Consider the following 455,922-nt stretch of genomic DNA (forward strand, 5'->3'; position numbering starts at 1 on the left):
GCGCGCGGTCTGCTCCGCAGACACGACGCGACGCCGCTACGCGGCGTTGGGCACTGGCCCCCTCCGGGGTCCAGCCCACCCCTCCGGGGTGGGAACCGCCCCCTCCGGGGTCGGCCCGCTGGTCTGTGGCTTCATTTGACCTGTCGTCTACTTCGCGTCCCGGGGTTGGGGTTGGTGCGCGCCCCCTCCGGGGTCGCACGAAGCGGGCTGCAGGGAGGGGGTGGGCCTTGTCCGGTCGGCTCACCCTGTATGCATATGGGGGTGAGTTTTGGGGATCGGAACGACTCCCCCGCACCGTCCGAGGGTATCCCCTGAACCCTACTCAGGTATGCACGATGGGGTGCGAATTGGGGTCGTGGGGCACTGCCCGCGCTGCCCGGTAAATCGGTCTTTCGGGTCCGGCGGAAATCGGGTGGCGGGTTTCTGATTTCTGCTCAGAAAGAGGCGGTCGGGCGCTGTTGATTTCAGGGGGTGTCGCCTTCCCAGTCCCATTTCTGGGAATCGGTGGGGCGGGGGCTGTAGAGGGTGCGGCCGCCGGGGCCGAACGCGCCGATCTCGGTGATCAGGGCCGCACCCTCGGCCAACTCGGCCTCGCTCTGGCCGGTGACATCCAGCAGCAACCCGTCCAGCGGACCGCCCACCAACTCCCGGTACTCGTGGCCGGGGCGGGCGTAGGGGTGCGGGTCATCGTGGTCACTGCCGTACCCGCCGGCTCGGCTGACACATGTGCAGCAGCCTCCCACCCGCCACCGACACCGCTACGGTCTTCCACCGCCCAGTTTCCGGCGTCGGGGAGTCTCGTCGTGCAGCTGCTCGCGCGGCTCCTGGTACTCGGCGTCGACGGCTCGCTCAGCGGGTAACCGGCGCTCGGCGGGGCGGTCATGGTCCGGCGGAGCGGCAGGGGCGGGGCCGGTGCCCAGTGGGCGGCGTGCGGTGGTCATGGTGAGCAGTCTCCCGCCCTGCGGGAGTCCGGATGCCGTCGGCCGCGGGGGTGGCGGCCGGGCGCCCTCGAACCCCGTCGAACGCCCGCCCGGCCCGCTGGGGCTGTGAGGAGGGTTGGACGGGCTCCCGCCCGCCACTCACCACGCGGCGTGGCCTGCGGCAACACCAGCCCCGCACAGCAACTCGGCGCCGGCCGGCCCCCGCGATCAGTCCTCACGGGGGCCGGCCCCGGGTGTCCCCGTCAAAGATCGGGACACCCGGTCCCGTACAGCAACTGTGCACGTTTCGTGGTCAGTTGAGGAGGCCGATTTCGTGTGCCTCGTGGGCCTGGTCCGGGTTGAGTTTCCGTTTCTTGTGATGGGAGCGGGTGTTGCTGCGGAAGACTCCCAGCCGGATGTGGAATTCGTGTCCGTCGGTGTCGGTGATGGTTTCGGTGTGGTCGCGTGGGACGCGTAGAGCTCGTAACACGATCTTGTTGAAGTGTGCTGGTTGGCCGTGACCGGTGTGACGATTCGGCCGTTCGTGATGGTGTGACTACTCGGCCGTGGATCGTGGACGACGACTTGTGGGCGCTGATCGAGCCGCTCCTGCCGCCTTGGCCGGAACGGTCTCCAAGGCCGCGGCCGGTGCCGGACCGGCTCTGTCTGCAGGGCATCCTGTTCGTCCTCTACAACGACATAGCCTGGCAACTCCTGCCCCTGGAGCTGGGGTTCGGCTCGGGGCAGACGTGCTGGCGCCGACTGGACCGGTGGCAGAAGGCAGGAGTCTTCGACCAGCTGCACCGGGTCCTGCTCGCTGAGCTGAACGCGGCCGGCGAGCTCGACTGGTCGCGGGCCTGCGTGGACGGCTCCCACGTCCGGGCGAAAAAGGGGGTGGCGACACCGGTCCGTCGCCGGTCGACCGGCGCAAGGCCGGCAGCAAGCACCACGTGATCTGTGACGGTCGCGGCACCCCGCTCAAAGTCATCACGACCGCGGCGAACGTCAACGACGTCACCCAGACCCTCGCCCTGGTCGACGGCATCCCACCCGTCGCGGGCCGCCCTGGCCGGCCTCGCCGCCGACCGGACGCCCTGCTCGGCGACAAGGGCTACGACTCCAACCCGAACCGGAACGCGCTACGCGAGCGCCGGATCCTGCCTGTCATCTCGCGCAAGGGCTGTCCGAACATCACAGGAATGGGCAAGCTCCGCTACGTCGTCGAGCAGACCTTCGCGCTCCTCCACCACTTCAAGCGCCTCGCCGTCCGCTGGGAACGCCGCACCGAACTCCACGACGCCTTCGTCTCCCTCGCCTGCAGCCTGATCTGCTGGAGACGCCTCAAGAAGACCCGCACATGATCGTGTTACGAGCTCTAAGAGGGCATCTGATCATTGTTCAGACTGCTGTGGGTGTGATGTCCTTTTCGGTTCGCCAGGTTGGTGTGGATTCTCCGGTGAGTTCGCGGCTCATTTTGTTAGCCATGGCCCAGTGGATCATTGCCCGGGATCGCTGAGGCAGGGCTTCGTAGTCACGAGCCAGGCGGCGGTGCTGCATCAGCCATCCGAACGTGCGCTCCACTACCCAACGCTTCGGCAGGGGCTGGAATCCGGTGTTCGAGGAACGCTTGACGACCTCAACGTCGATCCCCTGGCGGGCACCGTGGTTGATGACGGAGGTCTGGTAGCCGCCATCGACCCAGACCTTGGCCACGTCCGGCAGCGAGGCGGCTACCTGATCCAGGAGCTGCTTGCCGCCGGCGGAATCGTGCACCGACGCGGCGGTCACGATCACGGCAAGCAGGAGGCCGAGCGTGTCCGTGGCCAGGTGGCGCTTGCGTCCCTTGATCTTCTTGGCCGCATCGATGCCCTGCCCCGTCTCCGCGACGTTGCTGGAGGTCTTCACGCTCTGGGCGTCCACCACGGCCGCGGACGGGGCCGGTGATTTCCCCCTGTGCGCGACGGGCCTTGTCGCGCAGCAGATCGTGTACCCGCTCAGTGGTGCCGTCGGCCTCCCACTTGGCGTAGTAGTCGTAGACGGTCTTGTAGGGCGGGAAGTCGTGCGGCAAGTACTCCCACGGGATGCCGGTGCGGTTCACGTAGAGGATCGCGTTCACGATCTCGCGCAGGTCGTGCACCCGTGCCGCCGTCCCCGGCCCCCTCCGCCTCCCTCGCCACTCGGTGAACACCGGCTCGATCAGGGCCCACCGGGCATCGGACACGTCACTGCGATACGGGCGCCGAGAAGTCACACGCCACGCAACGACCCGACCACATTGCGGTCACCCGACCCGATCAAATCACCCGTAACCTAGATCAGATGCCCTCTAAGGACAACCACACCGCGGTACCGCTCTGCCACCATGTACCAATGACCAGAAGCCCCAGCAGTAAAGAACTTGCAAAGCCGCACTGACAGAGCAGGTCAGGAACTGTTGGTCCCCGCGCAAGCGGGGGTGTTCCGAAGCAGCCGGGCACCTGGGCGCGGCTCCTGCCCGAGCAGCGGGAGCGGCTGACCGTGCTGGGCAACAAGCCGCTTGAGGAGCCGTCTGCCGCCCCGGCGGCCGGGCGCGCGGCAAGGGGGCGCCCGAGCAAGGCGCAGCAGGCGTTCCAGCGGGGCCTGACGGCCCTCGCGCAATGGGTAGAGCGGGAAGGCGCCCGACCTGTACCGTGCGGCCACGCTGAGGAGATCGCGGTGGACGGCGAGACGGACCCGGTGGTCGTGAAACTGGGCGTATGGATATCGAACATTCGCGCGAGGCGGGACAAGCTCACCCAGGAGCAACTGGAGGCGCTACGGGAGCTGGGCGTGGAGCGGGCGTGACGCCGCTGCCGTCCGGGCCGCGCGGGGCCCTGGGCGAGAAACGTCTGGGACTCCGTGCCGTTATGACATGTCGTGCGGGGTAGTACGGTTTCCTGGGACCCTCATGACAACCGCCCATCGATCCAGCTGTCTGGAATCGGGGGCGGGGATGTGTTCGGTCCACATGTTGTCCCGCAGGTTGGGAAGCCACTGGGGCTTCGGTGTGAGGTCCAGAACGGCAAGCATGCCGAGTGTGACTCCTGCGGCTTGGTAGGCCACCGTTTGCCCCAAATAGCGCTTGAGGTCTGCAGGTTCCGCCTTCCTGAGTTCGCGCTTGCACTCGATCACGATGCTGAATCCTGGGAAGATCACCAGGATGTCGGCGCGGCCTCCGCTGCGGTCGATGGTTTCCATCTGCACTTCGAAGCAGGCGCTGTCGAGGTAGTCGTGCAGATCTTCCTGCAGCTCGATCTCCAGCGGGAGCTTCTCTCCAGGCTTGGGCGCGAAGAGGTAGGCAGTCTTCTTCGTGTGCTTGTCACGGCCGCGGTTCGTCCTGTTCGCCAGGAATCGGATTGTCGCGGTGACGAGGCGAATGAAGTGCTCCCGTACCGAAAAGGACTGAAAGTCCGGGCAAGGTTGCAGTCCTCTGATGACCTCGTTGAAGAGGTCTTGCTCTGCTTTGGGCAGTGTCTTGATGTGACTGCTGTACGTGTCGGTGAGCTGCTCATGTAGGCCGTTGAGCGTGTCGGGAGGCAGGGCCGCTAGAACCGCCCTACCAAGTTCGGCGGCCAAGTCGTCGGCCGCTCCGTCTTTTCCCGGGCCGTCCTCAGGTTCTTCAGGCGGAAGCCCGAGCCGGGACTCGACTGCTGACCGGAGTTCCTCGGCAGCCTGCCGGTCCCAGTCGGGTGGAGCGTCGGCGAGCAGCGCGTGCACGTGCAGTAGGAGTCCTTCGCGGGCGGCAAAGGCATCTTCGATACGGGGAGCTACGAGGAGCTGCAGCGCAGAGGCGTCGCCGGTTGGGGTGAGGCGTACGGAGCGGTGAGCGATGTAGGCAGCGAAGACGTGCTGGATCGTCTGGCTTGGCCAGGTGGGGAGGGGTGAATTGAGGTGGGCGGCGGCGTGCTCGAGATCGGCGCTGAGGGTGTACCACGCTGCTTCGGTGTCGTAGCGGCCATCTCGCCAGCCTGTTCGTAGACCGGTGAGCCAGAGCGCGTGTTCAGAGGTGGAGCGGCGTAGTTGCGCTGCCTCGGTGCTGAGGGCTTCGTTGTCGTTGGCTTCGAACGCCAGGACGGCGTTGATTGCGGCCCGGTATGCGGTGGCGTCCGGGCGATCCTCGTCGGAGTCGATGGCTTCGGTGAAGTGGGTGCGGCTGGCGGTGAGCTGGGTGAGGAGGCTTGAGCGATCTGCGGCGTTGAATGCGTCGGAGAGGTGGCACATAGCCAGCTCAAACGCAGCGTCGGACCGTAGAGCCGGTATGTCAAGGAATGCGTGGAGTGCGTTAGTCAGGTCTGCGTCGCGCCATTGTTCATAGCCTGCTCCGAGCGCCCGTACGACTTGGCGTGCGTACCCGATGGGTGCGGAGGGAGCTTGTGGGTCAGTGAGGACGTCAAGGACTCCGTAACGCTTGATGGCTCCTCCGGCGAGTGCCAGGCGGAGTGCGGCTTCAAGGAAGAGGCCTGCGGTCTCGGCTTCGAGAGCCGTGGCGTGGGGCTCGGTCCGGCGCAGGGCGATTCGATTCAGCGCGGTGAAGTGGTCCCTCAGGTACCCGGGGTGGTCGCACAGTCGGTCAAGGAGGTCTCCGACGACGCCCGGCCGGTTCTCCGCCGTGAGTGCTTCGGCGATGAAGGCTGCAGCGCGGTCTGGGCTGTTGAGACAATCCCAGGCAGCAAGGAGAGCCTCGGCCGCGCGGAACCACAGTCGAGAGGTGGCAAGTTCATCTGCCTGGGCAAAGAATCGGTCTTCGCCGCCGAAGTCTTCGAGTGTGGGGGCGTCTCCGCGGCGAGCTAGGAGTGTCTCGAGCGGCGTCACGGTGGGCCCTCCTTATCGTGCGGCGGCCTGCGATGAATGACGCGTTAACGCGTCGACGGAGTGATGGTCACCACATGAAGGCCCCTGCTTCAGCGATCTTCGCGCGGTCGTCAGGGATGACCGTACGGGCGAGTTCACGGTTGGCCGTAGCGGTGATGATCTGCAGCCCGTCGGTCTCTTCGCAGATCGCCCGAAGTTGCTGTAGCGTCTCGGCAAGGTCGGTCGGGATCATTTCCTGGGCGCCGGCGGAGTCGATGAGGAAGAGTCCGGGATGGCGGCCGCCGTGCTGCTGGCCGACGCGGAGGAGAGCCAGCAGCGTGGCCATGCGCAGACGCAGCTGTTCGCCCTCGGTCACCTTCTGGAACGAAGACGGTCCATCGTCCAACTGGAGCTTCATGGGACCATTTGCCTGCAGCTTTACGCCCTGAAGGTTGTCGTATCCCAGTCGGACGGCGAGGTCGAAGATTTCGCTGCTTACCCGGTCCATGATGGGCTTACTCTCCTTTCCGGCGCGCACGTCGGCTTCTTTGTACGCAGCCTCCAGGATCTTCTCCTCTGGGGCCGGCGCCGTTGTTCCACCCGCGCGAGCGTGGGTGGCTTCGCGTTCTTTCAGGGCGCCGCGCAGACGTTCCAGGTCAAGCTGGCGTCGCAGAACAGAGGCATCCGGTAGTGCTGCTTGGGCAGCGGCCATCGCACGGCGGGCCGCGTCGAGCTGGGCTTCGGCTTCTTTCCGTTCCTTCTCCGCGCGCCGCAGCGCTGTGCGGGCCTGGTCGTCCGCAGCGGCCAGAGAGGCGATGTTCTCACTCATCTGGTCGATAGCTGTGGTGTCCTCCGGAGCATCCTCGGGAGGTGCGCTGCCGCATACGGAGCAGTGGTCCGCAGCCTGGTCGCCGCGCGCCTGAGCGAGGTCAGCGACGGGGGTGGTGCAACGCGGGCAACACGTCGGGGCGAGAGCCCCGAAGTAGCGCTTGGCTGCCGTGTTCTCCTTCATGTCGCGTAGCCGCTTCCGGTCTTCCACGAGTGTCTGGTGCAGCTCGGTGTAGTTCTGCTGGACGGTTAGATGCACCTGTACGGCAGCGGCATGGCGTTCCGCGCAGGACGCAACGTGGGCCGCGGCTTGCTCAATGGCCAACGCTTGGTCTTCCAGGGCGGGGGCGACACCAATGTTGGCGAGGGCCGCCTCGGCAGCAGTGATCTCGTCCTTGAGCTGTCGCAGGGAGCTCGCACGGGCCTGGGTGTCTTCGGTAGCCCGACGCTTCTCGCCCCGCTGCTGCTGCCGGACAGTCTTCAGGGCGGTCTCGGCGTCCCGGCGTGTGCTGGTCCACGGGAGGCCGATGAACATCTGCAGCAGGCTGACGACGGATCCGTTCTCGCTGGTCTCTCCGAGCAGGACCTCAGCGTTGCGGTTACGGCAGATCAGTGCGTGGCTGAACAGCGCCCAGTCGGTGACGGTGGCCTTGCCGTCTTCTTCGCCTTTGACGTCGGAGTGCCACCCTCGGAGGATCTCCAGGTTGAGACGGTTCATCATGAACTGGCTCATCACGGAGGCGAACTCGGCTTCGCCGGCGAAGTCGATTCCGGAGGTGGTCTTTCCGGTCTCCAGGCGTCCGGTCGGTACGCCGTCCTTGTGCTGGAATCCCACGCTGAAGGGCTCACCGTCGATGTGGCCTTCGAGTCGAACGTGAGAGATCCATCTGCGTGCGGTGTCCTGCAGCCGTTTGTTCTTGCCTCGCAGGCACCACCAGATCACTTCCAGGACAGTGCTCTTGCCCTTAAGGTTGTCGCCGGCCAGGCACCACAACCCGTCGCTGAGCCGCCAGCTGAAGCGGAAGTCGTCGGTGAACTTGCCTGCCTTGGTTCCTGAGAACTCGATCGAGGTCAGTGCCAGGCGGTGCGGTCGCGGCAGCACGCCGCTCTCCCGTACTCGGTGATGCTCGAGCACTGCTGCGGCCTCCGCGACGTCCACGCCAGCACGGCGGGCAACGGCCTCGGTGAAGTTACTCATGCGCTCCCCTCGCTCACCTTGGTCTGCAGCGCCGCCAAACGGGCCCGGACGCGCGGGAGAATGCCAGCGATGTCCTCACCCATGTGGGTTCGTTCGTACTCACCCTGCGCGTACTGAAGCTCTTTCAAGGCACTGCCGCTGCGGTCCCCGGCCAGTAGCAGCACCAGTACCGCGCGTTCGTCGTACCAAGACAGATCCGGCTCCTGCGAGCGCATCTCCTGTGCGTCCTGTCGGCCCGCCGACAGCAAGCAGTAATCCCAGCGGTCGATGTCAGGCGCTGTCCCGATAGCGTCGATGCCGATCAGTCCATGCGCGACCAGCAACGCCAGAGCGTCATCGAGTGACTCGTAGGCGCCGTAGCGCCAGCGGATCATGGGATAGGACTCGAGATCCGGCTCATCGCCTTCTAGCAATGCAGCCGCCCGGTCGACCGGGCTGACTCCCGGAACGCTCCGGCCGGCCTCTGCGGCGTTCAGCAGTTCATCGGCAAGGTAATCGGGGTTGCGGAGCCAGAAATCGAGCGCCTGAAGCTTCTTCTGTCCACGCAGCACCGCCACCGCGTCCGGATGGGCTGGGCACTCGCTGTCCGGGTATGGACAGTGATCCAAGAGGAAGAGGATGCGCACAGCATCCTGAACGCGGCTCGCCCTTCGAGTCCGTACTTCCACGCCCTCCGATGTCATACGCCCCCGCCGATCTCGCTTACATCGCCCCGGTAGACGAGTAGCACGAATCATGACTCTTGCGTAAGTGATCCAGCACAATCCGCAGTCGTAGCCGGCTTGACGGCGGCGAGGCGCGGCGGCCCCGGCCAACGCGCAACTGGCTGAGCGCGCCCCGATCCCCGGCCGCGGCCGCGCCGCCGATCCCGCCCGTCCCTTCCTCCTTCACTCCAGCCAAGGGACATGGGCAGAGCAGCCGCAACGGGGATGTCAGCAGGCCGACCACGGCAAAACGGCGTGGTGACCTGCGCGGACACGGGGACGGTCTTGCGGGCCGCGCAACGCTTAGCGCAACATCCAGCGCAACAGATAGGCACAACCCTTGGCGTAACCTCGTGCTTCTGGTCGACCGGGGCGACCGGTCACGCGGCCCGCACGGCTCCGTGGGCGCAGGCGAGCTAGCGCAGTTCGGAGCATACCGCCGGCACCGAGGGGGCGGTCTCCCAGTAGGGTGCCACCACAGCCGTACGGAGAGGAACAGCAGGCGGCGGCGCAGGGCGGTGGTGTCGCGGGGGCGGGGTGCGGCGAGCGCGTCGTAGGTGGCGTGACAGGCGGCTTGCGTCTGCACCAGGTCGTCGGGGAAGTCGATCACGTCCATACCAGCATTAGATCGCTTGTTCGCGAATTACGTGTCACTTCAGACACGCCCCGCCGCCGGAGTCTGGTCGGGGGCAGGCCGCCGTGGTCGGCCTCATGGTCGGGGTCCGTGGTCGCCCCGACCACGACCGTCGGACCGTACGGCAGCGGCATCCAGGCGGGTGAATTTCCTTCGCGTACGCGGGCGCAGTCCTACGAACTGACACGAAAGCACACCGAGGCCGAACTGGTGCGCATGGCCTACGCGGGTGGCCTGGTGAACCACAACTCCCCCGAGAAGTGGCGCAAGGACGAGATCGCCTCCGCCGTCGTGGACAACGAGCTCCGGGCCGCAGCCCGGTCCGGAGCTGACCGGCCTCCCGCCCCGGCCGCCCCGCCGAAGCGGCCGCCGGTACGGCACCACCATGACGAGTGCGACAAGACGGTGTACGGCGGCGGCACTTGCACCTGCGACCTCATCGAGCAGTACGGGCCGCCCTCCGAACGGGACGACTACTGAGCCCTTCCCTGCCTGCACCCTCCCCACCACGCCGGACCCCGGGACTCGTCAGGCCCGGGATCTCGTGCTGTCGGGTTTGGGACGGACGCAGTCGTACGGACCGCGTAGGCCGCTGGCAGCCACGGGAAGAGACGTCACCAGCGCGGCTCGAACCGGATTCGCCGCCGTGTTCTACCAGGTACGGAATCACGGCGTGAACTATCCAAGAGTCGAACCCCAGAACATCAAAGATCGCCGTCTGAAGCGTTAAAGGTTCCAGGTGTCGTTTACGCGACTGCCTGCGGCTTCAGCCACCAATGGTTTCCTACTGGGGTCATCAGTTATCCAATTGTTTTCCGATAGCCCGGTCTGAACGGGAAGCGGCCAAGCGGCCCGCACCGGAATTCGGCACCCGCTTCGTGCGGCCGATGGGTGAACATGGACTCCGTGAACACCGAACTGACCGTGCTCAAGCGGGACATGGCCGTGAGCCAGGACGACACGATACGGATGCTGCTGGAGCAGGCCAAGCGCACCGGCCGTGCCGTCCCCGTCCGGCGTGCCTTCGTCCAGGATGCCGATCCCGGCCTCCGCCTGGTCACGCGGCCCGGCCCGTTCTCCAAGATGCTGCGCAGCAACGAGCGGCTGGACCTGTTCCTCCTGATCCACTGCGTCACCGCGCGCGCCGACTGGGGCGTCGTTCACCGGTCCGAGACCTGGGGCCGCGCCGCGGGGATCTCCTTCGCCACCAACGGCACCGCGAGCGCCGCAGTCTCCCGGCACTTGCACAAGCTCAAGGAACTGAAGCTGATCAGCACCGAGCCGGACGGCCGGATGACGAAGATCACCAAATTGCTCGAGGACGGCTCCGGCGACCCGTACACGCTTCCGTCGGGCGACAAGGAGGGTTCCCGCAAGAGCACCTACTTCAAGGTGCCCTTCGCGTACTGGGAGCAGCACTACTACCGGAAGCTGTCGATGCCGGCGAAGGCGATGCTGCTCATCCTCATGAGCCAGCGCAGCCCGTCCTTCGCCCTGTACAAGGCCAGGGAGTACGCACTCTGGTACGGGATCTCCCCGTCGACGGTCGGGCGTGGCATCGAGGAGCTGAAGAAGAAGCGCCTGCTGTACGAGTTCCTCTCCGAGCAGCAGTTGGACGGCTTCTCCGTCCTTGGGCAGAGCACGCACGTCCGCTGGGCCCTCGCCGCGCCGTTCGACCTGAACGTCAACAAGACGGAGCGCGAGGCGGCGGAGGCCGCCTGGACTCCCGAGGGCATCGCCCGCACCGCGCTGCGGATCGGCTCCCGTATCCCCGCGCTCTCGGGGGCCGCGATTCCGCGATGAACACCACCGGGGCGCTACAGCCCCGGTCCTACGACTCCCGGCCCCTCGCACACGGGTCGGGCACGGTTCAGGCCGCCGCCCCGCAAACGGGCGACGGCCCCCTGTTCCAGCAGGGAGCCGCCCAGTGAAGAAACCGACAGTCACTCCCCAAGGAGGCACCATCAGCATGTCCAACGAGCCTAAGGGCACCGACCGGCCGGCGTCGACCCGGCATCACCAGGGCAGCGGCAAGCTGCGCCACATCCGGTCCGAGATCCGGACCCGGTTGCGGCGGCTGCTGGACGGCGGTCTCCGCCGTCGCCTGCGCGCCCTCGCCCGTACCGCGGGCCACGGCATCGTCCACGGCTCCACTGGCGCCCTGGGCGCTAGCGGCACCGCGTGGATCATCTGGTGGATCCAGCAGCGCTGACCCGGCGCACCCGCTGATCCCACATCCGCCGACCTGGTGGTCCCGGTCCGAGCCGGGGCTACCAGCGGCCCACCCCGTACGACGGTCACCACACGCGGGCCGCCGTACGTACTGGACACACCCACAGGCCAACCAGACCGGTGGATGGGAGTCTTAGCGATCTTCGACGATGAAGCACGCCCGTTGGTAGAGCTCGTCGAACGTGATGATCTCGACGTCCTGGATCGATGTCCGGTACAGCTCGAAGGAGCTGATCTTCTCCGGGTTCACATGGCCGTTGTGGGTGAATTCGCGCAGGCTCCCGATCACCACGACCTGCCGGGGCCGGGTGGTGGACAGTTCGACGCCGGTCGGAGTGCCGTCGTCGTCGTAGATATGGGTGAGGAACTCGCGCGAGATGAGCTGCTGGGCCTTGCCCACGGTCTTCTGCACCTGCGCCACGCCGCCGCCCAGTTCTTTCGATGCCTGGTATACGCCCGCGCGGTACGGGGCCTTGGCGAGCAGCTCCGTGTCGTGGGTCTTGATTTCGCAGAAGAGCATGCTGCTGATCAGGCCCTTGGAACGCATGATGGCGTCGATGCGTTTCCCGGCTCCGCCGAAGATGTCGGCACCGGTGGTGATGCGTTCCAGTTTGCCGTCGTCGATGGATTCACAGGCGATGAGGTTGAGCCCGTAGCCGAAGATCCACTGGTTCGCCTCGAAGAAGGCCTGCCAGACCGCCTCCGCCCCGCGCGTCGTCGCAAGGCTCTCCTCCTGCTGAAAGTAGTGCGGATCGTTCAGCAGCCACTCGAACCTCTTGAGCTGCTCCCTGCGGTTGCTGATCAACCGGATGTCCTCCTCGGTGAGCCCGCCGCCGATCGCGGTCCTGACCGCACCGAGAACCATCGTCCGGTCCTGGCCGGTCAGCATCTGGGTCAGCTGGGCCTCGTCTCCGGCCACGAGTTGGAGGGAGCCGCCGGGCGTGCTCAGCCCGGCGCAGCCCTGGAGGAAGTTGATGACCTTCCAGAAGTTCTCGTGGACATCCCCGGTGTCGACGAGCGCCTTGACAGCCCGGGTGGCCCCGGTGTCGGGCAACGTGTTCGTCGCGGGGACCTCACCTGCTTTCTTCTTGTCCTTCTTCCACAGCTTGATCCTCGGCGTGAAGGTGCTGCCCTTCTTGATGATGGTGACGCTGCACAGCGTGGCCACCTGGGGCCGGGCGTCGAGAACGAAGTCGGTGATCATCCGACGTGCGCGGGTGTCGTAGAGGTAGTGGAACCCGCTGCTGTCATGCGAGGCACGGATCTCCAGGTCGGCGAAGTCCCCGCGGGTGACGTCGAACTCGGTGGTGGTGAAGGGGAGGCGGAGACCACGAACGATGGGGGTGGCGGGTGCAGTGGCTTGAGCCCGCCAGTCCGGCGGGATGTGGGGCAGCGGCCGGGTATCGCCTTCGACCACGAGGTCCTGGACGTCGGTGCGTCCGAGCTGGCTGAGCAGGGTCTCCAGTGTCCCCCAGATCACCTCCTTCGTCTCCGGGGCACAGATGGGCAGGAGCTCGCGCTCCACGGTCAGGACCGCCTCGTAGGTGTCCGCCGTCCAACCGTCACCAGGCACGGGGTTAAAGAAGCCGCCGTCGCGGCGCAGGGTCAGGACAGCTGTACGCAGCAGGTCGCATGCGGTCTCCTCGCCGGCGCAGTCTAGGAGGCTGTAGGTCTGCCCGAGGACGAGGGCGAGCTTGCCCGTGTCGTCGTCGTTCAGCGGCAGCGGGACCAGCGGGCCCGTGGGCGCAAGCCGGACCGGCGTGTAGATCGGGCGGCCGGAGAGAAACTCGTAGGAACGCAGGCCCCACCCGTCCGGTGCCAGCAGCCGGTTCAGCTCCTCAACCTGCTTCATCGCCTCCTCGACGCCGGCCGCAACCTCGGGATGGACCATTCGTGCCAGGAAGGCAAGCAGCACCTCGTCCGGCCCGTCGGAGAGCTCCAACCGAGAGTCCTCGAAGATCCAGTCGTCGGGCAGATCTTCGTTGTTGAACCGGTGCTGCTGGATATCGGCACGGACAGTCGGGAGCTGGCCGTTCTCGGCCGCAGGTCGGTCCAGGTCGTAGAGGCCCTCCAGGAACGTGACCTCGTCCAGTTTCCCCCACCAGGGGCTCGATATCCCGCGCAGATAGCTGAAGATGTCGTGCCGCGTCACCGTCGTGATCGATGGCTGCGCGTGTGCCGGGGCGGGGTCACTGGACGTCATGTGTCCAGGATGGAGGGCAGGCCGGTCAAGTGCCGGTCGATCGGAACTTTCCATCTGTCGGACGAGACGTCAGACGACGAAGCGCAGCGCGGCAGCGAGGCGGTGGGGAACCGCCGACCGGCCCGCCCGGCCCACCCGCCGTCAGCGCGGCCCGCTCCGGCGAGTGCGAGCGGTCGGACACGTGGCTGACGTACGGCGAGCAGAAGCACCACGTCCACCTCAGCCACGCGTTCACCACGCTCGGGGACACCCTCCGCGCTCAGGAGAGCCAGCAGCGGGCGCTGGAGTTGTCCGCGCCGACCAGCACGATGACGCGCACTTTGCTGTACATCTACGGTGCCGCCTATGCCCATTACGACGGCGACAGCGAAGAGGCGTGCCGTCGCACAGTCGCTGCCCGTCGACTACCGAACCGGCCTGGTCCGCCGTCGCGCCCTGGACCTGTACGAGGCGATCCCCGCACAGCACCACCGCGAACGCGCCGTACAGGAACTACGCGACGTCGTAGTCGACTGACAACGACCGCTTTCACAGCGGGCACCCGACAGCCGGATCGGGCGGGCGGGTGAATGACGGGCCCGTGGCGCACCCGACCTGCCGGGCAGCCGGTTGTGGGGTCAGCGGACCGATCCGGCCCGTGTACGGGCCCACGTCTGCGAGGCACAACATGGGACGTCACAAGCAGCACAAGCCACGCCGCCCACGGGGCGAGAGCCAGCCGACCACGGAATGGTTCGGCACCGCCTTCCACTCCACCCGGGGAATGCAGCACCTGGACGTCCGCCAGTCCGGCAACGGCATCCTGATCACCTCCTCCCCTGCCGAGATCGACGACGCTCCGGCTGCGTGGCCGCTGCGTCTGCGCAACGACGACGACGGCCAGGGGCTGAAGGAGGTGGCCGCGGCGCTCGCTGCCGGGCAGGGACATGTCTTCGGCGTGACCGAGGGGCCCGGCTACCGGACCGTCCTGGCGTTCCTTCCCGACCACCCCGAGGAAGGCGTCGGCACGCTGGCCCGGGTCCGCACCAGCGAAGGCCCGGACAGCGACGTCGTGTTCGAGCGGTCCGCGGAATGCCGCACCACCGCCCGCAACGAATCCGAGTGACATCGCCCGCCACGCCCATGGGCGGCCGCTGCATGCGGTGCCAGCTGTCCAGGAGTACAACTGGAGTGCCAGCGGCCACGACTGCTCCCTGGACGCCCCCGTCAATCTGTCCCTGCCCTCCCACCAGCTCCTCAACGGAGCGGACCTGATGCGTAACCCCGGCAACGGCGACTGGCACACCAGCGACGGCACCCGCGTCGTGCGAGCCTTGACCAGCCACAGGCCCACCGGGAGGATCGACACCCTCCTGGCCCGCAGGGACTGGCTCGATGAGCGTCTGCGCGCCCTCAACTCCGCCTTGGTCCTGGGTCTGTTCGGCGAACGCCAGCCCCGCACCACCGGCCTCACTCGATGGCGCGAATACAGCCAGACAGCCGGCTTCCAGTCCGGCCACGAACCCACCGTCCAGGAACAACTCACCCGTATCAGGGTCAACCTCAACCCTTGACCCACGCCACCGACCGCAGAACAGAGCCATGGAACGACTGCTGGCCCGCGCACAGCCACCTGCCGAGCGCGGGCGAGCCACCAGCCGCGCCCCTCATGCACGAGATCGCCCCCGACGTGTCGGCGGCTTTGGCCGGACTCGGGGAATGCAAGCGGGAACGGTCAGTAGCCGTCCCCTCGCCGACCGTTCTTACTCACTCATCCTTCGCTTCGATGGCGTTGCGCCAGACCGTGACGTCGAGCTTGACGTAGTCGCTCGGGTCCCCCTTGGTAGAGCGCCCTCGGTAGGTGACGAGGGCGACGTGGCCCGAGCTGGTCTGGACGCAAATCTGGGAGCCGGACGAGAGCTGGTCCAGCCCAACACTGTCGGTGAAGCGGGTCTCGTTGCTGCAGGTCTGCAGCGAACCCTTCTGGGAGTTGCTGAGCAGGACGAGCTTGTCGTTGGGCCCGTTCATATTCAGTGACGGGTCCGACGTCCAGTGGTTGTAGTTCAGCGCTGAGCTCAGTCCGCCGTCATCCAGCTGTCGAGGCTTCAGAGGGTCGTCAGAGAAGACGAGATCATAGTTGGAGGGCACATTGATGCCCTTGTACGTCGCGGGCTTGGGGTTCGGCCTCGGCTTCGCCTTCCCCTCCGCCGAGCCGCCGGAGCTTTCGGGACTGGGACTGTCCGAGCTGTCCGAGCTGTCGGAGCTGTCGGAGCTGTCGGAGCTGTCGGAGCTGTCGGAGCTGTCGGGGCCGTCGTCCATGTTGCCCAACGCGAAAAGCCCGCCGTAGAACAGCACGCAGACGCCCCCGATCACCGCAGCGATCGTCTTCCCCCGGTCCCACCTCCGGCGGGGCGGCAGCGGCCGTGGGTACGCGGGCGGGTGCGGGCTACCGGGGTTCGGGGCGTAACCGGCCACCGGAGGGTACGGGACGCCGGGGTGCGGCGCAGGCTGGAAGGGGCCGACCGGGCGTGCGGCCATGGTCGGGGCGGCAGCCAGAGGCGTCGGCGGCGGGGGCGGTGTCGGCGGGCCGGAAGGCTGGGGCGTCTCCTGCACGGTTACCGGTGCGGTCCCCGCCGGCGGGGCGGCAGCGCCCGGAGTGGCGGTCTGCGTCGGGAGCAGGTCCTTCACGGGTGCGGGGGCTGCAGCCCACCGGGTGAGGTCGGCCACCACCGCGCCGGGCAGCCAGTCGCCGGGCCGCCGCAGCTGGGTGTCCCCGGAGGCGGTCTGACACATCCGCAAGATCTCATCGAGCTCCGGCCGGTCCTCCGGCTTCTTGGTCAGCGCGCGGCCGACCAGCTCCCGCAGCTCCTCCGGGAGACCATCCAGCGCCGGCTCGGCGTGGACGATGCGGTACAGCACACCGTGCGAAGTGCCCTCACCGAAAGCCGGGGTACCCTGCGCCGCGTACGCCGCGATCTGACCCAGCGCGAAAATGTCGGTCGCCCCGCTCACCCGCTGCCCCTCGGCCTGCTCGGGCGCCATGAACGACGGCGTACCGATGGTCACCCCGCTGCTGGTCAGCGAGGTGGAGTCGGCCGCGCGGGCGATACCGAAGTCGATGACGCGCGGCCCGTCGTCCGCCAGCAGCACATTGGAGGGCTTCAGATCCCGGTGGACGATCCCCGCCTTGTGAATGACCTGGAGGGCCTCAGTGATCCCTGCGACCAGGAAGAGCACCGTATCCACCGGGAGCCGCCCGTGCGCGGCGACCGCCTCGGCGACCGAGGGGCCGGGCACGTAGGCGGTGGCCAGCCAGGGCTGCGGGCCCTCGGTGTCGCTGTCGATCACCGGTGCCGTGTAGATGCCTTGGACGCGCTCGGCGGCGCGCACCTCCTGCTGGAAGCGGCGCCGGAAGACCGGGTCCCCGGCGAAGTCGGGGCGGATCACTTTGATGGCGATCGGACGTCCGCCCGGGGTGTAGGAGAGGTAGACCTTGCCCATACCGCCCGAGCCGAGACGGGCCGCCAACCGGTACCCGGCGACCGAGGTGGGATCATCCTCCGCGAGTGCGGTGAAGACCTCCACTGACCCTCCGTCAGTCATTAAACTCCGCTCCTGCTTTCTGTGTTCGCCGCCGTGACCTCCTGACATTACCGGGCGCCTGCTCGGCCGGAGGGACCAGGAGTGACCTCTCGATCACACTGTCGCAGTCGCGCCGACGGGCCCGGCGCCGCTGACGCGTGTGGGGAACCGCCGACGTTCGGGAGGGCCCATCTCCGCGCCAGATCGACGGCAACGCCCCCTCGGGACACCGCAGAGCCGCTCCATGCCGACACCGCCTGTGCGAAGAGCTGCACCTGGCTGCGCGTCAACCGGATGGGTGAACATCTGGCGCATCACCGACTTCAACACCCCCTGATCTGCGCAGATCGCCGGTGTCAAGAAAACAGAGGTCACGCTGGAAACCCGCCCTGGCCAACCACCGACCAGGAGTCACTCGTCCACAGCCTCAGCTACCTGCCTGAACTGCCCGAGGGCGGGGACCATGCCGGACCCGGGCCCGAAGCCCACTGTGGCTGACATACGGCACTTGGCCGCATGTCCCTTTGTACAGCGGTTGGCGGACGCGAGGCTGGTCGCGCCCGCCGGGGACGGGTGGGACCGGTGGCCGGGCCGCGGTCAGCTGGCGAAGCCGTCCCTGAGCATCTCGTGTGGGACTGCCCGGCGGCCCGGCGGTGAGGGCCGCCGGTCGGCGAAACGGGGCCGGGCGGGGGAATCCTGCGGATGGCCGACGACCGTGACGACCGCATACTCATCCGCAGCCGGTGGGGCACTAACCGCTACGTCTTCAACTTCCGCAATCCCGTCGCCTGTGTGGTCTTCGCCGGCTTGGCGCTGCTTGCTTGCGGTCTCCTCTACGCCAGCGCCCACCCCGACACTCCCCAGTGGGAGGAGAAAGAACTGCGCTCGGCCGTCAAGAAAGCGACAGCAGAGCTGTCAGAAGAGTCGCGGGTCGGCCCCGGACTGCCCGGGTACGGCGAGGTCCTCCAGTCACGGATTGCCGGGCACGGCCCTCACAGCGAGAGCCTCCTCAGCAGCGACCAGGAGGCCAGGGTCGTTGTCGCGCTCGCCTCCCCGCAGCCGGAACACGACTACTTCGGCGACAGCGTCGAGGAAGCGGACTACACCATCACCGCCGACGGCACCAACACCGCCTTGTGCCTCACCGTCACAGCGCTCACAAGCAAGTACGGCTACAGCTCCGTCAGCTTCAAAACCCGCAACGGCTCCTGCCCGACCACATGAGAGAGAAGAGACCGCAGCTCGACGCGGCCCCACAACAGGCCCCGGGCGGCTTCTGCCTGACGCACCGACGGATGCCTGGCACTACCCACCGCCGGGTGCAGGAGAGCCTGGGGCGGGACAGAGAAGCAGCAGTACGTGCGGTGCAGCGAGATCCCCAAGGTGGAGTGCGTGCGGCTGGGCGCCAACCTGCCGTACAAGTGTCAGCACCGTGACGGCAACCTGCTGATCACCGAGCGGCTGGCCGTCTCCGAAGACGGAAGGGTGCGGATCCTTTGAAGTGACGACCGGGATCAAGCGGTGAGGCTGTAGTCCTGCTGGTCAGGACTGGGATAGAGGCACTGGTGTTCGCGGGCCGTGTGGAAGATCCAGTAGTCCTCGAAGTCGCCGTTCGTGATGAGCGCGCGGAGTTGGAGGACGGCTTCGGCGTCATCGTCCGCGACGGCGTCGCCTACATCGCCGAGGACGGCCAGGCCGACTATCTGCCGCACGCGGTCGCCAAGGTCCTCACCTGGGCCTGACCGGTTGGGGTCACCGCGCCCTTGTTCCAGTACCATTCCGTCCGGCTCGTGTTTGAACAAGGTCACGGGACGCTCTTGGTGTGGCGCGTGGAGACCTGACGGACGAGCAATGGCCCCGGCCGGCAGTGACGTTGCCGCCTTGCCGAGGACGAGCCGTACGCCTCGGGACCGTCGCCGTGCCTTCAACGCGATGCGGTGGCGGGCCCGCACGCTGTGATCATGATGATCGCAGGGGGCACCGGCCATCGGGTGGTGGAGATGCCCGGCCCGGACGGCAGCACCGGGTTCGCCATCGTGGAAGCCTCTGCGGCCGAGGATCCGGGAAAATTGCGGGAGATCCGCGCGGGCCTTCACCGCTGGGCTGCCGAGCGGGCAGCCATCGACGCGGAAATGGACGGTATCGCCCGCGCCAGCGAGCCGGACGATGCCAAGTGAAGGGCACCGGCCGCCGGGTGAGGCGGCTTCACCAGGTGTAAGGCCACGTACGGCGGCTGGCTGACGGCTCATCTCCGGCTCGGGTCTGTGGCCTGGCGTGTGGGAGCTTCACAGCAGGCCCGGTCGGGCACTGCGTGGCGCTCCCGGCCAAGTGCGGCGCATGTGCGCGTTGGCGGGGGCCGGAAGCCGACTCCGCTGCTGAGGCGGTGCTGCATTACGGGCAGCACACCACACCAGGGGCCCCGGCTACCGGAAGCAAAAAGGTTCGAGACGACGACCGCACCGAATGCCACGGAGCTGCAGGTCAGTTGCCTGACTCTGCCCTGTAGGACCGCGCCGTTATGCTGCACCTGTGATCAACAAGAACGCCGTTCGCCTCATCGGCTTCAGTGTGCTGGCTGTGGCGGCAGTTGTTGGGTGTTCCGGAACCCGCGGCGTGCCCTCCGACGCGTCTGCGAAGTCTTCCGCGACTGCTTCCGGCTCCGAGAAGCCCGCGGCGGTGAAGCCGGCCACTACTGCGCGGAACGCCGCCCGGCAGTTTGCTCAAGCTCTCGCGCGCGGGGACGCAGGCATGGCGTGTGGACTGGCCGATCCCCGGCTACGCGCTCTCGCGGGCAGTCGCGGAGGGTCGTGTCCCAAGGCGCTCGATGAGCTCGCGACCGATGATCGGTACGTCTTCGGCCAGACCAAGTGCGTCAACTCCTCGAAGAACTACCAGATTGACGGCAACGACCCCCAGGACACCGCAGAGTCGCTCCGCGTCGACATCGACTGTCCAGAGGGCTACACCTGGTTGCGCGTGAACCGGATCGGTGACATCTGGCGCGTCACCGACTTCAACACTCACTGATCTGCTCAGGTCGTCGGCGTCAGGAAAGTGGGGGGAGCTGGAACTGGCCCTGGTCTTCCTTCCTCTACGCCGTGTGCGACGGCCAGGAGCAGCGGCCGCAGTCGAGCATCCGATGTATGAGAAGCGGCTACGCGCTGGCGGCGCCCTCGGCCGGGTCGGCAGACGTCCACCAGGCCATCACTCGGGCCGCCATCACGTCAGGCATCTGGCCCAAGGGATCGAGACCGAAGTGCTCTTCCAATTCCCGCTGCAGGAACTCAGCAATCTCCGACTGGCTGGCGCCACCGCGAAGCCGTCCGAGCAGAGGAGCGAGCATGCAGTCGTATTCGTCGCGCACCTCGTCAGCGACGCCGATCGGATCCCACTCGTTCAGCAGGTACCGCAAGGCGCTCTGCGGTGAGGTGTTCCAGGGCCTCATCGCCTCAGGCTCCCACCTGGGACCCGATCGTCATCACCTGCCTCGCCGTCATCCCCGGAACTCGGCCAGGGTGATGTGCCTGTACCAGCCCGGGTACCGGCGGACCTCGTACTGGTCCAGGCCGCACTCGTTCTTCGCGGCCCAGAACGCCTCCTCGATCGCAATCACCGTCGAAGTCGTCGATGGCGGGCATCCGGGCCGCGGCCCAGTCGTAGACGCGCGGCCCTTTCGCGCCGGCTCCGCAGGAGTGGCGTTCCCAGGCGTCCTCGGGCGCCTGGGCGATGGCGAGGTCGATGCGACCGATGGCGCGGACATGCTGGGATTTCGGCACGGACAGGACGTAGCCGACGCCAGCTTCCTCCAGCATGCGGCGCAGCCGCCACTCCTGGCCGTAGGCCGAGTCGGCGGTCACCCAGGCGATCGGCAGCGGCGAGACCAGGGCCCGCATGATGATGGCCTTCGCAAGGTCGCCCATGGTGGCGAGCCCTCGCCCGTCGGGGATCTTCGCCTGGACGCACGGTCCGGATCGGACGTCCAGGACTTCGACAGGTACAGTTCCCGGTCCACCAGCGGTGGGGTAGGCCGCGAGAACGCCGATCTGGCAGTTCTCGGTGCGGCCGGCGGTGCCGGAGTACTGCCGCTGCACACCCGCCGAGACCGTGCCCTTCTTGATGAACCCGGTGTCGTCGATGATCAGTACACCGGCCGGGTCCCCGAGCTTCTCGGCGACGTAAACCTGCAGGTCATCGCGAATCTCGTCGGGAACCCAGCAGGCACGGCTCAGCAGGTGCTGCAACCCGGCGGGAGTGCGGTGACCGACATGCTCAGCCAGCTGCCAGCTGTTCTTGCGGCCCACCGGTCCGAGCAGACGGTGCACGTATGCCCGTCCGCCGCCGCAGATCCACCCGCCCGAACCGGTGACCGATCCGCACCAGCAACTCTTCCAGTTCCGCCGACCAGACATCGGGCCGCACAACATCTTGCACGACAAGCACAACGACCCGCCGCACCCGGGTCACGAACCTCCGCCACCTCACGGCGCGTCAGCCAAATACCTCACAGGCACGCTCCAGACCAGCAGAAATAGCGAACAGCAACTGCAGTATTAGTACTTGTCCGGCCGATCATGCACGGAGCCAGATGACGAGGGTTGCGGTCGTCGCGAGCCCGAGGAAGACGTAGGCCGCGTTTGTCGTAGCGGGTGGCCACTGCTCTGGCGTGTTTGAGCCGGTTGATCGCCCGTTCGACGGCGTTGCGTTTCCTGTAGCGCTCCTCCTCGTCGAAGCCAGTGGTCGTTCGCCGTGTGACCCCTTGCCCAGGCGGGCGGACTGGGTGTCGGTCTTCTCCGGAATCGTGTGCCGGATGCCCCGACGTCGTAGATGCTCGCCGCACGAGCCGTTGCTGTATGCCTTGTCCGCAGCGAGGCTGTCGGACTTCCTGCGCGGACTGCCCGGCCCGATCCGCGGAACGTCTCGGAACGGGCTCGGACTGGGAGCAGTCCGCCCGCTGTCCCGGGGTGACAACTACTCCAGTTGGCTAACGAGGTTGTGAGCGAATGAGTCGGTGGCGTGCTGGTCTGGAGGTTCGGCTGGTGGGTGATTCAGCGGGTCGTTGGGGTGACGGGCACGAGTGCGGTGCTCGGCTTGCGGTGGGTGGCACGTTGGGCGGCGCGGTCGGAGACCAGACCGGCGATGGCGCGGTGGGTGGCCGAGTAGTGCTCGCGACGTCCGAGGAACCGCTGCAAGGGGCGCCATCGCTTGTGCTCGGCGTTGGCGTGCTCGACGCAGATCCGGCGTGAGGATTGGCGGCGGCACATCTCACGCCATCCGTACCGCTCGGTCAGCGGCACGTCCTCCAAGTCCTTCGGCTTCTTCGGCGGTGCCGAGATCTGGTCAGGAAACTCGTTGGCCAGGCCCCGGTAGCCCTCGTCGACCTCGGCTCTCACGTCCGGGTGGAGGCGCAGCTGTTCGGCGATGCCCTCGGTGCGCATCGCGGTCTGGTCGTGCATTCTTCCGGGCCGGTCGGCCCCGGACCACAGGGTGCGGCCCTGGGTGTCGCTGATGGTGGTGGTCTTCATGGTGTTCTGTTTCCTCTTGCCGGAGACGAACGCACGGCGGCCGGGCCGGTGGGCCCTGGGGCGGCGGACCTGGGTCTCGGTGCCGTCGATGCGGAGCGTGATCTCTTCGGCTGCGGCGTAGGCGAAGACATCGGCCAGCGTATGCAGCCGAAGCCCCAGCCGGTCGGGGAGGGCGAAACCCCTCGCGGCCAGCAGCGGACGGATCTCGCCGATCGCCCTGGTGATGGTGGACCGCTCCAGGCCGTAGAGCTCCGCGAGAGCGGCGTGCGGGAGTTGGTGACGCAGGTGGACCAGGGTGACCAACACCCGGTCGGTGCAGACGAGGTCGTGCTTCGGCCCGGCACCAGGCCGCCGCCTGCGGTTGCCGCCGCGCCGCTCGTGCAGTGCGGACTCACAGCGCGCGGTCCACGGCCCGGCCAGCTCCTCGATCAAACCGCCGAGATGTGCACGAGAGATGCCGGTGAAGGCAGGATGGGACAAGGCCGCACGGGCCCATTCCTTCGTCATCACACATGAGGAACCCGCGCGGCTCTCTCCGCGTTACGGGCCGCTTGGGCGCTATTGCTGTTCGTGGTCGGAGACCGCCGCCGCGGTGGCGCGGGCGAAGCCTTCCGGGTTGTCCAGCATGATGTTGTGCCCGCAGCCGGGGACCGAGACTACGGCCACCCCGGCTTCGGTGAGCGCATCGGTGCCCGGGAGCGGGCCGTCGGCCTCGGGCAGCAGGTAGGTGCGGGGGATTTTCAAGTCCAGCAGATGCTCACGCATGGTGGGGGCGGTGCCACGGGTGAGGTGGACCGCGCTGCGGTGCAGGGCCTCCCGGCCGGCCAGGCGCATCGTGGACCACCAGTGGGAACCGGCCCGGTCTCGGATCTCTTCCCAGCCGCCCGCCAGGAACTCCTCCTCGGAGTACGCGGCGATGCCGCTGCTGCCCGCGGAACCGGGTGTGGGCGGGATCGGGTCGAGGTTGGCGTCGACCAGGACCAGGCGGGAGACCAGTTGGGGGTGCCGGGCGGCCAGGATGATGGCCACCGAGCCGCCCATGCTGTGCGCGATCAGCTCGGCGCCCGTGACACCCGCGCTGGTCAGGGCCGTGGCGAGGGCATCGGCGTGGGATTCCAGGGTGTAGTCGAAGCCCGTCGGCCGGTCGCTGATGCCATGTCCGAGCAAGTCGATCAGCAGCGATCGACGTCCGACGAGCAGAGGATGAACCGCAACCTCCGCGAAGTAGGCCGGCGACGTGGCGCCGAGACCATGGACGTAGACGCGGGACGGCTCCTGTCCCGGCAGCTCAACCCAGCGGATCTGGCCGCCCTCGGGCGTCACGGCGGCGTTGCGCACAGTCTGCTCCCCTTCACTTCACTCCGGATCGGCGGAGAGACGAGAGTAGCCACCAAGCCTCGTCGCACCACCACCGCCCCGGCTGGACGTTGCGCGGGCACCAGAAGCCTCGGGCCTCGACCAAGACACCCCACCCGAATTCGTTCACAACGTCGTAAGCCGAGCGAGCCCGGCCTCCGCCGCACCTCTGATCGGGGGGGGCACGGCGCAACCGTCCGCCTCCCTGGCGAGTCGGAGACGGTGTGACCTCCAACCTGAACCGGCAGGCGGGGCGACGCGGTCTGCGCATGTGGCCCGTCGGCTTAGCTCTCCTACTGACCTTTACCGGTGCCGTCGTGGTAGCCGCGACGGTGTTCTTTGCCGGCTGGAACCTCCTGGAGGTCCAGGGCCTCAAACCCGAACGCCGCCTCACCTCCAAGACCCTCTTCGACCTGGTCAAGCTGTCCTTCGGGGTGGTGGCCGGGGCCGGGGCCCTCGTCGCGCTGGTGGTGGCCTACCGCCGCCAGCGGGTCGATGAGGACGGCGCCCGGCGGGACGTCACCCGGCTGCACACCGAGCGGTTCACCACCGCGGTCGGCCAGCTCGGCGACGACTCCCCCGCAGTCCGTCTCGGCGGGGTCCACGCCCTGGCGGGCCTGGCCGACGACGCACCCACCCCTGGCCTGCGGCAGAGCTGCATCGACGTCCTGTGCGCCTACCTCCGCCTGCCCTACACCCCGGAATCCGACCTCCCTCCGGACGACGCCGAAGCCCGGCACGCCTACCTTGCGCTACGGGAAGTGCGGCACACCATCATCCGCCTGACCCGCGACCACCTCCGCCTCCCCCCAGACCACCCCCACACCTGGCAAGGCCACGACCTCGACTGCACTGGCGTCGTTTTCGACGGCGCCGACTTCTCCGGCGGCACCGTCGACTTCTCCGGCGCGACCTTCTCCGGTGGCACCGTCGACTTCACCACAGTACGGGAGGACGCGGTACCGTCCGGTCTGGTGCCAGCCCCCGGTGAGCCGGTACCCAGCGGCCTACTTCTGCCACATGCATGGCGGCCGGCATCCTGACGCAGTGCTCATGCGGCATGACGCTGCTCGGACCACGGGCTGCGGAACCAACGCATCAACGATCCCGCCCCATCCCCCCAGGACTTGTCCGGTTGATCACGTGCGGAGCCAGATGAGGAAGGTTGCGGCGGTCGGGTCCCGAGGAAGACGGAGCCGTGTTTGTCGTAGCGGGTGGCCACTGCTCTGGCGTGCTTGAGTCGGTTGATCGCGCGTTCGACGGTGTTGCGTTTCTTGTAGCGATCCTCGTCGAAGCCAGGTAGCCGTCCGCCGCGTGATCCTTTGCCCAGGCGGGCGGCCTGGCTGTCGGCTTTCTCCGGGATGGTGTGCCGGATGCCCCGACGTTGGAGGGACTCGCAGCACGGCTGTTGCTGTAGGACCTTGTCCGCCGCGAGACTGTCCGGCTTCCTGTCCGGCCCGCTCCGCAGGACGCGGATCTTCTCCAGCAGGGGCTTGAACTGCGTGCAGTCCGCCCGCTGTCCCGATGTGACGATCAGGGACAGCGGGCGGCAGCGGCCGTGCGCGCTCAGATGAAGCTTGGTGGTGAACCCGCCCCGCGAGCGGCCCAGGCCCGCACTTCCCGCACCACCTCCACCAGACGGGCGACGAGGCTCTGCCGCGGCGTTCCGCCCTGGTGTTCTGGTGCTGCGTCCCACTTTGAGGCGGGAACCGGTGGTGGATCGGTGCGGGCGCCGGCCGCGTGCTGATGTGCCCGCACGCCGATGGAGTCGACGCAGATGTCCCAGTCGATCTCCCCAGCCGCGTCGGCCGCGGCCTGGGCCTGGGCCTGGGCCTGGGCCTGGGCCTGGGCCTGGGCCTGGGCCTGCTGGAGCAGACGCTCCCAGGTCCCATCGGCCGACCACAGGCGGTGGCGTTCATAGACCGTCTTCCTCGGGCCGAACCGTTCGGGCAGGTCACGCCACTGCACGCCGGTCCGCACCCGGTGCAGAATCCCGTCGATCACCTGCCGGTGGTCCCGCCACCTGCCACAACGCCTGTCGCTGACCGGCAGGAACGGCCGCAGCCGTTCCCACTCGACATCCGTCAGATCACCCCGCCCTATGTCCACATCAACGACACAGCGGCGAAGCAGTCACATGATCGACCGGCCATCGCCTGTCGCGGTGTGCGGAATCGGCCGACGTGGGTGACGATCAACCGGTTTACTCGGGCCGCGCCAGCCGTATCGCCGGTGGCAGCGGGTTGTCATGAGCAGTCACGTCGGCCGAGGCCAGTGAAAGGTGAAGGCAGCCGGGGTGCCCGCCCGGCTGTTCATCAGCGGCCCGGCGAGTGGGCGGCCACAACTCATGGACTGGGCCTGGCCCTTCCGCGTCGTGCTCTGGGGGACCGTGCCGAGGGCCATCGGTGGAGTCAGGCTCACCGGCGGGGCAGCGTCCAGCAGCAGCGGCGGTTGGTGAAGTCGCAGCGACGCGTCGCTCGCCCGTGGTACGCGTTCGCGCGGCATGCACGGTTTCACCTCGCACACCGTTCCCGGCGCACTCATGCCCGTCAGCACGTGTGGAGGAAGGAGAGGCGCGATGCCCAGGAAGGCCGGCACCGGGGACCCGTACAGCTACGACCCGAGAGCGACAGCGTACGGGTCCGACAGCATCAACGACAGCAGCTCAAGGCCGTCATGGAGGGTCGTCGCAGCCCTAGGCACTGTCCGGCGGATCACTCTTCGGGGGCGAGGGTCCTGAGGTCGTAAAGGTAGGAGCGGTCGTCCTTGAAGCTGCGCCAGACGGTGGCTGGGGGTTCGGGTTCGTCAGCGTGGCTGTTGAGAGGATGGGCGGTGACGAGGCCATCAGCGATAGTGCAGTGCCAGCCCTCGGTCGGCGACCAGACGCACCACACGTTCCCGTCCGTTCGACGGTAGGCAGGACGGCCGTTGTGCTCGCCGTTCCGTTCGAAGTGGTAGCGGAGCCCGTCTATGTGGCGCACGAAGGTGAAGGATGCGAGTGCCGTCATACCTTCGGCACTGTATGGGACGGCGCTGCTGGCGGCTAAGCAGGCCCGTGGGTCTGTTCCGTGCGGGGATGACAGGCCACCCATGACTGAGATGATCTTCATGTTGGGGTTGTGATCACGGCGTCGGAGCCGTCATGGATAGCGCCGTACAGTCGACCGACTGGATCCCGTGGGCCGCCCACCGCCTCGCCGTGGAGATCGGCTCCGTGCGGACCGGCGATTGGCTCGACACCCCCTCCGAACAAAAGATCCGGATCAGTAATGCCCGTCTCCATCTGCCCCTGGACAGCCCGGCTGGAGACATTGCCACCGGTGGCGACCGGGCGCCGTGGCTCGACACCTTCAAGCAGATCAACGCAGCGAAGCTGAAGCCCGGCCCAGCCACGTTCTCGGTGCCCGCGGCCCGGTGCGCATCGCTGAGGGCGCTGCACCGCTGGACATCGTTCGAGGCATCGGTCGCAGGGCTGACACGCCGTCGAGCTGACCGAAATGATCGGCGACGACGCCTGACCGCGACACGGTCCCGGACTACGCGACACCACAGCGGACCGGTCAAGGGGGGCTGCACGACGAGCGGCACGATGCAGCCTCCGGCGCAGCATCCGATCCGGGCCTCGCTCGCACCGAGAGCCCGGTCGTCAGGGGGCGGGCGCGAGACCGGTCCGGAAGATGTCCAGGTAGTTGTCGATTGCAGCCCCCTGCCGCTCCGCCGGATGCTCAGCGACGGCGTGGATCAGGCCGCACAGGAGCTTGAGCAGGTTCTCGCCGGTGAGGGCAGGGACAGGGCGGATGCGTGCGAGCAGGTCGGAGGTGACCTCGACCAGCTCTCCCTTGGCCCGGTGCAGAGACTCCGTCTCGTCGGACCCGGTGATCAGAACGTCGGTGAGGCCCGGTCGCGCCAGAGCGGTCAGCAGCGCCGTGCGGAGGAAGTCGACGAGTGCCTTGGCGGGATCGGGATATCCGCCCGCTACGGCCGCCGCATCGATGAGCTCTCGGACCGCCTCTTCCAGAACGGACTCCCGCATGGCCCGCTGCGTGGGGAAAACCCGGTAGACCGTCCCGACTCCCACGCCGGCCCTGCGCGCGAGCTCGTTGAGGGTGAGCGCAGTCTCCCCGCCGATGACTGCGCCGCGAGCCTCATCGAAGATCCGCTGCCTGTTGCGTGCGGCATCCGCCCTCATGATCCCTCCTTCTCACACCTATGTGGATAACCTATCAGATGAGTGCTACGGTGAAGTGGATAACTAATCCACTTCACCTCGTCAGGAGCGGCCATGACCGTTGTGCTCATCCATGGAGTACCCGAGACGCCCTCCCTGTGGAACGACCTCCGGGGGCGGATCGACCGCCCCACCACGACCCTGCGGCTGCCGGGATTCGGCAGCCCTCGCCCGACTCATCTGGACGGCAAGGAGGCGTATGCCGGCTGGCTGGCGAAGGAGCTGCGCGCCCTCGGAGAGCCCGTCGATCTCGTGGGCCACGACTGGGGTGCACACCTGGTGATGCGGATCGTCTCCGCTTACGACGTTCCGGTACGCAGCTGGGTGTCCGACGTCGCACATGGCTGGCACCCCGACTACCAGTGGCACGAGGCGGCCACCCTCTTCCAGAAGAACCCGGAGGGCGAGGAGCTGCTCGCGTCGCTGCGCACCCAGACCCCCGGCAGCCCCAGCTTCGGCGACTTCCTCCGCCCCCGCGGAATGAGCGCCGAACTGGCGGCAGAAGTCGACACCGTCCACGACGAGGAGATGAGTACAGCCATCCTGACGCTCTACCGCTCGGCCTGGCCCAACTTCCACACCGACTGGGGCAAGGACTTCGACCGCCCCGCCCGGGCGCCGGGGCTCGTCCTGATCCCGACCGGCGATCCCATGGCACAGCCCACGATGGACCTGGACATGGCCGCGCGAACCGGCGCACAGGCAGTGGAACTGAACCACCTCACCCACTACTGGATGCTCCAGGACCCCGACCGGGGCGCAGAGGTACTCAACCGCTTCTGGGCCTCCCGTCCCGCATGACACATCCGATGACATCTCGGTCGGTGACGGAGCGAGGCTTCGGCCCCAGCCGCTCCCGCCGTACATAGGGTTCGGAAGAGAACGGCCTCTGACCACGACGTCTCATGACGAGCCGCCGACGGAGTCGGTGGCTCGTCTTCGTGCCGACGCATCTGGCCACTCTCCGTTCGGGTGAGGTACGCAAGTGGTAGGGGGAAACGAGGAACACCACTCGACACCGCACTGGCCGCCCATCTGGAAAAATGGCAGACGGCCTGGAACACCCTGCCCGCCCGCCGGCCGGTGCGGGACTGCTGCGAAACAGGGCACTGCACTGGGGGATCCCCCTCCTCGACGAAGACGCCGAGGTATGGAAACCACTCAACATCTGAACGGATGAAACGGGCCGCCCGTCCGGGCAACCCTTCTCGCATGTGTGGTTGTCAGGTCTTGCGCCAGGAACAGGGCTCGCCCGCTTCCCAGTGTTCGTGGCCTGGCATGGTCAGGAAGAATTCAGCGTCGTCGAGCATCCGCCACCTGGGGGCCGGCAGGTTGCTGAATGCCCCCTGGTTCCGTCGTGAGGGTATGGCGGCCCGGCCGCAGAACTCCTTCCTTCTTGGCCCGTCCGTTGCTTTCCGGGTGTCGGCCAGCAGGCCGAAGTCACTGCCGGTTCCCATCTTCCCGGCGAAGAGCTGCGCACACTCATCACCACTGCTGACCTGATGGGCCCGCCGGAGAAACCACCGGACTCGTGGGTGGAGGCCATCGCGAACGCGTCGCAGTCCGCGTCTCCGATATCAGTCGGATATTTCTCGTAGTTTCCGCGGACTTTCCGCCGGCTGTTGTTCCTACTCCACGGTTCTCCCTTGCTCTACGCCACAGGGTGAAAGGATCTCACTGGCACGTCACACGCCGCCCCGGGGCATCCCCACGATCGAGTGACGTCCCCGCGATCGTGGTCACACCTGAGCCCGGCCCTTTGATCATGCTGAGGTGACTCATCGATCCCGTATCGGCCGCCGTCGGGTGCTGTACCCGAGCGGCGCCGCCGCACTCTGTCTGCTGACCGCGCTGACCGCGCTGCCGGCCGCCGCTCAATCCGACGAGGCCCGGTCCGACAAGGCCGGTCGCTCCGCCGGGCCCGCCGTCCGGCCACCTGCCACGCCCGCCGAGGCGCGCACCGCCGCCTATCTGGAATCCGTCCGCAACGATCCCGGCCGGCTGGGGGACTTCTTCCGGAAGCTGCCCAAGGGCGGCGACCTGCACAACCACCTCTCCGGCGCCGTCACCACCGAGTACCTCATCGAACTCGCCGCGCAGGACGGTCTGTGCATCGAGAAGAAGACGATGACCGCGGTGCAGCCGCCGTGCAAGGACGGTGCCCGCCCGGCCGCCGACGCGCGCACGGACAAGGCGTTCCACAAGGAGTTGGTGCGGGCCTGGTCCATGCAGGACTTCCCGCAGGGCGAATCCGGTCATGATCACTTCTTCGCCGCCTTCGGCAAGTTCGGCGAGGTGACCTGGCGGCACCCGGGCAAGCTCCTCGCTGAGGTCGCCGAGCACGCGGCCCAGCAGAACCAGTCCTACCTTGAGACGATGGCGACCCCGGCCTCCGACGGCGCGAAGAAGCTCGCCGAAGAGGTCGGCTGGGACCCGGACCCGGCACGGATGCACCGCAAGCTCCTCGCCGACGGCAAGCTGGACCGGCTGGTGTCACAGGCCCGGAAGGATGCCGACCGTACAAACGGCGAGTTCCGCACCGAGGCACGCTGCGACACCGCACACCCCCGCCGCGCCTGCCGGCTGCCCGTCCGGTGGATCTCGCAGGTCTCCCGGGGCAGTTCACCCGAACGCGTCTTCACCCAGATCGCGCTCGGCCTGCGGCTGGCCGAGCGCGACCCGCGGTTCGTCGCCGTCAACCTCGTCCAGCCCGAGGACGGTCAGAGCGCGCTGCGCAACTACCGGCTCCAGATGCGGATGCTGAGCTACCTGGGCAAGCAGTACCCGAAGGCCCACATCTCCCTGCACGCCGGGGAGCTGTGGCCCGGGCTGGTCAAGCCGGAGGACCTGTCCTTCCACATCGGCGAGGCGGTGAACGTGGCGAAGGCCGAGCGCATCGGTCACGGCGTCGACCTCGTCCACGAGGACAACTGGCAGCAGCTGGCCCGCACCATGGCTCGCCGGGAGACGGCCGTCGAGGTGCCGCTCACCAGCAACGCACAGATCCTCGGCGTGAAGGGGGACGACCACCCGTTCAACACCTACCGCGCCTATGGTGTCCCGGTCGTCCTGGCCACCGATGACCCGGGCATCTCCCGCACCGACATCAGCCACGAGTTCCAGTACGCGTCCGCCACCTACCGGCTGCGCTACCCCGAACTGAAAGACCTGGCGCGGGCCTCGCTGGAATACGCCTTCCTGCCCGGCCGCAGCCTGTGGCGCGGCAATCCGACGCGCGACGGCTACCGGACCGCCGCGGCCTGCGCGAAGGAACGCCCCGGCAGCGGCAGGCCCGGCGGCGCCTGCGGCCGCCTCCTGGCCGACAGCCCGAAGGCAGCCGCCCAGTGGCGCCTGGAATCCGCCGCCATCACCTTCGAACGCACGCACGTCGGCAAACGCTGACCCCGACCTCGTCGCCCACCCCGGCTCCGGCCCCGGACAAGGAGCCGGGGCCGGGGCCGGTACAGTCCGAGGCGCGATAAGCGCAGGGGTGCCACGGAGCAGGGTCTCCGCCAAGGCGCAAGCCACGAGAACCTGCCGGAACCGGGCGGAGGTAAGAGCATCGAGGCCGGCGCTGCCAGTGAGCATTTCCGTTCACCGTTCGGCTGCTTCGGTATCAGAGGCTCTCGATCCCCGCAGAATATGTAGCCATTGTTGGCAGACTTCGTGGGTGACTGGTTCGAACAGTTCGGGCGTCGAGATCTCGACGAGGAACCGGGTCAGCAGGTCCTGGTGTCCGTCCTCAACTTGCACGTGGTCCTCGAAGTGCACGGCCTGTGCCCAATCGGACAACTGGCCAGGACTGGCGAGTCCCGTGGTGACCTTCTCCACGGCAGCCACTGCGTGGTCACGCCGGAAGATGACAGCCGATGTCGGTTCACTTCGCCTGGCATTGCCTGAAGGTCCGGAGAGTTCACCGTTCCACCGAACCAGCTCTTCCAGAAATCGGCCTGTGCTCGCGTCCATGCCGCCCATCCTGCTTGACCGCGTGTTCTTCGGGCAGTGAGGGCTTTCCAGCCTGCCGGGTGGGTGGAGTAGTTGGCGTGCGGACGTAGAGAAGCTTCTGGTAGCGGGTGGGTGTCGAGTCCAAGCCGTCCTGCCAGGAGCTAGCACGTGCTTGTCTACCCAGCCGGCGTCGATCTGTCCACCTCTGCCTTGCGCTTCCTCGCCGGAGAGCTGGCCGCACATCGACGCGAACAAGGCACACGGTGGTGGCGGCTGTCCGCCGGACGGCCAGCGTTGCTCGTCTTGGCCCACCTGCGGTGCGGGCACGCCCACGCGCAGCTCGCCGGGTGCGGGCCCGTGTCCTGGCGAACGGGGGCCCGGGGGGGGTGCCCCTATTGGTTTCGTCAACCTGTTGGGGCGGGTTGGTGTTCGTAGAAAGTTCCGTCGCGGAGCATCGCGAAGAGCACGTCGGCTCGTCGTCTTGCGAGGCAGAGGAGGGCTTGGGTGTGGTGTTTGCCCTGGCTGATCTTCTTGTCGTAATAGGCCCGGGAGACCGGGTCGGCCAGGGCCGCGAACGCGGAGAGGAAGAAGGCCCGTTTGAGCTGCTTGTTTCCGCGTCTGGAGGGCTGTTCGCCGCGGATCGAGGTGCCCGAACTGCGGGTCGCCGGGGCGAGGCCGGCATAGGCGGCGAGGTGGGCTGCGGACGGGAAGCTGGATCCGTCGCCGACGTCGATGAGGATGCGTGCTCCGGTCCTGACGCCGATCCCCGGCATGGACGTCAGGACCTTGGAAAGAGGGTGGGACTCCAGCAGTTCCTCGATCCTCGTGGCGAGGAGCTTCCGCTGGTCAAGCACTGCTTGGAGCGATCCGGCGAGGCTGGGAACGATCAGTGCGGCCGCGTCCGTGCCCGGGACGACGACGGTCTGCTCGTCCAGTGCGGTGAAGATGTCCCCGACCAGCCGTTCGGCCATCCGCGGTGCCTTCGGACGTATCAGCGCCACGAGCCGGCGCCGTCCGGCCTTGCGGATCTGGGCGGGCGAGCCGAACTGCTCGAGGAGCTTGAGCACGGCCGGATGCTGCACTCGCGGACCCAGGACGCGTTCCAGCGACGGATGGATCTGCGTCAGCAGGCCGCGCAGGCGGTTGCTGATGCGGGTGGCCTCCCCGGCGAGGTCGTCGTCGAAGCCGACGATCATCTCCAACTCGGCGATGGTCTCGTCCTCAAGATCGATCGAGCGGAGGGTGTGAGGCATGACGCGGGCCGCGTCGGCGATGACGAACGCGTCGCGGGCATCAGTCTTAGCCTCACCGGGATAGAGATCGGCGATGCGCCGCATCGTGAGTCCGGGCAGATAGGCGACCGGGCAGCCCATGTTCCTCGCGACCGCCAGCGGCAGGGCGCCGATCGAGGCCGGCTGGTCGACCACGACGAGCACGCTCCCGTGCTTGGCCTGCATTTTCCCGAAGACCTCGCGGAGCTTCGGTTCGCTGTTGGGCAGCCGTTTGTCGAAGGCTTTCTTCCCGGCCGGGGTGACGGCGGTGGCGTGGTGTTCGCCCTTGCCGACGTCCAGGCCGAGGAAGACGGCGATGTCGCTGACGTCGATCACGTGCTTCCTCCGGTTGTCCCTGCCCGGCCGTCCCACGGCACCGATCGCCACATCCACATTACGAAGAGCCTCCCGACCTGCGGAAAAGCCGGTGGTCATGCCCCTAATCAGCGGTCTGTCGATGCCTCCGGAGCCGGTGACACCACCCCCCAGGCCATGCGTTCGACAGGGGGAGAAAGTCATGCCAACTCCGAAGGCCGGGCACCCCATTGCGGGGCCACCAAGAAGGTAATGGGGGGGGTCGGGATCGGCTGAGGGCGCTCATTCCGCGATGCAGGTGCTGTAGGTCCAGCGGTAGAGGGGAACCTCGATTCCCGAGGCGGACTTCGTGGTGTGCGCCCGCTCGAAGTGCTGGTGGCGTCCGTAGTGGGTGACCACGATCTTCCGGGCGGTGACCGTGGTGCCCATGGTCAGCCGCATGAGGCCGCCAAGTCCGTGCGGGGCGCCGTCGAGGTAGACCAGGCACTGGTGAGCGTGGTCCTGGGAGAGGTCTGTCGAGGGTTCGGCGAAGACGGACATCGGGGCTCTCCTATCGGAACAGGTGAAGGCGGTCGGTGGCGTGCGGGGCACATCAGCAGGCAGGTCACATCAGCAGATAGAGGGCGACGATCACGGCGCAGGCGGTCGCGCACCAGCAGGTGTAGACCGTGCGCAGACGGCGGACCGAGCGGTGCAGTTCCATGAAGACGTAGCCCACGACGAGGACCTTGACGAAGGTGAGGACGACGATGAGGGCGGTGCTCGGCTCGACGCCGAGACCTGCGTGTCCGCTGCCGGCGAGGCTCCACGACAGGGCCGTGAGCGCCATCAGGGCGGCCCAGGCGATGAGGAGCGACCGGCGGCCTGTGGGGGGTGCGGGAGCGGTCATGGTTCACCTGACCAGGTAGAAGAGGGTGAACAGAACGATCCAGAGCGCGTCGGTCAAGTGCCAGAAGGTGGCGCCGTTCTCGAAGAAGCGCAGTCGCCTGGCACCTGTCGGTGCCGTGCCCCGGCCGGTCGTATGCCACATGTGGGCCAGCACGAGCATTGCGATGATCACGTGCAGCAGATGCATTCCGGTGAGCAGGAAGTACATCTGGAAGAAGACGTTCGTCTGCGGGGTGTGGCCGGCTCCGACTGCGCTGCTCCATTCGATCACCTTGGCGACGATGAACAATGCGCCGCAGGTCCCGGCGGCCAGCAGGAAGCGCCGTGAGGTGCGGTGCTCCGATTCCCGTACGGCGTGCACGGCGAGGGCTATGCAGAGGGAGGCGGTGAGCATCAGGAAGGTGTTGACGACGCCGAGATCGGTTTTCATGGCGGCGCGTCCGGCCGCGAAGTCCCGGCTGTGGTTTCCGCGTTCGTTCATGAGCGCTGCAAAATAGGCGGTGAACATCATGAGGTCGGTGAGGACGAAAACCCAGATACCTACTTCGCCGGGCAGCCACGGGGCCGTGCGGTTGGTTTCGGTGCGCCGGTTCGGAACGAGGTTCTGCTGAGTTTTCTCCGCGACGAGCGACGCACTGTTGCTTTTATGAGGCATGTTTTCCTGCCCTTCGCTCTCAGTCGGCCGGGAGACGGTCGGCGTACCGCACCTACTCGGCCTTCGCGTGATACACGCCTTCCGGGTCTTCCTGCCAGGAGATCCGTTCCTGGCGGGCCACTGCCTTCAAGCCGAGATACGTCATCAGGTACACCCACAGCGAGAAGGTGCCGAAGATGAGCCACATCCCGGTGAATCCGGAATACGTCCACTGGCCGCTCTTGAAGAAGATGATGACCACGTCCGTGACCCAGTTCAGGCACAGTGCGAGCGTCAGATAGGCGGACCAGCGCGGGAAGTGCTGGTATTCCGGCGGATTCCAGAGAATGCCCAGCGCCAGCGAGACGAACCAGGCGATGAACGGCGGGACGGCGAAGATGAACATGAACCATCCCATGTCCCACAGCGCCTGGGTGACCTGCGGAGAGGTCTCACCGGCCCGGAAGGCGGCGGCCGACCAGACGATGTTGACCAGTACGATGAGGCATACGCCGCAGCCGAGCGAAATCACCTGCGTGGTGTGGAGAAGAGGAAAGCGGCTTTCGGTACGCCGCGTCCAGATGGTCAGTGCGGCTCCCCAGGGTCCGCAGAGGGTGGCGCCGAGAATCATCAGTACGCACGCCGTTTGCGTACCGAGTCGGTGCTCGACGATCCACGCGCTCAGCCGCTCGGCCGACCAGCCGGGGCTGGGCGGTGGCAGGAATTCCGCCATCGGGAGAAATCCGATGAGATAGATGACGACAAGTACTACACCCATCCACAGATAAAGCCTGTGCGGCTGGGGAGAGAAGCGCGTCTCCATGAGGGTGCGTCCTTTGTCTCTCGGGAAGTGCGCGTCATGCCGCACGGGTGGGGTTCGTGGGCCGGCGCTCAGCAGCATGCGCCTGGCATGGCAGATGGTCGAGGGCCCGGAGCAGGGGTCCGACCCGCCAGTTGAGCTTGTCGGGGGTGTTGGCGAGCGACAGGTCGGGGAAGCGCTCCAGGAGCGCCGGCAGCGCGATGCTCGCCTCCAGGTGGGCCAGCGAGCGACCGGGGCATCCGTGAATGCTGTGTCCGAACGCCAGGAGATAGCCGGGGGTGCGGCTGATGTCGAAAACATCGGGTTCGGGGAATTCCCGAGGATCTCGCTGCGCGCTGGAGATCATGACTTTCACGTGGCTGCCGTCACCGGGAATTTCTGCCGAATCGAGCGTCAGGTCCTCGGCGGCGAACCGCGGGAAGGGGCTCGGTGCGGGCGGCGCGAAACGTAGCGTCTCGTGGACGGCCTGGCTGGTGAGGTCCGGATTCCGGCGGAGCAGGGCGAGTTGTTCGGGGTGGGTGAGCAGGCACAGGACCGCGTTGGAGAGGAGACTGATGGTCGTCTCGTGCCCGGCGAGGAGCAGCAGGAAGGCCGTGGCGCGTAGCTCCTCGTGGGAGAGCAGGTCGGTGTCCGCCGTCCGCAGCAGCGCGTCGAAGAGCCCCGTGCCGGGCTCCTGCCGCTTTGCGCCGATCAGTTCGTCGAAGTACGGGATCAGCTCCTGCCGCGCGGTGATGGCGTCCTGCGGGATCTTGGGGAAGCTGACCCGGTCGGCCCACTCGCGGATACGTCCGTGGTCGAGGTCGGGGACGCCGAGCACGGTGCAGATCATGCTGAGTGTGAGGGGTGCGGCGAAGTCGTCGATCACATCGAACGGTTTCGTTTCGGGGAGCGCCCGGATCAGCCGCTCCGTGTGTTCCTCCACGGTGGAGCGCAGTCCCTCGATGCGGCGCGGCGTGAATGCCTGCGTGGTGGGTTTGCGGAGCCGGGTGTGCTCGGGCGGGTCGGAGTTGAGCATGTTGCGGCCGTGTGGGAACTCCGTGGTGTCGGGGTCCCCGAGGTAGCGGGCGCGCCAGTTCCGGTCGGCCTGTGTTGGGTCGCTGGACAGCGCTGGATGAGCCAGGGCCTCCTTCGCCTCGGGATAGCCGAGCACGAGCCATGCCTCGGCGCCGTCGGGCTGGACAGCCCGGTGGACGGGGCCTTGTTCCAGCAGCCGGGCGTAGACGGGGTTCGGGTCGTGGAGCAGTGCCTCGGCGTGCGGGCGCAGGTCCACAGTGGCGGGCGTGCGGTTCCGGGGGGCGCGTGAGTCGTTCATCGGTGGGTCTCCTTCGTCGTCGGAAGGGGCGAGGGGCGGCTCCTGCCCGCCGGCCACGGTCGGCAGGAGCCGCCGCGCTCCCCCGTGGTCGTACTCAGGTGCCGTCGGGTCGCCCGGCGACGGGCTGCCCCGGGTCCGACTGCGCCCCGTCCGGTGGTGCGTTCTCCAGGCGGGGGCCGGGTTCCGGCCGTCCGTCGAGGAAGTCGAAGATGGCGCCGTTGCGCAGCGGTGAGGACCACTTGCGTGCGGTACGGAAGAGTTCGGCGGCGTTCGCCGTGACGGGCAGCGGGCAGCCCGCGCTTCGTGCCAGGCGCAACGCGGTGTCCAGGTCCTTGAGCAGGTGGTCGCTCGAGCCGAAGCGGCGGGTGTCGCCCGGCTTGAGCATCGGCTGGAGGACGTGCAGCAGCCGCGAGTCGGCGAAGCCGCCTTCGAGGTATTCGGGCAGCCGGTCGGAGTCGAGGTCCGAGGCGGCGGCCAGCAGCGTGGCCTCGGCCAGCGCCCAGGAGGTGGCGCCCACGATGATCTGGTTGCACAGCTTGGTCGCCTGCCCGGCGCCGACGGGCCCGGTCAGGGTGCGGCGGGCCGCGTAGGCGTCCAGGAGGGGCCGTACCCGGTCGAAGTCCTCGGCGCTGCCGCCGGCGAGGACGGTGAGCTTTCCGGCGGCAGCGCCCTGCGGCCCTCCGGAGACCGGCGCGTCGAGCCAGTGCGCGCCGGTCTCGGCGGCCAGCCGGGCGGCGAGGGACCGGGTCTCCTGCGGGCCGATGCTGGAGTGGTCGACGAGTACCTTGCCGGGTCCCGCGCCCTCGGCGAGGCCGCCGGGCCCGAAGGTGACCTCTTCCACGGCGGCGCTGTCGCTGACGCACAGGACGAGCACCGTGGACTCGCGCATGAGGGCGGCCGGCTCGGCGGCCCTGCGTACCCCTGCCGTGTCCAAGCCGGCGGCGCGGCCCGGTGTCCTGTTCCACACCGCGTTCAGGTGACCGGCGTCGGCCAGCCGCTGCGCGAGGGCGGCTCCCAGCATGCCGAGCCCGGCGCAGCCGACGGTCTCGGCCTGCCGGGCTGTCTCAGTCGTCATGCGGGGCCTCGATCTGCCGCAGGACGCTCGCCCGGTCCCAGTGGGACCTCTCCCACACGAACTGGGCCTGGTCGTTGAAGCGGAAGGCGCTCATGCCCTGCTTGGTGAACCTGCTGCCGGGCCGTACGTCCGTGCTCAGTTCGGTGAACGTGCCCTGGGCCTGGGCCGACAGCTCCCACATGACGGCGGAGTACCCGTCGCCCTCCAACTGCGCGAGCAGGATGATCTTCTGGTCGACGATCGCCTCGAACCAGCGCGCCGCTGCCGCACTGATGTCGCGTACGCCGCGGGTTTCCATGCCCATGGCGATGTCTTCCGCCACCGCGTCCGGGGCCCAGCAGGAGGCGTACGCCTCCACATCGCCGTCCATGATCGAGTCGGCCCACTTGCGGAAGGTGGCCGCGTGCGCTTCGTAGGTCTGATGGTCGTCGTGCCGGTGCGGCATGGCGCTCCTCTCGGTGGGTTGCGGGTCGGAGCCGATGGCGGTGAGCAGCCGCTCGGTACGGGGCAGGTCCTTGGGCCTGCCCCGTACCGCGACGTAGCCGTCGGGGCGGATCAGCAGGAACTCCCGGCGGCGTCGGCGCAGTTGGTGGTGGCTGAGCAGCGCCGGATACCGGCGGGTCAAAGCCTCGGCGGCGATGGACAGCGGGCCGTCCGACGGGCCGCAGGTGAGCAGGGTGAACCGGTCGCCCGCGGTGGTGGCTGCCGCGGCCCAGCCCGGCGCCGGCAGACCTGTACGGCGGAACCCGGCCGGCCGGCCGAGTGCGCTCGTCGGGTAGCGGATCCGCTGTCCCGCCACCGTGGCCGCGTACCGGCTCTGGGCGGGAGGGGTCCGCTCGGCGATCCGCAGTACGGCGTTGCGCAGGCCGCTCCAGGGCGGCCGGGCGAGCGCGACGCGGGTCACGTCGCCGGTGGCCTTGACGATCTGGCGTGCTGCGGCGAGGCGTTCGGGCTCGTAGGTGTCCAGGACCGCCTCGTCCAGCGTGCCGCCCAGGACGCCGGCCAGCTTCCAGGCGAGGTTCCGGACATCCTGGAGGCCCAGGTTCAGCCCCTGGCCGCCGACGGCCGAGTGGGTGTGGGCCGCGTCCCCGACCAGCAGGACCCGCCCGGACCGCATGCGCGCGGCGATGCGTTCGGAGGAGCTGAAGGTGGTGAGCGTCTCGATGTCGTCCATCCGCAGCCCTCCGGGGCCACGGGTGTCGAGGATGTCCTGGATGAACCCCGCGGTGGCTTCCTGCCCGTCGACCGCGCTCCCGGCGACCCGGTAGCGGCCCTTCGGCAGGGGTGCGATGACCATGCCGCCGCGCGAGGTGAGGTAGTAGGCCGGCACGTCGGGTACGCGGACTCCGCTCAGCGGCCCTTCGGCGAGGATGAACGGGGTGGGCAGTGCGCTGCCGGTGAAGGCAACACCGAGCAGTTCACGCACCGTGCTGTGCACGCCGTCGGCGCCGATGAGCCAGCGGGTGCACAGCTGTTCGTGCCGCCCGGCACCGTCGCGTACGACGACCTCGACCGTGTCGTCCCGCTGGGTGAGGGAGACCAGCCGGCGGTCCCGCTCCACGGTGCCGCCGGACCGCCGGACGGCGGATTCCAGGAGCGCGTCGGTACGGGACTGGGGCAGTACCAGCGGTGCCTGCCGGGCGCGCAGCCCGACGCTGACGAGCCGTCCGGTGTCGCCGTGGTAATCGAGCCGGCCTGGGGTGTGCGCCTGGCCGCGTGCCGCGTCCAGCATCTCCAGGTCGTCCAGTACCGCCTGGGCCGGCGGCCAGAGCATGATCGCGCGGCTGCCCCGGGCCGGTTCCGGCAACGCCTCGAAGATCCGCACCCGTACGCCCCGGCGCAGCAGTTGGCCCGCCGTGGCCAGCCCGCACGGGCCGGCGCCGATCACCACCGCTTGTGTGTCCGTGTCCATGTGGCACCTCTTCCGGTCAGTTCTGCGCGGGGTCGTCGGTGACGGGCGGCGCAGGAGGTGTGTCCTGTTCGCTCTCCGCGCTCGGCGTGTCCGTCAGCAGACTCAGCAGGTGTGCGGTGAGAGCCTCGACCGTGGGGTGGGTCCACATCGCGGTGGCCGGGAACTCCAGTCCGGTGTCTCGGCCGATCCGGTTGCGGAGCTGGAGTGCGAGGAGGGAGTCCAGGCCGAGTGAGACCAGCGAGGTCTGGGTGTCGAACTCGTCGGGGTCCAGGCGGAACATCTCGACGAGGTGGCCGGTGACGCACTCCCGCAGCAGGGCGCGCCGGTCGTCGTCCTCGATGCAGTGCGCGAGTTCTGCTGCGAGGCCGCCCGAACTGCCTTTCCCGCCGTCCGTGCCGATGAGTGGCGCGAAGAAGGCGAGCGCTGCGGTGTCGGGGTGGGAGGCCGTACGCAGTGCCAGGTCGGCGACGCCGTATCCGGTACGTGTCCGGCCGTGGGCGAGGATCTTCTCCAGCGCGGCGAGGCCCTCGACCGGGCGGATCATGGTGTAACCGAGTTGCTCGTTGTAGGCGCCGCGCCCGTGTTCGGCCCAGCCGCCCCAGTTGATGCTGACGGCCGGCAGCCCCTGGGCCCGGCGCCAGGCGGCGAACTCGTCCAGCCAGGCATTGGCCGCCGCGTAGCTGCCCTGTCCCGGGCGGCCGAGCAGCGAGGACTCGGAGGAGAAGACGGCCCACCAGTCCAGCTCGGGCAGCCCCGCCGTGGCCTCGTGCAGCCGCCACGCTCCGGTGGCCTTCGGGGTCCAGACGCGGTCCAGGAGTAGGGGGTCGATGTTGGTGGCGATGGCGTCCTCGACGACGGCGGCGGCGTGGACGACGCCGCGCAGCGGGTGTCCGCACGCTTTCGCCGCCGTCACCGCTTCCTCCACGACGCCGGCTGTGCTGATGTCGCCGCTGACCACCTCGACCCGGGGGCCGGTGGCCCGCAGCTCCTCGATGACCGTACGGGTGTCCTCGTCCGGCTCCGAGCGGCTGTTGAGGACGATGGCCGCCGCTCCCAGGTCGGCCAGCCGGCGGGCGAGGAGAAGGCCGAGGCCGCCCAGTCCGCCGGTGACGAGGTAGGTGCCGTCGGTCCGTACGACCTCGACGTCCTCGGGGTCGACGGGCAGCGTGGTGGTGCCTTCCGTCGGCCAGGTGAGGACGAGCTTGCCGGTGTGCCGGGCTGCGGCCATGGTGTGGAACGGCTCGGCGGCCTCGGTCACCGGGTGGGTGGTGACGGGCAGCGGCGGGAGGTCGCCGCCGCGCAGCGCTTCGCCGAGTTCCCGCACAATCCGGGCGATGAGGGCCGGATCGGTCTGCCGGAGCAGCACCAGGTCCACGCTGCTCATCGTGATGTTGCGGCGGAAGGGCAGCAGGCCGATGCGCGAGTCGGCGTAGATGTCGCGTTTGCCCAGCTCGATGAACCTTCCCTGGCGGGCCAGTGCGTCGAGCCCCGCCGCCTGCGCAGCGCCGGTCAGCGCGTTGAGCACCACGTCCACGCCCCGGCCCTCGGTCAGTTCGCGCACCTTGTCGGCGAAGTCGGGGTCGCGGGAGTCGAGGACGTGGGTGAGGCCCTGCTCGCGCAGGAAGTCCCGCTTGGCCGCGCTGCCGGCGGTGGCGATGATCTCGGCGCCGCACAGCCGGGCGATGTGCACGGCGGCGAGGCCGGTGCCACCGCTGGCGCTGTGGATCAGCACGGTCTCGCCCGCGCGGAGTCGAGCAAGGTGCCGTAAGGCGTACCAGGCGGTCATGCAGGCGGCGGGCAGCCCGGCAGCGGTCGTCAGGTCCATCCAGTCGGGGACCTGGAGGGCGGCGTCCGCGCGGACGCACACCCGTCGGCTCATCAGCGAGTCGAGCCGTCCGTCGCCCCGGTAGACGAGCGCGGCGACCCGCTCCCCGACCTGGATGTCGGTCACGTCCCCTCCCACGGCGGCCACGGTGCCCGCGCCGTCGAAGAAGGGGGTGGGGGCCCCGTCCTCGGGGGTGCGGAAGCGGTCGAGCGTGCCGAGGGCCTGCAGGACGTTGCCGAAGTTGATGCTGGTGGCCTCCAGGGCGATCTCGATCTCTTCGGGCCCGGGCGCCCTCCGGGCGCCGGCGACCAGTTCGACGGTGCTGGTGGTGCGTACGGCGCCGCGCTGGAGGGTGACGTTGTCCCGGCTCCAGTCGACCGTGCGGAGCTGACGCTCGTCCCAGGCCATCGGCGCGTTGTGCAGCCGGGCCAGTCGGCGGGTGTGCGCGCGGTAGGCGATCTGGTCCTGGTCGGGAGGGCAGGCCAGGAGTTCGCCGGCGAGTTCCTCGGGGGTGGTGGCAGGCTCGATGTCGATGACGGTGGGTCGCAGTTCGGCGTGCTCGTAGCTGAGGACGCGGCACAGTCCCTGGAGTCCGGCTTGGCCGAGCAGCGGCTGGTCGCCTTCCACGACTTCCTGTGCGGCGCAGGTGACCGTCCACAGCCGCGCCGGGGTCTCCTTCGCCAGGGCCGGGTCGGCCATCGGCTGGGCCAGCCGGATCAGGCGCAGGACCCGGTCGCGGGCCAGCGCAGGGCTGTCGGCGTCCACAGCGGCGTCGCGCGCGGGCAGATAAACGACGTTCCGCCCAGCGGCTTCCCCTTCCTGGAGACAGGTGCGCAGCCGCGCCGCGAACGCGCCGGTGTCGGCCGTCGTGGGGTGCGGCAGCGGCAGGACCGTGGCGTGCGCGTCGTGCGCGCCCAGCGCCTCGGCCAGCGCCGCGGCCTGGTCGATGGTCTCCGGTTCGGGGCACAGCGTCCATGCCGAGGCCGGCCGATCCGGTAGGGAGTCCAGGGGCGTCTCCTCCCACACGGTCCGCAGCAGCCTGCTGTCGAACTGCTCCTCGGGTGTGTGTGAGGGCACCTGGACGAACTCGACGCCGGACGCCTCGGCCAGCACGTCGCCCGATCCGGTGAGCAGTTGCAGGTGGGCTGTGCACGCGTGTGCGTCGGCGTGGTCGAGTCGGACGTGGCAGTGCCGCGCGTCGACCACGTCGCCGTAGGCACGCAGCAGCCCGATCCGGCGGGGCACCATGCTGCCGGACTCGACTGCGGTGGTGGCGAACCAGGCGGCGCCCGCCACCTGGAGGCCCACGTCCAGCAGCACCGGGTGCCAGTGCAGCCGCCGCGCGCCGATCCGCGCCCCAGCAGGCAGTTCGATGTCCGCCAGGGCCGTCACGGGACCCTTGCCGCCGCGTACGGCGAGTGCGGTGATCCCGGCGAAGGCGGGCCCGTGTTCGATTCCGCGCTCCTGGCGCATCTGCGCATAGAGCCCAGCAGGGTCGACGGTCTCGTCGTGGCCGGCTTTCAGCGCCGCCAGGTCGCGGCCCGGCGGGTGCTCCGTGTCCTCCTTCCGCGCCTCCTCGATCAGGCGCAGTTCCGCCGTGGCGTGGCAGCGGCCCGTGCCGTCCGCGTCGGGCACGGTGAGCTTCCAGGTGCCGCGCCCCTGGCCCCGTACGGTGGCGGTCGCCGTGACCTCGGTATCGCCGCGCAGCGGCAGGAACTGGCGCAGTTCCACGTCGGTGACCTCGACCTGCCGTATGCCGGTTTCGAAGATGTCGGTCGCGGCGCTCAGCGCCATTTCGCAGAAGGCGGCGCCCGGCAGTACCGGCACCCCATTGATCCGGTGGTCGCCCAGCCACGGGAGGGTGGCGGAGCTGAGGGTGGCCTGCCACAGGTGCCGGTTCTCGCCGTCGGGGTCCAGTACTCGAGGCCCGGTGAGGGGATGGTGGACCCCTTCCTGCTCCGGGGATGCGGCGGCCCTCGCCGGGCGGTCGATCTGGTAGGTGCGCCGTTCCCAGCTCGTGGGCGGCGCATCCGTCAACCGGCCCGCGCCGTAGAGGCGTTGCCAGTCGACGGGGTGGCCGGCGCAATGCGCACCGGCCAGGTGGCCGAGGAAGGTGGGCTTCTCGGGGGTCTCCCGCAGCAGCGAGGGGACGTAGGTGGTGCGGGTGTGGGTGTGTTCCGCCGCGGTGGAGCGTACGGCCTGGCCCAGCAGGGGGTGCGGGCTGATCTCCACGAACAGCCGGTGGCCGTCCTCCACAGCCGCGCCGACCGCACGGGCCAGCCGTACGGTGCTGCGCAGGTTGGTCGCCCAGTAGGCACCGTCGCACTCGACGGGAGCGCGCGGGTCGTCCGCCACGGTGCTGTAGAAGGGCAGGTCCGGCTTCCGGGGCTCCACACCGGACAGTTCGTCCCGCAGCTCCGCCAGGATCGGATCCATCTGCGCGGTGTGCGAAGCGATCTCGACGCTGATCAGCGCCGCCATCACCTCGCGCGCCTTCCACTCGTCCACCAGACGCTGGATCTGCGCGGCGTCCCCTCCGACGACCGTGCTGCGGGGCGCCGCCTCGACGGCGACGGCCACCCCGTCGGCCCCGGCGCGCGCGAGGCCGTCCTCGACCTCTGACCTGCTCAGTTCGACGGACGCCATCACCCCTTGCCCGGCCGTACGTTCGACCAGACGGGAGCGGCGGCAGATGACCCGCACTCCGTCCTCCAGGCGCAGGGCGCCCGCCGTGACGGCGGCCGCCACCTCGCCCATGGAGTGTCCGACGACTGCGGCGGGCTCCACACCGTGCGCGCGCCACATGGCAGCCAGGCCGAGTTGGACGGCGAAGATGACGGGCTGCACGGTGCCCATGGCGGAGATCTCCGCGCGGGAGGTGAGCGTCTTCCGGAGGGAGAGCCCGGTCTCGGCACCGATCAGCGGCTCCAGCGTGTCGATGACCGAGGTGAAAGCGGCTTCGCTGTCCAGTAGCCCCGCGCACATCCCGGCCCACTGGGAGCCGTGCCCGGAGAAGACCCACAGCGGCCCCTGGCCCACTTCGGCGACCACCTTGTCGGCTGTGACGTCCTCGCCGGGTGACTCCGCCTCGTACGTCCTGAGCCGGTCCACGAGTGTGGAGCGCCGCCCGGCGACCACGCCGACCCGGTGCCGGGCGTGCGAGCGGCGGGTGGCGAGCGTGTGCGCCACGTCCGCCAGGGGCGCCGCCGTCCCCTCGCCCTCCAGCCAGTCGGCGAGCCGGCCCGCGGCGATCCGGGTGGCGGGGCGGGTCCCGCCGGAGAGCAGGAAGACCCGCTCTCCTGCCGCGCTCCCGCTGTCCCGGGACCCGCCTCCACCGTCTTCGGCCCGTTGCTCGCCTCCTTCCTTGGGGGAGGTTTCCTGCCCGTCTCCGGGCTCCTCGGACTCCTCGGGCTGCTCCATGATCACGTGGCAGTTGGTTCCGGAGACGCTGAAGGAGGAGACCGCGGCCCGCCGGGGACCCGGCACGCCCCAGGGGCGCGACTCCGTCGGCACGTAGAGGCGGGTGTCCGCCGCATCGATCTCCGGGTTCAAGTCGTGGAAGTGCAGGTTCGGCGCGATGGCCCCGTGCCGCAGGCAGCAGACCGCTTTCAGCAGGCTGGCAAGCCCGGCGACCGGCTCGGTGTGCCCGATGTTGGTCTTCACCGACCCGACGGCGCAGGGCCCTTCGCCCTGCCCGTACACAGAGGCGATGGCGGCGAACTCCAGTGGGTCGCCCACCGCCGTCCCCGGCCCGTGCGCCTCGACCAGGCCCACCTGTCCGGCCCGGACGCCGGCGTGGTCGAGCGCTTCCCGGTAGACGTCGGCCTGCGCGGTCTGCGAGGTGGCCATCAGGCGGGAGCTGCGGCGCCCGTTCTGGTTGACGGCCGAGCCGCGTACGACGGCCAGCACACGGTCGCCGTCGCGCCGTGCGTCGGCCAGCCGTTTGAGGACGACGACGGCGCAGCCCTCGCCGCGCACGTAGCCGTCGGCCGCCGCGTCGAAGGAGTGGCACTGTCCGGTCGGTGAGAAGAAGGACCACCGGGCGGGCAGTACCGTGCCCTCGGGGTCCAGGGTGAGCGAGGCGGCGCCGGCCAGCGCCATGTTCGACTCGCCGTTCAGCAGGCTCTGGCAGGCGGTGTGCACGGCGACGAGGCCGGAGGCGCAGCCGGTCTCCATGGTCAGTTGGGGCCCTTGCAGGTTCAGCAGGAAGGCCAGCCGTCCCGCGGCCATGCTGTCGGTCCCGCTGTGGATGGCGTACGGGTCGGTGTCCTCCAGCGGACGCTGGGAGCGCAGCAGATAGTCCCGCGAGTACAGGCCGAAGAACGTTCCCACCCGTTCCCCGGCAAGATCGGTGGGCGGTGTGCCCGCGTGCTCGCATGCCTCCCAGGCGACCTCCAGCAGCAGCCTGTGCTGCGGGTCGACCCAGGGTGCTTCGTGCTCGCTGATCCCGAAGAAGTCGGGCTCGTAGGAGAAGACGTCCTCCAGGAACGAGCCCCACCGCATCCGCTCGGCCACGTCGGGTGGCAGTTCCTTCAGCGTCTCGGGCGTCCAGCGGTCGGCGGGGACGGGGCCGATCGTATGGCCCTTCGCGTCCAGCAGCTTCCACAGGCCGGAGAGCGAACCGATACCGCCGGGGAAGCGGCAGCCCACGCCGATGACGGCGATCTCTCCCCGGGGCCGTGCGTCCCCTCGTCCAGAAGACTGAACGGCGGATGTGTCCATGTCCAACTCCAGTTCGGGGTGATCGGATCGGGTGGTGCTCCGCGATCGCGTGGTGGCCCGCGATACGGAACGATTCCGTCGAGCCGCGCCACGGCGTACGAGCCGGGCCGTGTCGTACGAGGCAGTGACTGCCGTCGGGACCCAGTGCACCGCGATGGGCTCGGCGCGACAAAGGACTGCGGCGCCGGAAGTGCTGCGACCGGTGCGGCATCGCGCACTTGTGAAATCCGCGGTCGGAGCCGGACGGACGAACCGGGCGGTCCCCGGCGACTCGGCCCGGACCGAGCCGACTCCGGCGTCCGGCAGCCCTGTGCGCATCCCCGCGGCGCATTCACAAGGACACAAGCGATATACGCGTGCACGCCTGCCGCGGCCGTCTCGCCTTCACACCCCGGGGAGGCGAGGGATACGACGGCGAGCAGGCACATCCGGCCGGGCCAGGAGGGAAAGGTGCCCCGAACACGCAACACCCGCCTGCACACGTTGCTCCAGGAAGCCGACTGGAGTGGCGCTCAACTCGCCACCGCGCTGCGGAAGCTGGCCGACGAGCACGCGCAGCGGCTGACCTGCGACCGGTCGACGGTCTCGCGCTGGCTCGCCGGCACCACCCCCCGGCCGCCCGCGCCGGAACTGCTGCTGCAAGTACTGTCACGGCGTCTGCAACGGCCCGTCAGCGCCGCCGAGGCAGGTCTGAGCAGCGCTCCGGCCACAGTGCTGGACCTCTCCTGGGAGGCCGACCCGCTGCACAGGCTGACCGTCCTCACCCGCGCCGAAATGGATCCCCGCAGCCGCCATACGCTGCACACCGGGACGTACAGCCTCGCCGTGCCCGACGTCTGGCGCTCGGAGCAGATGCCCGGTGCGGAACCGCGGCAGCGGCCGCCCCGGACCACGGGCCGGGCCGGGCACGCGGAAGCCGAGGAGATGCGGACCATGGCCCGGGTCTTCGCCGAGGCGGCGCAGCTCCACGGCCCCGGCCACGTCCGCTCGGCGCTGGCCGCCTACCTGGCCCGTGACGTGACGGGGTACCTGCACGCCCCGGCCACCGAGAACGCGCGCCACCACCTGCTGATCGGCGCGGCCCAACTCGCGCTGCTGCTCGGCGGCATGAGCGCGGACGGCGGCGCCGAGGCACTCGCCCAGCACTACCAGCACACCGCGGCGCAGCTCGCCGCCGAGGCCGGGGATGCGGCCACCTTCGCCATCGCCCTGCGCGCGATGTCCACCCACGCGCACGACATGGGCCACCACACCACCGCGGTGCTGCACCTGGCAGAACGTGCCGCCGACAGCGCACGCGCCGCGGGCAGGACCGTCGGCGCATACGCCCAGGCCCAGCTCGCCGTCATGGAAGCCCACCACAGCGGGCGGGCCGCGCTCGACGCACTGGCCGTCGCCGAACGCCTCCACGAACAGGCACCCAGCGCAGCGCCGGGCCCCTTCAGCCACTATCCAGCCGCGTCGCTGCACTATCAGCGCGCCCAAATGCTGGCCACCCTCGGCGACACGGCGGGCTCCGCCCGTGCCCTGGCCACGTCCCTGCGGCTACGCGATCCCACCGAGCGGCAGGCCACCGCCCTCACCCGCGCCCGGCTCGCCGAAAGCTGCCTCGCGCAGGGGCACCTCGACGCCGCCCTCGCCCACTGGCAGACGTTCCTCGACGCCTACCCGGTCCTGCACTCCTCTCGCGTAGCCCACCGCCTGAGCGCCATGCGCCGGCTGCTGCACCCCCATCGCCGGCACCACGCCACTGCCCAGCTCCTGGCACGCTCCGCCGCCCTGCGCTGACTCCGGGGCGGTACCGGGCGGGGAGGGGGCGAAGGGGACACCGGACGGATCCTGCACAGCAGGAAAGCCAACGAACTGCCGCCGAGTACCGCATCGTCCGGCCCTGTGGTGCTGATCAGCACCAGTCGACACCGCTGCGACGCCCTGCACCGGGCCTGCCGCTCCCCGGCCGGGCCCCGCACCAGGCGCCGACCGCATGCCGGCAGTGATCGCCGACACAGCGCCGGGGGACCCGGCCCGGCAGACGGCGACGACCTTGGTGCGGCTGCCTCCACGCGCTACCTGCCCTGCACCCTGCCGCACGCGACGGGCCTGCCCCACCCTCGCCGACGTCGGGTACACCGGGGCGGGATCGGCATTCACACTCCGCTGCGGCCGCACCCTGACATCTCCGCACCGCTGTGCATCGACAACCGCACGCACAGTCGTCTCCAACGCGGCGTCCGGGCCCTCGGCGAGCGCGCCGCGTCCGCCCTCAACGCTGGTCCGCGCTTCAGCACGTCACCCTGAGCCCGAACCGCATCGACGACATCGCATGTGTGGTTGTCAGACATTGCTCCAGGAGCAGGGCTTGCCCGCTTCGCAGTGTTCGTAGCCTGGCATGGTCGGGAAGAATTCATCGTTGTCCCGCATCCGCCGCCTGGGGGCCGGCAGTTTGCTGAATGCCTCCTGGTTCTGTTGTGAGGGGATGGCTCCCCGGCCGCAGGTCTCCTTCCCGCTTGGTCCGGTCGCCGCTTTCCGGGTGTCGGCCAGCAGGCCGAAGTTGCTGCCGGCGCCCACTTTCCCGGCGAGGAGCTGGGCGCACTCATCGCCGCTGCTGACCTGGTCGGTCCCGCCGGGGAAGCCACCGGAGATGTGCTCTTCGAGCGGTGCGGACGGCCCGTCCGGGCCCGACGGGAGAGCGTGGTGGTGGCCATCGGTGTCCGGGAGTCGGGCCGGAGGGTCCTGGAGTGCGTGGCGGTGTACTCAGTCGGATGCGAGGAGTTCGGCCAGCCGGTGGGTGTCTTCGAGATAACGGTCGTAGGGAAAGCCGGCGGCGACGAGTGCGGCCCGGAATTCCTCGTCGAGCGGCTTTCCTGTGGCGTGGAAGGCTTCCCGGCCGGCCTCGGTGAGGCGGACCAGCCGCCGCCGCGCGTGTTCGGGGTCGACGGTGATCTGCACCAGGCCGTCCGTCTGCAGTGGCCGTAGTGCCCGGCTGATCGCCGGGTCGGACACCGACAGGGCCTGCGCGAGTTTGTGCTGCGTCGTCGGCTCGATGTCCTCCAGCGTACCGAGAAGTCGGATCTGGCTGTAGGTCAAGCCGTCGGGGCCATCGGTACGCCGCCGGGCCGCCTCGCCCAGCAGCATGACCACGCGGTGCAGCAGGTCTGCGAGTCCGTCATCCACAGCTACCACTGTACCTGACTGTTGCGCGGTTAATATTAACCTGTTAAGACTAAGCTATGAGCAACCTCTCCTACCTCGCACAGTCCGCGTTCCCCCTGGTGTGGCTGCTGGTGCCGACCGTCGGAGCCTTCATCCGGACCCGCCGCGCCCCCTCCCTCCAACAGGCACTGGAAACCTGGCAACGCTGGTGGGCCATCGGCGCCTTCGGCTGCGGCAGCCTGTGGATGACGGTCGCGTTCCTCGGCGCCCCGGACGTCATGGCAACGGCGATCGGTTTCGACCGGACGCCCTTCATGTTCGAGATCGCCTTCGCCAACCTCGGGCTGGCGGTCATGGGCTTCCGGGCCGCCTCGGCATCCGCGCGCGAGCGCATCACCATCGGGCTCGGCGGCGGGATGTTCCTCTGGGGAGCCCTGGCCGGCCACGTCTACCAGTGGTTCGTCAACGGCGACCACTCCCCCGGCAACACCGGCGGAGTCCTCGTCAACGACCTCCTGATCCCGGCAGTCATGATCACCCTGGCCGTGCGCTCCCAGCGCCTGGAGCGGGCCACGCCCCGGCCGGCCACGCAAGCCGCCGCCGTCTGACACTCCAGGAGCTGTTGCCCACCATGCCGACTCACCACAGCCACACCCCCGACGGCCAGAACGACGAGACCGGAACGGTCTCCACCGGCCGGCTCACCGCGTTCGTGGACGCCGCCATCGCGATCGCCCTCACCCTGCTGGCTCTGGACCTTCCCGTCCCCGCCGGCGACACCACCGGTGCCATGCTGCGTTCGGTGCCGGACCACAGCAACGAGTATCTGGCCTTCGCGCTCAGCTTCGTGGTGATCGCCGCCCACTGGCGGGCCCACCACGAGATCTTCCGGTATGTCCGCTCGCCGAGCAGCCGGCTGACCAGCCTCACCCTGGCATGGCTGTTCATGCAGGTCCTGATGCCGTTCGCGACCCGAGTGATCACCGCCGACGGCGCCTTCCCGCCCCGGTTCAGCCTCTACGCAATCATGCAGGTCCTGGCGTCCACGCTGATCGCGCTGATGATCCGGGAGATCCGGCACGAACACCTGTACCGCACCGACGTCCCGCCCCGGGCGTTCACCCAGAGCCGGGTGCGCAGCCTCTGCCTGGCCGCGGTGTTCGGGGCGTCCGTCCCCGTCTCGTTCCTGACCACGAGCACCGGCGCGTACCTGTGCTGGCTGACGGCGCCTCTCGTCCTCACCGTCGCCCAACGCGTCCAGAACCGTGCTCCGACCTGTGACTGAGGGGTGATGTCCCCGCGAGAGGCGGGCCCGGACTCCGCCCGCCCGACGGCATACGCTGGGGATATCCGGGCCGGAACCGTAAGTGCTCAGGACAGAGGCGCTCTTCGGCGCCGGCGTGGTCGAGGCTCATGGCTCCTCCATGTCCGGCACCGGTGAGATCGTTGCACCGGCCGACAGCAGTCTCTCCGCCAGCGCGCGGCAGCGCCTTCCGAGCTCCGGAGGGTCGAGTACCTCGAAGTCGTGCCCCAGCAGGAGTACGTGCATGAGCACGAAGTCGAGGCTGGCGGCGCCACTGAGCACCTCGCAGAGCTCGCTGGCTCGGCGTCGCACGACGGCCGCCGACGCCGGAATCTGCGCGCGCACCGTGTCGGCCGGCGCGTGCACGAGGAAGCGCGCCTGGTGCGGGTAGACCCGGCTCGCCACACTCTCCTGCACGTACGTCGCCGCGTCGGGCGCCGCTCGCGGGCAAAAGCGCCAGGTCCGTGCGGACGCGTCGGTCATCCGGTCGACGCGGAAGCTGCGCCAGTCGTCGCGATCGAGGTCGTAGGCGAGGAGATACCAGCGCCGGTCGGAGGCGACCAGCCGGTAGGGCTCGACCCGCCGACGTCGCACCTCGCTCCCGGACGGGTAGTCGAAGCCTGCCTCGACCTCGTCGCGGCAGGCTCTGGCCAGGGTCATGAGTACCTCGGGGTCGACCGGCGTACGGCCTCCGCCAAAGGACTCCACCGAGCCGGAGAGCGCGCGCACCTCGTGCCGAAGCCGGGTGGGCAGTACCTGGTCGAGCTTGGTCAGTGCCCGGAGTGCGGCGTCGCCGGCGCCGGCGACCGCTCCACCCGCGCCGGCGAGCAGCGAGACCGCGGTGCCGATCGCCTCCTGGTCGTCGAGAAGCAGCGGCGGCAGGTCCTGCCCCGCGCCGAGTCGGTAGCCGCCGCCGACACCCTGGCCGGCATGCACCGGATAGCCGAGCGTGCGCAGCCGCTCGACATCACGCCGTACCGTGCGCGACGTGACCCCGAGCCGGTCGGCGAGCTCGGGGCCGGTCCAGACCTGGCGCTGCTGCAGCAGCCCGAGCAGGGTGAGCACCCGCTCCGTCGTGCCCCGCTCGTTACCGCTTGCCACGTCCATGCCGCCCACCCTGCCAGAGACAGCGGACCGATCCTGTCCGCTAGGGGAGTCAAGGTGGGCGGCATGGATGCAGATCAACTCGACTGGAACCGGACACTGCGCGAGCAGTGGGAGGTCCACTGGAAACATCAACTCCGAGCCCGGCTCGAGGGCCTCACCGACGACGAGTACTTCTGGTCGCCGGTGCCGGACGCCTGGAACGTGCGGCCGCGCGGCAGCTCGACGGCGCCCGTGCAGGCCGGTGTCGGGGACTTCACGATCGACTTCGCCTTCCCGCAGCCGGTCCCTGCTGCCTTCACCACAATCGCCTGGCGACTCGGTCACGTCATCGTCGGTGTGCTCGCTGCGCGCAACGCGGCGCACTTCGGCGCGCCGGCGGCGTCGTACGAGACGTGGGAGTACGCCGGCAGCGCGGCCGCCGCGCTCGACCAGCTCGAGGTCCAGCTCGACGTCTGGCTGGCCGGGGTGCGCAGCCTCGGCGACGCCGGGCTCCGGGTCCCGATGGGTGAGAAGGAGCCCTTCCCCGAGGCGCCCATGGCCGATCTGGTGCTGCACATTCACCGCGAGCTGATCCACCACCTGTCCGAGGTCTGCCTGCTGCGCGACCTCTACCCGCACACGAAACCCGCTACGAACGGAGCAACCCGATGAGCCACCACGTCCAGGTCACCTTCGACGCTCACGATCCGCGGGCGCTGTCGTCCTTCTGGCGCCACGTACTGGGCTACGTCCACCCCGGCCCGCCCGGAGTCGACCTGCCCGAGGGCGCCGACCCGCTGGCCGCATGGGATGACTTCCTCGCGCGGGTCGGCGTACCGGAGGAGCAGCGCAACACGAGATCGGCCATCGAGGACCCGGACGGGCACGGCCCACGGCTGTTCTTCCAGCAGGTGCCGGAGGGCAAGGCCGCCAAGAACCGCGTCCACCTCGACGTCCGCGCGGCTCCCGGGCTGAAGGGAGAGGAGCGGATGGCGGCTCTGGAGGCCGAGTGCGACCGGCTCCTCGCGCTGGGAGCGACGCGGGTACGTCGCTACGAGCCCGCTCCCCCGATGAGCGCCGGCTTCGTCGTGATGACCGACCCCGAGGGCAACGAGTTCTGCCTGGACTGACGCAGCTCAGCTGTAGTCGCCGGGCCGCGGCAGGTCTTGACCGCTGCACCGATGTTTCCCGAGGCCGGTCAAGGCCGCAGTGATGCCGGCCGGCGACCCCGGCGGACACCCGGCAGGCCGCCGGCCCTGAGCCTGCCGCAACGTCAGAGCCGGGGCAGGGGGATGACGCCCATGGCGTCATCCCCCTGCCCTTGGTCAGGGCCCGGAGCGGGGAACGTACTCAGCTCGCGCCCAAGGCGCTGGACCTCGTCGTCCTTGCCGGAAACCGGGCCGGTGCCGGTCGGCCGACAGCAGCTCGCCGTAGTCGGTGATGTCCTGCATGGCGGAGACCACCGTCCGCAGCGAGGAGCCGGCCTTGTTCCGCTGGACAGCGGCGGTCTCCCTGTCCCGGACGACGCCGTACTCGCGCAGGAGCGCCCCGCAGTGGTCCTGGGGGACCGCGGCGAGCGTGGTGACCCGGCGCTCACGCAGCCAGTTCAGCCAGGACGTGAGGTGGTGGACGCGGGCACAGATGGTGCGGGGGTGCCGCGGGAGCCGGCGGGCCCTCGGCACGGCGAGGACGCGCTCGTCCTGGGTGGCGATCCGGGCCGGGGCGAGTTCCTTGGCGACCACGCGCCAGGGCCGGTGGGTGATCCGGTCGAACAGCACGTGCTTCTCCGTCACCTTCATCTGCACGGGTGCATCGGCCCAGCCGACGAACGACCACACGTCGTCCTCAAAGCGCGGCCGCGGGGCGGCCGCTCAGCCAGTTCAGACGGGCGGTCGCGGCGATGTCGGCGCCGGCGAACACCGACAGGAACGCAGGCTCCGCGGAGACAGGAAGCAGGCTCACGACGTTGTCTCCTCGGCTCGCAGCGGCAGCTCGGCGTCCTCGTCACGCCTCGTCACCGACATCGCGCTGTGCCGCCGCGATGGCGGCCTTCCCGAACCGCGGCAGGATGTCCGCCGACAGGCGACGGGCGTAGGGAGCGAAGACCGCGGCGAACTGCTCGCGCGGCGTCTGACGGAACTGCCGCGCGAAGAATGCCTTCAGCCGCAGCAGATTCGGCAGATGCCGCGGGGCGAACAACGCCAGCGTCCCCCGCACCGTCGGAGCAGTCGACACCGCCCAGCTCCCTCGACCTGGTTGAAGAGACGCCATGCGCAGCTTCAGCCGGCGGCGCCCACGGCGTCATCGTCTCGGACTGCGTGGCTTCCGGCGAAGGTCGAGGTCACCGCCCCCTACGGGCCCGAGGGGAAAGCCCCGGGCGGGACCGTCGCGGCCTGTCCTGGCCCGCCCAGAGCTCAGCAGGACTGTCAGAGAGGCAGGACTCCGAGGCGTCGGGGGCGCCGGACCCCGTCGCACCGTTCCTTACTACGATCACCGGATGCAGAACATCACGTGCACCCACTGCGGCGCGGCCGATCCGGAGCCGGGCTTCGTCGAGGACTCCGGCAAGAACGCGCGCGGATATGCGCGCTGGATCGCGGGCCACCTGGAGCGAGGGATATTCGGCGGCGCCAAGCGCATGGGCCGGCCGAGCCGGCAAATCGACGCCTACCGGTGCCACCAGTGCGGCCACCTGGAGCTGTTTGCGACCCACCAGACCTGACCCCGCCGCCTTGTCGCGTACCGCAGGAGCGAACCCTCCCGTCTGGGCACGACGGGACACCTCGTGGGCTGCAGGGCCTCAGCTCGCATCCCAGAGCAGCCCGAGGGCGACGAGTTCGTCGTGGTACTCGATCCGGTCCGCCCATGCGCTCGGCCAGGCGTCCGCACCCAGGTACGCGCCCGCGAAGGCACCGGTCAAGCAGGCGAGGGAGTCGGAGTCACCGGAGGTGCAGGCAGCCCGGCGTACGGCGGTGACCGGCTCGTCGGGGAAGAGCAGGAAGCACAGCAGCGCGGTGGCCAGGGCTTCTTCGGCGACCCACCCCGCGCCCGTGAAAGTGCACGGATCGGCCTCCGGCTCAGGGACCCGCAGGGCGTCGTCCACCTTGTCCAGGACGGCCAGGCACTCGTCCCACCCGCGCTCGGTGAACTCGGCCGCGCTGTGGTCCTGCGCGAACTCCCACAGGTCGCCCAGCCACCACTCCCGGTAGACGGACCTGCTCTTTCGCGCGTATTCCCGCAGCATGTCCATGAGTTCGCCCGGCCGCGTCCCGTGCGCGAGCAGGCGTACGGCGTGTGCCGTGAGATCGCTGGCGGCCAGCGCTGTCGGGTGCCCGTGCGTGAGCGCGGCCTGCAACTGCGCCACTCCCGACCGCGCCTCTTCCGGCAAGCCCGGCATCAGACCGACCGGCGCCACCCGCATGTTCGCACCGCACCCTTTGGAACCCGTCTGGCTCGCCTGCTGCCAGCGCCGCTCTTGATGACTGAGCTTCTCACACGCCACCAGGCAGGTGCGTCCCGGCGCACGATTGTTGTCGGGCGAGCGCCACCATTCGACGTACTCCTCGCGGACCGGTCGCACGACCCGGGCCGGTGCGAGCGGTCCCCGTTCCCTGGCGGTACGCAGCCCCCGGCCCAAGGCAAGTGTCATCTGCGTGTCGTCCGTGACGATCGCAGGTGTGGGCAGGTCCATCGCCCGCCAGGGGCCACACTTGGCGAGGATCTGCGGGACGTCGTTGAATTCGGTGGGGAAGCCGAGCGCGTCCCCGATCGCCAACCCGATCATCGCCCCGACCCCGGCCTGCTTGCCCCCTGCTCGGATGTTCATCCGCCCATCCAAGCCACTGGGTGGGTGAGGCGCCATAGCTTTCCGCGGGGAGCTCTCCCATGGGTTCCATGCCTTTGCTGGTGGTCGCCGTCACGGGCCGAGAAGTCGACGGAGCCGTAGCGGGTGCCGACGCCTGCGCCTTTCCTCGGGAAGCCCGGCTGTCCCTCCTCCGGCCGGGCCCAAGAGGGCTGACCGGGGCCGGAGGAGGGGCGTGGTGGCAGCGGTTATACGGCGCCGGCGGCGTGGTGCAGGCGGCGGACACTGGTCAGTTCGACTTCATAGTCGAGCAGTTGGGGTTTGCCGTGTGCGGGGAGGACGGCGGAGGACTGGTGCAGCCAGTGGAGTGAAAATCCCTTGCTCGGTTTCTTACCGACGAAGGGGTGCAGGTTCGGCGCAGGGACCATCTCCAGGTTGTCGGCGATGACCTGCTGGTCCACGTCCACCGCTGTGTTGAAGACGGCGTACGTGCCCTTGTCGCGGGTCCGGAACGTGTAGATCTTCTCGTGCTCCGACTCGCCTTCCTTGAACTGGGCGGTGGCCCTCTTTCCCAGGTCTTTCCCCACCTCCTTGGGGACCTCGTGCACCGAACGCGCGGCCTTGGTGTCAGCGAACTCGGAGGAGGAGAGGGGGCCACGGATGGTGTAGAGGTCAGCAAGCGACGTGGACAACTTCTCGACGCCCTTGGCGCTGCTGCCTTCCGCGCCGGAACCGGTGGGCAGGACGCGGACGAAACCGTCCTCGTCCTTGGCGAGAGGGACCGTCTTCTTCTCGTCGTCGACGAGAGACACACTTGCGACGTTCTTCCACCCGCCCGCCGCCTTCCCGTTGCTCTTGCCCTTGTCCCGGTCGAAGACGATCAGCTGCGGGTACTTGCTCGTGCCTTCCTTGTCCTTGGTCCGGGTCTTGACCGCGAACCACGTGGCCTTGCCTTTCCTGGGGATGAGGTAGGTGCGGTCCACGTAAGAGAAGGGCTCGGCGGACGCGGCCTGTTCCTTCTTGCTGAGGTCGGCGTCCGCCTTGTAGCCGGCCTGGCTCTGCTCAAGGAGGGCTCCGCCCTCGACGGTGGACAGCAGCTTTCCGTCGTTCGTCTTGTTGGCCCGGTTGTTGACACTGACATACCGGTCGACGATCTTGGCGGCCTCGGCCTCGGTGACGACGCCCTCCGGCTCGGCAGCCTTCTTGTCCCCCTCGGCCGCTGAGTCGCCGCAGCCGGTGAGCGACACAGCCACAGCCGCCAGCACGGCCAGACCGGCCGCCTTGTTGCGACCGATGGCACCTGTGCCGTACGGCGCTCTTCGCCCTGCCTCCTGTGACTCCCTCATCACATCCCCCAAATTCCGTCACTTGACGTACAGGGCGTAACACTAGCTGCGACGACGAACGTGCGTGCGCTTTCGGTGGGCTGGACGTTATGACCCTGATCACTGCGCGCTCCGACCGCACGTCCGAGCGGCCCACTGCTGAATGGTCCTTGCCGGTGGACCTCAGGGGCCACACGGCCCTTCGGCATGGACGAAGGTGTGTCGGCGCGCGTGTTCCCCGGATACTTCTGCGTCCGGTCAGGACGTTCAGGCGTGCGGGCCGCCGGGGCGGCCGGTCCGCTCACCTGCCAGCGCGCGGACCGACCGGTGGAGGCTCCTGCGGTTCACCGCACCTTGTACGTGCAGCCCTTGTCGGACTTGCCGCCCCGATTGTCCGCGACATCCTTCCCGTCGACGGTGATGATGCACGCGCCAGGTTTGAGTGTGCCGTCGGGGCCGGCCACCGATCCCGGGACGATGGACACCAGGACCCCGACCTTCTGCTGTGCGGAGGTGAGCGTGAGGGTCTCGGTCTTCTTCCAGGGCAGCGAACCCGTCTCGGAGCCGCTGGAGCCGAGTTGGTAGGAGATCCCTTGCGCCAAGGCCCCCTTCCCCCGGACCTCGAGAGTGACCTTGCGTTTCACCTCACCGCCGTGGGCTCCGGCATCTATCGTCTTCTTCGCGTCCGGCGTGGTCTTGTCCCCCGACGCCGCCTTGTCGCCGCCGTCGCTTCCGCAGGCCGTCAGCACAACAGCGGCCGTCACCACAGCCACACCAGTAAAGATTCTTTGCATGTTTCCCCTCGATCTCACAACAAGTATGCCGCCACAGCTCTACGGCGCTCTCGGGAGGCGGCGCGACAACAGCCGGCATCAGCGGAGCACCGGCAGGTCGCGCCGCCGGAGCATGGCCGTCGTCGTGGGTTCTCGGCGCTGTGGAACGCTCGACCGCACGACGGACGCCGTCGAGGCCGAGCAGCAACGTCATATCGGTGAACAAGTCTGCAGTTCCTGCCTGATCGCTCAGCGTGGCGAACAGAGATGATCAGCCGGTTTCACGGGCACCCTGCATTCGGGGACGTGCCCGTGTCATGGCAATCGGCCGGATGTGGTTCGCTGCTGAGATGACTCAGGACTTGGAGATCGTCGCCTTCGAATCCGCCGCAACATTCGAGGCGTGGCTCGGCGAGAACCACGCCGTCTCGCCCGGCATCTGGCTCAAGCTTCGCAAGAAGAACCCCGCAGTCGTCGCGCTGGACTACGCCCAGGCACTCGATGTGGCACTCTGCTACGGCTGGATCGACGGCCAGAAGGCCACGTTCGACGACCAGTGGTGGCTCCAGCGGTTCACCCCGCGAAAGCCGCACAGCAAGTGGTCCAAGGTCAACCGGGACAAGGTGGCCGCCCTGATCGAGCAGGGCCGGATGCGTCCGCCGGGGCAGGCCGAGGTCGACCGCGCCAAAGCGGACGGCCGCTGGGAGGCGGCCTACGACAGCGCAAAGACCGCAACAGTGCCGGAGGACCTCGCGGCGGCCCTGACCGCCGTCCCGGCCGCGGCGGCGTTCTTCGAGACACTGGACAGGCAGAACCGTTTCGCGATCCTGTACCGGATCCAGGACGCCAAGAAGGCCGAGACGCGGGCACGCAGGATCGAGAAGTACGTAGCAATGCTGGCGAACGGCGAAATGCTGCACCCGTAGTCACAGCGAGGGTCGGCTGCGGGTGGTGCCGGGGGCTCTCCCGGTGCGCCTGCGGCCCGGTAACATCCATCCCGCAGTGAACATGACAGCACGTCAGAAACCCTGACCTCGTGCCATCACGAACGGGGCTGTCCCGCAGGTGATCAGCACAGCAGAAAATACATCTGCCCAGCGAGAAGGAGGATTGTCCAAGCCGCTGTTCCCGCCCCTGTCGGAGACTCTCCCCAGGTGAAGAAGCGTATCGGGTCACACCCGCGGGTCCACACTGAGGGCGACGGACGCGGAGGGCTCCGGGAGTCCGTCGTGGCCATCGTCCTTCTGAGCATCGTGCTTGTGACCGTCGTCGCACTACTGGCCGCCGTCGGCGCCGGCAAGCTCGCCCGCATGGACGGCGCCACCTACCCCGCCGCACCCCCACGGGCTGCCACGACCTTCGCCGCGGTCCCCACCCTCGCCACCACCACGGCCGCAGCCCTCGCCACAGTTCGCACCTGAACGTCTCTCCCCGGGAGGAACCGCAGCCAGATCAATCTCGCCGTTGCCTTCCTGGCCCCACAACAGCTCACGCCCCGACTTCGAGAGAACAGGACCGTCTCCGGGGGCTCTTCCGTACCGCCAGCCCTCATTCGGGGTCGGATTTCTGAAACTTGCCCAGGTCAGGACTATTACCCGGTGGCGGTCAGGAGGCCGGAGGCAGTTTCCGGTCCGCCAGCCGGCCAACCGCCATCCACCGAGACCGCCCAGGCCGGGTCCTCTTCCGCGTCGGCCTGGGCCACCAGAGCGGTGAAGACCCGTTCCCAGGTGCCGTCCACGGCCCACATCCGCAGCCGGTTGCAGACACCCCGCCAGTTGCCGTACTTCTCCGGCAGATGCACCCACTGCGTGCCGGTCTGGAACTTGTAGGCAATCGCGTCGATCACCTCACGATGATCTCGCCAGCGGCCACCCCGCTTCGGTGTCCGGTCCGGAAGCAACGGCTCGATCCGCGCCCACTGCGCATCAGACGACGACAGACCCGGACCAACGATCAGACGATCCGAACGAAACGGCCTAGACGCCGTGGTGGTTCTGCGGCCCCGCGGAGACCGCGGCCCTTTGGGCGGCTGCGGCGAGCCAGGGCCCGATGGAGCCGTCGTTGGTGAGGTCGGCGCGGTAGGCCAGCGCCGCGGTCAGGTAGCGGTGCTTTCTCCGGCTGTACCGCCATCGGTAGCTGCGGTAGACCTTGTCGGGACAAGGGGCGAGGCCGCCCCCGTCGCGGGCGCTCCACATGGTGAGGCGCCAGCCCCCTCCCCCGTCGCCCAGGTACCCGTGCGCATCCTTGGCCGTCGCCACGTCGGGGAACGCGAAGACCTGGACGGAGATGAGGACGGGGTTCTCGGGCGTGGCGTGGGGGCCGGGCTGCTCCGAGTAGACCGCGGCGACCAGTTCGCTGCAGTCACGGCGCGTGAGTTCCTCGGTCAGCTCGCTGGGGCCCGCTTCACGGACCGGGCGGGTTTCCTCGGCGATCCGTGCGAACTCGATACTCAAGTCGTTGGTGAACCGCCGCGGCAGCAGGGCGCCCGCGGTGAACGGCGTCTCGTCGGTGGAGGCGCGGTTCCAGGAATCGGGCGAGGCCGGCCGAGGTGCGCGCGGCGTGACGTCCATCAGGCGGGTGCGCGGGGCCGGGGGCATTGCCGCGGTGGGAGCTTCCGCTGCGGCGCACGACACCAGGAGTGCCTGTAGCCGCTCCTGGACGTGCTGTGCCGACTGGGGGCGCCGGCCGGGATCGCGCTCCAGTAGTTCGGCGACGAGCGCGGTCACCTCCGGCGGCAGGCCGGGGCGGAACGCGTCGAGGGGCGGGGCCTCCTCGTCGAGCTTGCGCCGCACGACCGCGAGGCTGTTGTGCCCGGTGAAGGGCGCCCGGCCGGCGAGCATCGCGAAGAGCATCCCACCGAGTGCGTACAGGTCGGAGCGTTCGTCGCCGCGTTCCGTGAGGAACTGCTCCGGTGCGCCGAACTCCGGCGTTCCGGCTGGGGCCAGTTGGGAGGAGTGCGCCACGGTGAACGCGGCCTGGACGAACCCGGCGATCCCGAAGTCGATGACCTTCACCAGCCCGTCGCCGGTGAGGATGACGTTGTGGGGCTTGATGTCGTAGTGGATGACCTGGGCCCGGTGGGCGGCCTCCAGCGCGGCGCAGATGCCGCTGGCGACGGCCACGGCACGCGTCAGGGGAAAAGGACTCTCAGCCTGGAGACGCGCCGTGAGCGTCTGGCCGTCCACCTTCTCCATGACCAGGAACAGCACGTCGTCGTGGACACCCCGGTCGTACAGGGCGGCGACGTTGGGGTGGACGATCTGGGCAGCGGCGACCGCCTCGCGCTCGAACCGCCGGGGCAGGTCAGCGTGGGCAATCCCGTCGAGATCCAGCAGCTTGAGCGCGACCTCACGGTGGAGCACGCGATCCCGCGCGGCCCACACCTCCCCCATGCCACCCCGGCCCAGACGGCCGATCAGCTCGTAACGGTCCGCGATCAGCCTTCCCCGCTCCACGTCCGCCCCCTGCTTGTCCTTGACATGGCAGGGGGGCAGCATACGAGACGCCTCCACACCTGCGAAGACGGCGGGTGCGGCGGCCGCCACCGTCTCGGACTTCACATCGCCGGGATCTTCATCTGGTCCGCGCGATGATCCAAACGAGAGTACCCAGCCGTAGGGAGAGGCGGGCCAGTCCGGTGTCCGGAGGCAGATGTCGCGCGGGCTGACCACCTTCCCCGGACCGGGACGTCGATGGGTGACGAACACCGGGCCACGGGTACGGCCCCGCAGCAGGCGAGGCAGGAGCCGGGCGGTGCCGGCGTCCCAACAGACCGTCGCCAGCACGAAGTCCTCGCGCGCCTGTCCTCGGCGGCGGACCTTGCTGCGGGCGCCCTTGGCCTTGACCGAGCAGCGGCGGGTGGCGAGGTCCAGGTCGCCTCGATGTTCACACCGAGGATCTCCTCGGACCGCCCAGCGGTCTCACAGAGCATCCGCCACAGCGCCTTCTCCCGCAGGTGGACCTCGCGCCGGGCGATGAGCCGGTCCACGGCCATCTTCGAGCGGGACGGGGTCTCGGAGTCCGGCGCTGCCAGCCGCTTCGCGCAGGCCGGGACCGCCGGGTTGGCATACCCGTACGACTCGCACCGGCCACGCCACATCCGGTCTTGCCCCTAATGCTCCCCGGCCCCGTGCGCTGGGCCGACCTCCAGCCAGGCAGCCAAGCTATTCCTCAGGTTCCGATAGCCGGGGTTACCAATGTCCCGGGTAGGGCTTTCCCCGCGCGTGCGGGGAGCACATCCTTGGGCAGGGCTTTCCCCGCTCCCACTCCCGTCTTTCGTGGCGGGCAGTCCTCGCCACGTCGCGCGGCACGGGGCCGCCCGCTGTCGAGGAGTGCGGTTTCGGCGGCTTCGGTGTGATCTGCCGATCACAGGACGGTTGGCACGCCCTCCCCGGCGGAAGCCGGAGATACCCAGTGTCCACCGCGCCGGGAGGCCGCTACCGTGGTGTGGCGGACGCTGATCCGGGGGGAATCTCATGCTGGAACAGGCTCTGACGGCACTGGCGACGGCAGCGGGCTCGGCGGTCGTCACGGCCGCGGGGACGGACGGGTGGTCGTATCTGAGGCAGACACTGGCCCGGTGGTTCGGCGCCGGAGACGGCGAACGGGAACAAACCGCGCTGGAGCGCCTCGACCAGACCGCGGCCGCCCTCGGGGCGGCGCCACCGCCCCAGGCCGAATCGGTGCGCATCCGGCAGGAGGCCGCCTGGCAGACCCGCTTCGAGGACGCGTTGGAGGCGCTGGCGCCGTCGGAACGGGAGCGGGCCGCCCACGTCCTCCGTGCGCTGCTCGAAGGCTCGTTTCCGCCCGGGGCCGAGGCGGGCGCGTTGTTCGTCGCCGGGGACGTCGACGTGCGCGCCGACCGGGGTTCGATCGCCGCGGCCCTCGTCCACGGAGGGGCCTCCATCGCGACCCCTCACCAGCCGGACCCGCCACAGGGCTGACCGGGCCGGCTGAGGAAGACCCACCAGCCCCCTTGCCGTCGGCCTCGGCCGGCCTCCCCGCGAGCGTCGGCGCGCACGCGGCGCGGCGCAGTCTCGCCGTCGGGTACGCCGCCCCGGGCAGCCGGATCACCTACGTCGCCTCGTCCGCGCGCGGGGTGGGCCTGCCCCACCAGATCGGTGTGGTGCCGCAGCAGGCCGGCTGCTTCCAGCCGCGCGCCGTGCTGCGCCGACTGGCCGACGCGCTCGAAGCGCCGGGCGGCGGCATCCTGTGCCAGGTGCTGTCCGGCCTCGGCGGCGTGGGCAAGACCCAGATCGCCGCCCGGTACGCCCGCGAAACCTGGCGTGCGGGACACGTGCAGTTACTCGTGTGGGCCACGGCGGCGACCCGTGAGGCGGTGCTGTCCACGTACGCTCAGGCGGCGACCGAGGTGCTCGGCAGCGACGCGTCGGATCCCGAGCGTGCCGCCCGCGCCTTCCTGGCCTGGCTGGAGCCGGGCGCCACCGGCTCCGCGGTGCGCTGGCTGGTGGTCCTGGACGACCTCGCCGACCCCGCCGACCTGCGCGGGCTGTGGCCGCCCGCCGCACCGCACGGCAGGACTCTGGTCACGACGCGCCGCCGCGACGCCGCCCTGAGCGGAAGCGGCCGGCGCCTGGAGACTGTGGACCTGTTCTCCCCGGCCGAGGCCACCGACTACCTCCGCAGCGCGCTCGCCCTTCACGACCGCGTCGAGCCCCCCGAACAACTGGCCGCCCTCGCGACGGATCTCGGGCTGCTTCCGCTGGCCCTCTCCCAGGCGGCCACCCACCTGGTCGACACCGACCTGGACTGCGCGACGTACCGTGCCCTGCTCCTGGACCGGGGCCGCACCATGGCCCGTCTGCTGCCGGAGCAGACTGCCCTGCCCGACGACCAGCCGAACTCGGTGGTCGCCGCCTGGTTGCTGTCCGTCGACCGCGCCGACGAACTGCGCCCCGTGGGCCTGGCCCGGCCCATGCTGCAGCTCCTGTCCGTGCTGGACCCCCATGGGATACCGATGGTGGTCCTCACCAGCGGCCCGGCCATCGGCCACCTGGCGGCGCACGGCCCCGCCGGACGGCTGGACGCCCAGGACGCGGTGCAGGCGCTGCGCGCCCTGCACCGGCTGAGCCTGATCGGCCACGCCCCGGCCCAGCCGCACCGGGCCGTGCAGGTCCACCAACTCGTCCAGCGCACCACCCGGGAGGCCCTCGACACCAAGCGGCGGCGCCACGTGGTACGCGCGGCCGCCGACGGCCTCGGCGCCGCCTGGCCCGAGATCGAACGCGACACCGACCTCGCCCGCTCCCTGCGCGCCAACGCCGCCGCCCTCTTCCGATACGTCGATGACGGTCTGTACGAGGCCGGGATGCACCCCCTCCTGCTGCGCCTGGGCCGCAGCCTGGGCAAGTCGGGCCAGGTCGGCGGCGCGGTCGCGTACCACCGGGAGCTGGTGGAGGCGGCCGCCGCCCGGCTCGGGGCCCTCCACCCCGACACGCTCACCGTCCGCCACGACATGGCCCAGTGGATGGCCAGGGCCGGTGAACCGGTGGAGGCGGCGGCGGTCCTCGCCGATCTGGTGCGCGACCGGCAGCGGGTCCTCGGCCCCGACCATCCGGACACCCTCCTGACCCGCGGCAGCCTCACCCAGCGCATCGGGGAGAGGGGCGACCCGGCCGGGGCGGTCGCGGGCTTCGCCGCGCTGCGCTCCGACATGATCCGCGTGCTCGGCCCCGACCATCCGTACACCCTCAACTCCGAGCACATCGAAGCCTGCTGGCGGGGGGAGGCGGGGGACGCGCCCAGCGCGGTCGACCTGCTGGTCGCGGTGCTGGAGCGGCTGACGAGGGTCCTTGGGCCGGACCACCCGCGGACCCTGACGGCCCGCAGCGACCTGGCCCGGTGGCGGATGGAGGCGAGGCGTCCCGCCGAGGCCGTCCGGGACTTGACCGGTCTGCTCGCCGACCGCGAGCGGGTGCTCGGCCGGGACCATCCCGACACCCTGGTCACCCGGCGCCACCTGGCGGTCGTCCGGGGGCTCGCCGGAGACTCTGCCAGGGCGGTGGCCGAGCTGGAGCGGCTGCTGCCCGACACCGAACGGGTCCTGGGGCCGGCGCACCCGCACGCGCACAGCGTCCGCTACCAACTGGCCGAGTCCCGGGGTCACTCCGGTGACCCGGACGGCGCGGCGGCCGATCTGCGCCGGCTCCTGGCCGAAGCCACCCGCGCCCTGGGCCCCGAGCACCGCCGAACCCTCAACACCCGCCGCCGGCTGGCCGAATGGCAGGGCCGGGCCGGCGACTTCGGGACGGCAGTGGCCGAGCTGACGGAGCTGTGCGCGTACACCGACCGGCTCCTCGGCCCCGACCACCGCCGCACCCACCGCGCCCGTGCCGCCCTCGCCGAGTGGCAGGGCCGGCTGGCGGGGCCCGAGCAGGCCGTGGCGCTCCTGGAAGCGGTGCTCGCGGACGCGGTCCGGGCACACGGGACGGCAGACCCGCACACCGTGGGAATCCGCGACCGCCTCGCCCGCTGGCGCCTGGGCACACCGCCCCTCGCCGAGTCCGTACTGACCTGAGCCCATCCCGGATCCCCGAGGAGCCGCCACATGTCCGCCCCTGACCTGCGAACCCGCCTGTCCGACCGGGTGATCGCCTTCCAGCGGACCGAGGACCGGCGGCTGCTGTTCGGCGCCGACGCAGACGCCGAGCTGGCGGAGGCCGCCCGGACCGCCGCGACCACCCGGCTGCCCCTCACCGGCCGGAGTCAGCGGCGTCTGGCGCAGCTGTACCACGCCGCGGCCTGGCTCCACTTCCACCGGTACGACCGCAGTCCCGGCGACGCGGGCTTCGAGGACCTCGCGCACGCGGTGTTCTACCTCAGCCCGCTCATGGGCAACGACGCGCTGATCCCCGTCCCCCTGCTGCCGGTGCTGGGCGGCAGGACGGACCCGCGGGTCCAGCTCGGGCTCGCCCAAGAGCTCCTCCGCCGGGCCGAGACCGAGGAGAACGGCCCGTACACCGTCTCCGTCATGGCGCTGCTGGACGCCGCCGCATTCCACGCCACCGACCCGGAACACCGTGCGGAGCTGACGAGCCTGCTCGGTGCCGCGCACCGGCAGCGCGCCCATGCGGCCGCGGTCACCGACCCCGCGGACCTGGAGCGGGCCGTGACACTCAGCCGTACCGCGGTCGACGCCGTCGGCCAGGACTCCCAGAGCCACAGCAGGCTCCTGGAGCGCCTGGGGCTCGCCCTGCTGACGCGCCACCAGCTCGGCGCCCGGCAGGCCGACGCCGCCGGGGCCGTCTCCGCTCTGGAGGAGTCGGTACGCACGGCACGCCCCACGGACCCGGCGCTCGCGCCCCGACGCGGCAACCTCGCGCTCGCCCTGCGGACCCGGCACGACCTGGACGGCAACGCCGCCGACCTGGAGCGCGCCCTCGCCGTCCTGGCCGAGGCGCTGCGCCCAGGACCGCCGTCCGAGCCCGCCCAGGCCGCCTTCCTGCACGGGGAGCTGCGGACAGCACTGCTCCAGCGGTACGCACTGTCCGGGCGGTCCGAGGACATCGACCGCGCCGTAGCCGCAGGAGAGTTGGCGCTGACGGCGGCGCCTCCGGGCACCGGCGAACGAGTCGGGCCCCTGGACGCTCTGGCGGAGACCCTGCTGTGGCGCTACAGGCACGAAGGCCGCTCCGCCGATCTCGACCGGGCGGTCGCCCTCGCCGAGGAGGCCCTGTCCCTCAGTTCGTGCCCGGCCGACCGGCCGTCCGCGGCCCTGCACCTGGGCCACTGCCTGCTGTCCCGCTGCGCCCGCACGGAGGAAGCCTCCGACGTGCACCGGGCGGTCACCCTGATGGAGGATGCCGCTTCCGCCCTGCCCCGTGGCGGCGCCCTGCACCAGGTGGCCGTCGGCGGGCTGGCCGAGGCATACCTCATGCGCTATGGGCTCTTGCGCCGGACGCCGGACCTCGACCGTGCCGTGGCGGCCGCCGAGGAGGCCGTGCGGGCCGGCCGGCCGGGCACCCGCGACACCGCGAAGGCACGCTCCGATCTGGCGTCCGTCCGGCTGGCCCGGTACCACCGACTGCGCCGGCCCAGCGATCTGGACGAGGCAGTCGAGCACGGTGTCGCGGCCCTGCGCGAACTCGCGCCGCGTTCCGCAACGGCCCTGACCACTGTCACGGTCGCCGCGTCGGCACTCACCGAGCGGATGGACGACAGCCTGCGCACCACGGACCGGGACCACGTCGCCTTCCTGCTCGACCGGGATTGGGGCCCGCCCGCCCCCTCCCGGGCCCGGGTCCAGTCGCTCCAGGAGGCCGGCGCCCTCGCGCTGGCCGCGGGCCGCCACGCGCGGGCGGCCCGTCTCCTGGACGAGGCCGCGCTGATGCTCCCGTCCGCCGTCCCCGATTCGGCGAACCCGATCGACCTGGCCCTGCCGCTGACGACACACCTCGGACTGGCCGAGAACGCCATCGAGGCGCACTGCGCCAAGGGCGATCCCGCGTCCGCCCTCGCCTCCGCCGAACTCGCCCGGGGCGTGCTGGCGGCGGGCGGCACCGGTGCGCCCGGCAGGCCGCACGGGCTCCCGTCTCCGGCGGAGACCGAGCGCGGGGCCGCCGCGCGGCGTTTCGCCGGCATCCGGCAGGCGCTGTCCGCGGCGCGGCCATCGGGCCAGGACCGGCCCGACGACGCCGCTCGCGCGTACGACGCGTACGACGCGTACGACGCGTACGACGAGGCGTGCACGGCGGTGCGGGAGGGACACGGCCTAGCCCGCCTCCTGCTGCCGAAGGACGTCTCCGTCCTGAGGCCCGGACGGGATCCGGGGGCGGTCGTCATGGTCAGCGCGGGCCGGCGCACCGGACACGCCCTGATCATCGGACCGGGCCGGGAACCGGTCGCGCTGCCGCTGCCGGAACTGACCAGTGCGGCGGCGTCCGAGCACACCGGGCTGTTCGCGCTGGCCACCGGACAGTTGCGGGCAGACCTGCACGCCCGGCTGGCCACTGTGCTCCCCCTGACGCTGGACTGGCTCTGGACCGCCGTCGGGGAGCCCGTCACGACACGGGTGCGGGAGCTGGTTCCCGAGCCGCGTCCCCGACTCTGGTGGATCCCGGTCGGACTGATCTCCGTCCTTCCCTTCCACGCGGCCGCTCCGATCGGCGGCGCCGGTTGCCTGGACGCGGTGGTGTCCTCGTACGCGGCGTCGGTCCGCGCGTCGGAGGGCGTCGGCCGCCCCGGACGGCCCGGTCCCCGACGGCAGCTCGCCGTCGCCGTGTCGAGCAGTCCCGGCCTGCCGGAGCTGCCCGGGGCGCTTCGGGAAGCCCGTGAGCTGGCGGCGCGCGGGGCCACCGTGCTGCCGGACGCGTCACGGGCGGAGGTTCTGGCGGCCCTGCCCGCGGCGAGCCGGGTGCATTTCGCCTGCCACGCCGGCATCGATCCTCTCTCGCCCTCGGAAGGGGCCCTGTACCTGGCCGACGGTCCGCTGACGATCGCCGAAGTGGCCGCACTCGACCTGGCGGGCGCCGAACTCGCCTACCTTTCAGCGTGTTCCACGGGGCAGGGCGGCTGGCGGTACGCCGGTGAGGTCCTGCACGTGGCGTCGGCGTTCCGGCAGGCGGGCTTCCGTCATGTCATCGGCAGCCTGTGGCCGGTCGCGGACCCCGTGGCGGTCCGCTTCGCGCGCCGCTTCCACGAGGAACTTCCGCCCGAGGACTCGGAGGGCAGCGCCGAGGCACTGAACCGGGCCGCGCGGTGGATGCGGGACCGGAACCCGGCCCGCCCCGACCAGTGGGCGGCGCTGGTGCACAGCGGTCCGTGACGCCCCGCCGCGCCACATGACCCTCTGGGCGCTCATGACCCGCCGTGCCACGAGGGCGTGGGCGGGGCGGCGTGCAGGGTGCCCTCGGTCAGCCAGTCCTGCCCCCGGTCGTCCACCGGCGCCCCGGCCGCCCGGAGCCGCTGGGCGAGTTTTCGGCGGCAGGCCGCGGTGTCCTCCAGTTGGATGAAGTTGCGCCCCGCCAGGTCGGCGATGGGCCGGTGCGCGCCGACCCGGACGATCACCGTCCGGGCCGGCGCGTGGGCGAGGGCCATGCCCAGTTCGAGCAGGACGTTCGGCCGCGCCTGCATCCCGATCAAGGTCTCCTCGGGAGGATCGCCAGGGGCGCACAGCCGCGGGTGGAGCTGGACGGTGTCCTCCGGCGTCAGCAGGACCACGACCGCCCCGGCCTGGCGGATGCCCCGGGCCACCAGCTCCCCGAGGAACGGGCTGCCCTCCGCGGTGGACTCCACGAGGGACTCCCATTCGAGCGGGCGCAGGCCGAGCGCGCGCAGGAAGGCGAACATCCCGGCACGTATCGTCAACTCCCGTCCGTGGACGACGAAGACGTTGCGCCGCGCCTCGTCCGGAACCGGGGCGGACGGGCCCGGGCTCCGGCCGGCCGGGGCGGACGGGGTCGGCTCCGGCGCCCGCGGGAGCGGCACGGGGCCGTGCTCGGCCTCCCAGCGGTCCACGGCGTCCGCCAGGTAGCCCGCTTCGTCGTCGAGCGCGGCCGACAGCCACGCGGCCAGCGCGTGGTCGTCGGCGAACGGTCCTGCGTACGGCGGCGGGCTGCCCAGGGCGCGGGCCATGTTGTCGGCGGCGATGTCCACGGTGCGGCGCAGGGAGCGCAGCCGTGGCACCAGGCGGCGCGCCTCGGCCGGCGGGCCCGTCGGGTCCGGGGTGCCCGGGAAGCCGGCCGGGACACCACCGCCGGGGCGTCCCGTCGCCTCGTCGACCCGGGCCCGCAGCTCGGCCGCCCGGTTGTCGCACCGCCAGACCCGCAGTTGGTAGCGGAGTTTGGCCGCGTGCAGCAGGTAGCGCGCGAGCGGGGGGATCGAGGTTCCGCCGGAGGACCAGCACCAGGCGCTGGCCCGCGCCTCGTCGTCCGGCCCCGCCACCAGCAGGAAGTCCCGCCGGGACCGTTCGTCCCCGCCCGGGGCGAGTTCCCACAGGTGGAGCCGCTCCTGCTCGGTGACACCCTGCGGGTGCCCTCCGGGGCTCTGCAGCGGATGCGGGAGCAGGCCCCGCACGGCGGGTTCGGCCTCGGCGGGGCCGAACGGCGGGGCCGTCCCGCCGGCCGACGCCGGCAGCCGGGCGAGGTACACGCGTGCATCGCCGATCAGCGCCTCCGTCCTGCCGTGGGACACCGCCTCCCACTGGCGTGTGAGCAGTCGCCACCCGGGCCGGTCGTGTCGCGGTGCCAGGGCCACGGAGAGGGAGAGCACGTCGTGGTGGCGCCGCAGCACCGCCTGGTAGTCGTCCTCGGCGTTCTCCTGTGCGGCCAGCGTGCGCACACCGGCCGTGCCTGGCGCGGCCCGGAGCAACTGCGCGGCCGTCGCCGGAAGGTCCCGGGGCAGGTCGCTGCCCGGCAGGGCCCGGTCCATGGCGAACAGGTGCCGACAAGCCGTCCACAGGTCCCTCACGGCGTCGTACGCGGCCGTGGCGCGGGGGCTGCCCAGAGGGGCCACGAGGTGCAGGACGAGGTGCTCGTCGAGGAGTTCCACCGATTTTCCGAGCGGGGCGGCCGGAGCCTCAGCCACTGTCGGCGCCGCCCGACTCCTCCGGGGGATTCGTCCGCGAACCGCCCCCACCGTGGGTGAGCTCGTGCAGGAGGACGTTGACGCGCTCGCGCAACTGCGGGTCGGCGCCCTCCTCCTCAGGCGCTGAGCCGGCCCGGACCACCCGGGACGGAGCGAGGTCCTCCAAGGTGGTCGTGGCGTCGAGCAGTTCCTCGGCGCCGCCGTCGCGGAGGGCGAGCGCCAAGGCGTCCACGGACCGGCTCACCTCCTGCCAGTCCGCGGGCGGCAGCCGCCACCGCAGGACCTCCTTCAGCGCCTCGACCGCATCGCCGTACTCCGCGGCCCTGCCGGAAGCCGCGGCCGTTCCGTCGTACACGGACATGCTGGGGACCCCTCCTGACCCGTGCGGGGGCCTTCGATTGTGGCACCGTCCTCCTGCTCGCGGAGGAACTTCGCGAAGAACGTCGACCCGGCCCCGGCGATGGCGTCGGGCCTGACCACGAGCCGCAGCTCGGGGCTCACCGTGCCGATGCGCGACCGGGCCAGGAACGAGCGCACGACCGTGGCCAGCGATTCCTGCGGCCCCAGGCCGTCGACGCGCGCGAGCCCGGCGCCGACGAGTCCGATGGCCACGGGACGGCGCCACCCGTGCCGGGCGGTGTGCTCCCACAGGCGTTCCATGCCGTGCGCCAGCTCCTGTGGGGAGGAGCGGGCGGCCAGATCGTTGCCCATCTGGCTGTAGGCGACGCCGAAGACCTGCTGTTCGCCGGCCGACAGGGTGACGACCGTGCCCAGGGGATAACGGGTGAGCTTGCCGAGGCGCTTGTCCGACCTGGACTCCACCGACACCGCCGGGACATGCCGCAGCTCCCGCCGCAACTGGCCGTCGAGCCGCTTGCGGTCCCCGCCGAACAGGACGTGCAGCAACTGGCCCTGGAGGCTGTCGCGGTGTATCACCCGGTCGTCCGTGACGGTGTCGAAGGTGTCGGTGAACCCGATCACCAGGTCGGCGTCCGACTGGTCGAGGAGGTCGCCGGAGACCAGCGACACCGAGGTCCGCAGGCCGGGGAAATCGTGCCGGGCCAGCACGCCGTCCTCCCCACGCACGCGGCTGCGAAGCTCCGACACCGTCCGGTCGAGGGCGAGGTCCCCGGGGAGCGACTCGGCCAGCCGCTCGGCGACGGCGAGGGCCGCCGCGGTGTCGCCCACCGCCGCGTGGGCGCGCGCCAGTTCGCGCTGCGCCGCCTCGTGCAGGGCGCACAGACGCGCGATCGTGCCGTCGGCGAACTCGTAGCCCTCCACGTCCTGGAGGGGGCGGCCCCGCCACAGGTCCAAGGCGTGCGAGAGGCCGGCGACGGCCGAGGCGGGCGGCAGCCGCCGGGCATCGCGCACCAGCTCCTGGAACCTCCACAGGTCCAGCTGATCGGACCGCAGCGCCAGCCGATACGTACTCACCCTCCCCGGTTCGGTGACGATCACGCCGGAGCTGTCACCACTCCCCTGGTCGAAGAGCCGACGCAGCATCAGGACCCGCTTCTGCACGGCCACCCGGTCGCCGCGCCGCGGCGGCGCCACCCCCCAGACGTCGCGCGCCACCTCGTCCACCGTGACCGGCTCTCCTCCGGCCACGGCGAGCCGGGCCAGGACGGCGGTGGCCAGCGGAGGCGGTGTACTCACCTCAACACCGTGGCGCACCCGGGTTCTGCCGAACAGCGTCAGTCGCAGATCGTCCACGTCGCCCCCCGCGGTCGCCGGTCTCAGCACGGCACCGCGCCAGTCTATCGACGCACCGGGAAACGGCGGTAGCGCGACGGAAGCAGATGGGAAGCGGTCCGGTGCTTTCGGCGGAAGCACCCCGGTGCGTTGACTCGGAGGCCGAACGAGCAGGCCGACACGAGGAGTTGAAGATGTCCACGACAGAACAGAACGCCGACCTGGCCGTGCGGATGGCGGCCGTGGCCGGCACGGGCCGCGACCCCCTGTCGGTGTCCGTGGCCACGGGTGAGGTCAGGTCCGTCACGGACCGCGTGGAGCGGCTCCGGGCCACACACCCGTCCGCGAGCCGCGGCTCCTGCCTCTCCGGGTACTCCACCTGGGGCGACTGACCCCCGTCGACCCGTGCCCCGGGGCCGCGCCTGGCGCGGCCCCGGGCCTTCCAGAGCTGGAGCGCGCATGCTGACCACCGGGATCACCCTCTCCGTTCGCTGTGATGCCTTCCACCCGTCGGACGTCATGATCAGTTCGGGAACGCGTCGGCTGACCGACGTCCCCGGAGCGGCCGCGGACCCGACGGCCGTCGTCCCCAGGGACGACTGGCGTCCCCTCACCCGTGCCGAGCGGGAGTTGCTCGATCCCGCACCGGCCACCCCGCTGAACCGGATGCTGACCGTGCTCGGTCTGGACACCGACTCGCTGGATGCCTGCCGCGACGAACTGCTGCCGGTGCTCGCGGCCGCCCGCGACGGCGACGCGAACGAGCAGGCGGGGCGGCGCGGCGCGGTCCTCGGCCGGGTCCGCGAGCGCGCGCTGGACGCCGTCGGGCGCTGCGCCGGCGCACGCAGCACCCGTCAGGGGGCCAGCGACAGCGTGGTCCACGGCCCCGGCCTCGTCTCGACCGCGTACAACTACGAGCAGCGCACCTTCATGGGTCTGCACCTCGACAACCACGAGGATCTCCCGCTGACCGAACGGCACCGCTCCCTCCTCCTCACGGTGGCCAACCTGGGGTTCACCGACCGGTACGTCCACTTCGTCAACCTCCGCACGGCCGACCTGACGCTGATGCTCGCGGCGACCGGCCGCGCGGTGCCGGACACCAGCCACGCCCTGAAGAACGCCTTCTTCTCGGCCTTCCCCACCCACCCGGTGCTGCGCGTGCGGCTCAGGCCCGGCCAGGCGTACCTCGTCAACACCCAGGACGTGCTCCACGACGGCGCCACCAACACCGAGGGGCTGCCAGACGTCTCCTTCCTGACGGCCAACCGGCTGACCGTCGCCCCACTGGTACGGGAGGCCCGATGACCGCGCCGCGGCACCCGGCCGCGCCCGCGCCCGGCCCGATACGGCAGGTGGTGCTGCAGTCCACCGGCTTCTGCAACATCGACTGCGCGTACTGCTACCTGCCCGACCGGCTCACGAGGACCGTGATGCCCCTCGACATCGTGCGCGCCACGGCCCGGGCGCTCGCCGACAGCGGTCTGCTCGCCCCGGCGGTGGAGGTCCGCTGGCACGCCGGTGAACCGCTCACCGTGCCACGGTCGTTCTACTCGCAGGCCCACGCACTGCTGCGACGGGCCCTGGGGGACCGCACCCGGTTGTCGTTCTCTCTCCAGACCAACGGCCTGCTGCTCGACGGCGCATGGGCGGACTTCCTGCGGCACGAGGAGGTGCGCGTGGGCGTCAGTCTCGACGGCCCCGCGCAGGTGCACGACGCGCACCGCCGCACCCGCAGCGGGGCGGGTACCCTGACCCGCGCCCTCAAGGGCGTGTCCCACCTGGTGGGGGCGGGACTGAGCTACGACGTCATATCCGTCGTCACCCCGGCGACGCTCGCGCACACCGGGGCCTACCTGGACTTCATGGCGGAACTCGCCCCCCGCTCACTGGGGCTGAACCCCGAGGAGACGGAAGGGGGCAACGACTCCGGGCTGCACCGTGCCGACGGCTTCGAGCAGGAATACCGGGCCTTCCTGCACCGCGTCGCCCGGTGGTCGGAGCGGACGGGCGTCGAGGTGCGCGAACTCGCGGCGATGCGACGGCACGTCCTGCACCACGCCCTGCCCGTCCACAACACGCAGAACGAACCGCTGTGCATCGTCACCGTGGGAGCCGACGGCCGGGTGTCGTCCTTCTCCCCGGAACTGTTCGGCTGGACGAGCGAGCGATACGGGGACTTCGTGATCGGCCGGGTGAACGACCCCGGCTTCCGTTTCGACCGCTGGCCGGAGACCTTCCGGCTGCTGGCGTCGGACGTCGAGCGCGGACGGGCCGGCTGCGAACGGTCCTGCTCCTACTACGCGGTGTGCGGCGGCGGTGCCCCGGCGAACAAATGGGCCGAGTGCGGAGACATGGCCGCCACCTGCACCGCGTTCTGCTCGCTCGGGGTCATGGCCGTCGCCGACGTCGTGCTGGACGAGTTCGAAACGGCGCGCCGGTGAGCGCCCCGGCGCCCAGGATCACTGTCCGCGGCGACTGTCCCCCGGCCACCGAGGACACCGTCCGTGCCGCGCTCGCCGACGGACCGGCCGATGCCTCCCGCGTCGCGGCCCTGGTCGATCTGCCGGGACACTTCGCGGTCACCGCCGAACTCCCCGACAGAGACCTGATCCTGACCTCCCGCTCGGGAGCCGTGGCCCACTACTACGACACCGTCACGAGCCGCGTCCACGGCGCGAGCGTCACGGACGTGCTCACCCTCGCGGGACGCGCGCCGCGCTGGAACGCCGCGGCTGTGGCCGATCACCTGGTCCACGGCCATCCGCTGGGTGACGCCACGCTCGACCGTGACATCCTCCGGGTTCCGGCGGGGGCCGTACTCACCATGTCCCGCCCGCGGGCCCGCCTGGTGACGGTGCCACCCCCGAGGCGCGAGCCCGGACCGCCGACAGTGGCCGCCCGAACCGCCCTCGCCGCGCTGCGCGCCGCGGTCCGGGACGCGGCGCGAACCCCGTGCGCCCTCTCGATGTCGGGTGGCCTCGACGCCCGGCTACTGCTCGCCGCTCTCCTGGCCGACGGGATCAAGCCGCGTCTGTTGATCTCCGGCGTGGCCGGTTCCTTCGACCGCACCGTCGCCCTGGCGATCGCCCGGGACTTCGGCCTGCCCCACCAGGTGCACGCCGTTTCCGAGCCCGCGCTCATGGCCGGCGCCGAGGGCATCAGGGCGGCGTCGGACGGACTTCTGCCGATCAGCAACTGGGCGGGAATGGCACACGTCGCCGAGGCGGGCGGCACCGAGCCGGTGCTTTTCGGCTACCACGGCGAGCTGGCCAGGGCCTACCATCTGCCCGCCGTGGGCAGGCGGGCATGGCCACGGGCCGCGCGGCCGGCTGCGCGGGCCCCCGCCCATCTACTCCAACACGCGGGCGGGAATCCCTTCCTGCCGGACGAGCGGCACCGGCTCGCGGACGAACTCCGGGAGGCCCTGCGGCCGGAGGCCATGATGCAGCGGATCCGGGCGGCGCTGCCGGCGGACGCCCTGCGGGGCACGCTGCTGGACGCGTCGGAAGCGTTCTTCCGCACCCAGTACGGGCACCGCAAGATCGCCGCCAACCTGGCGGCCATCGGCGCCTTCGCCCGCTGGCGGGTGCCCCTGTTCGCCCCCGACTGGAGCGACACCGTCCAGGCCCTGCCCCGTGGCTGGAAGCTGGGCGACCGCTGGCACCGCTGGGCCGTCGGCCTGCTGTGTCCGGCGCTGCTGCGCTATCCCGAGGAGCGCTACGGCGCCACCACTTCGCGCCGCCCCCCGCTCCGCTACTGGTTCAGGGGACCCGCCCCGCCGAACACGCCGTTCTACGTCGACCAGGCGCCGCTGCGGACCCGGAGCGAGCTGCTGGCGAGCCTGGCCGACACCGACGCCTCGGCACTGGCACCGCTCCTGGACCCCGCCCTGGTGGGTGAGTTGGTCCGTGCGCAGACGGGGACATCGGCACGCCCCCACCTGTGTTTCGCCCTGAGTGCCCTCGCCGCCTGGAGCCGGACCGCGGCGGCCGGCCGGCCGCGAGCGGGCCGCCCGCACGCACGGGGTGACACAGCATGACCTCAGCCCCGCTCAGAGCCGAAAGCGTGTCCTCCGGTAGTCCGTGTCAAGGGAGGAGCTTTACCGTTCGGTAGGCCGTTTCGAGAAGCTGGAAGATCTCGCCGTCGCCACCTTCAACGTCGGGATGCCAGCGGGCCGGCAGCCCGGCAGAAGTTCCGAGAGTCGCCATGGAGTGCTGCTCAGCGTCAGCGAGTTCGATCAGAAGGCCGCGTGCCGCTACTGGACGGAGCGGGTCACGTGCATCGACGGCACGGAAGATCGCACGTAGCAGTTCAACCCGGTGGCGCCGGGCTCGTGCGGCGTCAGAACGGCGTCGACGCTCGGCGAGTTCCGCGGGGTCCGTCTGTTCCGCCAGATGCCTGGCGTCGAGCGAGTTGTACGTGCGGGTGAGTTGCAGTCTCCGGCCGACGCCGGAGATGTCGAAGTCGGTCGCCGCCAGCATCAGGTTGCCGGTCGAGTAGTTGACCCGGGCCACCAGGGAGTCGGTGATCCGGAAGTCGGATATCCCGTGCCAGGGAACGTCCCCCTGTCCTTCCGGTACGACGTCCGACGCGGCCGCTGCGGACTTTCGTGTCTTCTTCTCCTCGGTGGCGCCGGACGGCCGACCGGCGCGTTCCTGCTGCGCCGTGCGGCAGGCCGCCACCTCGACAAAAGTTGTCGTCCGACAAGCACAACCATTCGAGCTTGGTCCTAGTCGAAACGCGGGGCTCTGAGCAGTACAGCCGATGTGCGGACACCCCGCATCAGCAGCTCTTGGACGAGTCAGCACCGAGGGAGACAGCGATGCCACCACACCGCACCAACCACCTGGCCTCTCTCACCAACGCCGCAGGCCGCCTGCTGTGCTGGACCCTCGGCAGCGCCATGCTCGTCAATGCCGCCCATGCCCTCGCCCACCCCGATCTGCTCTGGTGGCGCACCTTGTGGGTCAGCCTGTGGGCGCTCACCGCCCTGGCCCTGCCGACCTGGGTCCTCTTGCGCGCCCTGGAGAAGTCCCGTTCCCGACAAGCCGCCTCACCGCCTGCCCGCGACACACCCGACAGCGGTCAGCGCCCCCATGACGGAAACCACTGCGAAACGCATGAGAGTGCGTAGGACCCATGCCCCCGCCGCGGTCAGGGCCTGTCCGGGTGGAGCATCGTCCGCGGCAGGTGGTGATTCACCGGGCGCGCCTGGGAGGTGGGCGTCACGCCATGGAGAACTTGGCGACGTACTCGTCGAAGGGCCCGATGCCGACTTCCGCACGGAGTTCGTCCATGCGCTCGGGCTCTGCACAGGGCCACGGAACCGGTGACCCGTCCTTCAGGCCGGCGATCTGAGTGCCGTAGACCTGCTTGCGCCCTCGTTGACCAGCGTGCGGTCGTGCAGAAAGGCCAGGTCGCGCGGGCTGGCCCGGCCGGCCGAGACCGCCTGTCGCATCAGCCGGAGTGCACGACGCTGAACGTCGAGCTGCCGGTCGGTGTGCTGAGCGATCAGCCACGCCGCGCGTGCGGCCTCCTCGCCGACCGGTTCCGCCGTTGGCCAGCCGTATTTCTCCATGATCTCATCAAGCCGGTCACCGTGCCGGGCGGTCAGCCGTCACCATGCCGGCTGCTCGTCGGGGGTATCGCTGTTCGCGCGGAATGCGGACCGGTGATCGGCCGCGGCCATGTCCATGAGTTCCACTGCCAGCGCGGCAACGTCGTGCGTCACTCTCAACTCCCAGGTCAGAAGCGTGCTTTGTGTCCGCCCGCAAGCCTGGAGGCGCAAAACGGATGTAAAGATCATTCCGGAGGACGGTGACAGGCGCCTCGCCGCACCGGGACAATGGATCTACCCCCGGAGCCAGAGCCGGATCGCTGCGACGGTCGCAGTGCCCTGGAAGACCTGGGCACGCGTGTCAAACCTTGTGGCCATGCCCGGAAGTTCTGGAGGGCGTTGATCGTCCGCTCGTGCGGACCGGCCCGCGCCCGCGATCTTCGTCCGCTGGGTGTTTCTCGAACCTGCGGCCCCGGGACGTCCTGGTCGACTGCGCACCCGAGGCGCGCGGCCTGCTCGGCCGGCTCCGGACCCTGGCAGCGCGTCGTCCCGGCGACCCGAACTGCACCCGGCTGGCCGAGTGACCGGCGTCCACCCGAGGGCGACTTGATCACCGGACACCGCGGGCGCCTGGTGCAGGTCGGGCTGCCCTGCCGCGAAGTCGTCGTGACGGCTCCGGGAGCCCAGGAGCGGAGCCCCGGCCGCGGGCGGTGACCCTCGGGCAGGGGTAGCGGTACCGGTGCACCGTGCGGGAAGCAGTTGTGGAGGGCAGCCCACGGACGCCCTCTTCCGCGTCCCTCCGGTCCACGCCATGTGATGCGCCTCACAGACGCGGGGCGGGAACCGACTGCGGTAGCGGGCCGACATCTGGACCGTACTGCCGCGACACCTCTCGCGTGCCTCACCTCTCCCGCCGGAGTCTCCGCCATGAACGACTCGGTGACGCCCTCTTCCGGGCGACGCCTGCGCTCCACTCCGTATGCCGCGCTCGCAGGCTTTGTGCTGCTGCTCGCCGCTGCCTTCGCCCTGTCGTACCAGGCGGGTTCGCTCGCCGGACCGGTGGCTCCGGACATGCGCGGGGTGCCGCACGACGACGGTCCCGGCGGGGGCGGTATGGGCGGCATGGATCACGGGGGTGGCCACTGATGGCCGCAGACACCGCACCGCCGGACCTGGTCACCACGGATCTGGTGGTCGGGGGGATGACCTGTGCGGCCTGCGTGCGCCGCGTGGAGAAGAAGCTCGGTGCGCTGGAGGGTGTCAGAGCCACCGTCAATCTCGCCACCGGTCGCGCCCGCGTCGAGCATCCCGCTCACGTCGGCACGGCCTCGCTGGTGGAGGTCGTCGAGAGGGCCGGCTATGCGGCGAGCGTCCCCGCTCCGCCTGCCACCGCGGACGGCAAAGAGGAGGGCCAGGAGCCCCAAGAGCGTTTTCCGCAGCGTCTGCTGGTGACGGCAGTGCTGGCCGCACCGGTGCTTCTCCTGTCGATGGTGCCGTCCCTGCAGTTCCGCAACTGGCAGTGGCTGTGCTTCGTGTCGGCCGCACCGGTCGCGCTCTGGAGTGCCTGGCCCTTCCATCGGCGGGCGCTGCGGGGACTGCGGCACGGGACGGCCACGATGGACACGCTCGTCTCGCTCGGGGTCCTGGCCTCTTTCTCCTGGTCCGCCTACGCCCTCTTTCTCGGCGGCGCCGGTGATCCGGACATGCGTATGCCCTTCACCCTGCTGCCCGGTGCGTCCCACGGAGTCGCCCACCTCTACCTGGAGGCAGTGGTGAGCGTTCCGCTGTTCGTCCTGGCCGGCCGCCACTTGGAGGCCCGTGCCCGGCGGGGCACCTCGGCGGCCCTGCGCTCGCTCGCGGAACTGGGCGTGAAGGAGGTGACCGTGCAGGAAGGCGGCTCCGAGCGGTGCATCCGTGCCGAACACCTCGGAGTGGGGCAGGTGTTCGTCGTGCGGCCCGGAGAGCGGGTGGCCGCCGACGGGGTCGTCGTCGACGGCACCTCGGCGGTCGACCTCTCGCTGGTGACCGGGGAGACCCGGCCGGTGGAGGTCTCGGCCGGCTCGTCCGTCACCGGCGGGGCGGTCAACGCGGGCGGGCGGCTGCGCGTGCGGGCCACCGCGGTGGGTGGCGACACGCAACTCGCACGCATCACCGCCCTGGTGGCCGAGGCCCAGGCAGGAAAGGCGCGTGCGCAGCGGCTGGCCGACACGGTGGCCGGGGTCTTCGTCCCGGCCGTGCTGACCGTCGCGGTCACTGTGCTCGGTTTCTGGCTCGGTGCCGGGGCCGACGTGCAGCCCGCTGTCACCGCGGGGGTGGCCGTTCTCGTCGTCGCCTGCCCCTGCGCGCTCGGGCTCGCCACCCCGACCGCCCTGATGGCCGCGACCGGGCGCGGCGCGCAGCTCGGCGTCCTGGTCAGCGGGCCGCGAGCGCTCGAAGCACTGCGCCGGGTCGACACCGTCGTCCTGGACAAGACCGGCACCCTCACCTCCGGCCGGCTGGACGTCACCGCTGTGACCGTACGCGAGCACGGCCTGACGGCCGAGGAAGCCCTCCGGCTCGCGGCGAACGTCGAGAGCGGGTCGGAACACCCGCTCGGGCGGGCCGTCGTCGCGCACGCCCGGCGCCGTCTCGGCGAGGAGGCCGTGGAACCGCGGGCGCTCAGCGGCTTCCGGGCCACGCCCGGGAGCGGCGTCCAGGGCACCGTCGACGGCAGGCCGGTCGCGGTCCGCGCCCCCGAGGGGGAGCTGACCGGTGCGCTGGGCAGCGCGCTCGCCGCGGCGCTGGAGTCCGCGCACACCCCCGTCGTCGTCCATGTCGACGGGCAGGCGGAGGCCGTCATCGCGCTCGGCGACGTGGTGCGCGCCGGCAGCTACCACGCGGTGGACCGGCTCCGGCGCCTCGGGGTGCGGCCGGTTCTGGTCACCGGCGACCGGGAGGCCCCCGCCCGGGCCGTGGCCGCGGCCCTCGGCATCGAGGAGGTGCACGCCCGGCGCACCCCCGAGCAGAAGGCCGCGTTCGTCCGCTCGCTGCGGGAGGAGGGCCGGCGGGTGGCCGTGGTCGGCGACGGGGTCAACGACGCGGCGGCACTCGCCGGAGCCGACCTCGGCATCGCGATGGGCACGGGCACCGATGTCGCCATCGGCGCCGCGGACGTGACACTCGTCCGGGACGACATCGAGGCGCTTGCGGACGCCGTACGGCTCGCCCGGCGCACCCTCGCCACCATCCGGGGCAACCTCGTCTGGGCGTTCGGCTACAACGCCGTCACCGTCCCACTCGCCATGGTCGGCCTGCTCAGCCCGATGCCGGCCGCCGCGGCGATGTCCCTCAGCTCCGTACTCGTGGTCCTCAGCAGCCTGCGGCTGCGCCACTGGCAGCCGGCCCCGGCTCCGGCACGCCGCCCCCGCTCCTTCAGCAGCGCCCGGTGAACCCCCTTCCCCCGCCCTGTGAACCTTCTTTCCCCCGGAGTCGACCAGCCTGTGAAAGCCTCACTCGTCGCGCGGCTACGCGGCCCCGTGACCGCCGTCTCCGCACCGGTACTCGCCTGCGGACTCTCCCTCGCCGGCCTGGGCGCCTGGACCGCCGGCGGCAACGCAGGGAGCCCTCCGCAACTCGCCGTCACCGAAGGGCACGTCTACCAGCGCCTCGGCAACACTCCCGAGACCGCGGCCTTCTTCACGGTCACCAACACCGGCGGCTCGTCCGACCGGCTCGTGGCGGTCAGCTCCCCGCGCACAGAGGTCCCCCCGGCCCTGAGCCGGCACCGGATGACGCGCTCGGGGGCCGCATACCGGTGGCCGGTGGAGGACGTGGCGATTCCCGCCGAGAAGGGACTGCTCATGGATCCGCACGAGATCGACGTCACGGTCCGCCCCGAAGGGGACTGGCGGCTGGGGCAGCGCATCCCCTTCACCCTGCACTTCGAGCGCGGCTCCCCTCTCACCGTCCTGGCCACCGTCGTACGCCCCGGTGCCAGGAGGACCTGACCGCACGTGCCCTCGAGCGGTCCGCACGCCGCGGTCCCCGGGGCGACCGGGGCAGGAGGCTGCTTGGGACGGCGCCGCACCGGTGTCGCCCGTGGTCCCGATCGTTGCTCGGCTCGCGTCCGGCGGTCTCTTCCGGGGGACGCCGGCTGTCGGACGGGAACTCTCTGGTGAGCGGCGCGCCGCACCGGGCGCCGCAGTGCGCCTGCCGCGTCCCGCAGCGGTTGCGTCGCCGGTGGATGCGCCGCGCCGATCGGCTCTGCCCGTTCGACGGAATGGCGTCGGCTCCGGCTGCGGGACGTGCCGCGGTGCGGGCCCGAACTGCCGCCGCTGCACTGTCGTGTCGTCGGCGGCGGAGCGCCCGGCCCGCTTCGGGTCGCCGGGCGCCCGGGTGGGAGCATGAGGTGTGATGACTGTGGGCTGGTGCTCGAGGGCGCTGCGGGCGGGGGTCTTCTCAGCCCTCTGCGTGCTTGTCGCCGCTCTCGGCCACGTCCTGATGTCCGGCAACGATGTCCCCGCCTGGGCGCTCGGTTCCGGGCTCGCCGTGACCGCGGCCGGAGCGTGGGGGCTGGCCGACCGGGAGCGCGGGCTGAAGCTGGTCGTCACAGTGGCCGTCGTGGTCCAGGCCGTGCTGCACTCGGCCTTCTCCTTGGCGCAGTCCCTGTCATCCCCGCCCTCGGGGCCGGTCCCCCGCGGAACCCAGGCCGTGGACGTCGGCGCCCCGCACGGGGGCACGGGCCGGCTGTGCGGTGAGCAGCTCGTGCCGCACGACGGCTCGCCGGCTGCCGGCACGGGGCACCTGCACTCCGGTCCCATGGGGCACATGGACCATTCCATGAGCGGCACCTGGTCGTTCGGGATGCTGGCCGCGCACCTGCTGGCAGCGCTGCTGTGCGGCCTGTGGCTGGGATACGGCGAACGAGCCGCGTTCCGCCTCCTGCGTGCTGTCGCCGGCTGGCTCACAGCTCCCCTGCGGCTGCTGCTCGCCCTCCCCCGGACCGCGGAACGCGCACGCCTCCGGGCGGCCCGCTCAGTCGCCGACCGGACGGCGCAGCTCCTCCTTCTCGCCTTCTCCATCACCTCCAGAGGTCCTCCTGCGGTGACCGCTGCCGCCTGACGGCAGCCGGCATCCCGGGGCGGCTCCGCTGCGCCCCGGGCACCGGCCGTGTGCGCGTTCCCGCCGCGGCCGGTCCACCCACCGAACCGGGCCCGGCCCGGCTCTGCGCCGTGCGCGCTCTGCCGCGTCCGCGTGCCGTCGACGCCGGGTTCCTGGACGACCGAGAAGGACAACAGGTGATCGCTCCTGCTTTGCCATCGACGACGCACCCTCACGATCCCGCACGACGCGGCCCCGGAAGAACGGAGGCCGACGCGTCGATCACCGCATGGGCGCTGGCAGCCCGCAACGGTGATCCCCACGCGGTCGATCTGTTCGTCCGTGCGCTGCACCGCGACGTGCTGCGCTATGTCAGTCATCTGTGCGGAGACCCGCAGGCCGTGGACGATCTCGCGCAGGACACCTTCCTGCGCGCCCTCGGCAGCCTGCACCGCTTCGAGGGACGCTCCTCGGCCCGGTCGTGGCTGCTGTCCATCGCACGGCGCGCGGTGATCGACAGCTACCGGCACGCCGCCGCCCGGCCCAGGGCAGCGGATGTCACCGACTGGCAGACGGCTGTCGAGCACGCGCAGCCGCAGGGCCTGCCGGGCTTCGAGGAGGGGGTCGCGCTCCTCGAACTGCTCGCGTCGCTGCCGGACGAACGCCGGGAGGCATTCGTCCTGACCCAACTGCTGGGGCTTCCCTACGCGGAAGCGGCACGGGTCTGCGGCTGTCCTGTGGGAACGGTCCGCTCACGGGTCGCACGTGCCCGGACGGCCCTCGCGGAGCTGCTCGCCGTGGCGGACGTACCCGCCGCGGTGGCGGCCTGAGCGAGACCGGCGCACGCCGGTGCGGATTCCGGTCCCGGACACCGTTCCGGGGCCGGAACTGCGCCGCCCCGCCTGCGCGGCCGGGCGGTTCCCCGCTCGGGCCGGAGCGCCGTCCTGGCCGGCGCGCGGGCCACGCCGCCGGACGCGGTGTCGGCTAGGACCGCGTCGCCCGCCCGCATTCGTCCGCGGTGGACTCGCTCCGCCCTACCGGGGTACTGCGGTCGTAGGGATCGATCCGGGCACCGTCCCCGTCCGTCGCACGGCCCGTGCCGAAGGGCGGGTCGAAGTAGCCCGTGGGGGTGCCGCAACCACCGTTGGTCATGTCGTACTTGTACGAGACGATCGAGAACGTACCCGGCTCGGTCCGCACCTTGTCCGGGTCGTCCCAGCTCAGGACCAGTTCGCGCCGCACGATCGTGCGCACGATCTCGCCGTCACCGCTGTCCTCGCCGTCACCGCCCGCTCCCGCGCGGGTGACCGGGTAGACGAAGGTGACGTCGGCGGTCACCTGGAGCGCGCCGCGCTCGCCCTCCTCGTAGGTGAGCCGGCCCCGGGTCTTCACGACCTCGCCGACCAGGTCGACGCGGGAGGGCTGGAAGCGGCTGAAGAGGAGGAGGGGGTCGTTCTTCTCGCTCGGACTCCGGAAAGCGGTTCTCAGAAGGTCCTGGACGTCCTTCTGGTGCGGGTTGATCAGTGCGATCGCCTTCTCGGGGTGCTCGCCCCGCAGCACCCCGCGGTCCAGGCTGGACGCGACGAGGAAGTCCCGGCTGCGGTCGAGTGCGCGCTCGACCTCGGCCGCACCCGTCCCCCCGACCGCTTCGGCCTTCGGCACGCTGATCCCCGCCGCTCCGTTCGCCCAGCGCGCCGCCGGTGAACCGCGGAACGGCTCGTCTTCGGTGGGGCGCCGGGCTGCCTGCGTCGGGGGCGCGTCGGCCGGACGGGCGGTCTCGGCCGCCTGCGGCGGGGAATCAGCACCGGCGAACAGATCCGTCACCCACCCGGGCGCGAGCGCCACCACGAGCAGTACCAGCGAGGCCAGCAGCCCGACTGCGTACCAGCCCGTGCGGCGCCTGGGCCGGGCGGGCGTGTAGGTGCGCCAGCCCGCCGGGGCGGTGTCGGGTTGCTCACGCAGCCGCCTCGTCACGGCGCGGGCCCGTGCGGACGGTTCCTTGGGCGCGTCGGCGGCACCCGCGACCGACTCGCGCAGGAACTGCTCCCACTCCTCGTCGGACTTGGACGAGCCGTCCGGCTCCGTGCCCCCACTCATGCCGAACCCCCTGGCGCTCAAGTGACCCCGCGCCACTCCCCTGGCGCGTCCGCATCATGACACAGGGCGCTGACAGGGCAGCCGGTGCCCGGGGCTGTCGCTTCGGTCCTCGGCGCGGGGGCCGCATCGTCTGACCGTCACCGGCCCGCCGCCCTGCGGTCCGTGGCACGGCGCGAGCACCGGACGCACGAAGCCCTCGAGCAGGCCGGTGAGCGGTATGCGGAACTCTCGCGGCGGCGGCGGCACCGCTGTGGGGCCGGCGGTCCCCTGCCCGAAGCCGTCCGCGTCGTTCCGGGTGGGGCGGAGGATGGTGGTGTAGCCGTTGGGTATGGACTCTCGGGAATGTCTGGCATGGCTCCGTCGTGTCTCTCGTGCCCCTGGGGCAGTTCTGCTGCTGCCGGTGGCACTGGTGGTGGGACTGACGATCTGCGACGCCGTGTTGCCCAGTTCCCGCCATTTCGGGCCTCTGGTGATCGTCGCTCCTGCCATCGCCTCCGTACTGGGCGGCCCTTTGGCCACCGCGGCCGTGGGGCTGTGCGCGGTGGTGACGCAGTTGGCTCTCGGGCTGGCGGGCACCGGCTCCGATGTCGTCGGCTACAGCACGCGTGCCGCCGCCATCGCGCTGGTCTCAGCCACCCTGGTCCTCTACAGCCGCAGCCGCCGGCGCCGCGAGGAGCAGCTCGCGCAGGCCAGGACAGTGGCCGAGGCGGCCGGCGAGGTGCTGCTCAAGCCGCCTCCGGCGCGTCTCGGCAGGCTGTCCTTGGCGACCGCCTACCGGTCTGCGCAGCAGGAGGCGCAGGTGGGGGGCGATTTCTACGCGGCAACCCGGATCCTGGGCGGCACCCGGCTCATCATCGGGGATGTGCGGGGCAAGGGGCTGGACGCGCTGGAGGACACCGCCCTTGTTCTGGGGGCCTTTCGGGCATTCGCCCACCACCGCCTGCCGCTGCCGGAACTCGCCCGCGAACTGGACACGGTGCTGAGCCTGCACAACCTCGACACCGACATGATCGAGGACTTCGCCACGGCTGTGCTCGTCGACCTCTTCGACGACGTCGACGAACTGGCTCTGGTCTGCTGCGGACATCCCCCGCCCTATGTCCTCGACGGAGGGACGGTACGGGCTCTCGAAGCAGCCCGGCCGTATCCGCCCCTGGGGCTGGGCGAGCTCTCCTCCGAGTCGAGAGTCGTGGAGCGGCACCCGTACGCGGCCGGGCAGACACTGATCCTCTACACCGACGGGGTCATCGAGGCGCGCAACACCACCGGTGATTTCTATCCTCTCGCCAGTCGCCTGACCGACCTCGCCATCGGCACCGCCGAGCAGACCACCGACGCCGTGGTGACGGACCTGCTGGACCACACCGGCGGCCGACTCCACGACGACGTCGCTCTCCTCACCGTCCAGCGGGCACCTCTGTGCCCTGCCGTGGCCGCCCAGGAGGATTTCCTGACCTCTTGAGGCGTCTGCCGCCCCCCGTTTCTCAGAAGCACGGGCGGTTCCGCAAAAGGCATGTGCCGATGTCTCCCGTCGGCAGTGGTGCCGGTGAACACGCGGAAGCTCTGCGCGTACAGGCAACTTTGATGGTGACCTGTCTGTCGGGCACTTCTTCACCTCCAGTCGCTGCTCTCCCCATGGGCACACGGGAAATGGCTCGTCGACTCCCACACCTATCGATCAATACTGACCAAATGCAAAAATTTGGACCTGCTTGCGTGAACCGGTCAGGGATGGTCTGAGGGCAACCGACTGCGGCTGAGAGGTGTATGACCAATGCCGGGTGAAGAGTTCAACAAGATCGTCAACTGTGATCTCGAACCGGTCGCGGTGGTGGCCCAGTGCCTGGACAATCAGTGGGTCCCGCAGGAACTGCTCGGGTCCATGCTCGAAGGCGGCCGGTCACTGCGGGACGCCAAAGTGGCTGGTGCGCGACTCCAGGCGGTACGGCACGAGTACTTGCGGGCGATCCTGAATGCTCAGCAGGTCATCGTCAACCGTGCGTTCTTCCTCAACAATCAGGCCGTCTACCAGGATTTCCAGCACGGCGGCGCTTCTCGTGACGCGTTCAAGGAACTGCTCCGCGATGCGGTGATCGTTCCCTACTTGTACAGAGAGACCACCTTGGTGGCGGATCAGGAATTCACCGTCCAGTCCGAGGGAGAGCGGGCATGGCGGGAGATTGTCGCCGATGCGGGAACGGGTAGCTGCCTTCGACTGTCCTGGGACGAAGACGAGAACACGCGGCTCACTGACCTCAAGCTCAAGGATTCGTTCCACGATCAACTGCTGAGCATGGCCAGGTTCAGGGCCGAGAGCCTGATGCGTGACTTCAACCTCGACGAGGAGGGTGCGAGGCTGTTGAAGGCCCGGCTGAGAGATGTCTCCCGGTGGGCGGTGGACAAGGAATCAGTCGTGCGCGAGGAATTCTACCGAGAATTCGTGGTGGCCGAGGGAACCGACCCGGCGGAAGGCACATATGATCGGTCGAAGCCGTTTGCAGGCGAGTTGAAGCAGCTTGCCGACCTGAAGTACAACACTTCCCTGTCGGATGCCGTGGGGCGTTACCCTCTGACGCCTGCTGATTCGCTGGACCGCACGGCTCTGCAGGAGTTGGATCGCGCGCTCTCCCGTGGCACGGCCGTATCTGCGGACGAACTTGTCCGGATGCTCCAGCAGCAGGCGTTCGCTCTCGTCCAGAACCCGTTGGACGTGGGGCTCACCGGGCTCGATCTGGATCACGTGCGGCAGGCGCGGGGAACCGACGAGTGGAGGCTCTACAAGGACAGTCTGCTGCGCCTCCTCCGGGAGCCTGAGCTTCTGTCGGGAACGCCTGAAGCGTTCAGGGACCGCAGCCAGGATGTGTACGACCGGTACGTGTCTCTTGCCGAGCGGCTCGGTGGAATCGTCGGTGCGCGGCGCGCAGGAGTGGCAGACCGATGGCAGCCGATCATCAAGATGAGCATTCACACGCTCGGGTCTGTCGTCTCCGTCGTCTTCGGCGAGGAACCGTGCATCGAGGTGGTGGGTCAGGTGGCCGACTCCGTCGCGGCTACGGCATCCAAGGGTGTGGTCCGATTCGCCGTGGTCGGCCGGGATCAGCGGCGGGCCCGGAAGCAGCTCGAGACGAGCGTTGATCTGATGCAGGTGAAGTTCGACCGGACGAGAGACGAGTGGGACGGCCTGATCCGGCGGATGCAGGAGGCAGGCTTCCCTCGGCGTGCGGCGGTTCACCGGCCCGAAGAAGAGGCCACGTTGAACGCTCCTGACGAGAACGGGGGCATCGGCTGAGCGCTCTCGTCAGAGGAGGTTCCGCAGGCGGGCTTGAGTGAGGGCGGTGAGGGTGAAGCCGTCGGTGACGGTGCCCTCGACGATGTTCCTGTCGAGTTCCTCCGGCGTGAAAGTGACCAGGCTGCGGATTCCTGCCGCGGTCTCCAGTGGGCCGGTGGCGGTCAGTGTGGCGAAGAAGAGGTGTACCGGCCGGGAGTGCAGACCCGTGTCCGGGTGGACGACGCCGATGGGAGTGAGTGACTCCACCTGCGCCGAGAGCTCCTCGTCGAGTTCCTTCAGCGCGTTGCTTTCCGCGGTGAGTCCGTCGGTGCCGAAGCCGCGGGGGATCTCCAGAGTCCAGCCACGAACGGCGTGGCGGTAGTTCTCCATCAGGAGGACGCGACCGTCCAGGACGGGCAGGATCGCAGCACTGGGGGCGTCTGCGGTGCCGAGGATCCGCAGGTAGGTGCCGAGGCGGCCGTCGGGGAAGCGGACGGGGTCGCGCAGCAGGCGGATGTAGGGATCCTGGTACACGACACCGAGGGTGCCGAGGTCCTCGGGGACCTGGCTGGGGTCGACGAGGTCGATCGCACCGGGTCCTTCGTCGTTGCGGAACAGATCTGGTTGCTCCCGGCGCAGGCGGCGGTAGCTGTCCATGGGGTCCTCGTGGGCACGGGTCATGGATGCAGTATGCGGCGGCGTGGTCGATCCAGGTGGCGGTCCGGCGCAGGAGTGAAGCAGCCGCGGATGCCGGGAGCGTCTCCGCCGTTCCGGGTCGGTGGGAGTGCGTCTCGGTCCCTGAGCTCGTTGGAGAGCCCCCGGCGTGGTCGAGGTCGCCGCTGTGGCCCCTCCGGCCCCGGCCCCGCCCCACCCCACCCACAACCGCACCCGCACCCGCGCCCGCGCCCGCGCCACGATCCGGAACATCAGGCCCGTCGGCGGGGCGGGCGGGGTCAGGCGTGCAGCAGGTCGGCGGAGACAGTCCAGAGTCGCCGGGCGAGGCCGGGGTCGAGCGCCCACTCCTTGACCCCGTGGGGATGCTGCGCGAGGTCGGCGTCGTTCGGCACGGTGTACGCCTCCTGCGCGTCGTCGAGGTAGTGGCCGCCGGAGTGGGCGAAGGCGGGGCAGACCGCCGCCACGATGCTGGTCGCGGCCCCCTGCTCGACCGTCTTGTAGGTGAAGACGCCGGCGGCCTCGGCCGCGTCGAGCGACTGCCGCTGCTGCGGTGTGAAGTTGCGTTGCAGCCCGGTGGAGACGCCGCCGGGGTTCACGGTGTTGGCGACGATCCCGTCCGCGGCCCACCGTCGGGTGGCTTCGACGGCGAACAGGGAATTGGCCGTCTTGGACTGCGCGTACGCGATCTGCGGGTCATAGCTGCGGTGTTCGAAGTGGAGGTCGTCGAAGTCGACCCCCGAACGCATGTGCGCGGTCGAACTCACCGCGACGATCCGCGCCCCGCCACGGTCGGAAGCGCCTCGCGCGAGGGCGCCGCGCAGGCCGACGGCCAGCGCGAAATGGCCCAGATGGTTCGTCGCGAACTGCACCTCCCAGCCCTCTCGGGTCCGTTCGAGGCCACCGGTGACCACGCCCGCATTGTTGATCAGAAGGTGCAGCGGGCCCTGCCACGCCTCGACGAATCGCGCGACGGTCCCTGTGTCGGCGAGGTCGAGCAGCGCGACCCGGGGCCGGATTCTCCCGGTGGAGTCGCGGATCGACTCGGCGACGGCCTCACCCGCGGCGGTGTTCCGGACCGCGAGGGTGACCTCTGCGCCGGCGGCGGTCAACGCGCGAGCCGTCTCGGTCCCGATGCCGGAGGAACCGCCGGTCACGATGGCGCGGACGCCGGTCAGATCGAAGCCTCGCAGCACATCGTCCGCGGTGCTGGCAGCAGTGAAGGGGGTGGAGATGAGTTCGGACTCGGCCATGACATCGACTATACAGAATAGACGCTATTTGTATAGTCAGCACCTGGCCGTATGCTCGCCCCATGAGCAGCTCTGATGTCGGCAGTCCTTCTCCGGCAGCCGCCGATACCAGCAGACGGACCGCGGTCCTGGACGCAGCGCTGCCCACGTTCGCGCGCTTCGGCTATCGGAAGACCTCGATGGAGGAAGTGGCACGGGCGGCGCAGATCTCCCGGCCAGGTCTCTACTTCCTCTTCTCCTCCAAGGAGGAGCTGTTCCGGGCCGCCGTCGTCCAAGTCCTGGAACGCGACCTGGCGGCCGTCGAACACGTCCTGGCCGATGGCGGACGCCCCCTGCCGGATCGTCTCGCCGAAGCCTTCGACCAATGGGCGGGCCGCTACATCGGCCCCGCGGCACGCGACATCACAGAAGTCATCGAAGCCAACCCCGGACTGCTGGGCGAGACGGCCGAGACCGCGCCGCAGCGCTTCGAAGCACTCGTCACGGACGCGGTCGCTCTGGAGACAGGACGGGAGCGGGCACGCGCCGTCGCCCGGACGCTGATCAGCGCCTCCATCGGCCTCAAGCATCAGGCCCGGTCACGGGAGTTCTTCCTCGAACGGCTGAGAGTCGCCATCGGCCTGCTGGTGGACTGAAGAGGCGACTGCCGGCGCACTCCCGTGAGCGATCCCTCCCGACCGGTGCTCCGCGGCGGTGTCCGCAGCATCGGACAGCCGCTGCTGTGGATGTCACAGCGCCTCTGTCGCCTCTCCTGACGGCCACGCACCCGTCCTCTGTCCTGGCACCGCCGGCTTCGGCGACCGGAGGGGACCCGCAAGGCACCTCTGCCGCGCGCCCCCTTCGTGCTGCGCACCGCCGGGCGCCGGGCCCGGTGCACCCGACCGGGCCCCACCGGGCCGACCGACGTTTGGCACGCCGGCGGCCTCGGGATTGCTGGACGGTGACCGATCACTGCACTTGCCCGGCCGGCGCGGCGCGACGCCTGCCGGGAGCGGCCCCGGTGCCCTTCACCGTGCCGGGCCGGAAAGCGACGCGGGACGAGAACTCCGGACCGGGCCTGCCGTGTGCCGGGCACGCGTCCGGTCCGGTCCGGGGAGCAGTATGAGCTCTCCCAGGAAGAGGCGTGCGGCGGGGCTGTGGCTCGCGGGGGTCAGGCTGCTGGTGCTGGTCGGGGTCGCCCTCACCGCGGTGGGTCTTGCGGGATACGCCGCTGGATGGGTCTGGCTGACGACCGCTCTGGGACCGACGGCCTACCTGCTCCTGGCCCGCCCCGGGAACGAGGCGTCCCGGTTGCGCAGCGCGTTTCTGGGGCACACGGCTGCGATCGTCTGCGGTCTCGCCTGCCTGGCTGCCTTCGGCCTGTGGAACCATCCCTCGGTCGTCGAGGCGGGTCACGAGAGCCTTCCGCAGATCGGCGCGCAGGCCGTGGCCGTGGGACTGACGCTGCTGGGGCAGACCCTGCTGCGGGTGGAGCACCCGCCTGCCGCTGCGACCGCACTGCTCATCACCTCCGGCATCACCCGGCCCGGCTACCCGCTGTACGGCCTGCTGGCCGGGCTGGCGCTCCTGCTGATCCTGGTGGCCGCACTGGCCCGAGTGCCCGGTGCGCGGTCCGGAAGCAGTGCGTATTCGGCGGACACGTAGGTTCCGCAGCGGAGAGACGGGGGAGGGAGACGGCACGGCCGCCGGGGAGCCCGGCCGCACCGTCCCCGGTGCGACCTGATGTCCGTTTCTCCCACACGGCCTTCGCACCGGAGTCCCCGATCCGGAAGGTTTCCAGGGCGGAGCCCACTGCGACGGCCAGCGAAAGGAGGCAGACGGCGATCCGGACCGGCAGGGAAGTTGCCGCAGAGATCACCCGATCGCTTCCCCGGTGTGACGACACCTCGCTTCGTCGTGAAGAGAAGTGGTTCAGCAGCCACACCGCCGAGCACGCCACGAGGAGTCCGACGGCCCAGGGAGTCAGCCCGTCGCCCATCTCGGTGTGTTCCTCGACCAGAGAGGTCTCTTCGACGCGCTCCTCCAGCCATTCACCGGATTCCGTCGTCAGCAGGACGGCCACGAGCGCCACCACGGCCAGAGCCGGCAGGAGCCAGCCGATCCGCCCTCCCAGGGAGGGCCACAGCGCGCACAGCACGAGCAGCAGCGCAGCCAGTGGCACAAGGGTGACGGCTCCATGAACCAGCAGGGGATGAGCGGGGAGACCGTTGATCGTGTCGATATCCATGGGGCCATCTCCCGGGAACGAGGCGGCGCTGTTTCGCGGCAGTCGCGATCGGCACCATGGCGGTTCGGAACGTGTGGCGGGGTGGAGAGAGGCGCCGTCGGGGGCCTCCGGCGGCGGCGCAGGAGGACAGGGCTCATCCACGGTCCATGGTCCGGGGCCCGGTTCTCGCCCCTGGGCCGCGACACGTTCGGGTCACCCGCACGCACGCGAAAGTACGCCCCGAGAGCGATCTCGTCGGTCCTCGCCGTCTGCGGAAGACGGTGGAACCGGCCCCGGTAGCGGAGGTCAGGAAGTGGAAGGCCAGGTCTCCTCCTCCTGGGCGAAGTGCAGCCGGACGATGGCGTCGAGGCCGTACAGGCACGCGCGGAGGTCGTCGACCTGGGCGGACGTCATACCCGGCCCGGAGTCGGCCAGTTCGATGTGTGCGCCGATGCGCCGGACGATGCGTTCGATTTCGGTGCGGGCGCAGCTCGACGCGGCGACGAGCGCGGAGTCGGGGGAGGTCCGGGCAAGTTCGGGATACAACTCCCGTTCCTCGGCGCGTTCGTGGGGCAGCAGGCGTTCGACGAGCGCCTGGTGGAGCTCTCTCAGTTCCCGCAGGTGCCGCTCACCGGGTTCGGCCGGAATCCGGTCGGCTGTGTCCCGGACGGCGTCCAGCAGCGCGTTGAGCTTCTCGTGTTCCGCGGCGGAGCGGCGGATGAGTGCCTCCGCCGACGGGGAGAGCGGGGAGCGCTCCGCCCTGCCGGGGCGCAGGGACCGCAGGGCGTTGAGGATGACGGCGACATCGATCCCCTCCTGGAGCAGGGCGCCGGCTGCGGGCGCGAGCAGGCCCGCGGCGGCGGCAGCCATCGCGGCGAGGGACATCCCCATGCCGCCCAGCGCGCTCTGCACCGCGATACGGCGTGCGCGTACGGCGATGGTGACGGCGTCGGCGAGGCGGTCCACCCGGTCCGCGGTCAGCACGATGTCGGCCGCCTCGGAGGAAGCGGTGGAGCCGCGGGCCCCCATGGCCACGCCGACATCGGCGGCGGCGAGCGCCGGCGCGTCGTTCACCCCGTCGCCCACCATGACGGTGAGGGCGTGTGCGCGTTCGGCCCGCACCGCGGTGATCTTCCCCTCGGGGGTGAGCTCCGCGTGCACGGCGTCGAGGCCGAGGGCGGCCGCGGCCTCCCGGGCGGGTTCGGAACGGTCCCCGGTGAGCAGCACGAGCCGTTGGACACCCGCGCCCCGCAGGCGGCGCAGCGTTCGGGCCGCGTCCCGGCGCAGCGGATCGCGGAGGCCGACAGCGCCCGCGGGACGGCCGTCGACGGTGAGCCAGACGAGGGCCGAGCCGTCCAGCAGGGCCCGGTTCTCGGCAGCCCGGACCCACTCGGGGCGGTCGGCGTCGGCGGCGAGGCGGCCGACCGCCATGCGCCGCCCCTCAACAATGCCGGTCGCTCCCCTGCCGGGCTCCTCCGCGACGTCCGCGGGCGGGCTGAGCCTCAGGCCTCGTTCGCGGGCTGCGTCCACGACGGCGTGTGCGAGGACGTGCGGGGAGTACTGGTCGAGGGACGCGGCCAGCCGCAGCACGTCCTCCGGCGTCCGGGCGGGGGCGGCGATCACGTCGACGACCTGCGGGTGGCCGCCGGTGAGGGTGCCGGTCTTGTCGAGCAGTACCGTCCGGGCCCTGCCGAGGACTTCCAGTACACCGCCACCGCGGATGACCACGCCTGAACGGGAGGCGCGGGAGAGTCCCGAGACGACGGCGACCGGCGCCGCCAGGAGCAGCGGGCAGGGCGTGGCGACCACCAGGACCGCGACGGCCCGTACCGTCGACCCGCTGACGAGCCAGGCCAGCCCCGCGACGGCGAGTGTCAGGGGCAGGAACCAGGCGGCGTAGCGATCGGCCAGCCGGACGACGGGGGCTGACTCCGCCTCGGCCTCGCGGGCCAGCCGGACGATCCCGGCGTAGGTGCTGGCCTGGGCGGTGGCGTCGGCCCGCAGGTCGAAGGCGTGGCCGGCGTTGACGACACCGCTGCGCACCGGGCGGCCCGCGGCCCGTTCCACCGCCATCGGCTCCCCGGTGAGCACGGACTCGTCCAGAACCGCGGTCGCGCCGAGCACCCGGCCGTCCACGGGGACCACTTCGCCGGGGCCGACCACCAGTACGTCGTCGACGGCGATCTCGTCGAGCGGCACCAGGACCACGTCTTCGCCGCTGCGGCGCCTGGCGGAGCGGGGTGCGTGCTCCAGGAGTGACCGCAGGTCGTGGGAGGCCCGTCGCTGGGCTCCGGTCTCCAGGGTCCGGCCGCTGGCGAGCATCAGCGCGATCAGCGCTCCGGCCAGGTACTCCCGCACCGCCAGGGTGCCGGCCAGTGCCAGTACGGCGATCAGGTCCACGCCGGCGTGTCCGCGTCGCAGCGCGCCCAGCACCCAGGCCAGCGCGGGTGGGATGGCGGCGAGGGTGCCCAGGGCCCAGCACAGGTCCGCGGCGGCGGGCGCGTCCGTGAGCCAGGCGGCGCCCCCGGCGGTCAGGGCGGCAGCCGTGACGCTCAGGAGCGCCTGCTCGAGCCGCGGCTGCGGGATTCCGGCAGCCGCGCGGCGGACGGCCTCGGTGGGGATGGGGCGAAGACGGTGATGCATGACCTTCCCCGCTGCGACACCAGGTGGGCGGATCGGCACCCGGCATGCTGTCCTGATCGGTACCACGCGTTCCGTGGAAGGTGCCCGGTGCCGGCCGGGTACGCACGGTGGCGGGCCGGCTCGAGCCGAACGGAGCAGTGCGGCCTGTCGGCACGTCTGGTGAGCCGGGTCCCTGTCCTTCGGCGTGCAGGGCCCGGTGCCTCAGCCGGGGCCGGGGCGGCCGGCCGCTGCCGCTTCGGCGGCCGGGGCGTCCCGCAGGCCCAGCCGCAGGTGCTCGACGTGGAAGAGGGCCTGCTCCAGGAGCTCGGCGACATGGTTGTCGTAGAGCGAGTAGACGATGGAGCGGCCGTGCCGCTCGCCGGTGACGAGTCCGAGGTTGCGCAGCAGGCGCAGTTGGTGGGAGCAGGCCGAGGCTTCCATGCCGACGGCTTCCGCGAGTTCGCCGACCGGGCAGGGGCCCTCCTGGAGGCGGGCCAGGATGTACAGGCGGGAGGGGGTGGCCAGGGCCTGGAGGGCGGCGGCGACTTCGGTGGCTCCGGCCGCGTCCAGGCGCTCGCGCGCGGTGTCGCTGTTCCTGGCGTCGCTTCCGTGGCCCATGCGGTCATCCTACTCGTGACACTTGAAGACCTGTTCAGTTGTTCCGGTATGGTGGGCGCGCTCTCCACTCCCTGTGTGCGAAAGGGCGATCCGCCATGTCCTCAGTCCTGAACCAGCGTTCGTCGCCGACGCACCCGCCGGAGGCGCGATCCGCCCCTCCCCCGCGTCGCACGCGGCTCCTGGCGCTTCCGGAGGCCCGGTGGGCGGCCGCGGCGCTCGCGCTGTTCCTGCTCGCCCTGCCGCTGTATCTGCAGGGTGCTCCGGCCTGGCTGTGGGGGACGCTGTTCGCCGCCGCCTACCTGGCGGGCGGGTGGGAGCCCGGCTGGGAGGGCCTGAAGGCCCTCGGGGACCGGACGCTCGACGTGGACCTGCTGATGGTGGTCGCCGCGCTCGGCGCCGCGGCGATCGGCCAGGTCCTCGACGGCGCCCTGCTCATCGTCATCTTCGCCGCGTCCGGCGCCCTGGAGGCGATCGCGACCGCCCGTACGGCGGACTCGGTACGCGGACTGCTCGATCTGGCACCCGCCACCGCGACCAGGATCCTGCCCGACGGCACCGCGGAATCCGTCGACGCCGGCCGGCTGGACGTCGGCGACCTCGTCCTGGTCAGGCCCGGGGAGCGGGTCGGCGCCGACGGTCTGGTCGTCGACGGAGCCGGGGAGGTCGACCAGGCCACCATCACGGGAGAGCCGTTGCCGGTGGTCAAGCAGGTCGGCGACGAGGTGTACGCCGGTACCGTCAACGGCACCGGGGCGCTGCACGTCCGCGTCGGGAGGAACCCGTCCGACTCGGTCGTCGCGCGCATCGTGCGGATGGTGGAGGAGGCTTCGCGGACCAAGGCGCCCACCCAGTTGTTCGTCGAGAAGATCGAACAGCGCTACTCGGTCGGCATGGTGCTGGCCACCCTCGCCGTCTTCGCCGTCCCGCTGGTGTTCGGTTCCGCGCTCGAACCCGCCCTGCTGCGGGCGATGACGTTCATGATCGTCGCATCGCCGTGCGCCGTGGTGCTCTCCACCATGCCGCCGCTGTTGTCGGCCCTCGCCAACGCGGGACGCCACGGCGTCCTCGCGAAGTCGGCCGTCGTCATGGAGCGCCTCGGCCGCATCGACGCCGTCGCCCTCGACAAGACCGGCACCCTCACCGAGGGCTCCCCGCACGTCACCGACATCCGGCCGGTGCCCGGCAGTGGAACGGACGAGGAGACCCTGCTGCGGCTGGCAGCGGCTGCCGAGCACCGCAGCGAGCACCCGCTGGGCCGCGCCGTCGTGGCAGCGGCCCGGGCACGCGGCCTGGACCTCGCGGAGGCGGCAGGTTTCTCCTCCGTACCGGGCCGGGGCGTCACCGCCACCGTCGGCGACCGCACCGTCCGCGTCGGGTCGCCCGCGCATCTGCTTCCCGGTGCAGACGGCGCGGGCGCCGAGGGGATCGTCCGGGAACTGGAGGACGCGGGACGGACCGCGGTCCTGGTCGTGGTCGACGGTACGAGCGCGGGGGTGCTGGGTGTCACCGACCGGCTGCGACCGGACGCCGCCGCCACCGTCGCCGCGCTCACCCGGCTGACGGGCACTCCCCCGGCGCTGCTGACCGGGGACAACGCACCTGCCGCCGCGCGCCTGGCGGCCGAGGTCGGTGTCACCGACGTGCGCGCCGGCCTGCTGCCCGAGGAGAAGGTCGCGGCGGTGCGGGAGTGGGAGGAGCAGGGCCGGGCCGTCCTCGTCGTCGGCGACGGTGTCAACGACGCCCCCGCTCTGGCCGCGGCCCACACCGGCGTCGCCATGGGCCGGGCCGGTTCGGATCTCGCGCTGGAGACCGCCGACGCCGTCGTGGTACGCGACGAGCTGGGCACCGTCCCCGCCGTGGTCCGCCTCTCCCGCGCGGCGCGCCGCCTGGTGCTCCAGAACCTGTGCATCGCCGGGGTGTTCATCGCCGGACTGGTCGTCTGGGATCTGGCGGGGACGCTCCCCCTGCCGCTGGGGGTGGCCGGGCACGAGGGTTCGACCGTCCTGGTCGGCCTCAACGGACTGCGGCTGCTGACGGACGGCGCCTGGCACCGCGCCCGCACCGGGCCGGCCGCCTGAGCGTTGCGCGCGCTCTCCCGGTACACCTCCGGGGACCCCGGCGGCCTCGCCACGGCGGCGGGCGGGCCGATCCTCGCCGTCGGTCTCGCTGCGGCCGGGGTCCCGGCGGCTGCGCTGTCCTCGTGCCCGTCCCGCCGTCCGCCGCGGTCGGTCGCGAGCGGCCGCCCGCGGCGTTGCACGGCCGGTCAGTGCACCAGGAGGTCGATCACACCTGTCAGGTCCTCCGCACCGTCGCCGTCGGCCAGTCGGCGGCGCATCAGCGCGAAGTAGGGACTGAGGAGTTCGGGGCTGACGCCCTGTTGTTCGGCGGTGCGCAGGAAGGTCGGCGTACCGGCCACCTGCATGGCGAGGGTGGAGACGACCTCCTTGGTGTAGTCGCCGCTTCGCAACTGATCGGCGGTCCGGTGGACCGACGGGGCCATGGCGGTGAGCCATTCGGCGAGCAGCGGAGCGAGCGATGCGGGGTCGATGTCCTCCTTGCGGATCAGTGCGAAGGCGTGCGCGGCGCCGGCGAGCATCCCGTACATGGCGCTGAGCAGCGCCACGTCGTGCAGGGCGGCGAAGCCTGCGTCCCGGCCCACGTAGCGGGTGCCGAGCGGGACGCCCAGGGTCTTCCTGTGCTGCTCGAACAACTCCGGGGAGCCGCTGTAGAAGACGTAGCCGCCCGCTTCCGGGACGCCGACCATCGGCGGGACGGCCATGATCCCGCCGTCCAGGTAACGGGCACCGCGTTCGCGGGCCCACTCCGCGCGGGCACGGGCTTGTGCGGGGGTGCTGGTGGTCAGGTTGACCAGGTCCTTGCCGGTCAGATCCGTACCGGTCAGCGCCTCCTGGACCGAGGCGTCGTCCAGGAGGCAGACGACGATCAGGGAGTTCGCGGCGACCGCCTCGGCTGCGCTGTCCGCGACCCCGGCACCCTCGGCGGCGAGCGCCGCGGCGCGCGTGGGGGTGCGGTTCCAGACGGTGAGCGTGTGGTCTGCGGCGAGCCAGGTCCGGGCGAGCGCGGTGCCCATCGCGCCGAGGCCCAGCAGGGTGAGGGATGTGGGGTGAGCAGAGTGCTGTGTCATGCCATGAAGGCTGGTCACAGACTTAAGTATGATCAAGTACGCACTTCGGGGTGGGTGGTTACCCTGTGGTGAGCGAGCACGTCATCGGGGTGCGGAGGGGTGGAGAGCATGACGACGCTGAACCGGCCGGGTGCGCCGGACGGGCACGTCTGCGGTATCGACGCCGCGATGGAAGTGATCGGCGGCAAGTGGAAGGTGCTGATCCTCTGGGCGCTCCATGAGCGCCCCCGTCGCCGGTTCGGTGAACTGCGCCGGCTGCTTCCGGGGGTCACCGAGAAGGTGCTGGCCTCTCACCTGCGCGAGATGGAAGCGGACGGCATCGTGTGCCGCGTCTCCTACGACGAGGTGCCGCCACGTGTCGAGTACGCGCTGACCGAGGACGGCAGGCACCTCAACGAGGCGCTCCGGCCGCTGGCCGCCTGGGGGCGGGAGCGGACGACCGGACAGGCGCAGGAGAAGGCGACGGGGTAGCGCGGTTGCGGAGGAGCGGCGGAGGTTCGGGCTCCGGGCGCTCGTCCGGGAGTGCGGCCGGCACGCTGGCCCCGCCTGCGGCCCCAGGCCCCTCCCCCGGAGTCCACACAGTGCCGCAGGAACTCCGCGTCCGCCGGGGCGGGTTCCGCCCGGTGGCCACCGACAGCAACCGGCAGCGTGGCACTGCCGTGGGGATGTCCGGGCCCCGCGGCTCCGGGAGCCCGTCACTCGGTGTAGTACAGCCCGAGGAACTCCTCCAGCGCCGCGTCGACACCGGCCCGGTCTCCGGTGGCGAGCAGGTCGAGCAGCAGGCCGCGCACCGTGGCGAGCCCCAGCCTGGCGCGGCTCCGGGCCGTGGCGGCGTCCGCCCCGGCGGCTTCCTCCGCTGCCGCGAGCGGCTCCAGCCACTCCGCCACCAGCCCCTCCAGGAAGGGGAGGGCTTCCGGCCGGCCCCGCAGGGCGTGTCCGCAGATCTCGAAGAAGAGCCGCTCCTGGCCGGCCAGTCGGGGGTCCGCCAACTGCTGCCACAGGCGCCGCGCGGCGTCGGCGGGCGAAAGGCCGGGCTCCTGGCGGAGCCCGGCCAGCAGGTCGCGCCGGCGCCGCTCCGAGGCTCGGACGATCTCGACGAGCAACTGCTCCTTGGAGCCGAAGTGGTGGATCAGCATGCGGTGGCTGACGCCGATGGCACCGCCGAGGCGGCGCAGGCTGAGGTCCGCGATGCCGTGCGCCGCGACGTGGTCGAGGGCTGCGTCCACCATTCGGGCGCGCCGGTCCGGGTCCGCGCCGGGTGCCGACGGACTCTCCTGCCGGGTGTCGTCCGTATTCCCCACCTCAGAAGTGTACCAAGTGGTACATGCACCATGTACCGTTCGGTTCATGAAGCCCGTCACCGTGTCGATCGACGTACCGCAGACACCCGAGCAGGTGTACGAGTTCCTCGATGCCATGGCCCACCACGAGCGGTTCACCGACCACTACCTGACCGACTGGCGCCTCGACGGCCCCCGCCGCGGCCCCGGGGCCCGGGCCACCGTCACCGCCGCGCTGGGCGGCACGAAGACCGAGGTCGCCATTGAGGTCGTCGAGGCCGAGGCGCCACGGCACATCACCGAGCGCAATGTCAGCGCGGCCGGGCGACGTGTCGCCCGCGGCATCTACACCATCGAACCTCTGCCATCCGGCGGGAGCCGGGTCTCCTTCTCCTACGCCTGGGAGCAGGCCCCGCTCCCCGACCGGCTGCTGGCCCCTCTCGTCCGGACCACCATGCGGAGTGCGAACCGCACGGCCCTCCAGCGCCTGTCCACGGAGCTGGCTCAGCACGCACCGGGCACCGGGGCCTGACGGCGGCCCGCTCCGATTCGCCCGACGGCGCCGGTCGTCCGGCGCCACGCCGCCGGACACGATGCCGTCCTGCTCGACGTCGCCGTCCGCGGCCGAAGTCGGCTCTGCGAGACTGCCGTCATGCCCCCAGCACCGCACCCGGTCGCCGAGACCCTCTCCTACCTGGCCGGTGAGTGGAGCGTGCGCCGCCAGGTGCTCGACCGTTCCGGCGGACGGCGCGGCCGGTTCGACGGGCGCGCGGAGTTCCGGGCCGACACGGGCGGCGAGTGGCTGCACGTGGAGACGGGCGTCCTGGAGTGGGACGGGGTCCGGCGCGAAGCAGGGCGGACGCTGCGGCTGCTGCCGGGCGCCGCCGGTACCGCCGAGGTGGCCTTCGCGGACGGGCGGTTCTTCCACGATCTCGATCTGCGCAGCGGGCGCTGGACGGCACGGCACCAGTGCGGAGCCGACCTGTACGAGGCCGACTTCACGGTGGTCTCCCCCGCCGAGTGGCACCTGCGCTGGCTCGTCCGCGGCCCGGCCAAGGACCAGCTTCTCGACTCCCGCTACCGCCGCCCCGCACGCGGCTGACGCCGTCGGTCGCGGGGCCCGCCGCGTCGGTTGACGGACACCGTCAACCGACGCGGTCACCCGCCCTTCGGTCGGCGATGATGAGCCGGTGACGTTGAGGATCGACATCGGCGGCCTGCCGTCCGAACGCGTGCGGTTCGCCGCCTCGCCCCTGGCCGAGCTGACGGCGATGCTGCATGTACTGGCCGAACCCGGGCATCACCCCCGGCACGCCGACTGGGCCGCCGAGACCTGGGCGGGGATGCGGCCGGATCTGGCAGAGCGGCTGCGTGAGGCGGAGTGCCTGTGGCGCTCCTCGCAGGCCGACTTCCTGATCCCCGGCGGGCCCCGGCCGACCCTCGCCCAGGAGTTGGACGCCGTGGACCGGATCGACGACGAGACGTATGTGACCGCGGCGCTCGTGACCACCTGCGGCGGCAGCCGGCGCCGCTTCGCCGCGCCGTCGCCTCTGGCCGACGCGGCGGCCCGCGAGCGCGCACTGGGGCTGGCACTGGCGCGCGGTGCGCGGCACGAGGCGTTCGCCGAACGGCTGCTGTCCGATCCGGCCGCTGTGCGCTCCCGGGTGCGCCGCACTCTCGAGGACTGTGCCGAAGCCTTCTTCGACGCCGCCTGGTCGGACGTTGCGGTGCGGCTCGCCTCCGATCTGCGCCTGAAGAACGACCTGCTGCAGCGTCAGGGCACCGGGGCGGCCCTCGCCTCGGTCTCCGGCGCCGTCACCCTGGCGCCGGACGGCGACTGCATCGTCGTGGACAAGCTGCAGGACAAGGCGACCGCCGCCCGCGGTGCCGGGGTCACCTTCGTCCCCAGTGTCTTCGGCAGCCCGCACCTGGTGGTGGTGCACGCGGCGGGCTGGCAGCCGGTGGTGCAGTATCCCGTGGCCGCCGAACCAAACCCCGCTGAGACGGTCCCGCTGGAGACGGTGACACTCCGGCTGAAGGCGCTCGCCCATCCGGTACGGCTGCGGCTGCTGCGCACCCTGGCCCGCGGCCCGCACACCACCGGTGAACTGGCCCACAGCTGGGAGCTGTCGCTCCCGGAGACGTCCCGCCACCTGGCCGTGCTGCGCCGAGCGGGCCTGCTCACGGCCGAACGGCGCGGCCGCTACACCCGGTACGCCCTCTCCCTGCCCGACGTGACCGCGCTCGGCGACGATCTGCTGGCAGCCGTACTGCGCTGAGCCGTTCTCCGTCCCTCGCCGGGCGCCGGGCCCGCCGCCCCGGTGCCGAGTGCGGGCGTCACGCTGGTGCTGCGCCTCCATGCCCCTGGGCGTCCCCGGGCCTGAGAAGCGGCGTGAATGGCAGCAACGTCGCGGCGAGGTGTGGGTGTTGGGGCGCCGCCTGCCCTAAGCTGATCCACTGTCCAGGCGCACCGGCGCCGTACTGAAGGAGGCTGTGGACCGTGCAGGCCCTGCGTGAGGACGATCCGGCACACGTGGCGGACTACCGGTTGCTGGGCCGACTCGGTGAGGGCGGGATGGGCGTGGTGTACCTGGCCAGGTCGCCCCGGGGACGCATGGTGGCGGTCAAGTCGATCCGGCCCGAGCTGGCGGCCATGCCGGACTTCCGCCTCCGGTTCGCCGAGGAGGTCTCGATCGCCCGGCGGGTCGGCGGTGACTGGACCGCGGCCGTTCTGGACGCGGACCCGCACGCCGGGACGCCCTGGGTGGCCACCTCCTACGTCCCCGGGCCGACGCTGGCCGAAGTGGTGGCCCGGCACGGGCCGCTGCCGGAGCGTTCGGTGCGCGGGCTGGCGTCCGGTCTCTGCGACGCGCTGGCCGACATCCATGCCGCCGGGCTCGTCCACCGCGATCTGAAGCCCTCCAACATCATGATCACCATCGACGGCCCGAAGGTGATCGACTTCGGCATCGTCCGTGCCCTGGACGGTCCGACCCACGGCGGACTCACCTCCAGCGGTGTGATCATCGGCTCGCCAGGGTTCATGGCGCCCGAACAGGTGCGCGGCGAGCGCCTCACCGCCGCCTGCGACATCTTCTCGCTGGGCTCGGTCCTCGCGTTCGCCGCCGGGGGACGGCAGCCGTTCCAGGCGCCCGAGGTACGACCGCACGCCCTGATGTACCGGGTGGTGCACGAGGAACCGGACCTGTCCGGCATTCCGGAGCCGCTGCTCGCGCTGATCCGCGACTGCCTCGAGAAGGATCCCGCCGCCAGGCCCTCCCTCACCGCACTCCGGGCACGGGAGGAGACGCAGTTCCGGCACCTCGGGCCGTGGCTGCCCGCCCCGGTCCTCGCCCGGCTCGGCCAGGACGCGGCGCAGTTGCTGGAACAGGAGGACCCGCGCACCGGGATCACCGCCGGAGCCCTCACGCCTCCACCGCCGCCCGACGAGGTGCCGACCGTCGACGGTCCGCCCGCCGCCACCCCGGTCACGACCCCCGTCACGACCACGGTCCTGACGGAGCAGCGAGCGCCCCGGCCGCCGCGGGGCACGCCGCCGTCCGCACGCACCCTGGCCGAGGAGCGCAACGGCGGCAACGGACCGCACCCGTCGACCGTCGCGGTGTACGTGGCGCTGACGCTGTACGCGCTGGCGGCGCTGGGCGCCAGCATCACCCAGCTGAACGCTCTGGACGACACCTTCGAGTCCAGCTGGGACAACAACTGGGAGCTGGCCATTCCCTGGGGCTTCATCCAGGTCGGCACGACGGCCGTCCTGCTCGTGGCCTGGCTGGTCTGGTGCGCCCGGATGCGTGCCGACGCCGAGGAGTTCGCGCCCGGACGGCTGCGCTACAGCCCGGGGATGGCTGTCGGGTCATGGCTCATCCCCTTCGGCAACCTCTACCTTCCCAAGCAGATAGCCAACGATGTCTGGCACGCCTCCAGCCCGCGCTCCCTGGGCGGTGCGATGGCTCCGGCGGCCCGGCTCCACATCTGGTGGGGTTTCTGGCTCGTCTCGGCACTGACGTCGCCGCTGTTCTGGTACTGGGGGGCTTTCGGGTGGGCTGCCGAGGAGAACTTCGTCGAACACGAGAACGCGGCGCCCTACGGCAGCTACGAGCACGACCGGTGGTACACGTACGACCCGGGTGTCAACGGCTGGGTGGCGCTGCTCCTGCGCCTCCTCGTCGTTCCGGCCGTCGTGGCGACGGCCCTGTACGTCTCCCGGCTGTCCGCCATGCAGCAGGCGCGCCGCGAGGCGTGACCCCCGCGGGCCGGTCCTGCGGGCCGGTTCCGCTGCGCGGCCGGCACCGGACTCGCGTCCACGGCACGCAGCCCGCTCCTCCGGACGCCGTGCCGGCCGGGGGCGACTCTCCACTCCGGCGCATTCTCCCGGACCCGGCACTAGACTCGGGCCATGGGCAGGACAGACCGTGCCAGCAGGGTGCTTGCCGCCTCACCGGCGACCGTCTACGGGGCGCTCCTCGACCGGGAGGCGCTGGAGGCATGGCTTCCCCCCGGGGGCATGCGCGGACGGATCGAGCGGTGGGACCCGCGGCCCGGCGGCGGGTTCCGGATGACGCTCACCTATCTGGACCCGGCGGCCGGTCGGGGCAAGACGTCGGCCGCGGAGGATGTCGTCGACATCGGGTTCGTCGAACTGGCGCCGCCCGAGCGCGTGGTGCAGCAGGCGGTCTTCGAGGCAGACGATCCGGCGTACGCGGGGACGATGACCATGACCTGGCAGTTGGCCGCCGCCGGTGAGGACCGGACGGAGGTCACCGTCACCGCGACCGGCGTACCACCCGGTATCGACCCCGCGGCCCACGAGGCCGGACTCGCCTCCTCGCTGGCCAACCTGGCCTCATACGTGGAGGACGCCGGGCGGCGCGGCTGAAGACGGCCGCGGCCTACTGCTCGTGTGCTCTGGCCTGCAGGCGCCAGGTGCTGCCCGAGCACGGCAGCGGCGGGAAGGTGTGCCCGGCCACGTCGGTGCTCCAATGGTGTCCCTGACCGCAGTCGCACACGTGGATCCCGCTCACCGGGACCTGCCGGCCGGGCTTGTAGTGCTCGTCCTCGTCCATACGCCGGATACTGCGTCCCGGCGGCGCGGGAGCGCATCCCCCTCGCCGGTCCGCCGCCGCTCTCCCCCGTTCGCCGCGCCCGTCGGGAGCCGGAAGCGGGACATCGGTGATCATGATGCATGGGCTCCGTCCCGCTGGGAAACCGGGGCGATCGACAGCAGACGACGAGCGAGCAGAGGAGCCCCCGGATGCGTGACGACGAGTTCCTGGCCCAGGTGCGCGACCGCGGCGGCCACGCGGACCAGCACGAGGCCAGGGAGGCCACGGAGGCCGTGCTGACCGTACTGGCCCAGCGGATCGGGGCCGACGAGGCACAGGACCTGGCCGACCAGTTGCCCAGTCCCCTGGACCTTCCCCTCCGCGGCAGCGGTGCCGACGCGGACACGAGCGGCGAGGTGTTCGCCCTCGACGAGTTCTACCGGCGCGTCGCGGACCGGTCCCGGACGCAGCCGGACACGGCGAAGCAGCACGCCGCGGCCGTGCTCTCCACGCTGCCGCAGGCGGTGTCCGCCGGTCAGATCCGGCACGTCCGCACCCAGTTGCCCGACGAGTTCGGACCGCTCTTCGACCATCAGGCGTGACGGTCTCCGGTCGGTGCACCGGTCCGGGGCGTGGCGCCACGGGCGACGCGGGTGGTCACCTTCCGGGAGCCCCGTCCGGGGTCCGGCTTCAGTCCGGGGTGCCGCCCTCCCGGCGGCGCCGGGCGTGGGCGTGGACCTTGGCCCGGTTGCCGCAGGAGGACATGCTGCACCAGCGGCGGCGTCCGCGGGGATTGAGGAAGAGCCAGCCGCAGTCGTGTCCCGGGCAGGCGTCGATCCTGGGGCGGCCGGGACCGGTCAGCAGGGCCGCCGCCGAGTGGGCGGCGGCCAGCAGCGGCAGTGCGAGGCCGGCCCGGTCGCAGAGTTCCCATCGGGCCAGGGGCGGGTCGTCGCGTCGCGCGGCACCGAGGGTGCCCGGTGCTTCCGCCGGGACGAGGGAGGAGGAGGCGGAGTCGGCCCGTTCGGGGTGGGCTTCAAGCCCACCGACGCCTACCCGGCCGGGTACTACGTCGTGGACGGCATCCACGTGACGACGCGGGACACCAGCGGCCGCCGCCACATGCCCGTGGCCCTCGGGCCCGAGGAGAACATCTGCCGGACCCTTGACTGACCCTCGGCACCCTTCCGGGGTCCCTCTGCGCCGGACCGCACGGGACGTATGTCACTGCTGTTCCACCACGGTTGTCACTGTCGGCCGACTCGGTGCGCACGGCACGCTTGACGCATGAACACGCACACGCTCGCCCTGTACGGCTGCGCAGCCGCCGTGGTCGTACCCGGGACGCGCTTGATCACGGCCCGGCCGGAGGGGCAGCAGGCCGGTCCCGGCCGGCTGCTCGCGGACCTGTGGCGACGGCCGGTGCCGCGGGCCGCCGCCGTGCTGACGGGCGTGATGGTGGCGATGGCCGTGGTGCAGAGCGCCGCCCCGGATGTCATACCGCACCTGGAGCGCGCGCCCCACGGGCCGTGGTGGCGGGCGGCGACAGCGCTGCTGGTGCAGACGTCGGGCTGGCCGCAACTGGCCTTCAACCTGGCAGCGCTCGCCGTCGTCGCACCGGCGGCCGAGCGCGGCCTGGGGACCGTGCGGACACTGGTGGTCTTCCTGCTGTCCGGCAGCGCGGCCCACGTGGTGAGCATGGCGGGCTGGAGCGTGCACGGCGGGGGTGACTCGGTGAGCGTCTGCGGCCTGGTCGGCGCGCTCGCGGCGGCCTACGCGCTCGACGGCCGGCGACGGCCGCTGCGGTACCTGTCGGTGCTCGTGCCGACTGCCGGTGCGGTGCTGTGCCTGCTGGAGAACAACCACGGCATCGGCGTGCTGACCGGTGTGCTGTTGGGGGCCGTTGCCGCACGCGGAGGCAGGGACGACGACAAAGAAGACGACGGCGAAGACGGCAGCAGTGCGGGCAGCGGGCCGAATGCGGTGGTGGGGTCGTGACGCCCGCACCACGATGATCCGGGCGGCGGCCGCTCACCGCCCGGCTGTGCCCTCTCATGAGGTTGGTGCCGCGCGGCATCGGGCCTGAGCCGCAGTGGGCCGGTCAGCGCACCAGGGGGAGGAAGATCGTGTCGACGATCTCTTCCAGGACGTGATCGGGTACCGGGGCGAACGTCGACAGGATCTCGTGGCGCAGCAGGACGAAGGGGAGGGTCTTGATGCGCTCGGTGAGGAGTTCCGAAGTGATCTCCCCGCGGGCGACGGCGTGCTCGAAGAGCGTGTCGAGTGCTGCCGTGCGGCCTGTCGTGACGGGGTCGAACAGGTCGTCGGGGCTGCGTCCGGTTTCCCGGTAGTAGCCGGCCAGGTGCGCATACATCACCGTGATCAGCTGTACGTGGGCGGTGGCGATTTCCCGCATGAGGGTGAGGAGGTCCTCCCGCAGGCTCCCCGTGTCGGGAAGGGTGGGGCGGGACTCCTTGAGCCTGTGGACGATGGCGGCCCGGACGAGTTCGTCGCGGTCGGACCAGCGGCGGTAGAGCACGGGCGGGCTGGTGCCTGCGCGCTTGACGACGCCGTCCATGGTGAATCTGGCGTAGCCGTTGTCGGTGAGTTCGTCCCAGGCTGCATCGAGGAGTGCCTTTTCCAGTTCCGCCCCGCGGCGTCGCTGAGCCATGCCCACTTCCTGCCGTAGAAAGACTTGTCTTTCCTATGGTACCGGCTTACCGTGAGCGAGGTAAGGAAGGATCTTCTATCTTAAGGTGCCGATCGTGAGCACTTCCCGCGACAACGGGCCCGCCTCCACCGATCCCGGCCGGGTAGACCCCGCCGTGTTGCGCATGGCGATCACCCTGATCGTCGGCGCTCTCGGCGTCGTGTTCGACACCACGATCCTCAGCGTCGCCCTGAACGACCTGGCCACAGAACTCGGCGCTCCGCTCTCGACCATCCAATGGGTCAGCACGGGCTACCTGCTGGCGGTCTTCATCACGATCCCGCTCGCCGGATGGGCCCAGTCCCGGCTCGGCGGGCGGCGTCTGTGGGGCGTCGCCCTGGGGGGTTTCCTGGCCGGCTCGATCCTGAGCGCCCTGGCCTGGAACGCCGGCAGCCTCATCGCCTTCCGGATCGTCCAGGGCCTCGCCGGCGGCATCATGATGCCGCTGCTGTACACCCTGCTCATGCAGGCCGCCAAGGGCCGCAACATCGGCAAGGTCATGGCCGTCATCACCGTGCCCACCGCGCTCGGACCGATCCTCGGCCCCGTCCTCGGCGGCCTCGTTCTCCACCTGGCCGACTGGCGCTGGCTGTTCCTCATCAACATCCCCTGCTGCCTGATCGGCATGTGGCTCACCCGGCGCAACCTGCCCGACGACCGACCCGCACCCGACCAGCCCCGCGTCCGCCTGGACGCGGTGGGCCTGCTCCTGCTCTGCCCGGGATCCGCGGCCCTGCTCTACGGCCTCTCCCGAGTCGACGGCAGTACGGGCTTCGCCAGTGCCCAGGTCATCGTTCCACTGGTCGCCGGCCTCGCTCTGGTCTCGGGCTTCACCTTCCGGGCGCTCACCCGGGCGTCCGCCCCGTTGGTCGACGTGCGGATGTTCCGGCACCGTTCGGTGGCCTCGTCGTCCACGCTGCTGTTCCTCGGCGGGATCTCGCTGTTCGGGTCGATGATGCTGCTGCCCCTGTACTTCCAGCAGGTCCGCGGCGCGACCCCACTCGATGCCGGACTGCTGCTCATCCCCCAGGGAGTCGGCGCCCTCGTCGCCCGCGGTCTGGCCGGTAGGTACATGGACCGGGTCGGCCCCCGCCCGGTGGCCCTCGTGGCCTTCGTCTTCGTGGCCGCATCCACCGTGCCGTTCGCCTTCGTGACCGCCGACACCAGCGAAATCCTGCTCATGGCCGCGCTGTTCATCCGTGGCACCGCCCTGGGCGCAGCCATGATCGCGCCCATGGGCGCTGCCTTCGTCGGACTGGAGCACGAGGAGATCCCCGACGCCAGCATGATCACCCGCGTCGCTCAGCAGATCGGCGGCGCAGCAGGCGTCGCCCTCCTCCTTGTCATCCTCCAGCAGAACCTCGGCGACGCCCGCACTCCCCTCGCCCTGGCAAACGGCTTCGACCACGCGTTCTGGTGGTCCGTGGCCCTCGCCGCAGCCGCTGTCCCGCTCTGCCTGCTTCTGCCCCGCCTCCCGGCGCCGGCGACACCCGCCGACAGCACAGCGCGGGAGAGCAGCAAGAGCATGGGGCCGACCGCGCCGTGAGCACGGCCGTGGAGCCACTTCCCCCTGGGGCGACGCAGCGGGAACCGACAGGCGCTCGGAGCGGGTACCTCGCGGTCACCCGGCAGTCCGGCCCGCTGCTCCACACCTCAGGCATCGGCCACCGGCGGGAGAGCCGCAGCCGCTCCCCCGGTGGGCGCCGTACAACGCACCGAGGCACCGGATTGCCGGGGCCGCGCGAAACCGCGGTCGGCGTACTGCACGGGGCCTGCCCGGTGTGTCCCCTCGCACGGTCGCATCGCCGGAAACCCCGTCGCCCCGGGGAGCGGCCGCTACCCGCGTTCGTCCGGGAGTTCGTTCCGGCGGAGCCGGGCGCGTGCTGTCAGCGTGGTGCACACCATGACGAGCGCGAGCACGAACTGGGACACGACGTAGCGGACGGGTTCGCCCGTGAGCACACCGCCGATGCCGAGCACCACTCCGACGACCGCCAGCACGGGGCCGGCCCGGAGGAGGAACTTGTCGAGGGAACGGAGCTGCAGCCGGGTCTCCGGAGGCATCACTGATCTCTTCTCCATGGCCGCCGTGTACCCCGGTAAGCCGTCTTCAACATCCCCCGGAAACCCGTGGATTCACCCCGGGATCGCCGGTCTCCGCCCCGGCCGAGGCACCACCGCCCCGCACCGGCGGCACAGGGTGACGGAGGCGACGGCAGGGCGCGGGCGTCGCCCGCGTGCGGCGCGCGGGATCTGCACGAGCCCCGCTCCCCCGTGCTAGGAAGAGCGCATGCCCGCACACGAGCGATACGACGCCGTCATCGTCGGCGGCGGCCACAACGGTCTGGTCGCCGCCGCCTACCTGGCCCGGGCGGGCCGCAGCGTGCTGGTGCTGGAGCGCCTGGACACCACCGGCGGGGCCGCCGTCTCCTCGCGCCCCTTCGCCGGGTCGGAAGCCCGCCTGTCCCGCTACTCGTACCTGGTGAGCCTGCTTCCGCAGAAGATCGTCCGTGACCTGGGGCTGGATCTGACGCTCCGCAAGCGGTCGGTCTCCTCGTACACCCCGGTCCGGCGGGGCGGCCGCCCCACGGGTCTGCTCGTGGACGACCGTGCCGACGCGACGCGGCAGTCGTTCGAGCGGCTCACCGGAGGCACCGCCGAGTACCGCGCCTGGGAGGACTTCTACGGCATGACCCGGCGCGTGGCCGAGCGCGTCTTCCCCACCTTGACCGAACCGCTGCCCACCCGGGAGGAGCTGCGCCGCCGGGTGGACGACGACACCGCGTGGCGCACACTGTTCGAGGAGCCGCTCGGTGCCGCCGTCGAGGCGTACTTCGGCGACGACCTGGTGCGCGGCATCGTGCTCACGGACGCGCTCATCGGCACCTTCGCGGAAGCCCACGACCCGTCCCTGAAGCAGAACCGGTGCTTCCTCTACCACGTGATCGGCAACGGCACCGGCGACTGGGACGTCCCCGTCGGCGGCATGGGGCAGCTCACGGACGCGCTGGCCGCAGCAGCGCGGTCGGCGGGCGCGGAGATCGCCACCGGCCACCAGGTGACCGGCATCGAGACCGACGGCCTCCGGCGGGCCGAGGTCGCGTACCGGACGCCTGAGGCGTACGGCACTGTCGCGGCCGGTCACGTCCTGGTGGGCGCCTCGCCCCGCGAGCTGGCCGCGCTGCTGGGCGAGGAACCGCCCGCAGCCGCCGAGGGCGCCCAGCTCAAGGTCAACATGCTGCTGAAGCGGCTCCCGAAGCTCCGCGACCCTGCCGTCGATCCGCGGCAGGCTTTCGCCGGGACCTTCCACATCGCCGAGGGATACGAGCAGTTGGCCACCGCGTACGCCGAGGCCGCCGAGGGCCGGCTGCCCTCGGCGCCGCCGTCCGAGATCTACTGCCACTCCCTCACGGATCCCAGCATCCTGGGACCCGAGCTGGCCGAACGGGGCTACCACACCCTCACCCTCTTCGGACTGCACACCCCGGCCCGCCTCTTCGCCTCCGACAACGAGGCGGCCCGCGAGAGACTGCTGGCCTCGACGCTGGCCCAGCTCGACGGCCATCTGGCCGAGCCTCTCGCCGACTGCCTGGCCGAGGACGCCGACGGCCGCCCCTGCATCGAGGCGAAGACGCCGCTCGACCTGGAACGCGACCTGCGGCTCCCCGGCGGCAACATCTTCCACCGTGACCTCGCCTTCCCCCACGCGCAGGAGGGCACCGGCCGCTGGGGAGTGGAGACCGGACACGCCAATGTCCTGCTCTGCGGCGCGGGGGCCGTGCGCGGCGGCGGTGTCAGCGGTATCCCGGGCCACAACGCCGCCATGGCCGTACTGGGGTACTGAGAAGGCGGGATCGCGCCGAGCCGGGTGACGTGTGCTCCGCCGGAGAACTGTGCCGACCGGTACCCGCCCTCTGTCCGCACCGCCGTCGGGAGCCTGTCCCGGCGGCGCGGCACGATCGCAGTGCTGCCTCGCACCTCCCCGCGGTCGTCCTGGCGACGGGCGTCGCGACCCCGGGGTCGCTCCCGGGTGGTGGACCTGCGGCGCGCGGCGGCACCCTGAAGCCCGCGCGCCGCTCCCGCGGGGTCACGTCACTGGCCCACCCTGCCGTCGACCCGCTCACGCAGGAAGTCGGCGTGTCCGCAGTGCCGCGCGTACTCCTCGACCCGGTGCACGAGCAGCTCCCGGATCGCGATGCCGTCCTCGCCCACCCGCTCGCCCAGGTCCGGGTGGGCGGCCAGCGCCTCGTCCGTTGCGGCCTGTTCACGCTCCAGATCGCGGTACGCGGCCTCGACGACGGCCTGTTCGGGTGCGGCACCGTCGAAGTCGGCGTCCCGTCGGCCGTAAAGCTTCGGCAGCGGGTCGCCGCGGCCGAGCCAGTTGCGCCAGTCGCGTTCCACTTCGGCGAGGTGCCGGAGCAGCCCGAGGAGCGACATCGTGGACGGCGGCACCGACCGGCGGGCCAGTTGTTCCGCGTCGAGCCCCTCGCACTTCATCAGCAGGGTCATGCGGTAGTTGGCCAGGCAGTCCTGCAGCGACCCGAGTTCGCCGTCCGGGGCCGGTCCGTCGCTGCGCGGATCGTCCTCGGGGTCGGCCCACATGTCGGGATAGACGGTCGCCCTGGTCCAGCGTGCGCTTCGATCGCTCATACACGGCATGTTCGGGCGTGCCGACCGAACATGCCACCGGTTTCCACCGCGGGAGGACGCCGGGCGGCAGCAGCTCCCGCGGCGTCCCCCGCTCCGGCCGCGGCGCCCCGCCCGCCGGTCCGTCCGCCGGTCCGCTCCGGGGCAGTTGCCGTCCGGAGCTCCGGGGCAGGTACGGAGCCCGGTGAGGCCGGCGGCGCGGGCCGGCCGCCTCCACCGGCGGGCGCGGCGCACCGTGCTGCGGTGCGCCTGCGCCCGCGCCGCGGAGGAGACTCCCGGGGCGCCCGCGGACTCCCGGTCAGTACGCGATGCGGTCGGCCTTGCCGACCCAGGCGTCGAACGGCTGGGTGCGGTGGGGCAGGTCGAGGTGCTCCACGGCCATCGGCCACGATTCCTGCGGCCGCTTCTCGAACAGGTCGTAGAACTTGCGGTCGTCGAAGCCCGCCACGGCGGCGTCGTGGCGGTCGGCGGAGAAGATGAGCCGGTCGACGCGCGCCCACAGCGCGGAGGACAGGCACATCGGGCAGGGCTCGCAGGAGGTGACCAGGGTGCAGCCGTCCAGGCTGAAGGTGTCGAGTTCCTTGCAGGCGGCGCGGATGGCGCTGACCTCCGCGTGTGCGGTGGGGTCGAGGCTGGAGGTGACCTGGTTGTTGCCGAGGGCGACGATGTCACCGTCCTTGGCGATCAGGGCGCCGAAGGGGCCGCCGCCGTTGTGGACGCTGGTGGTGGCGAGCTGGACGGCCCGGTCCATCCAGGCGCGCTCGAGTTCGCGGTTGCCGGTCTCTGCGATGCGGGTGGTCATGGGTGTTCCTTCGCGTCTGGGTGGACGGGTGGGGTGCCCCGGGGCGGGGCGGGCGGACAACTCGGAAGGGCCACGCCCACGAGCTGTGCGGGTTCGCGGCCGTGGGCTGCCGGTGGCTGCGGCCGCCGCGGCGGTGCTGCCCGCCGGACCGTCGGCCTCCTCCGGCGCCGCAGGAGGCGTCGGGACCGGCTGCTCGATGACGACTGCTGCCGGCACCGGGTGGCGGGGGCGGTGGGGGCCGGGCCGGTGCGGGGCGACGGCGGATGCCGCCGGCCTCGGGAACAGTCGGTGCGTGCTCCGCCGACCAGGCGGACGGCTCGGGTGGAGCCGGCGAGCTGTTCCCGGACGGCTCCGAGGACGACAGCCTCGACGACGTCCTCAGCGCGGTCGGGACGACGACCTCGGCGAGGTCCGTTCCCGGCGCGCCGCTACGCCTCCGGTGCGGAGCGCGGGGAATCCGCGCTGCCGCGGCGGCCTCGAAACCGTGCGGGACCCGCATGCCGCGTGCGGTTCCCGCATGCCGGTTCTTCTCCCGGATTCTCGATACCGCGAAATGTGTGAACGGAGTCGGAGAATCGCAGAACGGATCGGTGGCAGCACGGTTTTCCGAGTGCACCGGTCCGGCGCCGATTCGGCCGATTCTTTCGCTCCGGAACGGCGGGCGGGCAGCAGGGTCACGGTGGTGACCGAAAGCAGTGCCCACCCCGGTGGGGCGCGCTGAATTCTGCACGCCATACAACCGCTCCTCGCTCCGTCGTCTCTTCTGCGAGAATTAGACAGCCCACCGGTCAAGATCGGCCAGGGAGCGAAGGACCAAACAATGGACGGAGTCCGGCCGACGATTCGTAGGGTCCTACAAGAGCCGATCGCGCGCCGTGGCACCGCGGTGGCTTCCCGCAGCGGGCGGCCCGGGAGCCGGGCCGTGTCCGCGCATCGCGCACGACCCGAGCGGCTGCGCTGCGGCAGCACCCGGAGTCGTGACGAAGCCCCTCCCCGGGCGTGCGGGGGTGCCGGCGTGCCACCGCGCGGCGCCCGGTCCGGGCGGTTCGTACGAGCACACGCTCCGGGCCGGGGCCGCCCGCGTCGGTCCGGGTGGAGGGGTCAGCCCTTCTCGGTCTCGAAGGTGCGCAGCACATCGGCCGCGACGCTCACGGCGATCGTCGCGGGGGCCTTGCCGGTGATGTCGGCCAGCCCGATCGGAGTCTTGATCCGGTCGATGGCCGCGTCGTCGTGGCCGCCCTCGGTGGCCAGGCGCTTGCGGAAGCGCGCCCACTTGGCCGCCGACCCGATCAGCCCGATGGATCCCAGATGGCTCGTCCGCAGCGCCGCGTCGCACAGCGCGGCGTCCTCGGCGTGATCATGGGTCATGATCAGCACGTGGGTGCCGTGCGGCAACTCCGCCAGCACCTCCTCGGGGAGCAGCGGCGTGTGGTGCACGTGCACCTGCGCCACCGCGTCGGCCAGCACGCTCAGCCGCTCCTCGGTGAGGATCTCGGAGCGGCTGTCGACCAGGTGCAGGTCCAGGTCCTGACGCGCCAGGATGCGGGCCAGTTCCAGCCCGACGTGCCCGACGCCGAAGACCGCCACCGCACGGACCACCGGAAGCGGCTCCAGCAGCACCGAGACCGTGCCTCCGCAGCACTGCACGCCGTGCTCGTTGGTCACCTTGTCGTTCAGGGCGAAATCCATCAGCTCCGGCTCCGGCTCGGACGCGGCGATCAGCTCCCGGGCCCGGTCGATCGCGACGGCTTCCACGTTGCCGCCACCGATCGACCCCCAGGTCCCGTTCCTTCCCACGACGAGTTTGGCGCCGGCGTCGCGCGGCGCATGGCCGCGCGCGGCCGCGACGGTCACCAGCACGCCGGGCTCCCGGCGTGCCCGCAACCGCGCGACCGCGGCGATCCACGTCATGTCAGGCACCGCTCAGCGCTTCCGCACCGGTGTGTGCCGGTTCGGCGGCTGCCGCGGCGGGCAGCTCCCCGTTCCGGGAGGCAGCGCCCCGGCGGGCTCCCTGGATCGCCCAGTAGACCGCCTCCGGCGTCGCGGGCGAGGCCAGCTCGACGCCGACCCCGCTGGGCCCGAACGCGGCAGCAGCCTGCCGCAGGGCTTCGCGGACCGAGAACGCCAGCATCAGCGGGGGCTCCCCCACCGCCTTGGACCCGTAGACCGCGCCCTCCTCGGTGGCGTTCTCCAGCAGCCTGACGTTGAACTCCTCGGGCATCTCCGAGAAGCTCGGCAGCTTGTAGGTGCTGGCGGCCTGGGTCAGCAGCCGGCCGCGGTGCGGCCCGTCGCTGACGTCCCAGCGCAGGTCCTCGAGGGTCAGCCAGCCCGCGCCCTGCACGAAACCGCCCTCGACCTGGCCGATGTCGATCAGCGGCGAGAGGCTGTCGCCGACATCGTGCACGATGTCCACCCGACGGACGCGGTACGCGCCGGTGAAGCCGTCGACCTCCACCTCGGTGGCGGCGGCACCGATGGCGAAGTACTTGAACGGCGAGCCCCGGAACGACTTGGCGTCCCAGTGCAGCCCCTCGGTCCGGTAGAAGCCGGAGGCCGAGAGCTGGACCCGCTGGAAGTAGGCGGTGCGCACCAGGTCGTCCCAGGCCAGCTCCGCGTCGCTGCCCAGGGCGCGCGCGACGCCCTCGACGATGCGCACGTCCGAGGCGTTGGCGCCGAGCTGGGAGGCGGCCACCTGCAGCAGCCGCTCGCGAAGCTGCTCGCAGGCGTTCTTGACCGCGCCGCCGTTCAGGTCGGCGCCGGAACTCGCTGCGGTGGCGGAGGTGTTGGGCACCTTGTCGGTGCGCGTGGGGGCCAGCCGCACCTTGTGCAGCGGGATGCCCAGCGTGGTGGCGGCCACCTGCAGCATCTTGGTGTGCAGGCCCTGGCCCATTTCGGTGCCGCCGTGGTTGATCAGGACCGAGCCGTCCTTGTAGACCAGCACCAGCGCGCCGCCCTGGTTGAAGGCGGTGAGGTTGAAGGAGATGCCGAACTTCACGCCGGTGACCGCGAGGGCCCGCTTGGTGTGCGGGTGCGCGGCGTTGAAGGCGGCGATCTCGCGCCTGCGGTCGGCGACACCGGCGTCGTCCTGCACCTGCCGCCAGACGGTGGAGATCCGTTCGGGCTGGGTGACCGGCTGTCCGTACGGCGTCGTCTGGCCCTGGCCCGGCTGGTAGAAGTTGCGCTCCCGCAGCTCCATGGGGTCCAGTCCGAGCAGCGGCGCGCACCGGCCGAGGATGTCCTCCATCACCAGCATGCCCTGTGGTCCGCCGAAGCCGCGGAAGGCGGTGTTGGAGACGGTGTGGGTCTTGGCGATGCGCCCGGCGACCCGCGCGTTGGGGATCCAGCAGGTGTTGTCGATGTGGCACAGCGCACGGGCCAGCACCGGCTCCGACAGGTCCAGGCTCCAGCCGCCGTCCGCGGTCAGGGTGGCGTCCAGGGCCTGGATGCGGCCGTCCGCGTCGAAGCCGATCCTCCATCGGGCGTGGAAGCCGTGCCGCTTGCCGGACATGGTCAGGTCCTGGGTCCGGTTGAAGCGGAACCTCACCGGCCGTCCGGTCAGCTTGGCGCCGAGCGCGGCGACGGCCGCGAATCCGTGCGGCTGCATCTCCTTGCCGCCGAAGCCGCCGCCCATCCGCAGGCACTGCACCGTCACCTCGTGGCTGGCCACGCCCAGCACGTGCGCGACGATCTCCTGGGTCTCCGAGGGGTGCTGGGTGCTGCTCTGGACGAACACCTGCCCGTTCTCGTCGATCTGGGCCAGTGCGGCGTGCGTCTCCAGGTAGAAGTGCTCCTGGCCGGCGAACTGGAACTCGCCGCTGAAGACGTGCGCGGAGTCGGCGAAGCCCGCCTCGATGTCGCCCTGCGCCATCACGGGCCGGGCGCCGTGGAAGCTGTCGGCCGCGATCGCGTCCTGCAATGTGATCAGGGAGGGCTGTTCGTCGAGTTCGACCTCCACGGCCGCCGCACCGAGCCGCGCCGCCTCCAGGGTCTCGCCCAGCACCCAGGCGACGGCGTGGCCGTGGAACATGACCTCGTCGGGGAAGAGCGGCTCGTCGTGCTTCATCCCGGCGTCGTTGACGCCGGGCACATCGGCGCCGGTCAGCACCCGGACCACGCCGGGCACCTCGAGCGCGGGGGCGGTGCGCAGCGCGGTCACCCGGCCGTGGGCCTTCATGACCTGCACCGGGTAGGCGTGCAGGACGTCCTTGGTGCGGTGCACCAGGTCGTCGGTGTAGAGGGCGGCGCCGGTCACGTGCAGACCGGCGGCCTCGTGCGGCATGGGGACGCCGACGACGGGCTTCTCGGGGCGCTCGGACAACTGGCTCATGACGGCACCGCCTCGGTGGTTTGCGCGTACAGCTTCAGCAGGCTCTGCCCGAGCATCGCCGAACGGTAGTCGGCGCTGGCCCGGTGATCGTTCATCGGCGTGCCCTGGGCGCGCAGGATCTCGGCCGCGGCCTCGACGGTTGCGGCCGTCCACGGCTCGCCCTCCAGGGCCGCTTCGACGGCGCGGGCACGGACCGGGGTGGCGGCCACGCCGCCCAGGCCGATGCGTGCCGTGCGGACGACTCCGTCCGCGACGTCGAGCGCGAAGGCGACCGCCACGCTGGAGATGTCGTCGAAGCGCCGCTTGGCGATCTTGTGGAAGCCCACGAGCGGCGACAGCGGGAGCGGGATGCGCACGGCGCGGATGAGTTCGCCGGGACGGCGCACGCTCTGCCGGTAGCCGGTGAAGTAGTCCGCCAGCGGCACCTCGCGCTCACCGTCGGCGTCCGCGAGCACCAGCGAGGCGTCCAGCGCGAGCAGCACGGGCGGGCTGTCCCCGATGGGCGAGCCGGTGCCCAGGTTGCCGCCGAGCGTGGCGCCGTTGCGGATGAGCCGGGAGGCGAACTGCGGGAACAGTTCCGCCAGCAGCGGCACCGCGCCGTCCAGGCGGCGTTCGATCTCGCTGAGCGTCAGGGCCGCCCCGATCTCGACGGTGTCGGATCCCACGTGCAGCTCGCGCAGTTCCGGGAGCCGGTCGACGGCGACGACGCAGTCGGCGCGACGGGAGCGGATATTGACCTCCACCCCCCAGTCGGTGGAGCCGGCGACGACCACCGCGTCGGGCCGCTCGCGCAGCAACTGCACTGTTTCGGCCAGGGTGTTCTTGCGCAGCAGCACCGCATCGCCCTGGGCGTACTCGGTGGCGACCGGCGCGGGCGCCGGCTGCTCGCGCCGCTGCGCCAGCGGGTCCTCGGCGGCTGGTGTGCCGACGGCGAACGCGGCGTCGCGGATCGGGCGGTATCCGGTGCAGCGGCACAGGTTGCCGCTCAGCGCGTGCAGGTCGAAGCCGTTCGGGCCGTGCTCGGCGTCGGCCGGAGCGTGCCCGGCGTCGCCGCCCCCGGCCGGCTCGGCGTGCGCGCAGCGGTCCGGCCGGTAGTACTCGGCGGCCATGCTGCAGACGAATCCCGGTGTGCAGTAACCGCATTGGGAACCGCCACGGACTGCCATCTCCTCCTGCACGGGGTGCAGGGCGGGCGGCGTGCCGGGCTCACCGGCGGTGGCGAGACCTTCCGAGGTGACGATCTCCTGACCGTCGAGCGAGGCTGCCGGTACCAGGCAGGCGTTGACCGCCACCCAGTCGGTGGGCTTGTCCACCCCGGCCCGGGCGACCAGGACCGAGCAGGCGCCGCATTCGCCCTCGGCACAGCCCTCCTTGGTGCCGGTGAGACCGCGCTCGCGGAGGAAGTCCAGCACCGTGGTGTGGGGCGATGCCGGTGCGATGGGGGTTTCTTTCCCGTTGACCGTGATCCGTGCCGCTACCATGACATGCCTCCGTTCCGGGCCGGGGCAGGTCGGTTCATCATGTTCGCCAATTTCAGGCAGCTTTCTGTGTTCGGATACGCAGCATAAAAGGAGCGAGCGCACATCGGCACGCGTCGGCGGCGTGCCGGAAAATGGTGGAGGAGAATCCGAAATCGTGCCACGAGGGGCACGTCAGAACGGCGTTTGTCAGCAGCCGTGCGCGACCCGGCCCGGCACCCAGACAGTGCGGCGGGCGAGGCGGCTCAGATCGGAGTAGATACGCATCTTCGGGCCGCCTCCTTTCGGTGTCATGAATCCACTTCGAGCGTAAATTAGTGGCTGCGGCCACCGGGGTCAAGGGGTGCCGGAGCCGCCGTCGTCCTGCGGGGCCCGGCGCCCGGCTGCCCGCGGCGGGCCCGCCCCGGCGCCGCGGCCGGCGCGGGAACGGGCCGGACTGCGGTAACCGGGCGGACGGGCCGGCTGCGGAAACGGGGCCGGACGGGCCGGGCTCTCAGCCGCGGTGGGACGGCACCGGGGCGGCGTGACGGGCTCCTCGCGCGCGCCGCATGGGGTCCCGGTCGCAGGGCCCGGGGCGTTCCGCGGCGCGGATGTGCGGTCGGCGCTCCGACAGGGCACGCTACGCAGGTGCCCACACTGCCCGATCAGTTCGACCCGGACCGCTTCGCCGGACACATGATCGTCTGCGGCGACGACGCGCTGGCGCATCGCCTGGCGACCGAGCTGCGCGACGTCTACCGAGCCCGCGTCACTCTCGTCCTCCCCGGCAGCGCGCCCGCCGGACCTCCGCGCCTCTCCGCTCCCCGTCAGGGCCGGGCCGCCGCGCTGCTGGGACGGGTCTCGGCGGCCGTCACCGGCGGGCCGCCCGCGCCCGGGGCGGATCCGCACCGGCTGGAGGCCGACGCGCTCACCGAGGAAGTGCTGGAGTCGGCAGGTGTGGCCGGGGCCGACGCGCTGGCCCTGGTCCACGACGACGACGAGACGAACATCCACGCCGCACTGGCCGCCCGCAGGCTCAATCCGGGGCTGCGGCTGGTGATCCGGCTCTACAACCGCAGGCTCGGCCAGCACTTGGAGCAGCTCCTCGACCAAGCAGCTCTGGTGGCCCTGCCGGACCTGGACGCCGCCACCGCCGACGCGTCCACCACTGTGCTCTCCGACGCCGACACCGCCGCTCCGGCCCTGGCGGCCACGGCGATCGCCGGCACCAGCAAGATCGTCCACGCCGACGGGCTGCTGTTGCGGGCGGCGGAGCGCACTCCGTCCGGCGGCGGGGGCACCGACCCGGGGCTGTGCACGCTCGCCCTGCTCTCGGCGACGGTCAACGACCCGGGAGGCGAAGAGGGCTCCGACAGCAGCGGGACGGCCGGTCCGCAGTTGCTTCCCACCCCGCAGGCGGTCTCCGCCGCCACCGGTCGCGGCACGATCGTCCTCGAAGCCGTCGCCCGGAACCGTCCCGCACCGCTGTCCGGACGCCCGGCCGGGCGGGGCCGGCCGCTCTCGGAGTTCTTCTCCCGCCGGTTGCGCTGGTCCGTCGCCGTCACCGGGCTGGCCGTGTGCGCCCTCGCTCTCGTCTCCTGGCTGATCACCGGCGGCCATCTGCTCCACGCCGCCTACGTCACGCTGCTCGACCTGTTCGCCATCAACGACCCCGCACTGGACGAGAGCGCCGGGCGGCAGGTGCTGCAGCTCCTGACCGGACTCGTGGGCCTCGCCCTGCTGCCGCTCCTGGTCGCGGGCGCGCTGGAGGCACTGGGAGCGTTCCGCAGCGCCTCCGCCCTGCGCCGCCCGCCCCGCGGGCTGTCCGGACACGTCGTGCTGCTCGGGCTCGGCAAGGTCGGTACGCGGGTGCTGGCCCAGTTGCGCGATCTCGACATCCCCGTCGTCTGCGTGGAGGAGAGCCTGGAGGCGCGCGGGGTGGCCCTGGCCCGGCGCCTGCGGGTGCCGACCGTGATCGGCGACGTCACCCAGGACGGCGTCCTGGAAGCGGCCAAGACCCATCGGGCCCACTCTCTGCTCGCCCTCACCAGCTCCGACACCACCAACCTGGAGGCCGCCCTGTACGCCCGTACGGTCAAGGCGGACCTGCGGGTGGCACTGCGGCTGTACGACGACGACTTCGCGGCCGCCGTGTTCCGGACCCTGCGGGCCACCCACCCGCACGCGCTCACCCGCAGCCGCAGCGTCTCGCACCTGGCTGCTCCCGCTTTCGCCGGAGCGATGATGGGCCGGCAGATCCTCGGCGCGATACCGGTGGAGCGCAGGGTGCTGGTCTTCGCCGCGCTGACGGTCGCGGGCCATCCGCAGTTGGAGGGCCGCACCGTCGCAGCGGCCTTCCGGCCGGGCGCCTGGCGGATCCTCGCCCTGGACACCACGGAACCGGCCGAGCGGCGTGCCGATCTCGGCGTACCGCGTCCGGCCGACGGGGAGCAGCGCACCACCGGCCTGGTCTGGGACCTTCAGCCGGACTACGTCCTGCGGCCCGAGGACCGTGTCGTGCTGGCCGCGACCCGGCAGGGCCTGGCCGAGCTCCAGCCCCAGCCGCCGGCCGCCGTGCCCTGAACCGCACCGAGCCGTCCGGGGCCGGTACGCCGCCGCCACCGGGCCGGTGCGGGCGGCGTACCGGCCCGGTGGCGGGGCTGGCAGGATACGAGCCGGATCCGAACGGAAGGCATTGGTCATGGCGATCATCCATCACACCACGTTGAGCCCGACCAAGCTGGAGCTGCTCACCCGGTGGCTCCCCTCCCGGCCGTGGTATCGCGCAGGTGGGGCGGCGGGCGGGGAGCAGCCCGTTCTCGTCAAGGCCGGGGGCTTCCGGCTGGAGGACCCTTCCGGCGAGGTGGGCATCGAGTTCCTGGCGGTCACCGACAGTGCCGCGGGTGAACCGGTCACCTATCAGACGCCGATGACCTATCGGGCCGCCCCGCTCGCCGGTGCGGAGGAGGCCCTCATCGGCACGCTGGAGCACGGAGTGCTGGGCAAGCGCTGGGTCTACGACGCCACCGGTGACCCGGTGGCGGTGGCGCAGCTGTACGCGCTGCTCACCGGGCGGGCCGAGGCCCAGGCCCAGGGCGTGAGCGACACCCCGGACCCCACGGTCGACGTGCGTACGGCCACCGATGTGCCCCTCGACGACGCCGGTGCGGGAGGGGTGCACCACGGGACGCGCTCCACCGACGTCGATCTCGTCCTCCCCGTCGAGGGCCTGCTGTGGCTGCGGTTCCTGCGCACACCGCGGGCCCACGACGTGCCGGAGACGACCGACTCCGCCGCTCATGTCACCGTCGGGTGGACCGCGCCCGACGGCGAGCGGCGGCGCGGGCTGTGGTGCGCGCTGATGGACTCCCGCGAGTGAGTCCTTCCGGCCGGCGGTCCGCGGGCTCGCCGCCGATGCGTCCCACGGCCACTGGTCCGCGGACCGGAGCGAGGACCCCATGACTGATTCCCATCGGTGCACGCCACCTCTGAGGTGGCTCCGATGTCGTCTCCTTCCTCCACGAAGCGAACCGTCGCCGCCGTGCGCGCCGCCCCGGTGTTCCTGGACACGAGGCGACCGCCGACAAGGGCATCGGCTTCATACGCCCTGCTGATGGCCCACGCGCCCACGGCTCAGGCATGCGTGAGCTCTGCGGGCAGCCCGGTGGGCGAGACGTGCCTCCAGGGGTGGGAGTCCGCCCTCGGACCGCAGATGCGCATCGCCGCGGGTGGCGGCCGGTCCGCCGGGGTCCACCCCTTCGACCAGTACCTCGCCGGCCCGCACACCGGCGCTGACGAGAGGGAATGAGTCCGAGCGCGGGGTCCTGACCCGTCGGCCCGGTCGGCTGCGGGACCGGCCGTCCTCGTCCGTGCCATCGCGTTCCGGGCCCGTCGGGAGACCTTCAGCGCACGCATCTCCCCGCCCGGTCGGCTGCCGGCGTCTCCGGAGCTGTCGGACTCCTGCCCCGGTTCCCGCGTCGCTCCCTCGCGACCTTGGCCACCCGGGGGAGGTCGTCACTCCCCGTGCACACTGACGCATGCCGACGTGGCGTCGGCCGATGCTCCGGCCGTGAAGATTCTCTCTCCTGGCGCCCGCACCGGCCCCGGACCGCCGAACTCCACGTAGCCTCTCCGGTCGGGCAGGGATGCGGCGGTCATCCCCCGCAGCCCGCCGGTCACAGTCCGTACACGGGCATCGCACTTCAGCCGCTGCGGGAGCGCGCACGGGAGCCCGTTCCCGGCACGGGCTCCCGCGCCCCGGACAGCGGGCCGTCGGCACGGACACGCCCCCGGCACTCCGACTGCGGAGTCGGCCCCCATCTCACCGAGCACGCCAGGTCTCGACCCGGACCACGCAACGAAACGGGAAGAACCGTATGAGGAAGAGCGGAAAATCGTCTGCGCTGCGCCCGGCCCGCCCGGATCCGGCCTCCGCCGGCACTGCGGGAGGCCGGGCGCCGCGCGCCGCGCACGAGCCGCACCGCACCGGCGAGCGGCGCCGCGCGCGTCGGACCCTGGGCCTGGTGGCGGCTGTCCTGGTCTGCGGAACGGCCGCCGGAGTGTCTGCCGCGGCGGACAGCGCAGGGGCCCCCGTCGCAGCCGACAGCGCCGCGCAGACCACGGCCCGCGCGCGGGTGGGCAGCTCCGACGTGGTGTGCAGATCGCACGACCGTGCTCTGGCGCACAAGCTCTCCGGAGCAGTCGCCGCCGCTCTCCGCCCGCGCCACAGCACGACGGCGGTCGCGCTGTACGACCGCGCGTCCGGCACCTCGTGTGCATTCCGCGCGAGCGCCGCGTACGACTCGGCGAGCGTCGTGAAGGCCACCTTGCTCGGCGCGCTGCTGCGACAGGCCGAGGAAGACCACCGCACGCTCACTCCGCAGGAGAAGAAGCGCGCCACCGCCATGATCACCACTTCGGACAACGACGCCACGAGCGCGCTGTGGAGCCAGGTCGGGCGCGGTGGCGTGCAGCACTTCCTGGATCTGGCCGGTATGCAGGACACCGAGCCGGGCCCTCGGGGCAGCTGGGGGCTCACCCAGGTCACGGCCCGGGACGAGGTGAAGCTGCTCGAGTTGCTCACCTCACGCAACCGGGTGCTGGATGCCGGATCCCGTGCGTACGCGCTCGACCTCATGGGCGAGGTCGTTCCCGGTCAGCGTTGGGGCACTCCCGCCGGGGCGCCGGAGGACGCCAGGGTGCAGGTCAAGAACGGGTGGCTGCCGCGTGCCACCCACGGTTGGCGCATCAACAGTGTCGGCGCCTTCACCGACGGCGGCCACGACTACGGAGTCGCCGTGCTGTCCCAGGACAACAGGACGATGGCCGAGGGCGTCGACACCGTCGAGGCCGCGTCCCGCGCGATCCACCGGGGGCTGGCCCGCTGAGGTCCCCCGCCGCAGGCCCGGCAGCCGAGCCCGGGCCGGTGGATGGTCCGTATCTGTTCGCCGGGGGATCCCCTCGCGACAGCCTCCGGGGAACTCCGTGATCATCACCCTCGTGCCGAGGGTCTGAACGTCCGTACAAGAGTCCCGCCGACCGTCAGCACTGCACCACGATGTCGGGCAGGACGGGGGCTCTCAGGGGCCGGCCACGGGCCTGCGGACACCCGATGTGCGCCCAGCCCGCATGCCCCGGTCTCCTGGAGACCGGGGCATGCGGGAGTTCCGGCGGGTGCGTCCCCGTACTCGACGGCGGAGGGCTCGCTCGTGACCGTGCCGGGCGGTTGTCCGCAGTGGGCCTACTCCGTGCGCAAGGCGGCAGCCGTCCGCATCCGGGCCGCCCACCGGGCCGGCAACAGCGCCCCGAGAACGGCGATGACCAGCCCGCCCAGGCACAAGAGCACCAGCTCCGGCGCCTGATACACGGCAAGCACCGTGTCCGGCAGACGCAGGCCCGCGCTGTCGCCCATCGCGGGCAGCACCCAGCCGTGCAGGGCCACCCCCAGGGGCACCCCGAGGGCGCCGCCGGCCAGGCCGGTCACGACGACCGAGGTGAGGACCATGCTGGTGGTCTGGCGCGGCGTCATGCCGAGCGCCTTGTGGATGCCCAGCTCGCGGACCCGCTCACGGGTGTCGAGGAGCACACCGCTCAGTACACCGAGCGCGGCGACCGCAACGAGCATCAGGGTCAGGAGCGTGGACAGGGAGTTGAGGGTGACGACCATCTCGCTTCCGCCCTCGGAGCCGCCCACGTCGGCGGTCAGACCCAGCGGGCGCAGCTCCTTGTTCAGAGCGTCCGTGTAACTGCTCGCGTCCGTACCGGACGTGACCGCGATGTGGTGGGCCGTGGGCGCAAGGCCCGGCTCGGCGGACTTGAACGTCGCGGCGTCCGTGAGCACCTGCATGCCGTCGTGGCGAGGGTCGAGGATCTCGCCCACGATCCGCACGGTGACGGGCGCCCGGCGGCCTTCGAGGGTGATGACGTCGCCCACCTGCCGTCCGGTCGCGGTGAGGAACCCGGTCGGTACGACGGCCTCCCCGGGCTTGTGGAGCCAGCGTCCGGCGACCATCGCGTACCCGGCCCACGAGGCATCACCGGTGAACGCGGTGACACGGGTCGAGCCGGACACACCGGCCACTGTCGCCGACGTGGTGGCCGTGCCGAAGTGTGCCCGGGTTCCGGGCTGTTCCTCGATGACCTCGCTCGGATCGGCCTGGCGCGTCTCCGAACCCGGGACCGGGGGGTGGAGGACACCGATGGTGACATCCGCGGCGTCGTGGTCCCGGGCCGCCATCACCTCTCCGAGGGAGGAGCCCAGGCCCACCGTGAAGGTGACGGCGATGGCGCCGAACACGATCGCCGTGCCCATGGCCAGCGTGCGGGCGGGCCGCGCGAAGGGCCGCGTCAGGCCGAGCGCGACCGGACGGGGCACCGGCAGCCGTGCCGCCAGGCGTGCCGCCCGCCGGCCGCGGCCTGCGCGCTGACCGCGGCCCGTGGCGAGCGCGTCGACCGTACGCAGTCGGCCCGCCCGCCAGGCGCCGGCGCACGCGGTCGCGGTCACCAGACCGAGCACCCCGGCGACCACGGCCGCGTCCACCCACGGCTCCACCCCCAACCCGTCGGCGCCGTACGCGTCTTCGGCGTCGGACAGGATCGGGACGGCGAGCAGATGGCCCGTCACCACACCGAGCGCCGTGCCCATGAGCGTCGGCAGCAGGGCCTGGCCCAGGTAGGCGCGTACGACCTGGGCGGGAGTGAAACCGATCGCCTTGAGGATGCCGATCCTGCGGATGCCGGAGCCGACCGTGGTCGCGACCACATTGCCCACGATGAGCACCGACATGACCAGACCGAGCACCCCGAACGCCATCAGGAAGGGGACGTAGAGCGCGGTGTCCCGTTCGGCGCGCTTCTTCACGGTGAGCCACGACTGGGACCCGGCGACCGCCTTCGCGGGCAGCTGTGCGGTCACCGCCCTGCGGCCGGCCGCGACCTGGTCGGCGGTGTTCGCCGCGGCGAAGCGGTACAGCATCTGGCGGCCGTTCGGCTGCCCGTGCGGGGTGAGGGCGGTGAGCTGGGCCGGGGTGACCCAGGCTTCGGCGGTGCCGGTCGCGGAGCGGGCCGTGCCGACGACCTCCAGGGCCGGACTGTCCGGCAGATCGGGAAAGGTGACCTGCCGGCCGACGACCGAGGAGTTCCAGTCGCCGGCCGGCAGCACGATCTCTCCCGGGCCGGTGGCCCATCGGCCCGCGGTCAGGGCGAGGCGGTCGACGGTTCCGCCCGGCTCGGCTCGTCCGACCACGGTCATCGGCGGCGCGGGGAGGTCGTCGGAGAAGCGCGGGGTGAGCGTAGTCGTGCGGAAGGGACCCGCCGCGGCGCTCACCCCGGCAGCCTCGCCGGTGGCCCGCAGTTCGGTGTCGCTGGTGCCCGGCGCGTACTGCACGGACAGATGCGCACCGTCCTGCCGCGCGAAGGCAGCGTCGAACGGCCCGCTGGAGGCGGCAAGCAGCGATCCGGCGAGTACGGAGGAGGCCACGGCCATCAGCGTGGCGAGCGCGATCACCGCAGTCTGCACGCGCCGCCGCCGCACCCCGGAGCGGACGACGCGGCTCAGGGCGCCCGCGCGGCCACGCAGCACCCCTCGGCGTCCGGCGCTCAACGGACAGCCTCCGCACAGGAGTCGGCAGCGATCCTGCCGTCGGCAAGGTGGATCGTGCGGGTCGTGCACGCCTGGGCCAGGGCTACATCGTGGGTGACCAGGACAACGGTCTGGCCGTCGGCGTGCAGAGCGCGCAGCAGTTCGCTGACGTCCTCGCCGGACGCCGAGTCCAGGGCCCCGGTCGGCTCGTCGGCCAGCAGCAGCGGCGGTCGGTTCATCAACGCCCGTGCCACCGCGACGCGTTGCTGCTCACCACCCGAGAGCCGGCCGGGATGGGCCCGGGCATGCCGGTCGATGCCCAGGCTCTCCAGGAGCTCCGCCGCCCGCCGGTGTGCCGAGCCGCGCGCCATACCGGCCAGCTGGGCGGGCAGCACCACGTTGTCGACGACGGTCAGATCGTCGAGCAGATGGAAGAACTGGAACACCATGCCAATCTTGGCCCTCCGGAAGCGGGCCGCCGCCGCTTCACCGAGTCCGTCGACCCGTACGCCGTCCACCGTGACCGTCCCCGCGTCCGGCCGGTCCAGGCCCGCGATCAGATTGAGCAGGGTGGACTTGCCGCTGCCCGACGGCCCGAGAATCGCGACGGCCTCACCGGCCTGCACGGTCAAGGAGGTGTCCTGCAGGGCGGGCAGTCCCTCGGAAGCTGCGTCGTGGCGGCGGCTCACGTCGCGCAGTTCGACCACTGGCGTGGTGGGCATGGGGTTCTCCTCGAGTCCGTACGGTGCGCCCGGCTGGGCCCGACCGACGCTAGGAGCGAGGAGAGCCGCGCCGCGTCGGCAGCCGGACCCATGTCGGCGGAACGCGAGGACGACATCCCGGCGGGGGTCCTCCTCGGGGAGTAGTCGTGCGGCGTACGCGAGTGCTCTGCGGGAACGATGCGAGGCGCCGGGCTGCCCGGCGAGAATGGCCCGATGGACACAGCGCCCGTGGCAGCCAGGCTGAGCGACGGCATCGCCCTGCTGCGGCGACCGACAGGTCCGCCGCCCTGCCCTGCCCGGCGCAACCTGGTCTTCGACGTGCTGCTCGCCCTGGTCATCGGCGGCGTCGTACTCCACTGGGCCGTGCACAACGGCGCGGAACAGTTGCGCAACTCGCCCGACGGCATCGCCACACTCGTGCTCGGCCCGGAGGTCGGCATCGAGATCACCGTGGTGGCGCTGACGGTTCTCGCCTGGGCGCCCTTGGTCCTCCGCCGCCGACACCCCCTGGCAGTGCTGTGGATCGTGACGGCCGCGGCAGTGCTGACGCCGGCCGGCGCGCAGCGGATCACCTTCTACGCGATCGTCATCGCCGCCTACACGGCCGCCGTCTACAGCCCCTACCGGGCCGCCACCCTGCTCAGCCTGCCGGTGACCGTGTGCACCATCGGCACGGACGAACACACCCGCATCATGGGCGCGATGACCTCGCCGCCCATCGTGCCCACCCAGTACGTCCCGCTGCTCATCCTCATCCCGCTGATCTTCGCGGCGAACGGCATGCGCACCTGGAAGCTGCGTACCGCCGCAAGCCAGGACCGGGTGTCGGCCCTGGAACGCGAACGCGCCGAGGAGCTGCGCCGCGCCACCGAGCAGGAGCGAGCCCGCATCGCTCGCGAGTTGCACGATGTCGTCACGCACAACGTGAGCATGATGACCATCCAGGCGGGCGCCGCCCGCAAGGTCATGGACCTCGCTCCCGACGAGGCCCGCGAGGCCCTCCTCGCCGTCGAGGCGGCCGGCCGCTCGGCGCTGGCCGAACTGCGCCACACCATGGGCCTGCTCACCATGGACGAGCCGCCGGATCCCGACCAGCCGACCGCCCCCGACCTCACCCCACAGCCGGGCCTCGACCAGCTGGATTCCCTCGTCGACCGCATGCGCCACACCGGAGTGCCCGTCACCCTCACCACGTCCGGCACCCCGCGCGAGGTACCCTCCGGCATCGGACTGACCGCCTATCGCGTCGTCCAGGAAGCCCTGACCAACACCGTCAAGCACGCCCACGGAGCGCAGGCGACGGTGAGCGTCGACTACGCCGACGACCACCTGAAGGTCGAGATCGCCGACACCGGCGGCGCCTCCTCCGCCGCCGCTGCGGCCACCGGCAACGGCCGCGGCCTGCTCGGCCTGCGCGAGCGCCTGTCCGTCTACGACGGCGCCCTGCACACCGGGCGCCGCCTGACCGGCGGCTACCGCGTCAGGGCCCACATCCCCCTGCCTCCTGTGGAGACCGTGTGAGTGCGCCTCTGCGTGTGGTGGTCGCCGACGACCAGGCGCTCGTACGCACCGGCTTCCGGCTGATCCTCATGGCCGACGGCATCGAGGTGGTCGCCGAGGCCGCAGACGGCGAGGAAGCGGTCGAGGCGGTGGCCCGCACCCGGCCCGACGTCGTCCTGATGGACATCCGCATGCCCGAGCTGGACGGCCTGGAGGCCACCCGCCGCATCCTCACCGGCGCCCCCGAGGAGCCCCGCGTGATCATGCTGACCACCTTCGACCTCGACGACCTGGTCTACGCCGCGCTCGCCGCCGGGGCCGGCGGCTTCCTGCTGAAGGACGTCACTCCCGAGCACCTGGTCGCCGCCGTCCGCTTGGTCCGCACCGGCGACGCCCTGCTCGCACCGGCCATCACCCGCCGCCTCGTCGAGCGCTACGCCCACACCGCCGCCGCGCCCGCCCCCGACAGCCCCCCGCACCGCGACCTGGAAGCGCTCACCCCGCGCGAACTGGACGTCCTGCGCCTGCTGGCCCAGGGCCTGAGCAACGCCGAACTCGCCGAACGCCTCTTCCTGTCCGAGACGACGGTGAAGACCCATGTCGGCCGCATCCTCGCCAAGCTCCGACTCCGTGACCGCGTCCAGGCCGTGGTCACGGCCTACGAAACCGGACTGGTCAGCCCCAAGACGGCCGGATAGACGCCGTGCCGAGGATCCGGCCTGCCCCGATGCGGGGCACGCCGACCTTCCCGGACACCGTTTCGGACTGCGGGGGGGGGGCGCCACGCCGGCCCGCCGTCACCACGACCGACACGGGCTTGTGGCCCTGCCCTCCTCCGCGAATCCTGGACCGGCCGACGCCGGACACCCGGCCGGCCCGCCGACCAGCCCGAGCAGGCCCCGGGCGGTCAGAGGGAGTCGCCGAGAGTGTCCGCGAGGCGCTGCCGCACCGCGCGCGAGGCCGGGAGCAGGGAGACGGCGACCGCGCCCGTCACCACCGCCGCCACCAGGAGGAGCAGCACCGCGGGCGGGGGGTGTTGGGCGATTCCGGCGCCGATGCCGCTGGAGCGGCCCTGCAGGTCGATCAGCCATCCCGACACGAGGACGCCTGCCGCCGTGCCGACCAGGGCGGCGGCCAGGGCGGTGAAGCTGGTCCCGGCCACGATCACGGCGATGATCTGCCGTGGCGTCAGCCCGATGGCCCGGAGGGCGAGCAGGTCGCGGCGCCGGTCGCGTACTCCCGCGGCGATCGTCGTCGACAGCTCGGCCAGGCCGATCAGTGCCAGCACGGTCACGAGTCCGCCCAGCACTCCGTGCACGGGCAGCAGTTCGTGCACCGGGTTGGGGATCTCCCGCACGTCCACCCGGCTCTCGGCCGCCGAGGAGAGTCCGGCGGCGACGGCGGCGGGGTCGGCGTCCTGGTCCAGGACGAGGTGGTAGAAGCCGGGGTGCTGCGCGAGGCCGCCCGCGCGCAGCGTGTCGAGGGTGGTCGAGATGACCCGGCCGTCCTCCTCCGGCTCGATACTGCGCCCGACGAGGTGCAGCACCTGCGGACGGCCGCCGACCGTCACCCGCACCCAGTCGCCGACCCGCACGTCGAGCAGGTCGAGGAGGCCCTGTCCGGCGACCGCCTCGTGGGCCCGGTGCGGGGCGCGTCCGTCGGCGATGGTGAGCGGGTAGGGGTCCCGGTCCATGCCGAGGCCGCGCAGCGTGATCGTGCCGGTCTGGCCGGGTACCAGTGCCTTGGCCTCGGCCCCCGGGTAGGCCGCGGTCACCTCCGGCCGCTCGGCGAGCATCCGCGCCACGGCGGTGTCGTCGAGGTCGTCGCCGCGCACGGTGAGCGCGGCGGGTATGCCCACCTTCTCCGGGTTGTGCTCCAGCCGGTCGAGGGTGGTCCAGGCGCCCAGCACGATGGTGATCAGCAGCAGGGGCACGGCCAGCCGCGCGACCGCGGCGCAGGACCGTGCCCGGGAGTGGAAGGCGCCGCGCCAGCCGAGGACGAGCGCGGGCGGCAGCCGCAGCCCGAGGGCGCGCCGAACGGTGCCGGGCATCCGGCGGACGGCGGGGGTGGCGGGCCGGGCGACCGGCACCGGCGGCACCCGGCCGACCCGCCAGGCGGCCAGCGCGGTCGTACCGGTGATCAGGAGCAGCGCGCCGAGCGGGATCGCGAGCGGCACCCAGGCGTGTGCGGGGAGCGCCTGCCACAGCCGCATGGCCTCGCCGAGCCGTCCGGGCATCCGGGGCCCGAGGACTTCGGTGAGCAGGGCGCCGCAGGCCACGCCGAGCAGGCCGAGCGCCGCGTGTTCGAGGAAGAAGGTGCGGATGAGCTGGCCGGGGGTGAAGCCGATGGCTTTGAGGATGGCGATGTCCCGCAGGTGGCCCCGGATGCTGGTGCTGATGGCTCCGGCGACGGCGAGCGAGGCGGCGAGCAGCGCGCTGAGGCCGAAGAGGCCGAGGAGCAGTCCCAGGAGCCGGCCGCCGCCCTCGGCTTCCTCCCGTGCCTGCTGCCAGGTGGAGACGGTGACGATCCGGTCGTCGCCGAGTTGGGTGACCGCGCGCTGGACGACGAAGTCGGTGTCCTCCGGGTCGTCGAGCCGCAGCCCGATGGTCTGCCCGAGCTGGTCGTCCTCGTGCTCGATGTGCGGCAGGGTGTTCGGCAGCACCCAGCCGATGCCGGGGGCGCGGCCGGGGCTGTACCGCTCCTCGGCGGATTCCGCGATGCCGGTGACGCGCAGCGGATGGGCGGTGCCGCGGGAGTCGTAGACGCGCAGCACGTCGCCGGGTTCGGCCCACAGGGCCCGGGCGAGCGAGCTCTCCAGCACGATGCCCTCGGCCGGTTGCGCGGGGGCGCGCTCGGCGGGAGCCGCGCGTGTCGCGTGCGTGCTGCGGGTGGCCGCCTGCGAGGGCTCCTCCGTGTCCGGCGCGGCGGTACCGGTCCGGGTCCTGGGAGTGGCGCCGGCCGCGTCGCGTTCCTGGAGCCAGCGGCCCTCGGTGACCAGGGGGCGGGCCACCTTCGGCGGTTCGGGGCCGGCGCCGCGGAGCTGGATCCTCGCCCTGGTGCCGCCGAGCTCCGCGGTGGCGGACGCGGTGCGGAACGCGCGGGAGGCGGACTCCACGCCTTCGAGTCCGGCCAGTGCGCCCGCGTCGGCCTCGGTCGTGGTCTGGATCCAGATGTGCGCGCCGTTGGACTCGGTGAACACCCGCTGCCAGGGGCTGGCCCCGTACGCGAGGAACGCACCGGACAGCAGCAGCGACATGGTGACCCCGGCCGTGGCCAGAACGAGGAACAGCGCCTCGCCGCGGCGCGCCCGCAGATCGGCGCGCACCCAGCGCGCCATGGCCCGCACCGGGTCAGCCCTTCAGCTTGAGCGTGCCGGACACGCCACCCGTCGGCCGGTCGGCCGGGGATCCGCCGCCCAGCGCCGCGTCGTCGACGATCCTGCCGTCGAAGAGGCTGATCACCCGGTCCGCGGCGCTTGCCACCCGGGCGTCGTGGGTGACCAGCACGATGGTCTGGCCGCGCGCGTGGTACCGGGACAGCAGCCGCAGCACTTCCCGGGTGCCTTTGCTGTCCAGGCTGCCGGCGGGTTCGTCGGCCAGCAGCAGGCTGGAGCGGTTGACCAGCGCGCGGGCGAGTGCGACGCGCTGCTGCTCTCCGCCGGAGAGCTCGCCGGGGGTGCTGTTCTCCCTGCCTTCCAGGCCGAGGTCGTCGAGCAGTTCGGCACGCTTGGCGCGGGCCTGGCGCGGGGAGCTCCCGGCGAGCAGCGCGGGCAGTTCGACGTTGTCGGCCACGGTCAGGTGGGAGATGAGGTTGAAGAACTGGAAGACGATGCCGATGCGGCGTCTGCGCAGCACGGCCCAGCGGGCCTCGCTGTAGGTGTCGACCCGCTCGCCCTCCAGCCAGATGCGCCCGCGGTCGGGCCGGTGCAGTCCGCCCAGCAGGTGCAGCAGAGTGGACTTGCCGGCCCCGGACGGGCCGGTGATCGCGACGAACTCGCCGCGTTCGATCCGCAGGTCCACCCCGCGTACGGCCTTGACGGGCGCGCCGGCCTCGGTGCGGTGCATCTTGACCAGGTCCTCGGCCAGCACGACCGGAGTGGCGGCCTCGGCCGGTATGCCTTCGCCGTCGGCGGACCGCGCCCCCCGAACCTCGCGGCTCATTCCTGCTCCTCCAGCTGTTCCAGCTCCTCCTGGCAGCGCTCGAGCCAGTCGAGATCCGCCTGAAGGTGCAGCATCGCCCCTTCGATGAGCAGCTGCGCGACCCGGTTGTCCCGGTCCTCGGCCGCGGCGAGTCTGGACAGATCACGCATGGCGTTGAGGTAGTGGCGACGCTGCTTGTTGATGAGGGTGACCTGGTCGGCCATCCCCGTGCCGGGGGCGGCGGCGAGCTTCATGAAGAACTCGTCCCGTACCCGGGGTTCCTCGGTCGGCTCGTCGAGCCACGCGGCCACCGCTTCCCGTCCCGCGTCCGTGAGCTGGTAGGTGCGCTTGTTCGGCCGGCTCGACTGTGCGATGTCCTCGCCTTCGATGAGTCCGGCCTTCTCAAGTCTGCCGAGGGTGACGTAGACCTGCCCGATGTTGGGCTGAGGGTACGCGGCACCCAGGAGCTTCTCAAGAGCCTGCTTGAGTTCGTATCCGTGGGCCGGGCCCCTGGCGAGCAGCGCCAGCAGGGTCAGACGCACGCTCGCCCTCCTCCCTGGTCGCCGTTACCTTCGCGTCAGCCGTCCGCTCCCTGGCTGTGAGCCGGATCGCCCCCGTATCCGTCCGCGACGTCTAGTATCGCGCATGCCTAACAGGTATACAGGGGCGGACGCCGACGAGGGCAGGTCGGCGCCGGTGCGCCAGGGAGGAACCTATGCGGTGGAGGCGAGCCGCGGGTAGGGGGCTCCTGGCTGCGGTGCTGGTCCTCGCGGGCTACACGGGGGCGGGCGCCCGGGCCGGCGATCCGGCGGTCGGCGCCTCCGGGTCGGGCTCCGCGGCGGACCGCGGCCCGCTGACGCTGGTGACGGGCGGGGATCTGACCGGCTATCTGCGCGGGGTCCTGGACGACTGGAACCGCGAGCATCCGGCCGAGAAGGTCACCCTGGTCGAGCTGCCGGAGGGTGCGGACGAGGTCCGCGCGCAGATGGCGACGAGCCTGCGGTCCGGCAGCGACCGGTACGACGTGCTCAACATCGATGTCGCCTGGACCTCCGAGTTCGCCGCCGCGGGCTGGATCGCCCCGCTCGACTCCGACCGCTTCCCGCTCGAGCGCTTCCTGCCGCCCGTGGTGGACACCGCCACCTTCGGCGGGCGGCTGCACGCGCTGCCGTACGTGACCAACGCGGGGCTGCTCTACTACCGCAAGGACATCCTGGAGCGGGAGGGCGAGGCGCCGCCGCGCACCTGGGCCGAGCTGGAGCGGCTCGCGAAGACGGTGGCGCCGAAGTACGGACTGGACGGCTACGCGGGGCAGTTCCTGCCCTACGAGGGGCTCACGGTCAACGCGGTCGAGGCCGTGCGGTCGGCGGGCGGCTCCTTCCTCGCGGACGAGGGGGAGCGGGTCACGGTGGACTCCCCCGCCGCCCGGGTCGGTATCGGCTTCCTGGCCCGGGGTGTGCGGGAGGGGTGGATTCCGAGGGAGGCGCTCACCTACAAGGAGGAGGAGTCCCGCCGCGCCTTCCAGGACGGGAAGCTGCTCTTCCTGCGCAACTGGCCTTATGTGCACAAGACGGCCGCCGGCGCCGATTCGAAGGTCGCCGGGAAGTTCGGGGTGGTGCCGTTGCCCGGGCCCGACGGGCCGGCGGCGGGGGTGCTGGGCGGCTCCAACCTCGCGGTCAACGCACACTCCCGGCACAAGGAATCGGCTGCGGCGCTGCTGAGCTATCTGAGCAGCGAAAAGGTCCAGCGACGGGTGCTCACCGAGGGGGCACTGCCGCCGGTGTGGGCGGACCTCTACACCGATCCCACGCTGGTGCGCCGGTATCCGTATCTGCCGACGCTCCGCAAGAGCGTGCTCGCGGCCCAGCCGCGGCCCAAGAGCCCCCGGTACGAGCAGGTGAATCTGGCGGTGCAGGCCGTCGTGCACGACGCGATGGCGCAGCGGGTGTCGCCCGAGCAGGCGGTGGCCCGGCTGGAGCGGGAGCTCGAGGCGATCGTCCGCCGCGGCTGAACATCCGCATCGCAGTCCTCCCTGTCCTCCCTTTGCTGCTCAGTCCCCCCTTTGCTACCTACGTGTTCAGTAGCACCACGCCCGGGAATCCTTGGGCATATCTGGGCAATTCCCCTATGTTACCGCAGAGTTTCGCGTCAACTCATTGACACCTGTTCGACATGGCTACATAACATGCATGCATAACGTGCGATCAACGAGAACAGGCGCCACGCATGCACATAGCCACGGCCACCACGTCCCGGCGCTGGTGGCGCGATGCGGTGATCTACCAGGTCTACGTCCGCAGCTTCCTCGACAGCACCGGGGACGGCGTCGGAGACCTCGCCGGGGTCCGCGCCGGACTCCCGTACCTCAAGAAGCTGGGCGTGGACGGGGTCTGGCTCAGCCCCTTCTATCCCTCGCCGCACCACGACCACGGGTACGACGTCGCCGACTACCGCGATGTGGACCCGCTCTTCGGCGACCTGCAGGAGTTCGACCTCCTGGTCGCGGACGCCCACCGGCTCGGCGTGCGCATCGTCCTCGACATCGTCCCCAACCACTGCTCCAGCCGGCACCCCTGGTTCCGCGCCGCGCTCGCGGACCGCCCCGGCGGAGACGACCGCGCCCGCTTCCACTTCGCCGACGGGCGCGGACCGGACGGCGCACTGCCGCCCAACAACTGGCGCGCCATGTTCGGCGGCCCCGCCTGGTCCCGGGTGACCGAACCGGACGGCCGACCCGGCCAGTGGTACCTGCACCTGTTCACTCCCGACCAGCCCGACCTCAACTGGCGCGATCCGCGGGTCGGCAGCGAGTTCACCGACGTGCTGCGCTTCTGGCTGGACCGCGGCGTCGACGGCTTCCGCATCGATGTCGCAGCGGGACTCTTCAAGCACCCCGCACTCCCCGACTCCCCCGACCCCGAGGCCGACGAGCGCGCCCGCGACTCGGTCAACCCCCTGGCCTGGAACCAGCCCGAGGTGCACCAGGTGTGGCGCGACTGGCGTGCGGTGTGCGACGAGTACGCCGCACGCGACGGGGCCGACCGGCTGCTGGTCGGCGAGGTGTCGGTGCCGACCGCCCGCGAGCACGCCGAGTACGTCCGCGCGGACGAACTGCACCAGGCGTTCTTCTTCGACCTGCTCAGTGCCGAATGGGACGTGGACGCCTTCCGGAAGGCCATCTCCGAGGCGCTCACCGACATCGCGGGCACCGGCTCCACCGTCACCTGGGTGCTCAACAACCACGACCAGGTCAGGACGGTCACCCGGTACGCCGGGGAGAACACCACCGTCGGTCCCGCCCGCGCCCGGGCCGCCGCGCTGCTGATGCTGGCGCTGCCCGGTGCCGCCTACATCTACCAGGGCGAGGAGCTGGGCCTGCCGGAGGTGGTCGACCTGCCCGACGAGGTGCTCACCGACCCCATCTACCTCAGGACCGGCAGCCGCCGGCACATCCGGGACGGCTGCCGGGTGCCGCTGCCCTGGTCCGGGCACGCCTCGCCGTTCGGCTTCACCACCACCGACAGCACGGCCCGGCCCTGGCTGCCGCAGCCCGAGTGGTTCGCCGAGCACGCCACCGAGCGGGCACTCGCCGACACCCGCTCCTTCTGGCACCTCTACCGGGACGGGCTGCAACTGCGCCGCAGTCTGCCGCAGCTCGGCGAGGGAAGCCTGCGCTGGCTGGAGACCGAACCCCAGGTCCTGGCCTTCGTACGCGGCGACGGCCTGGTCTGCGCGGTCAACTTCGGCCTCGACCCGGTACCGGCGCCCGTCACCGGAACTCCCCTGCTCGCCAGCGGGGACTGCCCACCAGGACTCCTTCCCGGCTCCACCACCGCCTGGTGGATCAGCGATCTGCCCGACCACTCCGCCGACTCCCCGAAGGGAAACACACCATGAGCAGCACCCGCACCAGACGACGGACAGCGACGGCCACCGCCGCGGCGCTCGGCCTCGCCCTCACCGCGACCGCCTGCGGCGGCAGCGACGACAGCTCCGGCTCGGGCTCGCAGGAGCTGAAGGGCCAGACGGTCACGGTCGCCGGGGTGTGGACCGGCACCGAGCAGAAGAACTTCAAGAAGGTGCTGGACGCCTTCTCCGAGAAGACCGGCGCCACCACGAAGTTCATCTCCACCGGCGACAACGTCTCCACCGTCGTCGGCAGCAAGATCGAGGGCGGGAACGCGCCCGACGTGGTGATGGTGCCGCAGCCCGGCGTGCTCAAGCAGTTCGCTGGCAAGGGCTGGCTCCAGCCGCTGTCGGCCAAGGTCCGGGACACGGCCGAGAGCAACTTCGCACCGGTGTGGCAGGACTACGGCACCATCGGCGACAAGTACTACGGCCTCTACTTCAAGGCTTCCAACAAGTCGACGGTCTGGTACAGCCCCGACGCCCTCTCGCAGGCCGGCGTCCAGCCCCCGAAGAGCTGGGACGCGATGCTCAAGGCCGGGCGGACGGTCTCCGACTCCGGACTGCCGGCCTTCTCCGTCGCCGGTGAGGACGGCTGGACCCTCACCGACTGGTTCGAGAACATCTACCTCTCCCAGGCCGGACCCGAGAACTACGACAAGCTCGCGGCGCACAAGATCGCCTGGACCGACCCGAGCGTGGTCAAGGCCCTGACCACCCTCTCCGAGCTGTTCGAGGACAAGAAGCTGGTCGCCGGCGGCGGCAAGGGCGCGCTGCGCACCACCTTCCCCGAGTCCGTCGAGCAGGTCTTCGGCGACGACCCCAAGGCCGGAATGGTCTACGAGGGCGACTTCGTGGGCGCCACCATCTCCGGCGACCTGAAGAAGAAGGTCGGCGAGGACGCGAAGTTCTTCCCCTTCCCCGCGGTGGCGGACGGGAAGCCGCCGGTGGTCGGCGGCGGTGACGCGGCCACGGTCCTCAAGTCCGGCAAGCACCGCAAGGCCGGGATGAAGCTCGTGGAGTTCCTCGCGACGCCCGAGGCCGCCGAGATCTGGGCCGGGGCCGGGGGCTTCCTCTCCCCCAACAAGAGTGTGAAGCCCGAGGCGTACCAGGACGACGTCACCCGCAAGACCGCCGACTCGCTGATCAAGGCGGGGAACGCGGTCCGGTTCGACATGTCCGACCAGGCCCCGGCCGCCTTCGGCGGCACCGCCGGCACCGGCGAGTGGAAGCTGCTGCAGGACTTCCTGCGCGACCCGTCCGACCCCAAGGGCACGGCCCGCAAGCTCGAGGCCGCCGCGGCCAAGGCGTACAAGGACTGAGGACCGGATGCCAGCCACTCCTGTGCAGGCCCCCGACCGCCCGGCACCGCAGCCGGGCGGGCCGGGGCCGGCCGCCGGCGGACCGAAGGACAGCCCGCGCCGCCGGGCCGCGCGCCGCCGACGCCTGATCGCCCTGCTCTTCCTGCTCCCCGCGCTGCTGCTGCTCGGGGCCCTCGTCGCGTACCCGATCCTCTTCACGGTCGGGCGCAGCCTCTTCGACGCCTCGGGCACGCGCTTCGTCGGCGCGGAGAACTACACGGAGATGTTCCGTGACCCGGCCACGCTCAAGGCGATACGCAACACCACCGTCTGGGTCGTCGTCGCCCCGCTGCTGCTGACCGGGCTCGGTCTGATCCTCGCCGTGCTGACCGAGAAGATCCGCTGGGCCACCGCGTTCAAGCTGGTGCTGTTCATGCCGATGGCGATCTCCTTCCTCGCCGCGGGCATCATCTTCCGCGTCGTCTACGAGCAGGACCCCGACCGGGGTGTGCTGAACGCGGTCGCCGTCGGTGTGCACGACTCCTTCGACGAGAGCGCCAGCTACCCGACCGCGCGCCCCAAGGACGCCACCGTGCTGGCCAAGGGCAAGGGAGGTGCGTACACGACCAAGGACAAGGCGGCGCCCGGCAACACGGTCAACCTCGGCCTGGTCGGCGTCCCGCCCAAGGACCTGCCCAAGGACGCGGAGCCCGCGCGCGCCGCCTCGAAGGCCACCGCCGGCGGCGCCGAGCTGCGCGGCGTGGTCTGGGTGGACTTCACCCTCGGCGGCGGTGGCAAGCCGGGACAGGTGGACCCGAAGGAGAAGGGACTGCCGCAACTGGCGGTGGAGGCCGTCGACGCGGACGGGAAGGCCGTGGCCGAGACGACCACCGCGGCCGACGGCTCCTACCGCTTCGAGGGCCTGTCGGCCGGCGACTACGCCGTCCGGCTGCCCGCGAAGAACTTCGCCGAGCCCTACGGGGGCGTGGAGTGGCTCGGTCCCACTCTCATCACCCCGGCGATCATCGGCGCCTATCTGTGGATCTGGACGGGCTTCGCGCTGGTGCTGATCGGGGCCGGGCTCTCCGCCATGCCGCGGGACGTGATCGAGGCCGCCAAGATCGACGGCGCGAACGAGTGGCAGATCTTCCGCAGGATCACCGTGCCACTGCTGGCCCCCGTGCTCGGAGTGGTCTTCGTGACCCAGGTGATCAATGTGATGAAGGTCTTCGACCTCGTCTACATCATCGCCCCCGGTCCGGTGCAGCAGGACGCCAACGTCCTGGCGCTGCAGATGTGGCTGGTGTCCTTCGGCGGCGGCAACAACCAGGGCCTGGGAAGTGCGCTCGGCGTCCTGCTGCTGCTCCTGGTGGTGCCCGCCATGATCCTCAACATCCGACGCTTCCGCAGGAGCAATTCATGACCGCCCTCCCCACCTCGGCTCCCACCAGGCCCGAGCGGGCACGGCCGGTCGCCTGGCTGCTGCGGCAACTGAGCCGCGGCCTGGTGCAGTTCCTCCTCGTGGTCGTCGGACTGCTGTGGCTCACCCCGGCCTTCGGGCTCTTCATCGGCTCTCTGCGGCCGGACGAGGACAACGCGGCCAGCGGCTGGTGGAACGCGCTCACCGACCCCGGCAGCCTGTCCTTCGAGGGCTACAGCGCGCTGCTGGAGAACTCGGGCATCGTCGACTCCTTCTGGAACACCGTCCTGATCTCGGTGCCCGCCACGGTCACCGTCGTGGTGGTCGCGGCGCTGGCCGGATACGCCTTCGCCTGGCTGGAGTTCCCCGGCCGGGACGCGATCTTCCTGGTCGTGGTGGGCATGCTCGTGGTGCCCGTCCAGGTCGGCCTGCTGCCGGTGGCCAAGATGTTCGGCGCGGTGGGGCTCTTCGGCACGATCCCGGGCGTGGTCCTCTTCCACGTCGCCTACGGGCTGCCGTTCGCCGTCTTCCTGCTGCGGAACTACTTCGCCGAGATCCCCCGCGAGATGCTGGAGGCCGCCCGGATGGACGGCGGCAGCGAGTGGCGGATCTTCGTCCGGCTGGTGCTCCCGCTGGGGCGCCCGGCGATCGCGTCCCTCGCGATCTTCCAGTTCCTGTGGGTGTGGAACGACATGCTGGTGTCGCTGATCTTCGCCGACAGCCAGTCGCAGCCGCTGACAGTGGCCCTGCAGTCGGAGATGCGGCAGTTCGGCAGCAACATCGGCGTGCTGGCGCCCGGCGCCTTCCTGTCCCTCGTCGTGCCGGTGGCGGTCTTCTTCGCCTTCCAGCGGCACTTCGTCCAGGGGGTCATGGCGGGCTCGGTGAAGTGACCCGCGGATGAGCGGAACCGCGTCGGCCGGACAGCGGAAGCGACACCAGGCCGACCGGTTGTCGCCCCGGAACCGTGCCGCCCCGCAGCCCGGCCAGTGCCCGCCACTGGTCGGGCCGGACCTTGTGCAGGGGTACGGATCTTCTCGGTTGCTGCCGCACTGTCCGCTCGGGTAGGAAGCTCCTGTGCTGAGAGGACGAACGATCGGGCTCAGGGCCCGGCACGAGGAAGACATACCGGTCCTGCGGACCGAGCTCTACGACGACGTGGTCAACGCGGTGCGGGCGGAGGGCGGACCGTGGCGGCCGCTCACACCCGGCACCAAGGACCCGCGGCTCGTGGTGGACGACACCGCGCAGGGCTGGGTCCAGTTCTCCGTGGTGGAGCTGGAGGGCGGCACCCTCATCGGCACCGCGACACTGTGGGACATCGACACCCACCACCGGTCCGCGCACATCGGCCTGGGGCTGCTGCCGTCCGCGCGCGGCAAGGGCTACGGCACCGACGTGGTCGCGACGCTGTGCCACTACGGCTTCGTCGTGCGCAGCCTGCGGCGGCTGCAGGTCGAGACACTCTCGGACAACACCGCGATGCTGCGCTCCGCCGAGCGCAACGGCTTCGTCCGCGAGGGCGTGCTGCGCTCGTCGGCCTGGGTGCTGGGCGAGTTCCTGGACGAGGTGGTGCTCGGGCTCCTCGTCGAGGAGTGGAAGGCGGAACCGGAGAGCCGCTAGGGGCCACCGGATCCCTGCCGGCCGGCAGAGACGGCCGGCAGGGATCGGGACTGCTCTCCGGTGCGGCCCGGTCCGCCCGGGCCGCCGGAGCGCCGGTCGGTCCGTCAACGGCCCTGGAGCGCCCTGACGTTGTCGCCGAAGGTCCAGTTCTTCGAGCCGTCCCAGTTCAGGGACCAGGTCATCAGGCCCTTGAGCCGGCCGTCGTAGTGGTTCCACGCCTGGGCGACCTGGGACGGCGTCATGTGGCCGCCACCCGCGCCGGGCTGCGCGGGGAGGCCGGGGACCTGCTTGTCGTAGGGCACGCGGATCGTGGTGCCCTGGATCACCAGACCCTGGTCGAGGCAGTCGGTCTGCGCGGTGAAGCCCCGCACGGTGCCCGCGGAGTAGGAGTCTCCGCTGCAGCCGTACATGCTGCCGTTGTAGTACTGCATGTTCAGCCACCACAGGCGGCCGTTGTCGGCGTACTTCTTGACGATCGGCAGGTACGCGCCCCAGATCGAGCCGTAGACGACGCTGCCGCCGGTGACATACGCCGTCTCGGGCGCCATCGTCAGGCCGAACTGCGGCGGCATCCGGTCCAGGACGCCGTCGATGATGTGGACGAGGTTGGCCTGCGAGGTCGAGAGCCTGTTGATGTCCCCGCTGCCGGTGAGGCCGGTCTCGATGTCGATGTCGATGCCGTCGAAGTTGTACTTCCTCAGGATCGGCACGAGGGTCTCGACGAACCGGTCGGCGACGGCGCGCGAGCTGAGGTCGATGCCCGCCGTGGCGCCGCCGATGGACATCAGCAGCGTCTGCCCCTGGGCCTTGGCCTGGCACATCTCGGCCGGGGTCGCGACCTTGACGGTGGAGTCCATGCCGTCCTCCCACAGCACCGTGCCGTCCGAACGGATGACGGGGAAGGCCGCGTTGAGGACGTTGTAGCCGTGGGAGCGGATCCGGGAGTCGGTGACGGGAGTCCAGCCGAAGGGCGGATGGACGCCGTTGGCGGCGCCGTCCCAGTTCTCCCAGTAGCCCTGGAGGACCTTGCCGGACGGCTTGCCCTGCACCGGGCAGGTCTCGGCGGCCCGGCCGTCCGGTGCTGCGGGGTGCGGGCGTTCGGCCGCGTGCGGGGCCGCGGCGGTGAGGAGTTGGACGACACAGGCGAGCACGACGCCGATACCGAGCAGGTACCAGGGGCGTCGTCTTCGCTCGGATGTTGCGTGCATGGCGTGTTCCCTCCGCCTGGTGTGGGGTTCCCCAAGAGTTCAGCGGTCCAGACCATCCGTCAATAGGTCTGGACCACAAGTCTCGGAGCGCGGAGCGCTTTTCCTCTCCCGCCCGGAGAACCGTTCGCCGCTCACCCGCATCGAACACACCAGGCGCTGATCCCGGTCCTCGGGCAGCGGATGCGGACAGAGCAGCGAAGTGGCGGTGGACGTGAACAACGGAACGACGGACGGCAAATGGGCGGCGAGCCGTGAGCAGGCGAACGGGGACGGCGCGGGGCACGGGCCGCGATGCGGCGTGCTGCGGACGGCGTCCGTCGCCCTGCGCGGCGACGGACGCCGCTTGTTCGGCCTGGCGGCGCGGGCGGCCGGACTGGCAGCGCTGGGCGGCCTGCTGGTCACGGCCCTCGGCTTCCTGGTCGCCTGGCCCGCGTTCACCGAGATGCGCCGGGGAGCGATCGCGGCCCGCCGCATGGAGGACTCCTACGCTCCGTCCGGACTCCTGGTCCAGGACCTGTGGCTGATCACCCTGGCCGGACTGCCGTTCCTGGTGCTGCTGCTGCACCTGGGCTGCGCGGCCGTGCAGACCGCCGCCTCTCGGGCGGTGGCCGACCGGGAGGACGGCCACCGCCCGGAAGGCGCCCGCGGACGCGCCGGCTCCCCCGCCACGGACGTCTCCGCGCACCCGGCCGGCGGGCGGGAGCGCGGACGGTTCGGCGCGGTGCTGGGGTCGTATCTGCTGCGCGCAGCGGGCGTATGGGCACCGCTGGTGACCGGAATCCTGGTGTCCGAGTACTTCACCACCACCCTGTTCAGGGAGTACACGGCGCTCGTCCCCAAGTGGGAATACCCCACCCGGTTCGCGCTGCTGCACGACGGCGCGCCCCTGCTGGGCCTGGCGATCACGCTGGTACTCCGGTTCGGCTGGGCCCTGGCTCCGGCGGCGGCGGCCGCGGAGCACCTGGGCCCGCTGCGCTCGCTGCGCCGGTCCTGGTCGCTGGTGTGGGGCGGGGCCACCGCCTGGCTGCGCACCCTGGCCGCCGCGCTGCCCCTGGGAGCGCTCACCGTCGGCGCGTACCTCCTGCTGCACGCCGCCGCCCGGCCGCTGCGCCCGGGTGCTTCGGCCCTCTTCCTGGCATGGGGCACGGACAACACCTACACCGCCTACTGCGTCGGGATCCTCGCCCCGATCGCCGCCGCGCTGCTGCTGACCGGGGTGCTGACCCTGCCGCCGGCCCATGTCGTGCTGGCCGCGCTCCGCGACCGGCTCGCCCGGGAACGGGAGCGGCGGGCCCGGGGTGCTGCGGCCACCGGCGCCGGCCGGGCGTGAGACCGCGTCCCGGTACGTCCGCACGGGACACGCCGGAGGCCGTGCACCGCCGCCCGGCCGCTGCTGCGGATGCGGAATGCACCTCTGAATGGTTGTCTGAGGCTTATGTCCGATGCGCGGGTGCAGCCGAGTGGAGACCAGGCACCCGACCCGGTGGACCCGCACCGGTGGTGGGCCCTGATCGTCATCGGGATCGCCCAGCTCATGGTCGTGCTCGACGCGACGATCGTGAACGTCGCGCTGCCCTCCGCGCAGCGCGAGCTGCACATGTCGGACAACAACCGCCAGTGGGTCATCACGGCCTACACACTCGCCTTCGGCGGGCTGCTCCTGCTCGGCGGGCGGGTGGCCGACCTGGTGGGCCGCAAGCGCACCTTCGTCATCGGGCTGATCGGCTTCGCCGTCGCGTCCGGCCTCGGGGGTGCCGCGGGCAGCTCCGGAATGCTCTTCGGCGCCCGCGCGCTGCAGGGCGTCTTCGCCGCGCTGCTGGCCCCCTCCGCGCTCTCCCTGCTGTCGACGACGTTCACCGACCCCCGGGAGCGGAGCAGGGCGTTCGGCGTGTACGGCGCCATCGCCGGGGCCGGGGCTGCGATCGGCCTGCTGATGGGGGGAATCCTCACCGAGTACCTGGACTGGCGCTGGTGCCTGTACGTGAACATCCTGTTCGCCGGGGCCGCGGTGCTGGGCGCGCTGACGCTGCTGCACGACCGTCCCGGACACGCGGAGGCACGGCTCGATCTTCCCGGTGTGGTGCTGGGCTGCGGGGGCCTGCTCGCACTCGTCTACGGCGTCAGCGAAGCCGAACCCCGCGGCTGGGGCAGCGCGATGGTGCTGGGGCTGCTGGGCGGCAGCGCGCTGCTGCTGGCCGCCTTCGTACTGTGGCAGGGCCGGGCACGTACCCCGCTGCTGCCGCTGCACATCGTCCGGGACCGCAACCGTGCCGGCAGCTTCCTCACCATGGGCATGGCCACCTTGGGGATGTTCGGGGTGTTCCTGTTCCTGACCTACTACATGCAGGGCATCCTCGGCTACTCGCCGCTGCGCACCGGGCTGGCCTACCTGCCGATCAGCGGCGCGATCATCCTCGGCTCCACCCAGATCTCGGCCCGGTTGCTGCCGCTGATCCCGCCCCGGCTGCTCATGGCGCCGGGCATGCTGCTGGCGGCGGCGGGCATGGCCGTGCTGACCCAGTTGGACACCGACTCCTCGTACGTGAGCCATCTGCTCCCCGCCGAACTGCTCCTGGGCCTGGGGCTGGGCTGCACCTTCATGCCGGTCATCTCCACGGCGACGCAGGGCGTGGCCGCCTACGACTCCGGGGTCACCTCGGCCACCGTCAACACCGCGCAACAGGTGGGCGGGTCCATCGGCACCGCGCTGCTCAACACCGTGGCGACCAGCGTCACCAGCCACTACGTCCGCGACCACCTGCACGATCCGCGGATGCGCCGGACGGTGGTCCGGGAGGGCGTGGTGCACGGTTTCACCACCGCGACCTGGGTGGCGGTGGGCGTGATGCTGCTCGGCGCGCTGCTCGCCGCGGTGCTCGTGAACATGCGGCCCATCAGGGCCGAGCCCGCAGCACCGGCAGCCCCCGCCCCGGCCGCGGAGAGCTGAGCGCTCGCGCGACCGGGGCGGGGGCGACGCCCCGGGGTACCCGACGGCAGGCGGGGAGACGTCGGCCCCGGGGCAGGCGGAGACCGGCGGCCGACGAGGCGGTTCAGTCGCCGCGCCGGGCCGCCCAGACGGTGCGTACGGTGCGCACCGCGAGGTCGTCGCGGCGCGCGATGCTGTGCGGGCCGCCGGTGTCCAGCAGCCGGTCGAGTGCGGCGAGGTCCTCGGCCGGGAGCGCGTCGGTGAGGCTGCCGCGCAGGCGTCGCAGGCTGCTCAGCGCGTAGGCGGCGACGGTCTCGTCGCGGGAGCCCGCGATGTCCACCTGGAGGGTGCGCTGCCCGTCGAGGGCGAATCCGGCGGCGGTCAGCTTCGGCCCCCAGTCGGCGCCGCGGTGGGGCATGCGCGCGGCGTGGTGGCGGTCGTGTGCCGCGTGGCAGCGCTCTTCCAGGCCGGGCCGGTCCTCGGGCGCGTCGGGCGGCAGGAAGCGGGGAGAACCCGCCAGTTCGACCACGGCGAACAGGCCGCCGGGCGGCAGGACGTCGTGGATCCGGCGCAGCGCGCGCTCGGGGTGTGCCAGGTGGTGCATCGAAGCGGAGGCCCACACCAGGTCCGGCATGCCCAGATCGGGCCAGTCGGCGTCGTCCAGGTCGGCCCGCACCGGATGCACGCGGTCCGCCACGCCCTGCGCGCACGCCTTCTCGCGGAGGCGTCGGAGGTGCTCGGAGGAGGAGTCGACGGCTGTGACGTGGGCGTCGGGAAAGCGGTCGAGGAGCGCGAAGGCTCCGGCTCCCGTCCCGCAGCCCAGGTCCACGATCCGGCGCGGAGGCGCTTCGAGGGGCAGCCATGCGGTGATGGTCGCGAGGTGTTCGGCGAGGACCTCCGCGTCCAGGTCGAGAAGCTCGGCCTGGCCCTGGTCCTCGGCTTGTCCGTGCTCATGGGACGGGTCGTGGTCCTCGAGCGGGTCGTGGTCCTGGGGCTGATGAACGCCGGAGGCGCCCGGGCGGGGCGCGGGCGAGTGGGTGTGCGGCATACGGCCACGCTAGGGCGGCCATGCGAGTACGGCACGATCTCTTTCCGGATACGCAAGGCGATGGCCCCGCGGGCTGCCGGACGCGCAAGGCCGCCGCCTGCCTGCGGAGCGGCTGCGCCCGGCGGGCGCTATGCGTCGCGCTCGCCCCTGTCCCGCTGATGGCCCCGGCGGGCGTCCCGGTCGAAGATCCCCAGGATCTCGCAGGGGCCACCGTCGGCACCGATGGCGTGCGGCAGCATCGTGGGGAACTCCGCGGCCTGATTGGTCTCGACCCGGAGACGGCGGTGGCCCAGCAGCAGGACCGCGGTCCCGGAGAGGACGACGAGCCATTCACGGCCGGGGTGTGCGCGCATCCGTGCGGGGTTGTCGGGCGGCGGATCGGTCATGCGCTGGCGCACGACGGTCACGCCCGGGTCGCTCTTGAGGGACCACTGCAGCATGCCGTGCGCGCTGTCGACGATCGGGCTGGTGACGACGTCGTCGGAGGCGGTCTCCACGAGCTGGTCCAGGGTGGTGTCCAGGGCCCGGGCGAGAGTGACGAGGGTGTCCAGGGCCAGGCGCCGACGGCCGTTCTCGATGCGGCTGAGCGTGGACTGGCTCAGCCGGGCGCGGGTGGCCAGTTCTTCCAGGGACCAGCCCTGCGCCACCCGCATCGCCCGGATGCGTTTGCGTACCAGGCTGTCCAGCTCGCCCTCTTCTTGCGTCATAGGCAATAGCCTATGCCATGAATGCAACGTCTGGTTAGCGTCGTGCGCAGAGGGTCCGGAGCAGCCGGGCCCCGCATCTGAAGGAGGGCAGGCGCCATGCCTGGAACGACTGCCGAGACCGGCCCGCTCTCGGGGGAGACCGTCGACACGGTGGTGATCGGCGGCGGCGCCGCGGGACTGAACGGCGCCCTGATGCTCGCCCGCTCCCGCCGCTCGGTCGTCGTGGTCGACAGCGGCACGCCCCGCAACACGCCCGCCGAGGGGGTGCACGGCCTGCTGGGCCTGGACGGCATCCCGCCCGCCGAGCTCTACGCGCGGGGCCGGGAAGAGGTACGCCGCTACGGTGGCGTGCTCGTCCCCGGCGAGGTGGTCTCCGCCGCACCGGCCGAACCGTCCGCCGAGGGCGACCCGCGCTTCACCGTCACCCTGGGCGACGGCCGCACGCTGACGGCGCGTCGGCTGCTGGTGGCCACCGGGCTGCTGGACGTACTGCCCGACGTCCCCGGGCTCGCGGAGCACTGGGGGCGCAGCGTGGTGCACTGCCCGTACTGCCACGGCTGGGAGGTGCGTGACGAGCCCGTCGGCGTCCTCGCCACCGGCCCGGCCTCCCTCCACCACGCGCTGCTCTTCCGCCAGTTGACGGAGGACCTGGTCTACTTCACCCGCGGAACCGCGTTGGACGCGGACACCCGCGCGCGGTTCGACGCGCGTGGCATCCGCGTCGTCGACACCCCGGTCGAGCAGGTCGTGCAGGAGAGCGACGGCGGCATCGCCGGGGTGCGGCTGGCGGACGGCCGAGTGGTGGCCCGCCGCGTGCTCGCGGTCGCGACCGCGATGCGGGCCCGCACCGAGGGTCTGGCCGGGCTGGACCTGCCGCAGGAGGACCTGCCCGAGGGGCTGGGCCACCGGTTCACCGCGGACGCGGCCGGGGCCACCGGAGTGCCGGGGGTGTGGGTGGCGGGCAACGCCGCCGACCCGACCGCCCAGGTGGGTGCCTCCGCCGCGGCGGGCGCGCTGGCGGGCGCCCGCATCAACGCCGACCTGGCGACCGCCGACACGGAGGCCGCCCTCGCGGCGGCCGGGACGGGCACCGCCGCGGCCTGACGACGACCGCGCGGCCCCGCACGCCCCGAGCCGCTCCGGCGCCCGGACCCCGCCCACTCCCCGTGCGGGCCTGCGGGCCGGTGGGCGCCGTGCGCCGTCGGGCAGTCGGCCGTGCGCCGTCGGGCAGTCGGCCGGTCGTTCCGCAGCGGGACGCCGAAGCCGCATGGCTGCTCGCGCGCGCCACCGCGTGAGGGCGGTGCGGCGGCCGCACCGCCCCGGCGCGTCACCAGCCCCCGTCGTCGAACTGGTCCAGCAGCGCATCGGCCGGCAGTTGCTCGGCCAGGCGCGCGGAGCCGCCGCCGCGCAACTGCTGCTCCGTCCAGATGACTTTGCCGCCGGGAATGTAGCGGGTGCCCCAGCGCTGGGCGAACTGGGCGACCAGGAAGAGACCGCGGCCGCCCTCGTCCGTGGTCGAGGCGCGGCGCAGGTGCGGGGAGGTTCCGCTGCCGTCGGAGACCTCGCAGATGAGACTCTCCTCGTCGTGCAGGAGGCGGACCTGGATCGGCTCCTTCCCGTACCGGATGGCGTTGGTGATCAGTTCGCTGAGGATCAGCTCGGTCGTGTGCCCGATCTCCTCCAGGCCCCACTCCCGCAGCCGCGCCGCGCATTCGGCGCGTACCGGGGCGACGGCCGCCGGGTCGGGATCGACCTGCCACCTGGCGACCTGGTCCGGGGCGAGCCTGCGGATGCGGGCCACCAGCAGGGCGACGTCGTCGGACGGGTGGGCCGGCATGACGGAACCGGCGACCGCGCGGGTCGTCTCTTCCGGGCCGGCGCCCGCGGTCTCCTCCAGCACGGTGCGCAGGATCTCCAGACCGGTGTCGATGTCCCGGTCCCGGCTCTCGACCAGGCCGTCGGTGTACAGGACGAGCTGTGCGCCCTCGGGCAGGTGCAGCTCCGTGGTCTCGAAGGGGTGGCCGCCCAGACCGAGCGGCGGGGAGGCGGGCACGTCCGCGTAGCTGACCGTGCCGTCCGGGTACACCACTGCGGGGCAGTGGTGTCCGGCGCGGGCGAGGGTGCAGGAGCCCGTCACCGGGTCGTACACGGCGTACAGGCAGGTCGCTCCGGCCACCCCCTCGTACTGCCGGCCGCTCGGGTCCGCGTCGCTCTCCTCGTCGTCGATGCGGGCCACCAGTTCGTCCAGATGGGCGAGGAGCTCGTCCGGAGGCAGGTCGAGGGTGGAGAAGTTGTGCACGGCGGTGCGCAGCCGCCCCATCGTCGCGGCCGCGTGCAGCCCGTGCCCCACCACGTCGCCGACGACCAGTGCGACCCGGGTGCCGGAGAGAGGGATGACGTCGAACCAGTCGCCGCCCACGCCCGCTTCCGCGGGCACGTAGCGCCAGGCCGCCTCCAGCGCCGCCTGTTTGGGCAGCCCGCGCGGCAGCAGGCTGCGCTGCAGGGTCACGGCCATGGCGTGCTCGCGGGTGTAGCGGCGCGCGTTGTCGATGGCCACCGCCGCCCGGGTCGCCAGCTCCTCGGAGAAGGAGACATCGTCCTCGTCGAAGCCCGGCGAGTCGCCGCTGCGCCAGAAATGTGCGATGCCCAGAATCACTCCCCTGGCCCGCAGCGGGACGGTGATCAGCGAGTGCACGCCGAACTCCAGCGTCCGCCGCGCACGCTCCGGGTCGTGCCGCAGCCACTCCTCCGCGTGGTGCAGATCCGCCTCCAGCACCGCCTGCTCCGCATCGAGCGCGCGGGCCTGCGGCGAACCCGGCCGAAAGACGATCGCCTCCCCGACCTCGTACAACGGGAGTCCCTCGGGCCGTTCGCCGACCGCCACCCGGCGCACCCGGCGCTGCGCCTGCGGGGCCGGTTCCTGACCGCGCACCACCTCGTCCAGCAGGTCGACGGCTGCCAGGTCGGCGAACCCGGGCACCGCCACCTGGGCCAGCTCCCGCGCCGTGCGGGCCACGTCCAGCGTGGTACCGATCCGCACGCCCGACTCGTACAGCAGCTTCAGCCGCTCCCGCGCCACCTGGGCACGGCCCGACACAGCCGACAGCTCCGTGGTGTCACGCAGCGTCACCACACTGCCGAGCGCTCCCCCGTGCCGGGAGGTGGGGCGTATGTTCACCGCCAGCAACCGGTCCCCGGACAGCAGCACCTCGTCGGTGACGGGCTCACCCGACACCAGCAGCCGTGCGATGCCCTCGGCCAGGTCCAGTTCGCCCACGTGCCGCCGCTCGGTGCCGGGAGGCAGGTCCAGCAGCCGGCGGGCCTCGTCGTTGGCCAGCACGAGGTGCCCGTCCGCGTCGAGGATGAGCACGCCCTCCCGCACCGCGTGCAGAACGGCGTCGTGGTGCTCGTACATTCGCGTCATCTCCGCCGGCCCGAGGCCGTGCGTCTGGCGCAGCAACCTCCTGGAGACCAGGGCCGTCCCGCCGATGACGGCCACGAGGGCGACGCCGCCCGCACCGAGGATGATCGGCAACTGCTGGTCGGTCATGCCCGCGACGTTGCGTACCGCCAGCCCCGCCGACGACAGGCCGACGATGGTGCCGTCGGAGTCCCGGACGGGCACGACGGCTTGCACGACGTTGGTGTCCCCGCCGGTACGGGGACCGGTGACCCGCTCCACCGTGGTGCGGCCGCGGAGCGAGGGTTCGATCGTGCCGACGAACTTCTTCCCGATCAGCGACGGATTGGGCTGGGTGTAGCGGATCCCCTTCCGGCTCATGAGCACGATGAAGTCGACACCGGCGTCCTTGCGGGCCGCCTCGGTGCGCGGCTGGAGCTCCCTGGCCGGATGCGGGCCCCGCATCGCCTCCGCGACCCCCGGGGCGTGCGCGAACGCCTGGGCCACCGCGACCGACTTCTCACGGGCCCGGCTCGTGGCGTCCCGCTGCGCCTGTACGACCTGGGCCGCCACTGCCGCCGCGACCAGCAGCAGCACCAGGACGACCTGCAGCACGAACACCTGACCGGCCGCGCTGCGCAGGCGGAGCAGCGAACGGCCCTTGTCCGCGGAGCGGGTGGCGGGCCGCGCCGGCCGGTTCCCGGGGCGGCGGAGAGGCAGCTTCATGACTCATTCCTAACACCGCACCCCGTCCACCAGTGCCCCGTGTCCCGCTCGCCGCGTCCGCGGAGCGCCGCGGGCGCCTCCTGCGGCGACCCGGAGAGCGCGCTGCACGCCTCTTGTCGGGGCCTCGGCCGCTCCCCCATGATCGGCGCCATGGCAGTCACGGGGGCAGGCGGCGCGGTGGCTCCGCCCCTGCCGCGCCGGGTGCGTGTCGGGTACGGCCTGGGGTCGCTGTGCACGGGCACCTTCGCCACCGTGCCGGGGCTGATCCTGCTCTACTACCTCACCAATGTGCTCGCCGTTCCGGCAGCCGTGGCGGGTGCCGCGGTCTTCCTGCCCAAGGCATGGGACGTCCTGGTCAATCCGGTCGTGGGCGCCGCCTCGGACCGCAGCACCCTGCGCGGCGGGCCGCGCCGTCCGTTCCTGCTCATCGGCGCCTGTACGCTGCCGCCCGCCTTCGCGCTGCTCTTCGCCGCGCCACCGCTGCGCGGAGCGGCGGCCGCGGGCTATGTGGCGCTGCTGTTCCTGGTGGCCGCCACCGCCTACGCGGTCTTCCAGGTGCCGTATGTGACGATGCCGGCCGAGATGACCGAGGACCCGGCCGAACGGGGGCGGGTGCTGGGCTGGCGGGTGGGCTTCCTCGGCGTGGCGATCCTGCTGTCGGGCGCGCTGGCTCCGGCGCTCGCGCACCGCGGCGGAGGCGGCCCGGACAGCTACCGGACGATGGGCGCGGTCGTGGCGGCACTGCTGGCGCTCGGTATGTTCGGCGCCTGGTTCTGCACCGCGCGGGCTCCGGCAGTGGCCCGCAGCCGGGCCGAGCCCTCGCTGCGCGCCCAGTTGGCCGCGGCGCGCTCGCACCGGCCCTTCGGCTTCCTGGCGGGCATGTGGACGCTGCAGGCGCTGGCCGTCGGGGTGATGCTCGCCGGAGTCCAGTACTTCGCCACCTACACGGTCGGCTCGGCCGCCGCGGTCACCTCACTGTTCGGCTGCCTGATCGGTCCGCTGGTCCTGGTGATGCCACTGTGGAACCGGCTGTCGGACCGGTGGGGGGTGAAGCGGGCCCAGGGGTGCGCCACGCTGCTCTTCCTCACCGGGGCGCTGCTGCTGGGCCTCACCCCGGTGGCCGGTACGGCGTTCGGCCACGGGGCCGCGGCGCTGGTGGGCATCGCCTACGCCGGTCTGCAACTGCTGCCGCTGACGATGCTCGCGCAGACGCTCGCCGCCGATGCCGTGCGCACCGGCAGACGGCGGGCCGCGACCTTCACCGGGCTCTGGACGGCGGCCGAGACCCTGGCGTTCGCCCTGGGAGCTGGGGTGTTCGCGCTGCTGCTGGCGGTCACCGGGTTCCGCTCCTCGGACGCCGGCCGGTTCGTCGACCAGCCCGCCACCGCGCTGACGGCCATCACGCTGGGCATGAGTGTGCTGCCTGCCGTGTCCGCCGCGGCGAGTCTCCTGCTGCTGCACCACTACCGGGAGGACGACACGGCGACGGAGCCGCCGTCCACCGCCGCGCCCGCCCGCGCACCGTCCGCCCCCGCACCGTCCGCATCCGCGCAGAAGGAGCCCGGCCGTGCCGACTGATCCCACCCGCCTGCCGTCCGACGGCCGGTCCGCGCAGCAGGTGCTCGCCGAACTGCGGACGCTGCGCGAGACCGACGCACCCACGCGCGGCGGACGCACCTTCGCCTACGTCTACGACGCGGGACGAGCGGAGCTGGACGGACTCGCGGCTGCCGCCTACACGGAGCTCGCGACCGTCAACGGGCTCGATCCGACCGTCTTCCCCAGTGTGGCGCGGCTGGAGAACGACGTGGTCCGCGCCGCCGCGGCCCTGCTGGGCGCACCGGGCACCCAGGGGACGTTCACCAGCGGCGGCACCGAGAGCATCCTGCTCGCCGTGAAGGCGGCCCGGGACCATGCCCGTGCGGCGCGTGGGATCACCGCGCCGCAACTGGTCCTGCCCGCCACGGCGCACGCCGCGTTCCACAAGGCCGCGCACTATCTGGGGCTGGAGGCGGTCACGGTTCCGGTCGACCCGGCCACCTTCCGCGCGGACGCCGCCGCGATGTCCGCCGCGCTCACCGACCGCACGGCGCTCGTGGTGGCCTCCGCCCCGTCGTACGCGCACGGGGTGCTGGATCCGGTGGCCGAGATCGCCGCGTCGGCCGCCGCGCGGGGCGTGCTGTGTCATGTCGACGCCTGCCTCGGCGGATGGCTGCTGCCCTGGCTGCGCGGCACCGGACACCAGGTACCCGCGTTCGACCTCTCGGTTCCCGGTGTCACCTCGCTCTCCGTCGACCTGCACAAGTACGCCTACACCGACAAGGGTGCCTCCGTCGTCCTCTACGCGGATGCGGAGCTGCGGCGCCACCAGTACTTCGCGCACGCGGCCTGGCCGGGGTACCCGGTGGTGAACCCGACCGCGCAGGGCACGAAGTCCGCCGGGCTGCTGGCGCAGGCGTGGGCGGTGCTCCAGCACGTGGGCGAGGCGGGGTACACGGCGCTGGCGGGCCGGGTCGCGGACGCCTCGGAGCGGCTCCTGGCCGGGCTGCGCGGTATCGGCGGGGTGCGGGTGCTGGGCGAACCGGTCGCGGGAGTGGTGGCGTTCACCGTGCTCGGCGGGGCGAGCGGCACGGAGCCGGATCCGGGCCTCGTGCTGCATGTCGCCGACGAGATGCGCGCTGCCGGCTGGTACCTGCAGCCGCAGCTCTCCTACGAGGGCATGCCGCCCAATCTGCACCTCACCCTGACCCCGGCCACGGTCGACCGGGTGGAGGGACTGCTCGGGGATCTCGCCGCCGCGCTCCGCACGGCCCGGGAACTGCCGCCCGCGGCGGTCGACCCGGGGCTCGCCGAACTCGCCGCCGGGCTGGATCCGGAACTGCTCGGGCCGCAGGAGGCCGAGGCCGTACTCGCCTATGCCGGGCTGGACGGCGCGGGGCGGCTTCCGGCCAGGACGGCACCCGTTCTGATGCTTCTGGAGGCGCTGCCGGCTCCGCTCAAGGAAAGGCTGCTGAAGGAGTTCCTCGGCACCGTCTTCAGGGTGTGAGGGCCGGCTCGCGCCACGGGCCCTGCGGTCCTCCCCCGCGGCCCGGCACCGGTGCTCGGCGCGTCAGGCGCCGACCACGTGCCAGTGCTCGGTGATCCGGCCGTCCGCGACGCGGTAGGTGTCGGCGAACGGCACCGGGCGCTCGCCGCCTTCGAGCGTGGACCGCACGGCGACATAGCCGCCCGCCGCGATCGCCTGGTGCGGGCGGAAGGCCGCAGCGGGCCGGGCGTTCCACAGCGCGGTCAGCTTGGCGGCCACTCCCGTCCTGCCGGGGTCGCCCTCGGGGTCGTGGTCGACGAAGTCCGGTGCCAGGAACCGCCGGACGGCGGAGATGTCACGGTCGCCCGAGAGCACGGTCGAGAAGAAGTCGAGGACCAGCTCCGCGTCGCGCCGCGCGCTCTCGGTGTCAGCAATGATCACATCACAAACGTAGCAGGAGAGGACCAACCGGACGTGGCCGCGACCGCCGCTGCGGCAGGCGCGCCTCCAGCCCCCGAACGCCCCCCGACCCGCCCCCGACCCGGCCCGGGAACGGCAGGGCCGGTGGCCGCGCCGCCTGGCCGACAGACCGCACCCGGCGGGAGGGAACGGCACCCTGCCGGGCGCGGCCTGCGGGCCGACGCCCCGCGGTGGGCCGGAGCCCCCCCCGTGGGCGTCGGCCTCCCGTCGGGACGGCTCCCGTCGGGACGGCCTCCCCCGGGAGTCGGCCCTGTCGGCGTGTCGGGTACGGCCCGTCAGCGTGCCGGGTACGGGAGGAGCGCCATCTCGCGGGCGGTCTTGACAGCGCGCGCCACCTGCCGCTGCTGCTGGGCGGTGAGGCGGGTGACGCGGCGGGAGCGGATCTTGCCGCGGTCGGAGAGGAACTTCCGCAGCAGGTCGGTGTCCTTGTGGTCGACGCGGGTGATGCCCGCCGCGGCCAGCGGGTTCGGTCGGGGGGTGCGGGCCCTGCGGGCGCCGGGGCGCTGAGCCATGGGGGTGCTCCTTTGCTTGCGGGGATGCTCGGGGGCTTGCGGAGGTGCTTGCGGAGGTGCTGCGGAGGTGCTTGCGGACGTCAGGAGACGGGGGCGAGGAGGGCGTCGAAGGCGGGTGGGAGGTGCTTCCACGCCTCGCGCCCCGCGGCGAATTCCGCGTCGGTCAGCAGACAGGACTCCAGGACCTCGGCCAGTCCGTCCTGGTCCAGGCCGGGGGCGGTGAAGACGAGGTGCTGGCAGCGGTCGCCGTGCTCGGGGTGCCAGTCCAGGGCGGCGGCGGCGCGGCGCACCGGGGGCACCATCTCCCAGGCGGCGTCGGGGAGGGCCGCCAGCCACGGGCCGACCTCCTCGACGCACAGCGCCCCGCCCGCCGCGTCCCAGGAGAGGAGGGTGTCGGGCCGGTCGGCGAGCCAGAAGCGGCCGCGGCTGCGTGCGGCGGCGCAGGTGAGTTCCTCCAGCGCCTGGTAGAGCCGTTCGGGGTGGAAGGGGCGGTCCCGGTGCCATACGCAGGTGGCGACGCCCGCCTCGTCGGCCGCCTGCGGCAGCAGCGCGCACGCGGGGTGCTGCGCGGCCGCGGCGGCCTCGGTGTCGAAGCCCGCCAGTGCTGCCGCCACCAGTTCGCCCGAGGCGGCGTCCACCTGGCGTGCTGTGGGGTGCAGTTGGGCGAGCACCGCCCGGTCCTCCTCGTCGGCGGGCCTGTCCTCGTCCTCCACGAGGGCCAGCACGGCGGCGTATTCGAGCTGCCTGGCCCAGGTGTCGGCGACGGTGCGCCGGTCCGACGGCGCCGCGGCGAGACCGGCCTCGGCGAGATCGTCACCGTTGGCGAGGAAGGGCAGCACGAGTGCCGGGTCGACGGCCGTGACGACCCCGGTGAGTTCCAGCACGCCGTGGCCGTGCGCGGCGACGACCTCGGCCATGGCCTTGGGTTCCACCGAGTCCCACAGTTCGACGACGGCGCACCGGGTGGTGCCGTCCTCGGCCAGCCGGGCCAGTTCCGGGATCAGGTCCTCGCGGAGTGCGCAGCACGCGCAGTCGTTCACCAGCGGGGCCTCGGAGGCGCCGCGGAGGCCGTCACGGTCGCGGACCGTCCGCAGCACCGTGCCCTGCGGCCCGGCGGCGAGGTTGTGGTGCAGGGCGACACTGCCGGGCATCGAGCCGAGCAGCCGCCGGACGACCTCGGTGCGCGCTTCGGAGTGCAGTCCGCCGACCAGGATCACGGGGAGGGTGCGGTCGGCGGCCATCAGCGGTCTCCCCGGCGGCCGTACCGGCGTTCGAACCGCTCGACCCGTCCCGCGGTGTCCAGGACGCGTGCGGTCCCGGTGTAGAAGGGGTGGCTCGCGGAGGAGATCTCGACGTCGACGACGGGGTAGGTGTTGCCGTCCTCCCATGCGACGGTCGCGTCGCCGGTCATGGTGGAGCGGGTGAGGAAGGCGAAGCCGGCGCTCTTGTCGCGGAAGACGACGGGCCGGTGGACGGGGTGGATTCCGGGCTTCACAGCGGTGTCCTTCTGCTGGGGTCGGTGCCAGGTGTGCGGGAGGGGGTCGGCGATCAGCGCGCTTCGCGGAAGTCGACGTGCCGGCGGGCGACGGGGTCGTACTTGCGCAGCGTCAGCCGGTCGGGGTCGTTCCGGCGGTTCTTGCGGGTCACGTAGGTGTGGCCGGTTCCGGCGGTGGAGGTCAGCTTGATGATCGGGCGGAGTTCGTCGCGTGCCATGAGACCAGTATATGGAAATGGTTACCATTACCAAGTCCGATCCCCCGAGAGAAAGGTCTCCCGTGTCCGCCCACTGCCAGTTGACCGGCGCACAGCCGGTGTTCGGCAAGTCCGTCTCCCACTCCCATCGGCGCACCAACCGGCGCTTCGACCCCAACATCCAGCGCAGGCGCTACTGGCTCGCCGTCGAGAACCGTCACGTACGGCTCACGCTCAGCACGAAGGGGATCAGGACGGTCGACGCCCTCGGCATCGAGGCCGCCGTCGCGCGGATCCGCGCACGGGGAGAGAAGGTCTGATGGCCAAGCAGAGCAAGATCGCCAAGAACGAGAAGCGCAAGGCGGTCGTCGCGCGGTACGCGCGACGCCGGGCCGGGCTGAAGGAGATCCTCCGCGACCCGGCTTCCACACCCGCCGAGTGCGCGGCCGCGCTCCGGGAACTGCGGCGGCAGCCGCGGGACGCCAGTGCGACGCGGGTACGCAACCGGGACAGCGTCGACGGCCGTCCGCGCGGCCATCTGCGGGCCTTCGGGCTCTCCCGCGTCCGCATGCGCGCGATGGCGCACGCGGGCCGGCTCCCGGGAGTCACCAAGTCCTCCTGGTGACCGTCCGCCTGAGGGGCGCCCCACCGCACCTCCCCGCACCCGGGGCGCCCCTCGCCTCGCGCGGCGGCAACGGAGCGGTCCCGTACGGCCCTGCTCGGGGCCGTACGGGGTCCCGCGGGGCCGGTGCCCGGCAGCGCCCGAGGGATGCCCCGCGGTGCACGCAGCGCCGCCGGCCTGCGGAGGCGCACAGGCCGGCGGGGCAGGGCGGGGGCGCGGGGTCAGCGGGCGAACTTCTCCATGGCGGCCTGGGTGACCGGCGTGAAGAAGTTGACGAGATTGCCGTCGGGGTCACGGAAGAGCAGGGCCCGATTGCCCCAGGGCATGGTGGTGGGCCCGGCGACGAACTCCTCCACCAGACCGCTCAGGTTGCCGTGCACCCGGTCCACGTCCTCGACGAGGAACTCGATGATCACGCTGCGGTTCGCCGCGGGCCGGGCGGAGTCCGGTGCGAACATCGGGACGGTGCGGGTGCCGCCGATCGCCAGGGTGGCCCTGGGGGTGACGAGTTCGGCGAAGTCCTCGGTCGCCCAGGCCGCCGACACCCCGGTGGCCCTCTCGTAGAAATCGACGAGGCGCGCGACGTTGCCGGTGATGATGCGGATCGAGACGAAGTCCACAGTGTTCTCCCAGTTCTCCCAGTTCTCCCGGTCTCCCGGATCGGTGCAGTGCCGGTGCGGCGGATGCGCTGCGCACGCTAGGACAGATAGCGGACGGAATCGGTCCGGTATGCGCGCTAGGCTGCCGCCATGTCTCGACCCACCGGGCGCGTGCTGACCCTCCTGGAGCTTCTGCAGTCGGGCGGAATCCGGCCGGTGGCCGAACTCGCCGACCGGCTCGGCGTCGACGGCCGGACCGTGCGGCGGTACGTGGGCCACCTGATCGACCTGGACGTGCCGGTGGAGGCGGTGCGCGGCCGCTACGGCGGATACCGGCTCGCCCCCGGGCACCGCTTGCCCCCGCTCATGCTCAGCGACGACGAGGCCCTCGCCGTGCTGCTCGGCCTCGTCGCCGGCCGCCGGGCGGGATTGACGACAGCGGCGGGCGCCGCGAGCGAGACGGCGGCGGCCAAGGTCCGCAGAGTGCTGCCCCGGCATGTGGCCCGCAGGCTCGACACGGTCCTGGAGTCCCTCGCCTTCACCTCCGCACCCGGCGAGTTCGCCACCCCGGACGCCGAGGTCCTGCTGGCCGTCGCCGACGCGGTACGCCACCGCCGACCGCTCTCGATCGGATACAGCGACCGCCACGGCCGCCGCACCGAACGCGCGCTGCACGCCTACGGCATCGTCGCCCACGCGGGCCGGTGGTACGTCACGGGCAGGGACCCCGGGATCGCGCAGGACCGGACCTTCCGGCTCGACCGCATCGAGGGCGCCCGGACGCTGCCCGGCTCGTTCGAGGTCCCGGCCGGAACCGATCCGGCGCAGCGCGTACTGGACGGATTCGCGACGGCCGAGTACCGGTACGAGGTGGCCCTGCGGATCCACGGCACCGTCGAGCAGGTCCGCGCGGGACTTCCCGCCGCGGTCGCCCGCCTGGCGGAGCCCCCGTCCGGGAAGGGCGGGCACCCTTCGGGCGAACAGTGGCTGCGGGTCGAGCTTCGGGTGGCGGAGCTCGACTGGTTGCCTGCTGTCCTCGCCTCGCTGGACCGGCCGTTCGTCATCGAGCGCCCCGCGGAGCTGCGCGATCTCGTCACGGCGCTCGCCGACCGCCTCACGTCGTGGGCGCGGGACGGCTGAGCCCGGGACGCCGAGCGCCCTCGGCCGACGGCCGGTCCTGCCGATCGGCCGGGGAGGAGCGGTGGCCGTGCCGTCCCGGAGCGCTTCCTCCGGGAACGGACCGCACACCGGGGGGAGTTGGGTGCTGCGTCGGCCGACGCCTGATCCGCGCGGCAACAGACCGCCCCACGAGCCCCGTTGTGAACTTTTTCCTGCCTCGCGTCATCGAACTCGTACGGCACGGGGCGGTCCAGGCAGCGGCTCCCCCCGCATCCGGCATGGACACACGATGGGATGATCAGGGCGTGGCGGCGATGAGAGAACGAGAGCAGCATGCGGTGCGGGCGGCCCGAAGGGCCGCGGGGGGCGGGTCCGGCAGGCCGCGCGGCGCCGGGGGCGCGCGTCTCGCGGCGGGGCTGGCGGTCGGCCTGGCGGCGACCCTGCTGACCGGATGCGGTGAACAGGCCGCGGACGCGCCCAAGAAGGTGACCGGCGAAGCGGCCCCCGTGCCCGGCGACTCGTCCGAGGACACCTCGCGGAAGGAGAGCGCCTCCCCCTCGTCCTCGTCCCGCGCCCGGGACGGTGACAGCAAGGAATCCGAGAAGGAGAAGTCCGGTTCCTCCGGGAAGAGCGAGGGCGCGGGCTCCTCCGGAGGTCAGGGCGGCTCCGGTGGCGGGGCGCCCGAGACCGGCGCCTGCAAGACCTCCGGACTCGCCTTCAGCACCTCGCCCGGCATGGCCCAGGGCACTCTCCTGGTGAACCTCGAGAACACCACCGCCACGACCTGCACGATGCACGGATTCCCCGGGGTCGACCTCCAGAGCGCGGCGGGCTCCATCAATGCCGACCGCAACGGCCTCGCCGCCCCGACGGTCCGCGTCAGTCCCGGTGAGTCGACGCGTTTCACGCTCCACTACCCGCCGAACGACTCCGGTGGCAGCGGCCTGAACGTCACCAGCCTCGTGGTCACTCCGCCCGACGAGACCAGCTCGCAGACCCTGCCGGTCAGCATCAATCTGCCGGTCTCCGACAGCACCGAGTCCGGGGTCACGGTCGGTCCCGTCGGCGCCGGGAAGTGACGGTACCGGGCGCCGCCTGAGGGAGCACCGCGCGGGCGCGCGCGAGCCCGCCCGACGGCGGCGCCCGGTGCCGCCGCCGCCCCCCGCACGGCCGCGCCGGGCGGCCGCGCGGGGGACGGCTCAGACGACCAGGACCCGGCGCCCGCGGGTGTGACCGGCCTGGCTGTCGATGTGCGCCGCCGCGGCCTCGGCGAGCGGGTAGGACTTCTCGACCGGGATGTGGAGCTTCCCCCGCGCGATGAGGCGGCCGGCCTCGGCCAGTGCCGCGGGAACGCTCCCGGCCGCCCCGGAGAACCGGACCCCGAACTCCGGCGCGCCGAGATCGGCGATGGAGACGACCTTCTGCGGATCCCCGGTCAGCTCGACGAGTTCGGCCAGGACGCCCGCACCGGCGAGATCGAGCGCCGCGTCGACCCGGCCGAGTCGCCGGACCCGCTCGGCCCAGCCCGCGCCGTAGGTGGTGGCGGCGGCGCCCAGGCCGCGCAGATAGTCCTGGTTCGCTGCTCCGGCCGTGCCGATCACCGCGATGCCGCGGTCGCGGGCGATCTGCAGCACGGCCGAGCCGACTCCCCCGGCCGCACCGCTGACCAGCAGCGTCTGCCCCGGCCGCACACCGACCTCGCGGATGATGCGCAGCGCGGTCTCCACCACGGAGGGGTACCCGGCCGCCTCGTCGAAGGTCAGCCCCCCGGGTATCCGGGCCCAGGCCGAGAGCACGGCGAACTCTGCGTAGGTGTCGGTCCCTTCGCCGAACACGGGGTCTCCGACCTCGACGTCCTCGACGCCCTCACCGACCTCGTCCACCACTCCGGCGGCGTCCAGCCCGACTCCGGCGGGCAGTTCGACCGGGTGGGCCTGCAGGATCTGCCCCTCCCGGATCCTCCAGTCGACGGGGTTCACACCTGCCGCGCGCACGGCGACGCGCACCTGGCCGGGGCCCGCGTGGGGCTCCTCGGCGTCCACGAGACGCAGCACTTCCGGACCGCCGAATTCGGCGAAGCTCACTTTCTTCATACGGCCGACCGTAACACTAACGGTTAGCTTTATGGAACGGTTAGTCTTTCGCATCTGGTAGCTTCAGTGCATGACAACGCCGCCCGGACGTCGCGAGCGCAAGAAGGCGGCGACCCGCCGGAAGATCGCAGACACCGCCCTCCGGCTCTTCCTGGAGCGCGGATACGACGCGGTGGGTATCCGCGAGGTGGCCGCCGAGGCCGATGTGGCCGTCACCACGCTCTTCTCCCACTTCCCCTCGAAAGAGGCACTGGTCTTCGAGCAGGACGCGGACTTCGAGCAGCGCCTGATCCGGGCGGTCACCGACCGGACGCCCGACGAGCCGCTCGTCCCCGCGCTGCGCCGGGAGATCCACGCCCTGGTGCGGCACTGCACCGCCGACAGCGCCTCCCCGGTCTGGCACATGGTCGACACCTCACCCGCACTACGCGCGTACGAGGAGTCGATGAGGCTGCGCCATGCGGAATCGCTGGCCGCGGCCCTGACCGCGGACCCCGGCCTGGCCCGGACCACGACGGCCTGCCGCACGATCGCCAGGTTCACGATCGACGCCTACGCACTGGCCCGCGAGTCGGCCGATCCGCAGGCCGCGGTGGACGAGATCTTCCGGATGATCGAGGCGGCCTGGGCGGTCACCTGACCATCCGCGCCCGCCCCGAACCGGCCGCCGGTGCAGCAGGCTCAGCCGCGGTAGACCTCGAGCGCGATCCGGACGAACGAGCGGATCAGCGGATTCCGGTCGCTCTCCTTCCACGCCACCACCACGCGGCTCGGCGGCAGGTCGATCAGCGGCACCACGGTCAGCCCCTCAGGAGGCCGGTGGTCCAGGAGCGTCATGCCCACCGTGCCGTTCCACAGAACGGCCTGCCGGCACTCCTGGACGGTGCGCACCACCGGCCCCTCGCGCTGCTCTCCACCGCTCCAGTAGGACTGCCGGCGGGAGTCGGTGCCCGCCGGGAAGACGAACCAGCGGCGGTCCGCGACCTCGGACGACCGCAACTGCCCGCGACGGGCCAGGGGCCCGCACCGTCAGCGGGCCAGCAGTTCCCGGATCGCCCCCGCGATCTCCTCGGGCGCCTCCTCGGCCATGAAGTGCCCCGCCCGGGTGAGACGGTGGTCGAGGTCGGGCGCCCACGCCTGCCACACCTGGGCGGCGTCGTAGCCGAGCCGGGCTCCCCAGTCCTGCTGGACGACGGTGACCGGCATCGCGAGCTGGGAACCGGCGTCCAGGTCGGCCTGGTCGTGGTCGGCGTCGACACCGGCGGAGGCCCGGTAGTCGGCCACGATCGAGGGCACCGCCGCGGCACTCGCCCGCAGGTACGCGCTCCGCACCGGGTCCGGGATCGCCGCCCGGTCCCCGGCCCAGGCGTCGAGGAAGGACCCGAAGAACGCGTCGGCGCTGTTGGCGATCATCGTCTCGGGCAGTCCCGGCGGCTGGGCCATCAGGAAGAGGTGGTAGCCGACCGCGGCCGAGACGCCCTGCAGCACGTTCCACATGTCCAGGGTCGGCACGACATCGAGGATGCCGAGGTGCGTGACGGTCTCCGGGTGGTCCAGCCCCGCCCGGAAGGCGACGAGGGCTCCGCGGTCGTGGCCGACGAGCGCGAACCGGTCGTGGCCCAGCGCCGCCGCGGCGGACACGATGTCGGCGGCCATGGTGCGCTTGGCGTACACGTCCGGATCCGCGGCCGCCGGCTTGTCGCTGGCGCCGTAGCCGCGCAGGTCGGGGCAGATCACCGTGTGCCCGGCGGCCAGCAGCGGGGCGACGTGCCGCCACATCAGGTGGGTCTGCGGGAAGCCGTGCAGCAGCACGACGGGGGTGCCGCTGCCGCCGGTGGCGACGGAGAGCTCGACGCCCTCCGCACCGGGCACGCGGAGGTGGTCGAAACCGGGCAGAGCGGGCAGGGCGGGTGTCATGCGGGTCCTTTCCCCGTGTCGGGCGACTGACCGGGCCACGGTGCACGAGCCCGATGAGCAGCCGATCAGCACGGCACGCCGGAGCGGAGCCGGTGGGCGCAGGATGGGAGCATGCGGATCGATGTACTGGGCCCGATGCGGGCGCTGCGCGGCGACGGCACCCCGATCGCGCTGGGCGGACCCCGGCACCGCGAGGTGCTCGCCCGGCTCGTCGCCGCCGAAGGGCGGATGGTGGCCACCGACACCCTCGTGGCGGATCTGTGGCCCGAACCCCTCGCCCGCGGTCCGGGCGCGCTGCGCACATTCGTCGCCGCCCTTCGCCGCGCCCTCGAGCCCGACCGGCCACCACGCACCCCGCCGCGGATCCTGATCACCGAGGGCCCCGGCTACGCGCTGCGGCTGCCGCGCGAGGCCGTGGACGTACAGCGGTTCGAGGACGTCCTGGAGCGCGCCCGCCGCTCCCCCGGCGAGGTCGCCGCCCTCGGCGAGGTCCTCTCCTCCTGGCGCGGGCCTGCCTACGCGGACCTGCCCGACGCCCCCTGGGCGCAGCGGGAGCGCGCCCGGCTGGAGGAGTTGCGGCTGCAGGGGATCGAGCTCCGGGCCGGCCTCCTCCTGGACGCGGGCGCAAGCGGTGGCCTCGTCGCCGAACTCGGCGCACACACCGACGAGCACCCCTGGCGCGAGACGGCCTGGGCGCTGCTGGCCCGCGCCCTGCACCGGGACGGACGCCGGGCCGACGCGCTGGCCACCCTCCGCCGCGCCCGCACGATGCTCGTCGAACAGCTCGGGCTCGATCCCGGAACCGGACTCCGGCGCCTGGAGGCGGACATCCTCAACGGATCCGCGTCCCTGGAACCGGCCCTCGACCTCCGGTCCGGCGCCGGTGCCCGACTCGGCCCCCGCACGACCGTGGAACTGGCCCGCACCCTGGCCCTGGCAGGCAGCGACGCGCTCGTCCTCTCCCGGCGCAACCGGCTCGCCGCCGCCCGGGCCGCCGAGCGGACCGGGGACGCCGCCCTCACCGCCCGGGTCGTCGGCGCCTACGACGTGCCCTCGATCTGGAGCCGTGCCGACGATCCCGAGCAGTGCCGCGCCGTCGTGGCGGTCGCCGAGCGCACGCTGCGGGCCCTGGGCCCCGACGGTCCTCCCCCGCTCCGGGCCCGGCTGCTGGCGACCGTCGCCGTCGAGAGCCGCAGCGGCGACCTGCGCGGGGCCGCCCTGCGGACCGGCTACGAGGCCGCACACCGGGCCGAGGCGCTCGCGCGGGGCCTGGACGATCCCGCACTGCTGGCCTTCGCGCTCAACGGCGTCTTCCTGCAGTCCTTCGGGCGCCCGGGGCTCGCGGCGCAGCGGGATACCGTCGGCGCCGAACTCGTCGCGCTGGCCACCCGGCACGAGCTGCCGACCTTCACCATCCTGGGCCGGCTCGTCCGCCTGCAGTCCGCCTCCGCCCAGGGCGACCTGGCGGGTGCCGCCGGGCACGCGGCCGCCGCAGAGGAGGTCGCCGCCGTCCACGAGGCCCCGCTGGTCCCCGTCCTCACCGCCTGGTTCCGGGCCCGGGTCGCCGCAGAGCGGAGCACCGCACCCGACGGACCGACCGCCGCGGACGCCGCGAGCGCCTACCGCGCCGCCGACAACGCCCTCCGCACGGCAGGGATGCCGGGGCTGCACCGCGGCCTGCTGCCGCTCGCGCTGCTGGGACTGCGCCTGCTGCACGGCCGCCCGGCGCCCACCGACCCGCAGCTCGACTGGGGCCCGTATCTGCCCTGGGCGGCGCCGCTCCTGCTCCTCGCCCGGGACCGTCCGGCAGAGGCCCGAGCGGCCCTCGCCACCGCCCCCGAACCGCCCCATGACCATCTCCAGGAAGCGCTCTGGTGCCTGACCGCGCACGCCGCCGCCCGCCTGGACGCGCCCGGCACCGCCGCGCGCGCCGCGGCGGCGCTGCGCGGCGCCCGCACCGAACAGGCGGGCGCGGCCAGCGGCATGCTCACCCTCGGCCCGGTCGAGCGCTACCTCGCGGAGGCCGAGGCGTGCGCGGGCCGGGCCGGGGGGTGACCGCGGCCCGGCGTGCCCAAACGGGCGGCTCTCGCTCTCCCGGGGTGGTCGGAATCCGCCGAGCAGCGGACTCCGACCCTCCCCCGGCCTCCCCCGACGGTGGACAGGCGGTCGCGTTCCTGTCCACGCCCTCCCGGGGTCCCCCCGGGAGGAGTCGATCCGCTGGTCCGCCCCCTCACGGATACGCACCGCTGCGGAGCTGTCGAACTCGGTGGCTGCGGGCACCGGCCCTGCCGCGGCCGCTTCTCCGGAGCCCGGCCTCAGCAGTGCTTGCCGGCTCCGTGACCGCCCTCGAGGAAGGCGTGAGCGAACCAGCCTGCCTTGTCATCGCCGGCGATCCGTGCCCAGGTCCACCTGTTGTTGCCGTTCACGACGGTGCCTGTGGTCCAGCAGTGGAACCAGATTTCCTTGCCTCGGTTGACCGTGCCCCAGTTGGTGCAACTGCGGTAGGGGCCGGAGCGGCGCGCGGTCCTGGCCCCGGTCTTTCCCCTTCCGGTGTCGTAGTTGTGGTGCACCGTCGTGCACGCCAGCGTTCCGGGCGTTCCCGGTACCGGGGCGGCGGACGCGCTGACCGTGGGCAGCGTCAGGGACGAGGCGATCAGCGCTCCGGACAGCACGGTGGTGCGGAGAAGAGTGGGCACTCGCATCGTGGGAGTTCCTCCAGGTGATTCGGTCGGCGTTCGTGCGCCTGCCTCTTCACCCTGGCAGGGGGTGCGCTGCCATGTCGTTGACGCTCAGTGCACTCTTCCTTGTCATGGCGTGCACGCGGGGGACATGCACTCAGGGCTGCCGCAAGAGGGAGGGACCCGTGTCGAGGGGTGTGCTCGGCGTGGCTCGGTGCCGGAAGTCGCTGGGCGGTATTCCGTAGGCGGCGCGGAACGCCCGGCTGAAGCTCGCCAGATGGGGGTAGCCCCAGTGTGCGGCGATGGCCTGCAGCGGCAGGTGGCGCCACCGGGGGTCGGCCAGATCGGCCCGGCAGCGCTCCAGGCGCCGGTTGCGGATCGTGGCGGAGACCGTGTGCCGCTGCCGCCGGAAGAGGGAGTGCAGATACCGGACGGAGATGTGGTGACGGGCCGCGATCGAGGCCGGCGACAGGTCCGTGTCGGCCAGGTTGTCGTCGATGAAGGAGTCGATGCGGGACAGCAGGATCCGTTCCCGGGATTCGGGCGGCAGCCGGTTCCCGAACGGGAGGTGTCCGGCGAGGAATCCGGCTGCGAGGTCGACGACGGCCGTGCCGAGGCGCTTGCCTTCGGCCGGGGCCAGTTCCGGCCCGCGCCGGATGAGGCTCTGCAGGAAGTCACCCAGCACCCCACCGCTCCCCGCGCCCAACGGCAGTGACCGGGCCAGGAGCTGGTCCACCTGGTCAGCTGCCAGGGGGAGCGTGGCCCGGGGTATGTGCACGGTGACCACATGTGCCGTACCGGACGCTGCCGTCCGCCGGGTCCGGCAGTCATAGGGGTGGCTCGTGCTGCGGAGGGCGAACTGCCCGGACGCCACGACGGCATCGCGGCGGTGCTGGGAGACCAGCACCTCGCCCTCCAGCGTGAAGACCAGCTCGTAGTCCTCCGGATCGCCCTGCCGGATGAGCGCGGGGGTGCGCCGGGCCCGTAACGGGTGGAAGACCAGGGACGCCACCCGCGCGTCGCCCAGTTCGAGCCCCTCGACCGTCCCGGCGAAGCCGCTGCTCGGGCTCTCACTCTCCGTCGGGGCGTCGTGAGCGAGCATCAGCTCGCGCCACCAGTCGAACCGGTCCCGCGGCGGAAGACTCCCGGTGTGCAGTGAACGGTACGGCACCTCGCATCCTTTCGGCAGTCCACGGACGTGTCCCACCCTGGCCAGGAGCCCGCGGACGGTCCGCCGGCGGGTGCCGCACGACGGGCGCGGGCTCCGGAACGCCGCAGGACACGATCATCACCGTCGGGTACTACCCACGGTCGCGGACACGATCACCACCGGTCGGGGGCACGGCCGTGTCGTCTCGGCCACGCGAAGCCGGATGACGCGCAGCAGGGCCTGCCGCCCGACCGGGCCGCCTCCGGACAGCGGCCCGGGGTCAGTTGCCCGCGCCGAGGCCGGACATGAGTGCGGACGGATACCGGTCTCCGCGAGCCGCACCCGGCGGTACGGCGTGCTCGATGGCGGCGAGGTCGTCCGCGGTCAGGGTCAGCTCCGTCGCGGGGAGCGCCTCGGTGAGCCGCTCGCGGGTGCGGGCGCCGGCCAGGGGCACGATGTCGTCGCCCTGGGCGGCCACCCAGGCGATGGCCAACTGCGCGACGCTGCATCGCTTGGCCTCGGCGACCCGGCGCAGCGCCTCCACCAGGGTGAGGTTGTGTTCCACGTTGCCTGCGGAGAACCGGGGGCTGAAGCCGCGCATGTCGCCGGGGCCGGTGGTGCGGCCGGGGGACCAGTGTCCGGAGATGAGTCCGCGGCTGAGGACGCCGTAGGCGGTCAGGCCGATGCCGAGCTCGCGCAGGGCGGGCAGGATGTCCGCCTCCACCGCGCGGGAGATCAGCGAGTACTCGATCTGCAGGTCGGCGATGGGATGCACGGCCTGGGCCCGGCGGACCGTCGCCGCGTCGACCTCCGAGAGACCGATGTGCCGTACGTGTCCGGCGTCGACCATCTCCTTGATCGCGCCCACCGTCTCCTCGATCGGTACGGAGGGGTCCAGCCGGGCCGGACGGTAGATGTCGACGTGGTCGGTGCCCAGCCGGGTCAGCGAGTAGGCCAGGACGTTCTTCACCGCCTCCGGCCGGGCGTCGCAGCCGCCGAAGCCCCCGCCGGGCCCGCGCAGCATGCCGAACTTGACGCTCAGTGTGTAGGTGTCCCGGTCCCGGCCGCGCAGCGCCTCGGCGAGCAGCAGTTCGTTGTCTCCCATGCCGTAGAAGTCGCCGGTGTCGATCAGTGTGACGCCTGCGTCCAGTGCGGCGTGCACGGTGGCGATGCTCTCCCCTCTGTCGGTCGCACCGTAGGCGCCCGACATGCCCATGGCCCCCAGGCCCAGCGTGGAAACGGTCGGGCCGGTACTGCCCAGGGATCGTGCCTGCATCGAGCTTCTCCTTCGCCGCCTTCGTCGTGCCCGTCGTGCCCGTCGTGCCCGTCGTGCCCGTCGTGCCCGTCGTGCCCGTCGTGCCCGTCGTGTTCACGGTGTTCGTCGTCGATCGGTCTCCCACTGTGCTCCGGCCGCGCGGCCCGCGGGAGCGGAGCGTGCATCCTGGGAGCGGCGCTCCCTGGATCGGCGCAGCCGCGGGGACGACCATGGAGCCATGCAACGCGAACAGCTCGCCGCCTTCCTGCGCCACCGCCGCGAGGCGATCGACCCGGCCGAGGCCGGCATCGCCGCCGGGCCCCGGCGCCGCACGGCCGGTCTGCGCCGGGAAGAGGTGGCCGGACTCGCCGGGATGTCGGTGGACTACGTGGTCCGCCTCGAGCAGGGACGCAGCAGCCGGCCCTCGGCCGGGCTGCTGGTGGCGCTGGCCCGGGCGCTGCGCCTGTCCGACGACGAGCGCGAGCACCTCTTCCACCTGGCGGGCCACCAGCCCGCGCCCGGCGACGGGGCGGCCAGGCAGGCCCGGTCCGGCCTGGTGCGGATGCTCGGCCTGCTCGGCAGCACCCCGGCGCTGGTGCTGTCCGATCTGGGCGAGGTCCTCGCCCAGAACCGGGCGGCCGTCCTGTTGACAGGCGATCACACCCGCCACTCCGGCGACAGCCGATACCTCGTGTACCGCTGGTTCACCGATCCCGCCGTGCGTGTGGTCCATCCGCCCGAGGAGCACGAGCACCACTCCCGTCAGCTCGTGGCGGACCTGCGCGCGTCCGTCGGCCGCCGGTCCGGGGACCCCGTGGTGACCGGCCTGGTCGATCGGTTGCGGGATGCGAGCGACCACTTCCGGCGGCTGTGGGCGGAGCACGAGGTGGCGGTCCGGCGCGCCGACCGCAAGACCCTGCTCCATCCGCGGGTGGGCCGGCTGCTGATGGACTGCGAGACCCTGGTCACCCCCGACCGGCTGCAGCAGTTGCTGGTGCTCACTCCGGCGGACGCGGAAGCCCGCGAGCGGATGGAGCTGCTGTCGGTGCTCGGTACGGAGACGTTCCCCGCCCAGGCCGAGGGCTCCTCGCTCCGGTGAGGCGGACGCCCGCGCACCGGGCGGGCATCCGGATTCCCCAACACCCGTGACGCAGAGGGGTTTTGTTCGCAGACGCCACCCCGGGCGGGAGGTCCGGGCGGGGGTCGACACCGGGGGGAAAGCGCTCCAGGATGGACCGGCGGCGTGATCACGGGGGAGGACCGATGAGTGACGCGGACAGCGATGCGGTGGCGGTCGTCGGCATGGCCGGGCGGTTCCCGAAGGCACCGGACACGGAGACGTTCTGGGAGCTGCTGATCCGCGGCGGCGACGCCGTGGGGCCGGTACCGCCCGAACGCTGGGATCCGGCAGAGGTGTTCGACGCGACCCGGGAGATCCAGCGGGTCGGCGCGTTCCTGGAGGACATCGACGCGTTCGACCCGGGCTTCTTCACGATCTCACCGCGCGAGGCCGAGGTGCTCGACCCGCAGCAGCGGTTGATGCTGGAGACGACCTGGCGGGCCTTGGAGGACGCCGGTGCGCCCGCGGCCGGACTGCGCGGCTCCCGCACCGGTGTCTACGTCGGCGGGCTCTGGCACGACTACGAACTGCTGCGCAAGGACCGGGGTGCCGCGGTGACCCAGCACAGCATCGTCGGGAACTCGCTGGACATCGTCTCCTCCCGGGTCTCCTACCACCTCGGGCTGACCGGGCCCAGCCTGACGGTCATGAGCAGTTGCTCGTCCTCCTTGGTCGCCGTGCACCAGGCATGCCAGGCGCTGCGCTCCGGCGAGATCGAGGGGGCACTGGTCGGCGGCTCCAATCTGATGCTCACGCCCGAGGTGACGGTCGGCCTCACCCACTTCGGGGGCCTGTCCCCCACCGGCCGCTGCCACGCCTTCGGCGCGGACGCGGACGGTTTCGTCCGCGGCGAGGGCGTCGCCGTCGTCTACCTCAAGCGGCTGGCGGACGCGCTCCGCGCGGGTGACCGGATCCGCGCGGTGGTGGCGGCCAGCGCAGTCAACAACGACGGCGGCGGCGAGAGCCTGGTCACCCCGCATCCGGCCGCACAGCGCGACTTGCTGCGCGGCGTCTACGCCTCCGGCCGCATCCCGCTGGACCGGCTCGCCTACGTCGAGGCGCACGGCACCGGTACCGCACGCGGGGACGCGGCCGAGGCGCAGGCGCTCGGCGAGGTGCTGGGAGCGGCCCGGCCCGGCCGTGCGCTGCACATCGGCTCGGTGAAGACCAACATCGGCCATCTGGAGCCGGCGGCCGGACTCGCCGGGCTCGTGAAGGCCGTACTGGCGCTGGAGCACGGCACCGTCCCGCCGAGCCTGCACGCGCAGCAGCCCAACCCGGCCATCGACTTCGCCGGGCTGAACCTCGCCGTCGCCCGGGATCCGCTGCCACTGGAGCCCGGCAGCTTCCTCGGCGTCAACTCCTTCGGCTGGGGCGGCACCAACGCCCACGCCGTCGTCACCACGCCGCAGGCCGCGACCGCGCAGCCGCCCGCCCGGGCTGCGCACCCGGCTCCCGTCCGGGCGCCGGAGGAGGAGTCCCCCACCGCGCCGGAGGCACCCGGGGCGACGGCGCGGCCGGAGGCCGACGAGCCGTTTCTGCTGCCGGTCAGCGGGCACACCCCCCAGGCGCTGGAGGAGCGCACCCGCGGCATCCGCGAGCAGTTGGCTGCGGGGACGTCCGCGCCGGAGCTGGCGCGGGCGATGGCCTGGCACCGGGACCACTTCGCCGAGCGGCGCGCCCTGCTGGGCCCCGGGCTGGCGGAGGTCGCGCGGGGCCGCGCCGGGCGGCGGGGCAAGGTCGCCTTCGTCTTCCCCGGCCAGGGCGCGCAGTGGACGGGCATGGGCGCGGGCCTCTACGGTCACGACGCCGCGTTCACCCGGGCCATGGACCGCTGTGCGCGGGCGCTGGCCCCGCACGCGCCGCGCGACGTACGCGAGATGGTCACGGGCGGCCCGCCCCCGCGGGACGTGGCGGAGGTGCAGCCCGCGCTGTGGGCGATGTCGGTGTCGCTGGCCGCGGCGTGGCGGGCGGCCGGGGTGGAGCCGGACGTCGTCGTCGGGCACAGCCAGGGCGAGATCGCCGCCGCCACGGTCGCCGGGGTGCTCTCGCCGGAGGACGGGGCGCTGGTGGTCTGCCGCCGCAGCGACCTGCTGCGCGAGATCGCCGGTGGCGGCCGGATGCTGGCCGTGGACCTGGCTCCGGACGCGGCCCGGCAGGCCGTCGAGGGCTTCGAGGGGCTGGTCGAGCCGGCGGTGTACAACGGGCCGCGCTCGTGCGTGCTGTCCGGGGACGCCGACTCGGTTCTCCTGCTGCGGGAGATCCTGGAGGCCGACGGGGTGTTCTGCCGGCTGGTCGACGTCGACTACGGCTCGCACAGCCCGCAGGTCGATCCCCTCGTGCCGCGGATCCGCGAGGCGCTCGCAGCCGTCGCACCGGGCCCGGCGGACACACCGCTGTTCTCCACGGTCGACCTCACCTGGCTGGACGGGCCGGAGGCGGATGCCCGCTACTGGGCCGGGAATCTGCGCCGCCCGGTGCGGTTCGCCGAGGCGGTGGACACGCTGATCGACGAGGACGTCACCCACCTGGTGGAGGTCAGCCCGCATCCGGGGCTGGGGGCGGCACTGCGCCAGCTCGCGGAGGAGCGGCCGGAGCCACCGGTGGTGCTGGGTACGTTGCGCCGCGACGAGGGCGAACGCATCGATCTGATCCGGGCGTTCGGGGAAGCCTACGTCTCGGGACTGCCCGCGCTCGGTCCGCGCCCGGCACGGCGTCCGGACGCCGTGCCGCCGCCCTACCCCTTCCAGCGGGAGCGCTACTGGGTCGCGCCGGGGCGGCACAGCGGCGTCCGCAGCGGGCGGCTGGCCCTGGCAGAGGTGCCCTCGACCGCGGTCGGCGCGTGGGAGGGCGCCGTCGAACTGGACACCGGTACGCACCCGTGGCTGGCCGACCACCGGGTGCACGGCACTGTGCTGTTCCCGGCGGGCGGCTTTCTGGCGCTGCTCCACCAGGCGCTGCACGGCGGGGCCCGCGCCGCCGGATCCGCCGGGCAGGGGACGCCCGTGCTGCGGGACGTGGAGCTGACCGGCGCGCTGCCGGTGGGCGAGGACCCGGTCCGCACCGCCCTCGTCTGGCGGCCCGGCCCCGGGGACTCGGGCGTGCTGGAGGTGCGGTCCCGGGAGGCGGCCGCGACCGGGTCAGCGCCCGGCGCCGACGCGGGCGCGGGCTCCGGCTGGACGCGGCACTGCCGTGCGACGGCTTCCCGCGGCGGCGCTGCGCCGACCGGCGGATTCCCCGAGCACCTGCTGGAGGCCCCGCCCCTGGAGGCGGACGTCTTCTACCGGGACTGCGCGGCGAAGGGCCTGGACTACGGCCCCGCCTTCCGGCCCGTCGTCGGCGGCCACATCGCCGAAGCCGTGTCGAGTGCCGGGCGCGAGGCGCTGGTCCGGCTCGAACTGCCGCCCGGCAGCCGCTCGGGCACACTGTCCGGGACGCCGCACCCGGTGCTGTGGGACGGCGTGCTGCAGGCCGCGCTGGTGGTGTGCGACGGTCCGGTCCTGCCGCGCCGGGTCCGGCGGGCGGCGGTCGCGCTGACCGACGCGGACGAGATGTGGGTGCACGCCGGGCCGGGCGCGGACGGCGGGGTCGATCTGGCCCTCTTCGACACCGGGCGCCGTCCGCTGGGACGGCTGGAGGGAGTGCTGCTGGCCGCGCTTCCCGGCGGCGCCGGCAGCCCCGCGGAGACCGGGCGGCTCACCTACCGGATGCGCTTCGTGCCCCGGGAGCGGCCCGCCGTCCCGGCGGCGGAGCCGGGCGGCACAGCGGCGGAGCCGGGCGGCGCGTCCGAGGCCGGCGGGCTGCCGGGCAGGGTGGTGGCCCGCGGGCGCCCCGGGGTGCTGCCGGACGCGACCGGGCAGGATCTGGCCGGGGCCGACACCGTGGTGTTCGTCGCGCCGGAGGAGGGCCGTGGGGGGCTGCTGGAGCTGGCGGCACTGGTCCGCCGCTGCGCGGACGAGAACCCGTCCGTGCGGCTGGCGGTGGTGGTGCGCCGCGGCGACCCGGACGCCGGGCTGTACCCGGGGTTCGTGGCGGTCGTGCAGGCGGAGTACCCCCAGTTCGGGACGCGGCTGATCGAGACCGACACGTTCGGCGCCGACCTGGTGGCGGAACTCGCCGCCGCGGAGGACCGAGTCGTGCTGTCCGGCGGCGAGCGGCTGGTCGGCGAGCGGGTGAGCGGAGGCGCGCCCGCCGCCGACCCGCCGTGGCGGACGGGCTCGGGCACCCAGCCGTTCCGGCTGGGCACTCCGCGGCCCGGCGACCTGTCGGCGCTGGGCGCCCGTCCGCTGGAGCGGCCCCGGCCCGGTCCCGGCCAGGTCGAGGTGGCCGTCGAGGCCGCGTCGCTGAACTTCATCGACGTGATGAAGGCGATGGGCGTCTACCCGGACGCCTCCGCCGACCGGGACCTGCTCGGCCTGGACTGCGCGGGCACGGTGACCGCGGTCGGCCCGGGGGTCGGCACCGTCGCGGTCGGTGAGCGGGTGGCGGCCTGCGGCTTCGGTGTCCTCGCCTCGCACGCGCTGGTCGAGGCCCGGCACACCGCCCGCATCCCGCGGGAGTTGACCGCGGTGCAGGCCGCGGCGCTGCCGATGGTGCTCGTCACCGCCTGGCATGCGCTGATGGAGGTGGCCCGGCTGGAGCCGGGCGAGACGGTGCTCGTCCACTCGGCCACCGGCGGGCTCGGACTCGCGGCGCTGCACGTGGCCCGGCTCGCGGGAGCCGAGGTGCTCGCGACGGCCGGAACCGAGGAGAAGCGGGAGCAGCTACGCACATGGGGTGTCGAGCATGTCTTCGACTCCCGCACCCTGGAATGGGCCGAGGGGGTGCGGGCCGCGACGCGGGGGCGCGGGGTCGACGTGGTGCTCAACTCCCTGCCCGGGGCGGCGATTCCACTCGGCCTGGAGGCGCTGGCCGAGGACGGACGGTTCGTGGAGGCCGGGAAGCGCGACATCCATCAGGACACGTCCATCGGACTCGGCGCCTTCCGCAAGGCGGTGTCCTTCACCGCCGTGGACATCGCCGGGCTGCTCCGCCGCCGCCCCGAACGGTTCGCCTCCCTCCTGGCCACCGTGTGGGGGCGGGTGACGGGCGGGGAACTGCTGCCGCTGCCGGTGCGCGAGATGCCCTTCACCGAGGCACAGGACGCCTTCCGCACGCTCTCCCGCGGTCAGCACATCGGGAAGCTCGTGCTCACCGGGCCGGCCGGGAGCGGCACGGTCACCGTCGCCCCGCAGCCGCTGCCCGAGGGGCGGTTCCGGGCCTCGGGCAGCTATCTGATCACCGGCGGGCTCGGGGCGCTTGGCATGTCGCTCGCCGAGCACCTGGCCGCCTCCGGAGCCGGGGCCCTGGCCCTGGTCGGGCGCTCGGCGCCGCGGGACCCGGCGCGGGTCGAGGCGCTGCGCGAGCGCGGTGTCCGGGTCGGGGTGTGGTCGGCGGACGTGGCGGACGAGGCGCGGATGCGCACGGTCCTGGCGGAGGTCCGGGCGCAACTGCCGCCGCTGCGCGGGGTCTTCCATGCCGCGGGGGTGCTGGCGGACGCGACCGTGGCGAACCTGGACTGCGCGCTGCTGACGCGGGCGCTGCGGCCCAAGGCCGACGGCGCCCGTGTCCTGCACGAGCTGACCGAGGGGGACGCGCTGGACGTCTTCGTCCTCTTCTCCTCCGCCGCCGCGTTCGTGGGCACGGCCGGACAGGCCGCCTACGCGGCGGCGAACAGCTCCCTGGACGCGTTGGCGGCGGAGCGGCGGGCGGCCGGACTGCCCGCGCTGAGCGTGCAGTGGGGGCCGGTCTCCGGAGCCGGGCTGGCCGCCGGGGCCGGGCGCGGGGACCGGCTCGCCGCCCGCGGGCTGGGCAGTCTGCCGGCCGAAGTGTGCTGGCAGGCGCTGCGGCGGTATCTCGAGGCGGACGAGGTACAGGTGGCCTGCCTGGACCTCGATCCGCAGCGCTGGCTGGAGTCCTACCCGGCGGCGGCCGCGCTGGCGAGCTGGCAGCCGCTCGCCGGGACCGGCGGGACAGTCGCGCCGACGGAGCTGCGGAGCATCCCGGCGGGGCGGCGGCGCGACGTGGTCGAGGCGGAGGTGCGCCGTACGGCGGCGGCGGTGCTGCGCCTGGCGCCGGAGAAGCTGCCGCACGACGTGCCGCTGCGCGCTCTCGGCCTGGACTCGCTGATGTCGCTGGAGCTGCGCAACAAGCTCGAGGCGTTCCTGGGGGTGCGGCTGAGTCCGACGCTGCTGTGGAAGTACGGCACCCTGGCCCGGCTCGGCCCGGCGCTGTCCGCGCTGGTGGAGGCGGAACCGGAGACCGGGCCGGGACCCCGCCCCTCGGCTGCCCCGGCTGCGTACGAGGCGGGGGCCCATGGGTGACCGGCCGGTCCTCGGACCCGCGGAGATCCGCGAACTGATCACCGAATACCTGCCCGATCCGCCGGGTGTCGATCTCCTCGACGTCGGGCCCGGCGGGCTGGTGTTCGCCGCCGGCCCGGCGGGCCTCGCGGTGCGGCCCGGTGGCACCGTCTCCGGGCCCGCCCTGTTCGGGTTCGCGGATGTGGCGGGCTATCTGACGGTCAACGCCTATCTGGGCAGGACCCCGTCGGCGATGCTCACCTCCAGCAGCATCAGCTTCTTGGAGGCCACCGAGCCGGAGCGGCTGCACGCGCGCGTCGCTCCCGAGCGGATCGGCCGGCGTACGGCGGTCGTCTCGGCACGGGTCGAGAGCCCCGAGGGCTGTCCCGTCGCCCTGGCCACGCTGCACTTCGCGTTTCCGGGGAGGAGGAACCGGCCCGGCGCGGATGCGCGTTGAGCGCGGACCCCCGCGGGGCAGCGCGCCGTACGAGGGTGGGCCGCGGTTCAGCGGCTGGAGTAGGTCGTCCGCTCCCACGGGTAGCCCGGCAACGCGGTCATGCTCGCGCGGGCCGGAGGATCCTGGACTGCGCCGTCCGCGCCGCCGGGCGGGGGACGCTCGGCGTCCTCCAGCATCCGTACCCGCGGGTGGTCCCGGCCCGCCGCGAGCGCGCGCAGCGCGTCGGCGGCCTCCTCGGCGCCGGCGGCGGTGATCCAGGCGGCCTGCCGCAGGCGGGTGCGGCCGTGGTTCGCGGTCGCGGCGAAGGCGGCGTATCCGCCCCCGGCGGACGCGGCGTCCCCGGTCTCGGCCAGTCGTCGCGCGTACCCGCCCGCCAGGGTGCGCAGGGCCGCTTCGGTGTGCGCGTACACCGGGAACCCACCGGCCGGCGCGGGGGCCGGTGCGGCCGCGGCGGTGGGGCGGGAGAGGACGAGGTGCGCGTTGGTGCCGCTCATCCCGAAGGAGCTGACGGCCGCGCAACGGCCCGCGGACGGCTCCCAGGGCCGGGTCCCGGTCGGTACCGTCAGACCGCTGCCGTCCAGGCGGATGCGGGGGTTGAGCGTCTCGAAGTGGGCCTGGCGCGGGATCTGCCGCCGCTCCAGGCAGAGCAGCGCCTTGATCAGGCCCAGGATCCCGGCGGCGGACTCGGCATGGCCGAGGTTCGCCTTGACCGATCCGACATGCCAGGTGCGCCCCGGCGAGTCCAGGACGGCCCGGGCGGCCTCCAGTTCGATCGGGTCGCCCAGCGGGGTGCCGGTGCCGTGCGCCTCCAGGTAGCCGATGTCGGCACCGGTGAGACCGGCCGCGGTGAGGACGCCCTCGATCAGGGTCTGCTGGGCCAGTACGTTGGGGGCGGTGAACCCGGAGGAGCGGCCGTCCTGGTTGACCCCGCTGCCCTCGATCACCCCGAGGATCCGGTCGCCGTCGCGCTCGGCGTCGGCCAGCCGCTTGAGCACCACCACCCCGGCGCCCTCGCCCCGGACGAACCCGTTGGCGCGCGCGTCGAAGGGGCGGCACCGGCCGTCGGGCGAGAGTGCCTCGGTGCGCTGGATCTCCGCCGTGGAGCGGGGTGCGAGCACCAGGTTGACACCGCCGGCGACGGCCACGTCGCAGTCCCCGGCGGCCAGCGCCCGGCAGGCCGTGTGCACCGCGACCAGCGACGACGAGCACGCGGTGTCCAGTGCCAGGGCGGGGCCCCGCAGGCCGAGGGTGTAGGCGAGCCGGCCGGCGGCGAAGCAGTGGCCGTTGCCGATCAGCCAGGAGGCGTTGGGCTCGCCCTCGTCCCACAGCCGGTGGTCCTGGCCGGTGATGCCGACATAGACACCGGTGCGCTCGGCGACGTCCTCCGGTGGCAGTGCGGCGTCCTCGAACGCCTCCCACACCACTTCCAGCAGCAGCCGGTGCTGCGGGTCGAGGCTGCGCGCCTCGCGCGGGGAGATGCCGAAGAACCGGGCGTCGAAGCCGAGGACGTCGGGCAGATAGCCGCCGCGGGTCAGCAGCCCTTCCCAGCCGCCGGGGAAGGCGCGGCGGCGCTGCTCGGGGAGCTCGCCCACCAGGTCCTGCCCGGCCGCGAGCGCCTGCCAGTAGGTGTCGCGGTCGGTGATGCCGCCGGGGGCGCGCAGGCCGGTGCCGACGACTGCCGTCCGCTGCGCTCCCCGCAGGGCGGCCAGTTCGCCGCGCAGGGCGCGGATCGTCTCCATGGCGCGGCGCAGCGGTCCGGCGGGGGCCTCCGCGGCCGCGCCGGGCGCGGGTCCGTCCGACTGCTGGGAAGTTGGCATCGGGCGCGACGCTAGCAGGTGGCGACGGCGGTTCCAGCCCCGCACCGGAGAATCGAACTCCCTTGGCACAGCGTGCAGTTGCATCAGAACATCCACAGCGCGGCCCTGGATGTCAAGGCTGTTCCTGGCAGCGTGCGTTGTGGCACTGTGTGCTTGAGGGACAACGGGGGGTCGGTTCGGGCCGTGCGCCGCGCCGTGCGGCTGTCGCGATCGTGCTGCTTCCCGCACGTCGGCACGAGGCAGAGCTGAGAGGTCGCTGATGACGATCGCGGTCCTGGACGACGAAGAAGTCGTGGTACGCACCCCGGACGAGTTCCACCGGATGCCCCGCGACTACCAGAAGATGCTGATCAGCCAGGTCACCATCAACACCGAGGGCGAGCTCTCGGGCGGTGACGACTATGTACAGATGTTCCTGCCGCTGGCGCCGGACGCCGAGGAGCGCCAGGTGTGCGCGGAGCGGGCCGCCGAGGAGTACGACCACTACAAGATCGGCAAACGGGTGCTGGCCGACCTCGGCATCGACACCACCTACATGGAGACCCAGGCGGTCTCCGAGCGGATGCTGTTCGCGGACGAGCGGATGCACACCTGCACCACGTGGGCCGAGCGGGGGGTGTACTCCTACATCGGCGAGGAGACCGCCATGGTGATGCTGCGCGAGTTCGCGGAGAGCAGCTACAAGCCGTGGGCGGAGGCCGTCCGCACGATCATCCTGGACGAGAAGATCCATATCGCGCACGGTGCGCGGGTCTGCCGCAACCTCGCGGCCACCGAGGAGGGCCGCACCGAACTGCAGGCCGCCCTGGACCGGTTGTGGCCGATGTTCGTGGGCATCTTCGGCAGCGCGAACACCAAACGCTCGAAGCTGGCGGTGCGCTACGGGCTGCGCAGGACGACCAACGGCGAGGCGATCGAGCAGTGGCGGCAGAAGGTCGGTCCGCGCGTCGCCAACCTGGGCCTGCGCGTGCCGGAATGAGCCGGGAGGCAGCCATGACCACAGCAGTACACATCACCCCGCGCCCGCCCTCCCGCGCGGAGGCCAAGGCTCGGCTGCGGGGGTATCTCGCGGACCGCCCGGACCTCGCGGCCCGGCTGAAGGACGTGCGCAGGATGGGGACCCGGGTGCGCGGGTGCGAGGTGCATCTGACGACCGCCTGCAACATCCGCTGCAAGGGCTGCTGGTATTTCGAGGGCGGCTTCGACACGGCGGTCCGGGAGACCTCCGACCCCGGCCTGATCCGCGCCTTCGCGGAGAAGCTCGCCACGGACGGGGTCACCCAGGCGACGCTCATCGGCGGCGAGCCGACCCTGGTGCTGGACCGGGTGCGCCCCTTCGTCGAACATCTGCCGTACCTGACGATCTCCACCAACGGGCTGCGGCCGCTGCCGATGGACGGTTTCGAGAACGTGGCCGTCGGCATCAGCCTGTTCGGCGGCGGGCCGCTGGACGACGAGCTGCGGGCGCACCGGCCCAACGGCTCCTCGTTCACCGGTCTGTTCGAGAAGGCGCTGGGACACTACCGGGACGACCCCCGGGTCACGTTCGTCTTCGCCCTCTCGGAGGAGGGGCTGCCCCACATCGAGCCGACCGTGCGGGCGATCCGGGACAACGGCAACCAGGTCACCTTCAACTTCTACAGCGAGCACGGCTCGGACAGCCCGCTGCGGATCGAGGACGAGCAACGGACGCTCGCCGAGGCGCTGCGGGTCGCCGAGGCGTATCCGGAGGCCGTGGTCGCGCACCCGTACTTCATCGAGACGCTGATCACCGGGCGCACCCACTGGGGCGGCCGGTTCGGCTACGACGTGTGCCCCAGCATCAGCGTCGACCTGCCGGAGCACGAGCAGCGCGTGGCCAACGGCAATCCGGTGCTGGACGGTTTCGCCGTGTACGGCGCCGACTACGAGACGCTGCAGTTCTGCTGCACCTCGGGCGACTGCGACGGCTGCCGCGACAGCCAGGCCGTCTACAGCTGGCTGATGGTCAGCTTCCACTGGTTCCTCGACAGCGTGCAGCGGTTGGAGACCTGGCTGGACCTCGCCGAGAGCTACTGGCGCCAGTGGTACTGGGCGCAGTCGCACGCCCCCGCTTTCGCCCGCTGAACCCTGGTGCGCCGTCCCGCAGCGCGCCGCCCCCGTCACAGCACCGCACCACACAGAGGAGCAGCCATGTCCGCACCCGTCACCGTCGAGGCCGTACGGGACCTGATCCGCACGGAGCTGGTCGACTCCGGAGTCGAGGAGGAGACCCTCACGTCCGACGCCAGGTTCGACGACCTCGACATCGACTCGCTCGACGCCGCGGAGCTGATGTCGACCCTCAAGCGGGAGTACGGCGTCACCATCCCGCGCCCCGAGCTGGCCGAGGTCACCGTGGACCAGCTCGCCCGGCGGGTCGTGGAAGCGGCCGCGCGTTGACGGTCGCGGTCGCCGTCACCGGCGTCGGCGCGGTCACCCCGCTCGGCGTCGGCGCCGCCCGGCTCGTCTCGCGGCTGGTCGCGGGCGGAACCGGGATCGACGGCGGTGAGGCGCGGTGCACGGATTTCGACGCGCGCGACCACCTGACGGCACGCGACCGCAAGCGGAACGCCCGGTTCGCACAGTTCGCCCTCGTCGCCGCCGACGAGGCGGTGCGGCAGGCGGGCTGGGACGACGGACTCCCCTACCCGGCCGAGGACGTCCGCTGCGTGATCGGCAGCGGACTGGGCGGCGGCCCCGAGATCCTCGCGGCGCGGACGGCGAGCCCGCTGACGGTACCGCTGATGATGCCCAACAGCGCCGCAGCGAGCCTCAGCCGCCGCTACGGCATCCGCGGCGAGTCCTCCGCTCCCTCCGGGGCCTGTGCCGCCGGGGCCCAGGCCATCGGTCTCGCCGCCGGGGCGATCCGCCGGGGCGAGGCCCGGGCGGTGCTCGCCGGCGGTGCCGAGGCCGCCTGTGTGCCGCTGGTGCGGGAGTCCTTCGCACAGGCCGGTGCCCTCTCCCCCACCGGGCGCTGTGCCCCGTTCAGCGCGGACCGGGACGGCTTCGTGATGGGCGAGGGCGCGGGAGTCCTCGTCCTGGAGGACGCGGCCGGGGCCCGCGCCCGGGGCGCCCGCGTCCTGGGCCATGTCCGGGGCTACGGTGCGGGCTCCGACGCCCACCACGTCACCGCGCCGCCGCCGGACGGCGCACCGGCCGCGCACGCCGTCTCGCTGGCGCTGGCCGACGCCGGTGCCGCCCCCGAGGACCTGTGCTACCTCAACGCGCACGGCACCGGCACCCCGCTGAACGACGCGTCCGAGGTCCGCTCACTGGAGCTGGCCCTGGGCCAGGCCCTGCCGTCGGTTCCGCTCTCCTCCACCAAGGCCGCGACCGGCCACCTCTTCGGTGCGGGCGGCGCGGTGGAGGCCATCGTCACGCTGGCCGCGCTGCGCGACCGGCTCGCCCCGCCCACCCTCGGCCTGGCCGCACCCGACCCGGACCTGGGGCGGCTGGCCCACGTCCCCGCAGCCCGCGCGCTGAGCGCCGGGCCGGGCGGCTGGCTGGGGCTGTCGAACTCGCTGGGCTTCGGCGGCCACAACAGTGTGCTGGTCCTGGAGGCGCCGTGAGCACCTGCGACCTCACCGGCCGGCACTACCTGGTGACCGGGGTGACCAACCAGGAGTCCATCGCCTGGCATGTGGCGGCCGCGCTGCAGCGCGCCGGCGCCGAGGTGGTGCTCAGCTCCTTCGGCCGCACGGCGCGGATCGCGCGCAAGGCCGCCGCCCGACTGCCCTGCGAGCCGGACGTGCTGGAGCTCGACGTCACCGACGAGGACGACTTCGCCCGCCTCGCCGAGGAGCTCCGCGGGCGGTGGGGCGCCCTGGACGGGGTGCTGCACAGCGTGGCGTACGCGCCCGCCGACGCGGTGAGCGGCGCCTTCCTGGAGACCCCGGCGGCCGGCGCGCTGCGGGGCTTCCAGGTCTCGGCCTATTCCCTGCAGCGCCTCGCGGCCGCCCTCGCGCCGCTGCTGACCGCCTCGGAACACGGGGGCAGCATCGTCGGAGTGACCGTGGACAGCTCCCGGGCCCTGCCCGGCTACGACTGGATGGGCGTCTTCAAATCGACGCTGGAGGCGGTCGCCCGCTATCTGGCCCTCCACCTGGGGCCGCACGGGGTGCGGGTCAACCTCGTCGCCGCGGGGCCGCTGGAGACGCTCTCCGCGCAGGGCATCGGCTCGTTCGAGGCGCTCGCCGAGCACTACGAGCGCTGGGCGCCGCTGGGCTGGGACCGCACCGATCCGGGGCAGGTCGTGGGCGCGGTGCTCTTCCTGCTCTCCGACCTCGCCGCGCACACCACCGGCCAGATCCTGCACGCCGACGGCGGGCTGCACGCCGTCGCGGGCGGAATCGGCGAACCCCCTCGGTGACGTACCGCTTAACGGTCATTAACATCGACCGGGTGACGTCGGTGCGCGGCGTCGGCAGACACGAACATCGGCGGCGGTGCCCGCACCGCGACAGCCGCATCGGCGTAAGGAGTTGGCCGTGGCCTCTGACTTCCCCCTCACCAGGACGACGAGCCCCGTTCCCGCGGCGGAGCGGGAGGAGATCCTCGCGGCGCCGGGCTTCGGCCGGTTCTTCACCGACCACATGTCCACGGCCACCTGGTCGGCCGAGCGCGGCTGGCACGGCCACCGGGTCGGCCCGCTGGAGCCGTTCTCGCTGCACCCCAGCGCCGCCGTGCTGCACTATGCGCAGGAGATCTTCGAGGGGCTCAAGGCATATCGGCACGCGGACGGCAGCGTGTGGCTCTTCCGCCCCGAGGCCAACGCGCGGCGCTTCGCCCGCTCGGCGCGGCGGATGGCCCTGCCGGAGCTGCCCGAGGAGGACTTCCTGGCCGGGGTGGCGGAGCTGATCCGGGCCGACGAGCCCTGGGTGCCGACGCCGAGCAACGAGGAGAGCCTCTACCTGCGGCCGTTCATGTTCGCCTCCGAGGCGTTCCTGGGAGTGCGGCCCGCCAAGGAGATCGTCTTCTCGGTGATCGCGAGTCCGGCGGGCTCGTATTTCGAAGGCGGTCTCTCCGGGGTGACCCTGTGGGTCAGCGGCACCTACACCCGCGCGGGCAAGGGCGGTACCGGCACCGCCAAGTGCGGCGGCAACTACGCGGGCGGTCTGGCCGCACAGTTGGAGGCCGAGGAGCACGGCTGCGACCAGGTGCTGTATCTCGACAGCGCGGGCGAGGGATACCTGGAGGAGTCGGGCACCATGAACCTGTGCCTGGTCACCGCGGACGGCAAGCTGATCACCCCCGCGCTGGGCACCATCCTGGAGGGCGTCACCCGGGACACCATCCTCACCCTGGCCGCCGAGTCCGGACTGACCTGCGAGGAGCGCCAGATCACCCTGGAGGAGCTGCGGTCCGGGGCCGCCGACGGCTCTGTCACGGAGGTGTTCGCGGCGGGGACGGCCGCGGTGGTCACCCCGATCGTCGGCTTCAAGGGCGACGGCTACGCCTTCACCATCGGCGACGGTGAGCCCGGCAAGCAGACCGCGGCCCTGCGCGCGCGGGTGCTGGACATCCAGTACGGCCGCGCCGAGGACACCCACGGCTGGCTGCGCCAGGTGCGCTGAACCCCGGGTCCACGGCGGCGAGGCGGCGGCCCCGCCGCCCTCCCGCCTGTGCCCCGCCCCCCGGGGCCGCGCCGGTGCACCGGCGCGGCCCCGGGCTTCACGCCTCGGCGGAGCGGCGCGGCACGTGAACGGCACGGCTGAGACGGCGGCCCACCAGGACGTATCCGAGCAGCGCGCCGGTCGCGTTGAGGAGCACGTCGTCCACGTCGAAGGCCCGGCCGGTCACCCACACCCCCTGCACGGTCTCCACCAGCAGCATCACCACGGCCGTGCAGAGGGTCACCTTCAGGAAGCCGCGCAACTGCGGTGCCATGACCGGCAGCAGGACACCGAAGGGCACTCCCAGCAGGATGTTCCCGCCCAGTTGCTGGACGACGGCGAAGACCTCCGGCTGCTCCAGGTAGTCGCGGATCGAGTCACCGGGCCGCAGGTTCGTGTGCGTAAGGCTCTCCGCCGCCTGCGAGGGCTGCAGCGTCGCGCGGGAGAGCAGCGCGGCGAACAGCACCATGGCGGCAAAGGCCAGGAGTACGGCCAACGCCCTGCCGAGAGTACGGAGCATCCCCCCGCGGGGCTTTCCGGACGACGAACCCTTGACATGAACGCTCTGAGTCATGCGGCACCGCTTACCCCGGGCGGCCGTGCGCACGCTCTCAGCGGCCGCGGCGGCAGGCGGCCCGGTTCCGGCGCACGACATCCGGTCCGGCACGACCGGACGTGCCGCACCCGGCCGGACGTCGGCCGGCGGCGGGAATCGGCGGAGGCCGTGTCCCCGGCAGCCGACCGGAGTCGGCGGCCGGGCCAGCGCACGAGGCCGCTCCGTCACTCCAGCCAGGCGCCGTCGCGCAACAGCTCACGGCCGCGCAGTTCGTTCGCCTCGCGCCACGCCTGCACCCGGCGGGGGATGATGCGGAACCAGCGGTAGCAGGCGGCCGCGGCGCGCGGGTCGAATCCGGTGCGGGCCGCGAACCGGTCGGCCCGCTCCCGCGGCAGGGCGTCGAGGTCCAGCACCTCCACCACCCCCTCGATCATGGTCACATCGCGGGTGGGGCCCAGACCGAGCCGCGCGGTCCGGGTGGCGGCCAGATTCCGCCCGGTCGGGCTGCCGGCCGGAGTCGACACCAACAGGGCCTCGCCGTCCCAGTCGAAGGACAGCGGTACCAGATACGGGATGCCGTCCGGCGAAGCGCTGGCGACCCAGACGTCGACATCGCCGCCCAGCCGGTGCTCGGTGTCCCGGCGGCGCCGGGCGCGGGTGCGGGGCGGGGCGCTCATCGGTCCTGCAGCAGGCCGAGGAGGTTGCCGTCCGGGTCGACGAGAGTGGCCACCAGGCGGCCGCCGCCCACATCGTGCACGGGCTCCTTCACCACGGCGCCCGCCGCGGTCACCTCGGCGAGCCCGGCCTGGATGTCGGTCACGTGCCAGTAGGCCAGCGGTACGGTCAGGCCCTGCGGGCCACCGTCCGGGATCAGGCCGATGTGCTGGCCCCCTGCCTCGAAGCCGACGTAGTAGGGGCCGTCCTGCTGTGGCGGGACACCGAGCAGCGCGGTGTACACGGCCTTGGCCGCCGCCAGGTCGGACACGGGGTGCAGCACGGTCTTGATGCCGAGGGTGGCAGAGCCGCTCATGGTCGCTCCTGTGGTCGCGGGTGGATCGCTCCGGTGGCCCCGGGCCGATCGCCGTGTCAGCAGCCTCTCCCGGAGGTGGCCGCGGCCACCTCCGTGCCGGCCACGGAAGCCGCCACGGATAATGAGTCGGTGTCCACTCCAGTGATCTCGGCCCGCGAGGCCGAAGTACTCGGTCTGCTCGGGGAGCACCTGAGCAACGCGGAGATCGCCGCGCGACTGTTCATCTCGGTGCGCACGGTGGAATCGCACGTCTCGGCGCTGCTGCGGAAGCTGGAGGTGCCGGACCGGCGTGCCCTGTCGCGGCGGGCGGCCGGGTCGGCGGGTGCCGGGCGGTCCCGTCCGGCGCCCGCGCTGCCGGCGCCGCTGACCGCGTTCGTCGGCCGCGCGCGGGAGTGCGCCGAGCTGGCCGGCGCGGTCAAGGCGCATCGGCAGGTGACCGCGGTCGGGCCGGGCGGGGTGGGCAAGACCCGGCTGGCGCTGGCGGTCGCCGCGGAGGCCGAAGGCGACTTCGCCGACGGGGTGTGGTTCTGCGACCTGGTACCGGTCACCGACCCGAGCCGGGTGGCCGCGGCGGTCGCCGCGGCCCTGGGGGTGGGAGAGCAGCCAGGTTCCGGCATCGACGACACGGTGGTGGCGGCGCTGGCGGACCGGGAGGCGCTGCTGGTACTGGACAACTGCGAGCAGATTGCCGACGGGGTGGCGCCGTTCGTGGAACGGCTGCTGGTGGCCTGCCCGCGGGTGCGGGTGCTCGCGACCAGCCGGGCCCGGCTGATGGTGCCCTTCGAGTGGGTCTTCCCGGTGCCGCCGCTTTCGCGGGTCGGCGGGGGCGACTCGGACGCCGCGGCCCTGTTCGTGCAGCGGGCGGCGGCGGTGGGCCGGGCCTCGGATCCGCTGGCGGGCGACCAGGTGGCGGCGCTGTGCGAGCGGCTCGACGGTATGGCGCTGGCCATCGAGTTGGCGGCGGCGCGGTGGGCGACGCTGGGGCTGGACGGTCTGGCGGCCGGCCTCTCCGACCAGTTGCGCATCCTGTCCGGCGGCCCCCGCGCCGACGGCAGGCACCGGTCGGTGCGGGCGGTGCTGGACTGGAGCCACGAACTGCTGGAGCCGCAGGACCGGGCGCTGCTGCGGCGGATCTCGGTGTTCGCCGTGCCGTTCACCGCGCAGGCCGCGGCCGAGGTGGCGGGGGTCGCCCCGCTGGATACGGCCGCGGTCGCCGACGGACTCGGCAGGCTCGCCGAACAGAGCCTGTTGACCGTGGCGCGGACCGGGACCGGCACCCGGTACCGGGCCCTGGCGACGATCCGCCAGTACGGGGCGGAACGGCTCGCGGACTCCGGTGAGTCGACCGCGGTCCGCTCCCGCCATCTGGACTGGTGCCTGGCCGCGGCGGGCGAACTCGCCGACTCGGCGGACGAGGGCCACAGCGCCCGGTTCGACGCCCTGGCCGAGGAGTTGCGGACGGCCCTGGCCTGGGCGGCGGAGCGGCCGGAGCGGCGCGCGGACGCGCACCGGCTCGCCCTGTACGTGGCCGAGTCGGCCTTTGCCCGCAATCTGCTCGACGAGGCGCAGCAGCGGTTCGAGCAGGCGGCCGGGCTCGCCGGGGACGCTGCCGGGGCCGCGGCGCTGCGGAGCGCGGCCGGGGTGGCCGGCTGCCGCGGAAGCGGGGACGAGATGTTCCGCCTGCACCGGGCAGCGGCGGCGGCCGCCCGCCGGGCCGGGGACGCCGCCGCCGCGGGCCGGGACCTGGCCACCGCGGCCACCGTCGCGTATCGCTTCTCCAGCACGTTCGCGCGGATTCCGGCGGTGAGCGAGGCGCGGGCGCTGCTCGCCGAGGCGCGGGAACTGTGCCCCCAGGGCGACCCGGCGAACGATGCGGCCCTCGCGCTGGCCGAGACGGCGGTGGTCGCCGACGCGTACGGCGCGGTCCAGGGAGACGCGGACAACCTCGTGCAGAAGACGGCCGCATATGCCGAACGGGCGGTCGAGCTGGCCCGGCTGGCGGGTGATCCGGTGGCCGAGTCCGCTGCTCTGGACGGGCTCTCGGGCGCCCGGAGCTGGGCCGGGGACACCTTCGCCACCGCCACCGCGGTGCGGCGCCGCATCGAGGTGCTGGACCCACTGCCGCGCACCCCGGCCGCCACGCACGAGTTGGTGGACGCCCTGGCGATGGCCGCGGGTACGGCGCTGGGGGTGGGCGAGTTGCCGGAGGCCCGCCGCCGGGCCGGGCAGCTCGCGGACCAGCCGCTGCTGGCCGAGGTGGGCCACCACGCCACGTCCTGGCTGCTGGTCGCGGACGCGTTCGCGGGCCGCGGCTCCGAAGTGCTCGGCGGCAGCGTCCGGTTCCGCGACGCGTGGGAGCGCAGCGGCCGGCAGCGGTCCTCCTCACTGGGGCCGGCTGCCGCCTCGGTGGCGATGGTCCACGGACTGCGGGGCGACACGGCGGCCCGGGCGGAGTGGCTCGCCATCGTCGATGAGGCCGGCACTCCGCAGGAGTACCGGCGCGGCTACGGCGCGGTCTGCGACGCGGTGGTCCTGCTCCACCAAGGTGCCGCAGAAGCGGCCTGGCAGCGCGTGGCACCGGAGCCGGACCAGGTGTGGAAGTGGGTCTGCTGGATCTGGCTGCACTGGTACGTGGGGCTCCGGGCGGAGGCCGCGGTGCTGGCCGGGCATCCGGAAGCCCGCGCCCGGGTCGAGGCCGCCCGCCGCACCGTCGCCGGCAACCCGGTCGCCTCCGCCCAGGTGGACCGGGCCGAGGCACTGCTGGACGGGGCCCCGGAGCGGCTGCCGGCCGTCGCCGCGGCGTTCGAGGCGGCGGACTGCCGCTACCAGTCGGCCCGCACGCTGCTGCTCGCCGGGGGCGAGCACGCGGCGGCCGGATCGGCGGCGCTCGCCGCCCTCGGCCTCGCGTCACCCGCGGCGCCCGCGGCCTCCCGATAGCCGCCGGGACACCTGCCCGGGAGGGCGGGCGGCGCGGACGCGGCGTCGGCAGAGCCGCCGTTCGTCCGGCCGCCCGGGTCCGGCACGGTGTGCGCCGAAGGGCCTCTCAGCTCACCGCCCGCTCGACGAGCGCGGCGATCCGTGTCTCCACCTCGGGCGTCACCTCGGTCAGCGCGAAACCCGCCGGCCACATCGGCCCGTCGTCCAGCCGCGCCTGGTCGCTGAACCCGAGAGTGGCGTACCGCGCCTTGAACTTGGCCGCGCTCTGGAAGAAGCAGACGATCTTTCCGTCCAGCGCGTAGGCGGGCATCCCGTACCAGAGCTTCGGTGCGAGGACCGGTGCGGCGGCCGTCACGACCGCGTGGACGCGCTCGGCCATGGCCCGGTCCGAGTCCTGCATCTCGGCGATCTTCGCCAGGACGTCCCGTTCGGCCTCCGCGGCCTTCTCGGCCTGCGAGGCGCGGCGCGCCGCCTTCTTCCGCTCCTGCGCGTGCTCCTTCATCGCGGCCCGCTCCTGTGCCGTGAATCCCTCGTAGGCGCTGGTCTTGGTGCTGCTCATGGCCGGCCGTCCTCGTCGTCGTGGGTCCTGTCGGCCGGTGTCGCTCCGCGGCCGCTCGCTGTGGTCACAGCCTCTCCCCGGCGCCACGCGCACGGCATCCGTGCTCAGCACGGAGAGCGCCACGGACGGGCGTGCGGGACCCGCCCCGCACGGCGGCGCGGAGGCGGTGTGGCGCGACCGGCAGTGCCCGGAGCCGCCGTGCAGCCGTCCCGGGCCACGCGCGCTTGCGGAGAGGGCACCGACGGCACCCGCCGCGGGAGCCGCGCTCACCCCTCGGCCGGGGTCCGGGGGCCGGCGCGCAGCGCGGCCAGCGCGGCCAGTTCGGCCGGGGTGCGCGGGGCGGAAGCGGCGTCCTCCAGCACGTCGTAGGCCAGCAGCAGCTCCCGCGCGGCGATGCCCCACGGCAGCCGCAGACCGGCCTCCCGCAGCAGTTCCGGGCGCGCGAGGACGGCGTCCACCGGACCGGAGCGCACCCCGCCCGGGGTGAGCAGGGCGGCGTCGTCGGCCCAGCGCAGCGCGAGGTCCACGTCGTGCGTGGCCATCACCACGGTGGTGCCGCCGTCCCGGAGCTCGTCGAGGGTCACCAGCAGCCGCTCCTGGCCGTCCGGGTCGAGCCCCGCCGTCGGCTCGTCCAGGATCAGCACCCGCGGCCGCATCGCGACCGCGCCCGCGATCGCGGCCCGTTTGCGCTGGCCGTAGGAGAGCAGGTGGGTGGGCCGGTCGGCGAGGGCCGCGATGTCCAGCGCGGTGAGCGCCTCCTGGACGCGCTCGTGGACCTGCGGAGTGGGCAGCCCGAGGTTGAGCGGCCCGAAGGAGATGTCCTGGGCGACGGACGCGGCGAACAACTGGTCGTCCGGGTCCTGCACGACGAGCTGCACCGCCGTGCGGAGCCGGGTGAGGCCCTTGCGGTCGTGCCGGACCGGGTCGCCCGCCACGGACAGTTGGCCGGTGTCCGGCTGCAACCCGCCGCTGAGCAGCCGCATCAGGGTGGTCTTGCCGCTGCCGTTGCGGCCCAGGAGAGCGAGGGCACGGCCCTCGCGCACCTCGAAGTCGAGGGCGTCGAGCACGACCGGGCCGTCCTCGTACGCGAAGGACACGCCCTGCAGGGCGACCAGGGCCGATTCGCTCATGACAGCGGGCTCTCCAATGCGAGGGTGGCTGCGGTGACGGCGGCGAGCAGGAGGAGGCTCGCGGCGGTGAAGCGGAGGGAGACGCGCGCCTCGGGCACCAGGACGCGCAGGGTGCCCTCGTAGCCCCGTCCGGCGAGACCGGCCTGGAGCCGCGCCGCCCGGTCGAAGGCGCGTACGAAAGCGATCGCGCCGAGCCCGGCTGTGGAGCGCCACTGCGCGGCCCGTGTGGTGTGTCCGAGCCGGGCTGCCTGCGCCTCCCGGACGCGGCGGACGGAGTCGAGGAGCAGGAAGCCGGTGCGGTACGTCATCAGCGCGACGTCCACCACGGGCGCGGGCACCCCGGCCCGGACCAGGCGCGGCAGCAGGTCGGACATCGGCGTGGTGAAGGCGAACAGGAGCACGCCGAGCGACGCCGCGGAGGTGCGCAGCAGCAGCAGCCCCGCGCGCGCGGGCCCGCCGTCGGCCAGGGTCACGAACCCGTCCGGGCCACCGACCTGGAACAGCAGCGTGACCGCCCCGGTCACGCAGAATCCCAGCGGCACCCGGTAGGCCCGCCAGAGTCTGCGCGCCGGCACCCCGGCCGGGCCGAGCAGGACGGTGAGCGCCGTCCCGAGCACGAGTGCGGCGCCGGGCCAGGGCGGCAGCGAGATGGCCAGGACGGTCAGCCCCAGTCCGAGCACGGCTTTGTCCACAGGGTGGCGGCGGCGCCAGCGACTGCTGTGCGCTGCCGCGTCGATGGGCAGCACAGCGGGTCAGACCCGCCCGGTGGCGGACTCGTCGGCGCCGCTGTCGGTGCGCTCTTCCGCCTGCCGCGCCTGGGTGGCCCGCTGCTCCCCCTGGCGGCGGCCGCGGCGCAGTCCGAAGTAGTAGGCCAGGACGCCCGCGCCGAGGGCGGCCTGCAGGGCGAAGAGCGCCGACTCGATCTCGCCGGACGGTGGTTCGTACAGCGGCGAGAACCACGGCTCGTAGTCCGGCTCCAGCTCGGTGATGGCCGTCTCGGCCTGCCCGTCGGACCCGGTGAACGGCTCTTCCTTGTCGTCGCCGAGTCCCAGGGCCAGCGGCAGGACGGCGAGTGCCGCAACGAGGGCGAGCAGCAGTGCGTTGATCTTGGTGTTGCGCTTCATCGTGCCGCCGCCTCCGATTCGGTCCGGTTCCGCTTGCCCGACAGGAACACGCCGAGCCGGGTCAGGTCGCCCTTGCTGGACTGCACCAGCAAGCGCATGACGAGCACCGTGAGGAGCCCCTCGCTGATCGCGAGCGGAATCTGGGTGACCGCGAAGATGGAACCGAACTTGCCGAGCGCGCCGAGGAAGCCGCTGCTCGGGTCGGGAAAGGCGAGCGCGAGCTGCACGCTGGTGACGCAGTAGGTGGACAGGTCGGCGACGAACGCGCCCGCGAAGACTCCGGCCATCAGCGGCGCGCCGAAACGCCGCAGCAGCCGGTACGCCCCGTAACCGGCCCAGGGCCCGACGATCGCCATCGAGAAGACGTTGGCGCCGAGCGTGGTCAGCCCGCCGTGTGCGAGCAGCAACGCCTGGAACAGCAGCACGATGGTGCCCAGCACGGCCATGATCGGCGGCCGGAACAGGATGGCACCCAGGCCGGTGCCGGTGGGGTGCGAACAACTGCCGGTGACCGAAGGCAGCTTCAGGGCCGACAGGACGAACGTGAAAGCTCCCGCGGCTCCCAGCAGCAGTGTGCTCTCGGGATGTTCCCTGACCTCACGGGTCAGTGACCGGGCTCCGTGGACGACGAACGGCGCCGACGCGACGCCCCAGGCGACCGCGTGCGCCGGAGGCAGAAAACCCTCGGCTATGTGCATGGCTCAGCAGACCCTCTCCAGCACCTCGTGGATGGACGACGTGCCTTGGCCGGTCTCCTGGCTCACGGGTACACCGCCCGCACTCCGCCTTCCCGGGTCCGAGGACCCAGTGGCTGCCCGCAAGGGCCGGAGCCGGCATTCCCGATCACAGTGGCGAGGGCCGCACCGGTATCGCACCGGATTTCCCGTTCACCAAGGCGTGGCGACACTAGTCGCACACACGCCAGGTGACAAGCCGCGGGCAGGGAGTGCGAAAGCGGAGGTCACCTCCGCGTGCCCGGTCGCGCGCCCCGGCGGCCGCCTGCCGGCGCGGGACGGCAGGGGTGTTCACGCGCGCGCCGAGTGCCCGCCCGGCGCCGGCCGCACCGTGCGCGGCACTCCGGACCGGGGAGGCAGGCGGCACCGCGCACGGAGACCCGGACGGTGTGCGATACGCAGTGAATCGTCCGGAGAGGTCCGCCCGTGCGGTGCGTCCGGCCGGGGCACCCGCCGAGCCGGAACCGTCGGTTCAGGCGACTGATGCCTGGGCGCCATCGGACGGCCCGACCGCGGCGCTACGCATACCCCAGCGGGACGTACTCCCGAAGGAGCCGGGCAGGCCGCGCCACCCGGGGACCGGGGTCCCGTGCCGCTGTGAGAAGGCGGGGCCCGGACGGGCCGCGCCTCGCCCACCGCGCGGCCCGGTCCGCCGGGCCGGGCACGAGCCTGCTGAGGAGACACCACCGATGACGACCTCGTACACGGCAAGGGAAGGCGCCGCCTACACCGCGGCCGTCGCCGATTCCGCGGCCGAGGTGCGGGCCGCGCAGCGGCTCCGCCACCAGGTGTTCGGTCAGGAGATGGGGGCCGCTGCCGGGTCCCGTTCGTCCGGCCTCGACGTGGACGCCTTCGACTCCGCCGCGGACCATCTGATCGTCACGGACACCGCGACGGGCGACGTCGTCGGCACCTACCGGCTCCTGCCGCCGGGAAGGGTCCGGCACTCCTACGCGGACGGCGAGTTCGACCTGGGAGCGCTGGCGGGGATCCGCCCGTCGATGATCGAGGCGGGGCGGTCGTGCGTGCATCCCGGCCACCGCTCCGGAGCAGTGATCAATTTGATGTGGTCGGCGCTCGCCCGCTACGTGCTGCTGTCGGGGCACCGCTACCTCGCGGGCTGCGCCTCGGTGCCGCTGGAGGACGGCGGGCGGAGTGCGGCACACACCTGGGCGCTGTGCGCGGCGCGCCACGCGCCGCCCCCCGGCATGGAGGTCTTCCCGCACCGCCCGTGGCAGCCGTCGGGGCCGGTGCGGGTGGCGGAGGCGGCCGGGGCCCGTTCCACGCTGCTCCCGCCGCTGCTGCGCGGGTACCTGCGGCTCGGCGCGTGGGTGTGCGGAGCACCGGCGCACGACCCGGAGTTCGGCGTCGCCGACTTCTTCGTGGTGCTGGACATGGAACAGTTGAACGACCGCTACTACCGCTACTTCCTCGGGGAGCCGAGATGAGCTGCTGGGCCGTGGCCTCGCCCTGCACCGTGCGGTGCGCAGCCCACCGGGTACCGCCGGTGGCCGCCGCTGTGCGGGCGCGCCGCTGTGCGGCACTGGCCGGGGCGCTGCTCCGGGGGCTGGCGAGCGGTCCGGACCTCGCCTGCGGGGAGGTGTTGCGCACTCAGGCCCGGGGGGTGGTCCGGGCGCTCGGCGCCACGCTGGAGGCTCCGGCGTCGGTCTCCGGTCCGCGGCGTCCGGGCGAGGCGGGCTCGCTGATCGTCTCCGACCACATCTCCTGGCTCGACGCGCTCGCGCTGCTGGCGGTCGAACCGGCGACCGCGCTCGCCAAACGGGAGGTGGCGCAGTGGCCGCTGTTCGGTCCCCTGGCGGAACGCGCGGGAGTGCAGTTCATCGACCGGGACCGGTTCCGCACGCTGCCGGACACGGTGGCGCAGGTGGCGGACGTGCTGCGCGGGGGCCGTTCGGTCCTGGTCTTCCCGCAGGGCACCACGTGGTGCACCGAGTCGGGCAGCGGATTCCGCCGCGCCCTGTTCCAGGCCGCCATCGACGCCGAAGCGCCGGTGCGGCCGGTGACGGTCAGCTACCGGCAGGACGGCGAACCCAGCACGGTGGCGGCCTTCCTCGGCGACGACACGTTCGCCGCTTCGCTGCACCGGGTCATCAGCGCCCGGAACCTGGCGGTGCGCGTCACACCGCATCCCGCTCTGCACCCCGCGCCGGACCGCCGTGCCCTCGCGGCGGCCGCGCACGCGGCGATCCGCGGCACCCGCGCGCCCGCGCATCCGTGAACCGTACCGCTGCGCGGGCGCTGTCCGGCGGCTCCGCAAAGCGGCAGAGCTCCCGCGCCGGGCGGCCGTCCGCGGACGGCGGTGCCCGCCCGGGTGACCGGCGCGCTCCCCTCACACGTCCGCGGGCGCGACGGAAACGGCCCGCCGCGGGAGGCCCAGACGGGCGCGGACCGCGGCGGCGGCGCGCTGCGCCGACTCCAGTGCGCCCTGGATCGAACTGGTGGCGCGGTGGTCCCCGCACACGAGGACACCGGCCACCTCGACCGGCCGCCGGAAGGGATGCGGCGCGGACATGGAGGGCAGCGCGCGGGGCACTGCGTACGTGGCCAGCGGCTCCAACTCGCCGAAGCCCGTGCCGTACAGCCGCGCGAGGCGCTCCCGTACGCGGCGTTCCTCGTCCCGGCCGCCCTCGCCGGGCACGACCGTCGTCGCCACGAGCGTCTGGTCCGGCGGCGCGTAGGTGGGGGCGGCCTCGCTGATCGGCACGGTGTTGGTCACCGGAGAGGGCTCGGCGTCCACGACGAATGTCGCGTCGGCGTCCAGCAGGCCCCGCACGCGGTGGTAATAGGTGGTCAGCCCGCGCCACCGCACCGGGGCGAGGTCCGGGAGGAGTTCGTGCGCCGCGTCCGCGTCGGTGGCGAGGACGACGGCGCGCGCGGTGACGGTGCCGTGCTCGGTCACGACCCGGTCCGCGCGGACCTCGCGGACGGGGGTGTGCAGACGCACCGCACCGTCGGGGAGCCCGTCGGCGAGCTGCCGGGGCAGTGCCTGCATACCCGCGCGGGGCACAGCGGCCCGGCCCCGGACGAACATCCGCAGCATCAGATCGGTGAAACGGCTGGAGGTCTCCTGCTCGGGGTCGCAGGTCACGCCCTCGAAGAAGGGGCCCAGCACCCTCTCGGCCACCGCTCCGCCCAGCCCGCGGCGCTGCCACGACACGGCCGAGGGCAGGTCCGGGCGGCGCAGCAGTACCCGCGCGGGCAGGTAGCCGGCCGCGGCCGCGTGGGCGGCCAGCGCGGCCTTCGCGGAGAGCGGGCCGATCGGCGCACGCAGCAGTCCGGGGACCGCGCTCATCCGCTGCCGCGGATCGCTCAGCGTCGCCCAGCCCTCGCCGGTCCGGATCCGGAGTGCCCTGGGCAGCGCGTGCAGCCGCAGCCGTTCGAGGTCCACCTGCCGGGCGAGCTGCGGATACCCGGTGTTGAGCAACTGGAATCCCCGGTCCAGCAGGAAGCCGTCCACCGCGTCGGTGCGGATGCGTCCGCCCACTCCGTCGCCCGCCTCCAGGACGACGGCCTCCACCCCGCTGTCCCGCAGTCGGCGCGCCACCGCCAGGCCCGCGAGGCCGGCGCCGACCACGACGACGTCGCAGTGCCGGGGCACTGGTCCGCCGGTCTGTCCGGTCGGGCCCGGTCGGCTGCGGGGTCGCGTCATGCGGGCTCCTCCGTGGGGCGGCGCGGTGGTCCAGGACCGGTTCCCGCCCGTCGGATGCCCGAAACCGGCGGTCGCCCCCGCGGGGCACCGGTCGGCACCGGGCACTGCGCGGGCCGCGGGCCGCGGGCCGCCCACGCTCAGCCGCCGCCGCGCAACTCCGCCAGGGCGCTCGCGGTCAGGGGCCGGTGCGTGCTGTCGGGGTCGATGAGCACGACGGTGCTCGTGGCCGCGCGGGTGAGGGCCGTGGTGAGGCTGCCCTCGCCGAACTGGGTGCCGGCGCCCAGCGGGGAGCGTCCCACGGCGACGGTGGGGGCGCCCGCGTCGGCGGCGTGCCGTGCGAGGGCGCGTCCGGCGGCGGCGCGGTCGCCGACGCTGGTGAGGATCTGGCCGGTGGCCGCGACTCCCTGCGCGGCGAGCCGGTCGAGGTGTGCCGTGACGGCGGCGCGGGCCTGGTCGTGGGTCTCGGTCTCGACTGCCTGCTCCTCGACGACGGCTGTCTGCTGCACATGGACGATCTGCAGCGGACTGCCGGAGTCCTGGGCGAGCCGCGCCGCGGCCTCGACGACGGCCGCGGCGCGGCCGTGGGCGCCGACGGCGACGATGAGCGGCGGTTCGGCGCCTGCGGCCTGCGGGCCGACGGGGGTGAGCGCGGGCTCGACGGACTCGCCCTCACCGGTGCGCTGTTCGGCCTGCCGGACCAGCCGGTGGCCGCTGGCCAGCACCGGGATGGCGAGCAGGAAGGCGGCCGCGCCGACGTAGAAGGGCACCCCGAGGTCGGTGGCCTCGGCGATCTTTCCCGCCGCGTAGGGTGCCAGTCCGCCGCCGATGAAGCGCAGGAAGCCGTACGCGGAGGAGGCCACCGACCGCTCGACGGGCGAGACGAGCATCACCGCCTGGGTGGTGAGGGTGTTGTTGATCCCGATGAAGGCGCCACTGGCGATGACGGCCACCACGACCACAGTGGGGGTCTCGACGCCGGCGGCGATCAGCGCCATCACGATGCCGAGGCCCAGCAGATTGGCGTACAGGACCGGCGCGGTGCCGAACCGGGCCTGCAGCCGGGGCGCCACCAGCACGCTGAAGAGCGCGACCAGCAGTCCCCAGCCGGTGAAGACCAGTCCGAGTTGGTGGGCGTTCAGCTCCATCGGGTAGGGCGCGTAGCCGAGCATGGTGAAGAAGCCCCAGTTGTAGAGCAGGGCCATGATGCCCATCGTCAGCAGCCCACGGTGACGCAGTGCCTTGAGCGGCGCTGCGGGCGAGGTGGGGCGCTTGGGCCGTGGCGGGTCGGAGACGAACACCAGGGTCGCGACCAGCGCCACGGCCATGAGCGCGGAGACGCCGAAGAAGGGTCCGCGCCAGCTGATGGCGCCCAACTCGCCGCCCAGCAGCGGGCCCACGGCGATGCCGAGGCCGAGCGCGGTCTCGTAGAGGATGATGGCGCCGCCGAACCCGCCGCCGGCCGAGGCGACGATCACCGCGAGGGAGGTGGCGATGAACAGCGCGTTGCCCAGGCCCCAGCCCGCGCGGAAGCCGACGATCCCGTCGATGGAGTCGGTGGCCCCGGCCAGCGCCGAGAAGACGACGATGACGGCCAGCCCGATCACCAGGGTGCGCTTGGCACCGACCCGGCTGGAGACCGCGCCGACGACGAGCATGGCCACGGCGGTGACGATGAGGTAGCTGCTGAACAACAGGGAGACCTGGCTGGGCGAAGCGTCCAGGCTGTCGGCCAGGGCGGGCAGGATCGGGTCCACCAGGCCGATCCCCATGAAGGAGATGACGCAGGCGAAGGCGACGGCCCAGACGGCTTTCGGCTGCCTGAAGGGGCTCGCGGCCTTTCCGGAGTTCGCGGGCTCGTCGTGCGAGACACTCATGTCCGATTCTCTTCCGCGCAGTCGGGGGCAGGGATCGCACAGGGGTCGGGGCCGGCGGGAGTTTGGAGCGGCCCGGGCCGGAGCCGGCCGCGGTCAGGACCCGTGGGGTCGGAACCGGCAGGGGTCAGGTCCGCGACCAGTGGTCCTGGATGGCGCGCGCCAGGGCCGGAAGTGCGATGTCCACCGCCTGCTGCTCCGGCTCCGCCAGCTCGTCGATCAGCTCGGTCAGGGCGCGGGTGCGCTCGGCCCGCCGCCGGCGGAAGACCTCCAGGCCGGTGTCGGTGGCCGCCACCAGGACGCCTCTCCCGTCGCTCCGGTCGGCGGTGCGCCGCACCAGGCCCGCCCGCTCCATGCGGGTGACGAGCTGCGTCATGTTCGGCTGCGAGACGCCCTCGGACCGGGCCAGTTCGGAGAGGCGCTGTGCACCCTCGCGGCCCAGCCGGCCCAGCGCCGAGGAGGCCGCGGTGCTCAGCCCGCCCGCGGTCGCACTGTGCCGCACGTGGCGCACGATCTGCTCCACGGCGATCATCAGATCCTCCGGTGACACGTTCCGAGCGGCACCGGCGCCCATAACCCGCTTATGCATAACCCTATTATGCATTTAGATGTAGACGGAATCAATCCCTCGGCCTGCTGGCACGCTCTCGTCGCCGTCCTCGCGAGGAGCAAGCCCGCCGGCGCGAGCGCGGAGAGCAGCCCGGACAGCACGAGCACGGTCCCGACGAGGGCGGGGGCCACCCCGCGTGGGACGAACCGCCGGAGCACTCAGGCGGTGGCGAGGCCGGCCCGGCGGGGAGAGCCCCGGTGACCGCGTTGCCTGTGAGCGTGAGTGCGACCATCCGGCCCGGAGAGGATCGTCCGCCCCGACCGCGGGAGGCCATGGGCCACAGCTCCCAGTAGGCGCGAAACCGCCGGGTCTCCTCATCGGTGGTGCTGATGCGCAGGGCGAGGACTGGCCGGCCCAGAGACGCGGCGCAGGCTCGAGCGTACGCATGGCTGCCAGGTCCAGCGTGGCGACCGGGACCGGATACAGATGGCGGATGTCCTCCGGGACCTCCTCGCTCCCCTCGGCGACGGCGGCTGCCCGGACAGGGGCTGTCGGCCGGAAGGGCAGCGCGGCAGGAGCGGCCGGCAGGACGGTGGTGTGGGGACGGGGGACGACTCCGGTGAGATGGATGAGAACGACGATTCCGGTGAACATGACGGCGAGCAGGGCGATCACCGAGCTCAGGGCCGTGCGGGCGTTCCGCCAGGAGACGGGACGGAAGACGGGGACGGCGTTGGAGATCGCCTCGATGCCCGTCATCGCGGTGGCTCCGGAGAAGGCCCTGACGATCAGCAGGACGCCCACCGAGGAGGCTCCGGCAGCGGCCTGTGTCGGCTGCGCGGCTCCGGCAGGAGCTGAACCGCTCACGGCGGCACCGACACCGGCCGCGATCAGCACCGCCCTCGCCGCGATGAACGCGTAGGTGGGAGCCGCGAAGAGCGCACCGGCCTGCCGGACTCCGTGCATGTTGCCCGCCAGCAGGACCATGACGACCAGCACGGCCAGGAGCGCTTCGGATCCGTACGCGACGGAGGAGAGGGCGTCCGCCGCGAGCACCGGCAGCGCGAGCGCCTTGCGGATCCGCTCGGTGACGAACGCCGAACTGCGCAACGGGGCACCCAGCAGCCACCGCCGCGCCCGCACCCGGACGGCGTCACCTTCCCGGGCCGGACCGCCGCGGGCCGGCAGCGGCGGCATGGACACCACCCGCGCGAAGCGGAGCGCCGGCCAGTGCACGATGCTCCGCGCCGTGGGCGCCATGTGACCGGCTGCGCCGGCCGCGCCGCCCTGCGCTCCGCTCCTAGCGCACAGCGGCACATCCGTGGCGCAGAGGATCGCCCGCACGCACGGGCCCGCTGTTCCGTTCGGCGGCGGACGTGTTCCCCCGAACCGGTGGGTTCAGCCCCTCCCCGTCTGTTGGGTTCGCCGGACGAGGCGCCGGCGAACCCAACATGACCCGGCATCAGCAACCATCCGGGCCCTGGCCCCGCAGAGAGAGAACTCCCATCATGACGCTTCCCCTCGCTCGCCTCGCGAGAGTGACAGGTACCGCGTTGGCACTCACGACCGCCGTGTCCGTGACCGGAGCGCAGGCCGCCCTGGCCGACCCTCGGACGCCGGCCCTGAGCACCGTGCAGGACACCCGCGCCGCGATGCGGGGCGAAGGATTCGCCCACGCCTCGTACCTGTTCCACGCCGACCAGGCCGACCGCGAGGGACACCGCCGAGTGGCCGAGCTGTTCCGCGATGCGGCCGAGGTGGAGCTCGATGACCACTTCACCAAGGAGGCCGAGACGATCGCGTACGTGGGAAGCGACGAGGCCAACATCCGGCAGGCCCTCGAGGGCGAGCGTTTCGAGGCCACATCGATGTATCCCACGTATGCCGAAGAGGCCCGGCAGGACGGGGACGAGGCCGCGGCCGAGCTCTTCACGGAGATCGCGGCGGACGAGGCCGAGCACCGCCGGCTGCTCGCCTCGGCGCTCGAAGCGGTCACCACCGGAAGTGGCCGGGTGCCGGCACCGCCGAAGACGGACCCGGTCGAAGTACCGGCCGGGCTGCCGCAGGTGTCCTCCGCCCGGACCCGGGCCAACCTCGAGGACGCCATGCACGGCGAGGGGCTGGCCAACGCCTCCTACACGCTCTACGCCCGTCACGCACGCGAGACGGGTCAGAAGCAACTGGCCAGCCTCTTCGGCGGATTGGCCGAGGTGGAACTGCACGAGCACTTCGCCGCCGAGGCCCGTCTGGACGGACTGGTCTCCGACACCCCGTCCAACCTGCGCACCTCCATCGCCGGCGAGACCTACGAGGCCGAGGTGATGTACCCCACCTTCGCGCGTCGGGCCGAGAAAGCGGGTGACGGGCAGTCCGCGGCGCTGTTCAGGGAGATCGCCGGGGACGAGGCCGGCCATGCCGCCGCGTTCCGGCACGCTCTGCACCACCTGGGCTGAACCGCACGCGGGTGCGGGGCTCTGCGGCGGAGCCGCCGGGTGCAGCCCCGCACCGTGCGGACGGGCCGCACCCCTGAAGACCGGTCCCGGAGCTCGTCGCCCGGCCGGAGACGGGAGGGGCGCGGCCTCCGGTCAGGGGGCGACGGTGGACGCGGTGAGCAGGCAGACGCCGTACCGGCAGGAGAGCGCCGTGGCACCGGTGCCCAGGGGTATCGGCACCGGACCGCGACCCGTCCGGCGGATCAGGTCGCGGCGCCCTCCGCGGCTCTCCCCCGCCGCCCGAGAACCCGGTAGGCCAGCAGCTTGACCGGGTCGAGCAGCAGGAACTCCGCGAAGGCCCAACCCCACACGAGCCCGGCCGGGCCCCAGCCGACGGGATGCATCAGGAAACCGGTCAAGGCGATCACCGTGGCCAGGATCTGAGTGCCGATCACGGCGGTGAGCAGGATCCAGGAGGGTCGGTAGGACCAGAACGGACCGCGAGTGCGGGCGAGGAAGACGGTGAGATGTCCGCTGACCGACAACTTGAGGTAGACCAGGGTGCGCACCTGCGCATCCGGCAGTCCGAACGGCAGGTGGGTGGCCCAGACCAGCACGAACGTCGAGGCCAGGCCGAACAGGCCCAGGACGGCCGCAATCGCCATGACCTCGGTCAGGTCCCAGCGTTCCGGCCTCGAGGAGGGCCGTACCCGGTCGTAGGCGATGGACAGTACGGCCGCGTCGTTGAGAATGGCCAGGAGGACCACCTGGACCGGCGTGACCGGGAAGAAGGCGAACGCCACGATCGTGGCGGTGACGAAGAGCACGACACGGAGCGTCTCGGTGATCCGGTAGATCGCATAGTTCTTCATCCGCCGGAACACCTCGCGGGAGCGGTGAACGGCCTCGACGATCGTCGAGAGGCCCGCCGCGAGAAAGACGATGTCGGAGGCCGCCCGTGCCGCGTCGGTGGCGCCGCAGACCGCGATACCGGCGTCCGCGCGGTGCAGGGCCGGAGCGTCGTTCACTCCGTCGCCGGTCATGCCGACGATGTGCCCGTGCTCCTGCAGGGCCTGCACGATGCGGTACTTGTCCTCGGGCACCACCTGCGCGAACCCGTCCGCCCCCTCGACCACGCGGGCGAGTTCCTCGCCGCGGAGCTGTTCGATCCGGCTCGACTCCAGGATTCCGGTGCCCAGGCCCACGCGTGCGCAGACCTCGCGCGCGATCTCCACCCGGTCCCCGGTCACCATCCTGACCTGCACGCCCAGCCGCCCCGCCGCTTCCAGGGTCGTCCGGGAATCCGCACGCGGGGGGTCCTGCAGTCCGATCATGCCCGTCACCCGCCACGCGCCGCCGTCCGTACAGGCGACGGCCATCGCGCGGTATCCCCGGCGCGCGAAGCCACGTGCCACCTCCTCGGCACGCCTCGCGAGCGCATCGTCCCCCTGCGCGAGGCCGAGCACGGCCTGCACAGCTCCCTTGGCCACGGCCCTTTCCGGCCCGGGACCCCGCACCCGGGCGCGGGCGAATTTGCGGGCGGAGTCGAACGGCGTGAAGTCGACGACCTCCCAGTCCGCCGGCCGTTCCGCCCCGCACGCCTGGAGGATCGCCTCGTCGACGGGATCGCCGTCCCCCGGCTCGGCGGTGAGGGCTGCCTGCAGCAGCACCTGTCCCTCGTCGACCCCCTCCGCCAGGACGAAGACTTCGGCCACGGCCAGTTCGTTGCGGGTGATCGTGCCGGTCTTGTCCGCGCACAGCACGTCCACTCCGGCCATCTCCTCCACCGCAGGCAGATGGCTGACCACCGCCTCCCGCTTGGCCAGATACCGGGCTCCGACGGCCATGGTCACCGACAGCACCGCGGGGAGGGCGACCGGAATCGAGGCGATGACCACGACCAGCGCGAACTCCAGCGTGCGGCTCACGCCGGTGCCGCGCAGCAGCGAGAGCACGATGATCACGACGACCAATCCGAGCGCGAGCAGACTCAGATACTTGCCGATGTCGACGACCGCGCGCTGGAAATGGCTCGCCGGAGCCGCCCGGCCCGCGAGCCGGGCCGTGCGGCCGAACACGGTGTCCGCGCCGGTGGCCAGGACCCGCATCGCGGATCCGCCCCGCGACACCGCCGATCCGGAGTACATGTCGTCACCGACGTCCTTGACCGCCGGCAGCGACTCCCCGGTGAGCGCCGACTCGTCCGCCTCGCTGCCGCCCTCGACCACGACCCCGTCCGCGGGCACCACGCCTCCGCGGTCGATCCGTACCAGATCCCCCGGGACCAGCTCGGCGGCCGGAACCGTCGTCCACTCCCCGTCGCGCCTGACCCGCGCCACCTTCGCCAGCCGCTCGGCGAGGGCGGCGATCGCGTTCTGCGCCTGATGCTCCTCCCAGAACCCGACGACCCCGTTGAGGAGCAGCAGGGCCAGAATGATCGCGAAGTCCACCCAGCGACCGGTCACCGCCGTCAGCACCAGGGCCGCCTCGATCATCCACGGGATCGGTCCCCAGAAATGTGCCAGGAACTCCAGGAGGACGCTGCGTTCCTCCTCCTCGACGGCGTTGGGCCCGTAGTGCTCCCGCCGGGCGGCCGCCTGCGCGGAATCGAGCCCCTCGTCGGAGCCCTTGCCGGCATCGGCCCGCGCATCCTCCTCGGTGCGCTGATCGCGGACCGGCTGTCCGCCGACCCGCTGAGACGCGGCAGCACCGTCCTCGTCACCGGCGGCAGAACCGGGCATCCGCGTATCCTCCCGTTCCCGCACGTCCGCACCCCGGCGGCGGGCCGGATCACACGGGGCCCACGGCCCGCCGAGCCGCCGGCCGCTCCGTCGGACGCGTCGCCCTTCCCAGACTCGCAAGCGGGGCGGCGGACACCGCAGCGACGCGCCGACGCGTGCGTCCGAACGGCTCCGCGACGCGGTCGCCGGGTGCGCCGCAGCCGGGAGCAAGCGCGGCAACGGCGCACGGAGACGAGGGCGCCGACGGTCATGGCGGGCCGCCACGGGCGCTCAACCGCGCGCGGAGCGACCGGCACCTGCGCCGCCTACCCCGCGCGTTCCGGCCCCGGGGCCGTCCCTGACCGGCTCGCCGCCTCGGGGCCCTGCCGGGCCGCCTGCCGGCGGGCGCGGTAGGCGGCGGCCTTGACCCGGTTGCCGCAGGCGTCCATACCGCACCAGGTACGGCGCGCACCGCGGGAGCGGTCGAGGTAGAGGCGGGTGCAGCCCGCGCGGCCGCACTCCTTCAGCGGCACGGCGCGGTCGGCGAGCACGGTGACCGCACTGCGGGCGACCTGGACCAGCGCGGAGCGCAGATCTCCCGACCGGCGCAGACCTCCGTCTCCGAGTTCGACCGCGGGTACCGGCCCGGCAGCGGCGCTGTTGACGACGTCCAGCTCGGCCGGCGCGAAGGGGCGGCCCGCCAGGCGGTCGAGCGCCAGCCGGTGGATCGCCTCCCGCAGCCGCAGCGCGGAAGCGAGGTCCGCGGCGTCGGCGGTCACCCCGTCGGGCAGCTCCTCGCACTCCAGGACCCACTGTTCGAGAGCGGCGGGAGCGTCGAGGAGGTCCACGGGCTCGTCCCGCCGGTATCCCACGGTGCCCACCAGGTCCAGGGCCGGGTTGCCACTGACGAATGCGAATCTCACATCACCATCTTGACCGGTGACGCGTTGCGGCGCAACAATCGCCGGACAGTCTCCGTCACCAGTTGAACCGGTGACGAAGACGTCCGGTGCGCCGGACCGTCCGCCGCGCACGCCGTCCGCAGCCACGCGGAACGTGCGCGGGCAACCCGGGCGGGCCCCAGGCGCGCCGGTGTCCGTGACCGAGCCGGGCCCACCGTCGGCCCGGCACCAGGAGCAGGAGACCGGATGGCCGAGACACCCGACATCGAGGTCGTCGTATTCGACGTGCTCGGAACGATGGTCGACGAACCCGGCGGGCTCCGGGCCGCCGTCCGCGAGGCGGTGCCCGACGCCGACGACGCGGCCGCGGACCGGCTGCTCGCGGTGTGGCACGAGTACGTCGCGCACGAGCAGGACCGCATCCGGGAGGGGCGCCGCTCCTATGCGGGCACCGACGTGATCGACCGCGAGGCGGCACACCGGGTGGCCGACCGCGCCGGAGTCGCCGATCCGGCGGCCGTCGAACGGCTGGCCACCGCGGGGCGGCGGCTGCCCCCATGGGAGGACTCGCAGACCGGTCTCGCCCGCATCGCGCGGCGCTTCCCCGTGCTGGGCCTCTCCAACGCCGGCCGCGCCGTGCTCCCCCGCCTCAACCAGTTCGCGGGCCTGCGCTGGCACCAGGCGCTGTCCGCCGAGGACTCCCGCGCCTACAAACCCGCACCGGAGGTCTACCAGCTCGCGCTCGACGCGGCGGGCTGCCCGGCGGACCGGGTGCTGATGGTCGCCGCCCACGCCTGGGACCTCCGGGGCGCCCAGGCAACGGGGATGCGCACTGCCTATGTCCAGCGGCCTGCCGGGGACCCGCCGGCGCCGGGCGACACCTTCGACCTGCGGACGCAGGACCTGGAGGAGCTGGCCACCGCCCTCGCCACCGGGTAGCGGACCCCTCGCCGGTGCTGCCCCGCCGGTCCGGCGGGGCAGCACCGGCGTCGACGTCGCGGGACGGGGGCGACCTGCGCGTACGGCCGGCGGCGCACCGCTCCCCGCGCTCCTGCGCGCCACCGCCGGGGGGGCGCACCGGGACCGCGACGGGCGGCCGCCTCATCCGCCGACGATCGCCCGCAGCGTCACATACAGCAGCGAGGGGCCGAGCAGGCAGCCCACGCCGGTGTAGAAGGTGGCCGTCATGGCGCCGTAGGGCACCAGCCGCTTGTCGGTGGCCGCCAGGCCGCCCGCCACACCGGAGGTGGTGCCCATCAGGCCGCCGAAGGCCATCGCGGTCTTCGGGTTGTTCAGACCGATCAGGGGGGCGATCAGCGGCGTCCCCACCATCACCACGACGGACTTCACCAGTCCGGCCGCCACCGACAGGGCGATGACCTCCGAACTGGCGCCCACCGCCGTGCCGGTCACCGGACCGACGATGTAGGTGGCCGCACCGGCACCGATGGTCGCCATCGATGCGGCGTCCGTGTAGCCGAAGGCCGCCGCGACGACGGACCCCGCCACGAACGAGACGAGCACTCCCAGCAGGACCGAGAGCGCGCCCGCCGGTCCGGCCTGCTTGATCTGCTGCAGGTCGACGCCGTACGCGGTGGCGACGATGGCGAAGTCCCGCAGCATCGCGCCGCCCATCAGGCTCAGCCCGGAGAACGCGGCGAAGTCGGCCAGCCCGTCCTCGCCGCCGGTCGCCGCACCTCCCCAGTAGGCGAGCACCAGCCCGAGCAGGATGGCGATGGCGGACCCCTGCAACCGGCCCCGGGTCAGGGCCTTCGAGAGCCGGCCGGAGAGCATCATCAGTCCGCCGATCAGCGCGAAGGCCACCAGGAGACCGTTGTCCTCGAAGACGGAGACGAGCGTGTCCATCTCAGACCTCCTGCTTTTCCTCGGCGGCCTGCGGCGGCAGCGGCTCCGCCGTCCCGCCCATCCGCCCCAGCACCGGTACCAGAGCGCCTCCCGCGACGAGCGCGGCGAGGCCCGCCAGGATGGCCATCGGACCGCCGGTGACCGCCTTGACCACGTTCTGGGTGGCGGCCATGGCGATGACGATCGGTATGTACAGCGCGCTCCAGAAGAGCACTCCCTGCTCACTGGGTTCGGGGAACCAGCCCTTCCTCCGGAGCCAACTGGTGGCCAGCACCAGCATGATCATGGCGAACCCGACTCCGCCGACGTTGGCGTCGACACCGACAGCGGCGCCGAGCACCTCACCGACGAGCGTGCCCGCGAGCATGCACAACGCCAGTGCTGCCACTCCATGGATAACCATCGTCTTCTCCGCACTGAGAGACTGTTGAAACCGGAAAATCAAGCGGCCGGGCCGAGCGGCTCACCGGTCCGCTCGGCGGCCCCTGGGGGCGTGGAACCCGCCGAGGCGGGACCCGCCGCGGGGTGTAGGACATGGGGGGCCGGCTCCGGGGTCAGGCGTCCACCCCGGCGAACAGGTCACCGTAGCGTTCGCGCAGTTCGGCCTTCTGCACCTTGCCCATGACATTGCGCGGCAGCGTCTCGACGACGCGTACGGCGCGCGGGTGTTTGAACCGGGCCAGATCGCCCGCGACGCAGTCCAGCAGTTCACCCTCCCGTGGCCGCTGCCCGGGGACCGGGACGACGACGGCGACCACGGTCTCGCCGTAGTCGGGGTGGGGAACCCCGATCACGGCGGACTCCAGCACCTGCGGGTGGGCGTCGAGCAGTTCCTCGACCTCCTTGGGGTAGATGTTGTAACCACCGGAGATCACCAGGTCCTTGCTCCGGCCGACGATGCTCAGATAGCCGTCCTCGTCGAAGCGGCCCAGATCGCCGGTGACGAAGAACCCGTCGGCACGGAACTCCGAGGCGGTCTTCTCGGGCATCCGCCAGTACCCGGTGAAGACGTTGGGGCCGCGGACCTCGATGCTGCCGACCTCGCCGTGGGGCAGTACCCGGCCGGTTCCGGCGTCCACCACCCGGATCTCGGTGCCCGGGAGCGGCCTGCCGACCGTACCGGGCTTGCGGGGGCCGCCGGTGCAGGGGTTGGTGGCGTTCATGCCGGTCTCCGTCATCCCGTAGCGCTCCAGGATGGCGTGGCCGGTACGGGCCTCGAACGTCGCGTGGTCGCTCGCGAGGAGCGGGGCCGAGCCGGAGACGAAGAGCCGCATGGCGGCGCAGGACTCCCGGGTGAGGCGCTCGTTCTTCAGCAGCCTGGTGTAGAAGGTGGGCACACCCATCAGCACCGTGGCAGTCGGCAGCAGGTCAAGGACGTCGTCCGGGTCGAACTTCGGCAGGTAGTACATGGCGGCGCCGGAAGTCAGCGCCATGTTCGCCGCGACGAACAGCCCGTGGATGTGGAAGACCGGCAAGGCGTGGATCAGCCGGTCCTCCGCGGTGAAGCGCCAGCTCTCCAGCAGCGCTTCGCAGTTGGCGGTCAGATTGCCGTGGGTGAGCACCGCGCCCTTGGAGCGGCCGGTCGTGCCGGAGGTGTACAGGATCGCCGCCGGGTCGCCGGCGGCGGCCTCGTGTGCCTGCTGGGCACCGCCGTCGTCCGCAGCGTCGAGGAGGCTGCCGTCGCCGTCGGTGCCCAGCGTCTCGATCACGAGTCCGGTCGCTTCGTGGTGTGCGTGTGCGGCTCGGCGCCGCGGAGCGCACACGAGCACCCGGGGCTGGGCGTCCTGGAGGAGATAGTCCGTCTCCGCACCGGTGTAGGCGGGGTTGAGCGGCAGGAAGACCCCGCCGATCCGCAGCGTCGCCAGATACAGCGCGACGGCCTCCGGGGACTTCTCCACCTGCATGGCGACCCGGTCGCCCGGGACTACGCCGTCGGCGACGAGCCGGGCGGCGATCCGGCGCACGGCCGTTGCGGTGTCGCCATAGGTGAGGACCCGCCCGCCGGGCAGTTCGAAGAGGGCCTTGTCCGGCCGCCGCTCCGCCTGCTCGGCGAAGGCCCGGTGGATGGTCGGGAAGGGTGCCATCCGGGCTGCTCCTTTCTGTCGGTGTGCGTGGTCACAGCCGCTCTGTCGGTGTGCGTGGTCACAGCCGCGCTGGACGGTCCGTCCGGTTGCGCCGCTCGCGCCGCCGATGCGGGCGTCAACCACGGGGGTGCGCGGACCCGCGCTTCGCGGGCCGGTCGTCCGTCGTGCCGGTCCCCGCGGCCGGGGGCCGGTCGTGGTGCGGCAGGGCGGCCCGCAGCGGACCGCCCAGTGCCACCGTGCGGTGGCGGACGAACTCCTCGTGCCGCCGCTCGACGTGCTCCGGCTCGTAGCGGTAGTTGACCATCGCGCCGAAGGACTGCTGCCAGGCTTCCGGCGCCTCGTTCGCCGGCCAGTTGGCCTGCCAGGCCGCGGCCCCGTTGCCCAGGTGGAACCGGGCGACCGGGTCGAGCGGGCGCCCGTCCTCGTGCCGTTCGACGGCGATGTACCTCGCCAGCACCGGGAGGAGCCGGGAACGCGTCCGTGCGGATCCCGCCGCAGCCGTATCCCGCTGCCGCTCCGCGGCCTCCAGTTCCGCGAGCAGCGTCCGCAGTCCGCCCTCCCGCCGGGCCCGCTCCGTGAGCCAGCGCCGGAAGCCGGGGACGGGCGAGAGCGTGGCGAACTGCCGCAGTTGCGGAAGCTGCTCCCCCACGTCTTCGATGACCTGCTTGATGAGGAAGCTGCCGAAGGAGACTCCGGCCAGGCCGTCCAGGGCGTTGTTGATCGAGTAGAGAGCGGCCGTGTCCGCCTGCGCGGGGTCCAGTACCGGTCCGGGCTCCAGCAGGGGCGCGATGCTGTCCGGCATCCCCCGGACGAGGGCGACCTCCACGAAGATCAGCGGCACGTCCCCGGTGGCCGGGTGGAAGAAGGCGTAGACGCGGCGGTCCTCGGGCTGCAAGCGGCGCCGGAGTTCGGCCCGGCTCGCCATCGGATGCACCTTCTCGCCGCGCAGCAGGTACTGGTGCAGTTCCTCGGGCGCCTCCCAGCCGACCTCCGACATCCGCAGGAAGCCGCGGTTGAACCAGGAGGTGAGCAGGTGGTGGAAGTCGTGGTCGAGGGGCCGCAGCCGCGGATCGGAGCGCATCAGCCGACGCAGATCCGCACGCATGCCGACCAGGGCGAGGGTGGCGCCGGGAGCGTGGTTCATCCGGCGCAGCAGCAACTGTCGGGGCGGCTCGACCTCGTCGAAGAGCTGGACCAGTTCCTCCGCGCCCCGGGAACCGCGGCTGCGGGCCGCCTCCCATCTGCGGAAGGCGGTACGGATCCGGTCGGGCGAGGCGTCGTAGGCGCTGGTGACGCGGGTGAAGAACGCCCGCTTTCCGTGGTCGTCGAGTTCGCCGTAGGCAGCGAGGGCTGCTGCCGCCACCGTGCGCATCGAGGCTTCGCCCGCGTGCCCCATCAGCACCTCGCAGGCCGCCGACAGCCGGTCCAGGGGGCGGTGGCGGAGGTCTCCGGCCGCCGGGGTGCTGTCCGGGGGGCTGCCGGAGTTGCGGAACTGCCCGGTCAGCAGCCTGCCGTCCTGAGGTTCCATTCCCGCCCTCCGCGTGCCGTCGACCCCCGTGTGTATGCATCATGGGGCGTGATGTATATAACAGCCGCACCGTAAAGCACATGAGTAAGGCGCGCTACCCCCTGGGCGCCACGGATGACGGGATAACCTGACCGTTCGGAGGTGCGCATGGCTCGAGTCCCGGAATCCCAGCGTGTACGGGACGCGCTGGAGAACGCCGTCGTCGACGGCCGCTACCGCCCCGGCGAGCGGCTGGACCCCGCGCGGCTGGAGCGGGAGTTCGGCTGCTCCCGCACACCGGTCCGGGAAGCCCTCCAGGCACTGGAGCGGTCCGGACTGGTGCAGATCCGCGCCAAACAGGGCACGTACGTCACCGAGTTGAGCGTCTCCGAACTGGCCGAGCGGTTCGAAGTCATGGCGGAACTCGAGGGGATGGCGGCGCGGCTCTCCGCCCGGCGGATCGAACGGGAGGCGCTGGACGAGTTGGAGCACGCGCTGCGCGAATGCGAGGTCCACGCGCCGGCCGGCGACGCCGACCGCTACTACTACGCCAACGCCTGCTTCCACGGCATCGTCTACGACTCCTGCGGCAACGAATACCTGCGCCAGCAGGTACACGCACTCAAAAGAGTCCTGCAGCCCTACCGGCGGCTGCAGTTGCGGGTGCCCGACCGCATGCGGCGCTCCCTGACCGAGCACAGCCGGATCGCCGAGGCCATCGCGGCCGGCGACGCGGAGACCGCCGAGAACGCCGCGCGGGACCACGTCCTGGTCCAGGTCAAGGAGTTCAGCCAGTTGATACGGACCTGGAGGCATCTCAACCAGTCCGCATCCGCCGCCGGTTGAGTCCGCCCCCGCGGTCCCCGCCCCATCGGCGCCGCGGGCTCGGTTGGACTACGGGCCCGGTCCATGTGACGCCGTGAGCGAGCGCCGCGCGAGCGGACGCCCCGGGCGGCACAGATCAGCGCCGTGACGGGCCTGGGCGTTGCGAACGGTCCGAGGGGCGGCCCCGGAAGGCCGCCCCTCGTGGCACACGCAGCACCGCCGTCGCTCGGCCCTCCCGCGGCGGAGCCGCGCGGTGCGGCGGAGGCCGCCTCACCGCGCGGAAGACCGCACCGGCCCGGCGGCCCGGCGGAGGAGCTGCCGGACGCCGCTCACTTGTCCACGGCGAAGCGCATCAGGGACTGCTCATTGCCCTGCTTGACCTTCCCGGTCTCGTTGATCACCTTGAGCTTCCAGCCGGTGCCGACCCGCATAGCCTTGGCCACCGCACAGGCGTTGTCGTCGGTGAGCAGGCTCGGCCAGATGTCGGCGACCTGCTGGGAACTGCCGCCCGTCGCGTCGTACACCTTGAAGCTGATGTTCCGCGCCCGCTGGAACGCGCTGCCCCTCTTGTAGGCAGCCGCGACGAAGACGATCGAGGTGAGGTTGGACGGGATCCGTTCGAACTCGACGGTCACCGTCTCGTCGTCCCCGTCCCCGTGCCCGGTCTGATTGTCGCCCGTGTGCAGCAGCGATCCGTTCCCCAACGGGTCGAGGGAGTCCAGACCTGCTATCCGCACCGGGTCCGGTCCCTGCATGGCGATCGCGATCAGGTCGAGGTCGGTGCCCGCCTTGCGGCGGATCTTGCCCAGTACACCCCCGCTGCTCCCGGCGGTGGGGTCCCAGGACGCACCGATGGACAGGTGCGTGACGCCGTCCAGGTCGGCCGGCTCGTCTTCCTTCGTCAGCGTGATCATCCGTAAGCCTCCAGGTTGGAACGGTGGAGCCCGGGCGACTGCTCCGGCTCGCTTCTCCGCCGGTGGTCTTGACAACCGGCGTCTACAGCACTGTAGAACTGCCGGCCGCGCACGAAGGTTCCGGCCCCGCGCGGAGGGCTCACCGGACCGCCGAGGGGCCGCTGCCCCTCCGCGTACCGACGCCGCGTCAGCCGAGGAGGGCGGCTGTGCGCGTCGAGGGTTGCGTACCGCAGGGGCAGGGCCGGTACTCCAGCCCCAGTTCGGCGTCCACGGCACGGCTGGAGCGGGTCGCGGCGTCGCTGACCGCCCGCCAGGAGCCGTACTTGGCGTACAACTGGTCCGCTGTGGGGCCCAGCGGGTTGCCGTACTTCTCCTGGTTGCGTTCCTCCAGCCGCCTGACCTCCTCCGCGGACATGCCGGCGCGGGTGATCTCCTTGGCCTCGTTGCGCATCCGCACCAGTTCCCGGGCGATCTCCTCCTCCGAGCGGCCCTGGGCGCGCATCTCGCACTCCGTGCGGTCCATCTCGCCGAGCAGGGCGTGGTAGCGCATCCGGACCTCGCGGGACTCGGCGCGCTCCTCCGGGGTCTCGGCCCGGATCATGCACACGACCTTCTCGGGGCTGGTGCACGGGCCCGGGTCGGGCGGCTCCTGGGAGAGCGGAGCCACGACGACGGAACCGCCGCAGGCGCTCCCGGGACACGCGGCGTGTGCCGGGGCGGCGGCTGCCGCCGCCCCGAGAGCCGCCTGGGCGATCAGGACGAGGGGCAGCGCCCGGCGGACGAGAGAGCGAAGACGCGAGGACGACATGGCCGCATCCTGGCGGTCGGTGCACGGCCGGGAGCGGTTTCGCCCACGCGTTCCCTCGTTCGGGGTGACCTCCTCATCCCCGCAGGTGACGGGAGGAGCCCCGCAGGTGACGGGAGGAGCCCCGCAGGTGACGGGAGGCCGCACACGCGCGCACCCCGCTCTTCGGGCGGGGCGGTGTACCCGGCCGGCAACGCACTCTCAGGAGCGCTGCCCAGGCGCGTGCGCTCCGAGCGGAAGCGCGGATGTCGCCTTTCTGATGTGCCGTTGTGCGCTGTGCACGTACGAATCCGCGCAGAAGCTGCGCGGAGCGGACCGAACTGGCCGATGATGGTGATCCATTGCTGCCGCAGGTGAGGAGCACACGATGGAAGAGGCAGGTCACCAGGTTCCGCAACCGGGGACGAAACCCCACACCGCGCGCCTGTACGACTACTTCCTCGGCGGGAAGACGCACTACGCCGTGGACCGCGAAGCGGCGGTTCCCGCGCTGTCCGCGAACCCGCACGCGATGGTCGCCGCCCGGCAGAACCGGGAGTTCATGCACCGGGCGGCCCGGTTCGTCGCGCAGGACCTCGGCATCCGTCAGTTCCTGGACATCGGAACCGGCATCCCGACCGAACCCAACCTGCATCAGGTGACCCAGGCGATCACTCCCGAGGCGCGTGTTGTCTACTCCGACAACGATCCGATCGTTCTCGCTCATGCCCGTGCGCTGATGAGCAGCACTCCGCAGGGGAAGACGGACTACATCGAGGCAGACATCCGCGACCCGGAGCGGATCCTGGAACGCGCGCGCCAGACCCTCGACTTCGGTGTCCCGACAGCCCTGTCGGTGGTGGCGTTGCTGCACTTCGTCCCGGACGAGGACGATCCGTACGGACTCATGCGCCAGCTGCTCGCCCCGCTGGCACCGGGCAGTGCCCTGGTGCTCTCGCACGCGGCACTCGACATGGACGACGGCCGGATGGCTGCACTGGCCGAGCACTACCGCAAGGCCGTCACCCCTACCCAGTTCCGCACCCGCGAGGAGACCGCGCGCTTCTTCGACGGCCTGGACCTGCAGGATCCGGGCATCACCCCGACGTGCGAGTGGCGGATGGACCTCGACCTGGGGCCGATACGGCAGCTCCCCGGCACCGTCTCCGCGGCCGAGGCGGGAGTATGGGCAGGGGTGGCCGTCAAACGCTGAGCGCGGACGCGCTCCGTCCGACACCGAGCGCGGACGCGCTCCGTCCGACGCCAGGCGCGGACGCGCCGCTCGCCCCCGAGCCGGTCCGCCCGGGTCCGGCGGAAGACCGCGCGGTCACCGCCGGGAGGGGCGGTGCTCCCGTGGCGGCCGGCCGGGCCCGGGGACCCGTCCGCGGCGGACCAGCAGGGTGAGCCCCCCGGCGACGGAGACCCCCACGAGATTGACGAGGAGTTGCAGCACCGACCCCCCGCAGCGCCGCCAGTCCTCGGTGACCGCGGCGAGAACGGCGAATCCGGCGGCGGGCACGGTCGTGACCGAGATGAACACACCCACCAGCGCGCCCGGCTTCGCCGACGTGAGCGCCAGCACCCCGGCGACGCCGGCGAGCAGCGCGACGACGACGGAGTACGGGCCCACGTGGTAGATGAACGACACCTCGTGCAGGCCGGTCAGGTCGGCAGGCCCGAACAGCCCCGCGGCCCGGCCGAGCCACGCGAAGGCGGCGGTGACCAGCATCGCCAGCGGGAACCCCACCCCCAGCGCGAGCGCCGCCCGGACCGCCAGGCCGCGTCGCCGGACCGCGAGGGCGACCGCGAGCGCGGCCAGCGGGCCGAAGTCCGGGCTCACCACCATGGCGCCCACGATGGTGATGGCCGAGTCCGTGAGCACACCGACGGTGGCGAGCAGGCAGGCGATCGTCAGAAAGGCGAGGAAGACCGGGTTGAGCTGGCTCTCCTCTCCCGTGGTGTCGATGAGTTCGTCCCAGATGACGGCTTCGGCACCCGCTCCGGGGGCGGCCTGTTCGGCGGCCTCGGCCGTGTCGGAGACCATCATGTCGATCTGTTCGAGCGCGATCTCGCCCCGGTGGTGCACGCCGTGCTCGGTCAGCCGGCGCAGCACCCGTTCCACGACCTCGCGGGCGATGGCCGCCTCGATGAGGTCTCCGGCGGGCTGCTTGCCGACGCCTCCGGCGACGGTGAGGTGTGCGACGCCCGGCTCCGCGCCGAGGAGGGCGACCACGGCTTCGCTGTCCCGGGACTCACACAGCACTCTGATGCGCATCATGCGTTCAGCATCCCGGCGGGGAATCGGGATCCGGCCGACGGAGAAGGGGTGAGTCGCCGCGGCAGCGGGCCCTGCCGGGAGCGCCTGTCACCTCATCAGGAGCAGGCCGTTGACGAAGCTGACGACCGCGAGGCCGCAGCAGGCCCAGCCCACGACTCGCCGTTTCAGCACCGTGTACCGGTCCTCGTACTCGCGGCGCAGGGAGACGGCGCGCTGCGCGGTCTCCCGCAGGGCGGCACGTGAGGTGTCCGCCAGGGCGTCGGCGACCCGGCGGACCACGTCCTCGCGTTCCGGCCCGGTGAGCCAGTCCAGCGGGGCGACGGCGTGCTCGGCCTGTGCCCTCGCGTCGCTCAGGTGCCGCTGCCACAGCAGATAGCCCTCGATCCGCCGGATACCGCCGCCGGCCTCTCCTTCGGGGGCTTCCCCGGTGCCCACGGGCTGTCTCAGCTCTCTGCGCCGGGGAGCTGTCCCCGGCCGTGCCGGGCGGGGCCGGAGCCGGTCACCTGGGGCCGGTCGATGTTCTCGCTGTCGTCGAGTGCCGAGACGCTCGGATGGTGGAAGTCGAAGGCGGGCGACTCGGACCGGATCTTGGGCAGGGTGACGAAGTTGTGCCGGGGCGGGGGGCAGGAGGTGGCCCATTCGAGAGAGCGGCCGAATCCCCAGGGGTCGTCCTCGTGGACGTGCTCGGCCGTTCTGGCGGTCTTCCACACGTTGTAGAGGAACGGGAGCATCGAGGAGCCCAGGAGGAAGGACCCGATGGTCGAGAACGTGTTCAGCGCGGTGAACCCGTCGGCCGCGAGATAGTCCGCGTAGCGGCGGGGCATCCCCTCGGCGCCGATCCAGTGCTGGACCAGGAAGGTGGCGTGGAAGCCCACGAACAGGGTCCAGAAGTGGATCTTGCCGAGGCGTTCGTCGAGCATCCTGCCGGTCCACTTGGGCCACCAGAAGTAGAACCCGGCGAACATCGCGAAGACGACGGTGCCGAAGACGGTGTAGTGGAAGTGGGCCACGACGAAGTACGAGTCGGAGACGTGGAAGTCCATGGGCGGTGACGCCAGCAGGACGCCGGTCAGACCGCCGAAGAGGAAGGTCACCAGGAAGCCGACGGACCACAGCATCGGGGTCTCGAAGGAGAGCGATCCCTTCCACATGGTGCCGATCCAGTTGAAGAACTTCACTCCGGTGGGTACGGCGATCAGGAAGGACATGAAGGAGAAGAACGGCAGGAGCACGCCGCCGGTCACGAACATGTGGTGTGCCCATACGGTCATGGACAGCCCGGTGATGGTGATGGTGGCGCCGACCAGTCCGACGTAGCCGAAGACCGGCTTGCGTGCGAACACCGGGAAGATGTCCGAGACGATGCCGAAGAACGGCAGCGCGATGATGTAGACCTCCGGGTGCCCCCAGAACCAGAACAGGTGCTGCCACAGCAGCGCACCGCCGTTCGCCGCGTCGAAGACGTGTGCCCCGAATTTGCGGTCGGCCTCGAGTGCGAACAGCGCCGCGGTCAGGATCGGGAAGGCCATCAGCACCAGCACGGCGGTCAGCAGCACGTTCCAGGTGAAGATGGGCATCCGGAACATGGTCATCCCGGGGGCGCGCATGCAGATGATGGTGGCGAGGAAGTTGACCGACCCCAGGATGGTGCCGAACCCCGAGAACGCGAGCCCCATGATCCACATGTCCGCGCCGACGGCCGGTGTGTGCACCCCGTCGGAGAGCGGCGAGTAGGCGGTCCAGCCGAAGTCCGGGGCGCCCTGGGGAGTGAGCAGCGAGCCGAGCACGATGAGCGAGCCGAAGAGGTACACCCAGTAGGAGAAGGCGTTCAGCCGGGGGAAGGCCACGTCCGGTGCCCCGATCTGCAGCGGCATGATCCAGTTCGTGAACCCGGTGAACAGGGGCGTCGCGAAGACGATCAGCATGATGGCGCCGTGCATGGTGAAAGCCTGGTTGTACTGCTCCGGCGAGATGATCTGCAGGCCGGGTCGTGCCAGCTCCGCCCGCATGACGAGCGCCATCACACCGGCGATCAGGAAGAAGAGGAACGACGTGATGAGGTAGAGGCTGCCGATCGTCTTGTGATCCGTTGTCGTCAGCCACCGCACCACGGTATGGCCAGGACGCCGCTGACCGGACGGGCGCGAGCCCGACGGGCGCGCAACCAGCGAGGTGGACATGTCTGCACTCCTGGCGGGTGAATACCGGCTCACTCATGACTCACTGCATGCGATCGCCCACTCTAAGTGACAAAAGCCCAGGTCCCCGGCCCTCTCCCCCGCGTGTCTCCCCGACTCCGCATGCACCCCGCATGCACAAGCCGCCCGAGCAACGGTTCGGCACCTCCGACGGCTTCCGGCCCCGTGGCACCTCCGTGCGCAAGGGCGGACCGTGCACACGGAGTCCACGGGAGCCGAGGCGAGCGCGGACCGGAGCCACACCCCCTTCCCGCCTGCGGCCGGCCCGGGTGGCGGGAGGGCCGGACCGGCGGTCGTCCGCCCGTCCGGCCCCCGCGCGCGGTACCGCACGGAGCAGAGCCCCTCGGGTCGCACGACGCCTCCGGCACCCCGTCCGGCGAGCAGCCTCGCCCACCCTGTTCCGGTGCCGCCGCCGCGTGTCACCGGTGGGGATCACCGCCTCCGGAGTCCGGCCTCCCGGCCATGCAGGACCAGGGCCCGGAGCAGACAGGCCAGCGCGGCGGTCGAGGCCACGGTACGGGCAGCGTTCCAGGCCACCCAGCGGTCCTCGAAGGCGGCGCGGACGGCCGAGGGGTCGCCGAGGGTGGCGGGGTCGCCCGCGGCGGCCAGGTCGTTGTTGAGCGGCACATTGACCCCCATGGTGATACCGAAGGCCGCGCCGTAGAGGGCGAGGGCCGCGACCACCCACAGGAGCACCCGCCGCCCGTCGCGCGGCAGATGCACCAGGACGGCCGCGGCGGTCAGGGCGAGTGCACCGAAGAAGCTGGGGGCGAACCACCGGTTGCGCACCGTTGCGTTGATCCATTGCATCGCGTCGATGAACGCGCGGTCGTCGAGACGGGCCAGCCCCATCATGACGGAGCAGGCGTAGGCGTAGAAGAAACCCGAGATGAGCCCCATGGCCAGCGCGGCGGACGCCAGTGCCCCACCCCGGGCACGCCGGGCCGCGGCGGTCGCCGACCCCGCGGACGAGGGCGAAGGAGCCGCGGACGAGAGGGACGGGGACAGGGATTGCGCCATGGAGACCTCCGGAGCCGACTAGAATCGAACTGAAGCGTTCGCTTTAAACCGTACCCATGCGTTCGGATAATTGGAACCCGGAGGTGCCCATGACCACACCCGCAGGCGACCGTCCCCGCCGAGGCCGTCCCCGGTCGGGCGAGCAGACGGCAAGGCGCCGGGCCGCCCTGGACGCCGCCTTGGCGGAGCTCCTCGAACGCGGTGTCGCCGGGACCACGATGCAGGCGGTCGCCACGCGCGCGGGCTCGTCCAAGGAGAGCCTGTACGCCTGGTTCGGCAACCGCCACGGGCTGCTCGCCGCGCTCATCGAGCGGCAGGCCGAGCAGGTGAACTCAGCCGTCGCCCAAGCCGTCGACCGGCCGGCCGACCCCCGCACCACTCTTGTCACCATCGCCCGGAACCTGTTGACGCTGCTCGTCGGTGACGTCTCGGTGGCACTGAACCGAGCGGCCATGACCTCGCCCGAGCTGGCCGGACTCGTACTGCAACACGGTCGGCACACCACCGGACCACTGGTCACGGCTTTCCTCGGCCGGCTGGCCGACGAAGGCCACCTGCGCACCGACGACCCGGAGGAGGCGTTCCAGCTCCTCTACGGCCTGGTCGTGCGCGACCTCCAGATCCGGGTGCTGCTGGGCGAACGCCCGCCCGGCGAGGACGACATCCGCACCCAGGCACGGACGGCCGTCGGCAGGTTCCTGGTCCTCACCGGCGGGTGGCAGGCCCCGCCGGAGGACCGGTGACCGCTGCCCGTCGCGCGTGCCGCCCACCGGGACTGGGCCCGGAGGGCCGGAACCGCGGGAGCACGTCCGGGAGCTGACGTATCTGCGGTCCGGTGGATGGCGGAAAACCGACGCAACATTGGCATGGACCTGTCCATGATCCCTCGCTAATCTGCGCAGCGGCATCTCCCGGGATCGTTCCCAGGCTTTGCTGTTCCACCCCCACGACAGACTGGAACAACGAAAGGCCGATCCATGAGACGCACAAGAATCCCGCGCGCCCTCCTGTCCGCGCTGCTGGCCGGCGGAGCCCTCGTGGCCGCCGGCCTCCTCCCGGCGACGGCGGCGGACGCGCGGCCGCAGACGGAGAAGGCCCCCGCCTCGGACGGCGTACTGGACGCCATGCAGCGGGACTTCGGCCTCAGCGAAAGCCAGGCCGCCCAGCGGCTGGCCGCGGAGAAGCAGGCCCGGACCACCGAGAAGCAGGCCCGGCGAGCGGCCGGGAGCGCCTACGCGGGCTCCTGGTTCTCCCCGAGGACCCGGAAGCTGACCGTGGCGGTCGCGGACCACGAGAAGGCCGCGGCCGTCCGGGCCACCGGCGCGACCGTGGATCTGGTGGACCGTACTGCCGGGCAACTCGACGCCGTGAAGCAACGCATCGACGCCCTCGACGCACCCAGCGGGGTGAGGAGCTGGCGGGTCGACTGGAAGACCAACCGCGTCGTGGTCGAGGTCCTCAGCTCCCGCCAAGCTGACAACGATGTCAAAGAATTTCTGGCCCGGGCGCACAGCGCAGGCCCGGTGACGGTCCGCACGACGGACCACGCTCCGTCGACCCTCTCCGCGGGCACGGTCGGCGGAGACCCCTACTACACCGGCAATGTCCGCTGCTCCATAGGCTTCTCGGTCCAGGGCGGCTTCGTCACCGCGGGCCACTGCGGCGGTGCGGGCCAGGCGGTCAACGGCTGGGACGGCTCCTACATCGGCAATTTCCAGGGCTCCTCGTTCCCCGGCAACGACTACGCCTGGGTCAACGTCGGCAGCGGATGGTGGACGGTTCCGGTCGTCCTGGGCTGGGGCACGGTCTCGGACCAGCTCGTCCGCGGCTCGGCCGAGGCACCGGTCGGGGCCTCCATCTGCCGCTCGGGGTCGACCTCGCACTGGCACTGCGGCACCGTGCTCGCCAAGAACGAGACGGTCAACTACAGCCAGGGCGCCGTCCACGAGATGACGAAGACCAGCGTGTGCGCCGAAGGCGGCGACTCGGGCGGCTCCTTCATCAGCGGCGACCAGGCACAGGGCGTCACCTCCGGCGGCTGGGGCGACTGCTCCGGCGGTGGCGAGACCTGGTACCAGCCCCTCAACGAGATCCTCGACCACTACGGTCTGACGCTGCACACCGCCTGACCCCCCCACGGTCGGCGGCCCGGCACACGGCGCGGGACGGCCACGGCACACGCCGCGGCGCGGCATCGCGCGGCGCCGTCGAAGACCGGTGGGAGGGGCACCCACGGGGGTGCCCCTCCCACCGGCGAGGCGCTGCCGGTGCGGTGCGTACGGCACCGTCCGCCGATCCCGCGGCCGAACCCCGTCGACCGTCGGAGTGGGCGCACCGGGTCCGGGGAATGCCGGACCGCGGCGGCGTCGTTGTCCCTGGTGTGGCTGACACACCGCACGATCCGGCACTCTCCGCCGCAGCCCGGGCCGCCGCACGGGAACAGCTCTTGGTGGAACGGGCCGGCACCGAGCGGCAGATCGCGGCCCTGAGCCGGGAGTTCGAGCAGATCGTCGAGGCGAACGCCTTGGTCGCGGTCGACGACGAGCACGACCCCGAGGGATCCAGCACGGCATTCGAGCGGGCGCACGTCGCCGCACTGCTGGCCCGGGCGCGGGAGCATCTGGTGGAGGTGGACCTGGCGCTGGAGCGTCTGGAGCGGGGCGACTACGGACGCTGCACGGAGTGCGGGGAGCCGATCCCCGAGGAGCGTTTGTCGGCACGCCCCGCGACGACCACCTGCGTGCGCTGCGCGACCGCACGACGCCCCTGACCCCGCAGCGCGCCGATGAGCCGCTGCGGCTCCCGGACCCGCCGGTGTCCTCGAGCCCCTGAGTCCGGCATTCCACGGCAGCGCACGGTCACAGGTCGGAAACAGTGTCACCTCCCGCGGCGAACAGGAGAATTTCAGGGTGCACTCATCTCTATGATCCGATTGGCTGACTCGCAGTCACATTCAGAACGACCACCCGGTTCGACAGGTTTCTCCTGCCGTCCGCGCTCACCGTCACGGGGAAGTACATGCGCTCTGTTCGTGCCATACCTGCCGCTGCCGCCCTCGTCGCCGCGCTGGTCCCGCTGGCCGCGTGCGATCCCGCAGCGGACACCTCCGCAGGCGACGGCCCGCCCTCCTCGGCGAGCCCCGGGGCGAGCGCGGGGGACGGGAAGGGAGGCTCCTGCCCCGCCCCGGCACCCGGGCACAAGGTCATCTGGGTCCACCACGTGGAGGGGGCCATGAACACCGTGGTCGCCAAGGAAGCAAAGGCGGAATGCCGGGCCGGTTCGCAGGAAGGGATTTCCTACCACCCGGTCGGACAGTTCGGGAATTACCGCCCGGCGTCCGGAAGCACAGTGATCACAGTGATCAGCAAGAAGGAATCCCAGCAGAAGAAACTCACCGCCCGAAACGGCGGTATCGCACATGTCAAAACCTGCGCGGACCCCGACGGCGAACAATTCGACAGCGGACAGCGCAAGGCGGACACCAGCGACTGCTGGGGCCTGAACTTCTACGATGTGAAGATCGACTCCGAGAACCGCATCACCCGTATGACCGAGGTGTACTCGTCGTAGCCGGACTGCGGGGCGAGGCGCCCGGGGGCGCGTGGCCGCTCCGGGGCCGCCGGATCACCTCGTCGGCAGCAGCCGTGCGGCGGTCGCGGTGATGGTCTCGACGGCGTGGGTGAGGACGGGGATCCCCCGTGCGCCCAGGCGGGTGACAGCCATGATGCGGCGGGCCGGGGCGGGCTCACCGTGCAGCGGAAGGCGCGCGACTGGCGACTCCTCGCCGAGTTGCGCGAGGCGCGGTACCAGGATGACGCCGAAGCCGTGGGCGACCAGTGCGGTGCCGGTCCCCCACTCGTCCGCGTGGTGGGCGATGTGCGGGGTGAATCCGGCACTCATGCAGGCGGCGAGTACCAACTGGTGGTAGCTGGTACCGGGGTTGCCCAGGATCCACGGCTCCCGGGCCGCGTCGGCCAGCGTGACCCGTTCCCGCCGGGTCAGCTCGTGGCCCCGGGGGACGATCAGGTCCAGCGGGTCGTCCAGCAACGGCTGCTGGTCGAACCGCTCGTCCGTCAGCGCCGGGGAGTCCGCGGTGACCACCAGCAGGGCCAGGTCGGCCTCCTCCGAGAGCAGCAGGTCGAAGCACCGGTCGGGTTCGGCTTCGATGAACCGCACCGTCAGATGCGGATAGCTGTCGCGCAGCCGCGCCGCCGCGGGCGGCAGCAGACGGCTGGCCGCGGTGGAGAAGCCGCACAGCGTGACCCGTCCCGCGGGCTCGGTGCCGAGGGAGGCCAGTTCGGCGCGGGCCAGCTCCCACTGCTCCTGCAGACGCTCCGCGTGCCGCAGCAGGACGTGGGCCGCGTTGGTCAGCCGGACGCCCCGCCCCTGATGCACCACGAGGTCCGTTCCGACTTCGGCGGCGAGCTGCCGCAATTGGTAGGAGACGGCGGAGGGCGTGTAGTGCAGCGCCTGGGCCGCGGCGGTCACCGTCCCGTGCCCGGCGACCATCTGAAGGATCCGGAGCCGGTGGTCGATCATGCGACCAGTGTGCCCGGACGGATGCCGGATCGGGCCCGCCGCGGGGCCGTCTGCCCGCGCCGACCGCGGCGCCTTCGGCTGTCCGCACACGCCGCCACCGGTCGGAAAGCGCTCCGGTGTTCGGTAGTGCTCAAGGCGAACCCCCTTCGCTTCTCTTTCCCGTTCCGACGCGGCCGTCCGTTCGTCCGGGGCGGGTACGGGCAGGTACGGGCAGGTACGGACAGGTACGGGCAACTGCGGGCCCGGTCACACCGCCCCGGCGTCAGGCGTCGACCACCAGGTTCTCCAGCGGCGTCGCGCAGCACAGGAGGATCTTGTTCCGCGCGCTGTCCCGCGGCCGGAGACCGCCTCGGTGCCGCATGGTGACCGACCCCTGCTGAAGAGACGTCACACAGGTGCCGCAGAACCCCTCACCGCACGAGGAGGGAAGGGTGATTCCGGCGCGGGCCGCTGCCTCCAGAACCGGCGTTCCGGCGTCGCACTCGATGGTCGCTCCGCTGCGGGAGAGTTCGACGGTGAACCGCCGCGCGGGACCGGCGTCCCCGGCGGAGCGGACCGGGTCGGGAGCCGACGCGGGAGCCGACGCAGGCGCAGGCGCAGGCGCGGGACCGGGCGCGGGAGCCGCGAAGCTCTCCTCGTGGTAGCGGGCCTCCGGAAAGCCTGCCGCGTGGAGCATCCGGCGCACGGCCCGCAGGTAGCCCGCGGGTCCGCAGCAGAACACCTCGCGCTCCAGGAGGTCGGGGACGATCTCCTGGAGCATCCCGGGCGAGAGGCGCCCCCGGTGGCCGTGCCACCGCTCGGTCCTCCCGTCGTCCTCACAGACGTGGGCGACCCTGATGGCGGGTGCGGTGGCCGCCATCAGCGCGAGCTCCTGCCGGAAGGGGATGTCGGCGGGGGTGCGCGCGCTGTGCACGAAGGCCACGTCCGCCGGTGCCGCGAGGTCGTACAGAGTCCTGGTCATCGACATCAGCGGCGTCGCTCCGCTGCCCCCGGAGAGGAACAGGTAGGCGGAGGCCGGATGCCGGACCGTGGAGAAACGGCCCATCGGTCCCCTGGCGCGGACGACGGCCCCGGGTGCGAGAACGTCGTGCAGCCAGTTCGAGACCCGGCCGCCTGGCACGCGCTTGACGGTGATCGCGGCCAGGTGGGGGCGGGAGGGCGGCGAGGAGAGCGTGTAGCAGCGGGAGATCTCCCTGCCGTCGATCTCGAAGGTGAAGGCGAGGTACTGGCCCGGGTCGTGCTGGAAGAGTCCCGGGTGGGCCGGTTCGAACGCGAAGGTCTTGGTGTCGGGGGTGACGTCGTGGACCTGTTTGCAGACCAGCACAAGGTCCCCCGCCCGGTCCGTTGCGCCGTCCGCCGTGCGGAGGGCCGCCGGCCGCAGCGCTTCCCGACCGGGATGGGTGAGTACGTCGTTCATCGGTTCAGCTCCTCGCGCAGACGGGCGATGTACCAACTGCAGAACGCCTCGACCTGGTACTCCGTCGGGGCGTAGGGGCCCGGCCGGTACGCGGGACCGGAGACCCCGCGCTGGGCCAGCGCGACCAGGCGCGCGTCCTGCTCGTTCGTCGCGCGCCAGACCCGCTGGAGGGTGTCGGGGTCGTAGTCGACACCCTCCTGGGCTTCCGGATGGACGAGCCAGGTGGTGCGCAGCAGCGTCCTGTCCGCGGCGAGCGGCAGCACGCTGAAGGCGATGGCGTGGTCGGCGAGCACGTGGAACCACGAGTTGGGCTGCAGGTGCAGGGCCAGGTGCCCGAGGCGGGCCGTGGGCAGGTCCCCCAGGAGCCGTCGGCAGGCGGCCGTACCGTCGGGGGTGAAGGACTCACCGGCGAGGTCGAGCGCGTCCCGCTGGATGCGGAAGGCGGTGCTGCGGTCGTCCAGTTCCTCGACGAGCGTGTACGGCAGCCCCAGTCGCTCGAAGGTGGCACGCAGTTCCGCGTCGGCCCGCAGGTAGCGCTGGTGCGCCGGGCGCAGCCGCAGGGGGATGTCCGCCTCGGAGTAGCCGTAGGTGGGGAAGAAGGTGCGCAGCAGTTCGGGGTGCTCGTCGCAGTGGTAGCACTCGCGGTTGTTCTCCATCACGAGCTTCCAGTTGCCCTCCTCCACGAGTTCGCTGCGGGCCGCCACCTTGGCCCGGCTCAGGTCGTGGGGAAGGAGGTAGGGCTCGATGCGCGAGGCGGCCTCGTCGAACCCGGCCGGGGGCTGTTCGGCGAGGCAGACGAAGACGAGTCCGCCGACGCTGCGCAGGTGCACGGGGGCGAGTCCGAAGCAGGCGCGGTCGAACCCGGCGGGCTGGGAGGGTGCGTGCAGCAGTCTGCCGTCCAGGCCGTAGGTCCACTTGTGGTATCCGCAGACCAGGTTCCCGGCCGAGCCGTCGTCGCCCTCCACGAGGCGGGCGCCCCGGTGCCGGCACACGTTGTGGAAGGCGCGCAGCTTCTCCTCGTCGTCGCGGACGAGCAGGACGGAGTACGGCCCGATCTCCACCGAGGTGCGGTCACCCGGCTCGGGCAGTTCGGCGTCGACGGCCACAGCGATCCATTGGCGGGCGAAGACGGCGGCGATGTCGAAGTCGAAGAACTCCCGGTCGGTGTAGAACGGGCCCTCCAGGCTGCGCCCGGGAACCCGTCGTGCCACCGCGTTCCGGATCCGGTCTGCTGGCGTGGAGGGTGTGCTGTCCGGCGAGGTCACGGTTCTCCTTTCGGCACGCGCCGAGGCGTTCTCCGGCGCGCGGTCGGCGGCGTCCGGTACCGGTGGGCCCGGCGGTCCGATGTCGGCGGCGGCAGTGTCGGCGGCGGCCCGAGCAGCGGTGCCGTCGGCGCGAGCAACGTCGGCGTCGGGTCACATCGGCAGGCAGAGGCGCAGACCGTCCAGGACCGCGGAGTGGATGTTGCGGCTGGTGACGGCGTCCCCGATACGGAAGAGCTGGTAGCGGCCGGCGGGATGGGCGTCGGCCGGCTGCGGCTGACCGGCCAGGAGCGCGCGGTGGTCCACGCGGCCGAGGTTGCGCGAGCCGGGGAGCAGTTCGTGGTGGAGGTCCGTGTTGGGCAGGGTGCCGTGCTCCACCACGACGTGGTCCACGCTCCGTTCGTCCTCCGTCGCCGCGTACTCGCTGCGCAGCACCGCGGCCAGTCGGCCGTCCCCGGTGCGGCGCACGGAGACGAGCCGGTGCGTCGGCGTGGTGCGCACCGCGTGTTCGGCGAAGGCCCTCAGGTAGGGGGGCGCGTTCATGCTGCCGACGTCGGAAGCGGGCATCCGCTCGGGGGTCACGTATTCGACGGGGACGTCCTGGCGCGCCAGCACCTCCGCCGCGTCCAGGGCCGGGTAGGCGCCGTTGTCGTCGTAGACCAGCACCCGTCCGCGGGGGCGCAGGGAGCCGCTGAGCACGTCCCAGGTGTCGGACACGAGGTCGGCGCCGCGCGTGAGGAAGGAGGCGTCGGGCGTGCCGCCGGTGGCGATCAGGACGAGGTCGGGATCCTCCGCCAGCACGTCCGCGGCCTCGGCCGGCACGCCGAACCGCAGCTCGACGCCGAGCACGCGGCACTCGGCGACGCGCCAGTCCACGATGCCGAGCAGGTCCCGCCTGCGGGGGTTCGCGGCGGCGAGGCGGACCTGGCCGCCGGGCAGGTCCGCCGCCTCGAACAGGACGACCTCGTGCCCGCGTTCGCCCAGCACCCGGGCCGCCTCCAGCCCGGCAGGCCCGCCGCCGACGACCACCGCCTTGCGCCGCGAGGCCGCCGCCGGGACGGTGTGCGGCAGCCGCAGCTCCCGGCCGGTGGCGGGATTGTGCAGGCACTTGGTGTCCCCGGAGTCGTAGATCGCGTCCAGGCAGTAGCTCGCTCCCACGCAGGGGCGGATCCGGTCCTCGCGCCCGTCGGCCACCTTGGCGACCAGGTGGGGATCGGCTATCTGGGCCCGGGTCATGCCGACCAGGTCCAGCAGGTCCTCCCGCACGGCGTGGCGCGCGGTGGCCACGTCGGCGATCCGTCCGGCGTGCATCACCGGTACGTCCAGGCTGCGCTTGACCTCCGCGGTGAAGGCGAGGAACGGAGCGGAGGGCGTCCCCATCGACGGGATGACCCGCGCCAGCGACGCGTCGCTCTCGATCGAGCCCCGGATGGTGCTGACGAAGTCGACGCCGTCCGCGAGGTAGCCGCGGAGAGCGCTCAGCCCCTCGTCGAAGCCGAGTCCGCCGGGCCGGTCCTCGTCCAGTGCCATGCGGATGCCCACGACGAACCCGGGGCCGACCGCGGACCGGATCGCGCGGATCACCCGGCGCGGAAAAGCGGTGCGGTTCGCGAGCGTGCCGCCGAACCGGTCGTCGCGATGGTTGGTGGCCGGGGACAGGAAGCTGTCCAGCAGGTGGCCGTAGTGCTGGATCTCGATGCCGTCGAGGCCGCCGGCCCGGCAGCGGGCCGCGGCGTCCGCGTAGTCCCGCACGATGCGGTCCAGATCCCACGGCTCGGCCTCCTTGGGGAAGGCGCGGTGGGCGGGTTCCCGTACCGGCGAGGCGGACAGCACGGGCAGCCAGTCACCCGCGTAGTTGCTGGTGCGCCGTCCCAGATGGGTGAGCTGGCACATGACAGCGGCCCCGGCAGCGTGCACCTCGTCCGCCAGCCTGCGGAAGCAGGGCACGATCTCGTCGCGGTGGAGCAGCAGATTGCCGAACGAGGGCGGGCTGTCGGGTGACACCACCGCCGAGCCGCCGATCATCGTCAACCCGACCCCGCCACGGGCCTTTTCCACGTGGTACATCCGGTAGCGGTCCCCGGGCAGTCCGTTCTCGCCGAACGCCGGCTCGTGCGAGGTGCTGACCACTCTGTTGCGCAGCGTGATGTTCTTGAGGGTGAAGGGTTGGAGCAGGGGGTCCGTGACTCGCGTTCGCATGGCACTCCTTGGGAACCCGTCGGGCGGCCCGGGGGATGTCGGAAGAGCGTCCGCGCGGTCGCGGCGGCCCGTCCCCTCGGCGTGCGGACGCCCGGAAACGGACGCACCGGACCGCGTCCGCGCGGTCGCGGCGGCCCGTCCCCTCGGCGTGCGGACGCCCGGAAACGGACGCACCGGACCGGGCGCAGCGTGCCGCAGCCGTGTGCGCCCTGAGCGGTACGTCTCCAGCGTGGGGGCGGCGGTCCTGGCGGACAATCAAGCGGTCTCACAGGAAACCGTGCAAAGCCCCTGCATGATCAACAGGCCCGGTGTGCCTTCCCGGGGCACACCGGGCCTGCTAGTGCTCCGGGCGGAAGGGTTCGCGGTCGGATCGGACGTCACCCCGGATCGGACGTCACCCCGCATCCGACCTGCCACGACCACCCACCCGGCAAGGCCCCGGACGGCCAGAGCACTTGGCCGGATTGTTATGCGGCATCAATGGTGTGTTGCAGTGGGAAATCAGCTCACAGGGTGCTTATCCGGCTTGACCTGGGATCGGCGACCGGGCAACGCTGAGCCGCCCACCCCCCTTCGGCTCTCTCAAGAAGTTGGTATCCCTATGCGCACCTTCTCTTCGGCATGCACCGTGGTGGCGGGGGTGGCGGTTTCGCTGCTTCTCGGGTCGGTGGCACACGCCACGCCGGCGGGTGACAACGGGACCGTGAAGATCCACGACGCCAGGACCGGCGAGGCACTCCGCAAGAACCAGCCACATGTGTGCACGTTCTACCTCGATGCGTTCGGCTTCGACGGCCGGCAGCAGGTGGACTGGCGGATCGTCCAGATGCCGCCCACCGGCTCGAAGGGAACCGTGGCCAAGAGCGACTCCTTGGATCTGGACGGCGACGGACACGGTCGCAGCGCAGATCTGACCCTGCCTGACGGCCACTACAAGCTGGTCTGGAACTTCGACGGCGAGCACGGCCGCGCCAAGCACAAGGTCTTCTGGACCGACTGCGAGGGCGACGAGGAGCCGAGCGGCAAGCCGAGCTCCGAGCCCAGCGAGAAGCCGAGCTCCGAGCCCAGCGAGAAGCCCAGCGAGAAGCCGAGCGAGAAGCCCGGCGAGAAGCCCTCCGACCAGCCTTCGGCCCCCGAGTCTTCCGCCTCGGCCTCCGCCCCCGCGGCCTCGACCGGTGGCCCGTCCGCGTCCCCGGACGGCGGCTCCGGTGATCTCGCCGAGACAGGTACGTCGGTGGCCGCTGCCTCCGTGGCAGCCGCGCTGCTGCTGGGCGTCGGCGGCCTTCTGGTGGCACGTCGCCGGGCGCGCGGCCGCTCCTGACGGTCCGGCCCGGCACCGTGGGTGCCCCGCAGTCCGGCAGCCGGGCCGGGCTGCCGGGCACCCGCCCCGACGTGCGGGCGGCGCCCGGTGGGGACGGTGCCCTGCGAGGACGACGGGGAGCGGAGCTGATTTCATTCCCGTATGGAAATACTCTTCTGGGTTCCCGTGGCCTTCCTGCTGTACGGGGCTGTGCGCGCTGTCGAGGTCCGGATCTCCCGCTCGGATCGGCAACTGGCGCGGGTCGAGCGCAAGCTGGACCTGGTGCTGGACCATCTGGGGCTGCAGGAGCACGATCCGCGGCTGGGCGAGGTCATCGAACTCCTGCGCAGCGGCAAGAGGATCCATGCGATCAAGCGCTACCGGGAGTTGACGGGCGCGGACCTGAAGCAGGCCAAGGAGGCCGTCGAGCGCCTGGGCTAGCGCTCCGGCCGGCCGCGCACCGCGGCCAGGCACGCGTCGTACGGATCCAGGAGGGCTCGGCGGGCTGCCCGCCGAGCGCGTCCGTCACCACCCGCACGAACCGGTCCTGGTCGCCGCCGAGGAGGTCCTCCTCGGACGTGCTCCTGCCGCCGCGGAGCGTCCGGTGGCGGCAGGAGCCGGGTGCGGGCCGGTCAGGCGCCGGGCCGCCCGGGGGCGACCTTCTCGATCGCGGCGGCGAGGATGTCGATTCCGGCGTGGAGCTCGTCCTCCGTCACGGTCATCGGCGGCGCGATGCGGAAGGTGCCGCCCATACCGGGGAGTTGGACGATGTTGAGGTGCAGTCCGCGGTCGAGGCACTCCTGGGTGACCGCCTGCCCCGCCTTGTCGGCAGGTGTCCTGCGCTGCCTGTCGGTGACCAGTTCCACGCCTTGGAGCAGGCCGCGGCCGCGGACGTCCCCGACGATGTCGTACCGGTCGCGCAGGTCCTCCAGCCGCGCGGTGAGCTGCCGGCCGAGCGCGGCAGCCCTGTCGACGAGTCCGTCGCGCCGGATCACCGAGAGCACCGTGGCCCCGACGGTCGCCGCCAGCGGGTCGGAGACGTGCGTCGTGAAGAAGAGGAAGCCCCGCTCGTGGCACACGCGCTCGATGTGCTCGCCGGTGAGCACCGCGGCCACCGGCAGGCCCGACCCCAGCGTCTTGGAGAGGGTCAGCAGATCCGGGACGACGCCGTCGCGCTCGAAGGCGTACATCGTCCCGGTGCGGCCGAGCCCGGTCTGGGCCTCGTCGAGGATGAGCAGCATCCCGCGCTCCTCGCACATTTCCTTGAGGCGGGCGAGGTAGCCGGGCGGCAGCTCGATGATGCCGGCCGAGGAGAGCACCGGTTCCACCAGGCACGCGGCGAGGCTCCCGGAGGACTGCTGATCGATCTGGGCGAAACCGTACGCCAGCTCCGCCTCCCAGTCGTAGGAACCGTCCGAGGTGCGGAACGGGGACCGGTAGGCGTTCGGCGTCGGCAGGGAGAAGTTGCCGGGGGTCGGGGGCCCGTAGCCGCGCCGCCCGGCCGAGTAGGTCGCCGACGCGGCGCCGTGGGACATGCCGTGCCAGGAGCGGTCGAACGAGACGATCTCGTACCGGCCGGTGTAGAGCTTGGCGAGCTTGATCGCCGCCTCGTTCGACTCGGCGCCGGTGCTCAGCAGCAGCATCTTGCCCAGCTCGGGGGGCAGGGTCTCGGCGAGCGCCGCGGCCAAGTCGAGGACGGGGCGGCTGAGCATGCCGCTGAAGAGGTGGTCGAGTGACCCGATCGCTGTCGAGACCGCCGAGACGATGTCGGGGTGCGAGTGGCCGAGCACGGAGCTCATCTGGCCGGAGGTGAAGTCCAGTATCGCGTTGCCCTCGTCGTCGTAGACGTAGGCTCCGGCGGCGCGCTCGACGACGCGTGGGCTGAAGGGCGCGCCGTAGCGGATCAGCAGGCGGTCGGCATCTGCCCAGAAGGGGGTGTCCATGTGCACTTCCTCACCGACGGGCGCCTCGCAGGAGGCGCTGGTTTCCGACACGCACCACCATCACCTCCGGACATCACCCATAACAAGCAAACAAAACCGAGGGACCGTTCGTCGCTGGCTTACGATGGGTCCATGCTCAGCGCCCGCCGCCTGGAGATCCTGCACGCCGTACTCGCTGCCGGGTCGGTCAACGCCGCCGCCCGGAACCTCAACTACTCGCCGGCGACGATCAGCCAGCACCTCACGGCCCTCGCCAGGGAGACCGGGCTGGTGCTGTTCGAGAAGGAGGGCCGTGGGATCGTCCCCACCGACGCCGCGCTCCACCTGGCGGAACAGGCGCAGAGCGTACTCGCGGACTTCTCCCGGCTGGAGCGCACCGTCGCGGACCTGCGCGCGGGCCAGGGCGAGCACCTGGCGCTGGCCTGCTGCGCCTCGGCGGCGGAGGAGCTGATCCCCGAGGTGGTGCGCGCGGTCCGGGAGCTGCGGCCGAACATCACCACGGAGGTCAGTCTCAACGAGCCCGTCGACGGACGCGGCCGCCGCCGGCCGGACCTCGACATCCGGACCGAACCCGTCGACGGGGCCGAGATCCGGCTGGAGGGGTACCGGCGCCACGAGCTGCTCACCGAGGAGCTGCTCGCGGTCCTTCCGGCCGCGCATCCGCTGGCGGGCGCACGCTCCGTCGCGCTCGGCGAGCTGCGCACCGAGCCGTGGATCGACCACGACATCTACGACAGCCCGACCGGGCAGATCATCCTGGGTGCCTGCACCGCGGCCGGGTTCGCGCCGCGCTACGTCGCCCGGCTCGACAACCACCACGCCGCGCTCAGTCTGGTGCGGGCCGGCATCGGCATCACCGTCCTGCCCCGGCTGGCGGTGCCCGATCCGCCCGGCACGCTGGTGGCCGTACCGCTGACCCCGGCGGTCAGGAGGCGCATCGTGCTGCACGCACGGCTGCATCCCCGCCGCGAGGGTCTCGTCACGGCCGCGGCCGCGCGGCTCCGCTCGGCGGCCGGGCACTGGGCGGCCCGGCACGGCGAGGAAGCCCCCGGCGACGGCGGGGACTGACCGCGCGGCGCCCGGGCGTCGCCAGGGGCGGGAGGCGGAACGGAACGGGCCCGGACCGGCGAACCGGCCCGGGCCCTGCTGCCGGCACCCGTGTCAGGTGCGGCGGCCCGCCGTACTCAGCGCAGGTCGAACCGGTCCAGGTTCATCACCTTGTCCCAGGCGGCGACGAAGTCGCGCACGAACTTCTCCCCCGCGTCGTCGCTCGCATAGACCTCGGCGAGCGCACGCAGCTCCGAGTTGGAGCCGAAGACCAGGTCGGCGCGGCTGCCGGTCCACCGGACCTCGCCCGAGGCCGCGTCCCGGCCCTCGAAGGTGCTCTGGTCCTCGGACGTGGCCCGCCACGTCGTGCCCAGGTCGAGCAGGTTGACGAAGAAGTCGTTGGTCAGCTTGCCGGGGGTGTCGGTGAGCACGCCGGGCTTCGCGGGTCCGGAGCTCACGCCCAGGGCGCGCAGGCCGCCGACGAGGACCGTCATCTCCGGGGCGCTCAGCGTCAGCAGGTTGGCCCTGTCCAGCAGCAGGTACTCGGCCGGCAGCCGGTTGCCCTTGCCCTGGTAGTTGCGGAATCCGTCGGCCGTGGGCTCCAGCGCGGCGAAGGACTCCGCGTCGGTGTGCTCCTCGGTCGCGTCGACCCGGCCCGGCGCGAACGGTACCTCGACCGCGTGCCCGGCGTCCCGGGCGGCCAGTTCGACCGCCGCGCAGCCGCCGAGGACGATCAGGTCGGCCAGCGAGACCTGCTTGCCGCCGGACTCGAACTCCCGCTGGACGGACTCCAGGGTGCGCAGCACCGCGGCGAGCTCGTCGGGGTTGTTGACCTCCCAGCCGCGCTGCGGCTCCAGGCGGATGCGGGCGCCGTTGGCGCCGCCGCGCTTGTCGCTGCCGCGGAAGGTCGAGGCCGACGCCCAGGCGGTGGTGACCAACTGCGCAACGGTCAGCCCCGAGTCGAGCAGCCGGGCCTTGAGGGCCGCGACGTCCTCGGCTCCGAGGGTCTCTCCCCCGGCCTCGGGCAGCGGGTCCTGCCACAGCAGGGTCTCCTCGGGGACCTCGGGGCCCAGGTACAGCGACTTGGGCCCCATGTCGCGGTGGGTGAGCTTGTACCAGGCACGCGCGAAGGCGTCGGCGAACTCCTCGGGGTTCGCGTGGAAGCGGCGGGAGATCTGCTCGTAGACCGGGTCGAAGCGCAGCGCGAGGTCCGTGGTGAGCATCGACGGGGCGATCTTCTCGGACGCGTCGTGGGCGTGCGGGACGGTTCCGGCGCCGGCGCCGTCCTTGGGCCGCCACTGCTGGGCACCGGCCGGGCTCTCGGTCAGTTCCCACTCGTAGCCGAAGAGGTTGTCGAAGAAGCCGTTGCTCCACCGGGTGGGTGTGGCGGTCCAGGTGACCTCCAGGCCGGAGGTGATGGCGTCCGCGCCCTTGCCGGTGCCGAAGGAGTTGCGCCAGCCCAGGCCCTGCTCCTCCAGCGAGGCGGCCTCGGGGTCGGCACCGACGTGGTCGGCCGGGCCCGCGCCGTGGGTCTTGCCGAAGGTGTGGCCTCCGGCGATCAGGGCGACGGTCTCCTCGTCGTTCATCGCCATCCGGCGGAACGTCTCCCGGATGTCCCGGGCCGCCGCGACCGGGTCCGGGTTGCCGTTGGGGCCTTCCGGGTTGACGTAGATGAGGCCCATCTGGACCGCGCCGAGCGGGTTCTCCAGCTCCCGGTCGCCCGTGTAGCGCTCGTCGCCCAGCCAGGTCGTCTCCGGGCCCCAGTACACGTCCTCCTCGGGCTCCCAGACGTCCTCGCGGCCGCCGGCGAATCCGAAGGTCCTGGCCCCCATGGACTCCAGGGCGACGTTTCCGGCCAGGATCAGCAGGTCTGCCCAGGAGAGCGCGCTGCCGTACTTCTTCTTGACCGGCCACAGCAGCCGGCGGGCCTTGTCGAGGTTCGCGTTGTCCGGCCAGCTGTTGAGGGGGGCGAACCGCTGCTGGCCCGCCCCGGCGCCGCCGCGCCCGTCGCTGATCCGGTAGGTCCCGGCGCTGTGCCAGGCCATCCTGATGATGAAGGGGCCGTAGTGGCCGAAGTCGGCCGGCCACCAGTCCTGCGAGGTGGTCAGCACCTCGGCGATGTCCTGCTTGACGGCCGGGAGGTCGAGGCCCGCGAAGGCTTCGGCGTAGTCGAACCCGTCGCCCAGCGGGTTGGCCACGGCGGGGTTCTTGGCGAGGATCTTCAGATTCAGCCGGTCGGGCCACCACTGGCGGTTCCCGCCGCCCTGTGTCGGGTGGGGGGCGCGCGCGACCGGGCAGCCCGCCTCCTCCGCCTTCGCGTCCACGACGATCGCCTCATGATTCTCAGACATGGGATCCCTCCGGATTCGGCGGACCACGGCCCAGGAACTGCCCGACGACGGTCGTTTCCTGCTGTGTCCTGCCCCTTGGCTGTCGCTGGAGCCGATCCTACGATGGACGAATTCCAAGTCAATACGACAACCACTTCGGGAATTCCTGCTGTCGGCGGGCTGTCGGGTGATGAATGGACTGGTGGCATGAGTGACCTGCTGGAACGGCTTCGCCGACGCGGCTGGCGGATGACCGCCCAGCGCCGGGTTGTCGCCGAGGTACTCGACGGCGAGCACGTCCACCTCACCGCGGACGAGGTACTGGCACGGGCGGCCGCCAGGCTGCCGGAGATCTCCCGCGCGACGGTCTACAACGCCCTGGGCGAACTGGTGCTGCTGGGCGAGGTCCGCGAGGTGGCCACCGACGGCCGCGCCAAGCGCTACGACCCCAACGCGCATCGGTCACACCATCATCTGGTGTGCTCCGACTGCGGCACCATCCGGGACGTCCACCCCGGCGGCGACCCGCTGGCCGACCTGCCGGCCTCCGAGCGGTTCGGCTTCACCGTCTCCGGCGCCGAGTTGACCTACCGGGGCCGGTGCCCCGACTGCGCGGCCCGGACCTGAACCGGCCCCAGTCCGGCGCCCGGCCGAGCGCAGCCGGCCCGCGCCGGGCCGGGACACTCACGAGACACGCTCAGGGGCGCCGCCCCGCGTTGAGGGTGTCGACGGCGGCCGCCGCGTCGCCGAGATTGGCGAAGTCGACGGCGACGAAGTTCACCGGGTGGTCGCGCGCGGCCTCGCAGCGCCGGGCACGGTCGAGGACGAACCCCTTCGCGTTGACCTCCCGCGCGTCGATCCGGCTGCCGCCGCCGCTGGTGATGAAGTGGTTCATCAGGAAGAGCCGTTTGCCGGTCCCGCCCCGGTTGGGCGCGCACGACATCTTCTCCGGGGAGGAGAAGGCGTAGGGAGTCTCCATCCCGTACCGGTAGAAGTTGCGGTACCAGGGCGCGGGCCCGTCCGCGTGCTCGGCGAAGACCACCAGGCGCTTGTCGTCCTCGATCATCTTGCCCAGCGTCGGCCACTCCGCCTTCGGATCGTCGTCGGGGGTGAACAGCAGGTCCTCCAGACCGGCCTTCCGGAACGCCGACTCCGTCTGCTTTCCGGTGATGCCGTCCTGCACGATCAGCGTGACGACCTCCCCCGGATGCTCGTCGAGCCAGGCGCGGATGTCGCGGAGGGTGTCGACGAGCGGGATCGCGCCGCCGCGGCAGACGGCATGGCACAGCCACAGGCCCGGTTCGGTGGGGGTGGCCTCGTCGATCAGTCCGGTGATCTTGTCGCGCATCTCCGGGGCGAACTCGGAGACCTTCAGCCGCTCGGCGATCTGGTCGGGCCGCTCCCAGGTGTGGGTGTCCACCAGCAGCGCGCGGGCGCCGTTGTCGAGCTGGGCGGTGATGTCGCCGTCCTGGAGAGGGCTGATGAAGCGGTCGGCGGTCGTCGACATCGAGTTGTGGGTGGCGACGTAGGCGGCCTGGTCGTAGCGCAGGTCGCAGGCGCGGGCCGAGCCGTTGCACAGGGCCTGCTCGGAGCCGGAGCCGCTCGCGGCGGCCGGGACGAAGGTCACCCCCAGCACCACCGCGGTGGTGGTGACCGCGGACAGGCCGGCCAGCATCCCGGTACGGCCCCTGGTGGACAGCGACTGCGCGGCCCGGGGCCGCCGCCGTACGTAGGAGAGCGCGGCCAGCAGCGCCCCGACCGCGACCGGCGTGAGGGCCGCGGAGGCTCCGGCGGCGGTGAGCGTCTGCAGTGCGGTGCTCTCCAGGTCCTCCACCAGCACGGCCAGCGAGGGCGGCCAGGAGCCCGGCGCCGTCCCCCACAGGCCGTCCGCCTTCCACTGCACCAGCCGGAAGAGGCCGGCCGTCAGGAGGCCGCCCGCGACCATGCTCCAGCCGACCGCGCGCAGCCTCCTCAGCCGGCGGCGCGGCCCGGTGAGCCACAGGAAGGCGACGGACAGGGCCCCGACGGCGACGGCGAGCGGGTAGACCCATCCCAGTGCGAGCCGGGTGAAGCCCCGCGCCTCCTCCAGCGGGCCGGTGTACACGCCCCCGCTGTCCAGGTCCTTGACGACGTCCCAGCGGCCGCCCTCGGTGATGCGCAGCAGCTCCTGCTCGCCCTCGTCGGCTCCGGCACCCGCACGTCCGCCGATCACGTGCGGTCCCACCGCGGCGAGGGCCGTGGCGACGTCCCCCACCCCGAGCGCACCCTCGATCTGCGGGCGCAGGGACGTGCGTTGGTCCTCGGGCACGGCGGAGAGCAGCAGCTTGCTGATGTCCCGCACGGCACGGTCGCTCAGGTCGACGGTGGGCAGGTCGGCGGGGCGCCGTCCGGCGGCGACATCGTCCAGCGCCGCGTCGATGCGCTTCACGGCGGCCGGGAAGTCGGCCTTGTCGCGGCCCTGCGCCTGGGAGACCAGGCCGCCGAGGTACACCTCGGCGAGCTTGTCCATGTTGGCCAGTACCGGGGAGAGGTCGACCGAGACCGAGAGGGTGTCCTTCTCGCCCCGGAGATAGCTGGTGACCTCGGCGATCTGCTCGTCGGTGAGTTCGCGCACGGTCGCCGGGGGCAGGACGGTCTTGAGGTTCGCGGTCACCACGGACTCGGGCACCGGCAGGCGTGCCAGCAGGCTCCGGGTGACCGGCTGGGCCTCGGGGGCGACGAGCACTTCGTCGTAGAGCCGGTCGTAGGCCCGCTCCTCGTCCAGGACGTGCTGGTAGTAGCCGCGGTCCAGGACCGTGTTGCGCAGCGTGCCCACCGTCGCCAGCGCCGTCACGCACAGCGCCGCCAGCACCGCCGCCAGCGGTCGTACGACGCGCACCCAGCGGGCCCGGCGCCATGCGCCGGGCTGTGCGGCGGTGTTCGGCCGGCCGGTCGCCGAGTCCGGCTGCCCGTCTCCTCGTTCCGTGTCCGGGGCAGTGTCGTGCGTGTTGCGCGGCACCCGTACTCCTGGGGTCGTGTGCTGTTCGTGCGGGCCGGACCGCGGCCCGGGGGCGGGACGCGCCGCTGCGCTGCTCGGCGGCGGCGCAGGGGCCGTGACCAGGCTATGCGCAGCGGGCGCGGGCGTGTTCCCCGGGTCGCGCTGCGACAGGCGTGGCGTCGGGGCCGGTGGCTGCGGGCGGGGTGCCGGATCGTGTCATGGCTGTCGTCTACCCCGCGGACGCGGCGCCATGGCCCCGGACACCCGGACGGTCCGCCGCACGCGCCGGACTCCCGCAGCCGGGGCGCCCGGCCGCGGGAGTGCCGGAACGTTTCCGGGCAGCCCCTCAGGCCGCTCGCGCCGCGCGGCGGTACCGGCCGGGGGCCTGTCCGTAGGCCCGCTTGAACGCCTTGGCGAAGGCGTACTCGGAGCCGTATCCGGTACGGGCGGCGACGGTGGTCAGCGGTGCCCCCGAGTCGCGCAGCAGGCGCGCCGCGGTCATCATCCGCCAACGGGTGAGGTAGGCCATGGGAGGCTCGCCGACCAGTGCGGTGAAGCGGCGCGCGAAGGCCGCGCGGGAAAGGCCCGCGCGCCGGGCCAGCGTCTCCACGGTCCACGGCGCTGCCGGGTCCTGGTGAAGGGCGGAGAGGGCGGGGGCGACGGCGGGGTCGGCGAGTGCGGTGGCCCAGCCACCGGTGTCCGAGGGGGGCTGCTCCGCCAGCCAGGCGCGCAGGATGTAGAGGAGGAGCGAGTCGATCAGTGCGGGCACGATGCCGGCCGAGCCGATGCGCGGGTTCTCCAGTTCGGCGCCGAGCAACTGGACGGCGGCGGTCAGCTCGGGGTGGCGGCCGTGCCGGGTGGCGAGGTGGACGACCTCCGGGAGCCTGCCCACCAGCGGATGCGGGCGGCCCTGTTCCAGGTGGTAGTTGCCGCACAGCAGGCTGGTGCGGGGGCCGTCGCCGCCGATGGTGAGGGTTCCCAGTGGCGAACCGGGGCGGAACTGCTCGGGCCGCTCCGCCTCGGCAGGGGTGTCCGGCTGGTCGGCGAGGATGTGGCCCGGACCGTCGCGGAGGAAGACCACGTCCCCGGCGCTGAGCGCGAGGGGGGCCAGGTGCGGGGCGTTCGCCAGCGGGACCAGCCAGCAGGAGCCGTAGAGCACCACGTGGAAGCCCGCACCGGCGACCGGGGGGAGGCGCAGGCCCCAGGGGGCGCGGCCGTCGGTCCGCACGGAGGTGGGCCGCCCGGTCCGCATCGAACCGAGCGCCTCGGTCAGGATGTCCATCCTCCCCTCCCCTCCCCTCCCATGGCCCCTGGCCCGCTGGGACTGGGCCTCCCCCGGGTCCGTGCCCGCGTGCCCGGCGCCGCCGGGCGTCCACCCTACGGCCTGTGCCATGGCTCGCCGTCAGTCGACGGTGAGGACGACCTTGCCCTGGACCTGGCCGGATCCGACCAGCTCGTGCGCGGCGGCTGCCTCCGCCAGCGGAAAGGTCCGGGCGATCCGGGGCCGGACGCGGCCGGCGTCGACGAGCCGGGCGAGCGCTTCGAGCGAGGCGTGGTCGGGCTCCACCGAGATCCCGGCGAAGGTGCGGCCCGCGGCTTCGACCTTCGCGGCCAGTTCCCGGTTCCAGTGCTCCATGATGGTGACCAGGGTGCCGCCGGGCCGCAGGACGGACAGCGAGCGCAGTCCGTCGGCGTTGGAGTCGAGGACGACGTCGAGGTCCCCGACCACGTCGGTGAAGTCGGTGGTGCGGTGGTCGATGACCTCGTCCGCGCCGAGGCCCCGCACGAAGTCGTGCTTGGCCGCACTCGCCAGGCCGATCACGTGGGCGCCGCGGGCCTTGGCTATCTGCACGGCGAGGTGGCCGACGCCGCCCGCCGCACGGTGGATCAGCACCCGCTGCCCCTCCTCGATCCGGGCCGCGTCCACCAGCCCCTGCCAGGCGGTGAGGCCGGCGAGCGGGACGGCGGCGGCGTGCACGTGGTCGAGGGCGGCGGGCTTGCGGGCGACCTGGCGGGAGGGTGCGACCGCGTACTGGGCGTAGCCGCCCGCGGCGCGGGGGAAGAACGGCATTCCGAAGACCTCGTCGCCGGGCTGGAACCGGGCACCGGGGGCCGCCTCCTCGACGGTGCCGGAGAGGTCCCAGCCGACGCCGAACGGCGGCTCGCCGAGCAGCGGGAGCGCCCCGGCTCGGACGGCGACGTCCACGGGGTTCACGCCGACCGCCCGGACACGGACGAGGACTTCGCCGCCGAGCGGGACGGGGCGGTCGGTCTCGACGGCCCGCAGGACCTCGGGGCCGCCGAAGGACTCCTGGATGACAGCACGCATGGGGGTCTCCCTGGGGTTGTCCGGGCGTCTCCGGGTCTCTCTCCGGCCCGGCGCCCGGGGGTTGATGTGCTCGACACTAGGGAGCACCGGCGAGCTGCTGAATATCTTCAAATCTCCAGAAAATGTTCTGTCGTCTCTCCTCGCCGGAGGATGAACCATTCCACCGCAGGCGCGCGGCACGCGTGTGACCCAGAACACGTACGAAACCGTTTCGTTTCGCTAGCGAGGATGGCGTACTGTCTTCTGTACGAAACCGTTTCGTTCGGAGCGGGAAGAGAGGGAGGCATGACGGAGAGCACAGCGACGCGCCGCAGCCGGATCACTCCCGAGCGCGAGGCCGAGCTGTACGAGGCCGTGCTCGACCTGCTCCGGGAAGTCGGCTACGACGCCCTCACCATGGACGCCGTGGCGGCCCGCACCCGCTCCAGCAAGGCGACCCTCTACCGGCAGTGGGGCGGCAAGCCGGAGCTGGTGGCGAAGGCGGTCCGGCACAGCAAGCCGGGCCGGACCGGGGACCTCGACACCGGGTCCCTGCGCGGCGACTTCCACGCTCTGGTGGCGCGCGAGGACGACTGCGCCATGGAGCAGAACTCCGCACTGATGCGGGGGCTGTTCATGGCGGTGCACCACAACCCGGACCTTCTGCAGGCGTTCAAGGAACTGCTCATCGAGCCGGAGATGGCGGAGTTCCAGCGGGTACTGCGGCGGGCCGTGGAGCGGGGCGAGGTCCGGGCGGACAACCCGGCGCTGGAGTACGTGGTGCACATGCTGATCGGCGCTTTCGCCACCCGCGCGCTGATCGACGACCAGCCGCCCACCCAGGCGTTCCTCGCCTCCTACATCGACGCCGTCGTGCTCCCCGCCCTCGGCGTGCCGGCTCGCTGACGAGCCTGCCCATCACCCCGCCCGTTCCCCTCCACCTGACGTCACCGCTCACGTCGTCGGGCTGATCGACCCTGCCCTCACACCGCACGACAGACCGGGAGTACGCCGTCGTGGCCACGTTCCTCTACAAACTCGGACGCCTCGCCTTCCGGCGACGGCACCTCGTCGCCCTGTTCTGGGTGGCGCTGCTGGCGGTCGCCGGGATCGGCGCGGCCGGTGCGCCCGCCGCAGGCAGCACCTCGTTCTCGATCCCCGGCACCGAGGCCCAGAAGGCATTCGACCTGCTGGAGCAGCGCTTCCCCGGGAGCAGTGCCGACGGCGCCACCGCGCGCGTCGTCTTCAAGGCCCCCGCGGGCGAGAAGATGACCGACCCCGACAACCGGGCGGCGGTCCAGCAGACGGTCAAGGAGCTCTCCGGCGGTCCGGAGGTCGCCTCCGTCGCCGACCCGTACCAGGCCAAGAGCGTCAGCCGGGACGGCACCACCGCCTACGCGTCGGTGGCGTACGAGTCCTCCGGCATGGAGCTGGCCGACTCCACCCGGGAGGACCTGCGGGCGGCCGCTGCGGACGCGCGCGACACCGGACTGACGGTCGAGGTCGGCGGGGACGCACTCACCGCGGCTCCGGAGACCGGAGCGACGGAGGTCATCGGCATCGCCGTCGCCGCCGTGGTGCTGATCATCACCTTCGGCTCGCTGCTCGCGGCCGGACTGCCGCTGCTGACCGCGCTGATCGGCGTCGGCACCGGGGTCGCCACGATCACCGCGCTGGCCAGCACGCTGGAGCTGGGGTCCACGACCTCCACGCTGGCGATGATGATCGGGCTCGCCGTCGGCATCGACTACGCGCTGTTCATCGTCTCGCGCTACCGCGCGGAACTCGCCGAGGGCCGCGACCGCGAGGAGGCCGTCGGCCGGGCCGTGGGCACCGCCGGGTCCGCGGTGGTCTTCGCGGGCCTGACGGTGGTGATCGCGCTGGTGGGCCTGTCGGTGGTCAACATACCGATGCTGACCAAGATGGGGGTCGCGGCCGCGGGCACGGTCGCCGTCGCGGTCCTGATCGCCCTGACGATGGTCCCGGCCCTGCTCGGCTACGTCGGCCGCCGGGTGAAGCCCGCTGGCGAGAAGAGCCGGCTGCTGGGCGGCGGGCGGGCCGCGCGGAAGGCCGCCTCCGGCGCGGAGCGGCCGAACGCGGGGACGCGCTGGGCGCGCTTCGTCGTGCGCCGGCCGGTGACCGTCCTGCTGCTCGGGGTGGTCGGCCTCGGGGCCGCGGCGATCCCGACGTCCGCACTGGAGCTGGGGCTGCCCGACGACGGTTCGCAGCCGACGTCGACGACCCAGCGCCGCGCCTACGACCTGCTGTCGGAGGGCTTCGGCCCGGGCTTCAACGGTCCGCTGACGGTGGTGGTCGACGCCGAGGCCAGTGACGATCCCGAGGGCGCGGTCGCGGCCGTGACCGGGGACATCAAGGGCCTGGACGACATCGCGGCGGTCGCCCCCGCGAAGTACAACCGGGCGGGCGACACCGCGATCGTCACCGTGGTCCCCAGCTCCGAGCCGTCGTCCACGGCGACCGAGAACCTGGTCCACGGCATCCGCGGCACGGGCCCGGACCTGAAGTCCAGCACCGGCGCCGAAGTACTGGTGACCGGCTCGACCGCGATGAACATCGACGTCAGCCAGAAGCTCGACGACGCGCTGGTCCCGTATCTGACCCTGGTGGTGGGCCTGGCGTTCCTGCTGCTGATCGTGGTCTTCCGCTCGATCCTGGTCCCGCTGAAGGCGGCGCTCGGCTTCCTGCTGAGCGTGCTGGCGGCGCTGGGCGCGGTCGTCGCGGTCTTCCAGTGGGGCTGGCTGTCCGGTCTGATGGGCGTCGAGCAGACCGGCCCGGTCATGTCGATGATGCCGATCTTCATGGTCGGTGTCGTCTTCGGACTGGCGATGGACTACGAGGTGTTCCTCGTGACGCGGATGCGGGAGGCCCATGTCCATGGCGAGGAGCCGACCGAGGCGGTGGTGACCGGCTTCAAGCACGGCGCACGGGTCGTCACGGCCGCAGCGGTGATCATGATGGCCGTCTTCGCCGGGTTCATCGGCTCCAGCGAGTCGATGGTGAAGATGATCGGCTTCGGCCTGGCGACCGCGGTCCTCTTCGACGCGTTCGTCGTCCGCATGGCGATCGTCCCGGCGGTCCTGGCACTGCTGGGCAAGCGGGCCTGGTGGCTGCCCGGATGGCTGGACCGGGCGCTGCCCGACGTCGACATCGAGGGCGAGGGGCTGCGCGCCGGTGCCGACGGCGGCGGTGAAGGCCCGGACGCCGACGACGACCGGGAGCTGGTCCGCACCTGAGATGCCCCCGCGGCACCGGCCGGGAGGGCTCCGCACAGGCGGAGCCCTCCCGGCTTCCGGGTACGGGAGCATCCCGGGCCGACGGCCCGCCGCGGCCCGAATCCATCAGCGGGTGCGGCACGTTCACGGATCCGGCCCGCCGCACGCGCTCCTGCTCACGGGCCCGGGACTCCGGTTCGGCGTCCGTCAGATGCGCTGGACACATGTCGAACAGGTGGCACCGGAACCGTGCGGCTGCCCAGCCGGTGCGGCAAGCGTGCAACGCGGGGACTCCGGGCGCGGAAACCGCAGTTCATGAACGGTTCCCCACAGGCCGGAAGACGCCACCCGGCCCGCCGGACGGGACGGCCGAACAGGTCGAGCGCGGGAGTGCGGGAAGCACTCGACGTCATTCCTTGAAGACAATCCGGTCTGGACCAAAGCCTTGACGGGCAGATCCGGCGCACTTACAACAAGTCATCAAGAAAGCCTGTGGCCTGCCGCACGCGGACGACGTCGCGGACGCACTCCGCAGGTATTCGCTTGTCATGTGCAGGCCCAACGTCCACTTCCCCCACGAAAGGACGGGCTGACGTGAGACTCTCCCGCCGAAGCCGCATCGCCGCGTGCGGCGCCTCCCTGCTGTGCTGCCTCACTGCCGCACTGCTGCCCGGCACGGCGTCCGCCGACGCCGTGGACACCCGGCACCCCTCCGGCGGCCCCCGCGCGGTCGCCTTCTCCGACGAGTTCGACGGCCCCGCCGGCGCCCCGGTCGACAGCGGCAAGTGGCAGACCGAGACCGGCGACAACGTCGACAACCACGAACGGCAGTACTACACGGCGGGCACCGGCAACGCCGCGCTCGACGGCAACGGCCATCTGGTCATCACCGCCCGCAAGGAGAACCCCGGCAACTACCAGTGCTGGTACGGCAGGTGCGAGTACACCTCGGCACGGCTGAACACCGCGGGCCGGTTCACCCAGACCCACGGCCATGTCGAAGCACGCATCAAGGTGCCGCGCGGCCAGGGCATGTGGCCGGCCTTCTGGATGCTCGGTGACGACATCGGCAGTGTCGGCTGGCCCGACTGCGGCGAGATCGACGTGATGGAGAACGTGGGCTTCGAGCCGAGCACCGTGCACGGCACCCTGCACGGCCCCGGCTACTCCGGATCGGGCGGCATCGGCGCCGGGTACACCCTGCCCGGCGGCGAGGCGTTCGCCGACGGCTTCCACACCTTCGCCATCGACTGGTCACCCGGCTCCGTGAGCTGGTCGGTGGACGGGAACGTCTACCAGACGCGCACGCCCGCCGATGCAGGCGGCAACCGGTGGGTGTTCGACAAGCCGTTCTTCCTGATCCTCAACCTCGCCGTGGGCGGCTACTGGCCGGGCGACCCGGACGGCTCCACGAACTTCCCGCAGCAGATGACCGTCGACTACGTGCGGGTGACCGCGGGCGACTGACCCGCTCCTCCGCCCGGTGCCCGCGTCTGCGCACAGGCGCGGGCACTTCGGGCCGGGTCCGCTGGAACCGCGGCCGGCCCGCCGCGCTCCCCCACGCGCGGCGCCGGTCCCGGTGAACACGGGGCGGCACGAGCGGCCGGCCCGGTTCCCCTCCTCGCGGCGAAACCGGTTCCCCTCCTCGCGGCGAAACCGGTTCTCCTCCTCGCGGCGAAAGGTGCGTCGGGCCCCAATTGCCGGTACGGGACGACCGGCCGCCACTCGCCCCCGGTCGCCGCCGACGGACGTCCGCATGGGCAGGCGCCGAGAGCGAGGCGCCCCCGCCCGCGCAGCAGGGAAGGCCACCGGATCGGCTCGGCCGTGCGGTGGCGCAGGATCGCGCCGGAGCCCCGAGCGATGTGTTGACGCGCCGTGACGCGCCGCCCATACTGACGGCCAAATCGATTTGGCCCCTGCGATCCGGCCACCGTCCGGGCCCGGACACGCAGGCGGAACCGAGCGAGTCGAACCCGGAACGGAGCCCGACCGTGTCGCTACGCAACGCTCTTCACCCTGGCCCGGACCCCGTCGCGGCAGGCGCCGACGGCCCACCGAAACACCCCGTCGACGACCCCCGCCCGATACACCGGATGCTGCTGTTCGGCATCCAGCACGTGCTGGTCATGGCCGCCACGCCCATCTCCAGCGTCTTCCTGGTCAGTTCCACCCTCCACCTGACCCCGGCGCTCACGGCCAACCTCCTGTCCGCCGCCTTCGTGCTCTCCGGGCTCGGCTCACTGCTCCAGTCGCTGGGCCCCTGGGGCATCGGGGCTCGGCTGCCGTTCGTGATGCTGCCCGGCGGCGCCCCGCTGATCCTCTTCCTCTCCATCGCCGAGCAGCACGGCCTGCGCACGGCCACCGGCGCGGTCCTCATCACCGCCGTCTTCTACTTCGTGGTGCTGCCGGTCTTCTCCCGGCTGCTGCGGTTCTTCCCCACGCTGGTCATCGGGACGATGATCGTGATCGTCGGTGTGAACCTGGTGAAGGTCGGCGCTCTGCTGGTCACCGGGCGCCCCGGGAGCAGCGACTTCGGCGAACCGCGCGCCCTGCTCCTCGGCCTGGCGACGGTCGGCTGCACCGCCGCGGCCTACGGGCTGCTGCGCGGCACGCTGCGTCAGCTCTCCGTCCTGCTCGGGCTGCTGGCCGGAACCGGGCTGGCGGCGCTGCTGGGCCGGGTGGAACCGGCCGCGACCGGCGGCGGCGCCCTGCTGCACGCACCGGAGCTGATGCCTTTCGGCACCCCGCAGTTCAGCCTGCTCGCCTCGTTGCCGCTGCTGGTCTACAGCCTCGCCTCGATGGCCGAGGCCACCGGCCAGACCGTGATCAACAGCGAGGCCGTCGGCAAGGAGCCGGACGCCCGCCGTGACGCACCGCGGACCATCCGCGGGGATGCCGTCGTCTCGCTGGCCGGCGGGTTCTTCGGGCTGCCGCTGATGGTCACCAGCGGAGAGAACATCGGCATCGTCCGCATCACCGGGGTGCGCAGCCGCTTCGTCACCGTCGCCGCGGGCCTCGTCCTGATCACCATCGGCTTCCTGGCGCCCGTGGCCCGGATCGTCAACGCCATCCCCGAGCCGGTCGTGGGCGGCACCGCTCTCGTCGTCTTCGGCGTGATCACCGTGCTGGGGGTGCACATGCTCGGCCGCAGCGGCCTGGACGACCACACCAACACGTTCATCGTCGCCGTCGCCCTGGCGCTGGGGCTGCTGCCCATCCTGGTGCCCGGTGTGTACGACCACCTGCCCCCGAACCTGCGGATCCTGCTGGAGAGCGGGGTCGCAGTCGGCGCCTTCAGCGCGGCCCTGCTGCACGCGCTCTTCCACCGCGTGCCCTGGCGCACCCGCCCCGCCGCAGAGGCGGCAGAGACGGCAGAGATGCCGGAGACACCGGAGTCCGGGGCGACCACTGTCGCAGGGGACCGATCCCCCACCCGTTGACCTCGCACCCCTCTCTCGGCTCTCTCGGCGCCGCTTCGCGGGCCGACCTGTGCGGCCTCGAACACCCCGACAACGACCGCGAACACCTCGATGGCAAGGACACCATGCATCCCCTGCACCTTCCCGCACCCGGCTCCCTCGCGCGGAGCGACGGCGAGCCCCTGCTGCTGGCCCCCGAGACCCTGCTGCTGCCCGGCGGACCCGCCGCCGACCACGCGGTCGTCGTACAAGGCACCGAGTTCAGCACCGTGGGACCGGCGGCCCGGCTGGTCCGGGAGTTCCCGCACCTCACACCGGTCCGGCTGCCCGGCACGGCGCTGCTGCCCGGCTTCGTCGACGCCCACCACCACCTCACCCAGAGCTTCGGCGCCGCGCTGGCCTTCGGGGAGCCCTCGGAGATCTTCCGCCGGGTGTGGGTGCCGCTGGAGGGCGCGCTGGACGAGGAGTCGGCGTACGTGGCCGCGAAGCTCGCCGCTCTGGAGGCGCTGCGCGGCGGATTCACCACCGTCGCCGAAGCCGGGACCCGGGCCCCGGTGGACGTGGACGTCGTGGCGAGCGCCGCCCGCGACGCGGGGCTGCGCTGCGTGCTCGGACAGATCTGCAACGACGCCGACCAGGGCGCGGACAGCGGCGGCACCGGAACGGCGCGGGAGGTGCGGGCGCGGGCGGAGAAGCATCTCGCGCGCTACGCGGACGACCCGCTGGTGCATCCCTCGCTCGCCGTCTCCATACCGGAGGCGGCGAGCGAGCCGACTCTGCGGGCCATGGCGCACCTGGCCGCAGAAGCCGGAGCGGTACTGCAGATCCACGTCAACGAGCACCTGGCCGCGGTCGAACGCTCCCTGCTGCGGCACGGTTCACGCCCTCTGGAGCATCTGCACGAACTGGGTGTGCTCGGCCCGCACCTGCTCGCCGCGCACGCCACCCTGCTCACCCCGCACGAACTCGCCCTGCTGCGCGACACCGGAACCGCCGTCAGCTACAACCCCGTGGCCAGCGCCTGGAAGGGCAACGCGGTGGCACCGGCACTCACCATGGCCGAGGAGGGGATCCGGTTCGGGCTGGGGACCGACGGCACCCGCGGGGACGCCTTCCGGTTGCTCGACGCGGCCGAGACCGCCCAGCGCCTCGCCCACGGCCTGGCTGCCGGGGACTCCTCCTGCGGCGGCGGCCGGACCTGGCTCGAGCACGGCACCCGGCTCGGCGCCGACGCCGTCGGGCTGGACGGCGGGCCGGGGCCGGGAGCCGGTGGCGTGCGGACGGGCGTGGTGGCGGCGGGCGCCGCTGCCGACTTCCTGCTCGTCGACCTCACAGGGCCGGAGATGTGCCCCTCGCACGACCTTCCGTGGGAACTGGTGCGGCGCGGCAACCGCGACCAGATCACCGCGGTCTTCACCGCGGGGCGGCTGCGCCTGTGGTACGGCCGTCCCGTGGACTGGGACGGGCCGGAACTGGTCGCACGGGCCCGGGAGTCGGCCCGCGCGGTGGTGGACCGGGCACCGGTGGTCCGGGTCCACCGGCCCTCGACGGAGGCCGCCCGATGAGCGCGAATGCCCCGGTCGGCGGCAGCCGACAGACCGGCGGAACCGGCGGCAGCCGACAGACCGGCGCAGCCTGCGCCAGCCCACGACACGACGGGATCGGCGGCAGCCGACGACGGAGCGGACCGGACGGCGCGGCCCGCGGCCACCGGACCGCGGGGGTGGGCCGATGAGCGGCGAACTCCTCGCGCTGCTGGCTGCGACGGTGGCCGCAGCGGCCTTCGTGCAAGGTGCCAGCGGACTCGGCTTCGCGCTCATCGTGGCCCCGGTGGCCGGTCTGGTGGACCCGGAGCTGCTGCCGGTCTTCCTGCTGGCGTCGATGATTCCGCTCAATCTGTATGTGGCCTGGCGGGAGCGGTCCAGCCTGGATCTGCGCGGGGCGGGCTGGATCACCGGGGCCCGGTTGGCAGCCACTCCCGCGGGGCTGCTGCTGCTGACCGCGATCCCGGAACGCGACCTCGGTCTGTTCGTCGGAGCCGCGACCGTGCTCGCCGCTCTGGTCAGCCTGGCGGCACCGGAGTTCGCTCCCGGCCGCGCCGCCTATCTGGGCGCCGGACTGGTCACCGGCGTCACCGAGACGGCCACGGGGGTGGGCGGCCCACCGCTGGCGCTGGTCTACCAGCACCGGCCGCCCGCGGAACTGCGCTCCACGGTCGCCGTCTGCTTCCTGGTCGGCGAGATCGCTTCACTGGCGCTGCTGTTCGCGACCGGAAGCGGTCGGGCGGACCATCTCGGCACCGTGCTCTGGGTGCTGCCCGCGCTGGCCGCCGGGGCCGCCTTGAGCCGGTACGTGCACCACCGGCTCGACGCGCGCCGCCTGCGCCTGGCCGTACTGGCCTTCGCGCTGGTGTCCGGGCTGGTGCTGATGCTGGGGATCTGAGCGGGACCTAGGTGTCGGCGGCGCCGGGCCCGCGGCTGGAGGACGCACGCGCCACCAGCGTCGGGTCCGGCGCCCGCACGGAAGCACACGGCGCTTCGTCGCGCAGTCGTCGCAGCAGCAGTTCGACCGCTGCCGCGGCGGCCTGTTCGAGGTGGAGGTCGACGGCCGTCAGCGCTGGTGTGCAGGTCCTGGCCCGCAGTCCGTCGTAGCGGGTGACGACCATGACGTCGTCCGGGACGGTGCGCCCGCTCTCGCGGACCGCCCGCACCGCGCCCACCGCGAAGGCGTCGACCAGGACGCACAGCGCGTCGGTACGCGGATGGTCGCGCAACAGCGCGGCGACCGCGTCATGGCCTGCCTGCTCGCCGCCGGACTCCTCCGCGACCGCCGTCACCGGCCGCCATCCGTACTGCTCGGCGGCCCGCGCGTAGGCCGCCCGCGCCTCCACCGCGGAGGACCGGGAACCGGCAGCCGTGACCAGCGCTGGGTGCCGGGCCCCTTGCCGGGAGAGGTGGTCCAGCAGCAGTGCGGCGACGGCCTCGGCGTTGAGGTCGACACAGGGCTCGCGATCGGCGCCCGGCGGGCGGCCCAGCGCCACGCACGGCAGCCCGCGCCGGGCCAGCTCGGCGACGACGGGATCCGCCTCCCCGGGTTCCACGACGATCGCTCCGTCCACGTCCACCGTCGCCAGCCCGGCGCCCGACTCGCCCGGCGGCAGCAGCACCAGCGCGAAGCCGTGCGCCAGCGCGTGCTCGGCGGCGGCTGCTGCCACCTCCATGTAGAACCCGAGCCGGGAGGGCCCCCCGGCCACCGCCAGCGGCATCGAGGACAGCAGTGCGATGGCCTTGGCCTCCCCGCGGCGCAGCCGCTGGGCCCGCAGATTCGGGCGGTACCCCAGCTCCTCGGCCACGCGTTTGACCCGCTCGCGGGTGCGGGGGTCGACCTTGCCGAGCCCGTTGAGCGCGTGCGAGACCGTGGTGCGGGAGACGGAGGCGGCCCGTGCGACATCGGCGATCGTCGGCTGACGCGGTGCGGAACCCGGGCGGGGGCTGGCCATCGGTGCGAGAACTCCTCACGGTCTGCGGAGGTCTCAGTCTCCCTGATCGGCTGTCGCGGTGGCACGCCCTTCCCGGCCCGAACCGCGCGGTGCGCCGCTGACGGCGGGAACAGTGCGCTGCCCGGGAGGCGGTGGGGACGACGGGGCGTCAGGGGTCCGAGGGGGCCGTGTGCGCGGACGGGTGCGCGCGCACGGATGGGCAACCCGCCCTGACGGGGTCTCATTCCAGATGTAACGAAACACACAGGCCGCAACGTCAGTAATCAGACAAGCTGCCTGTTTCTTCCGATCACCCCGACGCCACCCCCGGACCTCGGCGACCAGTCGCAGCGGCGCGGTCCGGCCACCCTTCGCACCAGGCGCCTGACCTCCGACGACGCCGTCCCCGGGGAGCGGATCGGCCCGGCCCGGCCGCCGGGCTCGGCGGATCACTTCCGCGGAGGCAGAGCGCAGGAACCCGGCCACGCCGCGCACCGGGCGCCTGCGCCCGCGGCCGCGGCCCGCAGCACGCCCGCGCCGCCACGGGGCAGTAATGGAACCGGACCCTACCCTTACGAGAAGCGAAAAACGGCCCGGAGGGCTGAGATCCGACCCGCCCGGCCGGGATGCGGCAGACGGCTTCCTCATGACCGTGCATGTGACAGCGAAATAGGAATCCCGAATATGGCCGGATTCGCCTCCCGAGTCCTTGACCATGAAATTGTCACCCGGATACGTTTCCGTCACATGCATAGACTCCATACGACCCCTGCTGCGGCAACGGCGCCTCGGCGGCGGGAAATACCGGCGTCATTCCGCGGGTAACACTGAGCGCCCGCAACGGCCGCTACACGGGGCGAGCGCCCCAGGAATCGCTTCGGTGCCCACTGTGTCGTTTTTCAAACCGCGAACGGGGTGATGGAACTGTGGACGTTGAAGTTCTCGGGCATGTTGCGCTGAGGACCTGGGACAGCACCAGGACGCCGAGCGCACCCAAAGCCAGGCAGGTGCTCGCCCTCTTACTGGTCAACGCGAACCGGCTGGTCAGCACCGATGCACTGATCGAGGAACTGTGGGCCGAACGGCCTCCCCGGAGTGCACTGAGCGCACTGCAGACGTACATATTTCAACTTCGGCAAATGCTGGGCGGCCTTCTCCGGAATGCGTCCCCGAAGGATGTACTGGTCACCACGCCAAATGGTTACGAATTCCGTATCGCACCGGAACGGGTAGACCTCCAGCGCTACGAAAAGCATCGCCTCGCCGGGCAGCACGCCTTTCAGTCGGGTGACCATCCGGCAGCCGTGGAACAGTTTCGTGCGGCGCTGAATATCTTCGCCGCGCCGCCACTGGCCAACGTGCGACGGGGATTGCATCTGGAGGCGGAGATCGTACGGCTGGAGGAGAGCCGCAGCGGTGTCCAGCAAACCCGGATCGAGGCGGAACTCGAACTCGGCCGGCATCACGAGGTGCTCAGCGAATTGAGCGGCCTGGCCTCCCAGTACCCGCAGCACGAAGGATTCCACCGCCAACTGATGCTGGCGCTCTACCGCTGCGGCCGGCGCCCCCAGGCCCTGAAGATCTTCAACCAGCTCCGGCAGTCCCTGGTGACCGAACTCGGCCTGGAACCCTCCCGGGAGCTGCAGATGCTGCAGCAGGCGATCCTCTCCGCGGATCCGCGGCTGGACAGCGCACGCTCGACCCCGTTCCCGGGGCGGACCACCGATCCCCCGCCGCTGCGGCTGAAGTGGCCGGCCGCCAGCCCCTGGAAGGCGTGACCGGCCGCGGCGGCCGGCACTCGCTGCGGACACCGGCGGCCGCGGGCCACGGGCCGGGAGCTCTTCGCCTGCCCGGGGCTGTGGTCCGCGTGCTTCCGCCCCGGCCCAGGGGCCCGCGGACCCAGGTCGGCGGGCGCAGGTCCGCGGGCACGGCCCGGAGGCTCAGGTCCGGGGCAGGTCGTCCCGGTAGACCTGCCGGTGCCTGATGAACAGCCGCCCGGACTGCCGCACCAGTTCGTCCTGGCAGGTGCAGACGAACTCCAGCTCCGAGGGGCTCCCGACCACGGTCTTGCTGATCAAGGCGTACATCCGGGCCACGAGCACGCCCGAGGAGCCCTCGCCGACCTCCAGCGTGGTGACGCAGTGGCGGCGCAGGGCGCCCTTCTCCTCCAGTTGCCGCGCGGCCGCCGCCGCGTTCCGGGCGATCTCGTCCCGGCCGCGCTGCGGTTCGGGCCGCGCGTTGGTGGCGAACACCGCGTCCGGGGTGAAGTCGCCGGTCCAGTCCGCCACCCGGCCCTCGTCCATGGCGCGCATGTGCCGACCGTAGAACTGCTGCACCTGGACGAACAGCGCACCGGCCACCGGGCTCTCCTCCACCTCGTGCGGGACCTGGGTCGTCAACGCTTCCTCCTCCGCCTCGGCTCGCTCTGCTCCTGCTGGCAGCGACGTGGCAGTGACGGTTCCAGCCCGCTCTCCACGCCCGGTAAAGCGCGGGGCTCGCCCCGGGCAACGGCCGAGACCGCGCGGTGACGCCGCGTTGCTCCGCGCGCGAGCCGCCGCTGGTGCCCTGTCCCACGACGAGCGGTGGCGCAGGCCACCACCTGACGCGACGGAGGCCAGCAGCATGGAACCGGCCCCTCAGGCCCAGACCGCACCGTTTCCCACCGCCGGGGGCTCCCAGGCGGGGCCGCGGTGGCAGACCCTTGCCGAACTCGTCCGGGACGCAGCCCGGCTGTACGGGGACAGGGAGTTCCTGCGCTGCGGCGGCGACACGCTCACCTTCCGCGAGGCCGACGAGCGCACCGACCGGTTGGCCGGGGCACTGCTCGCCCACGGGGTCGAGCCCGGGGACCGGATCGCGCTCATGATGGAGAACTCCGCCGACTGGCCGCTGTGCTGGTTCGCCGCCGTCAAGGCCGGTGCCGTCACGGTGCCGGTGAACAGCCGCTGCGGCGCGTCCGACCTGGCCCACCTGCTCACCGACTCCGGGGCCACGCTGGTGCTGTCCTCCGAGAGCTGCGCGGATCTGGCCCGCCGGGTCGGCGGCACGCTCCGGCAGCGCTGCGCGGTCCGTACGGTGCGCGAGCTGGCCGCCGCGGCGGTCGGCCGCCCCGGCGCCGGGGCACCTGAGGTGGGCCGGTCGCGTCCCGACGACACGGTCAACTTCCAGTACACCTCCGGCACCACCGGCTTCCCCAAGGCGTGTGTGCTCAGCCACGACTACTGGCTCCGCACGGCATGGGGGATCGCCACCGCGTCAGGGCTCGGCGCGGACGATGTGGTCCTCACCGCGCAGGCGTTCTCCTATGTGGATCCCCAGTGGAAGGCCGTGATGTGCCTGATGCACGGGATCCCGCTGGTGGTGCTCGAACGGTTCTCCGCGTCGGGCTTCTGGCCCGCGGTCCGCAGGCACCGGGCGACCGTCACCTATGTGCTGGGCAGCATGCCGATGCTGCTGTACAAGCAGCCGCCCACCTCCGGCGACCGGGACCACGCCATGCGCCTGGTGCTGTGCTCCGGCATTCCGCGCGACCTGCACCGCCCCTTCGAGGAGCGCTGGGGCGCGGCCTGGCGCGAGGTGTACGGCTCCACGGAGAGCGGGCTGGATCTGATCGTACCGCCGGAGGACGCGGCCTGCGTGGGCACCGGCAGGCTGGGCTGTCCGCCGCCCGGCAAGGAGGTCGTGATCGCCGACGAGGAGGGGCACCCGCTGCAGCCGGGGCGGGCCGGCGAGATCCTGGTCCGCGGCAGGCCCATGATGCACGAGTACTGGAACAGCCCGCAGAGCACCGGGCGCGCCTTCCGCGGCGGTTGGTACCGCACCGGCGACCTGGGCTGTACCGACCAGGACGGGGGCATCCGCCACGCCGGGCGGCTGAAGGACGTGATCCGGCGCGGGGGCGAGAACATCGCGGCGGCGGAGGTGGAGAGCGTCCTGGAAGCGCATCCGGCCGTCCTGGGGGCCGCCGTCGTCGGCATCCCCGACGAGCTGTTCGGCGAACTGCCCAAAGCCTTCCTCCTGCTGCGCGACGGCTACCGTCCCACCGGCGCCACGGTCCGCAGCGTCCTGGCGCACACCCGGCGCCAGCTCGCGAAGTTCAAGGTTCCGGCCTACCTGGAGTGCGTCGGGAGCTTCCCGATGACGCCTTCGGCCCGGGTCCGCAAGCGCCAGTTGCTGCGCCCCGGCGGGGACCAGCGCAGCGGTGCGTTCGACGCGGCGAAGGACTCCTGGACATGAGCGGCATGAGCGGCGCGGTGCGGTTGCGCAGCCCGGAGGAGCTGGCGGTCACCGTCCGGGACGATGTCGCGGTGCTCACCCTGAGCCGTCCGGAGAAGCTCAACGCCCTCTCCCGGGACATGCGCCGCGATCTGGCCGGACTGCTGCGGCACTACGGCGACGGCCGCAAGGTGCGCGGAGTGGTGGTCACCGGCCGGGGTCGGGCGTTCTCGGCCGGGATGGACCTGCGCGAGGCCACCGACGGGCAGCTCGATCTGCAGGCCGAGATGGATCTGTTCAACGAGGTCTCGCGGGCCGCGCTCGGCGCCGAGGTCCCGGTGGTGGCAGCCGTCAACGGCCTCGCCGTGGGCGGCGCGGGCGAGTTGGCGCTCAGCTTCGACGCCCGTCTCGCCGCGCCCTCGGGAGGCTTCGCGTGGCCGGAGAACGGCGTCGGACTCACCGTCTCCAACGCCGCCAGCCTCTTCCTGCCCCGGCTCGCCGGCGCGTCCCGCGCCCTCGATCTGCTGCTGAGCGGTGCCCGCGTCGACGCCCGGCAGGGACGCGACCTGGGGCTCTTCGACGACGTCGTGGAGCCGGACGCGCTGGTACCGGCCGCTGTCGGGCTGATCCACCGGTGGACCCCGCCGGGCTCGTCCACCGCCGCCCATCTGCGGTTGCTGCGGCCCTCCCCGCACGAGGTGGAGGAGGCGATGGCACGCGAGAGCGCAGCCGTCCGGCAGGTGCAGGCGAGCGGGATCGCCCGCGCGGGCCTGGCCAGAGCGCTGGCGGGTCCCGCGGGATGAGCCGCGGTCCGGCCCCGTGGCGCCGCCCGGTCCGGCCGGACGGAGCGGTCGAGCGGACGGGGCGGATGGGGCAGACGGGGCGGACGGGGCGGACGGAGGCAGTGCGACGGACCGGGACCGCGACGGCACCGCGGAGGCCCCGCAGGCTGTGGAGAGCCCGGGACACGGCAGAGCGCCCGGGACGCCCGGGACACAGCAGAGGGTCGCAGGCACCGTGCCTGCGGCCCTCTGGTCCGCGCCGAGGTCAGTCGGTCACTTCGACGACGAGCGCCGCCGCGGTGTCGCCCGCCGCGCAGCCGGTGAACAGCCCCAGGCCCCCGCCGCGCGCCCGCAGGACGTGCGCGAGCTCGGTGATCGTCCGCAGGCCGGTCGGGCCCTGCGGATGTCCGAAGACCAGGCTGCTGCCGGTCGTGTTCATGGCCTCCGGCGGCACCCCGGTCTCCCGGGCGAAGTAGAGGTCGTTCACCGCGAAGGGGTTGTGCGTGTGGACGGCGTCCATCGACTCGCTCTTCAGTCCGGCGGCGTCCAGCGCCGCGCGGGCGGCCGGTACGAGCGCCTTGGGCATCCGGGCCGGTTCCACCCGGGCGTGGCCGGATGCCACCAGCCGCACGACCGGGCCCCGGCCGGCGAGTTCGCGGGCCCGCTGCACCGTGGTCACCAGCGCTCCCGCGGTGCCGTCCGCGGGGTGGGTCTGCGCGGCGGCGGTGTGCGTGCCGCCCGCGCGGACGGTCGGCAGTTCGCCGGCGGTCTCGAAGGAGACGGTCCGTATCCCCTCGTCGGCCGTCAGCCGTACCGGCCCGTGCTCGGCGTCCTCGGCCTCGACGGCGACCATCCAGGCGCGCTGGAAGGCACGGTCGTCGGCGAGCGCGGCGGTGTACTGCTCCGAGCGCAGCACGGCGAGCGCGTCCAGCTCCCCGCGGGTGAATCCGCACTCGGCCGCGACGGCCTCGGCGGTGGCCAGCATGCTGCGGCCGGTGACCGGATCGCGGGAGAAGCTGTCGCGCACCCAGTTCTCCCGCGCCGGACCGCGCTCGGACCCGGCCGCCGGCCAGGACAGTTCCGGGCCGTTGCTCGTCCGGTCCGCGGTGACCACCAGTTGCGGACCGGCCCCGGTCGACACCGAGGCGGCGGCCTGGTGCAGGGCCGCGACGGAGGTGGCACACGCCTGGCTGAGCATCGGGCCGAAGACACCCGGCATGTCCAACCGGGCCGCCAGGGTCGTCGCCCCGTAGAAGATCGCGGGCTGCGGCACCGTCCAGCCGAGCACCAGCCCCTCGACGGCGGCACGGTCCACACCGCGCTCCGACAGCGCCCGGTCGGTGACGGCCACCGCCGCGTCCAGGCTGGAGATCCGGGACAGCGCGCCGCCCCAGCGGGCGAAGGGAGAGGACCACAGCGCCCGCAGCGGGACGGCCGCGTCCCGGTAGACGGCTGCCGAGGTCATGCGCCCGGCCTCTCGTGCGGCAGGTCGCCCGGCGCTGTTGCAGCGGTCCGTGCGCTGTCCGCCGACGCGCGGGCCGCGAACAGCGCCACGCTGCCGCGCACTTCGATCCAGTGGCTGGTGAAGTGCTCCTCCAGCGCCCGGTGCAGCCAGCGCACGCTGTCGTGCTGATTGTGGAAGGAGCCCTGGCGCTGGTAGAGGAGATTGAAGCGGCGGGAGAGCGCGGTGTGCTTGACCCCTCCGGACAGCACGGTGCTGCCGAACAGCACCCCTCCGGGCGCGAGTTCCCGGCTGAGGTGCTTGAGGACGAGTTGCTTGCCGCCGGGCGGCCGGGGCAGGCAGTGCAGCACGTAGTTGCAGGCGATGGAGGTGAATCCGCCGGCACCGAGTCCGGACAGCGGCTCCAGCAGGTCGGCCTGCACGCACCGCGGGGTGAAGCGGCGCAGGCGGTGTGCGGCGAACCGCAGCGGGTCGGGGTTGAGGTCGAGCAGGGTCAGTTCGGGGTCGCCGCCCGGGGGGAAGCGGCAGTGGTCCAGGTAGTAGCCCGAGCCCGGGCCGACCTCCAGATGGCGGGAGGTGATCCACTCGTTGTAGTGGTCGAGCAGCCGGTCCTTGGGGCAGCGCCAGAGCACCCGGTTCGAGGCGTGCACCACGACGGCGTCGTACAGCCGCAGCCGCCGGTGCTCGTAGTAGGGCTGGCCCTCGAACCCGAACGCGGAGGACTCGGGGGATACATCGATGGTCATACGGGGGTTCCCTCTCCGGACGGCGGATCGAGGCGTCAGTAGCTTCCCAGTCCGCCGCAGACGTTGAGCGCCTGCGCGGTCACCGACGCGGCGGCCGGGCCGGCCAGGTAGCGCACCATGCCGGCCACCTCCTCGGGCGTGCAGTAACGGCCGATGGGGATCTTGGACTGGAACTCGGTGAGCACCTGCTCCTCGCTGATCTGGTTGAGTTCGGCGTAACTGGCGCGTACGTCCTGGGCCATGGGCGTCTCCACATAGCCGGGGCACACCGCGTTCACGGTCGGGCCGCCGGCCAGGGCCAGCTCCTTGGCCAGCGCCTTGGTGAAGCCGATGACACCGGCCTTGGCGGCCGAGTACGGAGCGCCGTAGGACACCCCCTGCTTGCCGCCCGTGGAGGCGATGTTGATGATCCGCCCGGTCGGCTGCTTGATCGCTTCGCTGGCCCGGACGACCTCGCGCGTCACCCAGAACACACTGTTGAGATTGGTGTCCATGACATCCAGCCACAGCTCGTCGGGGATCGCGGCGGTCGCACCACCGCCGCTGCGACCGGCGTTGTTGACCAGGATCCTCGGCTCGCCGTGCTCCTTGGTGCACTGCTCCACCATGTCGTGGACCGCGCTGCGGTCCCGTACGTCGCAGGCGTAGCCGGCCACGTCGAACCAGTCGTCCTCCATCTTCAGCGACCTGACGGCCGTGTCCAGCTTGCCGGTGTCGCGTCCGGTGACGACGACCTTGAGCCCGTCCTGCAGCAGAGCCTGCGCGATGGCCAGACCTATGCCACTGGTGCCCCCCGTGACCAGGGCGACGCTCGGGGACTCGGTGTGTGCGGGCATGGCGAAGCCTTCTCCCTTCGTCGGGGCGGCCGGAGTGTGCCGACCCGAGAGCGAGACTCCAGGCACCCGATGCAGCGCCGGTCCAGGCCCGCGCAACAGGGCCACCGGGGCGCGGCAAGCCGCGCTGGAGCGGCGCGGGAGCGGCGGTTGCCCGCCGCTGGAGCAGCGCCCAGCAGGGTCTCGGAGTGTGAGCCGACACATTGTCATTACTGGCCTGAGCGTCCTTGCGCCCGGTTCGACGGACACCGAGGGCTTCTGGAAGATGATCACTGCGGGGCGCAGCGCCATCCGCAGGACCACAGCCTTCGACCCGACCGCGTTCCGCTCGCAGGCGGCGGGAGAGATCGACCTCGACCCCCTGGCATGCGGGTTCGGCCACCGGGAGATCCGGCGGCTGGACCGGGCCGGGCTGCTGGCGGTGACCTGCGCCAGGCGGGCGGCCGCGGAAGCCGGGATCGCCGCGGGGACCGAGCTGGATCCCACACGTCTGGGGGTGAGTGTGGGGAACGCGGTGGGATCCGCCACGAGCATCGAGAACGAGTACGTCGTCCTCTCCGACGAGGGGCGCGAGTGGCTGGTCGACCAGAGCTACCAGTCCCCGCACCTCTTCGACTACTTCGTGCCGGGCTCCCTCGCCCGCGAGACGGCCTGGGCGGTCGGCGCGGAGGGTCCGGTCTCCGTCGTCTCGGCCGGCTGCACCTCCGGCATCGACGCACTGGGCCACGCCTGCCAGTTGATCCAGGAAGGCAGGGCCGAGGTGATGGTCGCCGGCGCCACCGACGCTCCCGTCACCCCGATCGCCGTGGCCTGCTTCGACGCGATCAAGGCCACGACCCGCCGCAACGACGACCCCGAGCACGCCACCCGGCCCTTCGACCGGACCCGGGACGGATTCGCCATCGCCGAGGGCGCGGCCATGCTGGTCCTGGAGGACAGCGAGCACGCGCGACGGCGGGGCGCCGAGATCTACGGAACGATCACCGGGTACGCCGCGCAGTCGAACGCGTACCACATGACCGGGCTGGCCCGGGACGGCAACGAGATGACGCGCGCCATCGGCCTGGCACTGGACGAGGCCCGCGCCGATCCCACGTCCGTCGACTACGTCAACGCGCACGGCTCGGGGACCAAGCAGAACGACCTGCACGAGACCGAAGCGTTCAAGAAGGCGCTGGGCGACCACGCCTACGACATCCCCGTCAGCTCCATCAAGTCGATGATCGGGCACTCCCTGGGTGCGATCGGCGCGATCGAGGTGGCCACCTGTGCGCTGGCCATCCGCGACAGCGTGGTGCCGCCCACCGCGAATCTGCACGAGCCGGACCCCGAGTGCGATCTGGACTATGTGCCGCTGGAGGCGCGCGAACGCGCTCTCGACAGGGTGCTCACGGTCGGCAGCGGCTTCGGCGGGTTCCAGAGCGCCATGGTGCTGGAGAAGTGGCGAGGAGGCCGCGGATGAGCAGGAGTGCGAGCACCGACGTGCTGATCACCGGGCTGGGCGTGACCGCCCCGACCGGGCTGGGTCCGAAGGAGTACTGGAACACCACGCTGGCCGGCGGTCAGGGCATCGCGCCGCTGCAGGAGTTCGACCCGGAGCCGTACACGGCGCGGCTGGCCGGGCAGATCACCGGCTTCGACGCGGCGGCACACCTGCCGGGGCGGCTGCTGCCGCAGACCGACCGGGTCACCCGGCTCGCGCTGGTCGCCGCCGAGCAGGCGCTGGAGGACGCGCAGGCGGACATCGGCGAACTCGGCACCTACGAGTGCGGGGTGGTCACCTCGAACGCGACCGGCGGCTTCGAGTTCTCGCACCGCGAGATGCGGAAGCTGTGGTCCCAGGGGCCCCAACACGTCAGCGTCTACCAGTGCTTCGCCTGGTTCTACGCCGTGAACACCGGGCAGATCTCCATCCGGCACAAGATGCGCGGCCCCGGAGGGGTGGTCGTGGCCGAACAGGCCGGCGGCCTCGACGCGATCGGGCTGGCCCGCCGCACGATCAACCGCGGCCGCGGCCGGCTCATGCTCACCGGAGGGGTCGAGTCCTCCTTCGACCCCTGGGGCTGGGTCTCGCATCTGGCCTCCGGCGCCGTCAGCACGGCCACCGATCCGGCCGGCGCCTACCTGCCGTTCGACCGGCGGGCGGAGGGCTACGTGCCGGGTGAGGGCGGCGCCGTGCTGGTCATGGAGGAGGCCGATGCGGCGCGCGCACGGTCGGGCCGGGCCCCGTACGGCAGGATCACCGGCCACGCCTCGACCTTCGACCCGGCGCCCGGGGTGCCGCGGCCGCCCGGTCTGCAACGGGCGATCGAACTCGCGCTCGCCGACGCGGGCCTGCAGCCGGACGCCGTCGACCTGGTGGTCGCCGACGCGGCCGGAGTGCCCGAACTCGACGCCCAGGAGGCCGCGGCCCTGCGTGCCGTCTTCGGACCCTTCGGCGTCCCCGTCTGCGCGCCCAAGACCATGGTGGGCCGCCTGATGGCCGGCGGCGGACCGCTCGACGTGGTGTGCGCCCTGCTCGCGCTGCGCGACGGCGTCATTCCGCCGGCGGTCAACATCGGCGAACTCGCCGAGGACCACCGGGTCGACCTCGTCCGCGACGAACCGCGCTTCGGCCCGCTGTCCACCGCGCTCGTCCTCGCACGCGGTGCGGGTGGCTTCAACTCGGCGGTCGTCGTCGAGCGCCCGCTGTCCTGATGTCCGCTCCGCCTCCCCGTGCCGCGCCGATGCGCGCCGAAGCGCCCGATGCGCTCTGAAGCGCTCTGAAGCGCTCTGAAGCGCTCTGAAGCGAGTTTCCCCGTACACCGATCCGCCGCCGAGAAGGGACCGCACGCATGCTCAGCCTCGACCAACTCCTGGAGATCCTCGCCGAGTGCTCCGGCGACCAGCAGGCCGCCGCGCACGGCGAGGAGGTCCTCGACCGCGAGTTCGACATGCTCGGCTACGACTCCCTGGTCCTGCTGGAGACCTCAGCGCAGCTCAAGCACCGCTACGACATCGACATCCCCGAAGACGTCATCCGCGACCTGCGCACGCCGCGCGCCGTCCTGGACTACGCCAACGTGCCAGCCGAACGGGACTGAGACGCACCCGGTACCCCCTCCGCCCACCACCGCGCCGCAGGAGCCAGCCGATGGACGCGCCGACACCGCACCCGACCACCCCGCGCCGGCGGGTCGTCTTCGCCTTCCCGGGCCAGGGCGCCCAGCAGCCCCGGATGGCCGCCGGACTCTACGGCGTCTCGCCGTCCTTCACCGCCACCATGGACCACGCCTTCGACGCCCTGGGGCCGGCCGGACGGACCCTGCGCGCGGGCTGGCTGGCGGCCGAGGCGCCCGCCGCTTTCGACGACATCTCCTACGCCCAGCCGCTGCTGTACGCGGTCGACTGCGCGCTGGGAACCATGCTCGCGGAGGCGGGGCTGCGACCGGACGCGGTGCTGGGCCACAGCGTGGGGGAGCTGGCGGCCGCCACTCTTGCGGGCGTCTTCACCTTCGACTGCGGGCTGCGCTACCTCTCCGAGTACATCGGGGTCTACCGGCACGCGCCGCCCGGCGGCATGCTGGCGGTGGCCGCCGGTCCCGAGGAGGTCGAGACCCATCTGGTGCCGGACGTGGTCATCGGTGCCGTCAACGGTCCCCGCCAGGTGCTGCTCTCCGCCCCGGAACCGGCCCTGAGCCAGGTGGAGACCGCACTGCGGCGGGCCGGTGTCACCTGCTCCCGGGCACGCGCACTGCAGCCGTTCCACCACCCGGTGATGCGCCGGGTCGCCGCCGCGCACGCCGACGCGCTCACCCGCCCGCCGCTGCGTCCGCCGCACACCACCGTGCTGTCCGCCTACACGGGCCACACGCTCGACGAGGCGACCGCCACCGACTGGCGGTTCTGGACCAGCCAGCCGGCCGAGCCGGTGCTCTTCGGCCCCACCCTCCAGCGCCTGCTGAGCAGGGGCCGGCACCTGCTGGTGGAGGCCGGCCCCGGGCAGAGCCTGACCGCCCTGGCGCGGCGCACCCCGGCGGTCGCCAACGGAGACGCGGAGGCCCTCGCCCTGCTGCCGGCCCGGGCCGGCAGCCCCGACGACGACGTGAAGGCGGTGCGGGCCGCGCTGGAGCAGCTCGCGGCCGGACCGGGCGCCCCCGCGGAGCTGTCGCCGGACTTCTGAACTCCCGGCCACCGCCCGGGACCACGCCCCGCAGCAGCAACGCTGCAGAAAGGGACACGTATGCACTTCCCAGAGCTCGACCCGTCCGACGTGGCTGCGTTCCGCGCCGCATTCCGGGGTGAGTTGGTGTGGCCCAGAGACGCCGACTACGACGAGGCGCGGCGCATCTGGAACGGCACGATCGACCGGCGTCCCGCCCTGATCGCCCGCTGCTCCGGCACGCCGGACGTGGTGGCGGCGGTGGGGTTCGCCCGCCGCAGCGGACTGGTCGTCGCGGTACGCGGCGGAGGCCACAGCATGGCCGGGCACTCCACCTGCGAGGGCGGCATCGTCATCGACCTCTCGCCGATGAACGGCGTCCGGGTCAGCCGGCGGCGGCAGCGCGCCAGGGCGCAGGGCGGCTGCCTGCTGGGCGCGTTCGACACGGCGACCCAGGCACACATGCTCGCCACACCGGCCGGCGTGGTCTCGCACACCGGCCTGGGCGGACTCGTGCTGGGCGGCGGCTTCGGCTGGCTGAGCCGCAAGTACGGGCTCTCGATCGACAATCTGGTCTCCGTGCAGGTCGTCACCGCGGACGGCAGCGTCCTGACAGCGAGCGAGGACGAGAACCCGGACCTGTTCTGGGCGGTGCGGGGCGGCGGCGGCAACTTCGGCGTCGTCACGGAGTTCGAGTTCGACCTCCACCAGGTGGGCCCGGTCCGGTTCGCCAGCACCTACTACTCGCTGGAGGAGGGGCCCCAGGTCATCCGGGCCTGGCGGGACCACATGGCGACGGCGCCCGACGAGTTGACCTGGGCGCTGTATCTGCGCCTGGCACCGCCGCTGCCCGAACTGCCCGCCGAGATGCACGGCAAGCCGGTGATCTGCGCGATGAGCTGCTGGGTCGGCGATCCGCACGAGGGCGAGCGGCAACTGGAGGCGATCCTGCCCGTCGGCAAGCCGCACGGGCTGACGAAGGCGACGCTGCCCTACCGGGCCCTGCAGGCGTACTCCTTCCCCGGCGCGGTCGTGCCCGACCGGGTCTACACCAAGAGCGGATACCTGGCCGAGTTGGACGACGAGGCCATCGACAGGGTGCTGGAGCACGCCTCCGGCATCGCCTCCCCGTTCACTCAGCTCGAACTGCTGTACCTGGGGGGAGCCGTGGCGCGCGTCCCGGACGACGCGACCGCCTTCCCCAACCGCACGACGCCCTTCGTGATCAACCTGGCCTCCGCGTGGCGGGACCCGACCGAGGACGCCCGCCACACCGCCTGGGCCAGGGACGGCTACCGGAAGCTGGCCGACCGGCTCTCCGGCGGCTATGTCAACTTCCTCAACCCCGGGGAGGCCGACCGCACACGGGACTCCTACGGCGAGAAGTACCAGCGGCTGCGGACGGTCAAGACCCGCTACGACCCGGCCAACCTCTTCCGCCTCAACCAGAACATCCCCCCGCACGCCCCCTGACCGACGCGCCCCGTGCGCCCTTCGCCGTACCGCCCCTGCCCCGGGTCCGGTTCCGCCGGACCCGGGGCAGGGGCGCACCCAGCCGCGTCCCGCCCGACGCCCCCGAACAGGAGCCGCCATGACCGCCGACCACGGGAACCTCTCGGCGCTGGTCGACCGCAACCTGGAAGCCGGCCTCGGCGACAAGGCCGCCCTCCTCGGACCGCAGGGCACGGTCGGCTACGCCGAGCTGCACCGGAGGATGTGCGCCATGGGGCGTGCCCTGCGCGCGCTCGGAGTGGAGCGCGAGCAGCGGGTGCTGCTCGTGCTGGACGACTCACCGGCGTTCTTCACCGCCTTCCTGGGCGCCGCCCGGATCGGGGCTGTGCCCGTCCCGGTGCCGCTCACCTCCCGTACCGGCCCCGAGCAGATCCGCTTCTACGCCGCGGACAGCTACGCGCGGGCGGCCGTCGTGGAGGCGGACCGGTACGAGGAACTGGCCCCGGCACTGCGGGAGACGGGCGTGACGGTGATCAGCAGCGGGCCGTCCGGGCCGACGGGCGGGCTCTGCCTCCCGGACCTGGTCCAGGCCCACGACGGCGCCCTGGATCCGGCTGCCACGCACCCCGAGGATCCGGCGCTGTGGCTCTACAGCTCGGGCTCCACGGGCAACCCGAAGGGGGTGGTACACCTTCAGCGCGACATCGCCCCCGTCTGCCGGCGGTACGCGGGCGAGGTCCTCGGCCTGACCCGGGACGATGTGCACCTGTCCACCACGAAGCTCTTCCACGCCTACGGCCTGGGCAACAGCCTGCTGTTCCCGCTCTGGTCCGGGGCCGCGAGCGTGCTGCTGCCCGGCTTCCCCGCACCGCACCTGGTGCTGGAGTCGATCGAGCGGCTCCGCCCCACGGTGCTGTTCTCCGTACCGGCTCTGTACAACGCCATGCCGCGCTCCCCCGAGGCCGGCCGCCGGGACCTGGGATCGCTGCGGCTGTGCGTCTCGGCGGCCGAGACGCTGCCGGTCCACGTCTGGCAGCGGTGGCGGGACCTGTCCGGGCTGGAGGTGCTGGACGGTGTGGGCTCCACCGAGATGCTGCACGTCTACTGCAGCAACTCCCCGCGGGCGCTGCGCCCCGGCTCGTCCGGCAAGGCCGTGCCCGGCTACCGGATCCGGCTCGTCCGACCCGAGGGCGGCGAGGTCGAGGGACCGGGCAGCGGGGAGATGTACGTGCAGGGCGGCAGCATGATGGACCGGTACTGGCATCAGGCCGACCGGACCCGCTCGGTGCTGCACGGCACCTGGTACCGCACCGGTGACCGCTACCGCCGCGACGAGGACGGGTACTACTGGTTCGAGGGCCGCGCCGACGACATGCTGAAGGTCTCCGGGCTCTGGGTCGCGCCCACCGAGATCGAGACCGTCCTCCAGCAGCATCCTGAGGTCGCCGAGGCGGGCGTGGTGGGTGTGGACACCGACCGGCTGACCCGGATCAAGGCGTTCGTCGTGCTGCACCACGCCGAGCAGGGCTCCGAGGACCTGGCACGGCGACTGCGGCAGTGGTGCAAGCAGCGGCTGTCCAGCCACCAGTTCCCGCACCTGGTGGAGTTCGTCGCGGCCCTCCCCCGCACGGCGACCGGCAAGATCCAGCGCTTCGCCCTGCGGGCACGGGAGGACGCCGCGGCGGACGGCGGCGCCGGGAACGCGGAGACCGCCCGCGCCGGATGACCGGCGCGGGCGGCCGCTGGGCCGGGGTGCCGGCGGCTCAGCCGGGGGCCGCGGCGGCTCGTGGACTCAGGTGCAGGCCCGCGAGGCGCAGCCGCCCGTCCTCGCCGGTGACGATCAGCGTGAAGCGGAAGGCTCCGCCGGCGTCCGCGTCCCCGTTGACGCTCTCCTGGGTCTGCGCGGCCACCACCACGGCCGTCCCGCCCAGGATCCGGATGCGCAGGTCGCTCACCTCGAAGGAGGAATTGCGCACGGTTTTCGACCGGTAGCGCTCCAGCCACTGCTCGCGGCTGCGGATGAACCCGCGGGGTCCGACGCCCACGAAGTCGTCCGCGAGGAGTTCGTCCAGCGCGGTGTGGTCGCCGCGTTCCTCGGCCGCGCTCCAGTCCCGGACGAAGTCCGCGACCGCCTGCTCGGACAGTGTCGTACTCATGGCTCTCCTTCCCGCCGGGGGCTCAGCGCACCGGCGCGGCGCCGACGGCGAACCCGTCGCCGGTCAGTTCCGCGGCCAGTTGCTCGACGTAGTCGGTCAGCGTGACGTCCCGGTCGAGGAACGGCACGATCGCGCGGGTGCGCTCGTAGAGCGGCCGGGTCCAGGACGACAGCTTCTCCGCGCCCCGGATGTCGACCGCCTGGCAGGCGCAGAGCAGTTCGAAGGCCACGACGTAGGCGGTGTTGGCCACCACTTCGCGGGCCCGGCGTGCGGCGACGAATCCGAAGGAGACGATGTCCTGGAAGTCCGCGGTGGTCGTGAGGGACTGCACGGACATCGGCACGGTCAGGGTGCGGGTCTCGGCGGTGATCGAGGCCGTCATGAACTGGCCGCCCATCAGCCCCAGCCGCAGGCCCGGGTCCTCGCGGCACAGGAAGGCGGGCAGCCCGTTGCTGTTGCTCTTGTCCAGGAAGCGGTCGACGCGCCGGTTGGCGAGGTTGGTCACGGTGGCCAGCGCCAGGGTCAGGTGGTCCATCGCCATCGCCACGTACTGGCCGTGGAAGTGCCCGTTGTGGAACACCTCCGACTCCTCGGGCAGCACGATGGGGTTGTCGTTGGAGGAGTTCAGCTCGTCCTGCAGGGTCGCGCCGATCCGTTCCAGCACGTCCACCACGGGACCGAGGATCTGGGGCGTGCAGCGGATGGAGTAGGCGTCCTCGATCGCCAGCGAGCCCGCCTTGGCCTCCGCACCCATCTCCCCGACCAGGGTCTGCTCGGTCTCCAGTTCGTTGACCGCCAGTCGCGAGTCGGCGAGCCCCTCCCACAGCCGCGCGGCCACCGCGTGCTGGCCCCGGTGCGGTTTGACGCTGTGCACGCGCGGGTCGAAGGGCTTGGTCATCCCCGCCAGGCCCTCAGCGGAGAGCGCCGACACCTGCTGGTACGTCCCGACCAGCCGGTCGGCGGCCCGCAGCACCATGGTGCCCAGGCCGACCATGCCGGAGGTGCCGTTGATCAGTGCGAGGCCGTCCTTGTAGCCCAGCTCCATGGGCTCCAGACCCGCCTGGTCGAGGGCCTCCTTTCCGGAGAGCGTCCGGCCCCGGTGGCGGGCCTTCCACTGGCCGGCGCAGACCAGGGCGATGGCCGCCAGCGGGCCCAGGTCGCCGCTGGTGCCCAGCGAGCCCTTCTCCGGGACGCACGGCACGATGCCGGCGTTGAAGACGGCGACCAGCTTCTCCAGGTTCGCCGGGGTGATCGCGGAATTGCCCCGCGCCAGGGAGACGATGCGGGAGAGCATGATGGACCGCACGGCCGTGTCGTCCAGGTAGGCGCCCACGTTGGTGGCCACGGCGTTGAGCAGGTTCTCCTGGAGCTGCCGCGCCCGGGAGACCGGGACCAGATGGTCGACGAAGCCCCCCATGCTGGTGTTGACGCCGTAGATGACGCGCTCGTCCTGGACGAACTTCTCCAGCACTTCTCGCGAGGCACCGACCCGGTCGCGGACGGGCGCGGACAGCCGAACGGGGGTCCGCTGCCGCGCCACGTCCTCGAGCTGGTCGAGCGTGACGTTCGTGTCGAGCTCTATGACGAAGGTCATGAAGTTCCCTTAGCGGCCGGAAGATCGGTGGACCCTGCGCACGAGCTGCCGGCCCGTACGACGGGACACGTGCCGCGGCACGCGGGCGGCCTCCTGGACGCGGCCAGGCGGGTCCGCACGCGGTGCGCCGCACCGTCCTCACTCAAGCGCCCTGCGCTCCACGCCGAAGCAAGGCGGTCTTGAGACCCGTCCAAGCCCCCGCGCCTCCGCGCGCCGACGCGCACCGCCGGGCGCGCTCCGGGCGCCCCGGACGCGCGGGCGGCGGAGCGCCATTCGCCGCCCGGCCGGGGACGCCGGCGCTGCGGCCGCCGCCCGCTACGGGGCGACGGGTGCGCCGGTGTCCGCGTCGGTCACCGTGATGGCCTCCACCGGGCAGCACTCCGCGGCGTCCCGTACCGCCTCCTCGGCGTCGACGACCTCCGCCACCGGCTCGGCACGGCCGTCGTCCGTCATCCGGAAGCGGGCGCAGGCGCCCGCGCAGGCGGCCGATCCGATGCACTGCTCCGCGTCGACCGCCAGCCGCCAGCGCGCTGCCGCGGGCTCCCCCGTCACCAGCGCACCGGCAGCGTCCTGGGGCCGCGGACCTGCATCCCCGTCTTCCACTCGATCTCCCCCTCGCCGACCGCCGGCCGCAGGCCCGGCAGGCGCTCCAGCAGGGCGCCCAGGGCGACGTGGAGCTCCATCCTGGCCAACTGGGCACCCAGGCAGTGGTGTACGCCGTGTCCGAAGGCCAGGTGCGGGTTGGGAGACCGCTCCCAGTCCAGTGTGCCCGGGTCGTGGAAGACCTCGGGGTCCCAGTTGGCCGCCACGGTGGGCGCGAACACCGTCTCGCCGGGCCGCACCCGCCGCCCGCACAGCTCCACCTCCTCGGTGGCCACCCGCGCACGGAAGCTGCCCGACCCCAGCGGGATGAACCGCAGCAGTTCCTCCACCGCGGACATCGGCATCCCGGCATCCGCATCCGGCCGCACCGCGCCGTGGGGCTGCTGGAGGAGCAGATAGGTGCAGTTGGCGATCTGACTCGCCGTGGTCTCGTGACCGGCGATGAGCAGATCGCGGGTGAGGAGCACCAGTTCCCCCTCGTCGAGCTGCCCCTCCCGGCTGTCGCAGCGGGCCACGAGCGCTCCCAGCAGGTCGTCGGTCGGCTGCTGCCGCCGCTGCCGTGCCAGCGTCGCGAAGTAGTCGGCCAGCGCCTCGGTGGACGCCGCCATCTCGGCCGGGGTGCACGCGGTGGTGGACAGCAGCGCGTCGGACCAGCGCCGCAGCTTCTCGCGGTCCTCGCGCGGCACGCCGAGCAGGTCGCAGATCACGGTGACGGACAGCGGCAGCGCGAAGGAGGTGACCAGGTCCGCGGGCGGACCGGTGGCCTCCATGGCGTCCAGCAGCTCCCCGGCGATCCGTTCCGTGGCGGGCCGCAGCTCCTCCACCCGGCGCTTGGTGAACACTCCGGCGACGGTCTTGCGCAGCCGGGTGTGGTCCGGCGGGTCCAGCGACATCAGGACGCCTTCGCCGGCCGGGTCGGGCTGGATCCGCGGAGCCGCGTCGTGCAGCGTCGCGGCTCTGCCGAACCGGGGGTCGCCCAGCACCGTTCTGATGTCCTCGTAGCGGGTCACCAGCCAGGCTTCGCCGCCGTACGGGAGACGGACGCGGCTGAGGGGTTCGGTCCGGCGCAGCGTCGCGAAGAGTGGCTCCATGGACAGGCGTGCGGGAGTCTCGAAGGGAAAGTCCCGTACCTGCCGGCTGTGGGTGGTCACTGACTCCTCCTGTGCGTCGAGGGGGACGTGCTCGCCGTCCACCCGGCCGGGCCGCGACGGGCGCGAAGCCCGCCGGGAGGCCGGGATCCGGCCCGGCGCGTGGCCGGGGACCCGCCGTCGGACGGTGGTCGGCGGCTCAGGGGTGGGCGGGGGCGGCGCTGAACAGTCGGGCCAGGTGGTAGCGCATCACGTCGCGGGCCTGTTCGGGGGTGCGCTGTCCGACCAGGACGCTGGTTCCGACGCCGTGGCTGAGGCTCAGCAGCCGGGCGGCCTCCGCGTCGGGATCGAGACCGGCCGCGATCTCCCCCGCGGACTGCGCCGTGGTGAGGATCCCGGCGAGTTGGCGCTCCAGCCGGTCGGGACCAGCGACGAAGGGCTGTGCGGCCAGTTCGGGGTCGGTCATGGCGAGCACGGCGTAGGACATCCACACGAGGCGGAAGGTGTGGCGTGCCTCGTCGGCCGGCAACGCCTCGTCGACGAACGCCTCCAGACAGGCCCGCGCCGAGTCGGGATCGTCCAGGGCCGCGAGCCGCGCGGCCCACCGCTCGTGGCTCAGGCGCTCCAGCCGCAGCAGCGCGGCGTGCAGCAACTCGGCCTTGGTGTCGAAGTAGTACTGCACCAGGTTCAGGGACATCCCCGCTTCCGCGGCGACCGCGCGCAGCGTCACCGCGTGCAGCCCGTCGCGCGCGGCCACCCGGACCAGGGCGTCGGCGATGTGCGCCCGGCGCTGGGTGTGATCGACGCGCTTCGGCACGGTGACCCCTTTCCGGTCGGCGCGTTTTCATAGTACCGCTGTACTATAAAGTCCGGGCGACGATGGGGAAAAGACATGGGACAACGCGAAACCCGGGCCGCCGGCGGCCCGGTGGAGGGCGCGGAGCCGGCCGGAGTCCTGACGAGCCGCCAGACGGCGCTGCTGTGGCTGGCCTGCGCGGCGCAGTTCATGGTGGTTCTGGACGTATCGGTGGTCAACGTCGCGCTGCCGTCCATCCGCACCGCCCTCGGCTTCGACGCCGCGGGACTGCAGTGGGTCGTGGGGAGCTACGCGCTGGTCTTCGCCGGCTTCCTGCTCCTGGGCGGCCGCCTCGCCGACCTCTTCGGCCGCCGAAGGGTGTTCCTGTGGGGGCTCGTCCTGTTCTCCGCCGCCAGCCTGGTGGGCGGCCTCGCCGTGGCGCCGGGCCTGCTGATCGCGATGCGGGCCGTCCAGGGGCTGGGCGCCGCGGTGCTGGCCCCGGCCACCCTGACGGTGCTGACCACCACGTTCGCCGAAGGCGCACGCCGCACCAAGGCGTTGGCGATCTGGACGGCCGTCAGCTCGGCAGGCGGCGCGGCGGGCAACCTGATCGGCGGCGTACTGACCGACACCCTGTCCTGGCGCTGGATCCTGCTCATCAACGTGCCCATCGGGGCCGCGGCCGTGCTGGCGGCCGTGCGCCTGCTGCCCGCCGACACCGAGCGCAGCGGGTCCGGACGGCTCGACATCCCGGGCGCGGTGCTGGCCACGCTGGGCGTCACCGCTCTCGTCTACGGCGTCAACCAGGCCGGGAAGCACAGTTGGGGCGACCCGACCACGCTGGCGGGGCTGGGGCTGGGAGCCGCGGCACTGACCGCCTTCGTGTGCGCGGAGGCACGGTTCGCGGCGGCACCGCTGATGCCGCCGCGGCTGGTGCGGCTGCGGCCCATCTGGGCGGGCAACGTCACCATGCTGCTGGCCGGGGGCTGCTTCATCCCCATGTGGTATTTCCTCTCGCTCTACATGCAGGACGTCCTCGGCTACGGAGCCCTCGCCACCGGCGTCGGCTTCCTGCCGCACACCCTCGTCGGCATCGCGGCAGCGCGGCTGGCTCCCGTCGCCATGCGGCGCACCGGCGCCCGCGCGCTGATCGTGCTCAGCGCCCTGCTCGCCGCGGTCGGCTTCCTGTGGCAGAGCCGCATCGGGGAGCACAGCGGCTACTGGGGCGGCCTGCTGGGACCCGCGATCGTGATGTCCGCCGGGATGGGCCTGCTGATCACCCCGATCACCACCACCGTCACCTCCGGGGTCGACGAACGGGACGCGGGTGCGGCCTCCGGGCTGATGAACACCACCCGCCAGCTCGGCGGCGTCGTCGGACTCGCCGCTCTGGTCACCCTCGCCACCGCGCACACCGGCACGGACCTCGCGTACCGCTCGGTGTTCGCGGCGAGCGCGGCGGTGTGCGGGGCCGTGGCACTCATGGCCTGCGCCCTGCCGGCGGCGCACGCGCCGGAGCCGGAACCGGTCGGGCCGTCGGCCGCACCCGACGAACCGGCGGACGAACCGGCCAGGTGAGACGGGCGGCGAGCGGCCCCCCTGCAGGGTATTCCGGGCCGCGGTGCGGCCCGGAACACGCCACCCGCCCGCGCGCTCACGCCGACCCCGGCCGCTCCCGCCCCGGGGAGCAGCCGGGAAGAGGCGTCAGTCGCCGGTGTCGGTCGCCCAGACCGGCCGCCGGGCGCTGTTGTAGATGACGACGTTGCCGTCGTCCTGGACGGCGAGGTAGGCGCCCTTGTGCCAGGTACCGGCTGCCCAGACCGGCTTCCCGGCGCTGTCGTAGACGACGAAGTTGCCGTCCTCCTGGAAGACGGCGCAGTTGCCGCGGCTCCAGGTGTGCGGCGCCTGCCACACAGCGCGGCCGTCCTTGTACAGGACGAAGTTGCCGTCCTGCTGCATCCGCAGAACGGCCCGGCCGTTCCCGGAGGTCCACGCCTGGTTCTTGCAGATGGTCGCCCGCGGCCGGATGATGTGGTCGCTCATGACCCGCCCGACCGCGGCCCGTTCGGCCGCCCGGATCGGAGCGGCCGAGACTCCCGGACTCGACGGGGTGGCCGCCTGCGCGCTCCCCGCCCCCACGAAGGCCAAAGCCGCCACCACCGCGCACACCGCTCCGCGCATGTTCATCGCACACTGCCCCTTCACCGAAATGCCCTGAATACCAACGCAAGGTGCAACTGGTGCGCAAATCATTGCTTTTGCGCGACAGCGGCGTCGAGAGCTTCCCCCCGAGCGCCATCCCAACGGGCTACCGCACCGCCCCAAACCCGGTGCCCACCAGCGCGTCGCGGCACACTCCGTGCAATCCGCGCGCCTGGCCACGACCGGAGGGCGACCCAGCCGAGGAGGGCACAACGGAGCCTTCCGCCGCCGCCTTCGCCACCGGAGCGCGGCGGGACCGTCCGGCCCGCACCGCACGGGAACCCCGCCCCCGGACGGAGGACGGCGCCACGCTCCGTGCGGGGCCAGGCGCACAGCGATGCGGGGGCGTGAGATGTGACGCAGGGCGCACGGTGCGGGCCGGGTGGCATGGCATACTCCACCGAAAGTGCTCATACCGCTCCGGCAGCCATCCGCTGCGGACCCGGAATCCGGCACGTGGCGGAACGCCGCGCCGGAGAGCCCGGCGCTCCGGCGCCCGGCCGGGCCGTGCCACAGGCACTCTCCGGCGGGACCCCGGTCCGGAAGCCGATGCCGACACCGACGACGCGGTCGGCCCCCCGTCATCCCCCCACACGCACCGCCGGGCGCCCGCCCGGCGCGCACCGCCCGGCCCGGTCCCCGGGCCCGGGCGGTGCCCCGGCACCATCGTCCCGGCGCCGCGTCCCAGACAGGGAGTACCACCCCCGATGAACACCCGACGTACCGTACTCGTCACCGTCTCCGCGCTCGCTGCCGTCGTCGCCGCGGGCGGGGGTGCCAACGCATTCGTCGAACACGAAGCGCAGCAGCGCGCCACCGACGCCGTCCGCTCCCGGCTGGGCGACTCCGCCAGCGGCGTGCACGCCGAGCTCACGGATCCGCTGGCCGGACTGAAGACCCTGACCGGCCGGGTCGGCACCGTGCACATCAGCGCGGACGAGGTCCGCCGGGAGGGGACGTCCTTCGCCGTGGACGCGGCACTGCACGGCGTCTCCACCGACGGCAGCGCACACTCGGGGTCGGCCACCGTCACGGTGGGTTACGACGAGCTGGCCGAGCGGCTGCCCGAGCCGGTGCGGGACATGAAGCCCGGCACGGACGGCAGCCACCTCACCCTCTCGGGTCCCGTGGGCGGTCTCGGGATCCCGGTCACCGTGCTGAACACGGTCTCCGCCTCCCCGGACGGGGGCCTGACCATCACCCCGAAGAGCGTGCGCGTCATGGGTCAGCAGCTCCAGATCGACACGCTGACCTCGCTGCCCGGCATGGACGGGTTCGCCGACCAGCTCGGTCCGCGCACCGTCAGCCTCGAGGACCAGTTGCCGGACGGCGTCCGGCTCACCGGTGCCGAGGCCGCCGAGAAGGGGCTCGCGCTCAGCTTCGACTTCTCCCCCGACATGCTGCGGTCCTCCGGCGACGCGAAGGCGTAGTCGTCCCGGTCGTCCGGTCGCGGGCCCGGGGCTCCGGGCGCCTGAGCGGCTGAGCGGCTGTGCGCCTGAGCGGCCGCCGTACCGCCTCTGACCGGGGCCGCGGGGCCGTCGGGCCCGCGGGCCGTGCGGTCCGGCGGCATTCAGGGGTCGACGAGTTCGACCTCCGCGTCCACGGGGCAGGAACGCATCGCTTCCCGCACGATTCCGTTCCGCGCCCGCGGATCGACGTTGGGGAGCGCGACCGCGGCGCGGGTGGTGAAGGAGTAGCGCAGCGCGCCCTCGTGGCTGAGGGCCACCTCCGCCCGCACCCGGCTGCCGCTCAGGTCGGCGCCCGTCTCACTGCCGACCACGCCGAGTGTCTGATGCAGACAGGACGCCACCGCGGCGGCGTAGAGCTGCTCGGGGCTCCATTCCGTCCCGTCGTGGGCCGCTTGCGGGCCGGGAGGGGCGGCCACCGGCAGTTCCCGTCCGCCCTCTTCCACGCCCACCCGGTCGCCGTCCGGCGAGGAGGGATCGCCCTTCACCGAGTAGGCCGCGGTGGTGTGGAGCGTGTGGTGCGACATCAGGGTCTCCTTCCGCGGCGGATCGGGCCTTTCCCGCATCCCGGCGGGCCGTTCCGAGGGCGGACGCGGACGGCCCGCCACCGGCAGCGGAGAGCGGGGTGCGGTCGTCCGCTGCTTCCCGCGGACCTCTCGTGGCCGCCGGGCGAAAGTCACCTGCCCGGTGTCCGGGCCGTGCGTCCGCCGCCTTCCGGGGTCACCAGGACGTGGCGCGCGAAACCTCGGCGCACCCGGCACGACCGGCAGCCCCCGGCACGCGGTGGCCGGTACCGCAGTGGTTCGCACCGCCGAGCGGCGCTCCGGCAGCACACCGGCCCCCCGGGGGGGGGGGGGGGGGGGTGACCGGTACCGGACACACCGCCGGAACGCCCGTCGGGGCGGACGGAGGCCGTCCGCCCCGACGGGCCGGGAACAGCGTCCGGCTCAGCAGGAGCCGAGGTCCTCCCAGACGCCTCCTCCCCCGCCGGTGCCGGGCTCGTCGCCCTGCGTCCACCACTTGGCCTTCCAGGTGTGGCCGTCGTGGGAGACCACGTCACCGCCGTGGTAGACGGTGGAGGCCGCCCACGCTTCGCCGGAGCACTCGCCGGGCTCCCCGGGATCGCCCGGATCGCCGGAGCCGGGTCGGACCACGGTCGTACCGCGCCTCAGGTCCCCGGCGAGCCCGTAGGCCGTGCCGTCGATGGTCACCGTCCAGTTGGACGGAGTCGAGACGGGCAGGTAGTAGACGAAGTCGAGCGAGATCGAGCCTCCGGGCGGCACGGACTGCCAGCCCGGCACCTTCAGTGCGACGCGCTGGAAGTCGCCGTCGAGTCCGCCCTTGTTGGGCCCGCTGTGGCCGCTCTTGATCACCTTCGCGCCGAAGCCGGACTGGTCCTTGGCGTTGTCCGGGGCGGAGGTTCCGTAGTCGAACTGGAACTCGGTGCCGCCGGGCAGCGTGGTCCCGGTGTTGTTGGTGATCGTCAGCTTCGGGCTGATGGGGTAGTTGGAGTCGCCCAGCGGGAAGTCCCCGAAGGAGACGTCGATGTCGACGGTGTCGGTGGGCAGGTCGGTGCCGGCCCGCCGGGCACCGTACGGCGAGGCGGACTTGAATGCGTCGTACATGACGGTCGTGAGCGTGTCGCCGCTCTCGTACTGGCCCTTCTCGCCGTTCCAGCCGTAGTCGCCCGCCAGTTCCCAGACCATCGTGCCGCCCAGGCCGCGGTCCACCACGTAGTCGGCCTTCGCCGCGACCGACTGCTCGTCCTCGGTGGACAGGAAGACCTTCTTCTTCTCGTTCCACAGCCAGGGCGCCACGAGCGTCGAGTCGTAGTGCCGGGTGTAGGTGCCCTCCAGGGAGGTGTCGGCCGGGAAGCCGTAGTCGGTCACGTAGTCACCGACGACACCTTTCTCCAGGTTCTTGGCGTGCCACATCGGGTTCGACCCCGCGGGGGACTCCTCCCCGTTCGCGTCCTTGTCGTGCCACAGGTTGTCGATGCCGACGGCGCCGTCGCCGCACGTGCTGAGCCCGGACCCGGCGGGGCAGTCGGACGAGGGCGCGGTGCCCCAGAGCCCGTCGGTGCCGCCCTGCACGTTCTTGTGCCCGCGGGTGTAGTAGGGCAGTCCGATGTTGATGCGGCCCGCGGGCATCGATCCGCGGAAGTAGTGGTACGCCCAGTCGGTGTTCAGATAGCCGATGCCGCCGTACTGCGAGGTGTTGTAGACCCCGGCGGCGGCAAGTTCGCCGTCCTTCCCGTCGTCGAAGAGCGAGGCGTTGGGACCGACGTACTTGTTCCAGGCGCCGTGCAGGTCGTAGGACATGATGTTGACGTAGTCCAGGTACTTCTGCATCTGGTACGTCTCCATGCCGCGCAGCAGCCATCCGGAGGCCGGTGCGGCGGCCGTGAGCAGGTAGTGCCGCCCGTCCTCGGCCCCGGCCCGGTCGAGCTTCTGGCGCAGCGTCTTCATCAGCGCGTCGTAGCCCTTCACCAGGCCCGCGCGCCGCGGGTTGGCCAGCGACCAGTCCAGCGGGTTGCCCGCGTCCTTCATGCTGGTGGCGTACTCGTAGTCGATGTCGACGCCGTTGAAGCCGTAGGTGCGGACGAAGTCCACCGCGGAGTCGGCGAACGTCTCGATGCCGGTGCGGTTCACCGAGCCGTCGGAGTTCGTGGCCATCTTGTAGAACCCGCCGGAGGCCACCCGCTCCCCGTCGTCGCCGAGGTAGCCGCCGCTCTCCGCCCAACCGCCGACGGAGATCATGGTCTTCACGTTCGGGTGCTGCTTCTTGAACTTGTTGAGCAGATTGAAGTGGCCCTTGTAGGAGTACGCGGGGTCCATCTCGGCTCCCGGGACACCGGGCCAGGTCATCCCGGTGGCCGGGTTGTCCACGCCGTCGGCGCCGACCGAGATCCGGTCGTCGCCGCCCACGTGCGCGAAGGCGTAGTTGAGGTGGGTGACCTTGTCCCACGGGATGTCGTCGACGAGGTACGCCGGCTTGCCGTCCTTGCCCGTGCGCCAGCTGCTGAAGTAGCCGATGACGCGGCGCTGATGGTCGCCGCCCATCTTCTCGCGCCCGTTGCCGTCGTAGACCGAGCAGTACGGGACGTCGACGCCCGGCGTGGCGTACAGGCCGTCGGGACGGCAGGACTCGTCCGCGCCGGCCGGCGCGGACGCGGAGTCGGTACCGGAGGGGGGTGCGGCGTGCGGTGCGGCTGCCGCCGGGGCGGTGAGACCGCCGAGCAGCAGCGCCGCGGTCGCGGCCGCGACCGCGGAGAGCGCGGCTCTCCCGGGTCTGAGCGGGGTTCTCCCGCGTCTGGGGGACACCATCTGATTCCTCCTGGGGGGTCGGTGTCGCACCGGGCGGCGGCCCCGCGACGTGCCGCCCCGCGAGGCCGCCACAGATGAAGGTGACGCAGACCTTAAGAGGACTAGACCAGTAGGTCAATAGGTCTGTACCAAAGAACCGGCCCGTCGGCCCGCCGCCGCCTCCGGCGTCACACCGGGAAGGTGACCGGAAGGCGGTCCAGCCGGGTCTCCCAGGTGGAGGCCGTGTCGGTGAGTTCGGCGGGGTCGACGGCGGGCCGCAGCCCCGGCAGCCGGTGCACCAGTACCTCCACCGCCGTCTCGATGATGGCCTGCCCGATGGCCTGCCCCGGGCACTCGTGCGGGCCGCTGCTGAACGCCAGATGGGCCTGGTTGCCGCGGACCGCCGTGCCGGTGCGGGGCCGGATCTCCGGGTCCAGGTTCCCCGGACCCAGCCCGAGGATCAGCAGGTCGCCCGCCCTGACCTGCTGGCCGCCCAGTTCGCAGTCGGCGGTGGCGAACCGGCCCGGCAGCACGGCCAGCGGCGGGGAGTTCCACATCATCTCCTCGACGATCGCCGTGACCGTCAACTGCCCGCTCACCAGGTCGGCGAGATGGGAACTGCTGCCGAGCACCGCCTGCAGCACCCGGGCCAGCAGATTGCTGGTGGTGGTGTGGGCCGCGATGAGCACGAGGCGGAGGTGGTTCTGCACCTCGTCGTCGTCCAGGCAGGCGGGGTGCTCGATCAGCCCGGTGGCGAAGTCCGGACCGGGTTCGGCCCGCTTGTGCGCCGTCAGCTCCGCGAGGACCCGCATGATCCGCTCGTTGTGCTCGACGGCGCCCTCACCGCCCCGCATCATCTGAGCGCAGGACGCGACCAGTTGTTCCCCGTCCGACTCGGGCAGCCCGAAGAGCCGGGTGAGCACCAGCATGGGAAGGTGTTCGGAGTACTGCGGGACCAGGTCGGCGCGGCCGGTGTGCGCGAAGGCGTCGATCTGCTTGTGCGCGAAGTGCACGACATGGCGGCGTATCCCGCGGTTGGCGACCGTCGCCATGCTGTCGGTGACCGCGCCGCGCAGCCGCTGATGCGGCTCCCCGTCCTGGGAGAGGCAGTCGGGGCGCCAGCCCAGCATCGGGATGAGCGGGGACATCTCCTCGATCCGCCCCTCCTGCCAGTCCCGCCATCGTCGCGAGTCCCGGCTGAACTGGCCCGGGTTGTCCAGCGCCCGCCGGTTCTCCCGGTAGCCGAGCACCAGCCAGGCCCGCACATCCCCCTCCAGCAGGACCGGCGCCACCGGCCCGTACTGCTTGCGCAGCCGCGAGTAGGTCGCGTACGGGTCGGCCGTGGACTCCGCCGCGTACAGCCTGGTCGCCGCGCCGGTGTGCCCCACCGGGCAGCCGGCGGGCGGGAGCGGCGCCTCCAGGCGCGTACCGTCGGAGGGCTGGGCGTTCATCGGGACTCCAATACGGCGGCGGAGCGTTCCTTGACGTGGCGGATGAGCGTGATCAGCACATCGCGGCTCGACACCCGGTCGCGTGCGTCGCAGTCGACGATCGGGGTGGCGGGCGAGACGGCCAGGGCCTCCCGCACCTCCTCGGCCGGATGGCGGCGGGCGTCCGGGAAGACATTGACGGCGATGACGAACGGGACCTCCAGCCGCTCCATCTCCTCGATGGCCCGGAAGCTGGACTGCAACCGCCGGGTGTCCACCAGGACGACCGCACCGAGCGCACCCTTGAACAGTCCGTTCCACAGGAACCAGAACCGCTCCTGGCCCGGCGTGCCGAACAGGTAGAGCACGAGCTGTTCGTTCAGGCTGATCCGGCCGAAGTCGAGGCTGACCGTGGTGCTCTTCTTGTCCGCGACGCCGACCAGGTCGTCGACCCCGGCGCTGGCCTGCGTGAGGGTCTCCTCCGTGGTCAGCGGCACGATGTCGCTCACCGAGCCGACCATGGTCGTCTTCCCCGTGCCGAAGCCGCCGGCGACCATCACCTTGACCGACCGGCTCCCCTGATTCAGCGCGTCCGCCCGCTGCGGGAACGCCGGCTGGTCAAAGCCGTTGAAGTCCACTGAGTACCTCCTCGAGAAGCGCGAGGTCGGGGCCGGGGTCACCCGTACCTGCGATGGGATCACGGGCTTCCACCCGGCCTGCGCCCAGCAGATCGGCCACCAGCACCGCGAGGATGTTGAAGGGCAGCCGCAGGTGCGCGCCCAGTTCGGCCACCGACAGCGGGTCGCGGCACCAGCGGAGGATGGCGTCGTGCTCGGGCTGGCCCCCGGGCTCGGGCACGGAGCGGGTGACGAGCAGGGTGGCCACGTCGAGGGTCGCCGCTCCCCCGGGGGCGCTGCGGCCGCCGGTGAGTACGTAGTAGCGCTCCAGCCCGGACGGGCCCGAGCCCTGCCGCGGCTGGGTCATCCAGGCTGCCCCTGCCGCGGCACGGTCCCGAGGAGGTCTCCCATCCTGCGGGCGCAGTCCCTCATCTGGTGCCCGAGCAGCCCCTGGTCGAGCCCGGACCTGGCGAGCACGCCCAGGTATGTCTCGGTTCCGGCGCGGACGACGAACAGGTGCCCGCCGTCCACTTCGATCCCGGCGAGCCGGAGCTGGCCGTTCTCCTTGGGGAACTGCTCGGCGACCGGCTGGGCCAGCGACTGCAGTCCCGCGACGATGGCGGCGAACCGGTCGGCGTCGTCCGGGTCGGCGCCGTAGGAGGTGATGGCCTTTCCGTCGGAGGAGGCCACCAGCGCGAAGCGGATCTCCTGGATGCTCTCCGCCAGCTCGCGGAGCGCCCAGCTCAGGTCGGTCTGGTGCTGCGTCATGTGGCTAGTCACCCTCTTGTCGGTCGTCGAGGCGGTCGTGCGTGTCGGGTGCGGAGGCCGGACCGCTGCCGGAGACGAAGGCGGCCAGTCCGGCGAAGGACTCCTCGGGCGGTACGCCCGGGTCCTCCCCGGCCGGGGTGCGCATGCCGTGGCGGATGCCGGGCCCGTCCGCGGACTGCTTGCTCCGCTTGGGCAGACCGCCCGGCGTGGTGCCGCTCTGCGGCGGCTCCTCCTCCGGCACCTCGTCCGCCGGCGGGCTCGCCGGGACCGGCTCGGGGCGCCGCCGGGGGATGGCGGCCCGCACCGAGGACGGGTCGGGGTAGCGGGGCTGGTCGAGGGGCTTGAAGTACTTGTGCGGCACGACCACGACGACGGCGGTTCCGAGCCACGGCGAGTGGTCGAAGGTGACCGTGATGCCGTACTTGCGCGCGAGGTTGCCCACGACCCGCAGGCCGAGCTGGGCGTCCTCGGCCAGTCCGTCCGGACCCGAGCCGACGGCCACCCCGTCCAGCAGCCGCAGCGCCTGGCGCCGCTTCTCCTCCTTGAGCCCGGTCCCGGCGTCCTGGATCTCGATGCCCAGCCCGTTGGGGACTTCCCGGCCGGACACGATCACCGTCTCGGCCGGGGGCGAGTACCGCGTCGCGTTGTCCATCAGGTGGGCGAGGATCAGCGTGAGGTGGTCGACCAGGCTCCCGTCGACGCCCAGTTCGGGAAGGCTGCGCAGTTGAACGCGCTTGTACTCCTTGATGCGCGCCATGCCGCCGCGGGCCACGCTGATCAGCGGCTGGTGGGTCTGCCACTGTCTGCCCGGCCGGTCGGCTCCGCCCAGCACGACGATGCTGGCGGCCAGGCAGTCGGCGGGGCCGATCTCCTGGTCGAGCTGCATCAGATCGCGCGCCACCGTCGGCAGGTTGCCGTGCACGCCCTGCATCTCGTGCAGCTGGGCCCGGATCTTGCTGGTGTACACCTGCATCCGGCTGCCGATGCTGACCACCGACTGGCGGGCCGAGGTGCTGCGGTCGAACTCCTCCTCGATGGCGATCATGGCGGACCGCAGGATCTTCCGGAAGGTGCCGCGGAACTCCTCGGGCACGTCAGGATCCTCGGCCAGCGGCCGCAGCAGGTCGTCCATCGCCTCGCCCTGGCGCAGCGCGTCGATCGCGGCCGGGAGGAACTCCTCCGGCAGCCGCAGCAGTTGCACCCGGTGCCGCTCGGTGACGTCGGTCAGGCGCGCCTGCAGGCCCGACAGTTCGGTGGTGTACTTCTCCTCCACCGACGCCAGCCACCGCTCCCACTGCTCCTTGTCCCGCATCGCCTGGTCCCGGTGCGTGCCGACCGCGTGGCGGAACCGGCGTTCGCAGTTCAGCAGGCGCTCGACGCACACAGCCGTGGCCGCGGTGGCCACCGCTCCGGCGATGAGCACCGCCGGCTGCGCCCCGGCCGATCCCGCGACCACCGCGACGGCCGTGGCCACGCATATCGCTACGGGAAGTGCCCACCACGCATACCAGGCAGCGGGCAGCCGGGCCGCGGGTGGGGTCGTGGCAAGTTCCATCTGGGTCCTCAACCAATTGCTCGGGCGGGGCGGGTCGGAAACGCTCTTCGGCGGCCGGATCCGTGACCGGAGGCGGCTCTCGCCGAATGGTCCGCCGACACTTCCGCTTCCTCTCGAAGAGTGGTCCTGAAGCGGTGTGACGGCAGGCCACAGCTCCCGGGAGCGCCAACCCGCCGGGAGTCGGGGAGTTTAGCCAGACGCAGGCCCACCTCGCAGGAGATGCCATGTTCCGCCATACATCTCGGATTTCCGTTCGAACAGGGTTGCGCGAAATCCGGCTCCCCTCGGCCGCGGCACGTCCGTCCTCGATTCCCGCGGCGGGCGGCGGAAGATCGGCTTCGACCTGCGGACGGGAACAGTTCGCGGCTGCCCGCCCCCGCGCCGCGGGCGGCGTCGGCGGCACTCCGCCCCGATGGAACGGCCGGGATTGTTCGAACAGTTCTGCGCGCCAACTTGTTGATGATTCTTGAACCATCTACTCACGTAGGAGTTCATTTTCTGGTCTACTTTGACCGTCCTGGATCAGTCACATGAGCCAGGCACATACCGCGTACACACCCCGGATGCATCCGACGATTGTGGGGAGACTCTCCTGGCACCGGCAGGACGTCCCGCCGGCCGCGCGGCCCACCCCGCGAAGCCCGCGACCGTAAGGGCTCTTCTGCCTGCCGACCTGCTTCGGACAGGTCATCGGCGAACATCCGGATCGGCACCCCCACCCGAGGAGTGCACTGAGCCGGCGCAACCGCGCGCGCGTGTCATGCGCGCAGCACCGCCGTGGGCGACCCCACGAGCAGGAGGGACTCACCGATGGAACGAAGCGCGACCAGTGGCGAACTGGCAAACGTGATCAAAAACGTGATCAAGAGTTCTACCGACGATTTCAAACAACGCGAGAAAATCGGCATCGCACGTTGCGACACGGCAGTCCGCCGGGAAGATCGGCATCGCGCCATATTCCCCGTCGAGGGTGTGCTGAGCCGTACCCCACGGGAATTCACCGCACTCGACGAGCACGGGGCGGAGCGCCTGCGGCGGCTGGAGGCGGGTCTTGCCGTCGTGCAGGAGGACTTTCCCGGGCTGGAGACCGGTGTCGCCCTGTGCCGGCTCTCGTGCGCGTTACTGGAAGGCGCCTGGCGCGAACGCGCCGCGAGCCCGGACGCGCCCGCGGACGACGACACGTGCGCCTGTGCCCTCTGCGCCCACCTGCCCGAGCCGCTCCCCCGCGGGCTGGAGGACTACGACTGGCGCAGGAGCGACGGACGCCCGCTGCGGGTCAAGACCTGGCCCGAGCGGAAGGAACTCGACAGCGTGCTGACGGGCGGCTGGGTGTGGACCCGGAAGATGAACGACTCCGAACGGGACCTCGGCCTCCGCTTCCGGCACCAGGACGACATTCTGGTGCTCCACGAGTACAAGCGCGTCGAGGCGGCGATCGAGGTGTCCGAGAGCGCCCGGCGCGTCCGGCGGGGGCTCACGCGAGACCGCACGAGCAACGGGGCGCGCGCTCTGCTGTGCGGGCTCTACGCCGCGCACAAGCGGGCGGTCGACGAGTACTGGCTCGACCAGCATGTGGCGGGCGCGGTCGCACTCCCCCAGCGCACGCCGCTCGACAAGCCCTCCTACGCGCTGCTGCAGCTCATGGACTGCCTGTTCTGGCACGTCTCGCCGGACGAGGAGCTCTGGCAGGAGGAGCACCTGGCGGCGCTGGTCCTGTGCCGTGTGCTCAACGACATGACCGACGTCCGCGCCGACGCGGTGACCGGCGAGGCCAGCAATTTCTGGCTGAGTTCCATGTCCACCCACGACAAGGCGCTCTACGGCGCCTGCGTCGTCGCGCTCCTCAAGTACGGTTGCATGCCGGAATCCCACGGCCTGCGGTGGAACTCCTGGCTGATGAACACCACCGTCGTCTGGGAAGGGCTGACGGGCAGGCACGCCCTGTGGTTCGACGGGATCACCGACGGTCTCCCCGCACGGGAGGACTGCCTCCTGTGCGGCATCGAGCCCAACGCCTGCACCGGCCTGCTGACCGGAGGCGTGGCACTGGAGGTCGGCGCCACCCCGCTGGTGGAACACCTCGGCGCCGCGGCGGCTGCCCTCTCGGCGCGCTGCCGCCGGGAGCAGCCCGCGGTGTGGCGGCTCTTCGACCGCGAACTGGCCGCCTTCGAGGCGCTGCACGGGGAGTGGCGCGGCAACGTCGGCTCGGTCTGGGAGATCCTCCGCCGCACCTACGTCGCCGGAGTCCGGGCGTGTCTGGCCGGCGGGCGGGGCGCCCGCGCGGTCCAGACGGACTCCGGGGAGGTGGGTGCGGCCCTGTTCCACACCCTGCACCGGCCGCCCGCCTGCAAGGAGGACACGGCGCTGCTCTCCTACATGTTCGGCTGCGCCCATCCGCACTTCCTGTGGAACGCCCAGGGGTACGCGCCGTCCGCCGTCGTCGGTGACTGGCTGGACGGCTGAGCAACCGCCTCCGGGCGTCGGAGAACGCGCGGAATGCGGCGCCGGTGGACGCGCGTGCCGCACACGCCGCCGCCGGTCCGGCGCCGCACCCGCAGGACGGACAGGCAGCGGGCGGAAGCGGGCGCGCAGGGAAGCTCTGCTCCGATTCCGGGAAGCGTGTCCGTCCCGGCACCCCGAAGTCCACCACGGGGAGGCAGCCGGGCGATCCGGTCGGCTCCCGTGCCGGCGCCGTGAGCGCGGCAGGAGAGTGTCCCGTGGCGACCCCTCCGAAGTCCCGTAGTGAACCCTCCGAAGGAGCGACCGGCATATGGCGAGCCGCCCGCGGCCCTCTCCGCGCCGAGCACCGCGGCACTCGGCCGTCCTGCGGGAACGGAACTTCCGCGTCTTCTTCATCGGCTGCACCACCTCGATGCTCGGCACGGCCATGGCGACGGTCGCGCTCGCGTTCGCGGTCCTGGACGCCACAGGCTCGCTCTCCGACCTCAGCCTCGTGATGGCGGCGCGGATCGTGCCGCTCGTCGCCCTCCTGCTGGGCGGCGGCGTCCTCGGCGACCGGCTGCCCCGGCGGCTGATCATGCTGTGCTCCGACTGGCTGCGCGCACTGACCCAGGGTGTGCTGGCAGTCCTGCTCCTGACCGGCTCGGTCCGGCTGTGGCAACTCCTCCTGCTGGCCGCACTCGGCGGCGTCGGCGAAGCCTTCTTCAAGCCCTCCTTCGACGGGCTGCTGCCGCACGTGGTCTCCGCCGCGCGGCTCCCGGACGCCAACACCATGATCGGCCTGGGCAACTCGGTGGCGGGCGTGGCGGGTCCCGCACTCGCGGGGGTGCTGGTGACTCTGACCTCCCCCGCCACGGTGCTGATGGTGGACGCCGGAACCTACGCCGTGTGCGCCCTGTTCCTGATGCTGCTGCGCGTCCCGCCGTCCCGGTCGGCGGTCGCCGGCACCGGTGTGCTGCGCGAGTTGCGGGAGGGCTGGGGGGTCTTCACCGCGCACCGGTGGCTGTGGACGGTGACGCTGCAGTTCACCATGTTCAACTTCGTCGTCTGGGCACCGTATCTGGTACTCGGACCGGCCGCCGCGGAGGAGAGCTACACCGGAGCCGGCTCGTGGGGCGCGGTCGTGGCGGTCTACGGCCTCGGCTCCGTCACCGGCGGGCTGCTCCTGCTCGGCCGGCGGCCCTCGCGGCCCCTGCTGGTCACCACCCTGGTCACGGTGCTGTGGGCGGCCCCTTCCGCCGCACTGGCCGCCCGGGCACCGCTCGGGGTGGTGTGTGCCGGGGCCCTGTGTGCCGGGGTGGCCAACTCGGTCTTCAACGCCCTGTGGATGACGACCATTCAGCAGTACGTGCCGCGTGCGGCGCTCTCGCGGGTGATGTCCTACGTGTCGTTCGGTGCCTACTCCATCGGCCCGCTCGGCCTCGCCCTGGCCGGGCCACTGGCGGAGCGTACGAGCATCTCGACGGTGCTGGCCGTCGGAGTCTGCTGGCAGGTGGCCGCCAACGCCTGCGTCCTGTGCCTGCCGTCGGTGCGCGGGGTGCGCCTGATCAGCGCGGCGGGCAGCGCGCCGGTCGCGGGGCCCGCCCGGGAGCACACGCCTCGGGGCGGGCCCCCGGCCTGACCGTGCGCCTCCTCCGGGGGACCGGGGGCCGACCGGGAGCGGCGCCGAGGCGGCCGAGGTGCCGGGGGCTCACCGGGAGGGGAACGGCGGCGCCCAGGGCTCGCCCTCCAGCAGCAGCCCGTTGGCCAGGCAGCTGATGGTCCGGTACCAGCCGATCAGCACGAGGAGCTCCAGCAGTTGCGCGTCCTCGTAGTGGGACCGCAACGCGGTCCAGGCGGGGTCGGACAACCGTGCGGTCTCGTGCAGTTCGTCGACCGCACCCATCAGCGCCACCTGCCGGGGGGTGAAGACCGGATCGGCCGCCGCACCGGGGGCGGCGGTGGCACGCAACTGCTCGGAGCCGAGTCCGGCCTGCCGGGCGAGGGTCGCGGCGTGCACGCCCCACTCGTAGGCGCAGTCCGCGCGTGCCGTCACCCGCGCGATGACAAGCTCCCGGTCGACGGCGGGCAGGGAGCCGTGGCCGAGCAGACCGGCGCCCAGCGCGAACATCCGCGAGGCGAGCGCGGGGTTGCGGTGCAGCACCCGGAAGAGCACGAGGGGCTCGTGCGGAACTCCCGGGGGCATCCAGCGATCCAGTGCCCCGGCGACGTCGGCGGGGTACGGAGGAGTGAGCGGTTCGATGCGCGGCACAGCGCCCCCTTGCTTCGATTTTCGAACCACTATGCTGCTTCGACAGTCGAAGCACAAGAGAAGGGAGCCAGGAATGGACACCGGAGCCGCAACACCCCGGCCCGGCGCACCGGTCCGCGGATCCGCTTCGGGCCGCCCGATCATGGCCGCCCTCGATCTGCTCGGACGCCGCTGGACCATGCGCATCGTCTGGGAGCTCAGCCAGGCCCCGGCCGGCTTCCGGGAGCTCCAGCGCCGGTGCGAGCGGATGTCCTCCAGCGTGCTGAGCACCCGGCTGGAAGAGCTGGCCCAGGCCCGGCTGCTCACCCTGAGGGACGACGGCTACCGCCTGACGCCGCTCGGCCAGGAGCTCGTGGACGCCCTCCGCCCGCTGGGCGACTGGAGCCGGCGGTGGGCGGACGCAGCGGACGCCTGAGGCCGTGCGCACGGCCCGGGGTGCCACGACCCCGCACCGGTCAGGAACGCCGTGCCGGTCGCCCGGCGTCATCCGGCGCGTCCGGCAGCCGTCACCGTGGTGCCGGGGCCCCGCACCAGCCCGGCCCCCGGGCCGGTGACGGATCGCCAGAAGAGGGGTTGGATCATGCAGTTGGACGGTCAGCGGGATGTCGGACGGCTCCGGCATCCGGAGTTGCGCAGAGGGGCGGCGAAAGCTCATGAGGCTCTGTTTCCTGGTGGAGGAGCGGTACCGGGAGGACGGCATGCCGATGGCGGTCATCCGCCGGCTCAGGGCCTGGGGGCACTGTGTGGACGTGCTGCGGCCGGGCGTCTCGCTGATCCGGGTCTCGGAGGACATCCGGGCCGGCAGCCACGACGCCTGGGTCCTCAAGACCGTGCCGCACGGCCCCGGGCTGACACTGCTGGAAGCCGCCGCCGCGGTGGGGCTCACCACGGTCAACGACGCGCGTTCGGTCCGCGGTGTGCGGGACAAGGCCCTCGCCGCGGCGGTGGGCCGCAGCCGCGGGCTGCCGGTGCCGGTCACCTACGCGGTGGCACGGCCGGAGTCCCTGGGAGAGATCCCCTCTTCCGCGTTCCCCCTGGTGGTCAAACCCGCCGACGGAAGCGCGGGCCGGGCCGTCCGGCTGGTGTCCTCGCCCGAACTGCTGCCGCGGCTGTGCGGCGAGCTGGCCGGTGAAGGGCTGCTGATCGCCCAGCCGTACGTGCCCAACTCCGGTACGGATCTGAAGGTGTACTGCGTCGGCGGAGAGATGTTCGCCACCCAACGGTGTTCGCCGCTGCACCCCGAGCTGTCGGTACCCGAGCAGCAGGTGCCGCTGAGCGCGGAGGTGGCCGCTCTCGCCGCCGAGACAGGAAGCGTCTACGGACTCGACCTGTACGGCGTGGACGTGCTGCTCGGCCCCGAGGGCCCGGTCGTCGTCGATGTGAACGACTTCCCGAGTTTCCGCCAGGTGCCCGACGCGACGGCACGGGTGGCGCACGCGATCCTCGCCCTGGCGCGCGCGGGGAGCGCCAGGCGTCCGCAGGCAGTGCTGCCGACGTCACCCGGCGGGGCGTTGGGACCGGAACCGGCCGCGTCGCAGGTCGCCGCCGGGGTCGGGGACCCCCGGTGAGGGTCGTTCTGATCACCCCGCGGCCCGACCATCCGCTGCTCGCCGCCGCCACGGCCCTGCTGCGTCCCGACCACCGGGTGGAGGTGATCGACCCGGCGACCGCGGCGGCCGCTCCGCAGTGCGCCGAACCGGAACGCCCGCTGGCCGACGTCTACCTGCTCAAGGCCCGCACCCCGCGCGCACTCGCCCTGGCTCACGCCCTGGAGCGGCACGGTGCGGTGGTGGTGAACTCCGCCGCGGCGACCGCACGATGCCAGGACCGGACGCGGATGGCCGGGCTCGCCCACCGGGCCGGGTTGCCGTTCGTGCGGGGCCGGACGGTGGGCGCGCTGCGGGAACTGGCCGGACTGCAGCCGACGCGCCCGCTCGTCGTCAAGAGCCGGTACAGCAGGCGCGGCGACCTCGTCGCCCGCGTCGACGGTGCCCGGGAGATCCGGGCACTGTGCGGCATATGGGGCTCCGAACCGGTCGTGGTGCAGCCGTTCGCGGCGAACGACGGCTGGGACCGCAAGCTGTGGGTGATCTCCGGACAGCTCTTCGCGGGACTGCGCCGCTCGGAACTGGCCGAGGACAGCCCCGCGGGACCCGCGGGCCGCGAGCCGGCCGAGCCCCTCGCACCCGGCGACCTGCCGCGCGACTGGTACGACCTCGCGCTGCGGACGGGCGCGGCCTTCGGCCTGGAGGTGTACGGACTCGACCTCGTCGACGGCGGCGGGGGCCCGCTGATCGTGGACGTCAACGCGTTCCCCGGGATCCGCGGCCAGGCGGGGGCACCGCGCGCGCTCGCCGAACTCGTCCTGCGGAAGGGTGCCGCCGCACGGAGCGCCCCCGGCGCCGAACGCAGCCCCGGACGGTGAGCGGCGGCGCCGGGCGCGTAAGGCGGTGCCCCCGCGGCCGGAGGCAGGGGCACCGGCCGCGCGCTCAGACCAGCGGCGACCAGTCGGGGCGGCGCCCCAGGTAGCGGAGCAGTTCGCCGCCCGGCTCCTCCGCAGCCGGAGCCCCCGCAGGATCGGCTGCGGGCTCCAGCGCGGGTGCATAGGCGCCGAAGTTCCGCAGCGGTTCGACGATCTGCCGGGCGGCCGGCAGCAGGTACCCGGCCAGCTCCGCGGTCAGCGGCGAGGGCCGCCCGAGCGCGACCGCGATGTCCCAGGCGTGCACGGCCGCATCGAGTGCGCAGGCTCCCAGACCGAGAGCGGGGGACATCGCGTTGGGCGGTACCGGCACCCGCACCTCCTCGGCGTCGGCGGGCACGTCCGCCCAGGCGGCGGCCGCCGCGGTGAGGGCCGACTCGAGCAGCGCCCCGGGGTCGTCGCCGAGTTCGCCCGAGGGTGCGAAGGGGTCCTCGGTCGGACCGGGGCCTCCGGTCAGGAAGGCGGCGAAGGCGAGCTGGTCGCCCACCGCGTGCTGCAGGACCTGGGCCGCATCCCACTTCTCGCAGGGCGTCGGCAGCCGCAGGCCCGCCGCGTCGACCCCGCGCACTGCCGCGCGCAGCGCCTGGTGCGCCTGCTCCAGTACGAGTCTTCCGGTCACGGTCGTCTCCATCCGTTCGGGGTTCACAGATTGTTCGAGGGTGTTCACAGGTTTCCGTAGAACGCCGCGAGGTCCTCGGCCAGCGCCTCGGGGGCGACGTGGTGCAGGTAGTGGGTGGGTTCCGGATGGACCGTCCAGGACCGGATGTCGCCGTGGTCGCGCTCGGCGAACCGGCGGATTCCGTAGAAGTCGCCCACGGAGCCGGACAGCGCGAGCGGCACCGTCGTGCGGCCCTCCGGCCGGGGCGCCTTGGCGTTCTCGTAGTACAGCCGGAGCGCGGATCCCGCAGTCCCGGTGAACCAGTGGATCGCGGCGTTGGCGAGCACGAAGTCGTCGTCGAGCTCCTCGCCCAGCAACTGGTCCAGCCAGCCCAGCAGTCCCGCCGGCGAGTCCAGCAGCGCGTGCGCGAGCGTCTGCGGCTGCTGCGCGTGCACCTGGTTGAAGGCCGACTTGTGCTCCATGAACCAGTTCAGGTTGTCGAGCGCCTGCCGCTCCTCGTCGGTCAGTCCGGTCAGTTCGGCCGGATCGCCCGACGGGAAGGAGAAGACCTGGGTGACGTGAGTGCCCACGACGCGCTCCGGAGCAGCCCTGCCCACCTCGACGGAGATCATCGACCCCGCGTCGTTGCCCGCCGCGCCGTACCGCTCGTAGCCGAGCCGCCGCATCAGGGTGTCCCAGGCGCGGGCGATCCGCCGGTTGTCCCAGCCCTCCTCGGTGGTCGGACCCGAGAAGCCGAAGCCGGGGATCGACGGAATCACCAGGTGGAAGCCGCCCGCGGTGAGGGGAGCGACGATGTTCTCGAACTCCACGACCGAGCCGGGCCAACCGTGGGTCAGCAGCAGCGGCAGCGCGTCGGCGTGTTCGGAGCGGATGTGCAGGAAGTGCACCCGCTGCCCGTCGATCCGGGTGATGAACTGCGGGTGGCGGTTGAGCCGCTCCTCCTGGGCCCGCCAGTCGTAGCCGTGGCGCCAGTACTCCGCCAGGTGCCGGACCCGGTCGGTCGCCACACCGTAGTCCGGACCGGGGGCCGGGTCGGCGAACCTGGTCGCCGCGAGCCGTGCGGCGAGAGCGTCCGTCTCGCTCTTGGGGATCTCGATCCGGAAGCGCCGTATCGCTGTGTCCTCGCGCGTGTCCTCGCTCATGCCTTCCATGATTCCGCCTGCTCCGACCTGGAACAACGCCCGATCGCAGCACGACCGTGATGCCAGACGAAACGATCACCCGGACGCGGCTGCGGGCCCGCCGGACGGCCAGCCGGCCGCCCGGGCGAACGCGACGGCCTCGTCCACGAACGACTGCCCGAGCGCGTTCCGCGTCGCGGCGGCCCACACCGGACGGATCGGCATCGACGGCAGCCCCAGCAGCGGCAGCACGACGACACCGGGGCGGTGGTAGGCGTCGAGCAGCGAGCTGAACGTCAGGTGCACGAGACGCTGCTCGGCGACCAGCGGCAGCACGTCCTCGATGTAGCGCGAATCGGGCCGCCGGAACGAGAGCTTCCGGCCCGCGGGTGTGACGGCAGGTGCCCATGCGTCCCCGTACCACTTCGGCAGGCTGGGGTAGATCACGTCGTGCTCGGCCAGGTCCTCGACGTGCACCGCCGTACCCCCGGCCAGCGGATGGTCGACGGCCATCATCACCGCGCGCGGCGTCCGCTGCAGCACCGGTCCGACGACCAGTTCGGTGAGCGGCGCCGACTCCACCGGCATCCAGGTCACGAACACGTCGACCGGCCAGCGCCCCTCCGCCTCGATCCAGTCGAACAGGTCCACTGTCGGGTGCGCCGACTGCACGATCCGGGCGGCCGGGAACCTGCCTTCGAACGCTTCGACGAGCGCCGGGGCCACCTTCTCCGGAAGGGTGGTGGAGAAGCCCACCCGCAGCACCTTGCCGCCCTGTCCCGCGGCCTCCCGCACCTCGGCGACCGCCCGCTCGATCCGGACGTATGCCGCCCGCAGCTCCGTGAACAGGTGCTCGCCCGACGGGGTCAGTCGCACTCGCCTGCTCGTCCGTTCGAAGAGCGGAGTTCCTGCCCGGCGCTCCACCGTGCGGACCAGATTGCTCACCCGCGAGGTCGAGAGAGTCAGCCGCTCCGCCGCCCGGCCGAAGTGCAGTTCCTCGGCCACCGCCAGGAACGCCTCGATCTCCCGCATCTCCAGGCCCATACCGCCAACGCCCCCCGAATCGCCGCACATCCGAACCGGCATGCTAATCCGGTATCCCAGGAATGCGGATGCGCTCGCGGGAGGCCACCTGGTGACGGCAGTGGCTCGCAGCGCAGCGACAGCCGTCACGCAGGATTCACGCCGATGTATTGACGGCCATTCACTCGACCCCCAGCATGAATACACCCATGCAGAACCGGTCGGGGCGACTGCGGGAAGAGCCGCCCGGACCGGTGGAGGAAAGGTGCAACGGATGGCCGGAGTGGTGGAGCGGCGTTCGATCGACGTCGTCCCGGACGCGGAGCGACACGGCAGGGCATTCAGCCAGTTCACCCTCTGGCTGGGCGCCAACCTCCAGATCACCGCCGTGGTGACCGGCGCCCTCGCGGTCGTCTTCGGGGCACCCGCCTTCTGGGCGGTGGCCGGTCTGCTGCTCGGCAATCTGCTCGGCGGGGCGGTCATGGCGCTGCACTCCGCGCAGGGGCCCCGGCTGGGACTGCCGCAGATGATCTCCAGCCGGGCCCAGTTCGGGGTGCGGGGCGCGGTGGTGCCGCTGGCCCTGGTCGTCGTGATGTACATCGGCTTCTTCGCCAGCGGCAGCGTGCTGGCGGGCCAGGCGGTCGGCGAGCTGACGCACCTCGGCGACACCCCGGGCATCGTGCTGTTCGCCACCGTCACCGCCGTGGCCGCGGCCGTCGGATACCGGATCATCCACGCGCTGGGCAGGGTGGCGAGCCTGGTGTGCGCCGTGGCCTTCGTCTTCCTCGGCATCCGGCTGCTGGAGCGCGCCGATCTGTCCGGACTGCTGGCCGAACGGGCCTTCTCCTTCCCCCTCTTCCTGCTGGCGGTCTCGCTCTCCGCCTCCTGGCAACTGGCCTTCGGCCCGTACGTCGCCGACTACTCGCGCTACCTGCCGCGGTCGACCTCGGCCCGCGCCACGTTCTGGTGGACGCTGAGCGGTTCGGTGCTCGGCTCCCAGTGGTCCATGACCTTCGGCGCCCTGGCCGCCGCAACGGCCGGTCCGGCGTTCGTCGGGCACGAGGTGAGCTATGTCGTGGGACTGGGCGGCGCCGGGCTCATGGCCTCGCTGCTCTATTTCGTCATCGCGCTGGGGAAGCTGACCATCAACGTCCTCAACACCTACGGCGGCTTCATGTCGATGGTGACCGGCGTCAGCGGCTTCCGGGGGCAGCGCGAGCTGGGCCCGCGGGCCAGAGCCGGATACATCGCCGTCATCATGGCCGCCGGCACAGCGGTGGCGCTGGCCGGGAAGGACAGCTTCCTGACCTCCTTCAAGGACTTCCTGCTCTTCCTGCTCACGGCGTTCACACCGTGGTCGGCCATCAACCTGGTGGACTACTACCTGATCGCCAGGGAGCGCTACGACCTGCCGGCGCTCAGCGACCCGCACGGGCGGTACGGCGCGTGGCGCCGACGGGCCCTCGCCGTCTACGGCGCCGGGCTCTGCGTGCAGCTCCCCTTCCTGGCCACGCACTTCTACACCGGACCGCTGGTGGATCCGCTCGGCGGCGCGGACATCTCCTGGCTGGTGGGGCTCGCCGTGCCCGCCGCCCTGTACTGGCTGCTGTGCCGCAACGACACGGCCCACATCCCGGAGCGGACCGTCCTGGCCCCGCCCGGCGACCGCGGCCCCGCGCCGGAAGCCGCACCGGTGACCGCACAGCCGCCCGGGTGAGGACCGGCCCGCGCGCCCGCCGCGGACGCCGCCCTCGGCAGCCGGCCCGGTGCGTCGTCCCGGGCTGCGCGGCGGTGCTCCGGACGTCTCCGCAGGGGACGAAGCAGCCGGTCAGCCGGGGGGCGGGGGATCCGGATTGCGGATTGCCCGCCGGAGCGGAGCATGGGGAGGAAGGGCGGGGCGGGTGCGGGCCGCGCCGCGTGGCCGCCGCCCGGCCCGCGAGGGACCCGGCAGCCCGGTGAGAGGACCACTCCATGCCCGTGATCACCACACGCGACGACGTCGAGATCTTCTACAAGGACTGGGGACGGGGACGGCCGGTGGTCTTCATCCACGGCTGGCCGCTGGCCGGGGATGCCTGGCAGGACCAGCTCAAGGCGGTGGCGGACGCGGGCTACCGCGGCATCGCGCACGACCGCCGCGGCCACGGGCACTCCACCCCGGTGTGGGACGGTTACGACTTCGACACCTTCGCCGACGACCTCGACGACCTGATCACCGGGCTGGACCTGCGTGAGGTCACCCTCGTCGCACACTCGATGGGCGGCGGCGAACTGGCCCGCTACATCGGCCGGCACGGCACCTCCAGGATCCGCTCGGCGGTCCTGCTCTCGGCCATCCCACCGGTGATGATCAAGTCGGCGGACAACCCGGAGGGAGTGCCGGACGAGGTCTTCCAGCAGATCAAGAACGGCATCCTCACCGAGCGCTCGCAGTTCTGGAAGGACACCTCCGAGCAGTTCTTCTCCGCCGACCGGCCGGGCAGCAGAGCCACGCAGGGCAACCGGGACGCCTTCTGGTACATGGCGATGGCCGAGACCGTCGAGGGCGGCGTGCGGTGTGTGGACGCGTTCGCCTACACCGACTTCACCGAGGACCTGCAGCGGTTCGACGTGCCGACCCTCGTCGTCCACGGCGACGACGACCAGGTGGTCCCGATCGAGGCCACCGGCCGCAAGTCCGCGAAGATCGTGCCGAACGCGGAACTGAAGGTCTACGAAGGCGGCAGCCACGGCATGGCCCTGGTACCGGGCCACAAGGAGAAGTTCAACACGGACCTGCTCGACTTCCTCCGACGCTGAGCAGCCGCGCCCCGTACGGGCCGCCGCCCCGGTCCCGCCGGGGCGGCGGCGGGTGTGTTCCGGTGCGCTGCCCGCGGCGGCCCGCGCACCGCCTCACTGTCCCGTGGCGGGCCCGCCGAATCCGGGGCTGTCGAATCCGGGGGACACGAAGCGGGGACCGGCAGGGCCCCGGGATCCGGCCCTCTCCGATCCGGCGGGGGCGCCGGGGTCCGCGGCGTCGAGCAGGCGGTGGTGGAGGTAGGGCAGCACCGCGCGCTCCAGCAGCGCCGCGCGCCAGGCCGCGTGTGCCGCTTCCTCGGCGGCGGACCGGCGCGCCGGACCGGAGCGCCTGCGTGCGGTGACGGCGAGGCGGCCGAGGCCCAGCGAAGCCGTGACGGCCGCGACTCCCGCTCCGGCCCAGCCGGTCACCACCAGCGAGGCGCCTGCGGCCTGTTGCACGCCGACGAGCATCAGCAGATACCCGAGCACGAGGAAGATCACCGCCGCCGCGCCCGCGGTCAGGGGGACGAGGACGGCGAGCGCGGCCACCAGGTCGCCGCCCGGTCCCGCGGCAGCGCGGGGAGCCGCACCGGGCGCTCCTTCCTGCGAGTTGCCCGCCGCCCTGGCCCGGCACCATTCGCGGTACTCGGCCGCTGCCTGCGCCCAGAGGTCGTCCACCGCCTCGTGCGCCCAGCTCCGCAGCCGCTCCGCAGCCGCCGGGGGCGCGCCCCGCAGCGCCTCGCCGAGCGCACCGGACCGCAGGGCCTCTTCGACCACCCGCGCATACTCGGCCCGTTCCTCGGGTCCGATGGGGGAACCCGTCCTCCCCGCGATCGGCGGCGCTCCCATTACTCTTCCTCTCGAAGTACCGACGGAGACCACGAAAATCTACAGACATGTAGAAGATACTGGGTGGGCGGCACCACGGCCACACCGCCGCCCGGAGGGCGATCCGTGCGGCAACTCCCCGGCAGGACCCGCAGGGAGCAGCGGAAGGAGCGACACGTTGGTCGGCACAGACGGCACAGACGAGACCGGCAGCACCGACGGCCCGGCGCGGGAGCCGGGGCGCCGACGCGGGCAGGGCGAACTGGAGGCCGTCGTCCTGGAGGCCCTGCACGGCGCCGGCGAACCGGTCACCGCCGCCTGGGTGCGGGAGCGCCTGGGCGGCGGCCTGGCGTACACCACGGTGGTCACCATCCTCACCCGGCTGCTGGCCAAACAGGCGGTCACCCGGCGGAAGTCCGGCCGCTCGTTCCTGTGGTCCCCGGCGGCCGACCCGGCGGGACTGGCGGCCAACCGCATGCGGCAGGTGCTGGACGGGCAGAGCGACCGCGGAACCGTGCTGACCCGGTTCGTCTCCGGGCTGTCCGACGACGACGAGCGGCTGCTGCGCCGCCTGCTGCGCCGGACCACCCGCGAGGGCACCCGTGCCCGCGGCGCGGAACCCGAGGGCGACTGAGCCGTGGGGTTCTTCGTCCTGCTCCCCCTGGTGCTGCCGGTGACGTCCTGGCCCGCCGCCCGGCTCGCCGAGCGGCATCTCCACCCGCGCGCGGCGACCCGGCTGCTGACCGGACTCGGCGTGGTGCTGGCCCTGTGCAGCACCGTCTGTCTGGGGCTGCTGGTCGTGGTGGGAACGGCCCAGCTTCCGGGGAACCCGCTGCCCGACGCCTGGTCCGACCCCGAGGTGCGGGCCGCGGTCCCCTACGACGAGGCCCTGGGGCAGGTGTCGATCCCCGCGCTCGCGCTGCTGCTCGCGGCCGGCACGGCCACCCTGGTACGGCACGGACACACCAGGCGGCGCGCACGGCAGGCGCTGCGGGGGCTGCGCAGTTCGCCCGTCGCGATCCTCCCGGACAGTGCCCCCTACGCCTTCGCACTGCCGGGCGGCCGCCGCAGCAGGGCGCGCATCGTCGTCTCCACCGGGATGCTGGAGGCGCTGGAGCCGGCCGAGCGGCGCGCCCTCTTCGCCCACGAGCGCGCCCATCTGACGGCCCGCCATTCCCGCACCCTGCTGCTGGCCGAACTCGCGGCAGCCGCCCACCCCTTTCTCCGCCCGCTGCGCACCGCCGTCGCCTTCGGCGTGGAGCGCTGGGCGGACGAGGAAGCCGCGCGTGAGGTCGGTGACCGGGTGCTGACCGCCCGCGCCGTCGGCAAGGCCGGGCTCCTCGCACGGCGCAGCCCCGCACCGACGGTGCCCGCCGCCGCGGGCGGCGGACCGGTGCCCCGGCGCGTACAAGCGCTGCTGGCTCCCGCCCCGGCCGCCGGGCTGCTGCCCCCGCACGGGACGGCCTCCGGACTCCTCGCCGGACTGGCCGCCTGGTTCGCCGCCGCGGGAGCCGCCACCTCCGCCCTCTCCTCGGCGAACGCCGCCATCGCGCTCGCCGTCATCCTGCACGCGGCCACTCCGCTGTGAGTGCCGGCCGGCGCCCTCGGCCCGCGCAACGGGGGCGGCCGGGCCCGGCCGCCCCCGGGCGGGACAGGCAGCGCGGGCGGCCGCCGCCGCTGATCAGCCCGCTGTCGCGCTCCCGTCGGCGACGCGCTCCTCGTCCGCGGCCCTGGACCGCACCTGTCCGACCACGTGCTCGGCGAGGGTGTCCAGGACCGCGGCGGCCTCCTGCCCGCCGCCCAGCACGAGGTAGTTGAGCGTGAGCCCGTCGATCACCGAGGTCAGATAGCGCACCAGGGTCTCGGCAGGGACCAGGAGCACGAGGTCGAGCTCCCGGCACAGGTGGTCGATGAGCTGCCGGTTGGCGGCGGCGTACTGCTCGTACTGGCGCTCGGCCAGATATTCGAAACCGGGTCGGCGCAGCGCGTACTGGGTCAACTCGTAGGTGAGCATGTGCTCGGCGGGGTGGGCGAGCACATGGTCCCAGTACGTGCGCAGCGCGGCGCCGACGCTGTCGCGCAGCTCGCGGCCGGGCCGGAGGCGTTCGGCGACCGGCGTCACCGAGTGCGCGGTGATGGTGTGCATGACGTCCTCGACCAGCGCCTGCTTGGAGTCGAAGCAGTAGTGGAAGACGCTGAGCGAGACCCCGGCCTCCGCGCAGATGGAACGTGTGGTCGCCTTCGCGACGCCGTCCCGGGTCATCACGCGGATCGCCGCCTCGACCAACTGCCTGCGCCGCTCCGCGGACGGCAACCGTCCCATGGTCCCCTCCTCCTGAAGCCGGGTGCGGACCCCTGGAGCCTCGGCGTCCGGATCGCGCCGGGCTCGCGGGTCCCGGTACGCCCCCGCGCGGCGCTGCCGCCGCCCCGGTACCGCTCCTCCCTGACTGCCGCACCACGCGGGTCCGCGCACCGTACCCCGCTCCCCCGTCGGGTCCGGCCCGGCACCGGCGGAGGACGCCCGGCGGCAGCGGCTCCGGAGTGAAGACTCTGTGGACCCGGTGCGAAGGGCCGGGGACGGGCGGGTGCGGCGGGCGCCGAAGCGGCGCACGCATGTCGCGGTTTGACATGCTCGCGCCGGAATTGCGCGGGGCGGAAGCGGACAGAGCACGACGTGAGGATCCGTCAGACCACGTTCCAGTTCAAGCGTCCGGGACGATTGACCTGATATTCCGGCGGCTGCATCCTTCCGGTCACGGGACGCGGGCGGCCCGGCCGCGGCCGGCCCCGTCGAGCGGCGATCGCCTGAGGGGGCGTCAGATGCGAAAACGGTGGACCGGTCTGGTCACGGCAGCGTGTCTGGTGGTGACCGCGGCGCCCTCGCTCGCGGTCGCCGCTCCGGCTGCCCCGGCACCGCACGAGCGGACCGCCGCGGCGTCCGGGGAGGTGGCCGACTACTGCCGGGGGCAGTGCCACGACATCCTGCCGCCGGGCGAGAACGGCTCGGCCACCGCGGCCCAGATCATCCTGAACAAGATCACCGGCGCCAAACCGAAGCACACCGACGACCAGTTGGGCCCCTACGCCGACCTGGTGGACGAGTACGCCGGACTGACCGACGGAAAGCTCAGCACCTTCTTCAACGACGCCTCCTTCGGCGTCCCCGACGACCAGGTCGAGAGCCGGAAGCGGCCGGGCGGCCGGGACGACGTCACCATCACCCGCGACAAGTCCGGGATCCCGCACATCAAGGGGACCACCAGGTTCGGCACCGAGTACGGCGCCGGATACGCGGCGGGCCAGGACCGGCTGTGGATGATGGACGTCTTCCGGCACATCGGCCGCGGCGAGCTGACCTCCTTCGCGGGCGGCGCCGAGGGCAACCGGCAGTTGGAGCAGCAGTTCTACCTGGGCGGTGCCTACCGGGAGAGCGAACTGGCGGCGCAGGTGGACCGGGTGCGCAACTCGGGGCCGCGGGGCGAGCAGGCGTTCCAGGACGTCACCGCCTACCTCAAGGGGCTCAACCGGTACATCAGCGACGCGAAGAAGGGGCTGTACTTCCCCGGTGAGTACGACCTGACCGGCAACGCCGACATCTTCACCGGCGACGGGATCGAACCGTTCGAGGCGACCGACCTGGTCGCCATCGGCACCGTCATCAGCGCGCTGTTCGGCTCGGGGGGCGGCAACCAGGTCGCCGCCGCACTGGTCAAACAGGCGGCCGAGCACAAGTACGGGAAGGAGGAGGGGGAGAAGGTCTACCGGGCCTTCCGCATGCAGAACGACCCGGAGGCCGACCTCACCCTCCACGACGGCCAGCGGTTCGACTACGCGGCCTCTCCGGAGAACCCCCGCGCGGTGGCCATGCCCGATCCGGGTTCGGTGAGCAGGCAGCAGGTGGTCTACGACCCCACCGGCTCGGCCGCCGACGGGCAGCAGGCGAAGCGGACGTCCGGCACGGACGCGGTGGGCACCGGCGCCGTGGCCGAGTCGGCGCGGGAGCGGTCGGCCACCTCCGACGCCAACGTCCGGCACAAGCCGGAGCTCGCCCAGGCCGAGGGCGCGCTGTCGGACGGTGTGCTGCCGAAGGACCTCTTCGCCCGCAAGCACGGCATGTCGAACGCCCTCGTGGTGTCCGGCAAGCACACCGACACCGGCAACCCGGTGGCGGTGTTCGGCCCGCAGACCGGCTACTTCGCACCCCAACTGCTGATGCTCCAGGAGATCCAGGGCCCCGGGCTCAGCGCCCGCGGCGCGGCCTTCGCCGGGCTCAACCTGTACGTGCAGCTCGGCCGGGGGCAGGACTACGCCTGGAGCGCCACCTCGGCGAACCAGAACATGACCGACACCTACGCGGTGGACCTGTGCAACGCCGACGGCAGCCCGGCGACGAAGGACTCCAGCGGGTACATGTTCCACGGCACCTGCACCCCGATGGAGAAGCTCGTCCGCAAGAACGCCTGGAGCCCGACCGTGGCCGACGGCACCAAGGCCGGCTCCTACAAGCTGGTGGCGCACCGGACTGCGTACGGAGTGGTCCGCTACCGCGCCACGGTCGACGGCGACCCCGTGGCGTACACCACGCTGCGCTCCACCTACCGGCACGAGGTGGACACGCTGATCGGCTTCCAGATGTTCAACGACCCGGAGGCGGTGACCGGTCCCGAGAGTTTCCAGGAGGCCGCCTCCAGGATCGGCTACACGTTCAACTGGTTCTACGCCGACGCCCGGCACACGGCCTACTACAACTCCGGCCTCAACCCGACCCGCAGCCCGGGCGTGGACCCCAACCTGCCCATCAGGGCCGGTGCGAGCACCGAGTGGCGGGGCTGGGACCCGGAGACCAACACCGTGCCCAACACGCCGGACGCGGAGCATCCGCAGGACATCGACCAGGACTACTACGAGTCCTGGAACAACAAGATCGCCAAGGGCTACACGGTGGCGGGTTTCGGCGACGGCCCCGTCTACCGCAGCAACCTGCTCGACCGCCGCATCACGTCCCTGATCAGCGACGGCGGCAAGGTCTCGCGGGCCTCCCTGACCCGCGCCATGGAGGACGCGGCGGTCACCGACCTGCGGGGCGAGGCCGTGCTCCCCGAACTGCTGAAGGTCATCGACACCGAGAAGGTCACCGATCCGGAGCTGAAGGAGACCGTCGACGGCCTGCGCGGCTGGCTGGAGGACGGGGCGAAACGCAAGGAGACCGGGCCGGGCACCCGGACCTACGCGCACGCCGACGCGATCCGGACGATGGACGCCTGGTGGCCGCTGCTGGTGGAGGACGAGTTCCGCCCCGGCCTGGGGCCGGATCTCTACGGCGCCCTGACGGACGCCCTGCAGATCGACGAGGCACCCTCCACCCCGGGCGGCGGGGTGGCGCACAAGGGCTCGTCCTTCCAGCACGGCTGGTGGTCCTACATGCACAAGGACCTGCGCAAGGTGCTCGGCGAGCAGGTGCCGGGGGCCGCGCCGGAGACGTTCTGCGGCGCGGGCGACGTGGCGCAGTGCCGGCACGTCCTGCTGAGCGCCCTGGAGAAGGCCGCGCGTACCCCGGCGAAGAGCACGTACCCGGGCGACGACGTGTGCGAGGCGGGCGACCAGTGGTGTGCCGATTCCATCCAGCAGCGTCCCCTGGGCGGCATCACCGACGACCTGACCAACTGGCAGAACCGCCCGACCTATCAGCAGGTGGTGCAGTTCCCGGCGCACCGGTGAGGTGACCGGGGAAGCGGCGGCGAGGGGGTACCGGTCCGGCCGGTGCCCCCTCGCCGGTGTGCCCGCCCGGCGGCACGGTCACTCGATGACGAGTTCCACCGGGATGTTGCCCCGGGTGGCGTTGGAGTAGGGGCAGACCTGGTGCGCCTGCTCGACCAGCGCGCGGCCCGTCTCGCGGTCGAGGCCGTCGGGGAGCTCGACCCGGAGCGTGACGGCGAGCGCGAAGCCCTCGCCCTGCTTCCCGATGGTGACCTCGCCGGTGACGGCGGCTTCGGAGACGTCGGCCTTCGCCTGGCGGCCGACGACGCCGAGGGCGCCGGCGAAGCACGCGGCGTATCCGGCGGCGAAGAGCTGCTCGGGGTTGGTGCCCTGGCCGTCGCCGCCCATCTCCCGCGGCGGGGCGAGCTGGAGGTCCAGCCTGCCGTCCGAGGCGACGGCGCGCCCCTCCCGGCCGTGCGTGGCGGTGGCGACTGCGGTGTAGAGCGCGTCCATGGAAAGACCATCCCTCTCGACGATGTACGGCGGTGCGGCCGCTCCGGCCACCCGCGGAAACAATCGAAGCACACAATTAAATTGTGCACAACCAAACTCTTCGGGCCGGTAGGCTGGGGCCATGAACCAGGTGCCGACACCCCCGGACGCGGTGGAGGAGGACTTCCTCCGGCTGGACCGCCAGCTCTGCTTCTCCCTCAACGCCGCGTCCCGCGCGTTCGGCAGCGTCTACCGGGTCCTGCTCAAGGAACTCGGCCTCACCTATCCGCAGTACCTGGTGATGCTCGTGCTCTGGGAGCACGGCGAGATCTCGGTGCGGAACCTGGGCGCGCGCCTGCGGCTCGACTCCGGCACCCTCTCCCCCCTCCTCAAGCGGCTGGAGTCGGCCGGACTCGTCCGGCGCGAGCGCTCCGCACAGGACGAGCGCTCGGTCCGGGTGCACCTCACCGAGGCGGGCGGGCAGCTCCGCGAGCACGCCCTGCGCGTCCCGCGCCGGATCGCCGCCGCGGCGGGCTTCGACGCGGCGGAGGCAGCCGACCTGCGCGCCCGCCTCGACCGGCTCACCCGGGCCCTGGACGCCGCCGCCGGGGACGAGGCGGCCCTGCTGGACGACGCGTCCGGCGCCCGCCCGGCCGCCGGCTGAGGCCGCGGCCCGGCTGGCCGGGCCCGCCCGCGCCCGGCATCCTGAGTGCATGATCTTCATCGCCGTACGCTTCACCGTCCGCCCCGAGTACACCGAGGAGTGGCTCTCGCTGGTGGGCCCCTTCACCGAGGCCACCCGCGCCGAGCCGGGCAACCTCTTCTTCGACTGGTCCCGCGACGTCGAGGAGCCGCACCGGTTCACGCTGCTGGAAGCCTTCGCCGACGACGCGGCGGCAGCCGCGCACGTCGGGTCCGACCACTTCGCGGCAGGACTGGAGACGATGTCCGCGGCGATCTCCCGGACGCCCGAGATCATCAACGTGACCGTTCCCGACCAGCAGGGCTGGGGCGCCATGGCGGAGCTGGCACCCAGGCCGTGACGGTCCGCCCTCCCGGCCCCCGGCCCCCAGCCCCGGCGCGAAGAGGGTGTGCGGCCCCGGATCAGTGGTGGAAGCCGGTCGCCTTCTGCTCGTCGCGCTCCAAGGGACCCGGCTGCCGCCGCAGTTCGGGCAGGGACCGGTCCAGCGAGTCGAGCAGCAGGTCCGCCAGATCGGCCGTGAAGCCGTTGCGGCAGACCACGCGCAGCACCGAGAGGTCCTGCCGGTTCGCCGGGAAGGTGTAGGCAGGCACCAGCCAGCCGTGCTCGCGCAGCCGCCGGGAGACGTCGAAGACGTTGTAGGCGCTGACGTCGGACGCCGTGGTGAAAGCGAACACCGGCAGTTGGTCGCCCTGCGTGAGCAGCTGGAAGTCCCCCAGCGCGGCGATCCGCTCGGCCAGGCTGCGGGCCACGTCCCGGGCGGCCTGCTGCACCGCGCGGAAGCCGCTCCGGCCCAGCCGGAGGAAGGTGTAGTACTGCGCCGCGACCTGCGCGCCGGGCCGTGAGAAGTTCAGCGCGAACGTGGGCATCTCGCCCCCCAGGTAGTTGACCCGGAAGACCAGTTCCTCGGGAAGGCTCTCCGCGTCGCGCCACAGGGCCCAGCCCACCCCGGGATACACCAGCCCGTACTTGTGCCCCGAGGTGTTGATGGAGGCCACCCGCTCCAGCCGGAAGTCCCACACCAGCCCGGGGTCGAGGAACGGCGCGACCATGGCACCGGACGCCCCGTCGACGTGGACGGGCACGTCCAGCCCGGTCCGCTCCTGCAGCGCGTCCAGGGCCGCGCACAGTTCCTCGACGGGTTCGTAGGAGCCGTCGAAGGTGGAGCCCATGATGCCCACGGCTCCGATGGTGTTCTCGTCGCAGAGCTCGGCGGCCCGCTGCGGGTCGAGGTGGAAGCGCTCCCCTTCCATGGGCACCGTGCGCGGCTCCACCTCCCAGAAGTTGCAGAACTTCTCCCAGCACACCTGCACGTTCACGCCCATGACGAGGTTGGGCCGGGCACCGGTGCGGAACCGGTCGGCGTTGCGCCGGGTCCAGCGGCGCTTGAGGGCCAGCCCCGCCAGCATGCATGCCTCGCTGGACCCGGTCGTGGAGCAGCCCACCGCACGCTGCGGGTCCGGGGCGTGCCACAGGTCGGCGAGCATCGCCACACAGCGGCGCTCCAGTTCGGCCGTGCGCGGGTACTCATCCTTGTCGATCATGTTCTTGGCGCTGCACTCGGCCATCAGCGCCTCGGCCCGGGGCTCCATCCACGTGGTGACGAAAGTGGCCAGGTTCAGCCGGGCGTTGCCGTCCAGCATCAGCTCGTCCCGCACCAGCTCGTAGGTGGTCTCGGACGGCATCGGACCGTCGGGCAGCCGGTTCACCGGCGGCACCGTCTCCATCGTCTCGGCCGGGTCGGCCACCGCGTGAAACGGGTTGACCGACAGCGTCTCGCGCCGTGGATCGGCACGGCGATCCGCACCATGATGGACAGCCACAGGACTCCCTTCGCCGGACGCCGGTGGAGAGGGAAGGCGGACCGGGGGCCGGGTTCGCCTGCCAAGTCCGTATTCGAGCGCACACGCGCACCCGATTTCCAGCACGGCGGGCGTGTCAGGGCCGCAAAGCTCCGAGTGGTGGAGGAGGTCCCACCGGCACGGCGCAGCGCCGCGCCCCGGCCGGGGCGCCCGGCCGGGGCATACCGCTCGTCCGTGGGACGCCGGGCGGCCGCCGTCCTCAGGGCGCCCGGTCCCCGCGCTCCTCCTCCTGCTCCAGCAGCGCGTCCAGATCCCGGAGCCGCTCCAGCCCGCGCACCGGCTGCGCCATCCGCGCGTTGTGCGCGAACGCCTCCCGGTGCCGGTGCAGGAAGGACCAGTACCCGGCGGTGTAGGGGCAGGCCCGGTCGCCGACCCGCACGTCGGGGCGGTAGGCGCAGCCCGCGCACAGGTCGCTCATCCGGTTCACGTAGGCGCCGCCCGAGGTGTAGGGCTTGGTGGTCATCCGGCCGCCGTCCGCGTACTGCGACATCCCCACGACGTTGGGCAGCATGACCCAGTCGTAGCCGTCGACGAAGCTGCGGTGGAACCAGTCGGTGACCGCGGCCGGGTCCCAGCCGCGCTGGAGCGCGTAGGAGCCCAGCACCATCAGCCGGGGGATGTGGTGGGTCCAGCCGGTGTCGCGGACCTGCGCGAGCACCGTGTGCAGACAGCGGGCCTCGACGGCGTCCGCGTCCAGCGCGCTGAACCACTCGGGCAGCGGAGCGCGGTGCCGCAGCCGGTTGGCCCCCCGGTAGCCCTCGCCGAAGTACCAGTAGAGCTGCCAGACGTACTCGCGCCATCCGCAGATCTGCCGGACGAACCCCTCCACGCTGTTGAGCGGGGCCTGCCCCGCGCGGTAGACCCGTTCGGCCCTCTCCAGCACCTCCCGGGGATCCAGCAGCCCGAGGTTGAGCGAGGAGGACAGCAGACTGTGGCTGAGCACCGGGTCGGCCGCGAGCATGGCGTCCTCGTACGGCCCGAACGTGGGCAGCCGGTCCGCGAGGAAGCGGCGCAGCGCGGCGAGCGCCTCGCGGCGGGTGGCGGGGAAGCGGCGCGGCCCGTCGCGGCCGACGAAGCGGACCTCCCCCGCGCGCTCCCAGGTGTCGAGGTCGTGGCGCACCTCGTCGTCGATCTCGTCCTCGCGGGGCCGGTAGGGGGCCCGCACCGCAAGCGTGGCACGGTCCCCGGGCGGGGGCTCGCGGTTGTCGTGGTCCAGGTTCCACCGGCCGCCCAGCGGCTGGTCGCCGTCCATCAGCAGGTCGTGGTCGCGGCGGACCCACCGGTAGAAGCCCTCCTGGCGCAGCCGGGCGCCCGCCTGCCCGTCCGCCCAGGCGCGGAAGGATTCCTGGTCGACCAGGAATCCGCGCGCCGGCAGGACCGTGACCTGCGGCAGCCCCTGTACGAGCCCGAGCGCGGCGCGCGAGGTGGGGTGGTGGACCGTGGCCCTGCGGTCGCCCAGCGCGGTCCGCAGCCCCTCGCGGTAGGTCTCGGCGCGCACATAGGTGATCCGGTCGCCGAGTTCGGCGGCGCGGTGGCGCATCGCGGACAGCAGCAGGTGCGCCTTGGCCCGGTGGAAGGTGCGGCGCCGGAACACGGCCCGGGACTCGACCATGACGAGCGGCGCGTTCCCTGCGGGGCCGTCCGGGCCGGGGGTCAGGAAGTGCGGGCCGAGCTGGTCGCCGAAGAGCCAGTGGGCGCGGGGAGAGGTGCTCACGGGGAATCAGCTCCCGGTCACTTGCCGCGCGCCCGCAGGAAGCGGCCGGAGGCCGCGGCGAGGTCGACGATCCGCTCGGGGTAGTCCAGGGCCGCGCGCCGCTGATCGTCCAGCTTCCAGGGCTCGTGGACCGTACGGCCGGCGAGCTGCGCCAGTTGCGGTACCCAGCGCCGTACGTAGTCGCCCTGCGGGTCGTACTTCTTCGCCTGGGTGATCGGGTTCAGCACGCGGTTGGGGCGGGTGTCGGTGCCGGTACCCGCCACCCACTGCCAGTTCATCTGGTTGTTGGCCATGTCCCCGTCCACCAGGAGGTCGAGGAAGTGGCGGGCGCCGACGCGCCAGTCGATGTACAGGGTCTTGGTGAGGAAGCTGCCGACCAGCAGGCGGCCCCGGTTGTGCATCCAGCCCTCGTGGCGCAGTTGGCGCAGGGCGGCGTCGATCACCGGGAAGCCGGTGGCGCCCCGCTTCCAGGCCGCGACCTCCTCGGGGGCCTCCTCCTCGGTGCGCCAGCGGTCCTGGCGGGTGCGGTACTCGGCGTGCCCGGACCGCGGGCGGGCGCAGAGGACCTGGTGGTGGAAGTCCCGCCAGGCGAGCTGCCGCACGAACGCGCCGGCTCCGGGGCCGCCCTTCTCGCGGGCTCTGGCGACGAGTTCGACGGGTGAGAGGGTGCCGAAGTGCAGGTGCGGGGACAGCCGCGAGGTGGCGTCCCCGGCCAGGTCGTCGTGCTGTTCCTCGTAGGTGTCCATGCCGGAGCGGCGCCAGTCGGCGAACCGCTTGCGGCCCGCGGTCTCGCCGCCCGCCGGGACGCCCGGTGAGACTCCGCGGACCGCGGCCCGGGTGGGAATCTCCTCGCCGCGGACCTCCTCGACCCCGGGAGCGCGCCGGGGTGCGCCGAGGACGTCGCGCTGGTGGTCCTTCTCCCAGCGCCGGAAGTACGGAGTGAAGACGGCCATGTGGTCCTTCCCGGCGGGAGTGATCTCCCCCGGGGCCACCGCTGTGATCACCCGGTCGTGGACCCGCAGCCTCCGGCCCGCCGACTCCAGGGCCGCCGCCAGCCGCTCCTCCCGCCGGGCGGCGTAGGCGCTGACGTCGGCGGACATGTGGACCTCGGCGGCACCGGCCTCGTGCGCGACCCGGCACACCTGCTCCACGACGTCCCCGGTGCGCACCACGAGGCGGGAGCCCCGCTCCCGGAGCTGCCGGTCGAGGTCGGCCAGGCAGTCCGCGAGGAACGCGCGCCGGTTGGGAACGGCGTATCCGGCGGCGCTGATGGCGTCGTCCCGGACGAAGAGCGGGACCACCGTGTCGGCAGCGGCGAGGGCTTCCCGCAGCGGCGGATTGTCGCGCAGACGGAGGTCGCGGGTGAAGAGTACGACGGAGACGGCCATGTACTGCTCCTGCATCGGTGGTGGGGCCGGGTCCGCGTGGGGTGTTGTCGGCCGGGAGCGGCCGATGCCCTGCGGAGACCCGGCGGCCCAGCATCTCGCGCCGCCCGCCGCACCGTTGGCAGGCGGCCCGCGTGTCGGCTCTTCGTCCCCGGCGGCGCCGGTGCGGCCGGCCGGGCGGGGCATCCGGCGGCGTGCGCGCCGCCGGATGCCCCGCCCGGTGGACCGGCTACACGACGGCGCCCGCGTCGTTCCCGGCGCGCCGCCGGTCCGCAACCACCCGCCGCGGCTCCGGCCGCCACCGCTCCAGCACCGCGGCCAGGGGTGCGGCCGTCAGCGCCGTGGAGACCATCCCGAGCACCACACCGGCCAGCAGCGCCACCGAGAAGTCGGTCAGCGAGTCCCCGCCCAGCAGCGCCAGTGCGACGAGGATGAACAGCGCCCCCATACCGGTGTTCAGGGTGCGCGGCAGGGTGCGCAGCACCGCCGCGTCGGCCAGGTCGGGCAGCGGCTGGGAGCGGTCCGCGCGGCGCAGGGAGCGGAGCCGGTCGAGGACGACCACAGTGTCGTTGACCGAGTACCCGACGACGGTCAGCAGCGCGGCGAGGAAGACGCTGTCGACCGGTTTGCCGAGCCAGGCGAACAGCCCGACGACCAGCAGCACGTCCTGCACCATGGCGGCGACCGCGGCGGTGGCCAGCGTCCAGCGGAACCTGATGCTGAGATACAGCAGTTGGGCGCCGACGGCGAGGGCCAGCGCCAGCAGCGCCTTGTCCCGCAGCTCGGCGCCGAGGCTGGGGCCGACCGTCTCGTCCCGCTCGACCGTGACCCGGCCGCCGGCCTCGCGCAGTTCCTGCTGGATGCGCTCGCTCCCGGCATCGTCGAGCGCTTCGGTGCGCACCGAGACGCCGCCGTCGCCGGTCTCCTGCACCACGGCACGCGGGAAGCCGGCGTCCGCCACGGCCTGCCGTGCGGTGCCGGCGTCGACGGGCCGGCCGGTGCTGTACTCGATCAGACGGCCGCCGGTGAACTCCACGCCGAACTCCAGTCCGCGCAGCCCGATCCCGGCGAGGGCCACCAGGACCAGCCCGCCCATCACGCTCAGCCACAGCCCGGGGCGGCGTGCCAGCCGCGGCCTGCGCGAGGCCAGCCAGGCGCGCAGCCGGGAGCGGCCCGCGAGGCCGGTGACCCCGGGGCGTCGCCGTACCCCGCGGCGCCGCACAGCCCATTCGGCGAGCACCCGCGTGACCACCATCGCGGAGACCATCGAGGCCAGCACACCCAGCGAGAGCGTCACGCCGAAGCCCTTGACCGGCCCGGTCGCGAAGACGAACAGGAGTCCGGCGGCCAGCAGCGTGGTGACGTTGGAGTCGATGACCGCGCTGTACGCCTGCCGGAAGCCGATCCGCAGCGCCCGCAGCAGATCCCGTTCGGACCGGTTCCTGTCCGGCCGCAGGGCGGGGCGGCCGTAGTCCTCCCGGGCGCGTTCGAAGACCAGGACGTTGGCGTCGACCGCCATCCCGACGGCGAGGACGAACCCGGCCAGCCCCGGCAGCGTCAGCGTGGCTCCGAGCGCGACGAGTGCCGCGTACGAGAGCAGGCCGTACACCCCGAGCGCGAGCGTGGCCAGTCCGCCCAGCAGGCGGTAGACGACGGTGAGGAACAGCCCCGTGCACACCAGCCCGACGACCGCTGCCTGGGCACTCGCCCGGATGGCGTCCGCGCCCAGGGTGGGGCCCACCGTCCGCTGCTCGACCACCTCGACGGGAACGGGCAGCGCGCCGCCCTTGACGAGTGCCGCCAGGTCCTTGGCCTCCTCGTCGTCGAAGCCGCCGGTGATCTGCGTGGAGCCGCCGGTGATTCCGGTGCGGCAGGGGACGCTCTGCTGGATGTGCGGTGCGGAGACCACCCGGTCGTCCAGCACGATCGCCACCCGCCGCTGCGGGGCGTCCGGAGCCCGGCAGGCGGCCTGGCCGGTCAGCTCCGCCCACCGGCCGGAGGCACCGTCCCGGAAGTCGACGGTCACGCTCCAGCCGCTGCCCTGCGCGGTGTCGAACTGCGCCGCGGCCTCCCGTACGCCTTCCCCGGTCAGCGCGGCGGGCCCCAGCCTGAGGAAGGCCCCCGCGGCGTCCGGGTCGGGCAGGGTCCTGGCACCGCCGGGCTCCTTCCCGGTGCGTTCCTGGGCCGCCGGCCTGCGGTCGGTGACCTCCTCGACCGGGTGGAAGGTCAGTTGGGCGGTACGGCCGATCACCTCGGCGGCCTCCCGGGGGTCCTGCACCCCGGGCAGTTCCACGACGATCCGGTTCTCCCCCGCCCGGGACAGCGAGGGCTCGGCGACGCCCAGCGCGTCCACACGCTTGCGGAGGACCTCCAGCGCACGGTCGGTGGCGGCTCCGTCGGCGCGCACGCCCGGGCCGTCCCGCGTCTGGAGGACGAGATGGGTGCCGCCCTTGAGATCCAGCCCCAGCCGGGGCGGGGTGCTCAGGGCGAAGAAGAGCGAGACTCCTACGGCGGCACAGGCCAGCAGCGCGCGCCACAGCGGCGCGCGGGACCGGCGCTGTGCACCGGCGGCAGAGGTACGGCGAGGCGTACGGGACACGACCACTCCAGGCTGAAGGGGTACCGCGCGGTGCGGTACGCGGGGCAGTCGGCCGCTCGCGCGCGCCCCGGAGCCGCGGCGGGGGCGGCGCCGGTGGAAGGCGCACCGCCGGGTGCCCGTGGCGCGGCAGCCGCGCGCGGTCGGGCGTGCGGGGTGCCGGACGGGCAGGCGGGGACGGTACGGGGACGCGGCATCGGCCCGCCAGGGGCCGGTGGCGCGGCGGTCCTCGTCCGGTGCGTGGCGCGCTGCTCGGCGCTCCCGCCACGGGGAGCACCGGCGCGCCGCTGCGCGGGGCGCGGAGGGGAACCGGCCGACTCGGTCAGACGTCGAGCGGCGCTGCGGGCGGGCCCCGGCTGGTGCGCGGGTCGTACCAGGAGGGCGGCGGTGCGCGCTCCTGTACGGGACGGCCGGCGAGCCGGCCGTGCAGCGGGAGGGCCGCCGCGGCCGGAACGGCGGCCGGCAGCGCGGGGGGATGGGCCGGGTGGCCTGGCGGCCGCGCCTCGTGCGGTGCGTCGGCCGTGGCGTCGTGTGCCACGGGCCCGGGCCGGGAGTCGGCATGGAAAGCGGGCTTCTGCGCGCCGTGGTGCGCTTCCCGGTCCACCGTCGTCACGGCGGCCGCCGGTGCGTCTCCCGGCCCGGGGAGAGCCGCCGCGGTCCCCGGCACCAGCAGCAGTGCACCCCAGACGAGGGCGAGGAGGGCGGACGCCGTACGGCGGGACCGCGCCCGCGCGTTGCGCTGCATCGTCCCTCCCCCGTCTACGCCCGGCCGGTCCGGCTCAGTCTACGCGGGGGCGCCCCGCCCGGTCGGCCGGCACGGACGGCGCCGCGCGGCGTCGGCACCGCCCCGGGCCGCCGGGCCGCTGTCACCCCGTGCGGACGGCGGACCCGGCGCGGGATACGGCGCATCCGGTGGGCTCGTACCGCTTGAGGGCCGAAGTCGGGTACTGATAGGTATAGAGCAATGATCATGACTTTCGGTGTTCCGGGTACGGCACCTACGACGTACCGGGCCCGCCGCGCACCGGGCCGCGCCTGGCGCCGGGTGCGGGCTGCCGCGGGGACTGCGCTGCTGCTCGCCGCCGTCGCGGCGTGCGGCGGCGGGGGCGACGCGGACGGGAAGGATCCGGGCGCGGGCGACTCCGCCGACTCGTCCGCCCCGGCCACCGGCGGCCATGAGGCCGGTGGAGGGACCCGGCGCTGTACCGCGTCGGAGCTGACGATGTCCCTGGATCCGGCGGAGGGCCCGGCGGGCAGCCGGTCCTTCGATCTGGCCCTGAAGAACACCACGGACACCGCCTGCACCCTCAAGGGCTATCCCCGGGTGTCGCTGACCGGCGAGGACGGCGCCGCGATCGGCAGCCCGGCCGCCCACACGGGCGGCACCGGCCGGACGGTGGCCGTGCAGCCCTCCACCCGGGCCCACGCGAAGCTGCGCACCAAGAGCGAGGACGCCGCCGACGGCTCCTGCTGGGCGGAGCCGCGGTCCGTCGAGGTGCGTCCGCCCGGCTCCGACCGGGCGCTGACCGCCGAGGTGGACGGACTGCGGGTGTGCGGCGGCCTGTTCACGGTGACCGCCCTGGAGTGGTGAAGCGCCCCGGCGGACCGCCGCCGGGCACCGCCGGGATCGGGGGCACGCCGCGGGGCAGCGGCGCAGGTCCCGCCGCAGGTCCGGCCCCTCCCGCAGGCTAGAGTCTCCGACCGGGCCCGGCGTGCGCACCGGTGCCGCCCCAGGCGGCGTGTGCCCGGTATCGGAGACGGCACACGACGCTCGGGAGAAGCGCGGACGATGGACTACCAGGCGGTGCTCGAGGAGGTCGCGGCCACTGCGGCGCCCCAGGTCGGCCGCGGGCAGCCGGCCGGGTACATCCCGGCGCTGGCCGGAGTGGACCTGGGCGGGTTCGGCATGGCGGTCGCCGACGTGGACGGGTCGGTCACCGGGGTCGGCGACTGGCAGGTGCCCTTCTCGATACAGAGCGTCTCCAAGGCGTTCGGTCTGGCACTGGTGCTGGCCCGGGACGGCGAGAGCCTGTGGGGCCGGGTGGGCCGCGAGCCGTCCGGCACGGCCTTCAACTCCCTGGTGCAGTTGGAGTACGAGAACGGCATCCCGCGCAACCCCTTCATCAACGCGGGCGCGCTGGTGGTCACCGACCGGCTGCAGTCGCTCACCGGGGACGCCAGTACCTCGATGCTGGACTTCCTGTGCACGCAGAGCGGCAATCCGGCCGTCTCCTTCGATCCGCAGGTGGCCTCCTCCGAGTCCGAGCACGGGGACCGCAACGCCGCCCTGGCCTACCTCATGGCCAGCTACGGCAATCTGGACAACCCCGTACCGACGGTGCTGGACCACTACTTCTGGCAGTGCTCGATCAGCATGAGCTGCCGGGATCTGGCGCTGGCCGGCTCCTTCCTGGCCCGGCAGGGAGTGGGAACGGACGGCTCCCGGCTGCTCCCGGCCCGCGACGTCAAGCGGGTCAACGCGGTGATGCTCACCTGCGGGACCTACGACGCGGCGGGCGACTTCGCCTACCGGGTGGGACTGCCCGGCAAGAGCGGCGTCGGCGGCGGGATCCTGGCGGTGGTACCCGGCCGGTGCACACTCTGCGTCTGGAGTCCCGGCCTGGACCTGCGCGGCAACTCGGTGGCCGGCGTCGCGGCCCTGGACGCCTTCACCTCGCTGACCGGCTGGTCGGTGTTCTGATCCGGCGCCGCCGGGCAGGGCGCGGCGGTGTCCGGAAGGGTCCGGGGACCGCCCGGCCCGGCCTCTGCCGGGCAGGGCCGGGCGTCACAGCTCCGCGTCGCCCCACTGGTCCAGCAGGTTCTCACCGGGCTCCCCGCCGGGTTCGTCCCCGCCGTCGTGCAGTGGCTGCTCGGTCCAGATGATCTTGCCGCGGCCGGTGTAGCGGGTGCCCCAGCGCCGCGCGAACCGGGCGATGAGATAGAGCCCGCGGCCCCCTTCGTCCGTGATCGCCGCGCGGCGCAGATGCGGCGACGTGCTGCTCCCGTCGGCGACCTCGCAGATCACGCTGTTGCGGTCGTGCAGCAGCCGGAGGCGGATGGGCGGAGTGCCGTAGCGGATGGCGTTGGTGACCAGCTCGCTGACGATCAGCTCGGTGGTGAAGGCCAGCTCCTCCAGGCCCCAGTCGGCCAGCCGCTGGGCGCATGCGGCGCGGACGGGCGCGACGGCGGTCGGGTCGTCGGGCACCTCCCAGGTGGCGACCTGGTCCGGGGCCAGGGTGTGGGTGCGGGCCACCAGCAGCGCGATGTCGTCGCTGGGGTGTTCGGGCAGCAGAGCGCCGATCACGGCCCGGCAGGTCTCCTCGGGAGTCCGGTCGGCATGGGCGAGGGCGTCGCGCAGCAGTGCGAGGCCGGTGTCGGCGTCGCGCTCCCGGTTCGCCACGAGGCCGTCGGTGAAAAGCGCCAGCCGGCTGCCGGCGGGCAGGTCCAGTTCCGCCGTCTCGAACGGTATCCCGGCTCCCAGGCCCAGGGGCGGCGCGAGCGGGAGGTCGGGGAAGGTGACGGTGCCGTCCGGATACACGAGGGCGGGCCCGGGGTGACCGGCGCGCGCGGCGGTGGCCCGGCCGGAGGCCGGGTCGTAGACGGCGTAGAGGCACGTGGCCCCGGTGATGGCGGGGTCGTCGCCCTCCACGGCGCGCTCCTGGTCGATCCGGGCGACGAGTTCGTCCAGGTGGGAGAGGAGTTCCTCCGGGGGGAGGTCCAGGGAGGAGAAGTTGTGCACCGCGGTGCGCAGCCGTCCCATGGTCGCGGCCGCGTGCAGCCCGTGGCCGACCACGTCCCCCACCACCAGCGCCACCCGCGCACCGGGCAGCGGAATGACGTCGAACCAGTCCCCGCCCACCCCGGCCCGCGCCGGCAGATAGCGGAACGCCACGTCCACGGCGGACAGTCCGGGCAGCTCGCGGGGCAGCAGGCTGCGCTGCAGGGTGACGGTCATGGCGTGCTCGCGGGTGTAGCGCCGCGCGTTGTCGATGCTCACGGCCGCCCGGGCGGTCAGCTCCTTGGCGAAGGACAGGTCGCTCTCGCCGAACGGCTCGCCCTCGGAGCGCCAGAAGTCGGCCACCCCCAGCACCACGCCGCGCGCCTGGAGCGGCACCGAGAGCAGGGAGTGGATGCCGTACGCGAGGACGCGCCGGGCGCGTTCGGGGTCCTGGGCGCGCCAGCCGCGGGAGGCGGCCAGGTCGGGCTCCAGCACCGGCCGCCCGCTGGTCGCGACGGCGGCGACGGGGTTGGTGGGCGCGAACCGGATCAGCTCGCCCTCCGGATAGAGGGGAGGGTCGTCGCGGATGCCGCGGACCGCGGTGCGGCGCATCTCGGTACCGGCCTCGCCCGGCTCCTCTCCGCGCAGCACCGGGTCCAGCAGTTCGACGGTGACGAAGTCGGCGAACCGGGGCACGGTGACCTCGGCGAGTTCCTCGGCGGTACGCGCCACATCCAGGGTGGTCCCGATCCCGACCCCGGCGTCGTACAGCAGTTGCAGCCGCTCCCTGGCCACCTCGGCGCGGCCCGCGAGCGCCTGGAGCTCCGTGGTGTCGCGCAGGGTGGCCACGCTGTGGGTCGCTCCCCCGCTCTGGTCGACGGACCGCACGTTGACGGCCAGCAGCCGGTCCCCGGCCAGATGCACCTCGTCGGTGGTCGGTTCGCCGGAGGCCAGCAGGTCCGCTGTGCCGGGCGCCAGACCGAGGTCGGTGACCGCTCGCCGCTCCGCGTCCTCGGGCAGGTCCAGCAGCCGCCGCGCCTCGTCGTTGGCCAGCAGCAGCCGTCCGCTGTCGTCGATGATGAGCACCCCTTCGCGCACCGCGTGCAGCACCGCGTCGTGGTGCTCGTACATCCGTGTCATCTCGACGGGACCGAGTCCCCGGGTCTGGCGGCGCAGCCGTCGGCTCACCAGCGCGGAGCCGCCCATGGCCAGGACGAGCACCCCGGCGGCTGTGCCGAACAGCAGCGGCAGTTGCTCCTGGGCCTCCTGGTTGACGTTTTCGAGGGTGATCTCCGGGGCGACGACGCCGGCGACGGTGCCGTCCGCGCGGAAGACGGGCACGGCGGCGTACACCGAGAGTCCCAGCGGGTCGGTGACCGTGTGGGTGAAGGACTCGCCTCTGAGCGCCTTCTTGTAGGGCCCGACGAAGCGCTTTCCGATCCGGTCGGGGTACCGGTGGGTGAGGCGGATGCCGTCGGTGGTGGCCACGACGATGTTGTCGACGCCGGTCCGCTTCCGGGCGGCCTCGGCGCGGGGCTGGAGAACCGCGGTCGGGTCGGAGCTGTCCAGGGCCTCCGCCGTCCCCGGAGCGTTCGCGAACCCCTCGCCGGCGGCGAGTACCTCGTCGCGGGTGCCTTCGATGCTCTGGCGGCGGGACTGCAGTACGAGGCCCGCCATCGTCACGGCGACGAGGACGAGCACCAGCACCAGTTGCAGCAGCAGGACCTGGCCCGCGACGGTGTGCACGCTCAGCAGGGAGCGTGCCTGCCGCCCCCACGACAGGGAGGGCTTCCGGGACGCGTCACCGGCACGCTCGGGCCCGGTAGGCGGCGCGCTGCGGCTCCTCGCACGCCGGAGCCGGTCCCATGTGGCCATATTTTGAGTATTGTCGTTCGATGAGGGTTGCTCAATCCGCGGCTCGGCGGCTCGCCACGGGGGCCGGCGGCAGCGGGAGCGGGGGCACCCGCGTACCACCGGCCGGAACGCAGTAGTGCTCACGCGTCAGCCGGGGAGCGCGGACCGTCGCCGCTGGCCTGATCGGGTGATGCGGGGTTCCGGACTCCGCCGCCCCGGTCCTGCTCGGGCCGGGACGGTCGCCACGTCGGCCCCGGAGAACGGAGCCTCCCCCCGTTCGGGAACGAACCCGGCCGGGCGCGAGCGATGATTCCGCCCCGCCCGGGCGGTCCATCCCACCGACAGCCGCCGCACCCCTTCGGAGGAACCATGGACTCCCGCTCGGACGACACCGCCGGCGCCCGCACCCTGGAGGTGCCCGGCGCGCGTCTGCACTACGAGGTACGCGGCGACGGCCCGCTCCTCGTCCTGGTCGGCGCCCCGATGGACGCCGCCGCTTTCGCCCCGCTGGCCGACCTGCTCGCCGCGGACCACACCGTGCTCACCACCGATCCGCGTGGCATCAACCGCAGCGGGCTCGACGACCCCGCCCAGGACTCCACCCCGGAACTGCGCGCCGACGACCTCGCCCGGCTCGTCGAGGCACTCGGCCGCGGCCCGGCTGCGGTGCTGGGCTCCAGCGGCGGCGCCGTCAGCGCACTGGCCCTGGCCCAGCACCACCCCGGGGCCGTGCACACCGTCGTCGCCCACGAACCTCCGCTGATCGAACTGCTGGAGGACCGCGAGGAGCTGCGGAGGGGCACCGAGGAGACCGTCAGCGCCTATCTCGGCGGTGATGTGACGGGCGCGTGGCGGATGTTCTTCGCCAACGCCGGAATCGCCCTCCCCGAACCGGTGATCGAGGAGATGTTCGGCGGCGAGCGCGATCCGCGGCAGGTGGCGGACGAACGCCGCTGGTTCGCGCACGAGATGCGGGCCTCCAGCTACTGGCAACCGGACCTCGCGGCGCTGCGCTCCGCCGCCCGGATCGTGGTGGGGGTGGGCGAGGACTCCGCCGGACAGCTGTGCGACCGGACCTCGCTCGCGCTGGCCGAGGCGCTGGGCGCGGAGCGGACCGTCTTCCCCGGCGACCACACCGGGTTCGTCGAGGACCCCGGCGCCTTCGCCGCGCGGCTGCGCTCGGTCGTCTCCGCGCGCTGACCACCCGGACCCGCGCCGCACGTGCCGGGCAGCCCGACGGCCCGCCCGGCAGGTGCGGGGCGGACCGCCGTGGGGCGCGCGGCGTCAGGCGTAGACCTGTTCCACGAACCCCGCGAGCTGCTTGTCGTTCAGGTGGTGCCGGCCCAGATCGGTCTCGCTGATCACTCCGACCACGCGCTTGTTCCCGTCGATGACGGGCAGGCGCCGGATCTGGTGGGTCTCCATCTCCCGGAGGACCTCGCTCAGGTCCGCCTCGGCGCTGATCCAGCGCGGAGTGCCCTCGCACAGCTCTCCCGCCGTCACCCGCGAGGGATCGCGTCCTGCCGCGATGCAGCGGATGACGATGTCGCGGTCGGTGATGATGCCGCACATCCGCTCATTGGGGTCGTTGGGATCACTCACGGGCAAGGCACCCACGTCCATCTCGCGCATCAACTGGGCGGCCCGGTCCAGGGTCTCGGTGGCGGGCACCCACCGCACGCCGGGGTGCATGATGTCGGCTGCCGTGGTCATGGCATCCTCCTGTCGCCGCGGTCCAGCATTCTGTTCCGCCCCCTGGTCCATCGTGGTAGCCCTGCCCGGTTTACGCCATTCGGGGCCGCGGCCCCGGGCACCCCGGCGCCGACGGGCCCGCGCGACTCACTCGGCGGAGGCCGGGCGCCCCGGGGCGCCGGCCCGCAGCCCGTCCATCACCAGATCGAGGAGCCGGTCGGCGCGCGCCTGCCAGTCGTGCTCCGGATCGATCTGCCACAGCCCCGCGATGGCCAGGAGGAAGTCCTCCGGAGTCATCCCGGGGCGGATCGTTCCAGCGCGTTCATTGGCCTCCAGCAGGGTTCCCACGGCCTGCATCAGCGGACCGTGCCCGAGCCCGGCGAGCGTGCCGCAGGCGCTGGTGGCCGCCCGCAGCGCGTCCGCGAGACCCGCCTTGGCCAGCGAGTACCGGGCGAGCCGGTCCATCCACTCGCGCAGCGCCCGGTCCGGCGGCCGGGTGCGGAGCAACTGCTCGGCCGTCTCGGCCACCTGCTGCACCTCGTACCGGTAGACCTCCAGGACCAGGGCCTCGCGGCTGGGGAAGTTGCGGTAGAGGGTGCCCTGGCCGACCCCCGCCTTCTTCGCGATGGTGCTCAGCGGCGCGTCGGCGGCGCGGGTCAGCTCCGCGAGCGCCACCTCCAGGATGCGTTCGCGGTTGCGCTGCGCGTCCGAGCGCAGCGCGGTGCCGGGTTTGTGGTGCCGCACTCGTCCTCCTCACTTCCGACCCGGCGCGGAACTGCGGTGCGCAGTGGCGATACGCGGGCTCTTGCGAACCGGACAACTGTCCGCTACGTTCATGACGCATGGAGTGGACTGCTGTCCGCTTTCTCCAACCCACCATAGCGTCGGATCCCCGGGCGGCGGATGCACCGTCCGCCCCAGCCTCTCCGCCCGCGCGCCGATCCTCCTCGTACCGCACTCGCTAAGGAAGCTGTTCATGGCTCCAGCCACCGCCAGCGCAATCACCTTGAAGATCAACGGAGAGCACCACACCCTGACCGTCGACAACCGCACCACCCTGCTCGACGCGCTGCGCGAGCGCCTCGGCCTGACCGGTTCGAAGAAGGGCTGCGACCAGGGGCAGTGCGGCGCCTGCACCGTCCTGGTCGACGGCCGCCGGACCGTGGCCTGCCTGCAACTGGCCGTCGCGGCCGAGGGGCGCGCCGTCACCACCATCGAAGGCGTCGCGGACGGCGAGCAGCTCCACCCGGTCCAGCAGGCGTTCCTCGACCTCGACGGATACCAGTGCGGCTACTGCACCCCGGGGCAGATCTGCTCCGCCCTCGGCGTGCTCGACGAACACGCGGCGGGCTGGCCCAGCGCCGCGACCGGCGACGTCCGGCCCGAAGCGGGACCGCCGCCGCTGACCCCCGAGGAGATACGGGAGCGGATGAGCGGCAACCTGTGCCGCTGCGGCGCGTACGTGTCGATCGTCCAGGCGGTCTCGCAGGCCGCAGCGGACCCGGCCCGCCCCGCAACCGGCACGGACCCGAAGGAGCCCGCCGCGTGAAGGAGTTCAGCTACCAGCGCGCCACCGACGTCGAGGGGGCCGTCGCCCTGCTGGACGCCGACCCGGACGCGCGCTACCTGGGCGGGGGCACCAATCTGGTCGACCTGATGAAGACCGGGGTCGAACGGCCCGGACGGCTCGTCGACGTCCGGGAGCTGCCCCTGGACCGCATCGAGCCGACCGCCGAGGGCGGACTGCGGATCGGCGCCACGGTCACCAACAGCGACCTGGCCGCCCACCCGGAGGTCCGGAGCCGCTACCCGGCCCTGGCGGAGGCCGTACTGGCCGGGGCCTCGGGCCAACTGCGCAACATGGCCACCGTCGGCGGCAACCTCCTGCAGCGCACCCGCTGCCCCTACTTCACCGACACCTCCCTCCCCTGCAACAAGCGCACCCCGGGCAGCGGATGCTCGGCGGCCACCGGGGAGCACCGCAACGGCGCCGTCCTCGGCGCCTCGGCGCACTGCGTGGCCGTCCATCCGTCCGACATGGGCGTCGCGCTGGCCGCGTTCGACGCCGTCGTCTCCTTCGAGACCGCCGAGGGAAGCGGCGAGCTGCCGCTGGCCGACTTCTACCTGCCCGTCGGGGACACTCCGCACCGGGAGACCGCGCTGCCGCAGGGAGCGCTCATCACGGCCGTCACGCTGCCGCCCGCACCGGTGGCCGCCCGCTCCCGCTACCGCAAGGTGCGGGAACGCGCCTCGTACGCCTTCGCCATCGGCTCGGCCGCCGGGGCGCTCGACGTGGCCGACGGCACGGTGCGCGACGTCCGGCTGGCCTTCGGCGCCGTCGCCTCCCACCCGTGGCGGGCCAGGGCCGCCGAGCGGATGCTGCTCGGGCAGCCGGCCGGGGAAGCGGCGTTCGCGGCGGCGGCCGACGCCGAACTGGCCGCGGCGCAGGTGCTGGAGCAGAACGCCTACAAACTGCCGCTGCTGCGCAACCTCGTCGTCTCCCTGCTCACCGAACTGGCCGAGGAGGCCGCCCGATGACCACCACGGCGAAGCCCCGGACCGTCGGTGCCGCCCGCACCCGCGTCGAGGGCCGGGAGAAGGTGACCGGCGCGGCACGGTACGCGAGCGAGCAGCCCTTCGAGGAGCTGGCGCACGGCTGGCTGGTCCTCTCGACCGTCGCCCGCGGCCGCGTCCGCGCGGTCGGCGAGGAGGCGGTGCGGACCCTGCCCGGTGTGCTGACCGTGCTCCACTCCGGGAACGCACCGCGCCTGACGACGGACTTCGTCTCCCTGCTCGGCCCGCCCGATCCCGTCGTCGCGCTCTTCCAGCACGACCGGGTGCCGCACCTGGGATGGCCGGTGGCGCTGGTCGTCGCGGAGACGCCCGAGCAGGCACGGGAGGCCGCCGAGGCGCTGGTGGTGGAGTACGACGAGGAACCGCACGACGTCGCCTTCCGCGCCGGCCGGCCCGGCACCTACACGCCCGAGGACGGCAGCGCCGTGGCGGCGAAGGGCGACCTGGAAGCCGAACTGGCCTCCTCCAGTGTGCTGGTGGATGCCTCGTACACCACCCCCGAGCAGCACCACAGCGCCATGGAACCGCATGCCGCCACCGCCCGCTGGGCGGAGGGGCGGCTGGAGGTGCTCGACACCAACCAGGGCACCGGGTGGGTGGCGGGCGATCTGGCCCAGCTGTTCTCGCTGGACGCCTCCTCGGTACGGGTGCGCTCGGAGCACATCGGCGGGGCCTTCGGCTCCAAGGGCGTCCGGCCGCACCAGGTGGGCGCTGTGATGGCGGCGACCGTCCTGCACCGGCCGGTCCGCCTGGCGCTGACCCGCCGCCAGGTGTTCGCGGTCACCGGCTACCGCAGCCCCACCGCGCAGCGGGTGCGGCTCGGCGCGGATCCGGACGGGCGGCTGCGCGCGTTCGGGCACGAGGCGCTCAACCTCACCTCGACGCTGCGCCCGTTCGTGGAGACGAGCGCCGTCTTCGGGCGGGTCATGTACGACGCGCGGGCGCACCACACCGCGCACCGCCTCGTCGGCCTCGACATGCCGACGCCCACCTGGATGCGGGCACCCGGCGAGGCGCCGGGGTCCTTCGCGGTGGAGTCGGCGCTCGACGAGCTGGCCGAGCGGCTGGACATGGACCCGATCGCGCTGCGGGCGCGCAACGAGCCGGAGACCGGACCGCTCTCCGGCCTGCCCTTCAGCAGCCGCAACCTGCTGGGCTGCTTCGAGGAGGGCGCCCGCCGGTTCGGCTGGGCCGGGCGCGACCCGCGGCCGCGGCTGCGCCGCGAGGGCCGGTGGCTGCTGGGTACCGGAACGGCCGCCGCCACCTACCCGTCCGGGGCCGCGCCCTCGACCGCCTCCGTGACGGCCGAGCCGGACGGCGGCTTCACCGTGCGGATCTCCGCGGCGGACGTGGGCACCGGCGCCCGCACGGCCCTCACCCTCGTCGCCGCGGAAGCGCTCGACGTGGATCCCGAGCGGGTGACCGTCCGGATCGGGGACAGCGACTTCGGCCAGGCATGGGTCGCCGGCGGCTCCATGGGCACCCGTTCGTGGTCCCTGGCCGTCGTCTCGGCGGCCGAGGAGCTGCGCGGCCGGCTGGCGCTGTCCGACGGCGACATCCCGCCGGAGGGCATCACCGCGCGCACGGACACCGCGGGGCTGCTCGCCGAGCTCGCCAAGAAGGAACGGCACTCCTTCGGGGCGCAGTTCGCCGAGGTGGCCGTCGACGTGACCACCGGCGAGGTCCGCGTGCGGCGCATGCTGGGGGTGTTCGCGGCGGGCCGGATCATCAACCCGCTCACCGCCCGCAGCCAGCTCGTCGGCGGCATGATCTGGGGCCTGTCCATGGCCCTCCACGAGGAGGCGGTGCGGGACGCGGCATCGGGCGGCCAGGTCGGGGCGGATTTCGCCGGCTACCACATCGCCGCCAACGCGGACGTGCCGGTCATCGAGGCGGACTGGATCGACGACCCCGTCCCCGACGACCCGGTGGGGGTCAAGGGCATCGGCGAAATCGGGATCGTGGGCGCGGCCGCGGCCATCTCCAACGCGGTCTGGCACGCGACCGGTGTCCGCCACCGGGACCTTCCGCTGCGTCCGGACCGCATTCTGCAGGCGGAGGAGACCGGGCCCGGCGCCTGATCCCGCACGGGGCAGCCGAAACGGGGGCGGCCCGCGGCGCACGCCGGGCCGCCCCCGCATCCGCCCGGCGCCCCTGGACCGCATCGGCCGGGCGGCGGTGCTTTCGGCCGCCGGGGCTGTGTTCGCGGCGGCCGGGAAGGTCAGCCGAGCGCCACGCCTCCCTCCCCCGCGGGCTGTCGCCCCTGCTCACCCGCCGGGGCACAGGCCGCCGCGCGCAGCACGTCGACCAGCGCCGCCACCGTCGGCCGGTGCCGCGCGACGGAGCGGCAGACCGCCACGATGTGCCGCTCCACGGTGTCGCTCAGCCCGAGGACGTCGAGCTGCGAGGGGCGCAGCCGCAGCATCAGATCCGTCACCAGGCTGACCCCCACCCCGGTCTCGACGAGGGCCAGTGTCGCGGCGGTGTCGGTCACCTCGTGCAGCACCCGCGGTTCGAAACCGGCCCGGCGGCAGGCGGTGAGCGCCGCGCGGCCGTAGTAGCTCGCGGCGGGCGGCAGGATCCAGCCCCGCTCCCGCATCTCGTGCAGCGCGACCGTCCGACGGCCGGGCAGGTCGCCCGCGGGTGCGGCGAGGGAGAACCGCTCGCGGGAGAGCGGCAGCACACACAGCGACGCGTCCCGCGGGAGGGGCACGTCCGGATAGTCCAGGCCCAGGGCCAGCTCCACGGAGCCGCCGGCCACCGCGTCGTACACGTCGTCCACGTCCATGTCGCGGCTGCGCACGGTGATGCCCGGGCAGGTCTCCCGGGCGCGCCGGAGCGCGAGCGGCAGGATCTCGGCGGCGGCCGTGGCGAAGAGGCCGACCCGCAGCGTCCCGGAGACCTCGTGGCGGGTGCGCTCCAGTGCCTCCACGGCTTCGGCCTCCGTGGCCAGGATGCGCTCGGCGTGGGCCGCCAACGTCACGCCCGCATCGGTCAGTTCGACCCGGCGTCCCACCCGCCGCAGCAGCTCCATGCCGGTGGACCTCTCCAGCGCGGCGATCTGCTGGGAGACCCCGCCGGGCGTGTAGCCGAGGGAGCGCGCGACCGCGGTGACCGTGCCCCGCCGGGTCAGCTCCACCAGCGACCGCAATTGCGGACTCGTCCATTCCATGCAGGAACGGTAAACGAATCCGAGCAGAAACCGTTCATGGACGTCAACGGTCGCGCTGCGCCACGATGTGGAGCAGCACGCTGATCAGCACCGCCGCACTGACAGCAGCGCCGCGTCCGGGCCCGGGCCGCTCGCCCGTCCCCGCCGTCGGCCCTCGGAAGGGACCGCCTATGTCCTCCTCCGCTTTCCGTACCGTTCCGGACTCCGCCGACGTCGTGATCATCGGCGGTGGTGTGATGGGCGCCAGCGCCGCGTTCCACCTCGCCGAAGCCGGGGTGCGCGACATCGTCCTCCTCGAACGCGGCGAACTGGGCTGCGGCAGCTCGGGGAAACCGATCGGCGGCGTCCGCGCCCAGTTCTCCGACCCGCTCAACATCGAACTGGGCCGGCGCAGTCTGGACGCCTACCGCGCCTTCGGCGAGCGCCCCGGTACGGACATCGGGTTCGCACCCGTCGGCTACCTGTTCCTGCTCGACAGCGCGGAGCAGGAGGCGGACTTCGCCACCGGTGTCGGCGTCCAGAACAGTCTCGGCGTGCCCAGCCGCATGATCGGCCCGGACGAGGCGCGGCGGCTGTGCCCCTGGCTGAGCACCGACGGCCTGGTGGCCGCCGCCTACTGCCCCTCGGCGGGCCACGCGCGCCCGGGCGCAGTGGTGCGGGGCTACGCTCACGCCGCGGCCGCCGGAGGCGTGCGGCTCGCCGAGCACACCGAGGTGACCGGCCTCGGGACGACCGGCGGCCGGGTGACCCGCGTGCACACCAGCCGGGGACGGATCTCCTGCGGCAGCGTCATCTGCGCGGCGGGAGCGTGGTCCGGGCAGATCGGCGACATGGCGGGCGTCAGCCTCCCGGTACGCCCGGTGCGACGGCAACTGGCGTTCACCGCACCGATGGCCCCGGACACGCCCCGTCTCCCCTTCACCATCGACTTCTCCTCCAGCGCCTACTTCCACAACAGCGACGACGGGCTGCTGTTCGGGCTCGCCGACCCGGACGAGGCCGAGGGCTTCGACACCACCTGGACACCGGGCTGGCTGGAGCGCTTCCGCGCCGTGATGCGCCGCCGCGCGCCCGCCCTGGCCGACATGGAGACCGTCGGCGGCTGGGCCGGGCTCTACGAGAACACCCCGGACCACAACGCGCTCATCGGCCGCTCCGGCGAGCTGGAGAACTTCCTGTACGCCACGGGGTTCTCCGGACACGGCTTCCTCCAGGCGCCCGCGGTGGGCGAGGTCGTCCGCGACCTCCACCTGGGGCGCCGTCCGTTCGCCGACCCCGCGCCGTTCAGTGCCGACCGGTTCCGCGCCGGGTCCGGAATCCGCCCCGAGGCCCACGTCGTGTGAGCCCGTGCCCCCGGAAGGAAGGGCGAACCGTGAAGAGAGTCGAACAGTGGCGGCTGCGGGCCGCGTTCGCCGCGCGGCTGTCGCGGATGTACGGGAAGGAAGTACCCGCCTACACCACCCTGGTGGAGGTCTCCCACGAGGTCAACGAGGACGTCCTGCGCGCCCGGGGCAGCGCGGCCGAACGCCTGGGATCCCTCAGCCGGGTGACCGCGGAGCGGCACGGTGCCATCCGCGTGGGCACACCCGCCGAACTGGGGCAGGCCGCCCGGGTCTTCGCGGCCCTGGGCATGCGTCCGGTCGGCTTCTACGACCTCCGCGAGGCCGCGGCCAGCGCCGTCCCCGTCGTCTCCACCGCGTTCCGGCCCGTCGAGGCCGAGGAGCTGGCACGCAACCCCTTCCGCGTCTTCACCTCCCTGCTCACTCCGGCCGACCCCCGGTTCTTCGACCCCGGACTCCGGGCCCGGCTGGAGACCTTCCTCGCCGGCCGCGAGCTCTTCCCGCCGGAGCTGCTGACCCTGGCCGACCGGGCCGCCGCCGAGCAGGAACTGCCGCCGGAGCAGGCCGAGCGCTTCCTCCGGCTCGCCGTCGGCGCCTTCGAGCTGTCCCGCGAACCGGTCGACCGGGCCTGGTACCGGACCCTGGAGCGGGTCTCGGCCGTGGCGGCGGACATCGGCGGGGTCCGCAGCACGCACATCAACCACCTCACCCCGCGGGTACTCGACATCGACGCGCTCTACCGCCGGATGGCCGCGCGCGGCATCGAGATGATCGACACCATTCAGGGCCCGCCCGCCTGGCCAGGGCCCGACGTGCTGCTGCGGCAGACCTCCTTCCGGGCGCTGGCCGAACCCCGGGCGATGCGCACCCCGGACGGCGATGTGGCCGAGGGTGCGCTGCGAGTGCGCTTCGGTGAGGTCGAGGCGCGCGGTATCGCCCTCACCCGGGAGGGCCGCGCCCGCTACGACGAGCTGGTCGGCCTGGTCGACCGGCGCAGCGCGCAGGCGCCCGAACGGCCGCGCGAGGAGATCGCCCGGGAGGTGTGGGAGCAGCATCTCCCCCGCACCGAGCAGGAACTCGCCGCGCGCGGACTGGCGCACTTCACCTACCGCACGTCCGCCGACCCGCCCCGCGACGGCACCCGGCCCCCGGCCGACATCGGCGCACTGCTGCGGCGCGGGTGGGTCGAGGCCGAGCCCCTCGTCTACGAGGACTTCCTGCCCCGCTCCGCAGCCGGCATCTTCCAGTCCAACCTCACCTCGCAGGGCACCCGCGACAACTCGCGGGAGGCCGCCGCCTACGACGCCGAGTGGCTCTCCGGTGCCCTGCAGTGCGAGGTGCTCGACCCCTACGTGCTCTACGAGCGGCAGCAGAACAGCTCGCTGTCCCGGGTCGCGCACGCGCTGGGGCTGGAACGCACCGGCCTCGTCCGCCCCGTCCGCCCCACCCGCCCCCTCCACTGCGAACACCCCGGACACCCCGAACACCCCTGAGGATGACCATGACCAGCACCGCCCTGCCCAGTACGGACGACCTGCGGGCCCGCGCCCGCGCCCGCCTCGACGCGATCGGCGTGCGGATCCCGGAAGGCAGCGACTTCCCGGCCCGGACCCCGCTCACCGGGGAGCGCCTCTTCGGGCTCCGGGCCGCCACCGCTGCCGACACCGAGAGGGCCGTCGCCGAAGCGCGCGCGGCGTTCCTCACCTGGCGCAGTACGCCCGCACCGCACCGCGGGGAACTCGTACGCAGGCTCGGAGAGCTGCTGCGCGAGCACAAGAGCGACCTCGCCGATCTCGTGACGATCGAGGCGGGCAAGATCAGGTCCGAATCCCTGGGCGAGGTCCAGGAGATGATCGACATCTGCGACTTCGCCGTCGGTCTGTCGCGGCAGTTGTACGGTCGCACCATCGCCTCCGAGCGCCCCGGGCACCGACTCGCCGAGACCTGGCACCCGCTCGGGGTGGTCGGCGTCATCTCCGCCTTCAACTTCCCCGCGGCCGTGTGGTCGTGGAACACCGCTGTCGCGCTGGCCTGCGGGGACACGGTCGTCTGGAAGCCCTCGGAGCTGACCCCGCTCACCTCCCTGGCCTGCGACCGCCTGCTGGCCCGCGCCGCCGACGACATCGGGGCGCCCCCTGCGGTGCACCGCCTGCTGCTCGGCGACCGGTCGGTCGGCCGGCAGCTCGTGGACGACCCGCGGATCGCCCTGCTCAGCGCCACCGGTTCGACCCGCATGGGCCGCGAGACAGCGCCCCGCGTCGCGGCCCGGCTCGGCCGCAGCCTGCTGGAACTCGGCGGCAACAACGCCGCGATCGTCGCCCCGTCGGCCGATCTCGACCTCGCCGTGCAGGGGATCGTCTTCGCCGCGGCGGGCACCGCGGGGCAGCGCTGCACGACCCTGCGCCGCCTCCTCGTCCACCGGGACGTCGCCGAGACGCTGACCGCGCGGCTGGTGGCGGCCTACCGCACGCTGCCGGTCGGCGACCCGTTCGACGACCGCACGCTGGTCGGTCCGCTGATCTCCCTCCCGGCCCTGGAGGAGATGGACGGCGCGCTGGCCCGGGCCCGGGCGGCGGGAGGCGAGATCCTGGCCGGAGGCCGCCGCAGGCTCGCTGACGCCGCCCCGGGAGCCGCCTACTGCGAACCGGCTCTGGTCCGCGTCGAGGAGCAGTTCGACGTCGTACGGGAAGAGACCTTCGCACCGATCCTCTACGTCCTCGCCTACGACACCCTCGAGGAAGCGCTGGCTCTGCACAACGACGTCCCGCAGGGCCTCTCCTCCAGCATCTTCACCCGGGACCAGCGGGAGGCCGAGGTCTTCCTCTCCGCCGCGGGCTCCGACTGCGGAATCGCCAACGTCAACATCGGTACCTCGGGAGCGGAGATCGGCGGGGCCTTCGGCGGGGAGAAGGACACCGGCGGCGGGCGCGAGTCGGGCTCCGACGCCTGGAAGTCCTACATGCGCTCGGCGACCAGCACCGTCAACTACTCCGGTGAACTCTCCCTGGCCCAGAACGTCAGCTTCCTGTGAACGGCAGCTTCCCCCGTGCACGACCGCTTCCTGTACGCGGCGGCCTCCCGTGCGCGCCGGACGGGCCGGTCCGCATGCCGCACCCGCAGCAGCCCGCGGCGGCCCTCGCAAGTCCAGGCGGACGGCGGCACGGGGCGGCACGGGGCGCGCCCGGCGGGACGCATGCGGCCGGGCCGGCGCCTCGTGCCGGAGCGGCTGACCGCGTCCGGCGGCGCTCTTCCGGGGCCGCCGCCCGCAGGACCGGGGGCCCGCATACCCTGGCCGGAGCCCACCGCAGGTCCCAGAGCATCCAGGAGCGTCGATGAGCGCCGCCTCGCCCAGCACCCCGTCCCGCACCGCTGTCGTCACCGGAGCGAGCAGCGGCATCGGTGCCGCCACCGCACGCCACCTGGCGGCGGCCGGCCACCGGGTCGTGCTGGCCGCGCGCCGCACGGAGCGCATCGCAGCGCTCGCCGCCGAGCTCGTCGAGGCGGGTCAGCAGGCCGAGGCCCACGCCCTGGACGTGACGGACCGGGCGGCGGTCGACGCGTTCGCCGAGCGGTTCGAGACGCTGGAGGTGCTGGTCAACAACGCGGGCGGGGCGCTGGGAGCGGACCCGGTCGCCTCCGGCGACCCCGAGGACTGGCGGCGGATGTACGAGACCAACGTGCTGGGCACCCTGCACACCACGCAGGCGCTGCTGCCCGCGCTGACCGCCGGCGAGGGCACCGTCGTGGTGCTCTCCTCCACCGCGGGCCTCGCGACGTACGAGGGCGGGGCCGGGTACGTCGCGGCGAAGCACGCCCAGCACGTGCTCGCCGAGACACTGCGTCTGGAGATCGTCGGCAGCCCCGTCCGGGTGATCGAGATCGCGCCCGGGATGGTCCGGACCGACGAGTTCGCCCTCACCCGCTTCCGCGGCGACGAGGAGAAGGCCGCACGGGTGTACGCGGGTGTGGCCGAGCCGCTGACCGCGGACGACGTGGCGGACACCATCGCGTGGTGCGTCTCCCGGCCGAGCCACGTCAACGTCGACCTGCTGGTGGTCCGCCCGCGCGCACAGGCGTCCAACACGAAGGTGCACCGCGAACCGTGACCCGGCGCGGGCCTGCCGCCGTGATCCCGCGGGCCCGCCGCGGCCGTCCCGTCCGGCGGCTGCCCGGGCCCGTGCGCGCCGGGCCCGTGCGCGCCGGGCCCGTGCGTGCCGGGCACGGCGGCGCGGGGACCTGCGGCCGGGGCGGTCACTCCATCGGCACGCCCACCGTCACCTCGACCTCGTCCCCCAGGGCGCGGAAGCCCCGGACGAGCCAGGTCCGCTCCGGCAGCCGGGTGCCCGCACGCGTGGTGTGGCCGGAGACGACGAGGACGGCCTCACCGTTGGAGGAGACCAGGACCTCGGCGTCGGTTGCGGCCCCGTCCGCGAACCGCAGCAGCAGTCCGGTGGCGAGCGGGTCCTCGGCATAGGCCGCGGGCCTGCTCAGCCCGTGGATGCGCACGGACGCGCCGCGGAAGAGGTGCGTGTAGGAGCAGACGGCGGTGTGCGGGGCGGCGTCAGGGGGCACCGGATCCTCCGGCTCGGTCAGGGCGGGCGGGGCTCGGACGGACGGCTCCGGTCACCACCCTCCCCCACCCGCCCCCGGTCCGCACGCATGGCCGGTCCGCACGCGTGGCGCCGCCCCGGGGCCCTGCCGCCGCGTTCGGCGGACGGTGCGGCGGCGGCCCGACGCCGCGGAGGTCAGCACCGGACGGCCGCCTCGCAGGAGGCTGCCGGGATGCCGCGGGTCTCGATGATGACGCCCCCTTCCACCCGGCCGCCCGCGATGGCGGCGGCGCCCAGGGCGAAGTGCACCCACATGTTGAACTGGATCTCCTTGGCCACCCGGAGCCGGCTGTAGAGCAGGTCGGCCCACCAGTCGCCGGCGCGCGACCACGCCTCGACGTGGAAGCGCAGTCCGTCCCCGGGGTCGTCGGCGGTGAACTGGATCTGCCCGGCCTCCAGATGCCCGTGCAGCGTGCCGAGCCGGATGGTGACCGGGTCGCGGTGGAGCACGCGCACCGGGCCGTCCCACGGGCCCGGCATCTGCACCCGGTACTCGTCGCCGGGACGCGCGGGCCCGGGCCCGCCGCGCGTCTTGTGGAAGACCGCCACGGTCGAGGGCGCCGGACGGTTGAGGTCGGCCGCGACCGCGCCGATCAGTTCCTCGGGGCCCATCCGGGCGCCCTGGATCCGGACGCCGAAGCGGCGGTGGAACATCGGCCCCACGCCGTCGGCGAGCCGCTTGGTGAGCTCGTCGACGCGGTCGGCGGGCAGCGGCGGCGGCAGGTCGCCGGAGTCCCCCGCCACCTCGCTGCGGTGCAGCGCGGTCACCCGCCACATGTACTCCCAGGACACCAGCAGGACACCGGCCGGGAAGCGCAGCAGGGTGCCGATCCGCCGCCGTGCGGACGGCCTGCCGGGCCGCCTGGCCGGTGTCCGGCCGGAGCCGTTCCGGGCCCGAGCCCCGCTTCCCGACCGCATCCGTCCCTGTAGCGACATAACACCTATGACACCATGAAAGCGATATGAGTGGGTATCAGTGGCACTCATCTCTCCCACCCGAACCCTGGAGGTCGGCGTGCTGTTCGAAAAGCTGGTGCACCGGATCGGGCTGCGCAGGACGCATCTGCAACTGGCGTCGATGGGGTCCGTCGGACTCTGCATCGTCTTCTGGATGCGGGCGGCGAGCTTCGACCAGGACGAGCGGGGCAACGCCGAGCGCCGCGCCCTGTTCGTCGGCCTGTGGGCGCCCACGCTGTGGGGGATCAGCCAGTCGCTGGACGACGCCCCCGCCGGACGCCCCCGGCCGGACGGCCCGCATGCTGCGTGAGGGGCGCCTCTACCGTGCGCCGGCGGTCGCCGCGCTGCACTCCCTGGCCGATCGTACGGTCAACTACGCCCCTGTGACCGGGAGTCGGGTGCCCACCTGGAACGCGCGCTGGCACATCGACTACCTCCGGCAGCCGCTCGCGCGGGAACCGGCGGGCGACCCCGTGCGGGGCGGCGCGTGGGACATCGCCTGCCGCCTGGTGCGCGACTACCAGTTCGCGGAGCCGTCGATCCTGCGCGCGCTCTACCGCGGCGACATGCCGCTGCTGGGCCGGGACATGCTGCTGGAGGGCCGGTTCGCCGGGCTGCGGTTCGACATGGGGGTCCGGGTGACGTCCGTGATCGACGAGACGCACGGCAGCGGCGCGGCGGAGTCCCGCGTGTGGGGCTGGGCCTACCGGACCCTCCAGGGCCATCTGGAGCAGGGCGAACTCGCCTACCAGGTCGTCAAGCGGCTGCGCACCGGCACGGTGGAGTTCCGTATCACCGGCCACTCGCGGCGGGCACCGCTGCCCAATCCGGTGGTGCGGACCGGCTTCGCGGTCTTCGGACGCTGGACGCAGCACCGCTTCTACCACGCGAGCGCCCGCAGACTGCGGCGGCTGCTGCGCGCGGAACTCGAGGGCGCGCCCCCGCTGGCGGCAGCGGCCCTGCCGGGCTACGACAACGTCGTGCTCGCGCCCACCCCGCGCCGCTGAACGCGTCGGCGGGCCCGCGACGCGCGCCGCCGACGAACGGTTCACCTGCGGCTGAGGACACCCGGCCACCAGGACATCGGGCCGATGTCCCGGACCAGCGCCGGCACCAGGAGGGAGCGCACCACCAGGGTGTCCAGGAGGACGCCGAAGGCGACGATGAAGGCGATCTGGGCGAGGAAGGCCAGCGGGATGACGGCGAGCGCCGCGAAGGTGGCGGCGAGCACGACACCCGCCGAGGTGATGACTCCGCCGGTGGCCGTCAGGCCGCGCAGCACGCCCTCCCGCACGCCGTGCCGCAGCGACTCCTCGCGGACCCGGGACATCAGGAAGATGTTGTAGTCCACGCCCAGGGCCACCAGGAAGACGAAGCCGTAGAGCGGTACCGAGGCGTCCGCTCCGCTGAAGCCGACCAGTTCCCGGAAGACCAGCGCGGAGACGCCCAGGGTGGCGAAGAAGCTGAGCGCGACGGTGGCCACCAGCAGGAGCGGCATCAGCAGCGAGCGCAGCAGCGCGACCAGGATGACCAGAATGATGACCAGGACCACCGGCACGATCAGCGCGCGGTCGCGTTCGGCCGTCCGCTGGGTGTCGTACTGCCGGGCCGTGTAGCCGCCGACCAGCGCGTCGGAGCCCGGGACGGCCCGCACCGCCTCGCGCAGCCGCTCGACCGTGCGCTTGGCGGCATCGCTGTCCGCGGCGTCCTCCAGGGTGACCTGGAGACGGACCCTGCCGTCCACGACCTGCGGCGCCTCGGCGTCCGGGCGGCCCTTGGCGCCCAGCGGCACGGCCGAGGCCACTCCTTCGGTGCCGAGCGCCGCCCGCCGCACCTTCGGGAGGGCCTGCTCGTCGGTGAGCACCGTGGCCGGGTTTCCGGAGCCGCCGGGGAAGTGCTCGCCGAGGGTCCGCTGGGCGGCGACGGACGGCGCGTCGTTGATGAAGATCTCGTCCAGCGGTACGCCCCGGGCGTTCAGCAGCGGCACGAAAGCACTCGCCGCGAGCAGCACCGCGAGCGTGCAGGCCCAGATCCTCCGGGGCGCTCGGTCCACGACGCGCGCCACCCGCGGCCAGACCCCGCCCGGTGCCGACGCCTCCCGCTGCTCCGGCGAGTGCGGCAGCCTGGCCGGCCAGTAGGCGAAGCGGCCGAGGAGTGCCAGTACCGCGGGGAGGAACGTCAGAGCGCTGAGGAGCGCGCAGACGATCCCGATGGAGCCCACGGGTCCCAGGGCGCGGTTGTTGGTCAGGTCGCTGAGCAGGAGGGCCAGCAGCCCGGCGACGACGGTGCCGGCACTGGCCAGTACCGGTCCGACGGACCGGCGCAGCGCGGCCCGGACGGCGGCCTCGCGACGGTGCCCCGCACGCAGTTCCTCCCGGAACCGCGCGGTCAGCAGCAGCGCGTAGTCCGTCGCCGCACCGATCACCAGGATGGACAGGATCCCCTGCACCTGGCCGTCGACGCGGACCATGTCGTGCCGGGCGAGCGCGTAGACGGCCGCGCAGGCCAGTCCGAGGGCGAAGACCGCACCGAGGATGATCACCAGGGGGAGCAGCACACTGCGGTAGACCAGGACGAGGATCAGCAGCACGGCGGCGAGGGCCACCCCCAGCAGCAGCCCGTCGATCCCGGCGAACGCGTCCGAGAGATCGGCCTGGGTGGCGGCCGGCCCGGCGAGGCGCACCGTCGTCCCGGGGACTTCCCCGGCGGCCGAGCGCAGCTTCTCCAGCGCCGCGGGGAGTTCCTCACCGAGGTCGGGGCGGAGCTGGACGACGCCCTGCAGTGCCGCCCCGTCCCGGGAGGGGACGGCGGGGGTGGGCGGACCGACCGCGCCGATGCGGTCGGCGGCCCGGTCGAGCGCGCGCGATGCGGCCCCGCGCTGCGCGCGGGTGACGGGCTGTTCGTCGCCGGACGTCCACACCACGATGGCGGGCAGGGTCTCCTGCTGGTCGAACGCCTTCTGCTGGTCCAGGACCTTGGTGGACTCGGCGCTGCGCGGCAGGAAGGCGGCCTCGTCGTTGGTGGCGACCTCGCCGAGCTTCCCGGCGAACGGTCCCAGCGCGCCGCCGACGGCGATCCAGACGACGAGCAGCAGAATCGGGACCGAGAGGCGGGCGAGACGCGGCGCGGACGGCATGCATCCTCCGGGGGTGGGCGCGGGCAAACCAGTTCAACGATTGGCTATCTTAATCATTGAATTAATCTGCTCCGCATGCCGCCGCCACCGCGACTGCGCACACCGCCACCGCGGAGCCGTCAGTTCCCGCCCTCGCGGAGGGCGGAGAGCTCCTGGTTCAGCAGGGTGAGGAAGCGCAGCGCCACGCGCTGTTCCTCGTCGTCGAGTTGCGAGCGGGCGCGGTCGGTCGCCTGCGCCAGCGGCCGGAAGTACCCGCGCGCAGCCGCCCGCGCGTCGCTGGGGTAGTGCAGGCGGACCACCCGCCGGTCGGCCGGATCCCGGGAGCGCCGCACGTGCCCGGCCCGCTCCAGCCGGTCCAGACAGGCCGTCACCGCACCGGAGGTGAGCCCCAGATGCTCCCGCAGCAGCCCCGGGGTGAGCGGCTCCTCCGCGTCGAGGATCGCGGCCAGCGCGGCGGCGTCGGTGGCGTGCAGCCCCTGGGCGGCGGCGAACCCGTGGACCAGTCGGCCGAATTCTCCGTTCATCCTCCGCAGCGCCACGGCGAACTGCTGGAGATCCGCGGAGCCGGTCCCGGCGGTGCCGCCGTCCGCCTGCCGGCCCCCGTCTGCACTGGTCATCCGGCCACTCTATAGAAGAGCCCGACCATACGGCCGCCCGCACGGAGGCCCCGGGTCCGGGCAGCGGCAGGCCGGGATCCACTGGCGGCCTGTTGCGGCCGGCACCGTCGCCTGCGCGTGGTGCTCAGCGTTCTGCGCGCGGCTCTTCGGGCTGGGCGGCGGCTTGCACCAGGTTGTGCTCCAGCCGCTCCAGGGCGGCGAGTGCGTCGGCGCGCTCACCGTCGGAGAGACCCGCGGTCGAGATGTCCTCGAGTTGGCTCCAGACCTGCTCGACTTCACGGCGCAGGGCGTGGCTGGCAGCCGTGGGCTCGATGAGCGAGGCCCGTTTGTCGGTGGGCGAGGGGCGGCGGCGGACGAAGCCGGCCTGCTCGAGGCGGCGGACGGTGCGGGTCATGGTGGCGGCGTCGGAGTCCATCAGGCGCACCAGGTCGATCTGCCGCTGGGCGCCGAGTTCCCACAGGTGCATCATGACCAGCTCCTGCCCCGGGTGCAGGCCGATGCGGCGCAGCAACTGCCCCGCGTACATGCGGTGCAGGCGGGCCAGCCGGAAGATCGCATGGCTGATCGGCCCGCTGCCGGCCGCACCCGGGACCGGGACGGCGGCCTGCTGTGCCGTCACTCCGGAGCTCCGACCGGCTTCGGGTGTGGACTCGGCCATCTCTTCCTCACTCTCCTGCTTGGACAGTGCAACCCTACCGCGGATCAGTGACTCAGAGGAGTGTTCCGGCCCCTCGAGAGGCGCTTATGCCCAGGTAGAAGCGTGTTACTTGCTTCACTTCTGCCTCCGGGAAGCAGCACCAGGGGAATTTACTGTCCGGACAAGTGTTTTACTTGCTCAGACAGGCAATGGCGTGCCGACATCCCGTGGCCCGCCATGCGAGAAACGTCCCGCACTCCGAGGGAGAGGCTCATGACCACTGCTTTCGAACCCGTCGTCCTGGGCGGCAGGCCCCTGGCCAATCGCGTCGTGATGGCACCGATGACCCGCAGCCGTGCCTACGGGCCCGGCGCCGAACCGACCGAGTTGATGGCGACGTACTACGCGCAGCGCGCCGGCGCCGGACTGATCGTCACGGAGGGCATCCAGCCCTCGGCGGCCGGGCAGGGCTACCCCGACACCCCGGGGCTGCACACGCCCGGGCAGGTGCGGGCGTGGCGGACGGTGACCGACGCAGTGCACCGCGCGGGCTGCGTGATCTTCGCGCAGCTGATGCACACCGGACGGATCGGCCACCCCAGCCTGCTTCCCGAGGGCCTGGTACCGCAGGCTCCGTCGGCGGTGGCCGCCAAGGGCCAGGTCTTCACCCACGAAGGGCCGAAGGACTTCGTGACGCCGAAGGCGCTGAGCGGGACGGACGTCGAGGAGGCGATCGCCGACTTCGCCGCCGCGGCCCGCAACGCGATCGAGGCCGGCTTCGACGGTGTGGAGATCCACGGCGCCAACGGCTACCTGATCCACCAGTTCCTCGCGGACAACACCAACCGCCGCAGCGATGCCTGGGGCGGATCGACCCGAGGGCGCATCCGGTTCGCCGCCGAGGTCGCCGCAGCCGTGGCCGCGTCGATCGGCAGCCACCGCGTGGGCCTGCGGATCTCTCCCGGGAACCGGTACAACGACATCGTCGAGGACCACCCGGGCGAGGTGTACGGGGCCCTGCTGGAGCGGCTCGCCGACCTGGATCTGGCCTACCTGCACCTGATGGAGGGCCCGGACTCCGAACTGACCGCGCGGCTGCGCGCGGCATGGCCCGGCCCGTTCGTGCTCAATCCGTTCACCCACCCCGACGCCACCGGCCCGGATGCGCTGAAGCTGGTCGAGGACGGCAGCGCGGACATGGTCGCCTACGGGGCACTGTTCCTGGCCAACCCCGACCTGCCCCGGCGGCTGGCCGCCGGCGGCCCGTTCAACGCCCCGGACAGGGCCACCTTCTACGGCGGCGACCACCGCGGATACACCGACTACCCCGCCCTCACCGCCTGAGCGGGCCGCGCCGGGGCCGCACAGCGCGCCGGAGCGCATGCGGTCCGCCCCCTGCCCCTTTCCCCTCCGCCTCCACCAGGGAGTCCCTGATGTCCAGAGCAATCACTTTCTCCGCGTACGGCGCTCCCGAAGTGCTGCGGCTTTCGCAGGTCACCGCGCCGGAGCCCGGCCCGGGCCAGGTCCGGATCCGCGTGCGGGCCGCTTCCGTGAACCCGCTCGACATGAAGATCCGGTCCGGTCTGATGGCCGGCACCGTCCCGGCCCGCTTTCCCGTGGTCCCCGGCCTCGACGCGGCCGGCGTCGTCGACGCCGTCGGCGAGGGGGCCGATGCGGCCGTCGGCGACGAGGTCCTCGGCGCCGCCGTCGGCGGCGGCTACGCCCAGTACGCCCTGCTCGACCGGCCGGTCGCCAAGCCCGCAGCACTCTCGTGGGAGGTGGCCGCTTCGCTGGTCACCGTCGGGCGGACCGCGCTCCGTGTCCTGAGGCAACTGGACGTGCGGAGGGGACAGACCCTCCTCGTCCACGGCGCCGGTGGCAGCGTGGGCTTCGTCACGGTGCAGTTGGCCGTCGCCCGCGGCATCACCGTCATCGGAACAGCCGGGGAGCACGACATCGAGCGCGTCGGGGCGGCGGGAGCCACCGCGGTGCGCTATGGCGACGGCTGGGTGGAGCGCGTGCGGGCAGCGGCGGCACACGGAGTCGACTCCGTCCTCGACGCCTCCGGGGCGGGCGTCCTCGCCGACTCCGCAGCTCTGGCCGGGGACAGCGCGCACGTCCTCACCATCGCCGACATGACGGCCGCACAGCACGGTGTCCGCTTCAGTGCCGACGGTCCCGGCCAGGCACCGGAGGATCTGCCGCTGCTGGCCGAGTCGGCCGCCTCCGGCACGCTGACCCTGCCCGTCCGGCGGACCTACCCGCTCGAGCAGGCCGCCACCGCGCACGCCGACCTGGAAGCCCGCCGCATCCGGGGCAAAGCCGTCCTGCTGCCCTGACCTGACCTGCCGCCACGCCCGCCCGAGCGGACGCGGCGCCCCCGGGGCCCGCGGCCCGGATCCCCTGACGGCCGCGCCCCACCACCGCACCCACCGGATCCGTCCTTCCCCGGAGATCCGCACAGAAGGGAACACCCATGTCCGCACACCCCCTGCCGACCGCCGCCTTTGCCCGCACCGTCCGGGGCTCCGGCCCCGGCCTCGCCCTGGCCCACGGTGCCGGCAGCAGCATCGACGGCACCTACGGCCCGATCCTGGAGGGCCTGGCAGCGCACCACACCGTCGTCGGCGTCGACTACCCCGGAAGCGGAGACACCCCCCGCTCCACCGAGCCGCTGTCGCTGGACGAGCTGGCCGACCAACTCGTGGCCGCCGCAGTCGCCGAGGGGCAGGACACCTTCGCGCTGTCCGGCTACTCCCTCGGCGGCCCCGTCGCCGTCCGCGCGGCCGCCCGCCACCCCGAGCGTGTCACCGCGCTCGTGCTGACCGCCACCTTCCCCCACCGGGACAACCGGCTGGTGCTCGCCACCTCGCTGTGGCGCGAGCTGGCCGCGTCAGGCGAGCGTGCACGGCTGGCCGAGTTCCTGACGATGATGGCGCTGGGCGCCGACGCCCTGGAGGGAATGCCGGGCGAGCAGCTCCGCCGGGCCGTCGGCTTCACCGCCGCCTCCGTCGCCGAAGGCACACCCGAGCACGCCGATCTGGCTCGTCGGGCCGATGTCCGCGACGACCTGCCGCACATCAAGGCGCCCACCCTCGTCGTCTCCACCACCCAGGACTGGTTCACCTCGACCCGCCTGCACCGCCGGCTCGCCGACGGCATCCCCGGGGCCCGGCTCGTGGAGATACCCACCGGTCATCTGCCGATGGTGGAACGGCCCGCGGAATGGCAGCAGCTCATCACCGACTTCACCGGCCGGCACAGCGTCTGAGCACCGGCGGCGTCCGCGCCGGAAGTACCCGCACGGCCGCACGGCGGACGGTGACGGTCTTCCGGCGCGGCGCTCCCGGAGCGCGCCACCACCCCGCCTCGCTCCCGGGGCGGGTGTGCTGCCGCTGCCCCGGCGCCCGCCCTACAGGAACCGGCGGATGGGGAGCACCGCCGCCTCCTTGAGGCGCTCCACACCCGGGCGCCGCCGCCAGCGGCCGGTGGTGATGCGCTCCGCGTCGGCCCAGTCCGCCGCGAAGTGGTCGTCGAGCGTCGCCGTGAACCGCTCGTCGATGACGGCCAGCATCACCTCCTCGTCGTGTTCGAGGGAACGGCGGTTGAGGTTCGTGGAGCCGGTGAGGGCGACGATGCGGTCGACGGTGACGACCTTGGCGTGCATCATCGTGGGCCGGTACTCGGCGATCCGGACACCGGCGCGGAGCAGATCGTCGTAGGCGCGTCTGCCGCCCAGCCGGGAGACGCGCTTGTCGGTGTGCGGGCCCGGGAGCAGGATCTCGACCCGCACACCGCGCCGCGCCGTCCGGCACATCAGCTCGACGAAGTAGTCGTCCGGGGTGAAGTAGGCCGTGCACAGCCGCACCCGCTCGCGTGCCGACTCCAGCACGACGCGCAGCAGCGTCTGCATGTCCTGCCACCCGAAGCTCGCCGAGCCGCGGACGACCTGGACGACGGCGGTACCGGGGGCGTCGTGTTCGACGAACCGGTCGGCCTCGTCGAAGAGTTCGTCGTGGCATTCGGCCCAGTTCTGGGCGAAGGCGGCCGAGACGCCGTCGACCGCGGGACCGCGCACCTCGACATGGGTGTCACGCCACTCCCCCGGGTGCCGCGCGTCCCCGCACCACTCCTCCGCGATGCCGACGCCGCCGGTGAAGGCGGTGCGCTCGTCGACGACGAGGGCCTTGCGGTGACAGCGGTGGTTCTGCTTGAAGGGCGAGACCCACATCGGCTTGCGGAACCACTGCACGGCGACGCCCGCCCGTTCCATGTCCGCCAGCAGGGACTTCTCGATGGGCCTGCTGCCGAAGCCGTCCAGAAGCAGCCGGACCCGCACGCCGTTCCGCGCCCGCTCGCCGAGCGCATGGGCGAATTCGTGCGCGATCTCTCCCTGCCAGTACACGAACGTCATCATGTCGATGGTGTGCTGCGCTTCCCGGATCGCCCGGAGCATGGCGGGGAAGATCTCGTCACCGTTGCGGAGGACCCGCAGTGCGTTGCCCTCGGTGGCTGCCATGCCGATCAGCCGCTCCAGGCGTCTGCGTATGTACTGTTCGCGCTCGCCTGCCGACGCCGCGGACCGGTCCTCGGCGCCGTCGGCCGCCGGAGCGCGGGCCGGCCGCTCGGCAGCGGGCGCGGCGGCAGCCGGCGCGGTCGCTGCGTCTCCCGGCACTGCCGGGTCCTGCGCCGTCACCGTCTCACCGGTCCGGACAGCGGACGGCGGGGGCGCGGGTCCACGCCACGGACCGGGCGCACGCCTGCCCCCGCCGCGGAGCGTGCCGCCGCTTCGGGAGCGGTGCATCCGGGTGCGGCGGGCGGTACCGGGGTTCCCGGCGCGGTCAGGGCTGTCATGGAACGGGGGTCCTTTCGACGGGGGGGGGCGGTGCGAGCGGGACCGGCTCACCGGCAAGACGGTGGGACGGTGGGGCTGTCATCCGGTCCGCAGGCAGCGCGCGGCCCTGCCGCGCACTGCGGCAGGGCCGGACGTACCGGCGTACCGGGCCGAGGGGTGAGCCGGACGGGCCGCGCAGCCGGACCGGCGGGACCGGACGGAGGCCGCCGGGGGACGCGGACCCTCTTCCCGTACCGGCGTACCGGCGTACGGGCGGGCGGCGCCGCCGGTCCGGCACGCGCTCATACCGCAGCGGCCGGCCGAGGCGTCTGCTGCGGCGCCTCCGGAGCCGCGACGACCCTCACCGCGAGCTCCGGCGGCTCGGGGTGGTCCGCGGGCGCGTCCGCGGCGGACAGCAGCGAGTCGTCGCCGACGCGGGCGCCGGGCAGCCGGTGCCGGGCTGCCACGAGAGCCGTGTCGATGTCCCGGGTACCGGTCGAGACGCACAGCGTGTAGGCGATGTCGTTCATGCGCTGCCGCACCTCGGGGGAACCGTCCTCGGCCCGCAGGACGCTCAGTGCCGCGTACTGCTCGACGAGATCACGGAGGACGGCAGGGTGCGCGAGCAGCATGGGAAGGTTCCTTTCCGGAGGTGTGGAGGCGAAGCGGCCCGTACGGGCGGTCCGGCCGGGGAGCGTGCGGACCCCGGCTGCGCCGGGTGGCGGGCGGGGCGCCGGGCGGCGTCCCGCGCCAGGGAGCGGAGACGCCCGGGATCCGCTGCGGGGTTCCCGCGGACGCGGCGGTCTCGCCGGGCCGGGTACCGGTCAGCACACATGGGCTCTCCTCCTCCCGCTGTCATCGACGGTGCACAGCGCGGGGAGAGCCGGCTCGGGAGCACACGCGGGCCACGAGTGGGCATCTCCTCCGCGTATGTGCCTGTTCTCCCAAGCACGTGACCGCACTTCTCACCGGCTTCGGCGGCGGTAAACCTCACGCCTCGCAGGGCTGCGGGACCGGGCCGTACGCGGAGCCCGCGCGCGGCAGGCCGCACCGGCGGGCCGGTGCCGCCGGAGTGGCGTACCGGTCAGGCGGTGCGGCAGCCCTGCGCGGAACCCGCTGCCGCGGCGGCGCGCTGCACGGGGGCGTGGGGCCGGGATTCCGCCCAGCGCGTCAGCTCGGCCGCGCGGTAGAGGAGTTCGGCGCCCCGCTTCCCCGCGGCCGCGGGGAACCTCTCGTCGTTGGCGCGCGCCCAGCGCAGCGCGGCGAGGGAGATGCCGGGCAGCAGCCGCTCATGGGCCTGCCGCAGCCCCAGCAGTTCCTGCTCCTCCGGTTCCGCGTCCGGTCGGCCTGCGGTGCCGGAGGAGCGCCCGTCGCGGTCCGCGGAGGCCGGCGGGGTGTCCGGCGCGGGGCGCGGAGCCTGCGGGGAGGACGAGCTCCGGGCGCCGGCTGCGGGCCCGGAGCGCGCACCGGGCCGGTCGGGCTGCTGCGTCATGGCGGCGCGCAGCCGCGTCAACAGGCGGCTGAGGAGCCGGGAGACGTGCATCTGCGAGACCCCCAGCCGTTCGCCGATCTCGGCCTGGGTGAGTTCGTCCACGAAGCGGTGGTGGAGCAGGATCCGGTCGCGTTCCTCCAGTTCCGCGATCAGCGGGGCCAGCGTCTGGAAGTCCTCCACCAGTTCGAACGCGGGGTCGGGCCCTCCGATGCAGTCGGCCAGGGCCCGGCCGCCCTCGTCGGCCCCGCCTGCGACCGCGGCGTCCAGGGAGGTGGTGGTGTAGCCGTTGGCGGCCTTCCGCGCCTCGATGACCTCGCTCTCGGGCAGCGACATGAGCGCCGCCAGTTCCGCCACGGTCGGCTCCCGGTCGAGCCGGGAGCGCAGTTCCTCGTCGGCGCGGGCGAGCTGCTCCCTGGCCTCCTGGAGCCGCCGGGGTACGTGCACCGCCCAGGTGGTGTCGCGGAAGAACCGCCGGATCTCCCCCACGATGCACGGGACGGCGAACGTGGTGAAGGCGACCTCCCGCGAGACCTGGAACCGCTCGATGGCCTTGATCAGCCCGATCGTGCCGACCTGGACGACGTCCTCCAGGTCCTCGGGACGGGTGGAGAACCTGGATGCCGCGTAGCGGACCAGGGACAGGTTCATCTCGATGAGGGTGTTGCGCACGTACTGGTACGCGTCCGTGCCCTCCTCCAGTTCGTCCAGCCGGGCGAGGAACTGCTTGGTCAGCGCCCGGGCGTCCTTGGCCGGGACCCGGGAGGGCGACTCGATCACGGGGAGACCGGTACCTCCGGAAGAGCCGGTGTGCCCGCGTACCGCCGAATCGGTCACCGTCATGAGCGCCTCATCTCCCTCGGACTGCGCGCCGACTTCCGTGCGCGGCGGCCGCTTCCCGGCCGCACTCTCCACCTGCCCGCGAAACGCGAGGTCATGGCACCCGAATCGGCGATCTCTCGCACACGAACCGTCGCCGCGCGGCGCCCCGTCGGGTCCGGAAGCCGCCGCTGCAGGGATGTGCAGGGCAACTCCCGGCCCGGCGAGGGCGCATCGGGAGTGCGCGCTCAGGCAGCCTGCGCGGGCAGGTCGGGCCAGCGCGCACTGATCGTCTTGCCGGGGCCGTCGACGGTGACTTCCACCGAAGGGGTGAGCGCGTGCACCAGGTGCATGCCCCATCCGCCCGACCCGTCCAGCGCGCCGCTGCGCACGCCGGGGAGTTCCCGGCTCGCGTCCCGCACCTCGGCGCTCAGGACGCCGCCGGTCCGGTCGATCACCAGCAGCCAGGGGCCCGGTGTGTGGCGTTCGGCGTTGACGACGAGCTCGGTGACCACGGTTCCCACCGTCGCGGCGTCGACGGTGGGGCAGTGTGCCGCCACATAGGCAACGGCCAGGGCACGTGCGTCGGCGACGGACGCTTCGTCGGAATGAAGTGACAACACGATGTTCCTCCTCTTCCGTTCGCCTCCCGTATGCCCGACCGCACCGCTCGACACACGCCGCGACCTGTCCGGCTGTGAGACACGGGCGAGGTGGAATGTCACCTTTTCCTACCGTCATACACCGACAGTTCGCCGACCGCTGTGCGGCCGGCGGACCGACGGGGCAGGCCGCACTCAGAGCGGAAAGCGCCCGCGCGCCCTGCGCCCTGCCGAACCACTCCGCCCGACGGCCTTCTGGCTGCTGCGGAACGGCTTGCTGAACAACCGGCCCAGCACCCCCGGGGCCTTGCCCGCGGTGCGACTTCCGACACCCAGCGTCCGCTGGGTCCCCCGCTCGGGTCGGCGGGACAACCGCGGTGCGAGAAATGCCAGCACGAGCAGAACCACGCACACCGCGACGATGCCAACGACGGCCATGATGCAGCACCCTCCCTCAATTCGGCGGTCGTCGCGCCGGATGCGCGGCACCGCGTCGGAGGACGCCGGGTGTCCGCCGCCCCGCGGGGCAAACCGGCGGGCATCCGCGGCCGGGCGCACCAGGACGTCTCATGCTTCCCGACGGGGGCGGCTCCGGTGGAGGAAGCCGTTCGCCGCCGCCTTCTTACTGGAGGGTAGGCACGACCCACCCCTTGTTATACAGTCCGTCTAACAAGAGAGTCCGGGGTGCCTCCGCGGTCCGCTCCGCCGAGCGCGCCGGCGGCCCGGACCGCGGAGTCTGCGTCCGGGCCCCGCCGACCACCGGCACACCAGCGCCCGTACCGCACCGACGGGGGCCGGGAACGGCCCGCTGTCCGAACCCGAGGAGTCGCAGCATGGCAAGCAGCATCACCCGCCCGGACCTTCCGCAGCTCTCCGAGGAGGAGGGTGTCGCCCGCCGGCTGCTGGACTCCTCGGCGAAGCTGTCCTACGACCCGCTCACCGAAGTCGACTGGGACACCCCGCTGGACGAGGACTTCCACGGCACGAGCCCGGAGTGGAGCACCCTGTTCGGCACCGCCTACTGGGCGGAACTGACCGACGCGCAGCGCAAGGAACTCACCCGCCAGGAAGCCGCCTCCGTGGCCGGCACCGGCATCTGGTTCGAGATGATCCTGCAGCAGATGATCCTGCGCGACGTCTACGCCAAGGATCCGTCCCAGGAGACCGTCCAGTGGGCGCTGACCGAGATCGCCGACGAGTGCCGGCACTCGATCATGTTCGCCCGCGGGGCCAAGAAGCTCCGGGCGCCCGCCTACCAGCCGCGCCGCGTGGCCCGCGAACTCGGCCGGGCCTTCAAGACCCTCGCCTTCGGGGAGGCCGCCTACGCCGCGATCCTGGTGGCCGAGGAGGTCCTCGACGTCATGCAGCGCGACTGGATGCGGGACGAGCGGGTCGTGCCGTTCGTCCGCACCATCAACAACATCCACGTCGTCGAGGAGTCGCGGCACATGAAGTTCGCGCGCGACGAGACGCGCAAGCGGCTGGCCGAGGCCGGTTGGCTGCGCCGCCAGCTCAACGCGTTCGTCATCGCCGTCGCCTCCTACGTGATCGTCACCAGCATGGTGAACCGGAAGGTGTACGCCACCGCCGGTCTGGACCAGAGCCGCGCGCTCCGCGAGGCGGCGGCCAACGAGCACCACAAGTCCATGCTCCGGTCGAGCTGCGCGGGACTGATGGAGTTCCTGGCCTCGGCCCGGCTGCTGACCAAACCGGCGCTGGTCTTCTACAAGCGCGCCCACCTGATCTGACCCCGCCCGCCCGCGCCGCGGCACCTCCCAGCGCCGCACGCCGCACACGGAACCGGCCCCATGACCTACGCCATCAGCCAGAACTGCTGCAACGACGCCACCTGTGTCTCCGTCTGCCCGGTCAACTGCATCCATCCCACCCCCGGCGAGCGCGACTTCGGCAGCACCGAGATGCTCTACATCGACCCTGCCGCGTGCATCGACTGCGGAGCCTGCGCGGACGCCTGCCCGGTGGACGCGGTCTTCCCGGTGGAGAGCCTCACCGGGCCGCAGCGGGCGTACGCCGAGATCAACGCCGCCTACTACGCCGACGCGCCCGCGCCCCGGCCCGCGGAGGGCAGCCCCAACTTCCACTCCTGGAGCGAGCCGTCCTTCCCGCGGACCCTGCCCTCCGACTTCGCCGCGCCCCGGGTGGCGATCGTCGGCACCGGTCCGGCGGGCATGTACGCCGCGGAGGACCTGCTGCTGCACACGGCGGCCGAGGTGACGCTGCTGGACCGGCTTCCCGTGGCCGGCGGACTGCTGCGGTACGGGGTCGCGCCCGACCATCCGGCGACCAAGGGCATCGGCGACGCCTTCGCCCGGTTCCACAGCCACCCGCGGGTGCGGATGCTGCTGGGCGTCGAGGCGGGCCGGGAGGTCACCGCGCAGGAGCTGAGCGCCCACCACGACGCCGTCGTCTACGCGGTGGGGGCGCCCGGTGACCGGCGGCTGGGGATCCCGGGCGAGGAGACGGCCGGTTCCCTCGCCGCCACCACCTTCGTCGCCTGGTACAACGCCCATCCGGACGTCCCGGCGGACGCGATCGACCTGTCCGCGACCCGCGTCGTCGTGGTCGGTACCGGCAATGTCGCTCTCGATGTGGCCCGCATCCTGCTGACCGACCCGGAGGAGCTGGCCGGTACGGACATCGCCGACCACGCCTTGGCGGCCCTGCGCGCGAGCGCCGTGCGCGAAGTGGTGCTGCTGGGCCGCCGCGGCCCGGAGGACGCCGCCTGCACCCGGCCCGAACTCCGCGCGCTGACCCGGATGTCCGGGGTGCAGCACGTCGTCGACGCCCACGACCCGCGTACCGGCGCGGCGATCGACGCCGCGGGGCCGCAGGAGAAGGCCGCCCTGTTCCGCGGCATCCCCCGTGAACGGGTGGACTGCTCCTCTCCGGCGGCCGGCGGCCCCCGGCGCCTGGTCTTCCGCTTCCACTCGGCGCCCGTCGAGGTGCGCGGCACCGCCGGCGACGACCGGGCGGCGCCCGACGATCTGGACGTCCGGGTCACCGGGGAGGCGGGCGGTACCGGTATCCGGGCGGGGATGCTGCTGCGGGCCGTCGGCTACCGGGGCGCACCCGTCCCCGGGCTGCCCTTCGACGAGGACAGCGGGACGGTCCCGCACGAGAGCGGGCGGGTGACCGGCGTGTCCGGCAGCTACGTGGTGGGCTGGATCAAGCGGGGCCCGACCGGGGGCATCGGCGCCAACCGCGCCTGCGCGGCCGAGACCGTCGCCACCCTGCTGGGCGATGCGGCCGAAGGCTCCCTTCCGCAGCCCACCGGCTCCGCGAAGGCGTTCCGGCGGCTGGCCCGGCGCCGCAGCAGCCAGGTGGTCGACGCGCGGGGACTGGCGGCCATCGACCGCGCCGAGCAGGCGCGCGGCCGCCGCAGCGGCCGGCCGCGCAGCAAGCTGGCCACCGTGCCCGCACTCGTGGCCGCCTCCAGGTCCCGCCTCCCGCTCCCCCGCTGACCGGCGACGCCGCGGCCGGGCCCCGGCCCTCCGGAAGGACCCGTCCGGCACAGCCCCCGCACCGGACGGTCACCCCTCCACCGGCCGGTCCTGGAACGGCCGTCCGGGCCGCCGTTCCGGACCCGCCGGCCGGGCCGTCCCGCCACCGGGGCACCGCGGCGGGACGGCCCGGCCGGCCGCTAGCGGCCGGCCGGTGCCGGACCCTCGTGGGCGGCGCCGTCCGGGACGAGGCCGTCGGCCACCAGACCGGCCAGGACCGCCTCGCCCAGCGCGTGCACCGCGGACTGCGGGCGGACCATCACCGTCAACTCCGCGATCCGGCCCTCCGGGTCGAGGTGCAGCAGGTCGATGCCGTGGATCTGCCTGCCGTTGACGGCGGCCCGGAAGACCAGCCCCGCGGTGGCGGCCTGCGGCCCGTCCTGGCCTGCCTGTGCGGTGCCGTCGAGATGTCCGACGTAGCGGAAGTCCTCGAAGGTACGGAGCAGCACCCCGAAGAGGCCCAGGACCGCTTCCCGGCCTTCGAACGGGGTGAACTTCACCGGACTGTGGAGCCGGATCTCCGGGGTGAACAGCCCCTCCAGGGCGGTGAGATCGCGGTTGTCGACGGCGGCGCGGAAGCGGTCCACTGTGGTCATGGCTCACCCTTGATAGTCATGAGTACGATTACTCAGATTCATGACTATCACGCTCTCGGAGTCCTGGACAGGGGCGTGCACTGCGGAGAGGGGACGGTCCGGTGGCTTTGCGGCACGCCGTACTGGCGGCGCTCCTGGACGAGGAGTTGAGCGGATACCAACTGGCCAAGCAGTTCGACGCGGGGGTGGCGAACTTCTGGCACGCGCTGCCGCAGCAGGTGTACGCCGAGCTGGCGAAGCTGGAGGAGGACGGGCTGGTCGCGGGACGCGAGGTGGTTCAGGAGTCCCGCCCCAACAAACGCCTCTTCCAGGTCACCGACGCCGGGCTGGGCGCACTGCGGCGCTTCGCGGCGGCCCCCGCCAAGCCGACCTTCGTCCGCGACGACCTCCTGGTCGCGGTACAGGCCGCCGACCACCTCGAGACCGCGGACCTGATCGACCGGCTCGAGAAGCGGGCGGCCTTCGCGCAGACCAGGGCGGAACTGTTCGACGCACTGCTGCGGACGATGCGCGGGAACCGCACCGAGGACGACTTCCTGCGGCACGGCAGACGGATCGGCCCCTATCTGACCTGCCTGCGCGGCCTGGACTTCGAGCGGAGCAACCAGCAGTGGTGCAGACGCACAGCGGCGGTCCTGCGGGAGAGGAACGGCACCTCCGAGACCGGGTGAGGCGCCGGTGCCGGGGAGCGGCACCGGCCCCGGCCCCGCCCCGAGCGGCCGGGGACGGCCCGGGACGCATCGCGAGCCCGCGGGAGGCCGACCCGCCCGCTGCGGGTCGGAACATCCCGGTCACACGGATCCGCCCCGGGGGGCGCTGCTAGGAGAACGGCGCGGGGTCGCCCGCGCCGGTACGCACGATCTCGACCGTGTCCCCGGAGAAGTCCACCACCGTGGTGGGCTCGGTACCGCAGTCGCCCGAGTCGACCACGGCGTCCACGACGTGGTCGAGCCGTTCCTTGATCTCCCAGCCCTGGGTCATCGGCTCCTCCTCGTCCGGGAGCAGCAGGGTGCTGGAGAGCAGCGGCTCGCCGAGTTCGGCCAGCAGCGCCTGGGTGACCACGTGGTCGGGGATGCGGACGCCGACGGTCTTCTTCTTCGGGTGCAGCAGCTTGCGCGGCACCTCCTTGGTCGCCGGGAGGATGAAGGTGTAGCGGCCCGGCGTGGCCGCCTTGACCGCGCGGAACACGTCGTTGTCCACGTGCACGTACTGGCCGAGCTGTGCGAAGTTCTGGCAGACGAGCGTGAAGTGGTGGCGTTCGTCGAGGTCGCGGATGGAGCGGATGCGGGACAGGCCGTCGCGGCTGCCCGGCCGGCACCCCAGAGCGAAGCAGGAGTCCGTCGGATACGCGATGAGCGCGTCCGCACGGATGCTCTCGACCACGGTGTTGACGGTCCGCCGCTGCGGGTTCTCGGGGTGCACGTCGAAGTACTTCGCCATCCACCGAGCCTAAAGCGTGTCCGGCGGGCCGTGCCCACCGGACGGGACGTGCCGCGGGCCGCGCGCCGCGGACCCGGCCGGGCGGTACCGCGCGCCGACGGCACCCGCGCCGGGGCCGTACGGGGTGGGTCAGGGGCCGCCGTCCTCCCGGTCCCGGTCCTCCCGGGGGCGGTCGAGCACCAGGTCGGCGGCGTGCGCCCGCACCTCGGCCCGCGTCCGGCCCCGGTAGTCGGCGGCGATGAAGTGCTCACCGATCGCCACGCAGAACGCCAGCATGCTGCGTGCCTCGACCTCGTCGGGGTCGGGGCAGAAGGTGCCGATCATCTCGCGCAGCAGCGCCATCCGCCGGTTGTCCACCCTGCGCAGCCGTTCGGCGACCGCGGCGTCCCGGCGGGCCCAGTCGCGGATCGCCAGGTCGATGGGGAGCAGCCGGTCACCGGAGAAGGTCAGGGCCCCGGCCCGCTGAATCTTGGTCTTCGGGTCGCCGCCCTCGCGCTCGACGCGGTCGATGACCCCGTCGACGCTCTCCCGCTCCCAGGTGTCCAGCATCGCCTCCAGCAGCGCCTCGCGGTCGGCGAAGTATCCGTAGAAGCCCCCCTTGGTGACGCCGAGGTGCTTGGCCAGCGCCTCGACGCGGACCGCGTCCGGGCCGCCGCGGGCCAGCGCCCGCAGCCCCTCCTCGACCCACCGGCTCCGGGGGGTGCGCGCAGCGCCCACGATGCCTTCCACCTCGCCTCTCGCCCGCGTACCCGGCCTCGCATTCGTGCACGGCCGCCGTTGTGTACGCCATCGTATGGCCGGGCGGAGCCGGGGCCGGGCGGGAGGTCACGGGGAGCCGGTCGCGCCCGGGAGGGGCAGCCCGGCCGGGCCGTGCCGTGCCGTGCCGTGCCGTGCCGGGCCGGGCCGTGCCGTGCCGTGCCGGGCCGTGCCGGGCCGAGGTGGGCGTGTCCGCGGTGGACCGGGGCTCGTTGTCCTGGTGATCCGTTGTGCGGTACCGACAGCCGGGAGGAATCCGGATGCACAAGCGAGCGCTGGCGCTGGGAATGCTGACCGCCGGAGCGGCCCTGCTGGGAACGGCCACCGCGGCGCAGGCCGCAATGGCCGACAGCGGGTCGCAGCCCCCGGCCGCCGCCGCGCCGGCCGGTGGCGGTGCGGGCAAGCTCGGGCTCGGCACCCTCATCTCCCAGCCCGAGCAGCAACTGCGCACCCTGGGAGAACAGGCCCAGCGGTACGGGCAGCGCTGATCCGGGACAGCGTCCCGCGCCGCAGGCGCGTTCTCCCGGACCGGGCGCCCCCGCCCCGGGAGAACGTGCCGTTCCGGCCCCTGAGTGCGTCAGCCCCCAGCAGCGTCCGCAGCCCGGGCCGGAGACGGTCGCCAGGGGCGTCCACCACGGCACCGCGCAGTGGCCAGATCTGCTGTTGACGACGAAGTCGGCGCCGGTGAGCGCGGCGCGCCGGTCGGTGTGGTGAAATGGCGCCCAGCCGCGCATCTTCCGGCAGCCCGGCCGCCGGAGGCGCCCCGCCGCTCGGCTGCGGCACGGTGTCAGCCGTGCCGCAGCTGGTCCCGCAGTTCGCGGGCGACCTGGGCCATCAGCGCCTCTGCACCGGGCTGGGCCGCAGCGGGCACCCGGGACTCCGTGAGGGCCGCGACGGCGAAGACGTCGCCGTCGTCGTGCTCGACCACCCCGACCTCGTGCCGGAGGTTGAGGAGGGTGCCCGTCTTGGACGCCCAGGTGGCGGCGTCGGAGGTGAAGTCCGGCGCGAGCCGTTGGCGCAGCACGTTGTCGGCCATCAGGGCGCGGATCCGCGCCGCTGTGTGCGGGTCGACGGCCGAGGGGGTCCAGAAGGCTTCCAGCAGGTCCGCGAAGGCCCGGGCCGTCCCGGAGTTGGTCCGGGTCACATCGAGCTGCGGGAGCCGGTGGCCGTGCCCTCCGGTGGCGGCGCCGACGGCGAGGGAATGCGCCAGGTGCGCATCCCGCGCCGGAAGATGCTCCACGGGTGTGTCGGTCAGCTCGCCGAGGGCGTGCCGGACCGCGAGGCCCCGCACTCCCAGCGCGCGCACCCGGGCCTCCACGTCACCGGGCGGGGTGAGGCCGAACAGGGCGTTGGCGGCGGCGTTGTCGCTGAGGGAGGTGCTGAGGTAGAGGAGGTCGTCGAGGGCGACGCGGGCCGGGTGCCGGAACCGGGTGAGCCCGGTGGGGCCGGGCCGGGTGGCGCGGCCCGGCTGGACTTCGAGCTGCTGGGCGCCGTCGAGTTCGCCGCACCGGATGCGCTCCAGGGTCGCCAGGGCGAGGGGCAGCTTGACGAGGGAGGCGACGGGCAGCTCGATGTCCGGGTCGATGCCCGCCTCTCGTCCCGTCCGCAGGTCGCGCACGAGGAACGAGCCGGTCAGCCCGCCGTCGCGGAGGGCCTGGCGCAGCTCACGCAGCAGGTGGCCGTCCGTCATGCGCCGCTCTCCTCCCCGTCTTCGCCCGCCCGCGCGCCCGCGCCCAGGCAGTGTGCGATCTCCTCGCCCAGGCGGCCGCCGAGGCGTTCGGCGTCGCTCTCCTCGGCGGCCAGGAGCCCGAACGTCCGCTCCAGCGCGAGTTCCCCGAGGGGGCGCCAGTGCAGCCCGAACTCCCGGGCCTGCAGCGGTGAGCACAGCAGCAGGTCCTGCGAGGCGAACACCTCGGCGGCCGCCTGGGTGAGTGTGGCGGCGACGGAGAGCTGCGCGGGACGCAGTCCGACCGCGTCGCGCAGCCGGACCATCGGGTCCCGGATGTGCGGTACGTCGTCCTCGGGCTGGAGCCAGACGCGGCGGGGCGGCGCCGAGTCGGTGCGCCGGGGCCGCAGCGTCTCCAGGTAGCGGCGCCGGGCGCGCGGCCGGTCGAGGCCGGCGAGCCCGAGCGGCACGCGCCAGCGGGCCTGGTCCGGCGGCACCGCCACGAGCGCGGCCCGCACCTGCTGGGCGCGGACGAGGTACGGGCGCGCCTCCGGAGCCGCGGTGCGCAGCTCCAGGGTGATGCGGTGGCCGCGCGCGGCCGCGGCGAGGCGGGCGAGGGCGGGTGCCGGGCAGGTGTCGGGGACGGCGAGGCGGACGGGCCGGCGCCGGGCGGCCGCCGCCTCGTGCTGGAGCTCCTCGGCCGCGAGCACCAGCCGCCGCGCCGCGGGGAGCAGTTCCCGCCCGAAGGGGGTCAGCCGGGTCCGGCGCGAGCTGCGTTCGAACAGCAGCTCGTCGAAGTGCCGCTCCAGCGCGGCGACGCGGCGGCTGGCGACCGACTGCGACGTGCGCGCCGCCGCCGCACCCACCGTGAAGCTGCCCCGCTCGCTGACGTGCACGAACGCACGACAGGCACTCACAAGATCCACGCATGCCACTGTATGCGCCCGCCGCACCTATGCGGATCGTGCATCAACCGGCGCGATCCGGTCTTGGACCGCATGACGGACGGGGCGGCAGGCTGCCTGCCACGGCGGCGGTACCCGTGGCCGCCGTGCCCGGCCCCACCCGGCCCGGGGAATCAGGTTCCGGACAGTCGGAGGTATCGACCACCCATGCGCACGATCTCAGCCCGGCGCAGGACCCTCAGCGCCCTCGGCCCGCTCGCGCTCGTCCTGCCGCTGCTGGCCTGCGGTACCGACGACCGCGCGGACTCCTCCGAGCCCGCGGCCTCCGCGTCCGCGCGGCAGCAGGCGGCCGCGGCGTTCCGGAAGCTGGAGCGCACATACGACGCCCGGCTCGGCGTGTACGCCGTGGACACCGGTACCGGCCGGGAGATCTCCTTCCACGCGGGTGAGCGGTTCGCCTACGCCTCGACGCACAAGGCGTTCACCGCCGCCGCGGTCCTGGACAAGCGCTCGGTGAACGGTCTCGACAAGGTGATCACCTACCGCAAGGAGGACCTGCTCCCTCACTCCCCCGTCACCAGCGAGCACGTCGAGGAGGGGATGACGTTGCGGGCGCTGTGCGCGGCGGCCCTCCGGCAGAGCGACAACGCCGCGGACAACCTGCTGCTCCGCGAACTGGGCGGGCCCGAGGCGCTGGACGCCTTCCTCGAGAAGCTCGGCGACGACGTGACCAACGTGAACCGCTACGAGCCGGAGCTGAACGAGGCGACCCCCGGTGACGACCGGGACACCACCACACCGCGGGCCTGGACCGCGGACCTGCGCGCCGTCGCACTCGGTGACGGCCTGAGCAAGAAGGAGCGGGCCCGGCTCGACACCTGGATGCGGAACAGCCCCACCGGGAAGACCCTGATCCGGGCGGGGGTCCCGGAGGAGTGGAGGGTCTCCGACAAGAGCGGGGGCGGGCACTACGCCACCCGCTCCGACATCGCCGTCGTCCGCCCGCCGGGCAGGGCGCCGCTCGTGGTCACCGTGATGTCCAAGCGCACCGAGCAGGACGCCGAGTACGACGACAGGCTGGTGGCCGAGGCGGCCTCGGTCGTCGCCGACGAGCTGAGCTGAACGCGGCGGGGCCCCGCGGAGGGTCGTCCCTCCGCGGGGCCCCGGACGGCGCCGGTGCGGCTCAGCGCTCCTCGGCGGAAGCCTTGGCGGTCTCCGCAGCGGCGGCCCGCTCGCCCTCCCAGCACTCGATCTCGCCGGGGAGCTCCGGCAGCCGGTCCCGGACGAATGTCGGGTCCAGGCCCTGGCGGCGCTGGGCGCGGTAGTCGTCCAGCAGCTTCCACGCGATGGCCGACAGCGGCAGGATCGCCACCAGGTTGACCAGCGCCATACTGCCCATGAAGACGTCCGCGAGGTTCCAGACCACGTCCACCGAGCCGAGCGCGCCCGCGAACACGGCGCCCAGCACCAGGATGCGGAAGGCCGGCAGCACCCAGCGGCGGCCCTTGGCGCCCGTCATGAACTGAAGGTTGGACTCGCCGTAGTAGTAGTTGCCGATCAGGGTGGAGAAGGCGAGCAGGAAGACGACCAGCGTCAGCACGTGCCCGGCCCAGCCGCCGAGGGAGTCCTCCAGGGCGGACTGCGTCAGGTCCGCACCGCCGCGCTCGGACAGCGAGGGGTTGGTGGTGAGGATGACGAAGGCGGTCATCGAGCAGATCAGCAGCGTGTCGAAGAAGACCCCGAGGGTCTGCACCAGACCCTGCTTGACGGGGTGCGAGACCTCGGCCGTCGCGGCGGCGTTGGGCGCCGAGCCCAGGCCGGCCTCGTTGGAGAACATGCCGCGCCGGATGCCCTGCTGGATCGCCGCACCGATCGCGCCGCCGGCGACCTCGCGGAAGCCGAAGGCACCGCCCACGATGTCCGCGAAGACCCGCGGCACGTCGGAGATGTTGAGGATCACCACCGCGAGGCCCAGCAGCAGGTAGATCACGGCCATCACGGGGACGACGAGCTGGGTCACCGTCGCGATGCGCCGGACGCCGCCGAAGATCACCAGGCCCAGCAGCACCATGACGGCGATGCCGGCGCCGGCCGCGGGGAAGTCGTCGCCGAAGGAGCCCTTGGTGACCGAGGCGATGGTGTTGGACTGCACCGCGTTGAAGACGAAGCTGAAGGTCAGCGTGATGACGACCGCGAAGACCACGCCCAGCCAGCGCTTGTTGAGGCCGCGCTGCATGTAGTACGCGGGACCGCCCCGGTAGGTGCCGGACTCGTTGCCGTCCTTGTCCCGGTTGCGCACCTTGTACAGCTGCGCCAGAGACGCCTCCACGAACGCGGACGAGGCGCCCAGCAGCGCCATCACCCACATCCAGAAGACGGCGCCGGCCCCGCCGGCGGTGATGGCCGCGGCCACGCCCGCGACGTTGCCGGTGCCCACCCGGGCCGCGGCGGAGATGGTGAAGGCCCCGAAGGACGACACCTGCTTGCGGCCGTCCGGCCCCGGCTGCGCTTTGTCACCGAGCACCCGCACCATCTCGGGCAGCAGCCGGAGCTGCACCCCTCGGGAACGGAGCGTGAAGTACAGCGCGGCACCTACCACCAGGGGGATGAGGAGGTAGGTCCAGAAGACGTCGTTGACGTCGAGGATGAGGGAGTTGAGCGAATCCACGCGGCGTCCTCGGGAAGATCACGGCCGGTGCACGGGGCGCCGACCGGGGGGACAAGTTCCGGAAAATCTTCCGTAGCGTACTTGTCACCCCGGACGGCCCGCAGCGCTCTTCGGTGTGCCCTGCCTCACACCCCGTGCCGGAGGTCTTGCGCGCCCTCCGGCACAGCGGTATTCGAGCATCCGCGAGAGCCAGGTCACGCGGCGGGGTATGCGCTCCGGTGCATGGCGGGTGCGACGTGCTGCCGCGCGGGTACACACCGTCACGGCGGTGGGGTCACCGCCACGGGCCCGCCCGGCCCCCCGGGGTCAGGCCGGGCCCGCTGCTTCCTCGCCGGCCAGCACCTCGGCCAGCGGCGCGGGCAGGGGTGCCGCGTGCAGCAGTCCGAGGCTCTGCGTGGCCCGGGTCAGCGCGACATACAGGTCACTGGTGCCGAACTCGCCGGGCTCGACGACCAGGACCCGGTCGAACTCCAGGCCCTTGGCCTGCCGGGGGCCGAGGAGCACCAGATGCCGGGTGAGGTCCGGCTCACCGCCCGCGACGACCCCGGGCAGCCGGGCCGCGAGCGCCTCGTGCAGGCGGCGTGGGGCGATCACCGCGAGGCGCCCCTCCTCGGGGATCCGCGCTGCCGCCGAAGCGGCGACCGCAGCGGGCAGCTCCCCCACCGGCACCTGCCGGGCCCAGGGGCGGGTGCCCGTGGAGCGGACGGAGGACGGCGGCGCGAATCCGGGGTGCCGGGCGCGTACGACGGCAGCCGCGAGTTCCATGATCTCGGCCGGGGTGCGGTAGTTGACTCCGAGCCGGGTGTGCTCCCAGCGGTCCCCGAGGTAGGGGCGGAGGATCCCGTCCCAGGAGCCGACACCGGCCTCCTCCCCGGTCTGCACCGGGTCGCCGACCAGGGTCATGGAGCGGGTCGGGCAGCGGCGCATCAGCAGCCGCCAGGCCATCGGGGAGAGCTCCTGTGCCTCGTCCACGACGATGTGCCCGAAGGCCCAGGTACGGTCGGCGGCGGCGCGCTCCGCGGCGGTGCGGTGGTCGGCCTCCTCGTGGCGCTCGGCCATCCGCTCGGCGTCGATGACGTCGTGCGCGCCGAGGATCTCCGACTCGGCGTCCTCGAACTCGTACGACTCCGAGCCGCGGGCGACCTCCAGCACTCCCTCCGCGTAGGCGATGCGCTCCTGGCGTCCGGCCTCGGCCGCCGCCCGCTGTGCGCTGTCGTCCACACCCAGCAGCTCGGCGGCCTCGTCGAGCAGCGGCACATCCGCGGCGGTCCAGTCCGCCGGCTCGGTGGCCGGGCGGCGGATCGCCTCGGCGTCGCGCTCGTCCAGGTACACGGGGTCGGCCAGATAGTCGGCGACGAACTCCTCGGGGGTGAGCTCGGGCCACAGGTCCGCGATCGCCGCGTGCACGTCCGGGTTGGCGGCGATCGCCTTGCCGAGCTGCGCGACGTCGTCGGCGCCCAGCAGGTTGGGGCCGCCGTAGGGGTCGGTGCCGATCCGTTCGACCAGTTGCGCGGTGAGCGCGTCCAGCACCCGGAAGGCGAAGTGCGGGCGGGCCAGGTTGTGCTGCAGCCCAGCGGCGCGGGCGGCCTCCCGGGCCTCGTCGGCCAGGTGCCAGTCGATGACCAGGTCGCCGTCGTCGTGCGGCACGACGAGGGGCTCGCCCGGTTCGGGCACCTGCTGGCGGTCGCGGACGGCGCGCCGCAGGGCCTCCGCCATCTCCTCGCGGCCCTTGACCACGGCAGCGCGGGGGGTGTCGGTGCCCTGCGCGGTCAGGCCGGGGTACAACTCGCCGAGGGTGGACAGCAGTACGCCGGTCTCGCCGAGTGAGGGCAGCACCTCGCCGATGTAGGCGAGGAACGCCGGGTTGGGGCCGACGATCAGCACGGCCCGCCTGGCGAGCGACTCGCGGTGCTCGTAGAGCAGGAACGCGGCCCGGTGCAGCGCGACGGCGGTCTTGCCGGTGCCGGGGCCGCCCTCGACGACGAGCACACCGCGGTGCGGTGCCCGGATGATGCGGTCCTGCTCGGCCTGGATGGTGCGCACGATGTCGTTCATCCGGCCGGTGCGGGCCGCGTCGAGCGAGGCGAGCAGGACGGCGTCGCCGGTGGGGTCCTCGTGCCCGGTGCGCTCCTCGTCCCCGAGATCGAGCAGTTCGTCGTGGATCTCGGTGACGGTGCGGCCCCGGGTGGTGAGGTGCCGCCGTCTGCGCAGACCCATGGTGGTGTGGCCGGTGGCCAGATAGAAGGGACGGGCCACCGGGGCGCGCCAGTCGATGAGGACCGGTGTGCGTTCGGTGTCGTCCTCGCGGATTCCGATGCGGCCGATGTGGTACGACGCTCCGTCGGTGCGGTCGATCCGCCCGAAGCACAGGGAGCCGTCCACGGCATTCAGCGCGGCCAGCAGCCCGGAGCGCTCCGCGACCCGCACATCCCGCTCGACGCGCGCCTGCTGGGTGCTGCCCTCCGGCTGCTGCGCCTCCCGGACGGCCGAGGCGGTCCGCCCGCGCAGTGCGTCGACCCGCGTGTAGAGGCGGTCGAGGTACTCCTGCTCGTGCTGCAGTTCCGCACTTCCCCGGTTTGACAAAACGGCTCCCTGCCCGGTAATCTCATTCTTGGTCGACAGCCCTCTACGGAGGGCTTTTTCTGTGTGCACACACAGAAATCCGGAGCCTAGCCAAGAAGTTCCCCGGCCCGCAACGCGAGTACCGGGGATGTGCGGTCACCGCGCACCCGATGGGATGGCGCCGAGTGGTCGGTCCGGACCCCGGCGCCGGGGGCGCCCTCATCCGGGGAGGCGCCCCGTTCCGGCGCCGCGGTGCGTTCAGGGACGGCGGGCGAAGACGTGCCGTACCTTCTCCGCCGCCGGCGGGGCGGGGTCCAGCGGGCGGCCGTGCAGGCGTGCGGACTCGTGCGCCGAGCGGCTCTCGTACTCCCAGCCGAGCGCGGAGAGTTGCTCCGCCAGACCGCGCCGCTCCCCGTCGGGCAGCAACGCGGGCAGGTCGATGCCCAGTTCGGAGCCGCCGTCGCGCAGCAGCGAGTCGCTCAACTCGGTGCCCACATCGAGGATGTACTCGACGGCGACGCGACTGCCGGCAGCCGAGAGCCGGTCGATCTCCGTGAACAGCCGCTCCTCGGCGTCGGGCGGCAGATACGGCAGCAGCCCTTCGGCCAGCCACACGGTGGGCCGGGACGCCTGGAATCCCGCACTGTCCAGTGCGGTGGCCCAGTCCTCGCGCAGGTCCACCGGCACCGGGGTGTGCCGGCAGTCCGGCCGCGCGCCCTCCTGCGCCAGCACGGTCTGCTTGAAGTCGAGCACCAGCGGCTGGTCGAGTTCGAAGGAACGGGTGCCTTCGGGCCACTCCAGCCGGTAGGGCCGGGTGTCGAGGCCGGAGGCGAGAAGGACGACCTGGTGCACGCCCTCGCGCGCGGCCCCGAGGAGGAAGTCGTCGAAGACCCGGGAGCGCACGCCCAGATACGCGTTCATCAGCGCCCACTGCTCCTCCGGCCCCGACCGCTCCCGCAGTTCCTCGGGCGTGAGCGGAAACGGCACCGTGGAGGGCGCGGCCCGCACGAAGGCGGCCGCGTACGGATCGTCGATCAGCGCGTCGGGGCGGGCGGTCTCGACCGCTCGCCCGGCCGCGACCGCCAGGGCCGTCACGCCCACGCCGGAGACGATGTCCCACTGCTGATCCGCCGTCACGGAGGTACCTCCTACGCACCAAGAGAGCTTTCCGGCCTGCCTGTTCACACAGGCGCATCGGTGTGCACCTGCGCGTGACGCTACAAGGTGGTAGCCGCAGGCAACCAGTGTGTGACGGTCATCACGCCTCTTCTCGGCCATCGTGGTGCCCGCTGCCCCGCGGCTCCTCGGCACAGCCACGGGGTGCTGCAGCGGCGGCTCCGGCCGGGGCCGCAAGAGGGCTGCAGCGGGGCCGGAGCCGGGGCTAGAGCGCGGAGAGATGCATCAGGATCTCGTCCCGGTCGTCACCGTCGGCGAGCCGGAGGGCACCGGGCCAGCGGCCGATCTCCCGCCACCCGAGGCGCCCGTAGAAGTCCTCCAGGCCGACCCCGGCACGGGCGGCGAGTCGGAGCTGCTCCAGCCCCATCTCGTCGCGGGCGACCCGGCGCGCCTCCTGGACCAGCGCCGCGCCGTAGCCCTGCCCCTGCACCTTCGGATGGGTCTGCACATGGTGCAGCGTCCCCCAGTGCGCGATCAGTTCGAACAGATCGCGTCGCAGGTTGAGCCATCCCACCGGTTCGCCGTCCTGGACGACGGTCAGCAGCCGGCAACTGCGCGGAGCCAACGCGTCGATGATCCGCTCCAGCGCGGGCACGGTGTCGGAGCGGTCGACCGGCGGGTAGGGGAAGCCCGCGGCTCCCCCGGCGTTGCTGACGTCCGTCCAGCACGCGGCGAGCGCTTCGCGCAGCACCGGACCGACCTGCTCCGGGGCGGTGAACTGCTCGAAGACCGGGGTACCGCGGGCGGGGCTCCGTGGCACAGGGGGTGTCGGCTCCTCACGCACGTGCGGATTCCTTCCCCGCCGGGGTCCGGCGGTGGGTGTGGTGGGCGAGTTCGGCGTGCGGGTCGGCGCCGAGCGGGGTGTGGTCGATGTGCACCGTGGCGGCCGTGAGCCGGGGCACCGCGTGGATCAGGGCATGCTCGGCCTGCACCGCCAGGCGGTGCGCTCCCACGATCGTCAGGTGCGCGTCGACGACGATATCGGCCTCGGCGCGCAGCACATGGCCGATCCAGCGCATCCGCACCTGACCGACGCCGCGGACCCCGGACACCGCGCGCAGCGCCGCCTCGGCGGCGGCGACGTGCGCGGGGTCGACGGAGTCCATCAGCCGCCGGTAGACCTCGCGGGCCGCGTCCCGCAGCACGACCAGGATGCCGACCGTGATCAGCAGACCGACGACCGGATCGGCCGACTGCCACCCGGCGGCGGCGCCCCCCGCGCCCAGCAGCACGGCCAGGGAGGTGAGGCCGTCGGCGCGGGCGTGCAGACCGTCCGCGACCAGTGCGGCCGAGCCGATCCGGCGTCCGGTGCGGATGCGGTAGCGGGCGACCCACTCGTTTCCGGCGCAGCCCACCAGCGCCGCCGCGGCGACCGCCCACAAATGGCTGACCTCGCGGGGGTGGAGCAGCCGGTCCACCGCCGTCCACGCCGCCAGCACGGCCGACGCCGCGATCGTGAGGACGATGGCGATGCCCGCGAGGTCCTCGGCCCGTCCGTAGCCGTAGGTGTAGCGCCGGTTCGCCGCCCGCCGCCCGAGGACGAAGGCGACACCGAGCGGCACCGCGGTCAGCGCGTCGGCGGCGTTGTGGAGTGTGTCGCCCAGCAGCGCCACCGATCCGGACAGAGCCACGATCACCGCCTGGGCGACGGCGGTCGCTCCGAGGACGGCGAGCGAGATCCACAGGGCGCGCATCCCTTCCCGGGAGGTCTCCAGCGCCGCGTCCACCTTGTCCGCCGCCTCGTGGCTGTGCGGGGTGAGCAGGTGGGTCCAGCGGTGCCGCCACCGGACCGCACGGGAGGCGGCCGGTGCGTGCCGGTCTCCGGCGCCGGGTCCGGGGTGGTCCCCTCGGTCGCGCCGACGGGAGCCGTGCCCGTGATGGTGGTGGTCGTCGGGTCCGTGCCCGTGGTGATGTCCGCCGGATCCGTGTCCGTGGTGGTGATCGTGCGCGCGGTCGTGCTCTCGCCCCTCCATGAGGGCCACCGTGGCACACGGAACCGATTGCGGCTATTGCCGTCCTACCGCCCCCGACCAGGTGCGACCGCCGCGCAATTGACCACAGGGAGCAGGTGCGGAGGGGGGACGGGCTCCGGCCGGTGCGCGTGGCCTCGACCGGGCGGCGGCGGACGTCGCCGATCATTGTCGAAGACGAAGACGAAGACGAAGACGGAGACGGAGACGCGGCCGGCGCCGGTGGCCCTGCCGCGGCCGAGCCCGACCCGGCCCGGTGTTTCTGCCGCGGCCGAGCCCGGCCGGTGCCACCGGGAACATCGGCGCCCCCGGGGGGACGGGCACCCGACGGAGACGCCTGTCCACCGGCCCCGTCCCCGAAGAGACGCCGAGGCGTCACGGCGTCACGGCGTCACGGCGTCACGGCGTCACGGCGTCACGGCGTCACGGCGTCACGGCGTCACGGCGTCACGGCGTCACGATGATCTTCCCGTGCACATGGCCGGACCGGCTGAGTTCGAATGCGTCGGCCAGCCGGGCCAGCGGGAACACATCGGCCACCCGCACCGACACCCGGCCCTCGTCGGCCCACCCGGCCAGGACCGCCAGATCGTCGCCGCTGGGGCGTACCCACATCCACTGGCCGCCCTTCTCCAGCACCGTGTTGTCCGCGATGGAGGCGTGCCTGCCGCCGTCCGCCAGGACGCTCAGCGTGGTGTCCAGGACGCCGCCGACGAAGTCGGCGACCACGTCGGCGCCCTCCGGCGCGACGGCCCTGATCCGCTCGGTGAGGCCGTCGCCGTAGGCGACCGGCTCGGCTCCGAGCGCACGCAGCCGGTCGTGGTTGGCAGGAGAGGCCGTGCCGATGACGCGGGCGCCGAGCGCCAGGGCGATCTGCACCCCGAGCGAGCCCACTCCCCCGGCCGCGTTGTGGATCAGCACCGTCTCGCCTTCACGGGTGCCGAGCCGGGTGAGTGTCTGGTATGCCGTGAGTCCGGCCAGCGGCAGGCCCGCCGCCTGCTGCCAGGACAGCGTGCTCGGGCGGCGGGCCAGGCAGCGCACCGGCACGGAGACGAACTCGGCGAACGTGCCGCCGTGCACGTAGTCCTTGCGGGCGTAGGCCATCACCTCGTCGCCGACGGAGAACTCGGGCGCGTCGATGCCGACCCGCTCGACGACGCCCGCCACGTCCCAGCCCGGTACGACGGGGAAGACGGTGTCCATCATGCCCTGCAGGCCGCCCGCCATGATCTTCCAGTCGACGGGGTTGACCGCCGCGCAGCGCACCCGGACCAGCACCTCCCCCGGTCCGACCTTGGGCAGCGGCTGCCGCGTCGCCGACAACACCTCCGGACCGCCGAACCGGTCGTAGGTCATCGCGTGCATCGTCTCGGCGTCAGAGTCGCCGTTGGTCATGGTCACCGCTCCCTTTCGCTCGTTCCCGGTGGGTACAGGTGCGTACCGGAACACAGGAGTACCCCGGTGTCCCGTACTCCACCTCTGACCCGGTGCGCTGATCCGCACACCCGCCGCTCTCCCGCCTCTCCCGCCTCTCCCGCCTCTCCCGCCACAGCGGACGCGGGCTACCGGTCCGAGGCGTGCAGCGGGAGCAGATCGGGCCGCTTGGCCTGGACATGATCACCGGAGGACTCGCCGCGCAGCCGGCGCCCGATCCACGGCAACAGGTACTGGCGGGCCCAGTACAGGTCGTCCCGCCGCGAGCCGGGCGCGGCCACGGCCTCCGGCCAGGGCGCGTCGGAGCCGGTGGGCGGATGGAGGCCCAGCACTTCGGCGCACCGCGCAGCGACCCGACGGTGCCCCTCGGGAGAGAGGTGCAGGCGGTCCTCGTCCCACGCCCTGCGGTCCTGGACCGCCCGCAGCGACCACAGGTCGAGCACCGGGCAGCCGTGCCGGTCGGCGATCGCGCGCAGGTGCCCGTTGTACGTCGCGATCCTGCCGCGCAGATGGCGCAGCAGGGGGAACTCGCGGGTGTCGAAGCCCGTGCAGACCACCACGGTGCCGACGGACGGGAGGAGGTCGGCCAGCGCGGACTCGTACCGGGCGGCGAGGGCGTCCGGGTCGGAGCCGGGACGCAGGACGTCGTTCCCTCCCGCGCAGAACGTCACCAGATCAGGGGCGAGTTCCGCGGCCCGGGGCACCTGTTCGGTGACGATCTGGTCCAGCAGGCGGCCGCGCACGGCCAGATTGGCGTAGCGGAAGGCGCTCGGGTCCCGTTCCGCCAGGAGCACGGCGAGCCGGTCGGCCCAGCCGACGAACACTCCGTCGCTCCCGGGGTCGCCGACCCCTTCGGTGAAACTGTCCCCGATCGCCGCGTAGGAGGCGACAAAGGGCGCCGTATCCGATGACCACTTTTCTGCCGCACCTGTCACGATATGCATTTCATCAGGGCGGATGGGCGCGTCCTCACGCGGGGTCCGGTCGCCGGGCGCCCGCCACGGGGCGCCCGGCGGCGGTCAGTGGGCCTCGGTGAGCTGCCCGGCGAGACGCTCGTGCATGTCGGCGCTGTGCTCGTTCAGGCCGGTGATGGTGACCTTCTTGCCGTATCCGGCGTACTTGGTCTGTATCCCGTCCAGTGCGGCGACGGAGGAGGCGTCCCAGATGTGCGCTCCGGACAGGTCGATGACGATGTCGTCGGGATCGTTCTTGTAGTCGAACTGGTAGACGAGGTCGTTGGAGGAGGCGAAGAAGAGCTCTCCGGTGACCGAGTAGACCGCCTGTGTCCCGTCGGGGTCCGTCACGCTGGAGACGTTGACCAGGTGGGCGACGCGCCGCGCAAAGGCGATCATGGCCACGACCGAGCCGACCACCACACCGATGGCCAGGTTGTGGGTGGCGATCACCACGATCACGGTCACCACCATCACCACGGTCTCCGCGACCGGCATCCGCTTGAGCGTCCTGGGCAGCACGGAGTGCCAGTCGAAGGTGCCGACCGAGACCAGGACCATCACCGCCACCAGTGCGGCCATCGGGATGTCCGAGACGATCGGTCCGAAGACCAGGCACAGGACCAGCAGGAAGGCACCGGCCAGGAAGGTGGACAGCCGGGTCCGGGCCCCCGACGCCTTCACATTGATCATCGTCTGGCCGATCATGGCGCAGCCGCCCATCCCGCCGAAGAAGCCCGTGACGATGTTGGCGATGCCCTGCCCCACCGACTCGCGGGACTTGTTGGAGTGGGTGTCGGTGATGTCGTCCACCAGCTTGGCGGTCATCAGCGACTCCATCAGGCCCACCAGCGCCAGTGCCAGCGCGTAGGGCGCGATGACGGTCAGCGTGTGCAGGGTGAAGGGCACGTCGGGCAGACCGGGCACGGGCAGCGAGGAGGGCAGCTCCCCCTTGTCCCCGACCGTGGGGACGGCGATCCCGGCGGCGAGGGTCACGACCGTGAGGATGACGATCGCGACCAGCGGGGCCGGGACCACCTTCGTGATCCTCGGGAAGAGCACCATCATGGCCAGACCGGCGGCGATCAGCGGATAGACCGCCCAGGGCACCCCGGTCATCTCCGGCACCTGCGCCATGAAGATCATGACGGCCAGCGCGTTGACGAACCCGACCATGACGCTCCGCGGCACGAAGCGCATCAGCTTCGCGACCCCGAGTGAGCCCAGGACCACCTGGAAGATCCCGCCGAGGATGACGGCGGCGACGAGATAGCCCAGCCCGTACTGGTGGTTGAGCGGGGCGACCACGAGCGCCACCGCACCGGTGGCCGCGGAGATCATCGCCTTGCGGCCGCCGACGAAGCTGATGACGACGGCCATCGTGCAGGCCGCGTAGAGGCCGACGCTGGGATCGACCCCGGCGATGATCGAGAAGGAGATCGCCTCCGGGATCAGCGCCAGTGCGACGACCAGTCCGGCCAGCACCTCGGTGCGCAGCACCTTCGGCGATTCGAGGAAGTCGGGTCGGCGGATCCGCGGCAGGGACGGGCGTGGGCCGGTGGCCGTGGGCGTTTCAGCGGACATGCATCCGTTTCCGTTCAGGCGCACGGCCGGGCCGTACGCGTCGTACGTGCGTGGTCGACTCCGATGCGGAAGGGCGCGTGGCGGGAGGCCCCGTGCTGATCGAGCCGGCTTCCCCGCGCGGTCCCCCGCGCGCCCCTGCTGCACCGGGCGCGCTCCGCACAGCACAGCGCCCCCGGGAGGGCTGACGGCCGAAGCTCGGGCCTGCTGCACCGGAGGCGGTTCGGGAGGGACTTCGGGGAGGGCAGGGACGGCTTCCTGCACCGTCACCGGTCGGTCGGACCGTCGCTGGGCGGCCCGGAAGTCTGTGGGGTCCTCACCGGCCACAGCCTTCGTGGACGGTCTCAGGGCTCTGCGGCGGCGTGCCGCGCGCCCGTACATCGTATCCCAGGGCGCCGGATGATCTCGATCCGCCCTCCGCGCGGGGATAGGTTTGCCCGATGAGCGCGCGATTCGAAGAGCTCGACTGGCAGCCGACGGACCTGGGGGAGATCAGTCTGCGGCGGCGCCGTGACCCGTCCTCCGGGGCGGACGTGTACGAGGTCAAGCTCGATGACGACTTCCTCATGTCCAGTCTCTTCACCGAAGGAGAGGTGGCACTCGCCCGGCTCGGCCTGGCCGCGGCGTCCGGGGACCCGCTGGACGTCGTCGTGGGCGGACTCGGTCTGGGCTGGACGGCCGAGGCCGCGTTCCAGGACCCGCGGGTGCGCTCACTCCTGGTGGTCGAGGCGCTCGAGCCGGTGATCGGATGGCACGAGCGGGGACTGGTGCCGGCGAGCGCCCGACTGGTCCCGGACACCCGGTGCCGCCTGGTGCACGGTGACTTCTTCGCGCTCGCCGAGGACCCGCGGGGCTTCGACCCCGACTCCGCGCACCGGCGCTTCCACGCCGTCCTGCTGGACATCGACCACTCCCCGCGGCATGTGCTGCGGCCGGGCAACGCGGCGCTGTACGAGCCTGCCGGACTGCGCCGGCTGGCCCGCCACCTGCACCCCGGCGGGGTGTTCGCGCTGTGGTCCGACGACCCGCCGGACGAGCGCTTCCTCTCCGCGCTGGGTGAGGTCTTCCAGGACGCCGAGGCGCACACCGTCCGGTTCGACAACCCGGTGCTGGGCGGCACCTCGGCCAACACGGTCTACACGGCACGCACTCCGCAGCCGTGAGGCACCGTTCCGCCCCCGTCGCGTCCGCGAGGCCGGGCCGTCACCCGCGGACGCCCGGTACCGAAGGGGTTTGCCTGCCGCGGTCCGCCGCGCGACGCTGGAGACGAGAGGTATCCGGCACCCGGATCGAAGGAAGGTGCCTGTGATGCGCAAGGTTGCGGACTGCAGGGATTACCCGAGCGAGTCGAACTGCACCCTCACCATCGCCGGGGAGGAGGACGAGGTGGTCCGGGCAGCGGCCGAACACGCGGCCTCCGTCCACGGCCACACCGACACCCCGGAGCTGCGCGAAGAGGTGCGGAGCATGCTCAAGGACGAGAGGACGCCGCAGACGGCCTGACCGTCCGCTCCCCCGCACGACCCGTCATCGGGGACCCGCATCCCGGGTCCCGACGGCCGGTCGGGTCATGCGCACCGCCCGCTGCCAGGCGGCAGGCCGGGGCGGCGCCGTGAAGTTCCGCCTTCCGTACCGAGGCGGCGGGCCGCGTCGCGACCCGCTCCGCGACCCGCTCCGCGACCCGCTCCGCGGGGCATCCGCGTCCCGGCACGGGGGTGCGATCGGGCGAAGCATGGGGGTGCGGACGGCGTCAGCCGTGGCCGTGCGTCGGCCCCGAACGGCGGCGCGTACGCTGGACATATGTCTGACCCGAAACAATCCGAGCTCGACACCCTGTACGCGGACGCCGACGCAGGTGTGCAGGAAGCTCGGCAGCGCGTGCGCGACGCATCGGTAGGCAAGGACAGCGCCAGGCTGGACACCGCGCTGGACGAGCTGGAGGCCGCACTGGCGCACCGGGAGGCGGCACGGCTCCGGACGCGGGAAGACGCCTGGATCCTCACCGCGCTCGGCGCGGCCAACGCCATCGACCCGGAGTTCCACGGAGCCGACGCGCCGCAGTCGTCCGACGCGGACTCCGGCGGGGAGCCCCCGCTCGCCGGCTGAGCATCCTGCGCCCGGCGTACGTCCTGCCCCGAAGCCCAGCCGCACCGGCCGGAACCGTACCGGCCCCGGCTGCGGTTGCGGTACGGGCTGCCCGCGATGGCCGGCATTCCCGCGCGCTGACCGGCATTCCGCCGGCAGCCCGCACCGGAGCGGGGTAGCGCGGAGAAGCGCCGGATGCCGCCGGGACGGCGGCGAACTGCAGCGCAGATGGAACCCGTCCGGCGCGGGGGCACCTGGCGGTTCCTCCGCGCCGGACGGGAGCTGCTGCACGGCACCGGACTGCGGGTCAGCCGGACCGCCCCTCCATGGACATCGACCGCTCCTGCGCGTCCCAGCGGTGCGGATCGTCCTCGAGTTCGGCGCGATTCCAGTCGCCGTGCACGGCCGCCGCCTCGTAGGTGGTCTGCAGGAAGTCGGTCAGCGCCCGGTCGGGCTCGGGGTCGGTGCGGACCACCTCGTACGGGAGCAGGAACTGGCCGTTCTGCTCGCTGTAGAAGGCGCCGCCGGGAAGTACGGGATGGTCCCGGAAGCCGTCCGGCTCAGGGTAGGCGTAGGCGTAGAACGCCCCTTCCTCACCGCCGCCGGGCCAGAAGCCGCAACTGCTCAACTCCCGTGAGTAGCCCTCCAGCATCACCCAGTCCCCGCAGTGCGGCGCGCCACCCGGGTGGGGCGGGGCCGAACGGCCCGAGAACCGGGTGCAGGCCAGATCCATGGCACCCCAGAAGAAGTGCACGGGGCTGACCTTGCCCACGAACCGCGAGCGGAACTCCCCCAGGACGCGCTGCGCCTGGAGGAGCTGGCGCCAGTAGAGCTGGGCGGCTTCCGGGTCGTAGGACGCGTGCACGGTGTCCTCGGGGAACGGGATCGCCTGCTCCACCTCGTTGGGGCGGGGCTGGATCGGCGTGCGGACTCCCACCTCGTGCAGGGCCCGCATGGTCTCCTCGTAGAACTGCGCGACCGGTTTCGCCTCCAGGCGCACCCGGCGCGTGGCTCCGTCGCTCGTGCGGATCCGCAGGGAGTGCTCGACGAAGTCGAATTCGATGTCGAACGCTCCGGTGCCGTGCGGGATCGTGGAGGTCGTGAGGCCGCTGGGGGTGACGTAGAGCGTCACCTGCCACCAGTGGTTGACCAGGGGCGCGTGGGCCAGGCGGATCTTGCCGATGATCTGGGTCCACATATGGAGGGTGTCCCGCGTCCCGGTCCAGTCCGCCACCCGGAGCCGGGGCCACGCGCCGCGGCTGTGCGACGTCGTCAGCTCTGTCATCGCCACCTCCTCGCCGGGTTCGGCGTTCTCCACCGATGGTGGGTCCGGTCCGCCGGGCCCACAACTCGGGGGACCAGGGCGGCGGCGCCGAGCGGGCCGTCAGCGCGCCACGCCGTGTGACACCCCGGTGACGATGCGGGGCCGGGCGCCGAGCGGCCAGATGCGCGAGCGAGCGCGAACCAGGCGAGCTGCCGGACTTCCCGCGGTGTCAGCCCTGTCCACTGCGGGGGGCCGGAGCCGGGCGGCCGGCTCCGGGCGGTGCGAAGATGTCGCGGCTGTCGAGCAGACCGCTGAAGAACGTCTCGGGGCGGGTGGTGCGCGCTCGTGCGTGTTCGGCCGGGCTGATCGGCACGGCGTTGACGAGGCGCACCGGCTCCACGCGGGTCTCCACGGCGGCGCGCTGTTCCCGCGTCCAGGGGCCGGCCAGGAAGACGCTGCGGCAGCCGGGGAAGGCGGGGATCTCGTCCTCGAAACCGACCAGTTCGCCCCAGCCGAGCGGTTGGCCGCGCGTCCACGGGTAGGCGGCCAGGTTCGCGAGCCGCACGGCCAGGCGCTGTTCGACATCCCGCTCCAGCGGTCCGCGCCGGAACAACCGCAGTTCGGCGCGGCCGCCCGGCCCTCCGTCCCGTGGCGGCATGGGGTGGGCCGACATACCGACCGTGGCCAGGGCCGTCGTCGCGGCCGGACCGCCCGCACGGTAGAACATGACGTCGAGGCGCTGCAGGGGCTGCGGGCCGTCGTCGAAGGTGACGCCGTCGTCCTCCACGCCCAGCTCGTCGCGCAGAGCGTGGAAGACGTCGCGGAGTATCGGTGGCGCGGGCACGGCCGCGAGCCTACCGGTCGGCCCGGACACCGGTGTGCGTCACTCCGCTCGGTGAACGGTTCGCCCCGGGCCTGCGGTGGGGCGGTGGCCGGACACCGCCCCACCGCGGCGGGGGTTCAGGAGGAGCTGCGCCGGACCAGCTCGGTGGGGAGCACCAGGCGGGGCTGCTGCTCGGCACCGGCGGTGCCGGACGGGGTCCGCGGGGGGTCCTCCCGGGCACGTGCCATCAGGTCGAGCAGCATCCGGACCATGGCGCGCCCCATCTCTTCGATGGGCTGCCGCACGGTGGTCAGCGGCGGATCCATGTGCCGCGCGACGGCCGAGTCGTCGAACCCGACGAGGGCCACGTCCTCGGGGACCTTTCGCCCGGCTTCGCGCAGTGCAAGCCGGGCTCCGGCGGCCATCACGTCCGAGGCGCAGAAGACCGCGTCCACCTCGGGGTCGCGGGCCAGCAGTTCCCGCATGGCGCGGTGACCGCCCTCCTCGGTGAAGTCGCCCTGCACGACCAGGGGGCCGTCCGCGGGAAAGCCGCCGTCGTCCGCGTCCGGCGGCGCGCTCTCCAGCCCGGCCGCGCGGAGCGCCGCGTGGTAGCCCGCCAGGCGGCAGCGGGCCCCGTAGATGTCCGGTGGCCCGGTGACGGTGGCGACCTTCCGCCGCCCGCGGCCGAGCAGGTGCTCGACGGCGAGCTGGGCGCCGAGGAGGTTGTCGGAGTCCACGTAGGGCAGCTGCTCGGCATGGGAGCGGCGGCCGCCGAGCACCGCGGGCATGCCGACCTCCCGCAGCAGGTCGGGCAGCGGGTCGTCGCCGTGCACGGACACCAGCAGGACGCCGTCCACCCGGTGCGCCGCGGCGTACTGGGCGAAGCGCTCGCGTCCGCGCTGGTCGCGGATGAGGGTGAGCAGGAGCTGCATGTCCGTGTCGCCGAGTTCGGCGCTGACCCCGCGCAGGATCTCGGAGAAGTAGGGCTCGGCGAACAGGCGGTTCTCCTGTTCCGGGACGACGAGCGCGACGGCGTCCATGCTTCCGGCCGCCAGTGCCCGCGCGGCGCGGTTGGGGACGTAGCCCAGTTCCGCCACGGCGGCCTGGACCGCGCTGCGGGTGCGTTCGCTGACCCGGGGGGAGCCGTTGATGACGCGGGAGGCGGTTCCCCGCCCCACGCCCGCACGCGCGGCGACCTGTTCCAGGGTCGGCCCGGATTTCCCGGCGCCGTCCGCGCGGGCTGCTGGCATGGACGCGTCCTCCTTGTTCCCGTGCCCTGCGGGTGCCCGGTCCGCCACCTGCCGGGCGGCCGACTCGCCGCCGTGCGGCGGGACACCACCCGTGGGCCGGTCCCACGTGTCGGGCCCATTCAACTACATCCGCCCGCTCCCGGGCCCGGGAGCGCTCCCTTGTCAGATCCCTTGACGCGGCTCTGTTCCTCGCACATGCTGCAACGCATCGATGGGAGCGCTCCCATTTCAGCGCTTCCCGCTTTCGCAGGTCCGGGAGGGACGGCACAGCCATGCGTACGACCAGGAAGAGAACCACGGGGCGACCGCTGCGCAGCGGGCCCCTCGCCTGCGGCCTGGCGGCCGTACTGGGGGCGGGCGCGCTGACCGGGTGCGCCCAGGACAGCGGCGGCTCCGGCGGCGGGGACGGCAGGACCACCCTCTCGGTCGGGGTGTTCGGGGTCTTCGGCTACAAGCAGGCCGGCCTCTACGACGCGTACGAGAAGCTCCACCCGGACATCCGGATCAAGGAGAACTCCACCGAGCGGAACGAGGACTACTACCCGGCCCTGCTCAACCACCTGTCGGCCAACAGCGGACTGAGCGACATCCAGGCCGTCGAGGTCGACAACATCAACGAGGTCGCCGGACTGCACGCGGACAAACTCGTCGACATGGCGAAGGCCGAGGGGGTGCGCAAGTCCGACTGGCTCGACTGGAAGTGGAACCAGGCCAAGGCCGACAGCGGCCAGGTCGTGGGCCTGGGCACGGACATCGGCCCGATGGGCGTCTGCTACCGCAAGGACCTGTTCGCCAAGGCCGGACTGCCCACCGACCGCGAGAAGGTCGGCGAGCTGTGGCAGGGCGACTGGTCGAAGTATGTCGACGCCGGTGAGCGGTACATGAAGTCCGCGCCGGAGGGCACCGCCTTCATGGACGGCGCCGCCGGCCTCTACAACGGCGCGGTCTCCAGCTATCCGGTCAAGTACTACAGCGCCGACGGCAAGCTGGTCTACAAGAAGAGCGAGGGCGTCCGGGAGTCCTGGGACCTGGCCATGCGCGCGATCGAGGGCGACATGACCGGCAAGCTCAAGCAGTTCGACAAGGAGTGGGACCAGGGCTACGCCAACGGGGACTTCGCCAGTGTGGTCTGCCCGCCCTGGATGCTCGGCTACATCAAGGAGAAGGCCGGGGACAAGGGCGCGGGCAAGTGGGACGTGGCCGCGGCGCCCAGGCCCGCGAACTGGGGCGGCTCGTTCCTGACCGTCCCCAAGGGCGGCAAGCACCGCGAGGAGGCCGTCGAGCTGGCCACGTGGCTGACCGCACCCGAGCAGCAGGCCAAGCTGTTCGAGAAGCAGGCCAGCTTCCCCAGCTCGCCGGCGGCCTACGCATTGCCCGAGGTCAAGGCCGCGAAGCACCCGTACTTCGACGACGCGCCCATCGGGAGCATCTTCTCCGAGGCCGCCGAGGGCATCCCCACCACTCCGCTCGGGCCGAAGGACCAGGTGATCAAGACGACGATCTCCGACATCGGCATCCTCCAGGTGGAGCAGCAGGGCAGGAAGCCCCGGGAGGGCTGGGACGCCGCGGTGAAGAAGATCGATGACGTCGTCGAGGACTGAGCCGCTCCCCCGCGTGCGGGAGGCCGGGTGCCCCGTCCCGGCGGACGGCGGCCGCGAGCGCTCCCCGGAGCGCCGCGGCCGGCGGCGCCACCGGTGGGACGCCCGGTTCAGCCCCTACGCGTTCGTCGCGCCGTTCTTCGTGTTCTTCGCGGCGTTCGGCCTCTTCCCGCTGCTGTACACGGGCTGGGCCTCGCTGCACAAGGTCTCGCTGCACGACCCGACCCGGATGGAGTGGGTCGGGCTGCACAACTTCTCCAGGCTGCTGGAGGACGACTTCTTCTGGAACGCGCTGCGCAACACCCTGACCATCGGCGTCCTGTCCACCGTGCCGCAGCTCCTGATGGCCCTGGGGCTGGCCCACCTGCTCCACTACCGGCTGCGCGGGTCCACCTTCTTCCGCGTCGCGATGCTCACGCCCTACGCCACCTCGGTGGCCGCCGCGACGCTGGTGTTCACGATGCTCTTCGGCCGCGACTACGGGATGATCAACTGGGGTCTCGGACTGCTCGGCATCGAGCACATCGACTGGGAGAACGGCACCTGGACCTCCCAACTGGCCGTCTCCTCCATCGTCGTGTGGCGGTGGACGGGCTACAACGCGCTGATCTACCTGGCCGCCATGCAGGCCGTCCCGGACGACCTCTACGAGTCCGCGGCGCTGGACGGGGCCAACCGCCGGCAGCAGTTCCTGCACGTCACGATCCCCGCCCTGCGACCGACGATCCTGTTCACGGTCGTCGTCTCCACCATCGGCGCCACCCAGCTGTTCGGGGAACCGCTGCTGTTCGGCGGCTCGCAGACCGGCGGCGGTTCGCACCAGTACCAGACGCTGGGGCTCTACCTCTACGAGCAGGGCTGGTTCGACTTCCAGCTCGGCCGGGCCTCCGCCATCGCCTGGACGATGTTCCTGCTCCTCGTCGTGATCGGCCTGGTCAACTGGCTGATCGCGCGACGCCTCAACAGCACCGGCAAGTGAAGGGATGGACATGCTGCCGACGACGGCCCGGCGCCGCGCCCGCGGAGCGGGCACCGGGGCGGCCCCCCGCAGGGCAGGCAGTGCCGGACGGCACCTGCACGCGGGACGGCTGACCTACGGCATCCTGCTGCTCTTCACCGCCGGTTCGCTCTTCCCGCTGATCTGGACGGCGATCGCCGCCTCCCGCAACAACCAGCGGCTGGCCGAGACGCCGCCGCCGTTCTGGTTCGGCGGCAACCTGTTCAGCAACATGGCCACGGCGTGGCAGGACGCGAACATGGGCAAGGCGCTGCTGAACACCACCTTCGTGGCCGGCAGCATCGCCCTGAGCACGGTCGTGTTCGCCACCCTGGCCGGCTACGCCTTCGCCAAGCTCCGCTTCCGCGCGAAGAACGCGCTGCTGATGACGGTGATCGGCACGATGATGGTGCCGCCGCAACTCAGCGTGGTGCCGCTGTTCATGGCGATCGCCGAACTGGAGTGGACCAACCAGCTCCAGGCGGTGATCCTGCCGATGATGGTCAACGCCTTCGGCGTCTTCTTCATGCGCCAGTACCTGGTCCACGCGCTGCCGACGGAGCTGATCGAGGCCGCGCGCGTGGACGGTGCGCACAGCCTGCGCGTCGTCTGGCACGTGGTCTTCCCCGTGGCCCGGCCCGCGATGGCCGTACTGGGGATGCTGACCTTCGTGCTGGCCTGGAACGAGTTCTTCTGGCCGATCATCGCGCTGACCCAGGACAACCCCACCGTGCAGGTCGCCCTGACCGGCCTGGGGCGCGGATACATCCCCGACGAGTCGGTCATCATGGCCGGCGCCCTGCTGGGGACCCTGCCGCTGCTGCTCGCCTTCACCGTGTTCGGCAAGCAGATCGTCGGCGGCGTCATGCAGGGAGCCGTCAAAGGCTGACCCGAGACCGTGCGCGACGGGCCGTGGGACCCGGCCGCACGGACCGGAGGCGTGCGGGAGGCCGTGTGGGGCGGCCTCCCGCACGGCTCCACCACCCCGCACCACCCCGCACCATCCCGCACCATCCCGCAGCACCACGAGTCAGGGCACAGCCGTGCCCGCAACCCCGGGAGCGCACCCATGACATCCGTACAGGCCGGTCCGGCGACGGACACCACAGCCCCGCTCCGCTTCCCGAGCGGCTTCCTGTGGGGCGCCGCCACCTCCGCGTACCAGATCGAAGGCGCCGTACGGGAGGGCGGACGGACCCCGTCCATCTGGGACACCTACTCCCACACCCCCGGCCGGGTGGCCGGCGGCGACACCGGGGACGTGGCCTGCGACCACTACCACCGCTACCGGGAGGACGTGGCGCTGATGAGCGAACTGGGCCTGGGCGCCTACCGGTTCTCCGTCTCCTGGCCGCGGGTCCAGCCCACCGGGCGCGGCCCCGCGGCGCAGCGCGGGCTCGACTTCTACCGGGCCCTGGCCGACGAGCTCCTCGGCGCGGGCATCACCCCACTGCTCACCCTCTACCACTGGGACCTGCCGCAGGAGGTGGAGGACGAGGGCGGCTGGCCGGCCCGGGAGACCGCCCACCGCTTCGCGGAGTACGCCGGCCTGGTCGCCGAGGCGCTCGGCGACCGGGTGGAGATGTGGACCACGCTCAACGAGCCGTGGTGCAGCGCGTTCCTCGGCTACGGGTCCGGGGTGCATGCGCCCGGCCGCACCGACCCGGTCGACGCGCTGCGGGCGGCGCACCACCTCAACCTCGGGCACGGGCTGGCCGTCCAGGCGCTGCGCGCGGCCCTCCCCGACTCCGCGCAGGTCAGTGTGAGCCTGAACCCGGCGGCCGTGCGCCCGCGTACCGGCACCCCGGCCGACCGCGACGCGGCCCGCCGCATCGACGCGCTGGCCACCCGGGTCTTCACCGGACCGATGCTGCACGGCAGGTACGACGCGGACCTGCTGGAGGACACGGCGCAGCTCACCGACTGGGCCTTCGTCCAGGACGGCGACCCGGCCCTCGCCCGCCAGCCGCTCGACGGGATCTGCGTGAACTACTACACGCCGACCGTCGTCTCCGCCGCCCCGGCCGGCACCGAACCCGAGCGCAACGACGGGCACGGCGGCAGCGCGCACTCCCCCTGGCCGGGCGCCGACCGGGTCGCCTTCCACCAGCCGCCGGGCAGCCGGACGGCGATGGGCTGGAGCATCGACCCCGGCGGTCTGACCGAGCTGCTGCTCCGCTTCCACCGGGAGTCACCCGGGACGCCGCTGTACGTGACCGAGAACGGGGCCTGCTACCCCGACGCGCCGGACGCCGAGGGCCGCCGGTTCCACGACCCGGAGCGGCTGGACTACCTGCAGCGCCATCTGCGGGCCGTGCACCGGGCCGTCGCGGAGGGCGCCGATGTACGGGGCTACTTCGCCTGGTCGCTGCTGGACAACTTCGAGTGGGCCTGGGGCTACGACAAGCGGTTCGGACTGGTGCACGTCGACTACCCGACGCAGCGCCGCACTCCCAGGTCCAGCGCCGCCTGGTACGCGCGGGTGGCCCGCTCGGGGGAGCTGCCGCGGGAGTGAACCGCACCGCGTGGCGGCCGCACCCGCGGGGAGCGCCGGAGGCAGGCCGCCGCTCTCCGCGGGACGGGGATCAGCTCGTCGGGTTGTGCGCGAGGACGGCGTCGAGGAGCCCCGGCTCGGACTGCGGAAAATCCATCGGAATGATGCCGAGGCCGGTCCGCCCGGCCATTCCGGAGCCGTCGAGGAACTTCCGCACCTGCGGGTTGAGCCGGTCCGCGTTCCAGGCGGGCGGCAGCCCGGCGGCCGTACTCGTGAAGTTGACGTACCAGGGGCCGGGTTCGTCAGCCGCCTGGCGGAACTGCTCGGTGATCCTGTCCCACTTGGCGAACGGCTCGGCCTGGTAGTCGTCCTGGACGTCGAAGAGCTCCGGGTCGGCCCAGCGGACGCCGGGCAGACCGCCGTTGTCGGCGAGGACCACGACCTTGCCGCGCGCCTCGCCCAGGGTGGGCGGCGTGCTGTCGAGCCGCAGGAGGGAGCGCCATCCCTTCTCGTCCAGGTACACGTCGAAGATCCGGCGGAACTCCGCGTCGTCGACCGACGAGTACTCCTGCTTCACCCGCATCAGAACCGTCTCACCGGGATGCTCGGCGAGGAAGTCCCGGCAGGCGATGAGCACGTCACCGAACATCAGATGCTGGTAGAACGCCCCGTGGTGGATGGCGAACACCCCGTCGACGGCCCGGCAGCGCACGTCCAGGAACCGGACGCCGGCATCCAACTGCTCGCCGATGGGCGTGTCCTGGCACTCCACCCAGGCGCCGCCGTGCCGCGCCCCGGAATCGTGGCTGCCGGGGATGGTCAGCGAGCGCAGCGGGGTGGCGGCCGGCAGTGGCGCCATCCAGTCCTGCGGGGCGGGCCGCCGCCGGGAGCGCGCCCGCGCCCCGCTCTGCGCCACCGCGACGCCGCCGGCCCCGGAGGCCAGCACCCCGGCCGCCGGGAGTACGGCCGCGCTCCTGAGAAATCCCCGCCTGTCCATGTCCGAACTCCCCCGTCGGTCCGCGTCGATGTCCGCGCACATCATGGTCGAGCGGGCGGGGCGGCGGAAGGGCGTCCCGGGAGTGGTGACCGTTCACCGGCACCTCTGTGACGGGTCCACGACATCACGACATGGCGTCGGAGTGTCCGCGGCCACCGGCCGGCCGGACGCACCGTGCGCGGTCGGCCAGCGCCGGGGCGCCTGACCGGGAACCGCCGCCACCCGCCGTACGATCACCGGGACGGCAGGCGGGGACAGGGAGTCGGGAGAGGGACCATGGAGGCGCACCAGGAGACCGCACCCGGCACCGTCCCCTTCCGGTCGGCGACCGGCAGGTGGGTGCTCGTGGCGACCGTCCTGGGCTCGGCCATGGGCTTCCTCGACGCCACCGTCGTCAACGTGGCGCTGCCCGTGATCGGGCGGGAACTCGGTGCCGGTGTGTCGGATCTCCAGTGGGTACTCGACAGTTATCTGCTCACGCTCGCCGCGCTCATCCTGCTCGGCGGGTCCCTCGCGGACCGCTACGGGCGCAGGCGCGTCTTCACCCTGGGCGTGGTCTGCTTCGTCGTCCCCTCCGTGCTGTGCGCGGTGGCGCCGACCGCCGGGGTCCTCATCGTCGCCAGGGCGCTGCAGGGCGTCGGCGCGGCGCTGCTCACGCCCGGCAGCCTGGCCATCATCCAGTCGACCTACCGCTCCGCCGACCGCCCCGTGGCCATCGGCGCCTGGTCCGCGCTCACCGGGGTGGCCTCGGCGCTCGGGCCGATCGTCGGAGGCTATCTGATCGACGCCTTCTCCTGGCGGTGGATCTTCCTGATCAACGTGCCGATCGGGCTGTTCGTCCTGGCGGCCACCGTCCACCGGGTCCCCGAGAGCCGCGACCCCGGCGCGACCGGACGGCTGGACCTGCGCGGCGCCGCGCTGGCCACGGCCGGGCTGGCCGGGGTCACCTACGCGCTGATCGAGGGACCGCGCGGCCAGGCGGCCGGCTGGCTGACGGCGACCGCCCTCGTCCTCGGCGTCGCCGCGCTCGGCGGCTTCGCCCGGACCGAACGCCGTGCGCCGAGCCCGATGCTCCCTCCGGGGGTCTTCACCGCACGCCAGTTCCTCAGCGCGAACGCCGTGACGTTCGTGGTGTACGCGGCGCTGGGCGGGGTCTTCTTCCTCCTCGTCGTGTTCCTGCAGACCTCGCTGGGCTACACCCCGCTGTACGCCGGAGCGGCCTCCCTCCCGGTGACGCTGCTGATGCTGGCCCTCTCCTCGCGGGCCGGAGCGCTGGCCCAGCGCATCGGCCCGCGGCTGCCGCTGACCGTGGGCCCGCTGCTGCTGGCCGCGGGAATGCTGCTGATGCTGCGCATCCCGGTGGGCGAGGGCGGCGTGGGCAGCTATGCGGCCTACGTGCTGCCGGCCGTGCTCGTCTTCGGCTTCGGGCTGGCCACCACGGTCGCACCGGTGACCGCGACGGCCCTGGCCGCGGCCCCTTCCGAACACTCCGGGGTGGCCTCGGGCGTGAACAACGCCGTCTCCCGGGTCGCCCAGCTCACGGCAGTCGCCGCCCTTCCCGTCGTCGCCGGTATCGGCGGCAGCGACTTCCAGGACCCGCGCGCCTTCGCGGACGGCTTCCGCACCGCCATGCTGATCACCGCGGCGCTCGCCGCCGCCGGAGGACTCCTGGCCTTCCTCACGATCCGCAGCGACGTGCTGGCGCCCCCGCCGGTGCCCGAGGCAGCCGCCGGGGAGCCGCACCCCGCACCTGCCGCGGAACCCTGCCCGTACGAGTGCCCGCTGGCGGGCACCCCACTCCGGCCGGCCCCCTCCCCGTCCACGACAGAGCGGAGCGGCCCCCCTCCCGGGCCGGGGCAGTCGGACTCCGCACCGCCGGGCTCCGCACCGTCCTAGGGGTGGTCCGGCCGGTCAGGTGAGTACTCCGCGCTCGGGTCGTCGCGGAAGCGGACGGCCGACAGCGGCTGGAGGTGACGTTCCAGGATCCGCGCCACGCAGAGTGGGCGCTGTGGCAATCAGCACGGGCGCCGAAGCCCTGGCACCGGAGTCGCTGCGCACCTGCCCGCGCGACCGTACAACCCAGCGTGGCCGCTCGCGAGAGCGCGAGTGTACAGCCGGGGAGCCGGCTCCGGCCCGCCGCCACGCGACAGCGCGCCGGGCCACCGCACCTGGCCTCCCGTCAGTGCATTCAGCCACACCCGGGGGGTCCGCCGGTGCCCGGCGCCGGAGCGGGACGCGCGTAAGTTCGTCGGCGCGGAGCCGTCTCTGAAAGCTGCGAGGCCGAGGGGTGCTGCATGCGGGCTGCTGCCTACGCCGTCCTTCCGGCGAGTGTGCTCGTCGTACTGGCCGGACTGCTCGTGGCCGTACCGCCCTCGGCCGCGGGTGAGGCCGGGGAGGCGGATCCGCCTCCCCGGCCGGGTGTCAGCAGGGGGTTCGACCGGCCCGCGCACGGGTTCGCGCCCGCCGGCACCGTGCTCCGGCGCGCGGCCCCAGCGCGGGTGGGGCTCGATCCCGGATCCGTCGACGCCTTCCTGCGCCGGCTGCCGGACTGGACCGACCCCGCGAGTGGCGCGGACTACATGTTCCCGGGGGCCACCGCGCTGCTGGCGCACGACGGCGCGGTTGTCGCCCGGCGCGCGAGCGGCGATGCCGTCCGCTACACCGGACAGCGGGAGCTGCCGCCGCGTCGGCGGGTACCGGCCCGCACCGGCACCGTCTACGACGTCGCGTCCCTCACCAAGCTGTTCACCTCGATCGTCGCCCTGCAGCAGGTCGACGCCGGCCACCTGCGGCTGGACGCACCCGTCGCTCGCCACCTTCCCGCGTTCGCAGCCCGGGGGAAGGGCGGCATCACCCTCCGGCAGTTGCTCACCCACACCTCCGGTCTGCCGGCCGAGCCCCGGCCACCGCTGTGGACGGTCGGCGGCGGACAGCGGGCGCGCCGGCACTCGATCCTGCGGACCCGGCCGTTCGCCCGGCCCGGGACCACCTACCGGTACTCCGACATCAACATGATCAGCCTGCAACTGGTGCTGGAACGCGTGACCGGGCGGCCGCTGGACGCTCTCGTGCGGCGGGGCATCACCGGGCCGCTGCGCCTGCACGACACCGCCTACCGCCCGCCCGCGGCCCGGCGGGCGCGGATCGCCGCCACCTCGGTCAAGACCCGGCCGGCCCGGGGACTGCTGCGCGGGTCGGTGCACGACGACAACGCGTGGGCCATGGGGGGCGTGGCCGGGCACGCCGGTATCTTCTCCACCGTCGACGATCTGGCGGTGCTCGCCCAGACGCTGCTCAACGGCGGTACGTACCGGGGGCGGCGGATCCTCGCCCCGTCCGCCGTCACGCTGCTGGGCAGGAACTACACGGGCCGTTTCCCCGGGGACGCCCATGGCCTGGGCTTCGAACTCGACCAGACGTGGTACATGGGCGCCCTGTCCTCGCCGCGGACGCTGGGGCACACCGGATTCACCGGCACGTCGCTGGTGATCGACCCCCTGTCGCGCTCCTTCGCGATTCTGCTCACCAACCGGGTTCATCCGCGCGACGAGACCCCGTCGATCAACCCGGCGCGCCGCGCACTCGCCCGGGCGCTGGCCCGGTCGATTCCGGTACGGGCGCCGGGCGGCGGCCCCTCGTGGTTCGCCGGGCCGCCGGACGGTCTGCGGCACGGCGGTCGGGAAGCCGGTGGCCGGACCGGCTTCCCGGAGACCGACAGCACCCTGACGACCGGTCGGCTGCGGCTCCGTCCCCCGGAGCACGCCGCCCGGCCGCCGGACGGCACGGCCCGACCGGACGGCAGGCGGGGTCCGCTGCGCGTCCGGTACGACGCCTTCGTCGACCTCGACGAAACCGACCGGTTCGTCATGGAATACAGCACGGACGGCGGCCGCGGCTGGCGAGCCGTGGCGGGCACGGCGCGGTCCGGGTACCACGGACGCCGCTGGCAGCGGGTGCACGCCCGGCTGCCGCCCGGTCCGTACCCCGCGGGCCTGCGGCTGCGCTGGCGTTACACCACCACCGCGGTATCCGGCGGCCGGGGCGTGAACCTGGCCGGGGTGCGGGTGACCTCCGCCACGCGCGTGCTGTTCGACGGCGACTGCCCCAGTACCCGGCTGACCGCGCACGGCTGGCGTCCGCTGCCTCCGCCGTGGCCGCCGGCGTCCGCCTCCGGACTCGCCCCGGGCCGCGCGACCCCCGGCTGCCCCCGCGAGGCGCTGCCGGGGACGACGCACCGTCCCCGGCGCGGCTCCGCGCCGTCACGGCTGTAGGCGGACCGCGCTCCAGCCGTCCGGAGTGCGGTCGTAGCGCAGCCGTTCGTGCAGGCGCTGGGTGCCGTTGGCCCAGAACTCGACGGACTCGCAGACGATTTCGTAGCCGACGTAGCCGGCGGGGCGCGGTTGGGGGCCCTGGCTGCCGACCGTCTCGGCACGGGCCCGCAGCCGCGCCACGTCCGCCGGATCAGCGAGCGGCTCGCTCTGCCGGGAGGAGACGGTCATGGCGTGGGTGAACACGGGGCGGGCGGCCCACAGGGCGTCGCACTCGGGGTCGGAGAGCCTGCGGACGGGGCCCGCCAGGCTGATCTGCTGTCCGGTCTCGCGCCAGTACAGCAGCCCGGAGGCCCAGGGGTTGGCCCGGAGTTCGCGGCCCTTGCGGCTGCCGCCGTGGGTGGCGACGACGATACCGGTGGCGGTCACCCGGTTCAGGACGACGGTCCGCAGCGAGGAGCGGCCCCGGGCGTCGGCGGTGGCCAGCGCCAGGGCCCGCGGTTCGCGTACGCCGCGCGCCTCCGCGGACTCCAGCCAGCCGCGCAGGAGTCCCAGCGGTTCGGCGGGCGGCGAGAAGTACTCGGGAAAGGTGACGTCGATTCCCGCGGTCAGGGTCTCCGACCGGCCAGTGTCCATGCGGTCCCTCCTCCGTGTCCGCCGCGCGGTCGTCGCGCGGATGTCATCGGGGCGCGCTGCCTCCGCGCCGCGGTCAGACATGCGCTGCCTCCGCGCCGCGGTCAGACATGGAGGCTGCCCTCCGCCACCAGCACCCCGGCACCGCCCACTTCCACCGACTCGGGGGAGCCGGCGGACTCCGCCTTCTCCTCGGCCCGGGCCAGCATCAGCGAGGGGCGGCCCATTTCGACGCCCTGGGTGATCCGGATCCGCCCGCCGTACGGGGCCGTGCCGTGCCGGGCCAGATGGACGGCCAGCGGACCGGCGGCGGACCCGGTGGCGGCGTCCTCGGTGACACCGTAGGCGGGCGAGAACATCCGGGTGCGCCAGGAACTCGCGCCCTCCTCGTCCGGGGCCGGACACGTCTGCTCCGTGTCCGGCGCGGGGGCGAAGCAGTTGGCGGCCAGGTCCTCGAAACCGGCCAGGGCGCGGTGGTCCGGGCGGAGCGCGGACAGCGCGGCGACGCTCTCCAGACCGACGAAGACGTGCCGGGGTCCGTTGTGGTAGATCTCCACGGGCAGTGTGGACTTCTCCACGCCGAGTGCGGCCAGCAGCTCTCCGGCACGCTCGAAGGGGCGCCAGGTCGGGACCGGTTGCCGCATCCGGGCGGCGACCACCCTGCCCTGCTCCCTTGTGAGGTCGAACGGGACGACCCCCATGGCCGTCTCCAGCCGCAGCCGGTCCCCCGGACCACGGGCACCCAGGGCGATGGCCGTGCCCAGCAGCGGGTGCCCGGCGAATGGCAGCTCGTTGACCGGGGTGAAGATCCGGATCCGCGCGTCACCGCCGTGCCGGGGCCGGAGCACGAAGGTGCTCTCCGACAGGTTCATCTCCCGCGCGATGCGCTGCATCGTGCGGGGGGAGAGATCGTCGCTGCCGAAGAACACGGCCACGGGGTTGCCGAGCAGCGGCCGGCGGGCGAACGCGTCCACGACGACGTACGTGTGCATCGGGGGCCTCCGAGTGGTGGGCGAAGAGGAGTGACGCGGGCCGCGTCGCCAGGGCTCCGGTCCGGTGGCCGAGGTGCCGCTGCCCCGGCCGGACGCCGTGGTGCCGGATCACCGCCCGAGTGCGGCCTGCAGGGCGCGGCCCACGATGCGCGGGCCGTTCCGGGTGAGCACCGACTCGGCGTGGAACTGCATCGACGCGAAGCGCGGCCCGCGCAGCGCGTGGATCTCCTGCGTCCCGGGATCGCGCGCCGCCTCCACCACGCCCACACCGTCGACATCGGTCTTGTCGTGCCGCGCGTGTGCGGCGAACGTGTTGTAGAAGCCGACCCGTTCGCGGACCCCGAACAGGTCGATCTCCCGCTGCACCCCCTGGTCGGGAGCGTCCCGGCGGAAGAGCGGGAAGCCGAGCCGGCGGCAGAGGGCCTGGTGGCTGAGGCAGACGGCGACGAACGGACGCTGCCGCTCGAGCAGGAAGTCGGTCACCGCATGCAGCCGGGCCATCCTGGGGCACGCGAGATCCCGCGGGTCGCCGGGGCCCGGTCCCATCACCACCAGGTCGCAGGCGTCGAACGCGACCTCCTCGTCGTAGCGGCGCACCCTCACCCGCAGGCCGAGAGCGCGCAACTGAAGGGCGATCATCGCCGTGAAGGTGTCCTCCATGTCGACGACCAGGACGCTCCGGCCGGCCAGGTCGGCAGCGCCGTCGAAGCCGTGGGCGTCGGCGAGGCCGACGGCGCCGGGGATCCCGGGGAATCCGGGGACGCCCGCGGAGCGAGGGTCGCGGCCCGGTGCCGGCGGATGCGGCCCGGGCACCGGTGTCGGGGCGGCTGCCGCCTCGTCCAGCCAGAAGTCCGCGAGCGGCTCGTTGCGCCGGGCCAGCGCACCGCGCACGCTCGGATGGGCGGCGAAGGAGCGGGAGGAGCCCGGCTCCAGGGCCGCGATGAGTCCCGCCGCCTTGGCACGGGTCTCGGCCGCCTCGGACGCCGGATCCGAGTGGCGGACGAGCGTGGCGCCGACGCCGATGCGGACCTCCCCGGTGGCGTCGATGTCGGCGGTCCGGATGAGGATCGCGGAGTCCAGCGTCCTGCCGCCGCGCGCGTCCCGGCCGATCAGGGCCGCGACGCCGCTGTAGTAGCCACGGCCCTGCCGCTCGTACTGGGAGATGACCCGGGCCGCGCTCTCCAGGGGACTCCCGGTGACGGTCGGCGCGAACAGCGTCTCGCGCAGGATCTCGCGCACGCCCCGCGCTGTGTGCCCCTCGATGAAGTACTCGGTGTGGGCCAGCCGGGCCATCTCCTTCAGGTACGGCCCGGCAAGGCGACCGCCCCCTTCGCAGACCCGCGCCATCATCTTCAGCTCTTCGTCGACGACCATGTACAGCTCCTCGGCCTCCTTGCGGTCGGCGAGGAAGTCCAGGACTCCGGTGAGTTCCGGGCCGCCGGGCGGATAGCGGTAGGTGCCGCTGATCGGGTTCATCACCGCTGTGCCGTCGCACAGGCTGATGTGCCGCTCCGGACTCGACCCCACCAGCGTGCGCTCCCCGGTGTGCACCAGGAAGGTCCAGTAGGCCCCCGACTCGCTCTCCAGGAGCCGGCGGAAGAAAGCCAGGGCGAGCTCGCCGGAGTAGTCGGTGAGGTCGGCGACGAAGTCACGCCTGATGACGAAGTTGGCCCCTGCTCCGCGCCCGATCACCTCGGTGACGACGCGGCGCACGGTGTCCGCGTACTCGGCGTCTCCGGGGACGAAGCGCTGGTTGGCCAGTGTGGTCGCCGTGCGCGGCAGTCGGGGCAGCGCCTCGGCGAGGGGAAGCGACTCCTGGCCGGTGACCGTCAGCGCGACGAGCGGAGTGGCGTCGTCGACGCAGGCGTAGCCGCGTTCGGTGAGCTGGCGGTACGGGATGAGTACGAGCGTCTCGTGGCGGTCTCCTCCGCTCCCGGGTGCCGTGGCGGCCGCGGTGTCGCCGGGTCGCCCGGCGCTGTCGGGGCGCTCTTGGTCCGGGGGCTCCGGAAGCGGAATCCGCGCCAGCGTCGAAGGTGTGGAGACCGGCCCGACGAGGATCTCCAGGCGGTCGGCGTCGGTGCCGGGCACACCGTGCGGCCGGTGCGACCGGTGGAGGAGAGCGAACGGCGCGGACGGGTCGCCGAGCACCCGCTCGTACAACCGGCCGCTCATGGCGCGACCTCGGCGAGCAGCCGGTCGGCGGAGACGACCATGGCGCAGCGCTCCGCCGCGTAGGTGAGGGCCATCCGGTGCCGGTCCTGCGAGAAGTCGGCGACGGCATCGCCGACCAGGAACGTCCGGATGTCGTTCGCGTACGCCTCCAGCGCCGTGGCCAGCACACCCACGTGCGCGTACACGCCGCACAGGATGAGCTGGTCGCGCCCGGCCTCGCGCATCCGCCGCAGCAGGGGCGAGCGGAAGAACGCGCTGTAGCGCCATTTGGTGAGCTGCCAGTCGCCCTCGGCGGGGGCCAGTTCCTCGGCCACTTGGCGGTCGCCGGCCGAGGCGGGCATCCCGGGGCCCCAGAAGTCCCTCAGCAGGCCGCGGTCCCGGGCGCTCATCCCGCCGGGCTGGACGGAGTAGGCCACGGGCACCCCGCGGGCGGCGCAGCCTGCGCGCAAGCGAGCGGCGCTGCCGAGGAGTTCCGCACGCACGGCGCCGGGGAACGGCGCCAGGAAGTACCGCTGCATGTCGTGGACGAGCAGCACTGCCCGGTCCGGGTCCACGCTCCAGTCGGCCGTGTTGGCCGGCAGCTCGTGGGAGGAGGGAAGCGGGTAGAACGCGATCGGCGGGATGCCTGGCATGGGCGTGGTGCCTTTCTGTCGTGCGGTGGAACTCCCCGGGGCTGCCGGGCCGAGGCGCCGGGCGGCGTCGACCGCGGGACCTGTGGCGCTCAAGCGGCCTGGGGGGGTGGGTGGACGTGCGGGATCACGTCGGCACGGGTCGGCACGGGTCGGCACGGGTCGGCACGGGTCGGCATGAGTCGGCATGGGCGCAAGTGCCGAAGGGGCTCCCGGCGCGTTCACGCGGGTTCCGGGGCGGGCGGGACGGTCAGGTGGGGATGCCGTCCCGCCGGACCGTCGGCACCGGGATCCCGAGCGCGCGCAGTTGCTCGAACGGGTTCATGAACTCCCGGTTCTGCAGGATCTTCCCCTGGTCGTCGAAGCGGAACGAGTGGAGGAAGTGGTTCTCGTAGTACCCCTCCGGATAGCCCGGGAAGTTGATCTTCCCGTGCCCGTCGCACTCGACCCAGAAGAAGCGCGGGTCCTGCGTCTCGAAGACCTGGATGTTGTACCACTCCCAGTCCGGGAAGCACTTCAGCGACCAGACCGCGTGCTCGGCCAGGCGGGCGCGTCCCGTGATCTCGATGGGGGCGCCGGTGTCGTTGGTCCACAGTCCCCCGCTGCCGTCCTCGGCGAAAAGTTCGTGGCGGCGCAGCCGGTTCCGGCCCTTGGTGTACTCCAGATACGTCTCGACCGTGGCGCGGTTGGCGCGGCGCTGCTCGGCCGCGTCGGCGAAGCCCTGTGCCGCGGTACGGGCGGATGCATCGGCCATGGAATGCCTCCTTGCGGAACCGTGGGGGTGAAGCGGGTACGGAAGGGCCGATCGTCCGCGAACGGACTCGTCCGATACTTGACGTAAGCATGACGAGCAGTCGACGACGCGCACACCCGATCCGCCGCGTTGCCCCTCATGCGCCCCTCGACCACCGCACGACCCACCCTCCGCACACTGGCCCGAACCGTGCGACGACCGACCGCACCACGTCGAGAGGCCGCACCCCACACGTCGCACCACACACGCCGCACCACACACGTCGCACCCCACACGCCGCACCACGGCCGAGCAGCACTCGGCGCACGGCCACTCCGCCCACAGCGGTCGCGGCACTCCCAGAAGGACGAACCGCCCAGACGGCATCGCGCGAGCACGAACTGCCGTGCGACCCGCGCGACGAGAGGGGATCCAGCCGATGACCAGTGCCGCCCGCCCGGACGCCCAGCACACCCCGGCGGCTTCAGCGGACCCGGCCGGCCAGTTGCTGGAGCTGTCCTTCGGCTACCTCTACTCGGCCGCCCTCCACACGGCGGCCCGCCTGGGCATCGCCGACCACCTGGCCGACGGTCCGCGCACCGCGGAGCAGCTCGCCCAGGCGGCGCAGGCACACGGCCCGCACCTGCGGCGGCTGTTGCGCTTCCTCGCGACGAAGGGCGTCTTCCGCCAGGACAAGGCCGGCCGCTTCCACCTCACCCCGCTCGCCGAACCGTTGCGCACCGGCGTCGACGGATCGCTGCGCGACTACGTCATGATGCGGGGAGAGGACGTCTTCTGGCTCCCGGCGGCCCGGCTGCCGGACGCGGTGCGCACCGGTGGTACAGCCTTCGAGCAGGTCTACGGCGTCCCCTTCTACGACCACCTCGCTGCGCACCCCGAGGTGGGGGCGGCCTTCCACTCCAGCATGGCGGCGTTCTCGCAGACGCTGAGCGACGATGTCGCCGACGCCTGCGACTTCTCCTCCGTGCGGAGCGTGGTCGATGTGGGCGGCGGGCGCGGCGGGCTGCTGAAGGCGGTCCTGCTGCGCAACCCCGGTGTGACGGGCGTCCTGTTCGACCGGGAGCCGGTGGTCGCCTCGCATGTGCTCGACATCCCGGAACTGGCGGGACGGTGGCAGGCCGAGGCCGGCGACTTCTTCTCCTCGGTCCCGGCCGGCGCGGATGTCTATCTGCTGAAGCACGTGCTGGCCAGCTGGCCGGACGAGGAGTGCGTGCGGATCCTGCGCGCATGCGGCCGCGCGGCTCCGGCCGGCGGCCGGCTGCTGGTCGTCAACGGTCTGATCCCGGAAGGGAACGAGCCGCATCCCGGCAAGACCCACGACATGCTGATGATGACCGTACTCAACGGGAAGGGGCGCACGCGCCGGGAGTACGAGGACCTTCTGGCGCGGGCAGGACTGACCGTGCGCCGGGTGGACACCCTCTCCGCGCACGCGTCGGTCATCGAGGCCGTGGCCGACGGCTGTTGACCGGGCCGCCGGGGACGGCACCGGAAATCGGCAGCCGGCCCGCCGGCCGCCGGAAAGGACGTCATGACCGAGACGATGGACGCGGTGGGACGCACCGCGCTGCTGACCGCCGCCATGCGTGCGCTGGAGAGCCAACGCCCGGACCGGCTCTACACGGACCCGTACGCCCAGGAGCTGTGTGGCGACGAGGGGCCGAAACTGCTGGACGAGGTCTGGGGCGCGACCTTCCCCCCGCACCGGCGCCGCGCGATGCCCGACAGCCTCGACGTCAACGCCATCCGCACCCGCTTCTTCGACGACCTCCTGCAACGCGCTTCCCTGGGCCGTCACTCCCAGATCGTGTCCGCCGCGTCCGGGGTCGACTCCCGTCCCTACCGGCTGGAGTGGGCGCAGGAAGTGCGCTACTTCGAGATCGACCGCCCGTCGGTGCTGGACTACAAGCAACGCCGGCTCGCCGGAGCGCGCCCCCGGGTGGCGCATCGGATGATCGCGGCCGATCTGACCGCCCCCGGCTGGGAGCGCCGTCTGGAAGAGGCCGGTTACGACGCGACGGCGCCTTCGGTGTGGCTCCTGGAGGGCGTGCTTCCCTATCTGCACGAGGAGGAGGTGCACCGGTTGCTGCAACGCATCCGCACCCTCACCGCCACCGGCAGTCTGGTCGCGGGGGATCTGGTCAATGCCGAAGCGCTGACCTCGGCCCACGCGCGCGGCCAGTTGGACGTCTTCGCCCGGTGGGGCTGCCCCTGGCGGTTCGGCACAGACGATCCGGAAGCCCTCTTCGAGAGGCACCGCTTCACCGCCGAGGTCGTCCAGCCCGGTGACGAGGGCGCCCACTACGGCCGCTGGCGGGACCCGGTCTCCCCGCGGGGCGTCCCCGGCGTCCGCAGGATCTTCCTCGTGTGCGCCGAGCGGCGCTGAGCCCACGGTCCGCGGGCCGGCGTTCCGCACCGCCGGGTGCCCGACCGGGAGGTCCGGCGAGGCCGACGGCGCATCCAGGACCGGCCGTCGCGACCGTCCCGCATCCCGGCGCGGACGGTGGCGGAGCGCTGCGCCGGGGCGGCGGCTCTCCCGCGCCCCGGCGCCGCCCGGAACGGGCAGGTGCTCCCGGACGGTCAGGCGGTCCGCGCCGCCCCCGGGTCCGTCGCCCGCCGCCGGTCCGGCGGCGGGCGACGGACGTCCGCCGAAGCCGTCACCCGAAGGGCGTCAGCGTGAGCGTCAGCTCGGTCGCGGCGCCGTCCTCGATGTAGGAGGCGAAGCCGCCCACGTCGTCGAAGGCGAAGCCGTACGCCTTGCCGTCCTCGGTGGCCCCGTGCATGGCCTTGGCGTAGTGGTGCGTGAGGTCGCCCTGGTAGAACCCGGCGGGATCCGTGGTGGGCTGAGCGGCCGAGGAGAGGAGCGTGGTGCGGTTGAAGGCGGCGCCGAGGACGGCGGCCACCGGGCCGGTCGTTCCGTCGTTGGGCGCCGCGAGGGCGCCGTCGCAGAAGAGCACGTCCTTGGTGGAGGGCTTGCCGAAGGACACCTCGGCCGGGCCGGAGAAGGACAGCCGGTCGCCGGCGACCCGGCCGGTGAAGGTACCCGCGTTGGTGGTGACCTTCAGGTCCTTGCTCTGGTAGGCGGCCCAGACCTGGTCGATGTACGGGGCGAAGTAGTCCTCCGCGAAGCGGCCGGCGCCCAGGCCGTGGCCCGGGGCTATGACGCGCTTGTCGTCGATGACGAGCTGCGAGAACGCCTCGACGGAACGCACCGAGTCGAAGATCCGGTCGCGGGCGCCGGGCTTGAGCGCGCCGGTGGTCTGGTCCTTCGCCCCCTTGAGCCCGATGGACAGGGGCACGCTGAACATGTCCACCATGGTGGTGTTGCAGTACATCGCGCCGTCCTTGTAGGTGAACTCGGCGCAGTCGTGGACGACGGAGTAGTTCGGGTCGGTCTCGACCCAGGCGGCCGGGTACGCCAGAGCGGCGCCGGTGTCGGCCTCGACGGCCTTGAACTTGAGTTTCTCACCGCAGGCGACGTAGATGCGGCCGGACATCTCGGGCAGCGAGACGACGGTCTCGGTGCCGGTCAGCGGGATGGCGTAGTCGGTGTAGCCGTCCGGACCGTTGTCGGACATCTGCACCGGCTTCCGTTCGCCGGCAGGCGTGACGTAGCACTGGTTCGTGCCGTCGTTGCCCACGATGTAGAGGTGGACGGACCCGCTGTCGTAGGCGCCGCTGTTGTTGACGATCTTCAACGACAGCCCGGCGGCGGAGGCCGGCCGGAAGAGGCTGCCCGCGGTCGCCTGCTGTGCGACGAGCCCGGCAGCGGGGACGGTGACGGCGGCGGCTGCGGCGCCGCGGAACAGCGCGCGGCGGCTGACGGGACTCATCGGACAGAACCTCCGTGGACGGCGGCGATGGGGGGAACAGCAAGGCCGACATCGTTGTCGGCGAGCGGTGCGGCGCCGGGTGCGGCACGCGTCGGCGCAACCGGGGCACCGGCGGGAGAAGGGGTTCGCCGACGGCTGCTGCGTGCGGAACGGTTCCGCACAGGAGTGATCGACGGACTCATGATGCGCTCCTTCAGTGTGGGGGTGGGTGAGCGCTCTCACGTCACGGCAGAGAACGGTGCCGAAGGTATGGACCTTCGTCAAGGGCCCGCGGAAACGGGCTGCTCCGGAGGTGTCAGGCCGTCACCATCGGGCGTCCCGGCGGGACATGACGTCCTCACAGGTCACTACGGGAGGAGGGGGCATCCGGTTCACGGCCGGGGCGGCCCGGAGCAGGACCTTGCCTGTGGGGCAAAACTTTTGCCCCACAGGCGAAGGGTGTCTTTAATCGGGGTATGAGTCCGAACCCTCCCCATGATGGGGCACCCGGGCCGGAGGCGGGAGAGGCGCCCGCGTTCGCGCCCCGCATGCGCCTGCTGAGGCGGCGCAGCGGGCTGAGCCTGGAGGCGTCGGCGCGCAGGGCGGGCCTCTCCCCCGCGCACCTCTCCCGGCTGGAGACCGGCAAGCGGCAGCCGTCGTTGCCGCTTCTGCTCACGCTCGCCCGCGTCTACGGCACGACCGTCGGGGAGCTGCTGGGCGAGACGACCACGGCCGCCGATGCGATCGTCCGGAGCGACGAGGCACCGACCGTCGACGCCGGGGGATGGCACTACCGGCAGGCGGGACAGGCCGGACGTGCGATGCAGGCCCTCCAGGTCCATGTGCCGCGCGGCCCGCAGCGCGATCTCGTCCGCGTCCATCCTGGCGAGGAGTGGATCCATGTGCGCCGCGGAGCACTGCGGCTGACGCTGGGCCAGGTCACCGGGACGCTGGCGGCGGGGGACTCGGCCCACTTCGACTCGCTCACCCCGCACCGCCTGGAGGCCGTCTCGGCCGAGGGCGCGGACCTGCTCTTCGTCCACACCCTCCTGCAGTCCCCCACCGCCGACCTGTGTGTGACCGGCCATGCCGGGCACGCCGCGCCCGGCGGTACCCCGCGGCACTGAGCCGCCCGCCTCCGACCCCGCCACCGGAGGTGCCTCCCGCACGAGGCACCCCGTCCCACCGCAGCACCCTCCCGATCCCGCGTGCGCACAGAAGGGCCCGCCATGACCTCCTCCCCGCAGGCACCGGAACCGCAACCCCGGTCCCCCTCGCCCGCTGCAGCCTCCCGGCAGCCGCGTGCCCGGCGCGAGCGCCGCTACGAACCGGGCGAGGAGCGCGGCGACGGCCGCTTCCCGCGCGGTCTGGCGCTGCGGCTGTTCGTGTACGTGGTGGCCGGTCATCTGCTGGCGGGTTTCCTGTTCCTGCTCTTCGAGCTGGGCGGCGGCAAGTAGCCGCGGCGCACCCCGCGGCATCACACCAGCGGCACCTCCGACGGCGCGCCGTCCAGCGACAGCTCGGCCCAGATGGTCTTCCCTTCCGCGGTGTAGCGGGTCCCCCAGTGCTGGGCGAGCTGCGCGATCAGGAACAGCCCCCGGCCGCCCTCGTCCACGGTGGTGGCACGCCGAAGGTGCGGCGCGGTACTGCTGCTGTCCGAGACCTCGCAGGTCAGACAGCGGTCGCAGAGGAGCCGCACCGTGACGGGGGGCGCGCCGTAGCGGATGGCGTTGGTGATCAGCTCGCTGAGGATGAGCTCCGCGGTGAAGGCCGCCTCCTCCAGCCCCCACTCGACCAGTCGGGCCGCGCAGGCGGCCCGCACCGGGGCGACGGCTTCCGGATCGCTGGGGACCTCCCACCGGGCGATCCGGGAGGACGGCAGCAGCCTGGTCTCGGCGACGAGCAGCGCGATGTCGTCGCGGTCCTCGCCGGTCCGGTCGGGCAGCATGGCCTCCAGCACGGCACCGCAGGTCTCCTCGGGCCCCTGTCCGGTGCCGGAGAGCGCGGTGCGCAGCATCTCCAGCCGTTCGTCGAGGTCCCGGCTGCGGACCTGGACCAGGCCGTTGGTGTAGAGCGCCAGCCGGCTGCCTTCGGGCAACGTCAGGGTGCGGGTCTCGAACGGCGAGGTGCCCAGTCCGAGCGGCAGGTTCTCGGGAGCGTCCAGGACGGCGGTGGTGCCGTCGGGGTACGCCAGCACAGGCGGTGGATGGCCCGCCCCCGAGAACTGGCAGCGGCCGGAGGCCGGGTCGTAGATGGCGTACAGCACGGTCGCTCCGGTGACCGCTGCGGTGTCCGGGCTGAGCGTGGGGTCCTGGTCGATGCGGGTGACCAACTCGTCCAGATGGGCCAGCAGTTCCTCCGGGGGGAGGTCCAGGGAGGAGAAGTTGTGCACCGCGGTGCGCAGCCGTCCCATGGTCGCGGCCGCGTGCAGCCCGTGGCCGACCACGTCCCCCACCACCAGCGCCACCCGCGCACCGGGCAGCGGAATGACGTCGAACCAGTCCCCGCCCACCCCGGCCCGCGCCGGCAGATAGCGGTAGGCGGCGGAGACGGCGTTCTGTTCGGGCAGTCCACCGGGCAGCAGGCTGCGCTGGAGGGTGACGGCGAGGCCGTGCTCGCGTGCGTAGCGCCGGGCGTTGTCGACGCAGACCGCGGTACGGGTGACCAGTTCCTCGGCCGAGGCCAGGTCCTCGGCCTGGAACGCGCGCCGGCCCCGGCGCCAGAAGCAGGCCCGGCCCAGCACGGTGCCGCGGGCCCGCAGCGGCACCATGATCAACGAGTGGTAGCCCTCGCGGAGCATGCGCTCGGCGCGCTCGGGATCGGCGGCACGCCAGTCGGTCGCGGCGGCCAGGTCCGGTTCCAGGACGGACTCGGCCAGGTCTGCGGCGTCTCCGGCATCCCCGGCGTCCCCGCTGTCCCTGCCATCCCTGCTGTCCCCGCTGTCCCCGCCGTCCCCGGCGTCGCCGTCCCCGCCGTTTCCGTCGGCCCTGCGGGGACCCGAGAGAGGCGGGCCCGAGGGGCTGCTGTCCACCGGTTGCAGTGGCGGGACGGCGCCGCCCTCGAAGCGCAGCGCGACCCGGCGGACGGCGGCGGCGGACGGACCGGGCAGCGGCTCCTGTCCGCCGATGACCGGTTCGAGGAGGTCGACGGTGGCCGCGTCCGCGAACCGGGGGACCGCGACCTCGGTCAGTTCCTCGGCGGTGCGCACCACATCGAGCGTGGTCCCGATCCGCAGGCCGGCGGTGTAGAGCAGTTCCAGGCGCTGCGCGGCGACCTGGGCCTGTCCTGCGACCTCCCGCAGCTCGGTGGTGTCCCGCAGGGTCGTCACGCTCCCCGCGGGGCCGCCGTCGGACCCGGTGGGGCGCTGGTTGACGGCGAGCATCCGGTCGCCGACCGCGTACACCTCGTCGCTGGCGGAGCGGCCGGAGGACAGCAGCCCCGCGATGCCCGGCTCCAGCCGCAGGTCGTCGGTCTGCTGTCCCTGCGCGTGGTCCGGCAGCCGCAGGAGCCGGTGCGCCTCGTCGTTGGCGAGCACCAGCCGCCGGTCGCCGTCCAGGACGAGCACACCCTCCCGGACGGCGTGCAGCACCGCGTCGTGGTGTTCGTACATGCGGGTCACCTCTGCCGGGCCCAGGCCGCGGGTCTGGCGGTTGAGCCGCCTGCTGACCAGGCCGGCGCCCAGGGTCGCGAGAAGGAGCGCGCCCGCGGCGCCGGCTCCCACCCACGGCAGCTCGCGGTCCAGCTTGGCCGAGACGGTCGCCAGGTCGACGCCCGCCGTGACCAGTCCGGTCACCCGGCCGTCCGGGTCCTGCACGGGTGCGACCGCGCGGACCGAGTCCTTGGGCTGGCCCTCGAACTGCTCGGTGTAGGACTGGCCGGCCAGCGCCCGGCTGAAGTCGCCCGTGGCCCGCTTGCCGATCAGCCTCGGGAGGGGGTCGCTGACCCGGACGCCCTCGCGGTCGAGGACCGCGACGAAGTCGATCCCGCACTCGCGGCCCGCCCGTACGCTCACCGGCTGCAGCTTCCCGGTCGGACTCGACGAGCGCAGAGCGGCGGCGGTCGACGGAGCGAGGGCCAGTGTGGCGGCACACGCCCGGGAGCGCTCCCGGGCGCTGCGGACGTCCGCCAGGCGGGCCTGCCAGGCCAGGCCCGCGGCGGCGGCGAGCACCAGCAGCAGCACGATCGCCAGTTGCAGTACGAATACCTGCCCGGCAACACTCCGCACCGCGAGCCGGGAACCACGCTCCCCGACGCCAGGACGCTTTTGAGTCATGCAGCATGGTCTACCGTTCTTTGCCCTGAATTGTGCGGACGCACAACCCGGCCGTGCGTACCGCAACACCTGAGAGGCACCCCGGACCGGCCAAGCGCGCGGGACCGGCGAGGGGAGAAGCACCCGGGGGGACGCATCCACCGGCGGGCGGGGCCGCCAGGAGAGACGCATCCTCCGGCGGCACGGTCGCCCAGGGCCGTCCCTGCCGGCCCGGGGGCACGGGCGCGACACCCCGGGGCACAGCGGGGGCGCCACCACCGTCCCGAACCGGAGCACGGGCCGACGAGGTGCCGGCAGCCCGCAGCCCGCGGCGGACCGGTCCGCGGGCCGCCGCTCCGGCGAGAGACGGGGCCCGGACAGCGGAGCGGAGGGCCCTTCGTCCGACTATGCGGACGGCATGTGCGTACGAAGATCAGAAAGGGCTATCCTGCGAACGGTTCTGCGAGTTGACGCCACAACAACCAGGCCGCGGCCAGAGTCCTTTCCCCACAACGGGGTTCCGCGTACGGCGGGTCGGCAGTCGTGCCGCCTGGTGCCACGCATCGCTGGTCGGGATGTCGATCTTATGCTGCTGAGAGGGTGCTGATGGTCCGTCGCGAAATGTCGTCCGGAAGTCGAAGGCCCGCTTCCAGAACGATGTGGTGGGTCCCCACCGTCCTCGTGGTCCTGGCCACCGTGGTCGCCGCGGCACTCGTCCCACCCGCCTCCCGCGCCGCGGTCCTGGTGTGCGGCGTCGTGGCGACCGCCGTGCTCGCGGGGGTGACGGCGGAACTCGTGCGCCGCGGAGCCGAGTCGGAACGATTCCGCGCCGAGGCCGCCGCACGCGAGACGGAACTGCGCAAGCACCTGGAGGAGCAGGAGGCCGCCACTGTACGGCTGGCCGAGGAGGTGCTGCCGCGCGCCGTGGCGAGGCTGGAGGAGGGCGAGTTCTCCCAGGACGTGCTGCGCTCCTACCCCGTCGACGGCGGACTCGGCCCCCGGTTCCGCGCAGCCCACGAGGCACTGCTGCGCTCCGTCGTGGAAGCCGTGCAGTCCGAGGAGACCATGCGCGACTCGGCGCAGCGCGGCGTCGTCAACGTCGCCCGCCGCGTCCAGGCCATCGTGCACCAGCAGGCGACCGACCTGCGCGCCATGGAGGACCGGCACGGCAACGAGCCCAAGTTCTTCACCGACCTCCTCCGGCTCGACCACGGCACCGCGCTCATCGGCCGCCTCGCCGACAGCATCGCCGTACTCGGCGGGGCCCGGCCCGGCCGCCAGTGGAACCGGGCCGTCCCGCTGTACAGCGTGCTGCGCGGCGCGATGTCCCGGATCCTCGAGTACCAGCGGGTGGAACTGCACTCCGTCGCGGAGGTGGCCGTCGTCGGCCCCGCCGTCGAACCGCTCATCCACGCGCTGGCCGAACTGCTCGACAACGCCACCCGCTACTCGCCTCCCAAGACCCGCGTCCATCTCACCGCCGTCGAGGTGCACATGGGCATCGCGGTCGAGATCGAGGACGGCGGGGTCGGCCTCAGCGAGGAGGCCCGCGCCCGCGCCGAGCGCATGCTGAAGGAGGCACGGGCCGGCATCGACCTGAACGACCTGGGCGAGTCGCCGCGGCTCGGCCTGGCCGTGGTCGGCAGGCTGGCGCAGGCGTACGACTTCCAGGTCTCGCTGCCGCCGTCCGCCTACGGGGGCGTCCGCGCGGTGCTGACCGTGCCGCAGAGCCTCATCACCACCGCCCCGGCCGAGGGCCGCGCGCACGGCATCGGCGCCGCCTCCGGGCTCCGGCCGCCGTCCTCCGACGGCGCGCGGCCGGAGCCGGGAGAACACCGCGCTGCGGCCGACACGGCTCCGCGCCGGGAGGCCGCACCCGTCGCCGGTGCCCCCGCGGCGCCCCCGGCGCCCTCGGCGGTACCGGGAGCGGACGGCGCCGCCGCCGCGGCACCCACAGGTGCCGGGGCCGACGGGCAGCAGGACGAGACACCCGAGCGGACGCCGAGCGGCCTGCCGCAGCGCAGGCGCCGCCGACCGCGCGGAGACGGGGGACCCGCGGCGCCCCCGCGCCCGGCGCGGCCGGGCCCCGCCGCCACCGCACACGAGGAACCCGCACCCGGCGTATGGATGGCCGAACTCCACAGCGGGCTGCACGGCGACAGACCGGCGCCGGACCCGGCTCGCGGCAACAGCGACACGTCAGACAAGGATGAGTAGCCGATGGATCACCGCGCGGACATGGACTGGATGCTTAAGGACCTTGCCGAGAGCGTCCCGCAGACCCGTCACATAGTGGTGCTGTCCTCGGACGGCCTGTGCATGGCCCGGTACGACACCGACGTCGACACCGCGGACCGGATCGCGGCGATCGGCTCGGGTCTGCAGAGCCTCTCCGGCGCGGTGGCCGCCGAGTTCCCGCACAGCGACGGGCGGATGCGGATGGTGGTGATCGAGGTGAGCGGCGGCTTCATGTACCTGATGGCCGCCGGGGCCGGCGCGCACCTCGCGGTACTCGCGGACGAGGGGGTGGACGCCGGGCTGGTCGGCCAGTGCATGCGCGATCTGGTGGCCCGCATCGGTGCTCATCTGACCAGTCCGCCACGGACCGACGGGCAGGTGCCGTGAGCGAAAACGGCCATGGCTGGGAGGAGAGCGGCCCGGAGCGGCTGTATGTGATCACCGGGGGGCGGGAGGCGGACGCCGCGCAGTCCCGGCTCGATCTGGTGACGCTGATCGTCTCGCGCGAGGAACCCGGGGTGGGGATGCAGCCGGAGCTGGCCGCCATCCTGCGGATCTGCCGCTCACCGCTCTCCGTCGCCGAGATCTCCGCGTATCTGGCCCTGCCCTCCAGTGCGACCGGTGTGCTGCTCGACGACTTGCTGACCGACGGGCGGGTCGAGGCACGCGAACCCGCCAGCTCTCTTCCCGACATCGCATTGATTGAGGCGGTAATCGATGGACTCCAAAAGCTCTGACACGGTCATGGAGCCACGGGAGGCCGACCGGCTTCCCTCCTCCGCTTCGTCCGCGGTCAAGATCGTCATCGTCGGCGGGTTCGGCGTCGGCAAGACGACGCTGGTCCGCTCGGTCAGCGAGATCAGGCCGCTGACCACCGAGGAGACGATGACCCAGGCGAGCACCGGCATCGACGACCTCGCCGGGGTCGAACACAAGTCCGCGACGACGGTGGCGATGGACTTCGGCCGGATCAGCCTCAACGAGGAACTGGTGCTCTACCTCTTCGGCACGCCCGGGCAGCAGCGCTTCTGGTTCCTGTGGAACGGGCTGTTCGAAGGCGCGCTGGGTGCGGTGGTGCTGGTGGACACCCGGCGGCTGGAGGTCAGCTTCGACGTGATCGGAAGGCTGGAGGAGGCCGGGGTGCCGTTCGTCATCGCCGTCAACGCCTTCCCGGACGCGGCCAGTTACCCGACCGAGGAGCTGCGGTCCGCACTCGACCTGCCGACGAGTGTGCCGATCGTGGTCTGCGACGCGCGGCGCCGCGAATCCAGCCGGGATGTCCTCATCTCGCTGATGCACCACCTGCGCGACCACACCCTGACAGCGGAGCCGGGCTGACAGCGGAGCCGAGCCGACGGGGCCCGCGGGCCCCGTCCCCGGTGAGCCCCCTGCCCACGCCCCCGCCGGTTGCGCGCCCGCCCGGCGCGGGGCGTCGGCGCGCCCTGGGCGGCCAGGTCAGGCCGAGCGGTCGTCGATCTCCCGCAGAGCGGTGAGCCGGGCGAGCGGGGCCGTGCCCTCGGTCGCCTCACGGAAGGCCCTGAGCCCTTCGTAGAGCACGGTGCGCGCCTTGGGCGGCATCGCCTCCAGCGTCGCGGTCAGAGCCTCCTCGCGGCGGAGCCGCAGATCGCTGAGGTACTTCCGGCCCTGGTGGGTCAGATGCAGCTCCAGCTCCCGGCGGCTGACCTGGCTCGGCAGCCGCTCCAGGAAGCCGAGCGCCTGGAGGCGGTCGCACAGCCTGCTGACCGACGAGGGAGCCGATCCCAGCAGCTCCCCCAGCATGCGCAGATTCATCCCCTCCTCCCGGTCCAGGCAGTAGAGGACACGCAGTTGGGAGGCGGAGACCGGGGAGGAGGAGACCGCGTCGCGGCCGTGCTCCCACAGGACTTCCAGCAGCTCGATGACCTCCCCCACCGTCCCGGCCGCTGCGGCTGTCCCGGCGCGTGCCGCCCCGGTCCGGCCACCGGGGCGCTCGCCCGTCACTGCGCCGCTCCGCACCGGCACAACCGGTCTGGGGCGGGGGTCGAAGCCACGTTTCACTCCACAAGTTCGGCACTTTTGCCGCCCGGCTCAGCGAGGCCCGCTCGCCGCCGTCAAGGGCCACTAGGAGTTTATCTCTCCGTGCCCGCCCCGGACAGGCCCGCCTCACCCGCCCCGCCGCGGTGCGGGCGCGGCGGAACCGGCCACGCGGCGCCGGAGCGGCACTCACAGCCGCCGCACAGGTCCAGCACAGGTGGGTGACAGGGCCGTTCGCGAGGTTCGGACCCATGCTCGCCGCGACCCCGGCCGCCCGCGCCGCCGACCCGCGACCCGGCTCGCCGCCGACGGGACGGCGGCCCTTCCGGCCGACGGCCCGGCGCGGCGCCGAGCGGCCGTGCTCCTCGCGCCGAGCCGCACGGGCACCCGCGGCAGCGCGCCCGTCGCGCCACAACGGACCTGAAAGAAGGCGGACTCCAGTATGACCACCCTCACATCTTCCGGCAGCGCGGCGGAGGCGCCGCGCCCCGGCCCCGGCTCCACGGCCGGACGCCGGGGCGGCCTCGGCGAGCGGATCCGGGCCCGGGCACGGCACCGACGGGCCGGTCGGCCGCGCTGGGAGTCCCCCGCGTTCTGGGCGCTGCTGGCGGTCACCGCCGTGCTGTACCTGTACGGCCTCGGCTCCTCGGGCTACGCCAACTCCTTCTACTCGGCCGCCGCCCAGGCGGGTGGCACGAGCTGGAAGGCGTTCCTGTTCGGTTCGCTCGACGCGGGCAACGCGATCACCGTCGACAAGCCGCCGGCCGCACTGTGGCCGATGGGCCTCTCCGTCCGGCTCTTCGGCCTGGGTGCCTGGCAGATCCTGGTACCGCAGGCGCTGCTGGGCGTCGCCTCCGTCGGCCTGCTGTACTCGGCCGTGCGCCGCCGCACCGGGCCCGCCTCCGGGCTGCTCGCCGGGGCGTTGCTGGCCCTGACACCGGTGGCCGCGCTGATGTTCCGCTTCAACAATCCCGACGCGCTGCTGTGCCTGCTGATGGTGGCGGCACTGTGGTGCATGGGCCGGGCTGTGGAGGACGGCCGCACCAGGTGGCTGGTGCTGGCCGGAGCCTGCTTCGGAGCGGGGTTCCTGGCCAAGGCACTGCAGGCATGGCTGATCCTGCCGGTCGCGGCGCTGGTCTACCTGGTCTGCGGACCGACCCGGCTGCGGAACCGGATCGGGCAGTTGCTGTGCGGCGGGCTGACCACCCTGGTCACCGCGGGCTGGTGGGTCGCCCTCGTGGAGCTGTGGCCCGCCTCCTCGCGGCCGTACATCGGCGGCTCGCAGGAGAACAGCTTCCTGGAGCTGACCTTCGGCTACAACGGCTTCGGCCGGCTGACCGGCGACGAGACCGGCAGCGTCGGTGGCGGTGGCGGCGGCGGCGGTCGCGGCGGCGGTGCCTGGGGGCAGACGGGCCTGGGACGGCTGTTCACCGACACCGCGGGCGGTCAGATCTCCTGGCTGCTGCCGGCCGCTCTGCTGTTCCTGGTCGTGGGGCTGGTGCTGGCGGGCAGGGCGGCCCGCACGGACCCGCTGCGGGCCTCGTTCCTGCTGTGGGGCGGATCGCTGCTGAGCACGGCTGCGACCTTCAGCTTCATGTCCGGCATCTTCCACGACTACTACACCGTCGCGCTGGCGCCCTATCTCGCGGCCGTGGTGGCCATGGGGGCCGCCGCGCTGTGGCGGGAGCCGAGCCGGCCGCTGCGGAACGCGGTTCTGGCGGCGGCGGTCGCGGGGACGGCGGGCTGGGCGTTCGTCCTGCTGGGCCGGGCTGCGGACTGGTTCCCGTGGCTGCGCTGGGCGGTGCTGGCCGCAGGTGCGGCGGCGGCCTGCGGACTGCTGGCGGCCGCCGTGCTGCCCCGCGCCCTGGGCGCCGCGGTCGCGGCGCTGGGGCTGCTCGCCGCGGTCGCCGGGCCGGTGGCCTACACGGTGAGCACCGTCGGTACGCCGCACACCGGCTCGATCGTCACGGCGGGCCCCGCGGTGAGCCGGGGCGGGCCGCCCGGCATGCGGGGCGGAGGCAAGGGCATGCCGGGACCGGGCATGGAGCGCCCCGCCCCCGGAGCGGGCCAGGGACAAGGCCAGGGCGGCCAGGGCCAGGGCTCGGGACCGGGCCGCGGACAGGCTCCCGGCCAGGGGCAGGGCTCCCCGGGTGGCGGAAAGGGCCAGCGGCAGGGGGCCAGCGCCGGGCCCGGCGTGCCGCCCGGTCCTGGCGGCCCCGGGCAGGGAGCCGGGCAGGGAGCCGGGCAGGGACCCGGCCGGGGCGGCGGCAAGGGCGGCGGCCGGGGCGGCCCGGGCGGCCGGATGGGCGGGCTGCTCGACGGCAGCCGGGTCTCGGCCAAGGCGGCGGCGCTGCTGCGCGCGGACGCCGGGTCCTACACCTGGGCGGCGGCCGCTGTCGGCTCGCAGAACGCGGCGAGCTACCAGCTCTCCACCGAGCTGCCGGTCATGGCGATCGGCGGCTTCAACGGAACCGACCCCTCCCCCACGCTCGCCCAGTTCAAGAAGTACGTGGAGCAGGGGCGGATCCACTACCTCATCGCCGGTTCGCGAGGCGGCCCGGGAGGAGACCGGGGCACTTCCGCGCAGATCAGCTCGTGGGTGGCGGAGAAGTACACCGAGGTGAAGGCAGGCGACGCCACCTTCTACGACCTCACCCGGCCGAAGGAGGCGGCAGCGGAGTGACCCAGGCCGCGGGCGGCAGGGGCGGCGCCGGAACCGCCCTGTCGCCCGCGGCTGTCCGGCAGCACCCGGGGCCGCGGCCGGGGGCGCGGTGCGCGGAGCAGGGCAGGAGCCCCGGCCGGGTTCGCGGGTCCGGGCCGGGCCGCCGGGCGGCGCGCACGCCCCGGCGGGCTCGGCTCACGGCTCTCCCGGAACGGCGGACGGCTGTCGTGACCGGCCCATTGACCGCCGGCTGCGGGGGTTCTAGATTCCGGAACCGACAGGAAACCTTCCTGACGGAGCTGCCGTCCGCGCGGCCGTGCGCCGGACGGCCCGAGCAGACAGGGCACCGCCATGGCCGCACCGACCGTCCCGAGCGGTACCGGGACCCCGGGCACCCCGCGCGTGCTGCGCGCCATGAACGACCGCGCCGCCCTCGACCTGCTCGTGGCGCACGGCCCGCTCACCCGCACCCGGATCAGCGAACTGACGGGCCTGTCCAAACCGACCGCCTCCCAGCTCCTGGCCCGGCTGGCGGAGACGGGCCTGGTGCGCACCCGCAGCAAGGAGCGTGGCAGGCCCGGTCCCGACGCGCTGCTGTACGAGATCGACCCGACGGCCGCCCGGGTCGCCGCGCTCTCCGTGGACCCCCGGGGCGTCTCCGCGGTGGTCGCCGACATCGCGGGCACCGTCCTCGGCCGGGCCCGGGTGGCGGCGGACCCGGCGGCCGGGGGAACCGCGGACCGGACCGCGCGACTGGTCGGGGAAGCCGCCGGCCGCGCACTGCGGGAGGCCGGCGCGGAGCGGTCCCGCCCGCACACCACCGTCGTCGGGACGCCCGGCGCGCTCGACCCGCGCTCGGGCGAACTGCGCTACGCGCCGCACCTGCCCGGCCGGCACTCCCGCACCCTGCACACCGAGCTCGCCGAGGCGCTGGGCGCCCCGGTGGCCGTCGAGAACGACGTGAACCTCGCGGCGGTGGCGGAACGGCACACGGGCGCGGCCCGGGGCCATGACGACTTCGTCCTGATGTGGGTCGACGACGGCATCGGCGCCGCCGTCTTCGTCAACGGCGCCCTGCTGCGCGGGGCGACCGGCGGGGCGGGCGAGGTCGGCTACATGCCGCTGCCCGGTGCCCCGCTCGCCCGGGGCGGTCCGGGCGCGTACGCGGGGGCCGACGCCGGAGGAGGGTTCCAGAGCCTGGTCTCGGTGCCGGCGGTGCGCCGCCTCGCGGGCGGCGCACCGCCGGCCGAAGCGCTGGCCGACCCGCGGGTACGGGCCGAGACCGGGCGCAGGCTGGCCGACGGAATCGCCGCTCTGGTCGCGGTCCTCGACCCGCCTCTGGTCGTGCTGTCCGGCGCGGTGCCGCGCGCCGGAGGGGAGGAGCTGCGCGCGCTGGTGGAGCGCGAACTGACCGGGCTCGCGCTGCCCCGCCCGCTGCTGCGGCTGAGCGAACTGCAGGACGACCCGATCCTGGGCGGGGCACTGCTGTCCGCCCTGGCGCGGGCTCGTGACGAGGTGTTCGACACCGGCTGAGCTCGCGGCGGCGCCCTCCGCACGGCTCCGCCGCCCGCCGTCTTCGCACAGACCTTTCCCGAGGCGTCACCCGCACCGGAGCACAGGACGGAGAGACATGAAACTGGCCGTGGTCGGCGGAGGCTCGACCTACACGCCCGAACTCGTCGACGGCTTCGCACAGCTACGCGAGATACTGCCCCTCGACGAGCTGGCCCTGATCGACCCGGCGGCCGACCGGCTGGCCCGGGTCGGCGGCCTGGCCCGGCGCATCTTCGCGCGGCAGGGCCACCCCGGCACCGTCACCACCACGGACGACCTGGACGCCGGTGTGGACGGCGCGGACGCCGTGCTGCTCCAACTGCGGGTGGGCGGCCAGGCGGCCAGGGAGCAGGACGAGACCTGGCCGCTGGAGTGCGGCTGCGTCGGTCAGGAGACCACCGGCGCCGGAGGACTGGCCAAGGCACTGCGTACCGTGCCGGTCGTGCTGGACATCGCCGACCGGGTGCGGCGCAGCAACCCGGACACCTGGATCATCGACTTCACCAACCCCGTCGGCATCGTCACCCGCGCGCTGCTCGGCGCCGGGCACAAGGCCGTCGGGCTGTGCAACGTGGCCATCGGCTTCCAGCGCACGTTCGCGCGGCTGCTGGAGACCGCTCCCTCCCAGGTGCACCTGGAGCACGTCGGGCTCAACCACCTCACCTGGGAGCTGGGCGTCCGCCTCGGCGGCCCGGACGGCACCGACGTGCTGCCCCGCCTGCTGGCCGAGCACGGCGCGGCCGTCGCCGAGGACGTGCGGCTGCCCCGCGCGCTGGTCGAGCACCTGGGCGCCGTGCCGTCCTACTACCTGCGCTACTACTACGCACACGACGAGGTGGTGCGCAGCCAGCGGGAAGGGCCCACCCGGGCCGCGGAAGTGGCCGCGCTGGAGCGGGAGCTGCTGGAGATGTACGCCGACCCGGCCCTGGACACCAAGCCCGCGCTGCTGGCCCGCCGCGGCGGTGCCTACTACTCGGAGGCGGCCGTCGATCTGGCCGCCTCCCTGCTGTGCGCAGGCGGCAGCACCTACCAGGCGGTCAACACGCTCAACCGGGGAACGCTGCCCTTCCTGCCGGACGACGCGGTGATCGAGACCCAGGCCCGGATCGACCGGGAGGGCGCCCACCCCCTGCCGGTACCCGCGCTCGACCCGCGGTTCGCCGGGCTCGTCTCGCACACGGCCGCGTACGAGGAACTGGCCCTGCGCGCCGCGCTGCACGGCGGCCGCGACCGGGTCCTCGCCGCTCTGCTCGCGCACCCCCTCGTCGGCCAGTTCGACCGGGCCGAGCAGTTGACCGACCAGCTCCTCGCGCACAACAAGGAGCACCTCGCGTGGGCCTGAGCCGACCCCGCTCCGCGGCGCCCGCCGCCGGACCGCGTCCCACGGCGCCTGCTGCCGGACCGCGTCCCGCGGCGTCCGCCGCCGCGGGCACGGCCGGGTCCCCGGACCGCGCACCGGGCGCCGGGCGCTCCTCCCCCGCCCTCCTCGCCCTCGACGCGGGCAACAGCAAGACCGACGTGGCGCTGCTCGATGCCGACGGCCGCGTGCTGGGCACCGCGCGCGGCGGCGGCTTCCGTCCGCCCGCCGTGGGGGTCGACGCCGCCGTGGACGTCCTCGCCGAGGCGGTCGACCGGGCGCGTGCCGCGGCCGGGCCGGGCGGCGGCGCGGCCGCTCCCGTGCGTCAGGTGACGGCCTGCCTGGCCAACGCCGACCTGCCCGTCGAGGAGGAGGCCCTGGCCGCGGCGCTCACCGCACGCGGCTGGGGGCGGCGGGTGGCCGTGCACAACGACACGTTCGCCGTGCTGCGCGCCGGAGTCGCCGCGCCGGGCGGCGAGGCGGCACCCCGCGGGGTGGCCGTCGTGTGCGGCGCCGGGATCAACTGCGTCGGCGTCCGGTCCGACGGGCGCACCGCGCGCTTCCCCGCCCTCGGACGGCTCTCCGGGGACTGGGGCGGCGGCGGAGGACTGGCCGAGGAGGCGCTGTGGCACGCGGCGCGCGCCGAGGACGGCCGGGGCGGGCCCACCCTGCTGCGTACGACCCTGCCCGCGCACTTCGGGCTGGAGTCGGTGTACGCGCTGATCGAGGCGGTGCATCTGGGGCACATCGCCTGGGAACGGCGGCTGGAGCTGGTGCCGGTGCTCTTCGCGGCGGCCGGCCGGGGGGACGCCGTCGCGGACGGGCTGGTCGCACGAATGGCCGATGAGGTGGTCACGATGGCGGTGGTGGCCCTGCGCGAGCTGGATCTGCTGGCGGAGGAGGTCCCGGTGCTGCTCGGCGGGGGCGTCCTCGCCGCGGGCCACGCCCTCCTGGACGACCGGGTCACCCGGCTGCTGGCGGAGCGCGCCCCGCGTGCCGTCCCCCGCGTCGTGCGGGCCCGCCCGGTGCTCGGGGCGGCTCTGCTCGGCCTGGACGCGCTCGGCGCACCGGTCGCGGCGCACGAGCGCGCGCGCCGGCACTTCGAGCCTCCGCGCCCCGCGGACGGCGCATCGGCGCCGGGCACCGGCGCGGCCCCCGGCTGACCGCGCCCGGGGGTGGAACCCCGCCCCGCCGGGGAGCACGACAGCGGCCCAGGAGGGAGGATAGGAGAGTACGGCCCCGTCCAGGGAGGTAGCCGGCGTCGTGACGAACCGCGAGGAGCCGCCCGAGGGTGACACCGGCGGGGTGCCGGGGGTCAGCCTCTCCCCGCCCGGTGGGCTCCTGGATGTGCTGGCGGTCGGCGCCGTGCTGCTGGACGAGCAGGGGCGCATCGTCCTGTGGAGCCCGCAGGCCGAGCAGTTGTTCGGGTACTCGGCGGCGGAGGCCCTGGGGCGGCACGCGGCTCCGCTGCTGGTGCCGGAGCAGAACACCGCACTCGTCCTCCGGCTCTTCGACGAGGTGATCCGGGAGGGCAAGAGCTGGGCGGGCGTCTTCCCCGTCGTCTGCAAGGACGGCCACACCCGCCAGCTGGAGTTCCGCAACATGCGGCTCCACGACGACCAGGGCGCCCGCTACGCGCTGGCGCTGGTCACGGACCGCGCCGCGCTCCGCGAGGTGGAGCGCGATCTGGCCTTCTCCACGCTGCTCATCCGGCAGTCCCCGATGGGCATCGCGGTCATGGACACCGATCTGCGCTATGTCTCGGTCAACCCCGCCCTCACCCGCCTCGACGGGGTCGACGAGGAGGGGCATCTGGGCAGGACGGTGCGCGACGTCCTGCCCCCGACCCACGCGCGGGAAGCGGACCCGGTGCTGCGCCGGGTCCTGGAGACGGGCGAGCCGGTCATCGACCGGGAGGTGCTGGGCAGCGAGACCCCGGGAGGACGCGGCCACGCCTGGTCCGTCTCCGTCTACCGGCTCGACGACTCCGGCGGGCACCCGCTGGGCCTCTCCATCTCCGTCACCGACATCACCGCCCGGCACCAGGCCGCACTCCAGGCCGAGCTGGCCCGGGAGCGCCTCTCGCACCTGGCCGAGGCGTCCGTACGGATCGGTACCACGCTCGACCTGGAGCAGACGGCGCGCGAACTCGCCGAGATCACCGTCCCCGAGCTGGCCGACATCGCCGCCGTCGACGTGCTGGACGCGGCCGTGCGGGACCGGCCCGCGGGCATCTCCGCGGAGGGGACCGCCACCTTCCGCGCCCTCGCGCTGGTCGCCGGCTACCCCACCGTCGCGGTCGAGGCGGCCGACCCGACCGGACAGGTGGCCCGGTACGGCGCCGAGCGGCTCGTGACCCGCTGCGTCGCCACGGGACAGCCGGTCGCCGTACCGGCCGTCCAGGACGAGGACCTGGGCAGGATCGCCCGCGACGAGCACGCCGCCGGACTCCTCGCCAAGGCAGGTGTCCACTCCTATCTCGCGGTTCCGCTGATCGCCCGCGGCGAGGTGCTGGGGGCGCTCGATCTCAAGCGCACCCGCAACCCGAAGCCCTTCGACCACGACGACACGATCCTGGCCTGCGAACTGGCCGGGCGCGCCGCCGTCTGCATCGACAACGCCCGCCTCTACCGGCAGCAGCGCAGTATCGCCCTGATGCTGCAGCGCAGCCTGCTGCCGACGCCCGCCACCGCCTCCACCCGGCTGCGGATCGCCTCCCGGTACCAGCCGGCCGGAGCGCACAGCGAGATCGGGGGCGACTGGTTCGACGTCCTCGAACTGGTGGAGGACCGCACCGCACTGGTGGTCGGCGATGTGATGGGCAGCGGGATCAACGCGGCCGCCACCATGGGCCGGCTGCGCACCGCGACCCAGACCCTCGCCCGGCTGGCGCTGCAGCCGACCGAGGTGCTGCACCACCTCGACCAGATCACCACCGGCCTCGATCCGTACTTCGCCACCTGTCTCTACGCCGTCTACGATCCGCGCGAGAACCGCTGCCGGATCGCCTCCGCGGGACATCTGCCGCCCGTTCTGGTCCCCGCGCGGGGCGAGCCGCGGCTGGTGGAGGTGTCGCCCGGCACCCCGCTGGGCGTCGGCGGCGGCACCCACAGCACGGTCTCCGTCGACCTGCACCCGGGCGACCTGCTCGTGCTCTACACCGACGGCCTGATCGAGACGCGGCGCGACGACATCGAGGACCGGCTGGAGGTGCTGCTGGGTCTGCTGCGCCCGGTCGCCGGCTCCGGCGACTCCCTGGAGCAGACCTGCGACCTCCTCCTCGAGGCGCTGCGCAACCCCGAGAACCACGACGACGTGGCGCTGCTCCTCGTCAGCCCGACGGAGTAGCGCGGCGGCGGGCACCGGGGCCGGAAGGGGGTCCGGCGCGCGACGGACGTAGGCTCGGGCGGGAGCAGGGCCGTGACCGGATGCGGCCCGTCATGGCTGGAAGGCGACCGTGACCGCGAACACCGAGCACCCGTCCCTGCTGGATCTGCCGCCGCTGAGCGCGGAGCACTTCGCCGCCGTCGAGGACAAGGTGGCCTCGTTGCTGCGGACCCGGTGCGACGTCGTGGCGATGCAGGGCGAGGCGCTGTTGCCGCTGGAGGCGTGCATCCGGGCGGCGGCGCCGCGCGGCAGCACGGCGCTGAACGTGGTCACCGGACCCTACGGCGAGACGTTCGGCGGCTGGCTGCGGTCGTGCGGCGCGGAGGTCGTCACGCTGACCGCGCCGTTCACCGGCGCCGTCGACGCGGACGAGGTGGCCCGGGCGCTGCGCGCGCACCCGGAGACCGGCCTGGTGAGCCTGGTCCACGCGGAGGCGGCGACCGGCAACACCAACCCGGTCGCCGAGATCGGCGCCGTCGTGCGCGAGCACGGGGCGCTGCTGATGCTGGACGCGGTCGCCTCGGTGGGGGCCGAGCCGCTGCTGCCCGACGCCTGGGGCGTGGACCTGTGCGTCATCGGCGGTCAGAAGGCGCTGGCCGGTCCGGCCGGGGTGTCAGCCGTGTCGGTGAGCGCCCGCGCGTGGGACCGGATCGCCGCGAACGAGAGCGCACCCCGCCGTTCCTGTCTGTCGCTGCTGGACTGGAAGGAGCGGTGGCTGGACGGCGGGCGGAAGGCATTGCCGCACGCCCCTGCGCAGTTGGAGATGCTGGCCCTGGAAGCGGCCGTCGACCGGGTGCTCGCGGAGGGCCTGGACTCCTCGATCGCCCGGCACCGGGCGGCGTCGGCCGCGACGCGCGCCGGTGTACGGGAACTGCCCGCGCTGGACGCCTATGTGACGCGGGACCAGGACGCGGCCCCGGCCGCCACGACGCTCCGCGTCCCGGCGGACGACCTGGACGCACGCGCGGTGGTCGCCGCGGCGCTCACCGCGGCCCCGGGGGTCCCGCTGCAGGCCGCGGGCGGCGCCCTGGCCGCCGAGGTGCTGCGCGTCAACCACTACGGGCGGTCGGCCGACCGCGCGGTCGTGCTGGACTCGCTGGGCGCGCTGGCCGACGGCTTGGCCGCACTCGGTGTGCCCGGCGCCGCGAGCGCCGGGGACCGGGCGCGCGAGGCGGCCGGTGCGGCGTGGGAGAGCGCACTGCGGGCGTGACCCGCGCCGGGGGCGGCACATGCGTGCTCACTCCGGCCAGGGCGACTCCAGGACGGCGCGGACGAAGTCACCGCGCCGGAAGTGCGGGTCGTAGTGGGCGAGGACGTCCGCCGTCACGGTGCCGAACGTCGTCTCCGGTTTGGGCTGCACACCGTCCGCGAACGCCCGCAGGATGCCCTGTTCGAAGGCCGGGCGCGGGTGTGCGGCGACCACGGCCTCGCGGTCCGCGGCGGAGATCTCGCCGTACCCGGAGCCGAGCACGTCGTACTCCGCCCCGGCGGCCACCAGTGCCACCTCGGGCTCCATGAACTCCGGGATGCCGGGCGTCGTGTGCAGGGCGACGGCCGTCCACACCCGCCGGATGCGGTCCTCGGGGACCTGGCGGGCCGTCAGGAAGCGGCGGGCCTCCTCGGCGCCGTCCACCTCGAAGCGCCGTCCGCTGCCGTGGAAGGGCGCGCCGAGACCGATGTCGTGGAAGAGCGCCGCGATGTAGAGCAGTTCCGCGTCGTGGCCGATCCCGCGGGTGCCTCCCAGGAGGCTGCCGAAGAAGTACACCCGCCGCGAGTGGTCGTAGATCAGGTCGCTGCTGGTGTCGCGCACCAGTTCGGTGGCCTCCGCGGCCAGTCGGGAGTCCGGCACGCGCACGCCTGCCGGACTGTGCTGTTCGCCCATGGCTTCCTGGTCTCCTTCTCCGCCCCCGCGTCGTCCGCCGGGTGTGCGGCGGGGGTCAGTGCCCTTCGGGGGCGGGTTCCAGGACGAGGACCGGGATCTCCCGGTCGGTCCTGCGCTGGTAGTCGGCGTAGTCGGGGTACGCCTCCACGGCACGCGCCCACCACACGGCCTTCTCCTCGCCGACGACCTCACGGGCCGTCATGTCCTGCCGCACCGGTCCGTCCTGGAGCACGACCCGGGGGTCGGCGAGCACGTTGCGGTACCAGACCGGGTGCGAGGGCGCCCCGCCCAGCGACGCCACCGCCGCGTACCGCCCGTCGTGCTCCACCCGCATCAGCGGCGTCTTGCGGACCTTGCCGCTCTTCGCCCCCCTGGTGGTCAGGACGATGACGGGCATGCCCCGCATCGTGGTGCCCTCCCGGCCGCCGGAGCGCTCGTACAGGTCGACCTGGTCGCGCACCCACTGCTCGGGGCTCGGCGCGTACTCGCCCTCGACAGGCATGGTGTGTCCGCCCTTTCGTCGCACCGTCCGGGTCCGTCCCGGAACCGCCGGCCGTCGGCCGCGGCCTTCTCGGCTTACCACGGGCAGCGGGGACGTACACGTACCCGGGTGCCGAGCAGGGGCGGCCGAGGCGCGTGCGCACGGCGGGGATAGCGTGGCGGGACACGTGCCGACGGGCACGTGGTCGGCACATTCACCCGGAGGTAGAGGCTCTCGTGGCCGGTATAGAGGACGCACGCAAGACCTTTGACAAGTTCGACCGGAACGGCGACGGGTACGTCACGCCGGTCGAGTTCCAGCAGGCCATGGTGGAACTAGGGGACCTGCACTACACCGTGGGCCTCGCGGAGGCCATCGTGAACTCCCGGGACGCCAACGGCGACGGCGTCCTGACCTTCGAGGAGTTCTTCGACAAGGCCAAGGACCTCTGACAGCGGGTCGTCCCCGCGGGGCTCCGCCTCGCGCGCACCAGGCGGCCGCCCGGACGGGCGGCCGCCTCCGTCGTCCCGCCGGCAGGCCGGAAACACGCTCTCGGGCGCGGGCACCGGTACCGGGCGCGGACGGCACGCCGCCCGCCCGGCCCGGACCCCACCCGCGCTCCGCGGCAACCCGCCCTGCGCGCAGGGCGGTTGGCGGCCGGGGCCGGGCGCCCGGAGCCGACCTCGGCGCACCGGGCGCCCGGTGGACGGTCGTAGAGTGTCACCCACGAGATCGTTGCCCCGGCAGACCACCGGGGCGGAATGTCTGGGGCGCACCAATGACGGAAATCGGGGACGGACAGCGGCCGCTCAACACGGGTACGGCACATTCGGCACGGGTCTACGACTACATTCTGGGCGGCAAGAACCACTACGAGGCGGACGTGGCCGCCGGTGACGCCATGATCGAGGTCTGGCCCGCACTGCCGGTGCACATGCGGGCCAACCGGGCGTTCATGCTCCGGGCGAGCCGCTACCTGGCGCGCGAGTGCGGGATCCGGCAGTTCCTGGACATCGGCACCGGCCTGCCCACCTCGCCCAACCTCCACGAGGTCGTCCAGGCGGTCGAGCCGGGCGCCCGGGTCGTCTACGTCGACAACGACCCGATCGTGCTGAACTACGCGCAGGCGCTGCTCGCCAGTACCCCGCAGGGCCGCACCACCTACGTCCACGCGGACATGCGGGACCCGGACGCCATCCTCGGCTCGCCGGAGTTCCGCGCGACGCTGGACCTCGGCGAGCCGATCGCCCTGCTGGTCATCGGGATGCTGCACTTCATCCACCCCTCCGACGACGACCACGGGCTGCTGCGCAGGCTGCTGGACCCGCTGCCGCCCGGCAGCTACCTGGCCGCGACCATCGGCACCGCGGACTTCGCGCCGCAGGAGGTGGGCAGGGTCGCGGAGCAGTACGCGTCGGAGGGGATGCCGATGGCGCTGCGCACGCACGAGGAGGCGGCCGCCTTCTTCGCCGGGCTGGACCTCGTGGACCCCGGACTGGTGCAGGTCCACAAGTGGCGGCCCGACGCGGGGGACGAGCAGGTCAGGGACGAGGACATCGCCATGTACGGCGCCCTGGCCCGCAAGCCGCGCTGACGCCCCCGCGGACCTCTCCGCCGGGCGCTCCGCTCACTGGTCGGAGTACCGCAGCTCCCCCACCGTCCAGGCACTCACGTCCCGGATGGCGATCCGGTACATCCCGCCCGTCTCGGGAATGCCCACCGAGCCCTGCAGGATCCGGGCGACATGGAAGTGCAGGTAGGAGGGCGCCTCGGCCCCGGCGGCCGCGGCGTCCTCCAGGACCGGGACGAAGGAGCCCGCGAAGGGGCCGAGCCGGTCGGAGTCCCGCAGGACCTCGGCCACGCGCTGCCTCCACACCGACTCGGGGGCCAGCCGCCCGGTGATGACGGCTCCGTGGACCACGACGGTGAGGGACATCTGGTTGGTCTGCTCCGACTCCACCGTGGCGGCGATGTCGACGAGCAGCTCGTCAGCGTTCGGCATGGCTGGTGATGCTATAGGGCCGCGCAGCACGTCCGCGACAGGCCGGACGTCCCGCGGTTCCGCTGCCGCCCGCGGCCACCGGCGCCGTCCGGCGCACCGGGCTGCGGCAGCCCCGCGCGTACCATCACCCGTGTGGCGAACAGACCGACCTCGGCGCAGCAGCTACGCGACCTGGCGCGGCTGCGCCGCGTGCGCGACCGGATCGACCGGGAGTACGCGCAGCCGCTGGACGTCGAGGCCCTCGCTCGTGGCGTGAACATGTCGGCCGGGCACCTCAGCCGGCAGTTCCGGCATGCCTACGGCGAGTCCCCGTACTCCTACCTGATGACACGGCGCATCGAACGCGCGATGGCTCTGCTGCGGCGCGGGGACCTCAGCGTGACCGAGGTCTGCTTCGCCGTCGGCTGCTCGTCGCTGGGCACCTTCAGCACCCGCTTCACCGAACTGGTCGGCATGCCGCCCAGCACCTACCGCCGGCGCACGGCAGACGATCCGGCGGGACTGCCGCCGTGCGTCGCCAAGCAGGTGACCAGGCCGGTCAGGAACCGGCCGGAAGGCCCTCCGGCCCAGAACCGGCCGGCCGGGAACCAACCGGTCAGGAATCGAGAAGCACCGCCGACGGGCCGCGGCTAGCGTGAGCCCCATGGACATCAGCATTCACACCACCGTTCTCCCGCACGACGATCCGGACGCCTCCCTGGCGTTCTACCGCGACACCCTCGGCTTCGAGGTCCGCACCGACGTGGGCTCCGGAGCCATGCGCTGGATCACCGTCGGCCCCGCCGACCAGCCGGGTACCTCCATCCTGCTGGCGCCCCCGGCCGCCGACCCCGGGATCACCGACGACGAACGCCGGACGATCACCGAGATGATGGCCAAGGGCACCTACGGCTGGATCCTGCTGGCCACCCGGGACCTGGACAGCACCTTCCAGAAGCTGCAGGAAGGCGACGCCGAGGTCGTCCAGGAGCCGACCGAGCAGCCCTACGGCGTCCGCGACTGCGCCTTCCGCGACCCGGCGGGCAACCAGATCCGCATCCGGGAAGTGCGCTGAGACTCACGCCGGCCGCGGGCGGCACCCGGCCGGCGCGCGGCGGTGACACCGGACCGGCCCGGAGTCACCGCGCCGGTCCGACCGCACCGGGCGAGGAAACCGCGGGCCGCACGGCACCGCGCGAAGAACGGGAGACAGGATGAGCGGGACCGGTGAAGCCGGCAGGCAGTCGCCCGCGCGGCACGTCGCCGACAGCCACGACCTGATCCGCGTGCACGGGGCGCGCGAGAACAACCTCCGGGACGTCAGCATCGAACTGCCGAAACGGCGGCTGACGGTGTTCACCGGCGTCTCCGGCTCGGGCAAGAGCTCTTTGGTGTTCCACACCATCGCGGCGGAGTCGCAACGGCTGATCAACGAGACCTACAGCGCCTTCGTGCAGGGCTTCATGCCGAACCAGGCGCGGCCCGAGGTGGACGTCCTCGACGGGCTGACCACCGCGATCATCGTCGACCAGCAGCGGATGGGCGCCGACCCCCGCTCCACGGTCGGCACCGCCACCGACGCCAACGCGATGCTGCGCATCCTCTTCAGCAGGCTCGGACAGCCGCACATCGGCTCCCCCAACGCCTTCGCCTTCAACGTCCCCTCCGTCCGGGCCAGCGGCGCGCTCACCGTCGAGCGCGGCCCCGGCCGGAACAGGACGGTCAAGCAGTCCTTCTCCCGCACCGGCGGCATGTGCACCCGCTGCGAGGGGCGCGGTGCGGTCTCCGACATCGACCTCACCCAGTTGTACGACGACTCCAAGTCCCTGGCCGAGGGCGCGTTCACCATTCCCGGCTGGAAGTCGGACAGCTTCTGGACCGTGCGGGTCTACGCCGAGTCGGGCCTCCTCGACCCGGACAAGCCGATCCGCGACTACACCGAGCAGGAGATGCGGGACTTCCTCCACCGGGAGCCGACCAAGGTGAAGGTCGAGGGGGTGAACCTCACCTACGAGGGGCTGATCCCCAAGATCCGGAAATCCTTCCTGGCCAAGGACAAGGAGTCCCTGCAGCCGCACATCCGGGAGTTCGTGGACCGGGCGGTCACCTTCACCACCTGTCCGGAGTGCGACGGCACCCGGCTGTCCGAGGCGGCCCGCTCGTCGCGGATCGGCGGAATCAGCATCGCCGACGCCTGCGCGATGCAGATCAGCGACCTGGCCGCCTGGGTCCGCGAGGTGACCGAACCGTCGGTGGCGCCGCTGCTGGGCACGCTGGGCAGGACGCTCGACTCGTTCGTCGAGATCGGCCTCGGCTACCTCTCGCTCGACCGGCCCTCGGGCACCCTGTCGGGCGGCGAGGCGCAGCGCGTCAAGATGGTCCGCCAGCTCGGCTCCTCGCTCACCGACGCCACGTACATCTTCGACGAGCCCACGGCCGGCCTGCACCCCCACGACATCGGGCGGATGAACGGCCTGCTGCTGCGGCTGCGGGACAAGGGCAACACCGTGCTCGTCGTGGAGCACGAGCCGCAGACGATCGCGATCGCCGACCACGTCGTCGACCTCGGCCCGGGCGCCGGCACCGCCGGAGGCACCGTCTGCTTCGAGGGCACCGTCGAGGGGCTGCGCGCGGGCGGCACGCTCACCGGGCGCCACCTGGACGACCGCGCACGCCTCAAGGAGACCCTGCGCAGCCCGGCCGGCGCGCTGGAGATCCGCGGCGCGGACACGCACAACCTGCGGGACATCGACGTCGACATCCCGCTCGGGGTACTGACCGTGATCACCGGCGTCGCCGGGTCCGGCAAGAGTTCCCTCGTCCACGGCGCACTGCCCCGGCAGGCAGCCGCAGCCGGAACGGATGTGGTCGCCGTCGACCAGGGCGCGGTCCGCGGGTCGCGGCGGAGCAACCCGGCGACCTTCAGCGGACTGCTGGACCCGGTCCGCAAGGCGTTCGCCAAGGCCAACGGCGTCAAACCGGCCCTCTTCAGCGCCAACTCCACGGGCGCCTGCCCCGACTGCAAGGGGATCGGGGTCGTCTACACGGACCTGGCGATGATGGCCGGTACCGCCACGACCTGCGAGGAGTGCGGCGGGAAGCGGTTCCAGCCGGAAGTGCTGGAGCACCGGCTCGGCGGCCGCGACATCAGCGAGGTGCTGGCGATGCCGGTGGCCGAGGCCGCCGAGTTCTTCGGAGCCGGGGAGGCACGTACCCCGGCCGCACACCGCATCCTGGAGCGCCTCGCCGACGTCGGACTCGGCTATCTCCGGCTGGGCCAGCCGCTGACCACGCTGTCCGGCGGCGAGCTGCAGCGGCTGAAACTGGCGACCCGGATGGCCGGCAAGGACGGCGTCTACGTCCTGGACGAGCCGACCGCCGGGCTGCACCCCGCCGATGTCCAGCAGTTGCTGGGCCTGCTCGACCGGCTCGTGGACTCCGGCACCTCGGTCGTCGTCGTCGAGCACCACCAGGCGGTGATGGCGCACGCCGACTGGATCGTCGACCTGGGTCCGGGGGCCGGTCACGACGGCGGCCGGATCGTCTTCGAAGGCACACCGGCCGACCTCGTCGCCGGGCGCTCCACGCTCACCGGTGAGCACCTGGCGGACTACGTCGGCGCCTGAGCAGAGCGCACCCGGAGGGCGGACCGCCACCACCCGCCCGGCCGTGTCCCGGCGCCGGGAATCCGAGCGGTTCCCCGCGCCGGGACACGCGCAGCGGCGGTGCCGGGCGGTGGGGCCCGCCGGTGCACACCGGACGGCGCGGCCGCGGTACGGCTGCGCGCCCGTCAGCCGGCCGCCGGTCCGGTTCCGCCGGACGAGGGCGCGGCGGTACGGCCGTCCTCGCGCAGCGCCTCGGCGGTGGCGGTGCCGGTGATCCCGGCGACCGGGCCCTGGTAGAGGAGCTGCCCGCCGTGCCGCCCCGGGCCGGGACCGAGGTCGATCAGCCAGTCGGCCCGCCGGACGACATCGAGGTTGTGCTCGATCAGTACGACGGTGTGCCCCCGGTCCACCAGGCCGTCGAGGAGGGCCAGCAGGGTGTCGATGTCCTCCAGGTGCAGCCCGGTGGTGGGCTCGTCGAGGACATAGAGGGCCGGACCGGCGGCGTCCCGGAGCTCCTTGGCGATCTTCACCCGCTGGCACTCGCCGCCCGAGAGGGTCGTCAGCGGCTGGCCGAGCCGCAGATACCCCAGCCCGACGTCGTCGAGGTGGCGCAGGGCGCGGACGATCGCACGGTCCGGGAGCCGTTCGACGGCCTCGTGGACGGTGAGGTCGGCGATGTCGGCGATGGTCAGCCCGCCGACCGTGTATGCCAGCGCCTCGGGCGTGAACCGGCGCCCCGCGCAGGTCTCGCAGACCGTCTCCTGGTCCTCCAGGAAAGCGAGGTCGCCGGAGACGGTCCCCAGACCGTTGCAGCCCGGGCAGCCGCCCCGGGAGTTGGAGCTGAACAGCGCTGCGTCGACCCGGTTGCGGCGGGCGAAGAGCGTGCGGACGGCGGCGGCGATCCCGGTGTAGGTGAGGGGCGTGGAGCGCCGGTTGCCGACGACCGGCCGCTGGTCGATCACGACGGCGTCGTGCTGGGCGGCGAGCTCCGCGGCGAAGCTGGTCTTCCCCGAACCCGCCACGCCGGTGAGCACGGTGAGCACGCCGGTGGGGATGTCCGCGGTCACATGGCGCAGATTGTTGCGCGAGGCGTCGGCCACGGTGAGGTGACCGCGTGGTGTCCGCGGCGCGTCCTTGACGGGCCGGCGCCGCGCCAGTGCGGCCGCCGTGGCGGTACCGGCCCGGCGCAGTTCCTCGAAGCTGCCTTGGTGGACGAGTGCGCCGCCCTGCTCCCCCGCGCCCGGGCCGATCTCGACGATCTGGTCGGCGACGGCCATGACCGCGGGGTCGTGCTCGACGACCAGGACGCAGTTGCCCTTGTCCCGCAGCCGCCCGAGCAACCCGGTCATCGCGGAGACGTCGTGGGGGTGCAGCCCGACGGTGGGCTCGTCGAAGACGTAGATCATCTCGGTGAGGCTGCTGCCCAGGTGCCTGAGGGTCTTGATCCGCTGTGCCTCGCCCCCGGAGAGCGTCGCGGTGCCGCGGCCGAGGTGCAGGTAGCCGAGCCCGATGGCGGTCATCGCCCGGAGCCGCTCGGTGAGGGCGGACACGACCGGTGCCACGCCCGGCTCGGTCACCTCCGCCATCAGCTCGGCGAGTTCGGCGACCTCCGTCCGGGCCATCTCCCCGATGGTGCGGCCGAGCACCGTGGCCGACCGGCTCGCCTCGGCCAGCCGGTCCCCGCGGCAGTCCGGGCACACCTCGGAGCGGGTGAACCGGGCGATCGTCTGCTTCTTGCGCTCGGACATCTCCTCGGAGCCGCGCAGATGGATCCGCTCGAAGCGCTGGACGACGCCCTCGTACCCCTCGGGCAGCCGGTCGGCGGGCGAGCCCGCGGCCTCCGTGCCGTACAGCAGCGCGTCCCGCGCCTCCCGGTCCCAGTGGCGCAGCGGCGTGTCGAGGGGGAACACCCCGATGTCGGCGAAGTGGGAGTACCAGTATCCGTCCGGTGCGGATCCGGGCAGCAGCACCGCCCCCTCGCGCAGCGACCGGTCCGGGTCCACGAACCGGTCGACGGCGCTGGCCACGACGTCCCCGAGGCCGGAGCAGGTGGGGCACATCCCGGCCGGGTCGTTGAAGGAGAAGACGGAGGACTCGCCGACGTGCGGCGTGCTCGCCCGGGAGAACAGCAGGCGCAGAAAGGTCCAGACGTCGGTGACCGTGCCGACCGTGGAGCGGGCGTTCCCGCCCAGCCGGCGCTGGTCGATCACCACGACGGGCGACAACCCGTCGATGTGCGCGACCTCGGGCCGGTGCCACTTCGGCAGGCGGTTGCGGGTGTAGGGCGGGTAGGTCTCGTTGAGCTGGTATCCGGCCTCGGCCGCGAGGGTGTCGAAGACCAGCGACGACTTGCCCGAACCCGACACTCCCGCGAAGACCACGAGCTGCCCGCGGGGCACGTCGATGTCGAGGTGCTGCAGGTTGTGGGTACGGGCTCCGCGGATCCGGATGGCGTGCTGCGTCATGCTCGGGACCCTAGGACGGGATGCGGCCGGAATCCGGCCGCGAATTCTGCGAGACTGCCGCCGTGGCCGACGTCATGCAACGGGTCCTCGCCTTGCTCGCGGTACTGCAGTCGGGCAGGAGCTTCAGCGGTGCGGAACTCGCGGCGCGGCTGGATGTCCCCCCGCGCACCCTGCGGCGCGACATCGGCCGCCTCCGCGGCTACGGGTACCCGGTCGAGACCCGGCCGGGCCCGGGTGGCCACTACCGGCTGGCGGCGGGGCGGGCCATGCCTCCGCTGGTGCTCGACGACGACGAGGCCGTCGCCACCCTGCTGGGCCTGGCGGCCCTCGGCTCGACCGGCAGCGCGAGCGAGGGCAGCATCGACGAAGCCGCGGTCCGCGCCTACGGAAAGGTGGACCAGTACCTGCCCAAGCGGCTGCGCCCCCGTGCGGCGGCGCTGCGCGCGAGCCTGGAGACCGCGCCCACCCCCGCGCCGAGCACCAGCGCGGAGACCGTGAGCAGGCTGGCCGAGGCGATCGCGCAGGAGCACACCGTCACCTTCGGCTACGTGGGTGCGGCCGGCGAGGCCACCACGCGGCTGGTCGAGCCGCACCGCCACCTCCACCTGCACCAGCGCTGGTATCTGCTGGGGTGGGACGTCGACAAGCGGGACTGGCGGGTCTTCCGGCTCGACCGGCTCGCCGGACTCCGGGTGACCGGCCGCACCTTCTCTCCCCGCCCGCTGCCGGCCGGGACCGGCATCGACCGGCTCCGTGCGGGCATCAACCGGCACCGGCGGCGGGTGGTGCTGACCGTCGACGCTCCGGTACCGGCGGTGGCCGACGCGTTCCACCGCCAGGACGTCGTGCTCAGCGCGCTCGCCGGGGGTGCCACCCGCGCCGAACTCGCCCTCGACTCCTGGCAGTGGCTGTTGCCCGGACTCGGCTTCCTCGACGCCGGCTTCACCGTCGAGGAGCCCGAGGACTTCCGCACCGCGCTGCGGAACTTCGCCGCCCGCCTCGGCCGCGCCGCACCCGGGCCGCCCCCCGACGGCCCGGAGCAGCACGGGCCCGGCGGCGCCCCCGGCACGGGGACCGCGGACCCGGACGGGTAGTGCGGATCCCCGGGCCGGTGCGGACCCCCGGGCCGGCTCCTCACGACCGCGCAGGCCGGCGGGCCGGTTCCCGGACGCCGACGGTGCGTTCCATCAGCATCCGTGCCGACGGGTGACGCCGGAAGGACCGCAACTCCGCGCGCAGGGAGTCGATCGCGGAACACGCACGCGGGGAGGAGAGGCCGGGCGCCTCCTGGAGGAGGAGCGCGTAATCCCGGCACCCCGACTCCACCTGCCCGGCCCGCAGCCGGACCTGGGTCAGGCGGGCGCGGGTCAGCACCCGGGCTCGGCGCTGGTCGGCCGGAGTGCAGTACTCCGTGGACGCCTCGAACGCCCTGATGGCGCCGCCGGTGTCGCCGAGCGCACGGAGCATCTGTCCCTCCTGGTCCCGCATGGCGCCCGGGGAATAGGCCGTCAGGCGGGGGAAGGACTCGTCCGCGGAGTCGCCCAGCACCCGCTCGGCGGACGCCAGGTCGCTCAGCGCCGTGTCGGTGATCCCGACGCCCGCCTTCGCCGCCGCCCGCCGGGCCAGCACGGAGGCGCGCACCGGTCCCGACGCGCAGCGCTGCGCCGTCGTATGGGCCGCGACAGCCAGTTCGAACGCCTGCCGGTGGCAGCCGAGCCGGGACGCCTGGCTGCTCAGGGCGCGCAGCACGGTGGCTTCGAGGGCCGGATCGTCGGCCGCCGCGGCGAGCTCCAGCGCGGAGTGGTGGTAGCGCTGGGCCAGACCGTGCAGATTGCTGTCCGCGCACATCAGGGCGCAGACATAGGCCGTGCGGGCCACCTCGGCGAGCAGTCCGCCGTACGTCTCCTCGCGGGTGCGCGCCAGTGCCGTCGCCGCGTCGTCGGCGAGATAGGCGGCGACCGCGGTCCTGGCATGGCCGCCGCCGTGCCGCTCCAACTGCTGATGGAAGGCCGCGGCCATGTCCCCGACGGCTTCCGCGGTGACCGGCTGCTCCTCCGCGGCCCGCCGGGACACCTGCTGGCGCCGCACGGCGCCGTGCGGCCCGCAGGGCAGCGCGGGGTCGTACACCAGTCCGTAGAGCGCCTGACGCTGCTGCGGGTCCGCGTCCGCACGGGCCAGGGCCGCGAGTCGGCGTACCGGGTCCCGTGCCGGGTCACGGCCCCAGGCGCCGCCGGAGAGGTTCCAGTCGGTTGCGCACCACGCCGCGACGAGCCCCGTCTCGGCCTCGGTGACCGGCCTTCCGATCCGGGCCGTGAGGGCTTGGGCGACGAGCGCGGGCACCGGTTGCCGGGGCCTGGAGCCGGCGACCCAGTGCGAGACCGATGTCCTGTCGTAGCGCAGGGACACCCCGCGGGCTCGGCCCAGTTCGTTCAGCGCCTGGGCCAGTGCGTGCCGGGACCACCCCGCTTCGGTCAGCAGGGCGGGCAGTCGGCTGTTGGGCGTGCGACGACGGGTCATGGTTCCTCCACTTGCGCCCGGGAGAAGGCCACGTCCGCGGGGCGCCTCTGTATGAGAGGGCCCTCCGGCAGGGGCACTTCAGGTGCTGTCCCCGCCGGTCGGCCATGGGCTCGGCAGTGGGCGGGGGCGGGCGAACGGGGTGCGTCCGGATGACGTTTCACGCTTCCCCGGGCATTCTTCGGCCGCGATCGGCCGGTTCACGCCCCAGTGGAAGGCACGGAAACCGCGGAGCCAACACCGACGGGGCGACGGAAGCGTGAATGCGTTGAATTCCGGTGCCACGGAAGCGAGTACCGGAGAAGGTCCGGCCTTCGCCGGGTGCGCTGCGTCTGTCCCGCGCCACGGGCACGCCCGGCGGCCTGACCTCCGAGCCCGCCCCGAGGATGTCCGTGCCCGGAAGACCGGAACCCGCATGAACACCCGTTGGATGAGCGTTCAACACGTGCACGCCGTTCACCGGGCCCACGGATCCGCATTGCCGCGCACCGGCATACGCTCTCGTTCATGGAAAACCGTGCGGTCCCCCGGGAACGCCGCAGGCCCTCCTGACCGATCGCGTACCGCGATTCCGTGGGAGGGCGACCGGGCCATCCGTATCCGGAACATGCGAACCGGATCCCGGTGAACCGCTCACGCACAAGACCGGGCGGAGGAATGGGAAATGCCCTGTCACAAGAACGAGAACAGCAGCGGGAACGCGTACGAAAGCTATCTGAGGATTCCTGATCTCCTGCGTCTGCAGGAACCGCGCTACGCAGGACGGCAGGAATCCGTCCGCTCCTCCGAACTGTTCTTCATCGTGGTGCACCAATCCGCCGAACTGCTGCTCACCCAGCTCGTCCACGACCTGCGGACAGCATTCCGGGAGGGGTGCCGGACTCCTTCCGGTCGGCCGGAGGCCGAGCAGCGGCTGCGTCGCTGCATCGGCCTGGTCCGGCTCCAGAGGAGCCATGTGGAGGTTCTGGAGCATTTGCCGCGTCAGCACTTCCTGACCTTCCGCGAGGAGTTGGGGGCGGCCAGCGCCAGTGGGTCCGCGCAGTTCGCCGAGGTCTTCGCGCTGCTCGCGGCGGACGGCGAGAGGCAGAAGCTCCACCGGCCGGGCATCGGTGGCGGCGCCCTCACGTCGCTGACGGCAGAGCTGGAGGAGGAGGTCCGCCGCTGGCAGCTTGCCCATCTCGCACTGGTGCAGCGCATGCTCGGCGACCGCGCCGGCACCGGCGGGTCCAGCGGGGTGGCCTGGTTGCGCTCCCGGCTGCTCCCGGCCCGGCGGTCGCCCGCCCCGGCAGGGCGCGCGGGGCAACGGACACGATCCGCATGAGCGGGGTCGGACCGTCGGTGACGCAGGTGACCGCCGCAGCGGCAGCGGGACGCACCACCGCGGTGGAGCAGGTGCGACGGTGTGCCGCTGCCCACGCCCGCACCGCGCGGCTGGGCGCCTTCACCCAGGTGGACGTCGGCTCCGCGCTCGCCGAGGCCGAACGGGCGGACCGCCGCGGGGCGGCCGGGAGCCTGCCGTTGCGGGGCGTGGTGCTGGCCGTGAAGGACAACATCGACACCGCGGGGTTCGCCACCACCGCCGGGACCCCGGCCCTGCGCACGCACCGCCCCCGGCGCGACGCCGAGGTGGTGCGCACGCTGCGCCGTGCGGGTGCGGTCGTCCTGGGCAAGGCCAACATGCACGAACTGGCCTACGGGGTGACCGGCGACAACCCCGCCTTCGGCCGGGTACGCCATCCGTTGCGGCCCGAACGCATCCCGGGCGGCAGCAGCTCGGGGTCGGCGGCCGCGGTGGCAGCAGGGGTGGTGACAGCGGCGCTGGGGACCGAGACCGGCTGCTCGGTGCGGGTGCCGGCCGCGCTGTGCGGGGTAGTGGGGTTCCGGCCCACGGTGGGCGCCTGCTCCGGCCAGGGCATGGTGCCCGTGTCCTGGACACGGGACACCGTCGGCGTGCTGGCCCGCGACGTCGCGGACATCCGCGCCGTGGACGCCGTCCTCCGCCCGCAGTCCGGCAGGGCACCGGACGAAGACGGCGACCCGTTGCGCGGCCTGCGGCTGGCCGCCCCTCATCGGCCGTTCCGGCAGGGACTCGCACCGCCTCTCCGGGCGGTGTTCGAGACGCGGCTGGCCGCCCTGGAAGGAGCCGGGGTCGAGATCGTCGAGGCGGATCCTCCCGGCGGCGTCCAGGACGCCGCGGCCCGGTGCGGCCTGACGATCGCCCGGTACGAGACTCCGCACGGCATCGACCGCTACCTCGCGGCGCACGGTGGCACCGCACGGTTCGCCGATGTCGCCGCGCAGGTGGCGAGCCCGGACGTGGCGCGCCTGCTGCGGCCGCCGGGCGAGGAGCGGGTGGCGGAGGAGGACTACCGGGCAGCCCTGGCGGACCGAGCACACCTGGGTCGGCTGCTGGACGACTTCGTCGCACACCACCACGTCGACGGTCTCCTCGTGCCCACGGCCCCGGTGACCGCCCCGACGCTGCTGGGCGGCGACCGTGTCGAGGTCGGAGGGCGCCCGGCCGCGGCCTTCCCGCTGCTGGTGCGCAACGCCGACATCTCCAGCGTTCTGGGGCTGCCCGCGCTCACCCTTCCCGCCGCAGCGGACGAGAGCGGCCTCCCCTTCGGCATCGATCTGCAGTTCCCCGCCGGAGCCGACAGCCGTCTGCTGGCGGTTGCCCACGCCTGCGAACGGCTCTGGCGGTGCGCCGGAGCCCCCGGCCCCCGGCGAGGCCACCGTTCCTCGGAACACCACGCCTGAGACGACCGGAAGGACGATCGGTCATGCAGGACCCGTTGGACATCATCGGAGACAGCAGTCTTCCCAACCCCTACGAGGACGCCTCCCTGCTCCTGAACCACCAAGCCGCCGGCGGGGATCCGGCCGACGTGCTCTACCTCAGCCTGGGGGAATCCTGGGGGCACACGGCGCCCGGCCTGCGCGACACGCTGGCCGCCCCCCTCCCCCGGCACTGCCACGGCTACATGCTCAGCCCCTACGGTCTCCCCGCGCTCCGCCGTGTGCTGCGCACCTACCTCACCGCCGATCATGATCTGGCGGGCGTCGCGGCCCTGGGCAGCGACTACGACGTGGCCGTCTCCCAGAACAGCACCCGCAACGCCATGTTCCACTTCGGCCGGCTGCTGCGCGAAGAGGCGGCGTGCGAGGAAGCCGAGGCCGTCGTCGTCACCTCGGCACCGGGCTGGGACTACGCGGGGGTCTTCACCGCCCTGGGCTGGAGCACCCGCAGCTTCGCGCTGGTCCCCGAGCGGCACTACCAGCCCGACCCCCAGGAGGTCGCCGCGCTGCTCCGGGAGGCCCGCCGCGACACCTCCGGGCCGCTGCTGCTGGTCGTCAACGCCCAGCACAACCCCACCGGCGCCAACTGGTCACCGCACGCCGTACGCGCCATGGTCCGGGCGGCGCTCGAGGTGGGAGCGTGCCTGCTCGTCGACGACGCCTACTACGCCGTGCACGATCCGGAGGTCACCCCCACCAACGCGCTGCGCATCCTGCTGGAGGAACTGGCCGGCACACCCCACGCGCGGCGGCCCCGGTGGCTGGCCGTGCGCTCGCTGGGCAAACAGTTCCACTGCAACGGCTGGGGTATCGGTGCACTCACCGCCTCGCCCGGCACGCTGACGCGGCTTCTCGCTCATGCGCTGCCGCAGTACTCCTACGTCTCGGCCGTGCCGCTGCAGGCCGCGATGGCCGACTGGCTCCGCAACCCGGCCAGCGGCCGCTACCTGGCGCAGCAACGCGCGGACGGCGCCGTCAAACGGACGGAGATCTCCCGCCGTCTCACCCGGGACCTGGGATACCCAGGATCCGGGTTCTTCCCCGGGCAGTGCGCGGCCTACCTGCTGCTCGCGGTTCCCCCCTGGTACCGGAACACCCCCGGCCCCGGGAAGGAAAGCTACCGGCGCCTGTGCCTCTCCCGGGCGGGGGTGCTCCTGGGGGAGAGCCGTATGACGACGCCCGGTTGCACCCCCGACCACGCCCAGGAACACGTGCGCCTCTACACGGGACCGCCGCTCCCGGTCCTCACCCAGGCCCTGGACCGGTTGTGCACAGCGGGCCTCACCTGGCACGGGGCGCCGGGCGAGAAGCGCCTCGCCGAGTTCCCCGGCCGGACCGGGGGTGGCGGCCATGCCTGACGAACACGCACGCCGCATGGCACGGGGCCGGGAGATGATGCGCCGCATCTCTCCCGAGCGGGGCGAGAGCATGGTGGCCGAGCTGCGCGCGGTCGCCCCCGACTTCGAGGAGCTCCTCGTCGGGATCGCCTTCGCCGACGTCTGGACGCGGTCCGTCCTCTCGTTGCGCGAACGGGCTCTGGTCCGTCTCGGCGCTCTCACGGCACTGGGCTCTCCGGATGCGGCCGTGGCTGCCAACATCGACTCCGCGCAGCACATCGGGCTCAGTGACGAGGAGATATCCGAAGCGTTCCTGCAGACGATCCCGTACTGCGGATTCCCCCATGTCATCGGCGCCCTCATGGCGCTCAAGAGCATGCGGGAGAGCGAGCCGGCCGGCGGAGCCGGCCCCCGCGGTCACACGACGTCCGAGGAGCCCTGAGCACAGCCGGACCCGGAAGTCCCTGTTCCTCCAGGACCCGCCGCGGTCACACGACCCCTGCGACGCCGACGGCTGGACGGCGGCCGCTCGGCCGGAGCGCCACGTCCCGGTCCGCTGCACGTCCACCGCTTCCGCCCGGCACGGCCCGGACGGACAAGTCGGGCCGGTGTTCATCACGTGCACGCCTCCCGACCGCCGCTCCCTCCGGCAGGGCCACGGACGCCGCCTACCGTCGGAGACAGAGGACATCCCCCGCGGCAGACGCCGCTCTCCACCTCGGCCGTCCCCCGCGACCGCCGGGATCTCCGGCATCCGGGTCCGGATCGCCGAGGACTCCGCCCGCTCACCGCACACACCGCAGGAGGCATCCATGACGCAGCACACCACGACAGCGGCCCGCAGCGCACAGGATCTCGCCGACGAGATCGGGCGACTGAGGCGAACGGCCCCGGTGGGAAACGCCCTTCTGGAGACGGCCGAGCGCGGCGAGCTGACCGATGAGCACCTGCGTCGCCTGATAGGAACCGAGGCCCAGTGCCATACAGCCGAACTGGCGGCCTACGGGACCATGCTCGCCCGCTTCCCGCACCGCCCCGCAGCAGACCTCTACCTCCGGCTCGGACGACTCGTCCACGACGCCGAGCCGAAGTTGGAGAGCTGCGCCCGGGCGTTCTCGCTGACCCCCGACCAGTTGGTGCGGTGGCCCTCCGAACGGGCCGCCTACGCGTTCGACGGTGCGCTGTCGTACGCGGCGCTGCACGGCGGTCAAGCCGCCGGTGCGCTGGCGATGTACGCAGACATGCAGGTCTATTTCTCGGGCTGCTCGCGGCTGGTGGCGCACCTGCGCGCGGAAGGCACCAAGGTGCCCGAGGAGTTCCTGGCCTACTACGAGGACGACGCCGACGACGAGCTGTGCCGGCTGGCGCTCGACGTCGTGCAGGACGGTCTGGAGCGGGGGGACGACCCCGAGGAGGCCGTCTTCCACGCCCGCCTGGTGGAGGAGGGGATCGGCGACTTCTGGCGTGCCGCGGCGGCGGCGTGACGCCGGCACCGGCGGCAACGCCGACAACGATCCGCGGGCGGCCCGTTGTCCGTACCGGCCGAGCCGCCCCGGCCCCGACATCTGTATCGGAGACCTGATGCGCATCGGAATCGCAGGCGGAGGGCTGGCCGGGCTCACCACCGCCTGGCTGCTGGAGGGGACACACGACGTCGTGCTCCTCGAGTCGCGGAACGCCTTCGGCGGGAACCTCCGCTCGATGAACGTGACCGGCCCCGACGGCACGGAACACACGGTCGATCTGGGTGTGCAGGAGGTGTCCCTGCCGTCCTTCGTCACGTTCCGCCGCCTGGCCGACGCTCTCGGGATCAGCCGGGACGCGTGGGTACCGGCGCCCGTGTCCACGTCCATCCGCCTCGCGGGACGACCCGAGCCGCTGCACACCCAGGGCCTCGGCACCGGAACGCCCTCCGGTGCGCAGGGCCCGGCCGCGGACCAGGTGCGGGCAGCCGCAGACCTGCTGGCGGCCGGCGCGGCGGAGTGGGAGGAGCAGGACCTCGACTGGCAGATCCCGCTGGGGGAGCTGATCGAGCCGTGGCCCCTCGACCGGGAGGTCGTGGAGCGGGTCGTCCTCGCCCCTCCGGCCTCTCTGTGGGGTTGCCCCGTTCCGGCGGCGCGGGGGCTGTCCGCTCGTGCCGTAGCAGCCTTCACGGCGGCTCCCGAGGGCTCACCGACTCCGGAGAGCCAGCTCCTGCACGGCGGGATGCAGCGCCTCGCCTCGCGCCTGACCGCCGCTCTGCAACGCACCGAACTGCTGCCCGGGAGCGGGCTGCGCAGCGTCCGGCGCGACGGCGACGGATATCTGCTGACCGACGGCAGGGAGCGTACCCACCGGGTGGACGCCCTCGTGCTCGCGCTGCCGGCCCATGCCGCCGCTGCGGCCCTGCGGGACGTCCCGGGCCGCGGACTCCTTCGCGACGTCCTCGGCTCGTACACGTACCAGGAGGCGGAGTACGGCGTGCACCTGGACCCCTGCTACCTGCCGGAGGAGCGCCGCCACTGGGCGGCGACCAGCATCCTCGTCGACGGGGACCGCGCCGAGCGCACCACCTGGTACGGGCCGGCGCTCGGCACGGACCTGTTCGTCAGCCAGCTCACCCATCGCGCCCGGCCGCCGCGGAGGCTGCTGGCCCGCTCCGCCTTCCGCTCCGTCCTGCCCACGCCCGAGGCGCAGCGGGCACGCGGGTATCTGGCCGGGATCCAGGGCCAGGACGGCCTGTACTTCGCAGGCCACCTGACAGCGGACGTCGACTGCCAGGAGACCGCCGTGGACTCCGCGGTACACGTCGCCCGCCGGGTCGCTCCGCACAGCCTCCGCCTCGAACAGCTCACCCGATGAAGGAGACCCCCATGCGATCCACCGCACGCCCCTTCCGCGAGGTGTCCCCGCGCACCGGATCCTTGCTGATCCCGTGCATCGACGTGTCGCACGGCCGGACGACGGAACCCAGCGCCGTTCCCGGCCTGGGCGACCCCGGCAGCGTCGCGGACCTGGCGAGGCACTACTGCCGGGGCGGCGCCCGGAAGGTCTTCCTCGACGTCGTCGACCCCTGGGCCGACACCGGATATCTGGTCCCTCTGCTGCGGGAGGTGCGGAGGACCGGCATCGATCAACTGCTCGTCTCGGTGGGACACGGAGTGCTGCCCTCGGTGGAGCACGCGGAACGGCTGCTGGACGCCGGAGCCGATGTCGTCTCGGTGAGCACCAGCTTCCTGGAGGAGCCGGAGACCGTCCGTGCCGCGACCCGTGCCCTGGGCGGACACCGCTTCATGGGAGTGATCAACAGCCGCCGCACGGGCGAGCAGCGCTGGCGGGCCTGCACGCACGACGGACAGCGGGAGACCTCCGTCGACGTCCTGGAGGTGGCCCGCGGAATGGCCGAGCTGGAGCTGGGAGCGCTGTTGGCCAACAGCCTGGACCGGGAGGGCACCGGGGAAGGTTTCGACATCGGTCTCACCCGGGCCGTCGCCGACAGCAGCGGCCTGCCGGTCATCGCCTCCGGCGGCTGCGGCACTCTTGCGCATCTGCGTCCCGCGGTGACCGAGGGCCGCGCGGCATACGTCCTGTTGAACAAGATGCTGCACGCGGGCCGGCACAGTGTCGCGCAGGTCCACGACGCCCTCCTCACCAGCGCTGCGGCGCGGTGACAGCACCGTGCGCTCCGTCGTCTTCGGGCGCTACGGCGACCCGGCAACCGAGTTGCGGCTCTCCGAAGCACCGGTGCCCGAACCGCGGGAGGGACAGGTCCGGGTGCGTCTGCGGGCCCGCCCGGTGAACCCTTCGGACCTGCTCTTCGTCCAGGGACGGTACGGCAGGCCCGCCGACTTCTCCCCGGCCGGCCGGCTCCCGGATGCTCCGCCCTGCGCACCGGTCGGCTTCGAGGGGGCCGGCGAAGTGGACCGGGCGGGTCCGGGCACCCGGCTGCGGCCCGGCACACGGGTGGCCGTCGCCGCTGCCGGAACCTGGAGCGAATACCTCACCGTCGCGGAGGACGAGGTGCTTCCGGTCCCTCCGGACCTGCCGTGGGAGACGGCCTGCCAGCTCACCGTCAACCCCTTCACAGCTCATCTGCTGCTGCGGGACCTGGCTCTGGAGCCGGGCGAGTCCCTGCTCCTGACAGGTGCGTCCAGCGCTCTCGGCCGGATGCTCACCCGGCTGGCGGGCGAGCGCGGGATCCGGTGCGTCTGCGTGGTGCGGCACCCGGTGCACACCGGGCCGCTGCTGGCGGCCGGCGCCGAGCAGGTGGTGGTGGGTACCGACGGCGGCTCCGTCGGATCCCGGCTGGAAGCCGCGGGGGAAGACCGCACGGTCGCGGCGGTGCTGGACGCGGTCGGAGGCGGTGTCGGGCGCGCGGCGCTGTCTGCCCTGCGCGACGGCGGACGGTTCGTGGTGTACGGCCTGCTCTCGGGGCAGCCGCTCCCGGTGCCGCTGGAGGACCTGGTGTTCCGCGACGTCGTCATCAGGGGCTTCTGGCTCCCCGAACGCCTGCGGTCCCTCGACCCGGGCACGGTCGACCGCCTGACCAAGCGCGTCGTCGAGGACGTGCGCCGGGGACTGCTGACAGCGCCGGTGGCCGCGCGCTACGACCTGGCGGAGGTGGCCGAGGCGGTCGCCCACCACATGCGTCCCCGCCGTACCGGCAGGATCGTCCTGACCGGCTGACAGCCGCCGCGGGGCCGCGCACCCCGGCACCTGCCTCCCACCGCACCGCTCGGCACGCCGACCCGGTGCCACGGCAGCTCCGCTCCCGCTCCCCGTACTCGGCGGAGGCGCCCGAAGCTCGCGCCGAGCCGACGCGGCAGGCCGATCCGGGAGGAGACCCGGCAAGAAGTCCGGCAAGAAGTCCGGCAAGAAAGGAGTCACGCATGACTGCAGAGACCCTGATGACCGAGATGCAGCCGTACCTGGAAGGTCTCGTCCAGGAGAACGCCATGGTCGCGCACATGCGGCGCGGCCAGGCGACCGCGGATCAGATCCAGCGGCTGGTGATCTCCGAGTTCCAGTGCCAGGAGGTCGAATTACCGGCCTGCAGCGCACTGGTGACCCGGTTCCGGCACGAAACACCGGCAGCGCACTTCTCTCTGCTGGCCCACAAGGTGGCCCAGGCACGAGGGCTGCTCCGCGAGGCGGCCACTGCCGTCGGTCTCGAAGCGGACGGGCTGGCGCCGGACCCCGCCGACGGGCGCCAGCACCGGGCGCTGCGTCTGCTGAGCTGGCTCGGGCCGCACGCGCGGCCGGCCGAGGCCGCGCTGTACATGCACGCCGACCTCGTGGCCTGGTGTGCGATCTTCGCGCGGCTCGCCACGGCGTGCGACGGCCGCGAGGACGTCCCACCGGCCGTCCTCGCGTACCTGCGGTCCTGGGGTGCCGAGCCCGCTGCCGACATCACCGAGGGAACGGTGCGCGTCGTGAACTGGGGCCTGTCCCAGGGGGAGTCCGCCGACCGGGTGCTGAGGACGGCCCACCACGTGGAGGACGTCCTGAACGGTTACTGGAGCTACGTGACCGAGGGGTGAGGAGGGGAGCTGCCGCGGCGGTGCGTCGCGGCAGCTCCCCTCCCCCGGTCGGCCGCCGCGCGTCACCACACGCGGCGGCCGACCGCTCTGTGCGCTCTCCCGTGCCCGCTCCGGTCCCCGGCGCCGTGACCGCTCCGGGGCTCGGTCCGGTAGACAGCCGGGCCGCCTCAGCGGGGCGCCTCGGTCCTGGCTCGGTCCCGCCCCGGTCCCGGCCCGGCGTCCCCCGGCCCGGAGCGGAGCCGTTCCTCAGCGGAACGCCGCGGCCCGGGGCGTCCGGAGAACCGGAACGCCCCGGGCTGCTGCGCCGCTCGCCGGCCGGCCCTCAGCCGGTGGCGGTGCCGGCTTCGCCGGCGGCGCGGTCCGCACCGTCCGGCCGTCCGCCGGGGGCCGGGCGGGCGAGGAACCCCGAGTCGATGAAGTACTGGAGGTACAGGTCGATGAGCCGGGCGTCCACCGGCGGCAGCTCCAGCCCCGCGTCCTGCGTGGCCCGTTCCGTGTTGCTCCGGTCGAGAGCGGGATAGACGTCGGCGAAGTACATCTCCTTCACGGTGATGTCGCTGTCCGCCGCCTCGTCGTGGAACATGTGCATGAAAGGCGTCATGGGGTGATGCGGGTCCTTGCGGGTGAGCGCGGTGATCTCCGCGGTCCACTCCTGGTAGGGGATCCAGCGCACCGGATAGCCCATCGCACGCAGCCGTTCGACCAGGAGCCGCAGCCGTGCGTCGCGGGGGTTGGTGAGGTGGTAGGTGCGGCCGTCGGGCTGCCGGCTGCGCAGAATGTGGACGATGGCGTCCGCCGTGTAGTCCACGGGCACGAAATCCAGGGGCAGTTCCACGTCGGGAGCCAGCCCGGTCTCCGCGATCGTGCGGAACCAGGCGCACATGAGGGTGTCGGTGTTCCAGATACCGCGATCCCGCGTCCCGGTGATCTCGTAGGGCCGGTGCATGGTCAGCGGCAGTCCCCGTCCGGCCGCTGCGAGCATCATGCGCTCGACCACCCATTTGCTCTCCGCGTAGCCGAGGCTGAGCCGGTCGCCGTGTTCCGGGAGCTGGTCCTCGGTGACATGGCGGACTCCGGCGGTGCCGAACCCGGCGAGGGTGACGATGGACGAGATGTGGTGCACGGGCTTGAGGGTGTGGGTCGTGGCCAGTTCCAGGAGCGTCCGGGCGCCCGCGACATTGGTGCGGCGCAGCACCTCGTACGGATAGGCGAAGTTGATCAACGAGCCGGCGTGCACGATGCTGTCGACCCGGCGGGCCAGGTCGTCGAACCCGTCCGGTCCCCTGCCGAGTCGCGGTTCGGAGATGTCGCCCGGCACCGGTACGACATGGGAGTCGACCTTCTCGTAGTCCAGTCCGTACCGCCGCATGCGGTTGGCGATCCGGCGGCGGGCGTGCTCCTCGTCGTCGGCACGCACCAGGCACCAGACCTCGGGTACCCCTGCCGCGACCAGCCGGTCGAGGAGGAAGACACCGAGGAAGCCGGTGGCGCCGGTGAGCAGCGGCCGGCGCGGACGCCTCGGGTCGCCGGCCGGGGGCGCGTCGAAACGCAGCCCGGAGGGGAGCTCGGCATCCCGTTCGAGCTCTGCGCCGTGCCGCACCTGGGGAGGTTCCTCACCCGCGCGCACCCTTTCGAGCCGCTGGGCGAGCTGGGCCAGCGAGGGGTTGTCCAGCAGCAGGCGGATCAGCCAGGAGCCCGCTTTGTCGGGCAGATCCAGGCGCTCGCCCAGGGCTGCCGCGCTCTGGGCCACCTGCAGGGACTGTCCGCCCAGCGCGAAGAATCCGTCGTCGCGACCGACGGAGGGAAGGCCCAGCACCTGCCGCCACACCTGGGCGACGGCCTCCTCGTGCACGCCCCGCGGGCGCTGCTCCTCCGGCAGCTTCTCGTCGCCGCCGTCCGGAAGTGCGCTGCGGTCCACTTTGCCGCTGGAGTTGACGGGCATGGCGTCCACCACGCTGATCTGCACCGGCACCATGAAGACCGGCAGGCGGTCGCGCAGGTAGCGGCGCAGCCGCATCGGCAGATCCCGTTCCGCCCCCTCGTGCTCACCGGCGGCCACCACCCATGCCCGGAGCCGGTCCCCGTTCTCCTCCGCCAGCGCCACCGCGGACTCCTCCACCTCCGGATGTGCTGACAACACGATTTCGACCTCCCGCAGTTCGACCCGGAAGCCGCCCAGCTTCACCTGCCGGTCCCGCCGCCCCAGGAACTCCAGCACCCCGTCGGCGCGCAGCCGGGCCATGTCACCCGTGCGGTAGAGGCGGTCGCCCGGACGGTCGGAGAAGGGGTCGGGGACGAACCGCTCCTCCGTCAGCTCCGGCTTGCCGAGGTAGCCGAGCGCCACCCCGTCCCCACCGACCCACAGTTCGCCCTCCTCGCCGATGTCGGCGAGCGAACCGCTGTCCCGCAGCACATACGCCGTGGAGTTGGCTATCGGCGTGCCGATGGGCACCGTTTCGGCCTCGGGGGGCAGTTCGTCGACGACGTACGCGGTGCTGATCACGGAGTTCTCGGTCGGACCGTACCCGTCGACGAGCTGCGCGGGCGGGCCGTTCCGCAGGACGGCTCGGACCGCGGAGGGGTTCAGCGCCTCGCCCCCGGCGACCAGACATCGCAGCGTGCCGAACATCGCCGGCCGGGCAGCCGCCATCTGGTGGAAGAGGGCGGCCCCCAGCCACATCAGTGTCGCCCGCTCCCGCTGGAGGAAGTCCTCCAGCCGTCGCGGCGAGAGCAGCGTCTCCTGGTCGGGGATCGCCAGCCGGGCCCCGTTCAGCAGCGGCCCGAAGAGGTCGAGGACCGAGAGGTCGAAGGTGAGGTTGACCGTTCCGCACATGACGTCGTCCGCGCGGATCCCCAGGAAGTCGGTGCCCCGGACCAGGCGCACGATTCCGCGGTGCGGCACGACCACGCCCTTCGGAGTCCCCGTCGAGCCGGAGGTGTACAGGACGTAGGCGGGGTCTTCCGCTGACTGCTCATGTTCTCGGGGCACCGGGGCGTGCTCGGGGAGCGCGTCCAGATCCAAGACCGTCAGCCCCTCGGGTATCCGGGTGCGGTGCTCGGCCACGGTGAGGGCGATGCGGCACCCGGCGTCCTGGAGTATCCCCTCGATCCGCTCCCGCGGGAACTCCATGTCCACCGGCAGGTACGCCGCGCCGGAGCGCAGCACCGCCAGCAGGGCCACGTAGCCTGCCACGGACCGCTCGACGCAGACCGCGACGATCTCTCCGGGACCGGCGCCGGATTCCTGCAGCAGGCCGGCCAGCCGGTCGACCCGGCGGCGGAGTCCGGCGTAGTCGATGTCCTCGCCGGATTCCGGTGAGAGCGCCACCGCGTGCGGCGTGGCCTCGGCCTGGCGGCGGAAGAGTTCGTGTGCGGTCGCCTCCCGCGGATAGTCGGTCCGGGTGGCGTTCCACCGCCGTATCCACTCGGTGGAAGGGGATTCCGTTCGTTTCTGCGCCCGCGGCATCGCGTCCTCCTTCTGCACGGGAATTCCGGAGGCCCCCGGCTCTTCCCGCGTGCCGCTTGCGCAGCGGCGCCGGGAGGGAGGACCGGGAGTCTCTCCCACCGTGCGCCGCCCTGGCCCACGCCGCCACGGCCGTCGGTGTCCCGACCCGTGAACACGATGAACCCGGCCGCCCGGCCGGTGAAACCGGCCGCGGCAGAGCGGGCGTTCTCCGCTCCGGCACGCCGGACCGCGTTTCGCGAGGGCCGCGGACGCTCGCCGAATCCGGTGGCGGGCCGTTCCGGCGGCCCGCCCCTTGTCCAGGTCGCGCCGAATTCCCGGAAGCGCCTCCCGGCCCGGACACAATTTTCGGCGAACGGAATACGCGGCGGATTCCACGACGCCGCTCCGGGCTTTCCGGGAATCCGGGCACGGATTCTGCGCCCGGCTCCCGGGCGGCGGCCTGTCCGTCCGCCGCCCCGGACCGTCGGTGCGCACCGGCCGACTGCTGCGGCAGCACGGGGAAGCGCCCCCGCATCCGGGCGGCCGATGCCCTGCGCTGCACCCTCCGACAGCACGCGGGCGGGGCCGGGGCACGTCGGACATGCCCCGGCCCCGCCCGCGATTCGGGGACCGACGGCGCCGGGGCCGGGCTCTCGGCGGCCGCCTGCGGCCGGGAGTTGCCGCCGCAGGCGGCAGGCGCCGGACCGACGGGTCAGCGAGGAGCGGGCAGGGACGCGGACTCGGTGCTGCCGTCGTTGTCGCCGCGCACCCACACGGTCCGCTGCGGGAAGGGGATGTCGACCCCGGCGACCTCCAGCGCCTCCTTGACCCGGCGGCGCAGCTCGCGGGTGACGCCCCACTGCTTGAGCGGGGCCGTCTTGACGGCGATGCGCACGAGCACACCGTCGGCGTCCAGGGACTGCACGCCCCAGACGGACGGGTCCTCCAGGAGCATGCCCGCGAAGCGGGGGTCCTCCCGCATCTCCCGGCCGGCCGCCTCCAGGACGCTGCAGACGGTGTCGAGGTTGGACTCGTAGGCCACGGAGACGTCGAGGACGGCGCGGGCCCACTCCTGGCTGTCGTTGCGGACCCGCAGGATCTCACCGTTGCGGATGTGCCACAGGCCGCCGTTGAGGTCGCGGATCTGGGTGAGCCGCAGGCCCACGTGCTCGACCTCACCGATGGCCTCGCCCAGGTCCACCGAGTCGCCCACTCCGTACTGGTCCTCCAGCATGATGAGCATGCCGGACAGGTAGTCGGCCACCAGGCTCTGCGCGCCGAAGCCGATCGCCAGGCCCACCACACCGGCACTGGCCAGCAGCGGGCCGAGCGCGATACCGACCTGGTCGAGAACCATCGCCGCGCCCATGACCCCGACGACGACCGTGACGATGCTGCTCAGTACCGACCCGATGGTCCTGGCCCGCTGCTCGCGCCGCTCCTGGGCCCGGGACCGGTCCCGCTGCAGCACCGCCGGACCCCGGCCGGACGGGCGCGGTCCGGTCTCCCGCTCCTCGGACGGCTCCAGGATGCGCTTCACCACATGCTTGATGCCCTTCTTGGCCAGCATGCGGACTATTGCCATGCCTACGACGATGAGCAGGATGCGCAACGGCACGCCTATGAGAGTGTCCACGTTGTCGCGCAGCCAGTCCGGGGCGGTCATGGCCTGTTGCATGTCACCACTGAGCAGGTAGGACGCCGACGCGTCGGAAAGTGACACGAGAAAGACTGCTCCACTCTTCATTGACGGCTGGATTTTTCGCGCCAGTGACCGTAGCCGGGGCCCGGCAACCGGGTCAAAAAACGTGAAGACCGGACGTGAACGACGTGAACGTCATGCACGGAAGAACGGATCGCAATCGAACTCGGGTCCGATGCACGGAAGTGCGCCCACCGGCCGGCGTCAAGCGCCGCTCCTTCGCGCCCTTTTCCGGCGGCCTACGCGCACATGACTTTCGACGCGCATTCCGCACGGAAAGCGCGTGTTCCGCACCGAATCCCCGCCCGCTGTCCGGTGGGACCGGCGGACCACACCCGGTTCGGACCGGCGGACCACACCCGGTTCGGACCGTCGGACCACACCCGGTTCGGGGCGGCGGACCACACCCGGTTCGGGCGGGCGGGCCGGGCCACAGCCGGTTCGGGGCGGCGGGCCGGGCCACAGCCGGTTCGGGCCGGCAGCGGCGACGCGGCGCCGCGCCCCGTCGTGCTGCACCGGCGGACCGGCCCCCTGCATGGTGTTCGCAGCTCCTGCCCAGCCCCTCCTCCAGCCGCCACCGGGCGGATCCGCGCCACGCGGACACGGCTCCGGCACCACCCCGCAGAGCGGGCCGGTCCGGTTACCACCCGACCGCGCCGCGGCGCCTCGGCTTCAGCGCGGCGGGACCGGCGGGCGGGCGGCGACGACACGGCGGAAGAGCCTCTGCACGGCGGCGGTGATGTCGGTGTCGGGCGCGGTGTGGTGGCAGGGCCCGGTGTAGGCGTGGGTCAGGAAATCGGCGGTGAGTTCGGGGTCGGGGACATCGAACTCGCCTGCGGCACGGCCCTGCGTGAGGAGGCTGACGAGCAGGTCGCGGGCGGCGGTCATGGGTTCCTCACCGACTGCGCCGCCGGGTTCGTGGAAGAGCCGGTGGTAGAGCTCGTGGTGGTCCTGCTCCGCTGTGATCCAGGCGGCGACGAGCCCGTCGAGCCGTTCGGTCCAGGTCAGGCCGGGCTGTTCCAGGAGAGCGGTGGGTTGCTGGAGCATGCGGTCCCACATCTCGGCCTGGAGGGCTGCCAGGAGTTCGTGCTTGGAGTCGAAGTAGAGGTAGACCGTGCCCTTGGCGACCCCGGCGCGGGCGGCGACCTTGCTGACGGTCAGCGCCTCGTAGCCGTCGTCCAGGAGCAGGGCGGCCGTGGCGTCGAGGATCTGGCGGCGGCGCACGTCCGGGGGCTGGAAGCGGCCGGCGGGCTGGGCGGGGGCGGACTGGTCCGCGGGCACGGTCCCTCCTTCGTCGTCAGGTGAACCGGCTTGCCGACCGGTGGTCGGTCAGCCGGTGACCCCCAGGGTGTCACGGGGTTTGCGGGCGACGACGATGACCGCGTGCTCCTCGCCGGGGTGCTGGATGCGCGGTACGGCCTGCCGGGTGGCGCGCACGATCTCCAGGCCGAGGCCGGTGAAGGCTTCGGTCAGCTCGGCGAGGGTGGCCAGATCGCCGGGTTCGGCCCAGTCGCAGACCTCCTCGTCCCATTCGCCGAGGGCCAGGGTCCCGTCCGGGGCGAGCGCGGCGGCCAGAGTGGCCAGGGTGGCGGTGCGGCCTGGGCCGCGGGGCGGCAGCGCGTAGGAGCTGAGGGCGAAGTCGTAGGCGGTCCGGGGCCGCCAGGTGGCGCTGTCGGCGACGGCGAGTTCGATCCGGTCCACCAGGCCGCGGGCGCAGGCTCCGGCGCGGGTGGAGGCGATGGCACGGGGCGCGAGGTCCACACCGGTGACGCGCCAGCCGCGTTCGGCGAGCGCCAGGGCGTTGCCGCCGGCCCCGCAGCCCAGGTCCAGGGCCCTTCCCGGCGGGAGGTCGTGGGCGGGGGCGAGGAGCATCGGGTCGGGATCGGCGGTGTCGCTGCCGTCCCCGGTGTAGAGGTCGTCCCACGCGAAATCCGGGTGGGCGGCGGCCCCGGGCCCGTGGGCGTGATCAGTGGCAGGAGTGTCGTGGGTCACAGTTCCTCCGGCGGGAATGAGAGCGCTTGAATGACCGTTGGTCAGTAGTATGACCAACGGTCATTCGCCGTCAAGCTCTTCCGGAGGCACCCCGTGCACCACCACCGCAGCGCCCAGTACGACACCGTGATCATCGGCGGCGGCCCCGCGGGGCTGACCGCCGCGCAGACCCTCACCCGCTACCGCCACCGCACCCTGGTCGTCGAGTCCCCCGCCCCGCCTCGCAACGCCACCTCCCGCGGCGTGCACGGCCTGATCGGCATGGAGGGCGCCACCCCCGACGAGCTGCGCTCCCGCGCCTGGGAAGAGCTGGACCGGTACGGACTGGCCCGGCGGCTCCCCGCCACGGTCAGCGAGCTCATCCCCCTGGGCGACGACGGATTCACCGTGCGCGCGGACGACGGGACCACCACCTGGGCCCGGAACGCCGTCCTGGCCACCGGCGTCATCGACCGGCACCCCGACGGCGTGGAGGGCTTCGCCGCCTGCTGGGGCCGCACGGTGATCCACTGCCCGTTCTGCATCGGCGAGGAGAACGCCGACCGCACCTGGGCCCTGGTCTCCGACGAACCCCGCTACCTCCGCATGGCCGCCACCGCCTTCCGCGCCTGGACCGGCGACACCGTCGCCGTCGCCCCGACCGCACTGCCCGGCGCCGAAGAAGTGCGCCGGGCCCTGCGCGAGCAGGGCAGCGACCTCGTCCAGGGCGAGATCACCCGCCTGCACCACAGCGACGGCGACCTGCACGCCGTGGAACTGGCCGACGGAACCCTCCTGGAGCGCCAGACCCTGCTGTGGCCCCGGCCCCAGCGCCAGGTCCCGCTCGTCGAGCGCCTGGCAGCCGAGCACGGCCTCGCCCTGAGCGGCGGCTGCGTCACCGTGGACGACGGCCACCGGACCAGCATCCCCGGCCTCTACGCCGCCGGCGACCTGACCGGCAGGACCTGGGAGCAGGGAGTCGTCCCCGCCGTGACCGCCGGAAGCGCGGCCGCCGACGCCATCCACTTCGCCCGCCTGGCCTGACGGCCCCGACACCCGGCAGGAACACCCCGTGCCCGAGCAGGACTTCACCGCCTACCTCGACCGACGCGACCACCTCGGCGACCGCACCTCCCTCTACCGGGCCGTTGCAGCCCACACCGGAGCCCGCCGCGTCCTCTACCCCGGCAGCTACCTCGACCTCGCCCCCTCCACCGTCTGGCCCGACGTCACCTACCTCGACGCCGACGCCCGCGCCCGCCGGGCCTTCCAGGGCTCCGATGCCACCGCGCTCGCCGCCCGGCGCAAGGAGTACCCCGAACACCCCCGCATCACCTTCGTACCCGGCGACTACACCCGCACCCTGGCGGAGCTGCCCGAAGCCGAGTGGGACCTGGTGCTGTCCCTGTACGCGGGCCCCGTCTCCGAGCACGCCACCCGCTGCCTGCGCCCAGGGGGCTGGCTCCTGGCCAACAACAGCCACGCCGACGCCGGTCTCGCCCACCTCGACCCCCGCTACCGGCTCGCCGCCGTCCTGCACCTCGACCCCGGCCGCGACCCCGGCCGCCCTCGCCTCACCACCGACGACCTCGACCGCTGCCTGCAACCCAAGCGCCCGCCCCACCCCACCCGCGAACAACTCCACGCCGCAGGCAGCGGAACCGCCTACACCCACCCGGCCACCGCCTACCTCTTCCGCCTCCACTCCCCCGCGCACGGCCGGTAGACAGGCCCCGTACCTGGAGCGGCCGGGGCAGGGGGCCCGGGGCGTGCCGCGGCGGGCGCGCCCCGTCGGGTCTATGCGCTCCAGGCATGCTCCAGCAGAGTGCGGAAGGAGGCGGGCTCCCGGCCGATCAGTTCGGCCAGCGTCGGGTCGAGGGCGCCGAACTCGTCGTTCCGCGCGGCCGCGAAGATGCTCAGCATCAGGTCGGCGACGGGCGCGGGGACACCGTGCGCCCGTGACTGCTCGCGGTAGGTGCTGTCGGGGACCACGGTTCGGGTGAAGTCCCGACCGGTGACCTGGGCCGCGATCTCGCCGACGGCGGCGAAGTCCGCGGCCGCCGCTCCGGTGAGCGGCGGGGTGGGCCCCTCGAAGCGGCCCTCGTCGGAGAGGATCGCCGCGGCGGCCTCGGCGAGGTCGTCATGGCCGGTCCAGGCGACGGGACCGTCGGCGGGGAGGGCGATGTCCCCGGTGTGCCGGGCGGATTCGAGGAAGTGCAGGGCACTGGCGGCGTAGAAGCCGTTGCGCAGCGCGGTCCAGGGCAGGCCGGTGGCCCGCAGAAGGTCCTCCGTCCGGGCGTGGTCGCGGCAGGGCTGGAAGAGGGAGTCGTGGGCGGCGCCCATCTGGCTGGTGTAGAGGATGCGGCCGACGCCGGCCTGTACGGCCGCGTCGACGGCGGCACGGTGGCCGGTGACGCACTCTTCGCCCGCCCGGTCGAGGGAGACGAGAAGGACCTGCTCGGCGCCTTCGAAGGCGTGCACGAGCGAGGCAGGGTCGTCGAAGTCGCCCCGCCGGACACGGACGCCCCGTTCGGCGAGGTCCTGAGCCGTGCGCGGGTCGCGGACGCTGACGCCGACGCGGCCGGCGGGGACGCGCTCCAACAGGCGCTCCACGGTGCGGCGGCCGAGCTTCCCGGTGGCTCCGGTCACGATGATCACGAGTGGGGTCTCCCAACAGTTCGCGCTGTGTTTCCGATGGAATCATTTGAACGATAACACTGGAACTAACGGTGGAAGCAAACTTTCGATACCATCGATTCATGCGCCATGACACCGCTGCCGACAGCCCCCGCCACCGCATCGTCGAGGCGGCAGTCGAACTGCTGGAGGGCGGCGGACCCGAAGCGGTCAGCACCCGTGCGGTGGCCGCCGCGGCCGGGATGCAGCCCCCGGCGATCTACCGCCTCTTCGGCGACAAGGAGGGGCTGCTGGAGGCGGTCGCCGAACACGGCTACGCGCAGTTCCTGGAGAGCAAGCGCGCACAGCTCGACCCCGCTCCGGAGGACCCGGTGGAGGACCTGCGCCGCAGTTGGGACACGGTGGTGGAGTTCGGCGTCTCGCGCCCCGAACTGTTCGCGGTGATGAACAGGGCCAGCAGCCGCGGGTCGGACGCCGCCCATCGCGCGGGCCTGGAGATCCTCCGCGGACGGGTGCACCGGCTGGCAGCCGGAGGGTGGCTGCGGGTCGAGGAGGAGCTCGCCGTCCAGATCATCCGGGCAACCGGCCAAGGCGCGGTCACCACCTGGAACTCCACCCCCGCCGAGCGCCGCACCCCGGCACTGCTGACGATCCTGCGCGAGTCCATGGTCGCCGCCGTCACCCGCGCCGAGCCGACCGTCCCGGCCGCGGAGTCCGGCCCCGCCCCGGCAGCCCGCGCGCTGCGCGCCGCACTCCCCGACGACACGGGCCTGCTGAGCGACGCCGAACAGCGGCTGCTGCGCGAATGGCTCACCCGCCTCGCGTCGGACCGCAGCGCGCAGCGGGCCTGACCACCGAGGCGGGGGCTCCGACGGCCAGGGCCTACCGCGTGCCCCGCTCTCCCGGCGCCTCGGGCACGGACTTCACGACGGTCGGGTCGTCAGGGTCATGCGGCAGCAGACGCCCTCCCGGACCGGCACCCACCAGGTCGACGCCCCTGGGACCGCAAGCCGGGCCGCCTCGGCAATCCCCTCGCTCCCGGAGGCATCACGGACCCCGAGCATCACCACCGCAACAGGTACGTGACGACCCGCGATCTACGCGAGAGACTGTCCGGGATGGACGATACCGATCAGAGGTTCGACTGATACGCCGTCACGAGCCTCGTCAGCACCCCGGCATCAGCCCGGAACCCCGTGCCCCGCGACGCCGCCGAGCGCCGGGGCCACGCCGCCCCCGATCCCCCACAAACCCGCTGTGACCAGCAACGAAGCCCGCACAAGCGGTTGCTGCCAATCTCGCGTGGAGGTACACATGAGGATGCTCATCAACGTTCCCGAGTCCGTGGTTCCCGACGCGCTGCGCGGGATGGCCGCCGCCCACCCCGAACTGCACGTGGATGTGGAGCGGCGGGTGGTGGTCCGGCGGGACGCACCCGTGGCGGGGAAGGTCGCGCTGGTCTCCGGTGGCGGTTCGGGGCACGAACCGCTGCACGGCGGATTCGTGGGGCCCGGGATGCTGGATGCCGCCTGCCCCGGCGAGATCTTCACCTCTCCCGTCCCCGACCAGATGGTCGCCGCTGCGGCGGCCGTGGACAGCGGAGAGGGCGTGCTGTTCGTCGTCAAGAACTACACCGGCGACGTACTGAACTTCGACATGGCCGCCGAACTGGCCGAGGACGAAGGGGTACGCATCGGGAAGGTGCTCGTCGAGGACGACGTGGCGGTGACCGACAGTACACACACGGCCGGGCGCCGGGGTACGGGCGCCACGCTGTTCGTGGAGAAGATCGCGGGTGCGCTCGCCGCGGAGGGGGCACCGCTGGAGCGGGTGGAGGCGGTCGCGCGCCAGGTGGCCGACTCCGCACGGAGCTTCGGGGTGGCCCTCAGCCCGTGCAGCACCCCGTCCAAGGGCGGTCCGATGTTCGAGCTGCCCGCGGGCGAGCTGGAACTGGGCATCGGCATCCACGGGGAGCCGGGCCGGGAGCGGCGCCCGATGATGACCTCCGGGGAGATCGCGGACTTCGCCGTCGACGCGGTGCTGGAGGACCTGCGGCCCGAGGAGCCGGTCCTCGTGCTGGTCAACGGTATGGGAGCGACACCGCTGCTGGAACTCTACGGATTCTGCGGTGAGGTGCACCGGGTCCTGGCCGAGCGGCGGATCCCGGTCGCCCGTACGCTCGTCGGCAACTATGTGACCTCGCTGGACATGGCGGGCGCCTCCGTGACGCTGTGCCGGGCCGACGAGGAGCTGCTGCGGCTGTGGGACGCACCCGTGCAGACCGCCGGACTGCGGTGGGGCGCCTGAGGGCCCGCCCGCCGAACGGTGGCACGAGGGCGGCCGGCGGGACGGGCCCCGCGACCGCGCAGCGGTGCGGCACGCACTGCGGTGCCGCACGCCTCGCAGAGCGGTGACGTACGCGGTGGTCCTGCCGGAGCGAGCAGCACCACGACCGGGACAGCGGTGAAGGAGCAGGAGTGAGCGGCAAGGTGACGAACGAGGCCGGCGGGTCCGGCGAGGGCGGGAGCGGCGGCCGGGAGCTGGACGCCGCCTTCTTCGCCCGCTGGATGACGGCTTCGGCCGACGCGGTGGCCCGGGAGGCGGACCGGCTGACGGAGCTGGATTCGGCGATCGGCGACGCGGACCACGGCGGCAACATGCGCCGCGGTTTCGAGGCGGTGCGCGGGGAGCTGGCCGAGGAGGTCCCCGGGACGCCGGGGGCCGTGCTGATGACGGCCGGCAGGAAGCTGGTCTCCACGGTGGGCGGCGCCTCGGGCCCGCTGTACGGCACACTGCTGCGCCGTACGGGCAAGGCGCTCGGCAGCGCGGAGCGCGTCAGCGGCGAGGACCTGGCGGACGCGCTGCGTACCGGGATCGATGCGGTGGCGCAGTTGGGCGGTGCCGCAGCGGGTGACAAGACGATGCTCGACGCGCTGTTCCCGGCCGTGGCGGCGCTGGCGGACAGCGGCGGCGAGGATTTCGGTGCGGCGCGGGACGCGGCCGAGCGGGGTGCGGAGGAGACGGTGCCGATGCAGGCCCGCAAGGGCCGGGCCAGCTATCTGGGCGAGCGCAGCATCGGGCACCGGGACCCGGGAGCGACCTCGGCTGCGCTGCTGGTGGCGGCGCTGGCGGAGGCCGACGGCGCCGAGGGCGGGACGGCAGGGTCCCAGGAGAACGACAGCAGTGGGAGTGAGTGACGTGGCGCAGGCCGACGGCAGCAAGCGGGTGGGGATCGTTCTGGTCTCGCACAGCAAGGAGGTCGCCGACTCGGTCGCCCGGCTGGCCGCGGGCCTCGCCGGGGTGCCGGACGCCCGGGTCGCCGGTGCGGGCGGGCTGCCCGACGGCGGGCTCGGTACCAGCGAGGAACTGATCGTCGAGGCCGCGCACCGGATGGACGAGGGAGCGGGTGTCGCGCTCCTGGTCGACCTGGGCAGCGCGGTGCTGACGGTCAAGACGCTGCTGGCCGAGGGCGACGAGCTGCCGGAGCCCGCCCGGTTGGTGGACGCGCCCCTGGTGGAAGGTGCGGTCGCCGCCGTCGTGACGGCCGCGGGCGGCGGCGACCTGGCTGCGGTGGCCTCGGCTGCCGAGGAGGCATACACCTACCGCAAGCTCTGAGCAGCGGTCAGTTGCGGGAGCGGCGGACCGCCGTCCGGGGCCGAGCCCTTCCCGGACGCGGCTCCGGGCGGTGCCACCGGTCCGGCCGGTGGCACCGCTCCGGCCGGCGCCCGGGATCCGGCCGGGACTCCAGGGCCGACCGGGACGCCGGATCCGGCCGGGACTCCAGGTCCGGCCGGACCGGCTCTTCGGTGGAAGTCCCGTTCGTGCCCGGTGTCCGGCCGCGGTCGGGGATCGCGGTCGAGACCGCGGGCAGGAGGCGGTTCGGTGCGCCGGTCCGGGACGGCGGAGGCCGCCGCAGCGACGACCGGGATGTGCCGCCAGCGGCTGTCGGGGGCATGCCGGGTCGCGACCGCCGTCCGGGCCTGCTGCGCGGCCGCGTCGGCCACCGCGCGTGCCGCCGTTCCGGCCAGCGCATAACGCCCGTAGCCGGTGCGGTGCACCAGCCCGTGCTCCGCGGCCTGCGCGAGGAGCTTGTTCGCCTGGGAGGCGCTGAGTCCGGCACGCGCGGCTATCGCCCCCAGCCGGTGGGGCGAGCCGGGGTTCTCCCGCTCCAGCGCCGTCATGGCCGCGAGTAACGCGAAACCCGTGGCCGCGCTCACCGGGCGCACCCGGAACGAAGCGTGCACCGGTACCGGACACCGGCGCGGTACCGCACCGGGAAGCATGTCACCGATTTCATCATTGGTTTACACCTTCGAAGTCGATTCATTCGCCGGGATCTGCACGGCCGGACCGCTCCACCCGCCGTCCGCCGTCATTTCGGATGCCCCGCTCGGGTCGTCCGCATTCGCGCGCCGGCAGCGGAACTTGGCATACCGCCCCGGAATGTGACGCCTACTTTTCCGCCGGTGGAAAAGTAGGCGTTCCCAACCCGCCACCCTCTTGCGCTGAGCGCATCGACTGTCGGAAGGTGACCACGGCCGACTTCAGGCCCTCGAGAGGGCAACAGGGAAGGTGGTACATGGGTATTCCTTTCGCATCCATGACAACGCCCCCGCTCTCGGATTCGATTTGCAGGAGCGTAACCGCGCGGCTCCGTCGGCGGGACGAAGCCCCGACTGCCCTTTCCGAGGCCGGATTTCGCACCGGCCGCACCCACGAGCTCGCCGTCCGCACGCTGTGACGGCGGACCCCGAGAACCCACGCAGAAGGGAGAGCTCCATGCGTTACATCCACTGATGAGTTCACGGTTGTCGCGGCCACGTGTATTCACGCGTGGCCGCGAACGTGCCGGCCCCTTTGCAAGCCACTTCGCACCCACTTCGCACCCCACCCCCACCGGATCCGAGAAAGGCTGGCCATGACGGGAGCGGCGGACACAGAGCGGGACCCCCTCTACGACCCCCTGGCTCCTGAGGTCATCGCCGCTCCGCACGCGGCATACCGGCGGCTGCGCGAACACCGCAGGGTCTACTGGCACGCGCAGCTCGACTCCTGGGTGCTCACCGGGCACGCCGAGTGCCGCAAGGTGCTCGGTGACACGACCGCTTTCGGCTCCGACTTCCGCAGGGTGGGCGAGGCGGTCCCCGACGCCCAACTGAGCGTGCAGTCGCTGGACCCGCCCGCCCACTCCGCGGTCCGCCACCTGCTCGTCTCCGCGCTGCACGTGCGCTCGCACACGGCCGTGACGGACACCGCGGCGCAGCTCGCCGCCGGGCGGCTGGAGGCGCTGCGCGGCGACGGCGCCGGCACCGTCGACCTGGTCGGCGGATTCGCCCGCCCGCTCGCGCTGCACACGATGTGCGACTTCCTGGGCGTCGCACCGCCCGACGGGCCCTGGTTCGAGGAGATGTCCAACGCCATCGTCCGCAGCATGGACGCGGGACTGGATCCCGCACGTGCCGAACCGGGCACCCGGGCCCGGGCCGAGCTGAGCCGGATGGTGGGCGAGTGGCTGGAGACCGCCGGCGAGGACGGCTTTCTCGGCGCCGCCCGCGCCGCCCGTGCCCAGGCCCCGGAGGTGTCCGAGGCGGTGCTGGCCAACTCGCTGCGGGCCGTGCTGCACGCGGGGTACGAATCCGTCAGCCGGCTGCTGGGCAACGCACTGGCCCGGCTGGTGGACGACCCCGCGCTGCTCGGCCGCGCCATGGCTCAGCACGCGCTGGATCCGCTGGTCGACGAGTTGCTCCGGCTCGACGGGCCGGTCCAGGCCGACGCCCGGGTGTGCGTGGCCGACAGCGAGCTGGGCGGCCGGCGGATCCGGCACGGCGAGGTCGTCGTGCTGCTGCTGGGCGCGGCCGACCGGGACCCGGAGGTCTTCGCCGACCCGGACGCGGTGGACCTGACCCGGCGCAAGGGAGCACATCTGGCATTCGGCCGGGGCGCGCACGCCTGTCTGGGCGCGGGGCTGGCCACCTTGCAGTTGCGAGCGGTGCTCTCGGCCCTGCACACGGCCGGGATCGGCTTCCGGCCCCAGGGCCCCGCAGAGTACGAACACACCGCGACACTCCGCGGGTTGCGCACACTGCCGGTCGCGGTCAGCGAGGCCGCTGCCGCCCGCTGAACGCCCCGACCCGCAGCTCCGTCCCGGCTCCGCGGACACCCCCGGAGCACCGTGCGAAGGGAAAGCCCGTGCCCGTTTTCGACCGTCCGCTCCGCCACACCCTGAGACTCGCCGCGGCGGCGGCGCTGTCGCTGGCCTGCCTGTCGGCCCAGCAGGCCGGTGCCGCGCCGCTGCCTTCCGCACCGGCCGGGACCACCGCCACCGGCCGGGCCGCCCTCTCCCCCGACCGGTTGGCCGACGGGGTGCGGGGCCGGGACGTGGCCCGCCACCTGCGGGCCTTCCAGCGGATCGCCGATGCCGAGGGCGGCAATCGGGGCTACAACCGGCCCGGATTCACCCGCTCGGTGCGGTACGTGGCCGGCAAGCTGGCAGCGGCCGGATACGAGGTCGAGAGGCAGCGGGTGCCCTACACCGACTTCGACATCGCCGAGGAGCGGCTCTCCGTGCGGTCGGGGAGCGGCGACGGCCGGCGGGTGCCCGTCCTGATGACCCGCTTCACTCCGTCGACCTCCGCGGCCGGTCTCGATGCACGGGTGGTCGCACTGCCCCGCGGGAGGACGGGCTGCACGGCATCGGACTACGACGGCGTGACCGCGCGCGGGGCGGTCGTCGTACTGGCCCGCGACGCCTGCGGATTCGGCCACCAGCAGCAAGTGGCCGCGCAGGCCGGCGCGCGGGCGGTGGTGATGTACTACCCGACCCCGTCGCCGCAGAACAACTACCGTCTGATGGGCCTGCCCCGGGAGAACTTCGTGATCCCGATGGGGATGGTCTCCCAGACCGACGGCGAACGACTGGCGCGGCAGGCCGCCTCGGACGAGGGCGCCCGGGTGCGGCTGACACTGCGCGGAGACGACGTGCGGCGCACGACGGTGAACGTCATCGCCGAGACGAGGGGCGGCGATCCGGACGACGTGGTGGTGATGGGCGGCCACCTCGACAGCGTGCCGGAGGCGCCGGGCATCAACGACAACGGCTCCACCGCCGCGACCGTGCTGCAGACGGCGCTGGAACTGGCACCGCACCAGGACCGGGTGCGCAACAAGGTGCGGTTCATGTGGTGGGGCGCCGAGGAGCTCATCGACGTCGGCTCCGGCTACTACGTCGACCACCTCTCGCCCGCCGAGCGCGGCAGGATCGCCGCCGTTCTCAACGCGGAACTGCTCGCCCCGTCCAACTACGGGCGCTTCGTCTGGGACCCGGGAACCGGCGGCAGCCACCGGATCGCCGAGCTGTTCGCCGGGTACTTCGAGCGGCGCGGACTGCCCTTCGAGCGGCAGGACCCGGGCGCGATCGGCTCCGACCACCTGGTGTTCCAGGCCGCGGGCATCCCGGTCGGCGGGCTGGACGGGGGCAATCTGCAGGTGAAGACCCCCGAGCAGCAGGCACGCTTCGGCGGCACGGCGGGGCGGATGTTCGATCCCTGCTACCACCAGCCGTGCGACCGGCTGGAGGCCATCGACCGGACGGCGCTGGACACCAACGCCCGCGCGCTGGCCTGGGTCCTGGGCGAACTGGCGCTGAAGGACGGCGCCGTACGCGGGATACGGGCCGCCGGGTAGCCCGGCCGGGCACACGCGGTCACCGGCGGGGCCGGGTGACCTGGCCGCCGGTGACCGCGTGTGCCCGCGGCCCTCAGGCCCCGTCAGACCCCGTCAGGCCGCAGCCGGCCGGCCCGTCAGCCCGCCGCGTCCGGGGACGCGGTGAAGGAGGCCGGGCCCTCCTGGGAAGCCTGCTTGATGCGGAAGTGCGCGTACTCCTTCAACGTCGGCAGCTCGTCGAGGCCGAACCAGCCGACCTCCAGCGACTCCTCGTCGTTGACGCGCACGGCACTCGCCGCCGCCGCGGTGGCCCGGCAGCGGAAGACGATGTCCATGAACTGGCAGATGTCCCCGTTGGGGTAGGTGACGGGCTTGTCCAGCGCGTACACCCCGACCAGACGCTCGGCCACGCACCGGACGTTGGTCTCCTCCTGCACCTCGCGCACCGCGCAGTCGGCCGGCTGCTCACCGGGCTCCGGGATGCCGCCGATCACCGCCCACCGGCCGGTGTCGGCCCGCCGCCCCAGGAGCACCCGCCCCCGGTCGTCGAAGACGACGACGCTGACGCCGGGCAGGTGGAGGAGCTGGTGACCGGCGGAGCGCCGCAGGTCGCGGATGTAGTCGGGAGTCGCCATGATCCGACCCTAAGCCGGGCGGGATCCGCGCGCCGCCCGAGGCGGCAGCGGGCGGCACGCGGGGATCAGGCCGCCCGCAGCGCGTGCAGCCGGGCGCGGATGTGGTGGACCGCCGCCTCCGCGTCGTCCACGGTGACGGTGAACAGCCGGCCGTCGCCCAGCCGGAGCACCAGCCCCTCCCCCCGCCGGATGACGACGGCGGTGCCCTTCTCGGGCCGCCAGCGGTAGCCCCAGCCGCCCCAGTGCCGCGGGGTGACGCGGGGGGCGTGCTCGGCGTGCACCACGTCGCGCAGGTGGATGCGGCGGCGCGGGACACCGGCGTGCCCGCACCGCACCTCCAGCGTGTCGTTCTCCACCTTCACCTCGACGTGCACGAAGGCGAGGGTGCCGAAGAGGACGAGCAGGCCGACGGCGACGCAGCCGACGACGGACATGATCCGCGGCACCACCCCACCGGGCCAGGTCATGTCCACCGCGAGATCGATGCCCAGCGCCAGGCATCCGACGCCGACGGCGGCCAGGCCCCACTGCAGCCGGCTGCTGGCCCGCCCGGTCCAGACCTGTGCGCCCGGCGGCGGGACGACGTGCCGGGGAGGCGCGGGGGCGGGGCTGCGGGCGGCTTCGCCGCGGGGTCCGGCGCCGCCCTGGGCGGATGCGGCGCCGTCGCGGGGACGGTCACTCATGTCGGCAGCGTACTCGCGGGAGCCCGCACCGGCAGCCGGAGCGGGCCGTGTCAGCCACCGGGAACCGGACCGGCCCCCGCCCGCAGCCGTCCACGGGCGCCGCGAGCCCAGGACCGGCACGCCCCGGCGGACGGACCCGCGGCAGCCGGGCCCCGGCCCCGGCGCGTGGCCGCCCAGGGGGCCGGGCGGTCAGGCCCGCGCGGCGGAGGCCGTGTTCCCCGCGGCCAGCAGTCGGCCCTCCGGGTAGCTGAAGGCCGCGTCCGGGAGGGCGGCCGTCCTGCCGCTGTGCAGCACGGTGAGCTCTCCGGTGGGCGCCGCCTCCGGCTCGGGGCTGACGCCGGCGCGGCGCAGTGCCTGGGCGCAGACGGCGGCGGCCGACCCGTACAGCGCGGGGCCCTCGGCGCGGGTGCCGCGCAGCGCTTCCTGGATCCGGCTGCCGACCAGCTCGTAGTGGGTGCAGCCGAGCACGACCGTCTCCACGCCGGCGGGGGTGCGCTCGGCGGCCGCGCGCACGGCCTCGGCGATCAGGGTTTCGGAGCCGCTCTCCACGGCGTCCGCGAGCCCGTGGCAGGGCACTCCGGTGATGTCGGCGCCGTTCCCGAACTCCTCGATCAGCCGTCGCTGGTAGGGGCTGCCGGTGGTGGCCGGGGTTGCCCAGATGGCGATCCGCCCTCCGGTGCGCACGGCGGCCGCCGCCGCGGGCTTGACGGCCGGGACGGTGCCGATGACGGGCAGGCCGGGTTCCAGTTCGGCGCGGAGCGCGGGCAGCGCGTGCACCGAGGCCGTGTTGCAGGCGACGATCAGCGCGGCCGGACGGTGCTCGGCGGCGGCCCGGGCGCAGTCCCGCGCACGCGCGGCGATGTCCGCGCCGTCGCGGGGCCCCCACGGCAGTCCGTCCGGGTCGGAGGAGAGCACGAGGTCGGCGTCGGGGCGTGCGCGTCGCACCGCCGCGGCCGCGGGCAGCAGGCCGATACCGGAGTCCAGTAGCGCGATCTTCATGTGGAGGAACTGTACTTCACGGACGAAGACCGCCCCCGTCCGCCGCTGCCCCGGGCCACGGTCCGTGCACATGGTTCCGTGTCCGGCGCGCGGCGCGGCGCCGCCGGGGGCCGGTGTACGGCAGACTCCGCACGATGAGCGCGCTCACCTGGACCTCGGCCGTTCCGCTCGCCTCGCTGGCCGCGTGGGTGTGGCTGCTGCTGGGGCAGGGCTTCTTCTGGCGGACCGACGTCCGGCTGCCGCGCCCCGGCGGGCCGGAACCGGTCCACTGGCCCGCGGTGTGCGTCGTGGTTCCCGCCCGGGACGAGGCCGGGGTGCTGCCGCTGACCCTGCCGACGCTGCTGGCCCAGGACTACCCGGGAGGGACGCGGATCGTGCTGGTGGACGACGGGTCCCGGGACGGCACCGGCGCCGTCGCCCGGGAGCTGGCGGCGCGGGCACCGGAGGGGCCGCCGCTGACGGTGCTGGAGCCCGGCGAGCCCGCGCCGGGCTGGACGGGGAAGCTGTGGGCGGTGCGGCAGGGCATCGAGCACGCCCGCCGCGCCCCGGCGGAGCCGGAGTTCCTGCTGCTGACCGACGCGGACATCGCGCACGAACCGGACTCGCTGCGCCGCCTGGTGCGGGCCGCGCTCGGCGGGCAGCTCGACCTGGTCTCGCAGATGGCGCGGCTGCGGGTGCGCACCGGGTGGGAGCGGCTGATCGTGCCGGCCTTCGTGTACTTCTTCGCCCAGCTCTATCCGTTCCGCCGGGTCAACAGGCCCGGTGGCCGCACCGCGGCGGCGGCGGGCGGCTGCGCACTGCTGCGGACCGCGGCCGCGGTCAGCGCCGGGGTGCCGGACAGCATCCGGGACGCGGTCATCGACGACGTCTCGCTGGGCCGCGCCGTCAAGCGCTCCGGCGGCCGGATCTGGCTGGGCCTCGGCGACCGGGTGCGCAGTGTGCGCCCGTACACGGGGTTGGAGCCGCTGTGGCGGATGGTGTCGCGCAGCGCCTACGCGCAGTTGCGCAACAGTCCGTTGCTGCTCGCGGGCACCGTGCTGGGGCTCGTGCTGGTCTACCTGGTGCCGCCGGTGTGGGCCTGCGCGGGCTCGCCGGTCGCCGGAGCCGGGTGGCTGGCGATGACCCTCTCGTACGTACCGATCCTGCGCTACTACGGGCAGCCGGTCTGGCTGGCGCCGCTGCTGCCGGTGACGGCGGCGCTGTATCTGGCCATGACCGTCGACTCGGCGGTACAGCACCACCGGGGCCGGGGAGCCGCGTGGAAGGGCCGCACCTACTCCTGAGGGCACGGCCCGCTCACCGCAGCACGGCCCCGGGGCCCGTCACTTGCGGCCCGGTGTCCACTGCATGCCCCAGCCGTACTCCTCGTCCACGGTGCGCTGCGGGCTGACGCCGCGCCGCGGGACGAGGTAGCGGGCCTCGCGGCGCACCATCAGCTCGCCCCGCTCGTTGCTGATCAGGGCGAGGGCGCAGACGGTGGAGGGGACCGTGCACTCGTCGAGGGAGAAGTCGACGGGCGCGCCGTGCTGCGGCTGCAGGGTGACGGTCGCGTGCAGCCCGGCGAAGCTGCGGGCTCCCTCGTAGATGGTGACGAAGATGAGGATGCGGCGGAGTTCGGCGGCATGGTCGAGGTTGATGGTGAGGTTCTCGCCGGTCTCCACCGCGCCGGTCCGGTCGTCGCCGTCCAGGTGGATGTAGGGCGGCCGGTTCAGCGAGCCGAAGGAGTTGCCGAGGGCCTGGACGACGCCCTTGCGCCCGTCGGTGAGCTCGTAGAGAGCGCACAGGTCCAGGTCGGGGCCGGTGAGGGCGCCCATGGCCCGGGTCAGCCGCCCGGCCAGGCCCTTCGGCTGCTGGGCCTGGGTCGTCCAGTTGAGGTTGACCCGCATGGCGCCCGAGGTGCCGCCCTGCTTGGTGAGCGAGACCGAGGGGGCCTCCTTGGTGAGCGTCACCTTGGTCAGCCGCACCGGCGCGGATCCGGTGGCGGGCGGGGCCGCGGGAGGCGCGCTCGGCGCCGCGGCGGAGGCCGGAGCGGCAGGTGCGGAGACCTGGGGCAGTTGCGGTGCCCGGACGCCGGGCGGTGCGGGGACGTGCGGCGTCGGAGCGCTGCTCGGGTCCGGCGGCGGGGTGCCGGTACCGGCTGTGGTGGGCGTGCTGCCGGCGGGTGCGGCGTCGTCGACGCTGATGCCGAAGTCGGTGGCGAGCCCCGCCAGTCCGCTCTCGTAGCCCTGGCCGACGGCGCGGAACTTCCAGGCGCCCTGCCGGCGGTAGAGCTCCCCGAGCAGGTACGCGGTCTCTCCCGCCGCGTCCGTGGGGTCAAAGCGGGCGATCTCCTGGCCCGAGGACGGTCCGCCGACGGTCGCGTCCAGCAGCCGCACGTAGAGGCCGGGGACCTGTCCGAAGCTGCCGCCGTCCGCGGAGGCGGCGACGACGATGCGCGTGATGTCCGGCTCGACGCCGTCCAGTTCGACGGTCAGTTCGTCGGTGCAGGCGGCGCCTATCGGGTTCTTCCCCTCGTGCCGGACGGCGGAGGAGGAGTGCCGCGGCTGGTTGTAGAAGACGAAGTCGTCGTCGGAGCGGACCTTGCCCTGCTCGGTCAGCAGCAGCGCCGAGGCGTCGACGTCCGGCACGAGGGGGCCGGACGACCAGCCGAGTTCGACCCGCACCGCCGTGGCGGGTACGGGGACGTTCGTCCCCTTGCGCATCGTCATGGCCACTCCCCCTGGGTTCGGTTCCTGCGTACCGCTCCCCAACCTATTGCACTGCGCCACCGCTGCCGAAGCCCCCTCGCTCCGACTCCCCGGACTCGAACATCTGGCAGGGGTATGGGCGTTCTATGTCCTAGCCGGTGGGCTTATGCTTCTGTCAGCTTCCCCTCCCGCGCGCCCGCAACAGGGACAGGCGGGAACAAGCCATGTCCCTGTGCCTGATCAGCCGTCATCGTGGTCGGCATGGGGGGTATTCGCCCTGTTCGGGCTCTCCCGCGTGCGCCTCTGGCGCGGCTGCCTCCGATGGGGCGAAAACCGGCTCCCGCCTGCACCGACAGGGAAGGCGTAGGCGTTCCTTCCGCACCTCTCTAGTGCCGATGCTGATTTTGGGCTTAACTTATGAGTATGACCTCCCCCCGCAGCTCTTACAGCGGCGGCTACTACGCTGCACCGTCCTACCCCGAGACGCCGATCTACGACAGTCTCGTCGCTGAGCGGGGCACGCCGCAGATCGCTCCCATCCGGGTGCCGTCGGCCTATGACACGGGAGGCACGGGCAGCGCACTCGCGGCGCTGCCTCCCGCCCTGCCCGCGGGCCCGGCAGCGCCCCAGCAGCCCGGCTCCCTGCAGTACTCCGCACCGGCGCCGTCCTACGGCTACCCGTCGGCCGCCGCGCCCCAGCCACAGATGCCGCAGCCCGCGCCGCAGCAGGCGCCGATGCGCCAGCAGCCGATGCGCCAGGCGCCCGCCGCGCTGCCGCCCGGAGGCGGCGCAGGCCAGGGGGGACCCGTGCCGCTGCAGCACACCCCGGCACCGCACATCCCGCAGCAGGCGCAGCGCGGGTACGGCTACCCGGGCCCGGCGCAGCCGCAGCAGCCCGTGCAGCAGCAGCCGCAGCCGCAGGTCCAGGTGCAGCAGTACCAGCAGCAGGCGGTGCACAACCAGGCCACGCAGTACATGCGCCCGGTGGCGCCGCGGCCGGCCGCGCCCCGCCAGATGCCCGGGCAGTACGAGGAGCCCTACGACGGCTACCAGTACCCCGGCCGCGGCTACTGAGCGGTCCGCACACCGCGCCGGCGCCGCAGGCGTGCACCGCCGTTGGGGAGACGGCGGTGCACGCACACTGCTCCCGGGGCTCAGTCCTCCAGCAGCCGGGACCTGATCAGGAAGCGCACCCCCTCGGGGGCTTCCAGGGAGAAGCCGCTGCCTCTGCCGGGGACGGTGTCGACGGTCAGATGGGTGTGGCTCCAGTAGGCGAACTGGGCGGCGGACATCCAGAACGGCACCGGGTCCGGCACGCCGTCGATCCGCAGCTCGCCCAGGAGGACGTCGGAGTCCCCGGTGCGGAACTCGCCGCGCTCGTAGCACATGGGGCTGCTCCCGTCGCAGCAGCCGCCGGACTGGTGGAACATCAGCGGCCCGTGCTTGCCGGTCAGCATCCGCAGCAGCTCGGCGGCGGCCGGTGTGACGGCGACCCGCTCGGGCTCCGTACGGCCGTCCGCAACCGGCCGCGCCGGAGCGCCGTCACCACTCCGCCCGGCCGGAGCGCCCTGTGGCCGGGCCTCCATCAGAACAGTCCCATTTTCTGCGGTGCGTAGCTGACCAGCAGGTTCTTCGTCTGCTGGTAGTGGTCGAGCATCATCTGGTGGTTCTCCCGGCCGATACCCGACTGCTTGTACCCGCCGAACGCGGCGTGCGCCGGGTAGGCGTGGTAGCAGTTCGTCCACACCCGTCCGGCCTGGATGGCACGGCCCGCCCGGTAGGCGCGGGCGCCGTCGCGGGTCCAGACCCCGGCGCCGAGGCCGTAGAGGGTGTCGTTGGCGATCCGCACGGCCTCGTCGAAGTCCTCGAAGGCGGTCACCGAGACGACGGGCCCGAAGATCTCCTCCTGGAAGACGCGCATGTCGTTGCCGCCCTCCAGGACGGTGGGCCGCACGTAGTAGCCGCCCTCCAGTTCGCCGCCCAGTTCGGCGCGGACCCCGCCGGTGAGCACCCGGGCGCCCTCCTGCTGCCCGATGTCGAGATAGGAGAGGATCTTCTCCAACTGGTCGTTGGACGCCTGGGCGCCCACCATGGTGTCGGTGTCCAGCGGATGGCCCTGCACGATCGCCTCGGTGCGCGCGACACCGGCGTCCAGGAAGCCGCGGTAGTGGCTGCGCTGGATGAGCGCGCGCGAGGGGCAGGTGCACACCTCGCCCTGGTTGAGGGCGAACATGGTGAAGCCTTCCAGGGCCTTGTCGAGGAAGTCGTCGTCCGCGGCCGAGACGTCGTCGAAGAAGACGTTGGGGCTCTTGCCGCCCAGCTCCAGGGTGACGGGCTTGAGGTTCTCGGAGGCGTACTGCATGATCAGCCGGCCCGTGGTGGTCTCCCCGGTGAAGGCCACCTTGGCGACCCGGGCGCTGGCGGCCAGCGGCTTGCCCGCCTCGGCTCCGAAGCCGTTGACGATGTTGACGACACCCGGCGGCAGCAGATCGGCCACCAGGCTCATCCAGTAGTGGATGGAGGCCGGGGTCTGCTCGGCGGGCTTGAGTACGACGGCGTTGCCCGCGGCCAGCGCGGGGGCCAGCTTCCAGGCGGCCATCAGGAGGGGGAAGTTCCACGGGATGATCTGCGCGACCACGCCCAGCGGCTCGTGGAAGTGGTAGGCGACGGTGTCCTCGTCGATCTGGGAGAGCGAGCCCTCCTGGGAGCGGATCGCGGCGGCGAAGTACCGGAAGTGGTCGATGGCCAGCGGGATGTCGGCGGCCAGCGCCTCCCGGATCGGCTTGCCGTTCTCCCAGCTCTCGGCGACGGCCAGTTCCTCCAGGTGCGCCTCCATCCGCTGCGCGATCTGGTTGAGGAGCTGTGCGCGCTCCGCGGGCGGCGTACGGCCCCAGGCGGGTGCCGCCGCGTGGGCTGCGTCGATGGCCCGTTCGACGTCCTCGGCGGTGCCGCGGGCGATCTCGGTGAAGACGGCGCCCGTCACGGGGGTGGGGTTCTCGAAGTATCCGCCCTGCTTCGGAGCGACGTAGCTGCCGCCGATCCAGTGGTCGTAGCGCGGCTGGTAGCTCATCAGCGCGCCGTCGGTTCCCGGTGCGGCGTAGCGGCTCATGCTCTGCCTCCCTGTGCTCGGCGCACACGGCGTCCTGGCGTGTGCGCAGGCGTTCCTCGGCCCGCCCGGCGGTGGGCGGACACGGTTGCGGGGAGGTTAGCCGCGGGGACGTTGCGGATACGTTGCGTGCCTGTTCCCGGCGCCGCCCGGCCCGGGGACGGAGGGCCGCAGCCCGTAGGCGGCCCGCAGCTCCCGCACCCGTGCCGCCGTACCCGGCGTGGGGCGTGCGGCGTGCAGGGCCTCCCACATCTCCAGGTCCTCCTCGCCGGCCGCGGTGCACAGCCAGCGCTCCAGCAGCCGCGGCTCGGGGCGGGTGAGCAGCCGGCGGCGCAGCCGCTGCTCCAGCAGCCTGCGCAGCCGCAGCACTCCGGGCGCCGACGAGCCCGGCAGCAGCGGACCGCTGCAGGCGTCCAGGGCCGCACCGGGGTCGTCCGCGGCGAGTGCGTCGCCGACCGTGTCGTAGTCGGTGTGCGGGCGTTCCCGCAGCCGGTAGGGACGCGAGTCCAGCAGCGGGCCCAGCAGGTGCCGCAGCCGGGAGAGTTCGGCGCGCAGCGTGACCGGGTGCACCTCCCGCTCCCCGTACAGTTCACGGGCCAGCTCCTCGCCCGTCAGCCCGTCGGGGTGCGCGGCCAGCAGCAGCACGATCTCGCTGTGCCGCCGCCCCAGCCGCAGCGGCCGGCCGGACGCGCGGGTCTCCGGGGTGTGCAGCAGCGCCTCGTCCCGGCCGAGGACGGCGAGTGTGCAGACGTCCGGCGGCAGCGGGGGGCCGCTCGCGCGGGGGTCCGCTTCCGGAGCCGCCAGGCATGCTTCGGCCGCCCGGGCCGTGGCCTGGACGAGGGCGAGGCTGTGCGGTGATGCGAGGTGGTCGCCACCGGTCAGGTCGACGGCGCCGATGACCCGGCCGGTGCGCGGGTCGTGCACCGGCGCGGCGGCGCAGGTCCAGGACTGCACCGGGCGGCAGTAGTGCTCGGCGCCGAAGATCTGGACGGCGTGGTCGACCGCGAGGGCGGTGCCGGGCGCGTTGGTGCCGCTGGCGCGCTCGGACCACCGGGCGCCGGGGACGAAGTTCATCCGCTCGGCGCGGCGCAGCACCTGCCGGTGGCCCTCCACCCAGAGCATGGTGCCCTGCTCGTCGCAGACGGAGAGCAGATGGGCCCCGTCCTCGGCGATCGTGCCCAGCAGTTCACGGAAGAGCGGCATGGCGCGCGCCAGCGGGTGGGCCTCCCGGCGCCGGGCCAGTCCGGCGTCGTCCATCTCGACGCCCGCCATGCTCTCGGGGGCCAGCCGCGCCCCGGCGCAGCGGCGCCAGGAGTCGGCCACCACGTCGCGGACGGGCGCGGCGACGGTGCCGCCGGTCAGGAATCGTTCGTGGGCCCGGCGCAACTGCCCGGCCCGCTGGACCGCGTCGGCACCGGCCTCGAGTGCCAGCCATGGATTGCGCACCCCGTCATCGTGCAGCGGGTCAGGTCCGCAGACAACGGCTGCGGCGCACTGCGCACGGCGGGCCGCCGCCCCGGGGACGGCCGCTCCCGGGCACGCCCGTACCCGGGTCGCCGGCCGCGGTGCGGCCGACAGCCCGGGCGCCCCGGTCAGGGCAGCCGCGCGGGGGTGCCCTGACCGGGACCGGGGCGCTCCCCCGGCTCGGTCAGACCTCGACATCCTCCAGGATGCCGAGCGCGTCGGGCACCAGGACGGCGGCCGAGAAGTACGCGCTCACCAGGTAGGAGACCAGCGCCCGCTCGTCGATGCCCATGAAGCGGACGTTCAGGGACGGTTCGAGCTCGTCCGGGATCCCGGTCTGGTGCAGCCCGATCACGCCTTGGTCCTCCGCCCCGGTGCGCATGGCCAGTACCGAGGTGGTGCCGTCCGCGCGGATCGGGATCTTGTCGCAGGGCAGCAGCGGGATCCCCCGCCAGGCGTGTGCCGTGGCACCCTCGGCCTGGACCCGCTCGGGGTAGATGCCGCGGCTGCTGCACTCCCGGCCGAAGGCGGCGATGGCGCGCGGATGCGCCAGCAGGTACCGGGTCCGGCGGCGGCGGGAGATCAGCTCGTCCAGGTCCTCCGGGGTGGGGGCGCCGGTGCGGGAGCGGATGCGCTGGGTCAGGTCGGCGTTGTGCAGGAGTCCGAACTCGCGGCTGTTGACCAGCTCGTGCTCCTGGCGCTCGCGCAGCGCCTCGACGGTGAGCCGCAACTGCTCCTGCACCTGGTTCATCGGGTCGTTGTAGAGGTCGGCGATCCGGCTGTGCACCTTGAGCACGGTCTGGGCGACGGCCAGCTCGTACTCGCGCGGGTTCAGCTCGTAGTCGACGAACGTGCCCGGCAGCGGAACCTCGCCGAGATGGCCCGAGGCCAGGGCGATGTCGGCCTCGCCGCGCCGGTTCTGCGCGGGCAGGGTGCGGGCGAGGGCGGTGTCGAGGTGGTGGCGCAGCGCCGGGGAGGCGTCGGCTGTGCGCCGGAACGTCTCGCGGGGCAGCGCCAGCACCGTGCAGCGCGTGGTGGCGCGCAGGGTCTGCTGCCAGTTTCCCGGGTCCGGGGTGAGGATCTGGTCCCCGGCGTGGTCGCCGTCGGCGATGACGCCGAGTTCGATCTCGTCGTCGTACTGCCCCGCGGCCTCCTTGACGACACGGCCGTGCGCGATCAGCAGCAGTTCGTCCGCCGGTTCGCCGCGGACCGCCAGGGCGTCTCCGGGCTCGTACTCGCGTTGGGTGAAGCCGTCCGCCAGGGCGCGCAGGGCCGCTTCGTCCGCCAGGCCGCGCAGCAGCGGGATCTCCCGCAGCTCGGCGGGGATGACGTCGACCTCGGCGCCGGTGGAGACGAACTCGATCCGGCCGTCCCCCAGGGTGTGGGTGAGCCGCCGGTTGACGCGGAAGGTGCCGCCGGTGGTCTCCGTCCAGGGCAGGACTCGCAGCAGCCAGCGCGGGGAGATCCCCTGCATCTGCGGCGGCGTCTTGGTCGTGGTGGTGAGCTTGCGTGCGGCCGCCGTGGAGAGGCTGGCGCGGTCCTGCCGCAGCTCTTCGGGATGCGTGGTCATGTATGCCCGTTTTCCTGGTGTTTCCGACTGCCTGTTTTCCTGGGGACGCTTTTCCGGTCACCGCCGAGGACGGCTCTCCGGGCCGGGGACCATTGCCCCGGACACGGGTCAGTGGCCGATCTCGACGTCCTCGAGAATTCCGAGCGCGTCGGGCACGAGGACGGCGGCGGAGTAGTAGGCGCTCACCAGATACGACATGACGGCCTTTTCGTTGATCCCCATGAAGCGGACCGAGAGACCCGGGCTGTACTCGTCGGGAATTCCCGTCTGATGGAGTCCGACCACCCCCTGGGCCTTCTCGC

General features: G+C 72.7%; 391 protein-coding genes, 11 pseudogenes and 1 riboswitch (1 of these 403 only partly in view). Of the genes and pseudogenes, 202 read left to right on the plus strand and 200 right to left on the minus strand.

Translation table 11 applies throughout. The features are described 5' to 3' along the window. Positions 1-464: 464 nt before the first annotated feature. A complete protein-coding gene (locus BMX65_RS07065; RefSeq protein ID WP_074999315.1) occupies positions 465-743 on the minus strand; it encodes a hypothetical protein in 279 nt (92 codons plus the stop codon). Positions 744-1,472: 729 nt separating this feature from the next. Between BMX65_RS07065 and BMX65_RS31285 the strand changes: the two genes are divergently transcribed. Then, positions 1,473-2,281, plus strand: a protein-coding gene (locus BMX65_RS31285; RefSeq protein ID WP_239501918.1) for an IS5 family transposase whose coding sequence is annotated in 2 segments (ribosomal slippage) — positions 1,473-1,790 and positions 1,793-2,281 — 807 coding nt in all. Because the reading frame shifts where the segments join, the coding sequence is not laid out codon by codon here. A gap of 37 nt (positions 2,282-2,318) precedes the next feature. Here BMX65_RS31285 and BMX65_RS07080 read toward each other — a convergent pair. Then, a pseudogene (locus BMX65_RS07080) lies at positions 2,319-3,171 on the minus strand (IS5 family transposase). 266 nt (positions 3,172-3,437) lie between these two features. Between BMX65_RS07080 and BMX65_RS07085 the strand changes: the two are divergent. Continuing rightward, complete coding sequence (locus tag BMX65_RS07085) at positions 3,438-3,743, plus strand: helicase associated domain-containing protein (RefSeq protein ID WP_420856801.1); 306 nt, start codon at positions 3,438-3,440, stop codon at positions 3,741-3,743. Positions 3,744-3,803: 60 nt separating this feature from the next. On the opposite strand, the gene BMX65_RS07090 is transcribed toward BMX65_RS07085, so the two are convergent. The 3 genes from BMX65_RS07090 to BMX65_RS07105 form a co-directional block, all read right to left on the minus strand. Continuing rightward, positions 3,804-5,750, minus strand: a complete 1,947-nt coding sequence (locus BMX65_RS07090; RefSeq protein WP_143081814.1) for a hypothetical protein — start codon at positions 5,748-5,750, stop codon at positions 3,804-3,806. Between the two features lie 67 nt (positions 5,751-5,817). Then, complete coding sequence (locus tag BMX65_RS07100; protein ID WP_074999320.1) at positions 5,818-7,755, minus strand: ATP-binding protein; 1,938 nt, start codon at positions 7,753-7,755, stop codon at positions 5,818-5,820. Beyond that, a complete protein-coding gene (locus BMX65_RS07105; protein ID WP_079171750.1) occupies positions 7,752-8,381 on the minus strand; it encodes a hypothetical protein in 630 nt (209 codons plus the stop codon). Before BMX65_RS07105 ends, BMX65_RS07100 begins: the two co-directional genes overlap by 4 nt. Positions 8,382-9,183: 802 nt before the next feature. On the opposite strand from BMX65_RS07105, the gene BMX65_RS07115 reads away from it, so the two are divergent. The 3 genes from BMX65_RS07115 to BMX65_RS07125 all read left to right on the plus strand — a co-directional run bounded on the left by BMX65_RS07115 (position 9,184) and on the right by BMX65_RS07125 (position 11,305). After that, entirely contained in the window at positions 9,184-9,573 is a 390-nt protein-coding gene (locus BMX65_RS07115; protein WP_239501917.1) for a hypothetical protein, read from the plus strand. Positions 9,574-9,990: 417 nt separating this feature from the next. Beyond that, entirely contained in the window at positions 9,991-10,896 is a 906-nt protein-coding gene (locus BMX65_RS07120; protein WP_074999322.1) for a hypothetical protein, read from the plus strand. Between the two features lie 166 nt (positions 10,897-11,062). After that, the gene (locus BMX65_RS07125; protein ID WP_074999323.1) at positions 11,063-11,305 is read left to right on the plus strand and encodes a hypothetical protein; all 243 of its coding nucleotides are present in this window, start codon (positions 11,063-11,065) and stop codon (positions 11,303-11,305) included. A gap of 153 nt (positions 11,306-11,458) precedes the next feature. On the opposite strand, the gene BMX65_RS07130 is transcribed toward BMX65_RS07125, so the two are convergent. Beyond that, positions 11,459-13,528, minus strand: coding sequence for a Shedu anti-phage system protein SduA domain-containing protein (locus BMX65_RS07130; protein ID WP_074999324.1), 2,070 nt, complete (start codon positions 13,526-13,528; stop codon positions 11,459-11,461). 345 nt (positions 13,529-13,873) lie between these two features. Between BMX65_RS07130 and BMX65_RS32760 the strand changes: the two genes are divergently transcribed. From BMX65_RS32760 to BMX65_RS07140, 3 genes are all read left to right on the plus strand, one after another. Beyond that, positions 13,874-14,044 carry a hypothetical protein gene (locus BMX65_RS32760; protein WP_239501916.1) on the plus strand — a complete coding sequence of 57 codons (171 nt, stop codon included), beginning with the start codon at positions 13,874-13,876 and terminating at the stop codon, positions 14,042-14,044. 151 nt (positions 14,045-14,195) lie between these two features. Next, a complete protein-coding gene (locus tag BMX65_RS07135) occupies positions 14,196-14,633 on the plus strand; it encodes a hypothetical protein (protein ID WP_239501915.1) in 438 nt (145 codons plus the stop codon). A 37-nt stretch (positions 14,634-14,670) separates the two neighbouring features. Next, positions 14,671-15,081: a hypothetical protein gene (locus tag BMX65_RS07140; RefSeq protein ID WP_112494219.1), complete on the plus strand. Its 411-nt coding sequence runs from the start codon at positions 14,671-14,673 to the stop codon at positions 15,079-15,081. Positions 15,082-15,274: 193 nt separating this feature from the next. Here BMX65_RS07140 and BMX65_RS07145 read toward each other — a convergent pair whose 3' ends face one another. Next, a complete protein-coding gene (locus tag BMX65_RS07145; protein WP_079171751.1) occupies positions 15,275-17,110 on the minus strand; it encodes a serine/threonine-protein kinase in 1,836 nt (611 codons plus the stop codon). A gap of 681 nt (positions 17,111-17,791) precedes the next feature. Between BMX65_RS07145 and BMX65_RS07150 the strand changes: the two genes are divergently transcribed. The 5 genes from BMX65_RS07150 to BMX65_RS32435 all read left to right on the plus strand — a co-directional run bounded on the left by BMX65_RS07150 (position 17,792) and on the right by BMX65_RS32435 (position 20,116). Continuing rightward, the gene (locus BMX65_RS07150) at positions 17,792-18,313 is read left to right on the plus strand and encodes a hypothetical protein (RefSeq protein WP_074999327.1); all 522 of its coding nucleotides are present in this window, start codon (positions 17,792-17,794) and stop codon (positions 18,311-18,313) included. 135 nt (positions 18,314-18,448) lie between these two features. Then, a complete protein-coding gene (locus BMX65_RS32765) occupies positions 18,449-18,589 on the plus strand; it encodes a hypothetical protein (protein ID WP_162637643.1) in 141 nt (46 codons plus the stop codon). Positions 18,590-18,669: 80 nt separating this feature from the next. Further along, a complete protein-coding gene (locus tag BMX65_RS32770) occupies positions 18,670-18,831 on the plus strand; it encodes a hypothetical protein (protein WP_162637633.1) in 162 nt (53 codons plus the stop codon). Positions 18,832-19,050: 219 nt separating this feature from the next. Further along, complete coding sequence (locus tag BMX65_RS07160; RefSeq protein WP_143081816.1) at positions 19,051-19,266, plus strand: hypothetical protein; 216 nt, start codon at positions 19,051-19,053, stop codon at positions 19,264-19,266. A 352-nt stretch (positions 19,267-19,618) separates the two neighbouring features. Further along, entirely contained in the window at positions 19,619-20,116 is a 498-nt protein-coding gene (locus tag BMX65_RS32435) for a hypothetical protein (protein WP_074999329.1), read from the plus strand. Between the two features lie 127 nt (positions 20,117-20,243). Here BMX65_RS32435 and BMX65_RS07170 read toward each other — a convergent pair whose 3' ends face one another. The 4 genes from BMX65_RS07170 to BMX65_RS07195 all read right to left on the minus strand — a co-directional run bounded on the left by BMX65_RS07170 (position 20,244) and on the right by BMX65_RS07195 (position 23,949). After that, positions 20,244-20,534 (minus strand): hypothetical protein, encoded by a 291-nt coding sequence (locus BMX65_RS07170; protein ID WP_074999330.1) that lies wholly within the window; start codon positions 20,532-20,534, stop codon positions 20,244-20,246. A 4-nt stretch (positions 20,535-20,538) separates the two neighbouring features. After that, entirely contained in the window at positions 20,539-21,390 is an 852-nt protein-coding gene (locus tag BMX65_RS31290) for an IS701 family transposase (RefSeq protein WP_162637642.1), read from the minus strand. Between the two features lie 744 nt (positions 21,391-22,134). Next, complete coding sequence (locus tag BMX65_RS07190; protein WP_074999331.1) at positions 22,135-23,118, minus strand: IS5/IS1182 family transposase; 984 nt, start codon at positions 23,116-23,118, stop codon at positions 22,135-22,137. 51 nt (positions 23,119-23,169) lie between these two features. Next, positions 23,170-23,949 carry an alpha/beta fold hydrolase gene (locus BMX65_RS07195; protein ID WP_074999332.1) on the minus strand — a complete coding sequence of 260 codons (780 nt, stop codon included), beginning with the start codon at positions 23,947-23,949 and terminating at the stop codon, positions 23,170-23,172. A gap of 335 nt (positions 23,950-24,284) precedes the next feature. Between BMX65_RS07195 and BMX65_RS31975 the strand changes: the two genes are divergently transcribed. Continuing rightward, complete coding sequence (locus tag BMX65_RS31975; RefSeq protein ID WP_239501914.1) at positions 24,285-25,010, plus strand: hypothetical protein; 726 nt, start codon at positions 24,285-24,287, stop codon at positions 25,008-25,010. A 96-nt stretch (positions 25,011-25,106) separates the two neighbouring features. Here BMX65_RS31975 and BMX65_RS31980 read toward each other — a convergent pair. The 3 genes and pseudogenes from BMX65_RS31980 to BMX65_RS07225 all read right to left on the minus strand — a co-directional run bounded on the left by BMX65_RS31980 (position 25,107) and on the right by BMX65_RS07225 (position 28,156). Further along, positions 25,107-26,070 (minus strand): annotated as a pseudogene (locus BMX65_RS31980) (IS5 family transposase). Between the two features lie 611 nt (positions 26,071-26,681). After that, positions 26,682-26,975 (minus strand): hypothetical protein, encoded by a 294-nt coding sequence (locus tag BMX65_RS07215; protein WP_074999333.1) that lies wholly within the window; start codon positions 26,973-26,975, stop codon positions 26,682-26,684. A 638-nt stretch (positions 26,976-27,613) separates the two neighbouring features. Beyond that, a complete protein-coding gene (locus BMX65_RS07225; protein WP_074999334.1) occupies positions 27,614-28,156 on the minus strand; it encodes a TetR/AcrR family transcriptional regulator in 543 nt (180 codons plus the stop codon). A 93-nt stretch (positions 28,157-28,249) separates the two neighbouring features. Between BMX65_RS07225 and BMX65_RS07230 the strand changes: the two genes are divergently transcribed. Both BMX65_RS07230 and BMX65_RS07240 read left to right on the plus strand, forming a co-directional pair. Then, positions 28,250-28,996: an alpha/beta fold hydrolase gene (locus BMX65_RS07230; protein ID WP_074999335.1), complete on the plus strand. Its 747-nt coding sequence runs from the start codon at positions 28,250-28,252 to the stop codon at positions 28,994-28,996. 972 nt (positions 28,997-29,968) lie between these two features. Further along, positions 29,969-31,597 (plus strand): adenosine deaminase family protein, encoded by a 1,629-nt coding sequence (locus BMX65_RS07240; protein ID WP_074999336.1) that lies wholly within the window; start codon positions 29,969-29,971, stop codon positions 31,595-31,597. Positions 31,598-31,789: 192 nt separating this feature from the next. On the opposite strand, the gene BMX65_RS07245 is transcribed toward BMX65_RS07240, so the two are convergent. Next, on the minus strand, positions 31,790-32,161 hold the full coding sequence (locus BMX65_RS07245) for a hypothetical protein (RefSeq protein ID WP_074999337.1): 372 nt from the start codon (positions 32,159-32,161) through the stop codon (positions 31,790-31,792). Between the two features lie 147 nt (positions 32,162-32,308). On the opposite strand from BMX65_RS07245, the pseudogene BMX65_RS33385 reads away from it, so the two are divergent. Further along, positions 32,309-32,485: pseudogene (locus tag BMX65_RS33385) on the plus strand (IS5/IS1182 family transposase); the annotation flags it as partial. A 59-nt stretch (positions 32,486-32,544) separates the two neighbouring features. Here the strand turns inward: BMX65_RS33385 and BMX65_RS07255 are convergent. The 9 genes from BMX65_RS07255 to BMX65_RS07295 all read right to left on the minus strand — a co-directional run bounded on the left by BMX65_RS07255 (position 32,545) and on the right by BMX65_RS07295 (position 46,914). Further along, positions 32,545-33,747, minus strand: coding sequence for an IS110 family RNA-guided transposase (locus BMX65_RS07255; RefSeq protein ID WP_107437439.1), 1,203 nt, complete (start codon positions 33,745-33,747; stop codon positions 32,545-32,547). 261 nt (positions 33,748-34,008) lie between these two features. After that, positions 34,009-34,266 carry a DUF5988 family protein gene (locus BMX65_RS07260; protein WP_074999339.1) on the minus strand — a complete coding sequence of 86 codons (258 nt, stop codon included), beginning with the start codon at positions 34,264-34,266 and terminating at the stop codon, positions 34,009-34,011. A gap of 64 nt (positions 34,267-34,330) precedes the next feature. Further along, the gene (locus BMX65_RS07265; protein WP_074999340.1) at positions 34,331-34,615 is read right to left on the minus strand and encodes a cytochrome C oxidase subunit IV family protein; all 285 of its coding nucleotides are present in this window, start codon (positions 34,613-34,615) and stop codon (positions 34,331-34,333) included. A gap of 3 nt (positions 34,616-34,618) precedes the next feature. Further along, complete coding sequence (locus BMX65_RS07270) at positions 34,619-35,269, minus strand: cytochrome c oxidase subunit 3 (protein ID WP_079171755.1); 651 nt, start codon at positions 35,267-35,269, stop codon at positions 34,619-34,621. Positions 35,270-35,321: 52 nt separating this feature from the next. Continuing rightward, positions 35,322-36,071, minus strand: a complete 750-nt coding sequence (locus BMX65_RS07275; protein ID WP_143081817.1) for a hypothetical protein — start codon at positions 36,069-36,071, stop codon at positions 35,322-35,324. 34 nt (positions 36,072-36,105) lie between these two features. Beyond that, positions 36,106-37,380 carry a cytochrome P450 family protein gene (locus BMX65_RS07280; RefSeq protein ID WP_074999342.1) on the minus strand — a complete coding sequence of 425 codons (1,275 nt, stop codon included), beginning with the start codon at positions 37,378-37,380 and terminating at the stop codon, positions 36,106-36,108. A gap of 94 nt (positions 37,381-37,474) precedes the next feature. After that, the gene (locus BMX65_RS07285) at positions 37,475-38,455 is read right to left on the minus strand and encodes an NAD(P)-dependent oxidoreductase (protein WP_074999343.1); all 981 of its coding nucleotides are present in this window, start codon (positions 38,453-38,455) and stop codon (positions 37,475-37,477) included. After that, positions 38,445-40,367, minus strand: a complete 1,923-nt coding sequence (locus BMX65_RS07290; protein WP_074999344.1) for an FAD-dependent monooxygenase — start codon at positions 40,365-40,367, stop codon at positions 38,445-38,447. Before BMX65_RS07290 ends, BMX65_RS07285 begins: the two co-directional genes overlap by 11 nt. Before the next feature lie 16 nt (positions 40,368-40,383). Next, on the minus strand, positions 40,384-46,914 hold the full coding sequence (locus tag BMX65_RS07295; RefSeq protein WP_074999345.1) for a type I polyketide synthase: 6,531 nt from the start codon (positions 46,912-46,914) through the stop codon (positions 40,384-40,386). Positions 46,915-47,364: 450 nt separating this feature from the next. Between BMX65_RS07295 and BMX65_RS07300 the strand changes: the two genes are divergently transcribed. After that, positions 47,365-48,702 (plus strand): NsdA family TPR-like regulatory protein, encoded by a 1,338-nt coding sequence (locus tag BMX65_RS07300; protein ID WP_074999346.1) that lies wholly within the window; start codon positions 47,365-47,367, stop codon positions 48,700-48,702. Positions 48,703-49,668: 966 nt separating this feature from the next. Here BMX65_RS07300 and BMX65_RS07310 read toward each other — a convergent pair. Beyond that, a complete protein-coding gene (locus BMX65_RS07310) occupies positions 49,669-50,088 on the minus strand; it encodes a MarR family winged helix-turn-helix transcriptional regulator (RefSeq protein WP_074999348.1) in 420 nt (139 codons plus the stop codon). Positions 50,089-50,144: 56 nt separating this feature from the next. On the opposite strand from BMX65_RS07310, the gene BMX65_RS07315 reads away from it, so the two are divergent. Continuing rightward, positions 50,145-50,675 (plus strand): DUF6790 family protein, encoded by a 531-nt coding sequence (locus tag BMX65_RS07315; RefSeq protein WP_074999349.1) that lies wholly within the window; start codon positions 50,145-50,147, stop codon positions 50,673-50,675. 23 nt (positions 50,676-50,698) lie between these two features. After that, on the plus strand, positions 50,699-51,352 hold the full coding sequence (locus BMX65_RS07320) for a TMEM175 family protein (protein WP_074999350.1): 654 nt from the start codon (positions 50,699-50,701) through the stop codon (positions 51,350-51,352). Positions 51,353-51,478: 126 nt separating this feature from the next. On the opposite strand, the gene BMX65_RS07325 is transcribed toward BMX65_RS07320, so the two are convergent. Beyond that, on the minus strand, positions 51,479-52,477 hold the full coding sequence (locus BMX65_RS07325; protein WP_074999777.1) for a helix-turn-helix transcriptional regulator: 999 nt from the start codon (positions 52,475-52,477) through the stop codon (positions 51,479-51,481). Between the two features lie 63 nt (positions 52,478-52,540). Between BMX65_RS07325 and BMX65_RS07330 the strand changes: the two genes are divergently transcribed. After that, complete coding sequence (locus BMX65_RS07330; protein ID WP_074999351.1) at positions 52,541-53,128, plus strand: DinB family protein; 588 nt, start codon at positions 52,541-52,543, stop codon at positions 53,126-53,128. Further along, entirely contained in the window at positions 53,125-53,586 is a 462-nt protein-coding gene (locus tag BMX65_RS07335; RefSeq protein ID WP_074999352.1) for a VOC family protein, read from the plus strand. Before BMX65_RS07330 ends, BMX65_RS07335 begins: the two co-directional genes overlap by 4 nt. Positions 53,587-53,781: 195 nt before the next feature. Here the strand turns inward: BMX65_RS07335 and BMX65_RS07340 are convergent, their stop codons facing one another. Both BMX65_RS07340 and BMX65_RS07345 read right to left on the minus strand, forming a co-directional pair. Further along, a complete protein-coding gene (locus tag BMX65_RS07340; protein ID WP_239501913.1) occupies positions 53,782-54,294 on the minus strand; it encodes a hypothetical protein in 513 nt (170 codons plus the stop codon). Positions 54,295-54,460: 166 nt separating this feature from the next. Then, positions 54,461-54,691, minus strand: coding sequence for a hypothetical protein (locus tag BMX65_RS07345; protein WP_239501912.1), 231 nt, complete (start codon positions 54,689-54,691; stop codon positions 54,461-54,463). 262 nt (positions 54,692-54,953) lie between these two features. Here BMX65_RS07345 and BMX65_RS07350 point away from each other — a divergent pair, with 262 nt between their 5' ends. Next, on the plus strand, positions 54,954-55,178 hold the full coding sequence (locus tag BMX65_RS07350; protein ID WP_074999353.1) for a hypothetical protein: 225 nt from the start codon (positions 54,954-54,956) through the stop codon (positions 55,176-55,178). Positions 55,179-55,256: 78 nt separating this feature from the next. Here BMX65_RS07350 and BMX65_RS07355 read toward each other — a convergent pair whose 3' ends face one another. The 3 genes from BMX65_RS07355 to BMX65_RS07365 form a co-directional block, all read right to left on the minus strand. Next, complete coding sequence (locus BMX65_RS07355; RefSeq protein ID WP_074999354.1) at positions 55,257-56,282, minus strand: ADP-ribosylglycohydrolase family protein; 1,026 nt, start codon at positions 56,280-56,282, stop codon at positions 55,257-55,259. A 224-nt stretch (positions 56,283-56,506) separates the two neighbouring features. After that, positions 56,507-57,604, minus strand: coding sequence for a DUF8094 domain-containing protein (locus tag BMX65_RS07360; protein WP_143081818.1), 1,098 nt, complete (start codon positions 57,602-57,604; stop codon positions 56,507-56,509). Positions 57,605-57,927: 323 nt separating this feature from the next. After that, on the minus strand, positions 57,928-58,356 hold the full coding sequence (locus tag BMX65_RS07365; RefSeq protein ID WP_143081819.1) for a PDZ domain-containing protein: 429 nt from the start codon (positions 58,354-58,356) through the stop codon (positions 57,928-57,930). A 332-nt stretch (positions 58,357-58,688) separates the two neighbouring features. Here BMX65_RS07365 and BMX65_RS07370 point away from each other — a divergent pair, with 332 nt between their 5' ends. Further along, positions 58,689-59,282: a YdeI/OmpD-associated family protein gene (locus BMX65_RS07370; RefSeq protein ID WP_074999778.1), complete on the plus strand. Its 594-nt coding sequence runs from the start codon at positions 58,689-58,691 to the stop codon at positions 59,280-59,282. A 303-nt stretch (positions 59,283-59,585) separates the two neighbouring features. Next, entirely contained in the window at positions 59,586-59,777 is a 192-nt protein-coding gene (locus tag BMX65_RS07375) for a hypothetical protein (RefSeq protein ID WP_074999357.1), read from the plus strand. Positions 59,778-59,947: 170 nt separating this feature from the next. Here BMX65_RS07375 and BMX65_RS07380 read toward each other — a convergent pair whose 3' ends face one another. From BMX65_RS07380 to BMX65_RS33390, 3 genes and pseudogenes are all read right to left on the minus strand, one after another. Beyond that, positions 59,948-60,313: a transposase gene (locus BMX65_RS07380; RefSeq protein ID WP_107437419.1), complete on the minus strand. Its 366-nt coding sequence runs from the start codon at positions 60,311-60,313 to the stop codon at positions 59,948-59,950. A 19-nt stretch (positions 60,314-60,332) separates the two neighbouring features. Beyond that, complete coding sequence (locus tag BMX65_RS31310; RefSeq protein ID WP_107437420.1) at positions 60,333-61,916, minus strand: serine/threonine-protein kinase; 1,584 nt, start codon at positions 61,914-61,916, stop codon at positions 60,333-60,335. A 58-nt stretch (positions 61,917-61,974) separates the two neighbouring features. After that, positions 61,975-62,452 (minus strand): annotated as a pseudogene (locus tag BMX65_RS33390) (site-specific integrase); the annotation flags it as partial. Positions 62,453-62,831: 379 nt separating this feature from the next. Here BMX65_RS33390 and BMX65_RS07395 point away from each other — a divergent pair. From BMX65_RS07395 to BMX65_RS07405, 3 genes are read left to right on the plus strand one after another with little or no spacing between them, the layout of a single operon-like run. Then, positions 62,832-63,299: a hypothetical protein gene (locus BMX65_RS07395; RefSeq protein ID WP_074999359.1), complete on the plus strand. Its 468-nt coding sequence runs from the start codon at positions 62,832-62,834 to the stop codon at positions 63,297-63,299. A gap of 32 nt (positions 63,300-63,331) precedes the next feature. Continuing rightward, positions 63,332-65,893, plus strand: coding sequence for a tetratricopeptide repeat-containing protein (locus BMX65_RS07400; RefSeq protein WP_074999360.1), 2,562 nt, complete (start codon positions 63,332-63,334; stop codon positions 65,891-65,893). 30 nt (positions 65,894-65,923) lie between these two features. Beyond that, complete coding sequence (locus BMX65_RS07405; RefSeq protein ID WP_074999361.1) at positions 65,924-69,139, plus strand: CHAT domain-containing tetratricopeptide repeat protein; 3,216 nt, start codon at positions 65,924-65,926, stop codon at positions 69,137-69,139. 32 nt (positions 69,140-69,171) lie between these two features. On the opposite strand, the gene BMX65_RS07410 is transcribed toward BMX65_RS07405, so the two are convergent. Genes BMX65_RS07410 through BMX65_RS07420 form a run of 3 tightly spaced genes read right to left on the minus strand, consistent with a single transcriptional unit; the run spans position 69,172 to position 72,555 of the window. Then, positions 69,172-70,899 carry a CATRA conflict system CASPASE/TPR repeat-associated protein gene (locus tag BMX65_RS07410; protein WP_143081820.1) on the minus strand — a complete coding sequence of 576 codons (1,728 nt, stop codon included), beginning with the start codon at positions 70,897-70,899 and terminating at the stop codon, positions 69,172-69,174. Further along, positions 70,892-71,260 (minus strand): CATRA system-associated protein, encoded by a 369-nt coding sequence (locus BMX65_RS07415; protein ID WP_074999363.1) that lies wholly within the window; start codon positions 71,258-71,260, stop codon positions 70,892-70,894. Before BMX65_RS07415 ends, BMX65_RS07410 begins: the two co-directional genes overlap by 8 nt. Then, entirely contained in the window at positions 71,188-72,555 is a 1,368-nt protein-coding gene (locus tag BMX65_RS07420) for an AfsR/SARP family transcriptional regulator (RefSeq protein WP_143081821.1), read from the minus strand. The genes BMX65_RS07415 and BMX65_RS07420 overlap by 73 nt, the downstream gene beginning before the upstream one ends. A gap of 230 nt (positions 72,556-72,785) precedes the next feature. Between BMX65_RS07420 and BMX65_RS07425 the strand changes: the two genes are divergently transcribed. The 4 genes from BMX65_RS07425 to BMX65_RS07440 all read left to right on the plus strand — a co-directional run bounded on the left by BMX65_RS07425 (position 72,786) and on the right by BMX65_RS07440 (position 76,633). Next, positions 72,786-72,983: a hypothetical protein gene (locus tag BMX65_RS07425; protein ID WP_074999365.1), complete on the plus strand. Its 198-nt coding sequence runs from the start codon at positions 72,786-72,788 to the stop codon at positions 72,981-72,983. A 67-nt stretch (positions 72,984-73,050) separates the two neighbouring features. After that, on the plus strand, positions 73,051-73,899 hold the full coding sequence (locus BMX65_RS07430; protein ID WP_074999366.1) for a hypothetical protein: 849 nt from the start codon (positions 73,051-73,053) through the stop codon (positions 73,897-73,899). Then, positions 73,896-75,035, plus strand: coding sequence for a cyclophane-forming radical SAM/SPASM peptide maturase GrrM/OscB (gene grrM / locus BMX65_RS07435; RefSeq protein WP_079171757.1), 1,140 nt, complete (start codon positions 73,896-73,898; stop codon positions 75,033-75,035). The genes BMX65_RS07430 and grrM overlap by 4 nt, the downstream gene beginning before the upstream one ends. Beyond that, on the plus strand, positions 75,032-76,633 hold the full coding sequence (locus tag BMX65_RS07440; protein ID WP_074999367.1) for a hypothetical protein: 1,602 nt from the start codon (positions 75,032-75,034) through the stop codon (positions 76,631-76,633). The genes grrM and BMX65_RS07440 overlap by 4 nt, the downstream gene beginning before the upstream one ends. Before the next feature lie 46 nt (positions 76,634-76,679). On the opposite strand, the gene BMX65_RS34255 is transcribed toward BMX65_RS07440, so the two are convergent. Continuing rightward, entirely contained in the window at positions 76,680-77,276 is a 597-nt protein-coding gene (locus tag BMX65_RS34255; protein WP_425315509.1) for a DUF6531 domain-containing protein, read from the minus strand. Between the two features lie 140 nt (positions 77,277-77,416). On the opposite strand from BMX65_RS34255, the gene BMX65_RS07450 reads away from it, so the two are divergent. After that, positions 77,417-77,728, plus strand: a complete 312-nt coding sequence (locus BMX65_RS07450) for a hypothetical protein (RefSeq protein ID WP_074999368.1) — start codon at positions 77,417-77,419, stop codon at positions 77,726-77,728. Between the two features lie 91 nt (positions 77,729-77,819). Here BMX65_RS07450 and BMX65_RS07455 read toward each other — a convergent pair. Continuing rightward, a pseudogene (locus tag BMX65_RS07455) lies at positions 77,820-78,325 on the minus strand (DUF6624 domain-containing protein). A 120-nt stretch (positions 78,326-78,445) separates the two neighbouring features. After that, a pseudogene (locus BMX65_RS31985) lies at positions 78,446-78,621 on the minus strand (IS5/IS1182 family transposase); the annotation flags it as partial. Here BMX65_RS31985 and BMX65_RS33395 point away from each other — a divergent pair. The 6 genes and pseudogenes from BMX65_RS33395 to BMX65_RS07485 all read left to right on the plus strand — a co-directional run. Next, a pseudogene (locus tag BMX65_RS33395) lies at positions 78,567-78,732 on the plus strand (MmyB family transcriptional regulator); the annotation flags it as partial. The pseudogenes BMX65_RS31985 and BMX65_RS33395 sit on opposite strands and share 55 nt — an antisense overlap. A 346-nt stretch (positions 78,733-79,078) precedes the next feature. Then, positions 79,079-79,297, plus strand: a complete 219-nt coding sequence (locus tag BMX65_RS07465; protein ID WP_074999369.1) for a hypothetical protein — start codon at positions 79,079-79,081, stop codon at positions 79,295-79,297. Further along, on the plus strand, positions 79,297-81,579 hold the full coding sequence (locus BMX65_RS07470) for a heavy metal translocating P-type ATPase (RefSeq protein ID WP_074999370.1): 2,283 nt from the start codon (positions 79,297-79,299) through the stop codon (positions 81,577-81,579). Before BMX65_RS07465 ends, BMX65_RS07470 begins: the two co-directional genes overlap by 1 nt. Before the next feature lie 51 nt (positions 81,580-81,630). Next, entirely contained in the window at positions 81,631-82,137 is a 507-nt protein-coding gene (locus BMX65_RS07475) for a copper chaperone PCu(A)C (protein WP_239501911.1), read from the plus strand. A gap of 406 nt (positions 82,138-82,543) precedes the next feature. After that, entirely contained in the window at positions 82,544-83,251 is a 708-nt protein-coding gene (locus tag BMX65_RS07480; RefSeq protein ID WP_074999371.1) for a hypothetical protein, read from the plus strand. 176 nt (positions 83,252-83,427) lie between these two features. Then, positions 83,428-84,060 carry a sigma-70 family RNA polymerase sigma factor gene (locus tag BMX65_RS07485; RefSeq protein WP_074999372.1) on the plus strand — a complete coding sequence of 211 codons (633 nt, stop codon included), beginning with the start codon at positions 83,428-83,430 and terminating at the stop codon, positions 84,058-84,060. A gap of 154 nt (positions 84,061-84,214) precedes the next feature. On the opposite strand, the gene BMX65_RS07490 is transcribed toward BMX65_RS07485, so the two are convergent. Continuing rightward, positions 84,215-85,327: a hypothetical protein gene (locus tag BMX65_RS07490; protein ID WP_074999373.1), complete on the minus strand. Its 1,113-nt coding sequence runs from the start codon at positions 85,325-85,327 to the stop codon at positions 84,215-84,217. A 400-nt stretch (positions 85,328-85,727) separates the two neighbouring features. On the opposite strand from BMX65_RS07490, the gene BMX65_RS07495 reads away from it, so the two are divergent. Then, entirely contained in the window at positions 85,728-86,789 is a 1,062-nt protein-coding gene (locus BMX65_RS07495) for a PP2C family protein-serine/threonine phosphatase (protein WP_239501910.1), read from the plus strand. A gap of 312 nt (positions 86,790-87,101) precedes the next feature. Further along, entirely contained in the window at positions 87,102-88,616 is a 1,515-nt protein-coding gene (locus tag BMX65_RS07500; protein WP_074999375.1) for a hypothetical protein, read from the plus strand. Positions 88,617-88,625: 9 nt separating this feature from the next. Here BMX65_RS07500 and BMX65_RS07505 read toward each other — a convergent pair whose 3' ends face one another. Both BMX65_RS07505 and BMX65_RS07510 read right to left on the minus strand, forming a co-directional pair. Next, positions 88,626-89,276: an NUDIX hydrolase gene (locus tag BMX65_RS07505; protein WP_079171759.1), complete on the minus strand. Its 651-nt coding sequence runs from the start codon at positions 89,274-89,276 to the stop codon at positions 88,626-88,628. Positions 89,277-89,548: 272 nt separating this feature from the next. Continuing rightward, positions 89,549-90,520, minus strand: a complete 972-nt coding sequence (locus tag BMX65_RS07510) for an SDR family NAD(P)-dependent oxidoreductase (RefSeq protein ID WP_074999376.1) — start codon at positions 90,518-90,520, stop codon at positions 89,549-89,551. A gap of 62 nt (positions 90,521-90,582) precedes the next feature. On the opposite strand from BMX65_RS07510, the gene BMX65_RS07515 reads away from it, so the two are divergent. Further along, the gene (locus BMX65_RS07515; protein WP_074999377.1) at positions 90,583-91,155 is read left to right on the plus strand and encodes a TetR/AcrR family transcriptional regulator; all 573 of its coding nucleotides are present in this window, start codon (positions 90,583-90,585) and stop codon (positions 91,153-91,155) included. Positions 91,156-91,621: 466 nt separating this feature from the next. Then, on the plus strand, positions 91,622-92,164 hold the full coding sequence (locus tag BMX65_RS07520; RefSeq protein WP_074999378.1) for an HPP family protein: 543 nt from the start codon (positions 91,622-91,624) through the stop codon (positions 92,162-92,164). A 94-nt stretch (positions 92,165-92,258) separates the two neighbouring features. Here BMX65_RS07520 and BMX65_RS34120 read toward each other — a convergent pair. The 3 genes and pseudogenes from BMX65_RS34120 to BMX65_RS07530 all read right to left on the minus strand — a co-directional run. Then, positions 92,259-92,747: pseudogene (locus BMX65_RS34120) on the minus strand (DUF2231 domain-containing protein); the annotation flags it as partial. Positions 92,748-93,032: 285 nt separating this feature from the next. Then, positions 93,033-95,369 (minus strand): heavy metal translocating P-type ATPase, encoded by a 2,337-nt coding sequence (locus BMX65_RS07525; protein ID WP_074999379.1) that lies wholly within the window; start codon positions 95,367-95,369, stop codon positions 93,033-93,035. 201 nt (positions 95,370-95,570) lie between these two features. Beyond that, positions 95,571-95,966 carry an ArsR/SmtB family transcription factor gene (locus BMX65_RS07530; RefSeq protein WP_074999380.1) on the minus strand — a complete coding sequence of 132 codons (396 nt, stop codon included), beginning with the start codon at positions 95,964-95,966 and terminating at the stop codon, positions 95,571-95,573. A 95-nt stretch (positions 95,967-96,061) separates the two neighbouring features. Here BMX65_RS07530 and BMX65_RS07535 point away from each other — a divergent pair, with 95 nt between their 5' ends. Beyond that, on the plus strand, positions 96,062-98,044 hold the full coding sequence (locus BMX65_RS07535) for a heavy metal translocating P-type ATPase (protein ID WP_074999381.1): 1,983 nt from the start codon (positions 96,062-96,064) through the stop codon (positions 98,042-98,044). Positions 98,045-98,229: 185 nt separating this feature from the next. Here BMX65_RS07535 and BMX65_RS07540 read toward each other — a convergent pair whose 3' ends face one another. Continuing rightward, complete coding sequence (locus tag BMX65_RS07540) at positions 98,230-99,111, minus strand: NAD(P)-dependent oxidoreductase (protein ID WP_074999382.1); 882 nt, start codon at positions 99,109-99,111, stop codon at positions 98,230-98,232. Between the two features lie 108 nt (positions 99,112-99,219). Here BMX65_RS07540 and BMX65_RS07545 point away from each other — a divergent pair, with 108 nt between their 5' ends. Beyond that, positions 99,220-99,582 carry a winged helix-turn-helix transcriptional regulator gene (locus tag BMX65_RS07545; protein ID WP_074999782.1) on the plus strand — a complete coding sequence of 121 codons (363 nt, stop codon included), beginning with the start codon at positions 99,220-99,222 and terminating at the stop codon, positions 99,580-99,582. A 224-nt stretch (positions 99,583-99,806) separates the two neighbouring features. Here the strand turns inward: BMX65_RS07545 and BMX65_RS07550 are convergent, their stop codons facing one another. Then, a complete protein-coding gene (locus BMX65_RS07550; RefSeq protein ID WP_239501909.1) occupies positions 99,807-100,412 on the minus strand; it encodes a TetR/AcrR family transcriptional regulator in 606 nt (201 codons plus the stop codon). A 46-nt stretch (positions 100,413-100,458) separates the two neighbouring features. Between BMX65_RS07550 and BMX65_RS07555 the strand changes: the two genes are divergently transcribed. From BMX65_RS07555 to BMX65_RS07575, 5 genes are all read left to right on the plus strand, one after another. After that, entirely contained in the window at positions 100,459-100,923 is a 465-nt protein-coding gene (locus BMX65_RS07555; RefSeq protein WP_074999384.1) for an SRPBCC family protein, read from the plus strand. A gap of 120 nt (positions 100,924-101,043) precedes the next feature. Next, entirely contained in the window at positions 101,044-101,493 is a 450-nt protein-coding gene (locus tag BMX65_RS07560) for a DUF6314 family protein (protein WP_074999385.1), read from the plus strand. Positions 101,494-101,581: 88 nt separating this feature from the next. Further along, positions 101,582-102,670 carry a DUF5937 family protein gene (locus tag BMX65_RS07565; RefSeq protein ID WP_074999386.1) on the plus strand — a complete coding sequence of 363 codons (1,089 nt, stop codon included), beginning with the start codon at positions 101,582-101,584 and terminating at the stop codon, positions 102,668-102,670. Positions 102,671-102,891: 221 nt separating this feature from the next. Next, on the plus strand, positions 102,892-104,655 hold the full coding sequence (locus BMX65_RS31990; protein WP_074999387.1) for a protein kinase domain-containing protein: 1,764 nt from the start codon (positions 102,892-102,894) through the stop codon (positions 104,653-104,655). Between the two features lie 153 nt (positions 104,656-104,808). Then, positions 104,809-105,288, plus strand: a complete 480-nt coding sequence (locus tag BMX65_RS07575) for an SRPBCC family protein (protein ID WP_074999388.1) — start codon at positions 104,809-104,811, stop codon at positions 105,286-105,288. Between the two features lie 13 nt (positions 105,289-105,301). On the opposite strand, the gene BMX65_RS32775 is transcribed toward BMX65_RS07575, so the two are convergent. Next, positions 105,302-105,475 (minus strand): hypothetical protein, encoded by a 174-nt coding sequence (locus tag BMX65_RS32775; protein WP_177214210.1) that lies wholly within the window; start codon positions 105,473-105,475, stop codon positions 105,302-105,304. A 188-nt stretch (positions 105,476-105,663) separates the two neighbouring features. On the opposite strand from BMX65_RS32775, the gene BMX65_RS07580 reads away from it, so the two are divergent. After that, positions 105,664-106,056 carry a DUF2267 domain-containing protein gene (locus BMX65_RS07580; protein ID WP_074999389.1) on the plus strand — a complete coding sequence of 131 codons (393 nt, stop codon included), beginning with the start codon at positions 105,664-105,666 and terminating at the stop codon, positions 106,054-106,056. An 88-nt stretch (positions 106,057-106,144) separates the two neighbouring features. Here BMX65_RS07580 and BMX65_RS07585 read toward each other — a convergent pair whose 3' ends face one another. After that, positions 106,145-106,540 carry a CGNR zinc finger domain-containing protein gene (locus BMX65_RS07585; protein WP_074999390.1) on the minus strand — a complete coding sequence of 132 codons (396 nt, stop codon included), beginning with the start codon at positions 106,538-106,540 and terminating at the stop codon, positions 106,145-106,147. 198 nt (positions 106,541-106,738) lie between these two features. Between BMX65_RS07585 and BMX65_RS07590 the strand changes: the two genes are divergently transcribed. Continuing rightward, complete coding sequence (locus BMX65_RS07590) at positions 106,739-107,449, plus strand: rhomboid family intramembrane serine protease (protein WP_074999391.1); 711 nt, start codon at positions 106,739-106,741, stop codon at positions 107,447-107,449. Positions 107,450-107,552: 103 nt separating this feature from the next. On the opposite strand, the gene BMX65_RS07595 is transcribed toward BMX65_RS07590, so the two are convergent. Continuing rightward, positions 107,553-108,122: a TetR/AcrR family transcriptional regulator gene (locus BMX65_RS07595; protein WP_074999392.1), complete on the minus strand. Its 570-nt coding sequence runs from the start codon at positions 108,120-108,122 to the stop codon at positions 107,553-107,555. 163 nt (positions 108,123-108,285) lie between these two features. On the opposite strand from BMX65_RS07595, the gene BMX65_RS07600 reads away from it, so the two are divergent. Next, the gene (locus BMX65_RS07600; protein WP_420856802.1) at positions 108,286-109,707 is read left to right on the plus strand and encodes an MDR family MFS transporter; all 1,422 of its coding nucleotides are present in this window, start codon (positions 108,286-108,288) and stop codon (positions 109,705-109,707) included. 290 nt (positions 109,708-109,997) lie between these two features. Here the strand turns inward: BMX65_RS07600 and BMX65_RS07605 are convergent, their stop codons facing one another. Next, positions 109,998-110,243: a hypothetical protein gene (locus BMX65_RS07605; RefSeq protein WP_143081822.1), complete on the minus strand. Its 246-nt coding sequence runs from the start codon at positions 110,241-110,243 to the stop codon at positions 109,998-110,000. A gap of 208 nt (positions 110,244-110,451) precedes the next feature. On the opposite strand from BMX65_RS07605, the gene BMX65_RS07610 reads away from it, so the two are divergent. Further along, on the plus strand, positions 110,452-112,005 hold the full coding sequence (locus BMX65_RS07610) for a phytoene desaturase family protein (RefSeq protein WP_074999394.1): 1,554 nt from the start codon (positions 110,452-110,454) through the stop codon (positions 112,003-112,005). Between the two features lie 248 nt (positions 112,006-112,253). Here BMX65_RS07610 and BMX65_RS07615 read toward each other — a convergent pair whose 3' ends face one another. From BMX65_RS07615 to BMX65_RS07635, 5 genes are all read right to left on the minus strand, one after another. Then, positions 112,254-112,811 (minus strand): mycothiol transferase, encoded by a 558-nt coding sequence (locus BMX65_RS07615; RefSeq protein WP_079171761.1) that lies wholly within the window; start codon positions 112,809-112,811, stop codon positions 112,254-112,256. A 295-nt stretch (positions 112,812-113,106) separates the two neighbouring features. Further along, positions 113,107-113,610 carry a nucleoside deaminase gene (locus BMX65_RS07620; RefSeq protein WP_074999396.1) on the minus strand — a complete coding sequence of 168 codons (504 nt, stop codon included), beginning with the start codon at positions 113,608-113,610 and terminating at the stop codon, positions 113,107-113,109. A gap of 1,101 nt (positions 113,611-114,711) precedes the next feature. Continuing rightward, positions 114,712-115,521 carry a xanthine dehydrogenase accessory protein XdhC gene (gene xdhC, locus BMX65_RS07625; RefSeq protein WP_107437423.1) on the minus strand — a complete coding sequence of 270 codons (810 nt, stop codon included), beginning with the start codon at positions 115,519-115,521 and terminating at the stop codon, positions 114,712-114,714. Between the two features lies 1 nt (position 115,522). Next, complete coding sequence (gene xdhB, locus BMX65_RS07630) at positions 115,523-117,937, minus strand: xanthine dehydrogenase molybdopterin binding subunit (RefSeq protein ID WP_074999398.1); 2,415 nt, start codon at positions 117,935-117,937, stop codon at positions 115,523-115,525. Further along, positions 117,934-119,418, minus strand: a complete 1,485-nt coding sequence (locus tag BMX65_RS07635) for a xanthine dehydrogenase small subunit (protein WP_074999399.1) — start codon at positions 119,416-119,418, stop codon at positions 117,934-117,936. The genes xdhB and BMX65_RS07635 overlap by 4 nt, the downstream gene beginning before the upstream one ends. A 672-nt stretch (positions 119,419-120,090) precedes the next feature. Here BMX65_RS07635 and BMX65_RS07640 point away from each other — a divergent pair. The 4 genes from BMX65_RS07640 (at position 120,091) to BMX65_RS07655 (ending at position 124,781) form a co-directional block, all read left to right on the plus strand. After that, the gene (locus BMX65_RS07640; RefSeq protein ID WP_074999784.1) at positions 120,091-121,977 is read left to right on the plus strand and encodes an NAD-binding protein; all 1,887 of its coding nucleotides are present in this window, start codon (positions 120,091-120,093) and stop codon (positions 121,975-121,977) included. A 118-nt stretch (positions 121,978-122,095) separates the two neighbouring features. Beyond that, positions 122,096-122,773: a maltokinase N-terminal cap-like domain-containing protein gene (locus tag BMX65_RS07645; protein WP_074999400.1), complete on the plus strand. Its 678-nt coding sequence runs from the start codon at positions 122,096-122,098 to the stop codon at positions 122,771-122,773. 234 nt (positions 122,774-123,007) lie between these two features. Beyond that, positions 123,008-123,202 carry a hypothetical protein gene (locus BMX65_RS32440; RefSeq protein WP_143081823.1) on the plus strand — a complete coding sequence of 65 codons (195 nt, stop codon included), beginning with the start codon at positions 123,008-123,010 and terminating at the stop codon, positions 123,200-123,202. 715 nt (positions 123,203-123,917) lie between these two features. Further along, positions 123,918-124,781: a serine hydrolase gene (locus BMX65_RS07655; protein WP_074999785.1), complete on the plus strand. Its 864-nt coding sequence runs from the start codon at positions 123,918-123,920 to the stop codon at positions 124,779-124,781. Positions 124,782-125,134: 353 nt separating this feature from the next. Here BMX65_RS07655 and BMX65_RS07660 read toward each other — a convergent pair whose 3' ends face one another. Together BMX65_RS07660 and BMX65_RS07665 are read right to left on the minus strand one after the other, a co-directional pair. Then, positions 125,135-127,378, minus strand: coding sequence for an ABC transporter permease (locus BMX65_RS07660; RefSeq protein ID WP_239501928.1), 2,244 nt, complete (start codon positions 127,376-127,378; stop codon positions 125,135-125,137). A 113-nt stretch (positions 127,379-127,491) separates the two neighbouring features. After that, a complete protein-coding gene (locus BMX65_RS07665) occupies positions 127,492-128,196 on the minus strand; it encodes an ABC transporter ATP-binding protein (protein ID WP_074999402.1) in 705 nt (234 codons plus the stop codon). A gap of 213 nt (positions 128,197-128,409) precedes the next feature. Between BMX65_RS07665 and BMX65_RS07675 the strand changes: the two genes are divergently transcribed. Together BMX65_RS07675 and BMX65_RS07680 are read left to right on the plus strand one after the other, a co-directional pair. Beyond that, positions 128,410-129,717, plus strand: a complete 1,308-nt coding sequence (locus tag BMX65_RS07675) for a sensor histidine kinase (protein WP_074999404.1) — start codon at positions 128,410-128,412, stop codon at positions 129,715-129,717. Further along, positions 129,714-130,394 carry a response regulator gene (locus BMX65_RS07680; RefSeq protein WP_074999405.1) on the plus strand — a complete coding sequence of 227 codons (681 nt, stop codon included), beginning with the start codon at positions 129,714-129,716 and terminating at the stop codon, positions 130,392-130,394. Before BMX65_RS07675 ends, BMX65_RS07680 begins: the two co-directional genes overlap by 4 nt. Before the next feature lie 209 nt (positions 130,395-130,603). Here BMX65_RS07680 and BMX65_RS07685 read toward each other — a convergent pair whose 3' ends face one another. Genes BMX65_RS07685 through BMX65_RS07695 form a run of 3 tightly spaced genes read right to left on the minus strand, consistent with a single transcriptional unit; the run spans position 130,604 to position 134,377 of the window. Beyond that, positions 130,604-133,033, minus strand: coding sequence for an ABC transporter permease (locus BMX65_RS07685; protein WP_177214211.1), 2,430 nt, complete (start codon positions 133,031-133,033; stop codon positions 130,604-130,606). Positions 133,034-133,046: 13 nt separating this feature from the next. Continuing rightward, on the minus strand, positions 133,047-133,856 hold the full coding sequence (locus BMX65_RS07690; protein ID WP_074999407.1) for an ABC transporter ATP-binding protein: 810 nt from the start codon (positions 133,854-133,856) through the stop codon (positions 133,047-133,049). Next, positions 133,853-134,377, minus strand: a complete 525-nt coding sequence (locus BMX65_RS07695) for a PadR family transcriptional regulator (protein WP_019359665.1) — start codon at positions 134,375-134,377, stop codon at positions 133,853-133,855. The genes BMX65_RS07690 and BMX65_RS07695 overlap by 4 nt, the downstream gene beginning before the upstream one ends. 173 nt (positions 134,378-134,550) lie before the next feature. Between BMX65_RS07695 and BMX65_RS07700 the strand changes: the two genes are divergently transcribed. The 6 genes from BMX65_RS07700 to BMX65_RS07725 all read left to right on the plus strand — a co-directional run bounded on the left by BMX65_RS07700 (position 134,551) and on the right by BMX65_RS07725 (position 142,082). Next, positions 134,551-135,846, plus strand: coding sequence for an ABC transporter substrate-binding protein (locus BMX65_RS07700; protein WP_074999408.1), 1,296 nt, complete (start codon positions 134,551-134,553; stop codon positions 135,844-135,846). A gap of 215 nt (positions 135,847-136,061) precedes the next feature. Then, positions 136,062-137,732 carry a glycoside hydrolase family 13 protein gene (locus BMX65_RS07705; protein ID WP_074999409.1) on the plus strand — a complete coding sequence of 557 codons (1,671 nt, stop codon included), beginning with the start codon at positions 136,062-136,064 and terminating at the stop codon, positions 137,730-137,732. Then, positions 137,729-139,063 (plus strand): ABC transporter substrate-binding protein, encoded by a 1,335-nt coding sequence (locus BMX65_RS07710; protein ID WP_074999410.1) that lies wholly within the window; start codon positions 137,729-137,731, stop codon positions 139,061-139,063. Before BMX65_RS07705 ends, BMX65_RS07710 begins: the two co-directional genes overlap by 4 nt. Before the next feature lie 7 nt (positions 139,064-139,070). Further along, on the plus strand, positions 139,071-140,465 hold the full coding sequence (locus BMX65_RS07715) for an ABC transporter permease (RefSeq protein ID WP_074999411.1): 1,395 nt from the start codon (positions 139,071-139,073) through the stop codon (positions 140,463-140,465). Beyond that, positions 140,462-141,352, plus strand: coding sequence for a carbohydrate ABC transporter permease (locus BMX65_RS07720; protein ID WP_074999412.1), 891 nt, complete (start codon positions 140,462-140,464; stop codon positions 141,350-141,352). The genes BMX65_RS07715 and BMX65_RS07720 overlap by 4 nt, the downstream gene beginning before the upstream one ends. Positions 141,353-141,536: 184 nt before the next feature. Beyond that, on the plus strand, positions 141,537-142,082 hold the full coding sequence (locus BMX65_RS07725) for a GNAT family N-acetyltransferase (RefSeq protein ID WP_074999413.1): 546 nt from the start codon (positions 141,537-141,539) through the stop codon (positions 142,080-142,082). 104 nt (positions 142,083-142,186) lie between these two features. Here the strand turns inward: BMX65_RS07725 and BMX65_RS07730 are convergent, their stop codons facing one another. Next, positions 142,187-143,290, minus strand: coding sequence for a chitinase (locus BMX65_RS07730; RefSeq protein ID WP_107437424.1), 1,104 nt, complete (start codon positions 143,288-143,290; stop codon positions 142,187-142,189). 211 nt (positions 143,291-143,501) lie between these two features. Here BMX65_RS07730 and BMX65_RS07735 point away from each other — a divergent pair, with 211 nt between their 5' ends. Further along, the gene (locus BMX65_RS07735) at positions 143,502-144,620 is read left to right on the plus strand and encodes a hypothetical protein (protein WP_239501908.1); all 1,119 of its coding nucleotides are present in this window, start codon (positions 143,502-143,504) and stop codon (positions 144,618-144,620) included. Positions 144,621-144,725: 105 nt separating this feature from the next. After that, entirely contained in the window at positions 144,726-146,237 is a 1,512-nt protein-coding gene (locus BMX65_RS07740; RefSeq protein ID WP_074999415.1) for an MFS transporter, read from the plus strand. Positions 146,238-146,340: 103 nt separating this feature from the next. On the opposite strand, the gene BMX65_RS07745 is transcribed toward BMX65_RS07740, so the two are convergent. Together BMX65_RS07745 and BMX65_RS07750 are read right to left on the minus strand one after the other, a co-directional pair. After that, the gene (locus tag BMX65_RS07745) at positions 146,341-147,264 is read right to left on the minus strand and encodes a class I SAM-dependent methyltransferase (protein ID WP_074999416.1); all 924 of its coding nucleotides are present in this window, start codon (positions 147,262-147,264) and stop codon (positions 146,341-146,343) included. 128 nt (positions 147,265-147,392) lie between these two features. Then, a complete protein-coding gene (locus BMX65_RS07750; RefSeq protein ID WP_074999417.1) occupies positions 147,393-147,971 on the minus strand; it encodes a helix-turn-helix domain-containing protein in 579 nt (192 codons plus the stop codon). A gap of 96 nt (positions 147,972-148,067) precedes the next feature. On the opposite strand from BMX65_RS07750, the gene BMX65_RS07755 reads away from it, so the two are divergent. Next, positions 148,068-149,075, plus strand: a complete 1,008-nt coding sequence (locus BMX65_RS07755) for an NAD(P)/FAD-dependent oxidoreductase (protein WP_074999418.1) — start codon at positions 148,068-148,070, stop codon at positions 149,073-149,075. Between the two features lie 223 nt (positions 149,076-149,298). Here the strand turns inward: BMX65_RS07755 and BMX65_RS07760 are convergent, their stop codons facing one another. Next, complete coding sequence (locus tag BMX65_RS07760; protein ID WP_177214212.1) at positions 149,299-152,097, minus strand: SpoIIE family protein phosphatase; 2,799 nt, start codon at positions 152,095-152,097, stop codon at positions 149,299-149,301. 150 nt (positions 152,098-152,247) lie between these two features. On the opposite strand from BMX65_RS07760, the gene BMX65_RS07765 reads away from it, so the two are divergent. Beyond that, positions 152,248-153,675 (plus strand): MFS transporter, encoded by a 1,428-nt coding sequence (locus tag BMX65_RS07765; protein ID WP_074999419.1) that lies wholly within the window; start codon positions 152,248-152,250, stop codon positions 153,673-153,675. Further along, the gene (locus BMX65_RS07770; RefSeq protein ID WP_074999420.1) at positions 153,665-155,143 is read left to right on the plus strand and encodes a pyridoxal phosphate-dependent decarboxylase family protein; all 1,479 of its coding nucleotides are present in this window, start codon (positions 153,665-153,667) and stop codon (positions 155,141-155,143) included. The genes BMX65_RS07765 and BMX65_RS07770 overlap by 11 nt, the downstream gene beginning before the upstream one ends. Before the next feature lie 63 nt (positions 155,144-155,206). On the opposite strand, the gene BMX65_RS07775 is transcribed toward BMX65_RS07770, so the two are convergent. The 5 genes from BMX65_RS07775 to rpmG form a co-directional block, all read right to left on the minus strand. Next, positions 155,207-155,563 (minus strand): nuclear transport factor 2 family protein, encoded by a 357-nt coding sequence (locus BMX65_RS07775; protein ID WP_074999421.1) that lies wholly within the window; start codon positions 155,561-155,563, stop codon positions 155,207-155,209. Positions 155,564-155,877: 314 nt separating this feature from the next. Then, a complete protein-coding gene (gene rpsR / locus BMX65_RS07780; protein ID WP_074999422.1) occupies positions 155,878-156,114 on the minus strand; it encodes a 30S ribosomal protein S18 in 237 nt (78 codons plus the stop codon). 80 nt (positions 156,115-156,194) lie between these two features. Then, positions 156,195-157,355 carry a CobW family GTP-binding protein gene (locus BMX65_RS07785; RefSeq protein ID WP_074999423.1) on the minus strand — a complete coding sequence of 387 codons (1,161 nt, stop codon included), beginning with the start codon at positions 157,353-157,355 and terminating at the stop codon, positions 156,195-156,197. Next, positions 157,355-157,609, minus strand: a complete 255-nt coding sequence (locus BMX65_RS07790) for a type B 50S ribosomal protein L31 (protein ID WP_074999424.1) — start codon at positions 157,607-157,609, stop codon at positions 157,355-157,357. The genes BMX65_RS07785 and BMX65_RS07790 overlap by 1 nt, the downstream gene beginning before the upstream one ends. Positions 157,610-157,662: 53 nt before the next feature. Continuing rightward, a complete protein-coding gene (gene rpmG, locus BMX65_RS07795) occupies positions 157,663-157,827 on the minus strand; it encodes a 50S ribosomal protein L33 (protein ID WP_074999425.1) in 165 nt (54 codons plus the stop codon). 62 nt (positions 157,828-157,889) lie between these two features. Here rpmG and rpmB point away from each other — a divergent pair, with 62 nt between their 5' ends. Both rpmB and rpsN read left to right on the plus strand, forming a co-directional pair. Next, positions 157,890-158,126: a 50S ribosomal protein L28 gene (gene rpmB / locus BMX65_RS07800; protein ID WP_074999426.1), complete on the plus strand. Its 237-nt coding sequence runs from the start codon at positions 157,890-157,892 to the stop codon at positions 158,124-158,126. Continuing rightward, a complete protein-coding gene (gene rpsN / locus BMX65_RS07805) occupies positions 158,126-158,431 on the plus strand; it encodes a 30S ribosomal protein S14 (protein ID WP_074999427.1) in 306 nt (101 codons plus the stop codon). Before rpmB ends, rpsN begins: the two co-directional genes overlap by 1 nt. Positions 158,432-158,649: 218 nt before the next feature. Here rpsN and BMX65_RS07810 read toward each other — a convergent pair whose 3' ends face one another. After that, complete coding sequence (locus BMX65_RS07810; protein WP_074999428.1) at positions 158,650-159,048, minus strand: VOC family protein; 399 nt, start codon at positions 159,046-159,048, stop codon at positions 158,650-158,652. A 129-nt stretch (positions 159,049-159,177) separates the two neighbouring features. Here BMX65_RS07810 and BMX65_RS07815 point away from each other — a divergent pair, with 129 nt between their 5' ends. Together BMX65_RS07815 and BMX65_RS07820 are read left to right on the plus strand one after the other, a co-directional pair. Continuing rightward, the gene (locus BMX65_RS07815; protein ID WP_074999429.1) at positions 159,178-160,167 is read left to right on the plus strand and encodes a helix-turn-helix transcriptional regulator; all 990 of its coding nucleotides are present in this window, start codon (positions 159,178-159,180) and stop codon (positions 160,165-160,167) included. A gap of 293 nt (positions 160,168-160,460) precedes the next feature. Next, on the plus strand, positions 160,461-161,225 hold the full coding sequence (locus BMX65_RS07820) for a DUF4232 domain-containing protein (RefSeq protein WP_239501927.1): 765 nt from the start codon (positions 160,461-160,463) through the stop codon (positions 161,223-161,225). Positions 161,226-161,345: 120 nt separating this feature from the next. On the opposite strand, the gene BMX65_RS07825 is transcribed toward BMX65_RS07820, so the two are convergent. Continuing rightward, complete coding sequence (locus BMX65_RS07825) at positions 161,346-162,239, minus strand: NADP-dependent oxidoreductase (RefSeq protein ID WP_074999431.1); 894 nt, start codon at positions 162,237-162,239, stop codon at positions 161,346-161,348. Between the two features lie 70 nt (positions 162,240-162,309). On the opposite strand from BMX65_RS07825, the gene BMX65_RS07830 reads away from it, so the two are divergent. Beyond that, positions 162,310-162,879, plus strand: coding sequence for a TetR/AcrR family transcriptional regulator (locus BMX65_RS07830; protein ID WP_074999432.1), 570 nt, complete (start codon positions 162,310-162,312; stop codon positions 162,877-162,879). 41 nt (positions 162,880-162,920) lie between these two features. Here BMX65_RS07830 and BMX65_RS07835 read toward each other — a convergent pair. Together BMX65_RS07835 and BMX65_RS07840 are read right to left on the minus strand one after the other, a co-directional pair. Further along, a pseudogene (locus tag BMX65_RS07835) lies at positions 162,921-163,259 on the minus strand (LysR substrate-binding domain-containing protein); the annotation flags it as partial. Positions 163,260-163,268: 9 nt separating this feature from the next. Beyond that, on the minus strand, positions 163,269-164,156 hold the full coding sequence (locus BMX65_RS07840) for an alpha/beta fold hydrolase (RefSeq protein ID WP_074999433.1): 888 nt from the start codon (positions 164,154-164,156) through the stop codon (positions 163,269-163,271). Positions 164,157-164,267: 111 nt separating this feature from the next. Here BMX65_RS07840 and BMX65_RS07845 point away from each other — a divergent pair, with 111 nt between their 5' ends. Continuing rightward, complete coding sequence (locus BMX65_RS07845) at positions 164,268-166,211, plus strand: AfsR/SARP family transcriptional regulator (protein WP_074999434.1); 1,944 nt, start codon at positions 164,268-164,270, stop codon at positions 166,209-166,211. 260 nt (positions 166,212-166,471) lie between these two features. On the opposite strand, the gene BMX65_RS07850 is transcribed toward BMX65_RS07845, so the two are convergent. The 3 genes from BMX65_RS07850 to BMX65_RS07860 all read right to left on the minus strand — a co-directional run bounded on the left by BMX65_RS07850 (position 166,472) and on the right by BMX65_RS07860 (position 169,260). Next, positions 166,472-166,858, minus strand: coding sequence for a hypothetical protein (locus BMX65_RS07850; protein WP_074999435.1), 387 nt, complete (start codon positions 166,856-166,858; stop codon positions 166,472-166,474). Positions 166,859-166,991: 133 nt separating this feature from the next. After that, complete coding sequence (locus BMX65_RS07855; RefSeq protein WP_074999436.1) at positions 166,992-168,005, minus strand: AraC-like ligand-binding domain-containing protein; 1,014 nt, start codon at positions 168,003-168,005, stop codon at positions 166,992-166,994. 259 nt (positions 168,006-168,264) lie between these two features. Then, complete coding sequence (locus BMX65_RS07860; RefSeq protein WP_074999437.1) at positions 168,265-169,260, minus strand: aldo/keto reductase; 996 nt, start codon at positions 169,258-169,260, stop codon at positions 168,265-168,267. A gap of 217 nt (positions 169,261-169,477) precedes the next feature. Between BMX65_RS07860 and BMX65_RS07865 the strand changes: the two genes are divergently transcribed. From BMX65_RS07865 to BMX65_RS07875, 3 genes are all read left to right on the plus strand, one after another. After that, the gene (locus BMX65_RS07865; protein ID WP_074999438.1) at positions 169,478-170,338 is read left to right on the plus strand and encodes a helix-turn-helix transcriptional regulator; all 861 of its coding nucleotides are present in this window, start codon (positions 169,478-169,480) and stop codon (positions 170,336-170,338) included. A 164-nt stretch (positions 170,339-170,502) separates the two neighbouring features. Then, a complete protein-coding gene (locus BMX65_RS33920) occupies positions 170,503-176,721 on the plus strand; it encodes a type I polyketide synthase (RefSeq protein WP_074999439.1) in 6,219 nt (2,072 codons plus the stop codon). Continuing rightward, a complete protein-coding gene (locus tag BMX65_RS07875) occupies positions 176,714-177,157 on the plus strand; it encodes a PaaI family thioesterase (RefSeq protein ID WP_074999440.1) in 444 nt (147 codons plus the stop codon). Before BMX65_RS33920 ends, BMX65_RS07875 begins: the two co-directional genes overlap by 8 nt. 47 nt (positions 177,158-177,204) lie before the next feature. On the opposite strand, the gene BMX65_RS07880 is transcribed toward BMX65_RS07875, so the two are convergent. After that, positions 177,205-178,974: a beta-ketoacyl [acyl carrier protein] synthase domain-containing protein gene (locus BMX65_RS07880; protein WP_239501907.1), complete on the minus strand. Its 1,770-nt coding sequence runs from the start codon at positions 178,972-178,974 to the stop codon at positions 177,205-177,207. A gap of 259 nt (positions 178,975-179,233) precedes the next feature. On the opposite strand from BMX65_RS07880, the gene BMX65_RS07885 reads away from it, so the two are divergent. The 6 genes from BMX65_RS07885 to BMX65_RS07910 all read left to right on the plus strand — a co-directional run bounded on the left by BMX65_RS07885 (position 179,234) and on the right by BMX65_RS07910 (position 184,568). Beyond that, positions 179,234-179,953 carry a Phenylacetic acid catabolic protein gene (locus BMX65_RS07885; protein WP_177214213.1) on the plus strand — a complete coding sequence of 240 codons (720 nt, stop codon included), beginning with the start codon at positions 179,234-179,236 and terminating at the stop codon, positions 179,951-179,953. Between the two features lie 14 nt (positions 179,954-179,967). Next, positions 179,968-181,080, plus strand: a complete 1,113-nt coding sequence (locus BMX65_RS07890) for a 4Fe-4S cluster-binding domain-containing protein (protein WP_074999441.1) — start codon at positions 179,968-179,970, stop codon at positions 181,078-181,080. Positions 181,081-181,146: 66 nt separating this feature from the next. Further along, positions 181,147-181,395, plus strand: a complete 249-nt coding sequence (locus BMX65_RS07895) for an acyl carrier protein (RefSeq protein ID WP_074999442.1) — start codon at positions 181,147-181,149, stop codon at positions 181,393-181,395. After that, the gene (locus BMX65_RS07900; protein WP_074999443.1) at positions 181,392-182,564 is read left to right on the plus strand and encodes a beta-ketoacyl-[acyl-carrier-protein] synthase family protein; all 1,173 of its coding nucleotides are present in this window, start codon (positions 181,392-181,394) and stop codon (positions 182,562-182,564) included. The genes BMX65_RS07895 and BMX65_RS07900 overlap by 4 nt, the downstream gene beginning before the upstream one ends. After that, positions 182,561-183,364: an enoyl-ACP reductase FabI gene (fabI, locus tag BMX65_RS07905; protein WP_074999444.1), complete on the plus strand. Its 804-nt coding sequence runs from the start codon at positions 182,561-182,563 to the stop codon at positions 183,362-183,364. Before BMX65_RS07900 ends, fabI begins: the two co-directional genes overlap by 4 nt. Before the next feature lie 118 nt (positions 183,365-183,482). Then, the gene (locus tag BMX65_RS07910; RefSeq protein WP_074999445.1) at positions 183,483-184,568 is read left to right on the plus strand and encodes a branched-chain amino acid aminotransferase; all 1,086 of its coding nucleotides are present in this window, start codon (positions 183,483-183,485) and stop codon (positions 184,566-184,568) included. A 97-nt stretch (positions 184,569-184,665) separates the two neighbouring features. On the opposite strand, the gene BMX65_RS07915 is transcribed toward BMX65_RS07910, so the two are convergent. The 3 genes from BMX65_RS07915 to BMX65_RS07925 form a co-directional block, all read right to left on the minus strand. After that, positions 184,666-185,127: a VanZ family protein gene (locus tag BMX65_RS07915; RefSeq protein WP_074999446.1), complete on the minus strand. Its 462-nt coding sequence runs from the start codon at positions 185,125-185,127 to the stop codon at positions 184,666-184,668. A gap of 260 nt (positions 185,128-185,387) precedes the next feature. Beyond that, positions 185,388-185,840: a pyridoxamine 5'-phosphate oxidase family protein gene (locus BMX65_RS07920; RefSeq protein WP_074999447.1), complete on the minus strand. Its 453-nt coding sequence runs from the start codon at positions 185,838-185,840 to the stop codon at positions 185,388-185,390. Continuing rightward, positions 185,837-186,193: a VOC family protein gene (locus BMX65_RS07925; protein ID WP_074999448.1), complete on the minus strand. Its 357-nt coding sequence runs from the start codon at positions 186,191-186,193 to the stop codon at positions 185,837-185,839. Before BMX65_RS07925 ends, BMX65_RS07920 begins: the two co-directional genes overlap by 4 nt. A 129-nt stretch (positions 186,194-186,322) precedes the next feature. On the opposite strand from BMX65_RS07925, the gene BMX65_RS07930 reads away from it, so the two are divergent. Further along, positions 186,323-189,130, plus strand: coding sequence for an ATP-binding protein (locus BMX65_RS07930; protein WP_074999791.1), 2,808 nt, complete (start codon positions 186,323-186,325; stop codon positions 189,128-189,130). Between the two features lie 106 nt (positions 189,131-189,236). Here BMX65_RS07930 and BMX65_RS07935 read toward each other — a convergent pair whose 3' ends face one another. The 5 genes from BMX65_RS07935 to BMX65_RS07955 all read right to left on the minus strand — a co-directional run bounded on the left by BMX65_RS07935 (position 189,237) and on the right by BMX65_RS07955 (position 192,641). Next, positions 189,237-189,689, minus strand: a complete 453-nt coding sequence (locus BMX65_RS07935) for an iron chaperone (protein ID WP_074999449.1) — start codon at positions 189,687-189,689, stop codon at positions 189,237-189,239. A gap of 266 nt (positions 189,690-189,955) precedes the next feature. Next, a complete protein-coding gene (locus tag BMX65_RS07940) occupies positions 189,956-190,819 on the minus strand; it encodes an energy-coupling factor ABC transporter ATP-binding protein (RefSeq protein ID WP_074999450.1) in 864 nt (287 codons plus the stop codon). Next, positions 190,816-191,565, minus strand: coding sequence for a cobalt ECF transporter T component CbiQ (gene cbiQ, locus BMX65_RS07945; RefSeq protein ID WP_074999451.1), 750 nt, complete (start codon positions 191,563-191,565; stop codon positions 190,816-190,818). Before cbiQ ends, BMX65_RS07940 begins: the two co-directional genes overlap by 4 nt. A 6-nt stretch (positions 191,566-191,571) precedes the next feature. After that, complete coding sequence (locus BMX65_RS07950; RefSeq protein WP_074999452.1) at positions 191,572-191,943, minus strand: energy-coupling factor ABC transporter substrate-binding protein; 372 nt, start codon at positions 191,941-191,943, stop codon at positions 191,572-191,574. Further along, entirely contained in the window at positions 191,940-192,641 is a 702-nt protein-coding gene (locus BMX65_RS07955; protein ID WP_074999453.1) for an energy-coupling factor ABC transporter permease, read from the minus strand. Before BMX65_RS07955 ends, BMX65_RS07950 begins: the two co-directional genes overlap by 4 nt. A gap of 30 nt (positions 192,642-192,671) precedes the next feature. Further along, positions 192,672-192,853: riboswitch (cobalamin riboswitch) on the minus strand. Positions 192,854-193,366: 513 nt separating this feature from the next. Between BMX65_RS07955 and BMX65_RS07960 the strand changes: the two genes are divergently transcribed. Then, on the plus strand, positions 193,367-194,125 hold the full coding sequence (locus BMX65_RS07960; protein WP_074999454.1) for a GNAT family N-acetyltransferase: 759 nt from the start codon (positions 193,367-193,369) through the stop codon (positions 194,123-194,125). Continuing rightward, entirely contained in the window at positions 194,122-194,916 is a 795-nt protein-coding gene (locus tag BMX65_RS07965; RefSeq protein ID WP_079171763.1) for a lysophospholipid acyltransferase family protein, read from the plus strand. Before BMX65_RS07960 ends, BMX65_RS07965 begins: the two co-directional genes overlap by 4 nt. A 111-nt stretch (positions 194,917-195,027) precedes the next feature. Here BMX65_RS07965 and BMX65_RS07970 read toward each other — a convergent pair whose 3' ends face one another. The 3 genes from BMX65_RS07970 to BMX65_RS07980 all read right to left on the minus strand — a co-directional run bounded on the left by BMX65_RS07970 (position 195,028) and on the right by BMX65_RS07980 (position 198,807). After that, positions 195,028-196,347 (minus strand): NAD(P)/FAD-dependent oxidoreductase, encoded by a 1,320-nt coding sequence (locus BMX65_RS07970; protein WP_079171764.1) that lies wholly within the window; start codon positions 196,345-196,347, stop codon positions 195,028-195,030. A 137-nt stretch (positions 196,348-196,484) separates the two neighbouring features. Next, positions 196,485-198,221 carry an MFS transporter gene (locus BMX65_RS07975; RefSeq protein WP_074999456.1) on the minus strand — a complete coding sequence of 579 codons (1,737 nt, stop codon included), beginning with the start codon at positions 198,219-198,221 and terminating at the stop codon, positions 196,485-196,487. A 124-nt stretch (positions 198,222-198,345) separates the two neighbouring features. Continuing rightward, positions 198,346-198,807 (minus strand): MarR family winged helix-turn-helix transcriptional regulator, encoded by a 462-nt coding sequence (locus BMX65_RS07980; RefSeq protein WP_074999457.1) that lies wholly within the window; start codon positions 198,805-198,807, stop codon positions 198,346-198,348. Positions 198,808-199,396: 589 nt separating this feature from the next. Here BMX65_RS07980 and BMX65_RS32780 point away from each other — a divergent pair. The 3 genes from BMX65_RS32780 to BMX65_RS07990 all read left to right on the plus strand — a co-directional run bounded on the left by BMX65_RS32780 (position 199,397) and on the right by BMX65_RS07990 (position 201,221). Beyond that, on the plus strand, positions 199,397-199,690 hold the full coding sequence (locus tag BMX65_RS32780; protein ID WP_162637638.1) for a hypothetical protein: 294 nt from the start codon (positions 199,397-199,399) through the stop codon (positions 199,688-199,690). A 63-nt stretch (positions 199,691-199,753) separates the two neighbouring features. Beyond that, positions 199,754-200,032 carry a hypothetical protein gene (locus tag BMX65_RS32785; RefSeq protein ID WP_162637637.1) on the plus strand — a complete coding sequence of 93 codons (279 nt, stop codon included), beginning with the start codon at positions 199,754-199,756 and terminating at the stop codon, positions 200,030-200,032. A 289-nt stretch (positions 200,033-200,321) separates the two neighbouring features. Further along, entirely contained in the window at positions 200,322-201,221 is a 900-nt protein-coding gene (locus BMX65_RS07990) for a rubrerythrin family protein (RefSeq protein ID WP_177214214.1), read from the plus strand. 242 nt (positions 201,222-201,463) lie between these two features. Here BMX65_RS07990 and BMX65_RS07995 read toward each other — a convergent pair whose 3' ends face one another. Together BMX65_RS07995 and BMX65_RS08000 are read right to left on the minus strand one after the other, a co-directional pair. Then, entirely contained in the window at positions 201,464-203,941 is a 2,478-nt protein-coding gene (locus tag BMX65_RS07995; RefSeq protein WP_239501905.1) for a plasma-membrane proton-efflux P-type ATPase, read from the minus strand. A gap of 305 nt (positions 203,942-204,246) precedes the next feature. Further along, positions 204,247-204,843 (minus strand): CGNR zinc finger domain-containing protein, encoded by a 597-nt coding sequence (locus BMX65_RS08000; RefSeq protein WP_074999460.1) that lies wholly within the window; start codon positions 204,841-204,843, stop codon positions 204,247-204,249. A gap of 225 nt (positions 204,844-205,068) precedes the next feature. Between BMX65_RS08000 and BMX65_RS08005 the strand changes: the two genes are divergently transcribed. Then, positions 205,069-205,761: a haloacid dehalogenase type II gene (locus BMX65_RS08005; protein WP_074999461.1), complete on the plus strand. Its 693-nt coding sequence runs from the start codon at positions 205,069-205,071 to the stop codon at positions 205,759-205,761. A gap of 162 nt (positions 205,762-205,923) precedes the next feature. Here BMX65_RS08005 and madM read toward each other — a convergent pair whose 3' ends face one another. The 4 genes from madM to BMX65_RS08025 all read right to left on the minus strand — a co-directional run bounded on the left by madM (position 205,924) and on the right by BMX65_RS08025 (position 210,300). Further along, on the minus strand, positions 205,924-206,688 hold the full coding sequence (gene madM / locus BMX65_RS08010) for a malonate transporter subunit MadM (RefSeq protein ID WP_074999462.1): 765 nt from the start codon (positions 206,686-206,688) through the stop codon (positions 205,924-205,926). A gap of 1 nt (position 206,689) precedes the next feature. After that, on the minus strand, positions 206,690-207,091 hold the full coding sequence (madL, locus tag BMX65_RS08015) for a malonate transporter subunit MadL (protein ID WP_026005143.1): 402 nt from the start codon (positions 207,089-207,091) through the stop codon (positions 206,690-206,692). Between the two features lie 151 nt (positions 207,092-207,242). Then, the gene (locus BMX65_RS08020) at positions 207,243-208,772 is read right to left on the minus strand and encodes an AMP-binding protein (RefSeq protein ID WP_074999463.1); all 1,530 of its coding nucleotides are present in this window, start codon (positions 208,770-208,772) and stop codon (positions 207,243-207,245) included. 115 nt (positions 208,773-208,887) lie between these two features. Beyond that, entirely contained in the window at positions 208,888-210,300 is a 1,413-nt protein-coding gene (locus tag BMX65_RS08025; protein ID WP_074999464.1) for a malonyl-CoA decarboxylase domain-containing protein, read from the minus strand. A gap of 147 nt (positions 210,301-210,447) precedes the next feature. On the opposite strand from BMX65_RS08025, the gene BMX65_RS08030 reads away from it, so the two are divergent. After that, positions 210,448-211,125 carry a GntR family transcriptional regulator gene (locus BMX65_RS08030; RefSeq protein ID WP_074999465.1) on the plus strand — a complete coding sequence of 226 codons (678 nt, stop codon included), beginning with the start codon at positions 210,448-210,450 and terminating at the stop codon, positions 211,123-211,125. A gap of 308 nt (positions 211,126-211,433) precedes the next feature. Here BMX65_RS08030 and BMX65_RS08035 read toward each other — a convergent pair whose 3' ends face one another. Beyond that, positions 211,434-212,018, minus strand: coding sequence for a TerD family protein (locus BMX65_RS08035; RefSeq protein ID WP_019359742.1), 585 nt, complete (start codon positions 212,016-212,018; stop codon positions 211,434-211,436). A gap of 187 nt (positions 212,019-212,205) precedes the next feature. Then, positions 212,206-212,826: a hypothetical protein gene (locus BMX65_RS08040; RefSeq protein WP_074999466.1), complete on the minus strand. Its 621-nt coding sequence runs from the start codon at positions 212,824-212,826 to the stop codon at positions 212,206-212,208. Between the two features lie 364 nt (positions 212,827-213,190). On the opposite strand from BMX65_RS08040, the gene BMX65_RS08045 reads away from it, so the two are divergent. Continuing rightward, positions 213,191-214,015, plus strand: coding sequence for an SAM-dependent methyltransferase (locus tag BMX65_RS08045; protein ID WP_074999467.1), 825 nt, complete (start codon positions 213,191-213,193; stop codon positions 214,013-214,015). Positions 214,016-214,129: 114 nt separating this feature from the next. Here BMX65_RS08045 and BMX65_RS08050 read toward each other — a convergent pair whose 3' ends face one another. From BMX65_RS08050 to BMX65_RS08065, 4 genes are all read right to left on the minus strand, one after another. Next, entirely contained in the window at positions 214,130-215,080 is a 951-nt protein-coding gene (locus tag BMX65_RS08050) for a DUF389 domain-containing protein (RefSeq protein WP_074999468.1), read from the minus strand. An 87-nt stretch (positions 215,081-215,167) separates the two neighbouring features. Then, on the minus strand, positions 215,168-215,515 hold the full coding sequence (locus tag BMX65_RS08055; RefSeq protein WP_074999469.1) for a hypothetical protein: 348 nt from the start codon (positions 215,513-215,515) through the stop codon (positions 215,168-215,170). 8 nt (positions 215,516-215,523) lie between these two features. Continuing rightward, complete coding sequence (ctaD, locus tag BMX65_RS08060; protein WP_074999470.1) at positions 215,524-217,260, minus strand: aa3-type cytochrome oxidase subunit I; 1,737 nt, start codon at positions 217,258-217,260, stop codon at positions 215,524-215,526. 450 nt (positions 217,261-217,710) lie between these two features. Further along, on the minus strand, positions 217,711-218,298 hold the full coding sequence (locus BMX65_RS08065) for an anthrone oxygenase family protein (protein ID WP_177214215.1): 588 nt from the start codon (positions 218,296-218,298) through the stop codon (positions 217,711-217,713). Positions 218,299-218,387: 89 nt separating this feature from the next. Here BMX65_RS08065 and BMX65_RS08070 point away from each other — a divergent pair, with 89 nt between their 5' ends. From BMX65_RS08070 to BMX65_RS08085, 4 genes are all read left to right on the plus strand, one after another. Next, positions 218,388-219,041, plus strand: a complete 654-nt coding sequence (locus BMX65_RS08070; protein ID WP_074999472.1) for a TetR/AcrR family transcriptional regulator — start codon at positions 218,388-218,390, stop codon at positions 219,039-219,041. Between the two features lie 234 nt (positions 219,042-219,275). Next, complete coding sequence (locus BMX65_RS08075; RefSeq protein ID WP_074999473.1) at positions 219,276-220,427, plus strand: S1 family peptidase; 1,152 nt, start codon at positions 219,276-219,278, stop codon at positions 220,425-220,427. 218 nt (positions 220,428-220,645) lie between these two features. Next, a complete protein-coding gene (locus BMX65_RS08080) occupies positions 220,646-221,068 on the plus strand; it encodes a TraR/DksA family transcriptional regulator (protein WP_079171765.1) in 423 nt (140 codons plus the stop codon). Between the two features lie 248 nt (positions 221,069-221,316). Beyond that, entirely contained in the window at positions 221,317-221,868 is a 552-nt protein-coding gene (locus tag BMX65_RS08085; RefSeq protein ID WP_074999475.1) for a hypothetical protein, read from the plus strand. A gap of 54 nt (positions 221,869-221,922) precedes the next feature. On the opposite strand, the gene BMX65_RS08090 is transcribed toward BMX65_RS08085, so the two are convergent. The 4 genes from BMX65_RS08090 to BMX65_RS08105 form a co-directional block, all read right to left on the minus strand. Next, the gene (locus tag BMX65_RS08090; RefSeq protein WP_074999476.1) at positions 221,923-222,837 is read right to left on the minus strand and encodes a LysR family transcriptional regulator; all 915 of its coding nucleotides are present in this window, start codon (positions 222,835-222,837) and stop codon (positions 221,923-221,925) included. Positions 222,838-223,099: 262 nt separating this feature from the next. Continuing rightward, entirely contained in the window at positions 223,100-224,254 is a 1,155-nt protein-coding gene (locus BMX65_RS08095; protein WP_079171766.1) for an FAD-binding oxidoreductase, read from the minus strand. Next, entirely contained in the window at positions 224,251-225,519 is a 1,269-nt protein-coding gene (locus BMX65_RS08100; protein WP_079171767.1) for an aromatic ring-hydroxylating oxygenase subunit alpha, read from the minus strand. Before BMX65_RS08100 ends, BMX65_RS08095 begins: the two co-directional genes overlap by 4 nt. 150 nt (positions 225,520-225,669) lie before the next feature. After that, entirely contained in the window at positions 225,670-227,715 is a 2,046-nt protein-coding gene (locus BMX65_RS08105) for an NADH:flavin oxidoreductase (protein ID WP_074999477.1), read from the minus strand. Between the two features lie 703 nt (positions 227,716-228,418). Between BMX65_RS08105 and BMX65_RS08110 the strand changes: the two genes are divergently transcribed. Continuing rightward, positions 228,419-229,036, plus strand: a complete 618-nt coding sequence (locus BMX65_RS08110) for an LPXTG cell wall anchor domain-containing protein (protein ID WP_338068931.1) — start codon at positions 228,419-228,421, stop codon at positions 229,034-229,036. Positions 229,037-229,177: 141 nt separating this feature from the next. Then, on the plus strand, positions 229,178-229,456 hold the full coding sequence (locus tag BMX65_RS08115) for a hypothetical protein (protein ID WP_074999479.1): 279 nt from the start codon (positions 229,178-229,180) through the stop codon (positions 229,454-229,456). 191 nt (positions 229,457-229,647) lie between these two features. On the opposite strand, the gene BMX65_RS08120 is transcribed toward BMX65_RS08115, so the two are convergent. Further along, positions 229,648-230,958 (minus strand): aspartate aminotransferase family protein, encoded by a 1,311-nt coding sequence (locus tag BMX65_RS08120; protein WP_074999480.1) that lies wholly within the window; start codon positions 230,956-230,958, stop codon positions 229,648-229,650. A gap of 132 nt (positions 230,959-231,090) precedes the next feature. Between BMX65_RS08120 and BMX65_RS08125 the strand changes: the two genes are divergently transcribed. Continuing rightward, positions 231,091-232,026, plus strand: coding sequence for a LysR family transcriptional regulator (locus BMX65_RS08125; protein WP_074999481.1), 936 nt, complete (start codon positions 231,091-231,093; stop codon positions 232,024-232,026). A gap of 116 nt (positions 232,027-232,142) precedes the next feature. On the opposite strand, the gene katG is transcribed toward BMX65_RS08125, so the two are convergent. Continuing rightward, positions 232,143-234,356 carry a catalase/peroxidase HPI gene (gene katG / locus BMX65_RS08130; RefSeq protein ID WP_074999482.1) on the minus strand — a complete coding sequence of 738 codons (2,214 nt, stop codon included), beginning with the start codon at positions 234,354-234,356 and terminating at the stop codon, positions 232,143-232,145. Between the two features lie 186 nt (positions 234,357-234,542). On the opposite strand from katG, the gene BMX65_RS08135 reads away from it, so the two are divergent. Continuing rightward, positions 234,543-234,962 carry a Fur family transcriptional regulator gene (locus BMX65_RS08135; protein ID WP_074999483.1) on the plus strand — a complete coding sequence of 140 codons (420 nt, stop codon included), beginning with the start codon at positions 234,543-234,545 and terminating at the stop codon, positions 234,960-234,962. A gap of 70 nt (positions 234,963-235,032) precedes the next feature. Here BMX65_RS08135 and BMX65_RS08140 read toward each other — a convergent pair whose 3' ends face one another. The 3 genes from BMX65_RS08140 to BMX65_RS08150 all read right to left on the minus strand — a co-directional run bounded on the left by BMX65_RS08140 (position 235,033) and on the right by BMX65_RS08150 (position 239,641). Next, complete coding sequence (locus tag BMX65_RS08140; protein WP_074999484.1) at positions 235,033-237,333, minus strand: PI-PLC domain-containing protein; 2,301 nt, start codon at positions 237,331-237,333, stop codon at positions 235,033-235,035. A gap of 325 nt (positions 237,334-237,658) precedes the next feature. Next, positions 237,659-238,594, minus strand: coding sequence for an AraC family transcriptional regulator (locus BMX65_RS08145; protein WP_074999485.1), 936 nt, complete (start codon positions 238,592-238,594; stop codon positions 237,659-237,661). A 120-nt stretch (positions 238,595-238,714) separates the two neighbouring features. After that, positions 238,715-239,641, minus strand: a complete 927-nt coding sequence (locus tag BMX65_RS08150) for an NADP-dependent oxidoreductase (protein ID WP_074999486.1) — start codon at positions 239,639-239,641, stop codon at positions 238,715-238,717. A gap of 285 nt (positions 239,642-239,926) precedes the next feature. Here BMX65_RS08150 and BMX65_RS08155 point away from each other — a divergent pair, with 285 nt between their 5' ends. From BMX65_RS08155 to BMX65_RS08180, 6 genes are all read left to right on the plus strand, one after another. Then, positions 239,927-240,526, plus strand: a complete 600-nt coding sequence (locus BMX65_RS08155; RefSeq protein WP_074999487.1) for a TetR/AcrR family transcriptional regulator — start codon at positions 239,927-239,929, stop codon at positions 240,524-240,526. 110 nt (positions 240,527-240,636) lie between these two features. Further along, the gene (locus BMX65_RS08160; RefSeq protein ID WP_074999488.1) at positions 240,637-242,874 is read left to right on the plus strand and encodes an MMPL family transporter; all 2,238 of its coding nucleotides are present in this window, start codon (positions 240,637-240,639) and stop codon (positions 242,872-242,874) included. A gap of 573 nt (positions 242,875-243,447) precedes the next feature. Further along, positions 243,448-244,320, plus strand: coding sequence for a glycoside hydrolase family 16 protein (locus tag BMX65_RS08165; protein ID WP_107437426.1), 873 nt, complete (start codon positions 243,448-243,450; stop codon positions 244,318-244,320). A gap of 626 nt (positions 244,321-244,946) precedes the next feature. Next, positions 244,947-246,293 carry a uracil-xanthine permease family protein gene (locus tag BMX65_RS08170; RefSeq protein ID WP_074999489.1) on the plus strand — a complete coding sequence of 449 codons (1,347 nt, stop codon included), beginning with the start codon at positions 244,947-244,949 and terminating at the stop codon, positions 246,291-246,293. 104 nt (positions 246,294-246,397) lie between these two features. Beyond that, positions 246,398-247,837, plus strand: a complete 1,440-nt coding sequence (locus BMX65_RS08175; protein ID WP_074999797.1) for an amidohydrolase family protein — start codon at positions 246,398-246,400, stop codon at positions 247,835-247,837. A 166-nt stretch (positions 247,838-248,003) separates the two neighbouring features. Next, positions 248,004-248,714 carry a sulfite exporter TauE/SafE family protein gene (locus tag BMX65_RS08180; protein WP_074999490.1) on the plus strand — a complete coding sequence of 237 codons (711 nt, stop codon included), beginning with the start codon at positions 248,004-248,006 and terminating at the stop codon, positions 248,712-248,714. A gap of 7 nt (positions 248,715-248,721) precedes the next feature. Here the strand turns inward: BMX65_RS08180 and BMX65_RS08185 are convergent, their stop codons facing one another. Beyond that, complete coding sequence (locus tag BMX65_RS08185) at positions 248,722-249,771, minus strand: LacI family DNA-binding transcriptional regulator (RefSeq protein ID WP_074999491.1); 1,050 nt, start codon at positions 249,769-249,771, stop codon at positions 248,722-248,724. Positions 249,772-250,676: 905 nt separating this feature from the next. Between BMX65_RS08185 and BMX65_RS08190 the strand changes: the two genes are divergently transcribed. After that, on the plus strand, positions 250,677-251,528 hold the full coding sequence (locus BMX65_RS08190) for an AfsR/SARP family transcriptional regulator (RefSeq protein ID WP_079171769.1): 852 nt from the start codon (positions 250,677-250,679) through the stop codon (positions 251,526-251,528). Between the two features lie 162 nt (positions 251,529-251,690). Here BMX65_RS08190 and BMX65_RS08195 read toward each other — a convergent pair whose 3' ends face one another. Next, a complete protein-coding gene (locus tag BMX65_RS08195) occupies positions 251,691-252,149 on the minus strand; it encodes a nuclear transport factor 2 family protein (protein WP_177214216.1) in 459 nt (152 codons plus the stop codon). A gap of 223 nt (positions 252,150-252,372) precedes the next feature. Between BMX65_RS08195 and BMX65_RS08200 the strand changes: the two genes are divergently transcribed. Both BMX65_RS08200 and BMX65_RS08205 read left to right on the plus strand, forming a co-directional pair. Continuing rightward, positions 252,373-253,986 carry a class I adenylate-forming enzyme family protein gene (locus BMX65_RS08200; protein ID WP_074999493.1) on the plus strand — a complete coding sequence of 538 codons (1,614 nt, stop codon included), beginning with the start codon at positions 252,373-252,375 and terminating at the stop codon, positions 253,984-253,986. Continuing rightward, positions 253,983-254,768, plus strand: coding sequence for an enoyl-CoA hydratase/isomerase family protein (locus tag BMX65_RS08205; protein ID WP_074999494.1), 786 nt, complete (start codon positions 253,983-253,985; stop codon positions 254,766-254,768). Before BMX65_RS08200 ends, BMX65_RS08205 begins: the two co-directional genes overlap by 4 nt. A gap of 244 nt (positions 254,769-255,012) precedes the next feature. On the opposite strand, the gene BMX65_RS08210 is transcribed toward BMX65_RS08205, so the two are convergent. Genes BMX65_RS08210 through BMX65_RS08220 form a run of 3 tightly spaced genes read right to left on the minus strand, consistent with a single transcriptional unit; the run spans position 255,013 to position 257,791 of the window. After that, positions 255,013-256,212: a thiolase family protein gene (locus BMX65_RS08210; protein WP_074999495.1), complete on the minus strand. Its 1,200-nt coding sequence runs from the start codon at positions 256,210-256,212 to the stop codon at positions 255,013-255,015. Then, positions 256,209-256,955, minus strand: coding sequence for a class I SAM-dependent methyltransferase (locus BMX65_RS08215; protein WP_074999496.1), 747 nt, complete (start codon positions 256,953-256,955; stop codon positions 256,209-256,211). The genes BMX65_RS08210 and BMX65_RS08215 overlap by 4 nt, the downstream gene beginning before the upstream one ends. 35 nt (positions 256,956-256,990) lie before the next feature. Beyond that, complete coding sequence (locus tag BMX65_RS08220) at positions 256,991-257,791, minus strand: SDR family NAD(P)-dependent oxidoreductase (protein WP_074999497.1); 801 nt, start codon at positions 257,789-257,791, stop codon at positions 256,991-256,993. A gap of 187 nt (positions 257,792-257,978) precedes the next feature. Between BMX65_RS08220 and BMX65_RS08225 the strand changes: the two genes are divergently transcribed. The 6 genes from BMX65_RS08225 (at position 257,979) to BMX65_RS08250 (ending at position 265,107) form a co-directional block, all read left to right on the plus strand. Then, entirely contained in the window at positions 257,979-259,250 is a 1,272-nt protein-coding gene (locus tag BMX65_RS08225; RefSeq protein ID WP_074999498.1) for a beta-ketoacyl-[acyl-carrier-protein] synthase family protein, read from the plus strand. Continuing rightward, the gene (locus tag BMX65_RS08230; RefSeq protein WP_074999499.1) at positions 259,247-260,485 is read left to right on the plus strand and encodes a ketosynthase chain-length factor; all 1,239 of its coding nucleotides are present in this window, start codon (positions 259,247-259,249) and stop codon (positions 260,483-260,485) included. The genes BMX65_RS08225 and BMX65_RS08230 overlap by 4 nt, the downstream gene beginning before the upstream one ends. Before the next feature lie 137 nt (positions 260,486-260,622). Next, positions 260,623-260,871 (plus strand): acyl carrier protein, encoded by a 249-nt coding sequence (locus BMX65_RS08235; RefSeq protein ID WP_074999500.1) that lies wholly within the window; start codon positions 260,623-260,625, stop codon positions 260,869-260,871. A 50-nt stretch (positions 260,872-260,921) separates the two neighbouring features. Further along, positions 260,922-261,950: an acyltransferase domain-containing protein gene (locus tag BMX65_RS08240; RefSeq protein ID WP_074999501.1), complete on the plus strand. Its 1,029-nt coding sequence runs from the start codon at positions 260,922-260,924 to the stop codon at positions 261,948-261,950. 60 nt (positions 261,951-262,010) lie between these two features. After that, entirely contained in the window at positions 262,011-263,402 is a 1,392-nt protein-coding gene (locus tag BMX65_RS08245) for an FAD-binding oxidoreductase (protein WP_074999502.1), read from the plus strand. A gap of 118 nt (positions 263,403-263,520) precedes the next feature. After that, positions 263,521-265,107, plus strand: coding sequence for a benzoate-CoA ligase family protein (locus tag BMX65_RS08250; protein WP_074999503.1), 1,587 nt, complete (start codon positions 263,521-263,523; stop codon positions 265,105-265,107). Positions 265,108-265,144: 37 nt separating this feature from the next. Here the strand turns inward: BMX65_RS08250 and BMX65_RS08255 are convergent, their stop codons facing one another. The 5 genes from BMX65_RS08255 to BMX65_RS08275 all read right to left on the minus strand — a co-directional run bounded on the left by BMX65_RS08255 (position 265,145) and on the right by BMX65_RS08275 (position 269,639). Then, positions 265,145-265,537, minus strand: coding sequence for a nuclear transport factor 2 family protein (locus tag BMX65_RS08255; RefSeq protein WP_074999504.1), 393 nt, complete (start codon positions 265,535-265,537; stop codon positions 265,145-265,147). Between the two features lie 22 nt (positions 265,538-265,559). Beyond that, positions 265,560-267,131 carry a phenylalanine aminomutase (D-beta-phenylalanine forming) gene (locus BMX65_RS08260; RefSeq protein WP_074999505.1) on the minus strand — a complete coding sequence of 524 codons (1,572 nt, stop codon included), beginning with the start codon at positions 267,129-267,131 and terminating at the stop codon, positions 265,560-265,562. Positions 267,132-267,446: 315 nt separating this feature from the next. Then, entirely contained in the window at positions 267,447-267,683 is a 237-nt protein-coding gene (locus BMX65_RS08265) for a ferredoxin (RefSeq protein ID WP_074999506.1), read from the minus strand. Further along, positions 267,680-268,885: a cytochrome P450 gene (locus BMX65_RS08270; RefSeq protein ID WP_079171770.1), complete on the minus strand. Its 1,206-nt coding sequence runs from the start codon at positions 268,883-268,885 to the stop codon at positions 267,680-267,682. The genes BMX65_RS08265 and BMX65_RS08270 overlap by 4 nt, the downstream gene beginning before the upstream one ends. 136 nt (positions 268,886-269,021) lie before the next feature. Continuing rightward, entirely contained in the window at positions 269,022-269,639 is a 618-nt protein-coding gene (locus BMX65_RS08275) for a TetR/AcrR family transcriptional regulator (protein WP_074999507.1), read from the minus strand. Positions 269,640-269,714: 75 nt separating this feature from the next. Here BMX65_RS08275 and BMX65_RS08280 point away from each other — a divergent pair, with 75 nt between their 5' ends. Further along, entirely contained in the window at positions 269,715-271,196 is a 1,482-nt protein-coding gene (locus tag BMX65_RS08280; RefSeq protein ID WP_074999508.1) for an MFS transporter, read from the plus strand. A 126-nt stretch (positions 271,197-271,322) separates the two neighbouring features. On the opposite strand, the gene BMX65_RS08285 is transcribed toward BMX65_RS08280, so the two are convergent. Continuing rightward, complete coding sequence (locus BMX65_RS08285) at positions 271,323-271,661, minus strand: hypothetical protein (RefSeq protein WP_239501903.1); 339 nt, start codon at positions 271,659-271,661, stop codon at positions 271,323-271,325. On the opposite strand from BMX65_RS08285, the gene BMX65_RS33410 reads away from it, so the two are divergent. Then, positions 271,660-271,836 carry a hypothetical protein gene (locus BMX65_RS33410; protein ID WP_239501902.1) on the plus strand — a complete coding sequence of 59 codons (177 nt, stop codon included), beginning with the start codon at positions 271,660-271,662 and terminating at the stop codon, positions 271,834-271,836. The two genes, BMX65_RS08285 and BMX65_RS33410, sit on opposite strands and share 2 nt — an antisense overlap. Before the next feature lie 691 nt (positions 271,837-272,527). Further along, entirely contained in the window at positions 272,528-273,250 is a 723-nt protein-coding gene (locus BMX65_RS08290) for a hypothetical protein (RefSeq protein WP_074999510.1), read from the plus strand. Between the two features lie 140 nt (positions 273,251-273,390). Here BMX65_RS08290 and BMX65_RS08295 read toward each other — a convergent pair whose 3' ends face one another. The 7 genes from BMX65_RS08295 to BMX65_RS08325 form a co-directional block, all read right to left on the minus strand. After that, positions 273,391-273,813 (minus strand): OsmC family protein, encoded by a 423-nt coding sequence (locus BMX65_RS08295; protein ID WP_074999511.1) that lies wholly within the window; start codon positions 273,811-273,813, stop codon positions 273,391-273,393. Between the two features lie 420 nt (positions 273,814-274,233). Next, positions 274,234-276,612: a chitinase C-terminal domain-containing protein gene (locus tag BMX65_RS08300; RefSeq protein WP_074999512.1), complete on the minus strand. Its 2,379-nt coding sequence runs from the start codon at positions 276,610-276,612 to the stop codon at positions 274,234-274,236. 167 nt (positions 276,613-276,779) lie between these two features. Next, on the minus strand, positions 276,780-278,042 hold the full coding sequence (locus tag BMX65_RS08305; RefSeq protein WP_074999513.1) for a cytochrome P450: 1,263 nt from the start codon (positions 278,040-278,042) through the stop codon (positions 276,780-276,782). Beyond that, positions 278,039-278,659 carry a GTP-binding protein gene (locus BMX65_RS08310; protein ID WP_074999514.1) on the minus strand — a complete coding sequence of 207 codons (621 nt, stop codon included), beginning with the start codon at positions 278,657-278,659 and terminating at the stop codon, positions 278,039-278,041. Before BMX65_RS08310 ends, BMX65_RS08305 begins: the two co-directional genes overlap by 4 nt. Next, positions 278,640-279,005, minus strand: coding sequence for a DUF742 domain-containing protein (locus tag BMX65_RS08315; protein ID WP_074999515.1), 366 nt, complete (start codon positions 279,003-279,005; stop codon positions 278,640-278,642). Before BMX65_RS08315 ends, BMX65_RS08310 begins: the two co-directional genes overlap by 20 nt. Next, a complete protein-coding gene (locus BMX65_RS08320) occupies positions 279,002-279,406 on the minus strand; it encodes a roadblock/LC7 domain-containing protein (protein WP_074999516.1) in 405 nt (134 codons plus the stop codon). The genes BMX65_RS08315 and BMX65_RS08320 overlap by 4 nt, the downstream gene beginning before the upstream one ends. Positions 279,407-279,410: 4 nt before the next feature. Continuing rightward, positions 279,411-280,961, minus strand: a complete 1,551-nt coding sequence (locus BMX65_RS08325; RefSeq protein WP_143081824.1) for an ATP-binding protein — start codon at positions 280,959-280,961, stop codon at positions 279,411-279,413. An 810-nt stretch (positions 280,962-281,771) separates the two neighbouring features. On the opposite strand from BMX65_RS08325, the gene BMX65_RS08330 reads away from it, so the two are divergent. Next, positions 281,772-283,424: a hypothetical protein gene (locus BMX65_RS08330; protein ID WP_239501901.1), complete on the plus strand. Its 1,653-nt coding sequence runs from the start codon at positions 281,772-281,774 to the stop codon at positions 283,422-283,424. A 307-nt stretch (positions 283,425-283,731) separates the two neighbouring features. Further along, the gene (locus BMX65_RS08335; RefSeq protein WP_239501900.1) at positions 283,732-285,042 is read left to right on the plus strand and encodes an MFS transporter; all 1,311 of its coding nucleotides are present in this window, start codon (positions 283,732-283,734) and stop codon (positions 285,040-285,042) included. 69 nt (positions 285,043-285,111) lie between these two features. Here the strand turns inward: BMX65_RS08335 and BMX65_RS08340 are convergent, their stop codons facing one another. Further along, a complete protein-coding gene (locus BMX65_RS08340; RefSeq protein WP_074999518.1) occupies positions 285,112-285,672 on the minus strand; it encodes a carboxymuconolactone decarboxylase family protein in 561 nt (186 codons plus the stop codon). 142 nt (positions 285,673-285,814) lie between these two features. On the opposite strand from BMX65_RS08340, the gene BMX65_RS08345 reads away from it, so the two are divergent. The 3 genes from BMX65_RS08345 (at position 285,815) to BMX65_RS08355 (ending at position 288,097) form a co-directional block, all read left to right on the plus strand. Continuing rightward, a complete protein-coding gene (locus BMX65_RS08345) occupies positions 285,815-286,087 on the plus strand; it encodes a winged helix-turn-helix transcriptional regulator (RefSeq protein ID WP_425315510.1) in 273 nt (90 codons plus the stop codon). A 238-nt stretch (positions 286,088-286,325) separates the two neighbouring features. After that, the gene (locus BMX65_RS08350) at positions 286,326-287,240 is read left to right on the plus strand and encodes an ATP-grasp domain-containing protein (RefSeq protein WP_074999520.1); all 915 of its coding nucleotides are present in this window, start codon (positions 286,326-286,328) and stop codon (positions 287,238-287,240) included. Then, positions 287,237-288,097: an ATP-grasp domain-containing protein gene (locus tag BMX65_RS08355; RefSeq protein WP_074999521.1), complete on the plus strand. Its 861-nt coding sequence runs from the start codon at positions 287,237-287,239 to the stop codon at positions 288,095-288,097. Before BMX65_RS08350 ends, BMX65_RS08355 begins: the two co-directional genes overlap by 4 nt. Positions 288,098-288,161: 64 nt before the next feature. Here BMX65_RS08355 and BMX65_RS08360 read toward each other — a convergent pair whose 3' ends face one another. The 3 genes from BMX65_RS08360 to BMX65_RS08370 all read right to left on the minus strand — a co-directional run bounded on the left by BMX65_RS08360 (position 288,162) and on the right by BMX65_RS08370 (position 290,935). Beyond that, positions 288,162-288,770 (minus strand): TIGR03086 family metal-binding protein, encoded by a 609-nt coding sequence (locus BMX65_RS08360; protein ID WP_275435081.1) that lies wholly within the window; start codon positions 288,768-288,770, stop codon positions 288,162-288,164. Positions 288,771-288,814: 44 nt separating this feature from the next. Then, positions 288,815-289,912: an epoxide hydrolase gene (locus BMX65_RS08365; RefSeq protein ID WP_074999522.1), complete on the minus strand. Its 1,098-nt coding sequence runs from the start codon at positions 289,910-289,912 to the stop codon at positions 288,815-288,817. 75 nt (positions 289,913-289,987) lie between these two features. Beyond that, on the minus strand, positions 289,988-290,935 hold the full coding sequence (locus BMX65_RS08370; protein ID WP_162637636.1) for a LysR family transcriptional regulator: 948 nt from the start codon (positions 290,933-290,935) through the stop codon (positions 289,988-289,990). 253 nt (positions 290,936-291,188) lie between these two features. Between BMX65_RS08370 and BMX65_RS08375 the strand changes: the two genes are divergently transcribed. Beyond that, complete coding sequence (locus tag BMX65_RS08375) at positions 291,189-292,631, plus strand: purine-cytosine permease family protein (RefSeq protein ID WP_074999523.1); 1,443 nt, start codon at positions 291,189-291,191, stop codon at positions 292,629-292,631. Between the two features lie 254 nt (positions 292,632-292,885). Continuing rightward, positions 292,886-293,713, plus strand: coding sequence for an alpha/beta fold hydrolase (locus BMX65_RS08380; protein WP_074999524.1), 828 nt, complete (start codon positions 292,886-292,888; stop codon positions 293,711-293,713). A 93-nt stretch (positions 293,714-293,806) separates the two neighbouring features. Here BMX65_RS08380 and BMX65_RS08385 read toward each other — a convergent pair whose 3' ends face one another. Beyond that, positions 293,807-294,541, minus strand: coding sequence for a hypothetical protein (locus BMX65_RS08385; protein WP_074999525.1), 735 nt, complete (start codon positions 294,539-294,541; stop codon positions 293,807-293,809). 157 nt (positions 294,542-294,698) lie between these two features. Between BMX65_RS08385 and BMX65_RS08390 the strand changes: the two genes are divergently transcribed. Together BMX65_RS08390 and BMX65_RS08395 are read left to right on the plus strand one after the other, a co-directional pair. Then, positions 294,699-295,154: a BlaI/MecI/CopY family transcriptional regulator gene (locus BMX65_RS08390; RefSeq protein ID WP_074999526.1), complete on the plus strand. Its 456-nt coding sequence runs from the start codon at positions 294,699-294,701 to the stop codon at positions 295,152-295,154. A 3-nt stretch (positions 295,155-295,157) separates the two neighbouring features. After that, complete coding sequence (locus tag BMX65_RS08395) at positions 295,158-296,108, plus strand: M56 family metallopeptidase (RefSeq protein WP_074999527.1); 951 nt, start codon at positions 295,158-295,160, stop codon at positions 296,106-296,108. Between the two features lie 93 nt (positions 296,109-296,201). Here BMX65_RS08395 and BMX65_RS08400 read toward each other — a convergent pair whose 3' ends face one another. Further along, positions 296,202-296,843, minus strand: coding sequence for a TetR/AcrR family transcriptional regulator (locus BMX65_RS08400; RefSeq protein WP_074999528.1), 642 nt, complete (start codon positions 296,841-296,843; stop codon positions 296,202-296,204). Positions 296,844-297,340: 497 nt separating this feature from the next. Between BMX65_RS08400 and BMX65_RS08405 the strand changes: the two genes are divergently transcribed. Next, positions 297,341-300,238: a penicillin acylase family protein gene (locus BMX65_RS08405; protein WP_074999529.1), complete on the plus strand. Its 2,898-nt coding sequence runs from the start codon at positions 297,341-297,343 to the stop codon at positions 300,236-300,238. Positions 300,239-300,316: 78 nt separating this feature from the next. Here BMX65_RS08405 and BMX65_RS08410 read toward each other — a convergent pair whose 3' ends face one another. Further along, positions 300,317-300,730, minus strand: coding sequence for an organic hydroperoxide resistance protein (locus BMX65_RS08410; protein ID WP_074999530.1), 414 nt, complete (start codon positions 300,728-300,730; stop codon positions 300,317-300,319). A 121-nt stretch (positions 300,731-300,851) separates the two neighbouring features. Between BMX65_RS08410 and BMX65_RS08415 the strand changes: the two genes are divergently transcribed. Together BMX65_RS08415 and BMX65_RS08420 are read left to right on the plus strand one after the other, a co-directional pair. Next, on the plus strand, positions 300,852-301,373 hold the full coding sequence (locus BMX65_RS08415; RefSeq protein ID WP_074999531.1) for a MarR family winged helix-turn-helix transcriptional regulator: 522 nt from the start codon (positions 300,852-300,854) through the stop codon (positions 301,371-301,373). A 49-nt stretch (positions 301,374-301,422) separates the two neighbouring features. Next, positions 301,423-301,752, plus strand: a complete 330-nt coding sequence (locus BMX65_RS08420) for a putative quinol monooxygenase (RefSeq protein WP_074999532.1) — start codon at positions 301,423-301,425, stop codon at positions 301,750-301,752. Positions 301,753-301,813: 61 nt separating this feature from the next. Here the strand turns inward: BMX65_RS08420 and gad are convergent, their stop codons facing one another. The 5 genes from gad to BMX65_RS08445 form a co-directional block, all read right to left on the minus strand. Then, positions 301,814-303,232 carry a glutamate decarboxylase gene (gene gad, locus BMX65_RS08425; RefSeq protein WP_074999533.1) on the minus strand — a complete coding sequence of 473 codons (1,419 nt, stop codon included), beginning with the start codon at positions 303,230-303,232 and terminating at the stop codon, positions 301,814-301,816. 238 nt (positions 303,233-303,470) lie between these two features. Further along, positions 303,471-304,985, minus strand: a complete 1,515-nt coding sequence (locus BMX65_RS08430; protein WP_074999534.1) for a cryptochrome/photolyase family protein — start codon at positions 304,983-304,985, stop codon at positions 303,471-303,473. 17 nt (positions 304,986-305,002) lie between these two features. Continuing rightward, positions 305,003-306,373 carry a cryptochrome/photolyase family protein gene (locus BMX65_RS08435; protein ID WP_074999535.1) on the minus strand — a complete coding sequence of 457 codons (1,371 nt, stop codon included), beginning with the start codon at positions 306,371-306,373 and terminating at the stop codon, positions 305,003-305,005. A gap of 226 nt (positions 306,374-306,599) precedes the next feature. Next, on the minus strand, positions 306,600-308,969 hold the full coding sequence (gene secD, locus BMX65_RS08440) for a protein translocase subunit SecD (RefSeq protein WP_177214217.1): 2,370 nt from the start codon (positions 308,967-308,969) through the stop codon (positions 306,600-306,602). Positions 308,970-309,288: 319 nt separating this feature from the next. Beyond that, positions 309,289-309,711 carry a hypothetical protein gene (locus tag BMX65_RS08445; RefSeq protein ID WP_074999536.1) on the minus strand — a complete coding sequence of 141 codons (423 nt, stop codon included), beginning with the start codon at positions 309,709-309,711 and terminating at the stop codon, positions 309,289-309,291. 225 nt (positions 309,712-309,936) lie between these two features. On the opposite strand from BMX65_RS08445, the gene BMX65_RS08450 reads away from it, so the two are divergent. Together BMX65_RS08450 and BMX65_RS08455 are read left to right on the plus strand one after the other, a co-directional pair. Then, on the plus strand, positions 309,937-310,557 hold the full coding sequence (locus BMX65_RS08450) for a DUF4232 domain-containing protein (RefSeq protein WP_162637635.1): 621 nt from the start codon (positions 309,937-309,939) through the stop codon (positions 310,555-310,557). Between the two features lie 198 nt (positions 310,558-310,755). Next, the gene (locus BMX65_RS08455) at positions 310,756-311,667 is read left to right on the plus strand and encodes a glutaminase (RefSeq protein ID WP_074999538.1); all 912 of its coding nucleotides are present in this window, start codon (positions 310,756-310,758) and stop codon (positions 311,665-311,667) included. Between the two features lie 84 nt (positions 311,668-311,751). Here BMX65_RS08455 and BMX65_RS08460 read toward each other — a convergent pair whose 3' ends face one another. Then, entirely contained in the window at positions 311,752-314,559 is a 2,808-nt protein-coding gene (locus BMX65_RS08460) for a SpoIIE family protein phosphatase (protein ID WP_079171773.1), read from the minus strand. A 348-nt stretch (positions 314,560-314,907) separates the two neighbouring features. Between BMX65_RS08460 and BMX65_RS08465 the strand changes: the two genes are divergently transcribed. Beyond that, the gene (locus BMX65_RS08465) at positions 314,908-315,738 is read left to right on the plus strand and encodes an alpha/beta fold hydrolase (RefSeq protein WP_074999539.1); all 831 of its coding nucleotides are present in this window, start codon (positions 314,908-314,910) and stop codon (positions 315,736-315,738) included. Between the two features lie 84 nt (positions 315,739-315,822). Here the strand turns inward: BMX65_RS08465 and BMX65_RS08470 are convergent, their stop codons facing one another. Together BMX65_RS08470 and BMX65_RS08475 are read right to left on the minus strand one after the other, a co-directional pair. Beyond that, a complete protein-coding gene (locus BMX65_RS08470) occupies positions 315,823-316,251 on the minus strand; it encodes a CBS domain-containing protein (protein ID WP_074999540.1) in 429 nt (142 codons plus the stop codon). A gap of 126 nt (positions 316,252-316,377) precedes the next feature. Then, complete coding sequence (locus BMX65_RS08475; protein ID WP_074999541.1) at positions 316,378-316,974, minus strand: TetR/AcrR family transcriptional regulator; 597 nt, start codon at positions 316,972-316,974, stop codon at positions 316,378-316,380. 232 nt (positions 316,975-317,206) lie between these two features. Between BMX65_RS08475 and BMX65_RS08480 the strand changes: the two genes are divergently transcribed. From BMX65_RS08480 to BMX65_RS08490, 3 genes are read left to right on the plus strand one after another with little or no spacing between them, the layout of a single operon-like run. Continuing rightward, positions 317,207-317,779 (plus strand): 2Fe-2S iron-sulfur cluster-binding protein, encoded by a 573-nt coding sequence (locus tag BMX65_RS08480; protein ID WP_074999542.1) that lies wholly within the window; start codon positions 317,207-317,209, stop codon positions 317,777-317,779. Continuing rightward, positions 317,776-318,768, plus strand: coding sequence for an FAD binding domain-containing protein (locus BMX65_RS08485; protein ID WP_074999543.1), 993 nt, complete (start codon positions 317,776-317,778; stop codon positions 318,766-318,768). Before BMX65_RS08480 ends, BMX65_RS08485 begins: the two co-directional genes overlap by 4 nt. Then, the gene (locus BMX65_RS08490) at positions 318,765-320,885 is read left to right on the plus strand and encodes a xanthine dehydrogenase family protein molybdopterin-binding subunit (protein ID WP_074999544.1); all 2,121 of its coding nucleotides are present in this window, start codon (positions 318,765-318,767) and stop codon (positions 320,883-320,885) included. Before BMX65_RS08485 ends, BMX65_RS08490 begins: the two co-directional genes overlap by 4 nt. A 140-nt stretch (positions 320,886-321,025) precedes the next feature. Here BMX65_RS08490 and BMX65_RS08495 read toward each other — a convergent pair whose 3' ends face one another. Then, complete coding sequence (locus tag BMX65_RS08495) at positions 321,026-321,976, minus strand: LysR family transcriptional regulator (protein ID WP_074999545.1); 951 nt, start codon at positions 321,974-321,976, stop codon at positions 321,026-321,028. Between the two features lie 170 nt (positions 321,977-322,146). Between BMX65_RS08495 and BMX65_RS08500 the strand changes: the two genes are divergently transcribed. From BMX65_RS08500 to BMX65_RS08515, 4 genes are all read left to right on the plus strand, one after another. After that, complete coding sequence (locus BMX65_RS08500; RefSeq protein ID WP_074999546.1) at positions 322,147-323,319, plus strand: NAD(P)/FAD-dependent oxidoreductase; 1,173 nt, start codon at positions 322,147-322,149, stop codon at positions 323,317-323,319. 29 nt (positions 323,320-323,348) lie between these two features. Then, on the plus strand, positions 323,349-324,809 hold the full coding sequence (gene hglS, locus BMX65_RS08505) for a 2-oxoadipate dioxygenase/decarboxylase (RefSeq protein ID WP_074999547.1): 1,461 nt from the start codon (positions 323,349-323,351) through the stop codon (positions 324,807-324,809). 8 nt (positions 324,810-324,817) lie between these two features. Next, positions 324,818-326,347: an L-piperidine-6-carboxylate dehydrogenase gene (gene amaB / locus BMX65_RS08510; RefSeq protein ID WP_074999806.1), complete on the plus strand. Its 1,530-nt coding sequence runs from the start codon at positions 324,818-324,820 to the stop codon at positions 326,345-326,347. Between the two features lie 301 nt (positions 326,348-326,648). Continuing rightward, positions 326,649-327,422, plus strand: a complete 774-nt coding sequence (locus tag BMX65_RS08515; RefSeq protein WP_074999548.1) for an SDR family NAD(P)-dependent oxidoreductase — start codon at positions 326,649-326,651, stop codon at positions 327,420-327,422. A gap of 145 nt (positions 327,423-327,567) precedes the next feature. Here the strand turns inward: BMX65_RS08515 and BMX65_RS08520 are convergent, their stop codons facing one another. Both BMX65_RS08520 and BMX65_RS08525 read right to left on the minus strand, forming a co-directional pair. Beyond that, complete coding sequence (locus BMX65_RS08520) at positions 327,568-327,888, minus strand: hypothetical protein (protein WP_074999549.1); 321 nt, start codon at positions 327,886-327,888, stop codon at positions 327,568-327,570. 173 nt (positions 327,889-328,061) lie between these two features. Next, on the minus strand, positions 328,062-328,862 hold the full coding sequence (locus BMX65_RS08525) for a DUF1990 family protein (protein ID WP_239501899.1): 801 nt from the start codon (positions 328,860-328,862) through the stop codon (positions 328,062-328,064). Between the two features lie 40 nt (positions 328,863-328,902). Here BMX65_RS08525 and BMX65_RS08530 point away from each other — a divergent pair, with 40 nt between their 5' ends. Beyond that, positions 328,903-329,193, plus strand: coding sequence for a hypothetical protein (locus tag BMX65_RS08530; RefSeq protein ID WP_239501898.1), 291 nt, complete (start codon positions 328,903-328,905; stop codon positions 329,191-329,193). Beyond that, on the plus strand, positions 329,183-329,890 hold the full coding sequence (locus BMX65_RS08535) for a DUF1990 family protein (protein WP_074999550.1): 708 nt from the start codon (positions 329,183-329,185) through the stop codon (positions 329,888-329,890). The genes BMX65_RS08530 and BMX65_RS08535 overlap by 11 nt, the downstream gene beginning before the upstream one ends. Positions 329,891-329,931: 41 nt before the next feature. On the opposite strand, the gene BMX65_RS08540 is transcribed toward BMX65_RS08535, so the two are convergent. From BMX65_RS08540 to BMX65_RS08550, 3 genes are all read right to left on the minus strand, one after another. After that, a complete protein-coding gene (locus tag BMX65_RS08540; RefSeq protein ID WP_074999551.1) occupies positions 329,932-332,019 on the minus strand; it encodes an MMPL family transporter in 2,088 nt (695 codons plus the stop codon). A gap of 119 nt (positions 332,020-332,138) precedes the next feature. After that, entirely contained in the window at positions 332,139-332,636 is a 498-nt protein-coding gene (locus tag BMX65_RS08545) for a MarR family winged helix-turn-helix transcriptional regulator (RefSeq protein ID WP_074999552.1), read from the minus strand. A 124-nt stretch (positions 332,637-332,760) separates the two neighbouring features. Further along, complete coding sequence (locus BMX65_RS08550) at positions 332,761-333,294, minus strand: MarR family winged helix-turn-helix transcriptional regulator (RefSeq protein WP_177214218.1); 534 nt, start codon at positions 333,292-333,294, stop codon at positions 332,761-332,763. A 252-nt stretch (positions 333,295-333,546) separates the two neighbouring features. On the opposite strand from BMX65_RS08550, the gene BMX65_RS08555 reads away from it, so the two are divergent. From BMX65_RS08555 to BMX65_RS08565, 3 genes are all read left to right on the plus strand, one after another. Next, positions 333,547-334,617: an alkene reductase gene (locus BMX65_RS08555; RefSeq protein ID WP_074999553.1), complete on the plus strand. Its 1,071-nt coding sequence runs from the start codon at positions 333,547-333,549 to the stop codon at positions 334,615-334,617. Between the two features lie 89 nt (positions 334,618-334,706). Then, positions 334,707-335,612, plus strand: a complete 906-nt coding sequence (locus tag BMX65_RS08560) for an NADP-dependent oxidoreductase (RefSeq protein ID WP_074999554.1) — start codon at positions 334,707-334,709, stop codon at positions 335,610-335,612. A 137-nt stretch (positions 335,613-335,749) separates the two neighbouring features. Then, entirely contained in the window at positions 335,750-336,544 is a 795-nt protein-coding gene (locus tag BMX65_RS08565; RefSeq protein ID WP_074999555.1) for an alpha/beta fold hydrolase, read from the plus strand. Between the two features lie 141 nt (positions 336,545-336,685). On the opposite strand, the gene BMX65_RS08570 is transcribed toward BMX65_RS08565, so the two are convergent. The 5 genes and pseudogenes from BMX65_RS08570 to BMX65_RS08590 all read right to left on the minus strand — a co-directional run bounded on the left by BMX65_RS08570 (position 336,686) and on the right by BMX65_RS08590 (position 341,455). Beyond that, positions 336,686-337,948, minus strand: a complete 1,263-nt coding sequence (locus BMX65_RS08570) for a phospholipase D-like domain-containing protein (protein WP_074999556.1) — start codon at positions 337,946-337,948, stop codon at positions 336,686-336,688. 461 nt (positions 337,949-338,409) lie between these two features. Next, entirely contained in the window at positions 338,410-338,739 is a 330-nt protein-coding gene (locus tag BMX65_RS08575; protein WP_074999557.1) for a DUF5133 domain-containing protein, read from the minus strand. Positions 338,740-339,596: 857 nt separating this feature from the next. Continuing rightward, positions 339,597-340,439, minus strand: a pseudogene (locus BMX65_RS08580) (SigB/SigF/SigG family RNA polymerase sigma factor); the annotation flags it as partial. Positions 340,440-340,663: 224 nt separating this feature from the next. Next, positions 340,664-341,038 carry an ATP-binding protein gene (locus BMX65_RS08585; RefSeq protein WP_074999559.1) on the minus strand — a complete coding sequence of 125 codons (375 nt, stop codon included), beginning with the start codon at positions 341,036-341,038 and terminating at the stop codon, positions 340,664-340,666. 174 nt (positions 341,039-341,212) lie between these two features. Then, complete coding sequence (locus tag BMX65_RS08590) at positions 341,213-341,455, minus strand: DUF6411 family protein (RefSeq protein ID WP_074999560.1); 243 nt, start codon at positions 341,453-341,455, stop codon at positions 341,213-341,215. Between the two features lie 395 nt (positions 341,456-341,850). Here BMX65_RS08590 and BMX65_RS08595 point away from each other — a divergent pair, with 395 nt between their 5' ends. Together BMX65_RS08595 and BMX65_RS08600 are read left to right on the plus strand one after the other, a co-directional pair. Beyond that, a complete protein-coding gene (locus BMX65_RS08595; protein ID WP_074999561.1) occupies positions 341,851-342,765 on the plus strand; it encodes an AurF N-oxygenase family protein in 915 nt (304 codons plus the stop codon). Between the two features lie 60 nt (positions 342,766-342,825). Beyond that, positions 342,826-344,499, plus strand: a complete 1,674-nt coding sequence (locus BMX65_RS08600) for an FAD-dependent oxidoreductase (RefSeq protein ID WP_074999562.1) — start codon at positions 342,826-342,828, stop codon at positions 344,497-344,499. A 179-nt stretch (positions 344,500-344,678) separates the two neighbouring features. Here BMX65_RS08600 and BMX65_RS08605 read toward each other — a convergent pair whose 3' ends face one another. After that, positions 344,679-345,134 (minus strand): nuclear transport factor 2 family protein, encoded by a 456-nt coding sequence (locus BMX65_RS08605; RefSeq protein ID WP_074999563.1) that lies wholly within the window; start codon positions 345,132-345,134, stop codon positions 344,679-344,681. A 101-nt stretch (positions 345,135-345,235) separates the two neighbouring features. Here BMX65_RS08605 and BMX65_RS08610 point away from each other — a divergent pair, with 101 nt between their 5' ends. Continuing rightward, positions 345,236-345,805 carry a PadR family transcriptional regulator gene (locus BMX65_RS08610; protein ID WP_074999564.1) on the plus strand — a complete coding sequence of 190 codons (570 nt, stop codon included), beginning with the start codon at positions 345,236-345,238 and terminating at the stop codon, positions 345,803-345,805. A gap of 148 nt (positions 345,806-345,953) precedes the next feature. On the opposite strand, the gene BMX65_RS08615 is transcribed toward BMX65_RS08610, so the two are convergent. After that, positions 345,954-346,574: an L-threonylcarbamoyladenylate synthase gene (locus BMX65_RS08615; RefSeq protein ID WP_074999565.1), complete on the minus strand. Its 621-nt coding sequence runs from the start codon at positions 346,572-346,574 to the stop codon at positions 345,954-345,956. Between the two features lie 129 nt (positions 346,575-346,703). Then, positions 346,704-347,291 (minus strand): TetR/AcrR family transcriptional regulator, encoded by a 588-nt coding sequence (locus tag BMX65_RS08620; protein ID WP_079171796.1) that lies wholly within the window; start codon positions 347,289-347,291, stop codon positions 346,704-346,706. Between the two features lie 299 nt (positions 347,292-347,590). On the opposite strand from BMX65_RS08620, the gene BMX65_RS08625 reads away from it, so the two are divergent. Continuing rightward, complete coding sequence (locus BMX65_RS08625) at positions 347,591-347,818, plus strand: hypothetical protein (RefSeq protein WP_074999567.1); 228 nt, start codon at positions 347,591-347,593, stop codon at positions 347,816-347,818. 299 nt (positions 347,819-348,117) lie between these two features. On the opposite strand, the gene BMX65_RS08630 is transcribed toward BMX65_RS08625, so the two are convergent. Together BMX65_RS08630 and BMX65_RS08635 are read right to left on the minus strand one after the other, a co-directional pair. Next, entirely contained in the window at positions 348,118-349,020 is a 903-nt protein-coding gene (locus tag BMX65_RS08630) for a serine hydrolase (protein ID WP_074999568.1), read from the minus strand. Further along, positions 349,017-349,922, minus strand: coding sequence for a LysR family transcriptional regulator (locus BMX65_RS08635; protein WP_074999569.1), 906 nt, complete (start codon positions 349,920-349,922; stop codon positions 349,017-349,019). The genes BMX65_RS08630 and BMX65_RS08635 overlap by 4 nt, the downstream gene beginning before the upstream one ends. A 186-nt stretch (positions 349,923-350,108) precedes the next feature. Between BMX65_RS08635 and bla the strand changes: the two genes are divergently transcribed. Then, the gene (gene bla / locus BMX65_RS08640; protein WP_074999570.1) at positions 350,109-351,023 is read left to right on the plus strand and encodes a class A beta-lactamase; all 915 of its coding nucleotides are present in this window, start codon (positions 350,109-350,111) and stop codon (positions 351,021-351,023) included. A 61-nt stretch (positions 351,024-351,084) separates the two neighbouring features. Here the strand turns inward: bla and BMX65_RS08645 are convergent, their stop codons facing one another. From BMX65_RS08645 to BMX65_RS08680, 8 genes are all read right to left on the minus strand, one after another. Continuing rightward, complete coding sequence (locus BMX65_RS08645) at positions 351,085-352,569, minus strand: alanine/glycine:cation symporter family protein (RefSeq protein WP_074999571.1); 1,485 nt, start codon at positions 352,567-352,569, stop codon at positions 351,085-351,087. A 306-nt stretch (positions 352,570-352,875) separates the two neighbouring features. After that, the gene (locus BMX65_RS08650) at positions 352,876-355,128 is read right to left on the minus strand and encodes a HelD family protein (RefSeq protein WP_074999810.1); all 2,253 of its coding nucleotides are present in this window, start codon (positions 355,126-355,128) and stop codon (positions 352,876-352,878) included. Between the two features lie 261 nt (positions 355,129-355,389). Then, the gene (locus BMX65_RS08655) at positions 355,390-356,268 is read right to left on the minus strand and encodes an SAM-dependent methyltransferase (protein ID WP_074999572.1); all 879 of its coding nucleotides are present in this window, start codon (positions 356,266-356,268) and stop codon (positions 355,390-355,392) included. 244 nt (positions 356,269-356,512) lie between these two features. Further along, a complete protein-coding gene (locus BMX65_RS08660) occupies positions 356,513-357,067 on the minus strand; it encodes a GNAT family N-acetyltransferase (protein ID WP_074999573.1) in 555 nt (184 codons plus the stop codon). Between the two features lie 16 nt (positions 357,068-357,083). Beyond that, the gene (locus tag BMX65_RS08665; protein WP_074999574.1) at positions 357,084-358,280 is read right to left on the minus strand and encodes a cation diffusion facilitator family transporter; all 1,197 of its coding nucleotides are present in this window, start codon (positions 358,278-358,280) and stop codon (positions 357,084-357,086) included. 444 nt (positions 358,281-358,724) lie between these two features. Continuing rightward, the gene (locus BMX65_RS08670) at positions 358,725-359,642 is read right to left on the minus strand and encodes an NADP-dependent oxidoreductase (protein WP_177214225.1); all 918 of its coding nucleotides are present in this window, start codon (positions 359,640-359,642) and stop codon (positions 358,725-358,727) included. A 197-nt stretch (positions 359,643-359,839) separates the two neighbouring features. After that, complete coding sequence (locus BMX65_RS08675) at positions 359,840-360,655, minus strand: SGNH/GDSL hydrolase family protein (RefSeq protein WP_074999576.1); 816 nt, start codon at positions 360,653-360,655, stop codon at positions 359,840-359,842. Between the two features lie 75 nt (positions 360,656-360,730). After that, the gene (locus tag BMX65_RS08680; RefSeq protein WP_074999577.1) at positions 360,731-362,248 is read right to left on the minus strand and encodes a SulP family inorganic anion transporter; all 1,518 of its coding nucleotides are present in this window, start codon (positions 362,246-362,248) and stop codon (positions 360,731-360,733) included. A gap of 437 nt (positions 362,249-362,685) precedes the next feature. Here BMX65_RS08680 and BMX65_RS08685 point away from each other — a divergent pair, with 437 nt between their 5' ends. From BMX65_RS08685 to BMX65_RS08695, 3 genes are all read left to right on the plus strand, one after another. After that, complete coding sequence (locus BMX65_RS08685; RefSeq protein WP_074999578.1) at positions 362,686-363,408, plus strand: spermidine synthase family protein; 723 nt, start codon at positions 362,686-362,688, stop codon at positions 363,406-363,408. A gap of 145 nt (positions 363,409-363,553) precedes the next feature. Further along, positions 363,554-363,748 carry a DUF1059 domain-containing protein gene (locus tag BMX65_RS08690; protein ID WP_074999811.1) on the plus strand — a complete coding sequence of 65 codons (195 nt, stop codon included), beginning with the start codon at positions 363,554-363,556 and terminating at the stop codon, positions 363,746-363,748. Positions 363,749-364,045: 297 nt separating this feature from the next. Then, a complete protein-coding gene (locus BMX65_RS08695) occupies positions 364,046-364,351 on the plus strand; it encodes a hypothetical protein (protein WP_239501897.1) in 306 nt (101 codons plus the stop codon). Positions 364,352-364,637: 286 nt separating this feature from the next. Here the strand turns inward: BMX65_RS08695 and BMX65_RS08700 are convergent, their stop codons facing one another. From BMX65_RS08700 to BMX65_RS08710, 3 genes are all read right to left on the minus strand, one after another. Beyond that, positions 364,638-365,615, minus strand: a complete 978-nt coding sequence (locus tag BMX65_RS08700; RefSeq protein WP_074999812.1) for a DUF5996 family protein — start codon at positions 365,613-365,615, stop codon at positions 364,638-364,640. A 208-nt stretch (positions 365,616-365,823) separates the two neighbouring features. Continuing rightward, on the minus strand, positions 365,824-366,438 hold the full coding sequence (locus BMX65_RS08705) for a suppressor of fused domain protein (protein WP_143081825.1): 615 nt from the start codon (positions 366,436-366,438) through the stop codon (positions 365,824-365,826). 116 nt (positions 366,439-366,554) lie between these two features. Beyond that, positions 366,555-367,667, minus strand: a complete 1,113-nt coding sequence (locus BMX65_RS08710; protein WP_074999581.1) for a LacI family DNA-binding transcriptional regulator — start codon at positions 367,665-367,667, stop codon at positions 366,555-366,557. 272 nt (positions 367,668-367,939) lie between these two features. Between BMX65_RS08710 and BMX65_RS08715 the strand changes: the two genes are divergently transcribed. From BMX65_RS08715 to BMX65_RS08730, 4 genes are all read left to right on the plus strand, one after another. Continuing rightward, on the plus strand, positions 367,940-369,268 hold the full coding sequence (locus BMX65_RS08715; RefSeq protein WP_074999582.1) for an ABC transporter substrate-binding protein: 1,329 nt from the start codon (positions 367,940-367,942) through the stop codon (positions 369,266-369,268). Next, positions 369,249-370,244 (plus strand): carbohydrate ABC transporter permease, encoded by a 996-nt coding sequence (locus BMX65_RS08720; RefSeq protein WP_177214219.1) that lies wholly within the window; start codon positions 369,249-369,251, stop codon positions 370,242-370,244. The genes BMX65_RS08715 and BMX65_RS08720 overlap by 20 nt, the downstream gene beginning before the upstream one ends. Positions 370,245-370,254: 10 nt before the next feature. Further along, entirely contained in the window at positions 370,255-371,151 is an 897-nt protein-coding gene (locus BMX65_RS08725; protein ID WP_074999813.1) for a carbohydrate ABC transporter permease, read from the plus strand. 180 nt (positions 371,152-371,331) lie between these two features. Next, a complete protein-coding gene (locus BMX65_RS08730) occupies positions 371,332-372,777 on the plus strand; it encodes a GH1 family beta-glucosidase (protein ID WP_074999584.1) in 1,446 nt (481 codons plus the stop codon). Positions 372,778-372,847: 70 nt separating this feature from the next. Here the strand turns inward: BMX65_RS08730 and BMX65_RS08735 are convergent, their stop codons facing one another. Next, the gene (locus BMX65_RS08735; protein WP_074999585.1) at positions 372,848-373,753 is read right to left on the minus strand and encodes a phosphatidylinositol-specific phospholipase C; all 906 of its coding nucleotides are present in this window, start codon (positions 373,751-373,753) and stop codon (positions 372,848-372,850) included. A 276-nt stretch (positions 373,754-374,029) separates the two neighbouring features. On the opposite strand from BMX65_RS08735, the gene BMX65_RS08740 reads away from it, so the two are divergent. From BMX65_RS08740 to BMX65_RS08745, 3 genes and pseudogenes are all read left to right on the plus strand, one after another. Then, a complete protein-coding gene (locus BMX65_RS08740) occupies positions 374,030-375,649 on the plus strand; it encodes an MFS transporter (RefSeq protein WP_074999586.1) in 1,620 nt (539 codons plus the stop codon). Between the two features lie 47 nt (positions 375,650-375,696). After that, positions 375,697-375,827 (plus strand): annotated as a pseudogene (locus BMX65_RS33415) (WCX domain-containing protein); the annotation flags it as partial. A 220-nt stretch (positions 375,828-376,047) separates the two neighbouring features. Then, positions 376,048-378,024 carry a serine hydrolase domain-containing protein gene (locus tag BMX65_RS08745; RefSeq protein WP_074999587.1) on the plus strand — a complete coding sequence of 659 codons (1,977 nt, stop codon included), beginning with the start codon at positions 376,048-376,050 and terminating at the stop codon, positions 378,022-378,024. On the opposite strand, the gene phzG is transcribed toward BMX65_RS08745, so the two are convergent. The 5 genes from phzG to BMX65_RS08770 form a co-directional block, all read right to left on the minus strand. Continuing rightward, positions 378,013-378,657: a phenazine biosynthesis FMN-dependent oxidase PhzG gene (gene phzG / locus BMX65_RS08750; protein WP_074999588.1), complete on the minus strand. Its 645-nt coding sequence runs from the start codon at positions 378,655-378,657 to the stop codon at positions 378,013-378,015. The genes BMX65_RS08745 and phzG overlap by 12 nt on opposite strands. Positions 378,658-378,758: 101 nt before the next feature. Further along, positions 378,759-379,646, minus strand: coding sequence for a PhzF family phenazine biosynthesis protein (locus BMX65_RS08755; protein ID WP_074999589.1), 888 nt, complete (start codon positions 379,644-379,646; stop codon positions 378,759-378,761). 108 nt (positions 379,647-379,754) lie between these two features. Further along, the gene (locus tag BMX65_RS08760; protein ID WP_074999590.1) at positions 379,755-381,818 is read right to left on the minus strand and encodes an anthranilate synthase family protein; all 2,064 of its coding nucleotides are present in this window, start codon (positions 381,816-381,818) and stop codon (positions 379,755-379,757) included. Next, the gene (locus tag BMX65_RS08765) at positions 381,815-382,450 is read right to left on the minus strand and encodes an isochorismatase family protein (RefSeq protein WP_074999591.1); all 636 of its coding nucleotides are present in this window, start codon (positions 382,448-382,450) and stop codon (positions 381,815-381,817) included. The genes BMX65_RS08760 and BMX65_RS08765 overlap by 4 nt, the downstream gene beginning before the upstream one ends. Positions 382,451-382,697: 247 nt before the next feature. Then, positions 382,698-383,201 carry a PhzA/PhzB family protein gene (locus BMX65_RS08770; RefSeq protein ID WP_074999592.1) on the minus strand — a complete coding sequence of 168 codons (504 nt, stop codon included), beginning with the start codon at positions 383,199-383,201 and terminating at the stop codon, positions 382,698-382,700. Between the two features lie 418 nt (positions 383,202-383,619). Here BMX65_RS08770 and BMX65_RS08775 point away from each other — a divergent pair, with 418 nt between their 5' ends. Together BMX65_RS08775 and BMX65_RS08780 are read left to right on the plus strand one after the other, a co-directional pair. Then, positions 383,620-384,669 carry a methyltransferase gene (locus tag BMX65_RS08775; protein WP_074999593.1) on the plus strand — a complete coding sequence of 350 codons (1,050 nt, stop codon included), beginning with the start codon at positions 383,620-383,622 and terminating at the stop codon, positions 384,667-384,669. Positions 384,670-384,732: 63 nt separating this feature from the next. Further along, complete coding sequence (locus BMX65_RS08780) at positions 384,733-385,587, plus strand: class I SAM-dependent methyltransferase (protein WP_074999594.1); 855 nt, start codon at positions 384,733-384,735, stop codon at positions 385,585-385,587. 271 nt (positions 385,588-385,858) lie between these two features. Here the strand turns inward: BMX65_RS08780 and BMX65_RS08785 are convergent, their stop codons facing one another. Then, positions 385,859-387,034 (minus strand): beta-1,3-glucanase family protein, encoded by a 1,176-nt coding sequence (locus BMX65_RS08785; protein WP_074999595.1) that lies wholly within the window; start codon positions 387,032-387,034, stop codon positions 385,859-385,861. Positions 387,035-387,489: 455 nt separating this feature from the next. Here BMX65_RS08785 and BMX65_RS08790 point away from each other — a divergent pair, with 455 nt between their 5' ends. Continuing rightward, the gene (locus BMX65_RS08790) at positions 387,490-388,140 is read left to right on the plus strand and encodes a helix-turn-helix domain-containing protein (RefSeq protein WP_074999596.1); all 651 of its coding nucleotides are present in this window, start codon (positions 387,490-387,492) and stop codon (positions 388,138-388,140) included. Between the two features lie 102 nt (positions 388,141-388,242). Next, on the plus strand, positions 388,243-388,470 hold the full coding sequence (locus BMX65_RS34260; protein ID WP_074999597.1) for a DUF6126 family protein: 228 nt from the start codon (positions 388,243-388,245) through the stop codon (positions 388,468-388,470). 20 nt (positions 388,471-388,490) lie between these two features. Here BMX65_RS34260 and BMX65_RS08800 read toward each other — a convergent pair whose 3' ends face one another. Further along, a complete protein-coding gene (locus BMX65_RS08800) occupies positions 388,491-391,286 on the minus strand; it encodes a SpoIIE family protein phosphatase (protein ID WP_074999598.1) in 2,796 nt (931 codons plus the stop codon). 636 nt (positions 391,287-391,922) lie between these two features. Between BMX65_RS08800 and BMX65_RS08805 the strand changes: the two genes are divergently transcribed. From BMX65_RS08805 to BMX65_RS08820, 4 genes are read left to right on the plus strand one after another with little or no spacing between them, the layout of a single operon-like run. After that, on the plus strand, positions 391,923-393,482 hold the full coding sequence (locus tag BMX65_RS08805; RefSeq protein ID WP_420856800.1) for a sensor histidine kinase: 1,560 nt from the start codon (positions 391,923-391,925) through the stop codon (positions 393,480-393,482). Between the two features lie 3 nt (positions 393,483-393,485). Beyond that, positions 393,486-393,890, plus strand: coding sequence for a roadblock/LC7 domain-containing protein (locus tag BMX65_RS08810; RefSeq protein WP_074999600.1), 405 nt, complete (start codon positions 393,486-393,488; stop codon positions 393,888-393,890). After that, positions 393,887-394,240, plus strand: coding sequence for a DUF742 domain-containing protein (locus tag BMX65_RS08815; RefSeq protein ID WP_074999601.1), 354 nt, complete (start codon positions 393,887-393,889; stop codon positions 394,238-394,240). The genes BMX65_RS08810 and BMX65_RS08815 overlap by 4 nt, the downstream gene beginning before the upstream one ends. Beyond that, entirely contained in the window at positions 394,221-394,841 is a 621-nt protein-coding gene (locus BMX65_RS08820) for a GTP-binding protein (protein ID WP_074999602.1), read from the plus strand. Before BMX65_RS08815 ends, BMX65_RS08820 begins: the two co-directional genes overlap by 20 nt. 117 nt (positions 394,842-394,958) lie before the next feature. Here BMX65_RS08820 and BMX65_RS08825 read toward each other — a convergent pair whose 3' ends face one another. Then, the gene (locus BMX65_RS08825) at positions 394,959-395,483 is read right to left on the minus strand and encodes a MarR family winged helix-turn-helix transcriptional regulator (protein ID WP_398759358.1); all 525 of its coding nucleotides are present in this window, start codon (positions 395,481-395,483) and stop codon (positions 394,959-394,961) included. Positions 395,484-395,958: 475 nt separating this feature from the next. On the opposite strand from BMX65_RS08825, the gene BMX65_RS08830 reads away from it, so the two are divergent. The 6 genes from BMX65_RS08830 to BMX65_RS08855 all read left to right on the plus strand — a co-directional run bounded on the left by BMX65_RS08830 (position 395,959) and on the right by BMX65_RS08855 (position 405,686). Next, entirely contained in the window at positions 395,959-398,199 is a 2,241-nt protein-coding gene (locus BMX65_RS08830; RefSeq protein WP_074999603.1) for an ArnT family glycosyltransferase, read from the plus strand. A 330-nt stretch (positions 398,200-398,529) separates the two neighbouring features. After that, the gene (locus BMX65_RS08835; protein WP_074999604.1) at positions 398,530-399,711 is read left to right on the plus strand and encodes an ROK family transcriptional regulator; all 1,182 of its coding nucleotides are present in this window, start codon (positions 398,530-398,532) and stop codon (positions 399,709-399,711) included. Between the two features lie 97 nt (positions 399,712-399,808). Further along, positions 399,809-401,074 (plus strand): 6-phospho-beta-glucosidase, encoded by a 1,266-nt coding sequence (locus BMX65_RS08840; RefSeq protein WP_074999605.1) that lies wholly within the window; start codon positions 399,809-399,811, stop codon positions 401,072-401,074. After that, on the plus strand, positions 401,065-402,252 hold the full coding sequence (locus BMX65_RS08845) for an N-acetylglucosamine kinase (RefSeq protein WP_074999606.1): 1,188 nt from the start codon (positions 401,065-401,067) through the stop codon (positions 402,250-402,252). The genes BMX65_RS08840 and BMX65_RS08845 overlap by 10 nt, the downstream gene beginning before the upstream one ends. A gap of 100 nt (positions 402,253-402,352) precedes the next feature. Next, positions 402,353-404,437, plus strand: coding sequence for a SpoIIE family protein phosphatase (locus BMX65_RS08850; protein WP_239501896.1), 2,085 nt, complete (start codon positions 402,353-402,355; stop codon positions 404,435-404,437). Between the two features lie 109 nt (positions 404,438-404,546). Beyond that, complete coding sequence (locus BMX65_RS08855) at positions 404,547-405,686, plus strand: pyridoxal-phosphate-dependent aminotransferase family protein (protein WP_074999607.1); 1,140 nt, start codon at positions 404,547-404,549, stop codon at positions 405,684-405,686. Between the two features lie 27 nt (positions 405,687-405,713). Here the strand turns inward: BMX65_RS08855 and BMX65_RS08860 are convergent, their stop codons facing one another. Both BMX65_RS08860 and BMX65_RS08865 read right to left on the minus strand, forming a co-directional pair. Further along, a complete protein-coding gene (locus BMX65_RS08860; RefSeq protein ID WP_074999608.1) occupies positions 405,714-406,358 on the minus strand; it encodes an HD domain-containing protein in 645 nt (214 codons plus the stop codon). 55 nt (positions 406,359-406,413) lie between these two features. Next, positions 406,414-406,860: a nitroreductase family deazaflavin-dependent oxidoreductase gene (locus BMX65_RS08865; protein WP_074999609.1), complete on the minus strand. Its 447-nt coding sequence runs from the start codon at positions 406,858-406,860 to the stop codon at positions 406,414-406,416. Positions 406,861-407,075: 215 nt separating this feature from the next. Here BMX65_RS08865 and BMX65_RS08870 point away from each other — a divergent pair, with 215 nt between their 5' ends. After that, complete coding sequence (locus tag BMX65_RS08870) at positions 407,076-407,291, plus strand: EF-hand domain-containing protein (RefSeq protein ID WP_074999610.1); 216 nt, start codon at positions 407,076-407,078, stop codon at positions 407,289-407,291. Between the two features lie 326 nt (positions 407,292-407,617). Beyond that, on the plus strand, positions 407,618-408,433 hold the full coding sequence (locus BMX65_RS08875) for an SAM-dependent methyltransferase (RefSeq protein ID WP_074999611.1): 816 nt from the start codon (positions 407,618-407,620) through the stop codon (positions 408,431-408,433). Between the two features lie 33 nt (positions 408,434-408,466). Here the strand turns inward: BMX65_RS08875 and BMX65_RS08880 are convergent, their stop codons facing one another. Continuing rightward, a complete protein-coding gene (locus BMX65_RS08880) occupies positions 408,467-408,841 on the minus strand; it encodes a hypothetical protein (protein ID WP_074999612.1) in 375 nt (124 codons plus the stop codon). A 132-nt stretch (positions 408,842-408,973) separates the two neighbouring features. On the opposite strand from BMX65_RS08880, the gene BMX65_RS08885 reads away from it, so the two are divergent. The 3 genes from BMX65_RS08885 to BMX65_RS08895 all read left to right on the plus strand — a co-directional run bounded on the left by BMX65_RS08885 (position 408,974) and on the right by BMX65_RS08895 (position 412,446). Further along, positions 408,974-409,474, plus strand: a complete 501-nt coding sequence (locus BMX65_RS08885; RefSeq protein WP_074999613.1) for a helix-turn-helix transcriptional regulator — start codon at positions 408,974-408,976, stop codon at positions 409,472-409,474. A 10-nt stretch (positions 409,475-409,484) separates the two neighbouring features. Beyond that, complete coding sequence (locus BMX65_RS08890) at positions 409,485-409,895, plus strand: VOC family protein (RefSeq protein ID WP_074999816.1); 411 nt, start codon at positions 409,485-409,487, stop codon at positions 409,893-409,895. Between the two features lie 139 nt (positions 409,896-410,034). After that, on the plus strand, positions 410,035-412,446 hold the full coding sequence (locus tag BMX65_RS08895; protein WP_074999614.1) for an ATP-binding cassette domain-containing protein: 2,412 nt from the start codon (positions 410,035-410,037) through the stop codon (positions 412,444-412,446). Positions 412,447-412,610: 164 nt separating this feature from the next. Here BMX65_RS08895 and BMX65_RS08900 read toward each other — a convergent pair whose 3' ends face one another. Next, complete coding sequence (locus BMX65_RS08900; RefSeq protein ID WP_074999615.1) at positions 412,611-414,890, minus strand: ATP-binding cassette domain-containing protein; 2,280 nt, start codon at positions 414,888-414,890, stop codon at positions 412,611-412,613. 62 nt (positions 414,891-414,952) lie between these two features. Here BMX65_RS08900 and BMX65_RS08905 point away from each other — a divergent pair, with 62 nt between their 5' ends. Continuing rightward, positions 414,953-415,984 (plus strand): helix-turn-helix transcriptional regulator, encoded by a 1,032-nt coding sequence (locus tag BMX65_RS08905; protein ID WP_239501895.1) that lies wholly within the window; start codon positions 414,953-414,955, stop codon positions 415,982-415,984. 40 nt (positions 415,985-416,024) lie between these two features. Here BMX65_RS08905 and BMX65_RS08910 read toward each other — a convergent pair whose 3' ends face one another. Then, positions 416,025-417,407: an NsdA family TPR-like regulatory protein gene (locus BMX65_RS08910; protein ID WP_074999617.1), complete on the minus strand. Its 1,383-nt coding sequence runs from the start codon at positions 417,405-417,407 to the stop codon at positions 416,025-416,027. Between the two features lie 661 nt (positions 417,408-418,068). On the opposite strand from BMX65_RS08910, the gene BMX65_RS08915 reads away from it, so the two are divergent. From BMX65_RS08915 to BMX65_RS08955, 9 genes are all read left to right on the plus strand, one after another. After that, a complete protein-coding gene (locus BMX65_RS08915) occupies positions 418,069-418,725 on the plus strand; it encodes a tryptophan 2,3-dioxygenase family protein (RefSeq protein WP_074999618.1) in 657 nt (218 codons plus the stop codon). Continuing rightward, entirely contained in the window at positions 418,722-420,164 is a 1,443-nt protein-coding gene (locus tag BMX65_RS08920; RefSeq protein WP_074999619.1) for an amidase family protein, read from the plus strand. Before BMX65_RS08915 ends, BMX65_RS08920 begins: the two co-directional genes overlap by 4 nt. Positions 420,165-420,187: 23 nt before the next feature. After that, complete coding sequence (locus BMX65_RS08925; RefSeq protein WP_074999620.1) at positions 420,188-421,561, plus strand: pyridoxal phosphate-dependent aminotransferase; 1,374 nt, start codon at positions 420,188-420,190, stop codon at positions 421,559-421,561. Then, positions 421,554-421,982 (plus strand): carboxymuconolactone decarboxylase family protein, encoded by a 429-nt coding sequence (locus tag BMX65_RS08930; RefSeq protein ID WP_143081826.1) that lies wholly within the window; start codon positions 421,554-421,556, stop codon positions 421,980-421,982. The genes BMX65_RS08925 and BMX65_RS08930 overlap by 8 nt, the downstream gene beginning before the upstream one ends. Positions 421,983-422,352: 370 nt before the next feature. After that, positions 422,353-423,024, plus strand: coding sequence for a hypothetical protein (locus BMX65_RS08935; protein WP_074999622.1), 672 nt, complete (start codon positions 422,353-422,355; stop codon positions 423,022-423,024). A gap of 97 nt (positions 423,025-423,121) precedes the next feature. Next, positions 423,122-424,381, plus strand: coding sequence for an FAD-dependent oxidoreductase (locus BMX65_RS08940; protein ID WP_143081827.1), 1,260 nt, complete (start codon positions 423,122-423,124; stop codon positions 424,379-424,381). Between the two features lie 11 nt (positions 424,382-424,392). Continuing rightward, positions 424,393-425,190 (plus strand): HisA/HisF-related TIM barrel protein, encoded by a 798-nt coding sequence (locus BMX65_RS08945; protein WP_074999624.1) that lies wholly within the window; start codon positions 424,393-424,395, stop codon positions 425,188-425,190. Positions 425,191-425,197: 7 nt separating this feature from the next. Continuing rightward, a complete protein-coding gene (locus BMX65_RS08950) occupies positions 425,198-426,205 on the plus strand; it encodes a zinc-dependent alcohol dehydrogenase family protein (RefSeq protein WP_074999625.1) in 1,008 nt (335 codons plus the stop codon). Positions 426,206-426,408: 203 nt separating this feature from the next. Beyond that, a complete protein-coding gene (locus BMX65_RS08955) occupies positions 426,409-427,059 on the plus strand; it encodes a hypothetical protein (protein WP_074999626.1) in 651 nt (216 codons plus the stop codon). Between the two features lie 322 nt (positions 427,060-427,381). Here the strand turns inward: BMX65_RS08955 and BMX65_RS08960 are convergent, their stop codons facing one another. From BMX65_RS08960 to BMX65_RS08975, 4 genes are all read right to left on the minus strand, one after another. Then, positions 427,382-430,525, minus strand: coding sequence for a non-ribosomal peptide synthetase family protein (locus BMX65_RS08960; RefSeq protein WP_162637634.1), 3,144 nt, complete (start codon positions 430,523-430,525; stop codon positions 427,382-427,384). Between the two features lie 691 nt (positions 430,526-431,216). Then, entirely contained in the window at positions 431,217-432,227 is a 1,011-nt protein-coding gene (locus BMX65_RS08965) for a mechanosensitive ion channel family protein (protein WP_107437431.1), read from the minus strand. Between the two features lie 651 nt (positions 432,228-432,878). Then, positions 432,879-433,487, minus strand: a complete 609-nt coding sequence (locus BMX65_RS08970; protein ID WP_074999628.1) for a TetR/AcrR family transcriptional regulator — start codon at positions 433,485-433,487, stop codon at positions 432,879-432,881. Positions 433,488-433,535: 48 nt separating this feature from the next. Further along, entirely contained in the window at positions 433,536-434,198 is a 663-nt protein-coding gene (locus BMX65_RS08975) for an SAM-dependent methyltransferase (protein ID WP_074999629.1), read from the minus strand. Positions 434,199-434,291: 93 nt separating this feature from the next. On the opposite strand from BMX65_RS08975, the gene BMX65_RS08980 reads away from it, so the two are divergent. Continuing rightward, on the plus strand, positions 434,292-435,221 hold the full coding sequence (locus BMX65_RS08980; protein WP_074999630.1) for an NAD(P)/FAD-dependent oxidoreductase: 930 nt from the start codon (positions 434,292-434,294) through the stop codon (positions 435,219-435,221). A 28-nt stretch (positions 435,222-435,249) separates the two neighbouring features. Beyond that, positions 435,250-435,903 (plus strand): O-methyltransferase, encoded by a 654-nt coding sequence (locus BMX65_RS32790; RefSeq protein ID WP_074999631.1) that lies wholly within the window; start codon positions 435,250-435,252, stop codon positions 435,901-435,903. Positions 435,904-435,974: 71 nt separating this feature from the next. Here the strand turns inward: BMX65_RS32790 and BMX65_RS08990 are convergent, their stop codons facing one another. Beyond that, a complete protein-coding gene (locus BMX65_RS08990; RefSeq protein ID WP_074999632.1) occupies positions 435,975-436,835 on the minus strand; it encodes an SDR family oxidoreductase in 861 nt (286 codons plus the stop codon). A 101-nt stretch (positions 436,836-436,936) separates the two neighbouring features. Here BMX65_RS08990 and BMX65_RS08995 point away from each other — a divergent pair, with 101 nt between their 5' ends. The 4 genes from BMX65_RS08995 (at position 436,937) to dhaM (ending at position 440,429) form a co-directional block, all read left to right on the plus strand. Beyond that, a complete protein-coding gene (locus BMX65_RS08995) occupies positions 436,937-437,665 on the plus strand; it encodes a TetR/AcrR family transcriptional regulator (RefSeq protein WP_074999633.1) in 729 nt (242 codons plus the stop codon). Positions 437,666-438,128: 463 nt separating this feature from the next. Continuing rightward, positions 438,129-439,121, plus strand: a complete 993-nt coding sequence (gene dhaK / locus BMX65_RS09000; RefSeq protein WP_074999634.1) for a dihydroxyacetone kinase subunit DhaK — start codon at positions 438,129-438,131, stop codon at positions 439,119-439,121. A gap of 260 nt (positions 439,122-439,381) precedes the next feature. Further along, a complete protein-coding gene (gene dhaL / locus BMX65_RS09005; protein WP_074999818.1) occupies positions 439,382-440,011 on the plus strand; it encodes a dihydroxyacetone kinase subunit DhaL in 630 nt (209 codons plus the stop codon). Beyond that, entirely contained in the window at positions 439,998-440,429 is a 432-nt protein-coding gene (gene dhaM / locus BMX65_RS09010; RefSeq protein WP_239501894.1) for a dihydroxyacetone kinase phosphoryl donor subunit DhaM, read from the plus strand. The genes dhaL and dhaM overlap by 14 nt, the downstream gene beginning before the upstream one ends. On the opposite strand, the gene BMX65_RS33925 is transcribed toward dhaM, so the two are convergent. After that, a complete protein-coding gene (locus tag BMX65_RS33925; protein ID WP_143081828.1) occupies positions 440,414-441,031 on the minus strand; it encodes a helix-turn-helix domain-containing protein in 618 nt (205 codons plus the stop codon). The genes dhaM and BMX65_RS33925 overlap by 16 nt on opposite strands. 701 nt (positions 441,032-441,732) lie before the next feature. On the opposite strand from BMX65_RS33925, the gene BMX65_RS09020 reads away from it, so the two are divergent. Both BMX65_RS09020 and BMX65_RS09025 read left to right on the plus strand, forming a co-directional pair. Next, a complete protein-coding gene (locus BMX65_RS09020) occupies positions 441,733-442,935 on the plus strand; it encodes a cytochrome P450 (protein WP_074999637.1) in 1,203 nt (400 codons plus the stop codon). A gap of 68 nt (positions 442,936-443,003) precedes the next feature. Continuing rightward, positions 443,004-444,497, plus strand: a complete 1,494-nt coding sequence (locus tag BMX65_RS09025; protein WP_079171778.1) for a M28 family peptidase — start codon at positions 443,004-443,006, stop codon at positions 444,495-444,497. A 116-nt stretch (positions 444,498-444,613) separates the two neighbouring features. Here BMX65_RS09025 and BMX65_RS09030 read toward each other — a convergent pair whose 3' ends face one another. The 3 genes from BMX65_RS09030 to BMX65_RS09040 form a co-directional block, all read right to left on the minus strand. After that, on the minus strand, positions 444,614-445,111 hold the full coding sequence (locus tag BMX65_RS09030) for an NUDIX hydrolase (RefSeq protein WP_074999638.1): 498 nt from the start codon (positions 445,109-445,111) through the stop codon (positions 444,614-444,616). A 65-nt stretch (positions 445,112-445,176) separates the two neighbouring features. Then, entirely contained in the window at positions 445,177-445,794 is a 618-nt protein-coding gene (locus tag BMX65_RS09035; RefSeq protein ID WP_107437432.1) for a hypothetical protein, read from the minus strand. 189 nt (positions 445,795-445,983) lie between these two features. After that, the gene (locus BMX65_RS09040; RefSeq protein WP_074999820.1) at positions 445,984-446,793 is read right to left on the minus strand and encodes a glutamate racemase; all 810 of its coding nucleotides are present in this window, start codon (positions 446,791-446,793) and stop codon (positions 445,984-445,986) included. Between the two features lie 134 nt (positions 446,794-446,927). On the opposite strand from BMX65_RS09040, the gene BMX65_RS09045 reads away from it, so the two are divergent. After that, positions 446,928-448,076 (plus strand): glycosyltransferase, encoded by a 1,149-nt coding sequence (locus BMX65_RS09045; RefSeq protein ID WP_074999639.1) that lies wholly within the window; start codon positions 446,928-446,930, stop codon positions 448,074-448,076. A gap of 39 nt (positions 448,077-448,115) precedes the next feature. On the opposite strand, the gene BMX65_RS09050 is transcribed toward BMX65_RS09045, so the two are convergent. Beyond that, a complete protein-coding gene (locus tag BMX65_RS09050; RefSeq protein ID WP_074999640.1) occupies positions 448,116-449,501 on the minus strand; it encodes a TerD family protein in 1,386 nt (461 codons plus the stop codon). 402 nt (positions 449,502-449,903) lie between these two features. Between BMX65_RS09050 and BMX65_RS09055 the strand changes: the two genes are divergently transcribed. Beyond that, a complete protein-coding gene (locus BMX65_RS09055) occupies positions 449,904-450,554 on the plus strand; it encodes a DUF6643 family protein (protein WP_074999641.1) in 651 nt (216 codons plus the stop codon). 80 nt (positions 450,555-450,634) lie between these two features. Here the strand turns inward: BMX65_RS09055 and BMX65_RS09060 are convergent, their stop codons facing one another. The 5 genes from BMX65_RS09060 to BMX65_RS09080 all read right to left on the minus strand — a co-directional run. Next, positions 450,635-451,066 (minus strand): DUF779 domain-containing protein, encoded by a 432-nt coding sequence (locus BMX65_RS09060; RefSeq protein ID WP_074999642.1) that lies wholly within the window; start codon positions 451,064-451,066, stop codon positions 450,635-450,637. Then, the gene (exaC, locus tag BMX65_RS09065; protein WP_074999643.1) at positions 451,066-452,589 is read right to left on the minus strand and encodes an acetaldehyde dehydrogenase ExaC; all 1,524 of its coding nucleotides are present in this window, start codon (positions 452,587-452,589) and stop codon (positions 451,066-451,068) included. The genes BMX65_RS09060 and exaC overlap by 1 nt, the downstream gene beginning before the upstream one ends. A 96-nt stretch (positions 452,590-452,685) precedes the next feature. Further along, positions 452,686-454,032 carry a helix-turn-helix domain-containing protein gene (locus BMX65_RS09070; RefSeq protein ID WP_079171779.1) on the minus strand — a complete coding sequence of 449 codons (1,347 nt, stop codon included), beginning with the start codon at positions 454,030-454,032 and terminating at the stop codon, positions 452,686-452,688. Between the two features lie 202 nt (positions 454,033-454,234). Further along, positions 454,235-455,620 carry a family 2B encapsulin nanocompartment shell protein gene (locus BMX65_RS09075; RefSeq protein ID WP_074999644.1) on the minus strand — a complete coding sequence of 462 codons (1,386 nt, stop codon included), beginning with the start codon at positions 455,618-455,620 and terminating at the stop codon, positions 454,235-454,237. Between the two features lie 108 nt (positions 455,621-455,728). Continuing rightward, positions 455,729-455,922, minus strand: the end of a protein-coding gene (locus BMX65_RS09080) for a family 2B encapsulin nanocompartment shell protein (RefSeq protein WP_074999645.1). Its footprint extends 1,219 nt past the window's final position; 194 of the gene's 1,413 nt are visible here — the last part of the coding sequence; its start codon lies off the right edge, out of view; its stop codon occupies positions 455,729-455,731.

It is taken from the genome of Streptomyces qinglanensis, from assembly GCF_900111245.1.
Taxonomy (GTDB): Bacteria; Actinomycetota; Actinomycetes; order Streptomycetales; family Streptomycetaceae; genus Streptomyces; species Streptomyces qinglanensis.

Bases quoted from the DNA above. Each gene is read 5' to 3' on its own strand.
- BMX65_RS07100 (WP_074999320.1), bottom strand. From the start codon at position 7,755: ATGAGTAACTTCACCGAGGCCGTTGCCCGCCGTGCTGGCGTGGACGTC.
- BMX65_RS07120 (WP_074999322.1), top strand. From the start codon at position 9,991: ATGGACTCCGTGAACACCGAACTGACCGTGCTCAAGCGGGACATGGCC.
- BMX65_RS07125 (WP_074999323.1), top strand. From the start codon at position 11,063: ATGTCCAACGAGCCTAAGGGCACCGACCGGCCGGCGTCGACCCGGCAT.
- BMX65_RS07130 (WP_074999324.1), bottom strand. From the start codon at position 13,528: ATGACGTCCAGTGACCCCGCCCCGGCACACGCGCAGCCATCGATCACG.
- BMX65_RS32760 (WP_239501916.1), top strand. From the start codon at position 13,874: ATGCCCATTACGACGGCGACAGCGAAGAGGCGTGCCGTCGCACAGTCG.
- BMX65_RS07135 (WP_239501915.1), top strand. From the start codon at position 14,196: ATGGGACGTCACAAGCAGCACAAGCCACGCCGCCCACGGGGCGAGAGC.
- BMX65_RS07145 (WP_079171751.1), bottom strand. From the start codon at position 17,110: ATGACTGACGGAGGGTCAGTGGAGGTCTTCACCGCACTCGCGGAGGAT.
- BMX65_RS07150 (WP_074999327.1), top strand. From the start codon at position 17,792: ATGGCCGACGACCGTGACGACCGCATACTCATCCGCAGCCGGTGGGGC.
- BMX65_RS07160 (WP_143081816.1), top strand. From the start codon at position 19,051: ATGATGATCGCAGGGGGCACCGGCCATCGGGTGGTGGAGATGCCCGGC.
- BMX65_RS07170 (WP_074999330.1), bottom strand. From the start codon at position 20,534: ATGAGGCCCTGGAACACCTCACCGCAGAGCGCCTTGCGGTACCTGCTG.
- BMX65_RS07190 (WP_074999331.1), bottom strand. From the start codon at position 23,118: ATGACGAAGGAATGGGCCCGTGCGGCCTTGTCCCATCCTGCCTTCACC.
- BMX65_RS07215 (WP_074999333.1), bottom strand. From the start codon at position 26,975: ATGACGGCACTCGCATCCTTCACCTTCGTGCGCCACATAGACGGGCTC.
- BMX65_RS07225 (WP_074999334.1), bottom strand. From the start codon at position 28,156: ATGAGGGCGGATGCCGCACGCAACAGGCAGCGGATCTTCGATGAGGCT.
- BMX65_RS07230 (WP_074999335.1), top strand. From the start codon at position 28,250: ATGACCGTTGTGCTCATCCATGGAGTACCCGAGACGCCCTCCCTGTGG.
- BMX65_RS07245 (WP_074999337.1), bottom strand. From the start codon at position 32,161: ATGGACGCGAGCACAGGCCGATTTCTGGAAGAGCTGGTTCGGTGGAAC.
- BMX65_RS07260 (WP_074999339.1), bottom strand. From the start codon at position 34,266: ATGTCCGTCTTCGCCGAACCCTCGACAGACCTCTCCCAGGACCACGCT.
- BMX65_RS07265 (WP_074999340.1), bottom strand. From the start codon at position 34,615: ATGACCGCTCCCGCACCCCCCACAGGCCGCCGGTCGCTCCTCATCGCC.
- BMX65_RS07270 (WP_079171755.1), bottom strand. From the start codon at position 35,269: ATGCCTCATAAAAGCAACAGTGCGTCGCTCGTCGCGGAGAAAACTCAG.
- BMX65_RS07275 (WP_143081817.1), bottom strand. From the start codon at position 36,071: ATGGAGACGCGCTTCTCTCCCCAGCCGCACAGGCTTTATCTGTGGATG.
- BMX65_RS07280 (WP_074999342.1), bottom strand. From the start codon at position 37,380: ATGAACGACTCACGCGCCCCCCGGAACCGCACGCCCGCCACTGTGGAC.
- BMX65_RS07285 (WP_074999343.1), bottom strand. From the start codon at position 38,455: ATGACGACTGAGACAGCCCGGCAGGCCGAGACCGTCGGCTGCGCCGGG.
- BMX65_RS07290 (WP_074999344.1), bottom strand. From the start codon at position 40,367: ATGGACACGGACACACAAGCGGTGGTGATCGGCGCCGGCCCGTGCGGG.
- BMX65_RS07295 (WP_074999345.1), bottom strand. From the start codon at position 46,914: ATGGACACATCCGCCGTTCAGTCTTCTGGACGAGGGGACGCACGGCCC.
- BMX65_RS07315 (WP_074999349.1), top strand. From the start codon at position 50,145: ATGAGCAACCTCTCCTACCTCGCACAGTCCGCGTTCCCCCTGGTGTGG.
- BMX65_RS07320 (WP_074999350.1), top strand. From the start codon at position 50,699: ATGCCGACTCACCACAGCCACACCCCCGACGGCCAGAACGACGAGACC.
- BMX65_RS07325 (WP_074999777.1), bottom strand. From the start codon at position 52,477: ATGGACGTGGCAAGCGGTAACGAGCGGGGCACGACGGAGCGGGTGCTC.
- BMX65_RS07330 (WP_074999351.1), top strand. From the start codon at position 52,541: ATGGATGCAGATCAACTCGACTGGAACCGGACACTGCGCGAGCAGTGG.
- BMX65_RS07335 (WP_074999352.1), top strand. From the start codon at position 53,125: ATGAGCCACCACGTCCAGGTCACCTTCGACGCTCACGATCCGCGGGCG.
- BMX65_RS07350 (WP_074999353.1), top strand. From the start codon at position 54,954: ATGCAGAACATCACGTGCACCCACTGCGGCGCGGCCGATCCGGAGCCG.
- BMX65_RS07355 (WP_074999354.1), bottom strand. From the start codon at position 56,282: ATGAACATCCGAGCAGGGGGCAAGCAGGCCGGGGTCGGGGCGATGATC.
- BMX65_RS07360 (WP_143081818.1), bottom strand. From the start codon at position 57,604: ATGAGGGAGTCACAGGAGGCAGGGCGAAGAGCGCCGTACGGCACAGGT.
- BMX65_RS07370 (WP_074999778.1), top strand. From the start codon at position 58,689: ATGTGGTTCGCTGCTGAGATGACTCAGGACTTGGAGATCGTCGCCTTC.
- BMX65_RS07395 (WP_074999359.1), top strand. From the start codon at position 62,832: ATGCTGGAACAGGCTCTGACGGCACTGGCGACGGCAGCGGGCTCGGCG.
- BMX65_RS07405 (WP_074999361.1), top strand. From the start codon at position 65,924: ATGTCCGCCCCTGACCTGCGAACCCGCCTGTCCGACCGGGTGATCGCC.
- BMX65_RS07415 (WP_074999363.1), bottom strand. From the start codon at position 71,260: ATGTCCGTGTACGACGGAACGGCCGCGGCTTCCGGCAGGGCCGCGGAG.
- BMX65_RS07425 (WP_074999365.1), top strand. From the start codon at position 72,786: ATGTCCACGACAGAACAGAACGCCGACCTGGCCGTGCGGATGGCGGCC.
- BMX65_RS07430 (WP_074999366.1), top strand. From the start codon at position 73,051: ATGCTGACCACCGGGATCACCCTCTCCGTTCGCTGTGATGCCTTCCAC.
- grrM (WP_079171757.1), top strand. From the start codon at position 73,896: ATGACCGCGCCGCGGCACCCGGCCGCGCCCGCGCCCGGCCCGATACGG.
- BMX65_RS07450 (WP_074999368.1), top strand. From the start codon at position 77,417: ATGCCACCACACCGCACCAACCACCTGGCCTCTCTCACCAACGCCGCA.
- BMX65_RS07465 (WP_074999369.1), top strand. From the start codon at position 79,079: ATGAACGACTCGGTGACGCCCTCTTCCGGGCGACGCCTGCGCTCCACT.
- BMX65_RS07470 (WP_074999370.1), top strand. From the start codon at position 79,297: ATGGCCGCAGACACCGCACCGCCGGACCTGGTCACCACGGATCTGGTG.
- BMX65_RS07480 (WP_074999371.1), top strand. From the start codon at position 82,544: ATGACTGTGGGCTGGTGCTCGAGGGCGCTGCGGGCGGGGGTCTTCTCA.
- BMX65_RS07490 (WP_074999373.1), bottom strand. From the start codon at position 85,327: ATGAGTGGGGGCACGGAGCCGGACGGCTCGTCCAAGTCCGACGAGGAG.
- BMX65_RS07500 (WP_074999375.1), top strand. From the start codon at position 87,102: ATGCCGGGTGAAGAGTTCAACAAGATCGTCAACTGTGATCTCGAACCG.
- BMX65_RS07505 (WP_079171759.1), bottom strand. From the start codon at position 89,276: ATGACCCGTGCCCACGAGGACCCCATGGACAGCTACCGCCGCCTGCGC.
- BMX65_RS07510 (WP_074999376.1), bottom strand. From the start codon at position 90,520: ATGGCCGAGTCCGAACTCATCTCCACCCCCTTCACTGCTGCCAGCACC.
- BMX65_RS07515 (WP_074999377.1), top strand. From the start codon at position 90,583: ATGAGCAGCTCTGATGTCGGCAGTCCTTCTCCGGCAGCCGCCGATACC.
- BMX65_RS07520 (WP_074999378.1), top strand. From the start codon at position 91,622: ATGAGCTCTCCCAGGAAGAGGCGTGCGGCGGGGCTGTGGCTCGCGGGG.
- BMX65_RS07525 (WP_074999379.1), bottom strand. From the start codon at position 95,369: ATGCATCACCGTCTTCGCCCCATCCCCACCGAGGCCGTCCGCCGCGCG.
- BMX65_RS07530 (WP_074999380.1), bottom strand. From the start codon at position 95,966: ATGGGCCACGGAAGCGACGCCAGGAACAGCGACACCGCGCGCGAGCGC.
- BMX65_RS07535 (WP_074999381.1), top strand. From the start codon at position 96,062: ATGTCCTCAGTCCTGAACCAGCGTTCGTCGCCGACGCACCCGCCGGAG.
- BMX65_RS07540 (WP_074999382.1), bottom strand. From the start codon at position 99,111: ATGACACAGCACTCTGCTCACCCCACATCCCTCACCCTGCTGGGCCTC.
- BMX65_RS07545 (WP_074999782.1), top strand. From the start codon at position 99,220: ATGACGACGCTGAACCGGCCGGGTGCGCCGGACGGGCACGTCTGCGGT.
- BMX65_RS07555 (WP_074999384.1), top strand. From the start codon at position 100,459: ATGAAGCCCGTCACCGTGTCGATCGACGTACCGCAGACACCCGAGCAG.
- BMX65_RS07560 (WP_074999385.1), top strand. From the start codon at position 101,044: ATGCCCCCAGCACCGCACCCGGTCGCCGAGACCCTCTCCTACCTGGCC.
- BMX65_RS07575 (WP_074999388.1), top strand. From the start codon at position 104,809: ATGGGCAGGACAGACCGTGCCAGCAGGGTGCTTGCCGCCTCACCGGCG.
- BMX65_RS32775 (WP_177214210.1), bottom strand. From the start codon at position 105,475: ATGGACGAGGACGAGCACTACAAGCCCGGCCGGCAGGTCCCGGTGAGC.
- BMX65_RS07580 (WP_074999389.1), top strand. From the start codon at position 105,664: ATGCGTGACGACGAGTTCCTGGCCCAGGTGCGCGACCGCGGCGGCCAC.
- BMX65_RS07590 (WP_074999391.1), top strand. From the start codon at position 106,739: ATGAACACGCACACGCTCGCCCTGTACGGCTGCGCAGCCGCCGTGGTC.
- BMX65_RS07595 (WP_074999392.1), bottom strand. From the start codon at position 108,122: ATGGCTCAGCGACGCCGCGGGGCGGAACTGGAAAAGGCACTCCTCGAT.
- BMX65_RS07600 (WP_420856802.1), top strand. From the start codon at position 108,286: ATGGCGATCACCCTGATCGTCGGCGCTCTCGGCGTCGTGTTCGACACC.
- BMX65_RS07605 (WP_143081822.1), bottom strand. From the start codon at position 110,243: ATGGAGAAGAGATCAGTGATGCCTCCGGAGACCCGGCTGCAGCTCCGT.
- BMX65_RS07610 (WP_074999394.1), top strand. From the start codon at position 110,452: ATGCCCGCACACGAGCGATACGACGCCGTCATCGTCGGCGGCGGCCAC.
- BMX65_RS07615 (WP_079171761.1), bottom strand. From the start codon at position 112,811: ATGAGCGATCGAAGCGCACGCTGGACCAGGGCGACCGTCTATCCCGAC.
- BMX65_RS07620 (WP_074999396.1), bottom strand. From the start codon at position 113,610: ATGACCACCCGCATCGCAGAGACCGGCAACCGCGAACTCGAGCGCGCC.
- xdhC (WP_107437423.1), bottom strand. From the start codon at position 115,521: ATGACGTGGATCGCCGCGGTCGCGCGGTTGCGGGCACGCCGGGAGCCC.
- xdhB (WP_074999398.1), bottom strand. From the start codon at position 117,937: ATGAGCCAGTTGTCCGAGCGCCCCGAGAAGCCCGTCGTCGGCGTCCCC.
- BMX65_RS07635 (WP_074999399.1), bottom strand. From the start codon at position 119,418: ATGGTAGCGGCACGGATCACGGTCAACGGGAAAGAAACCCCCATCGCA.
- BMX65_RS07640 (WP_074999784.1), top strand. From the start codon at position 120,091: ATGATCGTCTGCGGCGACGACGCGCTGGCGCATCGCCTGGCGACCGAG.
- BMX65_RS07645 (WP_074999400.1), top strand. From the start codon at position 122,096: ATGGCGATCATCCATCACACCACGTTGAGCCCGACCAAGCTGGAGCTG.
- BMX65_RS32440 (WP_143081823.1), top strand. From the start codon at position 123,008: ATGGCCCACGCGCCCACGGCTCAGGCATGCGTGAGCTCTGCGGGCAGC.
- BMX65_RS07660 (WP_239501928.1), bottom strand. From the start codon at position 127,378: ATGGCCGTGGCCTCCTCCGTACTCGCCGGATCGCTGCTTGCCGCCTCC.
- BMX65_RS07665 (WP_074999402.1), bottom strand. From the start codon at position 128,196: ATGCCCACCACGCCAGTGGTCGAACTGCGCGACGTGAGCCGCCGCCAC.
- BMX65_RS07675 (WP_074999404.1), top strand. From the start codon at position 128,410: ATGGACACAGCGCCCGTGGCAGCCAGGCTGAGCGACGGCATCGCCCTG.
- BMX65_RS07685 (WP_177214211.1), bottom strand. From the start codon at position 133,033: ATGGCGCGCTGGGTGCGCGCCGATCTGCGGGCGCGCCGCGGCGAGGCG.
- BMX65_RS07690 (WP_074999407.1), bottom strand. From the start codon at position 133,856: ATGAGCCGCGAGGTTCGGGGGGCGCGGTCCGCCGACGGCGAAGGCATA.
- BMX65_RS07700 (WP_074999408.1), top strand. From the start codon at position 134,551: ATGCGGTGGAGGCGAGCCGCGGGTAGGGGGCTCCTGGCTGCGGTGCTG.
- BMX65_RS07705 (WP_074999409.1), top strand. From the start codon at position 136,062: ATGCACATAGCCACGGCCACCACGTCCCGGCGCTGGTGGCGCGATGCG.
- BMX65_RS07710 (WP_074999410.1), top strand. From the start codon at position 137,729: ATGAGCAGCACCCGCACCAGACGACGGACAGCGACGGCCACCGCCGCG.
- BMX65_RS07715 (WP_074999411.1), top strand. From the start codon at position 139,071: ATGCCAGCCACTCCTGTGCAGGCCCCCGACCGCCCGGCACCGCAGCCG.
- BMX65_RS07720 (WP_074999412.1), top strand. From the start codon at position 140,462: ATGACCGCCCTCCCCACCTCGGCTCCCACCAGGCCCGAGCGGGCACGG.
- BMX65_RS07730 (WP_107437424.1), bottom strand. From the start codon at position 143,290: ATGCACGCAACATCCGAGCGAAGACGACGCCCCTGGTACCTGCTCGGT.
- BMX65_RS07740 (WP_074999415.1), top strand. From the start codon at position 144,726: ATGTCCGATGCGCGGGTGCAGCCGAGTGGAGACCAGGCACCCGACCCG.
- BMX65_RS07745 (WP_074999416.1), bottom strand. From the start codon at position 147,264: ATGCCGCACACCCACTCGCCCGCGCCCCGCCCGGGCGCCTCCGGCGTT.
- BMX65_RS07750 (WP_074999417.1), bottom strand. From the start codon at position 147,971: ATGACGCAAGAAGAGGGCGAGCTGGACAGCCTGGTACGCAAACGCATC.
- BMX65_RS07755 (WP_074999418.1), top strand. From the start codon at position 148,068: ATGCCTGGAACGACTGCCGAGACCGGCCCGCTCTCGGGGGAGACCGTC.
- BMX65_RS07760 (WP_177214212.1), bottom strand. From the start codon at position 152,097: ATGAAGCTGCCTCTCCGCCGCCCCGGGAACCGGCCGGCGCGGCCCGCC.
- BMX65_RS07765 (WP_074999419.1), top strand. From the start codon at position 152,248: ATGGCAGTCACGGGGGCAGGCGGCGCGGTGGCTCCGCCCCTGCCGCGC.
- rpsR (WP_074999422.1), bottom strand. From the start codon at position 156,114: ATGGCTCAGCGCCCCGGCGCCCGCAGGGCCCGCACCCCCCGACCGAAC.
- BMX65_RS07785 (WP_074999423.1), bottom strand. From the start codon at position 157,355: ATGGCCGCCGACCGCACCCTCCCCGTGATCCTGGTCGGCGGACTGCAC.
- rpmG (WP_074999425.1), bottom strand. From the start codon at position 157,827: ATGGCACGCGACGAACTCCGCCCGATCATCAAGCTGACCTCCACCGCC.
- rpsN (WP_074999427.1), top strand. From the start codon at position 158,126: ATGGCCAAGCAGAGCAAGATCGCCAAGAACGAGAAGCGCAAGGCGGTC.
- BMX65_RS07815 (WP_074999429.1), top strand. From the start codon at position 159,178: ATGTCTCGACCCACCGGGCGCGTGCTGACCCTCCTGGAGCTTCTGCAG.
- BMX65_RS07820 (WP_239501927.1), top strand. From the start codon at position 160,461: ATGAGAGAACGAGAGCAGCATGCGGTGCGGGCGGCCCGAAGGGCCGCG.
- BMX65_RS07825 (WP_074999431.1), bottom strand. From the start codon at position 162,239: ATGAAGAAAGTGAGCTTCGCCGAATTCGGCGGTCCGGAAGTGCTGCGT.
- BMX65_RS07830 (WP_074999432.1), top strand. From the start codon at position 162,310: ATGACAACGCCGCCCGGACGTCGCGAGCGCAAGAAGGCGGCGACCCGC.
- BMX65_RS07840 (WP_074999433.1), bottom strand. From the start codon at position 164,156: ATGACACCCGCCCTGCCCGCTCTGCCCGGTTTCGACCACCTCCGCGTG.
- BMX65_RS07845 (WP_074999434.1), top strand. From the start codon at position 164,268: ATGCGGATCGATGTACTGGGCCCGATGCGGGCGCTGCGCGGCGACGGC.
- BMX65_RS07850 (WP_074999435.1), bottom strand. From the start codon at position 166,858: ATGCGAGTGCCCACTCTTCTCCGCACCACCGTGCTGTCCGGAGCGCTG.
- BMX65_RS07860 (WP_074999437.1), bottom strand. From the start codon at position 169,260: ATGCAGGCACGATCCCTGGGCAGTACCGGCCCGACCGTTTCCACGCTG.
- BMX65_RS07865 (WP_074999438.1), top strand. From the start codon at position 169,478: ATGCAACGCGAACAGCTCGCCGCCTTCCTGCGCCACCGCCGCGAGGCG.
- BMX65_RS33920 (WP_074999439.1), top strand. From the start codon at position 170,503: ATGAGTGACGCGGACAGCGATGCGGTGGCGGTCGTCGGCATGGCCGGG.
- BMX65_RS07875 (WP_074999440.1), top strand. From the start codon at position 176,714: ATGGGTGACCGGCCGGTCCTCGGACCCGCGGAGATCCGCGAACTGATC.
- BMX65_RS07880 (WP_239501907.1), bottom strand. From the start codon at position 178,974: ATGCCAACTTCCCAGCAGTCGGACGGACCCGCGCCCGGCGCGGCCGCG.
- BMX65_RS07885 (WP_177214213.1), top strand. From the start codon at position 179,234: ATGACGATCGCGGTCCTGGACGACGAAGAAGTCGTGGTACGCACCCCG.
- BMX65_RS07890 (WP_074999441.1), top strand. From the start codon at position 179,968: ATGACCACAGCAGTACACATCACCCCGCGCCCGCCCTCCCGCGCGGAG.
- BMX65_RS07895 (WP_074999442.1), top strand. From the start codon at position 181,147: ATGTCCGCACCCGTCACCGTCGAGGCCGTACGGGACCTGATCCGCACG.
- BMX65_RS07915 (WP_074999446.1), bottom strand. From the start codon at position 185,127: ATGCTCCGTACTCTCGGCAGGGCGTTGGCCGTACTCCTGGCCTTTGCC.
- BMX65_RS07920 (WP_074999447.1), bottom strand. From the start codon at position 185,840: ATGAGCGCCCCGCCCCGCACCCGCGCCCGGCGCCGCCGGGACACCGAG.
- BMX65_RS07925 (WP_074999448.1), bottom strand. From the start codon at position 186,193: ATGAGCGGCTCTGCCACCCTCGGCATCAAGACCGTGCTGCACCCCGTG.
- BMX65_RS07935 (WP_074999449.1), bottom strand. From the start codon at position 189,689: ATGAGCAGCACCAAGACCAGCGCCTACGAGGGATTCACGGCACAGGAG.
- BMX65_RS07940 (WP_074999450.1), bottom strand. From the start codon at position 190,819: ATGAGCGAATCGGCCCTGGTCGCCCTGCAGGGCGTGTCCTTCGCGTAC.
- BMX65_RS07950 (WP_074999452.1), bottom strand. From the start codon at position 191,943: ATGAAGCGCAACACCAAGATCAACGCACTGCTGCTCGCCCTCGTTGCG.
- BMX65_RS07955 (WP_074999453.1), bottom strand. From the start codon at position 192,641: ATGCACATAGCCGAGGGTTTTCTGCCTCCGGCGCACGCGGTCGCCTGG.
- BMX65_RS07960 (WP_074999454.1), top strand. From the start codon at position 193,367: ATGACGACCTCGTACACGGCAAGGGAAGGCGCCGCCTACACCGCGGCC.
- BMX65_RS07965 (WP_079171763.1), top strand. From the start codon at position 194,122: ATGAGCTGCTGGGCCGTGGCCTCGCCCTGCACCGTGCGGTGCGCAGCC.
- BMX65_RS07970 (WP_079171764.1), bottom strand. From the start codon at position 196,347: ATGACGCGACCCCGCAGCCGACCGGGCCCGACCGGACAGACCGGCGGA.
- BMX65_RS07975 (WP_074999456.1), bottom strand. From the start codon at position 198,221: ATGAGTGTCTCGCACGACGAGCCCGCGAACTCCGGAAAGGCCGCGAGC.
- BMX65_RS07980 (WP_074999457.1), bottom strand. From the start codon at position 198,807: ATGCATAAGCGGGTTATGGGCGCCGGTGCCGCTCGGAACGTGTCACCG.
- BMX65_RS32780 (WP_162637638.1), top strand. From the start codon at position 199,397: ATGAGAACGACGATTCCGGTGAACATGACGGCGAGCAGGGCGATCACC.
- BMX65_RS32785 (WP_162637637.1), top strand. From the start codon at position 199,754: ATGACGACCAGCACGGCCAGGAGCGCTTCGGATCCGTACGCGACGGAG.
- BMX65_RS07995 (WP_239501905.1), bottom strand. From the start codon at position 203,941: ATGCCCGGTTCTGCCGCCGGTGACGAGGACGGTGCTGCCGCGTCTCAG.
- BMX65_RS08005 (WP_074999461.1), top strand. From the start codon at position 205,069: ATGGCCGAGACACCCGACATCGAGGTCGTCGTATTCGACGTGCTCGGA.
- madM (WP_074999462.1), bottom strand. From the start codon at position 206,688: ATGGACACGCTCGTCTCCGTCTTCGAGGACAACGGTCTCCTGGTGGCC.
- madL (WP_026005143.1), bottom strand. From the start codon at position 207,091: ATGGTTATCCATGGAGTGGCAGCACTGGCGTTGTGCATGCTCGCGGGC.
- BMX65_RS08020 (WP_074999463.1), bottom strand. From the start codon at position 208,772: ATGGCACCCTTCCCGACCATCCACCGGGCCTTCGCCGAGCAGGCGGAG.
- BMX65_RS08025 (WP_074999464.1), bottom strand. From the start codon at position 210,300: ATGGAACCTCAGGACGGCAGGCTGCTGACCGGGCAGTTCCGCAACTCC.
- BMX65_RS08030 (WP_074999465.1), top strand. From the start codon at position 210,448: ATGGCTCGAGTCCCGGAATCCCAGCGTGTACGGGACGCGCTGGAGAAC.
- BMX65_RS08035 (WP_019359742.1), bottom strand. From the start codon at position 212,018: ATGATCACGCTGACGAAGGAAGACGAGCCGGCCGACCTGGACGGCGTC.
- BMX65_RS08040 (WP_074999466.1), bottom strand. From the start codon at position 212,826: ATGTCGTCCTCGCGTCTTCGCTCTCTCGTCCGCCGGGCGCTGCCCCTC.
- BMX65_RS08045 (WP_074999467.1), top strand. From the start codon at position 213,191: ATGGAAGAGGCAGGTCACCAGGTTCCGCAACCGGGGACGAAACCCCAC.
- BMX65_RS08050 (WP_074999468.1), bottom strand. From the start codon at position 215,080: ATGATGCGCATCAGAGTGCTGTGTGAGTCCCGGGACAGCGAAGCCGTG.
- ctaD (WP_074999470.1), bottom strand. From the start codon at position 217,260: ATGTCCACCTCGCTGGTTGCGCGCCCGTCGGGCTCGCGCCCGTCCGGT.
- BMX65_RS08065 (WP_177214215.1), bottom strand. From the start codon at position 218,298: ATGGCGCAATCCCTGTCCCCGTCCCTCTCGTCCGCGGCTCCTTCGCCC.
- BMX65_RS08070 (WP_074999472.1), top strand. From the start codon at position 218,388: ATGACCACACCCGCAGGCGACCGTCCCCGCCGAGGCCGTCCCCGGTCG.
- BMX65_RS08075 (WP_074999473.1), top strand. From the start codon at position 219,276: ATGAGACGCACAAGAATCCCGCGCGCCCTCCTGTCCGCGCTGCTGGCC.
- BMX65_RS08080 (WP_079171765.1), top strand. From the start codon at position 220,646: ATGCCGGACCGCGGCGGCGTCGTTGTCCCTGGTGTGGCTGACACACCG.
- BMX65_RS08085 (WP_074999475.1), top strand. From the start codon at position 221,317: ATGCGCTCTGTTCGTGCCATACCTGCCGCTGCCGCCCTCGTCGCCGCG.
- BMX65_RS08090 (WP_074999476.1), bottom strand. From the start codon at position 222,837: ATGATCGACCACCGGCTCCGGATCCTTCAGATGGTCGCCGGGCACGGG.
- BMX65_RS08095 (WP_079171766.1), bottom strand. From the start codon at position 224,254: ATGAACGACGTACTCACCCATCCCGGTCGGGAAGCGCTGCGGCCGGCG.
- BMX65_RS08105 (WP_074999477.1), bottom strand. From the start codon at position 227,715: ATGCGAACGCGAGTCACGGACCCCCTGCTCCAACCCTTCACCCTCAAG.
- BMX65_RS08115 (WP_074999479.1), top strand. From the start codon at position 229,178: ATGGAAATACTCTTCTGGGTTCCCGTGGCCTTCCTGCTGTACGGGGCT.
- BMX65_RS08120 (WP_074999480.1), bottom strand. From the start codon at position 230,958: ATGGACACCCCCTTCTGGGCAGATGCCGACCGCCTGCTGATCCGCTAC.
- BMX65_RS08125 (WP_074999481.1), top strand. From the start codon at position 231,091: ATGCTCAGCGCCCGCCGCCTGGAGATCCTGCACGCCGTACTCGCTGCC.
- katG (WP_074999482.1), bottom strand. From the start codon at position 234,356: ATGTCTGAGAATCATGAGGCGATCGTCGTGGACGCGAAGGCGGAGGAG.
- BMX65_RS08135 (WP_074999483.1), top strand. From the start codon at position 234,543: ATGAGTGACCTGCTGGAACGGCTTCGCCGACGCGGCTGGCGGATGACC.
- BMX65_RS08145 (WP_074999485.1), bottom strand. From the start codon at position 238,594: ATGGACATCCTGACCGAGGCGCTCGGTTCGATGCGGACCGGGCGGCCC.
- BMX65_RS08150 (WP_074999486.1), bottom strand. From the start codon at position 239,641: ATGCGTGCTGTCATCCAGGAGTCCTTCGGCGGCCCCGAGGTCCTGCGG.
- BMX65_RS08155 (WP_074999487.1), top strand. From the start codon at position 239,927: ATGACGGAGAGCACAGCGACGCGCCGCAGCCGGATCACTCCCGAGCGC.
- BMX65_RS08170 (WP_074999489.1), top strand. From the start codon at position 244,947: ATGCTGCTGTTCGGCATCCAGCACGTGCTGGTCATGGCCGCCACGCCC.
- BMX65_RS08175 (WP_074999797.1), top strand. From the start codon at position 246,398: ATGCATCCCCTGCACCTTCCCGCACCCGGCTCCCTCGCGCGGAGCGAC.
- BMX65_RS08180 (WP_074999490.1), top strand. From the start codon at position 248,004: ATGAGCGGCGAACTCCTCGCGCTGCTGGCTGCGACGGTGGCCGCAGCG.
- BMX65_RS08185 (WP_074999491.1), bottom strand. From the start codon at position 249,771: ATGGCCAGCCCCCGCCCGGGTTCCGCACCGCGTCAGCCGACGATCGCC.
- BMX65_RS08200 (WP_074999493.1), top strand. From the start codon at position 252,373: ATGGAACCGGCCCCTCAGGCCCAGACCGCACCGTTTCCCACCGCCGGG.
- BMX65_RS08205 (WP_074999494.1), top strand. From the start codon at position 253,983: ATGAGCGGCATGAGCGGCGCGGTGCGGTTGCGCAGCCCGGAGGAGCTG.
- BMX65_RS08210 (WP_074999495.1), bottom strand. From the start codon at position 256,212: ATGACCTCGGCAGCCGTCTACCGGGACGCGGCCGTCCCGCTGCGGGCG.
- BMX65_RS08215 (WP_074999496.1), bottom strand. From the start codon at position 256,955: ATGACCATCGATGTATCCCCCGAGTCCTCCGCGTTCGGGTTCGAGGGC.
- BMX65_RS08220 (WP_074999497.1), bottom strand. From the start codon at position 257,791: ATGCCCGCACACACCGAGTCCCCGAGCGTCGCCCTGGTCACGGGGGGC.
- BMX65_RS08230 (WP_074999499.1), top strand. From the start codon at position 259,247: ATGAGCAGGAGTGCGAGCACCGACGTGCTGATCACCGGGCTGGGCGTG.
- BMX65_RS08235 (WP_074999500.1), top strand. From the start codon at position 260,623: ATGCTCAGCCTCGACCAACTCCTGGAGATCCTCGCCGAGTGCTCCGGC.
- BMX65_RS08240 (WP_074999501.1), top strand. From the start codon at position 260,922: ATGGACGCGCCGACACCGCACCCGACCACCCCGCGCCGGCGGGTCGTC.
- BMX65_RS08245 (WP_074999502.1), top strand. From the start codon at position 262,011: ATGCACTTCCCAGAGCTCGACCCGTCCGACGTGGCTGCGTTCCGCGCC.
- BMX65_RS08250 (WP_074999503.1), top strand. From the start codon at position 263,521: ATGACCGCCGACCACGGGAACCTCTCGGCGCTGGTCGACCGCAACCTG.
- BMX65_RS08255 (WP_074999504.1), bottom strand. From the start codon at position 265,537: ATGAGTACGACACTGTCCGAGCAGGCGGTCGCGGACTTCGTCCGGGAC.
- BMX65_RS08260 (WP_074999505.1), bottom strand. From the start codon at position 267,131: ATGACCTTCGTCATAGAGCTCGACACGAACGTCACGCTCGACCAGCTC.
- BMX65_RS08280 (WP_074999508.1), top strand. From the start codon at position 269,715: ATGGGACAACGCGAAACCCGGGCCGCCGGCGGCCCGGTGGAGGGCGCG.
- BMX65_RS33410 (WP_239501902.1), top strand. From the start codon at position 271,660: ATGACCCGCCCGACCGCGGCCCGTTCGGCCGCCCGGATCGGAGCGGCC.
- BMX65_RS08285 (WP_239501903.1), bottom strand. From the start codon at position 271,661: ATGAGCGACCACATCATCCGGCCGCGGGCGACCATCTGCAAGAACCAG.
- BMX65_RS08290 (WP_074999510.1), top strand. From the start codon at position 272,528: ATGAACACCCGACGTACCGTACTCGTCACCGTCTCCGCGCTCGCTGCC.
- BMX65_RS08295 (WP_074999511.1), bottom strand. From the start codon at position 273,813: ATGTCGCACCACACGCTCCACACCACCGCGGCCTACTCGGTGAAGGGC.
- BMX65_RS08300 (WP_074999512.1), bottom strand. From the start codon at position 276,612: ATGGTGTCCCCCAGACGCGGGAGAACCCCGCTCAGACCCGGGAGAGCC.
- BMX65_RS08305 (WP_074999513.1), bottom strand. From the start codon at position 278,042: ATGAACGCCCAGCCCTCCGACGGTACGCGCCTGGAGGCGCCGCTCCCG.
- BMX65_RS08315 (WP_074999515.1), bottom strand. From the start codon at position 279,005: ATGACCCAGCCGCGGCAGGGCTCGGGCCCGTCCGGGCTGGAGCGCTAC.
- BMX65_RS08320 (WP_074999516.1), bottom strand. From the start codon at position 279,406: ATGACGCAGCACCAGACCGACCTGAGCTGGGCGCTCCGCGAGCTGGCG.
- BMX65_RS08325 (WP_143081824.1), bottom strand. From the start codon at position 280,961: ATGGAACTTGCCACGACCCCACCCGCGGCCCGGCTGCCCGCTGCCTGG.
- BMX65_RS08330 (WP_239501901.1), top strand. From the start codon at position 281,772: ATGGAACGAAGCGCGACCAGTGGCGAACTGGCAAACGTGATCAAAAAC.
- BMX65_RS08335 (WP_239501900.1), top strand. From the start codon at position 283,732: ATGGCGAGCCGCCCGCGGCCCTCTCCGCGCCGAGCACCGCGGCACTCG.
- BMX65_RS08345 (WP_425315510.1), top strand. From the start codon at position 285,815: ATGGCCGCCCTCGATCTGCTCGGACGCCGCTGGACCATGCGCATCGTC.
- BMX65_RS08350 (WP_074999520.1), top strand. From the start codon at position 286,326: ATGAGGCTCTGTTTCCTGGTGGAGGAGCGGTACCGGGAGGACGGCATG.
- BMX65_RS08365 (WP_074999522.1), bottom strand. From the start codon at position 289,912: ATGAGCGAGGACACGCGCGAGGACACAGCGATACGGCGCTTCCGGATC.
- BMX65_RS08370 (WP_162637636.1), bottom strand. From the start codon at position 290,935: ATGGGCCTGGAGATGCGGGAGATCGAGGCGTTCCTGGCGGTGGCCGAG.
- BMX65_RS08375 (WP_074999523.1), top strand. From the start codon at position 291,189: ATGGCCGGAGTGGTGGAGCGGCGTTCGATCGACGTCGTCCCGGACGCG.
- BMX65_RS08380 (WP_074999524.1), top strand. From the start codon at position 292,886: ATGCCCGTGATCACCACACGCGACGACGTCGAGATCTTCTACAAGGAC.
- BMX65_RS08385 (WP_074999525.1), bottom strand. From the start codon at position 294,541: ATGGGAGCGCCGCCGATCGCGGGGAGGACGGGTTCCCCCATCGGACCC.
- BMX65_RS08400 (WP_074999528.1), bottom strand. From the start codon at position 296,843: ATGGGACGGTTGCCGTCCGCGGAGCGGCGCAGGCAGTTGGTCGAGGCG.
- BMX65_RS08405 (WP_074999529.1), top strand. From the start codon at position 297,341: ATGCGAAAACGGTGGACCGGTCTGGTCACGGCAGCGTGTCTGGTGGTG.
- BMX65_RS08410 (WP_074999530.1), bottom strand. From the start codon at position 300,730: ATGGACGCGCTCTACACCGCAGTCGCCACCGCCACGCACGGCCGGGAG.
- BMX65_RS08415 (WP_074999531.1), top strand. From the start codon at position 300,852: ATGAACCAGGTGCCGACACCCCCGGACGCGGTGGAGGAGGACTTCCTC.
- BMX65_RS08420 (WP_074999532.1), top strand. From the start codon at position 301,423: ATGATCTTCATCGCCGTACGCTTCACCGTCCGCCCCGAGTACACCGAG.
- BMX65_RS08435 (WP_074999535.1), bottom strand. From the start codon at position 306,373: ATGGCCGTCTCCGTCGTACTCTTCACCCGCGACCTCCGTCTGCGCGAC.
- BMX65_RS08445 (WP_074999536.1), bottom strand. From the start codon at position 309,711: ATGCAGCGCAACGCGCGGGCGCGGTCCCGCCGTACGGCGTCCGCCCTC.
- BMX65_RS08450 (WP_162637635.1), top strand. From the start codon at position 309,937: ATGACTTTCGGTGTTCCGGGTACGGCACCTACGACGTACCGGGCCCGC.
- BMX65_RS08455 (WP_074999538.1), top strand. From the start codon at position 310,756: ATGGACTACCAGGCGGTGCTCGAGGAGGTCGCGGCCACTGCGGCGCCC.
- BMX65_RS08460 (WP_079171773.1), bottom strand. From the start codon at position 314,559: ATGGCCACATGGGACCGGCTCCGGCGTGCGAGGAGCCGCAGCGCGCCG.
- BMX65_RS08465 (WP_074999539.1), top strand. From the start codon at position 314,908: ATGGACTCCCGCTCGGACGACACCGCCGGCGCCCGCACCCTGGAGGTG.
- BMX65_RS08470 (WP_074999540.1), bottom strand. From the start codon at position 316,251: ATGACCACGGCAGCCGACATCATGCACCCCGGCGTGCGGTGGGTGCCC.
- BMX65_RS08480 (WP_074999542.1), top strand. From the start codon at position 317,207: ATGGCTCCAGCCACCGCCAGCGCAATCACCTTGAAGATCAACGGAGAG.
- BMX65_RS08490 (WP_074999544.1), top strand. From the start codon at position 318,765: ATGACCACCACGGCGAAGCCCCGGACCGTCGGTGCCGCCCGCACCCGC.
- BMX65_RS08495 (WP_074999545.1), bottom strand. From the start codon at position 321,976: ATGGAATGGACGAGTCCGCAATTGCGGTCGCTGGTGGAGCTGACCCGG.
- BMX65_RS08500 (WP_074999546.1), top strand. From the start codon at position 322,147: ATGTCCTCCTCCGCTTTCCGTACCGTTCCGGACTCCGCCGACGTCGTG.
- amaB (WP_074999806.1), top strand. From the start codon at position 324,818: ATGACCAGCACCGCCCTGCCCAGTACGGACGACCTGCGGGCCCGCGCC.
- BMX65_RS08515 (WP_074999548.1), top strand. From the start codon at position 326,649: ATGAGCGCCGCCTCGCCCAGCACCCCGTCCCGCACCGCTGTCGTCACC.
- BMX65_RS08525 (WP_239501899.1), bottom strand. From the start codon at position 328,862: ATGTCGCTACAGGGACGGATGCGGTCGGGAAGCGGGGCTCGGGCCCGG.
- BMX65_RS08535 (WP_074999550.1), top strand. From the start codon at position 329,183: ATGCTGCGTGAGGGGCGCCTCTACCGTGCGCCGGCGGTCGCCGCGCTG.
- BMX65_RS08540 (WP_074999551.1), bottom strand. From the start codon at position 332,019: ATGCCGTCCGCGCCGCGTCTCGCCCGCCTCTCGGTCCCGATTCTGCTG.
- BMX65_RS08545 (WP_074999552.1), bottom strand. From the start codon at position 332,636: ATGACCAGTGCAGACGGGGGCCGGCAGGCGGACGGCGGCACCGCCGGG.
- BMX65_RS08550 (WP_177214218.1), bottom strand. From the start codon at position 333,294: ATGGCCGAGTCCACACCCGAAGCCGGTCGGAGCTCCGGAGTGACGGCA.
- BMX65_RS08555 (WP_074999553.1), top strand. From the start codon at position 333,547: ATGACCACTGCTTTCGAACCCGTCGTCCTGGGCGGCAGGCCCCTGGCC.
- BMX65_RS08560 (WP_074999554.1), top strand. From the start codon at position 334,707: ATGTCCAGAGCAATCACTTTCTCCGCGTACGGCGCTCCCGAAGTGCTG.
- BMX65_RS08565 (WP_074999555.1), top strand. From the start codon at position 335,750: ATGTCCGCACACCCCCTGCCGACCGCCGCCTTTGCCCGCACCGTCCGG.
- BMX65_RS08575 (WP_074999557.1), bottom strand. From the start codon at position 338,739: ATGCTGCTCGCGCACCCTGCCGTCCTCCGTGATCTCGTCGAGCAGTAC.
- BMX65_RS08590 (WP_074999560.1), bottom strand. From the start codon at position 341,455: ATGGCCGTCGTTGGCATCGTCGCGGTGTGCGTGGTTCTGCTCGTGCTG.
- BMX65_RS08595 (WP_074999561.1), top strand. From the start codon at position 341,851: ATGGCAAGCAGCATCACCCGCCCGGACCTTCCGCAGCTCTCCGAGGAG.
- BMX65_RS08600 (WP_074999562.1), top strand. From the start codon at position 342,826: ATGACCTACGCCATCAGCCAGAACTGCTGCAACGACGCCACCTGTGTC.
- BMX65_RS08605 (WP_074999563.1), bottom strand. From the start codon at position 345,134: ATGACCACAGTGGACCGCTTCCGCGCCGCCGTCGACAACCGCGATCTC.
- BMX65_RS08615 (WP_074999565.1), bottom strand. From the start codon at position 346,574: ATGGCGAAGTACTTCGACGTGCACCCCGAGAACCCGCAGCGGCGGACC.
- BMX65_RS08625 (WP_074999567.1), top strand. From the start codon at position 347,591: ATGCACAAGCGAGCGCTGGCGCTGGGAATGCTGACCGCCGGAGCGGCC.
- BMX65_RS08630 (WP_074999568.1), bottom strand. From the start codon at position 349,020: ATGACGGACGGCCACCTGCTGCGTGAGCTGCGCCAGGCCCTCCGCGAC.
- bla (WP_074999570.1), top strand. From the start codon at position 350,109: ATGCGCACGATCTCAGCCCGGCGCAGGACCCTCAGCGCCCTCGGCCCG.
- BMX65_RS08665 (WP_074999574.1), bottom strand. From the start codon at position 358,280: ATGGAGGGGCGAGAGCACGACCGCGCGCACGATCACCACCACGGACAC.
- BMX65_RS08670 (WP_177214225.1), bottom strand. From the start codon at position 359,642: ATGCACGCGATGACCTACGACCGGTTCGGCGGTCCGGAGGTGTTGTCG.
- BMX65_RS08675 (WP_074999576.1), bottom strand. From the start codon at position 360,655: ATGCATATCGTGACAGGTGCGGCAGAAAAGTGGTCATCGGATACGGCG.
- BMX65_RS08680 (WP_074999577.1), bottom strand. From the start codon at position 362,248: ATGTCCGCTGAAACGCCCACGGCCACCGGCCCACGCCCGTCCCTGCCG.
- BMX65_RS08685 (WP_074999578.1), top strand. From the start codon at position 362,686: ATGAGCGCGCGATTCGAAGAGCTCGACTGGCAGCCGACGGACCTGGGG.
- BMX65_RS08690 (WP_074999811.1), top strand. From the start codon at position 363,554: ATGCGCAAGGTTGCGGACTGCAGGGATTACCCGAGCGAGTCGAACTGC.
- BMX65_RS08695 (WP_239501897.1), top strand. From the start codon at position 364,046: ATGTCTGACCCGAAACAATCCGAGCTCGACACCCTGTACGCGGACGCC.
- BMX65_RS08700 (WP_074999812.1), bottom strand. From the start codon at position 365,615: ATGACAGAGCTGACGACGTCGCACAGCCGCGGCGCGTGGCCCCGGCTC.
- BMX65_RS08710 (WP_074999581.1), bottom strand. From the start codon at position 367,667: ATGCCAGCAGCCCGCGCGGACGGCGCCGGGAAATCCGGGCCGACCCTG.
- BMX65_RS08715 (WP_074999582.1), top strand. From the start codon at position 367,940: ATGCGTACGACCAGGAAGAGAACCACGGGGCGACCGCTGCGCAGCGGG.
- BMX65_RS08720 (WP_177214219.1), top strand. From the start codon at position 369,249: ATGACGTCGTCGAGGACTGAGCCGCTCCCCCGCGTGCGGGAGGCCGGG.
- BMX65_RS08725 (WP_074999813.1), top strand. From the start codon at position 370,255: ATGCTGCCGACGACGGCCCGGCGCCGCGCCCGCGGAGCGGGCACCGGG.
- BMX65_RS08730 (WP_074999584.1), top strand. From the start codon at position 371,332: ATGACATCCGTACAGGCCGGTCCGGCGACGGACACCACAGCCCCGCTC.
- BMX65_RS08735 (WP_074999585.1), bottom strand. From the start codon at position 373,753: ATGGACAGGCGGGGATTTCTCAGGAGCGCGGCCGTACTCCCGGCGGCC.
- BMX65_RS08740 (WP_074999586.1), top strand. From the start codon at position 374,030: ATGGAGGCGCACCAGGAGACCGCACCCGGCACCGTCCCCTTCCGGTCG.
- BMX65_RS08745 (WP_074999587.1), top strand. From the start codon at position 376,048: ATGCGGGCTGCTGCCTACGCCGTCCTTCCGGCGAGTGTGCTCGTCGTA.
- phzG (WP_074999588.1), bottom strand. From the start codon at position 378,657: ATGGACACTGGCCGGTCGGAGACCCTGACCGCGGGAATCGACGTCACC.
- BMX65_RS08755 (WP_074999589.1), bottom strand. From the start codon at position 379,646: ATGCACACGTACGTCGTCGTGGACGCGTTCGCCCGCCGGCCGCTGCTC.
- BMX65_RS08760 (WP_074999590.1), bottom strand. From the start codon at position 381,818: ATGAGCGGCCGGTTGTACGAGCGGGTGCTCGGCGACCCGTCCGCGCCG.
- BMX65_RS08765 (WP_074999591.1), bottom strand. From the start codon at position 382,450: ATGCCAGGCATCCCGCCGATCGCGTTCTACCCGCTTCCCTCCTCCCAC.
- BMX65_RS08770 (WP_074999592.1), bottom strand. From the start codon at position 383,201: ATGGCCGATGCATCCGCCCGTACCGCGGCACAGGGCTTCGCCGACGCG.
- BMX65_RS08775 (WP_074999593.1), top strand. From the start codon at position 383,620: ATGACCAGTGCCGCCCGCCCGGACGCCCAGCACACCCCGGCGGCTTCA.
- BMX65_RS08780 (WP_074999594.1), top strand. From the start codon at position 384,733: ATGACCGAGACGATGGACGCGGTGGGACGCACCGCGCTGCTGACCGCC.
- BMX65_RS08785 (WP_074999595.1), bottom strand. From the start codon at position 387,034: ATGAGTCCCGTCAGCCGCCGCGCGCTGTTCCGCGGCGCCGCAGCCGCC.
- BMX65_RS08790 (WP_074999596.1), top strand. From the start codon at position 387,490: ATGAGTCCGAACCCTCCCCATGATGGGGCACCCGGGCCGGAGGCGGGA.
- BMX65_RS34260 (WP_074999597.1), top strand. From the start codon at position 388,243: ATGACCTCCTCCCCGCAGGCACCGGAACCGCAACCCCGGTCCCCCTCG.
- BMX65_RS08800 (WP_074999598.1), bottom strand. From the start codon at position 391,286: ATGACTCAAAAGCGTCCTGGCGTCGGGGAGCGTGGTTCCCGGCTCGCG.
- BMX65_RS08805 (WP_420856800.1), top strand. From the start codon at position 391,923: ATGTGGTGGGTCCCCACCGTCCTCGTGGTCCTGGCCACCGTGGTCGCC.
- BMX65_RS08810 (WP_074999600.1), top strand. From the start codon at position 393,486: ATGGATCACCGCGCGGACATGGACTGGATGCTTAAGGACCTTGCCGAG.
- BMX65_RS08820 (WP_074999602.1), top strand. From the start codon at position 394,221: ATGGACTCCAAAAGCTCTGACACGGTCATGGAGCCACGGGAGGCCGAC.
- BMX65_RS08830 (WP_074999603.1), top strand. From the start codon at position 395,959: ATGACCACCCTCACATCTTCCGGCAGCGCGGCGGAGGCGCCGCGCCCC.
- BMX65_RS08835 (WP_074999604.1), top strand. From the start codon at position 398,530: ATGGCCGCACCGACCGTCCCGAGCGGTACCGGGACCCCGGGCACCCCG.
- BMX65_RS08840 (WP_074999605.1), top strand. From the start codon at position 399,809: ATGAAACTGGCCGTGGTCGGCGGAGGCTCGACCTACACGCCCGAACTC.
- BMX65_RS08860 (WP_074999608.1), bottom strand. From the start codon at position 406,358: ATGGGCGAACAGCACAGTCCGGCAGGCGTGCGCGTGCCGGACTCCCGA.
- BMX65_RS08865 (WP_074999609.1), bottom strand. From the start codon at position 406,860: ATGCCTGTCGAGGGCGAGTACGCGCCGAGCCCCGAGCAGTGGGTGCGC.
- BMX65_RS08875 (WP_074999611.1), top strand. From the start codon at position 407,618: ATGACGGAAATCGGGGACGGACAGCGGCCGCTCAACACGGGTACGGCA.
- BMX65_RS08880 (WP_074999612.1), bottom strand. From the start codon at position 408,841: ATGCCGAACGCTGACGAGCTGCTCGTCGACATCGCCGCCACGGTGGAG.
- BMX65_RS08890 (WP_074999816.1), top strand. From the start codon at position 409,485: ATGGACATCAGCATTCACACCACCGTTCTCCCGCACGACGATCCGGAC.
- BMX65_RS08895 (WP_074999614.1), top strand. From the start codon at position 410,035: ATGAGCGGGACCGGTGAAGCCGGCAGGCAGTCGCCCGCGCGGCACGTC.
- BMX65_RS08900 (WP_074999615.1), bottom strand. From the start codon at position 414,890: ATGACGCAGCACGCCATCCGGATCCGCGGAGCCCGTACCCACAACCTG.
- BMX65_RS08910 (WP_074999617.1), bottom strand. From the start codon at position 417,407: ATGACCCGTCGTCGCACGCCCAACAGCCGACTGCCCGCCCTGCTGACC.
- BMX65_RS08915 (WP_074999618.1), top strand. From the start codon at position 418,069: ATGCCCTGTCACAAGAACGAGAACAGCAGCGGGAACGCGTACGAAAGC.
- BMX65_RS08920 (WP_074999619.1), top strand. From the start codon at position 418,722: ATGAGCGGGGTCGGACCGTCGGTGACGCAGGTGACCGCCGCAGCGGCA.
- BMX65_RS08925 (WP_074999620.1), top strand. From the start codon at position 420,188: ATGCAGGACCCGTTGGACATCATCGGAGACAGCAGTCTTCCCAACCCC.
- BMX65_RS08930 (WP_143081826.1), top strand. From the start codon at position 421,554: ATGCCTGACGAACACGCACGCCGCATGGCACGGGGCCGGGAGATGATG.
- BMX65_RS08935 (WP_074999622.1), top strand. From the start codon at position 422,353: ATGACGCAGCACACCACGACAGCGGCCCGCAGCGCACAGGATCTCGCC.
- BMX65_RS08940 (WP_143081827.1), top strand. From the start codon at position 423,122: ATGCGCATCGGAATCGCAGGCGGAGGGCTGGCCGGGCTCACCACCGCC.
- BMX65_RS08945 (WP_074999624.1), top strand. From the start codon at position 424,393: ATGCGATCCACCGCACGCCCCTTCCGCGAGGTGTCCCCGCGCACCGGA.
- BMX65_RS08955 (WP_074999626.1), top strand. From the start codon at position 426,409: ATGACTGCAGAGACCCTGATGACCGAGATGCAGCCGTACCTGGAAGGT.
- BMX65_RS08960 (WP_162637634.1), bottom strand. From the start codon at position 430,525: ATGCCGCGGGCGCAGAAACGAACGGAATCCCCTTCCACCGAGTGGATA.
- BMX65_RS08995 (WP_074999633.1), top strand. From the start codon at position 436,937: ATGCGCCATGACACCGCTGCCGACAGCCCCCGCCACCGCATCGTCGAG.
- dhaK (WP_074999634.1), top strand. From the start codon at position 438,129: ATGAGGATGCTCATCAACGTTCCCGAGTCCGTGGTTCCCGACGCGCTG.
- dhaL (WP_074999818.1), top strand. From the start codon at position 439,382: ATGACGGCTTCGGCCGACGCGGTGGCCCGGGAGGCGGACCGGCTGACG.
- BMX65_RS09020 (WP_074999637.1), top strand. From the start codon at position 441,733: ATGACGGGAGCGGCGGACACAGAGCGGGACCCCCTCTACGACCCCCTG.
- BMX65_RS09030 (WP_074999638.1), bottom strand. From the start codon at position 445,111: ATGGCGACTCCCGACTACATCCGCGACCTGCGGCGCTCCGCCGGTCAC.
- BMX65_RS09035 (WP_107437432.1), bottom strand. From the start codon at position 445,794: ATGAGTGACCGTCCCCGCGACGGCGCCGCATCCGCCCAGGGCGGCGCC.
- BMX65_RS09040 (WP_074999820.1), bottom strand. From the start codon at position 446,793: ATGAAGATCGCGCTACTGGACTCCGGTATCGGCCTGCTGCCCGCGGCC.
- BMX65_RS09045 (WP_074999639.1), top strand. From the start codon at position 446,928: ATGAGCGCGCTCACCTGGACCTCGGCCGTTCCGCTCGCCTCGCTGGCC.
- BMX65_RS09050 (WP_074999640.1), bottom strand. From the start codon at position 449,501: ATGACGATGCGCAAGGGGACGAACGTCCCCGTACCCGCCACGGCGGTG.
- BMX65_RS09055 (WP_074999641.1), top strand. From the start codon at position 449,904: ATGACCTCCCCCCGCAGCTCTTACAGCGGCGGCTACTACGCTGCACCG.
- BMX65_RS09060 (WP_074999642.1), bottom strand. From the start codon at position 451,066: ATGGAGGCCCGGCCACAGGGCGCTCCGGCCGGGCGGAGTGGTGACGGC.
- exaC (WP_074999643.1), bottom strand. From the start codon at position 452,589: ATGAGCCGCTACGCCGCACCGGGAACCGACGGCGCGCTGATGAGCTAC.
- BMX65_RS09075 (WP_074999644.1), bottom strand. From the start codon at position 455,620: ATGACCACGCATCCCGAAGAGCTGCGGCAGGACCGCGCCAGCCTCTCC.